The organism is Tepidamorphus sp. 3E244, from assembly GCF_046159835.1.
Classification (GTDB): Bacteria; Pseudomonadota; Alphaproteobacteria; order Rhizobiales; family Tepidamorphaceae; genus JACKJK01.
In genome coordinates, this window is record NZ_JBJXCY010000002.1 from 57,260 (window position 1) to 507,662 (window position 450,403).

Here is a 450,403-nt window from a genome sequence, read left to right on the forward strand (position 1 = left end):
CTGCCCACTGCCTGCACGGAGCGCCCGTATTCATCGTCGAACCCTGCATCGAACAGCATCGACCAGTGGCGCGACTGGGCCTGCTTCAGTTGAGACTGCCGGCTGCCGATCAGCTGCTTGAGCGCCGGGACGGTGCGCACGTGGTCATAGAATTCATCAAGGATCGCGGGCAGTTCGCCGCGCACGGTCGGCCAGATGTCGCGCAGGTGCTGGCGCGTGGTCTTGTCGATCCGGTTGAAATCGGCGCGGTCCGTGAAACGGTGCCGTTGATCGGTCTTGGACAGTTCGAAGTCGTCGATCATCTTTCCCTCGGTTCTAGAGCGAAAAACAGGAATGTCTGTTCATGTCCGGGGGAGAGGAAGTTCGTGACGTCGCGGCGTTTCTGGCGCTGCGAAATGCCCCCTCGACCGGGTGCCTTATTGCAGCGCAACGGCGCTTAACGATTGAATAACGCTAACAAGTCATTTCGCCAATTCAGCGAATTATCCGCTGAATATTATCTGTAAGAACACCTAATATTCGAAACAACCTATACTTCCGCAGAGGAAGTTCTGCTATCCGGCATTGCACCCCGCAAACGCTTTGTTCATTTGATGGGGGCTAAGCTGGCATCAGCCGGTGCGGCCCGGGCCGTACCCGTTGATACGCACAAGGTTTTCGACAGCTCGCTTATGGAAAAGATCGATTTCAGCCGCGTCTCGGTGCTGGTCATCGACGACAACATGCACATGCGCAAGATCGTGCGCACGCTCCTGATGGCATTTGGCATCCGCCAGGTCCAGGAAGCGGAAGATGGTGCCGCCGGCCTCGAAGCCTTCGAGCAGATGAATCCCGACATCATCATCGCCGACTGGGTGATGCCGATCATCGACGGGCTGGAAATGGTCCAGATGATCCGCCGCCCGGATTCGAGCATCAACCCGTTCGTGCCGATCATCATGCTGACGGGCCACGCCGAGAAGCGCCGCGTCGTGCAGGCGCGCGATGCCGGTGTGCACGAATTCCTCTGCAAGCCGATTTCCGCGCGCGCGCTCTACCTGCGCCTCTACAGCGTGATCGCGCACCCGCGCCCCTTCGTGAAGACCACGACCTATTTCGGCCCCGACCGCCGCCGCTACGACAACCCGCTCTACAAGGGCAGCGAGCGGCGCGAGAAGAGCTCGGTGATGGATTTCACCCAGGAGCCGGAAGACACGAACCAGATCGACTTCGATGCCATCGGAGACGACGAGCCGGCCGACACCAACCAGATCGATTTCGACGCCATCGGCGAAGACGAACCTGCCGATACCAACCAGATCGACTTCGATGCCATCGGCGCGGACGAACCCGAAGACACGAACCAGATCGACTTCGACGCGATCGATGCGGGCGAAGAAAAACAAGAAAACGAGAAGGTGGCGGTATGAGTGCACAGGACGGGAAGATGGAAGACGAAATTCTCGAAACGATTCAGCCGCCCCGCACGATGCGCCATCTTGTCTCCGGCAAGAAGAGCGGCTCGGGCCCGGCGATCGATCTCGATGCCATCGAGCGCGCCGACCAGGCGATGGAGAAACTCTCGGTTTCCTTCAACATCTGGATCGAGGAAGAAGTCGAGAAACTGCGCGAGGCGCACCAGGAAACCATTGTCAGCGGCATGGAAGGTGACGCGCGCGAAGCCCTGTTTCGCTCGGCGCACGATCTGCGTGGCGAAGCCCGCACCCTCGGATACCCGCTTTTGGGCCAGGCTGCCGGCACGCTCGCCGACCTATTGTCCATGATGCCGGAAGAAGCAGAGATCCCGCCCGCGCTGGTCGAAGGCCACGTTCAGGCCATTCACGCCATGTTGCGCGAGGACGCCAAGGGCGAGGACAACAAGATCGCCATCGAGCTTGTCAATTGCCTGCGTGAAGCGGCCAACCAGTTGCTGGAAGCCAACGGCGCATTCGATGACCCGGACGAGGAAGACGGCCAGGTCAGCGCGGCCTGAAGCAGATTGACGACGTCCCGCTAAACCCGTTGATCGCCTGATCGCAGATCACGCGGCGCGGAAATATCCGCCGGTCGCCTCGCGTGCTTCCGCGCGCGCCTCGTCGGCTGCAAGTCGCGTCAGCAACGCGTAGAACGCATCGACTTCACCGCCACAAACCGTCTCATAGCGCGTCAGCACGCGTTCGACCATGCGGCGGCCGGCTGTGAGCTGTTCCTGCTGGTTGTCGAGCGGCCCCATTTCGAACAGCACGTCGAGCGCTGCCCACAGCGCCCCTGCTCCATCCGCCGGAAGCCCCGTCTTGCGATAGATCGAACGGAACCCGTCGCCACTGCGGTCGCCCAGCAGGCTCACCACGCGTTTGCGCGGCACCCGGCTCAAGCTCGCGATGGCGGACACGAAGAATGTCATCTGGCCGCGCACCAGCGCGCGCAGCATCAGCGTGACGGTCAATTCCTTCTTGGCATGAAGCTCGGCGACGATCGCGTCCGTGTCGGCGCAATCGGGAACGTCGGCGACGTGCAGCACGGCGCGTTCCTGCACCTCGTTCATCAGGCGAGACGTGCGATCGCCGGTCAGCCAGCCACGCTCGGCAATCATCGTGCCGAGCGCTTCGGACAACCCGCCAAGCAGGCGATGACGCATCATGGGAGAAAGATCGGACCGGGCCAGCAAGGCACTGCGCAGCCGTGCATCGTCACGGTGACGCTCGACCATGCGGGCCAGAGAGGAGCGCGCGACCTGCGCGCTCGAATTCGAAAGAAGCACGAGAGCGGACGGCACCCCGCCGATTTCGGCAAGAGCCGCCGCAAGCGGAACGCCGATATCCTTGCGGCGCGCGATGGCGACCCTGTGGCCCTCCTCGCCCGCACCGCACATGTCGACGAGCCAGCCTTCGCTGAGCGCGGGGCTGCGTGACAGGACCGGGGCAGCGACCTCGCTGATATCCTCGCAAAGCGCCAGCAGGATCGGTTGCGGCGCATGGAAGCTGTCGGCGAAGCTTTCAGCCAGCGCCTTGCGCACGCGCGGTGCCGGATCGTCCAGCACGGCGAGCATCGCGGTCAGCACCTGCGCGCGCTTCGTCTCGTCGAGCTCCTTGGTGAGGTAAAGGTCTGCAAGAGCACTGACGACATCGGCCCGCTCGGCTGCTGACCCCTGCTCCAGACGCGACAGAAAACGACGCACATACATGACAACCGCACTCACTGTGACACTGCCGGAAGGCCGGCGACTGTCGGTGATTGTGCGGTCAAGGGTTTAAGGAAAGGTTCACCATGAATGCGCGTGTGAGCGGCAATTTTTCTGCCCGTTTAACGCAGAATCAACTGATGGATCAGGCGCTTCGGGAAAGCCCGAAGAAGGTCGCGATCCCATTGAGGAAGCTCGTGAACCCGCCGGGATTGGCAGGCTTGGCAGCAGCGACTGGGGCTTGCGGCTGGGAACGTGCGGGCGTCTCGATGGCACGCGAACGGCCTCCCATGCCGGTGTCGATGGCCGCCGCGTCGGACGCGCCACGCTGGGTGCGGCGGATGCTGGCGACAGCTTCCATGCGGATCTGGCCGGGTGCAGCCTCCGCCGCCTCCACGGACGCAGATTTGCTCACCGGCGTCTCGACGATGGGCATGCTGGCGCTGCCAGCGGGCGTAGCGAAGAGCGACATCGTGTCGATGCCGGTTTGCGCGGCGGGTGTCAGCCCGGACGTGTCACCTGGCTTGAACATGCCGTTGAAGAACCCGGCCTGTCCTTTCGAGGCCGGCACGACCGGTCGCGTCCCGCCGGTCTCGGCAATCTCGATCAGCTTCGGGCTGGATGCGCCGGGATGGGCGGCAACCGCGGGTGTCGAGGTCTTGTCATGCTTCGCGATCAGATTGGCGTAGACGTCTTCCACGCTGCGTGCCACGCCGCGCTTGTAGAAGATCGGCCGGTTGGCTTTGGCCGCAGCCGGGAAATGGTTCGCTGCGACGTCATTGGGCCGCGTTTCAGCGAGGTTGATCAGCTTGGCCGCGCCGCCTGCGCCCAGAAAATGCGCGATGTAGAGTTCGCCGCCGTTGGGTTCACGCCCGATGGCCTTTTCCAGATATTCGGCGTTGTCCTCGGTGAAGGCACCGGCCATCAGTGCGGCAACGTTCGGATCGCTGCGCAGGGAAAGGATGTGGCTGCGCATGTCCGGGTCGGATACGCGGAAGCGCCCGCGCCCGGTGGATTGGATGGCAGCGGCTTCCTCGTTTAGGCCGAACCGTTCGCCGTTCTCGCGCATCACGCCGAACCAGGTCGATTCGATGAACTGGAACAGCCCGGTCGCGCTGGATGTGCGCGCCTTGGCGGAGGGGTCGAACGCGCTCTCGCGCTGCGCCGTCTTCACGAGGTAGTCGAAACCGATGCCCGTGCGCTCGCTGGCATTCGACAGGGCCGAGAGAACCCGATCCGATATTGTCTGCTGTGCCGCGATCTTCATGCTGTGCCTTGAAGCATTGCGCCGGATGGCGATTGTCGCCAGCCTGCCTGACAGGCGCGTACCGAGCATCTTTAAGCTTGCGAAACTATGGTAAACGAACCGTTAACGAGAGCCGCACAACAGGGGGAAAACCGCGATGCAGGGCCTGTATTTCGAACAGTTCGAGGTGGGTGGCACCATCCATCACGCGCTGCGCCGCACGGTGACCGAGATGGACAACACCATGTTCTCCTGCCTCACCCACAATCCGCAGCCGCTGCACATCGACCACGCCTTCGCCGCAACCACCGAATGGGGCAAGCCGCTGGTCAATTCGCTGTTCACGCTGGGCTTGATGATCGGCATTTCCGTCAACGACACGACGCTCGGCACCACGATTGCCAATCTTGGCATGACGGACGTGCGCTTCCCCGCCCCCGTCTTCCACGGCGACACGATCCGCGTTGAAACCGAGATAAAGGACAAACGGGAATCGCGTTCGCGCGGCGACGCCGGCATCGTCACCTTCGAGCACCGCGCCTACAACCAGAACGGCACGCTCGTCGCCATCTGCCAGCGGCAGGCTTTCATGCGCCGCCAGCCGCAGGAGGCCTGAACCCATGCGCTCCATGCTGTTCGTGCCGGGTGACAGCCCGCGCAAGATGGAAAAGGCGCTGTCGAGCGGTGCTGATGCGCTGATCCTCGATCTCGAGGATTCCGTCTCCCAGTCCGGAAAGTCGGAGGCGCGCAAGCTGACCGCGCAATTCCTCGCCGACACGGCAGGAAGCGCCGATACCCCTGCCCTGATGGTGCGCGTCAACGCCCTCGACACGGGGATGACGGTCGAGGACGTCGATGCCGTCATCTCCGCGAAGCCACAGGCCATCGTCCTGCCCAAGGCGGAGGGTGGCGCGACGGTGCAGGAACTGCACGTCGCCATGTCGGTCGCCGAAGCGCGCGCCGGCATCGCGGACGGCACCACGGACATTCACGCCATCGCAACGGAAACCGCGCGCGGCATCTTCACGCTCGGCACCTATGGTCATTGCAGCACGCGGCTGAAGGGGCTGGCGTGGGGCGCGGAAGACCTGTCGGCCGATATCGGCGCGGAAACCAACCGCACCGCCGACGGCGCGACCGAGCCATTCCGCTTTGCCCGGTCCATGCTGCTCTTTGGCGCGGCGGACGCGGGCGTCGCGGCCATCGACACGGTTCACGTCAATTTCCGCAACCTCGATGACCTGCGCGCCGAGTGCGTGGAAGCACGCCGCGACGGGTTCACGGCGAAGATGGCGATCCATCCTGCGCAGGTGCCGATCATCAATGAGGTTTTCACCCCGTCCGAGGAAGACATCGCCTTCGCGCGGCAGGTGGTGCAGGCCTTCGCGCAGGATGAAAGCGTCGGCGTCGTCGCCATTGACGGGCGCATGTACGACCGCCCGCACCTGCGCCGCGCCGAACGACTGCTGGCGCGGGCGCGACCCTAACCGGTCAGTTGCCGCCTGGTCGCGTCATCTGGAACAGTTCCCGAACCACGCAGTAGTCGCGGTAGCCAAGACGCGCCAGCGGCTGTGCGCGGGTGATGTCGACCATCCCGTCCTCGATCAGGCTGTCGTCGATATGGATGCCGACCACCGCGCCGAACACGGTGCTGGCAGTGACCTCCACACCGTCGACGGGATCGAAGTTCACCGTCTTCAGGTAGCGGCATTCGAGAGCCACCGGCGATTCCTTGACGCGCGGCGCGTCCACCATTTCGCAATCGACGGGCGTCAGGCCGGCCAGCTCGAACTCGCTGATGCCGCTGTCGGTGGGCGCAGACGACTCGTTCATCTGGTCGCGCAGGTCCCACGTGGCCAGCGAACAGGAAAACGCTCCGGTCTCCTCGATATTGGCAATGGAATCCTTGTAGCCCTCGGACGCGAACCCGACGATGGTCGGATGCGTCGAAAAGGCATTGAAGAAGCTGTAGGGCGCGAGGTTGAGCACCCCGGACTTGCTCTTCGAGCCGATCCAGCCGATTGGGCGCGGCGCGATCAGCGCCTTGACCGGGTCGTGCTTCAGTCCATGGTCGCGCTTCACGGCATCGTAGAACATGTCGTTGTCTCCAGGTTTCTTGTTGTCTCGAAGCAGTTCAGCCGGCCCAGACCTGCGTCAGCGCGGCAATGTCCGGCCGTTCGCGGTCGGTCTGCGGGTTGTCGTTCGTGCCGATGTGAATGAAGCCGGCGATTTTTTCACCTGGCTCCAGATTGAACAGGTCGCGCGCGTTTTCGTCGAGCGAGGCCCAGCCCGTCAGCCACTGTGCGCTGTATCCCAACGCGTTTGCCGCGTGGATCAGGTTCAGGCACACCGCACCTGCAGACAGAAACTGTTCCCATTCCGGCACTTTCGGGCTGTCCACCGGCGAACTTACCACCGCGACGTGAACCGGGCTCGAGGTCAGCGCTTCGCGGTCCTTCGCCAGGCGTTCCTCGGCCACATCCGGCTCGCGCTCCTTGCGCAGCGCCGAAACGCGGTCGGCAAGTGCCTCGCGCGCATCCGCCGCAACCACGATGAACCGCCATGGCGCAAGCTTGCCGTGATCGGGCACACGGGCGGCGATGGTCAGCATTTGCGCCAGCTCGTCGCCGCTCGGACCGGGTTCACCCATCAGGCGCGCGGGAACGGAGCGACGCGCCTCAAGATAGCCTACAAGTTCGGGAAAGGATTCAGACATGATCTTGATCTAGCATCCGCTGTGGGCCTACGACAGATGCCGTTAAGTCCGCTTGATTATAAATTGCGTGACCGGGGACGTAGCGCCAGCCCGCCGTGCGGCAAGCGCGCATCATCGCCCCTTGCAACGAACAGTGTGTCCCCGATCCGATGATGAACCGTTACCTCCCCCTCCTCGCCTCGTTTGCGCTCTGCCTCGCGCTGCTCGTGCCATCGCTTGCGGTGGCGCAGTCGGCGGATGACACGGTGCGCGCCGTCGGCGAGATGCTGCAGGGCGTGATGGGCAACAGTGACGATACCGCTACCGAGCCCGAGGAAGACCCCGGCAACGCCGATGGCGAGGTCTCGGGTCCGGCAGACTCCTCGAACGTGCCGGCCGCGCAGGTCCCGAGTGCCGATGCGCCGCCGGTGCCCGGCAGGCTCTACGCGCGGCTCACGAAGGATGAAGGCGCACTGGGCTCCGGCGTGCGCTGGCGCGTCTACAGCGCCAAGCCGGAAGCCGATGGCAGCTACCGCACCATCGCGGCCTCCGACGAACCGCAGCCGGTGATCTCCGTGGTGCCGGGCGAATACGTCGCCGTCGCGGTGTTCGGCCATGCGGTCGCCTCGCGCAAGCTCACCGTCGAGAGCACCCCGTTCCGGGAAGCCGTGACGCTCAACGCCGGCGGCCTGCGCCTCACCTCGCTGAAGGCCGATGGCTCGTCGCTGTCGGCGCGCGCCGTGAAGCTGGCGGTCTATTCCGCCGAGCAGGACGAGTTCGGACAGCGCAAGCTGATCGTCGACAACGCCCAGCCCGGCCGCGTGATCGTGCTGAACGCCGGCAGCTACCATATCGTCAGCCAGTACGGCGATGCGAATTCCGCCGTGCAGGACAACGTGAAGGTCGAGCCGGCGCAGCTCACCGACGCCCGCATTTCCCACAATGCCGCGCAGATCACCTTCAAGCTGGTCAACGAGACCGGCGGCGAAGCGCTGGCGAACACCTCGTGGAGCATCCGCACTCCGGCGGGCGACGTGGTCAAGGAAAGCTTCGGCGCATTTCCCACACACATTCTGGCCGCCGGCGACTACTCGGTGATTGCCCGCCACGAAGACCGCATCTTCAACCGCGAGTTTTCCGTCGCGCCGGGCCTGTCACAGGAAGTCGAGGTCGTCGCACAGTAGTGCGAAGGCCACTCGGCCGGAGCGCCATTGGTCGCACCCCGCCCTCTCGACAGCCGCAACCGAACCGTGTTCGACTTCTCCGGTCTGTGAAATCCGGCGATAGCTTGCTGACGTAACGCGTGCTGACACCGGAGTGCTGGGGAGGCCGGAATGCCCGATCTTGGCGACGCACTGATCCTCGCGCGCATCCAGTTCGCGTTCACCGTCAGCTTCCACTTCATCTTCCCGGCCTTTTCCATCGGGCTGGCCAGCTACCTCGCCGTACTCAACTTGCTGAACTACGTCACCGGCGAAGCCCGCTACATCGAGCTGTTTCGCTACTGGGTGAAGATCTTCGCGGTCGCCTTCGCCATGGGCGTCGTCTCCGGCATCGTCATGTCGTACCAGTTCGGCACCAACTGGTCGGTCTTCTCAGACAGGGCCGGCCCCGTCGTCGGCCCGCTAATGGCCTACGAGGTGCTGACGGCGTTTTTCCTGGAGGCAGGCTTCCTCGGCGTGGTGCTGTTCGGGCGCGACCGGGTGGGACCGGGCCTGCACCTGGCCGCCACCATCCTCGTTGCAGCGGGAACCGCGGTTTCCGCCTTCTGGATCCTGAGCGTCAATTCGTGGATGCACACGCCGACCGGCTACGAAATTGCCGAAAACGGCCAGTTCCTGCCGGTTGGAAGCTGGTGGGACATCGTCTTCAATCCGAGCTTCCCCTACCGCCTTCTGCACACCGTCACCGCCGCCTACCTGACGACAGCGCTGGTCGTCGGCGGGGTCGGCGCCTACCACCTGCTGCGCGACAGCGGCAACCGCCACGCCCGCACGATGTTCTCCATGGCGATGTGGATGGCGGCCATCGTCGCGCCGATCCAGATTTTCCTCGGCGATTTGCACGGTCTCAACACGCTGGAGCACCAGCCGGTGAAGGTCATGGCCATGGAAGGCCATTTCGACAGCCACCCGGACGGCGCGCCGCTCATCGTGTTCGGCCTGCCCGACCAGGAGGAAAAGACCGTTCATTGGTCGATCGAGATCCCGAAGCTCTCCTCGCTGATCCTCAAGCATGACGCCAACGCCCCGCTGAACGGCCTCGATACGGTGGACGATGCCGACGAACCGCCCGTCGCCATCGTCTTCTGGTCGTTCCGCATCATGGTCGGGCTTGGCTTCCTGATGGCGCTGCTCGGCGCGGTCAGCCTGTTCGCGCGTCTGCGCGGGACGCTGTTCGAATGGCCCCTGCTGCACCGCTTCGCGATTGGGATGGGGCCAAGCGGCTTCGTCGCCGTGATTGCCGGTTGGGTCACGACGGAGGTCGGCCGCCAACCCTGGGTGATCCACGGGTTGCTGCGCACCGCGGACGCCGTTTCCCCCATCGACGCACCCGCCCTCACCGCTTCGCTGCTTGCGTTCATCGTGGTCTATACCGGCGCGTTCGGCACCGGCACCTGGTACATCCTGCGGCTCATGTCGAAGATCCCCGGCACCACGACCTCCGATCCGGAAGACGAAGCGCCCGGCATCGCCGTCGCGCCGCAGCAGAAGGGGGCCTGAGCCATGGAAGTCAATTTCGACCTGACGCTGATCTGGGCCTTCCTCATCGCCTTCGCGATCTACGCCTATGTCGCGCTCGACGGGTTCGACCTCGGCATCGGCATCCTGTTTCCCTTCTTCCCCGTCGGCGCGGACCGCGACCAGGCGATGAATTCCGTCGCGCCGGTCTGGGATGGCAACGAGACGTGGCTGGTGCTCGGCGGCGGCGGGCTGTTTGCCGCCTTCCCGCTCGCCTACGCGATCCTGATGACGGCGTTCTACCCGCCCATCATCGTCATGCTGCTGGCGCTGGTGTTTCGCGGGGTCGCCTTCGAATTTCGCTGGCGCGACCCCGGCCACCGCCGCTTCTGGGACGCGGCCTTCTGCGGCGGCTCGTTCGTTGCCGCGCTCATGCAGGGCATCGTGCTTGGCGCCATGCTGCAGGGCGTCGAGGTCGAGGGCCGTACATATGCCGGCGGCTGGTTCGACTGGCTCACGCCCTTCTCCATCATGACCGGCATCAGCGTCGTCATCGGCTATGCGCTGCTCGGTGCGACGTGGCTGCTGTGGAAGACCGAAGGCGAGGCGCAGGAAATCGCGCGGCGCTTTGCCTGGTACGGCTTTGTCGGAACGGTCGGAGCGATTGGTGCCGTCAGCCTCGCGACGCTGTTCCTCGATCACACCTACTACGAGAAGTGGTTCGCCTTTCCCGGCGTCATCTACACGGCGCAGGTGCCGCTAGTGACGGCGATCCTGTGCTTCGGGTTCCTGCAATCTATGCGTGGCGGGCGGGAAGTCTGGCCCTTCATCATCTCGCAGGTGTTGTTCCTGGTAACGCTGATCGGGCTTGGAATCAGCATCTTCCCATACGCCGTGCCCGTTGCGCTGACGATCTGGGACGTGGCCGCTCCGGAAAAGAGCCAGATATTCATGCTGGTCGGGGCCGGAACCATGGTGCCGATCATCCTCGCCTACACCGTCTATGCCTATTGGGTGTTCCGCGGGAAGGTCGGCCACGAAGGCTACCATTGAGCGGGGAAGCCGGCGCAACGCCGCGCCCGCTCTGGAAGCGGCTTGGCTGGATGGCGCTGATCTGGGCGGCAAGCGTCGCCGCGCTTGGTGCTGTCGCCATGGTCATCCGCTGGGCGCTGATCCCGTGACGAAAAAGGCCGGCGCGAACGCCGGCCTCGTAATCCTTGTTACTCCGCAGCCGCAGCCATCTGCGCGCCGGAATCCGGCGCGACGGCCTCGGCCTTCAGCTGCTCGACGATCTCGTCCAGCGAAACGGTCGTCTGGTCGCGCGACCCGAGCCGGCGCACGGACACCGTCCGCTCCTCCGCCTCGCGCTTGCCGACGACGAGCAGCACCGGAACCTTGGCGTGGGAATGCTCACGCACCTTGTAGTTGATCTTCTCGTTGCGAAGATCGGTCTCGGCGCGAAGCCCCGCCGCATCGAGCGTGCGCTGGACTTCCTGCGCGTAGTCGTCGGCTTCCGACACGATGGTCGCGACCACCGCCTGCGTCGGCGCGATCCACAGCGGGAAGAGCCCGGCATAGTGCTCGATCAGGATGCCGGTGAAGCGCTCCAGCGAGCCGAACATCGCCCGATGCAGCATGACCGGAACGTGCCGGTCGCCGTCCTGGCCGATGTAGAACGCGCCAAGCCGCCCAGGCAGGTTGAAGTCGACCTGCAAGGTGCCGCACTGCCAGTCACGCCCGATGGCATCGCGCAACACGTATTCGAGCTTTGGCCCGTAGAAAGCCCCCTCGCCCGGATTGAGCGTCCACTCGTGGCCGGTGACGTCTATGGCGTGGCGAAGAGCTGCTTCCGCCTGGTCCCAGATATCGTCGGACCCGACGCGCTTTTCAGGCCGGTCGGAGAACTTGATGCGCACGTCCTCGAACCCGAAATCCTTGTAGATCGACAGGATCAGGTTGTGGACGCGCAGGCACTCGTCGGTGATCTGCTCTTCGGTGCAGAAGATGTGCGCATCGTCCTGCGTGAAGTGCCGAACGCGCATAAGCCCGTGCAGTGCGCCCGACGGCTCGTAGCGATGCACCTTGCCGAACTCGGCGATCTTCAGCGGCAGGTCGCGGTAGCTCTTCAGCCCGTTGCGGAAGATCTGGACGTGGCCGGGACAGTTCATCGGCTTGCAGCAATAGACGCGCTCGTCAGGCGTCTCGGTCACATACATGTTCTCGCCGAACTTCTCCCAGTGGCCGGACTGCTCCCACAGGCCCTTGTCCATCATGTCAGGGCTGTTCACCTCCAGGTAGCCGGCCTCGTGCTGGCGGCGGCGCATGTAGCCGATCAGCTGCTGGAACATGGTCCAGCCCTTGGCGTGCCAGAAGACGGCGCCCGGCGCCTCTTCCTGGAAATGGTAGAGGTCCATCTCGCGGCCGAGCCGGCGATGGTCGCGCTTCTCCGCCTCCTCCAGCATGTGCAGGTAGGCGTCGAGGTCGTCTTTCTTGGCCCAGGCAGTGCCGTAGATGCGCGTCAGCATCTCGCGGTTGGAATCGCCGCGCCAATAGGCACCCGCCACCTTCATCAGCTTGAAGGCATCGCCGATCTTGCCCGTGGAGGTCATGTGCGGACCACGGCACAGGTCGAGCCACTCGCCTTGGCGGTAGATCTTCAGGTCCTGGTCCTCGGGGATCGCATCAATCAGTTCGACCTTGTAGCGCTCGCCCGCCTCAGTGAAGTGCGCCTTCGCCTCGTCGCGCGTCCACACCTCCTTGGTGAAGGGGGCGTCGCGCTTGATGATCTCGCGCATCTTCGCCTCGATCTTCTCAAGGTCCTCGGTCGTGAACGGCTCGTTGCGCGCGAAGTCGTAGTAGAACCCGTTCTCGATCACGGGTCCGATGGTGACCTGCGTGCCGGGAAACAGCTCCTGCACGGCCTCGGCCATGACGTGCGCGGCATCGTGGCGGATCAGTTCAAGGGCTGCCTCATCGTCGCGGGTGACGATACGAACCGTCGCGTCCCGGTCGATCGGGTCGGCGAGGTCGCGCAATTCGCCGTCCACGGCGACTGCAACCGCCTTCTTGGCCAGCGACTTGGCAATGGAACCGGCAATGTCGGCACCGCTCACGCCAGCGTCATACTCGCGCGCGTTGCCGTCGGGAAATGTGATGGTGATCATGTCGGAACTCCTCCGGCTCAACTCCTGCACACCAAGCAGGTAAGCATCAGGAAACCCGCGAATGGCTCGCGGGCGGTTTCGCTGCGTCCTCTATCCTGATTTCATGGGCAAAGGCAAACTTCGCAATCCAACAGGAGCAGCACAGCCCAGCCCCATGACAGACCGGATCAGCCACCGCTTCAACACCGCCCTCGTTCGCGAACCCGCCCAAAGCATCGCGCATGGCCTGCGCGATGGCGACGGTCCCGACCCCGACCCGGCAGCCTTCTCCGAGGAATTCCATGCCTATGTCGGTGCGCTGAGACGGGCCGGCGTCACGGTGAAGCGCCTGCCCGCGCTGGAAGCGTTTCCTGATTCCGTCTTCATCGAGGACCCGGCGCTCTGCCTGCCCGACACCGCTGTTCTGCTGCGCCCCGGTGCGCAAAGCCGTATCGGCGAGGCCGCGGAACTGGAACCTGCCCTGCGCGGCCAGATCGCAACCGTGCGCAAGCTCGCCGGTCCCGGCCACGTGGACGGCGGCGACATCATGGTGACGGGATCGGAAGTGATCGTCGGCCTGTCGGCCCGCACTGACCGGGAAGGTTTCGATGAACTCGCGGAAATCCTGCGTGGCTGGGGCTACGCGGCGCGCTGCGTGGAAACACCACCCGGCGTGCTGCACCTGAAGACCGCCAGCGCCGTGCTGGCCGACGATACCGTCCTCTGCACCCCGCAAATGGCTGAAAGTGACGTTTTCGAGGGCTACCGGATCATCGAGACGGCACCGGGCGAAGAGGCGAGCGCCAACGCGATCCGCGTCAACGACACGGTGCTGGTCTCGGCCGGTTACCCGGAAACCACCCAGCGCATCCGTGAAGCGATGCCCGAGGTGATCGTAGAACCACTGTCCACGGCGCAGGCCGCCCGCGTCGATGGTGGACTGTCCTGCATGTCATTGCGGTTTTTCCAGTCGGAATAAGCGCTTAGCCCTGTTCGCGCATCCGCCATATGCCGTAGCGCCACGGCAGGTACCACCGCGCGTCGGGATTGATGTCTCCCGGTACGGGATCGAAGCCGTCGCCGCCGCCGGGGCGGCAACGCTGGATGCGCGCAATGCCCATCCACAGGCCCGCCCAAGCGCCATGCTGTCGCACCGCATCGGATGTGTATTCCGAGCAGGTTGGCAGGTAGCGGCAATGCCGCCCCATGAACGCTGAAAGCGTCAATTGGTAGAAACGGATAACCCCGAGAGCCAGATACTGGCCGAGACTACGGGAAGCGCCGTCGCTCACGCTTGCGCGGCAGACTTTTCGTCCGCGCCTGTCCCTTCGGCGGCCGCGCTTTCCGCCATGTCGAGTGCGGATACCACCGCATCGAACGTCAGCAGCGTGGAGGCATGGCGCGCCTTGAAGTCGCGCACCGGCCCCAGCACTTGCAGGTCGGCCCAGTCGCTATCCGGCGCAGGCGCGCCCTCTTTCAACATGGCGTGCATCTCGTCGCGAAGCTTCCGCAGGCGAGCGGCGCTCTCGCCGACCACGTGCCGCGCCATGATGGAGGACGATGCCTGCCCCAGCGCGCAGGCCTTCACCTGGTGGGCGAAATCGGTGACGACCCCGTCAGCGACCTTGAGATCGACCGTGACCGTGGACCCGCACAGCTTGGAATGGGCCTTCGCGGTCCCGTCGGGGTCTTCCAGCCGCCCGATAAGCGGAATATCGGCGGCAAAGCCGAGTATCTGCTTGTTGTAGAGGTCGTTGAGCATGGCCGGTCCGATACCTGCGCGAAAAGCGCGCCCTGGGAATTGTTCCGCCCTAACATAAGTCCTCAACCCTGCCACGGCGACCCCCGTATGCGCCGAGAGGCCGTGAGTTGATTGCAACCGTGCCATTCCCATATAATAAAATGCACTGATGGCGGACGAGACGGAAATTTGTCCCGAAGCGGGATGATCCGTCGAAAGAGGAACGTTCGTACATCTCTTAAATGCAGGCTTCACCAAAGAGCAGCCGGCAACAGTGGTTAGGTCACGCCTCAGGCGATGACGAGGCCCGAACAGGCATGCCGAAACCGTTTCGCGGTTGAGGCGATGAGGACGCGAAGGAATTGTCCATGGATGCGATCGTCAAGAAGCTGAAGGCGGAATCGATCCTTGCGGAGGTGCCGAAGTACCCGCGCCCCACGCGCGACGAGGCCGAGGCCGCCGTGCGCACGCTCATTGCATGGGCCGGCGACAATCCCGACCGCGAAGGCCTGCTGGACACACCGGCGCGCGTCACCAAGGCCTATGAAGAGCTTTATCGCGGCTACGGCGAATCCCCGGTCGACCACCTGTCGCGCACCTTCGAGGAGGTCGGTGGCTACGACGACATCGTGCTGGTGAAGGACATTCCGTTCTATTCCCACTGCGAGCACCACATGGTGCCGTTCATCGGCAAGGCGCATATCGGCTACTACCCGCAGGACCGGGTCGTGGGCCTCTCCAAGCTTGCCCGCGTGGTCGACACGTTCGCCCGTCGCCTGCAGACGCAGGAAAACATGACCGCGCAGATCACGCTGGCGATCGACGAGATCCTCAAGCCGCGTGGCGTCGCGGTGATGCTGGAAGCCGAGCACAAGTGCATGTCCATGCGCGGCATCCAGAAGCAGGGCGCACGCACGGTCACCAACCAATTCACCGGCATCTTCCAGGATGACCCTGCCGAGCAGGTCCGCTTCCTGACGATGGTGCGCGGCAGCTGACGGTGACGCGGAGCTTTCCCGAACTGCGAGACGCGCACGCGCGCGAGACCAGCGACCTGCTTGCCCCGGCCTTCAACCGGGACGGGCTGGTCACGTGCGTCGTCACCGATGCCCACGACGGCACGGTGCTGATGCTTGCCCACATGAACGACGAGGCGCTGTCACTGACGCTGGAAACCGGCATCTGCCACTTCTGGAGCCGCTCGCGCGGCAAGCTGTGGAAGAAGGGCGAAACCAGCGGAAATACCATCGCCGTGGCCGATATCCGCGTGGACTGCGACCAGGACGCGATCTGGGTCTCTGGCCGTGTCGCCGGAGACGGTGTCGCCTGCCACACGGGCCAGCGATCCTGCTTCTATCGCGGCGTGAAGACAGCCGACGGCAAGGCCACGCTGTTCACGGTTGATTGACCGCAATTTCGACGCGATTGCGAACATTCATCACTCCTTCAACGCTTCCCTGCGATCATGTGGGCGAAGGTGAAGGATGGCTTACATGTTCGGTTCGGTTTCACAGAGACTGTTCCACGGCGCAGGCGATGCGCAGCCCGACGATGTCGGCGGAGCAAGCACGCCCGTCCAATCCGATGAGCCAGCCCCGCCGGATCGCGACATTTCCGCAGAAACGGCGTCTTCCCACCGCGGGCTGACCATCGGCATCGCGCTGGGAGGCGGTGCCGCACTCGGCTGGGCGCATATCGGCGTGCTGCGCGTCCTCATCGAAAATGGCTACGATCCGGACATCATCGCCGGCACCTCCATCGGTGCCGTCGTCGGCGGATGCCACGCGGCTGGCCGGCTGGACGATGTCGAGGACTTCGCACTGTCTCTCACCCGCCGCCGTGTCTTCGGCATGTTGGATTTCAGCCTCAGCGGGTCGGGCCTCATTTCCGGCGACCGCCTTTCGACCCTGCTCGAGAAGGGCCTCATCGATCACGATATCGAGACGCTGCCCAAGCGGTTCGTTGCCGTGGCAACCGAAATGCGCACCGGCCACGAGATCTGGCTGCAGAAGGGAAACCTGGTCGAGGCGCTGCGCGCATCCTACGCCCTGCCCGGCGTCTTCAAGCCGCGCAAGGTCATGGGGCGCTGGCTCTTCGACGGCGCAATGGTCAACCCCGTGCCGGTCTCCGTTTGCCGAGGCCTCGGCGCACGCCTCGTCATTTCCGTGAACCTGCAGTCCGACCAATTCGGCAAGGGTGGCGTGGTGCCGCTTGTCGAGGAACCGGACGCGGACGAGGACGAAGCCATCCCCGGTCGGATCGAGACCGCCGCCCGGCTCGTGCGCAAGCAGCTCGTCGGCGCACCGGATGGACCTCCCGGCATGTCGGCGGTGATGATGGACGCGCTGACCGTGATGCAGGACCGCATTTCGCGCGCGCGCCTTGCCGGCGACCCGCCGGACATCAATATCGGGCCGCGCGTGCGCAAGATCGGGCTGTTCGAGTTCCATCGCGCCAAAGAGGCGATCGACGCCGGTCGCGAGGCAGCCGAGCGCGCGCTGGAAGACATCGCCCAGGCCGTGGTTTCGCTCCGCGAAGTCTGAATGCCCGACGGCGTCTAGCCGGCTGCGATGTAATCCTGCATCGCGCGCCATTCCGTTTCGATATCAGCGATCCGGCGGCGGACAACGTCCCCTATGGAGATGATGCCGGCGATCTTGCCGCCGTCGATCACCGGTACGTGGCGGAACTTGCCCTCGGTCATCTGCATCATCACGGAGTTCACGCGGTCTTCCTTCTTGCAGGTGACCACTTTCTTCGTCATGTGCGTGCCGACAGCCTCGCCCAGCGCCTCCGGCCCGCCGCGCGCGACCGCGCGAACGACGTCGCGTTCGGAGATGATGCCAGCGAGTTTTCCGTTGGAATCCGTGGCGAGGACAGCACCGATCTTGTGCTTGTCGAGCAGCTTGGTGACGTCCAGAAGCGTTTCTTCCGGACTGACCGTGACCACGTCCGGTCCCTTGTCGGCAAGAATGCTGGAAACGGTCATTGCTGGTCCTCCTCGCTGATGGCGCACCGTTCGTTGCGGTTTTTCGCGCCGGATTCCTCCCCGCTATCATGAAGCCGGCTCGCCGCTACGGCAAGCGGGATCGGGGCATTTCAGGCCGCGACAGTGTCCCGAACCGGGTCAAACAGCTTGAAAAGCAGCAATCCGGCCAGGAATCCGCCCATATGGGCTTCCCACGCGATTTCGGCGTCGATACCCCCGATCTGCACCGCACCCAGCCCGAAGATCAGGTTGAAGCCGAACCACACGGCCATGAACAGCAGCACATTCCGGTTGGCCAGAGCCCCGAGGATGCCTGCCGCCGGTGCCTGGATGGCGGCCTGCGGGTCCGCGCGGCCGGAGCGAGTCAACGGGCCGCCCGGCGAGAACGCAAAGCGGATCGCGGCGCCCATGTAGCCGGAAACCGCTGCCGAGGCGCCGATCACCGGCACCATCTCGCCCCAGTGCGTCACGAGATGCGCCAGCGCTCCGAAAATGGAACACACGGCCCCCAGCGCCAGGAATCGTACCGCCCTGAAACGCTGCGCCACCGGCGCGCCGAAGGCGAGCAGCCAGATCGAATTTGAAAACAGGTGCAGCCAGCTTCCGTGGAGGAACGTGTAGGTCACCGGCCCGAGCAGGTCGCCCAGCACACCAAGCGGCATCGGCATGTCGAGCGTGGTCTGCACGTAGCGCCCCGGCAGGAACCCGAACGCAAAGACCACCCATAGGTCGGTGCGCGCATCCAGCAGGTAGCGCAGGACATGCACGCCGATCAGTCCGGCGATCAGCCACACGAGGATCATCGGCACGTTGAATGCCGGAGGATTGATCCGTTCCTCGATGGGCTCTGCGAAGGGTTCTTGGTCGTCCATGAATGCTCCTGCCCTGCCTTGGCATGCCGTCTGCGAGTGACTCCCGAACAACATCAATTCCGGGCCGCGCTGTGTCGAAGCGACACGTCTCGCGTGCCCCGGCGGGATAACGCAAGGGGCGGTATGTACGCACTTGAAACACTGACTGTCGACCGCGCGGTCGCGCGCATGAGGGCACCGGAGACGCGCGAACTGTTTTCCTACTGGGACCGCATTCGCGGAATGGAAGAAGCCCCCGACCGCCGCGACCTGGAGCCGTTCGATATTTCCGCCTGCCTCGGCGATATCCTGCTTGTGGATACCGACCACGCCTCCAACATGATCCGCCTCGTCGGCAGTCGCATCGCGACGAACATGGTCCGCGACCTGCGCGGCCAGTCCTTTGACATGCTGTGGACACCCCGCGACCGGCCGCGCGTGCGTGAACTGCTCGACTACGCCATCGCGTGTCCCTCCGGCATCCAGTTCGATTTCACGATGCTCACGGCGTCCGGACGCTCTGCCGCGATGGAGGGCCTGTTACTGCCGATGCGTTTCGGTGGCCCAAACATCCGTCGGCTGATCGGCATTTTCACGCCGATGGAGCAGCCCTGGTGGGTTGGCGCTGAGGCTGTGAACGATCTGGTGCTTGATCGCGCGGCAATCTTCCCGACAACGCCGCAGAACGCGCTCACACCGCGCTTTGCCCGCTCGCATCCCATCTTCGCCGATGCGACGCCTCGCCGCCGGGTGCGGCATCTTGCCCTCTACGATGGTGGATTGAAGTAAGCCCTGTGGCCAAACCGCGGCATGCGCCATGAGGAATCAGCATTTTTGCGGTCGGGGATTACGACTGGTTAACCCGCCCTTCACTAGAATGGGGGCGTTGGTGCTCGGAAATATGCTTAATCGGCTTATCGTAGCACCGACGCATGGGAGTGTTCATCGGTGCTCAATCCGGTTTCGCCAAAGCTTGCCGAAGCCCAGAAAGACGGTCGGCGGTTCCGCCGCGTCCCCGTGCACCTGCTCGGTCGCTACATGCTGCCTGATCGCCGCGAATTCGAGTGCTCTGTCATCGACATGTCGCCCGGCGGCGTCTCGATGAATGCACCTGTCTGCGGCAAGCCCGGAGACCGGGTCGTCGCCTATCTCGATCATGTCGGCCGCGTGGAAGGCAAACTGACCCGCCTGTTCAAGGGCGGCTTTGCCATGAGCATCGAGGCCGGTGAGCGCAAGCGAGAGAAACTGGCCAACCAGCTCACCTGGCTGGTGAACCGCTCCGCACTCGGACTTCCCGAGGATCGCCGCTTCGAGCGCGTGACCCCGACGGACAAGTTCACCCAGATGACGCTGTCGGACGGACGGACCTTCCCCTGCCGCATCATCGACATGTCGCGCTCCGGCGCGGCCATCCGCGCCTCCGTGGTGCCCAATGTCGGCTCCCCCGTGACGCTGGGCAACCAGCGCGGCCTTGTCGTGCGTGCCTTCGATGATGGCTTCGCGATGGAGTTCTCCGACGCACTGACCGACGAGGAACTGCGCCAGCAGTTCGGCGCCGTCGCCTGATTGCGGCGAGCCCGCACCTCCTGACCAATCCACAGACAAGACCAGGCTCGCGCCTGGCGCACCCTGTTTGCCCCCTGACGCAACGTCAGGCTCGCGGTCGCGGCATCGCTCGCCTGCGAGACCCCCTCTCCAGCCAGTAAAACATGGTTAGCGAGGTGTTAAACCAATCGGTAAAATTCGATTCAAATTGTGTTCGCACTTCTACCGCTGCGTTTCCCATGGTTTTCGCAGGGTCGATCAAACACCCATTTGCATAAAATTGCTCGTATTGACTTAGATCGGTAGCGAAACATCGCTGGCACAGTGTCCCCATAACAACAAGAACAGGGGGCTGTTCAAGATGATGAAGGCAACACTCATCGCATTGGCGTCGCTGGCGATTGCGTCAGTCACCGCCATCCCGGCCGGGGCGGCAACACCCGGCCAGAATTCAGGCGCCGCGAACATGGAAGTGTTCGGGGATGCACGGGCGCCGATCGGCTACGTGCAATTCTGCAGCCAGTATCCGGCGGAATGCAACGCCGCCGGGCGTGGCCGCACCTACATGCCGCTCACCAACGAGCGTTGGGCGGAACTGGACGGCATCAACCGGCATATCAATGCCGCCGTCGCTCCGGTGACCGACCTTGAACTCTACGGCCGCGAGGAACTGTGGACGTATCCGAACCGCTACGGCGACTGCGAAGACTACGCACTGCTGAAGCGCCATATGCTGATCCGCCGTGGCTGGGCACCGGAATCTTTGCTGATGACGGTTGTCTGGGATGAAAACGGCGACGGACATGCCGTGCTGACAGTCACGACGTCAGAAGGCGACATGGTGCTGGACAACAAGCGCGACGACATCCTGCGCTGGCAGTCCACCGGCTACACATTCGAGAAGCGCCAGTCGACGCAAGGGCGCGGTCGCTGGGTCTGGCTTCGCGGCGACCGTCCCGGCGCGATGATCGGAGTGGGTTCGACGCGCCGATAACAAGTTTACGCGGCGGGGCGCCGCGACAAGCTACAGCCAAGAAACCGGTCTGCGCCCCCACCCCGACGTCCCTGACGGCCGGTTTCTTCAAGCCCGACCCTCCCGTTCCCCCGCGGGAGGGTCGGCACCTTTTTCAAGGCTCCTGTGGCGGCTACACGTCGATGCGCGTAAACGACTTCGCGTAGCGGCGTGCCTTGTCCATGTAGATTTCAGCAGCGCCCTTGAGCTGCGCGATCTGCTCCTCGCCGATGGTGCGGATCACCTTGCCCGGCATCCCCACGACAAGTGAATTGTCCGGTATCTCGCGCCCCTCCGGAATCAGCGAATGCGCGCCGACGATGCAGTTGTCGCCAATGCGCGCGCCGTTCATCACCGTCGCCCCCATGCCGATCAGCGTGTTGTTGCCGACCGTGCAGCCGTGCAGCATCGCCAGGTGGCCAAGAGTGCACCCCTCACCCACCGTCAGCGGAAAGCCCATGTCGGTGTGGAAGACGCATCCGTCCTGCACGTTCGTGCGTGCGCCGATCTCGATATATTCGTTGTCGCCGCGCAGAACCGCGCCGAACCACACGCTCGATTGCGAGCCAAGGCGTACCTTGCCAAGCACCGTCGCGTTCTCCGCGACCCAAGCGCTGCCGTCTCCGGCGAGTTCGGGCCGGATACCTTCAAATTCGTAGATTGCCATGAAATGCGTCCCGTCTGGCGCGGACGCGTCAGGCGAGCAGTCCGCGAGCAAATTCGATAACGGTGAGGATAAACACCCCGGACATCAGACACCACCCGGCAGCGATGCCGCCGGACGCCGCGATCCAGCCGATGGGGCGGCCATGCATCATGCGCCCGCGATAGGAGTTGCGAGCCAGCACCAGCGGGCCGCAGAACAGCAGCAGGATAACGTGGAGCACGGCCTTGGAGGGCGCTTCCGGGCGCTTGTCGAAGCGCGGGCGATCGGAGATCAGCAGGCGGTAGGCGCTCTGGGCGACGCCGGCAGCGGCGATCCCGATGAACACGACGAGTAGATGCATCCCGAACGACATACGCAACACCTGCAAAACGCGCCGCAGGGTGGAATGGTCGCCCCGCGGCAGAACACGTGGGTTGGAGACGAACAGCGCCTCAAGCCCATTGCAAAGCTATTGCAAGTTCCGCGCCGCACCTAGATGTGCCGCCGCGAAACAGGATCGCCGGTGGATAAGTGTTGAAATGTCCCGATTCGGGCCGCCGGAGGGCGGCCCTGTTCGGAATCAGATGCCGTCGCCGAGGAAATTCATCGGGCTGCTGGTCAGCCTATGATCCATCGAAAGCGCCGGTTCGCTGCAGCCCGCCTCGCCCACGATGCGCGCGGGCACGCCGGCAACCGTCGTGCACTTCGGCACGTCGCTGAGGACCACGGAGCCAGCCGCAACGCGCGAGCAGGCACCGACCTCGATATTGCCGAGGATCTTCGCGCCCGCCCCGATCAGCACGCCACGGCGCACCTTCGGATGACGGTCGCCCGTCTCCTTGCCGCTGCCGCCCAGCGTGACGTTGTGCAGGATGGACACCTCGTCCTCCACCACAGCCGTTTCGCCGATGACGATGCCGGTCGCATGGTCGAGCATGATGCCCTTGCCCATGCGCGCAGCCGGGTGAATGTCGAGGCCAAGCTGCGACGAAGCGCGGCTCTGCAGGTAAAGGGAGAAGTCGCGGCGGCCGCGCTTCCACAGGTGGTGCGAGAGGCGGTGGACCGCCAGCGCCTGGAAGCCCTTGAAGAACAGCACCGGCTCGATATAGCGGAAGCAGGCCGGATCGCGTTCGTGCACGGCGACGATGTCGGCGCGGATCGCACGGCCGATCTCCGGGTCTTCCTCGGCAGCCGCAATGAAGGCCTGCCGGATGTGGATTGCAGGAACGTCCGGATGGTCGAGGCGCGAGGCGATGCGGTTGGCAACCGCGGCCTCAAGCGTCGTCTCGTTGATGATGTCGCTGACCACTAGGCCGGACAGCGCAGGCTCGGCTGCGAGCACGTCTTCGGCCTCTGCCCGCAGGCGCGTCCAGACCGGATCGACGGACGTGACGTTTGCCTTGTCCCGAGCGCGGGAAACGATCTTGGGGCTACGCGATGCCATGGCGGGTCCTCCTCGCCGTTGTCCTTGCAGCCTCTCTCGCCGACCTGCGGGCGGGTGGCAGCACGGGATGTGCGTCAGCGACGCCATCTCCTCATGCGGAATATGTAGGACAGCGCATGTGCCAATACAAATCAGGAGATCGTGCACGGTGAATCAGAGTGTAAGCCGGGGACTGCAGATGATTTTGCTTGTCCGCCAGATGCTTGACGCATTGACGTAAGGGAATTTGCGCCACGACCTGAATCGGCTTTGCAAATCCGGCAACCGTCGCATGAAGTGCTGGAATCAGTTTGGAAGCTGCATGAATCATCACGTGAAGGAATGGAATCAGGCTTTTCGCTTCACCCGCCAACCCTCTGACAGGACTCAGGTTTTGCCGCCAGCCGCATTTGCCTTCCGTTTCGTCAAAAACGAGCGGATCGCGGCCGAGAAGATATCGTTGCGATCACCCGCCACCATGTGGCCCGCGCCGCCGACATCGACGGTTTCAAGGTGCGGAACGATGGTCTGCAGGGCGGCGACATGCTCGGGCGAAATGAGTTCGCTGGACGCGCCGCGCACCAGCAGCAGCGGCGATGACATGCCCCGCAGGGCGGCATTCATCTCGGCCTCGGCATTCTCGCGGCCGGTGTTGATGCCGCGCGGGCCAGAGAGAAATTGCGGGTCCCAGTGCCAGCGCAGCCGCCCGTCAGGGCCCTGCCGCAGGTTCTTGCGCAAGCCGTCGAACGACTTCGGGCGGGGCCGGTTCGGCAGGTACTGCGCAACCGCGTCCGCCGCCTCCTCGATGGTCTCGAAACCATCCGCCATGGCAGCCCCCATGAAGGACTGGATCTTCTCCACCCCCTCCGGGTCCATGGCCGGCGTGATGTCGACGAGGATCATCGCCGACCAGAAATCAGGCCCTGCCTTGCCTTCCGCAAGCATCCCCGCGATGCCGCCGAGTGACGCGCCGATGATGATGGGGGTTGCGCCGAAGCGCTCGCGCATCTGGCGGTTGAGGCTGACCGCGTCGGCGGCATAGTCCCAGAACGAGTACGCCCCGTCTTCCGCCCACTCGCTGTCGCCGTGGCCGCGCTGGTCGACCGTCAGCGCAGCATATCCGTCACCTGCGAGGTCGCGCGCGACCCGGTCCCACGCGCGCCGCGTCTGCCCGCCGCCATGCAGCAGCAACACCGGCGCGGCATCGCGCGCGCCTTCGGCGATCCACAGGTCGCCGGCCAGCCGGTTGCCATGCGCACCGGCAAGCCGTTCGGGGCTGAGCGAAACCGTGGGTTCTGCGGCCATGTCCGGCTACGGCCTGCGGTCCAGGAAATCGAGCACGGCCTGCTTGTAGGCCTTGTCGCCGACGGCGCGGTTGTGGTCGCGCCCTTCGATGTCGAAGGCTTCCGCCCCGGGGATCAGCTCGGCGAGTTCGTGTGGTGAGCCGGCAATCTCGTCCTTGGTGCCGACGCAGACGAGAACCGGCAACCGCAGCGCACCGAGCGCCTGCGGACGGATCTTCACGCGTGAGGAACGCATGCAGGCGGCGAGCGCCATCCGGTCCGATCCGGTGCGCTCCGCGAAGGTGCGGAACATCCGCGCATCCGCCGCTTCGATGCTGTCGGGGTCGTCGGTCTCCAGCGCGTCGGCGATTGGCTCTGCTGCACCGACGCCTGTCACCATGCCGATGCCAAGTCCCGCGAAGATGGCCGACCGGACCCGGTCCGGGCTTTCCATGGCGAGAAACGCGGTGATGCGCGCGCCCATCGAGTAGCCCATCACGTCGGCACGCTCGATGTTCAGGTGGTCCAGCAGGTTGCGCGCATCATGCGCCATGATCGGCGCACCGTAGCTCGCCTTGTCGTAGAGCTTCTCGCTCTCCCCGTGGCCACGGTTGTCGATGGCAACCACCCGGAAGCCCGCATTGTTGAGGGCGTCGATCCAGCCCGTCCCGCCCCAGTTGATCGAAATGTTGGAGGCAAAGCCGTGGATCAGCAGGATGGTCTTGTCGCCATCCGCCCCGGCTGCGGGTGAATCGACATAGGCAAGATCGACGCCGTCGGACTGGAAATGCTGGTAGGGCTGCATGGAAGGGGCCTTCTTGCCGGGCTTTGAGGGAGCGTGCCTAAACGCCTAGCCGCAGAGGTGGCGCGTTGCAACGCCGTGGCGGGAGAGAAACTGATGCACCGGCCTCCATTTGGCCTATGAAGTTTCTGCCTCGCACACTAGAGTGCGCGTCACACAGGCGCACACAAAGAACGCGGAAACGAACATGGCGGCAAATTCCACCCCACATTTCCACAATTCCGGCGGTCACACGCAGATCAAGATCAGTGCGCATGAGTTCCAGTGCGTCGGCGCGAAGCCGCCGTTTGACCATCCGCACGTCTTTCTCGACATGGGCGATGACCACGAGATCGTCTGCCCCTATTGCTCGACCCTTTATGTGCACGACACGACCCTTGCCGCTGGCGAGACGGTCCCCGCGAACTGCGCCTTCGAGTTCGAAGACGCCTGACGCCCCACCCTCCCGCCCCGGCGGGCGGGCAGCCTTCACTGCGGGGACCTTCCTGTGAGCGACCGGCGGACCATTGCCATCGCAGGCGGCGGCATCGGCGGCCTTATGGCCGCCATTGCGCTGGCGCGCGGCGGGCTTCGCGTTTCCGTTTTCGAGCGGGTCGGCCGCTTCGCGCCCTTCGGCGCCGGCATCCAGCTTTCCCCGAACGCCAGCCGCATCCTCTACGCCTTCGGTCTCGGCAAGGCGCTGGCGCAGGTCGCCAGCGAACCTGACGGGATGATCGTGCGGCGCGGGCGCGACGCGCGTGAACTATCCCGCGCCCCGCTCAAGGGCTACATGAAGCAGCGCTACGGCGCGCCCTACCTGATCCTCCACCGCGCCGACCTGCACACCATCCTCAAGGTCGCCGCCGACAAGGAGATGGACGTCGACATGCAGATGGGCGCAGCCGTTGCGGACTTTGCCCGTCACAAGAATGGCGTCACGGTGCTGACCGAACGCGACCACCAGCTGTCCGAACACCGCGTCTCGGCGCTGATCGGCGCGGACGGCCTTCGCTCCACGGTTCGCGGGCGCATGTTCGGCAACGACCAGCCCATTCCCGCCGAGCGCACCGCGTGGCGTGCGCTGGTGCCGGCAGACCAGCTGCCGCCGTTCTTTGCCAAGAACACGGTCGGCCTGTGGCTCGGCAACGATGCGCACCTCGTCCACTACCCCGTGCGTGGCGGCAGCGTCATCAATGTCGTCGCCATCGTGGCCGACGCCTGGCAGACCTCGTGGAGCGGCGAAGGCTGGAACGCACCCGGCGACAAGGACGAACTCGCTGGCCGCTTCTCGGCATGGTCGCCGCAGGTGCGCGAACTGATCGACTGCCTGCCGAGCGTGTCGCGCTGGGCGCTCGCCGACCGCAAGCCGCTGCGCCGCTGGGGCGAAGGCGAGGTCACCCTGCTGGGCGATGCCGCTCACCCCATGCTGCCGTTCCTTGCTCAGGGCGGCGGCATGGCGATCGAGGATGCCATGGTGCTCGGCCGCTGCCTCGTGCAGGGCCGCGACATCGCCTCCTCGTTGCGCAAGTACGAGCGCCAGCGCAAGCAGCGCACCGCCCGCGTCCAGCGCGAGGCGCGCAAGATGAGCAAGATCTATCACTACGGGAACCCGATGGCGCTGGCCCGCGACAAGGTGCTGAAGATCAAGACCGGCCAGAAACTGGTGGACCGCTACCGCTGGATCTACAGCCACAAGGCCTGACGCGTCGGCTCAACTTGACTTGGCCACCGTGAAAATGGTCGATCGCAGGCAAATCCGCTCAAGCCGCAACGTGACCCCATGCCCAAGCCGCTGAAACCCTATTCGCGCCCCTTCCCGCTCGTGCAGGCGATGGAAAGCGGCAACTGGGAAAAGGCCGAAGCTATGCTGCGCCAGATGGTGCGCACCTCACCGCCGCACCCGGACATGCTGATGGATTTTGGCCGCGCGCTGGGCGAAACCGGCCAGCACGACGAAGCGGTGAAGGTCCTCAAGCGTGCCACGAAAAAGGCCCCCGGCAACCCGCAGGTCGCGTTTCAGACGGGCCTTGCCGCAATGAAGGCGAAGCAGTGGAAGGACGCGCGTTCAGCGTTTTCCGAAGCGTTGAAGGCCGCCCCCGGCGAACCGGCGATCCTGCTCAACCTCGCAACCGTGCTCATGGAACTGCGCGAGCCGGCACGCGCCGTGGAATTGTTCGAAACCGCCATCGCGCAACCCACGCTCGACGCTGACCAGCGTTTATATGCCCGCACGCTGCTGATCGAGGCTTACCGTGACAGCGGCGATGTCGACGCCATGCGGCGCGAAGCAGCTTCGCTTGCCGCCGACAATCCGAAGTCGCGCGGCGCGATCCTGAACCTACTGACCAAGGGCACCAAGGGAAAGGTGCCGCTGGCCGCAGCCGCCATGTTTCCCGGAAGCGCCTGAGGCGACCTAGCCGCCTGCCCGGTCCTGCCGGTACTTGCGGCGGTAAAGCTGGGTGTCCGCGGACAGCCCTTCCTGGAATTCGATCTGCTCGGCAACGCCGGCCTCGTCCAGTTCGCCGACATCGAGGGTCAGTTCCTCGCGGCGGATCGGCACTGCCTGCGCAACCGGCGTGCCGGCAGGAAGCGTGCCTTCGAAATCCGGGTCGATCCAGATTGCGGGAAAGTGGATAAAGCCGCGCGTGAAGTGGTCGGTGTCGACGATCCCCGAAAGCGAGCGGAACGGCAGGTCTTCCCGGTTGAACGGGTGGCCGAAATACAGCGAGATCCCCGGCGGCGTCTCGACCGTCCAAAAGTTGGAGAACTTCACGGCGAAATGGCCCTTGTCTGCGCGAAGCGGCGCGCCGTGCCATTGCTCGGGGACGTGCAGCCCGATGGGTGACTGGGTGGCGCGCACGCCGGGAACCTTGGGCAGGTCCCAGTCCCAGCTCATCTCGCCGTCCTTGAAGCGTACGTCGGTCGCCAGCGGGAAGACGATGCCGGTGCGCACCGCATCCAGGAACGGCGGGCACTGCTTGAAGGTCGGCACGCTCTCGCGGCCCAGCGTCTCGCTCTCGGCTTTGTTGGGCATGGCACGGAACCAGTCCGGCAGCGCCTTGATGCCGATGACCGGCTCCGGGATCAGCCCCTTGTAGCCGGGGATGCAGCGCAGCTTGATGTCCATCGGGTCGCCACCTCGCGGTTTGATGCTGCGCGCACATAGCAAGGCGCAGCCCCCGCCAGCAAGGGATGGTTGCCCCGCATCTACATGCGCCACGCCGTCAGGACCCTGTCTTTACCTGGATAATGGTGCGGGCGGCGGGACTCGAACCCGCACAGTCTTTCGACCGAGGGATTTTAAGTCCCTTGTGTCTACCAATTCCACCACGCCCGCTGTCCCCAAAAGGCAACCGCCTTACCGCGCGCCGGTCAAGCACCGCGCGCGAACAATAGCCTCACCGCAAATTTCGCTCACCGGCTCACGTCGGCAATCGGCGGGCGGAAGGCGAGGTCGAGGTCCCACGGGAAATAAATCCACGTGTCTTGGCTGACTTCCGTGATGAAGGTGTGGACGAGCGGGCGGCCCTTCGGCTTGGCGTAGACGGTGGCGAAATGCGCATTCGGCAGCGCCTCGCAGACCGCCTTGCCGGTCTTGCCGGTATCGACGAGGTCATCGACGATCAGCAGCCCCTTGCCGCCATCCTTGGCAAGCTCCGGCGCGACGCCCTTCAGGATCTGCAGTTCCCCCTGCTTCGTTTCCTCGTGGTAGGAGGCGACGCAGAAGGTCTCCACCGTGCGGATACCGAGTTCGCGCGCGACGATCGCCGCCGGAACAAGCCCGCCACGCGTTACCCCGACGATGCCGGTGAACGGCCCGGCCGCGTTGAGCCGCCACGCGAGCGCGCGCGAATCCCGGTGGAACTGCTCCCACGAAACGGGAAAAATCTTCTCCGGCCCCGGATGTGTGTCGTCGCTCATGCGTGCCTGCCCCTCACTGAACCCTGTCCCTGACTGACGCTCAAAACCGTCAATCGCGCCTGTATTCGGCGATCATCTTCTCGACTTCCGCAATGGCGCTGGCAAGCACCTGCGGGTCGCGCGCGCGCACCACGACGGATGTCTGGAAGCCCTTGTCCGTGTAGCCGGGATAGCTGCCCATGCGCGTTTCGGGAAAGCGCGCCTGCAACTCGCCGAGCGGCCCGGCGATATCGCCCTCGCGGATCGCGCCGGTGCGCGTCTCCGACAGCAGCGGCTTTCCGCCTTTCAGCGTCGGCGCGACATTGTCCAGCATCGCCTGCATGATCTTCGGCACGCCCGCCATGACGATGACATTGCCGATGACGAAGCCCGGCGCACCGCTGACAGGGTTGTCGATCAGCGTGCCGCCTTCCGGGATGCGCGCCATGCGAAGCCGCGCCGGGGTCAGTTCCAGCTCCGGATAGCGGTTGCGCATGGCGGAAACGGCGTCTTCGCGTACCTCCAGCGCAACGCCGAAGGCATCCGCGACGCAATCGGCCGTGATGTCGTCATGGGTCGGGCCGATGCCCCCGGTGGTGAAGAGGTAGTCGTAGCGCGCCCGTAGCGCGTTGACCGCGGCGGCGATCTCGGGCGGATCGTCCGGCACCACGCGAACCTCGCGAATGTCGATACCGATCTCGGTCAGGTATTCGGCGATGTAGCCGATGTTCTTGTCCTTGGTGCGCCCGGAGAGGATCTCGTCCCCGATGACGAGGATCGCGGCGCTGACTTCATCCGCCCCCTCGCCTGCCTGCCCCTCGTGCGTATCCGACATTCCTGCGCCCGCGCTCGCTGTCCTTGAGAACCGCGAAGCTAGCAAAAAAAGCGCCGCGCGCCAGCTTTCCGGCACGCGGCGTCATGTCTCTCGCTGGATCGGACTGATTGGCGCTCAGTTCGCTCCGAGCATCGCCCCGGTCGGGCCGCCGCCGAACATCTTCTGAAGCCTGGTCATCACGCGGATGTAGAAGCCGAGATAGACCGGCACCGTGCGGCGGAAGAAAGCGAGCTTGCGGACCGGCTGCTCCACGTGCCAGCGCGCCACCGCGCCCTTCTTGAAGTAGAGCACGTCGCCCGGTCCCATGCGGCGCGGCGGGAAGCCGTCCGCCTCGATCACGACAGCGCCTTCGAGGAAATAGATCGTCTCGTCGGTGTCGTAGTGCCACTCGAACTTGCCCGGCGTGCAGTGCCACACGATGGTCGAGGCCGTGCCGTCCGCGCTGGTGGCGAGGATCGCGTTGGTCGCGACCGGGTCACCCTCGTGGATCCAGGACGGTTCGATGGGCGCCGACTTGAGCGGAACGTCGGTGGTAGCGGTCACGATATAGGGGTTCGTCATGGCGGCATGTCTCCGAAACGGCGCACGGGTTCAGTTGCCGTCCTTCTCGCAGGCGCGCGTTAAACCCGGTTTAAGTGGCTTCTTCCGCTGCGGAACGCGGTAAACGATTTGCTAGCCCGTTCAGGCAATTGCACACGTCGAACCGAACCAGAGTTTGTTAATCGGGTTCTGGCAATGTGCGCGGAACCTGAAAGAGCGGAAATTCCTGACTTGATACGCAAACTTCTCACCGGCTCGGCGGCCTTGTTCGCCATCCGCCTCAGCGGCGCAGGCATCGGGTTTTTGACCCAGGTGCTGCTGGCGCGCCTGCTCGGCAGCCACGAGCTCGGCGTCTTCTACTCGGCGACCTCGCTGGCCGCGGTCGCCGGTTTCGTCATGTCCCAGGGCTATTCGCAGATCGCCTATCGCTTCTCCGCGCGCTACCGTGACGCGAGCAAGAGCGCGCTGTTCAAGGCCTTCGTCTCGCGCGCGCTCTACGATGCGCTGTGGACCTCGACGGCGGCCGCGATCATCGTCGCGCTCGTCAGCTTCCTCGCGCCGGGGATGGATGCCAGCGAGCGCATCGTCTGGGCGCTGTCGGGCGCGTTGATCGTGCCCTCCGCGCTGATGGTGGTCTACACCAACCTCGCCGGCGCCATCCGCATGTTCGGCCTGTGCTACGCGCCGGAAGGCATCGGCAAGCCGGTGCTGTTCATGGCGCTGGTCATCGGCGTGTGGGCCTTCGATTCCGAGCCGACGGGCGCGGACGTCATGCTGATGTTCGCCATCACTGTCACCGTGGTGACCGGCTTCATCGTGTGGGTGCTGCGCAAGCACCTGCCCGCCGTCGCCAAGCCGTCCAGCAAGGCCGAAGGCCGGCTGGCGAAGCGCTGGCGCGCCGAGGCACGACCGCTGGTGCTGCTGTCGCTCTACACCAACAGCTTTGCCGATGTGGCGATCCTCTTCGCCACGCCCTTCCTCAGCCAGTCGGACCTTGCCGTCTTCGGCGTCTGCCTGAAGCTGTCCCTGCTGATCGGCTATTTCGTGCAGATCACCCAGCAGATGGCGATCCCCGACCTCGCCGATGCGCGCGAGCACCGCGACCTTGCCGGCATGCGCCGCGCCTCCAAGCGCGCCGTGGTGCTGCCGCTGGCGCTGACGGTCGCCGCCATGCTCGGCTGCATCGTGCTGGGCGAACAGATCCTCGCGGTTTTCGGGCCGGAATTCGCCACCGCCCGAAACGTGCTGCTGATCATGGTCGCAAGCCAGATTGCCCGCTCGCTGGCAGGCCCCAGCGCCCACATGCTGACCCTGTCGGGCCGGCAGGTTCTCAACGCGTCGCTCTGTGTCGGCGCGCTCGTCGCGTTGGCAATTGCGAACGCCGTGTTCGATCCGGTCTACGGGCCGACGGGCGCGGCATGGGCGGTCGTCATCAGCTATGTCGGGTGGACCATCGCGACCGTCGTGACGCTCGACCGTATCGGTGAGGTCCGCACGGACTTCGTCGCCCTGCTCATGGACAGCAACCGCCCAGCGCGCCCGATCCCCGGCGAATAAGCCTTAAGGCTCCCGCACACAGGACACGTCCACGCAAGAAAAAGGCCGCAGCGGACAATCCCGGCTGCGGCCTTGTTTCGTTCGGCGTCGTGACTTCGCCTCAGGCGACCTTGGCAAGGCCATCCTTGGTGAGAAGCTCGACGATCATCTCCTGGATGGTCGACACGCTGCGGAAATGTTCCGGCGTCAGATATTCCGCCGGGATCATCATGTCGTAGCGCGCTTCCACGTCCATCATCAGGTTGACCATGTCGATGGACGTCATGCCGATTTCCGCAAGCGTCGCATCGGGCACAACGTCCGTGGTGTTTCCGTTTGCGGCGAGGATCGCCTCGACCATTCCGGTCACGTCCGCGCGGACGCCCCCGACCGAATATTCACGCATATTTCCTGGCTCCTGTCGGACCTGTTTTGTCTGAACACGCTCCCATCGCTCAGGGCTGCCGGCGTTTGCCGCCGATCTTCGAACCTCGCGAGGAAACCCGACCTTGCGCGGCGCGCCTTAAGATATCGCTGCCGCGTTCGCACAGCCGCAAACCGTGCCTAAGCGCGGGTTAACGCCGTGTGCGACCGCGACAAGCGACTGTTAACCCCACTCGATCTTTCCCCAGCGGAAATCGGGTCGCCTTCACGGAAAGTACACGCGCCCAAAAGAAGGTGGCCCCAGACAAAAAACAGCCGTGGGGGCGTTTCGCGCAGCGCGGCACAGGGCAAGTGGGCTGTCAAAATGAACGTAAGCGTCTCTCAGGACATTCGCGCCGATCTGGAAAACGCGAAGGCACAGAGCATCGCAAACCTCGCCGAGCGGACCGCTTTTGTCGCGGCTATCGCGGCGGAGCACGCCGACAGAGTGGACGCAGAAGCGCGCTTCCCGGCTGAGGCCATCGATGCGGCGAAACGCTTCGGCCTTCTCGGTGTGCTGGTCCCGGAGGAATTCGGCGGTGAAGGTGCCTCCATCCATGACGCGATGGACATGTGCTTCGCGCTGGGCCGTGCCTGCTCGGCAACCGCGATGATCGTCGCAATGCACCACGTGAAGGTCGCCTGCATCGTGCGCCACGGGCGCGGCAACGCTTGGATGGAAGCCATGATGCGGCGCATCCGCGACGAACAGCTGCTGATGGGGTCCTCCACCACCGAGGGCCGGAACGGCGGAAACGTGCGCAACAGCGCCGCCGCCGCCGAAGTCGTCGACGGCCGCTTCACGCTGGACCGCGACGCCTCCGTCATCTCCTACGGCGCACAGTGCGACGGCATCGTCACCACCGCGCGGCGCGCGACCGATGCGCAGTCCTCCGATCAGGTGCTGCTCGTCGTGACGAAGGACAACTACACCCTCACCCCGACGCAGGGGTGGGAGACGCTCGGCATGCGCGGCACCTGCTCCATGGGCTTCCAGCTCAAGGCAGAAGGCCCCGCCGAGCAGATCATGGAAACGCCTTACGACCGCATCCACACCCAGTCCATGGTGCCCTTCGCGCACCTGTGCTGGGGGTCTGCCTGGACCGGCATCGCGGCCGGGGCCGTGGATCGCGCACAGAAGTTCCTGCGTAAGGTCGCGCGCTCTTCCGGCGGCACCATGCCGCCCGGCGCACGCCATTTCGGGTTCGCCAAGACCTCTCTCAACCGCGCCCGCGCACTGCTGGCAACCACCGCCGACCATTTCGCCCGCATCGAGGATGATGCGCAGGCGCTTTCCGGCCTCGACTTCCAGTCCGCCATCTCGACCATGAAGATCGAGGCATCCGATCTCGCCGTGGAGACGGTGATGAGTTGTATGCGCGCCAACGGCCTGTCGGGCTATCGCAGCGACGGCGAGTTCTCCGTCGCGCGCCACCTGCGCGACGTGCTGTCGGCCCCGCTGATGATTCACAACGACCGGATCGCGGAGTCCATGTCGACCGCGAACCTGATGGGCGCAGTCGCACCCAAGCTGCGCCCCTGATCCGGGCCATTCCGATTTCTCCCGCACGAGGCACAACCGATATGAACATGCTGTCGCCAGAAGGCTTTGAAGGCGCTCCGGCCGACCCGCTCGACCCGCTCGCCGATGTCCTCTTTCACAAGATGGGCGCGGACGGCGTCTATGCCCGCACGCAGCTCTACGAAGGCTTGGTGGAGCGCATGTCGCGCCTCATCACGTCCCACCGCGAGTCCGGCTGCGAGGTGATGCGCTTTCCCCCGGTGATGAGCCGCAAGATCCTTGAAAAGTCCGGCTATCTCGACAGCTTCCCTAACCTGCTTGGCTGCGTCTGCGGCCTGCACGGCTCGGAAAAGGACGTGCTGGAGGCGGTCTCCGACTTCAAGTCCGGCAAGGGAAGCTGGACCGACAAGACGACGGCGTCCGAACTCGTCCTGTCGCCTGCTGCCTGCTACCCGCTCTACCCGATCGTTGCCGAGCGTGGCGACCTGCCCGCTGGCGGCCAGACCTTCGACGTGCAATCGGACTGCTTCCGCGCCGAGCCGTCGAAGCATCTCGACCGGCTGCAGTCGTTCCGGATGCGCGAATATGTCTGCATCGGCTCAGGCGAGGACGTGGCCGCCTTCCGCGAGCGCTGGATGGCGCGCGCACAGGCTATCGCCACCGATCTCGGCCTCGCCTTCCGCGTCGAGACGGCGTCGGATCCGTTCTTCGGTCGTGTCGGCCAGATCAAGGCCGTCAGCCAGGTCCAGCAGGCGCTGAAGTTCGAGCTTCTCGTGCCGCTGCGCTCCGAAGACAAGCCGACCGCCTGCATGAGCTTCAACTACCACCGCGACCACTTCGGCACGACGTGGAAGATGAACGATGCGAGCGGCAACCCGGCCCACACCGGCTGTGTCGCCTTCGGCATGGACCGCCTGGCCGTCGCCATGTTCCACACCCACGGCACCGACATCACCGAGTGGCCCGCCAAGGTGCGCAAGCTGCTCGAGATGTGATCGGCAAACGTAAGCCTGAAAATACGAAACCCGCGCTTTCGGCGCGGGTTTTTTGTTGGTTTGGTGTGGTGAAAGGTGTCTCTAGGCCGTGTTCCCGGCGTCCACCGTCAGTACGGTGCCGGTGATGTTGCGGCCACCCTCGCCCATCAGGAATTCGACCATCCGCGCAATGTCGTCGGTTTCCGGCAAGCGGCGCAGCGCGCTGCGCTTGGCGATGCGGGCGGTGTTTTCCTCGTCCAGCCCCTTGGTCAGTTCGGTCGCGATGAAGCCCGGCGCGACGACATTGACAGTGATGCCGAGCTTGCCGACTTCGCGCGCCAGCGAGCGGGAGAACCCTTCCAGCGCCGCCTTGGTCGCACCATAGACCGACAGCGCGTTGTAGCCGGTCGACCCGATGATCGACCCCATGTTGACGATGCGCCCCTCGCCCGCCGACATCATGTGGCGCACGAGATATTTCGACAGCACGATCGGGGCTTCGACATTGACGCGCAGCAGTTCGGATATCTGCTTCTCATACATCGTCGCCAGTACGCCCTCGGTGCCGATTCCGGCATTGTTCACCAGCCCGTAGACCGGCCCGATATCCTTGCGCACGTCGCGCAGGAAATCCGGGAAGCCGGCAATGTCGTTCATGTCCAGCGCGCGGAAATGCACGGTTCCGCCTGAAGCCGCGATCAGGCTTTCAAGCTCCTCGCTCGGCTTGCGGGCAACCGCGATGACGCCGTAGCCGGCATCTGCCAGCCTCTTGACGATGGCAAGCCCGATGCCCCGACTTCCACCCGTGACGAGGATATTACGCACCGCCGCGCTCCAGCTTGCCGCCGGCAGAGACGGCGATCTCGTCGACGATCGCCACCATCGCCGGCACCTTGTGGGAAGGAAGTGAGGCGCGGCACTGGTCGAGAATTTCGGCCTTGATCTGCTTTTCGCGCTCGCTGTCCCCGCGCTGCGCCAGCATCACGTCGGCGACCACGATTGCGCCGGTGATCGGGCTCTTGCGCGCACGAACCCGCGAAATGCGTACGTCACTGTGCGTGTTGATGACGGCTTCGACCTCCTCGGGGTGAACCTTCAGACCGCCCACATTGATGATGCCGCCGCGCCGGCCGACGAAGTAGTACCGCCCGCCACGAAGCCCCACCATGTCGCCGGTATCGACGAAGCCGTCTTCGTCCGACAGCGCCGGTGCGCTGTCGCCGACATAGGACAGCGCCGCGCGTTTCGAGCGAATATGCAGCGTACCGTCAACGACCTTCATCTCCACGCCGTTCGGCTTGTCGACGAGTGCCGCCGGGAAACCTTCCAGCCCGTCATCGACCGCGAAGCCGACACCGGCCTCCGTCGAAGCGTAGGCATGGCCGATGGAGGCCTGCGGAAAGGTCCGCTTCAGGCTGTCGAGAACGGCCTGGTCGGCGATCTCGCCCGACAGGCGCACGTAGCCGGGCCGGAACTTCGAAATCGTGTCGCTCATCAGCGCCTTGCGCCAATGCGACGGCGTGCCGGAAATATGCGTGACGCCATGCTCGATCAGGCGGTTGAGGTGCTCGACCAGCCCTTCGCCCGGGTGGCTCAGGACGAGGCTGCCTCCGCCGAGCAGCGAACGCAGCAGGATCTGCAGGCCGCCATAGCGGCGAATGTCGTAGAAGGTTGCCCAGACCGGCGCAGCCGCGTTGCTTGCGACGTCACCGCCTATGGAGCCGGTCAATGCGTCAAGCGTGTGCGCGACGATCTTCGGGCGGCCCGTCGTGCCCGACGTCAGCATCAGCCAGTTGGTGTCGTGAACCGGGAGAACGGCATCTTCGGCGCGCGCAACAGGCGGCAATTGCGGAGAAACCGCGAGCTGGACGCCCAGCGCCTGCCAAGGCGCGGTATCGCTTGCCACCACCGCGTTGATAGCGGCATCGGCGAGGACGCTTTGGCGGTGTTCGCCGGACAGGTCCGGCGGTGTCAGCAAGATGCGGTTCGCCAGCCCGTCGAGTTCGAGAAGCGCGGCGGCCGCCTCGATCTGCCGGTTGGTGGCAACCAGCACGTTGCGCCCGGCGAACGTCGGCGCGCGCCCGCGCAGGATCGATCCCCCGGCAAGCTGCGCCAGCGTGAAGCTGCGTTCCGCGTCGCTCAGGCTGCGCTCAGGCCCACACGCGCCGAGGCGCGCGGCGAGCGGCAGCCGCTCAGGCTGCGATTGCCTGGTCATAGGAGCGGACGAAGTCGCCGAGCGTTTCCGGGAAATAGGCTTCCTCGGAAGCCGTGAACGGGTCGATGCCGAGCTGGTCTTCAAGCCGCGCCACGAGGATCGCGAAGCACAGCGAGTCGAGACCGGATTCGATCAGCACGAGGTCGTCGCTCAACGGCGCGATCTGCTTGTTCTGGTCCGCAGCGATCTCTTCGATCAGCTGGAACACCGTTAACCGTGTCGTCATTCACGCCCCCTCGTTCATCGTTTGGTGAGGCCGCAAACCCTAAGTTGAAAACGTGAAGATGCCGTAACTCCGCGAGCCGCGAACCAGCCTCGACATGACCGAAAACCGTGTACGCTGCCGCCCTATCGGCGATGCTGATCTTGATGCCGTCGCAGGCCTGCTTGCGTCGGGCTTCGCGCATCGCCCGAAAACCTACTTCCTCGACGGGCTGAACCGCGTGCGCGAGCGTGAGGCACCCGACGACCTGCCGCGCTACGGCTACCTGCTGGAGCAGGATGGCAAAGTAGTCGGTGCCGTGCTGCTGATCTTCTCGCAGCGCAGCGGCATCGACGCGCCTCGCTGCAACATCGCGAGCTGGTACGTCGAACCCGCGCACCGCATGCACGCTGCCATGCTGTCGGCCATGGCGCTGAAGCACAGGCACGTGACCTATCTGAACGTGACGCCCGCGCCCAACACCTGGCCGATCCTCGAAGCGCAGGGCTACAAGCGCTATTGCTCCGGTCTTTTCGCGTCCTTCCCGGCGCTGTGCGCGCCGCGCGGTGATGTCCGGCTTGAGGCAGTGAACGCGAATTCGCCGCTCTCCGGCGATCTGCCGCCCGAGGAAGCACGGATGCTGCGCGAGGCCTGCGCCACTGGTTGCACGAGCTTCATTGCGCACACGCCGGACGGTGCGAAGCCGTTCGTCTTCCTGCCGTTTCGCATGCGCTCCGGGCGCGTGCCGCTGCCGGCGATGCAGCTTGCCTATGCACGCTCGCCGGAAGATTTCGTCGCCTGCGCCGCCCCGCTGGGGCGCGCGCTGGCTGCTCGCGGCCGGTTCGCCGTGCTGATGGATGCCAACGGCCCGGTCGCGGGCCTGCCAGGCTTATATACCGAGAAGCGGGGGCGGAAATACGTAAAGGGTCCGGGCGAAGCGCGCCTGTGTGACCTCGTCGATACCGAACTCGTCGTCTTCGGACTCTAGGAAACGCTGATGAACATGCAGGCTCGTACCCGTTGCCGCACCGCCGCGCAGGCTCTTGTCGACCAGTTGGTCGCCAATGGCGTGCGCCACGCCTTCTGCGTGCCCGGTGAAAGCTACTTGGCAGTGCTCGATGCCCTGCGTGACAGCGAGATCGAACTGACGGTTTGCCGTCACGAAGGCGGCGCGGCGATGATGGCGGAAGCCGTCGGCAAGGCCACGGGCCGCCCCGGCGTGTGCTTCGTCACCCGCGGCCCCGGCGCAACCAACGCATCCGCCGGTGTCCACATTGCGTTTCAGGATTCAACGCCGATGATCCTCTTCGTCGGCCAGATCGAGCGCAACGCGCGCGAGCGCGACGCCTTTCAGGAGATGGACTACCGGGCCTTCTTCGGCTCCACCACCAAGTGGGTGACCGAACTGGACGATGCCGACCGCACGACGGAAATCGTCTCCCGCGCCTTCCACACAGCTTGCGGCGGCCGCCCCGGCCCGGTGGTGATCTCTCTGCCCAAGGACATGCTGACCGAACCTTGCTCAGCACCCAATGTGCCCGCCTTCGAGCCGGTGGAAACCTCCCCCGGCGCGCCGGAGATGCAGCGCTTCGCTGAGATGCTCAATGCGGCCGACCGCCCTGTCTTCGTGCTCGGCGGCAGCCGCTGGGACGAAGCCTCGCGCGCCGAAATGCATCGCCTTGCGGAAGGCTGGGGCCTGCCGCTCGCCAACAGCTACCGCCGCGCAACGCTGGTCGACCCGATGTCGCCGGTTTTTGCGGGTGATCTTGGCCTCGGGCCGAACCCGAAACTTGTCGCGCGGGTGAAGGAGTCCGATCTCGTCGTCGTTCTCGGCGGGCGGATGGGCGAAATCCCCTCGCAGGGCTACACGCTGTTCGACCTGCCCGCGCCGAGCACGCCGATCGTTCACGTACATCCGGGCGCGGAAGAACTGGGCCGTGTCTTCACCCCGGCGCTGGCAATCCACGCCTCACCCCCGCGTTTCGTCGCGGAGCTTTCTAAGCTTGCCGTTACGCCGAAGCCGTCGTGGCGCGCGGAAGCCGATGCTGCCCACGCCGAGTACATCGCCTGGAGCGAGGTCGCGACGTCGCAGCCGGGCAAGGTCAATCTCGGCGAGGTGATGGTCTGGCTGCGCGAAAACATCTCGCCCGACACGATCCTGTGCAACGGCGCGGGCAACTACGCCTCGTGGATCCACCGCTTCTACCGCTTCCGCCGGTTCATGGCGCATGTCGCGCCGACTTCGGCCTCGATGGGCTACGGCATGCCGGCGGCTGTCGCGATGAAGCGGCTGCATGCCGACCGCCCCGTCATCAGCGTCAATGGCGACGGAGATTTCATGATGAGTTGCAACGAGTTCGCGACCGCCGTGCAGTATCGCCTGCCCATCATCGTCATCGTGGCGGACAACGCGCAGTACGGCACGATCCGCATGCACCAAGAGCGCGCCTACCCGGACCGCATCTCCGGAACCGAACTGGTCAACCCGGACTTCTCGGCCTTCGCGCGGTCCTTCGGGGGATTTGGCGCGACCGTGAAACGCACCGAAGATTTCGCAAACGCCTTCCTCGCAGCAGACGCTTCCGGCCTGCCGTCGATCATCCACCTGAAGATTTCGCCCGACGCGATCCTGCCCGGAACCACCCTCACCGCGATCCGCGACAAGGCGCGGGCGGGCTAAGCCTCCTCGCCTCAGGCGTGGGCGAAGTCCCAGTAGAGTTCGCGCGCCTTTGCCGCGACCGGACCCGGCTGCAATTCGCGATCCTCGATCCGCCGCACGGGCGACACCTTGGCGAAGTTGCCGCAGGTGAAGATCTCGTCGGCTTCCAGCAATTGCGCGTAGGACATCACCGTCTCCACCACCTGCTGCCCGCTGTCGCGCAGCAGCCCGATGACGCGGGAGCGTGTGACACCGGCGAGGAACGTCCCGTTCGGCACGGGCGTGTAGACCACGCCATCCTTCACCATGAAGATGTTGGAGTTCGCCGTTTCGGCCACGTTGCCGAGCATGTCGCGCAGCACGGCGTTGGTGAAGCCGCGTGACTCCGCCTCGATGATGGCGTGTGAATTGTTCGGGTAGAGGCACCCGGCCTTGGCTTCCACCGGCGCGCATTCCTTCGTCGGGCGGCGGTAGGGCGACAGGGTGATCGCCGCCTGCCCCGGCGGCTTCGGCATCGGCGCTTCGTGGATGCACAGGGCCCAGCCGGTCGTTTCCGGATCGAAGCGAACCCCGCCGCCGATCCCGGACTGCGCCCAGTACATCGGACGGATGTAGAGTTCCGCGTCCGGCCCGAACCGGCCAATACCCTCGCGCGCAAGCTCCATCCACTGGTCATGCTCGACGACAGGCTTCAGCTTCATCGCGGTCGCCGACCGGTTCACCCGCTTCATGTGCAGGTCGAGGTCTGGCGTGACGCCCTCGAAGGCGCGCGCGCCGTCGAACACGGTCGCACCGAGCCAGGCACCTTGCGTCCGCACGCCCATGATCTTGACATTGCCCTCGTGCCATTCCCCCTCGAAAAAGGTCCAGCTTGGCGAATAGGCGATTTCATGGCTGCGCATATGGTTGCGGTCCTGCGAGGTGATGTTGCCCCGGACAATAGCACCGAGACGTTGGGAATTTCTTTCCGTTGCGCGGCTATGCAAGGCTCTGGAAATCACAGGAGACCGCTCCGAACATGCCGCTTGACCCGCGCGCCGCGCGCTTCCTGGAAATGGCCGCCGCAGGCCGTGACGTTTCGGCTATTCGCAGCGTGGAAGGCCGCCGCGCCGGCCTCGCACGACTGATGGGATTTGCCCGCGCCGACACGATGTCACCCCCCGGCGAGGACATTGTCCTGCGCCATGGAGTCCACCCTGTTCCCGCGCGCGTCTACCTCCCGACCGGGGATGAACTCGAGAAGCTGGCTCCCACGATTCTCTTCCTGCACGGCGGCGGGCTGGTGGCGGGCAGCGTCGAGACCCATGACGTCATCGCCCGAGCGATCTGCGCCGAGAGCCGGTGCCGCCTCGTGTCGCTGGACTACCGTCTCGCGCCGGAACATCCCTATCCGGCAGCGCTGGACGATGTGCGCGCGGCCATCGGCGCGTTGGCGGCAGACGGTGCAACGCTCGCGATCTGCGGCGAATCCGGCGGCGGCGGGCTTGCGCTGATCGTTGCGCAGGAACAGGCGGGCGATCTCGCGGCGTTGAGCCTGATCTGCCCGGTGCTGGAGTTCGGCACGGAAACCGCGTCGCGTGAGGAATTCGCCTCCGGCTACATGATCGACCGCGAGACCATGGAAGCCGACCTCGCCGACTACATGCCCTCGGACATGGTCCCTGCGCACCCGCATATTTCGCCGCTGCGTATTGCGCATTTCTCCGCCCTGCCCCGGACATTCATCCACACGGCGGAATGCGACCCGCTGCGCGACGAAGGCGCGGCGCTGGCGGAGAAGCTGCAGCATCAGGGCGTCAGCGTCGCCCATACGCTCCACGCCGGGATGCTGCACAACTTCCACGCCATGGGCGCGGTGCTTCCGCAAGGCCGCGAAGCCTTGAAGCAAATCGGACGGGAACTGGGAGAGGCGCTCGGCGCGCTCTAGGGACTCACAACCGGCGCTTGCCGGACACGATTTCGGCGTGGAGATCAGAGGCCAGCGCAACATAGCGCCCGCCATCCAGCACGAAGACCGGGTCATCACTGGCAGTGGGTTCGAAGCCCTGCGCCACGAGGTCGGTTCGCTTCTGCTTGAAGGTCTCGGTTAGCTCCAGCGCGCCCTGTAGCCGGATGAAGACGGGCCGCGCATAGGCAGGAAGCGCGTCCGCCAGATGTACGGCCAGCGCGTCCATATCGAACGCTTCGCCCGCATGGATCGCAGCCATTCCGGCCCGGCCATCGGTGCCCGGCACCGTAACGCCGTAGACGGTCGCATCGACCACGCCGGGAACGGCGGTGATGGCAGTCGCCACCTCGGCGGTCGCGACGTTCTCGCCCTTCCAGCGGAAGGTGTCGCCGATCCGGTCGACGAAATAGTAGTAGCCCGCCTCGTCGATGCGCATGAGGTCGCCGGTGCGGTACCAAGCATCGCCCTTTTCGAAGACGTCGCGCAGTACCTTCTTCGCGGACTCGTCCGCGCTGGTATAGCCCTCGAAGCGCCCGCCGCTCTCACCCGAAATGCGCCCGATGGCCTCGCCCGCCTCGCCGCGCTCCGCCCGGATGCACAAGCCGTCATCGCCACGCTTCGGCCGGCCGAGATCAGAGTCGAATTTCACGATTGCCGCCGGAAAACGGTGCTTCAGGAAGGGCGGAATGCGACCGATTGCGCCGGGCTTCCCCTCCACGTTGAACAGCGAGAAATTGCCTTCGGTCGCGGCATAGAATTCGAGGATTTGTGGCACGTTGAAGCGTTGCTGGAACGCCTGCCACACATCGCCGCGCAAGCCATTGCCGCAGGCCATGCGCAACGTGTGGCGGTGTTCGTCGATCGTCTCGGGTGCGTTCACCAGGTATCGGCAGAGTTCGCCAATGTATTGGAACAGCGTGCACTCCCAGCGCACCACGTCGCGCCAGAAACCGCTGGCGGAGAATTTTGGCGCAAGCACCGTCGACCCGCCCGCCACCATCATGCTGGCAATGGCGACGACACCGCCGACGGAATGATGCACCGGCAGGCAGTTGAAGAGGCGGTCGTCAGGTTCGGCGCCCGTCAGGCCCGCAAACCAGTGTCCCCAGGACATGATGCGGTGATGGCTGACATGAGCCGCCTTCGGCAGCCCGGTGGTGCCGGACGTGTAGATGAGCAACGCGGGGTCGCGCAGCGTGACGTCCCGGCGCTCGCTGGAGTCGAGCGGTTCACCTGAAAGGGCGGAGAACACGGCTTCGAATGCGGCCTCTTCGGCAACATGCAGGAACGGCGCATCACTCTCCGGCAGCGCGTCCTTCATTGCGCGCGAATGCGCCGCGTCGGTGATGACGTGGTTCGCCTCGCTGACGGCGATCGCGTGGCGCAGGCCCTCGCCCTTCAACTGCGTGTTGATGAGCGCGACGACACCGCCGATTGCCGTAATCCCTGCCCAGCAGGCGACGTAATCCGGCCGGCTGCCCATGGCGAGTGCGACCCGGTCGCCCTTGCTGATCCCCTGCGCAAGCGCCCAGCGAGACCAGCGCGCGATCCGCGTCGCAAGCTGCGCGTAGGTGTAGCTCTGCGCGTCGCTCAACAGTGCGGGCGCGTCCGGCGAAGTTCCAGCCGCTTCGTGCACGCAATCCGCCAGCAAGCGATTTGGCTGCGCGTCCAGCTTCGCCGTCAGTTCGATGGCCTTCAGCCAGCGCTTGGACGGGCTGAGCCCTGCAGGCGCGGTTTGAACGGCAAGAGACGCGTTTGAAGGCAGCATTGGGCAGGATCCGGCGTGGAAATAACGTGTTTTCGTCCGTGAGATTACAAAGAACGCGTTGGGATTGCCTTAGCCTGCGAGGTAAATGAATTGTAAATATGCGCGGCACAATTCGAAAAGCCGTCGAATTGTTAAGGTTTATAAATTCTATTCAAGCGCATAAACTTAAATTTTGGCAATTGGCGCATAATCTCTGGCTTTCTACGGGTGCAAACCCGCTTTCGAGTCGAGGACGAGATGCGCAAGGAAACCATCGCCATTCACGCGGGCTATACGCCCGATGGATCCACCAAGTCCGCTGCGGTGCCGATCTACCAGACAGCATCCTACGCCTTCGACAGCGCCGACCATGCCGCTGCGCTCTTCGATCTCGAAGAAGAAGGCTTCCGCTACACCCGCATCAACAACCCGACGGTCGACGTGCTGGAAAAGCGCGTTGCGGACCTTGAAGGCGGAGTCGGCGCGCTGGCAGCCGCCAGCGGTCAGGCGGCATTGCACATCGCGCTGGTCAACCTCGCGAGCGCGGGCAAGAACATCGTCACCGTGCCGCAGCTCTACGGCACCACGCACACGCTGGTTTCGCACATCCTCACCCAGCAGGGCGTCGAGCCACGTTTCGCGGCCTCCGACAGCGCCGATGACGTCGCGCGCCTGATCGACGAGAACACCTGCGCAGTGTTCTGCGAGAGCGTCGGCAACCCGGCCGGCAATGTCTGCGACATCGAGGCACTGGCAAACGTCGCGCACACAGCCGGCGTGCCGCTGGTGGTCGACAACACCGTCGCGACGCCAATCCTGCTGCGCCCGTTCGAGCATGGCGCGGACGTCGTCGTGCATTCGCTGACGAAGTTTCTTGGCGGCCACGGAACGACGCTTGGCGGCGTGATCGTGGATGGCGGCAGCTTCCCGTGGATGCAGCACGCCGACCGCTTCCCCGCCTTCTGCACGCCGGACATGTCCTATCACGGCATGGTCTATGCCGAGCGCTTCGGCCCGACGGCCTTCATCCAGCGCGCGCGCAGCGTCTTCCAGCGCACCATGGGCGCGGTGCTGTCGCCCTTCAACGCGTTCCTGATCCTGCAGGGCATCGAGACGGTTGCCTTGCGCATGGAGCGTCACGTCGAAAACGCCCGCAAGGTCGCGGACTTCCTGCAGGCCGATCCGCGCGTCGAGGGGGTGAACTACGCAGGCTTTGCCGACAATCGCTACAAGCCGCTGGTTGACCGCTATCTCGGCGGCAACGCGCCGTCGCTCTTCACGTTCGGTGTTGCCGGCGGCATGGAGGCTGGCAAGGCGTTCTACGACGCGCTGAACCTTGTCACGCGGCTGGTGAACATCGGCGATGCAAAGTCACTCGCCTGCCACCCGGCCTCGACGACCCATCGCCAGATGACATGCGAGGAACAGTCCAAGGCGGGCATCGAGCCGGAAACGATCCGCATATCGATTGGCATCGAGCATATCGACGACATCATCGCCGATCTCGACCAGGCGCTGACCGCCGCGTGCGGCCCGCGCATGCACATCGAAGCTGCCGAATAGGGCTCGACGATGATCACGCTAAGCCATAGCAACCTGGAAGTCGCACTGCCCAACGACGCGTGGGGCCTGCGCCCCTGGCCGCGCCGCCGCAGCGACAATCGCACGCCGGTGCTGGAAATCGGGCTGGTCAACAACATGCCGGATGCAGCGCTTCTGGCAACCGAGCGGCAGTTCATCCGCGTGGTGAAAACCGCCGCAGCCGGTCGCCCGGTCCGCATGCACCTGTTCTCGCTGCCAGGCGTCCCGCGCTCGCTGGAAGCGCAGGCGCGCATGCTCGGTTTCTACCACGATGCCTCGAAGCTCCCCGAGTGGGACCTCGACGCGCTCATCGTGACGGGGAGCGAACCGCGCGAGGCCACCCTGCCGGACGAGCCCTACTGGAACGAACTGACCAGCCTCATCGATTGGGCCGCCGCGAACACGGTATCGACGGTCTGGTCGTGCCTTGCCGCCCATGCCGCCGTGCTGCATCTCCACGGCATCGAGCGCCGCCACCTCGGCACGAAATGCTCGGGCGTCTTTGCGTGCAATCTCGTCGCCGATGATCCGCTGCTCGCCAGGATTGCCGATCCGGTGAAGGTGACGCATTCGCGCTGGAACGGGCTGGACGAAGCAGATCTGGAAGAAAACGGCTACCGGGTGCTGACCCGCTCAGCCGAAGTCGGCATCGACATCTTCACCAAGGACATGGGCAGCAACTTCCTGTTCCTGCAGGGCCACCCGGAATATGAGGCCACGTCGCTGCTGCGCGAATATCGCCGCGACGTGGGTCGGTTCCTTTCCGGCGAGAGCCGGCGTTACCCGGACCTGCCGACCGACTATTTCAGCCCGGCGGCGCAGTCTGACCTGCTGCGATTGCGCGCCCGCGCCCACGTCGATCGCGACAGCGTTTCGATGGAAGACTTCGACGCGTTCGAGCCCCGCGACGGACTGGCCAACGAACTCGCAGGCGGGGCATCGCTCATCTTTTGCAACTGGTTCGACAAGCTTCTGGCGCAGCGAAGCGGCACCCAGGAACCCGCCGCGAGCCAGGGGTAGAACCCATGAGCGCGCGCAATCTCGCAACCAAACCGGCAGAGGCGGAAGACACCGCGACATTCGAGCGCTTCTGCCTCGCCATGCGCGAACTTGCAGGCGGGGTCTGCGTCGTCACCTCCGGGCGAGGCGACATGCGCACCGGGCTGACGGCAACTTCCGTCACGTCCCTGTCGGCTGAGCCGCCCTCACTGCTCGTCTGCATCCACCGCGCCTCGTCCATGCTGGAGGCCCTGCGCGAAACCGGGGCATTCGCGGTCAACATGCTGGCCCACGACCAGCAGGCCATCGCCGACCGGTTTGCAGGTCGCTGCGGGCGATTTGGCGCCGAACGCTACGACGGCGCGCAGTGGCGCGAACTCTCAACCGGGTCGAGCATCCTGACCGGCGCGCTCGCCAATCTCGATTGTCGCGTCGAGCAGATCACCGAGTGGCACACCCACGCTATCGTCGTCGGCAGCGTGGAAGCGATCGCGGAGCCCGGCGGCAACGCACCGCTCGTCTACTGGCGCGGTGGATATTCCACCTTCGCGACCTGACGAACCACCTGCGCTGCTTGCGCTGAACCGCTGGCGTGGGCTACCGCTCGCGGCCATGCAGTTTCCAAAGCCCCTCATCCCCGGCACGCTGGTGCGCCGCTACAAGCGCTTCCTCGCCGACGTCACGCTGGAATCCGGCGAGACGATCACCGCCCATTGCGCCAATCCCGGCGCCATGACCGGCCTTGCCGATCCGGGCATTCCGGTCTGGCTGTCGCTGAGCGATGACCCCAAGCGCAAGCTGAAATACAGCCTCGAAGTGGTTCAGGTGGACGATGGGGCCGGCCCCTGCTGCGTCGGCATCAACACCTCCCACCCCAACCGCATCGTGGAAGCGGCAATCGGCGCGGGCGCGATCCCCCAACTGGCTGGCTACGAAACCATGCGTCGCGAGGTGCGATACGGCACCAACAGCCGCATAGACCTGCTGCTGGAAAGCGAGGGCCGCCCGCCATGCTACGTGGAAGTGAAGAACGTCCACCTGGTGCGCCAGACGGCGCTCGCCGAGTTTCCCGATTCGGTGACCGCGCGCGGCGCCAAGCATCTGGCCGAACTGGCGAAGATGGCGCAGTCCGGCGCGCGGGCCGTGATGTTCTACCTCGTGCAGCGCGGCGACTGCGCGGACTTCCAGCTGGCCGCCGATATCGACCCGGCCTACGCTCAGGCCTTTGCCGCTGCGCGCGACGCCGGCGTCGAGGCGATCTGCTATGCCTGCAACGTCTCGCCGGAGGCGATCCTGCTCGGCGGACCGGTGCCATTGCGCGTGTGATCTTCGCTTCGCCTTTGTAAATCGCCGTGCGTTGACCTACATTCCCGGCCAATCAAATCATTGAAGGACTGGCAAGCCGAAGATGACGGTTTCATTCGTCGAAGCATCCGAAGTGCCCGTGCGAAACACCGGCGCCATCAAGCTGCATGGCGAGGAAGGTTTCGAAGGCATGCGCAAGGCCGGTCAGCTGGCCGCGCAGGCGCTCGACCTGATGGTCGAGCATGTCCAGCCGGGGCAGACGACGGAGCATCTCGACAAGGTTGCCTTCGAGTTCGCCATGGACAATGGCGCAAGCCCGGCCCCGCTCTACTATCGCGGTTTTCCCAAATCCATCTGCACATCGCTGAACCACGTGGTCTGCCATGGCATCCCCATCGACAAGCCGATGCGCGAGGGTGACATCGTCAATATCGACATCACGCTGGTGGTCGATGGCTGGCATGGCGATTCAAGCCGCATGTACCCGGTCGGCGAGATCTCCCGCCGTGCCGAACGGCTGATCGACATCACCTGGGAGTCGCTTCAGCGCGGCATCGCTGCGGTGAAGCCCGGCGCGACGACCGGCGATATCGGCGCGGCAATCCAGGACTACGCCGAATCCGAGCGCACGAGCGTTGTGCGTGATTTCTGCGGGCATGGCCTTGGCCGCCTGTTCCACGACGTGCCCAATATCCTGCACTACGGCACCGCCGGGACCGGCGTACCGCTGAAGCCCGGCATGTTCTTCACCATCGAGCCGATGATCAATCTCGGCCGTCCGCACGTGAAGGTGCTGGCCGATGGCTGGACCGCCGTGACCCGCGACAGGTCCCTGTCCGCGCAGTTCGAGCATTCCATCGCCGTCACCGAGGACGGCGCGGAAATCTTCACCCTCTCCCCCGGCGGATTTCACAAGCCACCATATGTCTGACCCCGTTCGCTAACCCGGAAATGACTGCGCAATGAGCGGCATGAACGAGCGCCCTCAGGCGCAGCCCCACTTTCACGGCCACCGCGAACGGCTGCGCGAACGCTTCCGCAAGGGCGGCGCGGACGCCGTCGCCGACTACGAGCTGCTTGAACTCATCCTGTTCATGACGATCCCGCGCGGCGACGTGAAGGAACAGGCCAAGGCGCTCATCAAGCGCTTCGGCAGCTTCGCCGAGGCCATCGCCGCACCGCCTGACCAACTCAAGAAGGTGGACGGCGTGGGCGAGCGGGTCGCCGACAACTTCGCCGTCATCAAGGCGGCAGCGGAGCGCATCGCGCGCGGCGAGATCGAGGGCCGCATGGTGCTCGGCTCATGGCAGGGCGTGATCGACTATTGCCGCACCTCCATGGGCTTCGAGACCAAGGAACACTTCCGCATCCTGTTCCTAGACAAGCGCAACGCGCTGATTGCCGACGAGGTGCAGCAGTCCGGCACCGTGGACCACACGCCTGTCTACCCGCGCGAAGTCATCAAGCGCGCGCTGGAGCTTTCATCCACCGCTCTGGTGCTGGTCCACAACCACCCCTCCGGCGATCCGACCCCCTCCCAGCCCGATATCGAGATGACCGACAAGATCATCGAAATCGCCCGACCGCTCGGCATCGCCGTCCACGACCACATCATCGTCGGGCGCAACGGACACGCCAGTTTGCGCGGCTTGGGACTGATATAGTCACCATCCCGCCGCCAATGCCGCAAATTTGTGCAAGGTCCGGTTTTTCAACCCGGCAAGGAACCAACCCCTTGATTCTCGGGTTGATTGCCTATGCTATGGGCAGCAAGGGGGACTGAGTAACCGCACATGAGTAAGCCTGCTTTCGACGAAATGAATGGCTTCGGCGACGAAGTCCGGCCCGCCTACAGAGCCCTGAAAGCGTGGCTCGACGAGACGCCACCAGAACTCCTCGAACAGCGAAGGCTGGAAGCGGAAGCACTCTTCCGCCGGTTTGGAATCACGTTCGCCGTCTATGGCGAGAAGGATGCCGAAGAGCGGCTCATTCCCTTCGATCTCATCCCCCGCGTTCTCTCCACGCCGGAATGGAAGATCCTCGAAGACGGCCTGACGCAGCGCGTCCAGGCGATCAACGCGCTCATCACCGACCTCTACGGCAAGCGCGATATCCTCAAGGCCGGCATCATTCCCGAAGAGCTGATCTTCGCCAACGATGCCTATCGCCCAGAAATGATCGGCGTCGAGATCCCCGGCGGCGTTCCTGTCTGCATTGCCGGCATCGATATCGTCCGCGTGGACGCCGAAAAGTTCTACGTACTGGAAGACAACGCCCGCACGCCGTCCGGTGTGTCCTATATGCTGGACAACCGCGAAGCGATGCACCTGCTGTTCCCCGAGATCATCGCGGAAAACCGCGTCCGCCCGGTCGAACGCTACCCCGATGAGCTGCTCGCGGTGCTGAAATCGCTCGCCCCGCCCAAGGCCTCGTCCGACCCGACCATCGCGGTGCTGACGCCGGGCCCGTTCAACTCCGCCTTCTACGAACACTCGTTCCTGGCCGACAAGCTCGGCGTTGACCTCGTCGAGGGGCGCGACCTCTTCGTGCAGGATGACGTGCTCTTCATGCGCACGACACAGGGGCCGCAGCGCGTCGACGTCGTCTACCGCCGCGTCGACGACGATTTCCTCGATCCCCTCGCCTTCCGGCCCGATTCCATGCTCGGCGTGCCGGGGCTGTTTTCGAGCTACCGCGCCGGCAACGTGACGCTGGCCAACGCCGTCGGAACCGGCATCGCCGACGACAAGGCGATCTACAGCTACATGCCCGAGATCGTGAAGTTCTACACCGGCGAGGAACCCAAGCTGCACAACGTGCCGACGTGGCGGTGCCGCGAGGCAGATTCCGCAAAATACGTGCGTGACAATCTCGCCGATCTCGTCGTCAAGGAAGTCCACGGCTCGGGCGGTTACGGCATGCTCGTCGGCCCTGCCGCCACCAAGGAAGAGATCGACGCATTCGACCGCAAGCTGCGCGACGACCCGGATAACTTCATTGCCCAGCCGACGCTGGCACTGTCCACCTGCCCCGCCTTCGTGGAACAGGAAATCGCCCCGCGCCACGTCGATCTTCGCCCCTTCGTCCTCACCGGCAAGGACCGCACGCACATCGTCCCCGGCGGCCTGACGCGCGTTGCCATGCGCGCCGGCTCCCTGGTGGTGAATTCGAGCCAGGGCGGCGGCACCAAGGACACCTGGGTGCTGGGAGACTGATGCGATGATGCTTGCAAGTACAGCCAATGCGATCTTCTGGATGTCCCGATATATAGAGCGGGCCGAAAGCATCGCGCGTATTCTCGGTGCCGCCAGCCGCATGGCCGCCGTGCCGCAGGTCCTCGAAGGCGAGAAGACCAACGAGTGGGAATCCGCCCTCGCAGCGGCAGCCCAGCTTGAGGCGTTTCAGGAAACCGGCAGCGAGCTCACCGAAGATGCCGTCTTCAATTTCCTCGCCTTCGACGAATCGAACCCCTCGTCCATCCGCTCCTGCCTGAACGCGGCGCGCCACAACGCGCGCTCCGTGCGCCCGGCGCTGACGAACGAGACGTGGGAAGCCATCAACTCGGCCTATCTCGAGTTTCCCTACATCATGCAGGCGGGCAACACGCTGCGCGATCAGCAGCAGTTCCTGCGCTGGATTCTCGATGTATCGCTGCGCGTCAACGGTACCGCCTTCCGCAACATGCTGCGCGACGAGCGCTACTGGTTTGCGCGGCTCGGCTTCTACATCGAGCGCGCCGACAACACCGCCCGCATCCTCGACGTGAAGTACCACGTGCTGCTGCCGGAGCATTCCGAAGTCGGCGGCAGCCTCGACTACTACCAGTGGTCCGCGATCCTGCGGTCAGTCTCCGCGCTCACCGCCTATCACTGGGTCTATCGCCAGTCGCTGAAGCCAATGCTGATTGCCGACCTGCTGATCCTGCGCGAGGAAATGCCGCGTTCGCTGGCAAGCTGCTACCAGAACATTACCAACTTCCTCGACGAGATCGGCCGCAAATACGGCAAGCAGGGCGCGGCGCAGCGTACCGCGCGCGGCACGCTGGCCCGGCTTCGCAACACGCGCACTGAGGATATCTTCAACGTCGGCCTTCACGAATTCCTCGGCGATTTCATCGACGACAACAACAAGCTCGGCGCCGTCATCAACGAACAATACAACCTGCTATGATGGCTCTGCTCATCTGACAGGCTTCGAACGGTCCGCTCATGCATCTCAAGCTTCGCCACACCACGCGATACACCTACGACACGCCCGTGCGCAGCGTGATCCAAGTGCTGCGCGTCACCCCGCGCGGGCACGGCACACAGCACATCCTCAACTGGCATATCGACACCGACCATGACGCGACCCTGAAGCGGTCCGAGGACAGCTTCGGCAACATCGTCCACACCTTCTGGGCCGAAGGCCCAATGGATGAACTGGTCATCACCGTCGAGGGCGAGGCGATTACCGAGGATGCAAGCGGTGTGCTCAGCGGCACGGCGGAGCGGCTGCCACTGGGGCTGTTCCTGCGCGAAACCGGGCTGACGACGCCCGACGCCGCGATCCGGGATTTCGCACGCAAGGCTGCGGGCGAGCAGAACACGCTCGATTCGCTTCATGCCCTCATGGATGCGCTGTCGGAACACATGACCTTCGAGAAAAAGGTCACCGACCCGGCGACCACCTCGAAGGAAGCCTTCGAGAAAGCGCATGGGGTCTGCCAGGATTATGCACACGTCTTCATCGCGGCGGCGCGCTCGCTGGAAATCCCGGCGCGCTACGTCGGCGGTTACATGTATCAGCCCGGCGAACAGACGATTCACGAGGCCGGACACGGTTGGGCCGAGGCGTTCGTCTCCGGCCTTGGCTGGGTCGGTTTCGACGCGGCGAACAACATGTGCCCGAACGATGCCTATATTCGTGTGGCCTGCGGACTGGATTATCTGGACGCCGGCCCCGTTCGCGGTGTACGCAGCGGCGTAGCCGAAGAGACGCTGGATGTCGAAGTCGAGCTGACCGACATGGGCGCCGACAAAGCCTAGACCCCTTCTAGAACTGGCGTGAGCGATGACTTACTGCGTAGGCATCCTGGTGAAGGATGGGCTGGTGATGATCGCGGATACGCGAACCAATGCCGGCCTCGACAACATTTCCACCTTCCGCAAGCTGCACCTGTTCGAGGTGCCGGGCGAGCGTGTCGTCGCGGTGTCGTCCGCCGGCAACCTCGCGGCGGCGCAGGCGGTGGTGCAGCTGGTGTCGGAAGGCTTCGACGGCGACTACGGCACCGAGACGCTCTATACCGTGCCCAGTATGTTCGCCGCAGCCCAACTTGTCGGGCGCGCGGTCCAGCACGTCTTCAAGGCCGACGGCGCCTCCATGGAGGCCATGAGCGCGCGTTTCGACGTGATGCTGCTGGTCGGCGGGCAGATCGGCGGCGGGCGGCTGCGCCTCTTCCAGGTCTACTCGGCGGGCAATTTCATCAAGTCGACCACCGACACGCCGTATCTCCAGATCGGCGAGCACAAGTATGGCAAGCCGATCCTCGACCGCGCCGTGAACTTCGACACCGACTTGAACGATGCGCTGAAGCTCGGGCTGATCTCGATGGATTCGACCATGCGCTCGAATCTCGGCGTCGGCATGCCCATCGACATGATGACGGTGCGCCGCGATGCTCTTGAGACCGAGGTCGTCCATCGCATCGATCAGAACGATTCGTATTTCTCGGGCCTTCGCGAAAGCTGGTCAAACGCGCTGTCACAGGCACACCGCAACATCCCGCGCCCGCCCTATGAGGGCCGCGACACCGAGATCGACTGAACGCTTTCGGCGCGTCAGGCGCGCCCAGCGAGGTTCTGCAGGATCGGGCAATCGGGCCGCGCATCGCCCCGGCAGTTGCGCACGAGGTCGTCCAGCGTGTCCTTCATCGCCTGCAGCGAGGCGATCTTTTCATCGATTTCGGCCATCCGCTCCTTGGTAAGCGCGCGCACGTCGGCGCTTGCCCGGTCCTTGTCGCGGTAGAGCGACAGCAGGTGCCGGCAATCCTCGATTGAGAACCCGAGATTGCGGGCATTGGCCAGAAACCGAAGCGTCTCGATGTCGGACTTGGCGTAGTCGCGGTAGCCGTTGGCCGCACGCGCGGGGCACACCAGCCCGATCTCCTCGTAGTAGCGAATGGTCTTGGCCGGCAGGCCGGCAAAGTCGGCGGCTTCGGAAATATTCATGTGAGCCTCCTCCTCAGGATGGCATCTTGTTGTCCGCCTCCCCGACGCGGTGCGGCATGTTGCGCTGCTCCAGTTCCAGCAGCAAGCCGGAGTGGTCGCATTCGCCGAGCCCGGCATTGCACAGCATGGCGAAGCGCTCGCGCACGTTGCGCACCAGCGGCAGGTCGAGATCGAGCGCGCGCGCTTCCGCCAGGATCATGTCGAGATCCTTGAGCTGGATGCGCGAGGCAGCACCGGGAACGAAGTCGCGTGTCACCATGCGCCCGCCATGCAGGTCGAGGATGCGGCTTTCAGCGAATCCGCCGCGAATGGCATCTCGCACGGCAGCCGGGTTTGCGCCGCCCGCTGCCGCCAGCAACAACCCTTCGGCGACCGCGCCGATGGTGATACCGACGATGGCCTGGTTGGCGAGCTTGCAAAGCTGCCCTGCCCCACTCGGGCCGACATGGGTGACACGGCCCATGGCCGCAAACACCGGCGCGAGTTCCTCGATCTTCTCCGGGTCGCCACCGGCCATGATCGCCAGCGTGCCTTCGGCTGCACCCACCGTCCCGCCGGAGACCGGCGCGTCGATCGCGGTGATCTCCATCTCGCCTAGCTTCTCGGCATGCTCGCGCGCCAGCGATGGTGCGATCGAGCTCATGTCGAGGAATGTCGCACCGGGCTTCATGGCACGCGCCACGCCGCGCTTGAACAGGACGTCAGCGACGATGGCGCCTTTTTCCAGCATGGTGATGACAACGTCCACGCCTTCGGCAGCGTCCGCCGCGCGCTCGGCAACCTTCGCGCCGTCACCCTTCAGCGCCTCGGCCTTGGACAGCGTGCGGTTCCACACCGTCACGTCGAACCCGGCCTTGAGCAGCCGCCGTGTCATCGGCGCGCCCATCAGCCCCGTACCGAACAGGCCGATCTTCAGTGTGTCGGACATGCGTACGTCCCCCCAGACGTTCTTGACGTTGGGAGGGAATGTAGGGATCGCGAAGGTTCAGCGCCACAGGAATGAAGCAGAAACCTTCGCAATCCCAATGTTTTCGGCACTAGTGAAGCACGAACTCGCCGTCTGTCATCTTCCACTCGTTCGGGCCGATCAGTCGCTTGTGGGCGTATCGCACCGAGTGCAGCGGACCGTCGATCTTGTCCTGCCAGAACGTCACGAACCTGGTGAGCTCGGGAAATTCCGGGGCAAGATCGTAGGTCTGCCAGATGAATTCCTGCAGAAGCGAAGGGTGGTCGGGAAGCCGGTACAGGATGCGGGCGGTCGTCATCCCGTATCCGGCCAGTTGCTTGGCTAGAGAAGCGTCCATCGGGAACCTCGCAAACGTTGTCGCCACCTTCGATCCTGACTGCGGCGTTAACGATTGTAAAACCCGAACCACTTAATTAAGTGTTATATTTCAGGCAGTTAGCAGCATGTCTGCCTGAGTGCTGCTAGCGAACGTGGTTAATCACGCGCCATAGTCACGGCGCGCGGCAGCCAGTGCCTCGGGCGTGTCCACGTCGCGCAGCGCATCTCGCCCCGCATCGACCTCGATCACCTGCGCCGGGTTCTCGCCGATCAGCGCCTTGCCGCCGACATCGCCGCTGACCTGGCACAAGGCCTCGAAATAACGCCGCCCCCAGATGACCGGGTTGCCGCGCTTGCCCTCCGCAGTCGGCACGACGATTGCCGCTTCTCCCCCGTCCGAGAACGTTTCGATCAGTCGGTCTATGAGAGCTGCATCGACGCCGGGCATGTCTGCGAGGCAGATGGCCGCGCCGTGCACGTCCGCCGGCAGCGCCTTCAACCCGGCGGCAAGCGACGTGGACAGACCTTGCGCGTGATCGGGGTTCTCGACGAACACGACGCCCAGCCCGTCGAGGGCCGCACGCACGTCACCGGAGCGATGGCCGGTCACCACCACGACAGGCGCGGCGCGGCTCGCCAGTACGGCCTGCGCGCAGCGCCGCACCAGCGACATGCCGCCCACGTCTTCCAGCAGCTTGTGCGGTCCGCCCATCCGCGTCGAGCGACCTGCGGCGAGGATCACCGCACCCACCGGCAGGCCAGAGGATTCCGCATCGTGCACCTGGTTGCGCGGCTGTGGCCGCGAAGGAATTTCCATCAGCAGGCCTCCAACACCCATGGCGGTGACGTCACCGCGCGTCACCGGCAGACCGGCGGCAAGCCGGTCCAGCACCCAGTCGAACCCGTTCTCCTTGGGGCTGCGCGCGCAGCCCGGCGCGCCCAGCACCGGCTTCCCGTTCCGGCGCGCCAGCAGCAGCAGGTTGCCGGGGTCAACCGGCATACCGAAATGCTCGACCGTGCCTCCTGCCGCCTCGATGCCTTCGGGCACCTCGTCACGCCGGTCCACGATCGCCGACGCGCCGAAGACCACGGTCAGGTCCGTTTCCGTGTCGTCGAGGCTGGCAATGGCGTCTGCGATCGAACCCTTGTCATGGGCGCAGCGGACTTCGGCAACGATCTCGCCGCCATAGGTCGCGAGCCGTTCGCCAAGGATACGCGCGGTCTTGTCCATGACACTCGCTTTCAGAACCGGCAGCGTCGTCGCCACCAGCCCGACCTTCAGCGGGCGGAACGGCGCGACGCGCAGCGCACCGGATGCAATCGCACAGACCTTGTCGAGCGTCTCGCCGGACACCGCGAAGGGGATGATCTTCACGGTCGCGACCATGCGCCCCGCGCCGACACGGGCATGGTTTTCCAGCGTCGCGATGGTGATGGCTTCATCCACCGCGTTCGCGGCGTTGATGGCAGGCGCATCCGCGACCATCAGCCCGGCGTGGCCTGCATGCAGGTTTACCCGGCCGGTGAAGGCATCGGCCAAGTCCAGATGGCTGGCAGCATCGCCTGCGAGTGCCTGTCCCAGCCTGCGCGCGGCATCGTCCTCGTGGACATCGCCCGGCTCCATCCGTGCGCAGATCACGCTCGCGTGGCCGCTCGCTTGCAGCGCGTCGCAGTCGGCCCGCGACAGGATCGTGCCCTTGCGAACCCGCCGGTCACCGGCATTCAGGGAGTGCGCGAGGATGGCGCCGGATGCCTCATCGGTCGGGACAGGGCCGAACTTCACACCTTGGCCTCGCGGCGGACATCCTTGCCGCGCAGGGCGGCAATCACTTCACCCAGCACCGCGACCGCGATCTCCGACGGACTCTGCGCGCCGATATCGAGGCCAATGGGGGCCTGAATGCGCCCAAGCGCTGCATCGTCCAGCCCGGCCTCGCGCAAGCGATCGAGGCGCTTGCCGTGGGTCTTCCGGCTGCCGAGCGCACCGACATAGAAGCACTGCGCCTTCAGGGCTGCCGCGAGCGGGCCATCGTCGATCTTGGGGTCGTGCGTCAGGGCTGCCAGCGCGCACCAGCGGTCGAGCGGCGCATCGGCCAGCACTTCGTCTGGCCATTCGGCGACGAGGTTGACGCCGGCGAACCGCTCGGGCGTGGCAAAGGCCGTGCGCGGGTCGATCACCGTCACGTCGAAGCCGGTGGCAGCCGCCATGGGTGCAAGCGCCTGCGAAATGTGGACCGCGCCGATGATGACGAAGCGCACGGCGGGCAGATGCACCTCGATGAAGCGCTCGCCATTGTCCTGCGCCTGCATCCGGCTCTTGCCGCTCAGCAGGATGCGGTGCAGTTCGTCCGCGTCCCGCTCGGCATCCACGTCCGCCCCGCGGATCAGCCGCTGCGCGCCGGATGTCATGTCGGTGAGAACGAGCGCGGCGCGCCGGTTGCGCCGCTCTTCGTTGAGCGCGGAAAGAAGCGAGCGGTCCATGCTCAGCCGAGCCTTTCCACGTAGACGCGGATGCGCCCGCCGCAGGACAGGCCGACTTCCCAAGCTGTCTCGTCCGCAACGCCGAATTCGAGCACCCGTGCCTTGCCGGTCTCGATCACGTCGCCGGCTTCCGCAACGACCGCGCCCTCGACGCAGCCACCCGAGACCGAACCCATGAAGTTGCCGCCCTTGTCGATAACCAGATGACTGCCGACCGGGCGCGGGGCGGACCCCCACGTCTCGACCACCGTTGCCAGCGCAAGCTCGCGGCCCTCGTTGGCCCAGGTCTCGGCGATGTGGAGCACGTCGGTATCGGCGGCGGACTGCATCGTCTCGCTCATGGTGTCACCTTCCATCTCACGCCGCGTGCTGCGCCATCTGCCGCAGCCACTTTCGCGGATCGCCCTCGGCCTTCGCGCGTCCGTCGAGCGCACGCGCGAGGTCTTCCAGCGCATCGATATTGTGCACCGGGCGGAACTCGTCCACATGCGGCATCATCTGGCGGATGCCGCGTGCCCGCGCCTCGAACCCCTCGTAGCGCAGCAGCGGGTTGAGCCAGACCAGCCTGCGGCAGGACAGATGCAGCCGCTCCATCACCGGAACGAGGCTCTCGTCGTCGGCGTCACGTTCCAGCCCGTCAGTGATCAGCAGCACGATGGCGCCCTGTCCCAGCACGCGGCGCGCCCACAGCCTGTTGAAGCTGTCGAGGCAGGTGGCGATGCGCGTGCCGCCGGCCCAGTCCTGCACGTTGCGGCCGGCATCGCGCAGCGCCTCGTCCGGGTCGCGGTGGCGTAGCGCCCGGGTGATATTGGTCAGCCGGGTGCCGAACACGAAGGTGTGGGTGCGGCGCTTCTCCGACATGGCGTGCAGGAAGTGCAGGAAGACCTGCGTGTACTCGCTCATGGAGCCGGAAATGTCGCAGAGCGCGACGACCGGCGCGAGCCGCGTCTTCGGCTGGCTTCGCTTCAGCGCGATCATGTCGCCACCCGAGCGCATCGACTGGCGCAACGTGGCGCGCAGATCGACCGCGCGCCCGCGCGCTGATGGCGTCCGCCGCCGTGTCTTCATTTCCTCGAACGGCAGCACCAGATTTTCAATGACACGGCGGGCGCGCGCGATTTCGGCAGCGCTCATCTGCCCGAAATCCTTCCCCCGCAAAATTTCCATGTCCGACACGGTGAGCGAGGCATCGACCTCCACTTGCGGTTTCGGGCGCTCCACCTCGCGCGGTTTGCCGGTGTCGAGCAGTGCGTCGGATACGCGCCGGTTCACCGGGTCCCGCTGCTGGCGCTGCGGGGCGGGCGCAACCGGCATCAGCGCCTGCATCATGCGCTCCATCAGCGCGCGCTTGCGCCAGAAGATGGTGAAGGCCTGCTCGAAGACCTCCTCATCCTCGTGGCGCTTCACGAAGATTGAATGCAGGATCCAGTAGAAGTCGGACTTCTCGCCAATGCCCGCCAGTTCCAGCGCGGCGATGGCATCATGCACCGCGCCGGGACCGACCTTGATGCCGGCGGCGCGCAGCGCGCGGGCAAAGTGCATCAGGTTGGCGGCAAGCGCCCCCTGCCCGGCATCTTCGTTTTCCGCTGGCACGTCGGCGCTCATTTCGCGGCCCTGATCTCCGTGTCGACCTCGTCGATCAGCGCCTTGATCCGGCTCGAATTGAACCGCTCGATATCGTCCTGGTACTTGAGGATGACGCCGAGCGTGTCGGTCGCGATGGCCGGGTCGAGCGCCACCGCATCGAGTTCCGACAGCGCCGCCGCCCAGTCGAGGCTTTCGGCAACGCCCGGTGCCTTGAACACATCCTCGCCGCGGATCTTCTGGATGAACCGCACCAGCGCCTCGCTCAGCGCCTCGGGGGCTTGCGGAACCTTGGCCTTGAGGATCGCAAGCTCGCGTTCCACGTCCGGGTAACCGACCCAGTGGTAGAGGCAGCGGCGCTTCAGCGCATCGTGGATTTCGCGCGTACGGTTCGACGTCACGATGACGATGGGCGGCTCGTCCGCCTTCACCGTTCCGATCTCCGGAATCGTGATCTGGAAATCCGATAGCACCTCCAGCAGGAAGGCTTCGAAGGCCTCGTCGGTGCGGTCGAGCTCATCGATCAGCAGCACCGGCGGCCCGCCGTCCCCCGGCTCTAGCGCCTCCAGCAGCGGGCGCTTGATGAGGAAGCGTTCGGAGAAGATGTCATCGCCCAGCCGCGCACGGTCGGAGACGCCCTCGGCCTCCGCCAGCCGGATCTCGATCATCTGGGCGGAGTAGTTCCATTCGTAGACGGCCGAGGAAATGTCCAGCCCCTCGTAGCATTGCAGGCGGATGAGCCGGCGGCCAAGCTGCGAGGCCAGCACCTTCGCAATCTCCGTCTTTCCAACACCGGCCTCGCCTTCAAGGAACAGCGGGCGGCCCATCTTCAGCGCGAGGAACAGCACGGTCGCAAGCGAACGGTCCGCGACATAGGCCCCGTCCCGCAGCAGGGCTTCGGTCGCATCGATGGAATCGGGAAGTGTCGTCTTGGTCAAACCGGGCTCCGGAAGTGCGAATGGGGCGGTTCGCCACCGCCCCATCCTTTCTGACACGAATTGCGCTTGGCGCGAAAGTTCAGGCGTCGGCCACCGCGCGGCGCGCCATCACCGTCACCAGGTGGGCGCGGTATTCGGCACTTGCGTGGATGTCGCTGGACAGGCCGTCAGCGCTGATCGTCACTCCGTCGAGGGACTTCGTGGCAAAGCGCCGCGTCAGCGCTTCTTCCAATTCCTTCGCCCGGAACACGCACGGCCCGGCACCCGTCACCGCGACGCGCACCTCGCCACCGCGCTTGGCAACGAAGACGCCGACCAGCGCATAGCGCGAGGCCGGGTTGCGGAACTTGGAGTAGGCCGCACGGCGCGGCACCGGGAACAGCACCTTGGTGATGATCTCGCCATCCTCCAGCGCGGTTTCGAACATGCCGGTGAAGAACTCCTCCGCCGCGATGCGCCGCTTGTTGGTGACAATGGTCGCGCTGAGCGCCAGACAGGCGGCGGGATAGTCCGCCGCCGGGTCGTTGTTGGCGAGCGAGCCACCCATGGTGCCCATGGCCCGCACGTGTGGGTCACCAAGGAGACTTGCAAGCTGGGCAAGAGAGGGGATCGCCTCCTTGACTGTCGCACTCTCGGCGATCTCGCCATGCCGCGTCATGGCCCCGATGTGCAGCGTGCGGCCCCTCAGTTCGATGCCGCGAAGGGCATCAATCCCGGACAGGTCGATGAGCGACTCCGGGGCGGCCAGCCGCTGCTTCATGGTCGGCAGCAGTGTCTGCCCGCCGGCGAGGAACTTGGCTTCCCCGTCGGACCCTAGCGAGGCCGCCTTGCGCACCGAATTGGGACGGTGAAATTCGAATTCGTACATGGTCTCTATCCCCTTATTCGGCAGCGCGCTTGGCGCCCTCGTTGATCGCCCGCCACACCGCTTGCGGCGTTGCCGGCATCGCGATGCCTTCGTGGCCGATGGCATCGGTGATCGCGTTGATGACGGCAGGCGGCGCGGCGATTGCTCCGGCCTCCCCGCAGCCCTTGATGCCCAGCGGGTTCGACGGGCACGGCGTCACCGTGGTGTCGACCTTGAACATCGGCAGGTTGTCGGCGCGCGGCATGCAGTAGTCCATGAACGAGCCGGTCACGAGTTGGCCGGTCTCGTCATAAGACACGCCTTCCATCAGCGCCTGCCCGACCCCTTGAGCGATGCCGCCATGAACCTGCCCCTCGACGATCATCGGGTTGATGATATTGCCGAAGTCGTCGACCGCGACCCAGTTGACGATGTCGGTCACGCCCGTCTCCGGGTCGATCTCCACTTCGCAGATATGGCAACCGGCCGGGAAGGTGAAGTTGGACGGGTCGTGGAACGCGCCTTCCTTCAACCCCGGCTCGATTTCGTCGGAGGGAAACTTGTGGGCGACATAGGCATTCAGAGACACGTCCGCGAAGGAGACCGACTTGTCGGTGCCGGAGACGGAGAACGCGCCGTCCTTGAACTCGATGTCGCTTTCGGAGGCTTCCAGCAGGTGTGAGGCGATCTTCTTGGCCTTGGCCTCCACCTTGTCGAGCGCCTTGGAAATCGCCGTCATGCCGACCGCGCCGGAACGCGACCCGTAGGTGCCCATGCCGAACTGCACCTTGTCGGTATCGCCGTGGACGATCACCACCTGGTCGATGCCGATGCCGAGCCGGTCGGCCACAAGCTGGGCGAAGGTTGTCTCGTGGCCCTGCCCGTGGCTGTGCGAGCCGGTGAGAACTTCGACATTGCCCGTCGGATTGACGCGCACCTCGGCCGATTCCCACAGGCCTACGCCGGCGCCAAGTGAACCAACCGCTGCCGACGGCGCGATGCCGCAAGCCTCGATATAGGTCGAGAACCCGATGCCGCGCATCTTGCCGCGCCGGGCAGCCTCGCGCTTGCGCTTGCCCATCCCCTTGTAGTCGATCAATTCGCAGGCCTTGTTCAGCGACGCGGTGTAGTCGCCTGCGTCGTACATCATGATGACGGGCGTCTGGTGCGGGAACTTCTTCACGAAATTCCGCTTGCGGAAGGTCGCCGGGTCGATGCCCATCTCGCGGGCTGCAACTTCCGCCAGCCGTTCCACCACGTAGGTCGCCTCGGGACGTCCCGCACCGCGATACGCATCCACCGGCACGGTGTTGGTGTAGACCGCGTCGACTTCCGCGTAGATCGCCGGAATGTCGTACTGGCCCGAAAGAAGCGTCGCGTAGAGGTAGGTCGGGACGCAGGTTGCAAACAGGCTCGGATAGCCGCCGAGATTGGCGGTGGTGTGCACCTTCAGGCCAAGCATCTTGCCGCGCTCGTCCATCGCCAGTTCCGCGGTCGTCACGTGGTCGCGGCCATGCGCGTCGGTGATGAAGGCCTCGGAGCGATCCGACGTCCATTTCACCGCGCGGCGCACCTTCTTGGCAGCCCACGTGCACACGACCTCTTCCGGGTAGACGTAGATCTTGGAGCCGAAGCCCCCACCCACGTCCGGCGCGATCACGCGCAGCTTGTGTTCGGGCGCAAGGTTGAGGAAGGCCGACATGACCAGCCGCGCCACGTGGGGGTTCTGGCTCGTGGTGTAGGTCGTGAAGCTGTCATTGCCGGAATTGTAGTCGCCGAGCGCAGCGCGTGGCTCCATCGGGTTGGGCACCAGCCGGTTGTTGGTGATCTCCAGCTTCGTGATGTGATTGGCCTTCTTGAAGGCGTCGGCCGTCGCCTGCTTATCGCCGATTTCCCACTCGTAGCAGGTGTTGCGCGGCGCATCGTCGTGCAGCTGCACCGATGAAGACGCAGCCTTCATGACGTCGGTGACGGCGTCGAGCACTTCGAAATCGACCATCAGTGCTTCAGCGCCTGCTCTTGCCGCGGCGAGGGTTTCGCCGATCACGACGGCAACCGGATCGCCCACGTAGCGCGCCTTGCCCTGCGCGAGGCACGGATGGCCCGGCGCGTTCATCGGCGAGCCGTCCTTGGAGTGGATCATCCAGCCCGCCGGCAGCGCGCCGATATTGTCGGCGGCGAGGTCCTCACCGGTGAAGACGGCGATGACGCCATCCACGTCGAGGGCGGACTGCTTGTCGATGCTGCGGATGGCGGCATGCGCATGTTCGCTGCGCCGGAAGGCCGCGTAGGCCTGGCCTGCCACGTTGATGTCGTCGGTATAATTGCCGGTGCCGGTTATGAAGCGGCGATCTTCCAGCCGCGCCACGCGTGCGCCGATACCTGTCTCGGACATGATTGGTTCTCCTCCTGGGCCGTCCCCACGCCTTTTCGGCGCTTGTTTGATGGACGGTCGTTCTCATGCAAAAACGGACGCCGAAGCGTCCGTGACCACCTACTCCGCCGCGACCCGCTTGCCGCCTTGCATCGCTTCCGCGCCGGCGGCGATCGCCTTGACGATGTTGTGGTAGCCGGTACAGCGGCAGAGGTTGCCCTCCAGCTCGTGTCGGATGGTCTTTTCGTCCGGCACCCCGCCGTGCCGCTCGACCATGTGTACCGCGGCCATGATCATGCCCGGCGTGCAGAACCCGCACTGCAAGCCGTGATGCTCGCGGAATGCTTCCTGCATGGGGTGCAGGGTGTCGCCGTCGGCGAGCCCCTCGATGGTGGTTATCTCCGCCCCGTCCCACTGGACGGCGAGCGTCGTGCAAGCCTTGATCGCCCGCCCGCCCGCATGGACGACGCACGCGCCGCACTGGCTGGTGTCACAGCCCACGTGGGTGCCCGTCAGGCGAAGGTGCTGGCGGATGAATTCGACGAGAAGGGTTCGTGTCTCCACGTCTGCGGACACACTTTTCCCGTTCACGGTCATCGTGACTTTCGGCATCTAATCCTCCCCGGACCGGCCTGCGGGCCTGCCCGTTCCGTGTGATTGCCGCCGCTTGTGCCGCGGCGGTCATTAACGTCGGAAGGATGCCAATGAGGCGCGAAATGCCCCGAAACGAAAACGAGCCGTTCCTGTTTTGCCAGTTCCGGCCGTTTCTCGGCCATGTCTCCCCACAAAACGAAGCATCCCGCGACGCTTGGGGAAAGTTTGCGCTTGGCGACGACTTCCGGTCAACCGGTTTTCGTCATCAACTTCTGGACGGAACGTCAGAAACCGCTAATATTGCGGCGCAAAAAGCAACTCAAACGTCTTCATTTGCCAGTATCTTGCGAAAATTCTCAAAAAACTGGTCGGCAACCTTTTTGGCCGCACCGTTGACGAGGCGCTGGCCGAGCTGGGCGATCTTGCCGCCGATCTGCGCATCCACGTCATAGCTCAGCACCGTGCCGCCACCCTCGGCGTCCCTCAGGTGCACATTGGCGCCGCCCTTGGCGAAACCCGCAACGCCGCCCGACCCCTCGCCGGAAATCCGGTAGCCGTTGGGCGGATCGATGTCGGTCAGTTCCACGTTGCCCGCGAAACGCGCCTTGACCGGTCCGATCTTCTGCACCGCAACGGCCTTGAACCCGTTCTCGCCATCGCGCTCAAAGGACTCGCATCCCGGGATGCATTCGCCCAGCACGTCGGGATCGTTCAGCGCCTGCCAAACGGTTTCCTTGTCAGCGGGAAGTTCGTATTCGCCGTTCATCTGCATGAAATCTGGTCTCCTGAAGTGTCCTCCCGCCCGGATTGAGGCTCCGGGCTCGCATACCTGAATCGTGAACACGTTCCCCCCAGAACCTCAAGTGTTCATTAACCATTGCGCCTGTTCAATAAACGCATGTCCCGGCGGACGCATATCGGCGAAATGGCCGGGCCCCTCCCAAGGCAGGATGCCGACATGAGCCGCCAGGAACGCATTGTCTACCAGAGCCACGCAGCTCTCCTCCCCGACGCCGAAGTGATCGGAAGCGCCATCGACGACATCGTCGAGAGCGGTCGCCGCAACAATGCACGCGCCGGGCTCACCGGCGTGTTGCTCTATACCGACGGGTTGTTCATGCAGGCGCTGGAAGGTCCGGGCGACGCAATTGATGCCGCCATGGAGCGCATCACCGCCGACCGCCGCCACCGCGACATGCTCATCCTGCGCCGCGATGAAGCCGACAGCCGACTGTTTCCCGACAACCCGCTGACCTACGTTTCCGCAGCCATGGTGCGCGAGGCCGTATCGGGGTCGAACCGCGGCTTCTCGATGGACCTCTCCCGCCTGCCGTCTGAAATCTTTGCACCCTTGCTGCGCAGCCTCGTGGTGCGTTCTGTCGAACAGCGCACCGCCTTTGGCGCACGCCACGGCTGAACGCCCGCTGCCGCTCGGGCAGTTGCGCACGCGGCACCGTTGTTTCCGGCCATTTGCACTGCTATGAGGATGGAATCGAGGCCGAGCGCCCAAGGCCCGCCCAAAAGCGGCGGCCGGACCGCGCTGGCCTCCTGTCCGCATGGGGGTGGCGGCCATGGAGTACTTTCTCCAGCAGCTGATTAACGGTCTGACGCTCGGCTCGATCTATGGCCTGATCGCCATCGGTTACACGATGGTCTACGGCATCATCGGCATGATCAATTTTGCCCACGGCGATATCTTCATGATCGGTGCTTTCATCGCGCTTATCGCCTTTGTCGCCATCGTCTCGCTCGGGATCACGTTCATCCCCGTGGCGCTGCTTCTGGTGCTGATCATCGCGATGGTCTTCACCTCCGCCTACGGGTGGGCCGTGGAGCGCATTGCCTACCGGCCCTTGCGCACCTCGTTCCGGCTCGCCCCGCTCATCACCGCCATCGGCATGTCCATCGTCCTGCAGAACTACGTGCAGATCGTTCAGGGCGCGCGCGTCAAGCCGCTCCAGCCGGTCATCACCGGCGGCTATACGATCATGGATAGCAACGACTTCGCGGTGAACCTGTCGAACATCCAGATCATGATCATCACCCTGACGCTGGCGCTGATGGTCATCTTCTCGCTCATCATCGCCAAGACGACGCTGGGCCGCGCGCAGCGCGCCTGCGAGCAGGACCGCAAGATGGCAGCGCTGCTCGGCATCAATGTCGACCGCACCATCTCCCTGACCTTCGTCATGGGAGCAGCACTCGCCTCCGTCGCCGGCATCATGTTCCTGCTGCTCTACGGCGTGATCGATTTCTACATCGGCTTCCTCGCCGGGGTGAAAGCCTTCACCGCAGCCGTGCTCGGCGGCATCGGGTCGCTGCCCGGCGCGATGATCGGCGGGCTGCTGATCGGCCTCATCGAGGTGTTCTGGTCTGGCTATTTCTCGGTCGAATACAAGGATGTCGCCGCCTTCTCGATCCTCGCCATCGTGCTGATCTTCCTTCCCTCCGGCATCCTCGGAAAGCCGGAAATCGAAAAGGTCTGAGCGCATGAGTGTCGCGCCAAACCAACCGCCCGGACGGATCGTCTCCGCCCTCGTCGATGCCGCACTGGCAGCCTTCGTGGCGCTGGCGCTGGCCGCGCCCGTCATGGGCCTGAAGACTTATGTCGCGGGCACCGAGATCGACCTCGAGCCGCGCTGGGAACTGGTGCTGTGGGCAACGCTCGCCGTCTTCGTCGGCCGCCTGATCTTCCGCCTGTTCATGGGCGACACCCACAACGCGCCCATTGGCCAGAAGTGGTTTCGCCGCAAGGGCGGGCGTCCGCTCGGCTCGCCGACCACCAGTGTCGTCAAGATGCTGGCGGTCGTCGGCATCGTCTTTGCCGCCGCCTTCCCCTTCATGCCCTTCGCCGACCGTTACCTTCTCGACCTCGGCATCCTTGTTCTCACCTACATCATGCTCGGCTGGGGCCTGAACATCGTGGTCGGCCTCGCCGGCCTGCTCGACCTCGGCTACGTCGCGTTCTACGCAGTGGGCGCATATTCGTTCGCGCTGCTGGCAGAATATTTCGACCTCGGCTTCTGGTTCGCGCTGCCCATCGCCGGCATCCTCGCCTGCTTCTGGGGCGTCATCCTCGGGTTTCCGGTGCTGCGCCTGCGTGGTGACTACCTCGCCATCGTGACCCTTGCATTCGGCGAGATCATCCGCGTCGTGCTGCTCAACTGGTACGAGTTCACCGGTGGCCCCGACGGCATCTCCGGCATCCCGCGCCCGACGCTCTTCGGCATCGAGTTCTCGCGAGGAGAAGGCGGCTTTGCCGACATCTTCGGGCTGGAATATTCCTCAACCCACCGCATCATCTTCCTCTATTACGTGATCCTCGGCCTCGCGCTCATCACCAACCTCGTGACGCTGCGCCTGCGCAAGCTGCCCGTGGGACGCGCGTGGGAAGCCCTGCGCGAAGACGAGATCGCCTGCCGGTCGCTTGGCATCAACACCACCAACACCAAGCTCACCGCCTTCGCCATCGGCGCGATGTTCGGCGGCTTCGCCGGTTCGTTCTTCGCCACCCGGCAGGGCTTCATCTCGCCGGAAAGCTTCACCTTCATCGAATCCGCGCTGATCCTCGCCATCGTCGTTCTCGGCGGCCTCGGCTCGCAGATCGGTGTCGTCATCGCGGCGCTGGTGATGATCGGCGGCTTCGAGATCTTCCGCGAGCTTGAACAGTTTCGGATGCTGATCTTCGGCCTTCTCATGGTGACGATCATGATCTGGCGTCCGCGCGGGCTCATCGCCTCGCGCACGCCGACCGCCTTCCTGCATGAGCGAAAACAGATTTCGGCGGAGAACGTGTCGGAGGGCCACGGCTGATGGTCGACGACGATCCCATTCTCTCGGTCGAACACCTGACGATGCGCTTCGGCGGCCTTGTCGCCGTCGAGGACCTGTCCTTCGACGTGATCCGGCAGGACATCACTGCCATCATCGGGCCGAACGGCGCCGGCAAGACAACCGTCTTCAACTGCATCACCGGCTTCTACAAGCCGACAGAGGGCATGCTGACGCTGAAGCATCCCGACGGCGAGAAGTTCCTGCTGGAGCGGATGTTCGACTACCGCATCTCCGCGGTCGCCCGCGTCGCACGCACGTTCCAGAACATCCGCCTGTTCGGCGGCATGACGGTGCTGGAGAACCTGCTGGTCGCCCAGCACAATCCGCTGTTGGTGGCCTCCAGCTTCACCTTTGGCGGGCTGCTTGGCCTGAAAGGCTACCGCGATGCCGAGAAGGCCGCCGTCGAGAAGGCGAAGGACTGGCTCGAGCGGATCGACCTCACCGACCGCGCCGACGACCCCGCCTCCGACCTGCCCTACGGCGCCCAGCGCCGACTGGAAATCGCGCGCGCCATGTGTACCGACCCGGTGCTGCTGTGCCTCGATGAACCCGCCGCCGGCCTCAACCCGCGCGAATCCGCTGAACTCAATCGCCTGCTGATCGACATTCGCGGCCAGACAGACACCTCCATCCTGCTTATCGAGCACGACATGAGCGTGGTGATGGAAATCTCCGACCACGTCATCGTGCTCGACTACGGCAAGAAGATTTCCGACGGCACCGCGCCGGAGATCCGCAACGACCCCGCCGTCATCGCCGCCTATCTCGGCGTCGAGGACGAAGAACTCGATCAGATCGACCCCAAGGCAGCCGGCAAGACGGAAGCGAAACCCGCCAGGAAGCCTGCAAAGCCGAAGACCCGCGCGAAGAAGGCGTCGGCAACGGCGACCAAGGCTGCCGCCAAGCCCGCCGCCGAGCAGCGCCCCAAGAGGCCGACGTCAGCCGAACTCAAGCGCGAGGAAGCTGTCAGCGCCGCGCGCCTCTCCAAGCTGCCGGATGATGCCTCGCCCCTCGACAAGGCCAATGCCATCGGCAAGAAGCCGCGCTCCATGCCGCAGGCCCGCAAGGAAGGCGCCGACGACCTGAAGCGCATCAAGGGCATCGGCCCGTCCAACGAGAAGAAGCTCAACGAGCTTGGCATCTACCACTACGACCAGATCGCCAAGTGGGAACGCGCCCATGTGCGCTGGGTCGGCACGGTGCTGTCCTTCCCCGGCCGCATCGACCGTGAAGACTGGGTGCGGCAGGCCTTCACGCTGTCTCAGGGCCGGCAGACCGCCTTCTCGCGCCGCATGGCGAAGAACAACAGCGCGCGCAAGCAGGGAGGCAAGGCATGAGCAAGGCCAAGACGCTTCTCTCGGTGCGCGGCGTCGAGACCTATTACGGAAAGATCATCGCCCTGCGCGGCGTCGACCTGGAGGTCAAGGAAGGCGAGATCGCCACGATCATCGGTGCCAACGGCGCGGGTAAGTCGACGCTGATGATGACCATCTGCGGCGTGCAGCCGGCCCGCACCGGCAGCATCTTCTACGACGGGCAGGACATCACGCGCACGCCGACTCATGAAATCATGCGCATGCACATCGCGCAGTCGCCGGAAGGCCGGCGCATCTTCCCGCGCATGACCGTTCTGGAAAACCTCCAGATGGGTGCGCAGATCAACGACTTCGCCCACTACGACGAAGACCTCGAACGCGTCTACACGCTGTTCCCGATCCTCAAGAAGCGGGCCGAGCAGCGCGGCGGCACCCTGTCGGGCGGCGAGCAGCAGATGCTGGCGATTGCGCGCGCACTCATGGCGCGCCCGCGCCTGCTGTTGCTGGACGAACCTTCTCTCGGGCTGGCGCCGATGATCGTGAAGCAGATCTTCGAGGTGATCGAGGAACTGAACCGCACCGAGAACCTGACCGTCTTCCTCGTCGAGCAGAACGCCTACCACGCGCTCAGGCTCGCCCATCGCGGCTACGTGATGGTCAACGGCAAGATCACCATGTCGGGCACCGGCGCGGAACTGCTGTCTCGCGAGGAGGTGCGTGCCGCCTACCTCGAAGGCGGACGGCACTAGGGCGGACACGAGGGGAGCGACCGACATGCAGGGCGTCATCTACGAGGAAACCTCGATCTTCACCTTCGCGCTGGTGACCATCATCCTTGGCGGCGGCGCGGCGTGGCTCACCGGGCGCGCGCTCGCCATCACCTGGCGGCGCTACTGGCAACTGCTCGCCTACATGCTGCTGCTGGCGGCGGCCGTGCGCTTCCTGCATTTCGCCCTCTTCGAGGGAACGCTGCTGGCCTTGCGGTTCTATCTCGTTGATCTCGCCTTCCTCGTGGTCTTCGGAACGCTGGGGTACATGCAGACGCGGGCGAGCCAGATGACGACGCAATATCCCTGGCTCTACGAGCGCGCCAGCCCGCTGCACTGGCGCTCCCGCAAGGACGCGGCCTGAGCCTTCCCCAACGAGCGAAACTGTTGGAAGCCAACGCGATCCGTGCAATAGATTGCGTTGCGCGAACTTTGCTTCGCGAGATGCGCGGTACGCCGGCAGGCACATTTCATGACCCGCCAGGCAGCCACGTTTCGGGACGTGCCGAACGGACCGTTTATTGGCGGCTTAAGCCTCGCGCCACACCGCCGGACGCCTGATTTGTCATGCCCCCTGTGGCTCCCGTGAAGGGGGCTGCAATGTCAGACAGGAGAGGAACTGATAACATGAAGAAACTGATCACTGCCGGTCTCGGCGCGATCGTCGCCGCCTCCATGGCGACCACCGCCTGGGCCGACGACATCATGGTCGCTACGGCCGGCCCCATGACCGGCCAGTACGCCTCCTTCGGCGAGCAGATGAAGAATGGCGCGGAACTCGCCGTGGAGGAAATCAACGCAGCCGGCGGCGTCAACGGCAACATGCTGAAGCTGTCGGTGGGCGACGATGCCTGCGACCCCAAGCAGGCCGTGGCCGTGGCCAACAAGTTCGTCGGTGACGGCGTCGTCTTCGTCGCCGGTCACTTCTGCTCGGGCTCCTCGATCCCCGCTTCCGCCGTTTACGCGGAAGAAGGCATCGTGCAGATTTCGCCCGCCTCCACTAACCCGAAGCTGACCGACGAACGCGCCGGCCCGGGCGTCTACCGCGTCTGCGGCCGTGACGACCAGCAGGGCGCCGTCGCCGGTGCCTACATTGCCGAGAACTTCTCCGGCAAGAAGGTCGCGATCGTTCACGACAAGACCGCCTACGGCAAGGGTCTGGCCGACGAGACCAAGAAGGCGCTTAACGGCGCCGGCATGGAAGAGGCCATGTACGAGGCCTACACCGCCGGTGAAAAGGACTACACCGCGCTCGTCTCCAAGCTGAAGTCGGAAGGCATCGACGTGCTCTATGTCGGTGGCTACCACACCGAAGCCGGCCTCATGGTCCGCCAGATGCGCGAACAGGGCATGGACACCCAGCTCATCTCCGGTGACGCCCTCGTCACCGACGAGTACTGGGGCATCACCGGCGATGCCGGTGAAGGCACCATGATGACGTTCGCTCCGGATCCGACGAAGTTCGAGGCCGCCAAGGCCGTCGTCGACAAATTCAAGGAGAAGGGCATCAACCCGGAAGGCTACACGCTGTACACCTACGCGGCGATGAAGATCTGGGCCGATGCGGCCAACGCGGCCGGCTCCACCGAGCATGACGCCATCGTCGAGCAGCTCAACAGCGGCAACTTCGAGACGGTCCTCGGCCCGATCGGTTTCGACGACAAGGGCGACGTCACCGAAGCCTCCTACGTCTGGTACGTCTGGAAGGACGGCAGCTACCAGGAGATGTGATCCCTAAAGATCACGCCTGAAGCGAACACGAAGCCCGCGCAGCAATGCGCGGGCTTTTCCATCTGAGACCACACGAAGCTGAATAGCCTGCAAATGATCGACATCGACCGCGTTCGCGCCGAGACGCCCGGCACCGCCAACAGGGCCCACCTGAACAATGCCGGTGCGGCCCTGATGCCGACCCCGGTGATCGAGGCAGCGAGCGCATATTTCGCGCGCGAAGCCGAGATCGGCGGCTACGAAGCAGCCGACGAAGCCCAAGACCGCCATTCCGCGATCTATGACAGCGTCGCGCGGCTGATCGGTGCGAAACGCGACGAGATTGCGCTTGTCGAAAACGCAACGGTCGCATGGCAGATGGCCTTCTATGCCCAGCAGTTCCAACCCGGCGACCGCATCCTGACAACGCGCGCGGAATACGCCGCCAATTACATCGCGTTCCTGCATATGGCGCAGATGAAGGGCATCGAGATCGAGGTGATCCCGGACGACGAGAACGGCGTGCTCGACCCGGCCGCGCTGGACGCGATGCTCGACGAACGCATCCGCCTCATCGCCATCACCTGGGTCCCGACCAATGGCGGCCTCGTGAATCCCGCTGCCGAAGTGGGCCGCATCGCCCGCAAGCACGGCATTCCATACTTGCTCGATGCCTGCCAGGCCGTCGGCCAGATGGTCGTCGATGTCGAGGAGCTTGGCTGCGACATGCTCTCGGCGACGGGCCGCAAGTTCCTGCGCGGCCCGCGCGGCACAGGGTTTCTCTACGTGCGCCGCGAGATGCTGGAAAAGCTGCATCCGCCCATGGTCGACATGTTCGGCGCGCGCTGGGTCGCGCCTGATCGCTATGAACTGCGGCCCGATGCAAGGCGCTTCGAGAACTGGGAGAACAACCTGGCGGGCCACCACGGGCTTGGCGCTGCTGTGGACTATGCCTTGTCGCTCGGGATGGAAAACATCGAGACGCGCTGCCGGATGCTGGGACGGCTGCTTCGCGAAAATCTCGCCGCGCTGCCCGGCGTACAGGTCTACGACCTTGGTACTGACCCGTCGGCCATCGTGACCTTCTCCATCGCCGGCCACGAGGCCTTGGCCGTGAAGGCGCACATGAGCGCGCGAGGGATCAATGTCAGCCGCTCGATGCCGTCGAGCACGCTGTTGGACGCGACGGCCCGCAACCTGCCGACGCTCGTGCGCGCCTCGCCGCACTACTACAACTCGGAAGACGAACTCGCGAAGCTGGTCGATGCCTGCCGCGAGCTGGCTTACGGATAGAGCCATTCACGGCTTGGTGCGCCGCGCGGGGACCGCGCGGTCACGCAAGCGAAGCGGGGACAATCCGCGCGTCTGCGACCACATGACCGCGAAGAGGATCACCGCACCGCCGAGCAGCACGCGTGGCGTCGTGGTCTCTGCAAGGATCAGCCACGCCAGAACAGGCGCGAGCGGCACTTCGAGCGCCGACAGAAGCGCCGTTTCGGCTGACGGCAGCCGCCGCGCGCCCTCCGACAGGGTGACTGAGGCGACGGCGAAGACCATGCCGAAGATCACCAGCACCGGAAGTTCCGCAACGGGGGCGGCCAGCGGATCGCCGAAGATCGCGGCGAACGGCAACAATATGAGCGAGGACAGCATCGCCGGCAGCGCGGCGGTGGTTGCAGGACGCGCACGGTAGACGACCATCGTACCGGCCATCATCACTGTCATCACCAGCGCCAGCCCGTCGCCTGCGAGGCTCGGCCTGCCGAGCGAGCCCGACACGATGACGAGCACCCCGCAGAAGGCGGCAAGGCTGGCCACGATCACCTTCCGTGTCGGCGCTTCACCGATCAGCGCCCACGCAAGCCCCGCGGCAACGAACGGCGCGGAGGCGTAGATCAGTGCCACGTTGGCGACGCTGCTCAGCTTGAAAGCCGGTATGAAGGCCGCCGTCCCGGCTGCCATCAGTACCGCCACCAGCAGGCCGTGACGCCCGAGCGCCCGCACTTCGGCAAGCAGCTTCCTGCGCGTCGTGAGGTAGCCGGCTGTGAAGGCGGCAGCCGCCAGCCCGCGCCAGAAGATGATCCCCCAGGCATCGGTGTCGACGCCGTTCGTGAAGATGCCCGCCGTGCTGAACACCACCGCCGAAACGACGACGAGAACGACCCCGGTGCGGCGGTCGGGTGCTGCTGTATCAATCTGTGACATGCGATCTCCGTGGGCGTGTTGCCGCCTAGAGATAGCGAGGTGCTGTTGCCAACTATGTGTCAGCAGTGTTGTGGTGTGATGGCGATTTTCAGGGGCGGAAAGAGTGGCGAAGAGCGACCGGTTTTTCGAGATCATCCAGATCCTGCGGCAGGCCCGCAAACCCTTGCGCGCGCGCGACATTGCCGAACTGCTGGAGGTCTCCCCGCGCACCGTCTACCGCGACATTGCAACGCTTCAGGCGATGCAGACCCCCATCCACGGTGAAGCCGGGATCGGCTACGTCATGCGCAAGGGCTATGACCTGCCGCCCATCAACTTCGACATCGACGAGGCCGAGGCCGTCGCGGTCGGATTGGCCATGGTCGCACGCACCGGCGACCTTGGCCTGTGGCGGGCCGCGCAGCGTGCCTCGCGCAAGTTGAACAAGACCGCGCCCGGCACCCAGCGGCTCGTGGCCTCGAGCTGGGGCGTGGCGGCGACGGCTGCGGTCGATATGACCACGTTGCGCGCGCTCATCCGCGCCGAGCGCAAGATCGACATGGCCTATGACGACGCATCCGGCGCACAGACGCGCCGGGTCGTGTGGCCGCTTGCGCTCATCTACTACACCGAAAGCGTTCTCCTCGTTGGCTGGTGCGAGCTGCGCCGCGACCTGCGCCACTTCCGGCTCGACCGGATCGCCAACGTGACGCCACTGGACGACACTTTCACCGGGCGCAGCGACGACCTCATCGCCCTGTGGGAAGACACCCAGAAGCGGGAAACGGTTTCGACCCGTGAACTGTGAGCGCGCCGTTTACCCCGCCCCCCGCTTCCGCCATTGTGCCTGCCCATGAACAACGACCTCTCCGACATTCCCGGTCTGCGCATCGGCAACGCGGCAGATGAAGACGCCCGTACCGGCGTCACCGTGGTCATCTGCGATGAACCATGCGTGGCGGCCTGTGACGTGCGCGGCGGCGGACCGGGTACGCGGGAGACGGACCTGCTCGATCCCGAACGCACCGTGGAGCAGGTCGACGCGCTGGTGCTGTCCGGCGGCTCCGCCTTCGGGCTGGATGCAGCCTCTGGTGTCACGCAGTGGCTGGCAGCGCGCGGGCGCGGCTTTCCCATCGGTACGGCCAACGTGCCCATCGTGCCGGCTGCGATCCTGTTCGACCTGCTGAACGGCGGCGACAAGACAGACGTCGAGGGCGGTCTTTACCGCGACCTTGGCGCGCGTGCCTGCGATGCGCTGGATGAACCCTTGCTGCTCGGCTCGGCTGGCGCCGGGTTCGGCGCCACGACCGCCACGCTGCGCGGCGGACTTGGCAGCGCCTCGGCGAAGGTTGGCGCGTTCACGGTCGGTGTGCTGGCCGCAGTCAACGCGGCAGGCTCGGCAACCATCGGCGACACGGGGAATTTCTGGGCAGGCACATATGAGCGCGACGGCGAATATGGCGGCCTCGGCCTGCCCGGCAGCATCCCGCAGGAGGCGCTTTCGCCCCGCACCAAGGGCAGCGCGGGCCAATCGACGACGCTCTGCGTGGTGGCCACGGACGCGGCGCTGACCAAGGTTCAGGCGCGCCGTCTCGCCGTCATGGCGCAGGACGGGCTCGCCCGCGCGCTCCACCCCGTCCACACGCCGCTGGATGGCGACATCGTCTTCGCGATTTCCACCGGCAAGGTCGCCCTCGCCGATCCGCTGCGCGACCTCGTCGCGCTTGGAAGCGAGGCAGCCCAATGCGCGGCGCGCGCCATCGCGCGCGGCGTCTACCTTGCGGATGCAACTCCGCTGGCCGGCACGCCGCCGGCGTGGCAGGCGAAGTTCGGCTGAGCGTACAGCCTCAGAGGTAGCGTCCCGGTGCGAACCGCGCCGAGTCGATCATCGGCTTCTCGCCGCTCACCATCTGCGACAGCAGTAGGCCTGTGGCCGGTCCCATCGTAAGACCGAGATGCGCATGGCCAAAATTGACCCACAGCCCTTCGTGACGCGGCGCGGCACCGACAACAGGAAGCGAATCCGGGAAAGCCGGTCTGCGGCCCATCCACGGTTCGGCGTCTAGGCTTTTATCGAGCGGAAAGAGTTCGCGCGCATATGGCTCGATGCGGCTGACCATGCGTTCGGTGATCGGGGCATCGCGCCCGGCAAGCTCTATGCCCGACGTCATGCGGATGCCGCCTGCCATCGGCGCCAGCACGTAGCCGATGGCATCATCCACCACGGGGCGCGACAGGCCCGCATTGCCCTGTGCCGAGAAATGCCGGTGGTAGCCACGCTTCGGCTTCAGCGGCACGTCATAACCGAGCGGCGCGAGAAGGTCGCGTGACCACACGCCCGCACTGACGACCACCTGCGAAAACGCCAAGTCCTCGCCACCCGCATGGACCTGCCAGCCCTGCCCGGCACCCGGCGCGATGGCCTGCACCTTCGCCTGCCGGACCGTGCCGCCGGCTGCGCAGAATAGCCCGAGATAGGCCTGGCTGACAGCGAACGGGTCGCTGACGCTGGCATTGTCGTGCCAATGGATCGCGCGGGCAAAGACCGGGCGGATGGCCGGCTCCAGCTCGCAGGCTTCGCGCGCATCCATCACGTCGAAGGAAACGCCGGCCTCGCGCGCAAACGCGATCTCGGTTTCGAGAGCTGCGAAATCCGTTTCCGAGCGCAGCACCTGCAGGAAGCCGGTATCGCGGATCAGGTCGGCACGGCCCGCCTCGCCCAGCAATTGTCGATGAAGCTTGACCGTCTGCTGCATGATCGGCGTCGCAGCATGCGCGGTTCTTCCAAGCCGGCCCGGTTCGCCCTCCGCCCAGAACGCGGCGAGCCAGCGCAGGAACCCCGGCACGGCGGGCAGGCGGTAGCTGGCATAGGTCGCGCGGTTGAGCGCCAGATTGAGCAGTTCCAGCGGCGCGCGCGGCATGGTGGCCGGCAGGTAGTGCCCGCCGCAGATAATGCCCGCGTTGCCGAACGACGTCTGCGATCCCGGCTCCTCCGGGTCGATCAGCGTGACCGCGAATCCCGCGCGCTGCAGGAACAGCGCCGTCGAGATGCCGACGACGCCACCGCCAACCACCGCAATATTCCGGGTTTCATCGTTCATCGCAGGTTCATCCCCACAGGGCTTGATTGGAGCGGTGACCATGCGGAAACGTGTTCCGCAAGGCCGATGCGCAGCGTGTCGCTGCTAGCATACCGGAGGAAGAAAGACATGGCATTTCCGGTCCTGGGACGCCGCCCCGACAGCAAATTGCGCCTCATTCTGGCAGCCGCACTGGTTCTCATTGCCGCTGTGCTCGCGATGATCCCGTCGCGCGCCAGCGCGGGCGATCTCGCCGCTTGGCAGGTGGTCGGGTACTCGCAGGATGGCAGCCATTTCGCCTTTGCCGAATACGGCCGGCAGGATGGGTCCGGCTTCCCCTATGCCGCGCTCTACGTGGTCGACCTCGACCAGGACCGATATGTCGGCGGCGCGCCGTTCCGCGTGCTCCCCGAGGACGACCAGATGAGCATCGGCGAGGCGCTGGCGCAGGTGCACGCACAGGCCGAGGGCACGCTTGCCGATTACGGCATTTCCCAGCCCGCACGCCTCGTTGCCGCCGACCCGCCCACCGAGCACGATGCCAACCCGCGCCAGATTGCGTTCAATCCCATCCCCGGCCTGACCTCGAACGTCGCGCCGCGCCGCCTGACGCTGACGACAGTGAACCTGCCCGACAAGCCAATCTGCCAGCAGATGGGCGACACCTACGGCTTTGCGCTGGCGCTCGACGGCGTCGAGGTCTACCGCGACACCTCGATCCCCAAGAGCCGCAACTGCCCGCTGGATTACCAGGTCGCAGCCATCGTCATGCCGATGGAAGCCCCGTTCGACCGGGCGGTGGCGATAATCAGCGTCATCCAGGTCGGCTTTGAAGGCCCGAGACGCCGCGTCATCGCGGTTCCGATCTCCTTCTGAACCACCCGAACCTTCCCGGCAGGTCCAAGGCGCATTGAGCCGCGCGCGCGGCTCTGTTAGAGACGGCGCAACCTTGGCCCGGCGGCGGCGGCCTGCCCGTTTCGTTGCCTTGAACCTTCCGGAAAGCCTGCCGTGATCCCGCGTTATTCCCGCCCCGACATGGTTGCCATCTGGCAGCCCGAAACGAAGTTCCGCATCTGGTTTGAAATCGAGGCCTATGCCGCAATGGCAATGGCCGAGATCGGCGAGATCCCGCAATCCGCCGCCGACACCATCTGGGAGCGCGGCTCGAAGGCGGAATTCGACGTGGCGCGCATCGACGAGATCGAGCGCGAGGTGAAGCACGATGTCATCGCCTTCCTCACGCATCTGGCCGAGCATGTCGGCGAGGATTCGCGCTTCGTCCACAAGGGACTGACCTCTTCCGACGTGCTGGACACCTGCTTCAACGTGCAGCTGGCCCGCGCCTCCGACATCCTGCTGGCCGACCTCGATGCGCTGCTGGCCGCTATCCGCAAGCGCGCCTTCGAACACAAGATGACGCCGACCATCGGCCGCAGCCACGGCATCCATGCAGAGCCGGTCACCTTCGGCCTCAAGATGGCGGAAGCCTACGCCGAGTTCGCCCGCTGCAAGGCGCGGCTTGAAGCAGCCCGCGCGGAAATCGCCACCTGCGCGCTGTCGGGTGCGGTCGGCACCTTCGCCAATGTCGACCCGCGCGTCGAAGCCTATGTCGCCGACAAGCTGGGCCTCACGGTCGAACCGGTCTCCACGCAGGTCATCCCCCGCGACCGGCACGCCATGTTCTTCGCAACGCTCGGCGTCATTGCGTCGTCTATCGAGCGCCTTTCGGTGGAAGTGCGCCACCTGCAGCGCACCGAAGTGCTTGAAGCAGAAGAGTATTTCTCGCCGGGCCAGAAGGGCTCCTCGGCGATGCCCCACAAGCGCAATCCCGTGCTGACCGAGAACCTCACCGGCCTCGCCCGCATGGTGCGCTCCTACGCGATGCCCGCGATGGAGAACGTCGCGCTGTGGCACGAGCGCGATATCTCGCACTCCTCCGTGGAGCGCATGATCGGCCCGGACGCAACCGTGACGCTCGATTTCGCGCTGGCCCGCCTCACTGGCGTGGTCGACAAGCTGCTGGTCTACCCGGAGCGCATGCAGGCGAACCTCGACGCACTCGGCGGACTGGTGCACTCCCAGCGCATCCTGCTGGCGCTCGTCGAGGCCGGCACCAGCCGCGAGGACGCCTACCGGCTCGTCCAGCGCAACGCGATGCCGGTCTGGCGCGGCGAAGGCGACTTCCTGACCTTCCTCAAGAATGACGCGGACGTGAGTGCCAAGCTGAGCGATGAGAAGCTCGAGGAGCTTTTCGACCTCGGCTACCACTTCAAGCATGTCGACACGATCTTCGAGCGTGTCTTCGGCTCCTCAAAGGCCTGACGCGTGAAGGCGCGCGAAGCAGACTTGCTGATGCTGCCGGGTCTCGGCGGCGGCACCGATAACCACTGGTACCGGCGCTGGGCGGAACGCATCGGCACCGCGACCGTCGTCGAGCAGGACGAGTGGTGGAAGCCGGAGCCCAAGTCCTGGTGCGACCGCATCATGGAGCATGTCGAGCGCGCCGAGCGGCCCATCGTCTTCATGGCCCATTCGCTGGGAACGTTGGCGCTGGCCCACGTCGCGCCGCGGCTTGAGGGCCACGATGTGCGCGGCGCGTTCATCGTCGCACCGCCCGACCTCGAAACCCGGCTGAAGATGGTGCCGGACGCAGGAACCTTCCTGCCGATCCCGCGCGATCCGCTGCCATTCCCCTCGCTGATGGCTGCCTCCAAGACGGACCCCTATTGCAGCCTCGATGCGGCGGGCGACCTCGCCAATGCTTGGGGTTCGCTGCTGGTGGATGCCGGCGATTCAGGCCATCTGAACGCCGATTCCGGCCACGGCCCGTGGCCCGAAGGCCTGATGACCTTCACGACCTTCCTGAGCAGGCTCTAGGGGCAAATGCCTCAGTCCTCGTCGGGCGTGATCGGCATCTTGTAGGTCACCAGTGGCGTGCGTTGCGAGACCCGGTCGTAGAAGGCCATGGCGCGGGCATTGTCCGCACCCGTCGCCCAGCGCACTTCGCCCCAGCCCGCTGATCTTGCATGGTCGCGCACCGCCTTCATCAGCGCATCTGCGGCACCGCTTCCGCGCGCGGCATCGGACACGTAGATGTCGTTGACGAAGCCGTTCCAGCACGCTTGCAGGGGCCGGTAGAACGGCTGGAAATGCACCAGCCCGACGGCAACACCATCAAGCCGCGCGATTGCGCCGAGCATGGGCTGCGTGTCGTCGATGATTTCCTGCCAGAGCCGGTCCAGCGCATCGTCACTCAGGCTTGCGTTCTGGAAGGCGGCATATCCGCGATACAGGTCGCGCCAGTCTGGCTGGTCGCCCGCGACGATCCGCGAAACGGTGACCATCAGTCGAACAGGAACTCGCGGCCGACCTTCACCCGGTTCACACCGTCATAGGCGATGATGTCGGCGGTGGCGTAGGTCTCGGACATGGTGGCGGGCAGGAAGGACCCGGTACCGATGGCATCGACCGGCGCACGCACCGCGCCGACCACCTGGCACTTCTGCGCGTCAAAGCCGGACGAGGCGACGATCTGCGCGCCTTTGTAGCCGGCTTTGTCCAGTTCGAGCCGCATGTTGATGATCGAGGCGATGGACACGCCGGTACCGAACAGCAGCTTGCGGACGCGGTCGACGATGACGTTGGCAGGATCAAGCTGGAAGGCGCGGGTTCCGAGCACCGCCTCGACGATGTTGTACTCGCCGTCGACATCCATCCACTCGCCGACGACATCGATGGAGCGCTCGTATCCCAGCCCTTCGGCGAAACGCGCGCCGTGGGTGTCGAGCCGCACGCCGAAGGTCTTGCCCTTCTGGTCGAGCTTCTCTTCCTCGTAGAACCAGCGCGCGGCGGCCAGCGCGTCGGTGATCTCCAGACCGCGATAGTCCACCAGGCCGATGACGGGCGCGGTCTCAGGCAGGATCGGCGCGAGATATTTCAGCGCCTGCACCACGTCACCGTCGGTATAGCCGACGAGCGCATGGGGCATGGTGCCTGTGCCGGACTTCTGGCCGTAGAGCGGCGCTGTCAGGTCCTGCGAGGAGCCGGTGAACCCCCGCACGCTCGGGTCCTTGGCGCGTGCCGCGTCGCTGCCGACTGCCGCGCCGTAGGCCGCCAGCAGGTTCATCTCCGCGCCGCTGGCGTGGCGGGCATGCATGTCGATGAAGGCGGCATAGGGCACCGCGCGGCACATCTCGTAGGCGTTGTTGGCGCACACGCAGGGAAAGCCGATCTTTTGGAGAAGTACGGTTTCCGCTTCCGACATGCGCGCGAACGGCACGTCGATCTTCATCAGCTTCTTTTCCGAAGGCACCAGCGCGCCTTCCGGGTAGTAGGTGCTGATCTCGGCCTCGGGCACATAGCGTTCCAGCAGGCGGCGGGCCGGCTCGAGTGCTGCGATGACGCGGCGGCGCATGAACACCGCGTAGCTCGCCGTCACCGCGTGGTTGGCATCGACGATGCGCCGCGTGTTGGTGAAGTACTTGTCGGTGATCCCTTCCAGCGATCCCGCCGATTCAATCAGCGCGATCAGCCGGTCGAGCGCCGCATCACGCCCCGGGTCCATGTCGTCCAGCATGTGGCTGTTCGGGTTCTTCTGGTCCAATTCGGCCTCCGCCGTGCATTTTGGCGCGCATTATCGGCCACGAACCGGCCTTGCCAAGGTCCAATTCCGAAATTCTTGCCTATCCGCCGAAGGATTTGAGCGCACCGGCCGCGCCAGCGCGGATGAAGCCGTAGTCGCTGCCGCAGCAAACCAGCGCAAAACCGGCCTCGCGGTAGGCGTCCGCGAGCTTCGGCGTCTGCGCGTAGCCGGTGGCAAGCTTGCCATGCGCCTTGCAGGCTTTCGCGACGGCCTTGATGGCGTCGAGCACGCTGTCGTCTTCCGGGTTCATGCTGCTGCCGGCGCTCATCGACATGGACATGTCGGCGGGACCGATGAAAAGCCCGTCGATGCCTTCGATGGCAACGATATCGTCAGCCGCCTCCAGCGCCTCGCGCGTCTCGCACATGGCAAGCGCGAGCTGGGTGGAATTTCCCTGCCCGACCCAGGTGTTCGCGTCGGTGCCCCACACGTGCATCATCCGCGCCGGTCCCCAGCTGCGTTCGCCGAGTGGAGGATATTTCACCGCTTCGACGAACCGCTTTGCATCGGCAACGGAGTTGATCATCGGCGCGATGACGGCTTCCGCCCCGAGATCCAGCGCACGCGCGGCAAAGGCAAAATCGCCATGCGGCATCCGAACGATGGGCGCTGCCCCGCCCGCAGCGCAGGCAAGCACGTTGGCTTTGGTCGCCTCGTAGCCGGCATAGCCGTGCTGGCAATCCATGCAGATCGCGCTGAACCCGGCCCGCGCGATGGCCTCGATGCTCAACGGGTCGGAAAGCTGCGCCCAGCCGCTGAGGATGAACTCCCCGGCGGCGAGGCGGCTTGCAAGCGTCGGGCTGGCCTTGGCCGACACGGGCCTCAGGCCTCGCTGCTGACCTGCTGGATAGCGGTCGCCATCAGCTCGTCCATGGTGCGGCGAATCTGGTGGTCGCTCTGGTCCACGTTGTTGGCGTCGAAGTCACCGCGAACCTTGCGGAACACGTCCTCGTCGCCCGGCTCCTCGAAGTCGGCCAGCACAACGGTCTTGGCATAGGCCTCGGCTTCCTCGCCGGACTTGCCGAGCTTTTCCGCCGCCCACTCGCCCAGCAGGCGGTTGCGGCGCGCCGTCGCCTTGAAGCGCAGCTCCTCGTCATGGGCGAACTTGTTCTCGAATCCGTCCTTGCGCTTGTCGAACGTGGTCATCTGCAGGCCTCCGAATTTGTCGTGCTGCGGTGCGCTCTCGCACCCTGCCGAACTTATGCCCGAAATCGATATAGTGTGAGTTGGGCGAAATCAACGCGCCGGGACGCGGCAAAGCTGCTTTCCGCGCCTGAATTGCGCACCTCGTTCCCCCATCCAACGCGATTGTGCAGCGCACGTCTATCGGATAGGGTCGCGCCAATTTTCCGATTCAGGAAAACGGCGGGATTTGAACCGCCAACCGGCTGCCGATGGCCTGATAGCCGTCGCGTCAGCCCGGACCCGTTGCCGCTGTACCGGCAAACCGCAAGGACGAACGACCCATGAACCGCCGCCGCAGGATTTACGAGGGCAAGGCCAAGATCCTCTACGAAGGCCCCGAGCCCGGCACCCTCATCCAGCATTTCAAGGACGATGCGACCGCCTTCAACGCCCAGAAAAAGGACGTGATCGAAGGCAAGGGCGTGCTGAACAACCGCATCTCCGAGCACATCTTCACCAACCTCAACGCCATCGGCGTTCCGACGCACTTCATCCGTCGCCTCAACATGCGCGAGCAGCTGATCCGCGAAGTCGAGATCGTGCCGCTCGAGGTGATCGTGCGCAACGTCGCCGCCGGGTCGCTGTCCAAGCGCCTCGGGCTTGAGGAAGGCACCCAGCTGCCGCGCTCCATCATCGAGTTCTGCTACAAAAACGACGAGCTGGGCGACCCGCTGGTGGCCGAGGAACACATCACCGCGTTCGGCTGGGCAGCGCCGCAGGAAATCGACGACATCATGTCGCTCGCCATCCGCGTCAACGACTTCCTGACCGGCCTTTTCCTAGGCTGCGGCATCCGCCTCGTCGACTTCAAGATCGAGTTCGGCCGCCTGTACGAGAACGACATGGTCCGCATCGTGCTGGCCGACGAGATCAGCCCCGATTCCTGCCGCCTGTGGGACATCGGCTCCGACGAGAAGCTGGACAAGGACCGCTTCCGCCGCGACATGGGCGGGCTGGTCGAAGCCTATACCGAGGTGGCCCGCCGGCTCGGCATCGTTTCCGAAAACGAGCCGATCGCCACGCGCGGCCCCGTGCTGGTCAAGTGAGGGAATCCATGAAGGCACGCGTTACCGTGACGCTCAAGAAGGGCGTTCTCGACCCGCAGGGCAAGGCCATCGAAGGCGCGCTCTCCACGCTCGGCTTCGACGGCGTCGACAATGTCCGCCAGGGCAAGCTGATCGAGATCGAGCTGGAGCAGACCGACCGCGACAGCGCCCGCAAGCAGGTCGAGCAGATGTGCGAGAAGCTCCTCGCCAATACCGTGATCGAGAACTACGCCATCGAACTGGTCAACTGACGAGGCAGAGCACGTGAAGTCCGCCATCATCCTCTTCCCCGGCACCAACCGCGAACGTGACATGGCCGCCGCGCTGAAGCGCGCGTCCGGCAATGACGCGCAGATCGTCTGGCACGGCGAAACGGACCTGCCCGATGTTGATCTGGTGGTGCTGCCCGGCGGCTTCTCCTACGGCGACTACCTGCGCTGCGGCGCGATTGCCGCGCGCTCGCCGATCATGCCAGCGGTGATGGCCCATGCTGAGCGCGGCGGCTACGTGCTCGGCGTGTGCAACGGCTTCCAGATGCTGACCGAAACCGGCCTTCTGCCCGGCGCGCTGATGCGCAACGCGAGCCTGAAGTTCATCTGCCGCGACGTGCACCTGAAGATCGAGAACACGCAGACGCCCTTTACCTCGGCCTACCAGCCGGGTCAGGTGATCCGCGTGCCGGTTGCCCACGGCGACGGCAACTACTTCGCCGAGAGCGAGACGCTCGACCGCCTCGAAGGCGATGGCCGCGTCGTGCTGCGCTACTGCGACGAGAAGGGCGCGATCACGGACGAAGCCAACTGCAACGGCTCCCAGCGCAACATCGCCGGCATCCTGAACGAAAGCGGCAACGTGCTCGGCATGATGCCGCACCCCGAGGACATGACCGACGAGCGCCAGGGCGGCCTCGACGGGCTGGGCCTGTTTTCCTCCGTCGCCTCTGCGGCCTGACCGGGCTACGCAACCGATGATGCACGCGCGGCGCGCCACGGCAGTCCTGCTGGCATCCGTGCTGACATCATCGCTGGCATGGAGCGCAGGCGCACAGGCCCGCGACTGGCAGTCGCCGGACAGTCCGTTTGTTCTGGGCGAGGCCTACCCGGACGTTCCCGCGACCTGCGAGACGGCGGAAGACTGGATCGATCTTGCGCCGCCGGTCGATGGACGGGTCTCCTTCGCGATCACCGGCAAGCTGGTGGTCATCGAGCAGGACACCGCGCTCGCCTATCTCGTCATGTGCGAGGAAACGCAGGTGCAGGTGATGTGCGTCACCTATTCGACCAAGGGCCGGCACCTTGGCGAGAAAGTGCTGTTTGCCGGCGGCTGGAGCCGTGGCGGCGAGCGCCAGATCACTCTCGACCGTGCCTGGCAGCGCCGGCCGACTGACGGGTCGAATTGAAGCGACTTTGTCGCGAAAGCGGCACTTTGCCAGTGGCAGACCCTGCCCTGTTGCGGTAGTCCAGTGCCAACCAGGAACACAACGCCAATTCAACGGGCAGACATGATTCCCAACGACCCCAAGATTTCCCCGGAGCTCGTCGCCGAGCATGGCATCAAGCCCGAAGAGTACGAGCGCATCCTGCAACTGATCGGCCGTGAGCCGACCGTGACGGAACTCGGCATCTTCTCGGCCATGTGGAACGAGCACTGCTCCTACAAGTCCTCCAAGATCTGGCTGAAGACCCTGCCGACCAAGGGACCGCAGGTCGTGTGCGGCCCCGGCGAGAATGCCGGCATCGTCGATATCGGCGACGGGCAAGTCTGCGTCTTCAAGATGGAGAGCCACAACCACCCCTCCTTCATCGAGCCCTACCAGGGCGCGGCGACGGGCGTCGGCGGCATCCTGCGCGACGTGTTCACCATGGGCGCGCGCCCCATCGCGGCGATGAACGCACTGCGCTTCGGCGACCCCGATCACGCCAAGACGCGCCACCTGGTGCGCGGGGTGGTGGCTGGTGTTGGCGGCTATGGCAATTCCTTCGGCGTCCCGACCGTGGGCGGCGAGGTGGAGTTCCACGAGAGCTACAACGGCAACAACCTCGTCAACGCGTTTGCGGCCGGCATCGCCGACAAGGACTCGATCTTCTACGCCAAGGCCACCGGCATCGGGAAACCCATCGTCTATCTCGGCTCCAAGACCGGGCGCGACGGCATCCACGGCGCGACCATGGCCTCTGCCGAGTTCGGCGAGGATGCCGAGGAGAAGCGCCCGACCGTGCAGGTCGGCGATCCGTTCTCCGAAAAGCTGCTGCTGGAAGCCTGCCTTGAGCTGATGCAGTCTGGCTCGGTCATCGCGATCCAGGACATGGGCGCAGCGGGCCTCACCTGTTCGGCCGTCGAAATGGGCGCTAAGGGCGACCTCGGCGTGACACTGGACCTCGAACACGTGCCCTGCCGCGAAGACGGCATGAGCGCCTACGAGATGATGCTGTCGGAGAGCCAGGAGCGCATGCTCATGGTCCTCAACCCCGACAAGGAAGACGTGGCCCGCGCGATCTTCGAGAAGTGGGGTCTGGATTTCGCCGTCGTCGGCGAGACGACCGACACCAAGCGATTCCTCATCCGCCACAACGGCGACACCATGGCCGACCTGCCAATCATGGAACTCGGCGACGAGGCCCCCGAATACGACCGTCCCTTCATGCGCACCGAGGCGCCTGCCGACCTGCCGCATGAATCCGTGTCGCCACCGCGCGACTATGCCGAGGCGCTGATGACCATCATCGGCGGGCCGAACAATTCCTCCCGCCGCTGGGTGTGGGAGCAGTACGACCACCTCGTCATGGGCAACACCATGCAGCGCCCCGGCGGCGATGCCGCGGTGGTGCGCGTCGACAGCGACAGCACCAAGGGGCTTGCTTTCAGCGTCGACGTGAACCCGCGCTACTGCCACGCCGACCCCTACGAGGGCGGCAAGCAGGCCGTGGCCGAGGTCTGGCGCAACCTGACCGCCGTGGGGTCGCAGCCACTTGCCATCACCGACAACCTGAATTTCGGCAACCCGGAACGCCCGGAAATCATGGGCCAGTTCGTCGGCTGCATCGAGGGCATCGGCGAAGCCTGCCGCCTGCTCGCTTTCCCCGTCGTCTCCGGCAACGTGTCGCTCTACAACGAGACCAACGGCACCGGCATCCTGCCGACGCCGGCCATCGGCGGCGTCGGACTGCTGCCGGATATCGACGTGATGGCGACCATTGCCTTCAAAGCCGAAGGCGAGGCGATCATCCTCATCGGCGGCCACGGCACGCATCTTGGCTGTTCGACCTACCTGCGCGAATGCCTCGACCGCAATGAAGGCCCGCCCCCGCCGGTGGACCTTGAGGTTGAACTGCGCAACGGCGACATGGTGCGTTCAGCCATCCGCCACGAGCGCGTCACCGCCTGCCACGACATCTCCAACGGCGGCCTGCTCGTCACGCTTGCCGAAATGGCGATGGCCGGAAAGATGGGCGCGGTCGTTGACATGCCGGAATCACCTGACCTGCATGCAAAGCTGTTCGGCGAGGACCAGTCCCGCTACGTGCTGACCGTGACACAGCAGCATGTCGCCCGCGTGATGGGTGATGCGGCGGCAAACGGGATACCGGCTGAAGTCATCGGCCAGACCGGCGGTCCGGCCCTGCGCGTTGGATCGGCATTGTCTGTTTCGGTGGAAACGTTGCACCATACGCACGAATCCTGGTTCCCGGCCTACATGGCCGACCAATAAGCACGGGAGAACGGTGCATCCATGCCCATGGACGAAAACGAGATCGTGCGGCTCATCAAGCAGGCCATCCCCGACGCGAAGGTTTCCATTCAGGACCTTGCCGGCGACGGCGACCATTATGCCGCCACGGTGGTGTCGGAAGAATTTCGCGGCAAGAGCCGCGTCCAGCAGCACCAGATGGTCTACCAGGCCCTTCAGGGCAACATGGGCGGAGTACTGCACGCGCTTGCACTGCAGACCAGCGCGCCGGAGTAAGGCGCGTATTGGCGAACGCCGCTGAAAATGCGATAATTCACGCTGAATTTCTGGTCAAACCACGGTGAACGGCATTGCGAGGCGCTCCTCGCGCCGCCATCTTGGGATCAACGAATTGCTTGAACGCCGGGCCTTGCACCCGGCAGGGAAAGGAAGAAATCGATGAATGCCGTCAACGACATGATCGACGCCGAAGTGAAGAACAACGACGTTCTACTCTTCATGAAGGGCACGCCCTCGTTCCCGCAATGCGGTTTCTCCGGGCAGGTCGTCCAGATTCTCGACTACCTTGGCGTGCCCTACAAGGGCGTGAACGTGCTGGAGAACATGGAAATCCGCGAAGGCGTGAAGGCCTATTCCAACTGGCCGACGATTCCGCAGCTCTACGTGAAGGGCGATTTCGTGGGCGGTTGCGACATCATCCGCGAGATGTTCCAGGCTGGCGAGCTGCAGGACATGCTCGGCGAAAAGGGCATCGCCACTGCCAAGCAGAGCGCCTGAGGCAGACGCCTCGGCTCACCTGCCAGATAACCTCGGCTCACTGCCAGGTTATAGAGACAGACATGACAAAGGGGCCTCACGGCCCCTTTTTTAGTGCGTTGCCCGGATCGCTTGATGCCGATCAGAGACCCGCGACGTAGCGGTACCCGCTGTCCTTTTCCTCCACGTGCCCGACACCGGGCCATGTCAGGTGGTAGCCGATCAGCGCGATGTCGTCGGCGACGATCCGCTTGAGAAGCTGCACCCGCGTCTCGGCGGCCTGGGCGTGGTCCATGTCGAGGCCGAAATGCCAGTCGGGCTTCTGGAACGCGATAAGATCGTGGGTGAATGTGTCGCCCGTGATGAGTAGCTGCTTGCCCTCGGATTCGATCAGCACCGACATGTGTCCGGGCGTGTGTCCCGGTGTCGCGATCATCGTCACGCCCGGCGCGACCTCGTGGTTGTCCTGCGCCATGGTCGTGCGTTCGGCCACCGGCGACAGGTTGCGCTGTGCACCCAGTGCGAACGGCTTGAGGCTGTCGGGTAGCTGCTCCACGCGTCCGTCGGCCATCCAGAAATCGAACTCCGTCGCCGAGATCGTGTAGTCGGCGTTGCCAAAACGCGGCGCTTCCTCGAAGTCGTCGATAATGCCCCAGATGTGGTCCGGGTGCGCATGGGTGATGACGACATTCGTCACCGCGTCACGGTCGATATCGGCCATGTCGAGCGATTCATCGAGCCGGCCGGCGGTTTCGAGGAAGTTCATCCCCGAACCGACATCCATCATCATCACTTCGTCGCCGCGTTTCAGCATGACGACATTGACCGCGCCGGGGCGAATGTCCGTCGGCTGGCCGTTTTCGGCGAGGAATGCCTTGGCCTTCTCCGCATCCATGTTCTCGGTCAGTACCGATACCGGGAGATTGATCGCGCCGTCGGACAGGACCATCACCTCGAATTCGCCAAACGAAAACCTGTGCACATCTGCAGGATGGGCGATGGCCTGCGAGGAGAATGCCAGCGCCGCACTGCCCGCGGCACCGGCGAGGCCTGCCGTGCTGGAGACTTGAGAAAAGCTCGCGCCCGTCGCAGCGCCCTTGAGGAACGTCCGTCTGTCGACCATGCCTGCCTCCCGTGATGTCACGCAGGCACGTTTGGCCCGCTTTTTATATTCGTGTTTTCGAATAATTACGCAGTGAGCGGGCACAGACAAGGGGCAAATATTGCAGATCGTTCAGGCGAGCGTCAGTTCCTTGAGGCGCTTGCGGAAGTACTCGATGGTCCGCCCCAGCCCGTCTTCCAGCGCGACGTTCGGTTCCCAGCCAAGCGTGCTGCGCGCCTTGGTGATGTCAGGCTGACGCTGCAGGGGATCGTCGGCGGGCAGCGGACGCGAGACGATGTGTGACGTCGATCCGGTCATGGAGATCACCCGCTCGGCCAGTTCGCGGATGGTGATTTCGTGCGGGTTGCCGAGGTTGATCGGCCCGGTCACGTCGCCGTCGCTTTCCATGAGCTTGATGAAGCCCGAGACCATGTCGTCCGCGAAGCAGAACGAGCGCGTCTGGCTTCCGTCGCCGTAGATCGAGATCGGATCGTTGCACAGCGCCTGGATGATGAAGTTCGACACCACGCGCCCGTCCGCATGGTGCATGCGCGGCCCGTAGGTGTTGAAGATGCGCGCCACCTTGATCGGCAGGCCCAGCGTGCGGTGATAGTCGAAGAACAGGGTCTCGGCGCAGCGCTTGCCCTCGTCGTAGCAGGCGCGGATGCCGATGGGATTCACGTTGCCCCAGTACTCCTCCTTTTGCGGGTGGACTGTCGGATCGCCGTAAACCTCGCTGGTGGAGGCCTGCATGATCTTGCAGCGCAGGCGCTTGGCCAGCCCCAGCATGTTGATCGCGCCGTGCACCGATGTCTTCGTCGTCTGGATCGGGTCGTGCTGGTAGTGCACGGGCGACGCCGGGCACGCGAGATTGTAGATCTCGTCCACCTCCACGTAGAGCGGCATCGTCACGTCATGGCGCATGAACTCGAAATGCGGGTTCGCATGTAGGTGATCGAGATTGCGCTTCGTGCCGGTGAACAGATTGTCGACGCAAAGCACCTCGTGCCCCTGCTCCAGCAGCCGGTCGATCAGGTGCGAGCCGAGGAACCCCGCACCGCCCGTCACGAGAATGCGTTTGCGGCTTTCATAGACACGGGTCATCGGGAACTCGCTTTCGTGCTGCTGCCAGCGGTCGCGGCAGGGCGGCCATAGGTTTCGACAATGTCGCGGGCGCATGCCGGCAAGGTCAGGTGCGCCTTGGCGTGTTCATGCGCCGAACGCGCCATGCGTTCAAGTCGTGGCTTGTCGGCAAGTGCGGCGGTCACCACGTCGACGATGTTGTCCTCGTCGGGGAAGTAGACAAGGCACTGTTCGCCGACGACCAGCGGTTTGTAGCGGTGGATGGTCGGCGCGTTCATCAGCGGGACCGAACCTGCAAGGGCCGCCTCCACATGGCGGAAGCAGTCCCAGCCAAGCCCTTCCGGGGACAGCGTCAGCCACGATTGCGCGCAACGCTGGATGAACTCGTCGTAGGGAATGCGCTGCGTCGGGTAATCGACCTTGAACCCGGCATCGCGCAGCTTCTCGATCAAGGCAGGTACCTGCCCGCGCACGACGGAATTTCCATCCGTCTGCCCGGCAAAGAAGATGTCGGTTGTCTTCTCGGCGCCAAACGCTGCAGCCGCCATGTCCGACTTGACCACGTCCGTGCTGAGAATCAGCGGCTTGAGCTTGGCAATCCGGCGTTGCCACGCCTTCTTGGACCGGAAGTTGTAGCCGGGAAGACGGCGGTGGGCGGAGCCGTACAGCACCTGCCAGTGGTCCACCGGCAACTCGCGCTTGAAGTAGTGGTCGGCCTTGTCGAACAGGAAATGCTGGTGGGACGGGATCGCGAAGGAATCTTCCTTGTCGATCGCGATCAGCGGCGGCATCGGGATGAAGCGGAACAGCTCAAACAGCAGTGGGCTTACCAGTGCCCCGTATAGATGCTGCGGCTTGCCCTTCAGCAAGGTGAACTTCAACGCTGCAAGGAAGGAGCGCGGGTGCCAGCCGGGATAGATCGGCGCGCTCAGGACGATGAGGCGATAGTCGCCGCGCCGGGCCTTGCGCACGGCACGCACGAGGTTTGTGACCGTGAGGAACTTGCGGCCCCACAGCTTGTCGGCACGATAGCTCGTCAGGAATGAGTCGGTGTGTTCGGGCAGCGCATATTGAAACAGGGCCAGCTCCCCGATCTCGAGGATCCGGCCATGAATGTCTGGCTGAGGCTGCGCCGGTTCGGCCGCCATGTCCGCCATACCTTGCGTGCCTGGTTGCCGGCCGCTTTGGGCGACCGGCACGCCTTCGTTAGCGCGAGTAGAACTCGACCACGAGGTTCGGCTCCATCATCACCGGGTACGGCACGTCCGCAAGGGTCGGGACGCGAACGTACTTCGCGGTCATCTTGGAGTGGTCGACGTCCACGTATTCCGGCACGTCGCGCTCGGAGCTCTGGGTGGCTTCAATAACCAGCGCGAGCTGCTTGGAGGCGTCCTTGATCTCGATCACGTCGTCCGGCTTGCAGCGGTAGGACGGGATGTTGACCTTGCGGCCGTTCACCTTCACGTGGCCATGGTTCACGAACTGGCGTGCGGCGAAGACGGTCGGCACGAACTTGGCGCGGTAGACCATCGCGTCGAGGCGGCTTTCCAGCAGGCCGATCAGGTTGGCGCTGGTATCGCCACGCAGACGGTTGGCTTCGTCATAGGTGCGACGGAACTGCTTCTCGGGGATGGAACCGTAGTAGCCCTTCAGCTTCTGCTTGGCGCGCAGCTGCAGGCCGAAATCGGACATCTTGCCCTTGCGGCGCTGGCCGTGCTGACCGGGGCCGTATTCACGGCGGTTCACGGGGCTCTTCGGGCGGCCCCAGATGTTTTCGCCCATACGCCGGTCGATCTTGTACTTGGCGTCGATACGCTTGCTCATCGCATTTCCTTCAAAGCGTTGCGTACGAAGGAAAAAGCCTCCGCACGGAAGTGGAAACGCGCCCTCCTCTGCCCCGGATTTTGCCGGGACTGACAGGACGATCGCGGCAAGGCGCCAGAAATCGTCCACGGGTCACGTCGGGACTGCCAAAGGCCGTTGCCAGCCCTTGGAAAGGCGCGTGATTAGGCGGTTTTCCCGCCCAAGTCAATGCCGCACGGGCCGCCTCAGCCCTCCACGTGCTCCAGCCCGAAGGTCAGCAGCAGCCGGTCAGCGGCAAGGTCGTCGCGACCTGACGTGAAGACCGCGTAGCCCGCCGGCAGTGCGTCGGCGTCCTCGGCGGGCGGCAGCAGCGAAAGCGCACGCCGCGCGATGGCCTCGGCGGGGTCGATCCAGTCCACCGGCCATGGCGCGACCTTGCGCATCCGGTTGACTAGGAACGGGTAGTGGGTGCAGGCGAGCACGACGATATCGGTTCGCTTGCCGTCCTGCTCCAGGAAGCACGGTGCGATCTCCGCGCGCACGGCGTCCTCGTCCACGTATCCCGCCCGCATGTAGGTCTCCGCCAGCCCGGCCAGCGCGCTGGAGCCGACGAGCCGCACATGCACCTTTGATCCGTAGTCGCGGATCAGGTCGCGGGTATATTGGCGCTTCACAGTGCCCGGCGTTGCCAGCACCGACACGAGACCGGACCGGGTGCGCTCGGCCGCCGGCTTGATGGCCGGCACGGTGCCGACGAAGCACTGGTCCGGGTAGGCCTTGCGCACGTCGTGGATGACGAGCGTGGAGGCGGTGTTGCAGGCAATGACGATGGCCTGCGGGTTCCAGCGTTCGATCAACTTGCCGAACAGCACGACGAGATGTTCGCGCAGCGCATCTTCCTCCCAAGCCCCGTAGGGAAACGCTGCATCGTCGACCACGTAGACGTAAGGGTATGCGGGACCAAGCAACCGCATCTCGCGCAGAACGGTCAGCCCGCCGATGCCTGAGTCGAACAGCAGGACCGGTCTCATTCGGCTGCCTTCTGGCGCTGGTAGCGCTTGCCCGTCAGCGCAACGATGATGCCGCGCAGGGTGCGCACCTCCTGCGAGGTCAGTTGCGCGCGGTGGAACAGGTTGCGGATGTTGCGGATGATGACTGGCGTCTTTTCCGGAGGTTTCAGGAACCCACCGGCGTCCAGCTCGCTCTCAAGGTGCTCGAAGAAATGAAACAGCTCCTCGCGCGGTGCCGGCTCTGGAACGCCTGCAAAGGTTTCGCGGGTGCCCGCGGTGCCGGCCGCGCGCTGCCATTCGTAGGACATGATGAGAACCGCCTGCGCGAGGTTCAGCGAGGCGAAGGCGGGGTTCACCGGGTAGGTCAGGATGGCGTCGGCGAGCGCGATATCGGCATTGTCGAGGCCGGAGCGTTCGCCGCCGAACAGGATGCCGCAATGCTGGCCTGAAACCTCGCGCGCCGACAGCGCATCTGCCGCGGAGACCGGCTCGACCACTTCCTTGGACATGCCGCGCTGGCGCGCCGTCGTGGCATAGATGAACGCAAGGTCTGCGACCGCATCCGCCGTCGTCTCGTAGAGCTTCGCCTCGTCCAGGACCCAGTCCGCGCCCGACGCCGCCTTCGCGGCGCTTTCGCTCGGCCAGCCGTCACGCGGCGCGACGATGCGCATCTCGGACAGGCCGAAATTGGCCATGGCGCGTGCCGCCGTGCCGATGTTCTCGCCAAGCTGCGGGCGAACGAGAATGACCGCCGGCCCGCCCGTGACTTTGAGCCTTGTTATGTCGGTTCCTGCCATGGCGAGAGGGCTTATCCCGAATCCGGCGGCGGCGGAAGTCACTCCTCCGCTTCGGGATAGAGTTCTTCGGGCTTCGCTGCGCGGTAGACCGTGGGCAGATCGATGCAGCCGGAAATGTGCCGGTAGGACCAGTCCATCATCGCCTGCACCACCGGTAACAAGTCCGCGCCCTTGCGCGTCAGGCGGTACTCGTAGCGCGGCGGACGCACCTGATAGGAATGCCGGCTGACGAGCCCTTCCCTCTCCAGCAGCTGCAACCGGTCCGCGAGGATGTTGGTCGAAATGCCTTCGGGCATGGCCAGCAGGTCCGAGTAGCGATGCTTTCCCGTCATGATCGAGCGCAGCACGACCAGCGTCCACTTGTCCCCGATGATGTCGAGGGCGCAGGAAACGGGACATGCAGAGCGGTGATCGATCATGGGGCAGCCGGTTCGGACACTTTCGATTTGAAAGTTAGCGCGAGTGCGGTAACTTGCATAATACAAGCGACAAAAGGAGGCGAAGTCATGACGTATAATGGAAGCTGCCAGTGCGGCGCGGTCAAGATAACTGCGGACGCCGAGCCGGCCTTCGCGGCACATTGTCATTGTCTGGATTGTCAAAAATCCAGCGGCGCCGGACACCTCACCTTCGCGTTCTTCCCGCAGGACAGCGTGTCGGTGACGGGCGAGCTGAGCGAATTCACCGTGGCCGGGGATTCCGGCGGGTCGATGACCCGCTCCTTCTGCCCGACATGCGGCGGCCGCGTCATCGGCCGCATCGGAAACCTGCCCGGCCTTGTCGGGGTGACGCTCGGAATTCTGGATGAATCCGACGGCATCGTTCCGCAGGCTGCAGTCTATGCCAAGCGCCTGCGCAAGTGGGACACCATCCCCGAAGGCGTACAGGCTTTCGAGGAGATGCCGCCACAGGGCTGACCGGCTTTGTTCGCGACAGCTATTTCCGGAACACGAGCACGTCAGATTCGCCCTGCACCGACGCAAGGTCGCGGAGCGGCTGGACAGCGCCTGTCTCTTTGCGCAGGTCGATAAACCCGTCGTGAGTCATTTCAAGAGCAGAAATGAACGCGGTGGTCCGCTCCTCGCCATACCATTCCCGATTGAACTCGATCACCATCGGCAAGCCTGACGCGATGGTCCGCGCCATGCCGGCAACGGCCTGCGGCTCGTGCCCCTGCACGTCGATCCAGACCAGCGACACGTCGTCCGGCGCGATGCCGTCTTCGGCCAGCACATCGTCCAGCGGGCGGGCCTGCACAGGCACGCCGTCCGCTGCGTCTTCGACCAGTCGGTTGTCGCCGCGATTGACGCTGTTGAGGCGGAGCGTGACGGGTCCGGCCTTCGCATCGGCTGCAATCGGGTGGCAGCGCGAGACTTCAGAAAGACCATTCAGTTGCATGTTGAGCTGCAGCATTTCGAACTCTGCCGGAGACGGCTCGACCGCGACGATCCGGCCGAATTTCCCGGTCAGCCAGGCATAGATCGATTGCGTCCCGATATTCGCGCCCACATCGACAAACACGCCGCCCGATTTCAGCAAACCCCGCTCATCAAGCAGAGAGATGGCACGCTCGGTCACCGGACGCTGCCAATGACCGCGCACCAGAATTTCATGTCCGATGAAGGCGTCCGCCGGGTGGAAGACGATGCGATGGTCGGCGAACGTGCGGATGACGAGGTCATTCTCGGCGCCGACATCACTCCAGAACGAGGTGCGCTTCATGATCCGCGGCAGGTAGTGACGTTCGAACCACTGCCCGCGCACGCGCCGCCACCAGCGCTCGGCCTGCACGAGAACCGGAAACTTCATCGCCGGGCCTCTGCCACTTCCGTCTGAATTGCCCTGCTCCCCTGCCCTTGCTATAGCGCTGCCAGCAATTTGCACCGCAACACAAGGGGCTAGACATGTCGAAGATCAAGGTCGCCAACCCGGTCGTCGAACTCGACGGCGACGAGATGACCCGTATCATCTGGCAGCTTATCAAGGACAAACTGATCCATCCTTATCTCGACATCGATCTCGAGTACTACGATCTCGGCATGGAATCGCGTGACGCGACCGACGACCAGATCACCATCGACGCAGCCGAAGCCATAAAGAAGCACGGCGTCGGCGTGAAGTGCGCGACCATCACTCCGGACGAAGACCGCGTCGAGGAATTCGGCCTCAAGCAGATGTGGCGCAGCCCCAACGGCACCATCCGCAACATTCTCGGCGGCGTGGTCTTCCGTGAGCCGATCATCTGCGAAAACGTGCCGCGCCTCGTCCCCGGCTGGACCAAGCCCATCGTCATCGGCCGTCACGCGTTCGGTGACCAGTACCGCGCGACCGATTTCCTCGTGCCCGGCAAGGGCAAGATGACGGTTCGCTGGGAAGGCGAGAACGGCGACGTCATCGAGCGCGAGGTCTTCGACTTCCCGTCTTCCGGCGTCGCCATGTCGATGTACAACCTCGACGACTCGATCCGCGACTTCGCCCGCGCCTGCATGAACTACGGCCTGCAGCGCGGCTACTGGGTCTACCTCTCCACCAAGAACACGATCCTCAAGGCCTATGACGGCCGCTTCAAGGACCTGTTCATGGAGGTCTTCGAGAACGAGTTCGCCGATCGGTTCAAGTCCGCCGACATCGGCTACGAGCACCGCCTGATCGACGACATGGTGGCCGCATCGATGAAGTGGTCCGGCGGCTACGTCTGGGCCTGCAAGAACTACGACGGCGACGTGCAGTCCGACACGGTCGCGCAGGGCTTCGGCTCGCTCGGCCTGATGACCTCGGTGCTGATGACGCCCGATGGAAAGACGGTGGAAGCGGAAGCGGCCCACGGCACCGTCACCCGCCACTATCGCCAGTGGCAGAAGGGCGAGCAGACCTCGACAAACTCCACCGCCTCGATCTTCGCCTGGTCGCGTGGCCTCGCCCACCGCGCCAAGCTGGACGACAACGCCGAGCTGAAGCGCTTCGCCGCGACGCTGGAAAAGACGGTCATCGACACCATCGAGGGTGGCGAGATGACAAAGGATCTGGCGCTGCTCGTCGGCCCGGATCAGGCTTGGCTGTCGACGGAAGGCTTCCTCGACGCCATCGACCGCAACCTGCAGAAGGCGATGGGCTGACGCGCATTCGCGTCTGAAATCCCCTGCACGAACACGAGGGCGGCTGCACTGAACCTCAGTGCAGCCGTTCTTCGTCTTCCCGCACCGTGTCGATGAGCTTCATGGCCGCCTCGTGCGGGTAGCCAAGCCCTTCCATCAGCTTGTCGGCCAGCCGCAAGCTGCCCTCGACCGCTTCCGGAACCACCCAGTCGACACCGATGGCGTCCAGTCGGCGCGCGTGCTCGATGTCCTTTGCGCGCGCGAAGACCATGGCGCCCGGCGCGAGCCGCCGCGCGTTGGCAACCATGCGCTCGGCGGCCTTGGGTTCATCCAGCGTCACGATGAAGGCGCGCGCGTTTTCGCAGCTCACCCGCTTGAGGATGTCGCTGCGGCTGGCATCGCCGAAATAGAGGTTGTGCCCCTCGCGCCGGCCGACCTGCACGGCGCCGGAATCCCGGTCGAGCGCGACGTAGGGCACGTTTTCCATCTCTAGAATGCGCGCCACGATCCGCCCGACGCGCCCGAACCCTCCGATGATGACATGGCCTTCAAGGTCTGCGTGGTCGGCGCGCATGTCGTCGGGAACCTTCGGTTCAGAGCGCACCCACGCGCCCGCGCGGCTGGCGAAGCGCGCCAGCAGCGGCGTCACCAGCATCGACAGGCTTGCCACCAGGATGAAGAACTGCGCCGTGCCGGCGTCCACCACGCCGCCGGAGCGGCCAAGTTGCAGCACCACGAACACGAATTCGCCCGCCTGCCCCAGCAGCAGCGCAGTCTCTACCGCGGTCGGCCGCTCGACCCGGAACACGGTGAAGATCGCAAACAGGACAGCCGCCTTCAGCACGATCAACCCGGCGGCAGAGGCGAGCAGCCAGAAGATATTGTCGACCACCGCCAGCGGGTCGATGCCCATGCCGACCGTCATGAAGAACAGGCCGAGCAGCAACCCGCGGAACGGCTCGATGTCCACCTCGATCTGGTGGCGGTACTCGCTTTCCGACAGCAGCAGCCCGGCGAGAAAGGCGCCCAGCGCCAGCGACAGGCCGGCGGCGCTCGTCAGCAGCGCAATCGCGCCCATGATGAGCAGCACGAAAGCAACGAACAGGTCGCGAGACCCGGTCTGTGCGGTCATGCGCAGCAAGGGACGAAGCGCGTAGCGCCCGGCGACCATGATGACGGCGACCGTCACCGCGGCCAGCCCCAGCGCCTCAAGCAGTGCGATGCCCGGATTGCCCGTGATCCCGGCCCCGAGCAGCCCGACCACGAACAGGATCGGGATGACCATCAGGTCCTGCATCAAGAGGATGGCGAGCGCCATGCGCCCGACGGGCGTCGCGACCCTGTGGCTCTCGTAGAGAAGCTGCATGACGATCGCGGTGGACGACAGCGCGAAAGCCAGGCCGACGACCACGCTCACATCTGCCGAATTGGCGAACAGCGCGGCGACCCCGCCGATAAGAAGTGCGCTGACGACAACCTGCAGGCTGCCGGCACCGAGAACGTACTTGCGCAGCGTCCACAGCTTGTCGAAGGACGTCTCCAGACCCAGCATGAACAGCAGAAAGACGATGCCGAGTTCGGCAATGCCGGTGACTTCTTCCGGGTCGGCGAATGTCGCGTAATCCAGGAACGGATAGGCGTCGGCGAGACGGCCGAGACCGTATGGGCCGACGATGATGCCGGCCAGCAGGAAGCCGATTGCCAGCCCCAGCCTTGCGCGCTGGAACAGCGGCACGACGATGCCGCTGGCAACCAGGAAGATCATGACGTCGTGGATCCAGTCCCCGTGGAATTCCACGTGAAGATGCCCCTTTTGCTCGCGGATCTTCAGCTTCGCGCCGCGAAAACAGCGCGTTCAACCGAGTCTGCACGCCAGACGGCGCTTCGCAAGACGAATGTGCGCCTGCGAAGCGCCTGTGTGCATCGCGTCGCGCAGGAGGGCCTGGTCGCGGTCTAGCTGGCCGTCATTGCGGAGCGAACCGCGTCGATGGCTGCATCGGCTTTCGCACCGTCCGGCCCGCCGGCCTGCGCCATGTCGGGACGTCCGCCGCCGCCCTTGCCACCCAGCGCCTCGGAGCCAGCGCGCACGAGATCGACGGCATTGAACTTGCCCGTCAGGTCATCGGTGACGCCGACGACGATGGCCGCGCGGCCTTCCTCGTTGGCGCTGACGACGCAGACAACGCCGGAGCCTGCCTGCTGCTTCATCTCGTCGACTATGCTCTTGAGCTGCTTGCCGTCGACGCCGCTCAGCGTGCGCCCGACAAAGGTGACGCCGGCGACAGTCTCGCTCGGTGTCTCCTGCCCGCCGGCAGCGCCGCCGCCCAGCGCGAGTTGGCGCTTGGCCTCGGCCAGTTCGCGCTCCAGCTTGCGGCGTTCGTCGACGAGCGCCGTGATGCGGTCCTCGATATCGGCAGTGCCGACCTTTAGCCGCGACGCGATCCCGCGCACGCGGCGATCCTGCTCGGCAAGGTAGTGGCGCGCCGCATCGCCGGTCAGCGCCTCGACACGACGCACGCCGGCTGCCACAGCGCCTTCGTTCACGATGGCGATGAGGCCGATATCCCCGGTGCGCGCGACGTGGGTGCCGCCGCAAAGTTCCATCGAATACGGCTTGTCGGAGGTCCCCTCGAGCGACTTGCCCATGGTGACCACGCGAACCTCGTCGCCATACTTTTCGCCGAACAGCGCCATGGCCCCAGCCTCGATGGCCTCGTCCACGCTCATAAGGCGGGTGCTCACCGCATCGTTCTGCAGCACGACGGAGTTCGCACGATCCTCGACATCGGTCAGTTCGTTCTCATTCAGCGCCTTGGGGTGGCTGAAGTCGAAGCGAAGCCTGTCCGGCGCAACCAGCGAACCCTTCTGCGCCACGTGTGTGCCGACCACCTCGCGCAACGCCTCGTGGATGAGGTGCGTCGCGGAATGATTGCAGCGCACCTGCATGCGCCGACCATCATCGACCGAAAGCTCCAGCGCATCGCCGACCTTGAGCGATCCCTTCTGCAGCATCCCGACATGGACGAACACGTCGCCGAGCTTCTTCTGGGTCTCGGAGACGACGAAGCGCTTGCCCTCGCCGGTCATCAACCCGCGGTCGCCAACCTGGCCACCGGACTCGCCGTAGAACGGCGTCTGGTTGAGGATGACGATGCCTTCATCGCCTTCGTTGAGCATGTCGACAGGCTGTCCGTCGCGCAGCAGCGCGGTGACGACGCCTTCGGCACTTTCGGTCTCGTAGCCGAGAAAGTCGGTCGCACCGACCTTGTCGCGCACGCCGAACCAGACGGTTTCAGTGACCGCCTCGCCCGAGCCGGACCAGGCCTTGCGCGCTTCGGCGCGCTGGCGCTCCATCGCGGCATTGAAGCCGGTCAGATCGACGCCGATGCCGCGCTGGCGCAGGGCGTCCTGCGTCAGGTCGAGCGGAAAGCCGTACGTGTCGTAAAGCTTGAAGGCGACCTCGCCGGAAAGTTCGGCACCCTCGCCCATGCTTTCGGTTTCTTCGTTGAGCAGGCCGATGCCCCGCGCGAGCGTCTTGCGGAAACGGCTTTCCTCGAGTTTCAGCGTCTCGGTGATGAGTGCGTCGGCCCGTACCAGTTCCGGGTAGGCCTGCCCCATCTCCTTGATGAGCGCGGGCACAAGCTTCCACATCAGTGGCTCGGTCACGCCAAGCAACTCGGCATGGCGCATGGCGCGGCGCATGATCCGTCGCAGCACGTAGCCACGCCCCTCGTTGGACGGCAACACGCCGTCTGCAATCAGGAACGAAGTCGCGCGCAGGTGGTCGGCGATGACGCGGTGGCTCGGCTTGGCCGCACCTTCCGCCGGCACGCCGGTTTCCTGAACGGATGCAGCGATCAGGTGCCGCATCATGTCGATCTCGTAGTTGTCGTGCGTCCCCTGCAGCACGGCAGAGATGCGCTCCAGCCCCATGCCGGTGTCGATGGAGGGACGCGGAAGCGCGACGCGCTCGTCCTTCGTCATCTGCTCGAACTGCATGAAGACGAGGTTCCAGATCTCGATGAAGCGGTCGCCATCCTCGTCCGGCGATCCGGGAGGCCCACCGGGTATGTGGTCGCCATGGTCAAAGAAGATTTCCGAGCACGGGCCGCACGGGCCAGTGTCACCCATCGCCCAGAAATTGTCGGACGTCGGGATGCGGATGATCTTGCTGTCGGAAAGCCCCGCGATCTTCTTCCACAGGTCGAAGGCCTGGTCATCCTCGGAATAGACCGTCACCAGCAGCTTTTCTTCCGTTAGCCCGAACTCCTTGGTGATGAGGTTCCAGGCAAGCTCGATCGCAACGTCCTTGAAGTAGTCGCCGAACGAGAAGTTGCCGAGCATCTCGAAGAAGGTGTGGTGGCGCGCGGTATAGCCGACATTGTCGAGGTCGTTGTGCTTGCCGCCGGCCCGAACGCACTTCTGGGATGTGACGGCCCGGTTGTAGGAGCGCGTTTCGACGCCGGTGAAGACGTTCTTGAACTGCACCATGCCCGCATTGACGAACATCAGCGTCGGATCGTTGCGCGGCACCAGCGGACTGGAGGAAACGATCTCGTGGCCGTTCTTTGCAAAGTAGTCGAGGAAGGTCGAGCGGATCTCGTTGACGCCGGTCATGATCGGAACTGTTTCTTTGTCTGGCGAGGGTTGCGCGGCCCCGCGCTCACGTTGCCGCAACTGTGGGATCAGCCGGGCATCCGCGAATGGATCGAAGGATGTGCGTCCTATTTAGCCAGCGGCAAAGACTGTGTCCATCGCAGTGAAAGTCCGAATGAACCTCTGGCCTTGCCGCGGTTCCGCACGACGCAGATCAGGTACCCGCTGAGGCATCCGGCATGGTAACGCGACCATCGTCCGCGATGGTCCAGAACGGGTTGTGGGCGACCTCCCACACATGACCGTCCGGATCGCCGAAATAGCCGGAATACCCACCCCAGAAAGTTTCTTTCGCAGGCTTGAGAATCGCAGCCCCGAAATGCCCGGCCTCGGCCAGCACGGCATCGACCTCGGCGCGTGACCGGCAATTGTGAGCGAGCGCCACGCCACCGAAGCCGGACGCGGATACGGCGCCATCTTCGATGCCTGCATCAGCGGCAAGTTCGGTGCGCGGCCACAGTGCGAGGATCATGCCCGCCAACTGGAAGAAGACAACGCCATCAGGACCCGGATGGCGCTGCCATCCGAGTCCCTGTTCGTAGAAATTCGCGGATCGTTGAAGATCACCGACGCCCAGCGTGACAAGAGAAAGCCGCTGCTCCATGACCCTGTCTCTCCGCTCGCTTCGTTGCCTTATGCCTCGGCAGCGTCGTCGTCCTCGCCGGGATCTTCGCCCAGCATCTTGTCGGCTATCAGACCAGCGCCCTGGCGAACCTTGCGCTCGATCTCCTCGGCAACTTCCGGGTTCTCGCGCAGGAAGTTCTTGGCGTTCTCGCGACCCTGTCCGAGCCGCTGGCTGTCATAGGAGAACCACGCGCCGGACTTCTCGACGATGCCACCCTTCACGCCAAGGTCGATCAGCTCGCCAAGACGCGAGATGCCTTCACCATACATGATGTCGAACTCGACCTCGCGGAACGGCGGAGCCACCTTGTTCTTCACGACCTTCACGCGGGTGTGGTTGCCGACAACCTCGTCGCGGTCCTTGATCGCGCCGATGCGGCGAATGTCGAGGCGCACGGACGCGTAGAACTTCAGCGCGTTGCCGCCGGTCGTCGTTTCCGGGCTGCCATACATGACGCCGATCTTCATGCGGATCTGGTTGATGAAGATGACGATGCACTTGGACTTGTTGATGGAGCCGGTGAGCTTGCGCAGTGCCTGGCTCATCAGGCGTGCCTGGAGACCGGGGAGCTGGTCGCCCATCTCGCCTTCCAGTTCCGCACGCGGGGTGAGCGCTGCCACCGAATCGATGACCACCATGTCGATGGCCCCGGAACGCACCAGCGTGTCGGCTATTTCAAGCGACTGTTCGCCGGTATCGGGCTGGGAGATCAGCAAGTCATCGACCTGCACACCAAGCTTGCGGGCATAGACGGCATCAAGCGCATGCTCGGCATCGACGAAGGCGCAGATGCCGCCGCGCTTCTGCGCTTCGGCCACGCAGTGTAGCGCAAGCGTCGTCTTGCCTGAGGATTCCGGCCCGTAAATCTCGATGATGCGTCCGCGAGGAATACCGCCGATGCCCAGTGCAAGGTCGAGACCGAGCGAGCCGGTGGGGATCGACTGGACCTCCACCACCTGCCCGTCCTTGCCGAGCCTCATGATCGAGCCCTTGCCGAACTGCCGTTCGATCTGGCCGAGTGCGGCTTCCAGAGCCTTGGTCTTGTCCATAGAGCCACCTTCCACGAGGCGAAGCGTTGATTGCGCCATCAGATTCGTCCCTTCTCTACCACATTCGCGCCAAGAGCAGATCACTCTTGCGGACCAGACCTTTTGCCCGGCGCCACGGAAGCGCCTGACAGGTATGTACACGAAATGTTCTAGTAGAACAAGTAGAGAACACGCTTCTCGGAGATGAAGCGCTCTAGTCCTGCGACATCACCGTTTTCACGGTCTCCGCGAGGGTCTTCAGGTTGAAGGGCTTGGGCAGGAAGTGGAATGTCTCGTTCTCGTCGAGATTGCGCTTGAAGGCGTCGTCCGCGTAGCCCGAGACGAAGATGATCTTCAGTTCCTTGTTGGTCTTGCGCATCTCGCGCAGCATTGTCGGACCGTCCATTTCCGGCATCACCACGTCGGAGAGTACGAGGTCCACCTTGCCGCCCATTTCCGCCATCCGGTCGAGGGCCTCAAGGCCGGTCGCGGCCTCCACCACCGTGTATCCGGCAGCCGACAGCGCGCGCGCGGCGAAGGCACGCACGGCGTCTTCATCCTCCACGATGAGGATTGCACCCTGACCGGTGAGGTCCTTGATTTCCGCCTTCGCCACTTGGCCCGCGGAGCCGGCGTCGCTCGCCTCGCAGCGCGGCAGGAAGATGCGGAACGTGGTGCCTGCGCCCACTTCCGAGTCGCAGAAGATGAAGCCGCCCGTCTGCTTCACGATGCCGTATACGGTCGAAAGTCCAAGCCCTGTCCCCTTGCCTACTTCCTTCGTCGAGAAGAACGGATCGAATATCTTGTCCATGATGTCGCGCGGAATGCCGGTTCCGGTGTCGTGCACTTCCGTCAGCACGTAATCGCCTTCCGGCAGCAGGGCGTGGTTGAAGTCTGCCGTATCCTCTGCCGGGACATTGCGCGTGTTGATGACGAGCTCACCGCCGTCGGGCATTGCGTCGCGCGCGTTCACCGCGAGATTGATGATGACCTGTTCGAGCTGTGTCAGGTCCGCCTTCACCGGCCACAGGTCACGCCCGCGCCCGAGCTCCAGCTTGACCTTCGCACCGATCAGGCGGCGCAGGAGAACAGCAAGCTCCGAGATCGCGTCGTTGAGGCGCAGCACCTGCGGACGCAGGGTCTGGCGGCGCGAGAAGGCGAGAAGCTGGCGCACGAGGCCTGCCGCGCGCTGCGCGTTCTCCTTGATCGACTTGATGTCGTTGAAGGACGGGTCGGTGGTGGAATGGCTGGCCAGCAGCAGGTCGGAAAAGCCGATGATGGCGGTGAGCACGTTGTTGAAATCGTGCGCGATGCCACCGGCAAGCTGGCCGACCGCCTGCATCTTCTGGCTCTGGGCGAACTGCTCTTCCAGCGCCTTCTGCTCTGTGATGTCGAGTGCGTAGACAATAGCCGACTCGCCGTCGCCTTCCGCATCCCCCACCGGCGTCACGAAGAAACGCGCCTTGCGCTTGTCTTGGCCCGCAAGCTGAACGTCCACCGGCTCGAAGTCGGAGACGCCGCCAACCGCCCGCTCCACGTGCTCGCGAAGCGCTGCCTGGTCGGCTTCCGCCACCGTGTCGTAGATCGAGGCCCCGCGCGGTCCGGCGCCTTCAGAGGCATTGGCCAGCAGTGCACCGAAGGTCTGCGCGAACGGCGCATTGGTGCGCTGGGTGCGGCCTTCCGCGTCGATGGTCGCGATGGAGAACGGCGAGGAGTTGAAGAAGCGCGCAAAGCGCACTTCCACCGCGCGCAGCGGGTCGGCCTCGTCCCCGGTCGCGGAGCGGTTGAGCACGAGCGTGCGCGAGGGGATCGCCGTGCCGTCCGGCTGGTAGGCGACCTTGTGCACGAGCCGCACGGGCAATGATTTGCCGTTGCGGCGCAGCAGGTCGAGGTCGAAGGTCTCAGTGCGCACTTCCCCCGGTGCGGGCGCAAGGTGGTTGATGAGGGCGGCCCCGTCACCGGAGACGAGCTGCGCCAGCGGCACGGTCCCGCGCTCGAAATCGCCAAGGTCGCGCCCCAGCCATGCAGCCAGCGTCGCGTTGATATAGACGATGTTGCCGCTGCCATCGATCGACAGGAAGCCCGCCGGCGCGTGGTCGAGATAGTCGATCGCGCCCTGCAGTTCGACGAAGGCGTTTTCCTGCCGTTCCCGGTCGCGGGTGATGTCGGAGACCTGCCACACGCGCTTGGACCCGCTCGGCGAACCGGACTCCACCAGCGGCTGAACGCGCACACGGTACCAGACGGTGTCGGGCTCCTCGTCCTCGAGCACACGGCGCTCGATGCGCAGGTCTTCCTGGTGCGGGCGTCCTTCGGCCGCGGCCTGGCTCAGGCGGTAGATCTGTTCGGAGATGTCGCGTTCGCCCGCAAAGAACCGCTCCACGGTCTTCACGTCGGCAAGGCCCTCCGCGCCGGTCAGGCTGCGATAGGCAGCGTTTGCCTGCAGGATGCGCCCGTCACGGTCGCTGACGAGGATGCCCTCCGGCACGCTTTCGGCGACGTTGGAGGCGGCACCCGCGCCAGCTGCGCCCGAAACCGGGCGGATCATGCCGACGGCCAGCGCAAACAGCAGGAACACGCCGGCAACGGCAAGGATCGCGAGCAGGCCGAGGATCACCGGCCGCGCGGTTTCGCGGTCGAGAAACGCAACCGACACGGCAACCGCCATGAGGGCACCGGCCAGCAGCAGCACCCAGCCGATGCTGTTGCGCGAGCCACCGCCCTGCTTGCCGCCGGAAAGCCCGCCGTCCCCATCGAGCTGCGCAATGTCCGCCATGGCCTTCTAGCCCTTCTCCGCGAAGCGATTCTGCCTGTGTCTCTTGTCTACCACATGCGCGCGCGTGCTTTGACTAGCGCAACGGCGCTTTTTGCGCCTGCCCTCGCCGCTCAGGCGCGCCACGCGCGGCGGCGCTTCTGGCGCAGCACGAAGCTGACAACCTGCGCCACGGCCTTGTAGTGATCCGGGTCGATCGGCTGGTCGATGTCGACGCTGGCATGCAGCGCACGCGCAAGCGGCGGGTTTTCCACGATGGGCACGTCGCAGTCGCGCGCCAGCGTGCGGATGCGCAGCGCCACCGCATCCACGCCCTTCGCGACGCAGACCGGCGCCGGCATCCCGTCCTCGTATTTCAGTGCCACCGCGTAGTGCGTGGGGTTGGTGATGACGACAGTTGCGTCCGGCACGTTGGACATCATGCGCTGGCGTGACTTCTCAGACCGGATCTGGCGCAGCTTCGCCTTGACCATCGGGTCGCCTTCGGCCTGCTTGTACTCGTCCTTCACCTCCTTCTGCGTCATGCGCTGCTTCTTGAAGTAGGTGTGCTGCTGGTAGGCGAAGTCGGCTGCGGCAACCAGCGTCATGACGGCGATCGTCGCCAGCATCAGCTTCAGCCCGAGCATGGACGCCGTTTCGAGAATCGCCGGGATGCCCGCTGCGACCAGCGTGTCGAAGCGCCCGCTTTCGGGCCAGATCACCGCGACCATCACCAGTCCGACGATGGAAATCTTGGCAATGCCCTTCACGAAGTTGACGAGGCTCTGGGAGGAGAAAAGCCGCTTGAAGCCGGCAATGGGCGAAATCTTCTGAAGCTTCGGCTTGATGGTCTCCGCCGTCAGCAGGAAACCGTGCTGGATGGCGTTTCCGGCAATCGCCGCAATGATCAGCAGCAGCATCGGGATCGCCACCGCGGAGACGACGGACAGCGCGATGTCGCTGCCGAGCGCGCGCACGCCCATGCCGTCCACCGAGATCTTGTCGGCGTGCTGGAAGATGCCCTTCAGGTAGAGGGCGAGATCCTGCGCGGCATTGCCGCCGAAGATGAACAGCGCCATGGCGGAGGCAACGAGAACGAACCACGTGGAGACTTCCTGGCTCTTGGGGACATCACCCTTGCGGCGTGCCTCCAAGAGCTTTCGCTCCGATGGGTCCTCGGTTTTCTCGGCGTCGTCGACGTCATCTGCCATTCAACGTGTTCCCGGCGTCTATCCAAGCCCGAGGAAGGGCCGGATCGCCTGTTCGATGTGGCTCAGGTACCAGGTCATGATCGCGCCGAGCACGCCTGCGAGCATGATGAAGCCGACCATGATGTTGGCTGGCATGGCGATGAAGAAGATCTGGATCTGCGGCATCAGGCGCGAGAGCAGCCCGAGGCCGAGATAGAACACCAGTCCGAATACGAGGAACGGCGCCGCCACCTGCACCGAGATGGCGAACATGCCCGACACGACCTCGATGACCGCCTGCAGGAGGTCGCCCGTCGGCAGTACCTGCCCCGGCTCGAAAATCTCGTAGGACGTGACCAGCGCCATGATGAACAGGTGATGCAGGTCGGTCGCGAAGATCAGCGTCAGGGCCAGTAGCGAAAGGAACGTGCCGACCAGCGCGCCCTGCTGGCCCTGCGTCGGGTCCGCGCTCACCGCGAAACCGAGGCCCATCTGGAAGGCGATGGCAGAACCTGCCGTCTGCATCGCGGCCAGCAGCAGCCGCGCCGTCATGCCGATGACGAACCCGGTCAGCATCTCGCTGGCGCCAAGCAGCGCGATCCCGAAGAGCGTGTCCGGTATCGCCGGCATCCTTGAGGCGGTGATCGGGTAGAACAGCAGCGTCAGCGCCAGCGCGAGCACGAGCCGGATGTTCACCGGCACGGCGCGGTCGCCAATGGCCGGCATCAGCATGACGAGCATGCCCATGCGCGCGAAGATCAGCAGGAAGACGGCCGCGACCTGCGGCAGGAAGTCGACCGTCATGTTGCCCCGCCTCAGATGCCGATGATGCTGTCCGCGATGCGGTCCATGAAACCGGACATCGCCTGCCCCATGAACGGAAGTGCGACAATCATCGCAACGAAGATCGCGATGATCTTCGGCACGAAGACCAGCGTCATTTCCTGGATCTGCGTCAGCGCCTGAACAAGGGCGATGGCGACACCGACGACCAGCCCGACGATCATGATCGGTGCCGACACGATGATCAGCGTCCAGATGGCGTCGCGCGCCAGGTCGAGTACTTCAGGTCCGTTCATGGAACTCTCCAGCGGCCACTATGACCGAGTCGCGCCGTTAGATGGGCATCCGCATGATCTGCTCATAGGCGCCGATTACCTTGTCGCGCAGCCCCACCAGCGTTTCCACGGCAAGCTCCGTCTCCGAGATCGCGGTCACCACGTCGACGAGGTCGGCCTTGCCGGCAACCGCGGCGGCGCTGACCTTGTCGGCGCTCTGCGCCTGGTCGCCCACGTCGTTGACGGCATCGGCCACCATGTTGGCGAAGCTCTGTGGTGAGGCTCCACCGGCGGAATCAAGCGCGCTCGGCGTTGCGTCCTTGAGCGTCTTGGCCGCCTGCTGGGCGATGTTGGAATAGGCATTGGCTGCGCCGAGGGGTGTCATGGAAGCCTCTTAGAATTCAGGTCAGCAGTGAGTTCAGGTCAGCGGTTCAGGCCCGCAGGATGTCGAGGGTGCGCATCACCATTCGCCGGGTCGACGAGATGACGTTCAGGTTGGCTTCGTAGGAGCGCTGCGCCTCGCGCATGTCCATGCTCTCGACCAGCGAATTGACGTTCGGCACCTTCACGTAGCCGTTCTCGTCGGCGGCCGGGTGACCGGGCTCCAGCTTGATGCCGAAATCGGTGCGGTCGCGGTCGATCTTGGAAAGCTCCACCGTGCGCGCGCCGAGGTCGCGGTCCATCAGCGACTTGAACACCGGGATCTTGCGCCGGTACGGGTCTTCGCCCGGCCGGGTGCCGGTGGAATCGGCGTTGGCCAGGTTTTCCGCGATGACGCGCATCCGGCCCGACTGGGCCTTCAGCCCGCTGGCCGCGACCATGATGCTCTTCATGATGTCCATGGATCGTCTCCTTTAGGCCGAGCGCCCGACGGCGCGCTTCATGATGGAGATGCCGCGTGTATAGATGCTGGACACGATCTGATGGTCGATCTGGTTCTGCGCGATCTTCATCATCTCGTCTTCCAGCACCACGGCGTTTCCTTCCGGCGTAGTCTCGAAACTGTCGCGGCTTGTCGCCTTGAAATCCATCGACAAGGACAGCCCCGCCAGATGCATCGACTGAGTCCGCACCGGCCCCATCGGCGCACCGGGAATCGGCGAACCGCCCGCACTCCCCGCACTCGTTGCCGTCGGCGGCTGCAGCATGCGGGAAAAGTCGGGCGCTTTGAGATCGCGCGCGCCGTAGCCCGGCGTCTCCGCATTCGCAACGTTCTGCGCCAACAGCACCTGACGCTCGTTGTGGTAGCGGATCTTCGTCTTCAGCGCGCTCAGGATCGGCAGGTCGAAGAAGGACATGTCGCGGTTTTGCCCAGTTCGTCATGAAGGAAACCGGGCAAAGATTGCCGGGTGCATGGTTAACAGGTCGTTAAGAGATTTCGCTTTCTGTTAACCTCACCGTGCAAGCGAACCGTTTCAGGCTTTATGGGCCTGGTGGTTGGCGGGTTAACGAAGGTCAGGCGGATTGGGGAAAATTCTGCCGGGTCGCGTTAACCTGTCGGGGCAGGCGATGATTCGCCGTGACGCCGTGGCGTGGGTTCAGGGGCCGAACCCGGCGGTGGGAGGACAGTTTAATGCAGTACATCGAGCAGCTTCTGGGCGTGGAACTTGGCCTGCCCGGCCGCTTCATCATCGCCTTCGTGACGGTGATGATCCTGATCGCGCTGAGCGCGGCACTCATCCGCGGTTTCGCCGGCATGCGGGGCAATCCGGGCGGCAGCCGCAAGGGTCGCAAGACGCGTCTGGCCGTGGGGGAATGGATCGCTGTCGACGACAAGCGCAAGCTCGTCCTCGTGCGCCGTGACAATGTCGAACACCTGCTGCTGATCGGCGGTGGGGCCGACATCGTGGTGGAATCCGATACCGGCAGCTTGAAACAGCAGAACACGGCGCCCTCGCCGCGCCCGGCACCGCCGCCGGACGTGCTGGAGCCGCCCGAAGAGCCGCGCCAGCCGGCCCTCGACATGACCTACCGCTCGCCGCTGCGCACACCGCGCCAGCCCGAGAGCGAGACCGCTCAGCCGGCGCGCATGGAGCCTGCCGCGCCGGCCGTTGCAGCACCCGCCGCACCGGTAGCAGCCGCACCTGCTTTCGCGCCGTCCATCACCCCGGCAGACGAGCCGGCTGCGTCTTCGGAAGGAGATGCCGGCATCGACGACGTGGCCGAGCGTGCGATCGCCGAGGCGCTCGACTTCAGCCCTGCGGTCAAGGCACAGCCGTCCCAGTCGCCGCAGGCGAGCACCGCTCCGCGCACGCCCATGGCGGGCGGCGGCGCGCCCGCGCGCAAGCCCTTCGCGCCGTTCAAGCGCCGCAAGGAAACGGACGACGGTCTCGAAGATGCCCTGATGAAGGAACTGGGATCAGGAAATTGAGCGCATGCGCGCCAGCGGCACACCGTTGCCCGGCCCCCAGGCCAGCGACACCGGCTCTCGCGCCTTGAGTGCAGAGCCGGGCACGCCTCGCCGCGTCCGCATCTTCCGTTTCACCTACCTGATCGCCATCTGCGCGCTGTTTGTCGCGCTGCCGGTGCATGCGCAGGAAGTCACGCTCGACTTCTCTCCCGGCACCGGGCTGAACGAGCGCGCGCTCCAGCTCATCGCGCTCATCACGGTGCTCAGTCTCGCACCCTCGATCCTGGTGATGGTGACCTCCTTCACCCGCATCGTGGTGGTGCTGTCGCTGCTGCGCACGGCCATCGGCCTGCAGACCGCGCCGCCCAACTCGGTGATGGTGTCGCTCGCGCTGTTTCTGACCGGCTTCATCATGTACCCGGTCTTCCAGCAGGCCTATGACGAGGCGATCACGCCGCTGGTCAATGAAGAGATCGAGATCAACGAGGCCTTCAATCGCGGCATCGTCCCGTTCCGCACATTCATGCTGGCCCACGTGCGCGAGAAGGATCTCGAGCTGTTCATCGACATGTCGCAGGCCGAGCAGCCAGAGAACCCCGACGACGTTGCCCTGCAGGTCCTCGTCCCGGCCTTCATGATCTCCGAGCTGCGGCGCGCCTTCGAGATCGGCTTCCTGCTCTTCGTGCCCTTCATCGTGATCGATCTCGTCGTCGCCTCCATCCTCATGTCCATGGGCATGATGATGCTGCCGCCAGTGATCATCTCACTGCCGTTCAAGCTCATATTCTTCGTGCTGGTGGACGGGTGGAGCCTCGTCGCCGGGTCGCTCGTGCGCTCCTACACGGGGTAGCGCGGGGCCTAGCTGCTCGGCTGCGGCGAGATTTCAAAGCGCGTCTTGTACTCGTCGATGAAGGCATCCAGCGTGTCGGTGCTGGCAATGCTGGCGACGACTTCACGGATGTTGCCCGCCGCTTCCGGCAAGCCGCCGGTGACAACGTCGAAGGCGGTCGAGTCCCGCGTTCCGGCCATCAGCCCGGCGAACTTCGACCGCACGCGACCCAGCCCGAGATTGTCGCCCGCCAGCGAATAGGCAATCGCCATGCGCATAACGTCGTAGCGTTCCGATTCCGTAAGAGGGCGCGAGTCGGCCCAGCGCCGCTCCAGCAGCCGGTCGAGTTCATCGCCCGCGCTCTGCCAGTCTTCAGCCTGCCACAGCGCGTCGGCCTTCAGGCGCGCCACGTCGTTGCCCTCGACGGTGGACAGCAGGTCCACGGCGAGGTCGGCGCGGCCCGTTTCGGACAGCGCGCGCGCTTCCAGCACGGTGCGCTGGTTCTTCACGTCCTGCGGCAGCACGGCCTGCCGGGTGCGCACGAGAACGGCCAGTGCCTTTTCCGGCTTGCGGTTCATCAGGTGGACGAGCGCCAGCTTGGCGGCAATCTGGGCGCGCGCTGCACCGTGCAGGCGATTGTCGACCTGGTGCTCCAGCAGCTGGGCTGCCTGCGCCAGCAGATCCACCTCGATGAGGCGGTCGGCCAAGGCACGGATCATCGCATCGCCGCGCTCGCCCACCGGGGTCATTTCGCGGAAATCGTAGTAGAGCGCCAGCGCCTCGATGGGGGGCATCTCGCCGGTCTTGCCGGAAATGAAGAGGTCGGCGAAGACGCCGTCGAGTTCGGATTCCAGCGCCCGGGTGATCGGCGAATCCGCGTCCGAAATCGCCGCGACCTTCATCAGTTCGAATGCCCGACGGAAATCGTCCTTCTCGACGTAGAGCTTGGAAAGCGTTGCAAGCGTGCTGAGTTCGATGGCGTCGCCGCGCCACGAAATCGCCAGCGCTTCCAGCTTGTCGATGGCCTCGTCGATGGTGATTGCGCCAGTGCGGTGCTGAAGCGAAACCATACGGAGCGTGGTTTCGGCCTCCAGCTTGCGGTCGCCGGACTTCGCCGCGCGTCCATAGGCTGCAAGCGCCTGTTCGCTGCGCCCGGAGCGCTCGTTGAGCCAGCCCCAGAGCATCAGCAGTTCGCCGTCGGCTTCCACGTTGCCGACCAGCGCTTCGGCGGCGCCGATGTTGCGGGTGGCCATTTCCATGTCGCCGACTTCCAGCGCCACGCGGCCTGCCGCAAGGCGGAATTCTAGCTGGCGGCGCGAAGAATAACCGCCGATGGCCGGCTCGCCCTCGATGAAGGCGAGCGTGGCGGAGGGCCAGTCGGCAAGGCTCATGTGGGCTAGCCCGCGCCATAGCGAGATATCGCCGCTGTCACCAAGCTTGAACGTATCGAATTCGCGCAAGGCCTCGCGCCCGCGTCCCATCAGGACGCTGCTCACGCCAAGCAAGGCGCGGAAGGATGGGTCCGGGCCGATCTGCGGGTCTTCGTCCTGCGCGTAACGCAGCATTCCCAGGCCCTCGGCTGCGAGATCGGACGCCAGGTAGAGACGTGCAAGGCGCAGCCGGCCGGCCGTACGCTCTTCTTCGGGAAGATCGGTGACAGCCTGCTGCGTGCGGGCGATCAGCTTGGCGATGCCGTCGTCACCGGAGAGTTCCTCGTTCTCGATGGAGACGTAGCCGGGGCGCTGATGGTTGCCCATGGCGCGGCTTGCGGATTCGTATGTCGCAGGCCCGCCACCGGACAGGGTCAGACCGTTGGAGCGGGTGATGCGGACCCCCTGTTCCACGATGGCGACATCGACGTCATCCGCCAGCGGCTGGACCAGCGCGCCGTGAATGGTCGGCTCGACCTGGAATTCCACGAAATCCTGTGGCTTGTAGACCGCGCGCGGCGGCCCGAAGGCGGTGACGACCTTCATGGTCGTACCCCGGTCGGGGTCTTCGATGTCGCGCACGCTGTTGGCCGTCACGAGGTCGATATCGACAACGCCCTCGTTCTTCTCGTTGACGGTGCGCTCGACGTTGAGCGGACGCGGCGGCGACAGCACCAGGTCCCCAAGCGAGACGACCCAGGAGTTTTCCTCCAGCGACGAAGAGACCAGCCGGTTGTCGCGCAGGGTCAGCCGGATGAGCTGCTCCATGCCCGAGCGCGAATAGTCCACATCCTTGACGAGGCTCTGAAGGTCCTGGCGCAGGACGCGGATATCGACCGGCAGTGCGAGGTCGAACGCGATCCACACATGCTTGCCGCGCGCAACGACGGCGCTCGCGGTGGGCTGGTGGAACGGGAACTTGATGTTGACCAGCGAGCCCGACAGGCGAACTTCGGGCGTCACGCGGGCAGCCGCAGAGAATGCGTCCACGGAGCGGTCGCCCGTCATGTCGGGTTCCGGCTCGGATTTCGACTTTGCAGCCGTGGCGGCAGGCTGGACGGCCTTCGGCTTCGGGCGTGTCGCGGAGAGCTCCGCGATGGCCTGGTCCGCAGCAGTCGATGAGCCGTCGATGGCGACATCGCCGGATGGCTCGTCCATCGCGGTCGCGGAATAGTTGTCCGGTGCAAACGGTTGCTGACTCTGGCGAATGGCCGGCGCTTCGGGCTTGTCGTCGGGTTCGGAAACCGTCTGGTTGTTGCTGACGGCGACCGAGAGCCCGCCCGCGGCGGTCTCTTCAACCGGCCTCGTTTCGAGAGGATTGCGTGCACCGGCCCAGTCGGGATTGGTCACGTCGATGATGTAGGTGTCGCCTTCCGGGAAGCCGCGCACGTTGGCAAGCGGGTCCACGGACAGTTGCACCCGCAACCCACCGTCGGCGGAAAAGCCGGAAGAGACATCGGTCACCCATTCCGGCATCCGCGCCTTCAGCGCGCCGGCATTGATCTTGCCGGGATGCTGGAAGTCTGCCGTGACACGCTCACCGTCGCGCTCGACGCGCGCAGCGGTCGGCTCGCCCCAATCGAATACGAGCCGCGTGAACGTCGCCAGTTCGCCGATGCGCACGTTGATCGGTTTTGCAGAAGCAATGCGAGAGGCCTTGCGCTCCTCGGCACGGCGCTGCTCGGTGTTGCGCGCGCGCTCGGCGAGTTCGTCGATGATTTCCTGCGGCAGTGCGGGCGGCAGGCCCTGCCAGGTCGTCGGCAGCAGGTCGACGATGACCTTTTCCGCAGCCTCCATCATGTTGACGTTGTAGGCCGCAGCCAGCGCGAAGCGCGCGCCCTTGCCGTCGGGGTCGGTTCGCGCCGCGCCGATATAGGCCGACAGGGTCGTCGGCACCTTGGCAACATCGAGCTTCACGGACTTGGGAAAATTCAGCACCACGACGCCAGGCGTCGCGCGCAGCTTGATCTTCATCGGCTCGGGGAACGTGAAGATCAGCCGCCCGAAACCGTTGCCCTGCAACGCCTCCACCTTGGCGGGCTGCTGGGCCTGCGCGGGCGAGACGGCGAAAACGACAAGGCAGGACATGACCACGCCCACCGCCACACACAGCGCGCGAATGGCGGCTGCGAGGCGCTTCGCGCGCCCGATTGGCATGGCGTGAACGGTCATACTCGGTCCGGCTACTCAAGGTTACGCATGTCCGGACACAGGGGTCACCTGAGCCGCACTCCGCACAAAATAGCCGGTTTGAAGTAAATGCCCGCTTAAGCGCGTGTCAGACCGCCGCAACGGCAGGCAACAGACACGTCAGTTGGGCTGGGTGCCGATGATCTGCGGCAAGTCCTCGACCTTCATCGCGTCGGGTACGGCGTTTGCGCGGTTCATCAGCGCAACCGTGAGGCGTTCCGCACCCTCGGGCGTCATCTTGGCCACGATCTCGGCCATGTTGCGCGGATCGATACCGGCGGCAACCTCGACGAGGGCCTGCGTGTCGAGCCGGTCGAACACCGCCGCCGCATCCTTCGGCTTCATCGCCTGGTACATGTCGACCAGGTTCTTGAAGCGTTCCTTTTCCTCTTCCTCGCGCTTGGAAAGGGTCGCGTTCAGACGGCTTTCAAGCTCTTTCAGTTCGGAAAGGCGCTGCTCGATCCGCATTTCGGCCGCCTTAAGCAGGTTCTCGCGCATCTTCAGGTCGGTCTCGAACTTGTCGAGTTCCTGTCGGCGCTCGCTCAGCCGGGAATTGATCGCGTCTTCCGCCGTCGGCGGCGGGGTGTCGACGAGGTTGATCGCCGGCTCGTCCTTGTCATCGGCCTTGGCAGGTTTCTTCTCGGCCTCGTCGGTGTCCGCCTGTGTGTCCTGCGCAAAGGCGATGCGCGCGCCGCTGACGGCGCCCGGCGCATCAATCGCGATCTGCACGCCCTTCAACACGAAAAGCGCCGCTGCCGCGGCAATCAGCACGGGCAGCAGGCGGATTTCGCGTGTGGCAAGCGAGGCGACGCGCTGGAACACGGGCAGGCTCATGCGGCACGGCCCTCGTCATTGCTGAAGCGCAGGCCACCCAGCCCGAGGCGCTTGCGGGCAGCGGCGACATCGGCCGGATCACGCTTGTCGGAGCGCAGCGGCGTCAACGTTGCGTGCTGCGTGTCGCTGGCATCGCGCGCGGCAGCGCAAATCTGCTTGAGCCGGTCGAGCACCATCTCGGCGGCATCCGTCTGGTCATGCAGCGCACCGGTCAGCTTCTCGGCATGGCGCATCCGCGACCCCAGCGCCCGGTCCCACTCGCTGGCGGAAGACTTCAGCGTCTGGATGGCCTTGTCGGCCTTGGCGGTGGCATCAATGAGATCGGTGACGAGTTCCTTCATCTCGGTCTCGTCTGCCCGCAAACGTTCCAGCTTACGGTTCAGGCCGACGCAATAGATGATGGTGACCAGCAGCAGGCCAGCCACGACCAGTTCGACCAGAACACCCACGAAACTACCGCCCATTATCCGTCTCCTGCCATTTGTTCGGCTTTTTCGAAGGCCGCATATGTCATCTTCGGGCGGCGCAAGGGGCTTGCCACCTGCACCGCAATCTTGTCGCCAATACGGCCCACGCGACCGTCGGTCATCACCACGTCGCCGCACTTCAGCTTGACGAGATCGTCGGGCCGCATGTCGAGCGGGATCATGTCGCCGACCGCGAATTTCATGGTGCGCGACAACGGCAGGTCCACCTCGAACAGCACCGCGTCCAACTGCGCGTGCGCGGCCCACAACTCGCTTGCAAGGTGGCCTTCCCACGTCGGGTCGCGGCCGAACTTTTCGCCCATGAACATCTGCAGCAGCAGGCCGCGAATGGGTTCGATCGTCGCGTAGGGAAGCAGCACCTCGACATTGCCGCCGCGGTCTTCCATGTCGACGCGCAGCCGCACCAGGATGGCGGCGTTCGCGGGCCGGGCAATGGCTGCAAACCGCGGGTTCGTTTCAAGGCGCTCGATGTTGAAATGCACCGGCGACAGCGGGCTGAACGCATCGTCCATGTCGGCCAGGATGACTTCCATCATCCGGCGGATCAGGTTGGACTCGATGGTGGTATAGGGCCGGCCCTCCACGCGAAGTTGTCCCTGTCCGCGCCGCCCCCCGAGCAGCACGTCCACCATCGCGTAGATGAGGCCGGATTCGACCGTGATCAGGCCGTAGTTGTCCCATTCCTCGGCCTTGAAGACGCCGAGCATGGCGGGCAGCGGAATGGCGTTGAGATAGTCGCCGAACCGGATCGACACGAGACCGTCGAGCGAGACTTCCACGTTGTCCGACGTGAAGTTGCGCAGCGAGGTCGTCATCAGGCGCACGAGCCGGTCGAACAGGATTTCCAGCATCGGCAGGCGCTCGTAGGAAACGAGCGCCGAGTTGATGATGGCGCGGATACCCTGCCGCTCTTCGCGGCTCAGTTCCTCGACGTTGAAGCCGAGGAGGTTGTCGATTTCGTCCTGGTTGAGAACGCGTTCCGCGCCCTTGGAGCTTTCCGCCTGCTTGGACGGCTCATCGATCATCGACTCCCAGGCCGAAGCCATGCCGTCCTGATCGACGCCTCCGGAACCGTCCTCGTCGTCGAGGTCGGCGCCCCAGGCGGCGGCCAGTTCGTCCTGATCGACCGGATCTGCCATGATGCCCTACTGAACGATGATTTCGCGGAACAGCACCGTGTCGATACTGCGCGGGTAGATTGCGATGTTGACGCGGCGCGTCAGTTCTTCCTTGAGCCGGTGCATGCCGGCGGAACCGTCGAGATCGGTGGAGCGCAGTTCGCGCAGGTAGACCTGGAACGCGTCCATCAGGCGCGGCTCGACCGGCCGCAGCGTCTGCACAACGTTCTCGTCCGACATCTCCAGCGACACGCGCACCTTGAGGTAGCGCTGCTTCTTGTCGGGCGAATTCAGGTTCACGACCATTTCCGGCAGGTCGTAATAGAAGGAGGGCTTCGCCTCCGTGGCCTCGGCGACGTCTTCATAGTCACCACCGCCGCCACCGAAGAAGCCCATGAACCAGGCCGCGCCGGCACCGCCGCCGATCAGCACGAGGGCTGCGACGCCGACCAGCACCAGCTTGGGCAGCTTGCGCTTCGTGGGCTCGTCTTCCTGGCCGTCCTCGGCCTCGACCTGCGCTTCTTCGTCAGCCATCGAACCTGTCCGGGATTTGCCGCCCGGGAATCTCTCAACCGGGCCGTTTGCCTATGTCCGAAGCTAGGGTCGAATTGGTTAACGAAAGGTTTCCAAATCCTTGTCAGGGGGAAATTTTTGCCGGGTCAAACTTTCCCCTCCCGGCGGAATTTGCTGAGCGCGGAGCGGCTCGAAAACCCTACAAGCTATTGATTTTATTGTGTTTCATATGTTGGCACGGCACATGCTTAATGAATGGTGAGCGCTGTTCTTGCCGTTTGGCGGCGCTCGTTGGGGAGCACCAAACGGTTAACGCGGGCCAATGGAAAACGCACTTCTCATAGGCTTGTCCAGGCAAGTGGCATTGCGCCGCGAGATGGACGTAATCGCCAACAACGTCGCCAACCTCGGCACGACCGGCTTCAAGAAGGAAGCCATGCTGTTCGAGGAGTACCAGATGCCGAAGGCGGAATGGACCGCCGACCGTCCGCGCGACCGTGAGCTGTCCTACGTTCACGACCTCGCGACGATCCGGGACTACTCCCCCGGCGCCATGGTGCAGACGGGCAACCCGCTCGATGTCGCGATCAACGGCGAGGGTTGGTTCGTCGTCAACACGCCGGTCGGCGAGCGATACACCCGCAATGGTGCCTTTCTGCTGAACCAGGCCGGCGAACTCGTCACCAACGAGGGCTACCAGGTGCTCGGCGAAGGCGGTCCCATGACCTTCGGTACCGAGGACACCGACATCGCGATTGCCTCCGACGGCACGGTGTCGTCGGCAGCCGGCAACAAGGGCCGTCTGCGGGTGGTGGAATTCGAGACCAACATGGTGTTGCGCCCGGAGGGCTCCAGCCTGTTCACAACCGATGCGCAGGCGACGATCGCGGTGGCGCCGCGCGTCGCGCAGGGCGTGATCGAGAAGTCGAACGTCCAGCCGATCCTCGAGATCAGCCGGATGATCGAGGTCAACCGCGCCTACCAGTCTCTCGCCAACACGCTCGAAAAGGCGGACCAGCTTCGCCGCAACGCAATCGGCAAGCTCGCGGACATTCCGTCCTGACGATTTGACGCGCCGTGCGGGCCTCGCTGCCCCGGCAAAGTGAAAGGACAAGACCATGAAAGCCCTCAACATCGCCGCCACCGGCATGATGGCCCAGGAGCTGAACGTCGAAGTCATCTCCCACAACGTCGCCAACATGCGCACCACCGGCTTCAAGCGCCAGCGTGCGGAATTCCAGGACCTGCTCTACGAGAACCTGCGCCGTATGGGTTCGGTCACCTCCGATGCCGGGACCATGGTTCCCGCCGGTGTGCAGATCGGCATGGGCGTGAAGACCGCAGCCACGCCGCGCGTCATGAGCCAGGGCAGCATCAACCTCACCGAGAAGGACCTCGACATCGCCATCCGCGGCGAGGGCTTCTTCCGCATCCAGCTTCCCGACGGCTCCACAGCCTATACCCGCGCCGGTTCCTTCGAACTGGATGCCAACGGCCTGCTGGTCACCGTCGACGGCTACCAGGTCGAGCCGGGCATCACCGTTCCCAACAACGCTCGCGACATCTCGATCGCCGCAGACGGCACGGTCGAGGTGCTGATCGACGGCGAAACCGCCGCCACCCAGCTCGGCCAGCTCCAGCTTGCCCGCTTCATCAACAAGTCGGGGCTGGAAGGCATCGGCGACAACCTCTTCCTCGAAACGGCGGCCAGCGGCACGCCGCAGGTCTCCACCCCCGGTGACACCGGTTTCGGCTCTCTCCTCCAGAACCATCTGGAACAGTCGAACGTGAACCCGGTCACCGAGATTTCGGACCTGATCGCCGCCCAGCGCGCCTACGAAATGAACGCGCGCATCATCTCCGGAGCCGACGAAATGCTCCAGGCCACCGCCAACCTGCGCTGACGCTGAAAGGAACCGGACCCATGGATTCCCGCATTCTCGCCGTTCACTTCCACTTCGGCATCGTCGCCCGCGCAGCCGTTACCGCGCTGGTCCTGCTCGGTGTCGTCCTCAGCGCCAGCAAGGTCTACGCGCAAGGTGCCGCCAGCAAGGTCACCCTGCGCTCCACCGTCACCGTCAGCGAAGCGATCGTCCATCTCGGCGACCTCGTGGACGATGCCGGCGACCTTGCCGATATCCAGTTGTTCCGCGCCCCCGCGCCGGGCACCAGCGGCACCGTGCAGGCAAGCCGCGTCGTGGAGGCCATCCGCGCCCACGGCATCGCTATCGTCGAGACGCGCGGCATCACCGAAGTGGTCGTTGCCCGCGCCGGCCGCGCGGTCACCCGCAGCGAGATCGCCAGCGCCATCGCCGACGAGCTGATCCACCGCGGACACGCCCGCGACATCATTAATCTGGAAGTGCGCCTCGACTCCGGCATCAACGGCTTCAACGTGGAAGCCACGGCCAGCGGCCCGGTTCGCATTGTCCAGATCCAGGCCGACCCGCGCGCCCGCCGCTTCTCCGCCCGCATCACCATCGATGGCAGCGCCATCGTGGCGCGCGGCGTGGATGTCTCGGGCTACGCCGAGGAGGTTGCCGACGTCCCCACCCTGTCGCGCTCCATCCAGCGCGGCGAGACCATCTCTCCGGCCGATATCACCGTCGAGCGTCTGCCGGTCTCGATGATCCACGCCGAGGCGGTCCTGTCCGCCGACATGCTGGCCGGCATGGCCGCACGCCGCACGCTGCGCGCCGGTGAGCCGCTGCGCCACCGCGACGTGATGCAGCCGATCATCGTGCGTCGCGACGATGTCGTCGCAATCGTCTTCGAACGTCCCGGACTGACCCTGTCGGTGCGCGGTCGTTCGCTCAGCAACGGGTCGCGTGGCGACGTCGTCGCCATCACCAACCTGCAGTCCAATCGCATCATCCAGGCCGAGATCACCGGCCCTGGCACCGTCACCGTGCGCGGCACGTCGGCACGTCTGGCCACTGCCGCATCCAATTGAACCAGTTCATCTCGGGGGAGCATGACATGACCGATTTCACGACCATCCTCACAGCCGGCGGGCGCATTGCCCGCGCCCTGACCATCCTTGCCGGCGCAAGTGCGCTTGCCGCCTGCTCGGTCGCCGACCGGCTGGCCGATGTCGGCCACGCACCGGCGCTTGCAGCCATCGAGAACCCGACAGCAATGCCCGGTTACCGCCCGGTCTCCATGCCGATGCCCGAGCCCGAGCCGCCAATCTACAACTCCAACGCCCTGTGGCGGACGGGCGCGCGCGCCTTCTTCCGCGACCAGCGCGCCGCCCGCATGGGCGACATCCTGACGGTTCGTGTGGCGATCTCCGATTCCGCCAAAATCTCGAATGCGACCGCGCGCGAGCGCACAGCCAATGACGAGGTCGCCATAAACGGCGCCGCGGGTCTTGAGAACATCATCAACTCGCTGCTGCCTTCCGGCGCATCGGCCTCGGCACTCGTTGACACGCAGACCACGGGCAAGGCCTCGGGTAGCGGTTCGGTCGACCGCAGCGAATCCATCGTCACCAACATCGCCGCTGTGGTGACGCAGGTGCTGCCCAACGGAAACCTCGTGATCGAAGGACGCCAGGAAGTGCGCGTGAACTTTGAAAAGCGCGAACTGGTCGTCGCCGGCATCGTGCGCCCGGAAGACATCGGCGCCGACAACATGATCGACTCCGACAAGATCGCGGAAGCACGCATCGCTTATGGCGGCAAGGGCCAGATCACCGACATGCAGCAGCCACGCTACGGCAGCCAGGTGCTCGACATCCTCCTGCCCTTCTGAGGGCGACCAAGCTTCGGACCGGCGCCACGCTCCCCAAAAAACTGGGGCCGGTCCGGCCAGGCGGCGCGGCGATAGCAGCGCGGGCAGCGCTCCCCAAACCCAGCCCGCATCGATATCGCCGCGCCAGCCTCTCCGGCAGAACAGGCCGCAACAAAAGAAAGGCCGCCCATCGAGGCGGCCTTCGTCATGTCTGGACTGCTGGAACGAGCAGGCTATTCGTCGCGGTACACGCGCTCGCGGCGTTCGTGGCGCTCCTGCGCCTCGATCGAAAGTGTCGCGATGGGGCGGGCATCCAGCCGCTTCAGCGAGATCGGTTCGCCCGTTTCCTCGCAATAGCCGTAGGAGCCGTCCTCAATGCGACGCAGCGCCGCATCGATCTTGGAGATCAGCTTGCGCTGGCGGTCGCGGGCGCGCAACTCGATGGCGCGGTCCGTCTCGCTCGACGCACGATCTGCAATGTCGGGATGGTTGACCGTATCGTCCTGCAGAGCGAGGAGCGTTTCCTTGCTTTCGCGGAGGATATCTTCCTTCCACCGATGCAGCTTGTTCCGGAAGTACTTGACCTGCCGTTCGTTCATGAACGGCTCGTCGTCTCGCGGAACGTAGATTTCTTCAAGCGCGTCGCTCATCCACCGAACCTCCAGAACTCGATACGGCGGGCTTATAATGCGCATCGCCCTCGCGCTCAACCTGTCGCAACGAAAAAATCGATCACGATAAAATCAGGATAAGCCTTGGACTTTGCTTGTCTTTTTCAAAGAAGACCGGGATTGAGCCCACGTTTTGCTAATTCTACTGCTGCGCGAAGCTCAATCTCGTCGAGGATGGAAGCCAGTTGAGGGTCGTCCGCAAGCTGGCGATGGCGGCGAACGAGGTCGCCAAGACGCGTCAGCGCGGCCGGATTGTCGATCCCGGCGATCAGGTCGAGCTTCACCGATTCGAGAAGGTCGAGAAGGTCGTGCCCGCGCTTGAGCGCGCGGCGCTTTCGCTCGCCGCGCTCGTCCACTTCCTGGAGCATCATCAGCGCGTCGATGCCGGCAAGCGAGGTGGCCGCCGAGGTCTTTTGCGTGGCCGCTTTCTCCTCGCCGCCGGAGACGGAAAACCCGCCGCCGTCAGACGAACCCGACCGGCGTCGCGAAGGCGAAGTCGCTGCAATACGCTGGGACGATTCGATCCGCATGACTCTTCGAAAGCGCTCCTGTCGGTCGTGTCGAGAAAGGACCTGTGGCGATGGTTACCTTCTGGCAAGGTTGGTAAACACATGGTTAACACCGGGCAGATTTTGCCCGGCAGCTTCGACCTGCCAAATCGGGTCTGCCGACCGCCCTGACCTTCGGCGATAAAAATTTTCGAACAGTTTCAGAAGCTTAATCAAACCGCTCGTTTGGCACGCGATGTGCAACGTGTTTGGCAGCACATCTGCATGCGCCTGATTTTGGGCGCGCAAGGCTCGGGGGAGCGGGGTTGATATGCTGAAGAAACTGATCATGGCACTGGCGATTGCGGGCGCAGGTATCTGCGCCCAGCCGCTGGTTGCAAACCAGGCCGACGCGGCCGGTTCCTCGCGCATCAAGGATCTCGTCGATATCGAGGGCGTGCGCGAGAACCAACTCGTCGGTTACGGCCTTGTCGTGGGCCTCAACGGCACCGGCGACAGCCTCAACAACGCGCCGTTCACGCGCCAGTCGCTTCAGGCGATGCTGGAGCGGCTCGGCGTCAACACCCGTGACGCGACCCTGCGGACCGAGAACGTCGCAGCCGTCATGGTCACCGCCAACCTGCCACCCTTCGGTACGCAAGGCTCGCGCATCGATGTGACCGTGTCCGCGCTGGGTGATTCCGATAGCCTCCAGGGCGGCACGCTTCTCGTCACGCCGCTTCTGGCCGCTGACGGCGAGATCTACGCGGTCGCGCAAGGCGCGGTCGCCATCGCCGGCTTCTCCGCCGAGGGCCAGGCCGCAACCATCACCCGCGGCGTGCCGACAGTCGGTCGCATCTCCAACGGCGCGACCATCGAACGCGAGATCCTCTTTTCCCTCGACGAACTGGACACGCTGCGCCTCGCGCTTCGCAACCCGGACCTGACCACCGCACGTCGCATCGCCACCACCATCAACGATTTCGTCGGCGCCGGCACGGCAGACCTCGTCGACCCGGGCACGGTGCGCATCCGCCCGCTCGCAGACGGCAAGACCAGCTTCGTCGAGCTGCTCACCGACATCGAGCAATTGCGCATCGAGCCGGACATGCCGGCCAAGGTGGTCATCGACGAGCAGTCCGGCATCATCGTCATGGGCAGCGACGTGCGCGTTTCCACCGTCGCCATCGCACAGGGCAACCTCACCGTCTCGGTGACCGAAAGCCCCGTCGTCGACCAGCCCCCGCCCCTCACCGACGGCCAGACCATCACGGTGCCACGCACCGAAGTCGGCGTTGATGACGAGAACACCAACCGGCTTGCCATCGTCTCCAACGGCATCTCGCTGCAGGACCTCGTCGACGGATTGAACGCACTCGGCGTCGGCCCGCGTGACCTGATCGCCATTCTTCAGGCGATCAAGGCAGCCGGTGCCCTGCAGGCCGAAATCGAGGTGATGTGATGAACCCCGTCGCCAGCCTCCAGACCTCCGCCGCCTACGCACAGGGTATCGCAACGCCGCAAGCCACCGCCGACCTGGCCAAGGCGCAGGCGCAGGGCCGCGAATTCGAGGGCGTCTTCCTCGCCACCATGCTCAACCAGATGTTCTCCGGCCTCAAGACGGACGGGCCGTTCCACGGCGGGCACGCGGAAGAACAGTTCCGCGGCATCCTCGTGGAAGAAATGGGCAACTCCATCGCAAAGGCCGGCGGCATCGGCATCGCTGACGCTGTCGCACGAGAATTGATCGCCATCCAGGAAGGAAATGGACGATGAACCAGACAACGCTGTCCCGTAACCCCGGAACGAATGCCGGCATGCTGGCGGAACTTCAGGAAGAAGCCGCCTCTCCTGCCGGTCAACGCCTCGTCGCACCCGACCAGGCCTCGGCCTTCTGCGACGCGCTGGCCGAAACCGTCGATGCGCTGATCCGGGTCCTGGACGAGGAAAGCCGGCTGGTTCGCGGCGCCAAGCTGACCGATGCCGCCGTTCTTCACGCCAAGAAATCGGCCCTGTCGGCCCAGTATGGCGGCCAGCTCCAGGTTCTCAAGCAGAACGCCGGCAACATGCGCGACCTCACGCCCGACGGCGTCGAGCGTCTGCGCAGCCGTCACCTCGCCCTTGAAGAAGCGCTTCAGGCCAATATGACCGTTCTGGCAACTGCCCGCACCGTATCGGAAACCCTGATCCGGGGCATTGCCAACGATGCAGCATCCAAGCGCAGCGGGCCGACGGTCTACGGCGCGGACGCGCGGTCGGGCTCGGCCCAGGTGTCGGGAAGCGGGGCGATCCGCGTCAACAGCGCCATCTGATCCGGCTTACCCGCGAAGCAGCCGGAGTCCCATGACTCTATTGGAGCGCGCATGCCCGCGCGAATCGCATTGATTTGTTTCCGAAGGTTTAACGAAGGATTCATTTCCAAAGCCTAATCTGCTGTCGTGTCGGAAGAAAATCCGGCAGCCTCAGGCCCATGGAGCAGGGAAGTGTCAGCTCCGCGTAAAGGGATGAGAAGACAATGGATGGAGCAGGTCCGTTTCGCCCTGCGCCTGCCGTGACTTTCCAGCAGGCGCCGCGAAACACAACGGAAACAGATACCAGCGCGCTGGCCCGCGAACAGACTGTCACGTCTGCCGAGCGCCCCGCTGAAGCCGGCACCGGCACCCGCCAGCGCGGCGGCCCCACTCCCCAGTTCCGCGAAGATCAGAAGAACCGCAAGATCAACGAGGACCCCGGCGACAAGGTCAGCCGGCAGATCGAGATCGATCCCGAGACCCGCGACGTGCTCCTCAAGATCGTCGACCAGAACACCGGCTTGGTGCGCTGGCAGATCCCGGCAGAGACCCTGATGAACATGCGCGTCTACGCCGAGCGCGCCTCCCAGGATGCCCGCCGCGATGCCGTGGCGGCCGACCGCCCGGCCCTGCGCCCTGTCGACGAAGTCGCCTGATTTCCTTTCCTCACTGAGCCTCCAGACCGGGCCGGCGCAAGCTGGCCCTTTTCGTGTTTCCGGCAAGCTTTGCCGGGCATAATTTTCCCCCTTGGCGGCGAGATTCCACGACCTTGTTCAGACTACGCTAACGCTCTGAAACAATTTGCATTTCACGGCCTTTTCAACCCCCCGGATTAACTTCTGGTTAGGACATTGCATGGGATTGTCTGGCGAGCCCCAGAACAGGGGTATCGACAACCCAATCATGTGACCTAGGAAAGGTAACAAACATGGCTGACGTCACTCTCTCGAAAGCAGTTCGCTCGAACCTGCTCTCCCTGCAGAACACCTCGAGCCTCCTCGCCAAGACGCAGGAGCGTCTGGCCACCGGCCTGAAGGTGAACTCCGCTCTCGACAATCCGACCAACTTCTTCACGGCCTCCTCGCTTAACAGCCGTGCAAACGACCTTGGCCGGCTTCTCGACTCCATCTCGAACGCCAACCAGACGATCGAAGCGGCCGACAACGGTCTGACCGCGATCACCAAGCTTGTCGAGTCCGCCCAGGCGACCGCTCGCCAGGCCCTGCAGACCTCCGCGACCGTCGAGACCACGGCTGCGGCTGCTGCTGGCACGGCAACGTCCACGGGCTTCTCTGCTCTTGACGTTTCCGGCGCGGCGTCCTCGGCTGATGCCGGTACGCTGGCTGGTGGTGCGTTCACGGCTCTCGACGTTTCGCAGACTGCGACTGCTGCCACGACGACCGGCACTGGTTTCAGCTCGCTTGACGTGAGCTCCGGTTCGGTGTCCTTCGATCTCGAAACCGATGGTTCGGGCTCCCCGACCTCGATCACGATCGATGCGGGTGCGGTCAGCACCTACAACACCAACAATGGCACCTCGCTCAACAACGCCGCACTGTCGGCTCAGGATGTCGCCGACATCATCAACGAGCAGTTCGGCTCGAGCGTTGCTTCGGTCACCGGTGGTGAACTCACGCTGACGTCCACGACGACCGGTTCGTCTTCGGATGTCGTGATCACCAACTTCGCCGACACCGCGAACGCCGGTTCCACCGGCCTTGCCAACGTCGACGCCACCAACGGCGTTGATGCCGACTCCCTGTCGTTCGATCTGACCATTGATGGTGCCGGTTCGCCCACCACCATCACGATCGATGCGGCAACTGTCAGCACCTACAACACGAACAACGGTGCGTCTCTCGACGCCTCGAACCTGTCGGCTGCGGATGTCGCAACCCTGATCAACGATCAGGCCGGTGCTTCCGTCGCCAGCGTCAACGGCACGTCCGGTGGCATCGACATCACCTCGACGACGACCGGTTCGTCTTCGGATGTGACGATCGCCAATATCTCCGAGTCTGTCAGCTCGGGCGCTTCCGGCCTGGCCAACGGCACCGACTCCGGTGCTGACGCCGTTGCTGCCGATTCCGTGACCTTCTCCGTCACGCTCGACAGCGGCTCTGCTCAGAACATCACGATCGATGCCGCCACGGTGAGCACCTACAACACCAATAACGGCACTTCGCTCGATGCCTCTGCGCTGAGCGCACAGAACGTCGCTGACCTGATCAACGATCAGCTGAGCGGCACGGCAACGACCGCCAGCGTCACGACCGGTGGTGAACTCACCCTCACCTCGGCCACGACCGGCACGTCCTCGGCGGTTGCGATCGGCACGGTCACCTCGAACGTCTCCGGCGGCTCCGTCGGCACGTTCGCGTCGACCGCCGGTACGGCAGCCACGACCACGACCGTCACCAACCCGAAGCGCGACGAATTCGTCGAGACCTACAACGATCTGCTCACCCAGATCGATGACCTCGCGAAGGATGCGGGCTTCAACGGCGTGAACCTGCTCTCCGGCGACGACCTGTCGGTGCTGTTCAACGAAGACGGCTCCTCTAACCTGGACATCACCGGTGTCACGTTCGACTCCGCTGGCCTCAGCCTCTCCGCTGTTGCCTCGGGCGGCTTTGACTCCAACGCCGCGATCAACACCACCCTGGACTCCCTGGGTGATGCGATCGACTCGCTGCGTGCCCAGGCTTCGAAGTTCGGTTCCAACCTCTCCGTGGTTGAGACCCGCCAGAACTTCACCAAGGAGACCATCAACACGCTGGAAACCGGTGCAGCCAACCTGACGCTCGCCGACTCCAACGAAGAAGCGGCCAACCTCCTGGCCCTGCAGACCCGCCAGCAGCTGTCGTCCACGTCGCTGTCCCTGGCTTCGCAGGCCGACCAGCAGGTCCTGCGTCTGTTCTAATAGAACCGACACAAACCAAGTTCGGGCGGGGCCTTCGGGCCCCGCCTTTTTTGTATCTCGCGCCCGATCACGAACCGCTCGCGCAGGCCAATTCTTAACTCATCGTTAACCAGCCAGGGTCCACACTGGCCGGGCCTTCAAGAACTGAACGAAATGGCAGGTGTCATATGGCCCTCAAGGTCGAGCTCAAGCCGTGCGAACGCATCATCATCGGCAATGCCGTGGTGACCAACGGCGAGCATCGCACCCGCCTGTACATCGAAGGCGAAGCCGCGATCCTGCGCGAGAAGGACATTCTCACGCCCGAGACAGCGGATACTCCGGCAAAACGCATCTATCTCGCGGTCCAGCTCATGTATCTGGAGAACGATATCGGCGCGATGCACGAAACCTATCTCGAGCTGACCCGTGACATCGTCACGGCGGCTCCGAGCACGGTGAAATTCGTCGAACCGATCAGCGAGCAGGTCCTGTCGGGCGCCTTCTACAAGGCGTTGAAGGAAACCAAGGCGCTCATCGCCTACGAAAGCGAGCTAATGAACAATGCATCAGGCAGCACAGGCGTACTCGCAGACCGCCAAGATCACCGTCAGCCCGCGTAAGCTGGAAGCTGACCTTCTGATGAAGTCCGCGACCCGCCTCCAGGCGGTCAAGGACGGCTGGCCGGAAACCCGGACGGACCTTCGTGGCGCGTTGACCTACAATCGCCGCCTGTGGACGATCTTTTCCACCTCGGCCACCGCTGCCGAAAACCCGCTGCCGCACGCCATCAAGCAGAACATCGGCAATCTCGGTGTCTTCATCCTCAGGCACACGCTGGACCTCGAGGGCGACCCGGCACCGGAGAAGCTTGCCTCCCTCATTCTGATCAATCGCGAACTCGCAGCAGGCCTGCGCGGGCAGTAGACAGCCCCGGTCGCGGCCATGTGCGGATCGACTTTGTAAAGGAGTTGAGCCAACTAGCCATGGAGAGCCGCGTTGAGACATCCCTTTAGCGAGGATCGCGGGCGTTCGCGCCGCGTCACCACCAGGAATGCCAAGACAGCCCTGGCCGAGACATCGGCCGGGGCTGTTGTCTTTTCAGGCAAGCGCCGGGCACGACGAAACCGCACGAAGCGCTGCCGGGGCTGATCGCCCCGGCCTCGCCGTGCCGGCCTCGTTGTCAGGTGGGTGACACGCTGAAACGTGTCAGGGCGCTGGCGCGCTGAACCCTTAGAGGAACTGCGCCAGGTTGAGGCGCGAGATCATCGCCGTCGCCTCGTAGCTGATCTGGAGCTGCGTCTGCAGCGCCAGCAGCTTCACCGCGACTTCCTCGTCATCGACCGCCGTGACGTTGCCGAGCTGCTCTTCCGCGATCTGCCGCGTGATGTTGTGGCGTTCCGCCGCCGCCCCGAAAGACGACTGCAGGCCGACATATTCCGCGCGCAGCGATTCCATCGTGCGAACGTCGGCTGTGTAGGAAAGCCCCTCGCCTGCCCGGTTGCGCAGTTCTTCAAACCGCGCCTCGTCGTTCGGCGCATTCTTGTCGAAGCTCTCGATAGCGAAGGCGGCCATGTGGGCAAGGGCCCAAGCGAACGGCTCCTCATTGGCGCGCGCGCCGTAGCCGACCACGATGTTCTCGTCGATGCGGGCAACCGCCGTGTCGCGCGGATTGGTCGAGGAACTGTCGCCCTTGTACCAGACGACCGTGTCCTCCGCCGTGCCGGCAACGGTGCCGGTGGCCGTCTCATAGGGCGGCCCGTCGATGCGCTGCGGCGGGTTGTCGAGATCTGCCGAGAAGAAGTTGCGTGACGCGGTGATCGAGGAGGCTGCCGAGAGCGCCGTCCCCGCAGCCACTTCAAGTGCCGGGCCGAGTGCGGCCTCGATATTGGCGATGGTCGCGGTCTCGTCGGCGCCAATGGCAAACGTTCCAGGCTCCGAGCCATCGACGCTCGCCGTCAGCTTGATCTGGTGGCGGCTGCCGTCCGGCAGGTCGAAGGCAAAGCCGACCTGCTCGCCAACGGCCGGCTGGCCGGTGAGCGAAATCGTCGCCGTCTGCGGCGCGGTGCCGTTCGGCTGCGTCAGGGTCACGTTGGCCGATGAGGACGAGACGCCGGCCAGTTTGAAGCCGAACGGGTGGTCGCCGTCCTCGGCGATGGTCAGGCTGGTGCCGCCATTGGCGAGCGTCACGCGGCCGCGGCCGTCGCTGCCGGCATCGGCCAGCTTGCGCTGCGCGATCAGCGTGTCGAGCCCGTCGCGAACGCCGTCGCCGTAGAGGATCGTGTCGGTGCTCTCGACCGGCTTGGTCTCGACGGTGTTGCCGGAGAACAGGTAGCGCCCGTTCACCTGCGCATTCAGCAGCGACAGGCCCTCGTCCAGCCGGTCCTTGGCAAGATCCTGCGGTAAGGTGATCGACTTGTCCGAGAAGACGTACTGGCCGTTGCGGATGTCGGTCTTCGCAATCGACGTCAGCTCCGTGAACTGGTCGAGGCTCAGCGCCATCACGTCCAGGCGCAGGCTCATCGTCTCGATGTTGGCGTTGTAGGTGTCCAGCCGCGAGATCTGCGCCTGCATGGAGAGCGCCAGCGAGCGGCCGGAGCCGAGCCCGCCGTGGGTTTCGGAGACGCGCCCGGTGCCAAGCTGGCGCTGCAGGTCGAGCATCTGTGAGCGGGACTCGGTGATGCCCCGGGTCCAGCCGATGGTTTTCAGGAGAGGGGGTACGCTGTTCATGGTCCTTCAATCTCCGTGGATCAGATCCGCAGCAGCAGGTCGGTCATCTCCCGGAACGTGGAAATGACGCGCGCATTCGCCTGGTAGGCGGTCTGCAGGCTGATGAGGAATGCCATCTCCTGGTCCAGGTCGACGCCGGAAATCGAAGCCTGCCGCTCGCTGAGCTGCTGGTAGGCGACTTCCTGCGAGTTGTAGGCGCGCTGGGCTGATTCCGCTTCGCGGCCCTGGAAGGAAATGATGCGATTGATGAAGTCCGGCAGCGTGCCGGAAAAACCGATTTCGCCAACGACGCCGGAGGCCCCGCTGAAGTCCTGGTCGTTCAGCACCAGCCGGTCGAGGATCGCCTGCGGGCGGGTATTGTCGCCCGACGGGATGCCGCTCGTGTACTCGACCAGCTTCGAGGGGTCGGCAAACAGCGCCTGGTTGACCTGGATGCGCCCGGCAAAGCCGGTAATCTGGGACACCGTGCCGTGGCGCGCCGTGTAGCCGGCCGGAGGCTCGCCGCCATCGACGAAGAACGGCAGCGCGGACGTGCCGCCGCTGAGCGATGTTTCGGTGACGGTCGCCGTAAGCCCGGTCACGTCCGTCGTGTTGGTCGCGCCATCGTCGAGGATCGTCAGCGTGCTGCCGCTTGCGGACGCCGTGAGGCTGCCGCCGAGCGCCGCGTCGATATCGGCGGCCGCGGCCGCGAAACCGCCGGCAAAGCTGATCGCGATGACCGTGTCGTTCGCCTTGGCGGTGTCGTCGTTGCCGATTGCCGGTGCGCCCGCCTCGTCCACACGGACGATGGTCACGGTGTGCTCGCCCGATCCGTCCGTGTAGGTCAGCGATAGGCTGTCGCCGTCCTGAAGCCCGGCCAGATCGATCGACAGCCCCGTCTGCGCGCCGGACGTGGCGGCGGTGGAGTCAACCTGCTTCGACGACAGCGAGCGCGCCATGACGTCTGCCACGGCATCGAGCTGCGCCTGCGCCTGCGGCAGGATGTTGTCGCGCAGGTCGATCAGCGCCTTGATCTCACCTGAGCGGAACGCGGAGTCCGCGATCAGGTCGATGGAATAGTTGCTGCCCGCATCGAGCTTGATGGTGCCGACCGTGCGGTCCGCGGGGTCGGTGCTGTAGGTCGATGCTGCGTTCATCGTTCCGCGCGAATCGAAGCTCAGCGTCGAGGCGGAACCATCCAGCAGCAGCGTGCCGGAACTGGTGTAGATGCCGACTTCGCCACGCTCGCGCTCCTGCACGCGCACGTCGACGTAATGCGACAATTCCGAGATGAGACTGTCACGCCGGTCGAGAAGCGAGGCCGGCGCGCGGCCAGCCTGCGTCGTGGTGGTGATCTCGGAATTGAGGTCCGACAGGTCTTGCAGGATCTCGTTGACGCGCTCCACGGCGTTGTTGAGCGCCTGCTCGGTTTGTGTGCGCATGGTCTGGATGTCGGCGGTCAGACCGTTCAGAGTCGTCGCCAGCACCTGTGCGCTGTAGAGCGTGCCTTCGCGGGCAACGTCGGATTCCGGGCTGGTCGCCAGTTCCTCCATCGCCGCGTGGAAATTGTTCATCAGCGTGTCGAGCGAGGTCGCCCCGCCCGGCTGTCCGAAGGCCGCGTCGAGCTGCGTGTAGTAGTTGCTGAGCGTTTCCGCGTAGCCCAGCCCCGAGGTTTCGAGCTGAAGCTGGCGATTGACGAGTTCGTCCAGCACGCGGGTGGTGTCACCGAGGCGAACGCCGGCGACGTTGCCGCCGGGCGCCTGCTCTACCTGCCCGATGATCTTCCGGGTGTAGCCGGGCGTGTTGGCATTGGAAATGTTGTGCGAAACGAGCTCGAGGTTCGCGCTGGTGGCGCGAAGCCCGGAAAGTGCCGCATCCAGTGCGCCGCCGAGACTCATGACGAATTGCCCTTTTGCTTCAAAACGCTGGGCCGGCGGCCCGCAGGCCGCCGGTCACGGTTGTCCGACTTAGCGGACCATGTTCAGCACTTCCTGCAGCATCTCGTCGGAGGTGGTGACGATGCGCGTGCCGGCGGCATAGGCCTGCTGGGTGGTGATGAGCTTGGTGAACTCGTCGGCGATGTCGGTGTTGGAGTTCTCCAGCGCCGAACCGATGATGCTCGCCTCGGTCCCGATGATGGGCGGACCAGAATCCTGCGTCTCGACAAAGGCACCGCCGTCAACCTTCGCGAGCCGGTTGGTCGCATTGAAGTTGGCAATGGCCACCTGGTACAGATCGATGGTCCGTCCGTTGTCGTAGCTGGCAACGACGCGGCCCGTTTCCGAGATCGAGACACCCACGAGTTCGCCCGCCGAGTAGCCGTCCTGCCGCAACTCGGTCACTTCCGCATTGCCGTTGGCATCGGCGAACTGCGTCAGGCCGCCATTGCCGTAGGACAGCGTCACGTCACCGACCGTCGAGCCATCGACGACCAGGTTGGAGAGGGTGATGGAGGTGGTCGCCGGGCTGATGAGTTGCCCGCTGGCGTTGAACGTGAAGTCTTCACCGACGTTGGTCCACATCGGTTGCGTGCCCGTGGCCGTGGAATCCGACAGGTAGAACAGGTTCCAGTTGTCGTTGGCGTCGCCGTTCTGGGTCGAGGCCACTTTCGCCCAGCGAAGCTGGACGTTCGCCGGGCCACCGCCCTCGTCATAGACCGTGATGGCACCGCCGGAAATGGACGATTCAAGAAAGCCCGACGTTTCGTTCGCCTGGACATACTGACTGGTCGACGGCGTCGGATTGGTCGTGCCCGCCGTTAGTCCCAGAGCAGCCAGGGCGCCGGCATCGCCGCCAAGCGTCACGGTATCGGTGCCGTTGTCGGCCACGATCTCCACCCGGCCGTCAGTGATGTCGTAGGTGATGTCGTCAATGCCATTGAGGAGCGTGGCCAGCTGCTCGACCGAGTTGATGCCGGTCAGGTCGATGTTCGTCACCGCGCCGCTGCCGACCTGTAGCGTCAATGCAGCGTTCGACCCGGCCAATGCCGTGTTGGTGGCTGAGTAATTCTGCTCGGCGACGCCGAAGGCGGTCGCCGCGTCAACCGAGCCGCCAACCGCGAAATCGGTCGCCAGCGCTGCCCCGCTGACGGTCAGAAAGCCCGAACCATTGATTGATGCGCTGACATTCGCCGTCGTCAGGCCGGCCAGGGCCGTTTCCAGTTCGGCGCGGTTCGACACCTCGCCCACGCCGGTTCCGAACGTGATCGTGTCAGAGCCAATCACAAGGGTCTGGCCATCGAGCGCGGCGACGTCGCCATTGGTCGGCTCGGTCGTGCCGGCCAGGCCAAGGCCGGCTGCGGTTCCGCCCAAGGTGATTGAATCGGTGTTGTTCGAGCCCAGATCCACCGTGACCGTGCCGCCGGCCAGGGCAGCGGTTTCATCTCCGCTCGTCTGGGCCTGGATGGCCGTCTGGATGTTGGCCAGCAAGGTATCGATATCGCCGCTGGCATCGACTTCGATGTTGGAGCCGCTCGGCACGTTGGTACCGCTCACATCGAACTCGAACGTGAAGTTGGTGCCGCCGATCGACACGGTCAGGGTCTCGCCATCGCTGACTAGAGTGCTGGCTGCGTTGGTGCCGGTCAGGCCCGTTGCGCCGGTGACATTGGCGGCAGTGTCGGCGGAAATGGCGACGGTCCCGGTGACCGTTGCGTTGGTGTCGTTGGCAAGACCGCTGCCGTTGACGGTCGCCGGCGTCGGCTGCGTCGTGGGATTGGTGGTGAAACCACCCGCGTTCAGCAGTTCGCTGTTTGGAACGTCCGGGTCCGCGCTGGCCGTCAGCGGGTAGTCCGCGAGGTTCGCGCGGTACTTGATCTCGGTGGTCGAATTGGCATCCAGGAAGTCGTTGCTGAGGATCATGGCCTCGGGCAGCGAGCCTGAAATGTTGCCGGTCGTTGCATCGACCGGGAAGCCTTTCAGGAAGTAGCCCGAACCGTTGACCAGGTAGCCGTTGGCATCGATCTCGAAGTCGCCGCGGCGGGTATAGGCATCAACGCCGCTGAAGATCGGGTTGCCGTCGGATTCGCCCTGCTGCTGATCGACGACAAAGAACCCGTCGCCGTTGAGCGCCATGTAGGTGCCAACCGCCGCGTTGGAGATATCGCCCTGAACCGTGTTGGTGCCGCGCGAGTAGACCTGCACGGAGCCGCCCGCCTGCTGCCAGTAGGGGCTGTCGGTGACGAGATCGACGAAGCTCGTGTCCACGCGCTTGTAGCCGGTGGTCTGCGAGTTCGCGATGTTGCTCGAGATCTGCTCAAGCGCATAGGACTGCGCCTTGAGGCCGCCCACGGCGATGCCCATCGCCCCATAGATACCCATTACTTCGTCCTCCGGTTTGCAATGGCGCGCCGCGGCTTGGAGCCTTGTGCGGACACGCGAATTTCCCGGAAGTGACCTTTCAAGCGGCGTGCCAATCCACAAACACTCGTATTTTCAATGGCTTGGGCTTGCAGCGGGGGTTGAAGAGGGTGTGGCACACGGCAGAAACGCGCCGGTGCGCGGCAGCTTTTGCCGGGCCGGGGGCGCTTGCCTGCCCCGCGCGAGGTGCCTAGGTTGCGCACCGCACCATTTCCCGGACAGGACTCCACGATGCGCTTTGAAGGCACCAAGAACTACGTCGCCACCCAGGACCTGACGGTCGCGGTCAATGCCGCGGTGACGCTGGAACGCCCGCTACTGGTGAAGGGCGAGCCGGGGACGGGCAAAACGGTGCTCGCCAAGGAGGTCGCGGAAGGCATGGGCCTGTCGCTGATCGAGTGGCACGTGAAGTCCACCACCAAGGCGCAGCAGGGCCTGTACGAGTACGACGCCGTCAGCCGCCTGCGTGACAGCCAGCTTGGCGACGAGCGCGTCCACGACATTTCCAACTACATCAAGCGCGGCAAGCTGTGGGACGCGTTCACCGCGCCCACGCGCCCGGTGCTGCTGATCGACGAGATCGACAAGGCCGACATCGAGTTCCCCAACGACCTGTTGCAGGAACTCGACCGGATGGAATTCCACGTCTACGAGACGGGCGAGACGGTGCGCGCGGAGACGCGCCCCATCGTCATCATCACCTCCAACAACGAAAAGGAACTGCCGGACGCGTTTCTGCGCCGCTGCTTCTTCCACTACATCTCGTTCCCCGACGAGGAGACGATGCGCGCCATCGTCGACGTGCATTTCCCCGGCCTCAAGGGCCGCCTGCTGAACGAGGCGCTGAGCCTGTTCTTCGAGGTGCGCGACGTGCCGGGCCTGAAGAAGAAACCGTCCACCTCGGAACTGCTCGACTGGATCAAATTGCTGGTCGCCGAGGACGTCGATCCGCAGGTCCTGCGCGAGCGCGACCCGCGCAAGGTCATCCCGCCACTGCACGGCGCGCTGCTCAAGAACGAGCAGGACGTGCACCTGTTCGAGCGTCTCGCCTTCATGGCGCGGCGGGGGCAATAGCGCGCATGGTCCGTAGGAAGACAACTCCGATCGCCTAGAATCAGAATCTGAAGCACTTCAGGTGACTGAATCAGACTCTCAACTTGAACGACCTGAATCAGCCCTCGAACCATTGAGCAACGAGGCACAAGCGATTCAGATGATTCACGTTTTCAGCGTCACTTGAATCGGATTTGCAGCCGCTCATGCGGCGCGCCGCTCTTCAAGCCAATCCAGAGCTTGAAGCCGCCAGTACTCAAGCTGCGTGGCAATCCGCCCTACAGGCCCGCCGCCCCACAGCGCGCGATAGGGCGCGAACAGCTTCACCCGGTCGTCCGTTCCGACAATAGCGTCAGCCACCGCTTCGCCGCCTGTTGCGGTGGTGTTCAACCCGTGCCCGCCGAAAGCCGTGCAGGCCCACAGTCCCGGCGCGAGTTCGCCGAGGATCGGCATCTTGTGGCGGCAATAGCCCATCAGCCCTGTCCACACATGGGCGATCTTCACCGGCGCCAGTTGCGGGTAGATGCGCTCAATATCGGCGCGCATGGTCTCTGCCAGATCAGTGGGTTCGCTGACCCGCGTGGTGATGCGCCCACCCCACAGCAACCGGTCGCCATCGACGATCCGGTAGTAGTCGCCGGCACGCCGCGTGTCGGAGACGGACCCGCTCCAGCGAATGGCATCGTGCAGTTTGGCGCCCATGCGCTCGGTGGTCACGACATAGGTCGCGACGGGAACGATGGCGCGTGACAGCGCAGGCCATACGGAAGCCCCCTCGCCGCCTGCCGCGACATTGCCCGCCAGCACAACCTGGGATGCGCGCACGGTTCCACCCGGCGTGGTGATCTTCCAGCCGGTGTCGTCGCGGTCGAGCGCCGTCACCGGGCTGTGCTCGTGCACGGTGACGCCCCTGGCCACACAGTCGGCCGCCAGCGCGCGGGCAAGGTTCAGCGGATGGACGTGGAAGCCCTGCCGGTCCTCCATCGCCTCGTGGTAGGTGTCGGTCTTCAGGTGGTCGCGCACCTTGTCGCGCGGCCAGTAGACCATGTCCTGACCAAGCTCGGCGTTGAGCGTCTCGACGCGCGCCTTCAGCGCCCCGTCATCAGCGTGGCGCAGGACCTTGAGCCGACCGTCCACCGGCGCGATGCCAAGGTCAGGCGTCTCGCGGCAGAAATCGCGCACGGTCTGCCGCCCGGCATCCGAGAGGCGGAACAGCGCGCGGGCATCGTCCCGCCCGAGCTTGCGCTCGATCTCGTCCAGCCCCGCCGCAAACCCGACCGAGACGAACCCGCCGTTGCGGCCCGACGCGGCGCGGCCAATCTCGCCGCCTTCCAGTAGCAGAACCTGCTTGCCCTGCGCCGCCAGCCGCCGCGCGCACCACAGGCCCGCGAAGCCGCCGCCGATGACCGCGACCTCGCAAGTCGTATCGCCTGCAAGCGCAGGCGCACCGGCCCACGGATGGGCGGTTGCGGCATAGAAGCTGTCGGCTGCGCGAAAGGCCGGATCGGGATGTGTTCTTGCGGACATGAAGCCTGTGATAGACCAGACACCAACCGCCGCGAAGCGCGTTTTCAATTGAACAGCCATGAGGAAACCGATGCCCAAGCTGGTCCTGATGCGTCACGCCAAGTCGGACTGGGACAAGCCCGGCCTCGCCGATTTCGACCGGCCGCTCTCGCCGCGCGGCGAGCGCACCATCCCCCGCGTCATGGCTGCACTGGAGGCGCTCGACATCATGCCCGACCACGTCATCTGTTCGACCGCCCTGCGCACCCGCCAGACGCTCGCACTTGCTTTGCAGGGGTGGAAGGACGATATGCGCATCGACATGACAAAAGCGGTCTACGAGGCGGAAGCCGAGGATCTGATCGAACTGGTCAGCGACGCGGTTCGCGGCGATGCGCCCGAAACGCTCACCATCATCGGCCACAACCCGGCGATGGAGGATCTCGCTGCCATCCTCGCGGGCCCCGGTTCCGACCAGGAAGGTCTGGACCGCATCCACACCAAGTACCCCACCGCAGCGGTCGCGGTCTTCGACGGGTCGTGGGACGATTTCGGCCCAGGCCGGATGAAACTCGAAACCTTCATCGTGCCGCGCGAACTGCCCGAGGCGTAATCTTTGCCACTGCTGAGCGACATCGCGGAAGAAGCCCGCCTGACGGCCCTCTCGCTGGCCGATTATGCCTCCGATATCGTCGACCCCACCGTGCGCCTTGGCGTCACCGGGCTGTCGCGCGCGGGCAAGACGGTGTTCATCACCAGCTTGGTACACAACCTCACGAAGGGTGGACGATTACCGCTGTTCTCGGCGTTCTCGTCGGGGCGCATCGCATCGGCTGCCTTGCGCCCGCAGCCGGACGATGCCGTGCCGCGCTTCGACTACGAGACGCATCTCGCCGCGCTGACCGGCGGCGGCGACGTGGAGACCCGTCACTGGCCGGACTCCACCCGCCACATCTCCGAACTGCGCATCGCACTCAACTTCGAGTCCGAGACCTTCTTCGGGCGCAATCTCGGGCGCGGCACGCTGAACCTCGATATTGTCGACTATCCCGGCGAATGGCTGCTCGATCTCTCGCTGCTGGAACTGACCTACGCCCAGTGGTCGGCGAAGGCCGTCGCACAGAGCCGCACCAAGGGCCGCTCGAAGATCGCAGCCCCCTTCCACGCACTGCTGAAGACGCTCGATCCGGCGGCTGACGAGAACGAAACACAGGCCCGCGAGGCCGCTGCCGCTTTCACCAGCTACCTGCGCGCCGCGCGCGAAGAACGCTACGCACTGTCGGCGCTGCCGCCCGGCCGCTTCCTGATGCCGGGCGACCTCGAAGGCTCGCCCGCGCTGACCTTCGCACCGCTCGATATCGCGCCCGATGCGCGCGCCGTGCGCGGCTCGCTCCACGCCATGATGGAGCGGCGCTACGAGGCATATCTCTCGACACTCGTGCGCCCGTTCTTCCGCGACCACTTCGCCCGACTCGACCGCCAGATCGTGCTGGTCGACCTGCTGCAGGCGCTGAACGCAGGCCCCTCTGCGGTCAGCGATCTGGAAACCGCACTCGCCGACATCCTGTCCGCATTTCGGCCGGGCCGGAACTCGTGGCTGAGCCGCATCCTTGCCCGCCGCGTCGACAAGATCGTCTTCGCCGCGACCAAGGCCGACCACTTGCACCACACCAACCACGACCGGCTGGAAGCCCTGCTCGCCCACATCGCGGGCCGCGCCATCTCGCGCGCCGACTTCGCCGGTGCCGCGACCGACGTTGTCGCGCTTGCTTCCGTCCGTGCCACGCGGGAGGCAACCGTCAATCGCGGCGGCGATGCGCTCGATTGCATCGTCGGCGTGCCGCAGGAGGGCCAGACGGTTGCCGGCGAGACCTATGACGGCAAGACCGAGATCGCGCTGTTCCCCGGCGACCTGCCGAACGACCCGCGCAAGGTGATGGCCGACCCGACACACGCCCTGTCGGCACCGGAAGGCGTCAGCGAAGCCGAGTGGGAAGCGTTCCGCTTCCTGCGCTTCCGCCCGCCACTGCTGAACGGCCCGAACGACGTGCTGCCGCATATCCGGCTCGACCGGGTGCTGGAATTCCTGCTTTCCGACAGGCTCGCGTGAGGATGACGAGATGACCCGCAAGCCAACCGCATTCCGCCTTGATGATCCGGACGTGCTCGTCGACGGCGACGCGCCGCACAAGGCAAGCAAGAAGCCCGCAACGGGTGCGAAGGCCTACGCCAAGCCCAAGGCGACGATCACCGCCGATACCGAGCTCGACGAGATGCTGTCGCCCGACGAGACCGGCACGGCCATCGTTCCCGCCCCGCCACCGGTCAAATCCGGCTTTCCCTGGGGCAAGATTTTCGGCGCGGCGATCTCGACCTTCGTTTCCATCAGCTTCGGGCTGTGGGCGACGCAGGTGGTGGAAGACCTATTCGCCCGCGCGCCGTGGCTCGGCTGGATCGGCGCGGGGCTTCTGGCCCTGATGGCCCTGGCGCTGGTGTCCTTCGTACTGAAGGAGGTCTTCGGCATCCTGCGCCTGTCGCGCATCGCCGAAATACGCGACCGTGCCGACGCCGCCGCCATCGCCGACGACATGAGCGAGGCGAAGAAGATCGTCGCCCGCCTGCAACTGCTCTATGCCGCCGACGCCACCACCGCGAAGGGGCGTTCAGCGCTTGCCGAGCACGAAGACGAGATCATCGACGGGCGCGACCGCCTGAAGCTTGCCGAGCGCCACCTGCTGGCGCTGAAGGATGCGGAAGCCCGCGCGCTGGTCACCGGCGCGTCAAAACGGGTCGCCGCCGTCACCGCAATCTCGCCGCGTGCCGCCATCGATATTGTCTACGTGCTGTGGGAGGCCGTGCGCCTCATACGCCGCCTCGCCACGCTGTATGGCGGGCGGCCGAGCGGCCTCGGCACCGTGAAGCTTGCGCGCATGGTGGTCGGCCACCTTGCGCTGACCGGCGGCGTCGCCATGACCGATTCCATCGTCCAGCAGTTGGTCGGCCACGGGCTGGCTGCGAAGCTGTCGGCCCGCCTTGGCGAAGGCGTCGTCAACGGGTTGCTGACCGCACGCATCGGGCTGGCGGCGCTCAGCGTTGTGCGGCCCCTGCCCTATCTCGCCGGCAAGCCGCCCGCGCTCTCCGACATCATGAGCGAACTGACGAAGTTTGGCGCGGTGACGAAGAAGGAGTAGGAAAGCCGGCATGTTCACCGCCTTCTTCACCCAGCTCAAGGATGCCGGCCTTCCGGTCACGCTGCGCGAGTACCTCACGCTGCTGGAGGCGCTCGAGGCCGACCTCGCCGACAAGTCCATTGACGAGTTCTACTACCTGTCGCGCGCGACGCTGGTGAAGGACGAGCGCAATCTCGACAAGTTCGACCGGGTCTTCGGCACCGTCTTCAGGGGACTGGAATCGACCGCCGAGGCCATCGAGGCCGACATCCCGGAAGAATGGCTGCGCAAGATGGCCGAGTTGCACCTCAGCGAGGAAGAGCGCGCCAAGATCGAGGCCATGGGCGGCTGGGACGAACTCATGGAGACGCTGAAGAAGCGCCTCGAGGAGCAGAAGGGCCGCCACCAGGGCGGTTCGAAATGGATCGGAACGGGGGGCACCTCTCCATTTGGCGCCTATGGCTACAATCCTGAAGGCATCCGCATCGGCCAGGATGGCAACCGCAACTTTCGCGCGGTGAAGGTCTGGGACAAGCGCGAGTTCAAGGACCTCGACGACACGCGCGAGCTTGGCACCCGCAACATCAAGATGGCGCTGCGCCGCCTGCGCCACTTTGCCCGCACGGGCGCAGCCGAGGAACTCGACCTCGACAGCACCATCCGCCAGACCGCGCGCAAGGGCTATCTCGACATAAACATGCGCCCCGAACGCCGCAACGCGGTGAAGGTGCTGGTGTTCTTCGATGTCGGCGGGTCCATGGACTGGCACATCGAGGAAACCGAGCAACTGTTTTCCGCAGCCCGCGCCGAGTTCAAGACGCTCGAATATTTCTACTTTCACAACTGCCTCTACGAGGGCGTGTGGAAGGAGAACCGCCGCCGCTGGGGCGAGAAGATCCCGACATGGGACGTGCTCCACACCTACGGCTCCGACTACAAGGTCATCTTCGTCGGAGACGCCTCCATGAGCCCCTACGAGATCGCCATTCCCGGCGGCTCGGTGGAGCACATGAACGAGGAGGCAGGCCAGGTCTGGCTGCAGCGCGTGCTGGACATCTACGCGCACTCGGTCTGGCTCAACCCGGTGCCGGAAGAGCACTGGGGGTACACCCAGTCGATCCAGATGATCCGCCAGCTTTTCGGCAACCGCATGTACCCGCTGACGCTGGAAGGCCTCGACAACGCCATGGCCGAACTGAAGCGCTAGAAAAAAACCCGCCCCGCTGGTGCGGGACGGGCATTTAGCCTCGGGAGAGGACCGGCCTGGTCGCCGGTTGAAGTTCGTTAGCCGCTTGTGGCGTCAGATGCTGAAGGGTGCTGCTTCGCCGCCCATCTCGTTGACGCCGCCGCGCGCATCGAGAAGACGGATGCCCAGCGCCATGCCGCCGGCGATGGAGGCAAGCGCGATCAGCGATCCGATGGACAGCGTCGAGACACCGGTCAGCCCCTGCCCGATGGAGCAGCCGAGCGCGGTGACGCCGCCAAAGCCCATCAGCGCGCCGCCCGTCATGTAGCGGGCCAGCTGGCGCGGGGCTTCGAAGCCCTGCAGCTTCAAACGCCCGCCCACGAGCGCCGACAAGAACGAGCCGACGAGCGTGCCGAGCAGCAGCGCGATGCCGAACTTGATGGTCGCGCCGGTATAGGTCATCGCGTAGAGGATCGTGTCGGCGACGGGGGCGGTGAAGGTCAGGCTTTCCACCGGTTGCGGATCGAAATCGTCCGCGCCGACATAGCCGGTCGCAACCCAGCCCGCGGCAATCGTCAGGCCGATCACGATGGCAGCAACCCACAGCAGCGGATTGCGTATCGCGCGCACCGCAAAGGCGAGCGCCGCAGCAGCGATCAGCAGCGCGGGGACGAGCCGGGCGAGCGTGTCACCAATGCCGAGAGACGCGAAAGCTGCATCCAGCGTGGCAATCGGGGTCGTGAACGAGGTGGACGACTGCAACAGGTCGCGCGGGTAGTAGAGCAGCCCGCGCAGCGTCGCATAGGCCGAGATTCCGACGACCATCAGCACCACGACGGCGCGCAGGTTGCCGGTGGCAGACAGCACCGTCAGGCGGCTGACGCAGCCGCGCGTCAGCACCGCACCGATGCCGAAGATGAGACCGCCGCCGATCAGGCCGCCGAGCGACAGCGTGTCGGCGCGGTAGATGGATTCGTCGAGATCGACATAGCCCGTGATGGCGAGCAGCTGCGCGGCAATCACCGTCACCGCAAGCGCCGCCATGTACATGCCGAGCTTGGGAGAGCGGCGCGTCAGCACTTGGTCGCGGACACCGCTGAGCAGGCAGAACCGCGACTGCTCCATCGCAATGCCGAAGATAACGCCGATCCCGGCGGCCAGCAAGGACACGAGAAGATGTGGTTCAAGTTCAGACATGAGGGACTCCCGGATTTGGCGGCAATCTGTTGCCAGCCCGGGTAAAAGTCAATAACAGAATGTATAATCCTAATATCTACATATTATAATATGTGAGATGAGAATTTTGCTTGTTGGCCGCTCAGGTTGTATGAGCAGTTTCCTTCTGGAAAAGGCCGGAAACGGACCGAACGGGCACGTTGCCCGCAGGCGAAGCGTTTCGGTACGGGAGTTGTGTGATGGCTGACGAGGCCGATCAGAAGAAGCCGGCGCGTGTCAGCAAGCGCAAGAAGCCAACGGCACCAAAGCCGCGAAAGGCTGCCAATCCGGCGCAGGCAAAGCCCCCTGCGACGCCGAGCGAGGACGATCTCATACTGGAGGACCGCGAGCGGCTGCGCCAGCTAGCCGAGCAACGGGCGAAGTCGTCCGGCGGCAAGCGCGCGCCCCGCAAGGCGAAATCCGGTACTGGCGAAACGCCCGCAGCAACGGGTGAAGCCGGGGCAAAGGCTCGCAAGCCTGCCGCCCGCACCAGGGCCAAGGCGGATGGCGACGGGAAGCCCGCCAAGGCACCGCCGCGCAAGCGCGCCGCGACCACCAGACAGACAGCCGCCGGCGACGCCGTTGCCAACGAAGCCGCCGAAGCCGGCCCGGAGCGCGCAAGCCCGACGCCGCGCACCTTCAAGCAGCCCGCCGGCGTGTTCGCTGGTGGTGGACGCCCGGCCCGCAAGGCTGGTCCCTGGCGCCGTTTCGTAGGCGTCCTGCACGACAAGATCTTCGACAAGCGCGGCGACAATCCAGAGCGCGTCACGACCGCCGAGCGCTCGCCCGACCGGTCCTACGACCCCGGCGACCGGCCCACGCCGCGACGGCTCATCAACTGGGCCCTGGATGCCTTGCCCGACGACCCACGTCACTACACCTTCGTGGACCTCGGGGCCGGACGCGGTCGGGTCGCCCTGGAAGCATCACGCCGCCCGTTCGAGAAGATCATCGGCGTTGAGCGCGATACCGATCGCTACGAAGACGCCATGCTGAACCTGCGCCACTGGCCACGCTCCATCATGGCCTGCCGCGATGTCGAGTTCATCAAGGCCGATTTCGCGCGCTGGAAATTTCCGCAGACCGATCTGGTCCTGTTCATGTTCGCAAGCTTCACCGAGCGCGCCATGCTGGACCTGATCGCGCGCTTCAATCGCCACGCCGAGGCCGGCCACCAGCTCTTCGTGATCTTCGTGGAGCCTTCGGGCACGCTGCGGCTGCGCCAGAGCCCTTACTTTCGCAGGCTCCAGTATCCGGCGCCCCTGCGCCGCAAGATCGACTGGGCAAGCCCCTGCGACCTGGAAATCTACGAAAGCGTCCAGCCGGAGAATGAGGTGATCTGGGCCGGCAAGCGCCGCCGTCGCCGCCGCTAATTGCGCGGATTCAGTCTTCGCCGCGCAGCACCATCACCGAGCAGGGTGCGTGGCGCACGATGCGCGCTGCGTTCGAGCCCAGCAGATAGGTCGCCATGGCAGGCCGGTGCGACCCCATGATGATGAGGTCGGCATTGCAGGCTTCCGCCTCCTCGATGATCTCGTGGTAGACGGATCCTTCACGAACGCTCACCTCGCAACTGCCTTCACCGAGTGAGAGCGTGGAGGCGAGCTGGTTCAGCTTCACCGAGGTTTCGTCCAGCATCTTGTTGTGGGTATCCAGCGGCACGTAGTCGGCCACGACGCTCGGCAGCACGGGCAGGACCGAGACCAGCCGCACCTTGCTTGCGAACTGGCGCGAAAAGTTTGCAGCCGTGTCGAGTGCATCGCGGAAATGATCCGGGTCCGACAGGTCGACGGGTACGAGAATTCGCTTGAACATGTTTCCTCTCCACTATCAGCGGGCCGTGCGGCCATGCTTGCCCGCGCAGACCCGGCATGGTCAACCTAAGCCCGGTAGCGTGACCGGCGATTGACACGCCGCAATCCGCCCGCTCCGAACGGCCCGACATCATGACAGGACGCCCCATGCCAGCCGACAGCAAATTCCCGGAAGTCAGCCCCGTCGTCACCTCGACGGAAGACATCATTCACTGGCTGCGCGAACGCGTCATCGACGAGATCGAGTGTCTCGTCCCGGACATGAACGGCATGATGCGCGGCAAGATCGTCCCTCGCGAGGACTTCATTTCCGCGCTGACCAGCGGCGGGCTGCGCCTGCCGGAGACGATCCTGTTGCAGGCGGTTTCCGGTGACACCGTCAACGACACGAAGGTCGGTGCGGAAACCGACCGCGACATTGTGGCCGTGCCTGACGTTTCCACCGTGCGCATCGTGCCCTGGTACGAGGAACCCACCGCACAGGTCATCTGCGACTGCGTCAATTCCGACGATTCCATCGTCGACTACGCGCCGCGCTCGGTGCTGCGGCACGTGATTTCTCTTTATGAGCAGCGCGGCCTGCGCCCGGTCGTTGCGCCGGAACTGGAATTCTACCTCGTCGAGAGAAGCGTCGATCCCGATACGCCGCTGACGGTTCCCGTGGGGCTTTCGGGCCGCAAGGAATCCGGCCGGCAGGCCTATGGCATCGAGGCGGCCAACGAGTTCGACCACGTGGTCGAGGACATCTACGCCTATTGCGAGGCTTCGCGCATCGATATCGGCACCATGGCCCACGAAGCCGGCCCAGCCCAGATCGAGATGAACTTCAAGCACGGCGACCCGATGGAGCTTGCCGACCAGGTCTTCCTGTTCAAGCGCGCCGTGCGAAAGGCAGCGATTGCCCACGACATGTACGCAACCTTCATGGCCCAGCCCCACCAGGGTGAACCGGGGTCGGCCATGCACATCCACCAGTCCGTGCTGGGGCGCGACGGGGTCAACATCTTCTCCAATGAAGACGGTTCGGACGCACCGCCGCTGGCGCACTTCATCGCGGGCTTACAGCGCTACGTGCCGGTGGCGATGGGGCTGGTCTGCCCGAACGTGAATGCTTTCCGCCGCATCCGCATGGAATCCGACGCCCCCATCAACGTGCACTGGGGCCGCGACAACCGCACCTGCGGCCTGCGCGTGCCGGATTCCAATGCCGCCGCGCGACGCGTCGAGAACCGCGTCGCGGGAGCCGATGCCAACCCGTACCTCGCGATTGCGGCAACGCTTGCCTGCGGCCTCGTCGGCCTTGAGGAGCAGCACCAACCCGAACCGGAAGTCACCATCGACGCCCACACGCTCGGCGTCACCCTGCCCGCGCACATTCAGGACGCGCTGCTTTCGCTGAGCGGCTGCGACCCGCTGCGCAAGGTCTTCGGCTCGCGCTTCATCGACGCCTTCATCGAGGTGAAGACGCTGGAATGGCAACTTTACAACCGCGTCATCTCGAGTTGGGAACGCGAGTACCTGCTGCTCAACGTCTGAGACACTTTCCAATCTTGACGATGCGGCAATAGACTTGGCCCTTGCCGAAACCTGGCTCGCTCCTGAAGCCAGCCCGGCACGGGAGGAACGACCATGAACGCAAGACACCTCGTCCGACTTTGCGCCGCCGCCGCGTTAGCTGGCAGCTTTTCATCCCTCGCAGCCGCCGAGACGGCCTACAACGCATCCGGCACCGGCACCGCCATCGACAGGTCGGTCGTCAGGCAGATCGGCGACAATCATCTCGCCATTATGCACATGGCCGAATATTCCGAGTTCAAGCCCGACACCGCCGACAACCCGATGGCGGGTCTCAACGGCGACTGCTTCGGCTTTATCGAGGTGCTCGGCATGTCCACCCAAGGAAACGGCTTTTGCCAGTGGACCGACATCGCCGGAAACGGCGTGACCGTCCGCTGGGAAGTGGACTCGCTCAACCAGGACGGGTCGACCAACGGCAACTGGCGGTTCGTCGCCGGAACGGGTCCATGGGAAGGGGTCAGCGGAGGCGGCACCTATACCGTGTCGATGGGCGAAGGACAGACGCGCACCAACAAGATCACCGGCGCCTACGTCCTGCCCGACTGAGACAGCCTGGACGCCGCTCAGGCCTGCCGCTCGGGCACCTTGACGACGAGGCCGTCGACCGCGTCCGAAATCTTGATCTGGCAGGAAAGCCGGGAGTTGGGCTGAACCTCGTAGGCGAAGTCCAGCATGTCCTCTTCCATGGCGGACGGCTGGCCGACGACGTCGGTCCATGCGTCGTCCACGTAGACATGACAGGTGGCGCAGGCAAGCGCGCCGCCGCACTCGGCCTCGATACCGGGCACCATGTGCTTGATGGCCGTTTCCATGACGGTGGAGCCGTTGTCGGCTTCCACTTCGTGCCGCGTGCCAGACGGCTCGATATACGTGATCTTGGCCATGCAGATAGTCTCACCTGAACGCAAATGACCGGGCTGCGAAGGCGAGCCCGTATGTCCCCGCAGGCGAAATAACGCGTGGAATGCGCGGATTCAACTCTACCGACCTCTCAAGAGGCCGGAAGGGGAGTGAAAATCCTTCCCGGAGGCCTACTGACTGACTTGGCTCAGGTAGCTGCGAACGCAGGCATTCGCCGCCGAAACCCGTTCCAGCAGGTCCTGCGCGGCGCGCCGGTGTGCCTCGTCGTGGACCTGCCCGCCGAGCGCTTCGGCCGCTTCTGCGGCGCGTGCCAGCGGAAAGGCCCCGATGCCCTTGGCCGAACCCTTTATCGTGTGCACGGCGCGCGACCAGTCGCGCTGGCTTTCCGCCGCCTGCAGGCGCAACAGGTAAACCTGGCTCTGCACCACAAACAGGCTGAGGATCTCGCGTTCCAGTGCGACATCGCCGAGCGTCTGCCGTGCCAGGTGCACGAGATCAATCTCGCGGTCATCTGTCTTGGTTTCGACTGCCGCCGCGCCCCCGCTCGCCGGCATCTCCAATTCGTACTTCAGTGCTGCTTGAGCCATATGCCCCCCCATTCTTCGAGCAGGGCCACCATGACCCAACGGAATGGCCAACGGCGTTAATCGGAGCGGAAAATGCCGGGTTAACGCCCGACTTGGTCAACCAAACCTTGACGCGCTCATGGTCGGGCCGGTTTGCCGGCGAGCATCTGCCGGCCTGCGGGCGTCAGCTTGCAGACCTCCCAGTCCGGCTTGATCGGGTTGGCGACCCACGGCTCGGCCCAGCCATGATCGATGCAGGCGCGAATCGTTTTCGCGTTGATGCGCTGCCCCTGCGAATCGAACAGCGGCAGCTTCCCGCCGGGCTGAGAAAGCCCGGTTTTCAGCCACGCCAGCTGTGCATCGGTCGCCTTCGCTGTTGCAGAACTGCCGCGCCCGCCGCTGGAAATTCCGCTGTCGGCTTGATCGGACGCCATTTCGCCTCCTGTGGCACAGTTTGGGCACAATTGCGGGCTTGCTCGTCGTTAACGATAAATTAACAGAACAGGCCTTGCCGCTTCTCTAGGGGCGACTTTCTCACTACACTGACCACGCGGCAAGATTGTGCGGGACGGGTGCGGCATCTCCCCGCCAAATGGGCCAGAGGCGCAGATTCGGTTTACCAACGGCAGCGGGTAAAGGTGCAAACCCGGTTCCGATTGGGTATGTGCGATCCCAAAGGCCTGCGTCAGACCGGCCGCAAGTTGCCGGCGAACCCGCGTTCTGGGGCTCGCCGATACGAGTAAAGAGTACGGATACGAGGCGATCCAAATGGCGAACCAACGCAAGACTTCCGATGCAAGCGCGGCGGCAGTCGACAAGGCGGTAGAGCTGGACGACGAGACCAACGGCAGCGAGTCCGGGAACGGCTCCGCCAAGGCGGGCACGTCCACGAAAGGCTCACGCCGCGGGGCAAAGGCGGGCGACGACGAGTTCGCGCTCGACGACTTTGCCCGTTCGCTGTCGGATGGCGACGACGCGCCGATGTCCGGCATCGCGGCCGCCAACGATGATCGCCCGAGCCTCGAGACGCTGCTCTATCGCCTGCAGCGCCGCCCCTCCACCGCCCCGTTTATGGTCGCCGGCCTGCTCGGCGCCGTCTGGGCGTTCATCGGCATCGTGATCGGCCTTGGCCTCTACGGGCCGAGCCTGTTCGAGGTCACCAATCCGAGCGTCGTGCGCGACCAGCCGGGCATGATCGCCGTCTACGCGGCCATTGCCGTGCCGGTGTTCTTCTTCTTTGCCGTCGGCCTCATGGTCTGGCGCGCGCAGGACATGAAGCTTGCCGGTCGCACGCTGGCCGAAGTTGCGCTCCGTCTCGCCGAGCCGGAATCCACCGCAATCGAATCGGTCTCCACCATAGGTCAGGCCATCCGCCGCGAAGTGAACGCGATGGGTGATGGGGTTGATCGCGCGCTGGCGCGTGCCAACGAACTCGAATCGACCGTCCACAACGAGGTCACCGAACTCGAGACCGCCTACACCGAGAACGAGCGCCGCATGCGCAACCTTCTCGACCAGTTGCGCTCCGAGCGTGAAGCCATCATCGGCAATGCTGACCTGCTGCGCGATGCGCTGCTTGGCGCCCACACGGACCTCTCCGAACAGATCCGCACCGTGTCCGTAACGCTTGCCGGCTCGGTCAACGAGGCCGGCGACGGCGTCACCCGCCGCCTCGAGGCCAAGGCTGCCGAAGTGACCGAGACCATGGCCGCCACCGGCGACCAGCTCATCACCTCCTTTGACGAACGCTCCGAAAGCTACATCCAGCGCATCAGCGAAGGCCGCAACCAGGTCGCCGACGCGCTGTCGAACAACGCCGAGGAACTCGTCGCATCGCTCACCGAGCACTCCGAGACCTACCTCGCCCGCCTCACCGAGCGTCACCGCGAGATCGGCGAGACGCTGGCCGCCAATTCCGACCAGCTCATCGGCACCCTCAACGAGCAGAGCGAAACCTACATCGCGCGCATCACCGAGGGTCGCGAGCAGATCGGCGAGGCGCTGGCCGCCAATGCCGACGAACTCGTCAAGACGCTGGCCGACCAGAGCGAGAACTACATCACCCGCATCAACGAGGGCCGCGACGAGATCGCCACCGCCATGACGGCGACCGGCGAGCACCTCATCGTGACGCTTGCCGAGCAGAGCGAGAGCTACATCGGGCGCATTTCCGAGGGCCGCAACCAGGTGGCCGACGCGCTTGCCTCCACCGGCGATGCAATCCTCGCCGAAATGGTCTCGCAGGCCGGCCGCGTCGACGAGCAGCTCGTCGAGCGTGCTCGCGAGATGGTGCAGACCCTCAACGAGCAGACCGACCGCATCGGCGACGATTTTTCCGCCGTCGGCATGTCCATTGCCGAGCAGATCGCCACCGCCGGCAACGAGATCGCCCTGCGCCTCGACAGCGCCGGCGAAGCCATGCACCAGTCCGTGGTGGTTGGCGGCAACGACCTCGTGGAGCGTCTCACGCAGGCCTCCGAAGGCCTGTCCAACGAAGCCGCCGTGCGCGCTGCCGACTATGTCGAGCAGCTCGGCATCATTTCCGCGGAAGTCTCGCGCGCCATCACCTCGCGCGGCGAAGCCATCAACACCGCCCTCAGCGAAACCGGCCAGCGCTCGGTTGACGCCATCGTATCGCGCGGCGCGGTCGTCAACGACATGCTGAGCGGCACGCTCAACATGACCCACGACCTGCTCAACGTGCGCGGCGAGGAACTGGCCGAGCGCCTGAACTCGCACTCGGTCGATATCGGCGAAGCGATGCGTGCCCAGACCGACCTGCTCGACCAGTCGATGCAGACGCACAACCACGCCATTTCCGAAACGCTGCAGGTCAACACCAGCCTGCTGGAGCAGACGCTGAACTCGCGCGCCGACGAGATGGTCGCCGCGATCCAGAACACCAGCTCCGCAGTGAGCGATTCGCTGACCATCCGCTCCGACGAGGTCATCTCCACCATGGTGGAGCGCACCGATGCCATCACCGGCCAGATGCGCGAACAGGCCTCTGCCCTCATCCAGTCGGTCGACGACAATTCCGACGGTCTTGCCAAGCAGATCAACGACAGCGCCATCGCCCTCATCAACGCGATGCAGCAGCGCGCCACCGAGGTGGACAACACCCTGCACACGCGCACCAACGCCATCGAGAAGACGCTGGTGGAGCGCACCGAGGCCTTCACCAACTCGGTGTCGGAACGCGCGCTCGTCATCGACCAGGCTCTCGACATGCGCCTGTCGGAAATCCGCACCATCCTCGAGGAACAGGGCGGCGAGCTCGACTCCGCGCTGGAAAACCGCGTCACCCGCCTGACCGAGACGCTGGCCTCCGGTGTTGCCGGCGTGGAAACCACGCTCGGCGTGCGCGGCGACAAGCTGATCAGCGACCTGCAGGCGCGCAACTCCGACCTGGAGAACACGTTCACCAAGTCGTCCGAGATCCTGACGACGGGCGTCGACACCCAGCTTGGCCACCTCACCGAGGCTGTCACCAAGGCAGGCGAGATGCTGATGTCGGGCATCGACCAGCACCAGAAGCTGCTGGAAGAGACCGCAGAGCGCACCAATGACGCGCTGATCTCCGGCATCGACACGCACCGCGAGACGCTGGAAGACGTGGTTGGCCGCGCCACTGGCGCCATCAGCCAGGCCATCGAGCTCAAGGGCGGCGAAGCCGCGCAGGCCATTGCGCGTGAAGGCCTCGACGTTACTCGCAAGCTGTCGGAAACCGGCGAAGTCGCGGTGCAGGCCATCGAGGCACACACCACGCGCATGGTCGACGAGGTCACCTCCACCAGCAACGAGCTGTCGACCAAGGTCGAGTCCATCTTCGAGCGCCTGAGCCAGTCGAACACCGTGCTGCGCGAAGTCCTCTCCGGTGCCAGCCACAACCTCGCCGACATCGAGACGAACCTCACCGAGCAGGTCGGCCAGTTCCGCACCGCGCTCGATTCCGCCATGCAGATCGGCGAGGAATCCAACCGCCGCATCGAGTCGCAGGTGTCGCTGCTGGAGACGACCACCTCCAAGATGCTCACCGACCTCTCCGATCTCGGCGTGCACTTCGACACCCAGCGCGCCTCGCTCGACAAAACGATTATGCAGCTGGCCGACGCCGACTCGCAGATCGACATCAACATCGACGAGCGTCGCGAGAAGCTGGAAGCCCTTGCCGCCAACGTCGCCCAGACCTCCAAGGACGTCGACGCCATCATGTCGACCTACAAGGGCCTGGTGGAAGACGCGCTGGAAGCCGCCGAATCCCGTGCCCGCGAGATCGGCGACACCATGGGCAAGACGACCGCCGAGACCGCCCAGCAGGCTCTCGACAACATCGACCAGGTCCGCCTGCGCGCCGAGGCTGCGGCCCAGTCCGTCGACGACAAGACCCGCGCTGCCGGCGAATCCGTTGTTGCCCAGCTGCTGCGCTTCGAGGAATCGGCTGGCGAGATTTCCGGCCGCTTCACCGGCAACACGCAGGAAACGACCGAGACCCTGCTGCGCCAGCTTGCGCAGATGGAAGGCTCCGCCGGCGAGATCACCGAGCGCTTTGCGAACATGGCGAAGACCGCGGGCGACACCCTGCGTGGCCAGCTTGTCGCGCTGCAGGATGCCGCCGGTGGCACGACCGGCAAGATCGAGGAAATCGCCAAGCTCACCACCGACCGCGTGTTCGGCGAGATGACGGCCATGGAAGAAGCAGCCGGCACGGTTGCCGAGCGCGTCTCCGATGCCGCAAAGAAGGCAACCGCCACGCTGGTTGCCGAGTTCGCGGAAATGGACACCACCGCCGGTGGTCTTGGCGAACGCATCGCCGAGATCGCCAAGCAGACCGGCCGCAGCGTTGCCGCCGAGATGGCGGCCATGGAAGGCACAACCGACGCGCTGGCCGCCCGCATCGCCGAAGTCGCCCAGCAGACCGGCCAGGCCGTCGCCGGCGAGCTGGTCTCGATGGACAATGCCGCTGCGTCCATGTCCGACCGTCTGGCAGAAGTGGCCCGCCGGACCGGCGAGAACATCGCGTCTGAACTCTCCACCATCGAGAGCGGCGCGGGGTCCATTTCGGACCGCCTCGCCGAGGTCGCCCGCACCACTGCCGAGAACATCGCGCAGGAACTGGCCTCGATGGAAGGCGCTGCCGACACCGTCGCTGCCCGCCTGCACGACGTCGCCCGCCAGACCGGCGAGAGCGTCGCCACCGAGTTGGTGAACATGGAAAGCGCCGCCGACAGCACCTCGTCGCGCATCACCGGAATCACCCGCGACACCGGCGGCGCCGTCGTTTCCGAACTTGGCTCCATGGAGAGCCACGCCGAGACGCTTTCGAGCCGCATTTCCGAGGTCGCCAAGCAGACCGGCCACAACCTCGCTGCCGAAATCGCCGCCATGGAAGGCACCGCCTCCATGATCGCCGAGCGCATCGCCGATGCGGTCCGCGAGGCACGCCAGTCTTTGGCCGGCGAGATGGAGATCATCGAGCGGACCGCAGGCTCGACCTCCGACACGGTTCATGCCCGTGCCCGCGAAGCGGTCAACCGCGTCGCAGCCGAGATCACCGCGATGGAAGATGCTGCGTCCCAGCTGTCCGCCCGGATCGGCGAAAGCGCGCGCGAAGCAACCGACCGCGTGTCGGCTGAAGTCCTCGCCATGGAACAGGCCGCAGCCGCCGTTGCCGATTCGGTCGGCGACCGCGCCCGCATGGCCAGCGACCGCCTGCTTGGCGAGATCACCTCGCTGCAGGACACCGCAGCCTCCGTTGCAGACCTCGTCGGCGACCGTGCCAAATCCGCCAACGACAAGCTCCTCGCGGAGATTGCCGCCCTGCGCGACACGGCAGAGGAAGTCTCCCGCAGCGTCGGCGAGCGAGCCACCGGTTCCGTCCAGCAGGCCCAGCGCGAGATCGAGATCCTGCGCCAGGCGAGCGAGGAAGTTGCCGAGACGATCAGCGAGCGCACCATTGCGTCGGCTGACTCGGTTGTTGCCCAGCTCGACCGCGTCCGCACCTCGGCTGAAGGCATCCGCGAGGTTCTCGGCCAGGCGACCGACGGTTCCGCCGCCGCCGTTCAGGCCTACCTGCGTGACCTCGTGGAAACGGTCGACCGCGAAACCAACCGCGCGACCTCGGTCGTCCGCTCCAACTACGACACCGCCAGCCGCGAGGTTGCCGACCTCATCGCCGCCGCCACCGAGCGCCTTTCGGAATCGGGCGACAGCATGCGCAAGGCTGCCCGCGAGATGATCGAGGAACTGGAATCGACCCGCAGCGAATTGCAGCGTGGCGCGATGGACCTCCCGCGCGAGGTGCAGGACAACTCCGACGCCATGCGCCGGGCCGTGTCCGACCAGGTGAAGGCGCTCAACGAACTGTCCGACATCGTCACCCGTCACGGTGGCCGCAGCCTCGACGTGGCGACACCGCCGCAGCGCTCTGCCTCCGCAGCCCGCCCGGCGCCGCGTGCGCCGGAGCGCGAGCCGCAGCAGGCAGCCCCTGCCCCGCGCCCGGCCCGCGACGAGCAGCCGGTGATCGTTGCCGCACCACGCGACCGTGGCTCGGCCTCCGAGACCATGGGCCGCCTGCACCGCGAGCAGCGCGCCGAGCCGACCCCGATGCCGCGCAATCCCGCGCACATCCTGGAGACGCTCAACGCGACCGCCGTCGACATCGTGCGCGCGCTCAACGACGGCTCCTACGCCGAACTGTACGAGCGTTATCGCCGTGGCGACCGCGACATCTTCGTGCGCCGTCTCTACGCCCGCCGCGACAACGGCATCCTCGAAGAGCTGCGCCGCAAGTACCGCGCCGACAACGAGCTTCGCTCTGCCGTCGACCGCTACATGGACGAGTTCGAGGGCCTGCTGGGCGAGATCGCCGAACAGGACAACGATGGCACCATGCGCCAGATGTACCTGACCTCCGAGCCGAGCAAGGTCTTTGCCATGCTCGCGGAAGTCACGGGCCGCACGGCCTGAGGCACAAGCTTTCGGCGGCTCTGCCGCCAGGCGTCAGACAGGTTCGACAACGGCCCGCCAGAGGCCGCGCCGAACCGACAGGACCCACAAGACCACAAGAGGCCCGCTTCATCCGAGGCGGGCCTTTCGCTTGTCTGCAGTCGGTCAATCCGGAGTGGGCAAGGCAGCGGCCACGGCGCGTCGTAGGGCAATTGAATGTCTGCCACAAACGCCCAGACCTGCGCCCTTCGCACTCTCCTCCGGCCATGCCGCGTAGGCTTGCCGACACGCTCGACCGTCAGTGCCCAGGCTGGCGCAATGGGATATGCAGGCGCGTGTCAGCGCAGCTTTCGCCGAACGCGGAGCGTCACTATCGGACGTAAGGAGAAAGTCGCAGCGCGCGTCAGATCTTCGAGAGCGTCCAGCGTACAAGCTGGTCGATGGCCGCCTGCGACGCGGAATCGAGCGCATCCACCATCTCGTCGTTGCTGGTGCCGTAGATCGAGGCCTGTCCACCGATCTGGCGCGTGGCAAGGACCCGGCCGTTGCGATCGTTCATCAGCTTCACGCCGATGGCCACGACGGCGAGGCCGGTCGCGGTATCGACCTCGAAGTTGCGGATATCGAGGACCAGCTGGTAGTTGATCAGCAACCCCTCGCCCGGACGCCCGACGGCGCGCACGCGGCCGGTATTCTCGAACGACTGGACGATACGCGTTTGCAGCAGCTTCGGCAGCTTGTCCGTCCACTGCGCGCCCTTGAGATAGGTGACGACGCTGGGCTCGGGACGCAGCAGGATGCGCTCGCTGTCGAGGACGCTGACGGACGTCGGATTAGCAATGAGGATCTGTGCGCGGGTCGAACCGACCTTGCCGGAAAATTCGGTCGGCGCGGTCAGGTCATAGGTTTCCGGCGGGGGACCTTGCACGACGGAGCAGCCGGCAAGCAGCCAGCAAGCAGCAACCAGGCCGATGCTCCTGTATTTACGCATGTCCCACACGCCCCCTAAGCGCCTTCAAGCGCAGCGGTAGGTTAGACCGTGCGATTGACCCAGAGTCAACGCCGGTAACCCCCGCTTGTCTCTCTGACCTGCGACTGTCCGGAGATGAACCGCCCCGGGTTCTTTTCAAGGTTCTCAACCACGCGGTTGATGTTCGAAAGCGTCTGCCGTCCATCGACGACGAGTGCGTCCAGGTTCCGCATGCCCTTGCCCGAAAGCTGGGTCGAAAGCTGGCGGAAGGCCCGCGCGGCAGCCGTCACTTCCTCGATCAGGTTGCCGCCCTGGCTGTTGTCGAAACCGGACACGATGCCGTCGATCTTCGCTGCCGTCTCGCGGAACTGCGCGGCAACCGCCCCGGCATCGTCGAAGAACTTGCCGATCTGCTCCTCGCGCCCGCCAAGGGTCGAGGTGAACGACTCGATATTGGTGATGCTGGTCTGGATGGCTTCGGGATCGATCTTGTCGGCAATCGCGGCAAGCTGCTTGGCCGCCTTGCTGGCATCGCCGATGAACGCCTTCAGCTCATCCGTGCTGCCCGACAGGCCTTCGGTGAAAGTCTTCACGTTCTCGACCGTCTCACGCACCGATTCCGGGCTGATGACGTCAAGCCGCTCCTGCAGCGACAGCGACAGCGTCTCCAGCTTCTCGCCGAGGCTGTTGAGACGGCGCGCGACTGCAGCCGCGTCATCCATGAAGGACCCGATCGTGTCGGCCCGGTCGGCCAGCGCCTCGGAGAACTTCTCGATGTTGCGGATCGAATTGTTGATGCCGGTCTGGTTGCCCGCGAGGATGTCGTCGACCCGCGTCACGGCGGAATCGAGCTTCGTCATCAGGGTCTGCGCCCGGTCAATGATGCTCTGCACCGTGGAGGCCTCGGCATAGATGATCGGGTAGTCGGACCCGCCCCACGCGTCCGTCAGCGCAGCGGTATCGGCCCGTCCGCTGATCAACTGGATGAACGGAACGCCGGTGAAGCCCTGGCTCTGGATCTGGGCGCGCGTATCGACGCGAACCGGCGTGTTGGCTTCGACCGAAATGCGCGCGATCACCTGCGTCGGATCGTCGGGCGCAAGGCGCATGTCTTCCACCGAGCCGACCTTGATGCCGTTGAACATGACAGGCGCGCCGACGCCCAGACCCGTCACCTGGTCGGCAAAGACCACGCGGTACGTCTGCTCCGGCCCGGCATCGGCGAAGCGCGAATACCAGTAGGTGAACGCCAGCAACGCAAACAGCGTCCCGAGCGTGAACAGGCCGACTATGAACGGGCTTGCGCGCGTTTCCATCAGGCGTGAACCTCTTCTTGGCCGGCCGATTGATACTGAACCGTCTGGGCGCGGTTCCCGTGGAAGTAGGACTGCACCCAAGGATCATCGTAGGCCAGGATCGTATCGAGATCACCCTCGACCATCACCTTCTTGCCCCCCAGGATCGCGATGCGGGTGCAGGCCCGGTAGAGGCTGCCCAGATCGTGGGTGACCATGAAGACGCTGAGACCGAGAGTCTCCTTCAGACTGGTTATCAGATCGTCAAACTCCGCCGCGCCGACCGGGTCGAGGCCCGAGGTCGGTTCGTCGAGAAACAGGATATCGGGGTTGAGCGCCAGCGCGCGCGCCAGAGCCGCGCGCTTGATCATGCCGCCCGACAGCTCCGATGGATACTTGGTTCCAGCGTTCGGCGCGAGTCCCACCATGGCAAGCGTCAGCTCGGCCAGTTCGTCCATCAGCTTCTGGGAGATGTCCATGTGCTCGCGCATCGGTACCTGGACGTTCTCGCGAACGGTCAGCGAGGAGAACAGCGCGCCATGCTGGAACAGGACGCCCCAGCGGCGCTCGATCTTGCGCTGATTTTCGAGCGAGAGCTTGGACAGGTCGCGCCCGAAATAGCGGATCGTACCGGCGCGCTTGGGCAGCAGGCCGATGAGCGTGCGCATCAGCACCGACTTGCCGGTGCCGGACGGCCCGACGACGCCGAGGACTTCGCTGCGCTTCAGCTGGATGTCGAGGTTCTCGATGATGTTCATATCATCGAATCCGACCGTCAGCCCGCTCGCCTGCAGCAGGTAGCCTGTCGTCTTGATCGCGCGTGGGTTGATTGCCATGCCGCCTACTACCCATCAACCATGGCGTAATAGAGGACGAAAATGCCGTCGATCACGATCACCAGGAAGATCGATTTGACCACCGAGGCCGTCGTCCGCTTGCCAAGCGAGTCCGTGGAGCCGACCACCTGGAGCCCTTCCAGCACCGCGACCAGCCCGATCACCACCGCCATGAAAGGCGCCTTGATGATGCCGCGCGTGAAGTTGATGAGGTCCACCTGGTCGCGCAGCCGCTCGATGAACAGGTCGATCGGCACGCCGCCGTAAACGAACGAGACGACGGCAGCCGCCGTCAGCGCCGAGAAGTTGCCGATGAAGGTCAGCAGCGGGACGGCAATGACGAGCGCGGTCAGGCGCGGAACGATGATGACCTCGATCGGGTCGAGCGCGAGCGTGCGCACGGCGTCGATTTCCTCGCGCATCTTCATGGCGCCGACTTCCGCCGTGAAGGCGCTGCCGGACCGGCCAGCTACCATGATGGCGGTCAGCAGCACGCCGAGTTCGCGCAGGATGACGATGCCGACGAAGTTCACCGCCAGCTGTTCCGCGCCGAAGTCGCGCAGCTGGTAAATCGACTGCTGCGCGACGATGGCACCGATCACGAATGTGATGAGCGCCACGATGGGAATGGCGCGCACGCCGCTCTGCTCGAGGTGATAGAGGATCGGCGTGACGCGCAGCTTGGAAGGATGGCGCACAATCGAGAAACCGATGCTGACCATCGCCCCGATCAGCTCCGTCAGCCGGCGCATGTCGCCAACCGATGAAATGACGGACTTGCCGGCGTCCTCCACCAGCACGCGCGCTGCCGCGGGCTTCGGCGGCTCGGGGATCATGGGGCGGTCGGACTCGGCGACCTCCTGCAACAGGATGCGCGCGGCGCGGCCGACCGATTCAAAGCTGATGGCGTGGTTGGCGGCAGCCAGTTGCTTGGCGGAACGATGGATCAGCCAGGCACCGGAAACGTCGATCTTTTCGAGGTCGGACAGGTCAATGACGACGCTGCGTCCGTTTTCGGGCATGGTGAAGTCGGACAGAGCGCGTTCGACTTCCGTCAGGTTGCGGATGATCCACGACCCGAAGGGCTTGAAGCGCAACACTTCGCCGCCATCTTCGAACCGGTACCCGTTATGGATCGCCGCTACCGTCACAGACCCGCCTCTGCCCATGGCCGCAACGCTGGAATACCGGCCATGTCCCCCACTTTGCCGCTCTTGTTGAGAGCCGGCATACTGGGGTAATCCGACAGTGACGTACAGACAAGTTCCCGAAAGCCACAGGCCCGGCAAAAATGGAAATCTCACAGCCCTATCTGCTTTTTCTCGGTGACGTTCACGACCATCTGGCCGCAAAGACGGCACAGGGCATCGTCGACTGGCGACGCGAATGGTGCGAAGGCCAACTCCGGCTCGAGGGCTGCAAGGCCGATTGCGGCTTGCCCGACATGGGCGTTGCGGACGCCAGGGCCGCCGGCGTGAAGACCATGGTCGTCGGCGTCGTGAACCCCGGCGGCGTGCTGCCGGACCACTGGATCGCGACCATCGTCGAGGCCATCGAGGCCGGCATGGATATCGCAACCGGCCTGCATCAGCGGCTACGCGACGTGCCCGAGATCGCCGAAGCCGCCGACAATGCCGGCGTGAAGCTGATCGACGTGCGCCATTCAACCCAGCGCTTTGCCACCGGCAAGGGCACGAAGCGACCGGGCAAGCGGCTGCTGACCGTCGGCACGGACTGCTCCGTCGGCAAGAAGTACACCTCGCTGGCGCTGGAAAAGGGCATGCGCGATGCCGGCATGAACGCCGATTTCCGCGCAACCGGCCAGACCGGCGTATTCATCTCCGGGCGGGGCGTCTCCATCGATGCGGTGGTCGCCGACTTCATCGCGGGCGCTGCGGAATGGCTTTCGCCGGCCAATGACCCGGACCACTGGGACGTGGTCGAGGGACAGGGTTCGCTCTTCCACCCGAGCTTTGCAGGCGTCAGCCTCGGCCTGTTGCACGGCGCGCAGCCGGACGCGTTTGTCGTCTGCCACGAACCGACCCGCACCAAGATGCGAAATGTCGAGACGCCGATTGCCGATATTGGCGACGTCATCGACATGACAATCGCCCATGGCCGCCTCACCAACCCGGATATCACCTGCGTCGGTCTGGCGATCAACACCAAGGCGCTGGACGATGACGCGGCCAAGGCGATCATCTCCGACCTTGGCGAGAAATACGGGCTGCCCGCCTGCGACCCGATCCGCACCGGGGTCGCGCCCATCGTCGAACGGATCAAGCAGCTTGGCTGAGCCGGTGAAGCTTTTAACCGATGTCGAGCGCTGGCCCATCGCCGGCAGCTTCACGATCGCGCGCGGCTCCAAGACCGAGGCCGTGGTCGTCACGGCGACGCTGGACGACGGCCAGCACACGGGCCGCGGCGAATGCGTGCCCTATGCGCGCTACGGCGAAAGCGTGGAGAGTGTGCGCGGCCAGATCGAGGACATGGCAGCCCGGCTCGGTGACGGCCTGAGCCGGGATGGCCTGCGCAACGCCATGCCGGCAGGTGCTGCGCGAAACGCGCTCGATTGCGCCATGTGGGACCTCGAATGCAAGCGCGCGGGCAAGCGCTGCTGGGAGCTCGCAGGCCAGCCGGAGCCCAAGGACATCGTCACCGCATACACGCTGAGCCTCGGCACGCCCGAAACAATGCTGGAAGCCGCCCGCAAGGCGTCCGCCCGCCCGCTGCTGAAGGTCAAGCTCGGCGGCGACGGCGACATGGAGCGCATTGCCGCTGTGCGTCAAGGCGCGCCGAATTCCCGCCTCATCATCGATGCCAACGAGGGCTGGTCGGAAGGCAATCTCGCGTCCAACCTCGCAGCCTGCGCCCGCGCGGGCGTCGAACTGATCGAGCAGCCCATGCCCGCCGAAGACGACGAGGCGCTGCGCGACGTGCGCTCCGACATTCTCATCTGTGCCGATGAAAGCGCCCACGACCTCTCCACCCTGATGGAGCTGGAAGGCAAGTACACTGCGATCAACGTGAAGATCGACAAGACCGGCGGCCTGACGGAGGCGCTGGATCTCGCCCACGCAGCGAAGTCGAAAGGCATGGTGGTGATGGTCGGCTGCATGCTGGCGACATCGCTCGCCATGGCGCCGGCCCTGGTGGTGGCTGCCAGCGCCGACTATGTCGACCTCGACGGCCCGCTGCTTCTTGCCCGCGACCGCGAACCGGGGCTGACCTTCGATGGCAGCCGCATCCTGACGCCGCCAGCCGAATTGTGGGGCTAGGTCAGGACGGGTCGCGCATCCGCGTCAGCCCGAACAGCCCGACCGCGCCACCGACGAGCGACAGCACCGCCATCGCTGCGTAGGACGCGCCGCCAAGGCTCTCGTAGAGCGGACCGGCCATCATGTTTAGCGAAAAGGCGAAAAGCCCCGTCAGGGTGTAGTAGAGGCCCTGCACCGCGTTGCTGCCGTGTGACATGCGCTCCCCCAGATAGGCCATCGCCGCAAGGTGCGATGCACCGAAGGTCAGCCCGTGCAGTGCCTGTAGCGGAAACAGCATCGCCAGCGGCGGGTCGAACGCCATGGCGCTCCAGCGCACCAGTGCCGCGCCCATGCCGACGGCGAGAAGTCCCGCGATGCCGATGCGCGCCCGCACGACGCCGGAACACGCAAACAGGATGATCTCCGCAACGACACCAACCGCCCAGAGCGGACCGGCCACCGCGCTGCCGATGCCTTGCGTCTGCCAGTGCACGGTGCCGAAGACATAGAACTGGTTGTGGCTGGCGAGCACGAGGCCGGTCCCGGCCAGCACCACGAGGTTGCGTCGGTTGGCGGCGGCCCGCAGCGACGCGATGAGCCCCGCCGGGCGATAGGCTGACGCGCCGGTCTCCTCCACCTGCGGCAGGCGAAACCCCGCCAGCAAGAGCGCGAACGCTGCCGCTGCCATCAGCCAGACGGCGAAGATCGGCCCGGTCACGCCGAGCACCAGCCCAGCCCCGACATTGCCGACGATGAACGTGGCGGACCCCACCAGCCGCATCCGTCCGTAGTCGAGCGCGTAGACGCGCACCCCGCGCAGCGCCAAACCTTCCGATAGCGGCATCAGCGGGCTGAGGAACATCGCATTCATGGCCGAGATGATGGCCGTGGGCACGAAGGCGCCTGTCAGCGAATAGGCGAGCGTCGTCTGGAGGACACCGAAGGCACAGGCGAACAGAACAGCCGGCGCGCGACCCGGCCCGTCCGCCAGCCAGGTGACGACCGGCGTTGCGAAGATCTTCACCGCCAGCGGCAGACCCATGACGACCCCGATCTCCACCGGGCTCAGGCCTTGCGCGCTCAGGTAGGGAGGGAAGAAGGGCAGATAGATGCCGATGAAGGCGAACAGCGCCCCGTAGAACGCCGATACCCGTACCGCGTAAAGCCTCGCGCCAGACACGTCTCACCTCGAATCCATCGGCATTCCGCGTGCCGTGCATGGTGGGTATGACGCAATTAGAAGCGCCACGGAAACCACTTGCTAACTTTTTCCTCGGACTCTCTTGAGGACGGCCAAATCGAGGCCGAATCGAATCGAGCAATCAACGTCCATCAAGGCAGAACGCTTATGTCCGATGATTTGCCCGCGCCGATAACGGAAAACGAATACCAGTCAATCGAAGCTGCGGTCATGGAGACGGCACGTGGCAGATGGTTCCTGGCAGAGTATACCCGGCGCAACCGCAATTCTGATACGCAGCTCGTCCTCGACGCCGTGAACCGGCTCGAGTCGACGCTTTCCAAACCCGCGCAGTCCCAGTCCGGTGTGGCGGATATCCGCCTCGACCTGATCGACATGGCGGAAGCAATCTCGCGCACGCGCACCGAGATCAAGTCGCTCCAGAACGAGGAAGAAGCAGATCGTTTCCTCGACGCGACCGAGGAACTTGATGCCGTCGTCGGCGCGACCGAAAAAGCCACCAACGAAATCCTCACCTCCGCAGAGAAGGTGCAGGAACTCGTCTGGACGATCATGGAAGGCGGTCAGGCGAGCGAAGAGTGCGCCAAGATCGACGAACTGATCATCGACATCTACACCGGCTGTTCCTTCCAGGACATCACCGGCCAGCGCATCCAGAAGGTCGTCGAGGCACTGCGTTATGTGGAAAGCCGCGTCAACGCGATGATCGACATCTGGAACCTGCGCGGCGACGCCGATGCCCCTGCGGACAAACCCGCAGGCGACGACGCCCGCCCCGACGCGCACCTGCTGAACGGCCCGGCAAAGCCGGGCGAGGAAGTCGACCAGGGTTCCATCGACGACGTTTTCGACAGTTACGAGCCTGAGCTCGTCGATCCAGAACCCAATACCGTCGACTGGCAGGCACCTTCGATCGTCAACGCGGATGATGCCTCGCGGGTGGAATGCGACGATTCCGATTTGGCTTTCGCATCCATCGATTCCGACGACGAGGACGTCGATGTCGCGGCACAGGCCGAAGCCGACCTCGAAGCCGCCGCCGACGACGAGGCGGACGAGGAAATGCGCGAACGTCTGGCCGGTGGCTACCGCCTGAGCCAGGTACAGGCGCTGGCGGCCTGCAGCTAGGCTGGACTTTCTGCTGTACGCAGTGCGGTCTCGAACATTCCCGCGTCGACATTGCCACCCGAAAGCACGACGAGCACCGTGCGGCCCTGAACGTCGATCTTGCCCGATAGCAGGGCGGCGAGCGCAACCGCGCCGCCGGGCTCCAGCACCAGCTTGAGGTTCGCAAAGGCCCACGCCACGGCCGACAGGGCCTGCGCGTCCGACACGACGAGTCCGCCCGCCAGCCGCTTCCAGTTGATCGCGAACCCCGTCTCGCCCGGTGACGGCGTCAGCAAGGCGTCGCACAGCGAGCCGGACGTGGTGGCGTTGAACTGGATCGTCCCGCTCTTCAGCGAGCGGGCCATGTCATCGAAGTTTTCCGGCTCGACCGAGTAGATGCGCGCATCGGGAAAGCGGTCGTGCACGGAAAGGCAGACGCCTGCCGTCAGCCCGCCGCCGCCGGTGCACACCAGCACGTCGTCGAGGCTGAGACCGGCCTCGGCAATGTCATCGGCGGCCTCAAGACCTGCCGTGCCTTGGCCCGCAATGACGAAGGCGTCGTTGTAGGGGTGGACGAAGGTGCCGCCCGTTTCCGCCAGCACCTTCTGGGCGATCAGGTCGCGATCCTCGCTCGCCCGGTCATAGGCAACGACGCGTGCGCCAAGCGCCCTGGTGCGTTCGATCTTGGTCTGTGGCGCATCCGCCGGCATGACGATGGTCGCCTGCATCTCGAACAGTTGTGCCGCCGCCGCGACGCCCTGCGCGTGATTGCCCGATGAACATGCAACCACCCCGCGCTCGCGCGCCTTGGGGTTCATCGCGCTGATGGCGTTATAGGCCCCGCGGAACTTGAACGACCCCGTGCGCTGCAGGCATTCCGGCTTGAGAAACACGCGCGCGCCCAGACGGGCATTCAGGTCGGCACTGGAGATCAGCGGCGTGCGCACCGCCTGTCCGGCGATGCGTCCGGCGGCCGCCCGCACGTCCGCGATGGTCGGAATTTTCAGATCGGCACTGTGCAACGGGATGGCATCGCTCATGCCAGTGCCGGTACCACCGCCACCGGCCGCCCGCAAGCACTATGCAGCGCTCTGCTGCGCCCCGTCGTTTTGGTAGGTGCGCAGGTGGTCGAGGAAGATCTTCGCGCATTCCTCCCACGAGAATTGCAGCGCGTGTTCGCGGCACGCATCGCGCGAGAGCCTGAGAGCGGCGTGGACACCGTGCGCGAGGTCCTCGGTCAACACGCCGACCGGCGCCTTGCCGATGATGTCACGCGGGCCCGTGACCGGCAGCGCAACAACCGGGACGCCGGACGCGAGCGCTTCCATCACCACGAGGCCGAGCGTGTCGGTGCGGCTTGGAAAGACAAAGACATCGGCTGAGGAATAGATCGCGCCAAGCTCCTCGCCTTCCTTCACGCCGAGGAATTTCGCATCCGGGAAGCGGCGCTCCAGTTCAGCGCGCTGCGGCCCGTCACCGACGACCACCTTGGTGCCGGGAATGTCGAGCGACAGGAAGCCCTCGATGTTCTTCTCCACGGCCACGCGCCCGACATACAGCGAGATCGGCCCGGGGAAATCGAGCACCTTCTTCTCGCGCGGGCGGAACTGCTTGTGATCGACACCGCGCGGCCACTTCACCACGGTGCGGAAACCCCGCCCGCGAAGCTCTTCGGCGAGCGCATCGGTGGTCACCATCACCGCGCGGCCAGCGTTGTGGAACCGCGCGAGATAGCGATAGGTCAGGTCCACCGGCACGGGCACGCGCGCGCGCAGGTATTCGGGGAAGCGCGTGTGGTAGCTGGTGGTGAAGGGCTGGCCCGCGTTGATGCACCACTTGCGCACGGCATGGCCGATGGGGCCTTCGGTGGCGATGTGCACATACTCGGGATTGAACGCCTCGATCTTGCGTGCGATCGCGCCGGGCGGTGCCAGCGCAAGCCGGATTTCCGAGTAGGTCGGCAGCGGCATCGTGCGGAAGCCTTCATGCGACAGGATCTTGAAATCCGCACCAAGCGCCTGCGCGTCGGAGCGCACGCGGTCGAGACAGCGGACCACACCGTTCACCTGCGGATACCAGGCATCTGTGGCGAGCAGGACTTTCATCAGGCGGCAACCTCGTCGCGTTTCAGTGGTACAAGCTTCTCGGCGCGGACCTGCGCGCCCCAGTCAATTACTTCCAGCGTTCCGTCCTGGTGTTCCACCAGCGCGGTGCAGCTTTCCACCCAGTCGCCGCAGTTGAGGTAGCGCACCTCGTCCATGATGCGGTCTGCCGCGTGGTGGATGTGGCCGCAGATCACCCCATCGACCTTCTCGCGGCGCGCGGCATCGACGACCGCGCCCTCGAACTCGCCGATGAAGTTGACGGCGTTCTTCACCTTCAGCTTCAGCCATGCCGACAGCGACCAGTAGCCAAAGCCGAACTTTCGGCGTGCCACGTTGAATTGCGTGTTGAAGGCAAGCGCCACCACGTAGGCCCAGTCGCCAAGCAGCGCCAACCACTTCGCGTAGCGCACGACCACGTCGAACTCGTCTCCGTGGATCAGCAGGTAGCGTTCACCGTTGGCCGTCTCGTGCACCGTGCGGCGCACCACCTCGATGCCGCCGAAATGTGTGCCGATGTAATCGCGCAGCACTTCGTCGTGGTTGCCGGGAATGTAGACGATGCGCGCGCCCTTGCGGGACTGGCGCAGCAGCTTCTGCACCACGTCATTGTGCGATTGCGGCCAGTACCAGCCGCGCTTCAGCCGCCAGCAGTCGACGATATCGCCAACTAGGAAGATGGTGTCGGCCTCGTGCTCCTTCAGGAACTCCAGGAACATCTCGGCCTGCGCACCGCGCGTGCCAAGGTGGAGGTCCGAAACGAACAGGGTCCGGAATTTGCGAGTTCGTTCCGCCTTGATCACGGACATCCCCTTCTCTTCTACGGGCTCCGTGAAGCAGGACCCCATCCCGCTTTACGTCCCCAAGCCCGCGAGTGCTGGCAATGGCCTAGCCCGATTCCGGTTTCACTATTATGACAGTAGCCCCATTGCGGTCGCCACCGCAAAGACGGCAACAGGCAGGAGAACGCGACATGGACCTTGGAATCGCCGGCAGGAATGCCATCGTTTGCGCATCGAGCCGCGGCCTCGGGCGCGCCTGCGCCGAGGCACTGGCACAGGCCGGATGCCGCGTCGTGGTCAACGGGCTGGACGAGGAACGGCTGAAGCGCACGGCTGACGAGATCGCCACGGCAACATCTGCGGAGGTCATCCCCGTCGCCGGAGACGTCAGCCTGTCCGACACGCAGGACGCGCTGGTCGCCGCCGCAGGCGAGACGGATATCCTCGTCAACAACAATGCCGGCCCGCCCTTCAAGGATTTCCGCGAACTGGAACGAGAAGAAATGCTCAAGGGCTGCGTGCAGAACATGGTCACGCCCATCGAGATGATCCAGCGCGTGATCGACGGCATGGCCGAGCGCGGCTTCGGGCGCATCGTCAACATCACCTCCGGCTCGGTGAAACAGCCGATCCCCGGCCTCGACCTGTCGTCGGGCGCGCGCGCCGGGCTGACGGCGTTCCTCGCCGGCGTGACGCCGAACTACCTGGCGCGCAACGTGACCATCAACAACATGTTGCCGGGCATGTTCGCCACAGACCGGCTGCAGGGGCTGGTGAAGGCCGCCGTCGCGAAGACCGGGCAGAGCGTGCAGGAAGTCGAGACCCAGCGCCGCGAGGCAATCCCCGCCAAGCGCTTCGGCAACCCCGACGAATTCGGCAAGACATGCGCGTTCCTGTGCTCGGCCCATGCCGGCTACATCGCCAACCAGAACGTGCTGATCGACGGCGGTCGCTTCCCCGGCTGCTGGTGAGCCGCTAGCGCGGGGCGACGCTCGCCGCCGCCTCGCGCAGCCGCTCCAGTGCGCGAACCAGCGAAGGTCCGGGGCAGACTGTTTCCGCCTGCGGCACCACCACCCGGCGCGACGGCGGGAACCGGGCAGCCAGCACGGGATGCGCGAGCATGGCCGCGCCCTGGTCTGCGGCGTCGCCATCTTCCGTCAGGCCCTGCCCGTCGAGGATCAGGAGGTCGACATCGACGGTCGCAAGCCGCTCGGCATCCAGTCTGGCGAAGCCATCGGCCTCAAGCGCGTTCTCCAGCCCGGCTGCACGCATCAGCGCGTCCATCATGGTGGCGCGGCCCGTCACGATGCCGCGCCGCTGGAGATAGAGCGCGCGCAGCTTGCGATTTCCCTGCATCTCACGTGGCGCGAAGGCATCGCGCAATTCGCCCGCCAGCGCCGCGCCCCTTGGCCCCTGCCCGATCAGCAACCCGAAGGTTTCCAGCTGGTCGGCTGCCGCCTGCGGCGTACCGGGAATGCCGAGTTCTTCCACGTTCAAACCGGCGCGACGCATGGCGGCCTTCGCCGGTCCGCCGGAGAACGGGCCGGCCAGCACCAGGTCCGGCTTGCGCACAATCACGTCCTCAGCGTTGCCGCGCGTGAGGTCGTAGCCATCCGCTTTGTCCGCGAAATAAGAGAGCGCCGGGCGCGGGGCATTCCAGCTTAGCGCCGCGATCTGGTCACGATCGGCTAGGGCTAGCAGCAACTGGTCGGCGCACATGTTGACCGAGACGATGCGCGACGGCCTGTCCTGCGCCTGCGCGGCAGACGCAGGAACAAGGCAGAATGCCACGAGAGCCATCCCCACCGCTTGCCGCAGCAGGCGCGATTGCGCATGATCTGCGCCCAATGCGAAGGCAAAGCGCGCCGCGCGAGCAAAGGCGCGACCACAGGGAGAGACTTGCATGAAACTCGTCCGTTTCGGTCACAAGGGCTTTGAGCGCCCCGGTATCATTTCCAGCGACGGGACCATCCGCGATCTGTCCCACGTCGTGTCGGACATTACCGGCGCGGGCCTGCGCCCGGAAGGCCTCGAGCGCATCGCGCGCATCGACCCGGACGACCTGCCGCGCGCGCCCGAGGATGCCCGCATCGGCCCGTGCATCGCCATGCCGTACAACTTCGTCGCCATCGGTCTCAACTACGTGGATCATGCGCAGGAAGCCAACATGCCGATCCCCGAGCAGCCGATCATCTTCAACAAGGCCCCGACTTCCATCAGTGGCCCGTATGACGATGTCGTGCTGCCGGTCGGCGCCAAGAAGGGCGACTGGGAAGTCGAGCTTGGCATCGTCATCGGTAGCCCGTGCGACAATGTCAGCGAGGCCGACGCGATGGACTATGTCGCCGGCTTCTGCGTCTGCAACGACGTTTCCGAACGCCAGTACCAGATGGAAATGGGCGGCGAATGGGTGAAGGGCAAAAGCGCGCCCTCCTTTGGCCCCCTAGGGCCCTGGATGGTGACGAAGGATGAGATCGCCGACCCGCACAATCTCTCGATGTATCTCGACCTCAATGGCAAGCGCATGCAGGACGGCAACACCGCCAACATGATCTTCAAGGTCGATCTCATCGTGTCCTATGTCAGCCGGTTCATCCCGCTGATCCCCGGCGACGTGATCGTCACCGGCACGCCGGCGGGCGTAGGCCTCGGCATGAAGCCGCAGGTCTTCCTCAAGCCCGGCGACGAGATGGTGCTCGGCATCGAGGGACTGGGCGAACAGCGCCAGTCCGTCGTCGCCCACCCGAAGGAATCGGCCCCAGCCGCTGCGCCGGCCCAGCCGGTCGAGGCATCCGAGCCCGACGAACCCATCGAGCTCGCCGACGCGGACGAAACGCCCGAGACCGGCGAGCCGGCGGAAGGCTAGGCGTCGCCGCGCGCAGCGAGGAAAGTCTCCGTGCCGGCCTTGGTCCACGGCGTCAGCCGCGTCTTGGCCGCACGGTAGGACTTCAGGATCTTCGCAAACATCTCGTCCTTGGCGGCTGCTTCGTCCAGCACCGTGACGGAAGCCTCGCGTGCAGCCGTGATCACGTCCTCGGGGAAGGTGCGCAGCTTCACGTCGTACTCGTCGACGAGCGTACGCAGCGCCTGCGCGTTTTCCCAGTCGGATTCAGCGACAGACAGCGCGTTCTCGGCCGCGCATGAATCCGAGACAATGGCTTTCAGGTCGTCCGGCAGGGCCTCGTAGGCTTGAAGCGAGACGAGGCATTCGCCGGTCCCGTTCGGCTCGTGCCAGCCCGGCGCGTAGTAATACGGCGCGACCCGGTAGAAGCCTTGCGCGAAGTCAGACCACGGGCCGAGGAACTCGGCGGCATCCACGAGGCCTGACTGAAGTGCGCCGTAGATGTCGCCGGGCGGCAACGAGACCGACGCCCCTCCGAGCTTGGCAAGGATCGCCCCGCCAAGGCCGGGCATCCGCATCTTCAGGCCCTTGAAGTCATCAAGGCCGTTGATTTCCTTGCGGAACCAGCCGCCCATTTGCATACCGGTATTGCCGCCCATGAACGGCTTGATGCCGGATGGGGCATAAAGCTCGTCCCACAGGTCCTGTCCGCCGCCATGCAGAATCCAGGCTGCGTGTTCCGGCGCGGTCAGGCCGAAGGGGATCGCCGTGTAGAAGACCGAGGCCGGAAGCCTGCCCTGCCAGAAGAAGCTCGCCGTGTGCGCCATCTGCGCGGTGCCGGACTGCACCGCGTCGAAGACCTCGAGCGGCGGCACGATTTCGCCCGCCGCGTAGACCGTGACGTTGAGCGCGCCGCCGCTGGCAGCGGTGATGCGCTGCGCCAGGCGCTCTGCGGTAACGCCCGGTCCCGGCAGGTTCTTCGGCCACGATGTCACCATGCGCCAGTTGCGGGTCTCCTGCGCCTGCACGACGGCGGGGCTTGCAAGACTGGCAGCGCCTGCCGCGCTGGCGGTGAGAAGGTTGCGTCTGGATAGGGTCATGATCTGCCTTTTCCGGTTTCCCAGAGTTCGTGGAAGTGGTGGACGGGGCCGTGGCCCTTGCCCACGTCGAGTTGACCCGAGGCCGACAGCGCTCCGAAAAGGTAGAGCTTGGCCGCCGACACCGCGTCGTTCAGCGCGTCGCCGTGGGCGAGCCGCGCCGCGATGGCCGAGGACAGGGTGCATCCCGTGCCATGCGTGTTCTGCGTGTCGATGCGTGGAGAGGAGAAGCGCTCGTGGCCGCCCTCGTAGACGAGGATGTCGATGGCATCGCCGTCGAGATGCCCGCCCTTGATGAGCACGGCATTGGCACCAGCCGCGCGCAACGCCTCGCCCTGCGCGATCATGTCCTCGATCGTGTGGCCGACGTCTGTTTCCGCCAGAACCGCAGCTTCATGCAGGTTCGGGGTCACGACATCGGCGAGCGGCATCAGCACCTCGCGGATGACGTTGACCGCTTCGGGCTTCAGCAGCGGATCGCCACTGGTGGCGACCATCACCGGGTCGAGCACGATGTTCGACGTGCCGTGGCGTTTCAGCCCGTCGGCGACCGCGCGGATGGTATCGGGATCGCTGAGCATCCCGATCTTCGTGGCCGACACCGCGAGGTCGGAATAGACCGCGTCGATCTGCTGCGTCACGAAGTCCGGCGGCACGTCCATCACGCCGGTGACGCCCTTCGTGTTCTGCGCCGTCAGTGCTGCGATGACCGACGCACCGTAGACGCCAAGCGCAGAGAACGTTTTCAGGTCGGCCTGGATGCCCGCACCCCCGCTGGAATCGGATCCGGCGATTGTTACCGCGATTGGGATCATGCGCCCCTCCCCGCCAGTGCCTCGTCCACCCGCAGCCGCAAGGCCGCTGCCGCATCCTGCGGGTCGTTGGCGCTGATGACGGCGGAGACCACGCAGATGCCGTCCGCACCGGCGGCGACAACCTCGCCCGCCCGCTCCAGCGTAATGCCGGCAATGGCGCAGATCGCGCCGGGGAACCCGCGCGCGCGCAGTGCCTCGGTCATCTCCAGCAGGCCATCGAGGCCGACGGGCGCATCCGGGTTGTCCTTGGACGAGGTCTCGAACACACCGCCAATCGCGCAGTAGTCGATCACGTCGAGCGGCGCGGACTTCACATGGTCCAGGTTCTTGATCGTCAGCCCGATGATCGCGTCGGGGCCGAGCAGACGGCGCGCGTCTGCCGGGTGCATGTCGTCCTGCCCGAGGTGGACACCGTCGGCACCCGACGCCAGCGCCACGTCGACCCGGTCGTTGATGACGAAATCGGCCCGCCCGTCGAGCGTCGCGACGATATCGCGCGCTGAATCGATCATCGCACGGGTATCGCCATCCTTGTCGCGGAGCTGGATCAGCGTTGCGCCGCCATCAGCAGCCTGCGCCGCGAGTTCGGCAAGACTGCCCGCGTGCGGAACGGCCGGATCAACCAGAACGTAAAGCCGCGTATCGACGCGCGGACGATCATCATGAAGTTGTGGCGATGCGCTCATCGCGTGTCAGACCTCTCGGTTGGATGCGTTCAGGAAAAGCGGGCGTGGCGCGCGAGATCGGCGGGCGACAGGGAATAGACCGCATCGACCAGCCGCCATGCGAAACTGCCTGGCCCCTCCGCGCCCTGGTTCGCGTGCTCGGCGGCAACGCCCAGCAGCGCGGCAGCAGCACCAGCCGCGACGAACGGGTCATGCGTCACCGCAAGGAAAGCCGCGGTGAGCGCGGAACCCGCGCAGCCCGTCCCGGTCACCTGCCCAAGCAGCGGATTTCCGTTGTTGAGGTGGCGATGGCGGCTGCCATTGGTCAGGTAGTCCTTGCGGCCGGTGACGAGCAGCACGGTCATCAGGTCGAGGGCCAGCTTGTCGGCCATCTCTGTGGAATAGCCCTCGGCCTCAGCCAGCGCGGTCGCCTCGGCGCGGTTGCAGCGAAGCACCCACGGCTCGCGCTTGAGGATTTCGCGCGTGAACCGCATGCGCGAGGAGGATACGTCCACGAACACGGGGTCCAGCACCCACGGCGTGCCTTCTTCCCCAACGACGTCGAGCGCGCCGGGGATGGCGCTGCGGCGATCCTCGTCCAGCGTGCCGAGATTGACGAGCAGCGCGTCGCATCGCGCGGCGAAGTCCGGCACTTCGACCGGCGACACAGTCATGGACGGCACCGCGCCCGCCGCGATCAGGATGTTCGCGGTGATCGGCTGCGCGACCGTGTTGGTGATGACATGGATTCGCGGCTGCCGTTCGCGCAGGTTGGCCAGCGCATCGGCAGCGGCTGCGGCGATGTCCTCGGGCCGGCTGGCGTTTTCGCCGCTCATGCCCGGCTTCCCGCCGAAATGCACACCGCATGGCGGTGCGTGATGCCCGTAAATGATTTCATCGTTCCCTCCGCCGGCACAATCCGGATCAGGTTCAATGGGTTGGCGATCCGCCTCTCAGTCGCGACTCGTTTGCGCGACACCCCAACGACTGACTATGCACGCAAACCTATGGAGCCACCGCGCCCGTTGCAAGGCTTGCGGCTTGTGCATCCCGGGTGGCATGTGAAAAAGTCCTGATCCTTCAAGCCACCGGAGCCGTTTGCCGATGACGCCGTTCTACATGCTGATCAAGTGCCATCTGGGCAAGGCCTACGAGGTCGCCAACGCCATTGCCGACCGCGAGATCGCCTCGGAAATCTATTCCATCGCGGGCGATCATGACCTGTTGGTGAAGTTCTACGTCGAGGCCGACACCGATATCGGCCATTTCGTCAACGAGAACGTCCACACGGTCGACGGCATTCGCGATACCAAGACGATCCCCACCTTCAAGGCGTTCTGAGGCGCGCGAAAGGACCTGCCCGGTCAGGCCAGCGGAACGCCGCCTGCCTTGCGCTGGCGTGCGCGTTCCAGCCCCAGTTGGCGCTCTCGGTAGATCACGAACAGGCCCGACAGCACGATGATCGACGCGCCCACCAGCATGATCGGCTGCGGTACGTCGTCGAACAGCATGTAGCCCAGCACCATCGCCCAGATCAGCGTCGTGTAGTCGAACGGCGCGATCAGCGATGTCGGCGCGTGGCGGTAGCTTTCGGTCAGGAAGATCTGCGCAACACCGCCGATGAAGCCGATGGTCACCAGTTTCGCGACCATCATCGCGTCGGGAAGCACCCAGCCGAAGGGCAGCGAGGCCAACCCGAACACGGTGCCGCTGACGGAAAAGTAGAAGGTGATCGACATGGTGGATTCGTGCTTGGTCAGCGCGCGGATCTGGATCATGGCAAGCGCCGTGCAGCAGGCAGCCGCCAGCGCCACCATCGCGCCAAGCGATGCGTCATCGCCCCGGTCGATTTCCGACAAGAGGTGTGGCGACAGCACGATGAGCACGCCGACAAAGCCTACGACCACCGCACTCGACCGGTAGATACCGACACGCTCGCCCAGCAGCAGTGGCGCGAGCAGGACCGTGACCAGCGGCGCGGCATAGCCGAGCGTGATGGCATCCGGCAGCGGCAGCAGCGACAGGGCGTAGAACGACAACCCCATGGCGCAGCAGCCGATGAAGCCACGCTGAAAATGCCCCAGCTTGTTGGTCGTCTTGAGGGCGTCTGCAATGCCGCGCAGGAGCGGCGAGCGCGAGCCGTCAGCCCGGGTTTCGTGGGAGACGCGCCAGCAGATGTAGATGAGAATGGGGAGGATGGCGAAGAAGCTTCGCCCGAACACGATCTCGCCGGTCGGAAGCTCGGTTCCGATCGACTTGATCAGCGCCGACATGCCGGTGAACAGCAGTGCAGACGCGACCTTGAGTGAGACGCCGAGAGCGGGGTTCACGAAAACGACTTTCCGGAAGCGAGGTGATCCTCACTCCCGGAAAGCACAGATTTGGGGGCGGGACAATCCCGCCAGCTGCATGGCAGATCAGTTGGCCGTGCCGCCTTCACCACCAGCCGAACCACCGGCAGAGCCGCCGTCACCGGCGGGGGCAGACACGTCAGGCACCTGAAGGTCGACGTTGACGGAATCGCCACCATTGAAGAAGCCACCGGAGTACAGGAAAGCCGCGCCGGCCAGAACTGCGATCAGGATACCGGCAATAAGCCAGGTAGCACTAGCACCACCGTTCTCATGCACGACAACACGTTCATCTCTCGGTTCCATCTTGTGTCCTTTCATTTTTGCGGACCATTGCGATGGACAATCAATGCGCTCGCACGCGATAAGTTTCATATGCGCAGCCGGTCTGGTTAACCGGCATGCATGCATCACGACTGGGTGTTGGCTGGCTTGAACCTTTCCGTGGCAGCGATTTGCGGGCTGATCGGTGGTGCTGCGACACTCGCGGCAACGCCCTTCCTTATCCGTCATCTCACCGCCCACGGTATCCTTGATGTGCCCGGCCCGAGGTCCAACCACGTGGCGCCCGTGCCGCGTGGCGGCGGGCTTGCCATCGTCGGCCCCTTGGCGCTGGTCTGGCTCGGCCTAAACGTCCATTTGCCAGTCCCGGCCTTCATGTGGATCGTCCTGTCGGGCGTCGTGATGCTGACCGCGATCTCCTGGCTCGACGACCGGCATCCGCAACCGGTTGTCCTGCGTCTGCTGGCGCAGGCGCTGGCGGTGGCGCTTCCGCTGCTGCTGTTGCCCTCGTCCATGCGACTTGCGCCCGATCTTTTTCCGATGACCCTGGAACGCCTGTTGCTCGCGCTTGCCTGGGTCTGGTTCATCAATGTCGTGAACTTCATGGACGGGCTGGACGGGCTTGCAACGGGCCAGGTTGCCACCGCGAGCGTCGCAGTGGCCGCCATCGCCATCGCGTTTCCAGCCCTTGCCTATCCCGGCTATGCGACAGCCATCGCCGTGGCGCTCGCGGCCTCCGCGCTGGCCTTCCTGCCCTTCAACTGGCCGCCCGCGCGGGTGTTCCTCGGAGATTCCGGGTCGGTGCCGCTGGGCTACGTCACCGGCTTCCTCCTGTTGATGCTGGCACTGGCAGGCGCACCGCTGGCCGCGCTGATCCTGCCAACATATTTCATCGCCGATGCAACAGGCACGCTCGTGCACCGGCTGCTGAAAGGCGAGCGGATCACCGAGGCGCATTCCACGCACCTCTATCAGCGTGCGCGCCGGGCCGGAAAGTCCCACACGTGGGTGGCCACTCGCGTATTGGTTGCGAATATACTTTTGGCCGTCAGCGCGTTTTTCGCCGTCACCAGTCCGTTGACCGCAACGGTTTGTGCGTTGTTTGTACTGGGAACAATTGGCTTGTCTTTGGCCGCCGCGGCACGTAGAAATCGGCCAACAGAGGCTTAACGCTACGTAAGTACTTGCGCGTTAAAGCCGGATATATCTAGATAATCCGGTACGGACAATGGATGTCGACGCGTTGCAGAACACCAACCCAAAGTTGCATCTTCGTCGCATTCTTGTCGCCGAGCCTAGCTCCTGGGACCGTCGGCAGCTTTCCTCCATGATGCGGTCCTTCGGGGCCACCGAAATCCAGAATGTCGGCGACGGGTTCGAGGCGCTTGAGACGCTCGACCATTCCGGCGCGGACATCGCCCTCATCGGCGAAAACCTGCCGGGCCTGACCGGCCGCGAACTGGTGAAGGCCATCCGTCAGCACCAGCGGCCGGACGTGTGCCGCATGCCGATCATCTTCATCGTCAATCACGTCTGCCGCCGCGACATGCAGGAGATCGCCCGGCTCGGCGTGCACGAGGTGGTGTGCAAGCCGTTCTCAACGCGAACGCTGATGGACCGAGTGAACTGGGCGCTGACGATCCCGCGTCCCTTCATCAATATCGACGGATATTTCGGGCCGGAACCACGCAGCACATTCTGGAAACACGCGGTCAAGCCACGGCAGGACAAGAAGTTGAAGTCGCTCTCGATCAAGACCGGCGAGGCACGCGGCGGCAAGCAGCAAAAGCCGGGCAAGCGGGAAACGCCTGCAAAGCAGGCCGAAGACAACGACATCGTCGAGCTTTGAGCCAGCTCGACTGTGCCCTCAGAATAGCGGCTCGTCGTAGATCGTCTCGCCGTTCTTCACCAGACCCTTGATCGCGCTCTGCCCGTCTTCGGTCACGGCGACGATCACCGATAGATCTCCGTCGCGCACGAGGTTTTCGAGGTCCTTGCCCTGCCCTTCGGGCACGAAATAGGACTCGATGCCATAGCGCAGCAACACGCGGTCGCGGTCGCTCCAGTTCGACACCGACGTCACCTTCGCCTTCAGCACATGCGCTCCGGCCTCGACGGTGCCGGGGAACGTCCTGTCGATGGCTGCAATGCGCCAAGCGGCGTCGCTTGCGCCCTCCCCCGGCACAATGGTCACGAACACCGCGTCCTTGCGCGCAAGATCGCCGGCACCAGGGACAGCATCCGTCTCGACGCTCGATATCTCGTAGTTCAGCACGACGTAGTCGCCGCGAAACGGGTCGCGCGGGTCGCGTGGTTCGGTCTTGAGGACGATTTCCGCACCCGAAGCGAGGATCGCGTTGCGCTGGTAGATCATCGCGGCAGGCACCGCGAGTTGCACCAGCCCGACCAGGATGCCCCCGGCGATGAGCGCGCGCGCCGGGAGTGCCTTGCGCCATGCCCTCATGCCGCGTCCTCCGTGCGGGGCGCGCGGCGCAGTTTCACGCCAAGCCAGGCCAGCGCGATGACGATCAGCCCGGCGGTGAAGAAGAACAGCGAGGTGTGCACCAGCGTACCGACCGTCTCGAAATAGATGCCGACAACCTCGATGGAGAAGCCGAGATAGGCCACCCAGATCGCCATGCCGCGCCCATGTTCGCGCCCGATCGCCAGCACCGCCAATGACAGCGCCAGCGCCAGCACACACATCACGATAAACGAACCGGGATCGGGGTTTTCGAGGAATTGCAGATTGAACAACCCGGCGAATGCGACCGCGTACCCATACATCAGCGCCAGCGGTGCATTGTCGTCGATGACGGTTTCTCCGCGCGGGCGGGCAAGCATGATCGCCGCTCCGAGTGCTGCGACCACCGCACCGATGATCGTGGTCTGGTAGGGGATGAAGGACCGGTCGAGGATCAGCGGCACGGTCACGACCCAGACCGTCATCGCCAGCGCCAGCAGGTGGCGCGCCCCGGTGAATCGGATCCACCACGCCAGCACAGCCATGCCGAGGCAGATCAGCGGGAAGAGCCAGTGAACGGTGTCCCGGTCTGCGGTGATACCGCCGGACCAGAGGCAGAACACGGCGAAGGCGAAGACCCAGACGGCAGAAGCCCTGTAAACGAGGCAGCACAGGGTGCATCCCAGCGCCCAGGCCAGCACGGCGTCCGTGGGATTGCCATCAAGGTGATACATCTGCGCGACCAGCATGATGCTGGCCCCGTAGACACCGCACGCGACTATCAGCGCCGATTGCCCGAACGCATCCTCGCCGGAAAGATAGGGCCACAGCGCGACGCCGTGTGCGGCAACCAATGTCCCTGCGAGCAGGAACAGGCGAACGGTGCGCGGGATTTCCTCCCAGTTCGCTGCAACGAAGGTCAGCACGGACGCGGCAAGCAGCACCGCGCCGAGAAACACGAAGATATGCGGCAAGCCGAATCTGCTGCGCCGCGCGGCAAGGTCCTGCCGGATCGCGGCAAGCCCCTCGCCGGAAACCCAGCCATTCGCGGCCCAGCGCTCAACGTCAACGATTGCCTTTTCGACGTACCGCACCTGCGCGTCCCGATTCCTGCTTCGTGCTCCGAGCGGTGATACTAGCCGCGCAGCACGGCGCTGAATACTGTCCCGGTTGCGCTACCCGCATGGCTCGCGTCTGGCGCGCAGTGAAGCCCGGTGATACCGCTGCTGAAAAGGAAGCGCCGCAAGCCATGCATGTGAACCGACCTCTCGGACAGCCTGTCCCCGCAGCCGTCAGCCCGATTGACGGTCGCGATGCGTGGGCGCGGCTGATCGTGTCGGTCCTGATCGGCACAATCGGCAGCGTCGGCCTGTGGTCCGTCGTCGTCGTGCTGCCGTCGGTCCAGGCGGAATTCGGCACTGACCGCGCCGCGGCATCGCTTCCCTACACCCTCACCATGATCGGGTTTGCGCTGGGCAACCTGCTGGTGGGTCGCGCCGTGGATGCGCTCGGCATTGTCCGCCCCCTGGTTTTCTCGGCGTTCGCCCTGTCCGCTGGCTACATCTTCGCCGGAACGGCATCCTCTATCCACGAGTTCGCAATCTGGCAGGGCCTGTTGGTCGGCGTCGGCTCGGCGACCTGTTTCGGGCCGCTGGTTGCCGACCTGTCGCACTGGTTCAGGCGCCGCCGTGGCTTTGCCGTCGCTGCCGGGTCCACCGGCAACTATCTCGCAGGCGCAGTCTGGCCGCCGATCATCACGCTCATCATGGCCACATCCGGCTGGCGCGCGGCCTATGTCGCGGTCGGCATCATCGTTCTGGTGCTGATGCTACCCTTGATCCTGCTCCTGCGCCGCAAGCTGCCCGAGGCGCACGCACCGAAAGCCGCCGTCGTGAGGGGTGGCGGCGCGCGCGCCGACATATCGCCAACCGTGCTGATCTGGATGCTCGGTGCCGCCGGCATCGGGTGCTGCGTGGCCATGTCCATGCCGCAGGTGCACATCGTGGCCTATTGCGCCGATCTCGGCTTCGGCATCGTCAATGGCGCGCAGATGCTGTCCATCATGCTGGCCGGCGGTGTTGTCAGCCGCCTTGCCTGCGGCATCATCGCGGACCGGATCGGGGGCATCCCCACGCTGCTCATAAGTTCGACGCTTCAGATGCTGGCACTGGCGCTCTACATCCCGTTCAACGGGCTGGCCTCGCTCTATGTCGTCTCGCTGGTCTTCGGGCTTGCACAGGGCGGGATCGTGCCGAGCTACGCGCTCATCGTGCGCGAGTACCTGCCCGCGCGCGAAGCGGGTCAGCGCGTCGGCTTTGTCATCATGCTCACGGTCTTCGGCATGGCGCTCGGCGGCTGGCTGTCCGGCTGGATCTACGACTTCACCGGCTCCTACCACGCCGCTTTCATCAACGGCATCGCGTGGAACTTCCTCAACATCACGATCATGGTGCTGCTGCTGATGCGCACCCGCACGCCGCGCGGCGGAAACCTCGTCCCGGCCTGACCCTTTTGATCTTCCCAAGGCGGCGAGAATTGTGCAGGCTTCCGCAATGGAAGCGGGCACCGGATTGCGAAGCCGTGTCGCCGCGATAGCAGCCATTGTGGCGCTGATCGCCGGGTTGTCCTGTTCCTTCGCGTCCCACGCCAGAGCGCAATTGCGCGCCGATCTCGCGCTTGTTCTGGCGATCGACTGCTCCTATTCGGTCAACACGCAGGAATACCAGCAGCAGATCGTCGGCTCGGCGCAGGCGCTGATCGACCCGGAAGTGCTGGAGGCCATCGCGCGCGGCCGCCACAAGCGCATCCTCGTCGCTGTCGTGCAATGGTCGTCCGAGCACAGCCAGATCATGTCGGTCCCGTGGATGCAGGTCTCGAACGCCGCCGAAGCGCTGGAACTTGCCGCGCGCGTGCGCGCCCAGCAGCGGCAGACCGCGGAAGGCTCGACGTCGATCTCCGGCGCGATCAACGCCGGCATGCAGGCATTCGAGCGGCTGCCCTTTCCCGCCGACCGCCTCGTCATCGACATTTCCGGCGACGGCACCAACAACCGCGGCGAGAAAGTCGACAATGTTCGCGACCGCGCTGTCGATGCGGGTATCACCATCAACGGCCTGACGATCCTGAACGACTTCTCGTGGCTGCATCACTACTACCGCAACCACGTGATCGGCGGGCCCGGTTCGTTCATCGAAATCGCCGACGACTATTCCGCGTACGGCGAGGCGATCCGGAAGAAGATATTGCGCGAAATCCGCGGAAACTGGGTATCGTGATTGACCCGCGCGGGGTATGACCGTCAGTCACGTTGGCGCGGCAGGCGCCATAGACTCTAACTTGTCTGACGCATGCTCATCTCGGTCATCATCTCGACCTATAACCGGCCGGACGCACTCAATGCCGTCCTGCGCGGCATGCTGCGGCAGACGGACCGCGATTTCGAGGTACTCGTCGCCGATGACGGGTCCGACGAGATCACGGGCGATGCCATCCACGCCTTCATCGGGCAGCTGCCGGTCAAGATCCAGCGCGTCTGGCAGCCCGACCGCGGCTTCCGACTTGCCGCCATGCGCAATCGCGCCATCGCCAAGGCCAGCGGCAACTACTTCATCTTCCTCGACGGGGACTGCGTGCCGCGCGCCGACTTCGTCGCGAGGCACCGCGCGCTCTCCGAACCGGGACACTACGTGTTCGGGCAGCGCATTCTGCTCAGCAAGAGCTATTCCGAGCGCATCCTCAACGACAATATCGACATCTCCGGCCTGTCGTTTCCGCAGCTCGCCTTTGCCCGGATGCGCGGCCATGTGAACCGCGCCCTGCCGGCGCTGCCCCTGCCGCTCGGCTCGTTGCGCAAGGCACACCCGCGCGACTGGCGGCGTCTGCGCGGCTGCAACTTTGCGGCCTGGCGCGAGGACGTGATGCGCGTCGACGGGTTCGACGGGTCATATGTCGGTTGGGGGCTGGAAGATTCCGATTTCGCCGTTCGCCTGTGCAACGCGGGCGTTCGCGCCAAGGACGGACGCTTTGCGACCGCCGTGCTGCACCTGTGGCACCCCATGGGCGACCGTGAAATGCTGGCCGAAAGCCTCCGCCATTTCGAGCACGCCAAGGCAACCGGCGCCGTCAAGGCACAAAAGGGCCTGTCCTCGCTCACGATCCATCCCGCCACGCGCCCCGGCACAGATCCCGGAATTCAGACCGATGAACCAGCAACCAGCGACGAGTGAAACCCCGGCAAAGGACGTGCAGGAGCCGCGCGGCGCGCTCACCGTGCGCACGGTCGCCATGCCCGCCGACACCAATGCCAACGGCGATATCTTCGGCGGCTGGGTGCTGTCGCAAATGGACATGGCCGGCGGCATTCGCGGCGTCGAGCGCGCCAAGGGCCGCGTCGCGACGGTCGCCGTCGATGCGATGACCTTCATCCGCCCGGTGCATGTGGGTGACGTGCTGTGCGTCTATACCGACATCGACCGCATCGGCCGCACCTCGCTGCGCATCCACGTCGAAGCCTGGGCCATGCGGTTCATGACCGACACCCGCGAAAAGGTGACGGAAGCGGCCTTCATCTTCGTCGCCATCGACGAGGACGGGAAGCCGCGCCCGGTTCCAGCCGAGGGCTAGGACGAGAGCCAGGAGCAGCCGCCGCTCAGCGGCCTTTCCACTCCGGCTTGCGCTTGGACAGGAACGCCTCGATGCCTTCCTTGAAGTCTTCGCTCGTGTAGCACTGGGTGATGATGTCCTCGTCATGCGTCTCGCCGAGACGCACGCGGCGAATGCCGGTCTTGGTCGCCTGCATGGTGAGCGGGGCGTGGCTGCCGACGGTTTCGGCCAGCTCGCGGGCGCGCGTCATCAGCGCGTCGTGGTCAGGCAGCACCTCCGACACCAGTCCGATGCGTTCGGCATCCTCGCCGGAAAGAAGCCGCGCGGTGAGGATCATGTCCATGACCCGGCCAGCCCCCACCAGAGCCGAAAGCCGCTGGTAGTTGGCAACTGACAGGCAGTTGCCCAGCGTGCGCGCGATGGGGAAGCCGAAGCGCGCGTCCTTCGTGGCGATCCGCAGGTCGCAGACGCTGGCAATCGCCGCACCGCCACCGGTGCAGGGACCGGAAATCGCGGCGATGGTCGGGACCGCGCAGGTCTCGATCGTCGTCATGATCCGCTCGATCTTGTCTTCGTAGGCAATCGCGTCCGCCGGGCCCTTGAAGTCGCGGAACTGAGACATGTCGGTGCCGGCCGCGAAGGCCTTCTCGTCGATGCCGGTGACGATGATCGCTTTGATCGAGCCGTCAGCCTTGGCATTCGAGCAAAGCTCGGCCAGCCCTTCGTACATGTCGAATGTGAGCGCGTTGCGGGTGCGCGGCCGGTTGAAGCGGGCAATGACGATCCCGTCTTCCTCGCTGATGATCAGATCCTGCTGCGCCGTTTCGCCGTTCTCGCTCATGTGCCGCTCCCTGCCGGTTCATAATGTGGCACGCACATTACATGCAGCAGCGCACATTTGAAGGCCGCGCAGCGGGCGGCAGCTATTCGGCAGGCTGGGCCGCGCCGCGGCGGCGGAATGCTTCCAGCGCCGAGCCTTCCAGCAGCATGGCGAGGCCCATCCGCGCACCGATGACGATGGACAGGATCGTGAACGGTGCCGTGATCGCCATGGTCGAAACGCCCGTCAGGCCCTGCCCGATGGTGCACCCCATGGCGAAGACGCCACCCACCCCCATCATGGCCGCTCCCACAAGGTGCCGCCGCAGTTCCCGCCCGTCGTCGCAGGCCTCCCAGCGCACTTCCCTGTTGCGCCAGGCGCAGGCCATGCCCCCCAGCAACGTGCCAAGGACGAGACCGATGCCGTAGTCCGGGACGGTCGCGGTGTAGGTGGTGAATTTCATGATCGTGTCGCCCACGGGAACGACGAACGACCCGGCCTCGAGCTGCACCACGTCAAACGAATTGCGCGAAGCCCACGTCGTCGCCAGCCACCCGAAAGGGATGACGAGGCCGACGATCGTGCCGGTTGCGACCTGCCGCGCATTGGCGAGATAGTCGGACGAGGAGAAGATCCAGGCCAGCAGGACGACGGCGATCACGACGCCGATCGGCCCGCTCACGTCCCGTCCGGCGAGAACAGATGCAATGCTGCCGATGGACTGGTCGCCCGCCACGGACAAATCCAGCGCGAGATTATCGACCAGTGGAATGCGCAGCTGCGCCAGAAGTCCGCGCTGGGTCGAGAGCGCGGTCAGGCCCAGCACCAGCAGCACGACCAGCGCGCGCAGGTTGCCACCGCCGAGGCGGACGACCGCGGAAAACCCGCACATGCCGACCAGCGCCATGCCGAAGCCGAACATCAGTCCGCCGAAAATGGCGCCTGTCCACACGAACTGGCTGGAGAGATAGAAGCTGTCTCGGATGTCGATGATGCCGGCGTGGATCAGCCCTTGCGTGGCGATCATCGCAACGGTCCCGGCCAGCACCCAGGTGCGCAGAGGCGTGGAGTTGCCGCCGTACCAGTGCTGTTCCAGCGCCGCCATGGTGCAGAAGCGGTTCGCCCGTGCGACGTATCCCAGCACGATGCCCGCAGCCAGACCGAGGAACGGCAACACGAGCGTTGCGTCGAGACCGTCCATGCATTTCCTCCTGCCCGCACTGACGGCGGGCTGAAGGACAAGCTTACATATAGCGAAGTTTGAATGCAATCTTGCGTCGCGACCGCCCGTCGACGATCTCGAACGATACTCGTTGAAATTTCGCCGAAATCTATAACCCGGATTCAACCCGCGCCGACGACGTGCTGCGTCGAGCGAAGATGAGCAATGCCATACCGAAGATCGTCCACAGGACAATCGCGCAATAGATCAGCCAATTGACTGCGAACAGGACCTCGCGCACCACGAAATCCGACGGCTGGAAGCGGATGAAGAATTGCAGCGCGGACACGATTCCGCTCACCACCAGCAAGATAAGGATCGAGGTCTGCCATTGCAGGTGACGGCGCATCGCCCGCGAGACCCGCGGGATGCCGTGCCGGATCAGGAACGGAACGCCGAGCAGGCAAAACAGCACGACAAGCGCCATGGCCTTGGCCATGACCGGTGTCACCGGAAGCAGGTGAGACAAAGCCCCCAGAACCAGGGCGAGACCAAAGAGCAGGTAGTTCGCCAAGGCATGCTGCATCACCCGCACCTCCGGACCCGGTAGCCGATTTCGTCCAGGCCATTTTCGGAAATGAACCGACGCTCCATGGCTTGCAGCCGGCCCGATGCCCTCAGCCTCGCGATGCCCTGATCGAAGAACGCCTGAAGCTCGGCATCACGGAAAACCATGTGGTAGGGCGTTGCGCAAGCAAACGGCGCAAACGCCATGTCGGCGCGGACATTGTCGGCGACGAACTGCTGGTTGTAGGCGAAGAGGATTGCACCGTCTGCAATGACGGCATCGACGATCTGCCTGTCGAGCAGGCTGGAGTGAACGCTCTGCCGTTTCTCCTCGACATAGAGTGCAAACGACCCGACATGATCCGACAGTCCGGACAGGATGCGCGATGCGCCGCCAAAGGCGACGATCCTGTGGCCGGCAAGCGCAGCGAAATCTTCGCCGTCCAGCCCGTCGGGAAAAGCGGACATCCGGTAGCTTATCCCGTTCTGGTAGCTGACATAACTGACGCTTTGATAACCGTTGAGCGCGAGGCCTTCCGGGACGGTGGTAACTGCCTGGTACCGGTCGTCCGACAGGAAACTGCTCCAGTGACGGGTGAACGGCTGCACAAAGAACTCGACCTGATCTTCCCGGTATCGCGGAGCCAGCGCGGCAAGGATGATATCTCGCTCGTAGCCGCGTCCGTGACGGTCCACATACGGTGGCAGGAGCGCGGTCAGGATGTTCAGCTTCTCGTCCCGGACATTGCGCGCGCGACCATGGTCGTAGAGGACTGTGCCGAGCACGAGGATGAAGCTAGCAATCACGATGCAAAGCCCGACGAGAAGATACGGTTGCCGCCGCAGAACGAGACGGCGGCAGTAGATATCGGCGGCACGAAGCCGGCGTCCGAGGGCTACTGCACCTCTTCCCATGCCACCTCCTCCTGCATCACGTAGTACTTGCCGGTCAGTGCCAGATCCAGAAGGCTGTTGATCAGCAGGCACACCAGGACCCAGAGGGTGATCGCAATAGCCGGATCGGTTCCCGTTCCCACGAAAAGGCCGACGGCCATGTCGTAGAGATGCGCGATCAGCACAGGCGAGGTCGGACTGACATCCGACACCTCCAGCGCCGGCATCTGAACCGCGGAGATGCAGGCCACCACCGTGGACTGGCATGATCCGACGACGACGAATGGAGCGAGTGCGAGGAGGCTGAACGCCAGGTTGTTCCGAAACCAGATGACCCCGCCTGGCAATTCAGCTGCCATCCCTTCACCGGCTTTGCGTCTGAGCCAGCCCTCATATCCGGCGAGCATCCCGATCCACAGACCGTTGATGATCAGCAGCGCCGCATGGGCAATGATGTAGCCGGAGACCGACGCCCCATCCAGAACAGGGTTGGAGGACAGGAGGAACATGATGAACTTGTATTCACGGCAAATAACGTAGAAGAGCCCGCCGTGCAGAAAAATGATGAACCAGTTCAGTGAGATGAACCAATTGGGCAAGCCCGGTAGTCGCGGCTCTTCTGGTGAGCTGTGCGCGGCGGCATAGATCAGGCGCCGCAGGTTACGCGGCACCCAGAAGAACCTCATGCCCAAGAGAATTACGTTCAGGAAGAACAGGAACGTGACCCACCTCAGCGCCAGTTCCTGTTCGCCGGCCCCGAACAGGACATTCGTGATGAAGGTGTGCGACCCGATGAAGACTTCGGTGAGCCCCAAGGCCATGATGAACGCGTAGACCGCGTTGATCGTGTCCAGCCCGCGCGTGCTGAAGGCCGGATTGAACCGGTAAGTCTTGGTCTCCCCAGCCATGCCAGCCCCGACGCACCCCGTATTCCTGCCGCCACGTTAACGATGGGAACACGGGTGAAGCAAGCGGGTTCGGCTAGCCCGCTAGGCAGCGGCGGAATTCGGCCGCCATGTTGCGCAGGAGCGCCGGGTAGAGCGAAGCCCCGGCTTCAAGCTTCGCTCCGAGCGGATCGAGCACGCCGACGCGCGCGTCCGTGCCTTCCGCAATCGTCTCGATGATCTTGGGTTCGAACTGCGGCTCGGCGAAGACGCAGGCAACGCCTGTGCGCGCGATCTTCTCGCGAAGCTCGGCAATGCGTTCAGCGCCCGGCCGCGCATCGGGGGAGATCGTGACGGAGCCGGAGGCTTCCAGCCCGAAGCGGCTCTCGAACATGTGGTACGCGTCGTGGAAGACGATGAAGCCCGCGTCGCGGACTGGGGCGAGAGCAGCTTTCAGCTCATCCTCCAGCCGGGCCATCTGAACCTCGAAGGCATCCGCATTTGCCTGATAGGTCTCGGCATTGTCCGGATCGGCCTCGGCGAGGGCCTCGGCGGCAGCGTGCGCCATGGCGGCGGCATTTCGCGGATCCAGCCAGATATGCGGATCGACACCACCATGGGCATGTTCGTCGCCGTCGTCTTCGCGGCCGCCGTCTTCATGCCCGGCATGATCGGCGTGCGCGGCATGGTCGCCGTGCTCGACGCCATCGTGGTCATGGTCGTGATCGTCATGGCCTTCGCCATGCTCGTCGTGGTGCTCGCCCGCGTGGCTGTGCGTCTCGAAGGCACCGCCTTCGCGCAGGTCGATCAACGTCAGGCCATCCGCCTCCATCAGGGACACCGTACTGGCATTGCCGGTTAGCGTTTCCAGCGGCCCTTCGAGGAAGCTCTCCAGGCGCGGTCCCACCCAGAACACCAGCCTGGCATCTTGCAGGAGGCGGGCCTGCGACGGCTTGAGGCTGTAGGTGTGCGGCGATCCGGCACCCGCGACGACCAGTCCCGGCGTACCCGTATCGCCCATCACCGCCGCAACGATCGCGTGCACGGGCTTGATGGAGGCCACGACGCCATCCATCGCCTGCGCGGGCACAGCCCCCACGGCCATCGCCCCCATCATACCCAGCATCGCTTTCCGCCAGTTCGGTACGACTGTCATCGTCATTCTCCGCCTGAAAATGCCCGCTAACCGAGCTTGTCTCGCGATGTAATGTTATTACATTTGTAATGATATAACATTCGATGGACAGCCCTGCAAGCGGGCTTTACGTTGGAAATCGAACTTCTAAAGGATGCGACGTGGCCGACCCCGAAAACCAGCTGGTTTCCCTCGACAAGGCCGGCATCCGTCGCGGCGACACGTGGCCGGTGCGTGGTGTCACGCTGTCCGTGGCGCGCGGCGAAATCGTCACGCTGATCGGCCCGAACGGCTCTGGCAAGTCCACCACCGTGAAACTCGCGCTTGGCATCGTCTCTCCTGACGAAGGCACCGCGTCCCGCGCGCGCGGTTTGCGCGTTGCCTACGTGCCGCAGACACTGGCAATCGACTGGACGCTGCCGCTCTCCGTCACGCGCTTTCTCCACCTGACCGGTGCCATCACCGAGGACGAGGCGAAAGAGGCACTCACCGCAACCGGCATCCCCCAGCTTGCGGGAGCGCAGATGCAGACGCTATCGGGCGGCGAGTTTCAGCGCGCATTGCTGGCGCGCGCCATGTGCCGCAAGCCCGACCTGCTGGTGCTGGACGAGCCCGTGCAGGGCGTCGACTTCAACGGTGAAGTCGCGCTCTACGAACTGATCGCGAAAATTCGCGACCGGCTCGGCTGCGGCATCCTCATGGTGTCGCACGACCTGCACATCGTCATGGCTGCGACCGACCGCGTCATCTGCCTCAACGGGCATGTCTGCTGCGAGGGTTCGCCCAGCGCAGTGGCCGATGCACCGGCCTACCGCCAGCTGTTTGGCGGGCGAGGCAGCCCGGCCCACGCAATCTACCAGCATAGCCACGACCACACGCACCTGCCCGACGGGCGGGTGAAGCACGCCGACGGCACGATCACCGAAAGCTGCCATCCGGACGATGGCCACCATCACCACCACGACCACGAGGAGCATGACCATGCTCGATGATTTCTTCGTGCGCGCGATCGTCGCCGGCGTCGGCGTCGCGCTGGTCGCCGGTCCTCTGGGCTGCTTCATCGTCTGGCGCAGGCTCGCCTATTTCGGCGACACGCTGTCCCACGCGGCGCTCCTCGGCGTGGCTGTCGCGCTGTTGCTGGAGGTGAACGTCACTCTCGCGGTCTTCTTGGTCTCATCAGCCGTCGCCCTGCTGCTGATCGGCCTGCAGCGCCGCGCCAGCCTCTCCGGCGATGCCCTGCTTGGATTGCTGGCCCATTCCTCGCTGGCTCTCGGGCTGGTGGCGCTCGCCTTCATGACGTGGATCCGCTTCGACCTGATGGGGCTTCTATTCGGCGACATCCTCGCCGTGTCGAAATCCGATATTGCCGTCATCTGGGGCGGCGGCGCGGTGACGCTCGCAATCCTTGCGTGGATCTGGCGACCGCTGTTCGCGGCAACCGTCAGCCGAGAAATCGCCATGGCGGAGGGCCAGTCCCCCGCGCGCGCGGAAATCGTGTTCATGCTCCTGCTTGCGGCCATCATCGCAATCGCCATGAAGATTGTCGGCGTGCTGCTCATTACCGCGCTGCTGCTGATCCCCGCTGCCGCCGCGCGCCGCCTCGCGACCACGCCGGAGATGATGGCGCTGATTGCAGCCGCTGCCGGTGCCATCGCCGTCATCGCCGGGTTGAACGCGTCGCTGGTGTGGGACACGCCGTCCGGCCCGTCCATCGTCGTGGCAGCCATGGCGCTGTTCGTTGCAAGCCTGCTGCCGCGCGCAGCCATCCGGAGCTGAGGCCATGGGAAAGCACACGCACGACACCACAGACCTCACCCGCAACCAGTCGCTGGTCTATGGCGCGCTGGAAGGATCGGACGGCCCGCTGAGCGCATACGCGATCCTCGATGAACTGCGCGAGGAAGGTCTGCGCGCGCCGCTTCAGGTCTACCGCGCGCTGGAGCGCCTGCTGGAGCTTGGCCTCGTCCACCGGCTGGAAAGTCTCAACGCGTTCGTCGCCTGCAGCCACCCGGCCTGCGAGGAAGACGGCACCGTCGCCTTTGCCATTTGCGAAACCTGCGGCAAGGTTTTCGAGTTTACCGATATAGAGCTCAAATCGCGCATCGGGGCATGGGCGAAGTCCAACGCCTTCCGCCCGCGCAAGACGGCCATCGAGATTCGCGGCCTGTGTGCAGAGTGCGCCTGACCCGACAAGGAACCCGCCATGCCCCGTTTCGCCACGCCCCGCTTCGCTGTTCTCGCCGCATCGCTCGCCATCTCGCTGGCAGCATTGTCACCCGCCATGGCCGAAGGTCCGGCGCTCGTCACGGTGACGGGCAAGGTGTCCGAGCCGAACCGCGGCCCGCTGGACCCGTTCACGGACGCGTTCTTCAAGTTTCAGGACAAGTCGTTCGAAACCGCCCGCACTTTCACCTTTGATGAATTGCGCACGTTCCCGCAGCTGACGGTGTCATCGCGTGCGGAAGGATGGGAGAAGGAAGTGACCGTCTCCGGCCCGGCGCTGTCGGACGTCGCGGAGGCCGCCGGCATCCCGGACGATGCCACCCTCGCCTTCACGGCAATCGACGGCTACACGGTCGAACTCGACGCCGCAGCGCGCGCCGAAAAGGGATGGATCCTCGCGATTGAGGACAATTCCAAGCCGCTGGCCATCGGCGGGCGTGGCCCGGCCTGGCTGATCTACGACACCGGGACGAAAGCCGCCAGCGAGGACGAGGAAGCCCGCTGGGTCTGGTCGGTCATCCTGATCGAGGCGAAGTAGGCGCTAGAGCCAGACGAGGCCGAGCGTCAGGACCGGGAAGGCGATGAGGATCGCCACCCGGATCATGTCGCTGGCCAGGAACGGCAGCGTGCCGCGATAGGTCTCGCGCAGCGGCACGTCCTCGGCCATCGAGTTGATGATGAAGAGGTTCATGCCCACAGGCGGCGTGATCAGGCCGACCTCCACCACGATCAGCACGAGGATGCCGAACCACAGCGCGAAATCCTCCGCCGGCATCCCGAAATCAAGCTGCGACACCACGGGGAAGAAGATGGGCACGGTCAGCAGGATCATGGACAGCGAATCCATGAAGCAGCCGAGCACGAGGTAGAGCAGCAGGATCACCAACAGCACGGTAAGCGGCGTGAAGCCCTGCCCCAGCACCCAGTCCGCCGCCTCCTGCGGCAGCTGCGCGAAGGCCAGGAATGAGTTGAATGCCGCAGCCCCCAGCACGATGAAGAAGATCATCGCCGTGGAATTGGCTGTCGCCAGCAGCGAGGTGACGAGCCTCTCGCGGTTGAGACCGCGATTGACCAGCGCGATCAGCCCGGTGCCTGCCGCGCCCACGGCTGCACCCTCGGTCGGCGTGAAGATGCCGAAATAGATGCCGCCGACCACCGCCGAGAACACCAAAAGCACTGGCCACACGCCCAACAGCGCACGGAAGCGGGCCGCATAGGGCAGTGCTTCGCTGGTACCCGCGCTGTCCGGTTTCAGACGGACGTAGACAGCAATGGCGAGCATGTATCCCAGTGCGGCGAGGATGCCCGGCACGATGGCCGCCACGAAAAGCTTCGCGATGTTCTGTTCCGCCAGGATCGCGTAGATGACCAGCACGACAGATGGTGGAATGAGGATTCCGAGCGTGCCGCCGGCAGCCAGCGTGCCGGTGGACAGTCCGCCGGAATAGCCGGCCCGGCGCAGTTCCGGCAGCGCGACTTGCCCCATCGTCGCGGCGGTTGCCAGCGACGAGCCGCAAATCGAGCCGAAGCCGGCACACGCGCCGACAGATGCCATGGCCATGCCGCCCTTGCGGTGTCCGAGCCAGGCCTGCGCGGCATTGAACAGCGCCTTCGACAAGCCGCCATGGGTCGCGAACTGCCCCATCAGCAGGAACAGCGGCACGATGGACAGCGAGTAGCTGGAAAACGTGTCGTAGGGCAGCGACTTCATCTGCGACATGACCTGCCGCCACGAGTCGTTGACCAGCACCGACCCTCCGATGCCGGTGAGCAGCATGGCAAGCCCGATCGGCATGCGCAGCCCGATCAGTGCCAGCAGAACCGGGAAGGACCAGATCGCAATCTCAAGCTTCGTCATGGAGCGCGCGCCGTCTCTGGATCGCGGAAGGCCTCGCGCCAGCTCCGCACAACCGTGAAGGCTGCAACGAGCGTGAATGCGACCGCAAGCGGAACGCAGATGGCATAGCCCCACCAGACCGGCAGGCGCAGGATAAACGTGGTCTCGTTATACGTCATCTTGTCCAGCATCCCGGCCCACAGCCGCCAGGTGATGAACGCCGCAACGGCTGTCATCATCAGGTTGTGGTCGACATACAGGACCGCGTCGCGGCGTTTGCCGATAATTGGCACAAGAATATCAACCGCCACGTGGCCCCGGCTGTACTGGCACCACGGCAGGAAGGCGAAGATCGCGAACGCGGTGCCCGCCTCGACCAGTTCGAAGTCTCCCGGAACCGGCCCAAGGCCAAACGGGATGAGTGCGCGGCCGGTGATGGACACGACCACGAGCAACATCACCGCGACGAGCACCAGCCCGCCAAGAAGCGCAAGCGCCTTGGCGACCAGCTCCACTGCCCGGTCAATGCTGTTCCACACGGTCCCCGTCCCCAACGCCAACTCTTCCTAGCCTAAACGCGAAGCGGGCGGAATGACCGCCCGCTTCAATCACCTGTGCGTGCGCGAAACGCGCTTACATGGCGTTCTTTTCCAGCAGCGCGCGCGCATCGTCAACGAGCGCCTGACCGTCAAAGCCCTGGCCGTTCATGTCCTCGATCCACTTGTCGACGACTGGAGCTGCGGCATCCTTCCAGCGCTGCGTCTCGGGCTCGTCCAGCGTGATGATGGTGTTGCCGGCATCCTCGGCCTTCTTGCGGCCGATCTTGTCGAACTTGTCCATCGCGCGGCCCGCAGTTGCTGCCGCCTCGACACCGGAATTGTCGTCGATGATCTTCTTCAGGTCGTCCGGCAGGTTGTCGTAGGACTCCTGGTTCATCGCGAAGACGAAGGTCGCGGAGTACAGGCCACGGTCACCGGAAAGCTCGGTGTGGTTGCCAACCAGTTCGGCCATCTTCAACGGCAGCGTGACTTCCCACGGGATGACCGCGCCGTCGATCACGCCCTTGGAGACGGCCTCCGGCACGGCGGGAACCGGCATGCCGATGGGCACCGCACCCAGCGTTTCCAGCATTGAGGTGATGACGCGCGTCGGCCCGCGCAGCTTCATGCCCTTAACGTCTTCCAGCTTGTTGACCGGGCTCTTGGTGTGCAGAAGTCCCGCACCGTGGGTGTGCACGCAGATGACCTTCAGTCCGGGGAAATGGTCGGTCATGTTCTTCTCGTAGTATTCCTGCAGCGCGCGCGAGGTCGCTTCGGCATTGCCGTTGGCGACCATGAACGGCAGCTCGAACGCCTCGATCTTCGGGAAACGGCCCGGCGTGTAGCCCGGCAGCGTCCACACGATGTCGACTGCACCGTCGGTCGCCTGCTGGATCAGCTCCGGCGGCTTTCCGCCGAGCTGCATGGACGGGTAGTGCTCGATCTTGATGCGTCCGCCGGATTCCTTCTCGATCGTCTCGATCCACGGCTGGATGAAATCGGCCGGAACCGAGGACTTGAGCGGCAGGAACTGGTGAAGCTTCAGCGTCACTTCCTGGGCTTCGGCGCTGATCGGCGCGAGCGCGGCGCTCATGGCGAGCAGTCCGGCAGCAAGCAGTTTCTTCATTGGTTTTTCCCTCCCTTGGGGGGTTCGTGGAGCGAGTCGCGGCGTTCATCCGCCGCTTGTGAATTCCTGATCGGGTTCGAGGATTCCCCTACCCCCGGTTTCAAGTCAACTGTTCCCAAGCCCCCAATAGCCTCGCCTGAGCGGCACAAATCACCCCTTTTCGCGTCCATTGCGGTGCCTGGGGGGAACCGCAAGCGTAGCTGGCGCATTTGGATTGTGCGGCGTTCCTGCGTGCGCGAGCGGGCCGGCTCGCCTGCGCGCATTCGTACCAGAGGTGTGCACATGGCTTCGCGAGCATTGTGGAAGGGTCAGCTTCGGTTGTCGCTGGTCTCCATCCCCGTCGAGATTCACTCCGCGACGAAAACGTCATCGCGCATCTCTTTCCGACAGATCCACGGACCGACCGGCAAGCCGATCCACTACCAGAAGGTGGCGGACGGTGTCGGCCCTGTGGACGCCGACGAGATCGTGAAGGGTTTCGAATACGACGACGACAACTACGTCCTCATCGATCCCGATGAGATCGACGCCATCAAGCTGGAAACAAAGAAGACGTTCGAGCTGGTCCAGTTCGTCGGCGCCTGCGAAATCTCACCGCTCTATTTCGACAAGCCCTACTACATTGTCCCGACCGACGAGCTGGCGCAGGAAGCCTACCGCGTCGTGCGCGACGCGCTGCGCCAGTCCGAAAAGATTGGCATCGGCCAGGTGACCCTGCGGGGCCGCGAATATCTCGCCGCTATCAAGCCGTGCGGCGACGGGTTGTTGATGGAGACGCTCCACTACGAAGACGAGATCCGCTCCGCCGACCCGCTGTTTTCCAACATCGAGGACGACGAGGTGTCCGACGACCTGCTCGACGTCGCCTCGGCCCTGATCGAGAAGAAGACCTCGCCCTTCGATGCCTCCGCCTACAAGGACCACTATTCCCAGGCGCTGCGCGACCTTGTGGACGCCAAGACCAAGAGCAAGAAGACCAAGCGGGTCACGGCGTCCGATTCCGGCGAGGGCCGCCCCTCCGGCGAGAATGTCGTCGACCTGATGGCCGCATTGAAGCAGAGCCTGAAGGGGTCGGAAAAATCGAAATCCTCGACCAGCAAGAAGCCCGCCGCGAAGAAACCGTCTTCGCGCTCGAGCAGCACCAAGAAGGCCTCGTAAGCCATGAACGCGCTTCGCGAATACAACGAGAAGCGTGATTTCTCGGTCACCGCCGAACCGCAAGGCAAGGCGGGCAAGGCCCGCAACACGGGTCTGCAATTCCTCGTCCAGAAGCACGACGCGACCCGCCTCCACTACGACTTGCGACTTGAACTGGGCGGCGTGCTGCTGAGCTGGGCAGTGACGAAGGGGCCAAGCGCCGACACCTCCGAAAAGCGCCTCGCCGTGCGCACCGAGGACCACCCCCTCTCCTACGGCGATTTCGAAGGGACCATCCCGAAGGGCGAGTATGGCGGCGGCACCGTCATGCTCTGGGATACCGGCACGTGGGAGCCGAACGACCCGCCGGAAAAGGCACTCGCCAAGGGCAAGATCTCGTTTCGGATCTACGGCAAGCGGATGCAGGGCAACTGGGCGCTGGTGAAGCTCAAGCCGCGCAAGGGCGAAAAGCGCGAGAACTGGCTTCTGATCAAGGAGAAAGACGAATTCACCATCGACGAGCCGGATCTGCTGACCGAGGAAAACCTCGTCAGCGTGAAGACCGGGCGCACGATGGACGAGATCGCCAAGGGCGCGAAGGCCAAGAAGCAGGCCGGTCGCAAGCGCCTTGCCAACCCGAAATTCGTCAAGCCGCAACTGGCGACCCTGGTGGACGCAGCACCTGAGGGCGACGACTGGCTGCACGAGACGAAGTTCGACGGCTACCGCTGCCTCGCCTCCATCGGCAGCAGCGGCGTGAAGCTCTACACCCGCTCCGGCCTCGACTGGTCCGACAAGTTCGCCCCGTTGATCCCGGCATTCGAGGAACTGCACTGCAAGAGTGCGCTGATCGATGGTGAAGTCGTCGCGCCCGGATGGGGCGAGATGACGGAGTTCTCCGCGCTTCAGAAGGCGCTGAAGGAAGGAACGCCGCTGCGCTTCTACGCTTTTGACCTGCTGGAGATCGACGGCAAGTCTCTGAAATCCAGACCCCTCACCGCGCGTAAGGAAGCGCTGGCCGAACTCATCCACGAGGAGTCCGATGGCGCGGTGCGCCACTCCGTTCACGTGGAAGGCGACGGTGCCGACATCCACGCGCAAATCTGCAAGGCCGGTGGCGAAGGCATCATCGCGAAGAAGGCCGATGCGCCCTATCGCAGCGCCCGCACGAAGAGCTGGCTCAAGGTGAAGTGCACACGTCGGCAGGAATTCGTCGTCGGCGGCACCTCGAAATCGGACAAGCCCGGCCGTCCGTTCTCCTCCCTGCTGCTCGGCCAGTACGAGAACGGCGAGCTGGTCTATCGCGGCCGCGTCGGGTCGGGCTTTTCGGAAGAAGACCTCGAAAGCCTGGAGGCGCTCTTCCAGTCCCTTGAACGCAAGACCTCGCCCTTCGATGATTTGCCGCGTTCCGTGGCCCGCGATGCGCGCTGGGTCACGCCGAAGACGGTCGTGGAAATAGATTTCGCCGAGTTCACCCATGATGGCGCAGTGCGGCACGGGGTATTCCTTGGCGTGCGGGAGGACAGGAGCCCGGAGACCGTGACACCTCAAACGAAGAAGACGGTCGAAACCACAAAGACCAACGGCAGCAAGAACCGGAGCGGAAAGGCCGACGTGCTCGGCATCAAGGTTTCAAGCCCTGACCGGGCTGTCTTCCCCAATGCCGGTGTCACCAAGAAGCAGCTTGCCGAGTACTATGCGCAGATTGGCGAACGCATGGCGCAGGTCGTTGCCGACCGCCCCCTGTCGCTGGTCCGCTGCCCGGAAGGCATCGGCTCGGACTGCTTCTTCCAGAAGCACGCCATGCGCGGAGCGCCGGACGCGCTGAAATCCGTGACCCTGAAGGAAAGCGACGGCGACGAGGCTGAGTATCTCTACGTGGACGACGCGCGGGGCCTCGTCGCCGCCGTCCAGATGGGCTCGATCGAGTTCCACGTCTGGGGCTCGCGCCGCGACAAGCTGGAGAAGCCGGACCGGCTCGTCTTCGATCTCGATCCGGACGAGTACCTCGGCTTCAAGGCGGTCAAGGATGCCGCCTTCCACATCCGCGACGAACTCGATGCGCTGGAGCTGAAATCCACCGCCATGCTGACCGGCGGCAAGGGCATCCACGTCATCGTGCCGCTGCGCCGTACGATCTCATGGGACACGCTGAAGACATTCTCCAAGACCTTCGCGACCCTGATGAGCGAGGCCGAGCCGAAGCGCTACATCGCCACCATGTCGAAGGCCAAGCGCAAGGGCCGCATCTTCATCGACTGGCTGCGCAACGAGCGCGGCTCGACGGCGATTGCGCCATACTCGGTGCGGGCACGCACCGGCGCGCCGGTGGCTGTTCCGGTCACTTGGGATGAACTGTCGTCGCTGCGTGCGGCCTCGAAGTTCAAGACGAAGGATGCACTCAAGCGGCTGGACCAGTCATGTCCTTATATCGAGGCGCTCGACGACCTGCAGACCATCGGCAACCGGACACTGGAACTGCTCCAAAAGAAAATGTCGTGACCGCCGATCGCCCCGGCGCGTGACTACCGCAGCCAGTCCGGTTCGAAGCTGACCTCGGAGACGTTCGCCAGCCGTGCCGAGCGTTCCAGCGCGCCAGCCAGCTTTGCCAGCCGGCCCTTACCGAATGCCACGCCCGGCTCCGGCCATAGCGCGCGCACGTGCAGCCGGTCGGCATCGCGTTCGGCCTTCATGTCGATGCGCCCGACGAGGCGGTCCCCTTCCATGATCGGGAAGACGTAGTAGCCGTACTTGCGCTGCGGCTCGGGCACGAAGATCTCGATGCGGTAGAAAAAACCGAACAGCCGCTCGGCCCGCTTCCTGTCTCGCAGTGCCGGATCGAACGGGCTGAGGATTCGCATCCGCGAGGGCGCGGCTTCCGGCTCGACATCCAAGAGTCCCGGCCGGCAGAACGACTTGCGCCAGCGCCCGTCCACCTGCTCGATCTCGATTTCGATGATCTCGCCGCGCGCCAGCGCCTCCGCGCACCAGACCTTGGCCTCCGACGGCGTGATCAGGTCCCAGAATGCGGCGATCTCGCCGGACGTCGCGAAGCCGAGTTTGTCGAGCGCGGAGTTGCAGGCCCAGTCGATGGTTTGCGCCTCGTGCGGCATTGCGTCGAGATGCTTGTCCGGAATGACGTTCTCGGTCAGGTCGTAGACCTTGCGGAAGCCCTCACGCCGCGTGACCGAAAGCTGGCCCGTGCGCCACAAATATTCGAGCGCGGTCTTGGAAGGGTGCCAGTCCCACCACCCGCCGGAGGAGCGCGCTTCGTCCTCGCCCACATCCGCCGAGCAGCACGGGCCGTGATCGGATATCCGCCGCAACACGTCGTCGAACTTTTCCTCAAACCCCGACCGGCCCCACTTCTTCCAGCGCTCGGCCAAGGCCACTTCATAGCGGCGAAACTTCAGCCGCCAGTGCGGGAAATGCTGCATGGAGATCATGCTGGCATCGTGCGTCCAGTGCTCGAAAACCCCGCGGTCCCGGTCGTGCAGCAGTTCCAGCGCACGCGGCCTGTAGGCGGGCCTGCGGGCATGCAGGATCATGTGATGGGCGCGCGCAACCGTGTTGATGGAATCGATCTGCACGAATCCGAGCGTGTCGATCAGCCCCTGCAAGTCCGCGCCTTTCGCGGTGCCGGCAGGCGTACCTGCAAGCGCGTGCCGGTCCAAAAAATGGGCACGCGCGGTGCGGTTGTCGATGCGGGGCATGAGACTCATTCCCGCTACATATCAAAGCCTGTCGCAACGCCAACCCGAAACCGGGCGAGACCGGCGTTCCGCGCATTCCCCTCATGCTCAAATTTTCGTCTCGCCGCAGCGCGGTCAAGCCATAAGTTAGCCGTGTTTGCGTCCTCGACTTGTCCGTCGGGGGCAGCCAATTCCTTGATCCTTGAACAACCGTCTCCCGGGCCTTGCGCGCTTTCAGCCCGCAGGTTCGTTTCACGCAACAAACGAGTCTCAATCGATCCTGATCATGTCGCATTCCGCCGCTCGCGTCCTGTCGCACCTCCTGCTTCTCTCTCTCCTCGTCCTGCCCTTCGATTCCGCCCGCAACGCCGCAAACGCGGCCGAGGGCGAAGCCCTGTTCGACATGGTGAAACAGAAGGCGGAGGCGCTCGCCGCCGCTGACTATGTCGCGCCCCAGGAGGTGGATGTGGCCGGTCTGCCGCAGGGCTACGACGAGTATCGCCGTGTGACCTACGACCGCGAGCGCGCGCTGTGGCAGTCCTCGCCCACGGGGTTCCAGGTCCAGTTCCTGCCCGCCGGCTGGCTGTTCAAGCACGCGGTGGACATCTGGGCCGTGGAAGACGGCGAGCCAAGCCAGATCGCGCTCGGACCGGACGATTTCGTCGACGGCCGCTCGACTGCCGAAGGCCGCCTCGACATGGTCGAGCAGTCGATCCCCTTGTCGGGCTTCCGCATCAACTGGCCGCTCAACGAGGAAGGCAAGGCCGATGAGGTCATCGTCTTCCAGGGCGCCAGCTATTTCCGCGCGCTGGCGCGGGGCCAGCACTACGGCCTGTCTGCCCGCGCGCTCGCCATCGACACCGCCAGCCCGTCCGGCGAGGAGTTTCCCGAATTCCGCGAGTTCTGGCTGGTCCAGCCGCGCGAAGGTGATACGTCCATCACCATCTACGCACTGCTCGACAGCCCTTCGGCTGCCGGCGCATACCGCTTCACCGTGACGCCGGGCGCGGTCACGCTGGTCGATGTCGACAGCATGGTTTACCCGCGCCGCGAGATCGCAAATTTCGGCATCGCCCCCCTCACCAGCATGTTCCTCGTCGGACCGATTGCGCCGCGTCGCGCCGACGACTTCCGGCCCGAAATCCACGATTCGGATGGTCTTGCGATCCTGAACGGCAGCAACGAGCGCATCTGGCGCCCGCTGGCCAATCCGCGCACGCTTCAGATCAGTTCGTTCATGGATGCCGGCGTGAAGGGCTTCGGCCTCATGCAGCGCGAGCGCCGCTTCCCGCGCTACGAGGACCTCGAAGCCAGGTACGACCTGCGTCCGAGCACCTGGGTGGAAGCCGGCGAAGGCTTCCAGGACGGCAACGTGGTGCTCGTCGAGATCCCGACCGACCTAGAGATCCACGACAACATCGTCAGCTACTGGCAACCGGCCCAGCCGCTGGTGCCGGGCACCCCGCGCCGCTTCGCCTATACCCTGCAGTGGCGAAAGCATGCGCCGACGCAGGAGATGGGCCCCCACGTGATGTGGACGCGGGCCGGTGGCGTTCCGGCAGCAGGTGACGAGGAAATCTACCGCTTCATCATCGATTATTCGCCTGCGGCCAGCGGCGACCCGGCCACCATGCGCCAAGCGGAAGTGACTACGTCCAAGGGCACCGTGCGCCACGTCTCGGTGCAGGACAACGAAGTGACGGGCGGATTGCGCGTCACGTTTGAATTTCTGCCTGAAGGCGCCAAAGTCGCGGAACTAAGAGCCACCCTTCCGAGTTCTCCTGACATTCCTGCAGAAAATTGGCTCTATCGGTGGACCCCGACAAGATGAATGACTGGCGTGCGTCTGAAGACCCCGACCTGATCACGCGCGCGTCAGCGCGCAGCTTCAGCCCTCTCGCCATGCCTGCACAGAACCTTGCCCGCCATCCCATGACGGCGCAGCGGCTGAAGCCTGCTGCAACACGCCGGTCGACCGGCTCCACGCTGATCCTTGCGCTGGTACTGCTTGCCACGTTCATCGCCACCGCGATCTTTGTGCGCGGGCTGTGGGGCGCGCTGTCGCTGCAGAACGGCGGCTCGCTGGCGCACTACCTGTTTCTGGCCAACGCCTCTGTGCTGTTCGCCTGGATTGCCTTCGCCGGCGCGAACGCGACCGCAGGCGCGATCGCCATCGTCGCCGGGCGCGGTCGCGACACGATCAAGCTTCCGGCAAGCGGTGAACCGATCACCACCCGCAACGCCCTGCTCTTCCCAATCTACCACGAAGACCCCAACGAGATTGCCCAGCGCATCGCCGAGCTCGACGCCCAGCTGCGCGCGCGCGGCAACGAGAAGCATTTCGACGTCTTCGTCCTCAGTGACAGCCGGTCCGAGGAAGCCCGCGCGCAGGAGCGCGACGTGTTCGCCCGCCTCGTCACCGAGCGCGGCGTTGCACTGCCCGTGCTTTATCGCAACCGCGACCAGAACATCGGCAAGAAGGCCGGCAACATTGCAGACTGGGTGACGCGCCACGGCGGACGCTACAGCCATTTCGTGATCTTCGATGCCGACAGCCGCATCACCGGCAGCCTGCTGGCGCGCCTCGTCGCGGCCATGGAGCGCAGCCACGACAGCGGCATCATCCAGACGGTGCCGCGCCTCGCGAACCCGCGTACAGTCTTCGCAGCGCTCAATGCCTTCGCGCACAACATCTACGGCCCCGCCTTCGCCGCGGGCTTTGCCTCGTGGCAGGGCGCGTCGGGCAATTACTGGGGCCACAACGCCATCATCCGCACCCGCGCCTTCGCCCAGGCAGCCGGCTTGCCGGAGCTACCGGGCAAGGCGCCCTTTGGCGGGCACATCCAGAGCCACGATTTCGTGGAAGCAGCGCTCATCCGCCGTGCCGGCTGGCGCGTCGATCTCGTGACCAGCCCCAAGGGAAGCTCCGAGGAAGGCCCGACCACGGTCGTCGACATGGCGGTGCGCGACCGCCGCTGGATGCAGGGCAACCTGCAGCACCTGCGCGTGCTCACGGCACGCGGTCTTGCCCCCATCAGCCGCATGCACATGGCATTCGGCATTCTCGGCTACCTTTCCTCCGCGCTTTGGGCTTCCATGCTTGTGCTTGGCACATGGCTGTCGTGGCAGGAGCAGACCCGCGTCACCAGCTACTTCACCGACACCAAGACGCTGTTTCCCAGCTGGCCGACCTTCGACCCCGAAGCCGGTCTCGCGGTGCTGAGCGGCACAGCGGCCGTGCTGTTCCTGCCCAAGATTTCCGGCCTGCTGGCGCACCTGTGGACAACGCGCGCAACTGCGCTGGAAACCGTCGCGACCGTTGCTGCCGCCATCGGCGAAACGCTGCTGAGCATGCTGATCGCCCCGGTGATGATGCTGATCCACCTGCGCGGACTGTTCGATATTCTCGCGGGCCACGATTCCGGCTGGGCCGCTCAGGTCCGCGATGCCCGCCAGATCACGCTGGCACAGTCGGCACGCTTCCACCTGGCGCATGTCGTCATCGGGTTGCTGCTCGCGGTGGTGTCTCTGCTGATCTCGGTCGAGATCGCGGCCTGGATGCTGCCCGTGACACTCGGCCTCGTCGCTTCTCCGATCGTGACCTGGGCCACAGCGCGCCGCTGGCGCCCCGTCACGCGCCGCCGCGCGGCCTTGCGCGCACATCGCATGCGCCCGGCCTGAGGCCGGTCTTCACGTCGAATTTTCTGGAAGGATTGGTGGGCGCACAAGGACTCGAACCTTGGACCCGCTGATTAAGAGTTTGAAGCCAGTCGTTTTTCGTGAGTATCGGTCAGTACTGAAATATGCGTCATATCAATAAGTTACATCAGGTATTGGCGTCAGACGGCATCAAAGGCCGTTGGTGAATGGCAGGCAATCCGGTTACTATTTGGTTACTGACAATAGGAATTGAACCGAATGGTACTCACGCAACGCAGCGCCGCAAGCGCCCGCCCACAAGCCAAGGAAAGCTACATCTGGGATGCGGGTCTGAAAGGGTTCGCGCTGAAGATCACGCCAAAAGGACGCAAGGTTTTCCTGGTTCAGTATCGTGCCCCAGACGCAACGGGTCGAACGCGGCGCATCACCTTGGGGAAGTACGGCGACCTGACTGTTGAGGAAGCACGTCGTCAAGCGAAGAAGCTACTGGCGGAATTGGCTCTGGGGAAAGACCCGGCCACGGAAAAACGTGCTGAGCGCAAACGCAAGCTCACACTCAATGGTGCAATCGACCAGTTTCTCGAACAGCACGTCGAACCTAAGCGTGCCACACGAACTGCGGCCGAGTACAGACGTCTGATTGATCAGGACATTCGCGTTGTCCTCGGTACGAAAACAGTCAACACGGTGACGCATGCTGACGTGGCTCGACTGCACACTGCGATGTCGAAGACGCCATACGCTGCCAATCGTGCAATTGCCGTGCTCTCCAAGTTCTTCAACTGGTGTGAGGTGCGTGGATTGAGAAACGAGCATTCCAATCCGTGCCGGCATATCGAGAAGTACCGGGAACAGGCGCGCAATCGGTTCCTGTCCAGCGCAGAATTGACACGGCTAGGTGTCGTGCTGCAATCACCAGCGGTAACAGGGAAGTGCTCGGTCTATGTGGTCGCAGCGATTAGGCTGCTCAGCCTGACCGGTGCCCGGTTGAATGAGATATTGACGATGGAGTGGTCGTTCGTCGATCTCGAGCATCGGCAGTTGCGATTGCCTCGCTCAAAGACAGGCGCCCGAACCATCCACCTCAACGACGCAGCAATCGATGTACTGAGGTCAATCCCTCGTATCGATGGAAACCCGTATGTGGTTTGCGGCACGCGAAATGGGCAACATCTCGTCAATCTGCAAAAGCCCTGGCAACACATCAGGACCATCGCAGAGCTCGATGATGTCCGCATCCACGACCTCCGTCACAGCTATGCCGCCGTTGCAGCCTCCTCTGGCCTGTCCCTCCCCATGATCGGTGCGCTGCTTGGCCATACGCAAGCCCAGACAACGAAGCGATACGCACATCTTGCGGATGATCCTCTCAAGGAAGCGAATGAGAGAATTGGCGGGACAATCCACAACCTCATGAATTGACTACGAATCTGGGGGCAGAGGTTCGAATCCTTTCGGGCGCGCCAATCATTCCAATGAATTCGCTGAATTGCGGAATCTGCTCGCAAAGCTTTGTCAGTTGGATGTCAGCAGTTGGACCCATTTCGCATGTCAGTGTTGGTGGGCGCGAATTCGCGTGACCCAAATCGCGAAACTTGCGACGTGCCGTTGCCTCGTCATACAAAGGCCAGAACTCGACGACATGACAAAACTTGACCCTTACGCAATGCGGTCACGGCAAACGTAGAGCAGGCAAACGACGCTATGCACTCGCCCAGGTGTGTCAGAACCCGAGCTATAGCTGCGCTGGTGTGCCTGTCGCTGGCCGTGTGGTCTGTCTTTCCCGCGAAGGCCCATGTTCCGGCGGTATTCGATACAGTCCAGCAACATGCGGAAATTATCGCAGAGCATGGCCATTCTCATGGCTTTGAAGAAGATTTGATCTGGGCGCTGCACGGACACAATCATAACGTGGCCGATCACGATCACGTTCAAGCCTTCATGCCGATGACACTGGAGTTTCAGCAACCGTCTCAATTTTCCCAGTCATGGAATTTGGGTGGGGTGCACGGCGTGAACGTTGACGCTTCAAACATCGAGCGGCCTCCACGGGCCTGATTGAGCGAACCTGAAAATCGGTCGTTTCAATCAAGGTGGAGATCAATCGATGAATCTGAATATCCGGGACAATTCCGTCCCCGGCCTGAGCAGGCTCGCTGTCGTCTTGTTCGTGACGATAGCGGCACTGGCTCTGCATGCCAGCCAGGCGCTTGCCCACAACGTCACGGAGGGTGACGCTGGCTATATCCAGGAAATCTGGGGCGTGAACATCATCCCGTTCGTCTATCTCGGGGCCAAGCACATGGTGACGGGATACGACCACATCCTGTTCCTGCTGGGCGTGGTGTTCTTTCTGTACCGCATGAAAGAGGTGGCGATCTACGTCAGCCTATTTGCTCTAGGGCACTCAACCACGATGCTGCTTGGCGTCTGGTTCGGCTGGGGCATCAACGCTTACGTCATTGACACCATTATCGGCCTGTCAGTGGTCTACAAGGCTTTGGACAACCTTGGTGCGTACCAGCGCTGGTTTGGCTTTCAGCCGAACACCAAGGCAGCCACGCTCATCTTCGGCCTGTTCCACGGCACCGGCCTGGCCACCAAAATTCTCGATTATGACATCGCACCAGATGGCCTTCTCGCGAACCTGCTCGCCTTCAATGTTGGTGTTGAGGTCGGCCAGATCATGGCTTTGGCCGTTATCCTGATCGTGATGGGGTATTGGCGGAAATCTGCGAGCTTCTACCGCCAAGCCTACACCGCCAACGTAATCATGATGTCCTTGGGCTTCATGCTGATGGGTTACCAAATTGCTGGCTACTTCGTGGCCGCCTGAACACTCGGAGATCGACATGTTTAATTCCGATAGACCTAGCCTCGACGAGCTGCCGACGTCCGCGCAGCTGTTGCGTTCCACCATTCTGGCAGCCATCGCGGCTGTCATTGTCCTTGTGTGCGTCGTTTTGCCAGCCGAATACGGCATTGATCCCACACGTGTCGGTCGCCTGATCGGCCTAACCGAAATGGGCGAAATCAAAACGCAGCTGCACGACGAAGCCGAGGCTGACCGGCAGATGAGCAATACGTTGCCAGGCCATTCCAGCATCATCGATGGTGTGTTGGGAGTGTTTGTCAGCAAGGCACATGCACAGACTGCGCAGGAATGGCGTGACGAGATTTCTTTCACGCTTGAGTCGGGCGCAAGTGCCGAGTGGAAGCTGGTCATGACCAAAGGCCAGACCGCCCAGTACCGCATGATCGTCGATGGTGGACGCGTGAACTTTGACCTGCACGGCCACGGTTCAGGCCAATCGGTGACCTATGAAAAGGGGCGCGGCTCGACCGGTTCGGAAGGCGAGATCGTTGCAGACTTCGACGGTGAGCATGGCTGGTTCTGGCGCAACCGTGACAGTCAGCCCGTCAAGGTGACCGTGCAGGTACGAGGCGAGTACGCCGAGTTCAAGGACGCAAGCTAAGACCATTGCCGCCATCCATCCCGTGCGATGGGTGGCGGCCCCTTCCTGAAGAAATCCCGCTGAAGTGTCGAGCGGGATGCTTCAAGCTCCCGAGGCGCGCGCTCCATGTTAGCCGTACTTGCCAACGTCACCTATCGACGACTGCTGACCGCGCAGATCGTTGCCTTGTTCGGGACCGGTCTTGCAACCGTTGCGCTGGCATTGCTGGCCTACGACCTGGCTGGCGAGAATGCAGGGGCGGTTCTGGGTACGGCCCTGTTCATCAAGATGATCGCATACGTGGGCATCTCACCGTTCGCAGGTGTCATCGTCACGCTCGTACCCCGCAAGGCATTGCTCGTCGCGATGGACGTCGTGCGGCTGGCGATTGCGCTGCTGCTGCCGTTCGTGACCGAAATCTGGCAGGTGTACATCCTGATTTTCGCGTTGCAGTCAGCGTCGGCAGTTTTCACGCCGACCTTCCAGGCGATCATCCCGGACGTGCTACCCGACGAGAACGATTACACGCGCGCCTTGTCTCTCTCTCGTCTGGCCTACGACCTTGAGAACCTGCTGAGTCCGACGATTGCAGCTGTCCTGTTGCTGGCGATCAATTTCCACTGGCTCTTTGCTGGAACGGCGCTGGGCTTTCTCGTATCCGCCATGCTCGTTCTCACTGTCGCGCTTCCCGAACCTGTTTCCGACAAGCAGCCGACCAGCTTTCTGGAGAAGGCAACGCGGGGCATTCGTATCTACCTCGCCACACCGCGTCTCAGGGGGCTACTAGCACTCAATGTCACGGTCGCATTCGCTGGCGCGATGGTGATCGTCAATACCGTCGTGATCGTCAGGAGCCTGCTGGCAGGATCGCAGAGCGATGTTGGATTCGCGATGGCGACCTTCGGCGCTGGTTCAATCGTTGCGGCATTGGCCGTACCGAGACTGCTTCAACGCGTGGCCGACCGAACCATCATGCTCGCTGGAGCGGCGGTGCTGGCCATCCTGATGGTCGTAACCGCCCTCATGGTCGCCACGCTTGATGCTGGGCTTTGGCTGGGTTTGCTGCTGGCATGGCCGCTGATGGGCCTGTCCTCGTCCATGATCCAGACACCCGGCGGGAGACTGTTGAAGCGCTCCACCCATTCTGAAGATCGTCCAGCGGTGTTCGCTGCGCAATTCGCCCTGTCACATGCCTGCTGGCTGATCGCCTACCCTCTGGCAGGCTGGCTTGGCAGCTCGATGGGCATTTCTCTCACCTTCACTTTGCTGTCGGCACCGGCATTGCTGGGGTGCCTGGCTGCCTTTTGGTTGTGGCCACCCGAAAGCGATGGGATCATCGAGCATACACACGATAACCTCAGCGCGCGTGATCCGCACTGGGCTGAAGGCACGCCGACCGCACATCGTCTCCCATATGTGCTGTTCTCAGACTGAAATGCGGACCAGTTCTATCGGGTCAAGCAGCGGTATTGGCCCCGGAAGCCTGCGTTGTAATCGAGGCCGGCCTTGAGAACGAAGTCGTGCAACTCGTCATCATCCGTCTGGCGAATATCGACCGATAGCGGCTCGGCGTCGAACGTCGCATCCGAATTGCCTGCTTTGAGACGCACCAGGTCGCCACTGATTTTCACCAGCGCAGACTGCTCCCCAGCATCTTCACCCACGACAAAGACCGGTGGGCTTGCGGTGGTGTAGGTGAAGCGGCAGGTCTCGCCGCCGGGAAAGACGCGTTCAATCTCGTCCGGGCTCAGGAATTCCGGATCGACCTTACCGACCACTTCGCTCTGGAGAGCTTCCGTCGCGTCCTTCAGTTCTGCAACCGGGCTGTCACCCGTCGGCGGACGCTTGCCGTTGGCAGTGATGTCGGCGATCAGGTAGCGCATCTCTGCGATTTCCTTGTCCTGTGCATAGATGATTTCATCAGCCAGCTTTCGCACGCGCTGATCCGTGATCCCGGCGCGCGAGGAGGTCATGATGGCAATCGAGTGGTGCGGGATCATCGCCCTCATGAAGCTTCGGTCCTGGACTGTGACCTGGCTGCGCACCAGCCACAGGCTCAGCGCGAACACGGCAATGGATCCGGCAAAAATCGCAATATTGGCCGTCCGGCTGCGATACATGGAAATCATGAACGCCAGCATGACGAAAGCCATAACGGCACCCATCAGGATCGCCATGTAGGCGCGGGTCTCGGAAAAGAATATATGAGAAATCAGGTAGGTGTTCAGATACATCAATCCGAACATGACAAGGGTGGATGTTCCGATCATCGCAAAGAATCGACGGTATTTCATGGATGTTTCCTAATCTTTATCGAGTTCTGAAGTGAAATAACTTTCCAGCGCTGGAAGGTTCCGAAAAAATATTTTCCCGTTTGGCGTTCTCTGGCCTTGCGATTGCAGATGCGAGGACCACATACGAATTTGTGAATGCATCTTGGGCAAGTGCCACCAATCGGTGCTTGAGAAACCTCTTGAGAGCGGATAGCAGAGGTTCATGCGCCACTTTCGTGCTCATATGCATCGCCGCGTCCTCGCTCTGCTGAGCGTTTTTGCGGTACTGCTCTCGGTCACTGCGCCGCTCGGGCAGCCGGCTCACGCCGCGTCCGGCATGCCGCAGATGATGCATCACGATCTGATGATGTCGGCTGGGTCCGGCCACAAGGCTGCCAAGGCGAGTCATGACTGCCACGGCAAGCAGATGGGCCATGAGCGGGCAGCGCCCGAGCACGATTCCCCCGATCAGGACAGCCCCGCGAAGACGGCATCCTGTGACATGACAGTGTGCTGTCCCGGACTTCAGACCATTGCCATGTCGTTCGAGCGGCCCGCGCTGCCGCGTGCCGTCCATCTCCTGTCAACGGCACGTATGCCGAAGCCTCTCTCGCAGGCCCGCATCGATCAGCCGCCTCGATAAATTCCATCCCGTCTTTTCGCCCTTGAACTGACGACCGGTCGCAATCCGGTTCGGCATCTGGCCGAACCCGCATGCCGACCGGCACGATCCGGATGGATGAAGTCCCATGCGTGGCAGATACCTTGCCCTGGCAAGTCTCCTTGTCGTCGTCGCCTTTGCGGCCGGCATCGCTCTTGAACGTTTCCAGCTTGGCTCGACCGGCGAAGACGCTGGCGGCCAGAAGGTCCTCTATTGGGTCGCGCCGATGGACCCGAATTTCCGCCGGGATGAACCCGGGAAATCCCCCATGGGCATGGATCTCGTTCCCGTCTACGAGGGGGAGGAGGCCGGTGGCGACCCGGCGGCGGTCGAGTTGTCCGGTGCCGAGGTCAACGCCATCGGTGTGCGCACCGCCGTCGCGCGCGTCGAAGAGGTCGCCCGGTCCATCGAGACAGTCGGCTTCGTGCGCTACAACGAGCACCTGACCAGCCACATCCACACGCGGGTCGAAGGGTGGATCGAGCGCCTCGGCGTGCGTGCGATCGGCGACCGAGTTGCCAAGGGCGACACCCTGTTCACGATGTATGCCCCCGACGTGACGATCGGGAGCTCGGAACTCGTGCGCGCCGTGCGCCGCGGAAACGCTCTGGAGATAGAGATCACGCGCAAGAAATTGCGCAACCTGGGCGTACCGGAATCCGAGATCGACCGGATGGCCGCCAGCGACGTACCGATACACGAATTCCATGTCTTCGCGCCGCGCGACGGCGTGGTGACGGCGCTGGAAGCGGCAGACGGCATGTTCCTCAAGCCAGACGTGCGCGCCATGACGATTTCCGACCTTTCGGAAGTCTGGCTCCTGGTCGATGTCTTCGAGCGCGACATCGGCCGACTGTCGTCGCGAAAGACCGCGACGGCGCAGTTCGAGCACCTGCCCGGAAAGGTGTTCGAGGGCACCATCGACTACATTTATCCCGAACTCGACCGCACCACGCGAACGCTGCCCATCCGGCTGAGCTTCGACAACGCCGAGGGCGACCTGCGCCCGAACATGTACGGGCAGGTGAAGCTGGAGCCGGAAGGCACGCGCGAGGCGCTGACCGTACCGATGGAAAGCGTCATCCGCACCGGCCGGGCCGAGCGCGTCGTGATCAAGCAGCCGGATGGCAGCTTCAAGCCGCGTCTGGTTACGACCGGTCTCAATGACAGTTTCGGCGGTGGCGGGCGCACCGAGATCGTGCAGGGACTGGCCGCCGGCGAGGAGGTCGTCGCCTCGGCGCAATTCCTCATCGACAGCGAAAGCGCGCTGAATGCCGGGATCCTGCGCATGGCGCCGACAAAGTCGGAGCCGGCAGCGGGCAAGGGTACGCTGGTTCATCTCGACAAGGACAGGCGCATCGCCGAAATCGCCCATGAGGCTCTGCCGAGCCTTGACTGGCCGGCGATGACGACGCGGTTCGCACTGGCGTCAGACGTCGCCTACGACCGGCTGGAAGACGGTCAGGAGGTCAAGTTTTCAGCCGTTCGCGGCGCCGACAACCTTCTCGCGCTGCACGACCTGCGACCCGACGACGGTGTCGATGCGGTCGGCACCGGCATCGTCAAGGCGATCACCGACGACGGGAAGATCAACCTGAGCCACGATCCGATTCCCGCGCTCGGCTGGCCGGCGATGCAGATGGACATGCCGGTTCGCGATGTCGAACTGGGTTCCGTTCCGCTCGACGAACCCATCCGCTTCGACCTCGTGAAGGGCGAAGGCGGCACCTTCATCGTGACGGCTATCCGAGCCGCAGGTGACGAACCCGAGATGGCCGAGGACGCGCAGGACAAGGAGACCGCCATGCCTGCCGACATGCGGCTGATGGTGACGGAGGGCACGATCAATGCGGTCGATGCCGCCAAACGGTCCGCCAACGTCACTCACGGACCGCTGACCGACATCGGCATGCCCGGCATGACGATGGACTTCCCGCTGGCCGAGGGCCTGAAGGCGGACACGCTGAAGGAAGGAGCGGCAACGGTGACCATCGGTCTCAGGGCGGACGGTCGCATGGTGCTCGCCGATGCTAAGGCCGCCAAGCCGCCCATGAAGACCATCGGCACCATCAACAGCGTCAATATGGAATCACGCACCGCCAACATCACCCACGGACCTCTGGCCGATATCGGGATGCCGGGAATGACGATGGATTTCCCGGTGGCCGAAGGCATCGACGTTGAAACCTTGCCGCGCGACGTCGAGATCGAGTTGCACCTTCAGCAGAACCCGGACTTCTCGCTGATGCTGACGGGCTACGCGGAGGGCCGGTCATGATCCCCGCAATCATCCGCCTGTCCATCGCCAACCGAGCCATCGTGATCGCGCTGGCGCTGATGCTGGCGGTCGCCGGCATCTGGGCTGCGCGCGAGACTCCCATCGATGCCATTCCCGACTTGTCCGACGTCCAGGTGATCATCAAGACACCCTATGCCGGCCAGGCACCGCAGGTGGTTGAAGACCAGGTCACCTATCCGATCACCACGGCGATGCTCGCCGTGCCGGGCGCAAAGGACGTGCGCGGCTTCTCCTTCTTCGGGGATTCCTACGTCTATGTCGTGTTCGAGGACGGCACCGACCTCTACTGGGCGCGCTCGCGGGTGCTGGAATACCTGGCACAGGTGCAGTCGCGGCTGCCGGACGGCGTTTCACCAGAACTGGGACCCGACGCCACCGGTGTGGGCTGGGTCTACCAGTACCTTCTCATCGATCGCACCGGGAAACACGACCTCGCGCAGCTTCGCACGATCCAGGACTGGTGGCTGAAATACGAGTTGCAGACCATCGAGGGCGTTTCGGAGGTCGCGACCATCGGCGGCATGGTCAAGCAGTACCAGGTGGTCGTCGATCCCAACAAGCTGCGCGCCTTCGGCATTCCGCTCCAGAAGGTGCGTGCAGCCATCGAGGCGTCCAACCGCGAGACGGGCGGCAGCGTCATCGAGATGGGCGAGGCGGAGTACATGGTCCGCGCCACCGGTTACGTGGACGAGCTTGCCGACCTTGCGCGCGTGCCGCTGGTGGTGAACGAGCGCGGCGCGCCGCTGATGCTCGGCGACGTGGCAGAATTGCGCCTCGGGCCGGAAATGCGGCGCGGCGTCGGCGAGTTTAACGGGGAAGGCGATGCCGTCGGCGGCGTCATCATCATGCGCTGGGGCGGCAACGCACTCTCCACAATTCGTGCGGTCGAGGATCGGATCGCTGAATTGAAGCCGAACCTGCCCGAGGGCGTCCAGATCGTCACGACCTATGACCGCGCCGGCGTCATCGAACGGGCCATCGAGAACCTTCAAGGCAAGCTTGGCGAGGAATTCCTCGTCGTCGTGCTGGTCTGCGCGGCCTTCCTGCTGCACCTGCGCTCGTCGCTGGTGATCCTGTTCTTCCTGCCGCTCGGCGTGCTGGGCGCGGTGCTCATCATGAAGCTGCAGGGCGTGAACGCCAACATCATGAGCCTCGGCGGCATCGCGATTGCCATCGGGGCCATGGTCGATGCGGCCATCGTGATGATCGAGGCCATGCACAGGCGCATGGAGAAGGAGAAGATCACGCCGGAGAACCGCTGGCGGATCGTTGCGGAATGCACCTCCGAGGTCGGGCCGTCGCTTTTCTTTGCGCTTGCGATCATCACCGTCAGCTTCCTGCCGGTCTTCGTGCTGGAGAGCCAGGAGGGCCGGCTGTTCAAGCCGCTGGCCTTCACCAAGACGTACGCCATGGCGGCTGCAACGATCCTCTCGATCACGGTCGTGCCCGTGCTGATGGGCTATTTTGTGCGCGGGCGCATTCTGCCGGAGCGCCGCAACCCGCTGAACCGGCTGTGCATCGCCGCCTATCGCCCGTTTCTCGATGCAGCCGTCGCATGGCCCTGGGCCACGGTTGTGATGGCGTCTGCTGTCGTCGTGTCCATGTGGTGGCCGATGCAGCGGATCGGTACCGAGTTCATGCCGGAGCTGAACGAAGGGGATTTCCTCTACATGCCCTCACTCTATCCGGGCGTGTCCATCGGCAAGGCGCGCGAGGTGTTGCAGCAGACCGACCGGATGATCGCAACCGTTCCGGAGGTGAAGACAGTTCACGGCAAACTTGGCCGCGCCGATACCGCCACCGACCCCGCACCGCTGACGATGATCGAGACAACGATCCAGCTCAAACCGCGCGAGGAATGGCGCGAGGGCATGACGATGGAGGGTATCCGCAATGCGCTCGACAAGGCCGTTCAGGTGCCCGGCGTCACCAATGTCTGGATCCAGCCGATCAAGAACCGGATCGACATGCTGGCCACCGGCATCAAGACCCCTGTCGGCGTGAAGGTCACCGGGGCCGATCTCAACGTGATCGAGAAAATCGCCGTCGACGTGGAACGCGCTGTTGGCGATATCGAGGGCACGGCCTCGGCCTATGCCGAGCGCCCGGTCGGCGGCCGGTTCATCGAGATCGACGTGAACCGCGAGGCGGCTGCCCGCTACATGATGTCGATCCGGGACGTGCAGGAAGTCGTGCAGACGGCCATCGGCGGCATGCAGGTCTCCGAGAGCGTCGAAGGGCTGGAACGCTTCCCGATCAATCTTCGCTACCCGCAGGACTGGCGCAACAGCCCAGAGCGGCTGCGCGCCTTGCCCATCGTCACGCCGTCCGGCGCGCATCTTCCGCTGGAGGCGCTCGCCGAGGTGCGCATCGTCGATGGTCCCGGCATGATACGCTCGGAAAACGCGCGGCGCACCGGCTTCGTTTTCATCGACATCGCCGGGCGCGATCTCGGCGGCTACGTGGAAGAAGCGCGCCGGGTTGTGGCGGAAACCGTCACGCTGCCGCCGGGATATTCCCTGACCTGGTCGGGCCAGTACGAGTACATACAGCGCGTGCAGGAGCGGCTGGTGCTCGTGGCGCCCGCGACGCTGCTGATCATCACCCTGATGCTGTTCATGGCGTTCAACCGGGTGACGGAAGTCGCGATCATCCTGCTGGCGCTGCCGGTCTCGCTGGCCGGCGGCGTGTGGCTCATCTGGTATCTCGACTTCGACATCTCGGTCGCGGTGCTCGTCGGCTTCATCGCGCTTGCCGGTGTCGCGGTGGAGACCGCCATTGTCATGCTGCTCTACCTCAACATTGCCTGGAACCGGCGGCTGGAAACCGCCGAGACCGAGATGCGGCTGCTGATGCGCAGCGATATCGAAGAAGTTGTCTTCGAGGGCGCGCTGCTGCGGCTTCGGCCCAAGATCATGACGGTCGCCACCATCTTTGCCGGGCTGATTCCGATCATGTTCGGCACGGCGACCGGTTCGGAGATCATGCAGCGCATCGCAGCGCCGATGATCGGCGGAATGGCCACGGCCACGCTGCTCACGCTCCTCGTGATCCCCTCCATCTTCGTCATCTGGAAAGGTTTCGAGATCACGCGCATCAACGCCGCGATCTCCAACTTTCCCGCTTCTCCCCCGGTGCCCGCGGAATGATCCGCCGCCACCCCCACACCAAAGAAGGAAACCACATGCGCAAGCTGTTTCTGTCCCTTGCATTCACGACCGCCATGGCCACCAGCGCGGCTGCATCCGGCTCGGGCCACGAGCATGGCGGCCACGCCAACATGGCCGAAGGCGTGCACGCCACTGGCGAGGTTCACGCCATCACCGACAAGACCGTCAATGTCAGCCATGACCCGATTCCGTCGATCGGCTGGCCGGCCATGCGCATGGATCTGCCGCTGCTCGAAGGCGCCGATATCGACGGCGTGTCGGAAGGAGACAAGGTCATGATCATGCTCGAGAAGGGACCCGACGGCATGTACGGCGTGCGTGCGCTCGAAAGGTCCGAGTAACCAAACAGGTCCGCGCGCCGGCGATTGCTGGCGCGCGGGTCCTTGCCACCGCCGATAGAGCCGCATCGAGGAGTTCCCAATTGCACGAACAGATGATGTCAGACGGGTGGCTGCACATGGCCCCGATGACGCTCGGGCTTGTGCTGCTGCTGGCCGTGGTGGTCGCCGCTGCGGTCTTCTTCCTCCGGATGCCACGCAACCAGAGCCTGCTTTCGCGCGACCTGTCGCCCAGCAACCACGGCTGGGGTGCGCATCTGCCATTCGCCAAGCCGGCCCAATCCGGTGACTCGAGCCAGGACACGATCTTCGTCCTGCCGGATATCAGCAACTACACCCGCTTCATGACCGGCAACACGTTTGCCCTTGGCCATGCGCGCTACGTCGTCTTCTCGCTGATCGATGCCATGGTCGATGCTGCCTGTCGGACGATGAAGCTCTCCAAGCTCGAAGGCGATGCAGCATTGTTCTACGCAGACGCCGGCAAGCTTTCTCCCGAGCAGGCCGGCAACACGGTGCTGGCCATCATGGACGCATTCTTCCGCGAGCAGACGCGCCTTGTCGCCACAAACAAGTGTCCCTGTTCCACCTGCACGCAGATCGCCGATCTCGACCTCAAGGTCTTCGTGCATCGCGGCAAGGCCGCCCGGTTCGAATACCGTGGCGTGGTCGACCACTTCGGCACAGATGTCATCATCATCCACCGCCTGATGAAAAACGGCGTCGGCAGCCATCGCTACGTCATGGTGACGGAGGCCGCGCGCGACGCGATCCGCCTGCCAGCGCACCTGTCGCGCGCAGCGCTCAGTGAAGTTCACGAACATATCGGCGCGGTTGAAGCGCACGTCTACGACCTCACCGGGAAAGAGCCGCCATTCGGCAGCCGACCTGAGGAAACAAGCCGTGGTGCCTTGGCCGACTGGGCCGGAAAGTTCCGGCAGAATGCCCGCTCCATCACCGACACCTTCACACGCAGGGCTGCTCCACGCGATGGCCAGCCAATTCCAGCCAATCCACGAGAGGACTGACCATGAAACATCTTTCAATGCTCACACTGGGAGCAGCCATCGTTATTGCCGGTGCTAGTGCCGTCTATGCCCATAGCGGTGCGACCGGCGTTGTCGCCGAGCGCATGCACCACATGAAGATGATGGCGGATGCCATGAAGACCATGGGGCCGATGATGAAAGGCGCACAGCCGCTTAACGCGGAAACTGTCGAGAAGCAGGCCGCCATGATCCGCAGCCACGCCGGGGAAACCCTGAAGAAGGTCTTCCCGGAGGGCAGCCTCGACAGCCCGTCCGAGGCCATTCCCGCCATCTGGGAGGACTGGGACACGTTCGCCGCACTGGCTGACCGGCTGGAACTCTTTGCCCACGGTCTGGAACTTGCCGCCGGCGATGAAAGCCAGTCCGGTGCCGACGCGATGATGGACGTCAGTGAAATGGGCCAGATGTCGGCGGAAGAAATCGGCGCCATGCCCGCTGACGCGGTTTTCGGGATGATCGGCAAGACCTGCTCGGATTGCCACACCCAGTTCCGCCAGAAGAAGAGCTAGGCAATGTTTGGTTCGATCGGCGGCGATCGCGTGGTGGCGGTTGTCGCTGCGCTGGTCGCCGCAATGGTCGTGCTCGGGCTCGGTTGGCGCTTTATCTCGCCGGGCGAGTCCGCAGGCCTGCTCGAACCAGGTGACGACGCCATCGTCGCACAGGGCGAGGCGCTCTATGCGGACCATTGCGCCTCATGTCACGGCACGTCACTGGAAGGGGAGGCCGACTGGCGCAGTCGCAAGCCCGATGGAATGCTCCCCGCACCGCCACACGATGAGTCGGGACACACCTGGCACCATCCCGACCAGATGCTGTTCGAGATCACCAAGTACGGCGTTCAGAGATTTGCAGGCGAGGACTACCGCTCCGACATGCCGGCCTATGAGGGCGTCCTGAGCGATGCCGAAATCATCGCCGTGCTCTCCTACATCAAGAGCCGTTGGAGCAGCGAGCTACAGGCGCGCCACGACACGCTGAACCAGCGTCCGTGATGAAGTGAGTTCGATCCTAGAGCGCATTTCCAGACCGGGAGTGGCCGCACCTATCGAGGGTTACCGCCCGCGCCATGAGACGAGGTCAAACGTGCATGTCGTATCGTGCGGCTCGGTTCTATCGTGTACCGCTTGCAAGGTGACCTACTAGCGAAGTGTCGGGAGCTCGCCCGCCCGTACTTGGAACGCCCCGGAATACGGTCCCTAAACCCGGGTGTCGGCGGACACTTCGCTGCCGGCCAAGATCTCCCATCCCCGCTTGGTCGGCACGAAGCAATGATCCACATTCAATGGGATTTCCGGCAGCGGCCGAACGGTCCGATCTGCAAACCATTTCCCAGCTGCCATCATTCGCCTGTCACCTGCCCCGACTTTGTCCAGGCATTCGCTCAGGGCGAGTACCGACTGGTCCCGTGCGGAGCTGAGATCCAATTGAACGCCGCGACCATGGTCACGAAGCATCATGGAGATATACGAAACCCTTCGGTCATCGCCCTGCCCCGCGGCGGAGAGAATGGCAGCCCACCATTCGCGGCTCCAGGGAGATGCGTGGAGCGTTTCAGATGCTTGGGCGTGAGGGGTGGTTGGCGGTGGCAATCCTTCCCAAAGACGCTCCTGCCAATACGTACCGCCGTTTGGCACAAAATCGCGGCCAAGACCCTTCAGCTGGCGAAGCCAATCTCCGTGGCGCTCAACGCCAACCCGCTGCTGCTCCGGAGTGCATGCATCGAATGCAATCATCATTTTTGAACAGCTTTCGAATGCACTGGTCGGATGTTTCTCCCGGAATCTATTGAACAGATTCTCTCGCTCTGCTCCCATTGCTTCCACAGCCCGACGTCCGTCTTGGCCTGCATCGGGAGTTGGAGAGTTCGTGAGGAGTTCCTTTGGAGAGGTTATTACGCGGGGCACTTCGTACCCCACCCCAAAGGCATCAGATACCCCACCACTGGCTGCCAAATGCCCCACGCCAGCCAGCGGCTTGCGCAGTTTTTGCGTCGTGGATCTACCAAGGTCATCGGTACTTTCGGGGAAGCATGCCTGATATTGCTGCCGTCGCCACGCGCGGCCACGAAACTCGGCACTGGAGATCTCGATCCAACCCTTCCATACAGCGATTCTGAGGTGCTTGCGTACAGTCTTCCTCTGAAGGCTCGAGCGCTCCGCCAATATTTTGATCGACGGATAGCAACTTCCTCCATCCTTGTTCATGAACTCTGACAGAGTCCTCAGGACATTCTTGGTCGTCCCGTGCAACGCGGACTTCGCCAAAGCCTGTCGCCATTGCCAAACACGTGAACTTCCCACGTCGCTCTCCCGTTTCCGGTGGCTTGCGCGACGCTATGCGTCGCAGTCAGCCGTGGAACGGCGCTTGCGCGCGGTCAGCCAGGCATCAAGATCACCCTTGGAATAAACAACCAATCGGTGACCGAGCTTCATGAAGGGCGGACCATCGCCGGTGACGCGCATGCGGGCGAGTGTCGCCACCGAAAGGCAGGTGTAGTCGGCCGCGTCAGCTGGCTTGAGATAGACCGTTTCCATAGCCGTTCGTCTCCATCGGTTTCAGCAAGCATTGATGCGTTGCTGCCTCGAGGGAGCGGCGAATGGATCGCCCGGTCAAATTCAAATCCGGCCGATTTTTCTCAACGATTTTTGCGATGAGGTTTGGGCTCATAAAGGCCCGCTTCCTGCAGTGCATTTGTGATTGTGTTCAAGGAAGGACGGCGCCAGTGCTGGCGGTCAAACTCAGCCAAGACACGTCTCTGCGCTTCGTCAAGCTTCCCGACTTTATCATCGCCTTTGAACACATGAGCGACAGCAATCCTAGTGAGTTCACCAGGACGCATGTCGGGCTGCTGCCCCGTGCGCGCGGCTTCCTCGAGCTTCTCGATGGTTGCTGGATCATGCCAGGCATAGCGTGCCGAATAGAATGCCCGCCGTTTGCCGCGTGTGGATAAAGTGCCGTTTTGAGAAAAATTGAGATAATTCCAATCGGCCGGAGAGATGAAAATTGTCGGCGAATCGCCAAGCTCCGCTTTTGCAGACGCCGTTATCTCCCCGGATCGCAGATGACGCTTCAATTCGACTCTGCGCTGCCGATCCAGATCTTTGAGGGCTTTTTCCTGCTCGTCGAATTTGATCTGGTCGAGCGATACCGTGCGGGTGTCATTCAGCCGCCGTGCCGCGCGTGCTAGACCGGTGACAACGGTCGACTTTCTCGCCAAGACCGCGAGCTCCGCTTCGAGTTCCGCCATCAGTTTGTTGAGGGCCGGATCAGTGAACTCCGCAAGCGCATCGCTCAGCGTAAGCCATTCGTGGATCTGGACTGGTATACGGGGCATCGGTCACCGGCATCAAAATTCCGCGCGTGTGACTATACCGGTGCAAGCACCCTGCCTCTATCCCGCACGCAAACGCAGCGGTTACTATTTGGTTACTGGAGAAGAATGGCCGAACCGTTTCAAGGCGCTAAGTCATTGAAAAGATTGGTGGGCGCACAAGGACTCGAACCTTGGACCCGCTGATTAAGAGTCAGCTGCTCTACCAACTGAGCTATGCGCCCGCACCAATTTCGGGAAGCGGCGGTATATCAACGAGGTTGCAGCCTGTCCATATGCTGGACCCACGTTTTCTCACATCTTCGATTGCGATGGACGCCCGCGCCCGGCAGACGCAATGATGCGGCCTAGCCGTTGCTGGTTTGCCGCCTGTCTCCGGCGCTGACCGGAGGCCTCGACGATTGACAATCTCAGCCATTCTGATCGGTGGTTTTTACATGTTCGCGGGGCTGATGATCTTCCACGCGGTGGCCCGTGACAGGCTCCTGGATCAGGCGCTGGAAGCGATCACGCTCGAGCCAACCGAGCGCGAGGAAGATGTCGAGCAGCGCAGGATGCTGACGCTGGGCAGCTTCGTCTTTTCGGGTGGAATGGCGCTTGCAACGCTCAGCATCATCACACCGGTCTTTTTCGTGCTCGCTTCTCTCGTTCAGGCAGTGCGCCTGTGGGGGTATCGCAACGAAGCGGAACAGGGGATGCGGGCGACGATCAATGCCTTCGTGATCTATCTCGCCTCGACCAGCTTCTCGATCTGGTGCCTTGTGACGGGACTGTACCGGCCTTGGTTCGGCCTCGAAGTCCTGCCGTCCGTGGCGGTGGAGAGTGCCGCCATCACGGCGGTGACGGCTGCAGCGCTCGGCTGGTTCGTGTATCGCCACAAGCTCGACTACTGAGGCCGCAGCTTGTGGGTTTGACCGGTCAGCCGGTAGCGGGCATGGCGAACCTTTCGTTCCAGACGCTTGAACGTCTCCGAAATGCCGTGGTCGAACCCGTGGGCGAAGTACCGGTCTGTCGCACTGGCAAAAGACACATCCGCCCGGCGCCAGCGCCTGAGGTCGATATCACGCGCCGCTTCCTCGTAGGCCCGGTACCACATGCGCCCGCTCCAGCTTGACGGGTTGCGCCCGTGGCGCACGCCGCACAGGCGCCAGCCATCAATGAAATAGTGGATCACCTTGGCGTCCAGCAGGCCGATGGTCCTGAAATACTCATCCGCCGGGCAATTCCAGGATTCGTCCATGAGCGCGTGACCGTGCCGCGTGACGAGAGCAACGGTGAGCAGTTCGTCCAGCACCACGATGTCCTGTCCCCGCCCCTGTTCCATGCACCGGGAATAGTCGTCGAAGAACGCCTGCCCCTTGGGGAGCGACAGGCCCAGCACCCCGATATTGATATCGGTGGATTCCTCGTAGATCTTGCGCACCGCTTCCGCCACGGCCTCCTTGCCGACGATCGGCTCGACCTCCTGGAGGAATTCAGCGCGCTTTTTCGGCCCCTCCTTCGTCGGCAATCCGTCATCGTCGAGCGAATGGAATTCGACGCGGGTCACCAGCAGGCCTTCGCGCTCAAGAGGTCCCCAGAGCGGGTCAATGGGCCCGCGAAAGAGCAGGTCGCTGTCAAATGACAGCGTTGTGGCATAGGGGCTGGCCTTGAGAATTTCGTGTCGGGACTCCGAGCGGCTGAGGTCCTTCACGAAGATGCAATCGACGGACAGTTTCGCCGCCGTTTCAGCCACCGCAGGCGCGTCGGCATCATCCTCCAGCAGCAGCAGGGTGATGGGGCCGTCGTAGTATTTGCGCAGGCTGTGCAGCGCCACGAACAGCCGCAGCGCATAGCCCGTGCCAAAGTTGAAGAACAGCGCTCCGCGGCCGCTCTTGGTTTTGGCTTCCATCTTCGTCCCCAATCATGCTCGAACGCGCAAGACTGATAAGCAGCGCACGGCCCCTTGTACACCGCAGACGTGAAAAGGCCCGCGCACGGACATGCCATGCGCGGGCCTGAATACGTGTCAGCCGGTGACGGCTCGCGGTCTACTCCGCCGCCTGCGCGTGTACCCGGTCGCGGCGCGCCATCAGCTTGTTCAGCGCGGTCAGGTACGCCTTGGCGGACGCCACCAGCGTGTCGGGGTGCGCGGCGCGCCCGGTGACGCTCATGCCGTCATGGCCAAGCCGCACGGAGACTTCCGCCTGCGCGTCCGTGCCCTCGGTCACCGCGTGGACCTGGTAGAGCTCCAGCGTAGCCTCATGCGGCACCAGCATGTGGATCGCGTTGAAGGTCGCGTCCACCGGGCCGTTGCCCACGGATTGGACCGTCTTGTGCTCGCCCTCGATGTCAAGCGACAGGGTGCAGACCTGCGGCCCCATAGTGCCGGCGACCACCAGCAGCGAGAGCACCTTCATCCGGTCCTGCGAGGTGGCGATGTTCTCGTCCACCAGCGCCTCGATATCCTCGTCGTAGACTTCCTTCTTGCGGTCGGCGAGATCCTTGAAGCGGGTGAACGCGTCCTGCATCTGGTTGTCGGTGAGCTGGTAGCCCAGCTGCTTCAGCTTGTCCTTGAAGGCATTGCGGCCCGAGTGCTTGCCCATGACCAGCGAAGTCTTGCTGACGCCCACCGATTCCGGCGTCATGATCTCGTAGGTCTGGCTGTGCTTCAGCATCCCGTCCTGGTGAATGCCGCTCTCGTGCGCGAAGGCGTTCCGGCCGACGATGGCCTTGTTGTACTGCACCGGGAAGGACGTGATGGCGGACACCAGCTTGGAGGCCCGCGTCAGCATCGTCGTGTCGATATTGCACTCGAAGGGCAGCACGTCCTCACGCGTCTTCATGGCCATCACGACCTCTTCAAGCGCCGTGTTGCCGGCCCGCTCGCCGATGCCGTTGATGGTGCATTCGATCTGCCGCGCACCGGCCTTCACGCCGGCCATCGAGTTGGCGACCGCCATGCCCAGGTCATTGTGGCAATGGACCGAGAAGATCGCCTTGTCGGCGTCCGGCACGCGCTCGCGCACCATCTTGAACAGCTCGTAATGCTCCTCCGGCACGGTGTAGCCGACCGTGTCGGGAATGTTGATCGTGGTGGCACCGGCCTTGATTGCGGCCTCCACGCAGCGCACGAGGAAATCCGGCTCGGTGCGCGTGCCGTCCTCGCAGGACCACTCAACATCGTCCACCAGGTTGCGGGCGCGGGTGACCTGCGCGATCACCATCTCCAGCACTTCTTCCGGCGACTTCTGGAGCTTGTACTTCATGTGCACCGGCGAGGTGGAGATGAAGGTGTGGATGCGCGGACGCTTGGCGTGTTTCACTGCCTCACCGGCCCGGTCAATGTCGCCGGGTGCCGCGCGCGACAGGCCCGCGACCACCGCGTTCTGCACGCGCTTGGCAATGAGGCTGACGGCCTCGAAATCGCCGTTGGAGGCGATGGGAAAGCCCGCCTCGATCACATCGACGCCCATTGCGTCGAGCATGTCGGCAACCTGCAGCTTTTCTTCCAGCGTCATGGTTGCGCCGGGGCACTGCTCGCCGTCACGCAAGGTGGTATCGAAAATGATGACCTGGTCGCTCATGGGTCCTTATCCTTCGTCATGGTTCCCGGGTGGCGGCAACTGGAGCCTGGCACGACGCAACGGGAACGCGAAAACTGAAATCGAATTGAGGTGTCGGTTTGAACTCGGTCCCCTGAGAGCCCGTTCGCGCGAAAGCGAACCGCCGGAGCTCAGGGGCGGATAAGGAGGAGAAGGTCGAGCAGAAGCGGCGCGCGAAGCGTGTCGCGCATCCTCGCCTCATGGGCAGCATCATGACGAATGGTCGTCATCGAATTCGAGCCTGCCTTGCCAAACCTTGGGGCGCATCGAAACCTGTTCGAAGCGCCTGCGTCTACGGATGGTCGGCCCGCAGGCCTAACAAATCGTAAACGCGTGATTGCCGGGTTGTACTCTCCATTCGCCCGGCTGCGCAAGGCGTTTGCCCGGTCGCCCGTCATGCCATCCCGAAACGCGCCCGCCGCAAGGCCCCGGATGGGGGCGATTTTGAGGCGCGTTCACCCAAATTCTGTTGCAGACCTGCGACCGCAATTGAATGGACGTCGCGCCGACCTTGACTAGGCTCTGTCTCGGGCGGGGGCCATCGACCAAACGAACGGGGACGGTCAATGGCACTTGGGAAACGGGGAAGACCAGCGGCAGATCGCGGCGCAAGGCCGTAAGCATCCATTGTCGCTGAAATCGGGACGCGGCCCCTGAACGGGCGGCTGCACCTCCACCCCGAAGCGACAATCGATGAACTTTCGGAATGCCCCGCGTGCGTTGGGGTAACGGGCCGGGCATCCCCCTGCCCGGGACGGGACGGCGCGCAGGACCGACACCTCTCCTGCGCGCCGTTTCTTCAGGCTGCCTTGCCGATGGCGCGATAGGCCACCCAGGCGAACATCGCGAACGACGCCGCGTAGATGATGGAGGCGATGGCCAGCATCGGAGCGAGCGCCGTGTTGCCGCCGTAGAGCAGGAACAGCCCGACGATCAGGACCAGCAGGCTCACCTCGGCGACCCACATGTGCATCCTGGCGAGCGTGCTCCCTGCGGCGGCCGGGAAGTGGTGGTAGAACAGCCCGAACACCGCGAAGCTCAGCCAGCCAATGACCATGGTATGCGCATGGGTCGGCATCTGGCCGTGGTCGTGGCTCGCTGCCATGGAGATCCCCAGCATCATGCCGGCAAGCCCGTAGATCAGCGCACTCAGGAAAAAGACGCGTGCAACGCCTGTCATGGATATCCTCCCGGATATGTCACCGCCGTGATGGCGGCGGGGAAGAATATCACCTTCAGGCGATCAGCTCACCGCGCGCGATGACGACCGCATTGCCACCGATGCGCACCGCTGACAGCGCATTGTTCCCGACCTCGAGTTCCAGCTCGATGATGCTCGGTCGGCCCATCGCGTAGCCCTGCTCGATGCGGTAGCGCGTCATGCCTTTTCGCGGCTGGTCGAACTTGTGGATGATCCCAGCGAGCGCCGCGGCAGCCGAACCCGTTGCCGGGTCCTCGAGAATGCCGTGCTGTGGCGCGAACATGCGCGCCTGGAAGTCGTTGGCCTCGGATGCGGTGTCACGGGTGTAGATGAACGCGCCGTTGCTGCCGAAGGCTTCCTCGAAGGCACGACCGGACGCCTTGGCCCGGTTGAGGCGGGCCATGTCGCGTACCGGCACGAAGGTGAACGTCACACCGGCATCGCAGACCATCGGCTTGTGGTTTTCAAAGCCGATCTCGCTCGGCTCCAGCCCGATGCCTGCGGCAATCAGGTCGCGGTCGCCCGCCTGCTGCGGTTCTGAGGGAAGTTTTGGAATGTCGAACTCGGCGAAACCGGCATTCTCGCGCAGCTTCACGCCGCAGCGCACCGAGCCGATCTGCTCCTCAAGGACGATGATGCCGTCCTTCATGCCCGTGCCGCCGTACTTTTCCAGCGCAAGGATGATCGACGTGCCGACGGTCGGGTGCCCGGCGAAGGGAAGCTCGCGGCCCGGCGTGAAGATGCGAACCTTGGCGCTGTGGGCCGGACGCTCCGGCTCCATCACGAACACCGTTTCGGAGAGGTTGAACTCTGCCGCGATAGCCTGCATCCGCTCGCCGTCCAGCCCTTCGCTGTCGAAGACGACGGCAAGCTGGTTGCCGGTCAGGGCCTTGTCGGTAAAGACATCGAGAACGGCATAGCGCCGTGCCGTGGAGGAAGCGGACATGGGGGAACACCTTCTTGTCGCGGCATGGAAAACGCAGCGCGGCAAGGTCTATGCCGTGGCGACGATTCCGTCCACAGCTAACCGGCAAATGAGAGCGTGGAAGCCGGTCAGCCCTGGCCGTGAACTGGCTCTGCCGCGTCCGGAATGGCCGGCTTGAAGTAGCTGGCGAGACCGTCGAAGGCAGACGCGATTTCCGAAACGACGGGCGTTTCGGGAAAGAGGATGAAGCCGCAGCCGCGCATGCCCGGCGCGCTTTCTGTCAGGTCCGGTGCTTCACGCAGGCCCATGGTACGAACAGACACGCGTCCGCGCGGCGAATTGGGAAAGCGCCGATGCGCGGCGGAGCGCACATCGTCTTCCGCAAGGTCGCGTGCGGTTTCCTCGTCATCGGCTTCGATGAAGCGCCACGTGTAGAACCCGACGCGACCAGGGCGCACTGCGCCGTCCGTCTGCTCGCTGCGGAAATTGTGTCCTTCGATGAGGAACGCGTGCCAGGTGGCCATATCAAACCTGTCTGAATTGCGATGCGTCATCATCCACCAAGCATCGTAAATGAAGCCTGAACGTGGCATGAACACGGTTTCAAACGGCCTTTTGCATCAGCGGCCAGGGCGGCGTCCTGCGCCAGCCAACCGGAAATGGGGGCCAAAATTGCGCCGCCATCCGGCGTCAATCTGATGCTTGCGGTCACGCGAACGTTTTGCCGCCAGATGAGTTGTCGACGACAAGCAAACCTTCCGAGGACACCCGCCATGCCGAACGGATTGATCAAGACGGCCGCGTTGGCCTGCCTTCTGGCCCTGCCCGCGCTTGCCATCCAAAGCCCCGCCGCCAGTGCTGCCCAGCCCGGCGAATGCACCCGTGCCACCGGTCAGGTCGAGACGCGCAACTGGCAGGCGATGACCACGCGCCAGCCCGACGGCTCCGATGGGGTTGAGGTTGTTGGCGAAGTCCAGGTGCCCAATCCCGGCGTCGAGCCGCTGCTACGCCTCAGCGAACAGCAAGGCAGAAACCCGCTTGTGCTGAATGTCGATCTCTATCTCTGCCAGTTGCCCGGCATGTGGACGCAAGCGCTCGCGTGGAAGCCCGTCCGCCTTGACCCGCCGAGCACCGGCGAGTTCACGCAGGCACATATCCTGGGTGCCGATGGCGACGTGGCCCTGATTGAAGTCGAGGCCAGCCAGTAGCCAGAACGAAACGGGGCGGCGCACATGCACCGCCCCGATCAATGTTCTTTTTCGCGGGATGCGCTCCCGCTTCAGAAACCCAGACTAGTTCTTGGCCTTGTCGACCAGAGCGTTCGACTTGATCCACGGCATCATGCCGCGAAGCTTCTCGCCGACTTCCTCGATCTGGTGCGCATCATTGTTGCGGCGGATGCCCTTGAATCGCGAGGCACCGGCCCGGTACTCCTGCATCCAGTCGGACGTGAACTTGCCGGTCTGGATGTCCTTAAGGACGCGCTTCATCTCGGCCTTGGTCTCTTCGGTGATGATGCGCGGGCCGGAGACGTACTCGCCCCACTCGGCGGTGTTGGAGATCGAGTAGTTCATGTTGGCGATACCGCCCTCGTAGATGAGGTCGACGATCAGCTTCACTTCGTGCAGGCATTCGAAATAGGCCATTTCCGGCGCGTAGCCGGCTTCCACCAGCGTCTCGAAACCGGCGCGGATCAGCTCAACCAGGCCGCCGCAGAGCACGACCTGCTCGCCGAAGAGGTCGGTTTCGCACTCTTCCTTGAAGGTCGTCTCGATGACGCCCGAACGGCCGCCGCCGACGCCGCAGGCGTAGGACAGCGCGAGGTCGTGAGCATTGCCCGACGCGTCGTGGTTGATGGCGATGAGACAGGGCACGCCGCCGCCGCGCTGGTATTCGCTGCGCACCGTGTGGCCCGGGCCCTTCGGCGCGATCATGACGACGTCGATCGTGTCTTCCGGCTCGATCAGGTTGAAGTGCACATTCAGGCCGTGCGCGAAGGCAATCGCCGCACCGTCACGGATATTCGGGGCGATCTCGTCGCGGTAGATGTCGGCCTGGAGCTCGTCCGGGGTCGCCATCATCATCATGTCGGCCCACTTGGCGCCTTCCGGCACGCTCATGACCTGCAGGCCATCGGCCTCGGCCTTCTTGGCGGTGGCGGAGCCCGAACGCAGCGCAACGCGCACGTCCTGAACGCCGGAGTCCTTCAGGTTCAGCGCGTGGGCGCGGCCCTGGCTGCCGTAACCGATGACGAGGACCTTCTTGCCCTTGATGAGATTGAGATCGGCATCGCGATCGTAATAGACGCGCATGATTGCGTTCCTTCCTTGGGGTTTTACGTCTGAGAGGAGCCGCCGGCACCAGCCGGGGCATAGAGGGTGAGAAACTGGGCGACCGCGGCACGCGCCTGGTCGGTGATGGAAATCGCGGAGACGGCATCGCCGTCGCCGAGCATCGCGCGGATGTGCAGGTCGCCGATGATGAGGCCGTAGAGCGCCCGGTAGGCGGCACCGGCATCATCGAACGCGATGTGCCCGCCGCTGCGACCGGCTTCGAGCAGCCGGCGTGCACGGTCCTCGATGCGCCGCTTGCCGCGATCCAGCAGCACGGCACCGACACCGGGCTCATCGCCGCGCACCGTGCCGACGCAGAGCCGGTTCAGCGCCAGAGAGCTTTCCGACAGCAGCACGTCCAACAGATCGCGTGCAAACAGCTCCAGCGCCTCGGCGAACTGCTCCCGCGTCTTCGGCAGGGCTGCGGCATCGATCACGCGCACACGGCTCGCCTGGTAGGTGACGATGGAGGCCAGCAGCCCGTCACGGTCGCCGAACCACTTGTAGATGCTTTCCTTGGAGCAGTTCGCGGTCCGCGCCAGCGCCGCCGTCGTCAGGGCCTTTTCCCCGCCTTCGACGAGCAGTCGCAAAGCCGTCTGCAACACCTCGTTCTGGCGGTCGGAGAAGGTGGCATCGGGCAAGGCAGACATGGCTCCGCCGGACGACATGTCGTCACCGCGCCCGCCAACCCTGCCCTGCTCTGTCGTCACCGTCATGCCGCCCCACTGCCATCGGCCCCGTGGCCGTACCGTACCGTTCGGTACGTACCGGGTTTCTAGTCGAGGGCCGTTGGCGCGTCAAGCCGGGTTCCGTGGTGGCGACAGTTCGAGATGGGCCAAATCGGAACGAAACCCGGGCAATCCCGTTGGCAGGAAAACGGGTTATTTGGATATGACGCACACTGAACATCACGACCACGACCACGACCATTCCAACGGCCATCAGTCTTCCGGCCACGGCGGCAATTACCTGCGCTTCTTCGCGATGATCGCGACCTCGACCATCGTCATGTACGGGCTGATGTACCTGAACACCTACGCGCTCGATCACGTCTTCTTCTCGCAGACGCGGATGTGGATGGCGCTCTACATGGGCGCCATCATGGCCATCGTCATGCTGGCCTTCATGCTCGGCATGTACTCCAACGCCAAGGCCAACATGGCGATCTTCATCGGCGCGGCACTTGCCTTCGCCGTATCGCTCTACCTCGTGCGCAGCCAAGACACCGTCGGCGACGTTGCGTGGATGAAGGCCATGATCCCGCACCACTCGATTGCGGTTCTGACCAGTGAACGCGCCAACATTTCCGATCCGCGCGTGCGCGCGCTCGCCGATGCGATCATCGAGGCACAGCGCAGCGAGATCGAGGAAATGAAGGGTTACATCACCGACATCGAAGCCAATGGCGACGCGCCGGCCGGCACGCCGCGCGACAAGGCCGAGTGACGGACACAAGGGATTTTCAGACCATGCCAAGCCAACTAACCGTGGATTCCACCGACCGCATCGGCGCCACCAGCGCCGAGGACAGCAAGACCGCCGTGCTCTACCGCATGGCGATGCCGGGGCACCTGTGCCCGTTCGGCCTCAAGTCGAAGGCGCTGCTGAAGCTGAAGCGCTACGAGGTCGAGGACCATCTTCTGGAAACGCGCGAAGAGACTGATGCCTTCATGGCCGAACAAGGCGTGGAAACCACCCCGCAGACCTTCATCGAAGGCACGCGGATCGGCGGCTATTCGGACCTCAAGAAGCACTTCGGACTGCCGATCACCAAGGAAGGCGAGACGACCTACCAGCCGGTCATCGCGATCTTCGCCAGCACGGCGCTGATGTCGCTGGCGATCGTGGCAAACCTCTACGAGGGATTCCCGGTCCTGACGTGGCTGAAGTGGTTCTTCGCGACCTCCATGGTCGTGCTGGCGATCCAGAAGCTGCAGGACCTCGAAGGCTTCGTGAACGGCTTCCTCGGCTACGATCTGCTGTCGCGCCGGTTCGTGCCCTATGGCTTTGCCTATCCGTTCCTGGAACTGATTGCCGGCGTCGGCATGATGGCCCTGATCGGGACCGGCAACCCGCTTGTTTTGCTTATCGCACCGATCAGCCTGTTCATCGGGACAATCGGCGCGGTGTCCGTCATCAAGGCGGTCTATATCGACAAGCGCGAATTGACCTGCGCCTGCGTCGGCGGTGGCTCGAACGTGCCCCTCGGATTCATCTCGCTGACAGAAAACCTCGTGATGATGACGATGGGCATCTGGATGCTGGCGAGCTATTTCGCCTCGGCCTGAGCGAAGCTTGCCATGTCGATCCCGGTCAGCAGATCGGGATCGAGCCTCTCACCGTGAAGCACCGAGATGCTGCCGGTTGTCTCCAGCACCACCGCGCTCACGTCTTCCAGCCGGTGGACATTGGCTTCGCGCAGCTTGGCGTAGAGATCGTCCTTGCGCACGCGGGTCGATTTCAGTGCCGCCTCGTCGATCACCCCATCACGAACCAGCAATGTGGGCCGGTTCTGGACGATCCGGTCGACCTCGTTCGAGGACTTGCGAAGCTTTGCGACGGTGAACTGCGCCGCGAACAGCGCGGCCATGGCAACCAGCACCTGCACCAGGTCACTGGCCTCCGTCACCTGCGAGCAGCCGGCCAGCAGCGAGCCCATCGCGACAGTGGTGACGAAGTCGAAACTGGTCATCTTGGAAAACGAGCGCAGTCCGTTGACGCGCACCAGCAGGATGATCCACCCCAGGCCCACCAACGACAGGATCGCACCGCGCAGCACGGCGTCGATCATCGGTTCGGAAACAAACATTCTTCCAGCCTCCCATCCTCGATTGAATGAGAAGCCAACGTCAGCGCGACATGGCGGTTCCGCGCGCGCGTCCCGCCTTCGGCAAGACGCCAAAGAAATCGGCAAGACGCCAAAGAAAAAGGGCGGAGCCATAGGCCCCGCCCTTCGTGTCTCTACGCCATGAGGCGCGCCGTGATTAGTCGGCGGCGCTCAGGTTGTCCGCAGAGGACTTGCCGGAACGGCTGTCCTGCGTGACTTCGTAGTTGATCTTCTGGCCTTCGTTCAGCGAACCCATGCCCGCGCGCTCAACGGCGGAAATGTGAACGAAAACGTCGCTGCCGCCAGATTCCGGCTCGATGAAGCCATAACCCTTGGTGGCGTTGAACCATTTGACAGTACCGGTAGCCATATCTTGCCTCTTGTCTTTCGCTTCTAGCTGACTGTTGCCCGTACGCATATAGAACGCGACGAGCGATTTTCACGATATTTTGGAAGAATGAGCGTCAGCGAGCGTAGATAAGAGCTAGCCTTGTCGTTCGGCCGAAAATGTCGATGCCGCGTGTATCGGGTCAAACTGTGTTTAAATCAAGACCCCTTCTGCATTGGCGTTAAAATTGTCTCGCCCTAACGCCCGCCTCCGACGTCCAGAAGGGCGCCGTTCACATAGGAACTCTTGTCTCCCATGAGCCAGACGATTGTTTCGGCAACCTCCTCCGCCGTACCGGGTCGCTTCATGGGAACACCGCCGGCGAGATCATGCGCACGGTTCGGCGCACCGCCTGTGGCGTGGATTTCTGTCTCGATCAGGCCGGGCCGAACCGCGTTGACGCGAATCCCGTCACCCCCGACCTCTTTCGAAAGCCCGAGCGTCAGCGTGTCGATGGCACCCTTGGTGGCAGCATAATCTACATACTCCCCCGCCCCGCCGATGGCCGACGCACGAGACGACACGTTGACGATCGCACCACCCTGCCCGCCGCGCGATTTCGACATGGCGCGAACCGCCTCGCGCGCGCAGATCAGCGCGCCGGTGACGTTCACCGCAACCAGCCGCGCGATGCGCGCGGTGTCCATTTCGGCCAAAGGCATCCGCATGTCGAGGATGCCGGCATTGTTCACGAAAGCCGTCACCGGCCCCATGTCGCCCGCCTCGGCAAACAGGTTCAGCACGTCGCCTTCCTTCGAGACGTCACCCTGCACGGCGAGCGCGCGGCGCCCGGCGGCTTCAACCTCGGCGCACACGCGCGCGGCCGCCTCGGCATTTCCGGCGTAGTTGACGCACACATCCCAGCCGTCGCGCGCGGCCAACCGCGCACAGGCAGCCCCGATGCCGCGTGATGCCCCGGTGATGACTGCGACGCCCTTCGACTGGTCCGGCATGGATCGCGCTCCCTGTCTGCCCAAGTGTCGCACAGGATGCCCCGGCTATTGACGTGCGGCAATCGTGTGACAGCTATCAGGATCCAGATTGCACTCCGCACAGTTGGGAGACGCCACACATGACCATGACCCGCCGTACCCTCGTGACCGGCCTTGCCGTCACCGCACTTGCCAGCACCGTGCCCTTCCGGTTCGTCGCAGCCCAGTCGACGCCGGTCGTGACGGTTGAAAAATCCGCGACCTGCGGCTGCTGCATCGCCTGGATCGAGCACCTGGAAGAGAACGGCTTCACGGTCGAGGCGAAGAACGTCAGCAGCGGCGCCCTGACCCAGAGCAAGATGGCCGCCGGTCTGAAGCCGGAGCACTTCTCCTGCCACACGGCGAAGGTCGACGGCTATGTCGTGGAAGGGCATGTGCCCGCCGCCGACATCCGCAAGCTGCTGGCCGAAAGGCCCGACGCCGCCGGCCTGAGCGTGCCGGAAATGCCGATCGGCTCGCCGGGCATGGATTTCGGCGACGACCGCGAACCCTACGACGTCCTGCTCATCGCGCGCGACGGTTCAGCCAGCGTCTTCAGCAGCTACAACAGGTAGCGCGCGGTCCGCACTGTTTCGGACAAGCAAAAGGCCCGGCTGAAGCAGCCGGGCCTTTGATTTTTCGGACCTGTTTCAGGCGTCAGTAGGCGTAGCTGAAGCCGAGGCTGCCATAGACGCCGTCGCCACCCTGGGTGCCGGACACATCGGCATACCCGACCGCGCCGGTCACCGAGAAGGCATCCATCGAATAGCGCGCGAAGACGCCGACCCGCTGGGAGTCATATTCGTCATTGCCGGCAAGGCTGACTTCCGGACCCACCGTGAACTGCTGCATGTTCCAGCCAAGACGAGCCTGCGTCCAGTAGGTGTCGTTCGCCGTCGAGTAGTTGCCCGACAGGTTGTAGTAGAACGGCGCGCCGTACGTGGATTCCAGTTCGGCCTGCACCTTGAAGCCCGCCTCGGACCCGGCAGTCGAATTCGACGGGTCGTTCGGGCTGTGGTCGTGGTCCTGCACGTTGAGACCGGCATACAGGCTGAACCGGCCCGGCTGCAGGTGCCACTGGTAGCCCAGCATGATGTCGCCTTCGATGTGATCGCCATCGACCTCGCCACCGACAACGCCGGGATTGTCATACTCGTAGGAGCCGCCGCCGATCATGCCGCGCACCAGCCAGGTGTCCTGCGACAGGTCGGCCATCGGCGCCCAGACGAAACCGCCATAGCCGTAGAACGAGCGCTCGCGCGCATCGACACCGCCGAACAGCACGATCTTCGGGCCGGTGCTCGGCATGATGCCGCCATCATAGCCCGCGTTGTAGTCCGCAGCGTACGCGCTCTGCGCCGCGCCAAGCAGCACACCGGCCACCATCAAACCAATCAGGGATTTCCGCATGAATGCCTCCACGAATCCGTTGAGGTGAGCATACGCCCTTGGCTGGCGGCAGATAGTGCAGGTTTACAACAGCGATTCTAATTACACCGCTGCGTCAGTTACTTGAGGTGACAGGGTAAATATTTCCGTAAACGACGCTCAGCGCACGCGCATCTGCGATCGCTGACCCATCAACCGGTTTGCCGATCACGATGTCGCTCTCTCCGGCCTTCGAACGGATGCGAAGCGTGCCGGGCTTCGGCGCGGACGGGCCGAATGCGACGAGCGCGGGCAAGGTGTTCCCGGCCACTTCGAGCGTCCCGAGATAGCCGGCCTGCCACCCATGATCCGTCTCGATGAGGACGGGCTCCATTGGCTCCTCATCGCGCCGGCGCAACCGGCCGCGCACGACGAGGTCGAAGGCCACGTCGTAGGGCGAGCGATTGCATTCCCGCCGCCGCCCCACGAACCGGTGCCAGCGCGATCCGCGCAAGGCGAGGTCAAGCCGGTCGCGGTCAGCCGGCGTCGTCCACTCGAACCGGACGGTCGCCGCGTCGGCGTCGACCTTCTCGAAGATCCCGCTGACCCCCAGCGGGCCTCCCGGCAGGTGCAGCGCCAGCGACAGCCGCGTGCCGATGGCCGGCGTCTCGGTGCCGGGCAGCCCTGCGAGACAGGCCGCATTGGCCGAGACCCATCGCGTCTCGCACAATGCATCGCCAGATGTGACCGGTAGGGCGACCGGGTGCCGGTAGCTGTTCTCGTGAACCTTGGAGACCCGGCGCACGTTCGATGCGACCTTCACCACCATGTACATGTTGAAGCAGGCAACGCCCCCCGCAAAGGCAAACAGCCAGGGCGGCAATTCCCCCCCATCGACGCCGTCCACATATCGGAACAGGCCGACGCCGACGGCAAAGGCGCTGATGGCGAAAACCACCGCTTGCGGCGTGAGCAGCAGCCAGTCGCCGCCGCCGTGCAACAGCTTGGATGATACGTCGAACTTGAGGTTGCGCCGAAACAGCCCGCGCAGGGCCAGCAGCCCGGAACCGAGCTGCGCCATGAGGAAGTGCTCGGAGGTGAGCAAGTTGCCGTAGCCTCGCCCGATCTCGTCATGAACGATGAGCGATGAGATCAATAACGGCAGGAAGAAAGCCGCGAAGACGCGCGGGTCGGATATGATCGGCGCGACCCCGGACAGAAGCAGCGCCGGCGGCGCGCCATACATGCAGAGCTTGGCAACCGCCCCGACATAGGGCCACGCCAGCGACAGGTAACTCATCTGCTGGCCGAAGCTCAGCGAACGGCTGAACGGCAATCCTTCTGCCCGGCAGACCTGCAGGTTGCCCTGCCCCCAGCGCAATCTTTGGCGAAGAAACTCGCGGTAGCGAACGGGCGCGATGCCGAAGGCCAGCGGTTCACGGTGGAACACACCCGGATGGCCCTTCTTCTGCATCCGCACCGCGCAGTGCATGTCCTCGGTGACCGTCTCTTCCGGGAAGCCGCCCACGTCATCCAGCGCGGCGCGGCGCAGCACCGCCGAGCAGCCGCAGAAGGCCGCTGCATCGACTGCGTTGCGGCCCGGCTGACCGACATAGTGAAACTGCGACTGGTCGTGCAGGATGAACGGCGAGAACTTGTCGCGCGTGTACTGGAAGGCGTCCGGATTCGAATAGTCCTGCGGCGTCTGGACGAAACCCAGCCGCGTATCGTCGAAATACCCCAGCAGCCGGTCGAGGAAATCGGCCTGCGGCACGTGGTCGGCATCCAGCACCGCGATGAAATCACCTGTCGCGTGCTTCAGCGCGTTGTTGAGGTTGCCGGCCTTGGCACCGGTGTTGTGCTCGCGTGCCAGGTATTTCGCACCGAACTCCGCGGCCAGCGCCGCCATTTCCGCGCGGTTGCCGTCGTCCAGCAGCCAGGCCTGGTGCGGGTAGCGCATGGCGCGCACACCGTTCAGCGTCGAGCGTACCACGTCCAGCGGCTCGTTGTAGGTCGTGACGAACACGTCGACCTTCAGCCCCGGCGGGGCGGGCTTCCAGGCCGGTATCGGACATTTCAGCCCGATATAGTTGAACAGGACGCCGATGGTGAACCCGATGAACTCGGAGATGTAGAACGCCGTCGAATAGATCGGTGCATCCGGGTTGAAGACCGTCAGCCGCCAGGCGAAATAGGCCGACGCGCAGGCAAGGAAGATCGCGAAGAGCAAGTGCCGAAGCCGCTCACGCGAGGGGTGGTCATGCGCGTCCGGATCGAATGCAATTGCCTGCGGCAACCATGCAAGCCGCCGACGAGCCGACGGGGCTTGCGCGTCTGCGCGCTCCCTCGCCGCCCAAGTGCGCGCTTGCGTCGAATGGTCTATCAAGGATCGCTCCCGCTCGGCCGGTTGGCCGCGAATGTGCCGGAAGGTGAAGTGCGTCGGCGCGCCGCGCAAGCCGGTCCGTCACGGTTGGCGCACGAGTGTGGCTTTGCAACGACAGCGAATGCCTGCGCGCCTTAACGTACGATTGTCACCCGGTCGGCGGCGCGGGTAATCGCCGTGTAGAGCCAGCGGTCGGGATGGTCCTTGAACGCGAAGCTCTCGTCGAAGACCACCACGTCGCTCCACTGCGAACCCTGCGCCTTGTGCACCGTCAGCGCGTAGCCGAAATCGAACGCATCGTGGCGGCGCTGCAGCTGCCACGGAATGTCCGCATCCGGTTCGAGGAAGGCCTGCTTCAGCACCTTGATCTTGACCATGTCCTTGTCGAGCCCGTCATCGTCGGACTGCACGATCATCGTCTGCGCCGGCTTGGTCGTGCGCGGCGCACTGGACACGGTCCACAGCGAGCCGTTGAGCAGGCCCTTCTTCGGGTCGTTTCTCAGACAGACCAGCCTGTCGCCCGCGCACGGCAGCGGATCGTCGAAGCCTGCGATCTCGCGCAGCCGGCGATTGTAGCGGTGGCGGGTCCGGTTGGTGCCGACGAGCACCTGGTCGGCCTCCGGCACGCGGCCTTCTGGAATGTCGCCTCGCCGCACGACCATGCTTTCACCGTACGTACCATAGTCGAGCCGCTCGCCTTCGCGCACCTGCCGGGCCAGTTCAACGATCGGGTTGTCGCGCGCCTGCCGGTGGATTTCCGTTAGCATCACGTCGGGCGGATGGTCGGTGAAGAACCCGCCGCCGGAGACCGGCGGCAACTGCCCCGGATCGCCCAGCACCAGAACCGGCGTCCCGAAGGACAGCAGGTCGCGCCCCAGTTCTTCGTCCACCATCGAGCACTCGTCGATGATGACGAGCGACGCATCCGACAGCGGCGACGTGCGGTTGATGGAAAAGGTCGGGGAAACCGTGCCGGTTTCCTCCTGCACTTCCTCCCCGCGCGGACGGTAGATCAGCGAATGGATGGTGCGCGCGTTCGATGCGCCGCGCGAACGAAGCACTTGCGCCGCCTTGCCGGTGAAGGCGGCAAACAGCACGTTGCCGCCGATCTCCTCGGCGATGGTGCGGGCCAGCGTCGTCTTGCCGGTGCCCGCATAGCCGAACAGCCGGAAAATCTGCTGCCGGTTGCGCTCCTTCAGCCAGTCCGCGACGGACTTCAGCGCGTTTGCCTGTTGATCTGTGAGTGCCATGCGAGACTGTTTACAGATTCGCACGCGCCATGCAGACGAAAACGGCGCATTGCCGCCCTGCTGGAACCGGAGTACCGACAATTCGTTGTCGGCGCATCTGCCGTGCATACCCGTTAGAAGTTGCCCGCCATGCCCATCGCCCGATTGCTCGTGATCCTCCCTTTCCTGCTCGCCTTGGGCGCTTGCGACATGCCGCGCGATCCCGAAGGCACGCTGGACAAGGTGCGCGGCAAGGAACTGATCGTCGGCGTGATGAATGTCAGCGGACTGGATGACCGGGAAACAGCGGCCATCGAGCGCGTGGCACAGCGGCTCGAAGCCGAGGCCGTCCTGCAACCCGGCGAACCGCACAAGCTCGTCGCCGACCTCAACACCGGCCACGTGCACCTGCTGGCCGGCGGCATCCCGAAAAACACCCCGTTCAAATCCGAGACCGGCCTCACCGCCCCGGTTTCCTCAACCGTCATCGAGGGCGAACGCGTCGAGACTGTCTTCGCGGTCCGCAAGGGCGAGAACGGCTTCCTGGCCGCTGTCGAGCGCGCGCTGCGGAGCCAGCCATGACGCAACGGATCTACCCCCAGCTTCCGGAGGACAAGCGCGAGGAGATGCGCCGCGCCGTGCGGCTCGAATGGTGGACGCTCTTCTGGCTCGCGACGATCGTGGCGCTCATGTATTTCGTCATGGGGTCCAGCCAGGCAATGAAGTCGGCCTGGATCGAGGACCTGCTTAGCTTCCTTCCGCCGATCCTGTTCATCCTCACCACGAAAATCGAAAACCGGCCGCCCTCGCGCAAATACCCCTACGGCTTCCACCGCTTCGGGTCACTCGCCTTCTTCGCCGCCGCCTGCGCGCTGCTGGCGATGGGTGCCTTCCTGCTCTACGAGGCGGTGAAGACGCTCATCACCCAGGAACACCCGACCATCGGCACGGTCGAAATCTTCGGCGAAAACATCTGGCTCGGCTGGCTGATGATGGGCGCGCTCGCCTATTCCTGCATCCCGCCGGTCATCCTCGGGCGCATGAAGAAGAAGCCCGCGCACCAGCTCGCCGACAAGATCCTCATCACCGATGCCGACATGAACGCCGCCGACTGGCAGACAGGCGCCGCCGGCATTCTCGGCATTGCCGGCATCGCCCTCGGGTGGTGGTGGGCCGATGCCGCGGCCGCCGGGCTGATCTCGTTCTCCATCCTGTGGGACGGACTGACCAACTGCCGCATCGCGTTTGCCGAACTGATGGACGGCGCGCCGCGCAAGCTGACGAGCGCGGACATTCATCCGGCCGTCCCGGCGATCTCTGAAAACCTCAAGGCACGCTATCCCGGTTCGGAAATCCGCGCTCGGGAGACGGGCCGCTACATTCGCGCCGTCGTCACCGGGAATCTGCTCGACGAATTGCCCATGAAGGAACGCGAGGCGCTGGCCAGCAAGGACGATGCGTGGCGGCTCGTTGAAGTGTCGCGAACACTTGCGGAGCGCCCGACCGACGAGTGACCCGCAGGCTGTCCTAGCGCACGATCAGCAGGATGGACGCAACCAGCAGCAGCGCCATGCCGATATTGAACCATTTCAGCCGGACGGGATCGGACAGGAACCCGCGCAGCGTGGTGCCGACGCTGGTCCACAGCGTCACCGAGAACACCGTCGCGATGGAAAAGACGGCGACGATGATGGCAACCGATAGCATTGGGGCGTCCGGCTGGGTGTAGAACGCCATGGCGGAAATTGCCATCGTCCAGCCCTTCGGGTTGACCCACTGGAATAGCGCGGCCTCCAGCGTCGTCATCGGGTGGCCTTTCGTGCCGGCATCCGACATTCCGCGCGACGTGGCGATGCGCCAGGCGAGATAGAGCAGGTATACAGCGCCGAGCACCTTCAGCGCCGTGTGCAGGATCGGGAAGGCCTTGAACAGCACGCCAAGCCCGATACCCACCGCCGCGATCAGGACCACGAATCCGACGAATATGCCGATCATGTGCGGCACCGTGCGCATGAACCCGAAGTTCACGCCCGAGGCGAGCAGCATGATGTTGTTGGGGCCGGGCGTTCCTGCCGCCGCAGCCGCGAACAGAACGAGCGCGAGCAGCACATCTCCCGGCATCGGTTCCCTCCCACGGGTTTTATGGCAGGGATACTGACCTGTTAGGTTTCAAAGCTAAAACGAATTCTGCGAATGGCTGTCAGCGACTGAGCGAATGGCAGGCAGCGCTGTCAGGCCAAGTCCAGTTGGCCGCGCGACACGTCAGCAACCGGCACCGACCAGCCGTCGCCGCGCGTGTGCGCGGCCCAGTAGGCCTCGATCAGCCGATTGGTGATTGCGCCGGGCTTACCCGTCGCCACCGTATGCGCGCCAATGCTCGTCACCGGCATCACACCGCCTGCCGTCGAAGTCGCGAAGACTTCGTCGGCGTCGTGCAGCTCGGCCAGCGACACCGGGCGTTCGCTGATCGGCACCTGCAATTCTTCCAGCAGCAGCATGGAAGCCTGTCGTGTGATCCCGTGCAGCACGCCGCGCTGGGGCGTCGAGACCTTGCCGTCCTTGACCACGAAGATGTTGAAGCCCGGCCCCTCGGTGACATTGCCCTGCCCATCGCTCAGCAGGCAGGTGCGCGCGCCCTGCTCATAGGCGTCGAACATGCCCATCACGAGGTCGAGCCAGTGATAGTTCTTCACGGTCGGGTCGACGGATTCCGGCTGGATGCGCGGGATTTCCGACACCGCGATGGCCAGCCCCTTCTCGCGTTCCTCGGGCTTGAGAATCCAGCCGAACGGAATGGCAAACGCGATGAAGCGGTTGATGGCGTCGCGCGGGTCGCGGCTGAACGTGGGCGACACGCCGCGCGTGACGATCATCTCCACATAGGCATCCTCGAATCCGGTGCGCTCGACCAACTGCGCGAGGATCTCTGCGATCTGCGCGCGGCCGTATGGCAGGTTCATCCGCAGCTTTTCAGCCGACGCCATGAAACGGTCGAGATGGGAATCGAGCCGGAAGAACCGGCCCTTCCAGACATGCACGACGTCGTAGGTCGCGTCCGAGCGCAGGAAGCCCCAGTCGAGGACGGAAATCTTCGCGTCCGCGATTTCGGCGAACCGGCCGTCGATGAACGCGGCGCCGGGCGGGTAGGCTTCAGTCGGGGACGTGACCTGCTCGCTCACATGCCCTCCGCGCCGCGATTGAGCGCGGCAACACCGGTGCGGCAGACCTCGACGAGACCGAGAGGCTGCAGGATCTCGATGAACTGCTCGATCTTGCTGCCGCGCCCGGTGATTTCGAACACGAAATGCCCGGTGGTCGCGTCGATGACGGTTGCCTTGAAGGCATCGGCCAGGCGAAGCGCCTCCAGCCGGGCCTCGCCCTTGCCCGTCACCTTCACCAGCGCCAGCTCACGCTCCAGCGGCTTGTCCTGATTGTTTTGCTGGGCAATCTCCGTCAGGTCGATCACCCGGTGAACCGGAACGAGACGCTCGAGCTGCGATTTGATCTGAACGATCACACCCGCCAGCGCCGTGGTGACGATGGTGATGCGGGAGACGTGCCGCTCGTGGCTGACTTCCGACACTGTGAGGGAGTCGATGTTGTAGCCGCGCGCGGAGAACAGGCCGATTACGCGCGCCAGTACGCCCGGTTCGTTGTCCACGAGAACCGAAAGCGTGTGCGTGACGAGCGGCTCCTCGCGCTCTTCGATGAAATAGGCGGATGCGGGCTGGGCGTTCATGTCTGCGTTCACTTCAAGGTTTCAGCCGGTGCGCGTGCCGCCCCGGCGGGTTCAGATCGGATCAGTCGACTTCGCTGTTGGGGTTCGTCCACGGCTCGTTCTTGGACGCCTCTTCCCACTCCAGGAAGGCCGGGTGGTTCAGCACGGCATCCATGTAGGCCTTGCTCTCGTCCGACACAGGCAGCGAGAAGGAGCGGAAGCGCGTCACCACCGGGGCATACATGCAGTCGGCCCCGGAGAACGCGCCGAACAGGAACGGTCCGCCCTCGCCGAAGCGCTGGCGGCAATCGCGCCACATCTCGTCGATGCGGATGACGTCCTTGATGACGGCGTCATCGCGTTCCTTCGGCGGGTTGATGCGGCGAATGTTCATCGGGCACTGCTTGCGCAGGTGGAAAAAGCCCGAATGCATCTCTGCGGAAACCGAGCGCGCAATGGCGCGCGCCTTCGGATCTTCCGGCCACAGCGGCACCTTGGCGCGTTCCGCCGCCCACTCGATGATGGCAAGCGAGTCCCAGATCGTCATGCCGTCCGGGTCCACCAGCACCGGCACGAGCCCGGCCCTCGAGGCTTGCAGAAGCTGATCTCTGGTATCGGGCTGGTTGAGCACGATCAGCTTTTCCTCGAACGGGATTTCCGCAGCCTTGAGCGCAAGCCAGGGCCGCAGCGACCACGAGGAATAATTCTTGTTTCCGATAACCAGCGTCGTCATGCGTCTTCCCTTGTTTGCAGCGCAGCACGCGGGGCGGACGATACCGGCTCTTGGCCCCGCGCGGTAGGGGGTCGGCGCTGGCCGCGCCGGGCCAGCGCGATGCCGGCGAGAATGAGCGACAGCGCCAGAATTGCATTGATGCCGGGGCGCTCGCCGAGGAACGTCGCGCCCCACACCACGCCGAAGACCGGCACCAGGAAGTTGATCTGGCTGAAGAAGGTCGCACCGGCACTGGTGATGAGCCGGAACATGATGAGCGTGGCAAGCCCGGTGTGCACTGCGCCGAGCAGGATCACGGTCGCGATATCGAACCACGTGGCGTTGCCCAGCACCGGTTCGCTTGCGCCGGAAAATTCGGTCACCCACGCCAGCGGCCACATCATCAGCGTCGCGGCAAACATCAGGCTGGCTGCAACCGCCATGCGCGGCTCACCCGTCAGCCTCTTGGAGATGATCGCGTTGACCGCGTAGCACAGCGCGCCGCAGGCAACCGAAAGCTGCGCGATGACCTGCGAGCCGAGTTGCACCAGCTTGTGCGGGCCGATCAGGATTGCAATCCCCGCAAAGCCGAGGATGACGGCGAGAACCTTCAATCGGTTGAGCTTCTCGTCGTGGGTGAAGAAATGCGCCAGCAGCAGCGTAAACAGCGGCATCGTGCCCATGAGGATCGCCGCGAGACCGGCGTCGATCTCCTGCTGGCCCCAAGCAATCAGAGTGAACGGCAGCGCATTGCCGAACAGGCCGGCGAGCGCCACCAGCCCGATCATGCGCCAGCCTTTCGTCAGCGCGCGCCCGCCGGCGATTGCGAACGGCAGGATGATGAGCGTCGCCACAGAGACACGGATCGCGGTCATGGTCGCCGGCGGCACCACGTCCACCGACATCTTGATGAACAGGAAGGACGAGCCCCAGATGGCGGCGAGCACCAGCAGCAGGACGTAGTCCACCCCGCCCGGCGTGCCGGTCGGCACTGATGCGCCGACCGCAGCCTTTACTCCGCCAAAGCCCCGCATGGCCGCGCCCTCAGACCAGCGCCTTGCCGCTTCCCTGGATGGCCTTCTCGATCTCCTCGTCCGGCACGTCGTCGCCCAGCAGCATCTCGTTGTGCGCCTTGCCCGACGGGATCATCGGGAAGCAGTTGGCGAGCGGCGAGACGACGCAATCGAAGATGACCGGCCCGTCGGTCTCGATCATCTGCTTGATGGCGTCATCCAGTTCCTGCGGCTTCTCGGCACGGATGCCGGTCGCGCCGTAGGCTTCCGCCAGCTTCACGAAGTCCGGCAGCGCCTCGGTGTAGCTCTCCGAGTAGCGGTTGCCGTGCAGCAGCTGCTGCCACTGGCGCACCATGCCCATGTACTGGTTGTTGAGGATGAAAACCTTGACCGGCAGGCGGTACTGAACCGCCGTCGACAGCTCCTGGATGTTCATCTGGATCGAGGCATCTCCGGCGATGTCGATGACCAGCGCATCGGGATGCGCCATCTGCGCGCCGATCGCCGCCGGGAACCCGTAGCCCATCGTGCCCAGCCCGCCGGACGTCATCCAGCGGTTCGGCTCCTCGAAGTGGAAGTACTGCGCAGCCCACATCTGGTGCTGGCCGACCTCGGTCGAGATGTAGGTGTTGCGATCCTTGCAGGCTTCATACAGTCGCTCGATCGCGAACTGCGGCATGATGACGGAATCCGACTTGCGATAGCTGAGCGACTTCTTCGCGCGCCAGCCGTCGATCTCGTCCCACCAACTCTTGAGCGCAGCCGAATCCGGCTTCGTCTTGGAGGCGCGCACCAGCCGGACCATGTCGTCGAGCACACTGCCGCAATCGCCGAGGATCGGCAAGTCGACCTTGACGTTCTTGTTCAGCGAGGACGGATCGATATCGACGTGGATCTTGCGCGAACCCGGCGAGAAGGCGTCCAGCCGCCCGGTGATGCGATCATCGAAGCGCGCCCCAATATTGATCATCAGGTCGCAGTCGTGCATCGCCATGTTGGCTTCGTAGGTGCCGTGCATGCCGAGCATCCCGAGCCACTGCGGATCGGCAGCGGGAAACGCGCCCAGCCCCATCAGCGTGGAGGTGATCGGGAAGCCCGTCAGCTTCACCAGTTCGCGCAACGCGCGGGAAGCTTCAGGCCCCGAATTGATAACGCCGCCGCCGGTGTAGAAGACCGGCTTCTTCGCCGCCATCATCAGCTCGACGGCCGCCTGCACCTTGCCCTCGTCGCCCTTGGTCTTGGGCTGGTAGGTCTGGTGGACGATGTTTTCCGGGCCGACATAATCGCCGGTGGCGAACTGGACGTCCTTCGGGATGTCGACGACGACCGGTCCGGGACGGCCCGTGGTCGCAACCACGAATGCCTCGTGCAGGACGCGCGGCAGATCCTCGATGCGCTTCACAAGGTAGTTGTGCTTCGTGCAAGAGCGCGTGATGCCGACCGTGTCGCATTCCTGGAACGCGTCCGATCCGATCAGGTGCGTGGGGACCTGCCCCGTGATGCAGACCATCGGGATGGAATCCATCAGCGCATCGGTGAGGCCGGTCACCGCGTTCGTCGCGCCGGGGCCGGAGGTGACGAGAACGACGCCGGGCTTGCCGGTGGAGCGAGCATAGCCTTCCGCGGAGTGGGTCGCGCCCTGCTCGTGGCGAACGAGCACGTGCTTCACCTTCTCCTGCATGAAAAGCTCGTCATAGATCGGCAGTACGGCGCCGCCCGGATATCCGAAAACGTGTTCGACACCCTGGTCTGCCAGTGCCCTGACAACCATTTCCGCGCCCGTCATCTGCTCGGCCATCGTTCCAACTCCTCATGGCGGCCCTGCCGCCTCGTCTTGCCCCGGGATCCGGGATTGGTTCATTCCAGTTTGCCGCCGGGTGCTCAACCGGTTTCGGCAATAAAAAAGGCCCCGGTGGGGGCCTGAAACGCGCGCTGCCTTATCGTGGTGACCGTCAGGCCACCCCGGCAACGCGCAAGCGTACAAGAATTTCGGTGCGATAGATCGACATGATCCGTTCGAATTCCATTCAAGAGTCACAGCCCCGCACGAAGCGGAGCGAGCGGGACGGTAGCCCCGCTTCGTGAAGCGGTCAAGCCGCTTGGCATACCACGGCCCCGCGCAAGCTATGGCCAAGCCCGGGGCGCGGCGCTAGCCTGCCCTTGCGGCAACCATATGGGTAAACGCTGATGACATGACCGCAGCTGTCAAAACCGGCAAGGAAAGCGCCACCACTCGCGCCCGCGTCTTCATATCTTATTCACGCAAGGACCAGACCGTCGCCGAGCGGTTGCTGCACGCGCTCGAAGCAGACGGGTTCGATGCGTTTCTCGACCTGCATGACATCAAGCCCGGCGAACCATGGCGCGACCGCCTTGGCGCACTTATCGCCTCGGCCGAGAAGGTCATTTTCCTCATCAGCCCGCATTCCGTCGTGTCTGAGGTCTGCGAGTGGGAGGTTTCCCACGCAGAAGATCTCGGCAAGAGCATTCTGCCGGTGGTGGCCCGCAAGACCGACCATGATCTGATCCCCGCAAGGCTCAGGCGGCTCAACTTCATCGACTACAAGACCAGGGCCGCACGCGCCGCAGCCCATGCCGACATTTGCGAAGCGCTCGATACCGACCTCGCATGGGAACGGGAGAAATCGCGGATCAGTGACCTTGCCGGCAACTGGGACAAGGCGGGCCGCCCCACTCGCCTGCTCATGTTTGCCGATGATGCGATCCGTGCGGCGGAAAGCTGGCGTGACCGTCACCCGGACACCTCGCCGCCGCCAACCGAACTGCAGCTGGACTTCATCACCCGCAGTCGCGCGCGTCAGGTACGCCGCCAGCGGCTGACCATCGCGGTCACGCTGGTTGTCGCCGCGGTCACATCCGTTCTAGCGATCTACGCCTTCAACCAGAGCCGGGTTGCCCGGAGCGAGCGGCAGGTTGCCGAACAGCAGCGAAGCCTAGCCGAGGAGAACGCGCGCGAAGCCGAACGCCAGAGCGACTTGGCAACGGCAGAAGCCGAGCGCGCCGAGCAACAGCGTGATGCCGCGCTCCTCACACAGTCACGTTTCCTTGCGCGCGCCAGCAGGGAGGCCCTTGCAGCGGGCGACTACGGAAACGCAGTGGCGCTTGCGCGGGCTGCCTTGCCCGAAGACCCGGACAATCCGAACCGCCCGATAGCCGATGCCGCCCTGAGCGCGCTGGAGAACGCCGTGTCCGCCGACCGTCGCGAACTCCGCGTCCAACGTGGACAAGTGCTGAAGTTCACCGGGTTCACGCTTGTCGGCCCCCGCGAGGCGACCGCAGCCTCAACCAGCTCTGACGGGCCGGAAATCTATCTCTGGGGCCTCGTTGATCTGAAGCTTGCGGCGACGCTGACAGGTCACGACGAAGCGATCAAAGGCTTGAGATACTCCGCGGACGGCGAACATTTGCTGTCATGGAGCGACGACGCCACGCTGCGGCTTTGGAATGCGCGTACCGGCAGCGAAGAGCAGGTCCTGCGCGGACACGATGGGCCGGTGTCACGGGCAGTTTTTCTGGAAGGAGAAATCCTGTCATTCGGCGCTGATGGAACGGCTCGGCGGTGGCGCGCGTCCGATGGCCGTTTGCTGGCCACGATGGAGGGCCACGCCGAGTCGGTTTCCCTTGCGTGGTCGGATCATGGGGCCGGGCATTTTGCGAGTTGGACCGAACTTGGCGACATACGGATATGGAATGCCGCCACCGCCACGCCGGGTCAGCCCATTGAAACCGCGCAGCGCCCGCTCCAGCGGGTCCATTTCGACGCAAGTGGTGAACGTCTTCTGACGGTCAGCGGAAAGGCCGACGGCGAAGAAAGCGCCGCCCCGCCAGCAGCTGTCCTGCGTGATGCCAGCAGCGGCGAGCCCTTGGTTCGCATTGAAGCCGGTACGCAGAACGAGACCTTCGTTGTCATCGTATCTGAGCAGGCAGACCGCGTCCTGACCATCACCGGTTCCCGCGCAACTGTTCGCAGCATGCATTCCGGCTCCGTCGTCGCCCAATTGCGCGGCAATGTCGGCGACATGTCCTCGGCAGCGTTCAGCCCCGACGGCGAGCGGATTCTCACCTGGAGCCAAGGTGGCAACCTGCATCTTTGGGAGGCAGCAAGCGGACGGCTGATTGCAGAGATGCCCGGCCATGCCGAGGATGTCTCCGCGTCCTCCGGCCTGTTCAGCATTGGCACACTGGGCGCCACGTTCAGTCCCGAAGGCGATCTGCTGCTCACGTGGGGAGTGGATCGCCTTGCTCGCCTGCGGGATGGCCGAACCGGTCAACTCCTCGCAACCCTTCGCGGACACAAAGGCAAGATCACCTACGCACGTTTTCATGAAGGCGGCACCGCCATACTGACCGCCAGCGGATACCGGCTTCTGGACAAGATCTGGCATGGAGACGGTCACGGTCTCGATGACAGCATCCGTCTGTGGCGCACTACTGACGGGTCGCCTGTCGCCACACTAGGCGGGAATGAAACCACGCTCATGTTCGGTGAAGTCCTGGAGAAGTCGCGAAGGCTTTGGACGCTCGACTGGAACGGTACCGCGCGACTTTGGGACATCGGCGTCGATTCCAGTTCCCCCCGAGTTTCCCTGTCGTCCACTGGAGCCCCAGTCGCCATGGCGGAATTCGCGGCGAATGGTCGAGCCCTTGTCACCGCCTCCGGCAAGCTCTTCACCAGTGGGCTTGGCAATGTTGTGGGCGACCTTTCGGACATCCGCGTCTGGCCGATCGAGGCGGAAGGCTCCTCTGTCAGGACGCTGGAAGGCTCGTTTGACGGATACAGTGCGGCACCGGCTGCCGCACTCGCCGGCACCTGGTCAGCCAACGCGGGCCTGCGCGTTCATCGCTTGCTGGAGCACGACGGCCTGCAAAGCGAAACACTGTCACAGCGCGCGCCGCACGTGGATGGCATGGCGCTGAGTGCCGACGGCAAACGGCTCGCCGCGTGGGCGGGTTCTGCTCGCGTCCAAGTCATTGAAACGGGTGCGCAGGGTTCTTCGATCTTGCTCGACAATGAAGGAACAGCAGTGACCGGCGCCACCTTCTCACCGGATGCCGGCCGGCTCGTGACATGGAGCGCCACGGAGATGATCGGCCCATTCGCCGGCCCGAATTCAAATGTCGCCCACGTCTGGGACACCCGGACCGGTCGAGAGATTTTGCAGTTGACCGGTCACGAGGGGCAGGTCGCAGGGGCCGTGTTCACCGACGAAGGCAATCGTGTCGTGACGTGGAGCGGTGGCATCTTCACCAGCGACGGAACGGTCCGAATCTGGGATGCAGCCGATGGCACCTTGCTGCGAACCCTGAGCGATGATCCTCCCGACGATCTCCTGTCGGCGAGTGTCAATCACGTCACCGGCGATATCGCCGCCCTGGCCATCGGCGCGGGCGTTGTCGTCTGGCGTGCGGACGGTGAAATCCTGTCGGGAAACAACCTCGACATTCCGCAGATCATTCATCACAGCGAAAGTGTCGTCCCCCCGTCCTACAGCACCGACGGTCGCTACTTGCTCGTCATCGACGGGAATGGTGATGCCGTCCTGCGCGAAACCGAGACCTATGCGCCTGTTCGGGTTCTTCGGCACTCGGGAAAACCGTTCATCGGAGCACGCTTCAGCCCAGACGGACGCTGGGTGGCAACCTGGGCCCACGAGGCCAAGGTCAAGCTCTGGGCGATCCGTGCAGAAAACGTGCACTTGTCGGGCCAATCGGCAATCGTCACCGCCGACCGCATCATCGCCGAACTCGATCCGCTAACGCGCCTCGAGCGATGCGCGTACTTCCTCGAAACCGAGGAAGCCTGCGCGCAGCCCCGAAGCGAACAGTAAGACGTTTCGGCGAAAGGCGACCTACTTCTCCAGCGTCAGCCCGCCGCCCTGGCCCTCTTCGGTGCCGAAGGTCGGCATGGTGCCCGGCCGGAACTGATCACCGCCGTCACCACCCTGCTGGCCGCCTTGCTGACCGCCACCTTGCTGGCCGCCGGCACCGTCCATCAGCGTGACCTGCACCTTGCCTTCGTAGATGGTGACCTGCACCAGCGGCGCACCGTTGAGGATCTCATCCATGACGGCGGCAGGCGGCTTGGAGCCGCTCAACATGTTTTCCAGCCACTCGCGGTTCTTGGCGCTGGAGAAGTACTGGTCCGTCGTATCGTCGGCATCGCGCCTGCCGAATTTGTGGAAGTTGGCGCGGTCCTGCCGGATGATCTGCGCCGGCGTGTCCAGCCGCTTTCCGTTGGAGTTGTAGTGATCCTGGTCCGACAGGCGCGCGGTGTACTGGTCGAGCAGGGTCTGCGCGGATGCCTGCCCGCCAATGGCGGTCAACGCGGCAATGCCCGCAAGGACGGCGAGCGGCTTGCAAAAAGGAATATGCGGCATATCGGCCTCCCAAGTGTTTGCGGGTTGGTCCGACCGGACGCGGCGGCCCCGCTACTGGTCCAGCGTGGGGCCGAATTGACGCTGCGGTCAATACGTAACGATTGGCGGCAAAAAGATAAAACCAATCCACTCGCGATAGCGTAATGTGTTCAGCGAGGAAACGATACCGGGCGGGCGAATGGATCCCAGAGAAGAACTGAGAGTGCTGCTGTCGCGCGTCGCGCTGTCGGATCGCACCGCATTTGAGACGCTCTACGACCGCACCTCGGCGAAACTTTTCGGCGTTGTCATCCGTCTGTTACGAGACCGGCATGAAGCCGAAGACGTCATACAGGAGGTTTACGTCAAGGTGTGGCAACGCGCGTCCAGTTTCTCAGCTCAGCAGGCCAGCCCGATGACGTGGCTGATCGCGATCGCGCGCAACCACGCGATCGACAAGCTGCGCGTGAAGAAGCGGCCGCACGAGGATATCGACGACAACCACACGCTGGCTGACGCTGCCCCGGGGCCGGAAAAGGCCGCCATCGCGTCCGACGAGTTCGATCGCATGCGCACCTGCCTGGGTGAACTTCCCGAGGACCGGTCGCTTGCCGTGCAGGGTGCCTATCTCGACGGCCAGTCCTACCAGGAGCTGGCGGACCGGTTCGCCGTGCCCCTCAACACCATGCGCACGTGGCTGCGCCGGTCGCTCCTCAAGCTTCGGGAGTGTCTTGAAGCATGACGGACAGCCTTGCCTATCCGACCCCGCCCGAAGACGCGAACCTGCTGGCCGCCGAATACGCGCTCGGCGTGCTCGACGCACAGGAGCGCGCCGCCATGGAAGCACGCGTCGCCCGCGACGGTGCGTTCGCAAACCTCGTGGCCACGTGGGAGCAGCACTTCTCCGGCCTGAACGGCGGCTTCGACGAGTTGCCCCCGCCTGCCCACGTCAAGTCGGCGATCAACACGCGCCTGTTCGGTGCAACTGATGCCAAATCCTCCGGCGGCTTCTGGAGCAATGCAGCCTTCTGGCGCATGACGACGCTCGCCGCCACCACGGCGCTGGCGATCCTCGCCTTCGTGACCCTGCGCGAGCCGATCGTGCCGCCGGTGGCCGGTGACACGCTCGTCGCCTCGCTGGAGACAGAAGCCGGGGATACCCGCTTCCTCGTGCTCTACGATCCGCGCGACCTGACGATCCGCGCCAGCCTGCTGGATGGCGAGACGCCGGACGGGCGTGACTACGAACTGTGGTACGTGCCGGCCGAAGGCGGCGGCGGCCCCATCTCGCTTGGTCTTATCGGCGGCACCGGCGCCCGCGCGCCGCACGTTCCAGAGGACCTCGACCGAAAGTTTGCCGATGGCATGACAATCGCTGTCAGCCTTGAGCCGCAAGGCGGATCGCAGACCGGCGCACCCACCGGACCGGTGGTCGCGGCAGGGCCGGCAAAAAAAATATAATTAATTCGAAACCATTTCCGAGACCGCCCCGTATATCCCAGTGACTTCGAAATAATTCCGCCACCGTGGCTGAAATAGGAGAAGTTATCTGAAAATTTTAAGGGAGGTCCCCCATGTTTAAGAACATCCGTACCCTTGCACTGACCACCGCTATTGTTAGTGCGACTGCCGTTTCTGCTTTCGCCGAAAACCCGATGGTTGGTGGCGCGGCGATGTATGCTGACAAGAACATCGTCGAAAACGCCGTCAACTCGAAGGATCACACCACGCTCGTTGCCGCGGTGAAGGCTGCCGACCTGGTCGAAACCCTCCAGGGTCCGGGTCCGTTCACCGTCTTCGCGCCGACCAACGCCGCGTTCGACAAGCTGCCCGACGGCACTGTCGAGACGCTGCTGAAGCCGGAAAACAAGGATCAGCTCACGAAGATCCTGACCTGCCACGTCGTCGCGGCTGACGCGATGTCCGACGCCATCTCCAAGATGATTGCCGACGATGGCGGCGAGCACCCGGTCAAGACCGTTGGTGGGTGCACGTTCACGGCCATGCAGAAGGACGGCAAGATCATGCTCAAGGACGGCCAGGGCAATGTCGCGACCGTGACGATTGCCGACGTCGACCAGTCCAACGGCGTGATCCACGTCATCGACACGGTCCTCCTGCCGGCTTCGTAAGCCGACAGCAAACGACCTGCTGCGCGCGCGTCACCCCTTGGCAGCGCGCGCGGCAGTCTCCTTTCGGTGTGCCTCACACTCCCCCCGCGCCAGCTGCAACCAGCTTGCGCGGGCTTTTTTGTCTGCCGGGTCGAGACTGTCCCATCCGCTCATCTGGTGGCGGAACCATGTCTTCTGGCGCTTGGCGTAGTGCCGCGTGTCGGCTTGCGAGCGCGCAATGGCCTCGTCCAACGCCATATGCCCGGCTAGATGCGCGGCAAGGTGCGGCACCCCGTGTGCCCGCATGGCCGGGAGTGTCGCGTCTTCGACCCTGGCAACAAGCGCGGACACCTCGTCCAGCGCACCGGCCGCGACCATCTGTTCGAAGCGGGCATCGATGCGGCTGTACAGCCAATCACGGTCCGCATCCAGAAAGACGCGAACGGTGCGCGCCGGATCGAGGATCGGCACGCCCTTTTCTTCCTGCCACGCGCCTAATGCACGCCCGGTCGACTCGAAGACACTGAGTGCACGCACCAGCCTTTGCCGGTCGAGTGCGGGGAACTTGCGCGACAGCACCGGGTCGCAAACGCTGAGCGCTGCCTGCGCCGCCTCCAGCCCGTCTGCCTCGATGCGCGCCTCGACCCGCGCGCGAACCGTGTCAGGCACGTGCGGTATCGGCGAAAGACCTTCGACCAGTGTCTTGAAATAAAGCCCGGTCCCGCCGGTGAAGATCGGGACCAGACCCTTCTCCCGGCACTGCTCGAGTGCTGCCTGCGCGTCTTCTGCAAAACGCCCGGCGGAGTAGCGTTCACGCGCATCCACGTTGCCGTAGAGCATGTGTGGCGCGCGGCTGACCTCATCGGCGGAAGGCCGCGCGCTCAGCACGTGAAGGTCGCCATAGACCTGCATAGAGTCGGTGTTGATGACGGCGCCACCGATCCGCTCGGCCAGTTCGAGCGCCAGCGCCGACTTGCCGCTCGCGGTCGGCCCGGCTATCAAAACCGCGGCTGGCGCCGCTTTCCTGTCGTCTGTCGTCTTCATTGTTTCAGCAAGAACCAGCAAAGCGACCGCCTATGCAAGCCTCCCCCGCGCCCAACGTCGCAACACTCGTCTCCCTGCCCGGTGAGGAGTTCGCGCTCGCCGACGGTTTGCGCAAGGCAACCGGCCTGTTGCCCGCGCCGGAAGAGCCCTCGCCGCTGGGCTCCGAAGCAATCGACCTGCCCTTTGGCGAGGGAAACCTGACGACGCTGCGCGCGGCCATGCTGGAAATGTTGCAGCACCTGCCTGTCGATATCGTGCTGCAACCCGCGGCCGCACGCGCCAAGAAGCTGCTCATCGCCGACATGGATTCAACGATCATCGGGCAGGAGTGCATCGACGAGTTGGCGGAACTCGTCGGCATCCGCGCGGAAATTTCAGCGATCACCGAACGCGCCATGCGCGGCGAGATCGCGTTCGAACCCGCACTGCGCGAGCGCGTCGCCTTGTTGAAAGGCGTGAAGCGCGCGGACATCGACCGGCTGCTGCGCGACGTTGTGACGCTCAACCCTGGCGCGCGCACGCTGGTGCGCACCATGGCCGCAAGGGGCGCGCACACCGCCCTCGTGTCGGGCGGGTTCTCGCTGTTCACGCAGGTCGTGGCGGAGCGCGCGGGCTTTGCGGAGAACCGCGCGAACGTGCTGGGGATGGCGGGCGATACGCTGGACGGGACCGTGGAGGAACCAGTGCTCGGCCGCGAGGCCAAGCGCGAGGCGCTGGACGGGATGGCGGCGGCCCGGGACATCCCGATGGAACTGACCCTGGCGGTCGGCGACGGGGCCAACGACCTCGCCATGATCGAGACCGCCGGACTTGGCGTCGCCTACCGCGCCAAGCCCCTCGTGGCGATTGCAGCCGATGCCGCGGTCAACCACACGGACCTCACCTCCCTGCTCTATGCGCAAGGTTACAGGGAAGCCGATTTCGTCCGCGGCTGATCGAAACGCTACTCGTTTAGCGGCAGCACCACGAAGCGGCCGTCGCCCTTGCTGTCACCCACGAAGACCAGCGCGGAATTAGCGCCACGGTCGCGCATTGCGTTGACCTGCGCCACCACGTCTGCGGGCGCGATCACCTGCTCCTGGCCGACGCGCATGATGACGTCGCCTTCCTTGATCTGGCGTTCCGCCGCCGGGCTGTCCTCGCGCACCGATTGCACGATCACGCCTTCAACGTCGGCCGCGATGCCGTACTTCTCGCGCGCGGAATCGTTGAGTTCGCCCAGCACCATGCCGAGAACCGTCGCGGCTGTGGCATCGTCGCCTTCTTCTGCGTCGGCGGGTTCATCACTGTTCCCGCCTTCGGATTCGTTCAGTCGGCCAAGCGTGATGGGCAGTTCGATCTGCGCGCCGTCCCGCAGAACGGTCACGCTGGTTTCCGCACCCACCAGCGTATCGGCCACGATCCGCGACAGGTCGCGGTAGGCCGTGATCGCCTGCCCGTCGAATTCCAGGATGATGTCACCGGTCTGGAGGCCCGCCTCGTCTGCCGGTCCGCCCGGCGTGATGCCGGCAATGAGCGCGCCGGTCGCGGCATTCATCCCGAGGCTTTCGGCGATCTCGTCGGTCACCGCCTGGATGCGCACGCCAATGTAGCCGCGCCGCGTCTCTCCGAACTCCACGAGCTGGTCGATCACGCGCTTGGCAAGCTTGGAGGGGATGGCGAACCCGATACCGATGGAGCCGCCGGACGGTGAGATGATCGCCGTGTTGATGCCCACGACCTTGCCATCCATGTTGAACAGCGGCCCGCCCGAGTTGCCCCGGTTGATGGCGGCATCGGTCTGGATGAAGCTGTCGTAGGGACCGGCGTTGATGTTGCGGTTGACCGCCGACACGATGCCCGTCGTGACCGAACCGCCAAGGCCGAACGGGTTGCCGATGGCCAGCACCCAGTCACCGATGCGCAGCACCTGCGAATCCCCGAACTCCACGAAAGGCAGGTCCTTCGGCGGCTTCACGCGCAGCACGGCGAGGTCGGTCTTCTCGTCACGTCCGATCAGTTCGGCCTGCAACTTGGAACCGTCGGCAAAGTTGGCGACGATCTCGTCCGCATCGGCGATGACGTGGTTGTTGGTGACGATGATGCCGCTCTTGTCGATGACGAAACCGGAGCCGAGCGAGTTCACCTTGCGCGGGCGGCCTTGGCTGCCTTCACGATCGAAGAACTCCTTGAAGAACTCCTCGAAGGGCGAGCCGGGCGGCAGGTCCGGCATCGGCACGTTGCCGCTGTTCTGAACCGTCTGTGACGTCGAGATGTTGACCACCGCATCGAGCAGGCCTTCCGCGACATCGGCAACCGACTCAGGCCCGCGCGCCTGCGCCGTGTTGGCGGCAAGTCCGGCAAGGGCAACGCAGGCGCCCAGCATCAGGGCGCGCATCGTGCGGGCGGTCGGGAAGGTCAGGTTCAGCATCATCGCGTCTCAGGCTCCAATGCCCTTTGGGTTCAGGGCAAGTCTTCGATTTGCGCGGCATTCAGCCTCGGCCCGAGGCTCAACCGCGCACCATGTAAACAAGGATCACGCCGATCGTGGCAGCCGCAAGGCCGCCCATCCGCAGCGCGCCGTCCGACAGCATCGGCAATTGCTCGACCATGCGCCGAACCGTGCCGGGCGCGAGGGCATAGAGCGCGCCTTCAATGCAAAGGACGAGGCCGATGGCGGACAGAAAGTCGGTCATACCAAGTGGAAACGGGCTGCCGGTTTCCCGACAGCCCGTTTGAACCTTATTGCTGCAACGCGCCGTCGCCGGATTCCGGCAGCGGCGGCTGGTCGGCAGGTGCGCTCGCGTCACCCCCGGTCAGCACGTCACCGGCCCCGGCATCCGCGCCCGCCGGTTCATCACCGTTTGGTGCGACGGCACTGTCCGCGTTTGGCTGTGCATCGTCTTCAGAGGCTCCGTCTGCCGGTGCACCCGCACCGGGAGCACGCGGCAGGTTGGCGTCGGTGCCGGCGCGCGAATTGCCGAAGTAGCGGAAGAACTCGCTCTTCGGGCTGAGCACCATGCGCGTGTCGCCGGAGGCAATGCCCGCTTCATAAGCCTGCATCGACCGGTAGAAGCTGAAGAACTCCGGGTCCTGGCCGAACGCTTCGGCGAAGATGTTGGCGCGCGCGGCATCGCCGTCACCACGAACCTGTTCGGATTCACGGCTGGCCTCGGCGATGATGACGGTCGCGGTGCGGTCGGCACGCGAGCGGATACGCCGCGCGGCTTCCTCACCTTCAGCGCGGATTTCTGCAGCTTCGCGCTGACGCGCGGTCTGCATCCGCGAGAAGATCGCCTGGCTGTTGGCCTCGGGCAGGTCGGCGCGGCGGATGCGCACGTCAACAACGTCGATTCCGAACTTGTCGGCCTCTTCGTCCATCTGCTCGCGAATACGGTTCATCAACTGCGGACGATCATCACGCACGACCGCGGTGAAGCTCGCTTCGCCCAGCACACGACGCACGGCGGAGTTGAGGACCGTCGCAAGGCGCGAGTTGGCGATGTTGATCGTGCCGACCGACTGGTAGAAGCGCAGCGCATTGTTGATGCGGTAGCGCGCGAAGGCGTCCACCACGAGGCGCTTCTGGTCCGAGGCGATGACTTCCTGTGCGGGCGAATCCAGGTCGAGGATGCGCTTGTCGAAGAAGACGACGTTCTGGACGAACGGCACCTTCCAGGCGAGGCCCGGCTCGGTGATCTGCCGCTTGGTCGCGCCGAACTGGAGCACCAGCGCCTGCTGGGTCTGGTGCACCGTGAAGAGCGCGTTGTAGGCGACGAAGATGCCGACTGCGATCAGCAGCAGGATCCCGCCAAAGACTGGCTTGTTCATTGGGAGTTCCTTCCGCGAGACAGTTCGTTGAGCGGCAGGTAGGGAAGGACCCCGCCTTCGCCGCCGACGTTGTCATCAATGATGATCTTCTCCGTACCGCCGAAGATGCGCTCCATCGTTTCCAGGTACATGCGCTCGCGGGTGACCTGCGGCGCCTTCTGATATTCGCCGTAGACCTTGGAGAAGCGGTCGGCCTGACCGCGCGCTTCCGCAACCGTACGGTCCCGGTAGCCGTTTGCGGCTTCCAGAATGCGGGCGGCTTCACCGCGCGCTTCCGGAACGACCCGGTTGGCGTAGGTCTGGGCTTCGTTCTGCAGGCGCTCCTGGTCGGCGCGCGCGGCCTGAACGTCACGGAATGCGTCGATGACTTGGTTGGGCGGATCAACCGACTGCATCTGCACCTGGGTCACGGAAATTCCTGCGCCGTAATCGTCGAGCGTCGACTGCATCAATTCCTGCACCGCGACTTCCGTCTGGCGACGGTCGGTCAGGACGGGTTCAAGCTCGCTCTTGCCGATCACTTCACGCATGGCGCTTTCGGCCACGGCCTTCACGGTCGATTCCGGGTTCTGGATGTTGAATAGGAAATCGCCGGCGCTGGAGATGACCCAGAAAACGGTGAAGTCGACGTCGACGATGTTCTCGTCGCCCGTCAGCATCAGGCTTTCTTCCGGCACGTCCTGGATGCGCGAATTGCTGCCGCGGTCCTCGAAGCCACGCATGCCGACCTCAATGCGATTGACGCGCGTTACCTTCGGCGTCAGCGCGGTTTCAATCGGCCACGGCAGGTGGAAGTGAAGTCCCGGCGGTGTCTGTTCGACATATTCGCCAAAGCGCAGAACCACGCCCTGTTCGTCCGGCTGCACGCGATAAACGCTGGACAGCAGCACCCATGCGCCAAGAACGACGAGCACGATCAGCAGGAACCCCTTGCCGCCGAAACCGCTGCCTCCCGGCATCATGTCACGAACGCGTTCCTGGCTCTTGCGAAGAATTTCTTCCAGGTCCGGTGACGGACCGCCGGGCGACCCACCGCCGCCCTGTCCCGGTGGCGGGCTGCCCCAGGGGCCACCATTGTTCCCCTTCCAGCCGCCACCCTGATTGCTCCAAGGCATATGTTTTCCTCGTTCCTGTGGGATATGCGGACGCGAATGCGCCCGGTCCATTCTTTGCGCGCGGTTATAGGATAGGCAAAACGGCCTTTCAACGCGCCCCCGACCGTTGGGAATTGGTGTTCACGCGCGAATGTGTCAACGCCGCACGTAAGTCAGCGACGAAAATGCCGCAAGCTGGTCCAAGCTCAAAGCTATCAGTAGAGGTTACAGGGACAGGTGAAGCTGTTGCTCTGGAACGGGATGATCCAAATTATCTGGTGGATCAGGAAGTCTAGAGTATGCGTCAAGTGATCCGCTAACCACTTCAGGATTCCTGAAGTAATCCCGAATGTTGACGAATCTTCGATTCAATTGCCTTTTATGATAAACATAGAATCTGAATGGATATTCATCATATTCTGTTTTTGGAAAATCTTCGCTTTCATATTTCATAACCCACTTTGATCTGTCCGTAAAATCAACATTAAAATGCGCATCACCTTTAATATTTGGGGCGAATACTTCAGTGACTATAACTTTCTGAACTATGTCTTCATAAAGTTTATATATTCTCGCGCCGCCAATTATATAAAGCTCCTTACGGTAGTTCTGGATGCTAAAAACATCTGCCGTATATAAGGCTTCTTCTTTGGAAGTTTCCCACACTACGTTTTTAATATCAGATTTATTTCGCGTGGTGCTTAAGATGATGTTCAGGCGATTGGGAAGGGGCCTCCCGATGGACTCGAGCGTCTTTCGGCCCATGATTACCGCGTTATGGAGCGTCTTATTTTTGAACAGTTGGAGGTCAGTGCGCAGATGCCAAGGGAGCTCATTTTCGCAGCCGATAACGTTGCCTGGATAACTGCGCGCTACGATAAACGTGACCCACGGCAATTGAATTTTTGGGATGTACGCCAACAGACTCTCCGACATTTGAAATGAGGGCCATCCTTTATGCTGGCTGCCCCCATTCGGTCAAACCGAAACCTCCGCCGCGATGTGCGGATGCGGGTCGTAGCCCTTCAGGGTGAAGTCGTCGTAGCTGAAGCCGAAGATGTCCGTCACCGACGGATTGATCTCCATGCGCGGCAGCGCGCGCGGCGTGCGCGAGAGTTGCTCGCGCGCCTGCTCGAAATGGTTCGAGTAGAGATGCGCGTCGCCGAAGGTATGCACGAAGTCGCCGGGCTTCAGCCCCGTCACCTGCGCCATCATCATCGTCAGCAGCGCGTAGGAGGCGATGTTGAACGGCACGCCCAGGAACACATCCGCCGAACGCTGGTAGAGCTGGCAGGAGAGCTTCCCCTCCGCAACGTAGAACTGGAACATGCAGTGGCACGGGCTGAGCGCCATGGCCGGCAGGTCCGCCGGGTTCCACGCGGTCACGATCAGCCGGCGCGAATTCGGGTTGGTGCGTATCTCGCTGACGACATCGGAAATCTGGTCGATCGCCCGCCCGTCCGGCGTCGCCCAGGAGCGCCACTGCTTGCCGTAGACGGGGCCGAGGTCGCCGTTTTCGTCGGCCCACTCGTCCCAGATGCGCACGCCCTTGTCGCGCAGGTAGGCGATGTTGGTGTCGCCCTCCAGGAACCACAGCAATTCGTGCACGATGGATTTCAGGTGCAGCTTCTTCGTCGTGACAATCGGAAAGCCGTCACCAAGATCGAACCGCATCTGGTGCCCGAAGACGGACCGCGTGCCGGTGCCGGTGCGGTCGCCGCGATCGACACCCTCGTTCAGGATGCGTTGCAGCAGGTCGAGATAGGCTTGCATGGTTGGGTCCTGCAGAATCACACGTCGCTTCTGCGCGCGAGTCTATGCAGGCCGCACCGCGCGTACCACCACCCGCGAAACCGGTTTTCGCTGCGCGTGGAAAACTGCGGACTAAGCGCGCCTCAGTCCGTCTTGACCGTCGGCCAGGTCTTGTCGGCCTTGGAGATGTTGCCGGGGATGTCGCTGGCCCAGCGCTGCTGCACCGCCTGGTCGTAGTTCAGGTACAGCTTGCCGTCGACGATCTTCCACGCATCCGGGCTGCCCTTGGCGACATAACCCTTGGAGGCCGCCCATGCGCAGTGCCCACCATATTGCGGGGCGTACTTCTCCGGGTTCGCCGCGAAGGCGTCCCGGTTGGCAGCGCTGGCGAAATGCCATGTCGCGCCATTGTGCTTGGCGGTGAATTCCGCCGAGCCTTTCACCGGTTCGCCGGCCTCGAAATATGAACCCGCGTCATGCCCATCGAGCGCGATGCCGGAGGAAAAGCCGGTATAGACCGGCCCGGCCTGCACCGGCGCAACTGCACTGAACGCCGCGAGCATCGTGGCGACGAGCACTCCGAGAAAGGCGAAGCGGGACATCCGGCAATTGGCGATCATGTGTCTCTCCATTCGGGCAGGCAAAGCTTGCGAGCCAACATGCGCGCTTCGCCACGCTGCCGGCCACACAACTCACGTTGACACGCGCACACATGGCCGTGAGCGCGTGTGGCACCGCCCGTGCGAAGGGAGCCTGAACGAAAAGCGGCCCGCGCCGGTGTAGCGCGGGCCGCCCTGAATTCTCGGATGCTGTAGGCGCCTAGAGCGCGCCCAGCTTGTTGAAGTGTTCGGCCAGCATGTAATAGACGGTCACGCGCTCCTTGGAGCGGTCGCCCTTCATCTTGCCGACGACGGTCTGGATCGCTGCATCCAGTTCCGCATCACCGCTCAGGCCGAGCTTCTTTTTCAGCCAGCTCTCGCGCACCCGCTCCAGTTCCTTTGGATCAGACGCCGAGACAAGCGCCGAATCGCGGTTGCGCAGGGCGATACCCAGGTGCTTCACGATCTTGTCGACCGCCGCTTCGTCGCAGCTGCCGGCGTAGTTCTTGACGTCTTCATAGTACTTGCTGTTGTCAGCCATTTGCATGCCCCCTGAGGCTCGTCTCCGGTGCGTTGCCGCACCTTGGCGTTGCGTCCGCTGCCGCAACGGCAGCCGGTCCGATCTTTCTACACCAATGTATCCGGCGCTTGAAACTGTTCGCGCAAGATCGACCTCAGTCGAAGACGGCGGTCACCTCGATTTCCACCCGCCATTCCGGCTGCATCAGCGCGGCAACCACCACGGTGGAGGCCGGGTTGTGCGGCACGTACTTGTCGCGGATTTCGCGGAAGATCGCCGTGTTGGCATTGCTGTCGATGAAGGCGTTCACGCGCGCTATATTCTGCAAGCCGCCGCCCTGGCTCTTGAGGATGTGCTCCACATTGCCCCACGCGATTTCGCACTGCTCGGCGAAATCGTCCGGCATCGTCCCGTCGCCGCGCACGCCGACCTGGCCGGAAACGAGCAGGATGCGCCCGCCCTCGATCATCGCTGCGTGGCTATAATTCGCCGCAGGAGGCGGCATCCCGTCGGGGTTGAAAACCTTGAAACCCATCGCGTTTGTCTCCCTTTTCCAGTTGCCGAACACCAGGTGCCTTTGCGCAGCCTGATTTCCGCACTATATTCCATGGTGCCGGTTTTGGCCGGCTATGGCGATACAGGACAGTCGGAATAAACCTTTCGGACCCGGGGGCGGTACCCGGCGCCTCCACCAAAACCCAGTCTGACCTCTGGTCGGCGGCTGGGCTTCGGCGGGGGCGAAATAGGATCGACGAGGGTGTAAAGGGCTAGCTCTTCGCTCGGCATGGTACCCACCGTTATCGGGCCAAATCTATAGTTGCGAATGACAACTATGCTCCGGTTGCTCAGGCTGCGTAACGCAGTTTGAAACACCGAAATTAAGCCCTGACGGTTAGCCCCGTCAGGCGGGGTTCCGGGGCACCTGGCAACAGAAGCCCCGACTTTCTTCCTGATTCGAAGACCGTCACTGCCGCGCATTCGTTGACGCACATCCGATCACGATTTTCATTGCGTGCGCGCATTGTCGGTGAAAGTGCTCTTCTGCCACCTCCGCGCCCTTGACGCGGTCCCCGTGCGGGGTAACCCTTGGGCGTCGCGCCGGTGCGTCGCCGCCGCTCCTTATTTCAGGTCCCAGCGAATGACGGAAATGAACAAGGACTACATCCGCTACGATCTCCTGGCGCAGGAAGCCCTGCGCGGCGTCGTGCGACAGGTCCTCGCGTCCGCTGCCCAGCAAGGGCTCCCCGGCGACCATCATTTCTACATTTCCATCGACACCACCGCGCCCGGCGTCATCCTGTCGGAAAAGCTGCGCGGCGATTACCCGCAGGAAATGACCGTTATCCTGCAGCACCAGTTCTGGGACCTCGAAGTCGATGACACCGGCTTCTCGGTGACGCTCTCCTTCGGCGGCAACCCGGAACGACTTGTCATCCCCTATTCCTCGATCAAGGGCTTCTTCGACCCGAGCGTCCAGTTCGGTCTGGAATTCGTGAACGAGGATCCCGATGCCGCCGTCGACCCGGCAGCCGAGGACATGCCCGCTACGGCGGCACTGGCGATCGATGATCTTGCCGGCGATTCGGCCGAGCCACGCGATCCCGACGCGGAAACGAGCGACGAGGAAGGCGCGACCGTCGTCTCGCTCGACGCATTCCGCAAGAAGGGCTGACGCCCGCTCTCCCCACCTGCCGGTCTTGGGCTTTCCGCCTGCTTGCCCGCGCTTGTCCGCGTGATAGGTTGCGCGCACATTTTGCCAACCGATACGCCAACCAGCCTGGGGGCCAGCCAGCCATGACCAAGACCCGCACCGAATCCGACACGTTTGGCCCGATTGAGGTTGATGCCTCGCGCTACTGGGGCGCACAGGCGCAGCGTTCGCTCGGCAACTTCAAGATCGGCTGGGAAAAGCAGCCCGCCCCCGTCGTGCGTGCGCTTGGCATCGTCAAGCGCGCGGCAGCCGAAGCCAACATGGCGCTCGGCAAGATGGAGCCAGACATGGGCAACACCATCGTCGCCGCTGCGCAGGAGGTCATCGAGGGCAAGCTGGACGAGCACTTCCCGCTCGTCGTCTGGCAGACCGGTTCCGGCACTCAGTCCAACATGAATGCCAACGAGGTGATCTCCAACCGCGCCATCGAGATGATGGGCGGCGAGATGGGCTCCAAGTCGCCGGTCCATCCCAACGACCACGTCAACATGAGCCAGTCGTCCAACGACACCTTCCCGACCGCCATGCACATCGCCTGCGCCGAGGAAGTGGTGCACCGGCTGATCCCCGCGCTGCAGACGCTGCGCAATGCGCTGAACGACAAGGCGCAGGCGTGGAAGGACATCATCAAGATCGGCCGCACCCACACCCAGGACGCGACCCCGCTGACGCTCGGCCAGGAATTTTCTGGCTACACCCAGCAGCTGACCAACGGTATCGCGCGCATAGAGGACACCCTGCCCGCGCTGATGGAACTGGCCCAGGGCGGCACCGCGGTCGGCACCGGGCTTGCCTCGCCGAAAGGCTTTGCGGAAGCCGTCGCCGACAAGATCGCCCAGATCACGCAGCTGCCTTTCACCACCGCGCCCAACAAGTTCGAGGCGCTCGCCGCCCACGACGCGATGGTCTTCACCCATGGCGCGATACACACCGTCGCCATGTCATGCTTCAAGATCGCCAACGACATTCGCTTCCTCGGCTCCGGCCCGCGCGCGGGTCTCGGCGAACTGGCCCTGCCGGAAAACGAGCCGGGCTCGTCGATCATGCCGGGCAAGGTGAATCCGACCCAGTGCGAGGCGCTGACGCAGGTCTGCGCTCACATTCACGGCAACAATGCCGCCATCTCCATGGCCGGCAGCCAGGGGCATTTCGAGCTGAACGTCTTCAACCCGATGATGGCCTACAACTTCCTGCAGTCGGTCCGCCTGCTGGCGGACGCCGCCGTCTCCTTCACCGAAAATTGCGTCGTCGGCATCGAGCCGCGTCTTGAAAACATCGAGGCCGGCCTGAAGAACTCGCTGATGCTGGTGACGCCGCTGAAGGAAAAATACGGCTACGACCGCGCCGCCAAGATCGCCAAGACCGCGCACAAGAACGGCACGACCTTGCGCGAGGAAGCGATTGCCGACGGCATCCCGGCGGAAGATTTCGACGCAATCGTGGTTCCCTCGAAGATGATCTCGCCGAGCTGAACCATTTGGGGTTAGACTGACGGTTCATCCTTGCAGCAACGAGTGCGACCTCATGGCCGAGATCGTCAATTTGAATCGCTTCCGCAAGCAGAAGGCCCGCGCCGAGAAAGACGCGAAGGCCGAGCAAAACCGCGTGAAGTTCGGGCGCACGAGGGACGAGAAGGAACAGGCACGGGCGGAAGATGATATTGCCGCCCGCCGCCTCTCGGCCCATCGCCGCGACGCCGACGATGACAGCGGTGACGACGAACCCCAGCCGGCCTGACGCGCCACGATGGACGCAGATCCCGTTCGCAAGCGCTCGATGACCCTCGCGGGCCATCGCACCAGCATTTCACTTGAAGACGTGTTCTGGGACGCGCTGCAGGACATCGCCACCGAGCGCGACATCACCATCACCGCACTCATTCGCGAGATCGACGAGGCGCGCGGCATCACCGCGTTGTCGCAGTCCCTGCGCGCCTATGCGCTCAACTGGTACCGCGGCAAGGCGCGCGCCTAGCGGTCGAACCCGGCCATCGGGTCGGTGCGCGGCCTGCGGCGTGTCTGCGAACTGGTGATGGGCGGCGGACCGAGCGGCAGCGGCTCCTGCAATTGCGGAACGGACGCCAACGGTGGCTCGAGCGCCAGCGAGTTTTGCGGAAGTTGCGGGTCGCCGCTCTCCGGGAACGGTGGCGGCTGGAAGCTGGCATTGCCGCCCGGCGGCGGCGCAATCTCGATGGGCTGGTTCAGCGCGGGCGGGCTCGTGTTCAGCGTTGTCGGTGGCGGCGGCGAAGGCGGCGAGGCCGGCGCCCGCTGGGACAACGCGTCCCGCGCGGCAGCCTGCGCTGCTGCCTCTGCGGCGGCAGCGGCCTCGCGTGCACGCGCTTCTTCCTCGGATCTGCGCTGTTCCTCGGCGCGGCGGGCGGCCTCTGCTTCACGCTGACGGCGTCTGCGTTCGACGGCCTCCCTGCGCTGGCGGTCCTGCTCCGCCTGCTCGACACTCTGGCGCGTTTCCAGCCGCCGCTTGATGAGCACGTCCAGTTCGCGCTGGATGCGTCCCCGGTCGTGGATATCGAGTTGCAGTTCTTCCAGCCGCGTCACTTCCTGCTCGAAGGCGCGGATGGTGAGATAGCCGATCAGCGGCGAGACGTCGAAACTGCGCTGCGGGTCGTCCAGCGGTCCTTCGAAAACGATGCCGAATTCGCGCACCTGGTCCGGCGCGTCCGGGTCCGGCGGCGCGCGCACGCTCCAGGCCGAGTTCACCGTCATCTGGTTGAGATTGATCTGGCCCGTCACGAAGGAGGACAGCCCGTCGCCGTCGATGGCAAAGCGCGTCGCACGCGCAACCCCGCCGGCGACCGAAAACGTCATGTCGGCGCGCTCGAAATCAAGCGAGCCGAGATCGAGATAGGCAGCGAGCAGTTCTTCGGCACGCGCGGCGTCGATCTCCGCACCCCGGTCCGCCGCATCCACGATCCGGTTGAAGGCAACCGGCGAGAGACCCGAGAGGCTGCCATCGGTGACGCTGACCGCACCCTCGCCGCCAAGGCTTGCGACGATGGCCGAGAGCGACCGGCCGGTGCCGCCGAATGTCAGGTCGGCATCGAACGCGCCAGATGCGACCGGTCGTCCGTTGCGCTTCCAAACGATCTCGCCAAGACGGCCGCCTTCGATGCGCAGCCGCCCGTCTGCCGACAACATCCCGGACTGGGAGACCAGCGCCAGCGAACCGCGTGCCGAGCCGCCGAATACCCCGCCTTCGATGTTGTCGAGGCGCAGGCCGTCACCGCGTACCGAAAGCGACGACGTCGCGCCGCTCAGCGTCAGGCCGGGCGCAAGTTCCAGCCGCTCGCTGCGCAGCTTGGTCGTCAGTTCCACGTGTTCGGGTAGCACGACCGCGAACGGCGTCGCGCTGAAACCGTCCTCGTCGTCGTGGCTGAACCGGTCCGATCCGTAAATCAGCGCCAGCACACCGGGCAGCGATAGCGTGTCTCCGGAAAGCTCCGTCTCGATGTGGTGCGGACGCCCCTCGTTCCCGCGCGCGAAAGTGCCCTCGCCGCTGAGCCGTGACGTGCGTGCACCATCCTCGACGTCGAGAACGATCTCGCGGAGCGCGAACGGATTGCGGCCCGTCACTTCCATGGAAAGCTGCCCGGAAACCGGCGCAGTGCCAACGCGCGCCGAAGCCAGGTCCAGACCTGCGAGAAGTTCGGCGACGTCCTGCGTCTGCGTGCGGATCGCGAGATCCAGCGTGTGCGACCCGCCGCTGTCGAACCGTATCGTGCCTTCCACGGCCGAGTTGGACTCAAGCCCCGTCACGGTACCGTCGACGAAGAGCGCCTCAGTGGGGATGCCGTTCAGCGTCAGCGCGATGCGCGCCGGGTCCTGCGCGAGAAGTCCCGCCTCGAACCCGAGTTGCGCCATCAGGGCGGCTGCGGTTTCGGCCTGCACCTCGATCGTCGCGTCGAAATTCGCCTGAAGCGGATCGAGCGGCGAACCGTCGATGGAGCCGGTGACGTCGAGTGCAGAGCCTGCTGCCGTACCGGTCAGGGAAACCGCCATGCGCCCGTCCGCGGCATCGCCGTTGCGCATCTGCCCGGTCAGCTTGAGCGGGCTGAGCGCCTCGGCCCGCGCGGCGACAAGTTCCGACAGCCGGTCCAGTTCGAGCAGGCCGAGCATGGTGGCGGCGCCGTCGAGCGCCTGCGCATCGAAGTTGAAATCCAGCACCCCGTCCTGCGTGCCGCCGGCCAGCGAAAGCGCGCCTTTCGCCGATAGCCGCGCGCCGCCGAGGTCCGCAATCTGTAACGTCTTCAGGTCGAGTTCGCCATCGACCACGTGCGCGTCGATTTCCACGCCCCGCGCCTCGAAGGACGGCGCGGTGATGAGATCGCTTTTCAGTTTCAGCGAGACATCGGAAATGCGCTTGGAATCTTCCCCGGCATCCGCCTGGATACCTGACCACAGCGCCTTGAGCGCCTCGAACCGCAACCGCTCGCCGTCGAGCGATATGTCGGCGTAGCCCGGCTCCTGCGCATCCGCGAGCGCCACCGCCACCGAACCGCGCATCGGCTTGCCGTCGAGTGTCAGCGACATGTTGTCGAGCGACAGCTTGCCCTGCGACACCATGATGTCGGAGCGCCCGTCGATGCTGCCCGCAAGCCACCCGGTATAAGGGCGCAGGTCCTCGCCAAGCCAGTCTGCGAATGCCTGCCCGCGTTCCGCAGCGATCCGCACCGCGCCGTCGAATATCAGCGCATCCTCGCCGTCCGTGCCGGGCACAAGGTCACCCGCAAGCCCGATGGTCGTGGAACCGGGGAAGGATGCGCTTGCCTGCGACACCTGCCACTGCTCGCCGGTCCACGCGACTTCCAGCGACACATCGTCGATGAGATTGCCTGACAGGACGACGCGGGTGAGGTCCACCCCGATGCGCCCGGGGATCGGCGGCGGGTTCTGCGACAGCGCGCCAATGCGCGACAGCACATCCGTCAGGTTCGCCGTGGCGGTCGTCTCGCCCTCGCCCTGCCCGCCGAGCGCCCGGTCGAGATCGGCCTGCCGCGCGCCCAGTACCGCGTCGAAGCGCGGGCGTTCCCCAAGGCTCAGCGAGCCTGCACCTTCCATCGTGAACTGCTTGTCGTCGGCACCGAAGCCGAGTGTCAGCGCAGAGAAGCGCACCTGCGTCGGGGTCGCTTCGGTATCGGCGCGAAAGACCCAGCGCCGCCCCGGTGCGTTGTCGTCCGCGATCCGTTCCATGCGGATGCGGCCGGCGAACTGGGCGATGCCATCCTCGATGCTCGACATGCCGTCGGCATCGAACGCGACCGGGTAGCCGCGCGGCGTCAGGCCCAGCTTGGTGCGAAGCTGCCCGTCCGAAGACCAGCGACCGGTCGCGAGCGTGAAGTCGACCTGCTCGCCCTGGTACTGAAAGGACCCGTCCCCCTTGTAGGGGCCATCGAGATTGGTGGCGCTGGCGGTGAAATCGACCTGGTCGAGCACCTGCTCGCCACCGGGGCCTTCCACGGTGATGCGGCTGTCGGCGACCTCGATGGATTCCAGCGTGAAATCGTCGTCGTCCTTCTGCGGACGCGGTGCGGCGAAACCGGTGAACGTGCCGTCCTCGCCGGCTGCAATGCGCAGCTCCGCGCCTTCGAGCCGCACGTGCTCGACCTTGATGTTGCCGGACATCAGCGGCGTCAGGTCCAGCCGCAGCACCAGCCCGTCTGCCTTGAAGCGCCCACCGGACCCGACCGTGACGTTGCTCGCCTCGACCTTCGGGCGCGGCAGAAGCCGGGCCGAGAGGTCGCCTTCGATGGAAACCGGCTGACCGAGAATGGCGGAGGCGCGATCCTCGAAGAAGCTGCGATACGAGCCCCAGTCGATGAAGAAAGGCGCTACCAGCGCTGCGATCAATGCCGCCGCAATCGCGATCCCGATGCTCAGCAGAGCAGAGTTCATGGAGCTGTCGCCGTCCTTCCCGCTTCGGGGCTACTTGGTTGTGCGTCCGTCCGGCACGGTTCCCGGGATCTTGCCGAAGGGAAACAGCTTGCCCGGGTTGAACATGTTGGATGGATCGAGCGCCAGCTTGATGGCGGCCATGGCCTCGACCGCCGGATCGCCAAGCTCCCGAACCAGGTATTTCGTCTTGCCCTGCCCAACGCCATGTTCCCCGGTGCAGGTGCCGTCCATGTCCAGCGCGCGCTCGGCAAGCCGCTGCAGGAACCGTTCGGCGCGCGCGACTTCATTCGCGCTGTCCATGTCGACCAGCGGCAGGACGTGGAAATTGCCGTCTCCCACGTGGCCGACGATGGGGGCGATGAAGCCGCTCTCCTCGATGTCGGCGATGGTTTCGGCAAGACATTCGGCCAGCCGCGAGACAGGCACGCAGACGTCCGTCGCGATTCCCTTCGCGCCGGGGCGCATCTGGAGCGCAGCCCAGTACGCATCGTGGCGGGCCTGCCAGAGCGCGTTGCGCTTTTCCGGCTCGCTCTCCCACTTGAACTCGCCCGCTCCGAAGGAGTCCGCGATCTCGCCGAACTGGCGAACCTGGTCCTCAACGTGCGCCTGCGATCCGTGGAACTCGACGAACAATGTCGGCGCTTCCTCGAGGTTCAGCTTGGAATAGGCGTTGCAGGCGATGACCTGCGCGGTATCCAGTAACTCGATGCGGGCAATCGGAATGCCGCACTGGATCGTCGCGATGGTCGCGTTGCAGGCATCCTCGATGGACGAAAAGCAGCACACGCCGCCGGCAATCGTCTCCGGGATACCGTGCAGCTTGAGCGTCAGTTCGGTGATGATGCCGAGCGTGCCTTCCGAACCGATCATCAGCCGGGTCAGGTCGTAACCGGCAGACGTCTTGCGCGCGCGCCGCGCGGTCGTCATCACGCGTCCATCCGCCATCACCGCGCGCAGACTCAGCACGTTGTCCTTCATCGTGCCGTAGCGCACCGCGTTGGTGCCGGACGCGCGCGTCGCAGCCATGCCGCCGATGCTGGCATCCGCGCCCGGATCGATGGGAAAGAACAGGCCGGTGTCGCGCAGGTGGGTGTTCAGCGCCTTGCGCGTCACGCCGGGCTGGACAGTGCAATCGAGGTCTTCGGGCGAAACCGAGACAACCGCATTCATCGCCGAGGTGTCGACGGAGACGCCACCCATCGGTGCGTTGACCTGGCCTTCCAGCGAGGTGCCCGCGCCAAATGGAATGATCGGCAATCCGTGGGCGGCGCAGATCTTCACCACGTCGACGACCTCGTCCTCGCCCTGCGCGAAGACGACAGCGTCCGGCGGCTGGTTGGGATGCCACGTGGTGGTGTGGGCGTGCTGCTCGCGCACGGCATCGGCCTGCGAGACGCGGTTGTGAAACCGCTCCTGCAGCTGCTTCAGGCCGGCTTCACGTGCCGATGTGTCACTGCCGGTCTGGCCGTTGGGCGTTGCCATTCTTGAACTCACCTCGAATACGCCGGATGATCGCCGAATTACCCGTAACGCTATCAGATCGGCGCTGGTGGGTCCAAGCAGTCAAACCAAGGAATCGGGCGATTTTACAGACCTTTGCGCACTGCGCGCGCGTTTCGCCCGGAGGAAGAAATCATACATGTCCCAGACCACGGTCGATTCCATGACGGACCCCGCCAAATACCCCGCCCCGTTCCGCTGCTGCGTGCAGGCGGTCGAGCCACAATGGATCGACTATAACGGCCACCTCAACATGGCCTTCTACAACGTGCTGTTCGACCGCGCCTTCGACGAGGTGCTGCTCGCTGTCGGCCTCGGGCCGGAATACCTGTCGGCCTCCAACCACTCGACCTTCACCGCCGAGGCGCACGTCACCTACATCCAGGAAATCGGGTCCGGCGACGAGGTGACCGTCACGCTCCAGTTGCTGGATTTCGACGAGAAGCGGATGCACACCTTCCAGGAAATGTACCTCGCCGACGGCACACTGGTTGCGACGTCAGAACAGATGTCGCTGCATGTGGACATGTCGGCCAAGAAGGTCGCGGCATACCCGCCGGAGATCACGGATCGCCTCACCGCCATGCGCCGCGCGCACGGCGAACTGCCCAACAAGCCGCAGGTCGGCCACGTCATCGGCATCCGCCGCAAGCCCCGCTAAGGACGCCGCGCAGCCATCATGGCCAACCCGTTCAGACCATTGCTCGACCTGCTGGCGGAAGCCTGGCGGCGGGTCGTCGTGTGGGCATCGCCGAACGTGCGCGAATTCCTGCGCTCGAAGATGCCCGCTGTCTGGACGCTGGCCATCATCGTCGGCATCGGCGTCTCGGTTGCTGCCATCGGCTTCCGCCTGCTGATCGGCGTCCTGCAATGGCCATGGCTCGGCGACATGACGGAGTTCGTCGCCTCTGCCGCGCGCAACGTGCCGTGGTACTATGTCCTGCTCGCGCCGGCGGTGGGCGGGTTGATCGTCGGCGTGCTGATCGAGAAGCTCATGCCCGGCAAGCGCGCCGAGGGCGTCGCCGACGTGATCGAGGCGCGCGCCTTTGCCACCCGTCGGCTGGGCCTGCGCTCCGGCGTGACGACCGCACTCATATCGGCGATATCCATCGGCTCAGGCGCAAGTGCTGGCCGTGAAGGCCCGGTCGTGCATCTGGGCGGCGTCATCGCCACGACGCTGACGCGCGGCTTCCAGCTCCCCGAAGGCTCCAGCCGCATGTTGCTGGCAGCCGGTGTCTCCGCCGCCGTCTCGGCATCGTTCAATGCGCCCATCGCCGGCGTCCTGTTCGCCCACGAGGTGATCCTCGGCCACTACGCCATGTCGGCACTGGTGCCCATCGTCATTTCCTCGGTGCTGGCGACCGTCGTGACGCGGGTATGGTTTGGCGACTATCCGGCCTTCTTCGTCCCGGAATACCAGATCACCTCCTACTGGGAGGTCCCGGCCTTCGTGCTGCTCGGCCTCACCTGCGCGGTCGTCGCCATCGTTTTCCAGTTCGCGCTGATCGGGACCGACTACCTAGCCCGCAACGTGAAGATACGGCTCATGTTTCGCCCGATGATCGGCGGGTTGTTGGTCGGCGCAATCGGGCTGATCTTTCCCGAGATTCTCGGCGTCGGCTACGAGACGACCGACCTTGCCATGCGCCAGATGCTGCCGCTGGAACTGATGCTGACGCTGCTCGTCGCCAAGACGGCGGCAACCGCCATCACGCTCGCCAGTCGATTCGGCGGCGGCATCTTCTCGCCCTCGCTATATCTCGGCGCGATGACAGGCGGCGCGTTCGGGCTGATGGCCGCGTCCGTCTTCCCCGACATGGCTTCGAGCGCGGGGCTCTACTCCATTCTCGGGATGGGTGCGGTGGCGGCCTCTGTCCTCGGTGCGCCGGTTTCCACCATTGTCATCGTGTTCGAGCTGACCGGCGGCTACGCCATGACGCTGGCGCTGCTGTTGACTGTCTCAATCTCCATCGGGCTGACGCAGGCCGTGCATGGCCGCAGCTACTTCCACTGGCAGCTGGAAAGCCGTGGCCTGTTCCTCGGCCAGGGCGCGCACAAGCGCATCGGGCGGCAGTTCCGCGTTCGCGACGTCATGCGCCATCTTGGCGAAGGCGAGGAGCAGGACCCGGTCGACGTGGAAGAGCTGGAAGCCTGGCTGACGCCGGAAGACACGCTGGAATCAGCGTTGCGCCGGTTCGACGAGGCCGGCAAGACGCGCGTCACGGTCGTCGATGAAAGCGAGATGACCCGTGTCGTCGGCTTCATCTACCAGGTCGATGTGCTGCGTCGCTTTACCGAAGAACTGATAGAGGCGGACAAGGAAGAACACCGCTAGGCGCGCGCCTCAGCCGACCGTGATGCCGACTCCGCCCAGCATGTGATCAACGCGCGCCTTCGCCGAATGATGGGCGCGGAAATGCGCGCGCGCGGCCAGCCCCATGTCGGTAAGCTTGTCGCGCTGGATGAGCGCTTCCCGGATCGCCGCCGTCAACCCACCGCGTTCCGGATCGTAGATGACACCCGTCTCGCCGTGGCGGAACGGCGCGTATTGCTCCACCGGGGCCCGGTTGATGAGCGGCACCGACCCCACGCCTGCCACCTCGTAATGGCGGAAGCAGTCGTGACCGAACCCGTGCGGTGACCACACCAGCCGCGCCTGCGCGCACTGCTTGTAGAAGTCCTCCAGCGGCAGCCGCCCGCTCGGCGATACGATGTCGAGGCCCTGCTCTCTCAGCGCTTCCAGTTCCTTCTGTCCGGTGTCGCGGATGGAGGAATTGTTGGCGCCCATGCCCGCGAAGAATACGTCCGTGGTCTTTTCCATCGGTTCGGGCAGAAGCTTCTCGTTCCACGGACGAAGCCCGAGCGAGATCGGGTGCATCTTGTCGATCAAGCGCCGGTAGCGTTCCTTCTTGCGAAACCGCGCCGTGGGCATGTCGTTGTGGATGGACCGCATGAATATCTGCCAGCGATCGAGCGGTATCTCACGCTTGTAGACGATGTCGGCCCGCTCCCACATCGGCAGCAGCGGCCGCGTGATGAAGGTTGAGTCCGACGGATCGTGCAGGACAAACGGAACATCGGCTGACCACCGCAGCACCCTGTCACCGAAAACGCGGGCCAGCGGCACGCCCCGCTTGACCACGCGACGGTTGGCAACGAGCCGGGCCAGCGCGCCGAACCCCTCGCTGGCGCGCTCCGTTCCGCGTGACAGGAATATGCCGTCGATATTTGGGTCGCGAACCAGCGATATGATCTTCGGCAACCGCGCGGTCGTGAAGCTGAAGGTGCCGTCATCCTCTTCATCGAGCGGATCGGGATCCGTCGAGATGAACGTGGTCTGATCGGGATAGACGACCTTCACCAGAGGCTCACGACCCATTTCTATCAATCTCATCCAGACGTCCTCGTATCCGGTGCGGGCGCGCGCCTTTTCGCGACCTGTCTGCACGCGACGCGTCCAACCGTCAACGCGATGCCGGGGCGGGCGGCACAGCACGTCGCTGAGCCGAGGATCACAACAGGTGCGAGGAGAAGAGAAACAATTGTGCAGCGCAGTAGACAAAACTATAAGCATCAACACATAACGTCGCCGGAGCACCTCGCCTGCACAGCAATTCCACTTTGTTTATTTTATTTGTAGTTGTCGCCGATACCTTCATTTAAGCAAGACTCTCCAGTATTCGGAACGATACGCGCCTGAAGCATTTGTCCTTTCGCAAAACCAATCAAACCAACGCGAAAGGAAAGACGATGAGACTTCAGAACAAGACAATTCGCACAGCTCTGAACAAGACTCGCCTGGTTGCTCCCGCCGTTGGGTTGGCTCTTATGGCGAGCGTCAGTTTCAGTGCTCTTGCACAGGACGCCGGCGGTATCGGCGGTGGCATTGGTGGCGGCATCGGCGGTGGTGGCGCAGGTGCCGGTGCAGGCATCGGTGGAGGCGGCATTGGCGCCGGTGCAGGTGCCGGCATCGGTGGCGACGGTGCGGATGCAGGCATCGGTGCCAGTGTCGGCGGCGTCGATGGGTCCGCTTCCGCCAGTATCGGCAGCGGCAGTGCGGACGCGGATGCTAGCGTCAGCACGGGCGGCACGCAGGGTACGGCCTCCATCAGCGTCGGCCGCACCAGCACGGATGCGGATGTCAGCGTCGGAACGCTCGGCACGCAGGGTGACGCGTCCGTTTCGGTCGGCGGCGACACGACAGCGAGTGCCAGTGCCGGCCTCTCCACGGGCGATACCGGCCAGATCGGTTCGCTTGCCGGCATGAGCCGCGGCGAACTCAGCGCCGCCTTCGGTGCACTTGGCTCCGGGGAAGTTGCCGAACTGCGCAAGACCTGCCGCGACGTGCTTGCAGCACCCGCCGGATATTCGGCAAATACGCTCAAGGTCTGCAAGGTCATCGCTTCGCTCTGACCCGGTGATCCGGCCATCGGATGACTGAAACGGTGAAACAAGACGGGGCGGCAGCACACACACTGCCGCCCTCTTTTCTCGTCATGTTGGGTGCTCGGAATTGGTGGATCGACGACGCACAACAGGTCGCGCCGCTGGAAACTGGCGATCCGCCTCGCATATGTCCATATTGCAGCACGAAACGCGAACACGAATCAGGACGATTGGACCTCCGCCACCGTATGTCAGCGCGCAACGCACCGCTTGAACCACCCGCCCCCCCACAGGGCGGCATCGCCGCGCGCGCACGCGCCGCAGCTGCCCCGCCCTATCTCGACGGGCTGAACCCGGAGCAGCGCGAGGCGGTGGAAACGACGGACGGTCCGGTCCTCGTTCTGGCCGGTGCAGGCACCGGCAAGACGCGGGTGCTGACGACGCGTATCGCCCACATTCTGGCGACCGGGCGCGCACGTCCCGGCCAGATCCTCGCGGTGACTTTCACCAACAAGGCCGCGCGCGAGATGAAGCATCGCATCGGCTCGCTGATCGGCCAGTCGGTGGAGGGCATGGCCTGGCTTGGCACGTTCCACGCCATCGGCGTGAAGATCCTGCGCACCCATGCCGAACTCGCCGGCCTCAAGCGCAACTTCACGATCCTCGACACCGACGACCAGATCCGCCTGCTGAAGCAGATCATCCAGGCCGAGAACATCGACGACAAGCGCTGGCCCGCCCGGCAACTCGCCTCGCATATTGATGGCTGGAAGAACCGCGGCATGACGCCGGACAAGGTGCCGCAGGGCGAGGCCTTCGCCTTTGCCAACGGGCGTGGCGCGGAACTCTACCAGATGTACCAGGACCGGCTGCGCGTGCTGAACGCGGTCGATTTCGGCGACCTTCTGCTGGAGACCCTCGATATCCTGCACAAGCACCCGGACGTGCTGGCCGAGTACCAGCGCCGCTTTCGCTACGTGCTGGTCGACGAGTACCAGGACACCAACGTCGTCCAGTATCTCTGGCTTAAGCTGCTCGCCCGGCGCGAGGACGGCAACCCCGGCAACATTGCCTGCGTGGGCGACGACGACCAGTCGATCTACGGCTGGCGCGGGGCCGACGTCGACAACATCCTGCGCTTCGAGAAGGATTTTCCGGGTGCCAAGGTCGTGCGGCTGGAGCGCAACTACCGCTCCAAGGCGCATATCCTGACCGCCGCGTCGCATCTGATCGCCCACAACGAGGGCCGCCTCGGCAAGACCCTGCACACCGACGACGACGATGGCGAGAAGGTCATGGTCGCCTGCGCGTGGGACAGCGAGGAAGAGGCCCGTCTCATCGGCGAGGAGATCGAGCGTCTCCAGCGCGGTGGAGAAAGCCTGAACGAGATCGCCATTCTCGTGCGCGCGTCGTTCCAGATGCGCGAGTTCGAAGACCGCTTCGTGACGCTCGGCCTCCCCTATCGCGTCATCGGCGGTCCGCGCTTTTATGAGCGCGCCGAAATTCGCGATGCGATGGCCTACTTCCGCGTGCTGGTGCAGCCCGCCGACGATCTCGCCTTCGAGCGCATCGTCAACACGCCGCGCCGCGGTCTTGGCGATGCGACGCTGAAGATCCTGCATGCCTATGCGCGCGCCAACTCGGTACCGCTGATACAGGCCGCCGCGGTCATCATCGAAACGGAAGAGCTGAAGCCCAAGCCGCGCAAGTCGCTGCGCGACGTGCTCGACATGTTCGAACGCTGGCGCAACGAACTGGATTCCACCGCCCATACCGAGCTCGCGCCAATCATCCTCGATGAGTCCGGCTACACGCAGATGTGGCTCGACGACAAGTCGCCGGATGCGCCGGGACGGCTGGAAAACCTGAAGGAACTCGTGCGCTCCATGGAGCCGTATGAATCCATGGCCGGCTTCCTCGAACACGTCTCGCTGGTGATGGATGCCGAAACCGGTGCCGAGCAGGAGGAGAAGGTCTCGCTGATGACGCTTCACTCCGCCAAGGGGCTGGAGTTCGACACCGTCTTCCTTCCCGGCTGGGAAGAAGGCCTGTTCCCGCACCAGCGCGCGCTGGATGAAAGCGGCAAGTCTGGCCTGGAGGAGGAACGCCGCCTCGCCTATGTCGGCATCACGCGGGCCAAGGAGCGCGCACGGCTCTACTTCGCCTCCAATCGCCGCATTCACGGGCTGTGGCAGTCGTCCATCCCCTCGCGCTTCCTCGATGAACTCCCGGCGTCTGCCGTGGAAGTCGCCGAAACCGGTTCGGTCTCCGGCAACTGGGGTTATGGCGCGAGCCGCTTCGACAATCGCGAGAGTTTCTCCAGCCCCTATGACACGCCGGGCTGGCAGCGCGCCCAGAGCCGCAAGGCATCGGGCTATCGCACGTCCCAGCCGCGGATGATCGAGGGCGAGATCATCGCCCGGTCGTCCGGCGGCGCCTCGGCCTTCGAGAAGGGCGAGCGCGTGTTCCACCAGAAGTTCGGCTACGGCAAGATCATGTCCATCGACGGGAACAAGATGACCGTCGATTTCGAGAAGGCCGGCTCCAAGCGCGTCATCGATTCCTTCCTCGAGAAGCAATAGGGAACACCCCGTGAGCGAGGCCCCGCACATCCTGATCGTCGGCGCTGGCCCGGTCGGGCTGGCAGCGGCCGTGGAACTTCACCGCCGGGGTTTCAGCTTCCGCATCATCGACCGCTCGGCTGGCCCGCGCACACAGTCGCGCGCGCTCGCGGTCCAGCCAACGACGCTGACGATGATGGAGCCCTCCGGCCTGACCGAACGCTTCCTTGAAGCGGGCAACAAGATCCGCCGCATGAAGATCTACGCGGAGGATTCGCAGCTCACCTCGCTGGAACTCTCCAATCTCGGCCACAGGTACAGCTTCCTGCTGTCGCTGCCGCAATCGCAAACCGAGCATCTCTTCATCGACTGGCTGGCCGAGCGCGGCATTGCCGTCGAGTGGAACTGCTCGCTGACCAGCCTCAACATCGCCAACGGCACCGCACAGGTCGAATTGCTCCATGAAGGGCGCACCCACAACGAGAGTTTCGGCCTCGTGCTGGGAGCAGACGGGTCACGCTCCGCCGTGCGGGAAGCCGCCGGCATCGGATTCGCGGGCGACAGGATGGAGGAGGAATTCTCGCTCATCGACGTGCGCCCGCCCGGCGGAGTTGATCCGCACGAGGCAATCGCCCGCATAACCGAGCATGGCATTCTCGGCGCCATCCCCCTCGACGAGAAGACCATCCGCTATGTTGCCGACGGCCCGGATATCGAGGCGCGACTGCCGGAAGATGCGCGCGGCGGCGACACCATCTGGCAGTCGACTTTCCACATTTCCTACCACGTGGCCGAAACCTTCGCGAAGCCGCCGGTGTATCTTGCAGGCGATGCCGCCCACATCCATTCCCCGGTTGGCGGACGCGGCATGAATCTCGGCATCGAGGATGCCTGCTGGTTCGCGTGGCTGCTGGAACAGGACCGGCTGGACGAGTATTCCGCCACCCGGAAAGAAGCCGCAGAGGGCGTCGTCGGCCTGACGCGTGGGCTGACCGACACCATAACCTCGCGCAATCCGTTCGTCCGGTTCGCGTTCAAGTCGCTTCTGCGCGTTGCCTTCTCGCTCGCGCCGGTCCAGAAGATGGCGCTTCGCCGCCTGACAGGTGCGGGAACCGCGCCTGCGCCCTGGCTCTGACCTGACGCTCACCGAAGAAGACGACCGATGTACCTGCTCCGCATGCCCGCGACCGGCGCCGCCGACGCTGATTCAATCGTCGACTTGCTGCTGGCCCTGCCCGACCCGGACACGAGCGCAGCCGCCGCGCTGGAAATCGAGAATGCGTGGCGCGTCGATGCCTATTACACCGAGGAACCCGGCGAAGACGACATCGCGCGCATCCTCAACCTCATCGACACGCCGGAGGGCTTCGAGCGCACCACGGAGATCATCGCGCTGGCCGACCAGGACTGGGTCCTTTCCAGCCTCGAGGCCCTGCCGCCGGTTGCAGCAGGCCGCTTCATTGTCCATGGGCGCCACGACCGCGACCGCGTGAAGCCGAACCAGATCGGGATCGAGATCGAGGCGGGCCTCGCCTTCGGCACCGGCCACCACGGCACCACCAAGGGCTGCCTGCTGGCGATTAGCGAGGTTTTGAAGCGCGGCACTCCGGCTAATGCGCTCGATGTGGGCACCGGCACGGGCATTCTTGCCATTGCGATTGCTCGCGCCGCGCACGCACCGGTGCTCGCGACCGATATCGACCGCGACGCCGTTACCGTCTCGCTGGAAAACGTCCGCGCCAATGCCGCCGCATCCTATGTCGACGTGGTTCAGGCCGACGGCGTGAAGATGGACAACGTTGTCTCGCGCGGCCCCTACGACCTGATCGTCGCCAACATCCTCGCGAATCCGCTGGTCGCCATGGCCACCGGCATCGCCAACCTCTCGGTCCCCGGAACCCGGCTCATCCTGTCCGGCCTGCTGACATGGCAGGGGCGGCAGGTCATCGCCGCCTATCGCAACCGGGGTTTCGTGCTCGTGCGCCGCTACGCGCTCGACGGATGGCTGACGCTGGAAATGGAAAAGCACTGAAGCTTCGGTTTCTGCGCGCACAAAGAAAAAGCCCGGAGGAAACTCCGGGCTTTCTCATGTTCGATTGTTTCAGGCGTGGCTGAAAGCGGGCTTAGCCCTGCTCGTGCCAGCGGCCGCTGTTGATGTACGCCTCACGAACATGCTCCGGCGCATTCATCAGTCGGGCATAGAACGGGTCCATGCGCTCGATCTGGCGACGGGCTTCCTGCGTGCGGGCATCGACAACACGGTCGAAGAAGCGGGCCAGCAGCGGGCGCTTCGTGGTGCCGGTGGCGCGGTCGGCGGTCGGTGTGGCAACGGTGTCAAAGGTGGTTGTAGCCATGATTCTCTCCATTCACTGGCTGGGAATTTGCTGCTTTGCACACACAGCGAATTCATCAAATCGTTCGTGAACATGAAGATAATGCTGGTATACCAATCCAAGTACCCTTGAGAACGCATGGCTTCTGCGAAGTTTTTGCATGTGCGAAAAGAAACGTACTGCACTGCACAAATTCGGTGCATCAAACCGCCTCTGTTGCCTGTTCCTGCATAAGGCGGCATCAATTCGCAGGCCCCGCCCAAATCTGCGTATACGGAGCGCGTTTCCATGTTTCAGAGTTTCGAGGTCGTCACCGATCCGGCGAACGGAAAACCGCGCCTTGAAGCGCTTCGCGCGGAGTTGAAGCGGCGCGATCTGGACGGATTCCTGATTCCCCGCGCCGACGTGCACCAGGGTGAGTATGTGGCTGCCCGCGACGATCGCCTCGCGTGGCTGACCGGCTTCACCGGCTCTGCTGGCTTTGCAGCAACGCTTGGCGACAAGGCCGCGATCTTCGTCGACGGACGCTACACCATCCAGGCTCGCGAGCAGGTCGACGTGGGCGCCTTCGACCACCTGTCTTATCCCGATCCGGGCCTGTCCGGCTGGCTGGAGGAAAACCTCCAAAGCGGACAGAAGCTCGGCTTCGACCCGTGGCTGCACACGCTGCGCGAGAAGCGGCAGCTTGAGAAGCTCTGCAAGCGGGCCGGCGCGATGCTCGTCGCGGTCGACACCAACCCGCTCGACGCCGTCTGGGACGACCAGCCCGATGGCCCCAGCGAGCCGGTCGAGCTGCACCCGGCCGAACTCGCCGGAAAGCCCAGCTCGGAAAAGCTGATGGAAATCGCCGGCAAGCTGGTGAAGGCCGGCGCCGATGCCTGCATCCTGACCGAGCCGGAAGCAGTCGCCTGGACCTTCAACATTCGCGGCCATGACCTGCCGCACCTGCCGGTGGCGCTGTCCTTCGCCATCGTCCATTCCGATGCGCGCGCGGAAATCTTCATCGATGCGGCAAAGCTCGGCGACGATGTGCGCGAGACGCTCGCTGGTTCCGCCGACCTGTTCCCGGTCGATGCCTTCGAGAACCATCTCACGGCACTGGGGAAAGACGGCAAGGCTGTCCTCATCAACCCGTCGCGCGCGGCGAGCGCCATCGCCATGGCGATCACCGAAGCCGGCGGCACGCTGGTGGAGGAAGGCGACCCGGTCGAGAAGCTGCGCGCAGTGAAGAACGAGGCCGAGCAGCAAGGCTCCCGCGCCGCGCACAAGCGCGATGGGCTTGCCATGATCCGCTTCCTCGCCTGGCTCGACCGCGAGGCGCTGTCCGGCGGCCACGACGAGATTTCCGCTGCCCGAAAGCTGGAGGAACTTCGCACCGAGACAGGTGAACTGCGCGACATCTCCTTCGACACGATCTCGGCCTTCGGCCCGCATGCCGCCCTGCCCCATTACCGGGTCAACTCGGCTTCGAATCTCGAGTTTGAGGCGAACGCCATCTACCTTGTGGATTCCGGCGCGCAATACCGCGACGGAACGACCGACATCACCCGCACCATCGTCTTTGGCATGGCCGATGCCGACATGCGCCGCACCTACACGCTGGTGCTGAAGGGCCACATCGCCATCGACACGGTGAAATTTCCGAAAGGCACCTCCGGCGCGCAGCTCGATACGCTCGCCCGCTACCATCTCTGGCAGGAGGGCCTCGATTTCGACCACGGCACCGGCCACGGCATCGGCAGCTATCTCTCGGTGCACGAAGGCCCGCAGCGCATCTCCAAGCTTGGCTCGGTTGCGCTGGAACCCGGCATGATCCTGTCCAACGAACCGGGCTACTACCGCGAAGGCGCGTTCGGCATCCGGCTGGAAAACCTCATCCTCGTGCGCGAGGCGGACGAAGTGCCCGGCGCGGAGCGCACCCTCTACGATTTCGAGACGCTGACCTTCACGCCGTTCGACCGCAGGCTGATCGATACCGCCCTGTTGAGCGAGGACGAAATCGGCTGGATCGATGAGTATCACGCCACGACGCGGGAGATGTTTGCAGGCGATCTGGACGACGCCGACCGGCAATGGCTGGAAGCCGCAACCGCGCCGCTGGAACGATAGCGCGACAGCGGTTTCGCACGTCAGATTCGCGGCTTCGGTGCCGGCACCCGGTCAGCATCGCCGGAATTCGGCTCGCCCTTCGGTTCGATCAGCAGAACCTTGACCTCATCCTTCGCGCGCGGACGGTGCACCACGCCCTTGGGCACCACGAACATCTCGCCGGCCCGGACCGTGCGTGGTTCTTCACCCTCGATATCCATCTCCATCTCTCCCTCCAGAACCAGGAAGAAGTCGTCCGTGGCGTCGTGCTTGTGGAAGGGAAATTCGCCCTTGAACTTGACGACCATGACATCGTTGTCGTTGTAGTCCGCGACAACGTGCGGGTCCCAGTGACTGGAAAACTGCTCGAGCTTTTCGCCAATGTTGATCGTCTTCATGTCCGGCCATCCTTCTTCAATTCGCGGGTGATGCCTCGCTGGCAGCAATCACTGCCCTGCGCGTTCCAGCCACGCCTGTTCGTCGATCACCTCGATGCCGAGTTCGCTCGCCTTCTTGAGCTTCGACCCGGCACCCGGACCGGCGACCACCAGCGTGGTCTTCTTCGACACAGAGCCCGCCGTCTTCGCACCGAGCGATTCCGCAAGCTTCTCGGCATCCGGCCGCGTCATCACTTCCAGCGCGCCGGTGAAGACGATGATCTGGCCGGCCAGCGGCAACTCAGCCCCATCCGCGCCGGGACGTTCCATCTCCTGCGGGGTCACTTCCGCAAGCAGCGCATCGACCGCATCGCGGTTGTGGCCTTCGGCGAAGAACTCGGCGATGGCGCGCGCCACGATTGGCCCGATGCCATCGATATCCGTCAGCGCGGAGAGGTCGTCCGCGTCCCCGCCGATGCCTTGAGCTGCCTCACGGAAGGCGGCGAAGGTTCCGAAGTGCCGGGCGATAAGGCGCGCCGTCGTCTCGCCCACGTGGCGGATGCCGAGACCGTAGATGAATCGGTCGAGCGCGATGTCGCGGCGCACCTCGATGCTGGCCAGCAGGTTGGCGACGGACTTCTCGCCGAAGCCCTCGCGCGTCTTCAGCGCGCCTTCGTGGTCCTTGAGGCGGAAGATGTCTGCCGGCTGGGCGATCAGTCCGTCGGCGTGAAACGCCTCGATCTGCTTGTCGCCTAGCCCCTCTATGTCGAAGGCCATGCGCGAGGCGAAATGCTTCAGCCGCTCCACGGCCTGCGCGGCGCAGACAAGGCCGCCAGTACAGCGAGTGACGGAGCCGAGCCGCCCGGTCTTTTCGTCCGGTTCGCGCACGGCGTGGCTGCCGCAGACTGGGCACTTGTCGGGAAACTGGTAGGGCTTTGAGTCCTTCGGTCGCTGGTCAAGCAACACGTCCACCACTTGAGGGATGACGTCGCCCGCCCGCTGTATGATGACCGTGTCGCCTTCGCGAATGTCGCGCCCCTCGCGGATCGGTTCGCCGTCATTGCCGATGCCGGCAATGTAGTCGGCATTGTGCAGCGTCGCGTTGGAGACGACGACACCGCCGACCGTGACGGGCCGCAGGCGGGCAACCGGCGTCAGCGCGCCGGTGCGCCCCACCTGGATCTCGATGCCGTCGAGGATGGTGGTTGCCTGCTCAGCCGGGAACTTGTGGGCGATGGCCCAGCGCGGGCTGCGCGACACGAAGCCGAGCTGCTCCTGCAGCGCGAGGCTGTCGACCTTGTAGACGACGCCGTCGATATCGTAGCCGAGGCTCGCGCGCTGCTTCTCCACCTCCGCGTGGAAGGCGATGATCTCCTCAACCCCGTTGAGGCAGCGGGACAAAGGGTTGGTCGAGAAGCCGAATTTCTCCAGCTTCTCGATCATGCCGGACTGCGTGTCGGCCGGCATCTCGGACACCTCGCCCCAGCTATAGGCGAAGAACTTCAGCGGGCGGCGCGCGGTGATGCGCGGGTCGAGCTGGCGCAATGATCCGGCGGCCGCGTTGCGCGGATTGGCAAAGACCGGCTTGCCGTCTTCCGCCTGCCGCTCGTTCAGCGCGGTGAAGTCCGCGCGGCTCATGTAGACCTCGCCGCGCACCTCGAAGATATCGGGAACCTTGCCGGTCAGCTTTTCCGGCAGGTCATCGATGGTGTTCAGGTTGCGGGTAACATCCTCGCCCTCGTAGCCGTCGCCGCGCGTTGCGCCTTGCACGAAGACGCCCTTCTCGTAGCGCAGCGAGGCGGACAGCCCGTCGATCTTCGGTTCGCCGAAGATCGCGAGGTCCGCATCATCCTCCAGTTTCGCGAAGCGCCGCACGCGGGCCAGGAAGTCGGCGACGTCCTCCTCGTCGAAGGCGTTGTCGAGCGACAGCATCGGCACCGCGTGCCGAACCTTCTCGAATTTCTCCGAAGGCGCGGCGCCCACCCGGTCGGACGGGCTGTCGGGGCGCTTGAGGGTCGGAAAGCGCGCCTCGATATCGGTGTTGCGCTTGCGCAGCCGGTCATACTCGGCGTCGGTGACGGTCGGCGCGTCCTTTTCATAGTAGCGCTTGTCGTGCCCGGCGATTTCGGTTGCCAGCCGCTCCAGCTCGATGGCTGCCTCGGCCTCGTCCAGCTTGCGGACGGGCTTGGTCGCAATGTCCTCGGCTGTCACGTCAAGCGCCCTGCCCGGTCTCGTGCATCAGCCGTTGCGCGGCGGCACGCGCCTCCTCGGTCACGGTCGCACCGGCGAGCATCCGCGCGACCTCTTCGCCGCGTGCGGCATCTTCCAGCCGCGAGACATTGGTGACCACCCGCTTCCCGCCGTCGGCCTCGCGCTTGCCGATCAGGAAATGGCTGTCGGCGCGCGCGGCAACCTGCGGCGCGTGGGTGACGGAGAGCACCTGCACGTCGCCTGCGAGCTTCTTCAGCCGTTCGCCGATGGCCTGCGACACGGCACCGGACACGGCGGTGTCGATCTCGTCGAAAACTAGCGTCGGCGCGCCACCGCGCCCGGCCAGCGCAACCTTCAGCGCCAGCAGGAAACGGGACAGTTCACCGCCCGAGGCGATCTTCATCAGCGGTCCCGGCTGCGAGCCGGGGTTGGTCTGCACGTGGAAGGTCAGCTGGTCGATGCCGGACGGTCCGCCCCGCTCCGGCGAGACGGTCTCGATCTCTGTGAAGAACCGCGCGCGCTCCAGCTTCAGGGCGGGAAGTTCCGTGTTCACAGCCTGGTCGAGCTTCGCAGCCGCCTTGCCGCGGGCTTCGCTCAGCGCGGTCGCGGCCTTCGTGTAGGCCTCGACGGTCGTGCTGCGCGCCTTGTCGAGTTCGACCAGTCGCGCTTCGCCGGCCTCCAGCGCCGCGACCTTGCCGTGCAGTCCCTCGCGCAGGCCCGGCAGATCGGCAACCTGCACGTTGTGCTTGCGGGCGAGTCCACGCAGCGCGAAGAGCCGTTCCTCGATCTCTTCCAGTTCTCGCGCGTCGAATGCGCTGTCGCGGATCGCGCCTTCCGCCGCCTCGCGGGCGACTTCGATGGCCTGCAAGGCTTGCGACAGCCCTTCGACCACCGGCGCGAGGATGGCTTCCTCGCTGCCCGACCGGCGCTCCAACTTGCGCAGGACGGACGCGATGTGTGCAGTCGGTGACGTCGAACCGCTGACGGCATCCAGCGCCTCGTTGAGATCGCCGGCAATTTTCTCCGCCGCCATCATCTGCTGGCGGCGCTCGGCCAGCGCTTCCTCTTCGCCGGCTTGCGGCGCCAGCGCGTCGATCTCCTCGCAGGCGTGGGTCAGGAAATCCGCGTCGCGGCGGGCCTCTTCCAGTTCGGCCCTGGCTGTTTCATAGGCGTCGCGCGCGTCGATCATCTTGGCGTGCGCGGCACGCACCGAGGCTGCCTGCTTTGCGAGCCCGCCAAACGAATCGACGATATCGCGGTGGATCGCCGCATCGACCAGCGCGCGTTCATCGTGCTGGCCGTGAATTTCCACCAGCAGCGCACCCACGTCGCGCAGAAGCTGGACCGACACCGGCTGGTCGTTGATGAAGGCGCGCGAGCGTCCGTCGCCGCTCTGCACCCGGCGCAGGATGAACGCGCCGTCGGTGTCGAGACCAGCTTCCTTGGCACGCGCGAGTGCTGGATGCTCGCCCGGCAGATCAAACACGGCAGACACCTGCCCCTGCTCGCAACCGGAGCGAACGAGGCCCGCATCGCCGCGCCCGCCAAGCGCCAGCGCGAAGGCATCGAGAAGGATGGATTTGCCCGCGCCCGTTTCACCGGTCAGCACGGTGAAGCCGGCCCCGAAATCGAGGTCGATTGTGTCGATCAGGACGATGTCTCGAATCGAAAGGCGCGCAAGCATGACGGTGTCAAAATAGGCGCAAAGCGGGCTGCAAATCCATCATGCCGGAGACCCACGATTCAGGCGTGCGCGGCGAACCGCGCAAGCCTCACGCCTGGTCGCGGCGAATAATGCGGCTCAACCACGAACCGGAATTGATCTCGGGCTTGTAGCCACCCTTTTCCAGCAGCGTGTAGGAGTCCTTGTACCACGGGCTGTTGGGGTAGTTGTGGCCGAGAACGGCGGCCGCCGTCTGCGCCTCGTTGACGACGCCGAGCGCCATGTAGCACTCCGTCAGGCGGTGCAGCGCTTCCTCGATGTGGCGGGTGGTCTGGTAATCCTCGACCACGGTGCGGAAGCGATTCACGGCGGCGAGGAAGCGGGCCTGCTTCATGTAGTAGCGGCCAACGTCCATTTCCTTGCCGGCGAGCTGGTCCTCGGCAACCTGCACCTTTTCGCGCGCCTGCTGGGCGTACTCGCTCTCGGGATATTTCTGGACGACGTCGTTCAGCGCCGACAGGGCCCGTTCGGTCGCCTTCTGGTCGCGCTCCACGGTGGGGAGCTGGCGATAGTAGGATTCGCCGATGATGTACTGCGCGTAGGCCGCGTCCTCGCTGCCAGGATGCAGCGTCACGTAGCGCTGGGCGGCGGTCACCGCGCCGTCATAGTCGCGGGCCTCGAACTTGGCGTAGGCCGTCATCAGGATCGAGCGGCGGGCAAGATCGGAATAGGGGTGCTGGCGGTCGACATCCTCGAACTTGCCGGCGGCCTGGCGGAACTGGCCGGCATTGGCGAGCGCGACGCCTTCGTTGTAGAGGCGGTCGGCGGGCACGGTCTCCACGACCTCTTCCACCTTCTCGCCTGCGCCAAGACGCGGCAGGCGCGGCATCGAGGGGAACGTCGAACAGGCCGAGACAATGCTCGCGGCAACGAGGAGTGCGGCAACGCGCATGGCGCGGCCCCTGCGTCCGGTGGCTTCAGGCAAGCAGATCATCCCCGACTTAGACTCCGTCACGAAGGCAAGGCGCGCTTTCAAGCATCGCCGGCGTGGCGACCACTGCGCCTCTGCGCATGATGTCGCCGACCGGCTTGGCGCCCTGTAAACAAATCACCCCGATCACACCGCCAGACAGATACCCCATCCGGGCCGTGCGCGGCAAACCTAGTGCGGGAGAATTGGAACTATTTTGGGGCAAGCGTTAATGCCGCGGACGATTGATGCGCGGCGCCAGCCTGCCCTCAGGAAACTTCCGGCCCGTAGGCCGCGGCGGGCGCGAAGGTTTCGGCTTCAACGCGACCGGCCGTCTTCGGTGCGCGGTGCACCGGAGCTTCGACAATGGTCCATGCATCGGGATCGGCCAGCAGGGCCTTCACCATCGCGACGTTCAGGCGATGACCGCCACGCAGCGAACGGTAGCAGCCGAGAATCGGTGCGCCGGCCAGCGCCAGGTCGCCAACGGCGTCCAGTGCCTTGTGCCGCACGAACTCGTCCGTGTAGCGCAGGCCTTCCGGGTTCACGATGCGGTCCTCGCCGACGACGACAGTGTTGTCGAGCGATGCGCCCAGCGCGAAACCGGCCGACCACAGCGCCTCGACATCGCGCATGAACCCGAAGGTGCGGGCACGCGAGATCTCGTTGCGGAAATGATCGGGAGAAACTTCGAAGGTGACTTCCTGATAGCCGATGGTCTCGTCGGCGAAGTCGATGGCGATGGAGAAGGTCGGCGCTTCCGCCGGGGTCAGCTCGCCGAACGCGGAGCCATGCTCGACGCGGACCGGCTTGAGGACCTTGATGAACTTGCGCGGTGCGCCCTGAGGCACGAGGCCGGCCTGGTCGATGGCGGCCACGAAGTCGGCAGCCGAGCCATCCATGATCGGCACTTCCTGGCCGTCCACCTCGATCACGAGGTTGTCGATGCCCAGCGCGCTGATCGCGGCCATGAGGTGTTCGACGGTTGCCACCGCAACGCCGTCCTTGTCGCCAAGGCGGGTGCACAGCTCGGTGCAGCAGACATTGTCGTGGGTGGCGGGAACTTCGACTTCGTTGCCACGCTCGTCGGTGAGCAGGAACACGATGCCGGTGTCGGGTTCGGCCGGATGCAGGGTGAGGCAGGTGCCAAGACCGCTATGCACGCCGATCCCCGAAAGGTTGGCGCTCGCTGCGATCGTCTTCTGAAGACCAGCTTCCCGTCTCATTCGAACCCGCTTCCTAGCTTTCGTCACCGACACGCTCCAATGGCGCGGTTCGGCTGACTGCAATGCCTGCCCGCAGGGAAATCATCGATTACCGCTTGAGAAACGTCCGGGAGCGACTGGCGCTCGAGCTGGACCCCATCCCCATTCGGTTGCACCGTCTGCACTCTGGCTGTGTGTCCCGAACGTTCCGGAACCTGACACAGCCCCCCTCGAGTGGCTTTCGATGCTGCGCCGCCAAATAAGGCAGAAGGCGCGTCGACCGATTCTCAACCCCTATGGTTACGAAAAATGTAATAGCCAAAGTGCGCTAAGGGGCAAAATCACGGTTTCTTACGCTGTGTAACGAGGCGACCTTGTGACCGAAATGCGGCAGGGGCGCCGATTGCCATGATCTGCAAAGCAAATCGCGCAATCCGACGCCCCTGTCCAGAGCTTGTGTCTCACCCTTTGTTACAGGGCGACCGCCTTAGTTTGACTGGCGGCGCAGAAACGCAGGGATTTCATACTCATCATCGGCTTCCGCCCGTGCCGGAGCAGGCGCGGTACCAGCCGGTGCACGACGCGGCGCATGGGCCACCTGGGACTCGTACTGTGCCGGTCGCGGGGCCTGCGGCGCGGGTGCCGGGGCCGCGGCGTGGGTGTGATCGCCCTCACCGATGTGATCGAGACCGTCGTCATCCTCGCGGCGGCCAAGTCCGCTGGCGATCCGACCGAAGAATCCCGGCTTGCGATTGCGTTCGCCCGGCTCACCGTGCTGCTCGGCCTGGTGGGCGCGGAATTCCGCCTGCGCTGGTGCCGGGAAGTCCTCGATGCTCGGCATGCGCGGTGCGGACACCGGCAGGTCGGCGGCTTCGGGAACGAACGGCGTTTCGTCGAGCTCCAGTTCGAAAGGCTGCGGCGCGGCTTCCGCACGCGGTGCCGGCATGGCCGGCGTCGCATGCTGCGGCACCCGGCGTTCCACCGTCACGCCACCCATGTCGACCGGGGCCTTGGGCATGGCCGGTTCGGCTGGCGCTTCTTCCTGCGGAGCCTCGGCAACCGCCTGGCGGATTTCCTGGGCAAGCTGGCTGAAGTCACGCGGAGCAGGCTTCGGGGCTTCCTCGCGCGCAACCGGAGTCGGCGCCGCCGGCGTCGTGGCAACGGGCCGGGCCTCGGGCACCTTCACCGGCTGCGGCGCAGCCGAGATGGAGGGAACCGAAGACTTGGCCTGGGTCATCATCGGCTTGCGCTCGGCGGCCGGAACCTGGCTTTCCTCCGGCGTGATGCCGGTGGCAACCACCGACACGCGGATGACGCCTTCAAGTGCCTCGTCGAACGTCGCGCCGAGGATGATGTTGGCATCCGGATCGACTTCGTCGCGAATGCGCGTGGCAGCGGCATCCACTTCGTAGAGCGTCAGGTCGTTGCCGCCGGTGATGGAAATCAGCAGGCCCTTGGCGCCCTGCATGGACGTTTCGTCCAGCAGCGGGTTGGCAATGGCTGCTTCCGCCGCCTGCATGGCGCGGGATTCACCGGTCGCCTCGCCCGTGCCCATCATCGCACGGCCCATGCCGCGCATGACGGCGCGAACGTCGGCAAAGTCGAGGTTGATGAGACCTTCCTTGACCATCAGATCGGTGATGCAGGCAACGCCGGAACGCAGCACTTCATCAGCCCGCGAGAAGGCTTCGGAGAAGGTCGTCTTCTCATTGGCGATGCGGAACAGGTTCTGGTTCGGGATCACGATCAGCGTGTCCACCTGCTCCTGAAGGTCCTCGATGCCGGATTCGGCGATACGCATGCGGCGCGGGCCTTCAAACAGGAACGGCTTCGTCACGACGCCGACGGTGAGGATGCCCATCTCGCGCGCAGTGCGTGCGATGACCGGAGCAGCACCGGTGCCCGTGCCACCGCCCATGCCGGCGGTCACGAAGGCCATGTGGATGCCCTGCAGGTGATCCTTGATTTCGTCCATGACCTCTTCGGCGGCCGCCGCACCCACTTCCGGGTGGGAGCCGGCGCCAAGGCCTTCGGTTGCCGCGATACCCATCTGGATGACGCGTTCCGCGCGCGAGGTCTTCAAGGCCTGCGCATCGGTGTTGGCAACGACGAAATCGACCCCTTCGAGGTTCGAATTGATCATGTTGTTGACGGCATTGCCGCCAGCACCCCCGACGCCGAACACGGTGATCCTCGGCTTCAGCTCGGTGATGTCCGGCACGTTCAGGTTGATCGTCATGGTCTTGTCCTTACCTCAAACCCCGCCGAAAACGGCGGATGAACTGTTGGCTAGCGCGCCCTGGATGCGCTTGGCCGGTTACAAAAAGATCAGAAGCTTTCCCTGATCCACTGGCCGACGCGGGAGAAGTACCCATCCGTGCCGGTCAGGCCGAAAAGTCCCGGAGCGCGGCGGTGGTCTTCTTCCGCAGCGACCTGGGGATAGACGAGAAGGCCGCAAGCGGCCGCGAAACCCGGTCCCCTGGCGGACTCGGGCAAACCGTGAATGCCAAGCGGGCGACCCAGCCGGACCCGCGAATCCAGCACCCGCTCCGCCGTTTCGGCGAGACCGGCGAGGCTGCTGCCGCCGCCAGTCAGAACGAGGCGGTGCGAGGCGATGCCGGAAAAGCCGTTGGCCGCGAAGCGGTCGCGCGTCAACTCGAGAATTTCCTCGACGCGGGCGCGGATGATCTCGGTGACGAAAGAGCGTGGCACCTGGGCCGGGATGTCGTGACCCTCGCGCCCGTCCATCGGTGGCACCGTGATCAGGTCGCGCGTGTCCGACGGGGTGGAGATGACGCTGCCGTAGAGCGCCTTGATGCGTTCGGCGGCTTCAACCGTCGTGCCAAGGCCGCGAGCAAGGTCGAGCGTGACGTGATGTCCGCCCACCGCGATGACGTCGGCAAAATGGAAGCGCCCGTCGCAGAAGATGCCGATGGAGGTCGTTCCCGCGCCCATGTCGATCATGGCCGCACCCAGCTCGATCTCGTCGGGCACCAGGGCGGCAAGGCCGCTGGCATAGGGCGTGGCAACGATTGTCTCGACGCCGAGATGGCAGCGTTCCACGCAGATGAGGACGTTGCGCAGCGCTGCCGCCTGCGCGCTGACCACGTGCATGTCGACCGACAGCTTGCTGCCGACCATGCCGCGCGGGTCGCGCACCGTCTCGGTGCCGTCGATGTTGTAGCCAACGGGCAGGACATGCAGCGCGGTGCGGTCGATATCGTCCGCCTGGCTGGCGCAAGCGCCCATGACGCGTGATACGTCGTATTCACCGACTTCGCGGCTCGGGATCGGAACCGAGGCCTGGTAGGCATCGCTGGTGATGCGACCGGCGGCGGTCGCCACGATCACGCTCTCCACCGTCACGCCCGCCATCTTCTCGGCAGCTTCCACCGCGAGGCGAATGCCGCGCTCGGCCAGTTCCATGTCGACGATGACGCCGCGCTTCACGCCGCGTGAACGCTGAAGACCGAAGCCGAGGATCTCGACCTGGTGCGTGCGCGCGCCGAAGCCTTCACCGGCTGCGTAGGGGCGCAGCTTGGCGATCAGGCAGCAAATCTTGGAAGAGCCCACGTCGAGCACGGCCAGCGTGTGCGAACGCTGGGGCTTGAGCGGCTCAAGGCGCGGGACGTTGAGGATGCGACCGTTCATGACCGCGCCTCCTTGGCCGAAGTCTTGTCGCCCGTCTCCTCGCGCGGCAGCACGAAGACGCGGCCGGCGATGCGCAGGTCGATCGTCTTCAGGTCGCGGCGCAGGATGTCGCCCTCGTTGGCAAGCTTCGACAACCGGCTCAGTGCATGCTCCATGCCCTGCTCCGGCAGCTTGATCTCGATGCCGTTATCCAGATGCAGTGACCAGCGGCGGTCGGCGATGCGGACGCCGGCGATGACGTGCCGGGCAACGGCCGGGTGCCGCAGCAGTTCGGCAATCAGGTTGGCGGCGCTGTCGGCGGCGCCTGCGCCGACGACAACCGGAAGCTCGGGAAGCTGGTCGACGCTGGCCGGGCGCAGCAGCACGCCGGTGCGGTCGATGATGTGAAACTGCCCGTCATGCTGCCAGACCGCGAACGGCACGCGCTCGACAACGTCGATGGACAGCGTATCGGGAAAGAACTTCTGGACGCGCGCGGACGCGACCCACGGCAGCGCCTGCAGGCGGTCGCGTGCGCGGTTGGCATCGATGCCGATCAGCGAAACGCCCGGCAGCAGCCCCGCCGTGTCGACGATGGCTTCATCGTCGAGAACCTCGTTGCCGGAAATCTCGACGGACGTGATGCGAAGGCCGCTGGAAGCAGCCGCGCCATCCACCACCCGCAGCAGCCCCTGCCCGAAGGCTTCGGCGTGGCCGCCGGTGACGATGCCGAAAATGACCGATCCCGCCAGCACCACGACGCCGCACACCTGGCCAATGGCCTCGGTGGCGTTGGGGCGCGACAGGCGCTCCGTCGCGCGGTCGAGCCAGACGCCGGCCACGTTCCGGCGCATCCTCGAGCGGACCCGCCGCGTCGGAGACGAGCGTTCTGAAACGTGTTTGAGATCTTGGGAAAACTGGGCCGGGATATTGGCCAGAAATGAAGACAGCTCCGCCGTGCGCTTGCCGAAGGGCCGCGCTACCTGCCGCAGGATGCGTCTTCTACCATCCACTTGACCAAGGCTCCAAAATCTATGCCGGCATGGGCTGCAATCTCAGGAACGAGAGAGGTCGCTGTCATGCCCGGCTGCGTGTTCACTTCGAGGCAGACCAGGGCTCCCGTGCCTTCCGGTCGATCGTCGAGGCGGAAGTCCGCCCGACTCACGCCTCGACAACCGAGCGCGTGGTGCGCCTCAAGGCTGATCTTCTGAATATTTCGGTAAATATTTGGTTTAAGAATTGCGGGCAGGACGTGAATTGATCCGCCAGGAGCGTACTTTGCCTCATAGTCGTAAAATTGCGTCTGCGGCTGAACCTCGACGATGTCGAGCGCCTGGTCGCCCATGACGGCGCAGGTGAGTTCGCGCCCGTGGACGAAGGATTCCACCAGCACCTGCTCCCCGAACGACCAGTCTTCCGCGAACAGTTCCTGCGGCGGATGGGCCTGATCCTCGCGCACGATGAAGACGCCGAAGCTCGATCCTTCGCTGATCGGCTTCACCACGTAGGGCGGCTCCATCGGGTGCTCGCGGGCCACGTCCAGACGGTTGGCGACGAAGCCCTTTGCCACCGGAATGCCGACGGATTCGAAAACGGCGCGCGACTTCACCTTGTCCATGCCGACGGCCGAGGCCAGCACGCCGGAATGGGTGTAGGGAATGTCGAGGATTTCCAGCAGGCCCTGGATGCGCCCGTCCTCGCCGAAGGGACCGTGCAGGGCGTTGAAGGCGACGTCCGGCTTCAGAGCCTTGAGCGTTGCGGCAATTTCGCGATCAACATCGACGCGGGTAACGCGGAAGCCGACGCTTTCCAGCGCATCGGCACAGCCGTTGCCGGAATTGAGGCTGACGGGCCGTTCGGCGGACCAGCCGCCCATCAGGACGGCGACGTGAACGTCTTGCGGGTTCATGTTCGGCCCTCCTATGGCCTCAGACGGACAGGTCCTGCCCGTCGGCAAGTTTGCCGATGCGGCGGATTTCCCAGCGCAGCTCCACGCCGGATGTTTCGCGCACGCGCTTGCGCACGGATTCACCGAGCCGCTCGATATCGAGGGCACTGGCCGAGCCGCGATTGATGAGGAAGTTGCAGTGCATCTCCGAGACCATCGCGTCGCCGACGACAAGACCGCGGCAGCCGGCCTTGTCGATCAGTTGCCAGGACTTGCGCTGGTCCGGCGTACCGGGCGGGTCCGGGTTGGCGAATGTCGAGCCGCCCGTGCGTTCCTTGATTGGCTGGCTTCCGGCGCGGCGTTCTGAAATCTCGGCGATCTCGGCGGTGATGGTCTCCGGCTCGCCCGGCTCACCCTGCAACACCGCATGGGTGAAGATCAGGTCGGCGGGCGCCTCGGTGTGGCGGTAGCTCATGCCCATTTCCTGCGGGGTGAGCCTCACCTTGTTGCCTTTGCCGTCCACGGCCTCCGCATGGACGAGGACATCAACCGTCTCGCCGCCATAGGCACCGGCATTCATGCGAAGCGCGCCGCCGATCGCACCGGGGATGCCGCTGAAGAAAGACAGCCCGGAAATGCCGGCCTCGGCGGCAGCCTTGGCAACGCGCAGGTCGGGAACGGCAGCACCGGCGCGCAGCCGTGCATTATCGAGTACCTCGACCTGATTGAAGCCGCGCGTCAGCCGGACCACCACGCCGCCGATGCCGCCGTCGCGTACCAGCAGGTTGGAACCGACGCCGACCACCGTCAGCGGAATCGAGGAATTGAGATTGGCGCGGAAATAGGCGAGATCGTCCACGTCAGCCGGCACGTAGAGAACCTGCGCCGGCCCGCCGACACGAAACCACGTCAGCGGTGCAAGATCGGCATTGGCTTCCAACCGGCCGCGAAGCTCCGGCATCGCCGCCTTCAGGTCCGGAACGATATCGGCGTGCATCAGGCGTTCACCGGCTTGCCGGTCAGTCCGGCGAGTTCAGCGGGCAGCACCTGCGCCCACTGCGTAATGTTGCCCGCGCCGAGCATGATGACCATGTCGCCCGGTTCGGTCGCTTCGGAGATGACCTTCGCCAGCTCATCGCGGCTTTCCAGCGCGCGCGCATCGCGGTGGCCACGCGTGCGCAGGCCTTCCACGAGGCTGTCGCGGTTGGCGCCCTCGATGGGCTTCTCGCCCGCCTCGTAGACATCTGCGATGAACACCGTGTCGGCATCATCGAAACAGGCGCAGAATTCCTCGAACAGGCTCGAAAGGCGCGTGTAGCGGTGCGGCTGCATGACGGCGACCACACGCCCCCGGCTCGCCCCGCGCGCGGCCTTCAGCACGGCAGAAATCTCGACCGGGTGGTGGCCGTAATCGTCGTAGATCGGCACGTCGTTCCAGGTGCCCACATGGGTAAAGCGCCGCTTCACGCCGGAAAACGAATTGAGGCCGGAGCGGATCAGGTCTTCGGCAACGCCTAGCCGGTAGGCGACCGCAATGGCGGCCGTCGCGTTCAGCGCGTTGTGCAGCCCGTGCATCGGCAGGTGCAACCCTTCGAGGCGGCGCGCGGTGGCACCGCTGCGCACGCGCATCTCGATATCAAAGTGCATCCCGTCCGGCTCGCTGGACAGGTTGGCGAGGCGAACATCCGCCTGCGGGTTCTGGCCGTAGGTGATGATCTGGCGGTCCTCGATCCGGCCCACCAGCGCGCGCACGTCCGGGTCGTCGGTGCACATCACGGCAAAGCCGTAGAACGGCACGTTCTCGACGAACTGCGCAAAGGCGGATTTCACCGCGTCGAACGAGCCGTAGTGGTCGAGGTGCTCGGGATCGACATTGGTGACGATGGCGACCTCTGCCGGAAGCTTCACGAAGGTGCCGTCGGATTCGTCCGCCTCGACCACCATCCATTCGCCGCCGCCAAGCCGCGCATTGGAGCCATAAGCATTGATGATGCCACCGTTGATGACGGTGGGATCGAGATCGCCGGCATCCAGCAATTGCGCGACCAGCGAGGTGGTCGTCGTCTTGCCGTGGGTGCCGCCAATCGCGACGCAGGACTTCAGCCGCATCAGCTCGGCGAGCATCTCCGCGCGGCGCACCACCGGAATGCGCGCGGCACGCGCCGCCATCATTTCCGGGTTGTCGCGCTTCACGGCGGAGGAATAGACCACGACGCTGGCATTGCCGACATTTTCGGCCTTGTGGCCGATGAAGACCTCGATGCCCTTCTCGCGCAGCTTGTCGACATTGGCGTTTTCGGACAGGTCGCTGCCCTGCACCTGGTAGTCGAGATTGGCGAGCACGCGGGCGATGCCGCTCATGCCGATGCCACCGATGCCGATGAAGTGGATGATCCCGGTTTCCTGCGGCGTGCGCATGGATGGATGCCTTTTCTTGTCTGTCCGGCCCGCAAGGTCGGAATGCGTCGGGCCGTGTTCGTCAGGCGGGAGATACCCCAAGCGGGTCGGTCTCGGCAATCTCGGCCACGTAGTCAGCGAGTGCCTCGGCTGCGCGCGGCGTGCCGAAGCGCTTCGCCGCAGCCGCACCTTCCGCCAGACGCGAGGGGTCGCGCGCGGTTTCCGCGATGATCCCGGCGACCGCCTGCGGGGTGAACTGGTCCTGCTCGATCACGTGCCCGCCGCCAGCTTCCTGCAGCGCGCGGCCATTGTAGAGCTGGTCGTTGTCGAGCGCATGCGGCAGCGGCACCATGATGGCGGGTCGCCCGATCACGCCAAGCTCGGCAACCGTCGATGCGCCGCTGCGCGAAATCACCAGGTGCGAAGCCGCCATGCGCTGCGGCAGGTCGGAGAAGAACGGCTGCAGGTCAGCAGAGATGCCGGCCTGCGCATAGAGCGCCTGCACGCCGGCGACATCTTCCGGGCGGCACTGCTGCACGACGTGGAGGCGGCTGCGAATATCCTCCGGGAGCTGCGCCAGCCCCGGCGGAACGATCTCGCTCATCACGCGCGCGCCCTGGCTGCCGCCGAAGACGAGCAGGTTCAGCGCACCGCCTGCTTCCGGAATGTCGAACTGGCGCTGGGCTGCCGCCAGCACCGCCTTGCGAACCGGAACGCCGACGCGCTTGGCCTTGCCCGCGTGCTTCTCCGGCAGGTGGCGCACCTCGTCAAAGGCGGTCGCTATGGCCGTGACGTGCGGAGCCAGCAGCCGGTTGGCGCGGCCCATCACGGCGTTCTGGTCATGGATGATCGTCGCCACGCCCTTGTGGGCGGCGGCAAACACCGGCGGCAAGGTCGGGTAACCGCCGAAACCGACGACGATGCGCGGCGCGATGGAGGCAACAAGATTGCGCGCGGCGATGTAGCCCTGCGCCAGCCGGTACACGCCTTTGATTGCCTTGAGCGGATCGCGCAGCGGAAGCGTGCCCGACGGCACCACATGCATGGCGCGCGCCGGGAACCGCTCGCCCATGCCGGAGACCCGCGTATCGGTGACGAGTTCAACGCGCCAGCCGCGCGCCTGCAGCACGCTTGCCAGCGCCTCTGCCGGGAAAAGGTGCCCGCCGGTTCCGCCGGCTGCCAGCAGCGCGACCGGCACGCCGGAAACCCGGCGCGGCGCGCTCTTCGTCTGGGTCGCCGCGCCCGGCATCAGCGAGGCTGTGCCTGCATCACGCGGCCTGCGGGCGAGTGGCGCGCTTCACCGCGCGGCTTGCGCCGCGACAGCGCCAGCACCATGCCCATGCCGAAGGCGAGCGACAGTAGCGACGAGCCGCCGTAGGAAATGAACGGCAGCGTCATGCCCTTGGCGGGCATCAGGCTGAGGTTGACGGCCATGTTGATGAGCGACTGGATGCCGAACAGCGCGATCAGCCCGGTGATGGCGAGACGCACGAAGTCGTCGTCCTCGCTCATCGCCCGCGTCAGGCCGCGCAGCACGATGAAGCCGAAAAGCGCGACGAGGATCAGGCACACGATGATGCCGAATTCCTCAGCTGCCACCGCGAAGACGAAGTCGGTGTGGGAATCCGGCAGCGCGCGCTTCACAGTGCCCTCGCCCGGTCCCTGCCCGAGCCAGCCGCCCCGGATGAAGGCCTCGATGGCCGTGTCCGTCTGGTAGGTGTCGTGATGTTCCGGATTGAGGAAGCGGTCGATACGCCCGCGCACGTGCGGCACCAGCGCGTAAGCAGAAACGATCCCGCCGATGCCGACGGCACCCAGCCCGATGATCCACAGCCACGACATCCCGGCGGCAAAGAAGATCGCACCCCACACGAGCACAATCAGCATGGTCTGGCCGAAGTCCGGCTGCAGAACGAGCAGGCCAACGACGAGACCGACGAGACCCACCGCGATGATGTGGGCAGGCATGTCCGGGCGGCGGTCGGCTTCGGAAAACAGCCACGCCACGATGACGGCGAAGGCGGGCTTCACGAATTCGGACGGCTGCAGCGCGAAGACGCCGAGATTTAGCCAGCGGCGCGCGCCCTTGATCTCGAACCCCGCGAACAGCGTCACGATCATCAGCACCACGCCGATGGTGAACACGGCGATCGCCATGCGGCGGATGGTGCGCGTGTCCATCAGAGAGACCCCGAAGAGGACCGCGAGCGCGACGCACATGAACAGGGCATGGCGATAGACGAAATGGAATGGGTCGAGACCCAGCTTGTCGGCAACTGGCGGACTGCCCGCCAGAGACAGCACAAGCCCGCCGAACATGAGCGCCACGATGGCCGACAGCATGGGCTTGTCGACCGTCCACCACCAGTTCGCGAGCGGTCCGCGGTCAGTACGCGCAAACATCGCTCAGTTCCCCCGGATTGGCCGCGCTAGGTGCGCGGCGTAAATCCCTCGATCCCTGCCACGGCCGCGCGGAAAGCATCCCCGCGAACCTCGAAATCGGCAAATTGATCGAACGAAGCGCACGCCGGAGAGAGCAGCACGACCGGGTCCGCATCGCCGGACGCGGCAGCATCCGCTGCTGCCTTCCGGGTCGCGTTTTCCAGCTCGCCACACATCTCGAACTCGACTTCCCCCGAGAGCGATTTCGCGAATCGCTCCGCATCCCGTCCGATCAGGTACGCCTTGCGGATACGCGCGAAGTATGGCCGAAGCGAGTCGATGCCGCCGTCCTTCGCAATACCGCCCGCGATCCAGTAGATCTGCTCGAACGTGTCGAGCGCGCGGGCTGCCGCATCTGCATTGGTAGCCTTGGAATCGTTGACGAACCGTACACGTTTCGCATTTCCAAGCGGCTCCATGCGGTGGGCAAGGCCGGGAAAGCTGCGCAGCGAGGCGGCGATCTGCTCCGGCGCGACGCCGAGCGCACGCGCCGCAGCCCATGCGGCTGCCGCGTTCTGACCATTATGCGCGCCCTGCAGCGCCGGGGCTTCGGTCAGGCTCGCCTCAGCTGTCTTGCTGCCATCGTGCCATTCGGAAATGACGAGATCGGTCGCGCTGACACTGACGCCGCGCCCGCCGAGATCGCGCTTGCCCGAGATGGCAATGATCTTGTCGCCGGGTTCGCGCCCGGCGCGCAGCCGGTTGGCGAGCAACCGGCCCTCGGGTTCATCGACCCCGATCACGCTGACGCGCGGCTGGCCGACTTCGAAGAGGCGCGCCTTGGCGGCGAAGTACCCGCCGATGCCGCCATGCCGGTCGAGATGATCCGGCGTCAGGTTCAGGAACACCGCAACGTCGGGCTTGAGCGTGCGCGCAACGTCGGTCTGGTAGGAGGAGAGTTCCAGCACGACTGAGGAGCCGTCTTCCGGCTTGTCGAGATCGAAGACGGCGCGGCCGATATTGCCACCGATCTGGGCGGCCATCCCGGCTTCCGACAGAACGTGCCCGATCAGCGCTGTCGTGGTCGACTTGCCGTTGGTGCCGGTGACCGCGACGACGCGCACGTCCCGGCCCGCAACCGCCTCGAAGAACAGGCCGATATCGTTGTCGATGGGCACGCCCTCGCCCCAGGCGCGCTGGATGACCTTGTTGGCTTGCGGGTAGATGTGCGGAACGCCGGGACTGACGATCAGCTTTTCAAGCGCCGGCCATTCGCCGTTCGCCAGGTCCGCCGTCTCGTAGCCCTGCGCGCGCGCCTTTTCCAGCGCGGCCTCCTTGTCGTCGGCAAGGACGGGGATCGCACCGCCGGCCTTCAGCGCGGCGGCGACCGCCAGCCCGGAGCGGGCAAGCCCCAGCACACCGACGCGTTTTCCCTGGTAACCGGGAACCGGCAGCATGGCGCCACTACCTCAGCTTCAGCGTGGACAGGCCGACAAGCGCGAGCACGAAGGAGATGATCCAGAAGCGGATCACGATCTGCGGTTCCTTCCAGCCAAGATGCTCGAAGTGATGATGGATCGGCGCCATCTTGAACACGCGCTTGCCCGTCAGCTTGAACGAGACGACCTGCACGATCACCGAGACCGCCTCCAGCACGAATAGCCCGCCGACGATGGCGAGAACGATCTCGTGCTTGGCCGCGACCGCGATGGCGCCAAGCCCGCCACCCAGCGCCAGCGAGCCGGTATCGCCCATGAAGATCTGCGCAGGCGGCGCGTTGAACCACAGGAAGCCGAGTCCCGCGCCGATGATCGCGCCGCAGACGACGGCGAGTTCACCGGTGCCCGGCACGAAATTGATCTGCAGGTAGTTGGAGAAGACCGCATTGCCCGAGACATAGGCGATGAGGCCGAAGGTGGCCGCCGCGATCATCACCGGCACGATGGCCAGCCCGTCGAGACCGTCGGTGAGGTTCACCGCGTTGCCCGCGCCCACGATCACCAGCACGCCGAACGGGATGAAGAACAGCCCGAGATAGATCAGGAAATCCTTGAAGAACGGCACCGCGACCCCGAAGGCGAGATTGTCCGGCGAGAACACGCCCACGAGATACGACGCGATACCCGCCACGATGATCTCCAGCGCCAGCCGCTGCTTGCCCGAAAAGCCCATGTGGGACTGCTTCGTCACCTTCAGGAAGTCGTCATAGAAGCCGATCAGCCCGAAGGACAGCGTCACCCCCAGCACGATCCAGACATAAGCGTTGGACAGGTCCGCCCAGATGAGCGTTGTGACCAGCATGCCGGTGAGGATCATCAGCCCGCCCATGGTCGGCGTGCCGGCCTTGGCGAAATGGCTCTCCGGCCCGTCGGTGCGGATCGGCTGGCCCTTGCCCTGCCGCAGGCGCAGCGAGCGGATGATCGCCGGACCGAACAGGAACACGAACAGCATCGCCGTCAGCACGGCGCCGCCGGTTCGAAATGTCAGGTAACGGAACAGGTTGAGAAACGGCAGGGCTTCGCTGAACGTCTCGAGAAAGACCAGCATGGTCGCTTTATCTCCTAGCTGGCTTCATCCAGCACGCCGTGGCGCGTTTTCAAGGCTTCCACGATGGGGCCCATGCGCGAACCAAGCGATCCCTTGACCATGACCGCATCACCGGGCCGAACGGCACCGACGACCGAATCCTTCAGGTCTTCTGCCGCACCGGCATATCCACCCTGACGCTCCGGCGGAAGCGCCTCGTAGAGTGCGGCCATGTTTGAGCCGCAGGCGAAGACAAGGTCAAGCCCGACGCGGTTTATTTCCTTGGCCACCTGCGCATGCAGGTCGCGGGAACTGTCGCCCAGCTCCAGCATGTCGCCCAGTACCGCGATGCGCCGCCCGCCCGCCTGCACCGGCGTCAGCGCGAGGTTGGCGATGGCCGCGCGCATGGACGCCGGGTTGGCATTGTAGCTCTCGTCGATCAGCAGCGCGGTGTGGTCGATCTCGCCGATCAGCGTGCGCTCGCCGCGCCCCTTGGGTGCGTGCAACTGCCCGTAGGCCATGCCGGCACGGGCAAGGTCGCCACCGGCAAGCTTCACCGCCCCCATCACCGCGAGCGAATTCTGGACGAGATGCCGTCCCGGCGCACCGATCTTGTAGGTGACTTCGTCGCCCATGATGCTGGCTGTCACGGCGGAATAACCCGGCTCGCACACGCTGTTCAGCAGCTTGATTTCCGCAAGGCCGTGCTCTCCGAAGCCGACGACCGTCAGCCCGCGCTCTTTCGCGGCGGCCGCCAGCCGCTTGTATTGCAGGTTGTCGCGGTTGAGCAGCACGGTGCCGCCCGGCTCGGTGCCCTCGAAGATTTCCGCCTTGGCATCGGCAATCGCCTCGACCGACTTGAAGAACTCGATATGCACCGGTTCCACGGTTGTGATGATGGAGATGTGCGGACGCACCATGCGGCTCAGCGGGCCGATCTCGCCCGGCGCGTTCATGCCCATCTCGAAAATGCCAAAGTCAGCCGAGCGCGGAAACCGCGACAGCGACAGCGGCACGCCCCAATGGTTGTTGTGGGACGCAGCCGAAGCGTAGGTCTCGCCCGACGGCGCAAGCACCAGCTTCAGGGCTTCCTTGGTGCCGGTCTTGCCGACGCTGCCGGTGACGCCAATCACCCTGGCAGAGGACCGCGCCCGCGCGGCCTTGCCGACATCTTCCAGCGCCCGCAGCACATTGGCGACGCCGATGACGCAACCTGCATCTGAAAACTCGGCGGCACGGCTGTCGACGACCACGGCGCAGGAAGCCCCCTTCTCCAGAGCCGCCTTCGCGAAGTCGTGCCCGTCGAAACGGTCACCGAGGATCGCAAAGAACGCGTCGCCCTTTTCCAGCGTGCGGGTGTCGATGGAAATACCGGTCACGTCCGGCAGGTCGCCACTGGCTTCCCCGCCCGTTGCTGCGAGGAAATCCGCTGCCGTCCAGAGGGGCGCAGCTGCCATGCTCAGGCTCCGTTCAGCGCGTCACGCGCGGTTTCGAGATCGGAAAACGGGTGCATCACGCCGGCCACCAACTGGCCGTTCTCGTGGCCCTTGCCCGCGATGATGACGACATCGCCCTTTTCCATCATGGCGATGGCGGCGTGGATCGCCTCGCGCCGGTCGCCGATCTCGGTTGCGTTCGGCGCGCCCTTGAGGACCGCCTTGCGGATTTCCGCCGGGTCCTCGCTACGCGGGTTGTCGTCGGTAACGATGACGACGTCGGCCATCTCGGCGGCGGCTTCGCCCATCAGTTCGCGCTTGCCCGGATCGCGATCGCCGCCCGCCCCGATGACCGCGATCAGCTTGCCGGTCGTGAAGGGCCGCAGAGATTGAAGCGTCGAGCGGATCGCGCCGGGCTTGTGCGCGTAGTCGATGAAGACCGACGCGCCCTTCCCCTCCGCAGCAGCGGGCTGCAGGCGGCCTTCCGCGCCTTCAAGCGTGGCGATGGCTTCCACGGCGGCACGCGGGCTCATGCCCGTGGCAATCGCAAGCCCGGCTGAAACCAGCGCGTTCGACACCTGGAAGACACCGGCCATCGGCAGCGTGACTTCCACGCGCCCGTCGCCGCAATCGACTGTCAGCGTCTGGGAAAGGCGTGCCGTCTCGACACGCTCAAGCCGGATCGCATCGCCCGCGCGCCCGACGGTCAGCAGCTTCAGCCCGCGATCACGCGCGGCCTTTGCGGCAGGTTCGGCGGTCGGCTCGTCGGCATCGACCACGACGATCCCGTCGTCGGGCAGCAGCGTATCGACCAGCCGCAGCTTGGCGGCGAGGTAGTCTTCCATCGTCGGATGGTAGTCGAGGTGGTCGCGGCTGAGATTCGTGAAGGCGGCTGCCTTCAGCTTCACGCCGTCGAGGCGGCGCTGCTCGATGCCGTGGCTGGAGGCTTCCATCGCGGCATGGGTCACCCCTTGGCCTGCGAGAGACGCGAGCGTTTCGTGAAGCGTAATGGAATCAGGCGTCGTCAGGCTGCCGTAGTCACTGATGCCCGGCGCGACGATCCCGACCGTGCCGATGCTGGCGGCATTGTGTCCGCCTGCCGCCCAGAGCTGGCGCAGGAAGGTGACGATGGATGTCTTGCCGCTGGTGCCGGTGACGGCGGCCATCGTTTCGGGCTGGCGTCCGGCAAAGCGCGCCGCGGCAAGCGCGGTGACGCGTCGCGGATCATCGACGCGCACGATGGTCGCATCACCGAGAACCGATTCGTCGAGTTCCGCCTCGCGCCCCGCAATGACGGCGGCAGCACCAGCCTGCACGGCGGCACCGGCAAAGCGTGCACCGTCGACGGCCACACCGGGCAGCGCGAAGAAGGCGGAGCCGGCGCGCGCCTTGCGGCTGTCGAGCGCAAGCGCGGTGATGTCACGATCCGCCCCCAGCAGGCGAATGCCGGGCGTATCGGCCAGAAGTCTGGAAAGCAGCATGGGCGATTGCCCTTCCGGAAAGCGAGACGCTGAGCCGGCGCATGCGCCGGCATCTGACGAATCTGTCTAGTCCAGAACGGGCGTGACGCCAAGGAGTGGCGCGATGCGGGTGATGACCTTGCCGGACGTGGGAACCGCGTTCCAGCCCGACGTGCGGTAGCCGTGGGTCTCCTTTATGCCCTGTGGCTCGTCCAGCATGAGCAGCATCAGGTATTCCGGATTGTCGGTCGGAAAAGCGGAAATGAAGCTCGTCAGCAGCTTGGTGTTGGAATAGCGGCCATCGACCACCTTTTCCGCCGTGCCGGTCTTGCCACCGACGCGGTAGCCCAGAACACCGGCCTTCTTGGCCGTGCCCTCGTCCACGTTCATCCGGAACAGTTCGCGCATCATGTCGCTGGTCGAAGGCTGGATGACCTGCTTGGCGAGCGCCTTGGCCTGGCGCTCCGAGCGCTGGAAGAACGTCGGCGGGATCAGCAACCCGCCGTTCATCAGCGCCGCGCCGCCTGCCGCTGCCTGGATCGGCGCGACCGAGAAACCATGGCCGAAGGAAATCGTCATGCTGGCGAGGTCGGTCCAGCGCTGCGGCGTCAGCGGCAGGGCCGATTCGGGCAGTTCGGTATGCGGGCGCTGGAAGAAGCCGAACCGCTCCATAAATTCCTTGTGCCGCTCGATCCCGGCGGCAAGCGCCATCTTCGCGGTGCCGATATTAGAGGAGTGCACGAATACTTCCGGCAGCGTCAGGATGCGGCGCTCGGCGTGGAAATCGTTGATCGTGAACGACGCGACACGGATCGGGCTGCGGGCGTCATAGGTGGTGGAGAAATCCGCCTCGCCGCTGTCGAGTGCCATGGCGACCGTGAACGCCTTGAAGGTGGAACCCAGCTCGTAGACACCTGCCGTGATGCGATTGATCGCATCCTTCTCCAGCGCGGTTTCCGGCTGGTTCGGATCGTAGTCCGGCATCGAGACGAGCGCGAGAACCTCGCCGTTGCGCACGTTGAGGACGACGCCTGCACCGGCCTTGGCGCTGAAGGTCTCCATCGCATTGAGGATTTCATCACGCAGCGCGTGCTGGACGCGCACGTCGAGAGACAGCGTCACCGGGGCCTGCTCGTCGCTGCGTGCAAAGCCCGCGTCATGCAGGTCGGCAAGGCCGAGGCTGTCGATGTGCTTCTCGATGCCCGCGATACCGGCATTGTCGATGTTCACGTGGCCGACGACATGGGAGGTCAGGCGCCCGCTCGGATAGAAGCGGCGGTTTTCCTCGATGAAGCCGATGCCGGGAATGCCGAAATTGTGGATCGTATCGCGCTGCTCGGGCGTCAGCTCGCGCTTGAGCCAGACGAACCTTTTGTCGGATTTCAGCTTGGCGCGCAGACCGCCAGTGTCGAACTCCGGCACGGCGGCGGTGAGAAGCTCGATGGCCTCGTCAACGTCGAGAATGCGGTGCGGCTCGGCATAGAGTGAGGGCGTGCGCACGTCGGTCGCCAGCAGCACGCCGTTGCGGTCGCGAATGTCCGGACGGGCCTGCGAGACGCCGTCGGCGGCAGTGGCATAGACGGTGGACGGCGCGGTTTCCGCCATGCCTAGCGTCACCAGCCGCCCGATGATGGTGGCATAGCCGACCGCGAAGACGAGCGTCGTCAGCAGCACGCGCGAACGGCTGCGACGGGTCGCATTCACCGGCTTGCGGGTTGTCTTGTTTCTGGAACCGAAGGCCGGTCGCGGAATCGCGAAGCCGCCTTCACGCTTGAAGAGATCGATACGCAAACGCCACACTCACCCTGATCGGAACCGCCCCCCGGCGTTCCTCCCCTGCCGCCCGGTACTCAGGCGGCGTCCGTCAACGCTGTCCCTGCGCTGCGAGAATGTCCTCGATACTCGTCGGCGCCGGGTCCTCGCGGATCGCGATATCATCCAGCGCAACGACCTGTTCCATCTTGAAGGGCTGAAGATTTAGAAATCGTTCAGCAAGCGCCTGGATGCGCTCCGGGCGGTTGAGATAGGTCCATTCCGCCTGCAGCAGGTCGATCGCCGCGCGCTCCTTGGAAATCTCCGATTTCAGCCGCGCGATGTTGGTACGCCGCTCCTGCGCCTCGTGCTTGTACTGGAATAGCGCAATCGCCGAGACGACCATCGCGGCGCAGGCGAAAAGCCCGGCCACACGCAACATGCCGAGATGGCGCAGCTGCCGCCGCGCCGGGCCTGTTGGACCGGTGTCTTCTTGCTGCCCTTGCGGGGAATAGGCGTCCTGCGCGTCGTAGTCGTCGAAATCCTGCATCGATCCCTCCGGCCGGTACGGCCGGGTCCCGTGTCTTAACGGGATCGCGCCGGCGCTCCCGTTCTGGTCGCAGCGCGCAGCCTTGCGGAACGCGCGCGAGGATTGGCTTCGAGTTCGGCCTTGCCAGCGGTCCGCTTGTCGCCGCTTTCCATCCGGAATGTCGGCTCCGGAAGGTCGGCCTGCGGCAGGTGGCGCGAACCGCCTCCGGTCCGCCCGCTTCGCTCGGCGAAGAATTTCTTCACCATACGGTCCTCGAGCGAATGAAAGGTTACGATCGCGAGCCGGCCACCGGGTTTGAGGATTTTTTCTGCCTCCTCCATCGCCCGACCAATCTCGCCAAGCTCGTCGTTCACCGCGATCCGCAACCCCTGAAACGTCCGGGTTGCCGGGTGTTTTTCGCCGAACCGGCGCGGCGGAAGGCATTTCGACACGCAGTCGGCGAGGTCGAGGGTGCGCGTGAACGGCATCTCTGCCCTGCGTTTCACGATGGCCTTGGCGATGCGGCGCGAGGCGCGCTCCTCGCCGTAGCGAAAGATGACGTCGGCAAGCTCTTCCTCCGGCAGCGTGTTGACGAGGTCCGCCGCGCTGTCGCCGTCCTGCCCCATGCGCATGTCGAGCGGCCCGTCGTTTTGGAAGGAAAAGCCGCGCTCGGCCTGGTCGAGTTGCATCGAGGAGACGCCGATATCCAGCACCACGCCGTCCACCGACTCGTGGCCGAGGTCTTCGGCAATCTCCACCATCTGCGAAAAGACACCGCGCACCACCTGCAGCCGCCCGTCATAGCGCGCGACCATGTCCGCTGCCCCGGCGACCGCGTCCGGGTCGCGGTCGATGCCGATGACGTGCGTGCTGGCGGCATCGAGGATCGCGCGCGAATACCCGCCCGCCCCGAACGTGCCATCGATGATGACATCACCGTCGGCGGGCTGGAGCGCCTCGACGACCTCGTCGAGCAGTACGGGAATGTGGGGTGCTTCCAAGCTGTCGTCTCTCCTGCGCGATTGCCCTGCGCAATTCAAAAGGTGGCCAGCCGACCTGTAAGCCGGGTTCTGTATGGCGGAAGATTTCCGCGTGACAGCCATTCATCTGGGACCGCCGTTGCCGGCGGCCTCATGCAACCAACCCGGATGGCAGCGTGGAAACACGCCTGGGCACGAAGGCCCGCGCCATCCCTATTCGGTTTTGCTCCCGGTGGGGTTTGCCCTGCCACCGACGTTACCGCCGGCGCGGTGCGCTCTTACCGCACCCTTTCACCCTTGCCGCGGCGAACCGCGGCGGTTTGCTTTCTGTGGCACTTTCCCTGAGGTCGCCCTCGCCGGGCGTTACCCGGCACCGTGTTTCCATGGAGCCCGGACTTTCCTCTCCGCAAGCGGAGCGGCCGCCCGGTCGACTGGCCGCGCGCAAGATAAGCTCGGAGTAGTGGCGAAACAACCACGCCGGACAGAGCGTGGAGCCGGTGCGCTAGATACGCACCCGCGACGCGATGCCGGCGAAGATGGAAGCAATGGATGGATAGGTCTCCACCTGCTCCTGCATGGTGGATGCAATCTCCAGGATGCGCTGGCGCGAATGCTTGGAAACCGCGCCCTCCTCCATCAGCACGATCATCGTGTCGAGCTGGTCGACGGCGTCGGCATCCTGCAGCGTCTCGTCGTAGAAGCGGCGGACATGGGCAAGCTGCGGCATCACGCGGCTGAAATCGATCGGCGAAAGGGTCTCCGCCCGCGGATCAGGCTCACCGTCCGCTGCGGGAATGTCGGACGCGCGCGCTTCCTCGCTGCGGCCGAGATCCTCGAAATGGGCATCCCGCACACCGCTGGCAGTGGTGTCGTGCAGGTCGCGTTCCTTCGGCGCAGCGGGTTTCGGTTCCGGCGCCTTGGGCGCGGCAGGCGCAGCCGGTGCGGGTCTGGAGCGGATGTTATCGGCCGACAGGTCGAGGTCATCAAGACCAAAGCCGTCGTCATAGTCGATCGGGCCGACCGTCTCTTCTGCCGGCTCGGGCGCCTTGCGCGGCGGCGGCGGCGGGGTTGGTGCGCGCGGTGCCGGCTCGGGCCTGCGAACAGGTTCCTCGCGCCGCGCGCGCGGCGGAGGCGGCGGCGCAGGTTCTTCCTCGTCGAGGTTCAGTTCGAATGCGTCGTCCTGCTGCGGGGGCTCGTAGCTGCCCTCGTTGCGCAGCGGCGCAAATCGGGAATTGGCGAAATCGAAGAAGCCCGTCATCGCCAGGTCGTCCTGGTTGATGCGCGCATCGAGGAAGGACTTCACCCGCTGCAGGAACTTGAGATCGCTGCTCTCGAAGATCGCGGCTCCGCCATCGCAGCCGGTGATCATCAGGCTGATGGGCGGCGAGGGAATGAACGGAATGAAGCCGATGACAAGGCCCACGGCCATGCCAATGGCGATGGTCACCGGCGAGACAAGATACAGCGCGCCGGCCACGCCACCGAAGATGATGGCGAACAGCACGAAGAACAGCTTGCCAACCGTGACACGCGGAGGCCGGTAGATGATGATGGAGGCGACATTGGCCAGCACCATGCTCCGGTAGCCCATATCCAGCATGTACCGGCCCACCGCCAAGGTGCGGTGCACGGTCCGGTCGTCGCTGCGGCCTCCCGAAGCGAAGCCTGTACTCACCATTCAACTGGCCCCCAGTAACAATTCAACTTTCAGTATACGTCTGACTCAGTTTGCTTAAAAGGCAATGTGCACCTGACAGTGTGTCTTGGTTAACGGCGGAAATCCGGCGCAACGATAAACTATGACAGTCGGTGCAATGTTTCGATCGTGGACGCATCGGCGATGCCGTCCACCTTGGCCGTCCGAAAATGCCGCTGAAACGCCGCAACCACCTGTTCCGTCGCCAAATCGTACGTACCGTCAATTTCGATGCCGTAGCCATAGTGGGCGAGCATGGCCTGCAACGCCGCAACCGGCTGTCCGCTGTCGCCGCGCTGGAAAAACCGACCGCTGCGGATGGGCGACGGCTCGATCCAATGCCCCACGCCGTGGCCGGCAAGCCGCGCCCAGTCGAACTTTTCGCCGGGATCGAGCTTGCGCGCGGGAGCAATGTCGGAGTGGGCGAGCACACGTTTAGCGGGAATCGACAAACGTCCGCAGATATCCGCGCACAGCGCCGTCACCGCTTCCATCTGCGGTTCGGGGAAATCCGGGTATCCGCCCGCGTGGCCGGGATTGGCGATCTCGATGCCAATGGAGCGCGAGTTGATATCGCTGACGCCCGCCCAGTGGCTGACGCCCGCATGCCAGGCCCGCCGGTCTTCGGGCACAAGCTGGCACACGGTGCCATCCTCGTAGACGAAGTAGTGGGACGAAACTTGCGAGGCCTTGTCGCAGAGCCAGTCATGCGCGGCCTTGGCCGTCTCCATCCCGGTATAGTGCAGGATGAGCATGTCCACCGGCCCCTCGCGACGCTCGCCGTGATTGGGGGACGGCGTGATCCGGTAGCGCGCCATGTGTGCCGCCTGCCCCTAAAGCCCGCGCGCCCGCGACACGCGCTCGTAGGCCGCATTGATGGCGGCCAGCCGGTCATTGGCGATGGCGATCATCTCCTCCGGCAGGCCGCGCGCGATCAGCTTGTCGGGATGGTTCTGCGCGACGAGCTTGCGATAGTGCGACTTGATCTCCGCGTCGCTCGCATCGCGGCTGACGCCGAGCGCGCGGTAAGGGTCGCGCTTTCCATCATCGACGTGCCGCGCGAGGATCGCCTCGAACTGCTGGTCGCTGAAGCCGAAAATCTCCGAGATGACTTCCAGCTGAAGCCGCTCGTCTTCATGCACGGCACCGTCCGCCTTTGCGACATGGAACAGACCGTCCAGCACGTCTTCCAGCAGGTCCTCCTGACCCTTGAAGTCGGTCGCGATGCGGCGCGCATAGGCGTCAAACCCGGCGGCATCCTTCTTCGCCAGGTCATAAAGCGCGCGCACGCGCGGCAACTGGTCCTCGCTGAAGGCGAAGACCTGCCGGAATGCGTTGAACTCGCCCTGCGTGGCGACGCCATCGGCCTTGGCCATCTTGGCCGACAGCGCGATGACGGCGGACGAGAAGCGTTCCTCCGCACTCCCGGCAAACAGCCGCGTCACGGCGCGCCACGCCGCGACGAACGGCGAGCCGATGAAATGCAGCAAACGCAATGCAGCCGGTCGCGAAGACGGATCGCCTTGCGAAACGGTTCGGGAAGGGGTCATGTCGCGAACATAACCGCCAATCCGCGCCGCGACCAGCGCCCCACGGCCCGTTTTCGCTCAAGGCAACCCAGCCATGACACAAGCCCGTTTCAGCAGCGCGGAAGGCGCGGACCCGGCGCGCAGGCGCGAACTGGCAGGCTATGCCCTGGGCTTCCTCGGCGTCGTCATCTTCGGTGGGACGATTCCCTTCACCAAACTCGCGATCCACGACCTGTCGCCCTGGTTCCTGGCGCTCGGGCGGGCATCCGTCGCAGCCTGTCTTGCCACCGCGACGCTGCTCGTCACCCGGTCCCCGCGCCCGCGCCGCGAGGACATCGTGCCCCTGCTCGCCTCCGGCGTGCTGCTGGTGCTGGGCTTCCCCCTCTTCATCACGATGGCATTGGAATATGTCCCTGCCATCCACGGGGCCATCGTCATCGGCATCCTGCCGCTGGCAACGGTCGTGGCAGCCGCCATCATCCTGCGCGAGCGCCCAAGCCCGGCATTCTGGTTCTGGGCAGCCCTCGGCGCGCTGGCCGTCGTCGGCTACGCCGTCCGCAAGGGCGGGTTCACGCCGCACCTGCACGACATGCTGCTGCTTGCAGCGGTGGCCTGCGCGTCCACCGGATACACCATCGCTGGCCGCCTCAGTCGCCACATGCGCGGCTGGCAAGTCATCTCGTGGCAGCTTGTCTTCCTGTTTCCGGTGACGCTGCCGGTCGCGCTCTTCAATGCACCCGCCGATCTCTCGTCCGTCCCGCTCTCTGCGTGGACCGGCTTTGGATACGTTTCGCTGTTCTCGATGTTCCTGGGCTTCTTCGCCTGGAATGCCGGCCTTGCGATGGGCGGCGTTTCGCGCGTCTCGCAGGTGCAATTGCTGCAGACCTTCGTCAGCCTCGCCGTTGCGGCACTGCTGCTCGGCGAGCCGCTCGATGCCGAGACGCTGCTGTTCGCCAGTGCTGTTGTCGTCATCGTGTTTCTCGGGCGGCGCGCCCGCGTCGGTGTGACGCCGCCTCCCCCACCTTGCCCGCCGAAACGCACAGGCCTTAGTGTCGGCGGCAACACGCCCTGAAAAGACAAGGACAAGAAGACGACATGACCGGCAAATGGGATTTCTGGATCGACCGTGGCGGCACGTTCACCGACATCGTGGCACGCGACCCCGATGGTGCGCTTCATGCCGCCAAGCTGCTGTCCGAGAACCCCGGCGCCTATGACGACGCGGCCATCGAAGGCATCCGCCGGCTGATCGGCGCAAAGGATGGTGAGAAGATACCGTCCGGCTCCATCGGCGCGGTGAAGATGGGCACCACGGTTGCCACCAACGCGCTGCTGGAGCGCAAGGGCGACCGCACGCTTCTGGTCACCACGCGCGGTTTCCGCGATGCGCTGAAGATCGGCTACCAGGCCCGCCCGCATATCTTCGCCAAGGAAATCATCAAGCCGGACATGCTGTTCGAGACCGTGCACGAGGTCGACGAGCGCGTGCTGGCCGATGGCACGGTCGAGAAGGACCTCGACCGTGCGCAGGCGGAAGCCGGAATGCGGGCCGCCTTCGATGACGGCATTCGCGCCGTCGCCATCGTCTTCATGCACGCCTATCGCTACACCGAGCACGAAAAGGCCGTTGCGGAGATCGCCCGCAAGATCGGCTTCACGCAGGTCTCCGTCTCCCACGAGGTCTCCCCGCTGATGAAGCTCGTCGGGCGCGGCGACACGACCGTGGTCGATGCCTATCTCTCGCCGATCCTGCGCCGCTACGTGGAGCGCATCGCGGGCGAACTGAACGCCGATGCGGATGATGCCTCCGAGCGGCCGCGCCTGATGTTCATGATGTCGTCGGGCGGGCTGACGGCGGCCGACCTGTTCCAAGGCAAGGACGCGATCCTGTCCGGCCCAGCAGGCGGCGTGGTCGGCGCGGCGGAAACCGCCAACATGGCCGGGTTCCAGAAGATCATCGGCTTCGACATGGGCGGCACGTCCACCGACGTCTCCCACTATGACGGCGACTATGAACGCGCCTTCGACACCGAGGTCGCGGGCGTGCGCGTGCGTGCGCCCATGATGCGCATTCACACGGTCGCAGCCGGCGGCGGCTCGATCCTGCGCTACGACCAGGACCGCTTCCAGGCAGGTCCGCAGTCGGCGGGCGCAGATCCCGGTCCGGCCTGCTACCGGCGCGGCGGACCGCTGACCGTGACCGACGCCAACGTGATGACCGGCAAGCTCAAGTCCGCGTTCTTCCCCGCGATCTTCGGCCCCGGACAGGACGAGGCGCTGGACGAAGCAATCGTGCGCGAGAAGTTCGAGGAGCTACGCCAGCGCATCGGCGATGACCGCAGCGTCGAGGAGATCGCCGACGGCTACCTGCGCATCGCGGTGGAGAACATGGCGAACGCCATCAAGAAGATCTCCGTCCAGCGCGGCTATGACGTGACGCGCTACGCACTCTCCTCCTTCGGCGGAGCGGGCGGCCAGCACGCCTGCGCCATCGCCGACACGCTCGGCATGGAGACGATCCACATCCACCCCTTCTCGGGCCTGCTTTCGGCCTACGGCATGGGGCTGGCGACAATCTATGCCTCGCGATCCAAGGCGATGACCAAGCCGCTCGGGACAGAGAACGAGGCCGAGCTCAACGCGCTGATCGACGAGTTGCAGGGCGAAGTCTTCGACCTGCTGGCCGCGCAGGGCGTGAGCGACGACAACACTGCCCACTGCCCCGTCCTGCACCTGCGCTACGACGGCACCGACACCACCATTCCGGTGCGCTTCGCGACCCGCGACATGGACGAAGCGCGCGCCGACTTCGAACATGAGCACAAGACGCTGTTCGGCTTCACCTCGCCGGAACGCGACGTCGTCGTCGAAACCGTCGAGGTCGAAGGCTGGGATTCAAGCGTTTCGGGGCGCGACGAGCGCGACATGGATACCACCGATGCCGAGGCCAAACCCGCCGACACGACGCGCTTCTTCTCCGATGGTGCGTGGCACGAGGCCGATATCTACCGCCGCGCCGATGTTTCTCCGGGCCAGACGCTGAACGGTCCTGCCATCCTCGTGGAAGATCACCAGACCGTCGTCATCGAACCGGGCTGGCAGGCGCAGATCACGCCGAAGGACCATCTCGTCATTCGCCGCGTGGAGAAGAAGTCCCGCGAGGACGCGCTGGGCACCTACGCCGACCCGGTCATGCTGGAGGTGTTCAACAACCTCTTCATGTCCATCGCCGAGCAGATGGGCGTCGCGCTCCAGAACACCGCCTACTCCGTCAACATCAAGGAGCGGCTGGACTTCTCCTGCGCCGTCTTCCAGGCGGATTCATCGCTGGTTGCCAACGCGCCGCACATGCCGGTGCACCTCGGTTCCATGGACCGCTCGGTGGAGACGATCATCCGCCTCAACGAAGGCGCGATATCGCCGGGTGACTCGTTCATGCTGAACGCGCCCTACAACGGCGGCACGCACCTGCCGGACATCACCGTCTGCACGCCGGTATTTGATGATGCCGAAAAGGAGATCCTGTTCTGGGTCGCATCGCGCGGCCACCATGCCGACGTTGGCGGGTCCGCCCCCGGCTCGATGACGCCACTTGCCACCACGGTGGACGAAGAAGGCGTGCTCATCGACAACTTCAAGCTCGTCGACAAGGGTGACTTCCGCGAGGAGGCCCTCGTTGAACTGGTGACCGACCACCCCTACCCGGTGCGCAATGTCCACCAGAACGTCGCCGACCTGAAGGCCCAGCTCGCCGCCAACTCCAAGGGCGTGCAGGAGTTGCGCAAAATGGTGAAGCTCTTCGGGCTGGACGTCGTGAAGGCCTATATGGGCCACGTGCAGGACAACGCGGCCGAAAGCGTGCGCCGGGTGATCGAGGCCCTCTCGGACTCTGAGTTCGAGTACCCGACGGACCAGGGCGCGGTCATCAAGGTGAAGATCACCGTGAACAAGGAAAAGCGCGAGGCAACCGTCGACTTCACCGGCACCAGCGAGGTGCAACCGACGAACTTCAATGCTCCCGAGCCGGTCGCCCGCGCAGCCGTGCTCTATTGCTTCCGCGTGATGGTCGACGGCGATATCCCGATGAACGCCGGGTGCCTGCGCCCCATCAAGATCATCATCCCCGAAGGCACGATGCTGAAGCCCACCTACCCGGCCGCCGTCGTCGCCGGCAACGTCGAGACAAGCCAGCACGTCACCAACTGTCTGCTGTGCGCGCTGGGCGCCATGTCGGCGGCACAGGGGACCATGAACAACCTGACCTTCGGCAACGACGAGTACCAGTACTACGAGACGATCTGTTCCGGCTCGTCGGCCGGCCCCGGCTTCAACGGCACGGACGGTGTCCACACCCACATGACCAATGCCCGCCTGACCGACCCGGAAGTGCTGGAATTCCGCTTCCCCGTCGTGCTGGAGGATTTCCACATCCGCGAGGGCACCGGCGGCAAGGGGAAGTGGCACGCGGGAGACGGCACGATCCGTACGCTCCGGTTCCGCGAGACCATGGACTGCGCCATCCTCTCCTCCCACCGCCACGTGCCCCCGCCGGGGCTGGAAGGCGGCGAAAACGGCCTGACGGGCCGCACGCTCCTGCGCCGCAAGGACGGGACAGAGGAAGATTTCGGCGGCTGCAACCAGACGGTTCTGGAAGCCGGTGAGGCCGTCACGGTCATCACGCCGACGGGCGGCGGATACGGCAAGGCCTGAGGACTTCGACGGCTGGCAGACAAGCGGCAGGGCGGCTCTCGCCCGGCCTGCCTTGTTTATTGCCGCCCGGCCCGCTATGTTCAGAGCACTGCCTTTTTAGCCGTTTCGGCATGTTTGGCGCCTTTTTCACGACTGACGCCTGTCGATTTCCAGACTTTGCGGCCCTCCGGCACCGGCGCAGCTGCGCCAAACCGGAGAGAATCATGGTCGCAAGGCTACGGACCGCGTCAGCTCTGCAGCTTGCTCAAGCGAACAGATGCTCGGACCCGATCTTGGGAACCGGCAACGGGCGCCGCGCCGAACACGCCAGCCTCTCGCTGGCACGACAATCACAGGGCCAAGACGGCCTGAACCCGCCGAAGGCGGGCCATACGAACTAGGAGAGAAGATGCAGGTCATCGTCCGCGACAACAATATCGATCAGGCCATGCGCGTCCTGAAGAAGAAGCTTCAGCGCGAAGGTGTGTTCCGCGAGATGAAGGCGCGCCGCGCCTACGAGAAGCCGTCCGAAAAGCGTGCGCGCCAGAAGGCCGAGGCCGTCCGCCGCAACCGCAAGGCTGCCCGCAAGATGGCGCAGCGCGAAGGCCTGCTGCCCGGACCCAAGCGCAAGCCGCGCGTCGGTCGCTGACCTGGCGCCGGGTATTCGCCCGGCACCGCTTTAACTGACTGAAGCGTGAAGGAGAGGAAGATGTCCACGATCACCCCGGGACCCGGCAAATCACGGGCCGAAACCAAGCTGGATATTACCGACCGCACGTCCCAGGCCATCATCGACGCCGAAACCGGCAGCCGCGAAGCGAAGACCGAGCGGCTGCGCATTGCCCGCGAGAAGCGCGAGGCACAGGAAGAGCGCGCGGCGCAAATCGCCGCTGCCGCCACCAAGACGGTCAAGTCCCGCAAGAAGGCCGCGACGGCCAAGGCTGCACCCGCCAAGGCCGCTGCCAAGCCCAAGGCTGCTGCCAAGCCCAAGGCCCCGGCAAAGAAGGCCGCCGCCAAGAAGGCCGGCTAGTCCGTCAGCGAGCAAGCCTCGCAGGTCTCGTCGACGCGAAATTTGTCATCCACACGCTCTGAGCGCGTGAGATCACGAGGGCTGCATGGTTGCGATCGCAGCCAAAAGCCACGCGAAATTCCCACCCCTCTTTGACATCCCCGCCCATCCTTGCAAGCCTTGTCGCTGAGCCGCCGGGCTTGTTCGCGCGTCGATAGCGCGCCCGGCGAAAGTCATTCCTCCCCGAAAGGACATTCCCTTGACCCAGGCAAAACCGGGCGACACGCTGCATCTTCACTACAAGGGCTCGCTGGACGACGGCACCGTATTCGACAGTTCCGAAGGGCGCGACCCGCTGACCTTCGAGCTTGGCGCGGGCCAGATCATCCCCGGGCTCGATGAAGGCGTAACCGGCATGGAAGTCGGCGAAAAGCGCTCCGTGCGCGTCGAGCCGGATGCCGCCTACGGCCAGCATGTACCCGAGCGCGTGCAGGCCATCGACCGCGCCAACATCCCCGATCACATCTCCACAGATCCGGGCACCCAGCTTCAGGTGCAGACGCAGAAAGGCGAGCCGCTGACGGTCGTCGTCGTGGAATCGACCGACGAGAAGGTCGTCCTCGATGCCAACCACCCGCTGGCCGGCAAGGCGCTGAATTTCGACGTCGAACTCGTCGACATCAAGTAAGACCGCACGATCCGGCAGCCGGCGCGCCCGTTTCCCAGGGCGCGCTTTGCTTTGTTCGTTTCCGGCGCGGCCAAATCCGATGTATGACCCATCCTCGCGCGCAAATGCTTGAGGAACAGTCATGAATCGTATGGCCGGTGAGTTCAGGTCGAGGCAGGTGACGTTCGCCCCCCTGGTGTTGCGCTGGCGGTCGGCTTTGCCTGCCTGTTGCCGGTATCGAAGGCCACCGCCCAGACCGCGAACGGTTCGGCGGAGGAGGCTGTCTCGACGCCTGCGGAGAAGGTCGAGCTTCGCCAGAGCGCGGGCGACGAAGAGATTGCAGCGCGGCTGCGGCGGATTTTCCGGGCCAGCGGCTGGTTCCGAAACCTGTCCGTCGAGGTCACCGAAGGCATCGCCCTGCTGGACGGCTCCGCGCAGACCGAGCGCTACCGCGAATGGGCCGGCAGCGTCGCGGCCAAGACCGAGGGCGTGATCGCGGTCGTCAATCGCATCACCATCGACCCGGACGTGAACTGGGACTTCACACCCGCCTGGGAGGAGTTCTCGAGTTTCGCCACGCGCGTTCAGCGCGCACTGCCGACGCTTCTGCTGTCGATCGTCATTCTCGTCGCCGCGTGGCAGTTCGCCCGGCTGGTGTCCTACGTGGCGCGGTGGTCGCTCAAGGACCGCATTTCCTCGCCGCTGCTGCTTACGGTCGTGGCGCGCGCCTTCGCGGTCCCGGTCTTCATCCTCGGGCTTTACCTCATCCTGCAGATATCCGGGCTGACGCGGCTGGCGCTGACGCTGCTGGGCGGCACCGGCCTCATCGGCATCGCGCTGGGCTTTGCCTTCCGCGACATCGCGGAGAACTTCCTTGCAAGCCTGCTGCTGAGCGCGCGCAACCCGTTCCGCGCGGGCGATCTCATCCGGCTCGGCGAATACGAGGGCATCGTCAAGAACCTCAACACGCGCACAACCGTGCTGCTGACCGTTGACGGCAACCACATCCAGATTCCCAATGCCACCGTCTTCAAGAGCGTCATCACCAACTACAGCACGAATCCAAGCCGGCGCACGGATTTCATCGTCGGCATCGGTTACGATGATCCGACCGGCCAGGCGCAGAAGATCATCGAACAGACGCTGAGCGAGCATCCCGCCGTGCGCGACGAACCCGCCCCTTTCGTGGTCGTCGACCAACTCGCGGCCTCGACCGTCAATCTGCGGGTGTTCTTCTGGTTTGACAGCGAGATCTATTCGCCGGTGAAGCTGAAATCCGCCCTCATGCGGCAGACGAAGCAGGCGCTGCTCAATGGCGGGATATCGCTGCCCGACGAGGCGCGCGAGGTCATTTTCCCGCAAGGCGTCCCCATCGTGGGCGAACCAAAGAGCCTCCCGGACAAATCTGCATCCCCGGAGAAGCCGGAAACCCTCGACAAGGAAGAAGCCAGCGTCTTGGATGCCGAGGGCGGGCTTGAGAACGAGGACGAAGCCGCCTTGCGCGAGGCGGAAGCGACCGCCAGCCCGGATGAAAAAGAGAACCTGCTGACGTCGAAGCCTTCGGGAGAAACCCCGCAAGAATGAATGACCTGATGCATATGCCAGAGTTTCTTCCCGGTGCCGTGTTCAGCGGCATCGTGACCGCAACGCTCGTCATCGTGCTGCGCGCGCGCGCCGGCATGCCGCGGCTGGCGCTGTGGAAGCTGTTCCTGGCAGGCGTCGCCGGCGCATTTGTCGTCCCGTGGACAATCCGAATATTCGCAACCGCATGGGGCGCGACGCCGGGTCTGCCTGCCCTGCCTTTCATCTCGTTCGACCAGGTATTCATCGGCGCGCTGATCGTCATTTTCCTGCTGGCGCTCGGCAACAAGCCAAGCGGCAAGCCGCGCGTCAAATGGTGGACCGGGCTGGCAGCGGGCGTCTTCATCGCAGCCCTTCTGCCGAGTGCGCTCTTTTATGCGACCGGCGCGTACCAGCGCTCGTCGCTGCGGCCCGACGTGAACCAGTGCACCAGCGGCATGCTGGGCGAGGTACAGCCGCGCTCGGTCACCAACACCTGCGATGAGCCGATCACGGTCGGGATGTGTTTGCCCGGCGAGGTGAACCCTGCGGTTTGTTCGCAGACGAAGACGATTGCACCCGGCGAAACCGCCGCGTTCGAACCCGGCGACGCGCGGCTGTCGTCCCTGCCCTCCAACCTCAACGGATTGACGGTGGTCGCCTGCCGACCGCCCACGCGCCCCTCGCGCATGGGCACCACGATCGGTCGTGGTTACGAGGGCGTCTGCCTGCCGCCGGAATGATCTGACGCACCGCGCCTCACAGCGGGAAGAACCAGCTGATCGCGAAGACCGAGGCCAGTCCGACGATAACGTTCATCGGGATGCCGATCTTCAAGAAGTCCGTGAAGCGGTAGTTGCCCGCGCCATAGACCAGCGTGTTGGTCTGGTAGCCAATTGGGGTGGCGAAGCTGGCGCTCGCGGCAAACATCACGGCAACCGCGAAGGGCCGCGGATCTACTCCGATTTGCGTTGCAAGCGAGATGACGACGGGGGTCAGCACGACGGCCACTGCGTTGTTGGTGACGATCTCGGTCAGCACCGACGCGATGAAATAGACCACCAGCAGCGTGACGAAGGGCGGCATGCCCTGGAAGTACGGTGCGATTGCCGTCACCAGCAGTTCCACCGCGCCCGTCGCCTGCAGCCCGGCCCCGATGATGAGCATCGAGAAGATCAGCACAAGAATCGATCCGTCGATGGACTGCCACGCCTCGTCGCTGTCGATGCAGCGCGTCAGCAGGATCAGCGCAACGCCGACCAGCGCCAGCAATCCGACGGGCATCACATCAAGGGCGGCGAGTGCAACGATGCCGATGAGCACGCCAACGGCCAACGGCGCGTGGTGACGGCGATAGGCGCGCGCCACCGGTTGGGTGATCGAAACCACGTCGCCGGACCGCGCCAGCTCTTCGAACCCTTCGGACGTCCCTTCCAGCAGCAGCTTGTCGGACGGGCGCAGCCGCACGCTCGACAGGTCCGATCCCGCGATGTGGTTGGCACGGTGCGCACCGAGCACCCGAACCCCGGCACGACGTCCAAGCGCGAGGTCGGCGATGCGCGTGCCGGTGTGGTTGCGTGACGGGGTGACGATCGCCTCCGCGATGCGCAGGTCGGCTTCCGGGTCCGGCTCCATGACCTGTCGCAGGCCGACACGCAATCCGGGAATCTCGGCTAGCGTCAGCAGTTCCGACGTTGTCGCCAGTACGATCAGCACGTCGCCCTTGGCAAGCACCCGTTCGTCCAGTTCGCTGCGCTCGATGACGCCGCCGCGCCGCACGCCGGTGACGCGCAGTCCCGGCTGCTGGAATTCAGACAGTTCGCCCAGAGGCTGGTCCACGCCCTTGAAAGACGGGCGCACCAGAACCTCCGACAGGTAGTCGCTGTCGCCGTTGTCGGTGCCCACACCTTCCTGCCGGCGGTCGGGCAGCAGAAAGCGTCCGAGCAGCAGCAAGGTCAGCCCGCCGACCACCACGGTAAAGATGCCGACCGGCGCGATCTCGAAGATCGAGAAGGCCTCGAGCCCGTTCTGCCGGGCGATACCGTCGACGAGGATGTTGGTCGACGTGCCGATCAGCGTGCAAGTACCGCCGAGGATGGAGAGATAGGAGAGCGGGATCAGCATCCGCGTCGGCGCGATGTCGAGGTTCTGCGCCAGCTTGATGATGATGGGGATGAGAACCAGCACCACCGGCGTGTTGTTCATGAATGCCGAGGCGGTGATCGTCGCCAGCAGGAAGACTGACACCGCGAGAACCGGGCGGTTGGTCGCCTGCTCCACGATGAAGTTCGCCAACGCATCCAGCAGGCCGGTGCGCACCAGCGCGCCGGAGACGACAAACATCGCGCCGATGGTGATCGGGGCCGGGTTGGAGAACGAGGCCATGACCTCCTCGCTCGGGATCAGTCCGAGAACGATGAAGAGCGCTGCGGCGCCTGCCGCCACCACCTCCGGCGGGTAGCGTTCCCATGCGAATGCGACGAAGAGGATTGCGAGAATGCCCAGCGCGATGATGGGCGCGTGCGACCCGACGATGTCTGCCACCGACGAACTCCCCCGGCCAAGTGCCGATGCCTTGAGTCACGCCGCAAAGGTCGACGCATCGATGAACGGGAATCCGTGACCAAGGTTCCGGGTCGGCCATGGCGTATTTTTCAGGTTGCTTCGGTGATCCGGCCCGTCAGCGACGGGCGGGCTGTCGACGCCGTGTCGGGACGGCCCAACGGCGCAGATCGAGCACCGCCCTGGCCATTGCCGCGATGACGGCAGCACAGATCACCGCCTTGGAAATGGTGCCCATCGTGCCCTGGATCAGCCAGGCATGGATGACACTGCCGACCGCGATGATAATCGCGAAAGCCGTATGCGCGAGCCGCCAGATACCGGGGCGGATCCGCAGCCGTTGGCGCAGTGCCGCGAGCGCGGCGGCAGCGAACACCGCCCACATGGCGATGACGCCCCATGCGGAGAACGGCGTCGGCGAGGTGAAGGTCAGCGCGTCGATGACGTCAGGCGGGCTGGTGATCCAGAGCCCCGCGACATGCACAAAGACGGCAGTCACGAGGCCTGCGCCGACGAAACGATGAACGCGCCGCCCCTTGAGCAGCGGCAGGCCGGGAAGATACCCACCGGCAAGAAGCGGCTGGACGAGTACGAGCGAGATGGCGACAACGCCCGCAAGGCTGGCCGCGATATAGACAGGCTGCCGCCACGCCATCAGCGGGCTGGCCGCCGCGATGACGAACGGCACGCCGATGACAAGCGCCAGCGCGGCCCAGATCAGCAGGCCGCGCCATCGACTGCCGGACGATATCTCCACGATGCTCAGGCGGGCTGAAGGACGAAGTCCGCGTGCAGCGTCGTTTCGCTGGCACTGGACATGACCGGGCGAAGGAAAACGGTCTCAAACGTTCCCCCGCCAAACGCTTCGTCCTGTTCGGCGTCATATGCCAGATGACCGTGCGGCTGGCCGAAGGTCGGAACGATCTGCGGCATGTCCATCTGGAAGGTGCCGTCCGCAGCCGTCAGCGTCGCGCCGTGGCTGCGCTGGTCGCGCTCGTTGCCCTCGGTCGTGTGGGCCCAGATCTGGATGCGCATGCCGGGAAGCGGCGCGCCATCGCCAGCACGGCGCACGGTGCCCGTCATCATGAAGCCGCCACCACCGATGCGCTCCATGACCGGCGCGCCGGGATGGTAGTTGTTGGCACCGCCGCGCATGGTCGGGGTGGGCGCTAGTCCGGCTGCCTGCGCGGGCAGCAGCAGGCCGGTGCGGGCCGTGAGCAGCGCACCGACAGCAGTCGCGCCTGTGGCGAGGACATGTCGGCGTGTCTTGAGCGTGCGGTTCATTTCACTTGTCCTGTCGGTCGGTCGCCGGATGCACTTGAGTGGCATCGGCGCTCGCAATCATGCTGTTCGATATGCACCGATAAATATGGCGCGCAGCCGGCATGTAAGCCCGGACTCACGGCTTCGTGATTGCGTTTCGCCCCTGTCAGGCAAGGCCCGACAGCTTTACCACGACACCGGCCACCCCGCAGACCAGCAACGTGACCGCCATGCCGGTGCGCAGCCAGAAGACGAGCACGAAGGCGAATACCGAAAGCGCCAGCATCCACACATTGAGGCTTGAAAGGTCCGGCCACGACATGTCGACAGGCCCGGCCTCCATCGTGCCGACGCGGGCGAACAGCGCGTGGACCGCGAACCAGACGGCAAGGTTCAGGACCACGCCGACCACGGCGGCGGTGATCGCGGACAGTGCCGCCGACAGGCGTTGGTTGGCGCGCAGTCGCTCCATGTACGGCGCGCCGAGGAATATCCACAGGAAGCAGGGAATGAACGTGACCCACGTGGTGAGGAATGCGCCAAGCACCGCCCCGCCGACAGGAGGCAACGCCCCGGCATCGCGGAAGCCAGCCAGCGACCCGACGAAGGTCAGCACCAGCACCAGCGGACCCGGCGTGGTCTCGGCAAGCGCCAGCCCGTCCAGCATCTCGCCGGGGTTGAGCCAGGCGTAGGTTTCCACCGCCTGCTGCGCCACGTAGGCAAGCACGGCATAGGCACCGCCGAAGGTGACCACCGCCATCTTCGACATGAAGGCCGACAGCGGCACGAAGACGCTGTCGAAGCCGAGCGCCAGCCCCGCCAGCAGGACGGGAGCAGCCCACAGCGCGCCGAACAGGACGATCAACCGCACGCCGCGCGCGAAGCTTGGTTGCACGGGGGATGCCTGCTCATCCTCGTCCACCGGCTTTTTCGGAAACAGGTCCGACAGGAAGAACCCGATAAGCGCCGCCGCCAGAACAATGAGCGGGAACGGCACCGAGAAGACGTAGATGGCGATGAAGGCCGCCCCGGCCAGAAGCCACGACAGCGGGATCTTCAGCGCGCGCGAGGCAATCTTCATCAGCGCCTGCACGACAATCGCCAGAACCGCAGCCTTCAGCCCGAAGAACAGTACGGGAATGAAGGCGGTGTCCTGAAACAGCGCGTAGGCGAGCGCCAGCGCGAGGATCACGAAGAAGCCGGGGATAATGAACAGCGCGCCCGCCGCGATGCCGCCGCGCCAGCCATGCAGCAGCCAGCCGACATAAGTCGCAAGCTGCATCGCTTCCGGCCCGGGCAGCAGCATGCAGAAGTTGAGCGCATGCAGGAATCGCGGCTCGGAAATCCAGCGCTTCTCGTCCACCACCACCCGGTGCATGAGCGCGATCTGTCCCGCCGGTCCGCCGAAGGATAGCAGACCGATCTTCGCCCAGGCCGCGAGCGCCTCGGAGAAGCTCGGGGCGGGAACGCTCCGTTGTGTCGTGTCGGTCATGCGCCTGCCGCCTTGGATGGCCAGTTGTGCGTTTCACCGCGACCATCGCGGCACCACAGGTAGAGCGCATCATACAACGCCAACCCGCTTTCCGTCTGTTCGATATCGTCGTGAAACCTGTGCGACAGGCCGAGTGAAAACGCCAGCAGCCCGGCTGCTTCCGGTACCGTCTCCAGCCGTGCGGTGTCTGCACCGCGCACGATACGGGCGAGACAACGCAGCGCCGGCGTCGTGAGAGCGAACGCATCGATCATCGTGTCGAAGGTGGAGCCCTCGCCGCGACGGCTGAAGGCCACGTTCTCTATGTCGAAGGGCGTTGCGCCGAACCGTTCGGCGACGCCGAGCACCTCTTCGGGCGCAACGAAGAGGACGACAGCATGCGGGTCGACAAACCTGCGGATCAGCCAGGGACAAGCCACGCCGTCGATCTTCGGCCGGGCCCGCGTGACCCACAGCGTTGATCCATCGGCCCGGGGCGGCGGAACGATGCCGGCCGGGACCATCGGCAGGTCAGCCGCCGCCCAGCCGACCCGCCCGCCCTGCAGCGTGCATGCCGGAATGCCGCGATGCCGCAGATGCGCGGCGACGCCCTCGCTCAGCTTCTTTCCCTTGTGGCAGGCAACGACCACGCGGCGGCCTCCCGGATCATGGATGTGGCCGTCCGCAGCGTCCGCGAAAGGAATGGTAATGCTGGAGGGGATCCGTCGCGGGTCCTCGGCGAAATCGTCTGGCAAGCAGACGTCGATCACCAGAGGGGCATGTCCCGTCCCGATCAATCGGAACAGGTCATCGGCAGAAATGGATGTGGAGGTCGGCAGAACCTCAGGCATGCGACCGCATCTCCCGTCAATCAGGAGCCTGCGCGATGCTTGGGCATAAAGCCTGTGTTGGGGAGACCGCGTCGATCCCCGCACCGCCATCGTCGAGCCGATTGCATGCCCGTGTCAATAACGGTCGGCGCGCGAAACCGTGAAGCACCTGACTGTCTTGCTGCTACCCGCCGGCAAACCCTTGCGCTAGTGTCCCGCCAATGGACGCAGCAAGCCCAACCACCACGCCCCCTCAACGCATAAGGCGTTGGTTTTCCGGCATCTCGAAACAGCGCCTGCGCATCGCAACCGGGCTGGTGCTGTTTGCCTTTGTCGCCACGCATCTGGCCAACCACGCGCTCGGTCTCGTCTCCATCGCGACGATGGAAGAGGTACGCGACGTGCGCATCTGGTTCACGCGCTCGTGGCTCGGCACCGGCATCCTGCTGGCCTCCGCGCTCATCCACATGGTGCTCGGCATCACCAAGTTCCTGCAGCGGCAGACATGGCGCATCCGCTTCGGCGAGTTGCTGCAACTGGCCTTCGGCCTGCTGATCCCGCTGCTGCTGTTTCGCCACGTCATCGGCACGCGCATCGTTCACGAGCTCTACGGCGTCGATGACGACTACATCTACGCGCTCTTCGCCATGTGGCCGGGGGAAGCGTTGCGGCAGGCGCTGCTGATCCTGCTCGTCTGGGTGCACGGCATCATTGGGATGCACGTCTGGCTGCGGATGAAGCCGTGGTACCCGCGCTGGCAACCGGTGCTGGGCATGTCGGCGGCCATGCTTCCGGTGCTGTCCTTCGCGGGCTTTGCGGTCGGCGGGCGCGAGGTGCGCCAGCACTACACGTTCTCATCACCCATGACGCAGGCGAACGTCGCCGACGCCTACGTGCTGATGGACGTGGCGCTGTGGAGCTACGCAGGCCTGCTGCTGGCGCTCGTCGCCTTCCGCATGGCGCGCGACTGGTACGGGCGCTTCCATCCGCGTGTGCGCATTTCCTATGTCGACGGTCCGACGGTCACCTGCCACCACGGCCCGACATTGCTGGAAATGAGCCACGCCTACGGCATCCCCCACGCCTCCATCTGCGGCGGGCGCGGGCGCTGCTCCACTTGCCGCGTGCGCATCGTCGAGGGCGCGGATTCCCTGCCCCCGCCCGGCGAGACGGAGGCCCGCGTGCTGCGCCGCGTTGGCGCTGCGGGCAACGTGCGCCTCGCCTGTCAGCTTCGCCCGGCGAGCGACCTGACAGTCGCGCCCTTGCTGCCGGCTCAGCGCGCGCTCGTTGACGAGGCAGCCCGGCCAGATGCGTTCCGCTGGGGCGTGGAGCGCAACGTCACCATCATGTTCACCGACATTCGCGGCTTCACCAAGCTAACCGAGCACAGCCTCGCCTACGACATCGTCTTTATCCTCAACATGTATCTCGGGCGCATGAGCGAGGCGGTGATCGATGAGGGCGGCTATGTCGACAAGTTCATGGGCGACGGGTTGATGGCGATCTTCGGCATGAATGGCGAGCCCGGCAGTGGCGCATTGGAGGCCCTGAAGGCGGCGCGCGCCATGAGCGGCATTCTGGAAGGCCTGAACCATTCGCTGAGCGGCCAGCTCGACGAGCCCTTGCGCATCGGCATCGGGCTCGACACCGGTCCTGCCGTGCTGGGCCGCATCGGCGCTGCCCGCAACCACGACGCGGGCAACCGCATTTCAGCGCTCGGCGACACGGTGAACACCGCCAGCCGCGTGGAATCTGCAAGCAAGGAACTCGCCGCACAGCTCGTCTTCACCGAGGCGACACGCCAGGCAGCTGGATTGACCGTGGGAGACGAGCACGCACGCGAGGTGTCGTTGCGCGGCAAGGCGGAGCCAGTGCGCGTCTATTCCTTCGAACGGGCATTGAAGCTGGCATTGCCCGGCGACGACGCCGCAGCGCGCAAGGCCGACAAGGTCCCGAAACGGAAGAAATCCCGAAAGCCGACGGAAACCGCGACCTAGCGGCAGACCTTGCCAAGTCCGTCCTTGCCGTATCGGGCGAGGTCGAAATGGAAATGGTCGCGGTGGGCGGCATTGGTGTCCGGCCCCAGCGTCGTGGAGAAGTGGTTGCAGGCGTCGCCATAGACGGCGCGCAGGAACTCGCGCTCGCGCGAACCGCCTTTCCAGTCATTCTTCACGTTGATGCGCGTTCCATCGGCAAGTCGGAAGCCGGAAATGTCGATGGCGTTTGCAAAGCCATGTTCGGACAGCTTGCCGCCACGCCGGTTGTTGCGCGGGCGGCAGGAATAGGTGCCGTAATTGTCAACGGCGACAACATCCTGCCCGAAGTAGCGGCGCGCCGCCGGCAGCACGCTCAGGCGCACCCAGTCGTCGATTGCCGGAACCATCGGGCAACGCACCAGTGCGGCAGGCTTCATCTCAACGATGCCGAACCCGGCATGGGTCACCTTCACCGGGCGGATAGAGCCGCACGACTTCGGCCCGTCGAGTTCCGGCTCCATGGTGCCGTAGGCCGTGGTGTAGGAAAGCCCCGCCCGCAGGCAGGCAAGCTCGGTGTCCTTGCGCCATGGCGCGTAGGTGTCCACGAAATGGACCCCCGGCCCGGAACAGGCGGTGACCATCAGTGCGGTGAGCACGACGACGAACTTGCGGAGAACTGGCTGCATCATGAAACCAGCATTTGTACCGGACGCACTAACCGCGCGTTAACGACGCTCCAGAGCGCGGCAACACCCGCAATCCGTCTTTCGACATGGTGAATGCGTGATTAAGACCGGTCAAATTCCGGCAGGTCCTGCGGGCTGTCGCCCATCGTCTCGATGGTCGCGTATCCGCGTTCGCCCGGTGGCTCCTCGAACGGCGTCTCGATCTCGACGAAGGTGTCGGGATAGAAGCCGTTGAAACGGCTGCGCAGCGACAGCGAGTAAGCGCCGATATGGCCGATCTCGATCCAGTCGCCGGTGTCGATGGTGTCGGGCAGGTGGAAGGGGCGCGACAGGATATCGACGCTGTCGCAGGTCGCGCCGCAGACCCGGAATGGCACCAGTTCATCCTTGCCGTGGCGGCGCTTGCGCGCCGGGTCCGGAAGGAACCGCGCCGGCAGCGTGATCTTGCCGGTCCACGAATCCGACAGCGACGACCAGATGCCGTCATTGATGTAGATGCGCCGCCCCTTGCGCAGCAGCACGCGCACGATGACCGACAGGCAGCGCGCGACGATGACGCGACCGGGTTCTGCGATCAGCGGCACGTCGGAAAAGCCCGCCGCGTCCACAGCCTTCAGGATGCGCCGCATCATGGTCTCGATCTCGGGGATGGCCGAGCGGCGGTTGCCTTCGTCGCGATAGGGCGCGGGAAATCCACCGCCGATATCCAGCGCGGCCAGTTCGACGCCCGCATCCTTGCGCACCTGCGCCGCCACGCCCAGCGCGTCGCGGTAGCTCTCGATATCCGCCACCTGGCTGCCAACATGGAAGCACAGGCCTGTCTGGAAACCGATGTTGGAAATGCGCTGGACGAGTTCGGCGGCGTGGCCCGGTGCCGCGCCGAACTTCTTCGACAATTCGTAGGCCGCATGCCCCTTCGTTGCCAGCCGCACGAAGACGGTGATCGTCGCCGGGTCGATATCCAGCGCGCGCACGATCCGCAGGACCTTGGCAACCTCGTCTTCGTGATCGAGCGCAATGGCCCGGATCCGGTAGTCCTCCAGCGCCAGCCGGATATCCGACTGCGCCTTGACCGGATGCATGTAGAGAAGCTCGGCGTCTCGCTTGGCCGTGCGGGCCGCGGCGAACTCCGCGGGCGATGCCACGTCGAATGCCTCAATGCCGGCTTCCGCGAGGCAATCCAGCAGGAACTGCTCGCCATTGGTCTTCACGGCGTAGGCCGTGCGGCCCGGAAAGGCCTTCAGGAACCGCTGCGCATCCTGTTTCAGGACGGCGGGCCGGAACCCGTAGACGGGCACATCGGGCCGCAAATCGTCGACCGCGTCCCGAGCATTCGCATATCGCTGCATGAAGTGAGTCTATCCCGTGGCATGGGCCGCAATTCGATCGCGGCCATTCAGGCTTTCAGGCGGCCCGGCAATGGGTGACGCCGAGCGCCCAATGTGGCGCCTCGTTCAGCGGACAAGGCTGGCAGCAAAGCCCGACCGGACCGTTTCCCGCTGCGCGCTTTTCTACGAAATGGTCTCCGGGATTGAAACAACAACCCCGCAAGAACCATACCCGCAGTTTGCGGACATTCGACATGTCAAATGATAAGACAGGAAAAGAATGATATATATGCACTTCACTATGTTCTGACACTTCAGGGCACCGGGTCTATCGCCATGTCAAAACCCGTGACGTAATGCCCGCTGGAGTAAGATTTTGCGCACGGTAACGTCCGGTTGCGCCTGTATGCATGACCTCTGGCCCTCGCCCGGCCGCTTTGACGGAGACTGACTTGGTTACGACGACCGCACCTGATTCGCTCGCGGCCCCGATTTCCGGGCTGGAAAAGCTGGAAGCCATCAAGCTCGGTAACCAGTGTCCGCACGAGGCATTCGCCGAATTCGCCGAAAATCACGCGGCGAAGGAAGATGCACTCAAGTGCTTCGTGGAGGCGGACTTCAGAACCACCGGCCATCGCACCGACGGCCCATTGATGGGTCTGCCCGTCGGCATCAAGGACATCATCGACACAGCGGACTTCCCGACCCGCCACGGCTCGCCGATCTACCAGGACAACCAGACACTGGCGGACGCCCCTTGCGTGACCATGACGCGCAATGCCGGCGGCGCTGTCGTCGGCAAGACGGTCACCACGGAATTCGCCTATTTCACGCCGCGCGGCACGAAAAACCCCTGGAACCAGGACTACTCGCCGGGTGGCTCCTCGTCGGGTTCCGCGGCCGGGGTTGCCTCCGGGATGCTGGCCTTCGCCATCGGCACGCAGACGGGAGGCTCGGTCGTGCGCCCGGCATCCTATTGCGGCATCAGCGGCTACAAGCCGACCTTCGGCCTCATCCCCTCTCACGGCGTGAAGCCGTTTTCGTCCTCGCTGGATACGGTCGGCGTCTTCGGCGCCACGGCGGCTGACTGTGCGTTCTTCGCCGGCCAGCTGTGCGGCCGCCCGCTCGACGTGCCATCGGAGGTGAAGCCGCCGGTCTACGGCGTCTGCCGAACCTCGCAATGGGAACATGCCTGTGCGGAGATGCAGGATGCCATCGACCTCGCGGTCGAGCGCGCCACTGCAGCCGGTGCGCGCGTCGTGGAACGCGACCTGCCGTCGATCTTTGCCCGCGCCGCGGATGCCCACGCCATCATCCAGAACTACGAGGCCGTTCGCCTGCTCGCTTGGGAGTGGATGAACCGCCGCGATGAGCTCAGCCCGAAGCTGGTGGAGACGCTCGAAGAGGGCGAAGGCATTTCCGCCGAGGGCTACGATGCCGCCCGCCGCGTGGCCAAAGCCGCACGGCTTGCGCTGATGACGGCTATGGCCGACATCGACGTCCTGCTGACGCCCAGTGCGGCCAGCATCGCGCCGAAGGACCTCAACAGCACCGGTTCGCCCACGTTCAACAAGCTGTGGACGCTGATGGGCGTGCCCTGCGTGAATGTGCCGGGGATATTTTCCAGCGAAGCCTTGCCGCTCGGCGTGCAGGTTGTCGGACCCGCCTTGGGCGACCGCCAGACGCTTGCCGCCGCACAGTTTTTGCAGAACGCGCTGGCCGCCTGAGCCGTCGAGCCTGCCCCTGCGTGCAGTCCACAGTTTGCTGCAGCGCAAGAACAAAACTTGTTGGGAAAGGCTTAACTCGCGGGTAAACTCGTTAATGCGCGCGACAAGAGTCCGGCCTTTAGAGCCGACCGGGGCTGCGCCCACAGGAGGCCCATATGAGAACCGGCAAGACCCTGAACATGATGTTCCTGACCGCCGCGTTCGCGATTGTTGCAGCATTCGCGGTTGGCGCCTTGTAAGCGCATCGCATGAACGGCATGTGACGCCCGGGGAGCGGCTCCGAGTGCCACGCGCCGATCTGCAACAGACCTCTTCATCTCCGCGGCCCTGCCGACGGAACACGATACCCTCATTTCCATCGACGGAACAGACGAGCGCGAACAGCGCTGTGCGCTTCCGCTCGCGTCTCACGAATCACACAGGCGTCATGCACCCGCCGTTCTGACGTCATGTTCAGTCTCGTGAGGTCGTATGAGCGCTCGGCGGACCTGTCAGCCGTTGCCGGCGCTTGCGAGTTGTTCCCCGCCACCCTGCCCCGCCGACGCCGGCGGCGTGGTGACGCGGCTCGGCAGTCGACCCAGCATCCGGCAGCAGGCAATCGTCAGCGGTGCCTGGTTCAGCGTGTAGAAGTGGAACTCCTCGACACCGTTGGCCGACAAGTCGTCCACCTGTTCCGCCGCGACGGCTGCCGCCACGAGGCGGTGCATCTCCGACTTCGGGTCCAGCCCGTCGAACTTGTCGGCCACCCGTTGCGGGATCGTTGACTGGCAACGCGCCGCGAACTTGGAAACCTGCGGAAACGCACCGATGGGCAACACGCCCGGCACGAGATTGATGTCGATGCCGCGCGCCGCGACACGGTCGCGGAAGCGGTAGAAATAGTCATTGTCGAAGAAGAACTGCGTGATGGCGCGATTCGCCCCGGCGTCGGCCTTGGCGGCCAGCACATCGAGATCGGTCTCGAAATCCGGCGAATGCGGGTGCTTCTCCGGGTAGGCCGAAACGGAGATATCAAATTCGCCGATCTCGCGAATGCCGCGGATGAGGTCCGCCGTCGAGCCGTAGCCCTCCGGATGCGGCACGTAGGCCTCTTCCGGCCCGCCGGGCATGTCACCGCGCAACGCAACGACGTGATGCACGTCGAGCTCGCGGTAGGCCTTCACCACCGCATCGATTTCCGAACGCGGCGCCCCGACGCAGGTCAGGTGCCCGCCGGCGGTGAGCCGCGACTCGCCGGTCAGCCACTTCAACGTTTCCAGAGTCGCGGGCCGCGACGAGCCGCCCGCGCCATAGGTGACGGACACGAAGGCCGGGTTGTAGTCGGCCAGTTCCTTCATCGCCGGACGCAGCGTCTTCCACGCCTTGTCGTCACGCGGGGGAAAAATCTCGAACGAAATGGATGACGCACTCACGGGCGAACCTCTCCGCCGGCCACCTGGCCGGTCCACAATCCAACGCTCAGCCTGCGGTCGGGCGAGCGCGCGGGCGCACCGATGGATACCGAGCCGGTCAGCTTGCCGCCGGCCTCCGAGATCCAGCCGGAAAGCTGCGCGGTCGAGAAACCGAGGCGGCGATGCGCCTGCTCGGTGCGCAGGAATTCCAGCTCGTGCGGTTTGAAATCCACGATCATCAGCATGCCGCCGGGCACGAGGATGTCTATCGCACCGCGAATGGCGGCTGCCGGATCGTCCAGGAAATGTAGCACCTGGTGCATGACGACGAAATCCGCACCGCGCAATTCCGATCCAAGATCGAGCATGTCACCGCGCCGCACCTGCGCTGCCGAAAGGCCGGCCCGGTCCAGCCGGTTGCGTGCATAGGCCAGCATATCCGGCGACTGGTCGATGCCGATGGCGCGGCGGTACTTGCGTGAAAACAGCTCCAGCATCCGCGCGGTGCCGGTGCCAAGATCAACCATCAGGTCCATGCTCGCCGGCGCCAGCGCCAGCATCGCGGCCTCGATCTCTGCATCGTCGGCATGCAGCGAACGGATCGAATCCCATTCGGCCGCGTGCTCTGCGAAATACTCCGCCGCCACCTGGCCGTTTGAAGAACGCACCGTGTCGAGACGCACGCGGTCCCGCGCGATGACAGGGTCGTTCGCATCGAGTCGGGAAACCAGCGAGCGCGCCAGCGAACCGCCCTGCCCGTCAGACAGCCGGAAAAACGCCCATGTACCTTCCCGGTGCCTTTCGATGAGACCGGCTTCCAGCAGCAGCTTGAGATGCCGGCTGATGCGCGGCTGGCTCTGGCTGAGAATGTCCGTCAGGTCCTTGACGCTGCGCTCGCCCGCTGCCAGCAACGACAGGATGCGCAGGCGCGTTTCCTCGCCCGCCGCCTTCAGCGTCTGGGTCAGGTTCGTCAGTGAACCGTCCTGCGCGATGAGCACGGTCGCGAGAACCGGCTCGTTCAGGGGCGCATCGGACAAGTCGTCGGCAAAAGCCATGGGCATGCTCCAGCATGGAATATGCCTATATAAAGATATCGTTATGTTTAAATCAAGTTACCGTTTCGTCGGACGCTTGAAAGCCGCGCGCGCGGCCTCGCAATCATCGCGGACGCAGCATCCCTCGATGTGATCGTTGACCATCCCCATGGCCTGCATGAGGGCATACATGGTCGTCGGCCCCACGAACCGGAACCCGCGCTTTTTCAACGCCTTGCTCATGGCGACAGAGGCCGGGGCCGTCGGGTTCGCCATCAATGTCGCCTTGTCGACGCGCTTGGGGCGGTCCGCATCTGATGGTTCGTACTGCCACAGAAACGCGGCAAACGATCCGTACTCGTCGAGAACACCGCGCGCCACCTGCGCATTGTTGATCGCCGCTTCGATTTTGCCGCGATGGCGCACGATTCCCGCATCATCCAGCAGCCGCGCCATGTCTGTCTCATCAAACGCCGCAACCTTTGAGATGTCGAAGCCTGCGAAGGCCTTTCGGAAATTCTCGCGCTTGCGCAGGATTGTCAGCCACGAAAGGCCGGACTGGAAACCTTCGAGACACATCTTCTCGAACAGCCGCGTGTCGTCACCGACCGGATAGCCCCACTCGCTGTCGTGGTAGGCGAGATAGTCCGGCAGGTTGCCGTGCCAGAAGCACCGCGCCTTGCCATCCGGGCCTTCGATCAGTCCCTCGTTCAGTCCGCTTCCCACGGCAATTTCCCCTCGCCCGCTTTCAGGCTGCACCGGCTCATCGGCACGATCCGTACCCGGTAGGTATCCTTGTAGGCCGTCGACTTCCAGATCATCGACAGTTGGTCCCCGTCAAGCGTGATGCGGATCGTGTACTGGCGCGCCCAGTCCGGATTGGGTCCGGACGTGCAGTTTGCAAGGTATTCGCCTTGTCTCGTCCGCAGGTCGAGTGGCTCGATATCGATCAGCTTGCAGGATTCGCTGCCATGGTGGATCCAGCCCGTCTCGAAATAGTACGGGTTTGGTACCCGGTTGCGAGGTGGCTCGCTCAAGCTGTTCAGATACGGGCCGATGCAAGCGTGATCACTGCCCCACGCAACCGTTCCAGGCCTCACGTAGATGTCGCGCAGCTGGAAGCGACCGTTCAGATCGGTTTGCGCAGCGGATGGCGTCGCCGTCATGACGGCCAAGAGAACTGAAAGAGCGCTGCGCACCAACTTCATGGACGCGTCCCCTGCAGCAAGCATCGCCGCAGCGGCCCGATCCTGACGGGCTTGCTGTCACCGCCTTCTGCGAGCGGTGTCCACAACATGGTTAGCTCGCGCTCGGCTTCGCTCAGGACGAGGCTGAGCCGCCGCGGCGCGCCTTCCTCGTCCCGACCGCAGACCGCGTCGTAGGTGCCAGAAAGGCTATCCCCACGATCAGCGCGCGTCAGATGACACAGAGCCCCCTCGGGCGACCACAGGACATGGGCGTCAATATAGAACGGCCACGGCACATATCGGCGCGGCAGGTAGTCCGGATCGCCGACATATATGCAGCTGTACTGCTCACCCCACCAGGCCGCATAGGCCGGGGTCGCGCCTAAAAGCACGCAAAGAAGGGCGAACGCGAGACGCGCAGATCGGCCTGCCTGAACTGAAAACCGCGCAACCATGCACGGCACAAGATCAGCTCAATCCGGCGTCAGCATGGCCTCGGCGGGGCAAGACTCCGGCGCGATATCAGCGATAGAGCCACTGTTCGGGCAGACGAATCTTGATGGCTTCGCCGGGCTTCACCGTGCCGGGCTTCTCCACCCAGGCGAGCAACCCGCGCAGCCGCTTGGCGACCTTCGGAAACAGCAGGCCCAGCCCGTCACGGTCGGGATAGCGCTTGGCCACCGCACCGCCGGCGAGGCGGCAGGGCGCGTTCTGCCCGTCGATCTTCAGCGTGACGCCACCTTCGAAAAACATCAGCGTGCCGGGCGGCAGCATCGAAAGTCGCTCGACGCCGGATATCACCATGTTCGCGCCGATCCAGCGCGGGTTCACCTGCTCGATGCCCATGCCCGCCGCGATGCGGTCGAGTTCATCGCCGGCAACCAGCGTCAGCTGGCGCTCGTTGCGCATCTCGGTCCCGCGCTTGTACCACGGCTCGCGTGCGCCGGATGGCCGCGTGATGCCCGCGTGGCGGTCGCTCGGAATGCCCTCGTAGGTCAGGTCGAGCTGGTCGACGCTGCCGGTCTCGAATCCGTCCGCAAGCGCGGCATAGACCGCCTCAAGACGGCCCTCGATGTTGCGGGCCGGCAGGATGTCGAGTTCCTCGTAGTCGCTGATCGCCTCGGTGGGACTTGCGGCCAGTGTCATTGCGCCATTCCTCGCGTTGCAAAGGTCGGACGGTCAGGTTTCGCGCGGACCGTCGATGAGCCGGATGATGCGCTCGGTCACGTAGCGCGCCGGTGCCTGCGCAAGCAGGGTCGCGACGACGGCCGGCGGAAACGCGAACGCCCATGCGCTCATCCAGCGCGAAAGGAAGTCCGGCGGCAACCCGATATTTGTCGCCGTCACGATTCCCGACATCAGGAAGCTCATGATGAACGCCATCACGATGGGAAAAATAAGTCGCGCCTTGCCGGTCATGGCTTGTTTCTTCGCTACCTTGTCAGCCGCTTGTACTTGATGCGCTTGGGGATCAGCGAATCCGCGCCCAGACGGCGCTTCTTGTCTTCCTCGTAGGCCTCGAAGTTGCCCTCGAACCACTCCACGTGGCTGTCGCCTTCGAAAGCAAGGATATGCGTGGCGAGGCGGTCGAGGAACATCCGGTCGTGGCTGATGACCAGCACGCAGCCGGCGAAATCCTCCAGCGCGTCTTCCAAGGCTGCCAGCGTCTCGGTGTCGAGGTCGTTGGTCGGCTCATCGAGCAGCAGGACGTTGGCGCCGGACTTCAGCATCTTGGCGAGGTGGACGCGGTTGCGCTCACCCCCCGAAAGCCCGCCGACCTTCTTCTGCTGGTCGCCGCCCTTGAAGTTGAAGGCGCTGGTATAGGCGCGGCTGTTCACGTCCTTCTTGCCAAGCCAGATGACTTCGTCACCGCCGGAGATTTCCTCCCAGACGGTCTTGCCGGCTTCCAGCGTGTCGCGTGACTGGTCGACATATCCAAGCTGCACCGTGTCGCCGAGGCGAACCGACCCCTCGTCCGGCTCTTCCTGGCCCGTCAGCATGCGGAACAGCGTCGTCTTGCCCGCGCCGTTCGGCCCGATGATGCCGACGATGCCGCCGGGCGGCAGCTTGAACTCAAGGTCGTCGATCAGCAGCTTGTCGCCGTAGCTCTTCTTCAGGTCCTTCACCTCGATCACGACATCACCGAGGCGCTCGCCCGGCGGGATGATGATCTGGGCGGTGCCCGGTGCGCGCTCCTGGTTGCGCTTCAGCAGTTCGTCATAGGCGTTGAGGCGCGCCTTGGACTTGGCCTGCCGGGCGCGCGGGCTCTGGGAAATCCACTCGCGTTCGCGCTCGATGGCGCGCTGGCGCGAGGCTTCCTCGCGGCCTTCCTGCTGCATGCGCTTGGCCTTCTGCTCGAGATAGGCCGAGTAATTGCCCTCGTAGGGGATGCCGCGGCCACGGTCGAGTTCGAGAATCCAGCCCGTCACGTTATCGAGGAAGTAGCGATCGTGGGTGATGATGAGCACGGCGCCGGGGAACTCGCGCAGGTGGTTTTCAAGCCACGCGACGGTTTCGGCATCGAGATGGTTGGTCGGTTCGTCGAGCAGCAGCAGGTCGGGCTGCGACAGCAGCAGCTTGCACAGCGCGACGCGGCGGCGCTCACCGCCCGACAGGTTGTCGACGGGCGAATCCGCCGGCGGGCAGCGCAGCGCGTCCATTGCCTGCTCCACCTTGCTGTCGAGGTCCCACAGGTTCTGCGCGTCGATCACGTCCTGCAGCTTGGCGGCCTTCTCCGCGTTCTCGTCGGAGTAGTCCATCATCAGCTCGTTGTACTGGTCGAGGATCGCCTGTTGCTCGGCGACGCCTTCCATGACGTTGCCGCGCACGTCCTTGGTTTCGTCGAGCTGCGGCTCCTGCGGCAGATAGCCGACCTTGGCACCATCCGCGACCCACGCCTCGCCGTTATATTCCTTGTCGAGGCCGGCCATGATCTTCAGCAGCGTCGACTTGCCCGCGCCGTTCGGCCCCAGCACGCCGATCTTGGCGTCGGGGTAGAAGGACAGGTGGACGTTCTCGAGGATCTTCTTGTTGCCGTAGGCCTTGGTCAGGCCGGACATGTGATAGATGAACTGGCGTGCCATGCCGCGCGTGCCTCTTGAGCTTTGATTGGGGGTGCGGCGGCCTGCGCGCCGCCTTTCAATGCGTTGCACGCGATGTAGCGTTTCGCGGCGGCGAAAACAATCAGCCCCCGCCGAACTTGTCCCCGAAATGACCTTCTGCGCGGCGCATGACCCCCATCCCGCCGCCACAATCACCGTGATATGAAGGGCGCATGGCTGACGCAGCGGCAATGAAGGTCTTCATCTCCTATTCGCGCAAGGATCGCGAATTCGTCGCACGCGTGGTCGATGCGCTGGAGGCCGAGGACGGCATCGAGGTCTTCCGCGACACCGACGACATTCTCCCCACCGAGGAATGGCAGGACCGGCTCGAACAACTCGTGCGCGAGGCCGATACCATCGTCTTCGCGCTCAGCCCGCACTCGGCAAAATCCGAAGTCTGCCGCTGGGAGGTGGACCTCGCTGAAAGCCTGAACAAGCGCTTCGCGCCCATCGTCATCCGCGATGTGGAAGGCGAAGCGATCCCGCCCGCGCTGGCCAAGCTCAACTACATCTTCTTCACGACAGATGCCGAGTTCGACCGGTCCATCGGCAATCTCGTCGCGGCGCTGAACACCGATATCGACTGGATCCGCGAACACACCCGCCTCGCCAACGTGGCGCGCCGCTGGGACCTGCGCGGCCGACCTGCGATCAACACCTTGCGCGGCAGCGACCTGAAGTCCGCGGAAGAATGGATCGCGACCCACCCCGGCAACGCGCCGCAGCCGACCGACCTGCACCACGCCTTCATCCAGGCGAGCCGCGCAGCCGCCACCAAACGCCAGCGCATGACCGTTGGCGGGTCGCTGGCCGCAGCAGTCATCGCCATCGCGCTGGCGGGCTACGCGCTCGTGCAGCAGCGGGTGGCAACCGCAGAACGCGACCGCGCCGTGATCGCGGAAGGACTGGCGGAGACCCGGGCCGTTGCCGAGCGCAAGGCGCGCGACGAGGCGGAAACCGCCCTGCGCACCGCGACCGACAGCGCCAACCGCATGGTGTTCAAGCTTGCCGAGCGCTTCCGCGATTCCTCCGTGCCCGGGCGGGTGATCCAGCAGATTCTCGACGAGGCCCGCACGCTGCAGGACGAACTCTCCGCGAACTTCCCCGATGACCCGGAGCTTCAGCGCAGCCGTGCCTTCGCGCTGATCCAGCTTGGCGACGTCTACCGCAACCTCGATGATCTCGCGAAGGCGGAAGCAGCCTATGGCGAGGCGCTGGACACGTCGCGCAACGTGGCACGCCTTGATGACGCCAAGACCATCTGGAAGCGCGACGTGCTGCTTGGTCTCAACCGGCTCGGCGACGTGCGCCTCCGCGAAGGCGATACGGTCGCCGCCGAAGTCTTTTTCGCCGAGGCGCTGGAGATTGCCCGCAACGTTTCGCAGGCGAACCCCGATAGCGGCCTTTATCAGCGCGACGTGTCCATCGGGCTGGAAAAGCTGGGTAACCTGCGGCGCGAGGCTGGCGATTATTCCGGCGCGCTGAAACGCTACGAGGAAAGCATCGCGCTGGGCCGCGCGCTGGCGCAGGCGAATGCCGACACCGCGGACTTCCGCTATGACCTGACCGTGACGCTCGACAAGGTTGGCCGGATGAAGCTGGAGACCGGCGACCGGCAAGGCGCGCTGGCAAGCTTCACCGAGGAAGAAGCGCTTGCGCGCGAACTGTCCGCAAGCGACCCGGACAATACCACGTACCGGCGCGCGCTCGTCATCGCGCTCAACAATCTGGGACGCGCCAGCCAGCTTTCCGGCGACCTTGCAGCATCGCGCGACGCGCACACCGAGAGCCTGGAACTGATGCGCACCGTCGCGGCGACCGACCCGGACAACACCGAGTGGCAGCGCGATATCTCGATGGGCCTTCATCGCCTCGGCGACGTGCACATGGAACGCGGCGACGTGGCGGCTGCCCGTGATGCCTACACCCGGAGCCTGCGCACATCGCTGGACCTCGCATCCCGCGATCCATCCAATGCGCTTTGGCTCGACGACATTGCCATCGGCCACGAAAGGCTGGGTGACACCTTCCTCAAGACGGAAAGCCCCGGCGAGGCAGCCGCCTCGTTCCGCAAGGCGGAAAGCGCTCGGCGCCAGCTTCTGGAGCGCGACCCTGAAAACCCGCTCCTGTCGCGCCAGTTGTCCTACGTCCTCGACAAGCTCGGCAACGCGCGCGAACTGCAGAACGATCTTGCAGGCGCTGAACGCTCATTCACCGAAAGCGCAGCGTTGCGCCGCCGCCTGGTGGCGGAAAGCGCCGGTGACCCCGTATTGCGTCGGGAACTGTCGGACGCGCTGAACCGCGCCGCCGACATGCAGATGCGGCGCGAGGCTTTCGCCACCGCGCGTGCGACCTATCGCGACAGCCTCGCCATCCTGCGTGAACTGGTATCGCAAAAGCCCGAAGACGTCTCGCTGCAGACTTCCATCGCCTATCACCTGTTTTCCATCTACGTTTCGACCGAGGCACCGGCAGAAAAGCGCGCGCTGCTGGAAGACATGCTGGCCGTTCTGGAACCGCTGGAAACGGCGGGTATGATCCCGCCCGATTTCGCCAATTGGCCCGACCTTGCGCGCGGTGAATTGCAGGCTCTGCCGGTGACAGCAGCGACCCCGACGTCGAGCGAACCGGCTGATTGATCGCCCGGCCCGAATGTTGCCGCAGCGACAGGTTCAACATTAGTCTTCCCTGCCCACACGCAACGCCAATCCGAGAGACGTTCCCGACCGCATGAGTAGCAGTGCCGCAAAGACCAAGGTCTTCATTTCCTATTCGCGCCGTGACCGGGAATTTGTCTCCCGCCTGATCGATGCGCTGAAGGAGGTCGAGGACATCGAGGTATTCCGCGACACCGACGACATCCTCCCCACCGAGGAATGGCGCGGGCGGCTGGAACACCTCATCCGCACTTGCGACACCATCGTCTTTGCGCTCAGCCCGGATTCAGCAACCTCCAGCGTCTGCGCGTGGGAAGTGGAACTGGCCGAAACCCTGAACAAGCGCATCGCGCCCATCGTGATCCGCGATGTCGAGGGCACGGATATTCCCCCGTCCCTGTCGAAGCTCAACTACATCTTCTTCACCAACGACCGCGAGTTCGACCGATCCATTGGCAACCTCGTCGCGGCGTTGAATACCGATATCGGCTGGATCCGCGAACACACGCGGCTCGGCACGCAGGCGCGCCGGTGGGACATGCGCTCGCGCCCGGTTCTGAACCTCATGCGCGGCAACGACCTGACGGCGGCCGAAGACTGGCTCGCCTCCCATCCGCGAAACGCCCCGGACCCGACCGAACTGCACCACGCGTTTATCCAGGCGAGCCGCCGCGCCCACACCAAGCGCCAGCGCATCGTGCTGGGAAGCTCGGTCGCCGCAGCGGTGGTTGCCGTGGTTCTCGCGGGATTTGCGTTCGTGCAGCAGCAGGCGGCATTGCGCAGCGAACAACTGGCAACAGCCGAGCGCGACCGCGCCGAGGCGGCCCTGCGCACCGCGACGGACGGTGCCAACAGGCTGGTCTTCGGTCTGGCGCAGAAATTCAAGAACGCGCCGGTGCCCGGCCAGATCATCAAGTCGATCCTGGAAGAGGCCCACGGGCTGCAGGAAGCGCTTTCGGAGAATTTCCCCGATGATCCGCGCCTGCAGCAGAGCGAGGCTGCCGCACTTGTCGAACTTGGCGACATCTACACGCGCATCGGCAATCTCGGTGAGGCATCGGCGGCCTACGAGGAGAGCCTGAAGCTCGCCCGCGTTCTGGCAGCGCGCGATGCCGCCAACCTGCAATGGCAGCGCGATGTTTCTTACAGCCTGAGCAAGATCGGCGATGTGCGGCTCTACGCGGGCAACGCGCGCGATGCGCTGGCCGCCTACGAGGAGAGCCTCACCATCGCCCGCGCGATTGCGGCGAAGGACCCCGGCAAGACCCAGTGGCAGCAGGACGTCGCCGAATTGCTTGAAGCCCTCGGTGATTTGCATCTCTACGCCGCGGACACGCAGGCCGCGCTGGCAACGCTGACGGAGTCCCTCGACATTCGCCGGACGCTCGTCGACATCGAACCGGAAAACGAAGGCTGGCAGCGCGATGTCGCCGTCAGCCTCAACAAGATGGGCGACGTCCTGCGCCGGACCGGGGACGCGAAGGCGGCGCTCGCCTCCTACGACCGCAGTCTCGGCATTGCCGGCGCGCTGGCAGAGGCCAACCCGGACAACACCCGCTTCCAGCGCGACGTATCCTACAGCCACAACAAGATCGGTACCCTGATGCTCGCCTCCGGCGACAATGCGAGCGCGCTGGCCTCCTTCGAGGCAAGCTTGCGAATCGCCCGCCTGCTCTCCAACCGCGACAGCGAGAACACCCAGTGGCGGCGCGACGTGGCGTGGGTTCTGGAGGCCATCGGCGAAGTCCGACGCGATGGCGGCAGCCCGAAGGCGGCACTGATCGCATATGCCGAGAGCCTGAAAATTCGCCGCGCGCTGGCCGAGCGGGACCGCGGAAATTACCGCTGGCAACGCGACCTCGCCGTGAGCCTGACGGAAGCGGCCAACCTGCACCGTCTAGACAACGAGCCGGAGCCTGCGCGCGCAGCGCTGTCCGAGGCCGTCGCAATCGAGGAAGCGCTGGTCGCGCACAATCCTGGCAACGAGAAATGGCAGGGCGATCTGGCGGCGAGCCTCGCGGCGCTTGGCGAGGTGCAGCACGGCCTTGCAGACACGGAAGCGGCTTCAAAAAGCGTCACCCGCGCGCTTGAACTGCAGCGCAAGCTTGCAGAGGCCGAACCGCAGAACACGCAGGCGCGCATCGATCTGCTGGAAGCCCTCGTCCGGGTTGGCCGCTACGCAGAGAATGCGGACATGCGGCTGTCCGCGCTGGAAGAAGCGCGAGCAATCGCGGCGGACTGGGCCGGCGACGGGCCATTGGCGGGTGCGGGCGAGCAATGGGCAGAAATCGTGCGCGCGGAACTCGCCAGGCTGCCGGTTCGGAACGCAAGCCAGTGATAACCGTTGGGAATTCACGCAACCCGCGACTAGTATCTTCCTCGCGTAGCGGAAACTGACTGGAAACAGGCGAAACCACCATGGCCATCCTCGGACCGATGAACCGCATCAAGCCGCTGGATGAAGGCGACTTCTTCTGCCCCAAGTGCAATGACCAGACGAGCTATCAGGCCAAGGAAGTGCGCCGGTGGTTTTCGTTACTCAACGTACCGCTGCTGCCGATGGCCCACCCCGAGGGCGTGGTCGAGTGCACGATCTGCAACGGCACCTACGAACTCAACGTCCTCGACGCGACCCTCAATGACGACGAGGAGGCCTTCCTCGAAAACTTCGAGCAGGCGATCCTGCACGCCATGCTGCTGCTGATGATGTCGGATGGGCACATCGACGATGCGGAGGTCGAGGCCGTGATCGCGGTCTACGCCAAGCTGACCGACAAGCAGCTGACCAAGGACGAATTGCTGGCCGCCGCCGAACATGCCCACGAGGCCGGCCACAACCTCAGCGACTATCTCCAGTCTATCGCCGATGTCCTGAATGATGACGGCAAGCGATTGGTGATCCGCTCCATGGCGCTCGTCGCCAATGCCGATGGCAAGATGGACGAGGCCGAGCGCGACACAATCGTGGAGTGCGCCGGCGTCATCGGCCTTGCGCGCACCACCGCGCTGCAGATCCTCGACGATCCCTCCTGACGCAAGACGGGCCGGAAGCTGTCGCCACCGGCCCGACGAATTCAGTTCATGTTGCCCGCAATGCGGACCGTGCCCTTAGCGCCAGTAGGGCGAACGGCATTGGCGCACGTTGCCGGAATAGCTGACCCAGGTGTTGTCGTACGCGTCGTACGAGCGGTACTGGCTGTGGCACCAGTTCACGTGACGACGGGTGCGCCAGCTGCCGGACCGGTGGTGGTGGCGGCGGGCATAGTAGCGACGGTCGTAGTAGCCATCGTGATGGCGCGTGATCACGTGCCCGGCGATGCCGCCGATGATGAGGCCGGTCACGAGGCCGCCATCGGCTTTCGCCGGCGCGGGATTGGTGACGGCAAGGCCTGCGACGAGCGCACCGGCCATGGCGAGGGCGGTCAAGGTTTTCATGTCTGTCTCCCTTGGTTTTCTGCCGCGTTGAGGGGGATGTGCGGCAGTACGACAGGGGGAGCGTTCCCGCCCCCAGCGGTTCAAGTTTGTCCACCGAAATGCGGCGGTGCAGTGACGATATCGTGGCGGCAGCCACATTCCACAATGCGCGCCTCTGCCATCGTCGCCGGTCCGGTTAACGCCGCCTTAACGCCTCGCGCCCTCCAGACGCACGAAAGCCGGATGGCGGAACCACCCGGCTTTGCGTGTCAATGTTTGGCGGTTTCGCCGCCGGTGTTAGCCCCAGTAGGGCGAACGGCACTGGCGAACGTCGCCAGAATAGCTGACCCACGTGTTGGAACGCGCGTCATACGAACGGTAGCGGCTGTGGCACCAGTTCACGTGACGGCTGCCATGGCCACGGTGCGCGCGGGCACGGTAGTGGCGACGCTGACGGTAGTCGCGGTGGTGCTCGTTCAGGATGGCACCAGCGGCACCACCAATGATGAGACCGGTCACGAACTTGCCGCTGTCGGCCTTCGCCTCGGTCGGGGCAACTGCGATCGAGCCGGCGGAAAGTGCTGCGGCAAGACCGAAGACACCAAGTGCTTTCATGTACTTATTCATCACATACTCCTCTCGAACGCCGGCATTTGCCTTTTCGGCAGGCGTTCACTCGTGCGGCTGTCTTCGACTTGCCCGTCCGTTCAATTGTCGGCGGGAACACTCCCGGCCGGGCTGTTACAACCGCAGGGTCAATTCCAGTTCCCTGCTCGGGTACAACAACGGCTGAAGAGGGATGGGGTTCCCGATTGAATCCGGCGTTGAATCCATTGTCGGGTTGCATTGGTCGGGAACTGTGCGAACTTAAGCGCGCGCCCGCACGGGCCACGGAACCAAGGCTCCGTTACGAGAGCCAACCGCAAGCCAAGGGGAGACCTCTTTCATGACTGCAAATCGATTTGTGACGCGCGCTGCTGCCGCGATTGTCGGCGTGGCGATGGCTGCCGGCACCATGTCGGCGCCTGTACGCGCCCAGGAAGCGCAGGACTACCTGCTGGCCACCGCATCCACCGGCGGCACCTACTATCCGGTCGGCGTGGCGCTCGCCACGCTGGTCAAGGTCAAGCTGCAGCCCTCGCAGAAGATCAACATGTCGGCGATCAACTCCGCCGGGTCCGGCGAGAACGTGAAGCTGATCCGCGAGGACGAGGTTCAGTTCGCCATCCTGCAGGGCCTTTACGGCGCCTATGCCGCTAAAGGCACCGGCCCGCTGGAAGCCGATGGCCCGCAGGAGCACCTGCGCTCCATCACCATGCTGTGGCCCAACGTCGAGCACTTCATCGTGAAGAAGAGCGCCGCCACCACTGGCACCATCGACGATGTCATGGCGCTCAAGGGCAAGTCGGCAGCCCTCGGCAGCCAGAATTCCGGCACGCTCGGCTCCAATCGCACGATCCTCGGCAATCTCGGCCTCAACATCGAGGAAGACCTGAACCTGGTCTATGCCGGCTACGGCCCTTCGGCGGACGCCATGCAGAACGGCCAGGTCGATCTCGTCTCCACGCCCGCAGGCCCGCCGGTCGGCGCGGTCTCCAAGCTCTTCGCCACCATGGCCGATGACCTCGCCATTCTGGAATTCAACGATGAGCAGGTGAAGAAGGCCAACGGCGAGTTCGAAGAACTGTGGACCCCGTTCACCATCAAGGCCGGCACCTATCCGGGCATCGACAAGGACATCAAGACGATCGCCCAGCCGAACTTCCTTGGCGTGCGCGACAGCGTTCCGGAAGAGACGGTCTACCAGATCACCAAGACGATCTACGAGAACCTCACCTTCCTTCAGGGCATCCACAAGGCAACCGCCAACATGAGCCTTGAAGCCGCAATTGCCGGCCTGCCGGTGAAGCTTCACCCCGGCGCGATCCGCTATTACGAGGAAGCCGGCGTCACGATCCCCGACCGCCTGAAGTAAGCGGACGGAAACGCACGCAACGCGGACCGGCCTGGGCGCCGGTCCGCCATCGCCACCATTGCATCCGTGCGAGGCAGCATGAGCGCACCCTCAACCCATGACGCGGACGAGGAAGCCGGCGCCTATACCGGCGGTGAAGTGCGCGAATTCAGCGGCGCACTGGGCACACTGTTCTTTGCAGTGTGCATCGGCATCTCCCTGCTTCACGTCACAGCGAACCTCTTCGGCCCGGCCCTGTCCCAGTGGCTGACGGGCATGAAGTTCATCGCCGTGCACTTCGCGGGCTTCGCCTTTCTCTGCGCGCTTCGCTACCCGCTCTTTGCGGCCCGTTCGCCGGGCGTGGCGCGCATGGTCCTGTGGTTCGACCTCGCCTTCGGCACCGCCGCAGCGCTGGCAACGATCGGCATACTGGCGTCCGAAAACGCGATCTACGCGCGCGGCGTCCATCTCGCCCCACACGAATGGGCGATGGCGCTGTTCGTGATCTTCTCCGCACTGGAACTCACCCGCCGTGCGACGGGCTGGATCATCCCGGCCATCGCGCTCATCGCCCTCACCTATGTGAGCTGGTGGGGCGGCATGATCTCCGGCGTCTTCCGCTTTGCGGGTCTGTCGTTCGAAACGGTCATATTTCGCTCGATCTTCTCCGACGAGGGCATGTTCGGGATCATCGGCAACATCTCGGCGAGCTTCGTGTTCCTGTTCATCCTGTTCGGCGCGTTTCTGGTGCGCTCCGGGGCGGGCGAATTCATCATCGACCTTGCCCGCGCGCTGGCCGGCCGCTTCGTCGGCGGGCCGGGCTTCGTCGCGGTCATGTCATCCGGGCTGACCGGCACGATCTCCGGCTCTGCGGTCGCCAACACCGTGTCCACCGGCGTCATCACCATTCCATTGATGAAGCGCTCCGGCTTTCCGCCACGTTTTGCAGCCGGCGTCGAGGCAGCCTCCTCCACCGGTGGCCAGTTGATGCCGCCGATCATGGGCGCCGGCGCCTTCGTCATGTCGAGCTACACCCAGATCCCCTATCTCGACATTGTCGCCGTCAGCTTTCTGCCGGCCGTCGTCTACTTTCTGTCAGTCGGCTTCTTCGTGCGCATCGAGGCCAAGCGCCAGAACCTGAGCGTCCTCGATCACGACACACCCAAGGCGCTCGACGTGCTGAAGCGCGGCGGGCCGGCCTTCCTGTTTCCCATCGGCCTTCTGATCGGGTTGCTGATCTACGGCTTTACACCGACCTACGCCGCCTGCTGGGCGATCTTGGCGGTGATCGCCGCAAGCTGGCTGACGCCGAACCGGATGGGACCGCGTGCGGTTCTGGAGGCTCTGGCACTGGGTGCACGCAACATGATCATGACCGGCGTGCTGCTCATTACGGTTGGGCTGATCGTCAACGTCATCGCCATGACCGGCATCGGCAACACGTTCTCGCTCATGGTGGCTGAATGGGCGGGCGGCAACCTGCTCGTCGCCATCGTGCTGATCGCGCTGGCCTCGCTGGTGCTCGGCATGGGCCTGCCGGTGACGGCCGCCTATATAGTGCTGGCGACGCTTTCGGCTCCGGCCCTTCACGCACTCATCCAGAACAATGCGCTGGTGGATGCCATGGTCGCGGGCTCGGTGCCGGAAGCGGCCCGCATGGCCTTCATGCTGGTCAACCCGGACGCGGTGGCCCAGTTGGCCGAGCCGATGTCGCTCGAAGCCGCCCGGGCGTTGGTTGCGGAAACCCCGCCCGAGATCCTCTCCATCACCTATGACCAAGTGCTGGATCCGGCTGTCGTCACGGCAGCCCTGCTCTCGGCGCATCTCATCATCTTCTGGCTGAGCCAGGATTCAAACGTTACCCCACCGGTCTGCCTGACGGCCTTTGCCGCGGCAGCCATCGCCAAGACACCGCCGATGGCAACAGGGCTCATGTCGTGGAAGCTCGCCAAGGGCATGTACCTGGTGCCCGTGCTCTTCGCCTACACCAACTTCGTTGGGGGAACGCTGCCGGAAGTGCTGGCGATCTTTGTCGCGGCAACCCTCGGCGTCTACGCGCTCGGCGCGGCGATCGAGGGGCACATGGAAGCTCCGCTCAACTGGCCGCTGCGAATATTGACCGCGGCGGCAGGCGTGGCGCTGATCTGGCCCAACACGCCACTGCTGGAAATCGCCGGCGGCATCGTTGTGCTGGGGATACTGTTCTGGAGCATCCGCACCGACCGGCGCTCCCGCATCGCTGTCTGACACCGCGAACACGCAAAAAAGAACCCGCGAAGCACGAACGCTTCGCGGGTCGAACAGGTCTTCTCTCGAAATCGGTTCGTTCTCTTAGACCGCCTGGCCGAGAACGACGACATTGGTGTTGAGCGGAACACGAAGGTAGAGGTCCTCGATGTTCTCGTTGGTCATCCGGATGCAGCCCGAAGACATGGCTTGGCCGATGGTCCACGGCTCGTTGGTGCCGTGGATGCGGTACATGGTGTCGCGGTTGCCCTGGTAGAGGTACAGCGCACGTGCACCCAGCGGGTTGTCGCGTCCACCCGGCATGCCGCTGGCGTACTTGGCCAGTTCCGGCTGGCGGGCGATCATCTCGGCAGGCGGCGTCCAGGTGGGCCATTCCTGCTTGCGCTTGACCTGCGCATTGCCGGCCCAGCCAAAGCCTTCGCGGCCAACGCCGACGCCGTAGCGGATCGCGGAATTGTTCTCGAGCGTCAGGTAGAGAAAGCGCTGCGAGGGATCGATGACGATCGTGCCGGGACGCTCGTTCGTGTAGTACGGGACAAGCTGACGCTTGAAGCGTTCCGGAACGGTGTAGTCCGAGCGTCCACCGTAGACCGGCGGTTCGACGAGAACGCGGACACCGCCGTGTTTCTTGTAGGGGGAAGCCGAGACCGCATCTGCGGCAAAGACAGCTGCCGTTGCGGCCAAACCTGTGAGCAATTGACGCCTGTGCATTTTCGGTAATCTCCTCGTTGCCGGACCCGTCCGGCTTGCCTACTCAATGCCGTACCCTCGAGTTGGGTTCCCACATTGCTGCTCACAAGCATCCACGAAGCGGTAGTGCGAACGCGGCGTGACCGCGTTCGGCGCAAATCGACGACAATTGACCAAATGGCTGAAACACAAAGAAAAACCCGCGGAGGAGGCCCCCGCGGGTTTGCTGTCTTAACAGGTCGTTAATTTTCTCAGACGGGCGTGCCCAGAACCACCACGCGGGTGCCCATCGGCACGCGTTCGTAGAGATCCTCGATGTCGTCGTTGACGAGACGAATGCAGCCAGACGACATGGCCTGGCCGATGGTCCACGGCTCGTTGGTGCCGTGGATGCGATACAGCGTGTCCCGCCCGCCCTTGTAGAGATACATGGCGCGCGCACCCAAGGGGTTCTCCGGGCCGCCAGGCATGCCGTTGCGATACTTGGCAAGGTCCGGGCGGCGCTTGATCATTTCCGCAGGCGGCGTCCAGTCCGGCCACTCCGCCTTGCGGCGGATGTTCGCGCGGCCCGACCATGCGAAGCCTTCGCGGCCGACGCCGACGCCGTAGCGCATGGCTTCGCCATCCTTCATCACCAGGTAGAGATATTTGCTGGACGGATCGATGACGATCGTGCCCGGCCGCTCCTTGGTCTCGTATTTCACCAGTTGGCGGCGATACTGCTTGGGCAGCTTGTAGTTGGGGCTGCCGCGGTAGCTCGGCGGGTCGACATACACGCTCATGCCACCGTGTTCGCCGAACGGCGAGGCGATGGCCGACGATGCCGACAGCGCCGCAGCGCTGGCACCGAGGCCGAGGAGGAATTCACGACGTTTCATTTTCAGGCTCCAAAACCGGGGGGAAATCTTGTTTGCGCGTCTCATAAAGACGCGCGGCGCGGACCGTCAGGCCGCGACCCGTGGCGGTTTCGGTTGCTGGGCGTGAGAGATGCCGTCCGGCAGGCGTACCTCGTGAGACACGAAGTCCCAGCCGCCAAACATGATGCTGGAGACGAACGCCACGATGGCCGGTGCATCCACGGTGCAATGGCTGGAACAATGCGCCTTGCCGGAGCGCAACTGGTGCTTGCTGTCATCCTCGACGGGCGCGAGCGGCACGCTTTCGAGCGCAAGGGAGAACTCGTTGCCGTGGGCGGCGATCAGCGCGCGCTCCACGTCGCAGGGCTTGCCATCCTTGGCGCTCTCGGCCGCCGATGCCGCTGCATTGCCTGCAACGCCGGGCATGCCGAGGCCGAGAACGGCGACGACCATCAAGGCCGCCAGCCCCCTCTTTGCAAACCCGTGCATGAGTCGTGCGATTGCAAGCATGCCCCCTCACTACCAGCATGGCCGCCGGAGCGATATTGCAAGCCAGCAACATTGACGGGAATGTGAATCCGCCGCTTGGCGCTGGACGAGAGGGATTTGCTGGAACAATCTGTCAGCATCGACCTGAAAACAGCCAAATGTGAGCCATCATGCCGGAAATCACGCGTCACACCCTGCCTGCCCGCCGGGGCAAGGCCATTGCGGTCAATGCAGGCCAGTCCATCCGCATCATCAACACCCACGGCACGCAGGTCGTCGACTTCTGGGCCTATGTCGCCGGCCACATGAGCGAGTTCATCGGCGTCGAGCAGTCGCGCGCCACCTGGACGCGGCTCTACCCCAAAACCGGCGACGGCCTGTATTCGAACCGCCGCCGCGCGATCATGACCCTGACGGAGGATACCTCGCCGGGCCGCCACGACACCGTGATGGCGCCTTGCGACAACGAGCGCTACGGCTTGCTCGGCTGCAACGAGTACCACGACAACTGCAAGGACAATCACCACGCAGGCCTGCTGGGGCTGGGCCTCACCGTCCCCTTCACGCCGGGGTCGATCAACCTGTTCATGAACATCCCGTGGGATGACGAGGGCAACCTGGAATTCGCCCCGGCGCTCAGCAATCCCGGCGACTACGTCACCATCCGCGCCGAGGTCGACTGCATCGCGGTGATGTCCGCGTGCCCGCAGGACATCCTGAAGATCAACAGCCAGAAGCCTGTCGAGGCGCACTACGAGATCTTGCCCGCCTGAGAGCCCCGAACGAAAAAGGGCCGGCGCGATGGCCGGCCCTTCAAACAGGTTAGGGTGACAATCAGGGCTTGATGTAGGTGTAGCCCTGCTGCTGCAGGTAGGAGAGCTCCGCGACGCCGGACGGCACGATGTCTTCCTCGAAGACCTCGAACAGGTCGTTTTCGTAGGAGATGTTCCGGCCGACCAGCGTGTTCTTGCAGACGCTGAACGCAACCTGCTGGGACTTCAGGCTGGTGACGTCGGACTGCAGCTTTTCGTTGGTCTTGGCATCCTGGAGCAGCGACACGCCGTTGCCGTGCAGGACGACCTTCACCTCGATATTGTCGCGACCGACCGCGTTGATGTGGTTCTGGATGTTACGCAGTGCGCCGCGATAGGCCTTCGCGTCTTCGCCGCCCTCGTAATTGATGTGATAGACGACCTTCTGCTTGCCATACCGGTCATCGGCAACCGCCTGCGCGGTGTTGAGCGAGATCAGGGTGACGGCGAATGCGGCGATTGCAAAAATCAGTCTCATGGCGGGTCCCTCCCCGTGGTTGTACTGGGCTGCGATATAATCACCATATCATCCGGGTAGATCCCGGAATATTGCATTTAAATCCTGTGCATTTCAGTTCGTTTCCGCAAGCTGCGCCAGCGCACCTGCCAGAACCCTCGCACCTGCCGTGCAGGCCTCCGGCTCGGCCCACTCGTCGGGATGGTGGGACAGCCCGCCCCGGCAGGGAATGAAGATCATCCCCGACGGACAGGCCGACGCGATGTGTGCCGCATCGTGGAACGCCCCCGAAGCCAGTGGCTTGTGGGCAAGCCCGGCCCCATCGGCTGCCTGTGAAATCGCGGACGTGACCGGATCGGGAAATGCGACCGGTTCAAGCGACGTCGTCAGCTGCGTGTCGGCTGTGCATGGCTGCACGGCCTCGGCGATGATGTCAGCGACCTTGCCTCCCCGCTCGTCGAGCACCGCCGCATCCGGGTGCCGGAAGTCGATGGAAAACCGCACCGCAGCGGGAATGGTGTTGGGCGAATTCGGCTCGATGGAAAGGTGCCCGACGGTGAAGCGGACGATATCATCCGTGTCCGCCATGAGCGTGTTCAGCGCGGCAATCGCGCGCATCGCCGCCTGAAACGCATCCTTCCTGCTTGCCTGCGGAACGGTTCCCGCGTGGCCGGGCTCGCCCTCGACGCGAACGGTGAACCAGCGCACGCCCTGTATGCCGGTGACGACACCGATGGGCAGTTCCTCGCGTTCCAGCACCGGTCCCTGCTCGATATGAGGCTCCACATAAGCATGAACCGGAAAGCCCGGCGCGATCCGCTCGATATCCGGCGCGGCATCGAGGGTGGATCGCAGAGCGCTCTCAAGCGAAATGCCGGCATCGTCTGTCTGGGCGGGGTCGGACACGGCCCCGCTGACAAAAGCACGCGACCCCGTGCAGGGAACATGGAAGCGCCCGCCCTCCTCGTTGGTCCATGCCACGCAGGTCACCGGACGCGCTGTCTCGATCCCGGCGTCATCCAGCGCCCGCAACGCCTCGAACGCCGCCAGCACGCCGTAAGCCCCGTCGAACTTGCCGCCCGCCGGCTGGCTGTCCATGTGGCTGCCGGCCAGAACGGGCGGCAGCGCGTTGTCCCGCCCTGCCCGCGTGATGAAGAGGTTCGCCGCATCGTCCGCCGCGATGGAGTAATCGCGTTCCCGCGCCTTGCCGATCAGCCAGCTTCGCGCCGCGATGTCTTCTGACGACAAGGCGTGGCGGCATACCCCGCCATCTTCGCGCGCGCCAAAGCCCGCCAGCGCCATCAGGTCGTCCCAGAGCCGCTCGCTGTCCACCGCGTTCGATACCGCCTTCATGTTCCTACACGCCCCGCGCCTGTGCCAGTGCTGCGGGCCGCGCCGCCCGCCGCTTCTTCCTCTCGCCTTGCGCGATCATCCAGTCGCGCACAGATTCTGCATCCTCGTTCAGCACCGCCCCGCGCGGCCAGACCACGTAGAACCCGGCATCGGTCGCAAAGACATGGTCCACAGCCCGTTCCACCAGCCCGCTCTCGAAGTAGCGGCCGGTGAGGTAGTCCCAGCCGAGCGCGACGCCCTGCCCCTCCAGAACCGCCTGCACCACCAGCGCATAATCATTGAGGCGCAGCCCCTCGCCATTGTCGGTGAAGGGCGCCGGATCGCAACTGGCAAACCATTGCCGCCAGTCCGGGGTGGGCCGGAACGGTTCTTCAAGGTGAATCAGCCGGTGCGCGCGAAGCTCGGTCGGTGAACGCGGGCGTCCGCGCTGCTCCAGGTAGGCCGGGCTAGCAATGGCCGAGATGCGCTCTTCGGCCAGCAGCGCGCAGTCATAGGCCTGCCAGTCGCCAAAGCCGCGCCGCACTCCCAGCGTGATCCGCTCGGCGGCGAGGTCGACGTCGCGGTCGGTTGTCTGTAGGCGCAGGTCGATACCCGGATGCGCTTCGCGGAAGGCGGCAAGCCGCGGCAGCATCCAGTAGGTCGCAAAGGCCGTGGACACCGACAGGGTAACGTGCCGGTCGCGCCCGGCGCGCGCCAGCGTTTCGGCGGACTGCGTGATGTAGGAAAGCCCCATCGAGACATCGCGGTGGAAGCGCTCCCCCGTCGAGGTCAGTTCCACGCGACGGTGCTGGCGGGCGAACAGGTTCGCACCAAGCGCTGCCTCCAGCTGCTTGATGGCATAGGAGACGGCAGCCTGCGACATGCCGAGTTCCTTGCCCGCCAGCGTGAAGCTGCCAAGCCGTCCCGCCGCCTCGAAGACCACGAGGCTGCCGACGGCGGGAACGAGGCGGCGCAGGTTTTGCATAAGCTGAGCTTATCTCTCGGAGAAGATTTTTCAAACGTCACAAATGCGTGCGTCGCATCCAGACTGATCCCGGTTGCAGCTTTCGGGAGGGGACGCGATGACGATCGAAACAGCAACGACAAGCGACGAGGCCCTCAAGCCGGTCGGGTCCGCCCGCGCCGGACGGGCCGCCCGCCACACCCGCCGCGCGCAGGCGCATACCCGCTCGGCTCCCGCCTACATCACGCGGCAGATCCCGACTTTTGACCTGATCGGGGAAGAAGGCCTGCAACGCATCGAACTGGCCGCAGACCGCATCCTTGCAGAAATCGGCATCGAGTTTCGCGGTGACCCGGAAACCGTGCGGCTGTTCCGCGAGGCCGGCGCGAAGTTCGACGGCGTGCGCGGCACGTTCGAACCGGGGATGCTGCGCGAGATTCTCAAGACCGCGCCGAGCGAATTCATCCAGCACGCCCGCAATCCTGCCCGCTCGGTGAAGATCGGCGGCGACGGCATCGTCTTCGCGCCGGCCTATGGTTCGCCCTTCGTCATGGACCTCGACCGGGGCCGCCGCTACGGAACGCTCGAGGACTTCCAGAACTTCGTGAAGCTCGCCTACATGTCCCCTTCCATGCACCATTCCGGCGGCACGGTCTGCGAGCCGGTCGACGTGCCGGTCAACAAGCGCCACCTCGACATGGTGCTCGCGCACTTCCTCAATTCCGACAAGGCGCTGCTCGGCTCGGTGACCGAACCCTCCCGCGCGCAGGATTCGGTCGACATGGCGCGCATCGTCTTCGGTGACGCCTTCACCGACAGCAACTGCGTCATCATGGGCAACTTCAACGTCAACTCACCGCTGGTGTGGGATGGCACGATGACCGGCGGCATCCGCGCCTATGCAGCTGCGGGACAAGGCAACGTCATCGTCCCATTCATCCTCGGCGGCGCCATGGGGCCGGTGACCAATGCCGGTGCCATCGCGCAGGCACTGGCGGAAACCATGGCCGGTTGCGCGCTGACGCAGCTGGTGCGCCCCGGCGCGCCGGTCATCTTCGGCAATTTCCTGTCGTCCATGGCGCTGCGGTCCGGCTCACCGACCTTCGGCACTCCGGAACCGGCCATCGGGTCGCTGGTGGTCGGCCAACTGGCCCGGCGGCTGAACCTGCCGCTGCGCTGCTCCGGCTCCTTCACCACGTCGAAACTGCCGGATGCGCAGTCGACCGCCGAGAGCATGATGTCGATGCTGGCCGCCGTGCAGTGCGGCGCGCATTTCGTGCTGCACGCGGCGGGCTTCCTCGACGGACTGCTGTCCATGTCCTACGAGAAATTCGTCATCGACGCCGACATCTGCTCGGCCATGCACACCTATCTCGGCGGCATGGCGGTAGACGACAATGCGCTGGCGCTCGATGCCTTTGCCGAGGTCGGCCCCGGCAACCACTTCTTCGGCTGCGCCCACACGCTGGCGAACTACGAGAGCGCCTTCTGGGACACGGAGCTGTCCGACAACGACCCGTTCGAGACATGGGAAGAGAATGGGTCGCTCGACATGGCGACCCGCGCCAATGCCAAGTGGAAGAAGATGCTCAGCCAGTACCAGCCGCCACCCATCGACGAAGGCATTGCCGAGGGCCTCGCGGAATTCGTCGCGCGCAAGAAGGCATCGATGGACGATGCCTGGCACTGAGTTGGTTTGCGCGTTGCTAGCCGCGCCCGCGATAGGGCGGCACGCCGGTATCCGGGATCCACGCGTCCTTGGGCGGCGCGCCCGTCTGCCAGAAGACGTCGATCGGAATGCCGCCGCGCGGATACCAGTAGCCGCCGATGCGCAGCCACAGCGGCTTCGTTGCCTCCACGATGCGCCGACCGATCATGATGGTGCAGTCCTCGTGGAAGGCGCCGTGGTTGCGAAACGACGTGAGGAACAGCTTCAGCGCCTTGGATTCAACCAGCAGCCTGTCGGGCGCATAGTCAATCACGATATGCGCGAAGTCGGGCTGGCCCGTCATCGGACAGACGGACGTGAACTCCGGGCAGGTGAAACGCACGATGGCCGGCGTGCCTTCGGGCTGCGTGAAGGGCACCGTTTCCAGCACCGCCTCTTCCGGCGATTTGGGCGCATCGACCTTGGCGCCGAGAAGTGTCAGGTTTTCGGTGTCCGTCATGGCATGTACTCCGTGGCCGCGGCGCGCGAGGCGATAGCATGACTTCCAATATACAGTCGACAAGGGACCCGCTGCTTCAGCCCTACACGCTCAAGTACCTGACCCTGCGCAACCGGATCATGTCGACCGCGCACGAACCGGCCTATTCCGTCGACGGCATGCCCAAGGAGCGCTACCGCCTCTACCACGCGGAGAAGGCGAAGGGCGGCATCGCGCTGACCATGACGGCGGGTTCGGCCATCGTCTCGCCAGACAGTCCCGCAGCCTTCGGCAACCTGCATGCCTATGACGATGCCATCGTGCCGTGGATGCGCGAACTGACCGACGCGTGCCACGAGCATGGCGCGGCGGTGATGATCCAGATCACCCACCTTGGCCGCCGCACCAACTGGAACAAAGCCGACTGGCTGCCTGTCCTCGCGCCCTCGCCGGTTCGCGAACCGGCCCACCGCGCCTTCCCCAAGGAAGCAGAGGACTGGGACATCGCCCGCATCATCCGCGACTATGCCGCAGCAGCGCAACGGATGCAGGCAGGCGGCATGGACGGCATCGAGATCGAGGCCTACGGGCACCTGCTGGACGGGTTCTGGTCACCGGCCACCAACCGGCGCGACGACGCATATGGCGGCTCGCTCGACAACCGCCTGCGCTTCACCTGGGGCGTGATCGACGCCATCCGCGCGGCGACGGGACCAGACTTCATCGTCGGCCTGCGGCTGGTTGCGGACGAGGATTGGGAGAAGGGCCTCAGCCGCGCCGAGGGCGTGGAGATCGCGCAGCGGCTGGCATCATCCGGCAAGGTCGACTTTCTCAACGTCATTCGCGGGCATATCGATTCAGACGCCGCACTCTCGAAGGTCATTCCCGTTCACGGAACGCCCGCTTCGCCGCATCTCGATTTCGCGGGCGAGGTTCGGCAGGCGACGAAGTTCCCGGTCTTCCACGCCGCGCGGATTTCCGACGTTGCGACCGCCCGCCACGCGATTGCCGAGGGCAAGCTCGATATGGTCGGGATGACGCGCGCCCACATTGCCGACCCGCACATCGCGTTGAAGGTCGCCGAAGGCCGCGAGGCGGAAATCCGCCCCTGCGTCGGCGCAACCTACTGCCTGGACCGCATCTACGAAGGCCATGAGGCGCTTTGCGTCCACAACGCCGCCACCGGGCGCGAGGCGACCATGCCGCACGTGGTGCGGGCGAGCGAAGGGCCGCGGCGCAATATCGTCATTGTCGGTGCCGGACCGGCCGGGCTGGAGGCCGCCCGTGTCAGCGCCGAGCGCGGCCACGCCGTCACCGTCTTCGAGGCAGCGCCCCATGCGGGCGGCCAAGTGCGACTGGCAGCGCAGGACCCGCGCCGCAAGGAACTGATCGGCATCGTCGACTGGCGCATGGCCCGCTGCGAGGCGAAGGGCGTGAGCTTCCACTTCAACACCTATGCGGAAGCTGACGAAATCACCGCACTCGACCCGGACATCGTCATCGTCGCGACCGGCGGCTACCCGGATGCCGAGGTGCTTGAGGACGGCAACGATCTCGTCGTCTCAAGCTGGGATATCCTGTCGGGCGATGTGAAGCCTGCATCCCGCGTGCTGCTGTATGACGACAACGGCGCGCATCCCGGCATGCAGGCGGCAAGCGTCATCGCGCGTTCGGGCGCGCAACTGGAACTGGTCACGCCGGAGCGGTTCTTCGCGCCGGAAATCGGCGGGCTGAACCACGTCGCCTATGCCGAAATCCTCGACCGGGCCGGTGCCCGCATCACCATCAATTCCCGCCTGTTGGGCGCGCGGCGCAGCGGCAACGGGCTGACCGCGCTCGTCGGCTCGGACTATTCCGATGCCGTGCGCGAGCGCGAGGTCGACCAGATCGTGGTCGAACATGGCACCCTGCCGCTGGACGAGATCTATTTCGCGCTGAAACCGGCGTCGAAAAACCTCGGCGAGATGGACTATTCGTCGCTTGTCGCGGGGCAACAGCAGGCGGTCGCATCAAACCCCGATGGCACCTTCCAGCTGTTCCGGATCGGTGACGCGGTGGCCTCCCGCAACATCCACGCCGCGATCTATGACGCGCTGCGTCTTGCAAAGAATTTCTGACAAAGCTTGAGGCGCACCGTCCTCCGCCCGATATTGGCGGCATGAAACAGCTCGTTCTTGCCGCCTTTGTCGCTCTCGCCGCCAGCCCTGCAGCCGCGCAGATCGAACCGCCGACCCTTGGCCTCCCCATCGCCTGCGCGTTGGGTGAGGACTGCGTCATCCAGCAATATGTCGACACCGATCCCGGCCCCGGCGCAAAGGACCACACTTGCGGCGACATGACTTATGACGGCCACAAGGGCACCGACTTCCGCATTGCCGATCTCGACATGATGGCCCAGGGCGTCACCGTCATGGCCGCATCCGACGGCGAGGTGAAGGCGGTTCGCGACGGGATGGACGACTTCCAGTACAAGCGCGGCGAGGATGACATTCCCGCCGATCGGGCCTGCGGCAATGGCCTGCTCATCGACCATGGAAATGGCTGGACCACGCAATATTGCCACCTCAAGAAAGGCTCCGTGTCGGTCGAAAAGGGCGACATGGTGCAGCGCGGTTCCATCATCGGGCAGGTCGGCCAGTCCGGCTGGACAGAGTTCCCGCACGTGCATCTTCAGGTCATGTACGAGGGCAAGGTCGTGGACCCGTTCGCCAGCGCCGAAACCGGCATGTCGGGCGAGACGAGTTGCGGCGAGAGCCATGGCGGCATGTGGGAAGAAGCCGCTGCCGAGCAGCTCGAATATCGCTACCCCGCCATCCTCAACACCGGCTTTACGGACGGCGGCGTCGAGATGAAGGACGTGGACAGCCGCGAGAAGAACCTTCTGCGTCTGGACGCCAGTACGCCGGCGCTCGTCTTCTTCGGCCGCGCCGTGGGCCTGAAGCCCGGCGACACCCAGCGTATCACCATCACGTCGCCGGATGGCTCGACGCTGGTGACGAACTCGACCGACCCGGAGCAGACGAACCGCGCCCAGGCCATGGCCTTTGTCGGCAAGAAGCGTCCCGCATCAGGCTGGCAGCCCGGCGTCTACGCGGCATCCTACGAGGTCATTCGCGAGGGCGAGACGATTGCCGAAGAAACCGGTTCGATCGCGCTGGCGCAGTAGAACCGAGGGCGCGAAAAATCGCGGTTCAGCCTACCGCGCGCAGGAGGTCTGGTTCTGGTATGCGCCTTCGCGGTATTCGCTCGCCAGCACGTTCGCACCCCGGATCCAGCCCCAGAACACGAAATGCTCGTTGCGGCCTGAATCGAACTGCGCCGGGCCGCCGGCCTGCACGTAGGGCGTGTTTTCGCTCGTGCCGCCGATCCGCCACTCGCCGCGCGAGATGAAGCGCTCGTATCGCCCGATCAGCGATGACACGTGCGTGCCCTGCAGCTCGTAGCTGTAATTGGGGTAGAGCACCATCGTGTAGGACCGTTCGATCCGGTTCTGGCTGGCACCGTCGAACGAGACGTAGCTGCACGTCCACTGGCCGGAAAAATCCTGCGCTTGCGCTGCATGGACGGGGGCGAGGAAGGCGAAGGCGGTGAACAGCAGTTTCAGACGGCGCATGGCGCGACCCTTTCGTGAAAGCTCTCGGAACCTGCCCGCCATATTGGGCAAGGTGATGCGCCGGAGGCAAGGCCGTTCTCCCGCTGCGGTAGAAATCCACCATAACGTTTCGCCTTTTCATTCCATATTTCAATATTTCTGGAATTACCGTTGACGCATCACCCGACTGCGCTCATTGTGTCCTCATGACAGACCTCGACACAGCCGCCGCCCGCCTCGAAGCCCTTGGCAACCCGACGCGCCTGCGCATCTACCGCACGCTGGTGCGCGCCGGCGAGGAAGGCCTGGCCGTCGGCCAAGTGCAGGAGCGGCTCGCAATCGCGGCCTCCACCCTCTCCCACCACCTGCACCGGCTGCTGATCGCCGGCCTGGTGGAGCAGGAGCGGCGCGGCACCACGCTGGTCTGCACCGCAAGCTATTCCGCGATGCACGGCCTCGTCGGGTTCCTCGTCGATGAATGCTGCGCGGACGCAACCTGCGCTGAAGATGCCGCGCCTGCGCGCAAGACCGGAGCGTGACGTAAATGTCCTTCGTGGAAGCCATCCGCACCCGCAAGTTGCCGCCGCTGGACGCTGCCATCGCGGCCATCGTGCTTGTTCTCGTGGCGCTCGCCGTTCTCGCTCCCGGCCAGTTCGGCCCAAGCATCGGCTTTGCCCTGCGCGCCTTCATCGACGTACTGCCTTTCCTGCTGCTGTCGGTGCTGCTTGCGGCCTACGCGAAGGCATCCGGCGCGGACGCGATGATCGCGCGCGCCTTCATTGGCCGCGAGGCGCGCATGGTTGCGGTCGCGAGCCTGTTCGGCGCGATGTCGCCGTTCTGCTCCTGCGGCGTCATCCCGATCATCGCGGCGCTACTGTCCATGGGCGTGCCGCTGGCCCCGGTCATGGCCTTCTGGCTCGCCTCCCCTCTGATGGACCCGAGCATGTTCGCGCTCACCATCGGCACGCTCGGTCTCGATTTCGCCATTGCCAAGGCGCTCGCCGCCGTCAGCGTCGGCCTGCTCGGCGGCTATGCGACCTTCGCCATCACCCGCTCGGGCCTGCTCGCGGACCCACTGCGCGAGGGCGTCGGAAACGGCGGCTGCGGCGCGTCATCGGTGCGCACGAAGAAGGACATCGTCTGGAAATTCTGGAGCGACCCCGAACGTGTCTCGAAGTTCACCGCCAACGCGGGCTCCACCATGTTCTTCCTCGGCAAGTGGCTGTTTCTCGCCTACCTGCTGGAATCGCTGATGCTGGCCTACGTGCCGGGCGAGATGGTGCAGCGCTTCGTCGGAGACGGCGGCTTCGGCACCATCTTCACCGCAAGCCTCGTCGGCGTCCCGGCATACCTCAACGGCTATGCCGCCCTGCCTCTGGTGGGCGGGCTGGTCGAACAGGGCATGGCGCCGGGAGCGGCGATGGCCTTCCTCATCGCCGGCGGGGTCACGTCGATCCCCGCCGCGATTGCCGTGTGGGCGCTGGCAAAGAAGCCCACTTTCGCGCTCTACATCGCGTGCTCGCTGACCGGCGCGATACTGTCCGGCATCGCCTTCCAGCTCTGGGCTGCGTGACTCCCTTTCATTCGCCAGACGGTTGGGCGACTATCATGCGATGCTTACCCGCACCCAGACACACGCATTCGCAAAATCCGCGTTGCCCGATCGGGTCAGGATAACCGGCATTGCGACGGCTCTCCCGCAGAACCGCGTCTTGCAAGACGACATTGCGCAGGCCGCGATCGATGTCTTTCCGAAGTTCCGGCGCTTCGACAAGCTCTATGCCAATACCGGCATAGAGGCCCGCCACATCTGCATGCCGTGGGACTGGTATCTCCAGCCTCGTGGCTGGAAAGAACGCACTGCCGCCTTCCAGGAACACGGGTTGAACCTCCTCGAAGAGGCGGCGCGTGCAGCGCTCGATGATGCCAGCCTCGAAGCCGCAGACATCGACTGCATCGTAGTCAACACCGTGACCGGGCTGGCCGTCCCCAGCCTTGACGCTCTGTTGGCCAATCGCATGGGCTTTCGCCCCGACATCGAGCGACTCCCGATCTTCGGCTTCGGCTGCGGCGGCGGGGCCGCCGGCTTGTCCCGCGCGGCGCAGCTGGCACATGGCGACCGAAAGGTCCTGTTCCTCACAGTGGACCTCTGCACCCTGACGCTGCGCGTCAACGCGCCGACAATCGAGATGTTCGTTGCCTGCGCGCTGTTCGGCGACGGGGCTGCGGCAGTGGTCATCGAAGCGGGTGGGTCGACCACCGGCAAGGCGGAGGTGATTGCGACCGGCGAACACATGTGGCCCGGCACGCAGCACCTGATGGGCTGGGACGTTGCCGACGACGGCTTCGCCCTTGTTCTCAGCCCGGACCTTCCAGCCCATCTGACCGCATCGCTTGAAGAACCCCTGACCGACTTTCTGGCCCGCAGCGACATATCCGCCGCCGACCTCGATGGCTACCTGTTCCATCCCGGGGGAAGCCGCGTTCTGGATGCCTTGCAAGAGATTCTCGACCTGTCCGACGAGGACCTCTTCCATTCGCGCGACACCCTGCGCGCTTACGGCAACATGTCGTCCGCGACCGTGCTCTTCGTGCTGAAATCCGCGCTGGCATCCGGCGCCAGCGGACGTCATTTGCTGGCCGCGTTCGGACCCGGCTTCAGCGCCTATTTCATGCTGCTGGACCTCGGCTGAACCGACGCTCGAGCCAAGGCCTCAGACGCCCGCCAACCGCGTGCGCCGCGAAAGCCACGTCGCAAGTCCCGGCAATGCGCCAACGCTGCGCGGCGCCAGCCTGCGACCAAACTCGCTGGAAAAAACAGACTGCACGATGACCGCCCACCCGAATTGGCTGCGCAGGCCTTTCAGAAAGCGCCGCTGGAATGTGCCCGCAGTTTCGCCCCGCAGCATCGCATCGGCCGCATCCAGTCCGGACTTGAGCGCAATCGACGTCCCGTCCCCGGCAAGCGGCGGGATCACTGCGAGTTGGTCGCCAACCGGATAGACGTCCGGTGCGATCACGTCACGCCGCATGTAGCCGAAGGGCAGGCCCGCCACCGTCGCGGGCCGGTCGAAATTGGGGGACGCGCCTTCGAGCAGGTTTGCAATCGCGTCTGAACCCCGCGCCAACACATCGAGCTGCCTGCGCCAGTCACCATCAGTGGCGCGGACCAAATTGCCATCCGCAATCCAACACAGCGTCATGCCGCCTTCTTCCACAAGGCAGGCCCCGAGATAACCACCACTATAGAGCGCAAGTTGAACGACCCCGCCAAGTGCCGCTTGCACGTGCTCACCTGGCACGAAAGTCATCTTGTATGCCGCCGGACCATTGGAGTGCCGCGGCAGCCCGCGCACATTGAGCTTGCCGCTGGCCAGAGCCGCGCAATCTGCGTCCAGTTTACGGCGTCCGGCCCGGATCCGCACCGGTGCACCGGCTGTATCAAGACCGCTGACCGTAAGCCCGCGCAGCAGTTCGACGCCTTCTCGTACGCAGGCCGACAACAGGATTTCATCCAGCCGCAGGCGCGTAAATCCCAGACCGGCAAAGCCAAGCGGCGCATCAGCTTGCGCCGTGCCGCAGGCGATCCGAAAGGTTTCGATCCGGTGGCCACCGGGTTTGGCCAGATCGACATCGAGTCGCTGCAACAGCGTGAGAGCTTCCGCGCTGAGGAAGTCGCCGCAGACCTTGGGCTTCGGTGTCCGGGTTCGCTCGATCAGCGCGACGCGCCGCCCTGCCCGCGCCAGCCGCAAGGCGAACGCGCTTCCGGCAAGTCCGCCCCCTGCGACCACTGCGTCGTAGGCCGCGCTCATGGTGCGGCTGCGGCAGCCCTGCGCTCGGCAAGCGCTGCGTCTTCCAGAACGATCTTGTAGCGGATAACCGCAACCCAGATCGCGGTGAAGATGAGTGCCACCCAGACCGCGCCGAAAACCAGGGGCAGCAGCGCCGTTTCGCAATTGGTCACCCAGTAATTGGGATGGCGTATATGGGCATAGGGCCCGCGCCGCTCGATTGGCGCCGCGTCGAGCGTGTAGATCCGATGCGTCCAGAAGCGCCCAAGCGTGCCGATGACCCAGCAACGCACGCCTTGAAGCAGCAGATACACCGCAGCCAGCACCGGCTGCACGGTGGCCGTCGCCGGAATCAGCAGGAAGATCGCGGCGATCCACCCCAGATGCGTCGCCGCGACGACGGGGTAATAGTCGGCCCCCGCCTCGCGCGCACCCTCGGCCTTCAGGCGGCGCGTGTTGCGCGCCGAGTGCAGTTCTTCCAGCCCGCGCTGCGCAAGCACCAGCAGTGCGGCGATCTGTGGCCAGCCTAAAAACTCCGGCACCGTGCCCCCCAAAGATCGGGCGAATGATGCCTCAGATCATGTCGGGGAACGGCACGATTGTCGACTTCACCGTTTTCATGGCCATGGCCTGCGCCACCGCGTCCTTCAAGCCCTCGGTTGTGAACGGGAAGATCGTCTGCATGTCGTGCCACGGGTACTTGTCGCGGGCCTGATAGAGCATGTCGACGCCGAGCGGCAGGTCGTTGGCGGTGAAGGCCCACGAGCCGAGCACGTTCAGGTCCTTGGTGCAGATACGGTGCCAGTTGGTCATGATCGACCCGGCATCGGTGAACTGCCCCATCTCCACGTAGGTGCCGCCGTCGCGCAGGAACTCGATGCCTTCCGGCCCGGCTGTCGGGTGGCCGGAGCAATCCATGACGAGGTCCGCGCCATACCCGCCGGCGATCTCGCGCACGGCCGCGATCCGGTCTTCCGGCGTGGTGACTTCCTCTATGTTGACGGTCGCCTCCGCACCGAACTTGCGCGCCAGCGCCAGCCTCGGCTCTTCCGGCGCACCAACGGCGATGACACGGCCGGCGCCCATTTCCTGCGCAGCCGCCACCGCGAGAATGCCGATCGGACCTGTCCCCTGGATGACCACGGTGTCGTTCCAGTTGAACCCACCGGCCTTCTTGGCGCGGTTGAATGCGCGGATGCACGAGGTCAGCGGTTCCGACAGCGCGCCCAGCAGCAGCGACATGTCGTCGGGCAGCTTGTAGATCTTCGTGCCTGGCAGTTCTTCGAGATCCACGAAGACGTATTCCGCCCATCCGCCCCACAGGTGCGGCGGCTTGTCGAAGCCGAGATAACGCCCGTAATAGACCGGCGTCAGGCACTTGTTGGCGCTCTCGGGATATTTCTTGCACCAGTCGCAGAAGCCGCATGGCATCAGCGGCGGCAGCATCAGCTTGGAACCGACGCCGATGGGCTTGCCCGAATAGTCGGTCTTCAGGTCCGGGCCGATCTCGACGATCTCGCCGGCAAGCTCGTGGCCCAGCGTGAAGGGCCACGGCAGCGGCTTGGGCCAGTGGCCTTTCAGGATGTGCTGGTCGGTGCCGCAGACGCCGCAGGCGCCGATCTTGATGAGCGCGCCCTTGCGCGGAACCTTCGGCCAGGGAACCGTCCGCATTTCCGGCTCGGCTCCGGGCCCGTCATAGGTGGTGACGCGAATATCCGGCTTCACGTTCATGGCTTGTGTCCTCCCGTTTTGTGTTTTCACAGATGAGGACAGGAATTTGGAGCCTCTGCAAGCAGCTTGCCCGCATGGCGGCTATCCGCGCGCCAGCGCGTCGAGGATGATGTTGGCCGTCGCCGGGCTGCACGCCATCGGCAGATCGTAGACGACGGCAAGCCGCGTCAGCGCCTTGACGTCGACGTCGTGCGGCAGCGGCGAAAGCGGATCGGTGAAGAAGATGAGTGCGTCGAGCTTGCCGTCGGCGATCATCGCGCCGATCTGCTGGTCGCCGCCAAGTGGGCCGCTCTTCATGCGGGTGACGGAGAGGCCCGGATATGCGTTGAGCAACTCGCCGCCCGTGGTTCCCGTGGCGACGATCCGCGCGCCTTCCAGCACGCCGCGATGCCGCCCGGCCCAGGCAACCATGTCGTCCTTCTTGGCGTCGTGGGCGATGAGCGCGATGCGCACGCCCCCCTTCGTGCCGCTGAAGTCTTGCTCGCTCATCAGAAGCTCTCAACCCAGGGACGTACGGCGATCTCCTCAGACCATGCCGAGCGTCCCTGCCGCACGAGCGCGAGGTAGGTCTGGGCGATGGCATCGGGGTCGAGCATGGAGTCCGGCTTGTCGGCAGGTTCGGTGCGGCCGGGGTTGAGGATCGCACCGTCGATGTTGATCCATGCGACGTGTATCCCCTTTGGGTGAAGCTCCCGTGACATGGACTGCGCAAGCCCACGCTGGGCGAACTTGCCCATGGCGAACGGTGCCGATTGCGGGAAGCCCTTCACCCCGGCGGAGGCACCGGTGAACAGCACCGTACCTTTCGCGCCGGCTTCGTCGTCGTCCTGCGTCAGCATCACGCGTGTAGCTTCCTGCGCCACGAGGAACGAACCGTAGGCGGTGACCATCAGCGTCTGGCGAACATCTTCGGGGTCGAGCTCGATCAGCGGCGCGCGCACCCGCGATGACGGATGGCAGATGCACACGCGGACCGGCCCGTCTATGTCCGCGAAAAGGTCTTCCACGTCGGACGCATAGGTCACGTCGCAGGTGTGGACGCTCGCGCCGGTTTCCTTCGCCAGATCCGACAGCTTGTCCACGTTTCGCGCAGCCAGCGCGACCTTGTAGCCTTCCCTGGCGAAGAGGCGCGCAAGAGAAGCGGAAAGGCCGTCTCCGGCCCCGGTGATGAGTGCGACGGGTTTGGTCATGGCGGGTCTCCTTCTCTCGCCTCATGAGAAAGCGATCAGCCGCCGCCACGCAAGGATGGAAATTCAGACATTGGCCGCGGTGCGGGCAGGATGTCGCAGCAACCAATGGGTCCGCGGTGCGTTTTGACCATTCGAGAACCTGCATTCGCTGCCCTGACTGCCGCTCGAGACCGCTCCATCGCGCGACAGGTTATGGCAGGGTTTGCCAACGGCGCGCAGTAACGGCCGCCGTGAACTGGAGACGCCGACAATGCCGCACACGCTTGCCGCAAGGCCGAAACGGGTCTGGCCCATCGTCACCGCGCTTGCCGCGATGTTCATTGTCGCTCTCATGGCATTTCGCATGCCGGCCCATGCACAGACGACGCCCCCGCCGCAGCCCAACACCGACCAGATCGCCGACCCGAGTGCCACGCCGCCCGACGATGACGAATTGTGGGTGGCGCTGCGCGATGGCGGCGTTGCTCTGATCCGCCATTCGCTTGCACCGGGCACGGGCGATCCGGGCACGTTCAAGCTCGACGATTGCTCCACCCAGCGAAACCTGTCCGACGAGGGGCGCGAACAGGCGCGGCGCGTCGGCGAGGCCTTCGAGGAAAATTCCGTGATCGTCGCCCGCGTCGCCTACTCCCAGTGGTGCCGCACGCGGGAGACGGCGGAACTGGCCTTTCCGGACAAGGGCGAGCCGGAACCCGCCCTCAATTCGTTCTTCGGCGACCGCTCCACCGCCGAGGACCAGACCGACGCAGTGCGCGAACTGGTCACCAACTGGGATGGTCCGGACACGCTCGTCCTCGTCACGCACCAGGTGAACATCACCGCGCTGACGGACGTCTTCCCCCGCTCCGGCGAGATCATCGTCCTGCGCCCCCAGGAAGGAGATTTCGAAGTTCTCGGTCGCATCACCGCCGAATAGGCCACAGGGCCTTGAACGGGCCGGTTCCCTCACGCACAGTCCTAAAATTGCGTGGGGAGACTGGCTGCATGACGACACTGGAGCGAACCCGGGACATTCTCGGCGAACTCATCGGATTTCCGACCGTCTCCAGCGACGGCAACCTAGAGATGATCGCCTATCTCTCCGAGCAGCTCGGGCAGGCCGGTGCGGAAGTCACGTGGATGACCGACCCGACCGGGCGCAAGGCGAACCTCTTCGCCACGATTGGCGGAGACGGAGAAGGCGGCATCGTGCTCTCCGGCCATACCGACGTGGTCCCAGTCGAGGACCAGGAATGGTCGTCCGATCCCTTCACCATGCGCGAGGACCGGGGGCGGCTGTACGGGCGCGGCACCTGCGACATGAAGGGCTTCATCGCCGCAGCGCTCGCCATGGCACCGTCCTTCGCCGAACTCGATCTCAAGCGTCCGATCCACTTTGCCTTCACCTATGACGAGGAAACCGGCTGCCTAGGCGGCCAGCACCTCGTGCGCGAATTGCAGGAGCGCGAGATCCGCCCGGCGACGGCCATCGTCGGCGAACCGACCGGCATGCGCATCATCGAGGGCCACAAGGGCTGCTACGAATACGAGACCATCTTCACCGGGCTGGAAGGGCACGGCTCGGCGCCCGAACGCGGCGTCAACGCGGTCGAATACGCGGTTCGCTACATCGCCCGGCTGATGGAACTGCAGGACGAGCTGAAACGGCACACGACACCGGCCAACCGCTTCAATCCGCCGTGGACGACGCTGCAGGTCGGACGCATCCAGGGCGGCAACGCGCGCAACACCATCGCCGGTGTCTGCACGGTCGACTGGGAAATGCGCCCGGTGCGCAACGATGACGCGGTGTTCGTGAAGTCCTCTATCGAAGCCTTCCGCGACGAGGTGTTGCTGCCCCAGATGCGCAAGGTCTGCCCGGACGCGGACATCTTCACCCACGTCATCGGCGAGGTCTGCGGGCTGGAACCGGCTGACGACAACGAGGCCCGCGCCATCCTGTCAAAGCTGCTGGGCGACGACACTGCCGACGTGGTGCCCTTTGGCACCGAGGCCGGGCTGTTCCAGGAAATCGGCATGTCCGTCGTTGTCTGCGGTCCCGGCTCCATCAACCAGGCCCACAAGCCGGACGAGTACGTCGCTCTCGAACAATTGCAGCAATGCCTCGACATGCTTGAGGGTCTCGGCGAGCAAATGACCATCCCGCGCGAATAGCGCTTGGCAAGTCCCGCGCTGTCGTTAAATTTGACATCACTGGCCATGATGCTGCCCCTAATCACATGCTAGCTTCGTGGTTGGCCATTCTCCCGAATTGACGATCCGCCGACGCGGCGCCTGAGGAACTTGCCATATGTCCATCCTGCGGCAGCTTGCCGTTCTGGTCGTGATCGCGGTCGCGGTGTTCGGCACCTACTACGCATGGCAGAGCTATGCCGCGACGGGCGAGCAGGCTGCTGAAGGTGGCCGTGGTGGACGCGGCGCGACGCTGGTTGAAGCCGTCCCCGCCGAGCGCCGCAGCATGTCGACCACCATCGAGGCTGTCGGCACCACCATCGCCGCCCGCTCGATCCAGGTCGTGTCTCTCGTCGATGGGCGCATCACGCAATTGAATTTCCAGTCCGGTGACAAGGTCGAGGAAGGTGACATCCTCGTCGAGTTGGACCGTGACATGCAGGAAGCCGACCTGACCGAGGCCGAGGCCGCCAAGACTCGTGCGGACGGCGAACTGGAACGTGCCCAGAAACTGTTCGGCAACAAGATCGTGACGGCTGCGCGCATCGAGGAGCTGACGGCGGCGCAAGCCTCCACCGATGCGGATCTCAAGCGCGCCCGCCGCCAGCTTGCCGACCGGACGATCCGTGCGCCCTTCGCCGGAACCGTTGGCCTGAACCGCGTCGATATCGGCGCGCGGATCACCGACAACGCCGTCATCACCACCCTGGACGACCTGTCCCACGTCGCGGTCGAATTCGCGGTGCCGGAAAATCTCTACGGTGCAGCGCGCATTGGTCAGGAAGTCGAGGCCCGCAGTGCCGCCTATCCGGGCCGCACCTTCATCGGCAAGGTGGTCGAGATCGACAGCCGCATCGACGGCATCAGCCGCTCTTTCGAGGTGCGCGCCGACATGCCGAACGAGGACGGTGCACTTCCCGCCGGAATGTTCATGCAGGTCTCGCTGTCGCTGGACGGCGGCGAGGCGACGGTCGTGCCCGAAGAAGCCGTGATCGCTGAATCCGGCAACGCGTTTCTGTTCGTTGTGAAGGATGGCGTCGCCAGTCGCATCCGCATCGAGACCGGCCGCCGCGCCACAGGCGTCGTCGAGATCACCGAGGGCATCGACGCCGACGCCATGGTCGTCACCCGCGGCAATGCGAAGCTGCGCGACGGAATGCAGGTGCGCCTTGAAGGCGAAAGCGGAGACCAGAACGGATGACGCTGTCGGAACTCTCGGTTCGCCGGCCCGTGCTGGCGAGTGTCGTCAGCATGATGATCCTTGTGCTGGGCATCGCCGGGTTGATGCAGCTTCCCATCCGCGAACTGCCTGACGTCGACGCCTCGGTCGTCACCGTCACCACCAACTACACGGGCGCTGCCCCCGGCGTCATCGACACCGACATCACCGAGATCATCGACGCCGCTGTCGCCGGCGTCAGCGGTGTGAAGACGATCAACTCCGAATCCCGCCGCGGCCGCAGCCGCACCACCATCGACTTCGAACTCGGCCGCGACATCGATTCCGCCGCCAGCGACATTCGCGATGCGGTGGCGCGGGTTCGCGCGCAATTGCCGGAAGACACCGAGGAACCGCAGGTCGTGAAGAACGATGCGGATGCCGACCCGGTCATGCGCCTCGCCGTCACGTCCACCGAGATGAACCCGGCGGAGATAACCGACTATATCGACCGCTTCATCAAGGACCGGATCACCACCATCGACGGTGTCGCCAACGTACGCATCTACGGCGAGCGCAAGCCCGCGATCCGCATCTGGCTGAACCGCCGCGCCATGGCTGCGCGCAATATCACCGTGTCGGACATCGAGGCCGCCCTGCGCCGTGCCAACGTGGAACTGCCGGCCGGCGAACTCGAATCCAGCACGCGGCTTTTCACCATCCGCCTCGACAGCCGACTGCGCCAGATCGAGCAGTTCCGCCAGATTGTTCTGAAGCGCGTCTCCGGCTTCCCTGTTCGCCTTGAGGCTGTGGCGGACGTGCGCGCCGGCGTGCAGGACGATTCGACCATCGTCCGCTCCAATGGCGAGGTTGCCGTCGGCATCGCCGTTCAGCGCCAGTCGCAGTCCAATACCATCGAGATTTCCAACGCCGTGCGCGAGGAAATCGATCGGATGCGCGACACGCTCCCGCGCGGCATGGATATCTCGGTCGGCTCGGATGACGCGATCTTCGTGGCAGCCTCCATCCGCGAAGTGGCCATTGCGCTCGCCATCTCGCTCGGCCTCGTGGTGCTGGTGATCCTGTTCTTCCTGCGCTCGTTCCGCGCGACCATGATCCCGGCCATCACCATTCCTGTCGCCCTGCTCGGCTGCTTCTTCCTGATCTGGCTGATGGGCTTCTCCATCAACGTGCTGACGCTGCTGGCGCTGATCCTTGCCATCGGCCTCGTCGTCGACGATGCCATCGTGCTGTTGGAAAATATCGAGCGCCGGCTCGCCATGGGCGAGAGCAAGCTGCAGGCCGCCGTGCTGGGTTCGCGGCAGGTGCAGTTCGCCGTCATCGCCACATCGATCACGCTGATCGCAGTGTTCATCCCGATCTCGTTCCTCAAGGGTGCGGCGGGACGCCTGTTCACCGAGTTCGGGTTCGTCATGGCGGCAGCCGTCGCCATCTCCACCTTCGTGGCCCTGACCGCCTGCCCGGCGCTGGCCGCCAAGATCCTGAAATCCGGTGCGACGCAGTCCGAGGAAGAAGCCCGCGAGGCTGCAAAGAAGAGCTTTGCAGGGCGCTGGTACCGGCCCGCGCTGGAGCGAGCTATCGGGATGCCGCTCGTGGTCATTGCCCTGGCCGGGGCGTTCTCCGTCACCGGGTTCTTCGCCTACCAGGCGATCCCGCGCGAACTCTCCCCCAGCGAGGACCGCAGCGTCCTGTTCATTCCGCTCACCGCGCCGCAGGGCAGCACGCTTGCCTATACCGACGCGGAGGCGAAGCGGCTGGAAGACAAGATCAACGCGGTGCGCGAGGAACTGGGCATCGACACCGTCTTCGTATTCTCGGGAAGCCAGGGCCGGCCGTTCCGATCGTTCATCGTGCTGCGGCTGAAGCCATGGGATGAGCGCGAGCTGTCGCACCGCGACGTGATCACCCGGCTCATCCCCTTCACCCGCGAAATGGCGGGTGCACGCGGCTTCCCCGTCAGCCCGTCGGGTCTTGGCCTGCGCGGCAACTCCTCGCCGCTTCGCGCCGTCATCGGCGGGGCGGACTTCGAGGACGTGAAGGCGTGGTCGCAGATCATGCTGGCGAAGGCACAGGAAAACCCCGGCCTCAGCAACATCGAAATCGACTTCGAGGAAAGCCAGCCGCAGATCAGCCTCAGCCTCAACCGCGAGAAGGTGGACGATCTGAACATCGGAGTGGAAACGCTGGCGGGGACGTTGCAGGCGATGTTCGCCTCGCGCGAAGTTTCGACCTATGTCGATCGCGGGCGCGAGTATCCCGTCATCGTGCAGGCCGGTGCCGACGACCGGCGCACGCCCAACGACATCGGCAATGTCTTCGTGCGCAGTGGCGACGGCGAAACGCTGGTGCCGCTTTCGGCCCTCATGGAACTCAACGAGACGACGGAAGCGCCGTCACTGCGGCGCTACAACCGCCTGCCCTCAATCACGCTGCAGGCAGCGCTGTCGGATGGCTACACGCTCGGGCAAGCCATCGATTTCATCCTGGAAACCGCTGCGACCGAACTGCCGCCGGAAGCCAATATCAGCTTCTCCGGCCAGTCCCAGCAATACCAGGAAACCTCCAGCGGCGTGGCGGTCACCTTCATGCTGGCGATTCTGATCGTGTTTCTTGTGCTGGCCGGTCAGTTCGAGAGTTTCATCCAGCCGCTGGTCATCATGCTGTCGGTGCCGCTGGCCATCGCTGCCGCCGTTATCGCGCTGTACCTCACCGGCCTGACGCTGAACATCTACAGCCAGATCGGCATCATCCTGCTCATCGGGCTGATGGCGAAGAACGGCATCCTGATCGTGGAGTTCGCCAACCAGTTGCGCGATGAGGGCATGCCGGTGCGCGAAGCGGTGATCGAGGGGTCGATCATTCGCCTGCGGCCCATCGTGATGACGATCGTGTCGACCGTCTTCGGCGCCATTCCGCTGGCCTTCGCAAGCGGTGCGGGAGCGGAAAGCCGTCAGGCCATCGGTATCGTGATCATCGGCGGGTTGGCGGTCGCCAGCGTGATGACATTGTTCCTCACGCCGGTCCTGTACGACCTGCTCGCCCGGTACACCCGTCCGCGAGGCGCCATCGAAAAGCGCCTCGCCGATGAGCTTGCGTCAGCCCCCCAAGCTGCGCGCTGAGCCGTCCCGCCGGGTGGGCGGCCTGCGTCAGGCCGCTTCTTCGGTGGAGGTCGGGCAGCAGTTCTTTTCCGACACCCATTCGTTGACGGCGTTGAACTGCACGTCCAGTTCGGCGCGCTGCTGGCGGATGTCGCGCAGGCGCTTGCGCAGCACTTCGCACAGCATCCGGTCGAACATCTCGTCGCCCTCGGTGTCGCGCACCTTGGCAAGTCGGGTGATCGTTTCCATGCCGATGCCAACCTTGCGGCAGTTCACGATCATCTCGATACGTGCGATCTGCTCAAGGCCGAACTTGCGGCGACCGCGGCCGATGCGGATCGGCTTCAGGAGGCCTTCTTCTTCGTAGAAGCGGATGGCGCGAGTCGTGAGACCAAACATCTCTGCGACCTCGCCGATCTGGTAGATGCGGTCTTCCAACCGCGACTTTGCACTTTGACCCATTCCGGTCACCTCGATCTTCAGTTTCCCAAAAAACAAGCCGACGTCCGCGACCAGAAGGACGGTCGAACGGAATCGCCGGCGGCTGTATTCAAGAAATTGAATGAAACGTGACGGAAGATTCAGGTTGTAACGGTAAAATGACGGTTACATCTGCCCCAGCGAGAGGATCGGCAACCTAGACGCGAGCTTCCCGAACGGGACGCGGGAAGCCCGCCATCCGCATTTCCTGCACCAGCGCCTCTATGACTGGTGCGGTGAAACCCCGCTTCCGCAGGTAGTCCATCGGCGCGTTGAGGAAGCCTGCGTCAAGTTCGCGAATACGCGAGATGGTCGCAACCGCAATCTCTGAAAATCCGGTTCTGTGCTGGGCAATCGCATATGCGGCGAGATAGAGCGGATCGGACGATTCCGAAAGTTTGTTGGCAAAGGCCTCGGCGCGGGTGAATCGCCCCAGTCCGTTCATGGCGACGAACGTATAGAAGTTCACCCAGTCAGGCGAATTCTGGAAGTTCGCATCGGCCCGCCTCAGCACTTCGGTCGCATCCCGGAAAGCACCAGTCTGGACCAGAAGGCGTCCGTAGCTTCCAAGCGTCACCATGTCTTCCGGATTGTGCTCATAGACATGTTCGGCGAGATCGCGGGCAGTCTCGATCCGCCCCTCCAGCAGCAGCAGTGACAGGCGGAACAAATGCACGATGGCGGAGCCGGGCGCGATGCGTTCAGCCTTGTCGAAGGCTGCGCGTGCCCGCTCGCGCGGGTCGCCTGGGGTCGGGTTGAAGCCGCGCGTCTCTTCTTCCAGGTAGATGCCGCCCAGCAGCACCAGCGCCTGGTGCAGCCGGGGATGCGCAACGATGGTCAGTTCGAGGCAGTCACGCGCAGCAAGGTGCCGCTCCTCGCTCGGCGCAGCGAAATAGGTCCCGGCGCGCGTCAGGCATTCCAGCGGGCCACCGGATTCGGCTGCGTTGGAATAGTCCTGGTAGATCGGTCCATAGATATCGATTGCCGTGCGCACCTCGGCCAGGTCCACGGGCGTCACCATCGCACTGCCAAGCCGGTAGATACCGCTGTCCGATCGGGTCAGGTCGAGTTCGCTCGCAAAAATCAGTCGGCCGTCACGAACGCTGACAACCTCCACGGTGCCGCGCATCACGACCCCTTCCTGCTGGAAGGTGAATTCGAGCTTGTAGGTTGGTTGCTGCCGGGTCAGCGCGCGCGCTTCGCTTTCCGCGCGCACGATGATGTAGTCGCTGAAGGCCTGAACGAAGAGCTCGATCCGATTGCGATAGGTGACAGGGTCGAACCAGTCGGCAGAATTGCCGCGCTCCGTCACCGACACGAAGACCTGCGGCAGGATGCTGGCAGCATCGCGCCCCGTCCCTGCCGGATATTCGGCGTTGATCGCGGCAAGCCGATCTGCGTGGGCGCGAGGCGTCTTGGTCTTCCAGAAGTCCCAGACCAGCACCGCGAGAACACAACTGCCCGCAATGGCCATGAAGGCGAAGAGACCCGGAACGAACCGCATCGGGTCTCGCTTCGGCGCTGGCGGAAGGGAGGCCGCCACGTTCGGAGCAAACCGGGGCACGTAGCTGCCGATCGGCATCTCGATGCGAATGACGGATTCGTTTTCGGGGTCGGCATAGAATCGCGACAGCACATCGCGCAGGCGGCGCGCCTGAACACGCACGAGGGGGCTGTCGTTGGGATCGAAATTCTCGGGCCGGTCGAGCGCTTCCACCGCGATGGTGTACGCCTTGAGCCGCTCTTCGCGCCCGGCCAGCGTTTCCTCCACGACATAAGTCAGGAAACTGGCGAGCATCGCCGAGTTCCTGATCCCCTCGAATTCGAGGATCCGGGCAAGTTCTTCCCGAACTGCTTCCGGCTTCACCGCCATGCCGAGCGACCACCCTCTCGGTTCGCATCACCGCAATACGACCCAGTCGCATCGCGCATTCCCGCGTGCCCCGTTCACCGGCGCATTGCGACTGACTGTCATCACTCCTCTTTGAGAGCGCCTTTGGTGGGCGCTTGTACTGTTTGACTCGCCGAACGGATCAGATCGTTCGGCCACCATCGACTTCGAGCACGACGCCGGTGAGGAACTCGGCTTCGTCCGAGGCGAGATAGAGCGCCGCGTTGGCGATATCGGCTGGTTTCGAGAACCGGCCCAGCGGGATCGTTGCCATGAATTTTTCCCGGTTTTCCGGTGTGTCAGGCACGCCCATGAACGTTTCCATCAAGGCAGTTTCGCCAAGGACCGGCGCGATTGCATTGACCCGGATCATGTCTGGCGCAAGCTCGACAGCCAGCGAGCGGCTCATCAGGTTCACCGCGGCCTTGGAGGCATTGTACCAGGTCAGGCCGGGGCGCGGGCGGATGCCGGCCGTCGACCCGATATTGATCATCACGCCACCACCCGACGCCCGCCAGTGCGGCACGGCGGCGTGGGTGAAGTGGTAAATCGACTTCACGTTCACATCGAACACGCGGTCATAGGCGTCTTCATCCACGTCCAGCGAGGGTTGGTTGCGGTAGCACCAGCCGGCATTGTTCACGAGCACGTCGAGTTGGCCGAACGCCTCAAGCATTGCCGCAACCGCTGCATCGACATCCGCGCGCTTCGAGACGTCACACGTGACGGCAATCGCACCGTCGATCTCGCTGGCCACGCGCTTTGCGCCATCGGAATCAATATCGACCACCGCGACACGCGCGCCTTCCCGCGCGTAGGTCTCGGCAATCGCCTTGCCGAAGCCGGACGCGGCGCCGGTGACCAACGCTGCCTTGGACGCGAGACGGCCCGGATTGCCCATGAAAAGTTTCCTGCCCAGTTTTATTTCGTAAAAAGCTACGCCGAATCTTACGTTTCGGCAAATCAACTCCTCAACTCAATGAAACATCACAATAATCTGCGTTACCAAGCTTTGCTTTTGTTGGCAAATCGTTTGGCTGATCGCTAAAGTTGAGTGCTTTAGTTAGTGTTTTTACGTACGGAAATGCCCTTATGCGTGCGATCGGATTTCTGGAAGCGCGCCTTCGGGAATTTTCGATGGCGAATAGGTCTCCGGCTTGGCGCGAATGATGAAGCGAACGAGCGTCGGCAGAAAAAATATGATGATCGCCAGCTTCACCACCGCGATCCACAGCAGACCGCTGAACAGCAGGAACAGGGCTGCGATCACGAGCATCAGCGCGATCCATGCCGTCAGTACCAGGTTGCCGATATATCCCGGCCAGCTGCCGCCCTTCTGGAACACGGTGCCGGAGGAATGCGCTGCGAGCTTCTCGTGCAGCGCGCGGATGAAACGCGCATAGGCCTCGTTGTGCTCGGTAAAGCTGCCGTAGCCGTGGAACGAGGAATTGGAGATGTCGATGCGCTTGCCCGTGCGTGGCGTGATGTGCGCCAGATAGCGATTGTGCTGAACGCGCGTCGGCCGATAGGCGAGCCGCACATGGGAAATTTCGCTGAACGGCAGCCGGTGATGTCCGGCCTTGCCCTCGTCCACCCATTCCAGCGCATCGTCGCTCAACGTGTAGGTGCGCGGGCCGCGCAGCGCATGAAAGGTGTGGGTGTAGCTGTCCTTGCTGTGCATGCGCCTTTTCCTGTGCCTATTCTCGTTCGGCAAAGGATGCGGAACTTCACCCGCCGATCAAGCCAGAATTACCTTGCGCGAGCGAGACACATTTTCCCCTTGCCGAGCGCCTCGCCACATTCCAGAATCTGAATATCGAAAAACAAACGGGAGATGCGCCATGACTGTCCTGACACGGTTTCTCGCGATGCTGGCTGTTCTTGCCACCATCGCGACCGCCTCGGCATCGGAGGTGCCGATGGGCGATGACGGGTTGCACAAGCCGGACTGGTTCTCACTGACCTTCCGCGACATTGCCGAGGACATCGAGGCGGCGAAATCGCAAGGCAAGCGCCTGGCGCTGATGTTCGAACAGCGCGGCTGCGGCTACTGCAAGGAAGTGCACGAGAAGGTTTTGACCGACCCGGAGGTCAAGGACTGGATCAAGGCGAACTACATGATCGTCCAATACAATATCCACGGGGCGGAGGAGCTGACCGACACTGACGGCGAGAGCCTCACCGAGAAGCAGGCGGCGCGCAAATGGGGCCTGATGTTCACGCCCACCATCCTGTTCATGCCCGAGGACGTGCCCGGGGGTGACGTGACCGTGGCACAGGCAGCCGTTGCCATGATGCCCGGCGCCTTCGGCAAGGGCACCTTCCTCGACATGTTCCAGTGGGTGGCGGCGAAGGGCTATGACGGCGACGAAGATTTCCAGAGCTACCACAACCGCCGCTGGCGCGAGCGCAACGGCGGACCGCCGGAAGCGACACAATAGGCCGATACGACCTTCGTACTTTCAGCAAGGCCAACCGGACTGTAACGTCACATGATTGGAAGGCGCCGCCCGCCAGCGGCGCCTTTTTCGTCTGCCCCACGGCCACGATCGGACCCGCCATGACGCCTGCCAGCAAATCGACCGCCATCGTGACGGGTGCTGCCCGCGGCATCGGCTTGGCCATTGCCCGGCGCTTCCTTGCGCAGGGTTGGCGGGTGGCGCTGGTCGACATCGACGCGCAGACGCTCGGCAGCATTCGCGGCGAGATGGAAACGCCCGACACGCTGATCATCGAGGCCGATGTCTCTGACCCCGCACAGGTCGCGCGCGCCGTCAGTGAGACGGAGGCCCATTTCGGCCGGATTGATGCACTCGTCAACAATGCGGGCATCGCAATATTCAAGCCGGTGCTGGAGACAAGCTACGAGGACTGGTCCCGCGTGCTGGCGGTGAACCTGACCGGTCCGTTCCTGACGGTTCAGGCGGCAGCCCCCGTCATGATGAAGTCCGGCGGCGGGGCGGTCGTGAACATCGGCTCCATTTCCGGCCAGCGCGCCAGCACCTTGCGGGTCGCTTACGGCACGTCGAAGGCCGGGCTGGCTCACCTCACCAAGCAGCAGGCAGCAGAACTGGCGGAGATCGGCATCCGCGTGAACTGCGTCGCCCCCGGCCCGGTCGACACCGCCATGGCCAAGGCCGTGCACTCAGCCGAAATTCGCGCCGACTACCACGACGCCATCCCCCTTAACCGCTACGGCACGGAAGAGGAGATTGCAGAAGTCGTGGTCTTCCTGTGCAGCCCGAAGGCGTCCTATCTGACGGGGCAGACGATCGGCGTCGACGGCGGCTTCGATGCATCCGGCATCGGCCTGCCGACACTGCGCGCAACCACCCGGCCAGATGACAGGGAGAGCGACACATGAGCGTCACCATCAACGGCATCCGCAACTGCGACACCATGAAGAAGGCGGTTGCCTGGCTGGAGCAAAACGGCGTCGACCACACGTTCCGCGACTACAAGAAGCAGCCGCCGACGCAGGCAGAGCTGGAAAGCTGGTCGCAGGCCGCCGGCTGGGAGAAAGTCATCAACAAGGCCGGCATGACCTTCCGCAAGCTGCCCGATGCGGACAAGCAAGATCTCGATCAGCCCAGGGCCATCGCGCTGATGCTCGACAAGCCTTCGATGATCAAGCGTCCGGTGCTGGAGCACGACGGCGGCATCGAGATCGGCTTCAAGCCGGAAGGCTACGCCGCGATCTTCGGAAAGTAGGCCGAGGCCGGCCTCAGTCCTTGTCGTACATGTAGGCGCGGGTCAGCGGAAGCGCGTCGCGTTTGTGCGAGATCACGCACTGGTAGATCATGTTTGGACCGTGCTCGAACCACGATTCCGCACCGACGAGATAGAACTCCCACATCCGCGCGAAACGCTCATCGAACATCTCCACCGCTTCCTCGCGGCGCGCCATGAACCGGTCGTGCCAGTGGCGCAGCGTCCAGGCGTAATGCTTGCGCAGGATCTCGCAGTCGAGCACCCACAGCTTGGCGAACTCGGTCGCGCGGAACACTTCCGACATCGACGGCGCAGAGCCGCCGGGGAAGATGTACTTGCGGATGAACGGACCCGTCGCGCCGGGCGGCGCCATGCGCCCGATGGCATGCACGAGACCCGCGCCATCCGGCTTCATCAGCTTCGAGCACTGCCCGAAGAACTGGTGGAAGTGCTTCGAGCCGACATGCTCCATCAGGCCGATGGAGACGACGCGGTCGTACTCGCCTTCCGCCTCGCGGTAGTCGCACTCGTTGAACCGAACGCGGTTTTCAAGGCCCAGTTCCTTCACGCGGTTTCGCGCGAAGGCAAGCTGCTCCGGCGACACGTTGATGCCGGTGACGTCGCAGCCGTAGTTCTTGGCAAAATGGATCGCCGCCGCGCCCCACCCGCAGCCGAGATCGACAACCTTCATCCCCGGCTGCAACTGCAGCTTGGCCGCGACATGATCGAGTTTGTCGCGCTGCGCCTGCTCCAGCGAGTTCGCCGGATCGGTGAAATAAGCGCAGGTGTAGTTCATCTCCTCGTCGAGCCACATGCGGTAGAAATCGCCGGAGATGTCGTAGTGGTGGCGGGTGTTCTTGGCCGCCAGCCCGAGCGGGTTGGCCTGGTGCAGCGGCCGCATCGCCAGCCGGAAATTGTAGAGCATCCGGTTGTAGAAACCGTGCGGCTTGTCGCCGGGCTTCTTGTTGGCGGCATACAGCATCAGCAGGTCGCGGATGGTGGAACCATCCTCGAACTCGATGCGCCCGTCCATGTACCCCTCGCCGACGGCGAGGTCCGGATTGCGTGCGATGTCGGTCGCGATCTTTGAATCGGTGAATCGCAGCGTGACGAGCGGGCCGTCTTCGCCGGAGCCGAATTCGGTGCGGGTGCCGTCATGGTCGATGACAGTCAGCCGCCCTTTCTTGATCGCCTTGCGGAGGAATAAGGTAAGGAGCCACATGGGGCGCATCTTAGGTGCTCGCCCCGCCTGTGCAAGCCAAGTTTGCCCGAACGGAAAAAATGGAGTTCTGAATGGATATCGCCGAAGCCCGCCGCGACCTTGCCGCAACCTTTCGCTGGTGCGCCCGGCTCGGCCTGAACGAGGGTATCGCCAACCATTTCAGCCTCGCGACCTCGCCTGACGGGACCCGCTTCCTGATGAACCCCTACGGGCTGCACTGGTCGCAGATGAGCGCCAGCGACCTGCTGGAGTTCGATGCCAATGCTGACCCCGACGGCATCGGCGAGACGGTCGACCCGACCGCCTTCGCCATCCACGGCGCGTTGCACCGCAAAGCGCCGCACGCGCGCTGCATCATGCACCTGCACCCGAAATACACGACCGCGCTGGCCTCCCTGAAAGACCCGACGATGCCGCCGATCGACCAGAACACGATGCGCTTCTTCAATCGCGTCTCGAACGACTTTGGCTATGACGGCATGGGTCTTGGCGACGAGGCCGAACGCCTTGCCGGCGCGCTCGGCAATCACTCCGTCATGCTGATGGGCCAGCATGGCGTGCTTGTCGCGGCCCCCGACGTCGCCTGGGCCTTCGACACGATCTATTATTTCGAGAAGGCCGCCGAGAACTACCTGACCGCCCTGACGACGGGCCGCGAACTCAACGTCGCAAGCGACGAAGTGGCCGAGAAAACCGCCCGCCAATGGGAAGAATATCCCGACGGCCCGCTGAAGCATCTCTCCGCGATCCGCGCGGTTCTCGACGCCCAAGAACCCGACTACGCGAACTGACGACCGTGCGGCCCCGGCTCCGTTTCAAGAGGCTGCCGCGCGAATGGCTGGTCATCGTACGCAAATGGTAACCAATTGTTTGCGCTGTTCTCACACAGATCGGGAAATTCCACGTTGTCGGTGATCTGGAAAGCCATCGGTTAGCTTTTCACGATATCTCCCGAGTACCAAAGGGAGAATCCTCGATGTTGCGTGTTGCTTCTTGCATCATGAACGAGCACGACCACCTGCTCGTCGCCATTGCCGCGCTGATCTGCGGTGTTGGTGTTCTTGTTGCCACCAGTCTGTATCGGCGCGCGCGCAGCACACGAGGCTACGCACGTCTGTCATGGGTCGGCCTCGGCGCCATTGCCGCCGGGTCCACCATCTGGTGCACGCACTTCGTCGCGATGCTGGCCTACCAGCCCGGCGTCCCCATTTCCTACGACACCGTCCTGACGCTCGTCTCCCTGCTGATCGCGGTTGCAGGAAGCACGCTGGCGATGCTGATCGGCAGCCTGCGCATCAAGCTGGCGCCCGCGGTCGGCGGCGGCATCTTCGGTCTCGCCATCGCCGCGATGCACTACACCGGCATGGCGGCATTCTCGGTCGGCGGGTTCCTCACCTGGAGCCAGGCCTACGTCTCCGCCTCCGTCGCGATCGCGATCCCGCTTGGCGCGGCAGCTTTCCACATGAACGCCGCCGGCATGGACGACAAGCGCCGCTGGGCAGGCGCTGTGCTGATGATCCTGTCGATTGTCGGCATGCACTTCACCGGCATGTCGGCCGTCACGATCCATTCCTACGGTTTCGACGGGATCGCCGGCCTCGACGACACCACCCGCATGATGCTCGTCTTTGGCGTCACCGGTGTCGGCTGCCTCGTCCTGTCGACCGCTGCCATCAGCTTCTTTCTCGACAACCAGGCGCGCAGCCATCTGGTCGCGCGCATGCGCTACCTCACCGAAAGCGCCGTCGATGGCATGGTCGTGTGCCGCAATGGCAAGATCCTGCATGCCAACGCAGCTTTCGAGAAGATGAGTGGTCGCACGCGCGAAAACCTGCTGCACGGCCTGATCTTCGACATGATCGAGAACCCGTCGCAGGTGAAGGAGAGCGAACTCGTCCGCACCACCCTGCGCAGCGCAGATGGTCCGCCGGTCCAGGTGGAAGTGACAAAGCGCACCGAATCCGTTCGCGACAATCTCGATCCGCTCGCGGTCTTCGCGTTCCGCGATATCAGCCAGCGCATCGCCAACGAGCAGCGCATCTCCTATCTCGCCGCCTATGACAGCCTGACGGGACTGCGCAACCGCACCTCGTTCTACGACGAGGCCAAGACCATGATGAGCGCCGAGGGACAGCGCAAGCTGGCGATCCTCGAACTCGACATGGACCGCTTCAAGGAAATCAACGATGGTCACGGCCACGCTGCCGGCGACCATGTTCTCCAGGCCATCGGCACCCGCCTGCGCGACAGCCTGACGCCGGGACAGATCGCAGCGCGTATCGGTGGCGACGAGTTCGTCATTCTCGCGCCGATCTCCGACCGCAACGAGGCCCGCGAAATCGCCGAGTCCGTGCTCGAGACCATGTCGCATGGCATCGAACACGAAGGCCGCGTCTTCCGCTGCGGCGCCAGCATCGGCATCGCCATGTTCCCCTTCGACGGCGAGTCCGTTGAAGAGCTGATGAACAATGCCGACCTCGCGATGTACCGCGCCAAGCAGAAGTCGGATGGCAACTACTGCTTCTACAACGGCGAAATGGACAACCTCGCCCGCGAGCGCCGCTCGCTGATCGAGGACCTGCGCAACGCCATCGACAACGAAGAACTCGAACTGCACTACCAGGTGCAGATCTCGGTGCCGAACGAGACTGTCAGCGGCTACGAGGCCCTGCTGCGCTGGACGCACCCAGTGCTTGGCTCGATCCCGCCGAACCGCTTCATTCCGCTGGCCGAACAGAGTGGCCTCATCATCCCGCTCGGCGAATGGGTGCTGCGCGAAGCCTGCCGCGAGGCCGCGTCCTGGAACTCGACCTGCAACATTTCCGTGAACCTGTCTGCCGAGCAGCTGTCCGATCCGGAGCTTGCCAACATGGTGCTCTCCACACTGCTGGAAACGGGTCTCTCCCCGTCGCGGCTCGAACTGGAAGTCACCGAGACGAGCTTCATCAACGATCAGGCGCGCGCAGCCGCCACGCTTGGCCAGCTCAAGGCGATGGGCGTCTCGATTTCCATCGACGATTTCGGCACGGGCTATTCATCGCTGGCCATGCTGCGCGAGTTCCCCTTCGACAAGATCAAGCTCGACAAGTCGCTGATCGACGAGGTGTCGCGCAACCAGAAGGCCCAGGGCATTTTCCGGGCCGTGCTGTCGCTGGGAAACGCGCTGAGCGTGCCGGTGCTGGCCGAGGGCGTGGAGACCAGCGAGCAGTTGGAGTTCCTGCGCGAGCACGGCTGCGAGCTTGTTCAGGGCTACTACTATGGCCGCCCGCAACCGCAGGCCGACTGGCGCATCCCCGCATACGTGTCCGCCGGGGTCGTCGAGGAAGACCAGATTCCCGGCGTTGCGCGTCGCACCGGCACCTGAGGGCTCCGCCCGCGCTAGTAGCGGTCGCCAAATAGTTCCAGCAGGGTTTTCTCGCCCTTCAGGCAGTCGTAGCCCTGCGCGGGTCGCAGCAGGGGTTTCGGCGGCTGGCGCGGCGCGAGATCGGCAATCTCCAGCACCAGTTTGCGGCGCACCGCGTCCGGGAACTCGGCCCAGTCGAGAACCGGAATGACGAACGACCCGGTCCCCCCGATAACGCACTCCTTGTAGTAGACGTCGAGGTCCTCGATGTCCCAGCGCAGGAAGCTGCCCTCCCGCGTCATCAGCGGCAGGCCGTTGATGATGACGCCGTCGCTCACCGCCTCGTCGCGCGCTTCCACCACGGGCCGGCCGGAATTGTTCGGCCCGTCACCGGAAACGTCGATCACCCGGCGCAGGCCCGCGTAGCCGTTTCCGGGAAACTGGAACATGGCGTATTCGATGGCACCGGAAATCGACGTGTAGCGAAGCGAGCTGACCGGCGCGGCCATCAGCCTGTTGGCGACCGCCTGAGCTTCTTCCCGGTTGCTGATGAGAGTCCACCCGATGAGCGTGTTCTGCAGGCCGGTGCCGCCCCACTCCATCAGTGTCAACGCGATGCGGCCCCAGCCGCCCTGCGCGATTGCGGTAAGAACCTCGTTGCTGACCAGTGCCTCGGCATAGCCGCGCCGCTGGATCTCGAATTCGTGCGGGGTCATGGAGCGCGAGACGTCGACGGCCAGCACCAGCTCGAGGTCGACCGGCAAGTCTTCGGCCCGCGCCGGACTGCTGACCAGTCCGGCGATAGCGAGTGATGCGATCAGGTTCGACAGCCACGCCATGTGAAAAGCGTAAAGACAGCGCGAACCCGTGTCGAGTGATCAGTCCGCGCTTGTGATCTCGCGCATGGCCGCAAGCAGTGCGGTCACCTCGGCTTGCGTGTTGTAGTGGCAGAGCGACACCCGCACGCAGGACTGCAGGCCCAGAGGCTTCAGCACGTTGCCGGAGTAGTGATCCGCCTTGCGCGCATGGACCCGGATGCCGCGTTCGCGCAAGTCCGAGACGACCTCGGTCGCGTCGCGCCCCGCCAGCGTGAAGGAGACGAGCCCCTCGCGCGCCGGGTTCTCCAGCCCGCCGAGAATGGTCAGGCCCGGCATGTCCTTTAGTCCCGGCTCGTTGCCGACGCCGTTGATCATCGCATCCGTCAGGCTCGTCTCGTGGTCGTGGATCGCGGCGGCTGCGGCCTCGATGCGCGCGCGGCGCGTGTCCCCGCCGCCGACCTGCGACCCGAGCCAGTCGAGATAGGACACGACGTCCGACCACGTGGCATAGGCGCCGGTATCGCGAGTGCCCAGTTCCCAGCGATCATCAGGCCCGCCAACCAGCTTGTTGAGCGGCACGATCCGGTCCGACACCCAGGCCAGCCCGTAGCCGTGGCGCGAGAACGCCTTGTAGGGTGAGATGACATAGCCATCGATGCCATAGGCGTCGATGTCCACATGGCCGTGTGCCGCATGCTGGATGCCGTCCACGACGATCAGGCATTCCGGCGACTTGTCGCGAATGGCAGCCGCGATGGCGCGAATGTCCATGCCCATGCCGCTGACCGGCGAGCCGTGGATGATCGTCGCAACGCGCGTCTCGCCCGTCACCACCGCGCGGTAGGCATCCGCCGTCACCAGCCCGGTCGAATCGTCGTGCGCGACCGCGTGATAGGGCTTGCCGGCCTTCTCCGCCCACGTGCGGGCAGCCGAACTGCTGGCAGGATGTTCCAGCGTGGTGCCGACGACATTGCCGCCTTCGGGCGCCTGCATGATCGCGGTCATGATCATGCGGAACAGAAGCTCCGTCCCGCTTTCGCCAACGATGATCTGGCCCGAGCGCGCGTTGAGGAATTCGCGCGCATCCTGGCGGCCATTGGCGATGATGGCATCGAGTTCCTTCGACGCCGGGTTGTCGCGGCCCTGGTTGTCGGGGATCGCGGCAAACTTTGCGGACGTCTCGACAACGGAATTCAGCGTCAGCGCGCCGCCGGCATTTTCAAAGAAGATGCGCTCCCCGGTGAACGGGCAGGTATCGACATGGGCGAAGCGGCCGCGAACCGCTTCGATGAGCTTGGGATCGGAACCGAGCATGGTCTGTCCTTGTGTGGTGCCGTTATGCTGGCACCAGCAGTTACGCCGGGCGCCAAGCGGTTTCCAGCCCTGATTGTGCAACACCGCCAGCCACGGCGTGCAACCGTCACATGCGCGACTTCACTTGTGACGCCGCGACACCAAATATGGGGGACAGGTTGCGCACCCGCGCCCTCCCCCCGAAAGGACATCTCATCAGGCTCTTCTCAAATCTCATCGACGCCTTCGCGCGTGCCGATGGTCCCCCGCCCCAGACGCTGTCGGCCTTCATGGCCTGGGCGCTCAAGGGCGCTGGCCCGGCCATCATTATGTCACTCATGGTCTCGGTCGTTGTCGGCCTGACGGATGTCGGTGCCGCATGGATCGTCGGCTGGGTGATCGACCTTGCGCAGGCGCATGGCAGTGACCTGGTCTTCGGCCAGAACTGGCCGCTGCTTGCCGCAGCCGTGGCGTTCTTCCTGCTGTTCCGGCCCGTGGCCATGGGCCTCAGCGCGGCGTTCAACTCGCTGACGCTGATGCCCAACATCTACCCGATGGTGCTGCAGCGACTGAACCGGCACACACTCGGCCAGAGCCTTCGCTTCTTCGATGACGATTTCGCAGGGCGCATCGCCCAGAAGCAGCAGCAGACGGCGCGCGCCATTGCCGATGTGATCTCCGAAGGCGTCAACATCATGGGCCTGAGCGTCGCGGCGCTGATCGGTGCCGCGGCCCTCGTCGGGCAGGTCAGCGGCTGGCTCGCGGTCGGTCTCGGCCTGTGGATCGTCGGCCTCGCCCTGCTCGTGCGGTTCTTCATGCCCCGCGTGCGCGTGCGCGCCAAGGCGCGCGCCGCTGCCCGCGCCGTCGTCACCGGACAGGTGGTGGACACCGTCACCAATATCGCGACCGTGAAGCTCTTCAGCCACGGGCGGCAGGAGGACGACGCCACCCTCGATGCGCTCGGCACGTATCGTTCCCGCATCATCGATTTTGGCGAGGTGACCGCACTCTTCCGCTTCGTGCTGATGACCTACTCCGGCACGCTGCCGGTGCTGCTGGTCGGTGGCGCGCTGTGGTTCTGGTCGCAAGGGTCCGCCAGCGCCGGTGACATTGCCGCGGCCGGCCTCATCTCCGTGCGCATCGCGCAGATGTCGGGCTGGGTCTCCATGACCGCCATGGCGATCTTCACCAATATCGGCGAGATCGAGGACGGCATGCGCACGCTCTCGCCGCGCCACGAGATCATCGACAAGCCGGATGCCGTCGACACCGGCCGCACCAGCGGTGAAGTCTTCTTCGACGACGTGACCTTCGGCTATGGCCGCGAGACGGCTGCCCTGTCCGACTTCAACCTGCGCGTGAAGCCCGGCGAGAAGGTTGCACTCGTTGGCCGGTCCGGCGCGGGCAAGTCCACCGCCGTCTCCCTGCTGCTGCGCCTCTACGACGTCGAGGATGGCCGCATCACGCTCGACGGCACCGACATCCGCGACCTGACGCAGGATTCCCTGCGCGCGCAGATCGGCATGGTCCGGCAGGAAACCTCGATGTTCAACCGCTCCGCGCTGGAGAACATTCGCTACGGCAACCCGCAAGCCAGCGACGAGGACGTCTACGAGGCTGCCCGTCGCGCCCACGCGCACGACTTCATTCAGGGGCTTGAAGACTATCGCGGCCGGGAGGGCTACGCCGCCCACCTCGGCGAACGTGGCGTGAAGCTGTCGGGCGGTCAGCGCCAGCGCATCGCGCTTGCCCGCGTCATCCTCAAGAACGCACCGGTGCTGGTGCTGGATGAAGCCACCAGCGCGCTCGATTCAGAAGTCGAGGCCGCCATCCAGGACACGCTGGAAGTGCTGATGGAGGACAAGACGGTGATCGCCATCGCACACCGGCTCTCAACGATCGCGCGCATGGACCGCATCATCGTCATCGATGACGGGCGAATCGTCGAGGAAGGCACCCACGGAGCGCTTCTTGCGCGCGGCGGCCTCTATTCCCGCTTCTGGAATCGGCAGTCCGGCGGGTTCATCAACCTGGCGGCGGAATAAAACCGCGCCGGGTTGCATATAAAACCGGCAATGCACGAATAAATTGTGGTGATCAGGATACAGTGACCACCTTTCTTCCGCTTCGTTAGCTTCAAGTAGCTTGCAGACTCGGAAGCCCTCCTTAATGCTTGGTTAGGCATTAAATTCTGGGGGCATCAGAAGATGAATAAGATGGGGCTGATCTGCGCGCTCGCCTTGCTGGCAACGCCGGCGATGGCAGGCGACTATTCCGGCACATCCAACATGCGCGCGGGCCATGTTCAGGGTTATTTTGGCGGCACTTTCCTCTCCGCCGACGGCGACAACGCCGACGCGACAGTATTCGGCGCCGCCGGCAGGCTGAATGTGCCCATCAGCGAGTACTGGAACATTCAGGGCGACGCGGCCATTGATGCGCTCTCGCAGGACGGCACACTGAGCGTGCTCAGTGGCACGGTCCACGCCTTTTGGCGCGACCCCACGACCTACGCTGTTGGCGCGTTCGCCTCGCTTGAGGATTTCAACAGCTCTGAGTCCGATGTCGATATCTATGCCTGGCTCGTCGGCCTCGAAGGCCAGCGTTACATGGGCGACTACACCCTGTACGGGCAGATCTGGGGCGGTCAGCTCACCGACGGCAGCGATGACGTGAATGAGTTCGGCGTTCGCGGCGTCGTCCGCTACTTCGGCCACGAAAACTGGCGCCTCGATGGCGAAGTTTCGCTGAACACGCTCTCGGCGGATGGCGACACCATCACCAATTTCGGACTGGGCACCCAGGCGATGTACCAGTTCCCCGGATCGGCGTTCGCAGTCTTTGGCCGTTACGATTTCAACCACTTGAGCGGCAGCGGCGACAGCCTCGACATCCACACGGTTGCTGTCGGTTTCCGCGGCACCTTCCAGTCCGGCGGCAGCGGGCACACGTCAATGACCCTGAAAGAAGAAGATCGTCAGGGCGCGACGATGGAATCACCGCACGCCAACTCGATTACCGGCCTCTGAACAGCCCAGGTCGACTCATGAAGAAAGCCCGGCAGCCAACCTGCCGGGCTTTTTTTTTCAATCCATCATCTGCACTCCGGTGACATCCGACGAGCGGTAACATCCACCGCCGCAATCGTACCGCCGACCTGACTCACCTTGCGACATGCCGCGCGATGAAGGCGGCGGCATCGTCCAGCGTGTTGGCACGCCAGCGAAGTGGCAGTGCCAGCGTGGTCAGCAACCCGGCATGACCGATGCCGGGATAGTGCAGCACGTCAACGCCGACTCCCGCCTGCATGAGTTCGCGCGACAGGCTGTCGGAATGCAGCGTGGGGTGCACGATCTTGTCCGATGAGCCGTGGATCAGGATCGCTGGCGGGTCACTGCTGTCGACAAAATTGATCGGCTGCGTCGCCTGAAGGTCCTGAACGTGGGTGAAGGTGCGGATCGTCGCCCGGTCCTTCAGCGGCAGGAAGTCGTAAGGCCCGGCGAGACCGACAAAGCCACGGATGGCGCTGCGCGGCACGCCTGCCGCATCCAGCCAACGCTGGTCATAGGCGAGCACGGCGGCATTGTAGGCCCCGGCGGAATGGCCCGCGAGAACGATACGGTCCGGATCACCGCCGATCTCGGCTGCATTGTTCCGCGCCCATGCGACGGCTGCCGCGCAATCTTCGATGAAGGCAGGATACTTGCCGTTGGGGTGCAGCCGGTACCCCGGCACCACCGTTACATAGCCTTTGGAGGCAAAGGCCGCTCCGGCAAAACCGTAACCGTCCTTCGTGCCGGTGCTCCAGGAGCCGCCATGAATGAACACGACAATCGGCAGCGGCCCATCAGCGCCGCGTGGCGCGAACACGTCCAGCCGCTGTGCCGGGTCGCTGCCATAGGCCGCATCGTGGACGAGCTGCGTCGTGCCGAGGTCGTTCGGTACGGCGAAATCGAACAGTTCCACCTGCGACCAGGCCTTGCTAGCGGCGAAATACATGGCCGCGACAACCGTCACGACGCCCAGAACAGTCTTTATCCAGAAGATGACGCGCTCCCTTGCGACATGTGGCTCAAGGCTTGAACGCCTCAGCGGGCCGCATGGATTGCATGAGGCTGGATCAGGGAACGCCGGGAGAAGCGAATTCGTTCAGGCGAAGATCGTGTCGCCCTGCTCCTTGATGAGCGCTTCTGCCTTTCGGAAGGCCGCCGCAATGGCATCTTCGCGGTTGGGGAATGTGTCGGCACGGATCAGCGTGTGATGACGCATCTCGCCGTCGATCTCCTTCGACAGCCGCGCACCGAGCCGGGACTGTCCGCCCTCGTCATGCGGCGTCGCCTGCACCAGCACACCTTCGATTTCCTTCTCGTCCGCAGCCATCGGGGAAATCGGAGCTTGTTGCTTGGCCCGGCCAAACAGCCTGTTCAGGATGGACATCGTGGTGCTTCCTCTCGCCTGCGCGTGTTCGCATGTAACCCGTTTAATTGGCTCGCAGGCCTGCGGCGTCAATGCGTAGAAGGCTCCGCAAGCTCTCGAACATCCGGGTGCACGTGCTGGATATAACGTGACAGTGCGTGCCGTTTTGAAAGACCGAGCGCGTGGTCGGCAGCTAGCCAGAATGCCGACCACTCGCTCGCGGCACTCGGTCCGTTCATGTCGGCATCATTGATGAAGTCGACCAACAACAGCACCGCGTTGACGCCGTGCTGGCGCAGAAACCACAGATGCGCCAGCCGATTGGTGTACTGGTAGAAGGTCGCGCACCAATCCACCTGCGAGGTCACACCAAGGTCGGCTTTCACCTGCGAGAAGGCAGCCTCGATCTTGCGTCTGGAAACTTCGCCTGCCGCGCAGGGCGGCGACATGGCCTCACGCAGATGCGCCTTGGCCTCGACAAGCACGACCCGCTTCCCAGCCTTGCCGAGCGCGTCCCATTGAGGGCCACGACTTGGCCAGAAAGCGGCGAGTTGGGCCTTGAGCTGGTCTAGCCCGAGTTTGTGGAGAAACGCGGCATCGCGGTATTCCGCGAAGTCATCAGCTTGCTTCGGCGACACCCAGTCGATCTCGGAGCCGTCTTCAAGCCGGACGAGCGCGGGCCGCGAATTGGCCACGCGCTGCATCCATTTCAGACTGCCCCGTTCACCAGCTGGCTGAACGACGCGCACCTAGTTATCCAGGAAGCTCCGCAGTTTGCGGCTCCGCGACGGGTGCTTCAGCTTGCGCAGGGCCTTCGCCTCGATCTGGCGGATACGTTCGCGCGTGACCGAGAATTGCTGACCGACTTCCTCCAGCGTGTGATCGGTGTTCATGCCGATGCCGAAGCGCATGCGAAGCACGCGTTCCTCACGCGGGGTGAGCGAAGCGAGCACGCGGGTCGTCGTCTCGCGCAGGTTACCCTGGATGGCGGAGTCGATCGGCAGGATCGCGTTCTTGTCCTCGATGAAATCTCCGAGGTGTGAATCTTCCTCGTCGCCAATCGGCGTTTCGAGGCTGATCGGCTCCTTGGCGATCTTGAGGACCTTGCGGACCTTTTCCAGCGGCATGCCGAGCTTTTCGGCAAGCTCTTCCGGGGTCGGCTCGCGGCCGATCTCGTGCAGCATCTGGCGGCTGGTACGCACGATCTTGTTGATCGTCTCGATCATGTGCACCGGGATACGGATGGTGCGCGCCTGGTCGGCAATCGAGCGGGTAATCGCCTGGCGGATCCACCACGTCGCGTAGGTGGAGAACTTGTAGCCGCGGCGATACTCGAACTTGTCCACCGCCTTCATCAGGCCGATGTTGCCTTCCTGGATCAGGTCGAGGAACTGCAGCCCGCGATTGGTGTATTTCTTGGCGATGGAAATGACGAGGCGCAGGTTGGCCTCCACCATTTCCTTCTTGGCGATGCGCGCCTCGCGCTCACCCTTCTGCACCCAATTCACGATGCGGCGGAACTCGGAGATTTCGAGGCCGGTGTCTGTCGCGATTTCCTGGATCGTGCCGCGAATTTCGTGAATGCGTTCCTTCTCGCCGCCGACGAATTCCTTCCAGCCCTTGGAGCCGAGGTTCGCGACGCGGCGCAGCCAGTTGGGGTCGAGTTCCGCGCCCTGGTACTGGTCGAGGAAGTCGGCGCGGTCGACACCGTAGGATTCCGCCAGCCGCAGCAGGCGGCCCTCGAAGCCGATCAGCGTCTTGTTGATGCCGTAGAGCTGCTCGACGAGGCTGTCGATGCGCATCTGGTTGAGCGACAGGCTCTTCATGTCCGCCACAAGCTCTTCCTTGAGCTTCTTGTAGCGGCGCTCCTGGCTCGGCGTCAGGTTCTTGTTCTGCAGGCGCAGCTCGACGAGCTGGTCCTGCAGCTTGGAAAGCTTGGTGTAGTTGGAGGCGATCTGGTCGAAGGTTTCCAGAACCTGCGGCTTCAGTTCCGCTTCCATGGCAGCCAGCGACAGCGCGTTCTCGTCATCGTCGAAATCGTCGTCGTCGTCGCTGTCGTCGCTGCTCTCGCCCTCGGCCTTCTCGCCTTCAGCCTTGGACTCGTCCTTGTTCTCGGCGTTTTCGGTATTCGCCGCAGGCGCCTGCTTGGCCTCGGGGCCGGCATAGGTCGCTTCAAGGTCAATGATGTCGCGCAGCAGAATCTCGCCTTCGTTGAGTTCGTCGCGCCAGATGATGATCGCCTGGAAGGTCAGCGGGCTTTCGCAAAGCCCGGCGATCATCGCCTCGCGGCCGGCCTCGATGCGCTTGGCGATGGCAATTTCGCCCTCGCGCGACAGAAGCTCCACAGAACCCATCTCGCGCAGGTACATGCGCACGGGATCGTCGGTCCGGTCAGCCGGCTCGCTGGACTTCTTCTTCTCGACAGCGCCGCCGGTCTTCACCTCGGCAAGCGCGCCACCGCTCTCGCCGTCCTTGTCCTCGGACTCGGCTTCCTCGGCTTCCTCGTTCTCGATGACGTTGATGCCCATCTCGTTGAGCAGCGCGAGGATGTCCTCGATCTGCTCCGACGACACCTGATCGGAGGGCAGAACGTCGTTCAGCTCCTCATAGGTGACGTAGCCGCGCTTCTTGGCGGCCTTGAGCATCTTCTTGACTGCGGCATCGGAAAGATCGAGAAGCGGGCCGTCTTGGTTCTCGGCGCCTGCTTCCTTCTCGTCTTTTTTCGCTTCTTTGGCCTTCGTCGCCATTCAGGTCGTCTCCTGACAAACCGGTGATAGGTGGGCTACCCGGAGGCCATCGCTCGCGCGCGCTGCAGATGCCCTTGCTTGCTGCCATGTTGCAGCAATGCAGTAAACCCGCTGTTAACCGTCACCAAACATGTGTGCATGCAGGCCACCGCGCCCGCAGCGATGGGGCAAAAGGCCCCTAGAAATTCCGCACCGGTCGTCCGGACTGTGCCCCGAAGCCGTCAACCAGCGCTTCCGTTCCTTCTGCTTTTTCAAGTTCGGCCTTGATCGCGAACAGTCGCGCCTCATTGGCCTCGGTGATGTCGCGCTCGTAGTCCGCCTGCGCGAGCTCAAGGTTTCTATGTAACGTGTTGATCTTTCGGTGCAAGGCCAACATGTGTCGCAGGCCCGATTCGGCGTCCGTATCGGCCGCTTCGGGAGCCGCAAACCAGTCTGCGCGCGCAAGCCACAGCGAATCGAGCCGCGCCAGCGCACCCTCCAAGCCTCGTCTGCCAAGTGATTCGCGCATCATTGCGGCAGATAGGTCCAGATCGTCCTCTGCCGCGATATCGACGATCGCGGTTCGCACCCGGTCGAGTTCGGGATGCGCCATGACGAGTTCGCTGATCTCCTCTGCGAAATCGTCAAGCAGCACCGGGTGGTTCAACAGCGTCAGGATGATGGCGACCTCGCGCCGGCCCATGTCGCGCGCGCCCGTCACCAGCGCGCTGCGCTTCAGGCTGTCGCTGGCGCCGGCAAGACCCGCAGCAGGCATGTACCCCGCACCGGTGCGCGATTGCTTGCTGAACGGCTCCGCCCGCCCGCGCGAAAACGCGCCCTGTCCGCGCTGGCCCTGGTTGCGGCCGCCTTCGCGACCACCGAAGAGCTCGCGCGTGCGCCGCCCGATCTCCTCGCCGTAGTGCCGCCGCACGGTTTCATCGCCAACGGAGCGCACCAGCGCGCCGAGACGCGCTTCCAGCGCCGCGCGACGTTCCGGCGTGTCGTGCGGGTGGCTCTCCACAGCCATGGTCCACACGATGTCGGCAAGGCTGCGGGTATTGCCCAGAAGTTGCGCCAGCGCCTCGCGCCCTTGCGCGCGCAGCACGTCATCTGGGTCCTGGCCCTCCGGCATCAGCGCAAACTGCAGGCTCTTGCCGGGTTTCAGGTGTGGCAGCGCCAGTTCCGCTGCACGCCACGCGGCGCGCAAGCCCGCAGAGTCGCCGTCGAAACACAGCACCGGCTCGTCCGCCATGCGCCACAGCAGCGCCAGCTGGTTTTCCGTCAGCGCCGTGCCAAGCGGGGCGACCGTATTGCCGAACCCGCCTTCGGTCATGGCAATCACGTCCATATAGCCTTCGACGACGTGAACCTTGCCGGTCTGCTGGGCCGATCGCCGCGCCATCATTGCGTTGAACAGCGTGTCGCCCTTGTGGAAGAGCGGCGTCTCCGGCGAGTTGAGATACTTGGCCGGCTGGTCGGAACTGAGCGCGCGCCCGCCAAACGCGATCACCCGCCCGCGCGGATCGAGGATCGGGAACATCACCCGGTCGCGGAACCGGTCGAAGGGGATGGAGATGTCATCGCCGGTGATGATCAGCCCGGCTTCGGCCATCTGCTCCACGGTCACGCCACGCCCGGCCAGGTGGTCCTTCAGCGCGTGCCGCCCGCCCGGCGCGTAGCCAATTCGGAATGTCTTGCGGGTGTCGCCGGTCAGCCCGCGCCCGTCGAGATAGGAGCGCGCATTGGCGCCGGCGCGCTCCGAAAGCTGCGCCTCGAAGAAGGCCGCTGCCATTTCCATGATCTCGTGCAGGCCGGCGCGCTCGCGCTCGCGCTGCTCCGCCTGCGGGTCGGCCTTCGGCATCGGAAGCCCGGCTTCGCCCGCCAGCCGCTCCACGGCTTCGGGAAAGCTCAAGCCTTCGGTTTCCATCAGGAAGGTGAATACGTCGCCGTGCTTTCCGCTGGAGAAGCAGTGGTAGAAGCGCTTGTCGTCATTCACGAAGAAGGACGGCGTCTTCTCCCTGGTGAAGGGGCTGAGGCCCGCCATCTCGCGCCCCTGCTTCTTCAGGCGCACGCGCCGTCCCACCACCGCCGAGACAGGCACGCGGTTGCGGATCTCTTCCAGGAAGGACGGCTGAAAACGCATCTGCACTCTATACAACACAAGAACGCGCCGGGCATCCGAAGACACCCGACGCGAATTCAATCACACCAATCGCGGAATAGCCCGTGCGCGCGTCAGCCCTGGACGGCGGATCGCGAGCAGAGCAGGTCCTTCACGACACCGCTTGCCCGTCCGAAGTCCATCTGGCCCGGATAGCGTTCCTTGAGCGCGTTCATGCACTTGCCCATGTCACGCACGCAGGTGCCTTCGAGGTCCTCGACCACGTCGACGCAGGCCGAGCGAATCTCGTCCTCGGAAAGCTGGCGCGGCAGGAACGAACGGATGATCTCCGATTCCTGCGTTTCCTGCTCGACGAGTTCGATGCGGCCGGCTTCCTCGTAGATCTTGGCGGACTCTTCGCGCTGCTTGATCATCTTCTGCAGGATCTGGCGAATATCGTCATCGCTGACGAGATCGTCCTTGCCTGTCGAACGAACCGCGATGTCGCGATCCTTGATGGCAGCGTTGATGAGCCGCAGGGTCGCCATGCGGCGCCGGTCCTGCTCGCGCATCGCGGTCTTGAGCGAATCGTTGATTTCCTGTCGCAGCATCTTTGCCGTTTCTCTGCCTCGGTTCGGGGCCTTGACCTGCCGCATGCGCGGCCCGATTGCGTCGTTACATGCCGCAAAAGGCCAAGGCCATCAAGAACAATGGCTTCAACTCGTTGAAATTATTGACGAATTACGCGGATCACCTTGGCTTGACGCCATCGGCAAGCTCCCCTAGCTTCCGCCGTAAGATCACCCGCACCCCCATTCCCGGGCTCCAAGGCCCCACCGGATATGGCGGGCGGACGCGCAACACTCTCAAACGGCAATATAGGCGATGACAGGCGTCACGGAAAGCACCTCCGCGCCATGGGCGCAACCGAAGGCAACAGGCATCCTCGTTCTGGCGGACGGCAGCGTCTTCCGCGGGCGCGGGGTCGGCGCAGTGGGCGACGCCGTCGGCGAAGTCTGTTTCAACACCGCGATCACCGGCTACCAGGAGATTCTCACCGATCCCTCCTATGCCGGTCAGATCATCACCTTCACGTTCCCCCATATCGGCAATGTCGGCGCCAATGACGAGGACATCGAGACCTCGAACCTCGCCGCCGATTCCGGCGTGCGCGGCTGCATCCTGCGCGCCGATGTCACCGACCCGTCCAGCTGGCGCTCGGCCAAGCACCTCGACAAATGGCTGTCGGCACGCGGCATCATCGCGCTCTCGGGTCTCGACACCCGCGCGCTGACCGTGCGCATCCGCGAGGGTGGCATGCCCAACGGCGTCATAGCGCATGACCCAAAGGGCGAGTTCGATATCGAGGCGTTGAAGGCCAAGGCCGCCGAATGGCCGGGGCTCGAAGGCATGGACCTCGTTCCCTCCGTCACCACGGCGCAGCGCTACGACTGGGACGAGACGAGCTGGCAGCTCGGCGAGGGCTATTCCCACCTTGCCGAACCCGAACATCACGTCGTCGCCATCGATTACGGCATCAAGCGCAACATCCTGCGCCTGTTCGCCGACCGTGGCTGCAAGGTGACCGTGGTCCCTGCGACCGCGTCCTCGGAGGACATCCTCGCCATGAAGCCGGACGGGGTGTTCTTGTCGAACGGTCCCGGCGACCCGGCGGCGACCGGGCAATATGCCGTGCCGGTCATCAAGGACCTGATCGACGCCGGCACGCCGACCTTCGGCATCTGCCTCGGCCACCAGATGCTGGCGCTCGCCGTCGGCGGCAAGACCGGCAAGATGCACCAGGGCCACCACGGCGCGAACCATCCGGTGATGGACCACACCACCAACAAGGTGGAAATCGTGTCCATGAACCACGGCTTTGCGGTGGATTCAGGCTCCCTGCCCGGCAATGCCGAGGAGACGCACGTCTCCCTGTTCGACGGCACCAATTGCGGCCTGCGCCTGAAGGACAAGCCGGCCTTTTCCGTGCAGCACCACCCGGAAGCCTCCCCCGGCCCGCAGGACAGCCACTACCTGTTCACGCGCTTCGTAAACCTGATTCGCGAGCGCAAGGGCCTTGAGCCGCTTCCCGAGACGATGAAGCCGGGGGGCGACACGGACGCGGCCGCATGAGCGAGGACGCACCCGGAAACTCGACCATCGGCGCCATGTTCGGTGCGGGAAACGCGGAAACCTTCATGGGGCTGCCCAAGGCAAGCCCCTATTCCCTGCCCAAGGGGACGGGCGCGGCGATCCTCGGTGTGCCGAGCGCAACGCCTTACCCGGAGGTCGGCGCCTATTGCGCGGCAGCACCCGCAGCGGTCCGCGCAGCGCTTGCCGACTACGCCGCCAATATCGAGCATCCGGACTTCGATCACGGTGAACCGATGCTCGGCCTCACCGGGTTCTCCGCCGTCGACTGCGGTGACATCAAGACCGACCCGCAGGAGCCGGCCACATCGCGCGCGGCCATCCGCGCCGCCACCCGCGCCGTGCGCAAGGCTGGCACCGTACCGCTGGTCATTGGCGGCGACGATTCCGTGCCGATCCCGGTCCTCGCCGCGTATGCGGGCGAGGACCCGATGACGATTCTGCAGATCGACGCCCATATCGACTGGCGCGACAGCGTGCGCGGCGAAAGCTTCGGCCTGTCTTCCACCATGCGGCGCGCATCCGAGATGGAGCACGTCACTGGCATCGTGCAGGCGGGACAGCGCGCCATCGGCTCGGCCCGCACGGCGGACTGGCTGGAGGCACGGCGCTGGGGCACGAAGTTCGTCTCCGCGCGAACCATCCACCGCGAGGGCGTCGGCGCCGCGATCGATGCGCTGCCCGAAGGCGGCAACATCTTCATCTCGCTGGATGTCGATGCATTCGATCCGTCGATCGTTCCCGGCGTCATCGGTCGCGCGCCCGGCGGGCTGACTTACTGGCACGTCATCGACCTGATCGAGAAGGCGGCGGCCAAGGGCACCATCGTCGGGTTCGCCATGGTGGAACTGATGCCCAGACGCGATGTCGATGGCCTCGGCGCGCTGGTTGCCGCGCGCACGCTCTGCAACGTCATCGCGGCCGTCCGCAGGCAGGCGGAAAGCGCTGTCTAGCGCATCAGGCGGGGATGGCGCATCGGCACGGCCTTGCGCGTCACGATGCCGGATTTGACCCGCACATCGGCTGGAATGTCGTAGGACTTCACGAGTTCATCCCCGCCGGGCAGGCCCATCACCTCGCGCTGGACGGTGAGCATCCACAAGGTGCGCGCGGTCTCCGTCGAAAGACCATCGCGGGCCGGGTCGTCCTCCGCCATTCCCGCAAGTTGAGCCAGTTGCGCCTCGAACGTCTTGGCGACGCGCACCAGCGTGCCCGCCTGCTCCTCGAACAACTCGTGCTCGAGTGCGGCAAGGGGTGAGGCTTGCGTCTGGCGGGAAAAGGCCTTGGGCGGACGAACGCTCATCAGCTTCGATTGCAAACCGGACCAAGAAAGCCGGTCGGGCGACTCAAAGGTTCGACGTGTTGAAGGTATCGCACGCGTTCATCGTACCTTCCTTCAGGCCGATGCGGAACCAGCGGGCGCGCTGGTCCGAGGTGCCGTGGTTGAAGCTTTCCGGCACGACATAACCCTGCGTGCGGCGCTGGATGGCGTCGTCGCCGATCTGGGCTGCGGCATTCAGCGCTTCGTCGATATCGCCTTCGTCGAGCAGCCCCTTCTTGGCCGTGTAGCGCGCCCACATGCCGGCGAAACAGTCAGCCTGCAGCTCGACGCGGATCGACATGGCGTTGGCTTCGCTCTTTGACATGCGCTGGCGCATCTCGTTGAACTTCGGCAGCACGCCGATGAGGTTCTGAACGTGGTGGCCCACTTCGTGCGCGATCACGTAGGCCTGCGCGAAGTCGCCCGGCGCCTTGAACTGGCGCTTGAGCTGATCGAAGAACTGCAGGTCGATGTAAACCTTGCGGTCGACCGGGCAGTAGAACGGGCCGGACTGGGCGCTTGCATAGCCGCAACCCGATTGAGTCGCGCCGGAGAACATCACCAGCGTGGTGTCGCTGTAGCGTTCGCCCGCACGGTTGAAGACCTCCGACCAGGTTTCTTCGGTGTCGCCCAGCACGACCGACACGAACTTCGCCATGTCGTCATCCGCCGGCGTCGACTGCCGCGGGGCGCTCTGCTCGGTCAAGGAACCGCCACCACCCGGCACACCGCCAAGGTTGCCGAGAATCTGAAGCGGGTTGATGCCGAAGATCGCACCGACGACGACGATGAAGATGATGAAGCCGATACCGCCGAAGCCGGCACGTCCGCCGCCGATCGGGATGCGCATGCCCCCGCCGCGGCCAAATCCGCCGCCGCGCCCGCGCCGATCCTCGATATTGGAACTTCCTCTCCGGTCACGCCAGCGCATCGCTTGCCTCTCCTCGTTGCAGTCAGGACATCACAAAACTGCCCTTCGAGACCGATGGGCGGGACGGGCCTGAACGTTAAACCCAGAACAATGGAACGACAATGACGGCGAACGGTTGCACGCGCTTTCGCGAAAGCTTGCGATTGGGCGGCGCGCCGCCGTGAAAAAGGGGCACTCCCAGGCCGGGAACGCCCCTGTTTTTCACTGTCGCCGGACGGAGGGGCGACATTGGCTCTGCATCAGTGGCTCTGCATCAGTGGCTCTGGATCAGTGGCGTTCAAACCATGCCGCGATCCGGCGCGACCATGATCCGATCATGCAACTGAAGGTCGCAGAGCGGTGCATGTCCATGCGGTCGGATCGCATTGCGGAGCGTCCGATGATGACATCATTCAGCATCTTCCCAACCTTTCTCGGGCTCCCGCGTTCTTGCGGGAGGTGATTCTCGCGCCATGCGCGGCGCACGTGAGCGATACACGTCAGCGACATACGGGTTGACTTGACCCCTCGCCGCTTTTCACATGCGCACAGCGTGCGCTTGAAGCACCAGATATACGCACATCGTGCGCTTCCTTCAAGGCGGAAGCGCACATGGTGCGCAATTTTGACATGGCCGTGGAGCCCGATCCTTGCCGTCTAGAACACCAGACACGCTGACCATGACGCCCGAGGCATTCCGGGCATGGCGCAAGAATCTCAATCTGAAACAGAAGGATGCGGCAGACCTGCTGGGTCTGAAGAAGCGCGTCATCCAGTATTATGAAAAGGGCAGCCGCGACGGGAAGAAGGTCGAGATCCCGAAGCACGTGCGCCTCGCCTGCCACGCGATTTCAGCTGGTGTGCTGGATTTCGACGGCGAAAATGCGGTCTCGATCCCCGTCACCGCCGCGTCTCTCGACACGTCTGCGGCAAGCATTGTCGAGGATGCCGCGGAATAGTGTTTCCGCTTCTCTGAATGCTCGTCTAGCCGGCGCTTTTCATCCACTGTGAATATGGATCGGCGCACCCGCGGTCATCCGGCACGGCCGGCAGGTCGCCACCACCGTCTTCGATCCCGCAAAGTGCTGCTGCTCTGGCTCGCACACACGATGGATCGGCGACCATCTCTTCGTAGCTGACCTGCGCGCACCGCCCCGGCATCAATTGCATGGCCGCGTCGATCATCGCGTTGTACCAGTCGAGATAGGCTCGAATGGCCGGCAGCGCGTAGGCGTAGCTGTTCCCGCTATCATAGTTCTTCATGTAGATGCGCAGCGCGAGATCGTCGACGTTGCGACGCATGAGCATGAAGCGTGCCTCGGGCACGAAAGCAGCCAGGCGCACGGCAGCCGACATATGGCCGGGATGGGTGTTCGTGAAAATCGCCGCATCGGCTGCGCGCGCTTTCAGTTCCCGTGCGTAGTTGTCCTGAAACGGCTTTTCCAGCGGGATCGGCAGATCACCGATCCAGTCGCGACTGAGCAATCCCGCGTCCTGAAACGTCTGACGGACGGCGACTTCCAGCAGGCGGTTTTCGAACCCGCGTGAGACGCCGGGCAGGGTCGCCACGATGGATTCTGCGGTCGTCTTGCCGGAGCGGCTTGGCCCGAGGACGTAAAGCGTCACTGTATGACCGGCTTCGGGCTTGCCCTTGGGTTCCGGCAGCGGCTTGACGCTCGCCAGGCGCTCCAGGAACGTGTCCCTGTTGGCAGCATCACGAGCTTGTTCTTCAGCAAACAGACGCGCCTTGTGGGCGTTTGCCGTCTCAAGGTTTGTCCAGGCGCGGTCGTGGTCGCCTTTCGCATCAAGCAGCCGGGCGCGCGTGAACGCCACGCGTGCGCCCCACACCTCGTCACTGTCGGTCGAGTTGTTCCTTGCTGCGTCTAGCCGCCGCAAGACGTCGATGTCGTGCAGATCGTCCGGAACGCGGCTGAGAATATCGAGCGGCGACATCTTGGAAGGATCGCGCTCGAGCACGGCAAGGGCTGCCTTGGCCGCCGGCGCCGCGCGGCCCATGTGCAGGTGGCACTCCGCGAGTTTGATATGAATATCGTGCAGTTCCGGCGCGCGGCTTAGGGCGCGCTCATAGGCTGCGGCGGCTGCCTCGTATTCGCGCGTTGCGTAGAGGATTTCGCCGAGCGTGGCATGAATGCTGGCGTCTTCCGGTTCGATTTCACGCGCCTGTTCCAGCGTGCGGATGGCGGTCTCGGCGGCGCCAAGCCTCAGGTAGACGCCGGACAGTGCGGTCAGCGTACGCCAGTCGCGCGGGTTCAGCATGGCCGCCTGAACAAGTGGCGCGAGGGATTGCTTGAAGTGCCCGCGGTCGGCGAGCACGAGCCCCAGCGTGTGCAGCATCCCGACATAGTCGGGGTAGCGTTGCAGCACTGTCTCGCAGATCCTCTGGGCCTGAATGAGCTTGCCTTGCTGCCGCAGTGCCTCGGCCTCGTCCAATGCGCTTCGGGTTTCCACCAGCGCGTCGCGTCCATTGCGCGGCGCCGGGTGCCCCTGCTTTCTGCGTCTTTGCATCGTCTTCCCCGAAACGAGTCACTGCACGGCAACCGGGTCCAAAATGTCGGCTCGAACGACACCCGAGAACGCACGTCAATATCTTTTGCAAGCTATGTGGCGCTCGTGCAACATTGACGTTGCGCGAAATATATCGCCACCACTCCTATAAGTTGCTGATGTTGAAGCTGTTTTCACACGGATCGACCGTAAATGGCTTACTTTTCTCAAAAATGCGCTGTTCAACAATCGCGCGCCGAAACACTCGATCATCTCCCCGTTGGCGAGTAACCTTGCGTCAAGCTGACACATTGCAGCTGCAGATTTTTTGCCTTGGGGGGCGACCATGATTTCGATGAAACGCACATTGCTTGGCGGCACGGCCGCGCTGGCGATTTCGGCAAGCACGCTCGGCGCCTCGCCGGCCGCTGCCAACGACATGTCATACTGGCAGGGCTGGTATGGTGGCTTGCAGGTTGGCGCAGCCTTCGGCGAGTTCGACGGTGCACTTTCCACCGATGACACGTCCACCGACATCGCCTACGGAACGGACGAAGCAGGCTTCGCAGGCGGCATCTACCTCGGCTACAACCACCGGCGGAATGGCTATGTCTACGGTATCGAGGCGGACATCCTGTTCCCCGACATCAACTCGTTTTCGGCGTCCCCGGGCACTCTGGAAGACAGTGAACACGTCATCAGCGATGGAATCGATGTGCTGGCTTCGGTCCGTGGTCGCCTCGGCTACATGGCGCACGAAAATCTGCTGGTTTACGGCACTGCCGGCTTCGCCTGGGCGAGCGTCGATCACCGGATGATCAGTTTCGACAACAGCGAAGAAGCGACGATTGATCTCGATGGTTTCGCGCCCGTGGTTGGCGCCGGCGTCGAATGGGCGATCAACGACACCTGGGGCTTGCGCGCCCAGGGCCTCTACTACTTCTTCGACGAAAACCAGAATACGGAATATCTGAGCATCGGCGATGCCAGTTCAGGGGATTTCGGGAGTTTCGATGGCGTGTTCACGCTCACCGTCGGCCTGACGGCGAACCTGTCAAACCTGTTCGGTCCAAGATGAACCGGTTTGCGGCGTAACGGCAGTTTTGCCTGCGCATCACAGCCAATCGTTGACAACTGAAAAATCGGGTCGCCCCGGGGTTACCAAACCCCCGGGCTTCACCTATAAGGCCGCTTCAGCCGACAATTGAACACATGTGCAGCGTGCGGGGGCTCCGCTCGCCTTTTCCGCGCGCGCACAGCCTTGAAGGGCCGCACCGCTCCATGCCGAAAAGAACAGATATCGATACCATCCTCATCATCGGCGCCGGACCGATCGTGATCGGTCAGGCCTGCGAGTTCGACTACTCCGGAACGCAGGCCTGCAAGGCCCTGAAGGCCGAGGGGTATCGCATCGTTCTGGTCAACTCGAACCCGGCGACGATCATGACGGACCCGGATCTGGCGGACGCGACCTATATCGAGCCGATCACGCCGGACATCGTCGCGCGCATCATCGAGAAGGAACGCCCCAAGACGAAGGGCGGCTTCGCCCTGCTGCCGACCATGGGCGGGCAGACCGCGCTCAACACCGCGCTGTCGCTGCGCCGGATGGGCGTGCTGGAAAAGCACAACGTGGAGATGATCGGCGCAGATGCCGAAGCCATCGACATGGCCGAGGACCGCAAGCTGTTCCGCGAGGCCATGGCCCGCATCGGGCTGGAGACGCCGAAATCGGTTCTCGCCAACGCCTCCGACCTGAAGAACGAGGACAAGCAGCGCCGCCGCGCCGGACTCGAGCGCATCGACGCGCTGGATATTTCCGCCGAAGAAAAGACCCGTCTGCGCGGCGAGTTCGAGAAGGACTGGTCGGCCGGTGAGCGCGAGCGAGGCAAGCGTTACGAGGAAAAGGCGCTGATCGAGGCGCTGGAAGCGCTACCCATCGTTGGCCTGCCGGCGATCATCCGCCCCTCCTTCACGCTGGGCGGCACCGGCGGCGGCATCGCCTACACCAAGTCGGAATTCATCGAAATCGTTGAGCGCGGCCTCGATGCCTCGCCCACCAACGAGGTGCTGATCGAGGAATCGGTCCTCGGCTGGAAGGAATTCGAGATGGAAGTGGTCCGCGACCGCGCGGACAACTGCATCATCATCTGCTCCATCGAGAACATCGACCCGATGGGTGTTCACACCGGCGATTCGATCACCGTCGCGCCCGCGCTGACGCTGACCGACAAGGAATACCAGATCATGCGCAACGCCTCGATCGCGGTGCTGCGTGAGATCGGGGTGGAGACCGGCGGGTCCAACGTGCAGTTCGCCATCAACCCCAAGGACGGGCGCATGGTGGTGATCGAGATGAACCCGCGTGTGTCGCGGTCCTCCGCGCTGGCCTCCAAGGCGACCGGCTTCCCAATCGCCAAGGTCGCCGCGCGCCTCGCCGTCGGCTACACGCTGGACGAGCTGGAAAACGACATCACCGGCGGGGCGACGCCCGCGAGCTTCGAGCCGACCATCGACTACGTGGTCACGAAGATCCCGCGTTTCGCCTTCGAGAAATTCCCCTCCAACGACCCCTCCTCCGCCGTCCTCACCACGTCGATGAAGTCGGTCGGTGAAGTCATGGCCATCGGCCGCACCTTCGCTGAAAGCCTGCAGAAGGCCCTGCGCGGTCTCGAAACCGGGCTGGACGGGCTGGACGAGGTCGAGATCCCCGGCATCGGCCAGGGCGACGACAAGAACGCGGTGCGCAAGGCGCTGGGCACGCCGATGGCAGACCGGCTGCTGAAGGTCGCGCAGGCGCTGCGCCTCGGCGTCGACCACGAGCAGGTACATGCCTCCTGCGCCATCGATCCGTGGTTCATCGAGCGGCTCCAGGAAATCATCGACATGGAAGCCAAGGTCGCGAAGCACGGCCTGCCCGACAACGCGTATTCCATGCGGCTAGTGAAGGGCATGGGCTTTTCCGACGCCCGCCTGGCCAAGCTGACGAACCAGGGCGAGGAGGACGTCGCAGCCCATCGCCGCGCGCTTGGCGTCACACCGGTCTACAAGCGCATCGACACCTGCGCCGCCGAGTTCGCCTCGCCCACGCCCTACATGTACTCGACCTACGAAAGCCCGTTCGGCGACGTGCCGCATGACGAATCCGAGCCGAGCGACCGCAAGAAGGTGATGATCCTCGGCGGTGGCCCGAACCGGATCGGCCAGGGCATCGAGTTCGACTATTGCTGCTGCCACGCCGCCTTCGCGCTGGCCGATGTCGGCATCGAGTCCATCATGGTCAACTGCAACCCGGAGACGGTCTCCACCGACTACGACACCTCCGACCGCCTCTACTTCGAGCCGCTGACGGCGGAAGACGTGCTGGAGATCATCCGCTGCGAGCAGCGCTCGGGCGAATTGCTCGGCGTCATCGTGCAGTTCGGCGGCCAGACCCCGCTGAAGCTTGCCGAGGCCCTTCAGGATGCCGGCGTGCCCATTCTCGGCACCGCACCCGACATGATCGACCTCGCCGAGGACCGCGACCGCTTCCAGAAGCTGCTGAACGAGCTGAAGCTGCGCCAGCCGGTCAACGGCATCGCCAAGAGCGCCGACGAGGCCCGCCAGATCGTCGAGCGCATCGGCTTCCCCGTGGTCATCCGCCCGTCCTACGTGCTGGGCGGCCGCGCCATGGAAATCGTGCGCAACATGGCGCAGTTCGACCGCTACATCACCGAGGCCGTCGTCGTGTCCGGCAAGAGCCCGGTGCTGATTGACGGCTACCTGTCGGACGCGGTGGAAGTCGACGTCGACGCCCTGAGCGACGGCGAGGACGTACTCGTCTGCGGCATCATGGAGCATATCGAGGAAGCCGGCATTCACTCCGGTGACAGCGCCTGCTCCCTGCCGACGCACTCGCTCAGCCCGGAAATCGTCGAAGAAATCGAGCGCCAGACGCGCGACCTTGCCCGCGCGCTGAACGTCGTCGGCCTGATGAACGTGCAGTACGCGATCAAGGACGCCGACATCTACGTGCTGGAGGTCAATCCGCGCGCCTCGCGCACGGTGCCGTTCGTCGCCAAGACCATCGGCGCACCGATCGCCAAGATCGCGGCCCGCATCATGGCGGGCGAGAAGCTCGCCTCGTTCACCATCGACCTGAGCCCCTACGACCACATCGCGGTCAAGGAAGCCGTCTTCCCCTTCGCCCGCTTCCCCGGCGTCGATACGATCCTCGGCCCGGAAATGCGCTCGACCGGCGAAGTCATGGGTCTTGCGCGCGACTACGCGCTCGCCTTTGCCAAGAGCCAGCTTGCCGCCGGCACCCGCGTGCCCCTCAGCGGCGACGTGTTCATCTCCGTGCGCGACGGCGACAAGACCAAGCTGCTCGACACCATCCGCAAGCTGCGCGAGTTGGGCTTCAACATTCTCGCGACCGGCGGCACCCAGCGCTTCCTTGCCGAAAACGGCATCGAGGCGAGCAAGATCAACAAGGTGCTCGAAGGCCGCCCGCACATCGTCGATGCCATCGAGAACGGCGACATCGCGCTGGTGCTCAACACCACCGAAGGCTCGCAGGCCCTGGCCGACAGCCGCTCGCTTCGCCGCGCCGCGCTGATGCACAAGGTCCCCTTCTACACGACGGTCGCCGGCGGCATCGCCGCGGTTCAGGGCATCGAGGCGGTCAAGGCCGGTTCCCTTGATGTGGAGCCGCTGCAATCCTATGTAGCCGCCCGTCGACACGTGATGCCGGAACCCGGCAACGCGTAATTTCCCGCAAAAGCGACAACCTTTGCTTGACCGGCGCGAAAACGCCGATCACGCTGGGAAAGTTGTGAATTTGAAAGAACACGGGCGAAAAAGCGCCCGGAGGACACGCCAAATGGAAAAGATCCCGATGACCGCTGCTGGCTATGCCGCGATCGACGAGGAGCTGCGCCGCCGCAAGCAGACCGACCGGCCCGCCATCATCCAGGCGATTGCCGAGGCGCGCGCCCATGGCGATCTGTCGGAGAATGCCGAGTACCATGCCGCCAAGGAACAGCAAGGCATGAACGAGGCGCGCATCGCCGACCTCGAAGAACAGATCGGCCGCGCCGACATCATCGACGTGTCCAAGCTCTCCGGCGACGAGGTGAAATTCGGCGCCACGGTGACCCTCATCGACGAGGACACCGAGGAGGAGAAGGTCTACCAGATCGTCGGCGACATGGAAGCGGACGTGAAGTCCGGCAAGATCTCCATTTCATCGCCCATCGCGCGCGCGCTGATCGGCAAGAAGGAAGGCGATTCCGTTGATGTCGCCGCCCCCGGCGGTGCCCGCGCCTACGAGATCGAGAAGGTCGTCTACAAGTAAGACGACCGGCTCGGCTGCGCGTATCCCGCGCAACCGTTCCTCACCTTTCGACAGTCACGCTTGAAGCGACGGCTCACGCAGCCGTGCGCGCGAGTTGTCTTGCCCGGTGCCCGCGTTGGGCCATACTGGCAGGCATGACACGTTTGGCCGCATTGATGATTGCCGGTCTGCTGGCCTGCACGCCCCAATTCGCTGGTGCGCAGGAACAGAGGCCTGCGCAATCCTCTGACATTCGCGACTGGTTGTTCGAGGCCCTCAAGACCGCCCCGACGCAACAGATCGGCACGGAAGTGGCCAACCAGATCTGGCGGCACTGGTTTCAGCAGGCACCTGATGCAACCGCGAGCGAACTGATGGCAGCCGCCACCAAGCGGCGGAGGGAATACGACTTCGCCGGCGCCATCGAGATTCTCGACAAGCTCGTCGAGCATTCGCCCGAATGGGCGGAAGCCTGGAACCAGCGTGCCACCGTCCTGTTCTTCCAAGACAGGTTCGACGAGTCGCTGGAAGACGTGGACAAGGTGCTGGAGCTGGAGCCGAAACACTTCGGTGCGCTTGCCGGAAAAGGCGTCATCCTGATGCGGCAGGGCCGCATGCAGCTGTCCCAGAAGGCGCTGCGCCGCGCGGTGGAAATCCACCCGTGGATCCAGGAGCGCAACCTGCTTCTGAACGTGCCGGGCGAGGATCTATAGTGCGGTCCGCTCATTCTGTCGGCTGATAGAGGCTAGCCTTCGATCGGAACCAGCGGCGCGTTCTTGTTCTGCCGAATGATGAGCGTCGTGCGAACCGAGTCGACATTCGGCGCGGCCGTCAACTCGTCGATCACGAAGCCCTGGAAGGTGCCGAGGTCCGGCGCCACGCATTTCAGCAGGAAATCCACCTCGCCCGACAGCATGTAGCTCTCGCGCACGATGGGCCATTCCTTCACCTTGCGCGTGAAGGCTGCGAGATCGTTCTCAGCCTGGCTGGTCAGCCCGACCATGGCAAAGGCCATCACGTCCTGCCCCAGCGTCTTGGCATCCAGCAGCGCACGGTAGCCGGTGATGATTCCCGCTTCCTCCAGCGCGCGCACGCGGCGCAGGCACGGCGGCGCGGAGATGCCGACTCGCCGCGCGAGTTCGACATTGGTCATGCGCCCATCGTCCTGAAGCTCGCGCAGGATCTTCCAGTCGATGGCATCGAGTCGGCCTCTCATCGAACGATCCTTTCAGGCGCTGGCAGCATTGTTTCAAGCCGCGCTTATTTTATTGCCGATTCCATTTTGGCGCAAAGACACATTTGCGGCACCGCAGAACGCGATCACACAAACTTTTCCAACGCTTTCGATACTTGTTTCGCCCGCTCCCTTGAATCGGTATGTGTGCACACCCTAATGTCATGCGTCAGGCGCATAACGGCGCCACGCAGGCGGACTGTCTTCGGCGCGGGGTATTTTTGGATCGCCGGACGACCGCTTCGACCAATTCAAGTTTCGTGAGGATTGCGCCATGTCACGCGATGACGCCACCAAGCCGTCCCGTGTCGCCATCATCGGCTCCGGACCTGCCGGATACACGGCAGCCATCTATGCGGCGCGCGCCATGCTGGAGCCTGTCCTGTTCCAGGGCCTGCAGCCCGGTGGCCAGCTGACCATCACCACCGAGGTGGAAAACTACCCTGGTTTTGCAGACGTCATTCAGGGGCCTTGGCTGATGGAGCAGATGGAGGCGCAGGCGCGCCACGTCGGCACCGAGATCATCACCGACCTCATCACCGACGTCGACCTCACGCGCCGCCCGTTCCGCCTTCAGGGCGACAGCGGCAAGACCTACATCACCGACAGCGTCATCATCGCCACCGGCGCGCAGGCGAAGTGGCTCGGCCTGCCCTCCGAGCTCGCCTTCCAGGGCTTTGGCGTCTCGGCCTGCGCGACCTGCGACGGGTTCTTCTATCGCGGCAAGGAGGTCATCGTGGTCGGCGGCGGTAACACCGCCGTGGAAGAGGCACTGTTCCTCACAAATTTTGCCTCCAAGGTCACGGTCATCCACCGCCGCGACGCGTTCCGCGCCGAGCGAATCCTGCAGAACCGCCTGTTCGATAACGAGAAGGTCGAGGTCGTCTGGGACACGGTCGTGGAAGAAATCGTCGGCTCGCAGAACCCGACCAGCGTGACGGGCGCCCGCGTCAAGAACATCAAGACCGGCGAGACCCGCGAGATTTCCGCCGATGGCGTTTTCATTGCCATCGGGCACGCACCGGCGACGGAGCTGTTCAAGGACAAGCTGGACATGAAGCACGGCGGCTACATCGTCACCGCGCCGGATTCCACCGCCACCAGCATTCGCGGCGTTTTTGCCGCCGGGGACGTGACGGACGACATTTATCGCCAGGCGGTGACTGCCGCCGGCATGGGCTGCATGGCAGCGCTCGAAGCCGAGCGCTGGCTGGCGGCAGGCGGCCTGCGGGAAGCCGCCGAATAGAAGACTGATCCGGGCCTGCGCGGCTGGCGGCGAGAGGGGCCGCGCGGCTGACACGGACAGGCACCGTGGGGAGGCAACGATGGATTGGGACAAGCTACGCGTGTTTCACGCAGCGGCTGGTGCAGGCAGTTTTACCCACGCGGGCGAGGCGCTTGGCCTCAGCCAATCGGCTGTCAGCCGGCAGGTCAGCGGGCTTGAGGAGAGCCTCGGCGTGCCGCTGTTCCACCGCCATGCGCGCGGCCTGATCCTCACCGAGCAGGGCGAGATGCTGTACCGCAGCGCCCAGCGCATCTTTTCCGAGCTGGAAGCGACCCGCACGCGGCTGACGGATTCGCGCGAAAAGCCGAGCGGCGATCTGCGCGTCACGACGACCGTGGGGCTGGGCTCAAGCTGGCTGACGCCGCGCCTCAACGAGTTCCTGGAACTCTACCCCGACATCGACCTGTCGCTGGTCCTGCAGGACGAGGAACTCGACCTCTCCATGCGCGAGGCCGACATCGCGATCCGCCTGCGCCAGCCCACCCAGCCGGACCTGATCCAGCGCCGTCTGTTCACCGTGCACTTCCACGCATACGCCTCTCCGGCGTACCTGCGTCGCTTTGGCACACCCAAGACATTCGCCGATCTGGACGAGCATCGCATCGTCACCTTCGGGCGACACGCCCCGAGTTTCTTCCTGGACACAAACTGGCTCGCAACCGTCGGGCGCGAAGGACAGGAACCGCGACACCCCTTTTTGACGATCAACAATATTCACGGCTTGAAGCGGGCGGTCGACCACGGGCTGGGCATTGCAACAATCCCCGATTACTTGACTGATTCGGCAACAAACCTCGTCCGCGTACTTGCAGACGCCGAATTGCCGGCGTTCGACACTTATTTCGTCTACCCGGCTGAACTGCGTGAATCGGCCCGTGTGAATGTTTTCCGGGACTTTCTACTTGCCAAAGCGCGCGAGTGGTCGTTCTGACGCGAAACCGGGCATTTTTCCCGATATTTTTTGTGCGCTGCACAAGTTATGCGCGTTACGCATGTCAAACATGCCGCCCGCTGCATTGCAACATGACCGTTCGGTGAGCATATACGCCTCAGCTGTGGTGCGGCACGTGTTTCCTCCTCCCTCGCGTTGCCGTGCAGTCAGCTGTTCCCCTCTGGAATAGCTCGCTGGTGCCTTGCGCTGGCTGAGCACAAAACTTTAAAGGCCGGATCTTTCGATCCGGCCTCTTTTCTTTTCTGGACCTGTTTGCTTGGTGGCGAGGTAACGCCGCGCCCGCCGCCTACATGAAGTAGGTGCGCTCGTCGCCGTCCGGGTACAGGCTCGCGACCTGCTCGCCATAGCCGTTGAACTTCTGCGTCGGCACGAGCTCGTCGGTGCCCAGCACGCGCTCGCTCGCCTGGCTCCAGCGCGGATGCGGCACGTTCGGGTTCACGTTTGCCCAGAAGCCGTACTCGCGCGCGTTGATCTCTTCCCAGAAACTGACCGGGCGTTCCTCGACGAACGAGAACCGCACGATCGACTTGATCGACTTGAACCCGTACTTCCACGGCGCCGCCAGGCGCAGCGGCGAGCCCATCTGCTTGGGCAGCGGCTTGCCGTAGGCACCCGTGGCGATGAAGGCGAGATCGTTGGTCGCTTCCTCGATGGTCAGCGCCTCGACATACGGCCACGGATAGCCGAATGAGCTGCTCGTCTGCCCCGGCGCCGTCTCCGGGTCCATGAAGGTTTCCATGCGCACGTACTTCGCGCCCGAAAGCGGCTTGGCGAACTTCACAAGCGCCGCCAGCGGGAAGCCGGACCACGGAAGCTGCATCGACCATGCTTCCACGCAGCGGTGGCGGTAGAGGCGTTCTTCAAGCGACATGGCGGCCAGCAGGCTGTCGACATCGATCTCCTGCTCCTTTTCCACCATGCCGTCGAGCTTCACCGTCCAAGGGCGGATCTTCAGCGCCTGCGCGGCTTCGGCAATCTTCTTCGACGAGCCGAACTCGTAATAGTTGTTGTAGGTGTAGTTGAGGTCTGAGGGAGTGACCTCGCGCTGGAGCGTGAACGCCTCGTTGCGCTTGAACGGGTAGAGCTTCGCGCTCGGGTCATCCTCCGGCGGACCGTAGATCTTGTCAGGTCCAAACAGCGTGAAGGCGTTGGCGCGGGTCGCAATGGCGCCCGCGGCCACGAGGCCCGCACCACCAGCCAGCAGCGCGCGGCGGTTCAGAAAGACGCTTTCCGGGGTCGCATCGCGCTCGGCGATGGCCCAGGACGGTTTGCGGCGAATGAGCATGGGTCGCTCCCTTCCTTGTCTTGCTCGCGGCAGCAGTGTGCGCCGGAAATTCTTTCAGACAATAGGTAGGGGCCGGGGATTGCAGGGCCAAATCACGGCCCCGCAAGTTTAGTTGATCGCGGCTGCACCATTGCGCGCGTACTCAGGCTGCGGAACGCGCCTCCACCACCTGCTCTGCCAGTCGCCCGTTCAGCTCCTGCCAGTGGTCGAACCGGGTGGAGAAGCCGCCGACGCCCGATGTCGCCGACCTGAGCTCGATGATGAGATCACCCATCTCGGCAGCCGGCAGGCAGGCGTTGACCGTGTCCCACCCCGGCCAGCCGGGCCGCGCATCGAACCCCAGGATCTGCCCGCGCCGCTGCGAGATGATCTGGTTGATGCGCGCCGTCGCCTCGCTCGGAACGTGGATGTCCACCGCAAGGATCGGCTCCAGCAGGACCGGCGAACAATCCGGCATCCCCTCGCGCATGGCGAGTTGCGCTGCGGCCCGAAAGGCCATGTCGGAGGAATCGACCGCGTGGAACGACCCATCGGTCAGCGTCACGCCAACGTCGATCACCGGGAAGCCCAACGGCCCGCGCATCAAGGACTCGCGAACCCCGCCGTCCACCGACGGAATGTACTGCTTCGGCACCACACCGCCCGTGATCGTGTTGCTGAACGTGAAGCCGCTGCCGCGCGGCAATGGCTCGATGGTGAGCACGACGTCACCGAACTGGCCGTGACCGCCCGATTGCTTCTTGTGGAGCCCGCGCACGCTGGTGCCATTGCGGATCGTCTCGCAATAGCCGACAGCCGGTGGCCGCGCCTCGGCACTGACGCCGTACTTGGTCATCAGCTTTTCAAGTGCGACACGCAGGTGCATGTCGCCCTGCCCCCGCAACACCGTCTCGCCGCTGCCCTGGTCCTGATCCAGCGCAAGCGAGGGGTCCTCGTCGATCAGCTTGCCGAGAGAGGCGGTCAGCTTCACCTCGTCCTTGCGCTCGCGCGCAGCGACCGCCAGCGCGTAGACCGGGAAGGCGACAGCGACGTCGCACAGGTTGCCGGCGGCTTGCGACGACAGCGTTTCGCCGGTCTTCACGTCGTCGAGCTTTGACAGGCCAACCACGTCGCCCGGTCCCGCGCCCTCTGCCCTTGTCGTGTCCTGGCCGAAGACGCTCTGAAGTCCGGATGCCTTCACCTCCGTGCCATCCGCCGTCCGCAGGGCAGTGCCCTCATTCAGCGTGCCGGACAGCACCCGCACCAGCGACAGCTTGCCGCCGTGGCTCGTGTGCAGGCTCTTGAGCACCTGCACGCGGGTTGCGTCATCGCCGGAAACGCCGAGCCGCTCCGCAACGCCCTCGATGCCCGCAACCTCGTGGCGCAGCGCCTTCATCAGCCGCAGCATGCCGTTGCCGTTTTCAGCCGACCCGATGAACAGCGGGATGATCTGCCCCTCCCGCAATTCGCGTCCAAGGTCTTCGAACACGAGGTCGCGTGGCGGCTCGATATCCTCCAGCAACTGCTCCATCAGCCGGTCGTCGTGGTCGGCGAGTTTCTCCAGCATGGCGAACCGTGCTTCGCTCTCGCGTTCGCTCAGGTCCTTGTCCATCTTCACGACTTCGCTTGGCGCGTGCTCGCGGTAGACGAAGGCCCGTTCCAGCGCGAGATCCACGAAGCCGGTGGCAATACCGTTCTCGCGCACCGGCAGCTGCCGCACGACAACCGGCTTGTTGCTGGTTGCCTGGAGCAGTTCCAGCACGTCCTGGATGGTGCCTTCGGCCTTGTCGATCTTGTTGAGGAACAGCATGTGCGGCACGCCCGCATCTTCGATTTCCTTGAGGATCGCCTGCAGGGCGGGAAGCTTCTTCTCGTCCGGCTCGCACACGACGATGGCCGCATCCACCGCCGGCAGCACGGCGCGCATGTCCTGCAGGAATTCAACCGAACCGGGACAATCGAAGAACGTGTAGGTGTCGCCGAGAAATTCGCTGGAAGCGATGTTCACCTCGGTGCTCATCTGGTGCGCGCGCGATTGCGGGCTGGCATCTCCCACCGTGTTGGCATCGCCGATCCGGCCCTGCCGGTGAATGGTGCCGTTGCGCGCAAGCAATGCCTCCAGGAGCGTGGTCTTGCCGCTCTGGTAGGGCCCGACGATCGCGATGGCGCGACCACCTTTGGTGATGTCGGAAGTGGCGTCCTGAGTTTTCGCTTGGCCTGCAGTCGCCGGTCGGGGGCCTGCCCCGTTCTCGTGCCGGTCCATGCCGCATTCCTCCCCTGTCTGGGCGGAACCGGCTCAGCCATTCAGTTTTTCCACGCGCGCCCCAATGGTCTTGAAAAGGGTGCGGTCCCGCCTTCAGGCGCGAGCGTTTGTGGAAGATATGGTCCCAAGCAAATGCCCGCTTGGCAAGCGATTTGCGTGTGGAGCCAGCGTGGCGGACGGGCTACCCCCGCCGCGCCGCCTCAATCGCCGCAACGTCAATTTTGCCCATATCCATCATGGCCTCGAACGCGCGCGCAGCCTCCTCGCCCCCCGCATGCATCGCCTCGGTCAGCGCGCGCGGCGTGATCTGCCACGATACGCCCCATTTGTCCTTGCACCAGCCGCACGCCGATTCCTGGCCGCCATTGCCGACGATGGCATTCCAGTACCTGTCGGTTTCCTCTTGGTCCTCGGTGGCGATCTGGAAGGAGAAGGCTTCCGACTGGGTGAACGTCGGGCCGCCGTTCAGGCCGAGGCAGGGAATACCGAAGACCGTGAAATGCACGGTCAGAGGCTCGCCCTTCTTGCCGCCTGGGAAGTTGCTCGGCGCGGTGTCGACACGGTCCACGTGGCTGTCGGGAAAGGTGTCGGCATAGAAGCGTGCAGCGGCTTCCGCGTCCTTGTCGTACCAGATGCAGATCGTGTTCTTGGGGATGGCCATGGCAATGTCTCCGATGTGGCCCGCAAGGCTCGAAACGAAAAAGGGGCGGCACGTTTTTCGCGCCGCCCCTGATCAGAAATCTTGTCGGTCTGAACCGATTAGTACGTGTCGGTCAGGCGCATCTCGGCGATGCCGACAGCGATATTCAGGCCTTCCTGGCCGCTGATGGACACCGGCTGCAGCACGATGGAGCGCGAGGAGCCGCCGATCAGGGCGTTGGCACCGACGCCGACGCCAACCGTCGCCTCACCGGATACGCCGGCATAGTTGCCGTTCAGCGCGCCGGCCACGATGTCGGAGGTGGGCGCGAACACGGCCCAGACCATACCGCCACGGGTGGTGGTGCCGATATCGATGCCGAACTTGGAAATGTCGCCGCGATAGCGCTCGTCCGCGCCTTCGGCGCGTTCGAACACGCAATCGAGCGTCTTCGTGGAGCCGAAGATGAATCCGGAGCCACCTGAGACGTCACAGGTCAGGACGCCGACCTCGACGCGGGTCTGGGCGTTCGATGCAGAGGTTGCGACGAGGCTCGCTGCCGCGACCATGCCGGCCATGAGAAGTTTGCGCATATCGGTAGTCCTTCCTGTTTCTTCGCATTGCGTCCGCTTCGCAAAAGCAATTCCGGACGCCCACCAGATGAAGTGGGCTCCGGGTTTAAAAATGCAAATACGGGCCTTTGCTTAAGCGCCCGTCGCGGACAGTCCCCTGCCTAACGCACAACCCCTATTTGAGGTTGCCACAGAAACGCTGAATTCGTTCACAGGCTTCTTCCAGCGCAGCATTGGACGTCGCGTAGGAGATGCGGAAGTTGGGCGAACCGCCAAATGCTGCACCGTGGACGGCGGCCACGCCTTCCTCTTCAAGAAGCGCGGACACGAAGTCCTCGTCATTCGCGATCTCGCGGCCCGTCTTCGTCACCTTGCCGATCGTGCCGGCACAGGACGGGTAGACGTAGAACGCACCTTCCGGCACCGGGCATTCGATGCCGTTTGCCTGGTTGAGCATGGAGACGACGAGGTCGCGACGCCCCTTGAACAGGTCCTGGTTCGTGGGGATGAACGACTGTGTCCCGTTCAGCGCCTCGACCGCCGCCCACTGCGAGATCGAGCAGGGGTTGGAGGTCGACTGCGACTGGATCTTCGCCATCGCCTTGATGAGCTGCGCCGGGCCACCGGCATAGCCGATGCGCCAGCCCGTCATCGCGTAGGCCTTGGAGACGCCGTTCACCGTCAGCGTGCGGTCCTTCAGGCGCGGCTCCACCTGCGCGACCGTCGTGAACTTGAAGTCGTCGTAAACGAGGTGCTCGTACATGTCGTCGGTCATGATCCAGACGTGCTCGTGCTGAAGCAGCACGTCGGTCAGCGCCTTGATCTCGTCAGCCGTATAGGCGGCACCCGTCGGGTTCGACGGCGAGTTGAAGATGATCCACTTGGTGTTCGGCGTGATCGCCTTGGCGAGCGCATCCGGCGTGATTTTGAAACCGGTCTCGATGCCCGCCTCCAGTTCCACCGGCGTGCCGCCGGCCAGCGCCACCATGTCCGGGTAGGACACCCAGAACGGCGCGGGCACGATCACCTCGTCGCCCGGGTTGAGGGTCGCCATGAACGCGTTGTAGAGCACCTGCTTGCCGCCGGTGGCGACGGTGATCTCGTTCTTTTCGTAGTCGAGTTCGTTCTCGCGCTTGAACTTGGCGCAGATCGCCTCCTTCAGCTGCGGTATGCCATCGACGGGCGTGTACTTCGTCTTGCCGTCGCGGATTGCCTTGATTGCGGCTTCCTTGACGTTCTCCGGCGTGTCGAAATCCGGTTCGCCCGCACCCAGCCCGATGACGTCGCGACCGGCGGCTTTGAGTTCGGCTGCCTTGGTGGTGACTGCGATCGTGGCGGACGGCTTCACGCGCTCCAGCGCGTCGGCGAGAAAGGCCATTGAGGAGTTGCTCCTGGATGTCTGGGGTGAATACGGCGGGACATTAGGCCCGAGGCCGGATCGCGCGCAAGGACCATGCGCCGCTTTCCCGCCTCACAAGTGAACACCGCCACACAATGAGCACAAAGGATTCAGGGAAACGCCTGAATTCGCTCGGCAGCGAGCCTCAATCTGAATTCAATCTCTCAAATGCAACCGGTTTGGGGCCGGTCGCAACCAACTGTTCAGAGTTCACATGTTACGGGGCCTAATCATGAGCGATCTTCACAACAGCAAGCCTACCGGCGACTTCAACCGGACCGAATCCGAGAGCATCAGCGTCGGACGCGCCTTCGTCGCATGGCTCGTCGCCGCGGTCCTCGCCGTTGCTGCCGCCACGATCTTCACCATCGAAGCACAGGCAGCCCCGATGGGCGCCATGCCCTCGACCTTCGAACTGTCCCGCGGCTCCGCGATCCTGCTCTTCGCAGGCGCCGGCACCGCGATGGTCTCGGTCGCCATCTTCATGTGGCGCGATGCCTACCGCCAGACCGAGGCCAGCCTGCGCCGCGGCCGCCGCTAGGCGCCCTGTACTCACAACCCGAACGCGCTAGCTCCCTGATGGAACACGTCAGGGAGCTTTTTCTTTGAAGAACCAGTTTTTCGCAGCCGCGCTGATCGGCCTTACAGCAGCCTTCGGCGCGCACACGGCCAATGCGCAGGAGCCGCAGCGCTTCGAGACCGAAGCCCACGCAATCGAGGTGACGACCTTCGCCTCGGGCCTCGAAAGCCCGTGGGGCCTCGCCTTCCTGCCCGACGGCGCAATGCTGGTGACCGAACGCCCGGGTCGCGTGCGCCTTGTCAGCCCCGACGGCACCCTGAGCGAACCGCTCGAGGGTGCGCCGCAGACAGAGAGCTTCGGACAGGGCGGCATGCTCGACATCGCCCTCGACCCGGACTTTGCCGACAATTCCCGCGTCTTCATCACCTATGCCCATGTGGAAGGTGACGTGGCCGGCACTGCCGTCTGGCGCGCGACACTTCAGCGTGACGGCACGCCCCGCCTTGTCGACGGCACGCAGATCTTCCGTATGAACAAGTTGTCGGGCCGCGCGCAGCATTTCGGCTCGCGCATCGTCTTTGCGCCCGACAAGACGCTCTGGTTCACCATCGGCGACCGTGGGCAGGGCGAGCGCGCGCAGGATGCAACGGATCATGCAGGCTCGGTGCTGCGCATCGACCGCGACGGCAACGCGCCTGCTGACAACCCCTTCATAGGCACGCCGGCCGACGACCTCATCTGGTCCATCGGGCACCGCAACCCGCAAGGCGCAGCCTTCAATCCGTGGCGCGAGGAACTGTGGACGGTTGCTCATGGTGCGCGCGGCGGCGACGAGATCAACATCCCGAAGGCCGGCCTGAACTATGGCTGGCCGGTGATCTCCTACGGGCGGCACTATTCCGGCGGCAAGATCGGCGAAGGCACGGAAAAGCCCGGCATGGAGCAGCCGATCTACTATTGGGACCCCTCCATCGCCCCTTCCGGCATGGAATTCTATACCGGCGACGCCTTCCCGCAGTGGCAGGGGAATGTCTTCGTCGGCGCGCTGAAATTCCAGCTGCTCGTCCGCCTGACCCTCGACGGCGACAAGATCGTCTCCGAGGAGCGGATGCTCGAAGACCTCGGCGAACGCATCCGGGCCGTGAAGCAGGGGCCGGACGGTCACCTCTACCTGCTGACCGACGATCCCGACGGCCGCGTTCTCAAGGTCAGCCCGGCGAGCTAGGGCAGCTTTTCAAACGGCCGAAATGAAAAAGCCGGACGCGGTGGCCCGCGCCCGGCTTCATTGTTTCAGGTCGGCAGAGCGTCAGGCGGCCTGACGGTGCGACCGTGCCGCAGTAGCCCGCACGGCAGTCGGATCGTTCGCATTATTGGCATCGAGGCGGTGGTGGCGCGCGATCAGCGGACGCAGCACGGCAATCGCCAGGATCGCGGCGCAGATGTCCATTGCCGCCATCGTGTAGAGAACCGTCGCCCAGGTACCGGTCATTTCCATCAGCACGTTGCCGAAGGGAACAAGCAGCGCGGCGACGCCCTTCGAGCAGTAGAGCAAGCCGTAGATCTTGCCGATGTTCTTGGTGCCGAACGTGTCGCCAGCGGTGGCGCTGAACAGCGAGTACACCTCGCCCCAGGCCAGGAAGACGACGCCGCTGAGCAGTACGAAGGCAACCGGGTGACCGCCGAAATTGGCGAGCGCGAGGATGCCGAGGCCTTCCAGCGTGAAGGCCACGAACATGGTGCGTTCACGGCCGATATTGTCGGAAATCCAGCCGAAGAACGGGCGTGAGAAGCCGTTCATCAGGCGGTCGAGCATCAGCGCGAAGGGCAGCGCGGCCATGGTGAAGAAGTACATGTTCACCGGCATTTCCTTCACGCCGAGGTCCTTGGCCATGACGGAGAGCTGGGCAACCGCCATCAGGCCGCCGGTCACCGTCATCGTGAACATCAGCATCATCAGCCAGAAGACCGGCGTGCGCAGGGCTTCGCCCAGCGTGTAGTCGCGCCGGCTCTGCACGAGCTTGGTCGAATAGACCGGCTTCACGGTCTTCACCGGCGGGCTCAGGAACAGCGAGCAGACCATGATGATCGCGCCCTGGATCAGGCCGAACGTGAAGAACGCCGACTGGAAACCGGTGGTCGAGATCATGTGCGAGATCGGCAGGATGGTGAGGATCGTGCCCGAGCCGTAGCCGCCCGCCGTCAGGCCGACGGCAAGGCCGCGCCGGTCCGGGAACCACTTGAGCGCGTTGTTGATGCAGGTCGAGTAGACGCAGCCCACGCCGATGCCGCTGAGAACGGCGCCGAAATAGAAGCCGGCGAGAGAGGTCGCGTAGGAATCCACGACCCATGCGATACCGGTCAGCGCACCGCCAACGAAGACGATGGCGCGGGGGCCGAACTTGTCGATGAAATAGCCCTCAAGCGGGGCAAGCCAGGTCTGGGTGATGACGAAGATGGTGAAGGCAGTCTGGATCGCGGCACGGCTCCAGCCGTAGGTCGCCTCGATCTCGGGAACGAACAGCGTCCAGGCATACTGCGCGTTGGCAGCAGCAACGAGGCACGCAACGCCCAACGCGAGCTGGAACCAGCGGTTCGCGGGCTTCACCGGCCAGGCAGCCGGTGTCGATTGGATGGTCTTCATTTACTGGGTGTTCCTTGGGCGTCTCCGCACTCAGGCGGCAGACGGCAGAGCAGCGCGAACACGGCCGCGCCAGCCGGCCAATCAAAAAAGCGGCAAGGCTGTTTGGAGAACCCGCTGCGTCTTCTGTGGGCGCATCGCAGGGTTGTTCAGGGTCTGCGCCGCTAGTACGGCGGGAACCGTGATTGTGTCGGGCCTGTCTTCCATGCCGTGAGCCTTGCAGCCCGGCGCACTGTCCCTGCGTGCGACGATCGCTGCACCGCTCAAAGCGCAATCTTGCTGGAAACGAAGGATGAGAAACATGCTCGCCTTTCTCTCGAAAGAGCCACCAAACTCCCCATTGGGCGGGGGATTTTCGCAGCGAGCTGTTTCTTTTGGACCTTGGCCCGATGAAAAATGGATATACGCCTGAATTTCGGCGTAGAAAAGGGGATTTTTACGGCGCACCAAAAATTTCTTAACGTGCATTAAGTCCTTGCCCACCCAACCGGAAACGAGACTGCCATGGCCGCCTTTCACTACCTCTCGGACGACACGCTCGAACAGCTCGGCATCGACGCCGTCGAGATCGCCGACCGCATCGAGCAGGCGGTGGCCGAAAAGGCGCGTGACGCGATTCTCACCGCGCCGAAATCAGCCGTCCTGCCCGGCGACGGCCGCTACATGATGTCGACGCTCGCGACAGCCGATGCGCCGCCCTTCACTGCCGTGAAGACCGTCACTGTCAGCCCGGACAATCCCGGCCGCGACCTCCCCGCCATCAACGGGGCCATCTCGCTCTTCGACAGCCAGACCGGGCTTCTCAAGTGCGTGATGGAGGCAGGCTGGGTGACGGCGGTGCGCACCGCGGGCCTGAGCGCGGTCGCTGCCCGCAAGCTCGCCGACCCGAACGCGCAATCGGTCGGCTTCATCGGCTGCGGCGTGCAGGCCCGCAGCCATCTCGATGCCTTCCGCGCCCTGTTTCCGCTGAAGCGCATCAAGGCCTATGGGCGCGGCACGGCCAATGTCGAGAGGCTCTGCGCCTATGCCCGCGATGCCGGACTGGAGGCGGACGTGGCCGAGTCGCCGCGCGACGCGATTTCCGACGTCGACCTGATCGTGACGTCGGTGACGCTCGACTACACCATCGAGCCGTTTCTGGACGCGCGCTGGGTGAAGGGCGGGGCCTTCGCGGCAATCACCGATCTCGGCATTCCTTGGATGGACGAGACAATGAGCGCGTTCGGCCAAGTTTTCGTGGATGACACCGAGCAGGAGGCCGCAAGCCCGAAGAAGGTGGTCCCGGCGGACCTCGTTAACGGCGACCTGACCGATCTCGTGTCGGGAAAGATCACCCCGAAGCATGACTCGGAACGGCCCGCGACCTTCGTTTTCCGTGGCCTCGCCATCGGCGACTTCGCCATCGCCGCGCTCGGCTATGAGCGCGCCGTCGAAAAGGGGTTGGGCACCGTCGTCGGCGCGTGAGGCTTCAAAAGAAAACGGCGGCCCCGTTCCGGAGCCGCCGTCTTGAACCGTGATCTGATGGAAGAGGATCAGCCGCGCTGCTGGCGCTCGCGGAAATCCTCGATCTGGTCGGACAGGTCGAGATAGGTGTCGCAGTCGGCGACGCAGCGTTTCTCGATCTCGGCAAGTTGCTCCTCGGCGAGGTCGAGGCGGCCAAGCGTCAGGTAGGCTTCACCGAGATATTCGCGCGCCTGCACGTAGTTCGGGTCGGCGGCGAGCGCCTGCTTGTAGTAGCCGATGCCCTCTTCGACCTTGCCCGACTTGCGCAGGCTGTAGCCGGTGTAGTTCAGCACGCGCGGGTCGTTCTGGTCGGCGGCGGTGGCGAGCACGGCGAGCGCCTCGTCGTAGCGCTCCGCCTTGGCGAGCGACAGGCCGTAGATGATGCGCGCCTCGTTGTCGATGGCGTTGCTCTCCGACGGCTTGCACTTGCCGTCGCTGTCCTTGATCTGCCCGCTGGGGCAGTTCGTTTCGGTGGTGGTGTCGCTGCCCATGGCCATGGCGGCCGTGGCGCCGAAGGCGATTGCAGCGCCAAGCGCGAGACCGGCAAGGATGGAGCTGGAGCGAGCGTGAAGAGCCGTCATGTCGGAATTCTCCCGTGAATTGCGAGGCGACCGCATCTGAACACTCAAAAGCGGCAACATCAGGTACGTAGGTCGCGCCCGTTAGTTTCACAAGACGGCGAAGCTTCACTTGTTCGCCGCCGCCCGAAACGCTCCAGTTCCAGCAGCAGTGGCGGCAGAAAGACCAGTGTCGCGGCAAGCGCGCTGAGCAGCGTCAGCGTGGTGATGGCACCGAGGTCCCGGTTGACCGAGAAGCCCGACAGCGCAAGCACCGAAAACCCGCTGGCGATGGCAACCGTGGTCGTCACCACCGCGATGCCAACCGTGCGGAACGTCTCGATCATCGCCTCGCGCGGGGCTTCGCCTGCCCGCCGCAAATGCCGATACCGGCTCATGATGTGAACGGTGTCGTCGACGACGATGCCGAATGTCATGGCAATCACCATCGTCCCGGCAAAGGTCAGGTCCCCCATCACGAGGCCCCAGATGCCGTAGGCCATCAGCAGCGGCATCAGGTTCGGGATGAGGCTCGCAAGCCCCAGCCGCACGCTCCCGAGCGCGAAGACCAGCAACAGCGAGATGGCGACCAGCGCAATCGGCGTCGCCTTGATCATCGCCGAGCCGTTGCGCTCCGAAAGGTGGGCGGCGAGAACCGCCATGCCGGTGGCCGTCGCGCGGCGGGCGCTGCCGAGTTCGGCGAGCTTGTTTTGCGCTGCCTGCGCGAACTCCAGGATGTCGTCGGACGCGGCTGCCCGCAGGATGGTGATGACGCGGGTCGCACCCTGGCCCGGTTCCTCGTCGGCGAAGTCGCGGCCGAGCATGTAGTGCAGGTCGGGGTCGCTGCCCCTGGACTTGAGGCCGCCGAGAAGCGTCTTCGCGGCGGCATCGCCGGTCGGCACACCCGCATCGTCGGTCAGTCCGAAGTCCCGCCCGCCGGCCCGGTAAATGTCACTCGCGGCGACGGCGTGCGCCACCATCCGGCCCTGCAAGGCCCAATCGCGGAAGGCGGCAACATCGGCGACGTAGTCCGGCGACGTGATCGTCTCGCCATCGGCGACGGGCACCGAAAACTCGATGGATGTGATTCCGCCAACCTGCGTCTCGTAGAGGTCGGTCGCCTGCCGGAACGCGAACGTCTCGTCGAAATACTTCGAGAAGTTGTCACGGAACGCGACCTGCGAAACCCCGTATCCGGCAAGCCCCGCAACCACCACCGCCAGCAGCAGCAGCGCGCGGCTGTGATCGCACACGAAGGCACCGAGCCGGCCCATGACGCGCTCGAACCCGGCCCGGCGCTGGACCGGGTTCGGTGGCAGGGCCGAGATCAACGCCGGCAGCAGCGTGAACGACAGGACAAGCGTCAGCGTCAGCCCGCAGGCGACCAGCGTCCCGAAGGTGTGGAATGCCGGGCTGTCGGCGAAGTTGAGGCAGGCAAAGGAAATGACTGTCGTGACCGTCGCCAGAACGATGGGCAGCGCGTTGATCTCGACCGAACCCTGCCGGGCCGCATCGCTGTCGCGCCCCTGCCGCAATCCATGCTGCCAGGCGAGGATCACATGCACGCTGGTTGCAACCGAAAGCCCGAGCAGCGAGGAAGGCACCACGCTCGTGACCCCGTTGAGCGCCGCACCCGACCAGCCGAACCCGCCCATGGTCGCCAGCGTGCCGACGCCCAGCACGCACAAGAGCGCGCCAAGCGCCGTCAACGATCCAACCGAGAGCAGCAGCAACCCGACGATCAGCGCGACTTCGATTGGCACATAGACCGACAGGTCGCTGCGTATCGCGGTCATGGCGGCGGCTTCCTGCGCCGGACCGCCGGTGAGCAGCAGGTCGTACTGCCCTTTCAGTGCACCATGGCCCGCATCCTCGATGGCGCTCATCTGCTCGTAGGCAGCCGCACCCACCTCGTCGATGGAGACGAGAAAGCTCGCGACAAGCTCTCCACCCGAATGCACGGAGACCAGGTCATCGCTGATTGCCGCAGTGCCGGACCCCGACACGCCGTCGAGCGCGAGCATGGCTTCGCGCGCATCTTGCGCCGCTGCGCGCAGGTGGTCGGCATCATCGCTGCCATTGGGCCGCACGATGGCAATCACGTCGCGGCGCGGGCCAAATCGTTCCCGGATCTCTTCAAGCGCAATGCGCTCCGGTGCGTCGGTCGAGAAATAGACGCGCGCATCCGGATTGAAGTCGAGCCTCAGCGCGCCAGCCAGCCCCGCCAGCGCCAGCATGGCCGACAGCGCAAACACCAGCACCCGGTTGCGGACCGACCACGCCGCCAGGCGTGCGCACGTCATGGCGACAGGGCCATGGGCTCGACCGGCTTTCGCATTGTCTTCGCCCATGGCTTCACCTCGCTTCAGGCCGCGCGGCCCGTTGTCACCCCAGAAGGAATTTCGCGCAGAACACGACGGCCAGTGCCCACACAGCGGGCGAAAGCTCCGCGAAACGACCGGAGACAACCTTCACCAGAACGTAGGTGATGAACCCCAACCCAATGCCCGTCGCGATGGAATAGGTCAGCGGCATGGTGATGGCCGTGACGACAGCCGGCGCTGCCTCGGTGATGTCGTCCCAGTCGATCTCCGCAAGGCCCCGCGCCATGACGACGGCAACAAACAGCAGGGCTGCCGCCGTGGCATAGGGAGGGATGGAGCCTGCCAGCGGTGCAAAGAACAGAGCAAGCAGGAACAGGGCCGCCGTCACCAGCGAGGCAAAGCCAGTGCGCCCACCGGCGGAAACGCCCGCCGCGCTTTCCACGTAGCTGGTCGTGTTGGTGGTCCCCGCCAGCGAGCCGACGACGGTTGCGGTGGAATCCGCGAGCAAAGCCCGGCGCATGCGCGGCAGCTTGCCGTCTTCGTCCAGCAGGCCCGCACGGTGCGCGACGCCAACCAGCGTGCCCGCCGTGTCGAACAGGTCGACGAAGAGCAGCGACAGCGCCACCGTCCAGAAGCTTGCGGTCAGGACCTTGCCGAAATCGAGCGCAAACAGCGTCGGCGACGGGTCCGGCGGCAGGGACATGATCCCGCCATAGGTGGCCACGCCGAAAGGCAGGCCCGCGAGGGTCACGACAAGTATGCCTATGATGGTCGCGCCGGGGATTTTCAGGTGGTTTAGCCCGGCGATGATGGCAAAGCCGATGATCGCGAGGATCGGTCCGGCAGCGGTCAGGTCGCCTGCCGTCACCAGCGTGGCCGGATGGTCGACCACGATGGAGGCGTTCTCCAGCGCGATGATGCCGAGGAACAGGCCGATGCCTGCGGACACCGCGAGCTTCAGCCCGCGCGGGATGGCGTTGATGATCCACTCGCGCACCGGCAGCACGGAAATGAAGATGAACAGCACGCCGGAGACGAAGACCGCGGCAAGCGCTTCCTGCCATGTGAAGCCCATCCCGCCGACGACGCCGAAAGCGACGAAGGCGTTCAGCCCCATGCCCGGCGCCAGCGCAATCGGGTAGTTGGCGAGCAGCGCCATGATGGCGGTGCCGACGAATGCGGCGATGCAGGTTGCCACGAACACCGCGTCCTGCGGCATGCCCGCAGCCGAGAGAATCGATGGATTGACGAAGACGATATAGGCCATCGTCAGGAAGGTGGTGACGCCGGCGATGACCTCCGTGCGGATCGTCGATCCCGCTGCGGTTATCCCGAAATAGCCGTCCAGCCCGCTTGCAGGCTTCTTCGTGTCGTCCATGTCAGCCCCCGTGACATTGCCCCGATGTCTCTAAGTCCCGATTTCCTTGCCCCGATACCGGGATGCGCCCCTGCCCGGCCCCAATCCGGACGACGGCCCTCGCATTGTTGCACCACATTCCGCGCCACGCGCGACAAAATCCGTATCAAGCCCGGAATCTGGAGCACATCAGCCCAGTTTTGCCCGCAATCCCACTTGCAGCGGGCCATCTGTGCCAGCGCGATTGTCGAGAATTCTGCGCCAATCGCTTGCCGTAACGTCATTCATGCGTTTAGATTTTTTAACGGCTGTCCGCCAGGCGGGCAACTGCGGGCCGAGGAGAGGCAACATCTCCGGTCACGCCAACACGATGCCGGGGGGCTCATGGCGGTTCGGGAGATCGGCGCTGCGCGCCACAAGTTAGGCAATGGACGTGCTGCGCTTGTCTTGATGACGAGCGTCTCGGTTCTGGCTCTATCAGCGCCCGACGCCTGCGCCGGCGGGTTCTACGCGCCCTATCAATCCGGCGCCGCCAATGCCTCCGCTCTTGCGGGCGCAACGGCCGGGACGGGCGACCCCTCGGGCCTCTTTTTCAACCCGGCCGCCAACGCCTCGCTTCAGGGGCATCAGGTCTACGTGGACGCAAAGGTCTTCCTGCCGGACCTGACGCTCAACGCATCATCGGCGACAACGCCGGACGCCACGTTCAACCAGCCATTACCGCCGGGCAGCGCGTCGGACCTCGCGGACGCGCAGTTCGCGCCCAACGTCTATGCCTCGTTCTCGCTCTCCGAAAGGCTGAAGCTCGGCTTCGCCTTTTCCGGCCCGTTTGCCGCGAAGATCGACGCCGACCCAACGTGGCCGGGGCGCTACCAGCTCACCAGGACAGACATCACCACCTATACCGGAACCATGTCGCTCGCCTACCAGCTCACGCGCACACTGGCGCTCGGTGGGGGCCTGAGCGTGCAGTATGTCGACGGCGTCTTCGAGCGTGTCGAGATCGGCCCGGGTGGCGCGGATTTCATCGGCTACCTGGAGGGTGACGACGTGCAGGTCGGCTTCAATGCCGGCCTCGTGTGGACACCACACGAAGGGACCACGATCGGGCTTGCCTACCGCTCGCAGATGGATCACGGCATTTCCGGCATGGCGGGCCTGCGCGGCTTCCCGCTGGCCGATGCCACCGCGAACTACAACCTCACGCTGCCGCAGGTGGTGTCCCTCGGCGTGCGGCAGGACCTGGGTGAAAGATGGTCCCTGCTCGGCGAAGTCGTATGGCAGGACTCGTCCAGCTTCACCGGCTTCAATATCGCGCTGGGTGCGAGCCTCGTCGCACCGGCTTCCACCGACGTTCGCCCGCAGGACTGGGACGACAGCTGGATATTCGCCATCGGCGCGGAATACCGTCCGGACGCGAACTCGCGCATTCTCTTCGGCATGCACTACGACACCGCCGTGGCCAGTGGCGGCGGAAACACGCTGTCGCCGGACGGCGACCGCATCATGGTGGGCCTGGGATACGAGCGCCGCATGAACGAGCACTTCAAATGGTCGGCACACTACGCCCACGTCTTCTACGAGGACGCGCCGATCAACGTGACGCCGAGTGCCACCAACACGCAAGGCACACTGATCGGCTCGCTTGAGACCGACCTGCACATGTTCGGCATTTCCGGAACCTTCACCTGGTAGGCCACACGTCTGCAATCTGTGAAACAGACCCTTAAGCATTGATGTAAATCGAATATTCGCGAATTTCGTGTCTCCTGACAGCCAAGAATTGGTAACGGGCGCCGGCCAACGGCGACCTCAGGGAATGCTGATGCCGCAAATCACTCGCAAGCGTGTGATCTTCATCCAGACGGTATTCCTCATCGTCATCGCTGCGGCGTTCACGGTGAGTTCGGTTCTGCTTGTGCGCTCCGTCGAGCAGATGCTGGATCGCGATGCCCAGGCGGCCGCCCGGCAATGGGCAGATGCCTTTGCGGTCCAGACACCCGCAATCGAGAACATTCTTCGAGGCGAATACCCGACACCCGAGCAGATCCGCGTCTTCGAGGACATCGCGACCATCGGCGAGGTCTTCCGCTTCAAGCTGTTCGATGCCGAAGGCCGGCTGCGGCTGATTTCCGACGAGATGAAAGATACCCGGACTGCGGACGACACACTCCTGGATCATCAGTCGGAAATCGCGCTGTCCATTCTTGCCGGCGAAACCTACACGGTCGTCAAGGAGGGCAACGGCCAACCAAACCGCCCGGAAATCTATGCCGAAGCCTATGTGCCGTTCATCCAGGATGGTGAGGTCAAGGGCGTCATCGAGGTCTATCTCGATGAAACCGAACGCCGCGCGGGATACGGCGCGACGCTCTATACGATCATCTGGTTTTCCATCGGCCTGACGGTCGTCGCGCTGCTGCAGACCCTGTACACGGCGTTCCTGCAAAAGCGCGAACGCCATTCCGATGAACGCGCGCGGCATCTTGCAAGCCACGATGCACTGACCGGCCTCGCGAACCGAACGGTCTTTCGCACGGCGTTGAAAACCGCGCTGCGCACGGCCCACCTGCCGCGCCATGATGTCGCCGTTCACATGATCGATCTCGACGGCTTCAAGATCGTCAATGACAGGCTCGGCCATGTCGCGGGCGACGAGCTGCTCCGCGAGGTTGCCATTCGCCTCACCAACGCGGCAAACGTCGAATGCACGGTCGCCCGGCTCGGCGGCGACGAGTTCGCCATCGTTCAGCCCGACCTGAATTCTCGTGAGAGCGCGCTTGCCCTGGCGCGCCGCGTGGTCGAAGGCGTTCGTGAACTGCATCATGTCCACGGCTGCGATGTTCAGATCAGCACGTCCGTGGGCATCGCCTTTGCAAGCCATCAGGGCGAAGGCAGCGAACTGAGCGATATCCTCAAGCACGCCGACGCAGCCCTTTACTGCGCGAAGGAAGCAGGACGCGACCGCTACATTCCCTACGAGGCCGGCATGCAGGACGCCCGCGCGGCCTACCAGCGCCTTCGCAGCCACGTCCGGTGGGCTGTCGAGAACCGCGCCTTCGAGGTCGCGTTCCAGCCCCAGCACGACGCCTCCGACGGCAATGTCTGCGGGTTCGAGGCCTTGCTGCGATTGCCGGATGGCAATGGCGGATACATCACGCCGGATGACTTCATCCCGATTGCCGAGAACATGCAGCTGATGCCCGCTCTCGGCGAGATCGTGCTCTACGTTGCGTGCGCCCACGCGGCGCAATGGCCGCAGGACATAAAGGTTTCGGTGAACCTGTCAGCACAGCAGTTTCAGGAAGAGCTCGTTGCGACCGTTGGGGATTGCCTGGCCCGCACCGGCCTCAAATCACAGCGTTTGGAGCTCGAAATCACCGAAAGCCTGTTCATCGGCGACGGCGATATTCCTGCCGTGCGCAAGCAGCTCGACGAGCTCAAGGCACTCGGCGTCAGCATCGCGATGGACGATTTCGGCACCGGCTATTCGAGCCTGAGCTACCTCTGGCACTTCCCGTTCGACAAGCTGAAGGTGGATCGCAGCTGCTTCCAGAACCTCGGGCAGAACGACAACGTCGCCCGGGTGCTCACAACCATCGGCAGCATGGGCCAGTCGATGAAATTGCGGCTCACTGCCGAAGGGGTCGAGACCGAGGCCCAACTGGCTTTCGCAAGGCAGGCCGGGTTTCAAGAGATCCAGGGCTTCTATTACAGCCGCCCCATCCCCGTGGACGAAATCAACGGCTACATCCTGCGCAACAGGGCCGCGATCATGAAGGCTGCCGATGCGTCCGATGATGTTGCGAACCCTGCCAATACGCGCGAACTGACAGCGTAAGGCTCGCGCTGTCCAACGAAATCCACCAAAGGAAAAGCCCCGGCGCGGTGCGCCGGGGCTTGTCGGGTGGAGTGGCCTCCCCGCCCTTGTTTAAGCTGCCTGCTTTTCCAGGTTCGCGATGACGAGGCTCAATTCGTCCAGTCCGCTCAACACGGCCTGGCTGGCTTCATCCAGTTCCTTCAGATGGACGGAGACTGTCGTCTGATCGCCGGAAGCGGCTGCTTCCAGCGCGGCCCTTGCAGCGGCGTGAACCTGCTTGTGCGGCTCGACCAGCGCCATGAAGGCCGGGTGCGCGCGCACCGTTTCGTTCTGGATCCCGTCGTACCACTTGCCGAGCCGGCAGGTGTGGTGGTCCGGCATGTCTGCCGCGGCCCACGTCTCGCGGCCCATGCAGGCATCAATTGTGCGCTGCTTGAAGATGACGTGATCGATCTTGGCCATGTAGCAGAGCGATACGCTGGACTGCGCGTCGAACATCTTCAGCGCGTTGTCGAACAGCTTCTTGGAGCTGTCGCGCATGCCGCCCGCAATCGTGTTCACCAGTTCGTCGTTGCTGGAGGCCTTGCCGGCAATCGCGTCGATATTGGCGGCGATCTCGGAGCTAGTGCCCTGCTGCTGGGTCAGGATGCCGGTGATCTCGCCCATCCGGCCCGACACGCTGGAAACCTGCGAGGCGATCTGGTCCATGCGCTGAAGCACGTCGCCGATGGCGCCCTTGCCGCTGTCGACGGCTGCATTGGACGAGCGCATGTGCGTCTCGATCCGCTCCATGCCTTCGCGCAGCGCGCCGATGCGCTTGGTGATGTCGTCGGTGGCCGACGCCGTCTGGCTGGCAAGCTGTTTCACTTCACCGGCAACGACAGCGAAGCCCTTGCCCGCATCGCCCGCGCGCGCCGCCTCGATGGTCGCGTTGAGCGCCAGCAGGTTGGTCTGCGCGGCGATGTTCTCGATATCGGTGATGATCTGGCCGATCTGGTCGGAGGCGTGTGCCAGTCCTTCCACGCTGTTGGCCGTTTCATCCACGGCCGAGGCAATGTCGCTGATCGAGCCGGACAGCTTGTTGATCTCCGCACTGCCTTCCGACGCCGATTGCTGGCTCTCGCGCGCCTCGTTGGAAACGCAGTCGCTGTTGCGGGCAATCTCGTCGACGGACGCGACGAGTTCGCTCGCGGCAGCCGAGATCGCCTGGCCGTTCGTCGCGACGTCGGTTGAGTTCTGCTGCAGGAAGCTGAGCTGCAGCATGATGTCGTTGAAGGCGACCGCCGTCTCCGACATCTGGCCGAGCGTCTCGATGTTTCGGAGATTGGTCTCGTCGACGGCCTGCGAAAGGCGCTTTTCCTCGTAGCCGTTGAGCGAAATCGTCATGTCGGAGAACAGCCGAACCACCAGCGTCTGCAACATGGCTTCCGCGTCGCCCCCGCCAAGCCGCTTGCGCTTCATCATCATCGGGATGAGCTTCACGATCACCCAGCCATAGGCTGCAATGTACCAGCTCTGCGACAAGCCCACTTCCGCGTGGCGCGTGCCGATCCGGTTTCCGGCGGCGCGCACGTCCTCGCTCACCTCGGCATCGAACAGCGAGAGCCAATGGTTCTGCTGGGCCGACTTGAGCCGCTCGACGGTGCCCTCGCCGCCAAGATGCTGCGCCATCTCCGTTCCGCCGAGTTCGGCGTAGAAGGCTTCGAGAATGTCGTCCATCTGCCCGTGCATCACGTCACGGACCTTGCCCGGCTTCAGATCAGCCGTGGCGGCGTTCTCCAGGAACGCCAATGCATCGTTGAGACCGGAATTCATGCGTCATTTCCCCCGAACACGCTGGGCCCGACAATGCTCGTGGCGTTCTGCGCACCAATTGCTCAATTGTTAGGCAGCCAGCAATTTGACGGTCCGCGGTTAATTTTCGATTAGCCACTTTGACGCTGCGGCACCCGCCCTCAATCCGACACAATCGAGGCGCTTTGAAACGCGCAAGCGGTCCATGGCGCAACACGCGTGGGACTCGCCGCCGGCTGCGGCCCATACGCAGCCTCTCGCATGGCGCGAGACGAGCGCGGCGGAACCGGCCGCCGGTGACAAACACCGGCCGCAGCAAGCCGCCCTTTTTTGAAAAATCTCGATCCGTAGAAAGGGTCAGTTCATGCAGCTTCGCGCCGCCGCTGCCGCCGCAGCACTCCTTATCGTCTCCGCCACATCCGCTTTCGCCGACGGCACCCTCACCGTCGAAGTTACCGCCTGGGACCCGGCCAACAAGGTCCTTACCTTCAATGACCGCACCAAGGTCGGCAATGTGACCGAAGATCTCGGCATGCCCGCAGACGTGAAGCCGGGCGACAAGCTCGTCATCGTCTACGAAGGTGGGGAAGACGGCATCGACCGCATCGTCTCCATCACGCGCCAGTAATCGGCTTCGATACCTGCTTTGCGCGGGTGGGCGACCTGCCTGCCCGCGCCAGGCAAATCTCATTCGCCCGTGAATTCGGCGGGCGAATAGGTTCGCTGCCGTGAGGCGAGAAGGAACCGCACAAGCAGCGGAACGAATCCGAGCATGATCGCCGCGGCGATCACTGTGCCCAGCACCGAGCCTTCCGCGAACACCGCATAGATCGTCCCGCATATGAAGACGAACAGGGCAATGCTGAAAATGGCGGTCGCGACAAGGCCGGCATTGGTTGAGCCGAGACGGTAGTTCACCGCGCCGCCGTGCGACGCCAGCTTCGCATGCAGTGCCTTCATGAACGCGGTGTAGGTGAGATGCTGCGCGTCGAAATTTCCCAGGCTGACATAGGACCGGTTGCTGAGCTTCAACGGTTTGCCATGCTTCCTCGTCAGAACGGCATAGACCACCGGGCCGACGCTCGCATCGGGCCAGGACGACAGCCGGACACCGCGGATATCACGGTACGCGACTTCTCCCGCGCGCCCGGCATCGTCACGCCACACGAGCGCTTCGTCTTCAAGAAGATATGTCGTGGGCCGCGCGAGGATATTGAAACGCTGGGAATAGCTGGTGTCGCTCATGCCGGCAGATTGACATAGGTACCGCCGTGCGGTCACGCTCGCGCCCAACAACAGAATAGGTGAGGCAGCGATGGCCCCGACAGCAAAGCCCAAACCGCTCATCATTGGTGACACGCGGATTGATCGTATCGTGGAGACGGTCGGCGGCTTCTTCCCGGCCCGCGAATTTTTCCCCTCCCTGACGGATGAATTCCTGGAAGAGCACCGCGAGTGGCTGGAGCCGCGCTTCATCGATTCCAACGGCAACGTGATCCTGTGCTTCCAGAGCTACCTGGTGCGCACGCCGCGACACACGATCCTTGTGGATTCCTGCGTGGGCAACGACAAGCCGCGCCCCATGCGCCCGATGTTCAACATGTTCAAGCTGGATGCTTGGGAGAAGGGGCTGGCCGCGCTCGAGGTAGGGCTGGCCGATATCGACTTCGTCATGTGCACGCACCTGCATGTCGACCACGTCGGCTGGAACACGAAGCTCGAAAACGGCCGCTGGGTGCCGACCTTCCCGAACGCCCGCTACATCTTCTCGCAGACAGAACTCGACTTCTGGACCAAGCGCGAAACCGACGACCCGGAGCTTTGCCCGTGGATCACGGATTCGGTGCTGCCTGTCGTGGCTGCGAACCGGCACCAGTGCGTTGCCAGTGACCATGAATTCGATGGTGCCCTGCGGCTCACGCCGACTCCGGGCCACACCATCGATCATTTTTCGGTGGAAGTCGGTGGCCGCCAGCCCGATGCGATCATCGGTGGCGACATGGTGCACTCACCAATTCAGGTGCTGTTTCCGGATACGGGCATGTTTTCCGACTACAGTTCCGAGCAGGCAGCGCAGACGCGCCGCGCCCTCTTCGACCGGATCTGCGACACCCCGACACGGTTGTGCACGGCCCATTTCCATGAGCCGTCCATCATCCGTATCACGGGCAGAAACGAGGCCGGGTATGACTGGGAGTATGACGCCGAGTGAGCGCTGACGCATCACCCGGCATCGAAGTCTCGTAGGCTCTAGGCCGCTGCGACCCGTTCCAGGAACCGGTCGATCGTGTCACGTAACCGCGTGTTGCGGTCGCTGACAGCTTCGGTGCGCTCGGTCAGCCGCTGCGTCGCTTCGAAGGTCTGGTCGACACCGGCGCCAAGCGTCACCATCTGCGCATTCACCTCGTCCGTCCCGTGCGACGCAGACTGGACCGAGTTGCTGATCTCGATGGTGGCGGCACCTTGCTGCTCGATGGCAGCCGCGATTTCCTCGGCGAACTGGCGCGCCACGTCCATCCTTGAAGATATGAGTTCGATAGCGCCGACGGAGGCGGCGGTCGAACCCTGGATTTCCGTGACGAGCGCGGAGATTTCGCCAGTCGCATTGGCCGTCTGGTTGGCGAGGTTTTTCACCTCAGCAGCAACGACGGCAAAGCCCTTGCCGGCTTCGCCTGCGCGCGCCGCCTCGATTGTCGCGTTGAGCGCCAGCAGGTTGGTTTGCTCGGCAATGGCCTCGATCAGCCCGAGAACGTCGCCGATGCGCTGGGCAGCACTCGACAGGGCATTCACCTTCTCGGTCGTGTCGCGGGTCGCGGTGCTGGCATCGCCCACCGCATCCGACGCGCTCTGCGTCTTTCCGCGAATGTCGGCGATGGTGGCGGCGAGTTCTTCCGACGCGGATGCAACGGTGGACACGGCAACCGCCGCGTTGTCGGCAGCGGTGCGCGTCGAGACCGCGGTTTCGCGCGCCGACGTGGCTTCGCCGCCCAGTTCGTCGGTCACGGCGCGCATTGTCGCGATATCGTTGGCGACATCGACGAGTGCGGTTTGAACCTCGGCGCGGAAATCCGCGATCAGTCGTGACACTTCGCCCTGGCGATGGTGTTCGGACTTGGCTGCGGCATCACTCTTGGCCGCCAGTCCCTCGGCATCCAGCTTGGCTGCGTGGGCCTCGCCGGTGGCGAGCGAAGCATCGGCCATCGCGTGAACCAGGCGGTTCGTCATCCACATCAGGAACGTGGCCTGCACGACGAGGATCACCGCGTGCAGCACGACCCGCAGGAAGTTTGCCCCTTCCGGGAAGACGGCCAGCGGGAGCGCGAAATTGAGTGACAGGTGATGGACCGCCACCACCGCCGCATTGACGACGATGGCACGCCAGTCGCACCAGCCGGCGACGACGGCGAGCGTCGCGAAGAAGTACATGTGGACGTCGAGCTGGTAGACTTGGCCGGTTTCCGCCGCAACGACCAGTGCCACCAGCACCGCGGCACTGGCCGAGGACGTGTAGCGCACGAGCGGCGAGGAGCCGCTCTTTCGCCAGATCAATGTCGGCAGCGCGGCGCAGGCAAACGCCAGCACGGCGACGGACACGGCCATCGGCAAGCCGTTGTAGAACGACAGCCCCGCGGCAATCGCGGCATTGATCCAGATGAAGCCGAAGAAGAAGGGCGCGAAGGCATCGCGGACGCCTGTCACCCCGTCTGCCGGGGTCGTGGCCGAAGTCTCACTCATGCTGCTTGTTCCGTTTTTGGGGGTTCTGTCGTCAGGCAGGCGCGGGCGATGGCGGCATCAGCCACCAGAACGGCACCGCTTGCATACAGGCGTGAGACACCGGAGCGGTCGACTGCGGCAAGAATGGCAACCCGCCCGTTGCTTCCCACGGCGACCACATCAAGCCGGGCAGCTGCCGCGGCGCGCATGGCGTCGCCCTGTTCGGCCCAGGGGGGCATGAACACGGCCACCTGCGCACCGTCGCGCGGCGCAAGTGCCAGGATACCGGCCATGCCGACAAGAACACCGCCAAAGGCCAGTGCCTGCCACATCGCGCGTGATTCCGATGCCATTCGTGCTTTCCCGATGCCTAACGTAAGCGCCGACTATGCACCCGCATCCTTTCCGGCGGCTTAACGGCGCTGCAGCACCGGCAGCAAAACTGAAATAATTACAGCTATTTGACGTTGAGACAGATTGGTATTTCCGCATGAACGGCCAATGAACGCCCGCTTCAGGCACGTTTCAGGGCGCGCATGTTTGTCTTGGGTCCAACGCCGGGAGACCCGTTGCTTCCCGACCTCAAGACAACGCAGCCCTTGCACCCGAATGCGGAGACCAACACATGACCAGACGCAAGTTCACGGCAATGATCCTGACCGGCACGGCGCTCGCCAGTGCCGCGGTCATTGTCCCCCACACGATCGCAGCGGGCCAGGCGGGCGCGTTTCGACTGACCGCATTCCAGCAACTGGCAAGAGACCAGAACGTGATGACCGAAGATGCAATGTCGAACCTGTCGGGCGAATGGCAGCTCACGCATCTGGCCAGCTACGGCGCCGGCCTGAACGCGGTGGACGAGAGTGTCACCGACCGCTCGCAGATCGTCATCGGCCCGGACGGTGCGTTCAACGGCACCGTAGGCTGCAACCGCTTCGGAACCAGCTTTGACCTGAAGGGCGAGGCCATCGCCTTCGATGGCGTGATGTCGACCCGTAAGGCTTGCCAGGGCCCTGTCTGGGATGCCGAACGCAACCTGTTCGCAGCGCTCAATCGCGCCGACACCCACAAGCTTGAAGGCGGCGTGCTGACGCTGCTCGACGCAGCGGGCAACGAGATCGCCCGCTTCACCCGGACCTGAACCACCGGACGAGACTTCCCCCGAGAGGCAACACTTGAGGACCAGATCGATGTTCAAGAAACTCATGACCGCCGCTGCCATCGCGGCTTCGACCCTCGCTCTCACCGCCACGGCGAATGCTGCAGAGGTGTTCGCGCTGCAGTCAGTCCACAGCGGCAAGTACGTCTCTGCCGGCGGCGATGGCTATCTCGCGGCCACCCAGCCGAGCGCCAAGACCGCGCTGAAGTTCGACATGGTGCGCGTCCAGGCCAACCAGGTCGCATTCCGCGACACCCGTTCGGGCAAGTACCTGCGGGCCGGGGTCAGCCGCGGTGCCCTGCTGGCTGTCACTTCGAATCGGGTCGCGGGCTGGGAAACGTTCCATATGCGCGCCAACGGCGGCAACCTGACGCTGCGCTCCGCTCAAAACGGCAAGTACGTTCGCGCCGGCGTTGGCCGCGGGTCGAAACTGGCGGCCGTGTCAGACCGTGCCGATGCGTGGGAAACCTTCCGCCTCGTGCGCATCCACACCTCCAGCGCAGCCCGCGCACCGCAGCAGCGCCAGCCGCAGGCCGGCGGGTTCGAGCTTGGCGGCACGTGGCGGCTCGGCATCCTGCGCGACAACCAGGGGCGCCTGTCCCACCTCGACAATGCAGCCTCCGGCGCAACGCGGGTCGTCATCAGCTCGCGCGGCAATGTGTCCGGCACCGGCGGCTGCAACAGCTTCGACACGCGCGTCCAGCAGCCGAGCCGCGCCGCCGTTCGCTTCGACCGGGTCACCTCGACCAAACGCCGCTGCGGCGGATCGGCGGACACCTACGAACGCGGCATGTTCAATGCCTTTGCCGCATCCCGCTATTTCGCCCGGCAGAACGGCAGCCTGTTTCTCTACGACGGCAACGGTCAGGAGATTGCCCGCTTCTACGGCGGCTGAACCGCAACCCGGTCCAGAACGACAAAAACGGCCGCGCATCGCGCGGCCGTTTCGTGTTGTCAGGTCATGAGCGGGATAAGCGCCCGGTGCCGCGAAAAATCCGGCAGGCCTCAAAGAGGCGAACGGCGCGGCACCGGGGCTCCCCTCAGACGAATTACTTCGCGGTGATGACCTTCATGATCAGCTTGCCGTCTTCCTTGATGGGGCCGTCTTCCTTGGCACCGAGCGTGTACTCGAACTCGCCCTTCTTCATGCCACCATCTTCGCCGTGGACCATAAGCATGAGCATGTCGCCGGAAGCGACATCTTCATCGAGGTCGGCAGAAACGTTCTCGTTCTTGCCTTCCTTGATCCAGGCATGGCCGACGACCGGACCCGGCTTCATGTCTTCACCTGTGCGGTGAACAACGAGCCAGCCGTCCTGGGTCGTGTTGATTTCCGTAGCAGTCACCGTGCCGCCGGACACGTCCTGGTCTTCCGCGCTCACCGAGAGGTGATGCATGGCGAAGGCCGAGGTGGTCATCAGGGCACCAATGGCAGTTGCTGTCAGAATGCGTTTCATGGGGGAACTCCTTCCTTGAAGGCGCCGTTCGGCGCTGTTGGCGCGCGAGGGGTCGCGCGCGCGTGCGCCGCGAGAGTCTTTTGTTCTCATCAGCACCCATGAAGGAACGAGTGCCCTACATGGAAAGTTTCACCCCCGAGCAGATATTTCGAAAAACTTTCTGCCGCCCCGCAATCGCTTGTTGGATTGGGAAAAAGACAAGCGTTTTCAACGCATCAACGAGGTACTCCATGCAGATCGATATCCAGACAGTGAAGGCGCTCATCATCAAGGCGCGCGCCATGGCCGGAAGCGAAGGTGTCGTCAATCCGGATCCGGGCTCCAACGGCGTGGACGACGGCTTCAGAACGGCGCTGCAGGATGGTGACGGCGACGACATGTACTCTGTCGTATCCGAAAACCTGCGCGGGCTGAGCCGCGGCGAGCAACTCGACCTTCTCGCGCTTCTCTATATCGGCCGCGATGACTACGCGGCGGAGGAATGGGATACCGCGCGCAAGGCAGCCGAGGACGCCGCCCATAGCGACATCCCCGAACAGCTCGTCTCGCAGCCGCTCCTGGCAGAGCACATCGCCAACGGGCTGGTGGCGGTGACCGGTGAGACCGTTATCGGATCCTGAGCAATTGATGTCCCGCGCCGCGGTTATGCTGCCGGCGCGGGGTTTCACCTTGGTGCAAGTGAGCAAGCACGAAAAAGGCCCGCACTGTCGCCAGTGCGGGCCTTCGCTTGTTCAGGCTCTAGACCTGAAGGCTGTCGCGATTAGTCGGCTGCCGGCTTGGCGCCTTCCTCACGGCTCTCCTTCTGGTAGTTCTCGTCGCCTTCCTTCGGCTCATCCGCCGACGGATTGGTCGTCGTGTCATTGACGGTCGGCTCGCCGGACTCACGGTCTTCCTTGGGGAAGTCCTTGCCTTCTTCGGCTTCGTTGTTGGACGGATCGGCCGTCTCGTCGTTGACGGTCGGCTCGCCCGACTCACGGGCATCCTTCGGATAGTTTTCACCCGAACCGTCGCTGGTCTGTGCGGTCTGCGTCGTAGCAGACTGCTCAGCAGTCGCTGACTGGTCGGTGTCGATCTTCGGCGTATCGCTGAGCGCCAGCGCCGGGGCGGCAAAGGCCATGGAGGCGGCAACGGCGAGCGTGGAAACGGTGAACTTCTTCAACATGATGAACTCCTTGGGTTCTCGTGAACTTGCGGGGTGTGGAATTGAATTCCCATGTCATCCCAACGGCTGCACCCAAGGCCCGTTCCATCTGAACGGTGAAGAAAAATATTATATTTTTGAAGGATTTAGCGGAACCAAATTCACACATGCCAAAAGTAAATAGGCGGACGTAAGGGAAGGCAGATTGCCTGTTCGCGATTATCCCGGAAGGCTTGCCTGCTCGACGTCGATCCGGCGGTAGCGGGACTCCACGAACGAGTAGACGGCAAATGCGACCAGCCCCAAGCCCATGACCGCCATCAGGATCGAGCCGGCAGGCAGACCCTCGATGAAGCCGAGTGCGTCCTTGAGGCCGGGAGGATCACCGCTCCCGCCGTCCGCGCTCAGAAAGCGGTAGAAGGACATGACGGCGAGGACAAAGAAAATGAGACCGCGGGCCCCGAGTCCGGCCATGGCAGACCCGTCCACGAGCCATTGCGCTTCGGACGGTGCCTGGATGTGATCGTTGTAGCGCCGCGTCGCCGCCTTGTAGACGTGGGCGACACCGACACCCGCAAAGCAGATGGCCAGCACCAGCGACACATAGTGGGCACCGATGAAACCTGCGATGTAGTCGGCGACGCCGCCGCCGCCACCCCCACCGCTGTCCGATGAAAAGACACCGAGCCGCGAGAGCGTGTAGATCGCCAGTATTGTGTAGGTCATGGCGCTCACGAACAGCCCCGCGCGGATGACGAGACCCTTCACGTCGAACCCGTGTTCGTCCGCGTCCAGAAGCGACTGCACCAGCCGCCACGCCACGTAGCCCGCAAGGCAGACCGTGAGGGCAAACAGGATGGTACGGCCGAAGGGCTGGTTGAGGAGCCAGTCGATCACCTCGCGGCTACCCGCCTCCTGACTGCCGGAGAAACCCGCGATCACCGCGAATATCCCAGCAAACAGGTAGACGAGCCCTCGACCGCCATACCCCGCGCGCGCCAGCGGCTTGAACCATGTCCGTGCCTTTTTCATAGCTCAGGTCTCCGATTTGCCGAGGTCGGGGCTTTGCCCGCGACGGCGGCTGCTGAGGTAATGCGCGGCGAGCCAGCATAGGCTTGCCCAGGCCGCACCAAGCGCCCATCCGGCCACAACGTCGCTCGGCCAATGCACACCAAGATAGACCCGGCTCGATCCGATCAGCACGCCGGCTGCAATGGCGCAACCGATGACCAGTCGCCGCAGTTTCGCACGCGGGATGAAGCGCACCGCAACGGCGGCCATCACCAGATAGGAGAGCATGCCAACGGTCGCATGTGCGCTTGGAAAGCTGGATGTGAATGTCTGCGAGAGGTGTTCCACGACATCCGGGCGGGGGCGCTCGAAAATCCATTTCGCCGCCTGCGCGACGAGTGTTCCGCTTGCCAGCGAGCCGATCAGGAACAGGGCCGCCTCGCCGTGCCGCTCGGTGATGAGCACCAGTAACAGGGCGGTGCAGACCAATCCGATCACCGTGAACGAACCCAGCGAGGTGACGTCGACGAGAGCGGCCTCGAACCAGGGCGGGCCGAGGGGATCGTCCGGCGCGCTTCTCAGGGCGAGGATGATGCCGTGGTCGAACGTGCTCAGCATGTCGTTGCGCATCAGCACGGAGAGAAGCGCGAACATCCCGAAACCACCGATGACAATGCTCCAAAGAAGGTGCACACGTGGATGGTAGTGCCCTGCGTGGTCGAAGGGCCTTCGGTCGCTCGCGGTTCGGTCAGTCATCGCTTGCCAATGCGCCATGTCACGAAGGGTTCCCGGCGACGCGCGCCGGCCAGATAGCAGGAACGCCCGCCCCGGCAATGCGGAGCGGGCGTTCCGTCGTTTCAGTCTATCGACTGACGCGATGAATTACATCGTGTCGTCAACCTGATCCGGATTGTTCTTGGCCTGCATCTCTCGGGTGCCCTCGGTCAGGGGCTTGTCCGCATCGTCGTCGGCCATGGTCGCCATGTTGGGATCCGTCGGCTCACCAGACTCACGGGCTTCCTTCGGATACTCCTTGCCCGGCTCAGCGGACTCAGGCTGGTCGGCGCTCGGGTTGACGGTCTCCAGATTGACCTTCGGGGTCGACTCGTCATCCAGCGCGTACGCCGCGCCAGGGATCGCCAGTGCTGCGGTCAGAGCCAGAGCAGAAATCATTTTGCGGTTCAACATAGTGTCTCTCCTTCGCGGCGAAGGGGTGAATGGGGGGTTCGACCTTCGCCTTGCACAACCAACGGGCCGCCCTGAGAGTCGTTCCTGATTTTTTGCGCCGCAGCGATCACAGGTTTTTGAGTCGTGAGACGGTGATCCGATGACGCGTTGGGGACGTAACCGCGCGCCCGCGTTCTTGTTTAGTGGACGAATTTAGTGGCCGAATATTCCGCCTCGGCGAGCTGGTCGTGACAGCGTGCAGACGCCACGGTGCGCGCACCTCGCCGAAGGCTGCACGGACCGGCCCCCGATTGCGGCTGATTTGCGGACGAAAGAATATTTATTTCGGCGGATTGCGCGGGCCGCGGACCGGATCAATCTATGCGCCAGCCGGCTGGGGATGCGCCGTGGTTGGTCGCTCCGACATCTGCCGGGTTTTGTCCATTGGAGTGAAAGATGCTGAAGCGTCTTGTTGCCCTGTCCGCCCTTGCCCTTACCCTCACCGCCGGCATCGCCGCCGCCGCCACCGTCGAGGCCGGCAAGGTCGACGCCTATGACGAAGCCACCCGCGAGATCACCCTCGAGGGCGGCAAGATGTTCGTGCTCGCCGACGGTGTGTCCACCGAAGGCCTGGATGTCGGCGACGAAGTCACGCTGACCGTCAACGACATGGACGGCAAGATGGTCGCCGAGAAGATGGAAATCGGCGAGTAAAGTCCGGTACCCCTGACAGGACTGGCGCGGCGTTCGGCGAACGCCGCGCTTTTTCGTTTTCGGGCCATCCAGCGCCTTTCCTCGCGCCGCGAGTCTCCCCATATTCGGCCCATGGCGAAATCGACAAAGAAGCAAGAGCTGCCCTCCATTGAGGATGCGCTGAAGCCCTTCATGGAGGGTGGCGCGCAGGGCAGCGACCCCAAGGGTCTGTCCGAAGCCCCGCAGTCTGCCTTCACGGCGGATGTCGAGGTTGATTCCAATATCGGCAAGAAGATCCTCAAAGACCAAGAGGCGAAGAGCGCCGGAGGCGCGACAGGGAAAGCAAAAAGCCTGGTGGGGACCGGCGCGGGCGCCAAGGGCAAGTCGAAGAGCAAGGCCGCCCGGCCCGAGCGTGCCCCGCGCATCGAGGGCACCGAGGGCATGGACCTGATGGACCCCGCCGGCAGCACGCCGGCGCGCACCGTGAAGGGTCCCGGTGACACGCCCGGTTCGCTCCCCGCCCAGAAGAACATCGACGCGCTCATCGCGCGCGGCCGCCCGTTCTACGTTTCCGACAACCAGCCCGAATGGGTGCCGCACCGCCCGCCCCGCCCGGAGAAGTCCGAAGGCGGCATCAAGTTCGACCTGCAGGCCGAGTACGAACCGAAGGGCGACCAGCCCACGGCCATTGCGGAACTCGTGGCCGGTGTCGAGCAGAACGAAAACGAGCAGGTGCTGCTCGGCGTGACCGGCTCCGGCAAGACCTACACGATGGCGCAGGTCATCGCGCGCACCGGCCGCCCGGCGCTGATCCTCGCGCCCAACAAGACGCTGGCCGCCCAGCTCTACGGCGAGTTCAAGAGCTTCTTCCCCAACAACGCGGTCGAATATTTCGTCTCCTACTACGACTACTACCAGCCGGAGGCCTACGTTCCGCGCACCGACACCTATATCGAGAAGGAATCGTCGGTGAACGAGCAGATCGACCGCATGCGCCACTCCGCGACGCGCGCGCTGCTGGAACGTGACGACGTCATCATCGTCGCCTCGGTGTCGTGCATCTACGGTATCGGCTCGGTCGAGACCTACACCGCCATGACGTTTTCGCTGGAGCGCGGCGAGCGCATCGCCCAGCGCCAGCTGATCGCCGACCTCGTGGCTCTCCAGTACAAGCGCAACGACGGCGCCTTCCAGCGCGGCACATTCCGCGTGCGCGGCGACACCATCGAGGTCTTCCCGGCCCACCTGGAGGACCGTGCCTGGCGCATCTCGCTGTTCGGCGACGAGATCGAGTCTATCGACGAGTTCGACCCCCTCACCGGCCACAAGTCCGACAGTTTCGCCAAGGTGAAGGTCTACGCCAACTCGCACTACGTCACGCCCAAGCCGACGCTCAACCAGGCGACGAAGTCCATCAAGGCCGAGCTGAAGGAGCGCCTCGCCGAGCTGTACGATTCCGGCCGCCTGCTGGAAGCGCAGCGGCTGGAGCAGCGCACCCTGTTCGACCTCGAAATGCTGGAGGCAACAGGCTCCTGCGCCGGCATCGAGAACTACTCGCGCTACCTCACCGGCCGCCGCCCCGGCGAGCCGCCGCCCACCCTGTTCGAGTACCTGCCCGACAACGCGCTGGTCTTCGCCGACGAGAGCCACGTCACCGTGCCGCAGATCGGCGGCATGTATCGCGGCGACTTCCGCCGCAAGGCGACGCTGGCCGAATACGGCTTCCGCCTGCCCTCGTGCATGGATAACCGCCCCCTGCGCTTCGAGGAGTGGGACGCCATGCGCCCGCAATCGGTCTTCGTCTCCGCCACCCCGGGCAACTGGGAGATGGACCAGACCGGCGGCGTCTTCACCGAGCAGGTCATCCGCCCCACGGGGCTGATCGACCCGCCCGTCCACATCCGCCCGGCGACGACCCAGGTCGACGATGTGCTCGACGAGATCCGCCAGGTCTCGGCCGACGGCTACCGCACCCTCGTCACCGTGCTGACCAAGCGCATGGCCGAGGACCTCACCGAGTACCTGCACGAGCAGGGTATCCGCGTGCGCTACATGCACTCCGACATCGACACGCTGGAGCGCATCGAGATCATCCGCGACCTGCGGCTCGGCGCGTTCGACGTGCTGGTCGGCATCAACCTGCTGCGCGAGGGCCTCGACATACCCGAATGCGCCCTCGTCGCCATCCTCGATGCCGACAAGGAAGGCTTCCTGCGCTCGGAAACCTCGCTCATCCAGACCATCGGCCGCGCCGCGCGCAACGTCGATGGCAAGGTGATCCTCTATGCCGACCAGGTGACCGGCTCCATGCAGCGCGCCATCGAGGAGACCGACCGCCGCCGCGAGAAGCAGGTCGCCTACAACGAAGAGCACGGCATCACGCCGGCCACCATCAAGCGCGGCATCGCCGACATTCTGGACTCTGTCTACGAGCGCGACCACGTCACGGTGGACGCGGGGATCGGCGGCAAGAAGGGCAAGGACGGAGGCACGCTCGTCGGCCACAACCTGCGCCAGGTCATCGACGACATGTCCAAGCGCATGCGCGACGCCGCCGCCAACCTGGAGTTCGAGGAAGCAGCGCGCCTGCGCGACGAGATCAAGCGTCTGGAGCAGCAGGAACTGTTGACGGCGAGCGACCCGCTCGCCAAGCTTCAGGGCAGCGAAATTGCCGCCGGGCGGGACAACCGCAAACCGGGTGCCTCGAACAAGGTGCGCAAGAACACGCTGGACGAGATGACGGTGGGCAGGACTGAGAAGAAATAAGCTAAATCGATTTTTCGACTTTTCCCGTAATTAACATAACGCCGAGAAATCCGAACAACTAGTGTGGCTGGTCATCAGGGCCGGACACACTCAGCGGCAAGGGCTTCAATATATTATTTGCAGTTTCCGTAATGTTTTCGCGGCTCCGCCTGCTCTTCGCATTCCAATAAGCCCGAAGTATGAGATACTTTGCAAATAAAACCCTTGGATAGATTCTCTTCGGGAATTTTCTAATTGCGCCATCGGTCGCCTTTAACCCAGCATCCTCATCCAATGCCACTAACCAAAGACAACGAATCATTTCTCTACTACGACGATCGTCGCGACATGCAGTGACGGTCTTCGCTAATACATCACCACCGCAAATATCCGATAAATTACCCACCATCGAACAAACGACGCCTTCCATCTTCCTCAATTCCATTTGGGCAAAAACCGAGCTAAAATAATCTTTCACCGCCTCTCGATCACTTATGCGATTTGCTAGATCTGCATCACCCATAATTTGCTCAAATGCGACTGATGCCATATTCGAATAATCTCTTTTTTTTATCATCCACATCCAATCATCAATAATCTCACAGGTTAATTCGATGATCCGAGTTGCAAGAGCTCGTTTTCGCGTAGCTTCTAAAGATTCGGAGCCACCACCAAGAAGGGTCGCAGCAAGTTGCCAGTCTCGTACAATTCTTGACTTCCCCTTGTTAATAACCGGAGAAGAGCCCGAGCCTGATACAACCTCCCGAGTCTTCCTCCGGATATCCATCAATATCTGTTTCTGCCCTGCGCTATCCGTTTGATCCAAAGCCTCCTGAGCGGCACGCTCAATGTTCTTTCTCACATTGGCGATGTCCTTTTGATTAGAGGCTAGGATTGGAACGAACGATGCATCCTCCAAAACATGTTTCCGATCCTCACACACGGGTCGAGACAGCGCCTCGCCAACCAAGGCGTCAAAAGTCGAGACATCCTCGTCCAATCGGCGACACACTTCATCTACCGCCCAAGAAACATCGCCAATTTCGGCAAAAATATTAAATGCCGAAAAATCAAAACCCTCGTCGTCAAACTGGAAGTAGCTCTTCGCGTCAGCTAAGTTCGACCTGAAGTAGTCCGCCAAGAGAAATGCCCGAACAAACGGAAGTGAGAACTCCATTAATCCATCTTCGTTAAACGAAATGATATAATTTCGGCATAAACCGTCAATAAACAGTCGTGGATTGATATCAAAATCGTATTGCTTAGCCATAATTGAAGCTAATTCTTCTAATTTTTTTCGATCAAATTTTTCCTTGTCCACGCTAATAAGCTTAGCCACCATAGTGAGAAATCTCTGACGCGTAGTACGACTCAAAACGATACGGTCCTCGTCCCCAACGACCGCGAAGGTTAGAAATCCGAATACAGCTAGCTCAATTAACTCGGCTCTACGATTGGCATCAATAAGTCTTTGTAGTAATTCTCTAGGAATGTTTACGAAATAAGATGGATGTATCGGCAGATCAAACTCGTCAAATGTATCCGTAAGTCGAATTGCAATAGTCTCCGCTTCATCTTCTGTATACTTGTGCGAACGAACGAGATAACGCTTCATATTCTCGAGTGAGACGCTCTCGAGGCGATACTGCGACCAGCCACGAATAATATCCGCATAACCATCAACTGAAGTTGAAACCTCACTCCCCACAAAAGCCAAAATGAAAGAATCTGGATAATCTTTCAGCATGTCGAACAAATGCGAAGATCGAGATTTAGATTTTGGATTGTAATTTGATACAATAAAAACTAACGATATATCTTTTCGTTTCTTAATTTCATCCAGTTGAACATCATATATGGCCTGCTGCAGATCTTTCGGAGGCGCAACCTGTACAAAATCTACTACAATAGGCAGCACATTTTTGCCCAGCATCATTTTCCCGAGCATATCAAGAGTGTATAAATCCACCAAGCCTTGACTTGGGTAATTCATAGGTAAATTAACCAATATCGCCCTATTGTCTTCAAGAGCTTCCACTATTTCTACTGGAAAATTCTCTTCAGAATCTGCCTCCAAGCTCATCACTCTTGGCGCGGGAATCCACTCTACAGGGCCTTGATCCCGATACTCGGGTGAAGCCGCTCTTAATCGATGATCCGCCGATCGCTTAATTTTTTCGAATATGTCAGCCCCTGGATCCGCCTTAGTACCATCATCCTTAGCGTCCATGCTTCGAACTGACACAATATAATCCACCAGAGGAGGGGCATTTTGAATTATAGTTTTGAAATATAGTGCGGCGTTTCGGGCTGCATACTGCCGTACAACGCCGCGACTACTCGCTTCTAGGGCGTTTTTCGAATTATCTGCTAAATCACTGACGCCCCTTATTGAAATCACACGTGAATGGCCACATGCATCAAATATGCCCGAAAGCTCAGTCTCTACAGCGAGTATCTTTCGGTCTAGTTCAAGTATTCGCTTCTTCGTGTCTTTATCTGCGACTACACCGTAAGTCACGATCGGTCCAGAGAGGATTGTCGGATACTCAAAATCTGAACAATCAAAATTATCGCGATCAGATAGCCAAATCCTGCAATTTTCCTGCCAATCTTCTCGAGCCGACCTCATTGTCGGGTCAGTTCGAAACAAATTCATCTTTGCAACAAACACCGGGTCGGTTTTGTTGTACTTAGGTGAAAGAGACGTTCGTCCGACCCCAAACTTTTGATCGTGGTTTAAATCTAAATTATTGGTGTTATAACAAACATCACCGAGGGATAGGTCATTACTGAGAGCGCCGCATATGCCTATGCAAAAGACGACTCCAAAATCGAATTTAAGTGCGAGTTTTTCATATATTTTTCGTGCAATTATAGAATTTTGATCATCTGAAGTGACAAGAAGTAACCGCGTATCGTCAACAATACCGCCAAACACTGGAAAATCGAATTCTTCTGAGTAATTCTCATCGAATTTGAAAAGTTCATAAACTGCCTCAAACTCCAACAGAAGCGGACAATATATTAATACATCGTATCTATTCATTATAATGCTACATTCTTGAGATTTAAATTAGATCTGAATTGACTGTTCGCTCAACCTTGCAAGCGAGCTGTACCCTGATCAGTCAACTCAATCTGTGAGTCTTTGCCATCTGGCGAGCATGGTATGGCTTATCATTTACTCCCCCATCTTTACGTATGAGTCCATTTTTTTTAACACTTAAGAGTCATGAATTCTAGCTTGAGCACGGTCGTCTTCAAGCGCATTCGGCCCTAAGGTACTTTCCCAGCAAACACGGGGAGTCGCGCCGCGAACATGCGTCATGTGGATACGATCATCGTCGGAGGCGGGCCGGCCGGAAGCTCCTGCGCCGCCGAGCTGGTGCGCGCGGGCCATGACGTGCTGGTGCTGGACAAGGCGCAGTTTCCGCGCCTGAAGCTCTGCGCCGGGTGGATCACCCAGAAGGTCTTCGCCGACCTCGACTTCACCCCCGAGGACTACCCCCACGCGATCAACCGGCTCGACATCAAGACCCACGTGCGCGGGGTCCCCTTCGCGTTCAACGGTATCCCGACGGTTGGCGACAACTGGTCGATCCGCCGGGTGGAGTTCGACGCCTGGCTGCTGGAACGCTCCGGCGCTGAGGTCGTCGAGCACCAGGTGAAGTCGGTCGCGCGCGACGCGGCCACCGGGCGCTACGTCATCGACGATGCCTTTTCCTCCGACCACATCGTCGGCGCGGGCGGCACCATGTGCCCGGTGCGCAAGGCCCTGTTTTCCGACGAGCGCATGAAGTCCCGCCAGATCGCGACGCTGGAGAAGGAGTTCTCCTATCCGCAGCGCGCCGACACCTGCCACCTTTATTTCCTGATCCGCGGGCTGGAGGGCTATGCTTGGTATGTGCCCAAGGCCGATGGCTGCGTGAATATCGGCATCGGCGGCAAGTCGCGCTGGTTCCGCAACACCGGCGAGAAGATCCACGACCACTGGCGCGCCTTTCTGGGCGACCTCGTGAAGCAGGGCCTGCTCGACCAGGAGACGGCGGACAGCCTGAAGGAAGGCGGCCACCCCTACTTCCTCTACACCCATGATGGCGCGGTGAAGGAAGGCGACGCCTACATCATCGGCGATGCGGCGGGGCTGGCCACCGTCGACCTCGGTGAAGGGCTCGGCCCCGCGATCGAGAGCGGGCAATTCGCCGCGCGCGACATTCTCGGCCAGGGCGAATATTCAAAGGCACCGCTGACGAAATACTCGTTCGGCGGCATCACACAGGCACTCGCCCGCAGAACGCTCGGCAAGTACCACACGCGCGGAAAGGCGTAAGGCACGCAATGAACACGACCGGACCCTTCCTGACGCTGTCCACCGAAAGCGTCGTGCCCGAGCGCGAGACACCGGATGCCGGCAAGGTTGTCGTCGGCCAGCCGATGTTCACCACATGGAACGTGGAGGAATCGCCCGACGGCAAGCTGTTCGCAGGCGTCTGGGAGGCAACGCCGGGTACGTGGTCCATCTCCTACGACGAGTGGGAATATTGCCGCATCCTGTCGGGCGTCAGCATCATCACCGACAATGTCGGCAACAAGCGCCGGGTGACGGCGGGCGACAGCTTCATCCTGCAGCCGGGCTTTGCCGGGACGTGGGAAGTGGTGGAGACGACGCGCAAGGAATACGTCATCCGCCTCTAGGCTTCCCGGCGCGGCAACTTGGTCGGGCGTTGTGGCGAATACGCAATTGCACTGCGGCGCAATTCCGTTACGTTGCCGCGGATTCGCGATTGAAGAGGCCTCGAATCGTGTTCGCCAACCGCATCGTCAGCATTGCCGCGCTCCTCGCCACAAGTCTGCTTCTGGCTGCTTGCGAGAATTCCGGCGGCGTCAACGTCATGGGTGAAATCGGCCGCCCGGACGGCGCACCCGGCAGCGCGTCTGCTGGTGGCGAGGGCGGCAGCAAGAACCCGGACGGCTCGCCCAACCTCTCCAAGATCATGACCATCGCCTTCGCCGACGCGCGCTGGGACGAGGAGAAGATTCCCAAGGGCGAGCAGTGCAAGGCGCTGCGCGGCGATGGCTCGACGCCGGCGCTGTCGGTCAACGGCATTCCCAAGGGCACGTCCACCGTCACCGCCTCCTACCAGGCAACCAGCGGCGACAAGTCCAAGCGCGGCGACATGGGCGTCATCGGCTACAAGGCCAACGGCTGGACCAATATGCTGCTGCCGTCCGTGCCGGGCGAGACCCGCAGCGTGCCCAACGCGACCGTCGTTTCGCCGGCGCCCGGTTACGCCGGCTACCTGCCGCCCTGCCGCAAGGGCGTGAGCTACGAGGTGACGGTGCAGGCGCTCGACAGTTCGGGACGCGCACTCGCCACCAAGACGGTCTCCATCGGCAAGCTCTAGCCGGGCCTCTCGCACCGTTCAGCTTCGGTTCAGGTCGCCATTGCTAACCCTGTTGTCGACAAACGCAGGGCTCCCCCCTTCAAATCGCCACGTTCTGACCGATCTAATGGGAAGAACGCGGAAATGGCCTCGCGACCCACTGTTTTCGCTATAGCTCAAGAGGGCTGGACATGACCGAGTTGAACACCACAGGACGCCGCAAGCCGTTCCGTATCCTTGCCGCCGCGCTGGCTCTCTCGTTGGCCGGCACATCGATCCCCGTCACCGCGTTCGCGGCATCCGGCGACCATCCGCATCTCGATCGTGGTGCGCGCTCGCAGGAATATCGCGGCCAGCGCCATGACGGTGGCGGCCAGCGCGCGGAACGCCATCGCGACAACGACCGTGGCGACCGCCGTGGGCGTGGCTATCGTGGCGATCACCGCCGCGGCGGCCACTACGACAGGACGCCCCCGGCCTATCGCTATGGCAATCGTGGCTATCACCGTCGCCACGACCATGACGACAACGATGCGGCCGCAGCAGCCGTCGGCGCGATCTTCGGCTTTGCCGTCGGCGCGATGGTTGCTGACAGCTACAACCGTTCCTACGACGCACCGCCTTCGCGCACCTACTACAACGCGCCCACGGGTCCGGCCCCGGTCAGCAGCGAATACGCACCCGAGCCGTTCACCGATGACTGGTACGCCTATTGCGCCTCCAAGTACCGCTCGTTCGACCCGGACACCGGAACGTTCCAGCCCTACGAGGGTCCGCGCAAGCTCTGCCAGTAGGCAAGGCCGTCGTCAGATCCAGCATTTCAGCCCGGCGTCGTTCCCCCGCGATGCCGGGTTTTTCATGTCGGGAACCGCCGATCCATCGCTTTCGGAAAAATCGTGGTAGTATTGCCGTATCGGAAGCGATGCCGGAGCCGCACCATGAGGATCGTGCCCACCCTGAGCATTTCACTGGTCGCCGCCGCACTGTCGGTCGGGGCGATGGCGGCGACGCCGGCCTCGGACGCGACCAGGCCAGCCGAACCCGCGCCGCTCACGGTCGCTGCCCCGTCGGGCAAGAACGTACCCTGCACCTGCCGCTACCAGGGCCGCGATTTCCACCAGGGCGAGAGCATCTGCATTCGCGGTGAACTGGCGCAATGCGGGATGTATTTGAACAACACGAGCTGGAAATTCACCAAGACCCCTTGCCCGATGGCCCGATTGGGCGCAACCAATACAGACCAGTGAGGTGCCCGCTGCGGGGCGGAAGGTCCGGCAGCACTTCGTCCGGAGAGCGTTCATGTTTCGAGTTATCCGACTGGCGGCGATCGCCGTTCTTCTGAGCCTTGTCCCGGCTCTGTCGCAGGCCGAAGGCCAGCACGGTGGCAACTTCACGTTCCACGATGATGCCGAGCGCGACGGCGGCTGGTCCGGCCCCGACTGCGGAAACCCGAAGGTCATGGCGCGTGTGCAGAAGCGCTTCGCGCAGACCGAGCGTGCCTACTGGAACACCGGCGTGCGCATCGACACCCTCTACGATCCGCGCGAGATCGCCTATCGCGACTGGACACCGCTGATCACAGCGATCCGCTCCTGCCGGGCGCAGGCTGACCTGTCAGACGGTCGCCGCGTCTCCGTCGTCTACTGGGTACGCTCCGAGCAGGGCTTTGCCGGACACGGCTACGGCGTCGATTACTGCATCTATGGCCGCGACTGGCCGTATGCCTACGCGCCGGGCTGCCGCGAAATCCTGCCGCGCTGACGCGCAAGACCGGCCGTGTCGCCCATCAAGGCTCTCGTCTCCCTCGCCGTCGTGGCCGGAGCGGTGTTCGCGGGCTTCTTCTTCCAGGCCAAGACACCAACCGACACGCCCGAGACCTCCGGCAATTTCGATTTCTGGGTCCTGTCGCTGTCGTGGTCGCCGACATTCTGTGCCGGGCAGGACAACCCGGACTCCGTCCAGTGCAACGGCGACAAGCGGTGGGGCTTCATCGTTCACGGGCTCTGGCCGCAATACGAAAGCGGCTACCCGTCCGACTGCCAGATGGGGCCGGAGCGCATCGACTACCGCTTCGCCGAGGAGATGGCCGACCTCATCCCCTCCCCGCCGCTGGTCTTCCACCAGTGGCGCAAGCATGGCCGGTGCACGGGGATGACGCCGGAGGCCTATTTCGCGGCGACACGCAACGCTGCCGAACGCGTCACCATCGATCCGTCATTCTCGCCGCAGCGCACATCACGACAGTCCCCGGACGAGATCGAGGCGCGCTTCACCGCCGTCAACGATGGAATGAAAACCGAAGGACTCGCCGTCACGTGTCGAAGCGGTATGTTGCAGGACGTGCGGATATGTCTCGACAAGTCTCTCGAGTTCCGAGCCTGCCGCGAGGTTGATGCCGATGCCTGCACGGCGCGCGAAATCGCCCTGCCGGCAGCCACCGACCGGCCTTGAATTGCGGTTGCGCGGCACGGATATACGAAACCGGGCATCGCCGCTGAACCGAAAACCTGATAGCCCACTGGAAATGAATTTGCCTTCCCCGGAAGGCCCTGCCAACGGAAACCAACACCAATGCCCATGATTTTGCGCACCGCCGCAGCGTCCCCGTTCGGACGCAAGGTCAAGATCGCCGCCGACATTCTCGGCCTGTCGGACCAGGTCACGCTCCAAGCCTCTGACCCGTTCGACGACGAGGACTCCCTGCGCGCCCAGAACCCGCTCGGCAAGATCCCGGTCCTGATGGCCGAGGACGGCTCCGCGATCTACGATTCACGCGTCATTTGCGAATATCTCGACACCCTTGCCGGTGGTGGCAAGATTTTTCCCATCGAACCGAAGGCGCGCCTTCATGCGCTGCGCGAGCAGGCGCTGGCCGACGGCATGATGGATGCAGGCATCGTGCAGATCTACGAAAAGCGAGTGCGCCCGGAAGACAAGCAGCACGCGCCCTGGCTTGAGTACCAGTCGGAGAAGGTGACGCGCGCCCTCACCTATCTCGAAGAAAACATGCCCGTGTTGCATCACACACCGACCATCGGCGAAATCTCGCTGGCATGTGCGCTGGGCTATCTCGATTTCCGCTTCAACGGCGAATGGCGCACGACGCATCTCAAGCTGGTGGAATGGCTCGAAGCCTTTACTGGCGCTGTCCCGTCCTACGACAAGACAAAACCCCCGGCATGATCCACGCCGGGGGCTGAAAATTCGCGGGCGCTGGAGGCTGGATCAGCCTTCCAGCGGCGGGATGCGAAGCACCTGCCCCGGATAGATCTTGTCGGGATGCGTCAGCATCGGGCGGTTGGCCTCGAAGATCACGTTGTACTTCGCACCCTTGCCCTTGCCGTACTGCTCCTCGGCGATGTTCCAGAGCGTGTCGCCCTTCTCCACCGTGTAGAAACTGGCATCCGGCTCGGCATTGGCGACCTTGATGTCTTCCTCGACCTTCGAGACACCAAGCACGTTGCCCATCGTGAGAATGATCTTCTCGCGAATGGAATTGCTCGGCGCGTTGCCGGCAACCTTCACCTTGTCACCATCGACCTCGACCTTCAGGTCGTCGGCCTCGAGACCGTGCTTTTCCACTTCCTTCTTGAGCGCATCGGCATCAGGCTTGTCATCATCGCCGCCAATACCGAGCTTTTCGCCCACGTCCTTGATAAAATCGAAAATTCCCATGACCGGCCTCCCGAACCGTTTGTTTGTCCGCTTGAAACGTTAGACGCTCCAGCGCCCCGGTCAATGGTTCGCCATGCTATTCGTTCCCAAGGGTGATGAGCCACTAGAGGATCGTGTGGGTCACGGTGCCGCACACCTTTCTTTCCGCAAACGAATGGCTATATCTGCGGGACGCGCAACGGGCGGCTTGCGCACTGCCGACGGGGTGCCGCCCACAGCCGAAGGACTAGTATGCTCTCCTACGCCCTGTTCGTGATCGGACTGGCTCTCCTCATGGTCGCCGGTGATCTTGTCGTACGCGGCGCTGTGGGCATTGCGGATCGCATGAAGATCCCGCCGCTCGCGATCGGCCTAACCGTTGTCGCCTTCGGTACTTCGCTGCCCGAACTGATGGTCTGTGTCGAAGCCGCGTTTGACGGCGCGCCGGCCATCGCGGTGGGCAATGTCATCGGCTCCAACATCGCCAACATCCTCCTGGTGCTCGGCCTGCCCGCGCTCATCGCGCCAACCGTGACCGACCAGCGCGACGCCTTCCGCAACACGCTCTATATGGTGTGCGCTTCCGTTATCTTCCTGCTCTTGTGCTTCACCGGTGTGCTCAACCGCTGGGAGGGCGCATTGATGTTCATCCTGCTGATCGCGTTCCTGTGGCAGTCGGTGACCCGTGGCCGCGGTGGACAGGACCTGCGCGACGAGATCGAACAGCTTGAAGGGCCGGCCAAGAACATGACGGTCGCCGTGCTGTTCACGATTGCCGGCCTCATTGGCCTGCCCATCGCAGCCGACCTGATGGTGACCTCGGCGCGCGAGATCGCCTTGAGCTGGGGTGTTTCGGAAGCCGCCATCGGCCTCACCGTCGTCGCACTCGGCACTTCGCTGCCGGAACTCGCCGCAACCGTGATGGCGGCGATCCGCCGGGAAGCCGCACTCGCCATCGGCAACGTCATCGGCTCCAACATCTTCAACCTGCTCGGCATCATGGGACTGACTTCCATCATCATGCCGCTTGAGGTGCCAAACGAAGTGCTGCGCTTTGACATCTGGATCATGCTGGCATCCGCCATGCTGATCCTGATTTTCGTTGGCCGCCGCTGGAGGATCGGCGCACCCGCCGGGATCGCGCTGACGGCCGCCTACGGCATCTATTGCTGGGGCGTATTCAACAACGTGAACCTGCCCTTCTTCGGCTGACGGCGAATGCCATGACGCAGACCGCTCTCATCTCCGGCAGTTCCCGGCGCATCGGACGAGCGATCGCCGAGCGGCTGGCGCAAGCCGGCTACCGCATCGCCATCCATGCGCGCGACGAGGACGACAAAGATTCGCTGGAGCTTTGCCGTGAGATGCACACGCGCGGCGAAACCGCGAAGTGCTTCGGCGCAGACCTCGCCGACCGTGACGCGGTCGCACGCCTGATCGGCGAAGTGACCGACGCGCTCGGCACCGTCACCCTGCTGGTCAACAATGCCTCCATCTTCGAGGAGGATTACGCGCACGATTTCAATGCCGAGAGCTGGGATGCGCACATGCGCATCAACCTGGAAGCGCCCATCGTTCTGGCCCGCAACAT

General features: G+C 64.3%; 427 protein-coding genes, 2 tRNA genes, 2 other RNA genes, 2 pseudogenes and 1 riboswitch (2 of these 434 cut by a window edge). Of the genes and pseudogenes, 197 read left to right on the forward strand and 236 right to left on the reverse strand.

Translation table 11 applies throughout. The features are described 5' to 3' along the window. Positions 1 to 302, reverse strand: partial view of a protoglobin domain-containing protein gene (locus ACKTEK_RS09045; RefSeq protein ID WP_409164962.1) — the 5' portion only. Its footprint begins 1,165 nt before the window's first position; only the first 302 of its 1,467 coding nucleotides appear in the window; its start codon is at positions 300 to 302; the stop codon falls past the left edge of the window. Between the two features lie 369 nt (positions 303 to 671). Between ACKTEK_RS09045 and ACKTEK_RS09050 the strand changes: the two are divergent. Together ACKTEK_RS09050 and ACKTEK_RS09055 are read left to right on the forward strand one after the other, a co-directional pair. Beyond that, positions 672 to 1,169 (forward strand): annotated as a pseudogene (locus tag ACKTEK_RS09050) (response regulator); the annotation flags it as partial. A 236-nt stretch (positions 1,170 to 1,405) separates the two neighbouring features. Further along, positions 1,406 to 1,972: an Hpt domain-containing protein gene (locus tag ACKTEK_RS09055; RefSeq protein ID WP_409164963.1), complete on the forward strand. Its 567-nt coding sequence runs from the start codon at positions 1,406 to 1,408 to the stop codon at positions 1,970 to 1,972. 48 nt (positions 1,973 to 2,020) lie between these two features. Here the strand turns inward: ACKTEK_RS09055 and ACKTEK_RS09060 are convergent, their stop codons facing one another. Both ACKTEK_RS09060 and ACKTEK_RS09065 read right to left on the reverse strand, forming a co-directional pair. Continuing rightward, on the reverse strand, positions 2,021 to 3,163 hold the full coding sequence (locus ACKTEK_RS09060; protein ID WP_409164964.1) for a DUF2336 domain-containing protein: 1,143 nt from the start codon (positions 3,161 to 3,163) through the stop codon (positions 2,021 to 2,023). A 142-nt stretch (positions 3,164 to 3,305) separates the two neighbouring features. Further along, a complete protein-coding gene (locus tag ACKTEK_RS09065) occupies positions 3,306 to 4,496 on the reverse strand; it encodes a transglycosylase SLT domain-containing protein (protein WP_409164965.1) in 1,191 nt (396 codons plus the stop codon). A gap of 43 nt (positions 4,497 to 4,539) precedes the next feature. Here ACKTEK_RS09065 and ACKTEK_RS09070 point away from each other — a divergent pair. After that, positions 4,540 to 5,022, forward strand: a pseudogene (locus ACKTEK_RS09070) (MaoC family dehydratase); the annotation flags it as partial. A 4-nt stretch (positions 5,023 to 5,026) separates the two neighbouring features. Further along, the gene (locus ACKTEK_RS09075) at positions 5,027 to 5,893 is read left to right on the forward strand and encodes an HpcH/HpaI aldolase/citrate lyase family protein (RefSeq protein ID WP_409164966.1); all 867 of its coding nucleotides are present in this window, start codon (positions 5,027 to 5,029) and stop codon (positions 5,891 to 5,893) included. A gap of 4 nt (positions 5,894 to 5,897) precedes the next feature. On the opposite strand, the gene ACKTEK_RS09080 is transcribed toward ACKTEK_RS09075, so the two are convergent. Together ACKTEK_RS09080 and ACKTEK_RS09085 are read right to left on the reverse strand one after the other, a co-directional pair. Beyond that, complete coding sequence (locus ACKTEK_RS09080; protein ID WP_409164967.1) at positions 5,898 to 6,503, reverse strand: flavin reductase family protein; 606 nt, start codon at positions 6,501 to 6,503, stop codon at positions 5,898 to 5,900. Positions 6,504 to 6,540: 37 nt separating this feature from the next. After that, positions 6,541 to 7,122: a nitroreductase gene (locus ACKTEK_RS09085; protein WP_409164968.1), complete on the reverse strand. Its 582-nt coding sequence runs from the start codon at positions 7,120 to 7,122 to the stop codon at positions 6,541 to 6,543. A gap of 152 nt (positions 7,123 to 7,274) precedes the next feature. Between ACKTEK_RS09085 and ACKTEK_RS09090 the strand changes: the two genes are divergently transcribed. The 4 genes from ACKTEK_RS09090 (at position 7,275) to ACKTEK_RS09105 (ending at position 10,963) form a co-directional block, all read left to right on the forward strand. Continuing rightward, positions 7,275 to 8,285: a hypothetical protein gene (locus ACKTEK_RS09090; protein ID WP_409164969.1), complete on the forward strand. Its 1,011-nt coding sequence runs from the start codon at positions 7,275 to 7,277 to the stop codon at positions 8,283 to 8,285. Between the two features lie 150 nt (positions 8,286 to 8,435). After that, positions 8,436 to 9,824 (forward strand): cytochrome ubiquinol oxidase subunit I, encoded by a 1,389-nt coding sequence (locus ACKTEK_RS09095; protein WP_409164970.1) that lies wholly within the window; start codon positions 8,436 to 8,438, stop codon positions 9,822 to 9,824. Positions 9,825 to 9,827: 3 nt separating this feature from the next. Continuing rightward, on the forward strand, positions 9,828 to 10,835 hold the full coding sequence (gene cydB, locus ACKTEK_RS09100) for a cytochrome d ubiquinol oxidase subunit II (RefSeq protein WP_409164971.1): 1,008 nt from the start codon (positions 9,828 to 9,830) through the stop codon (positions 10,833 to 10,835). Further along, entirely contained in the window at positions 10,832 to 10,963 is a 132-nt protein-coding gene (locus ACKTEK_RS09105; RefSeq protein ID WP_409164972.1) for a DUF2474 domain-containing protein, read from the forward strand. The genes cydB and ACKTEK_RS09105 overlap by 4 nt, the downstream gene beginning before the upstream one ends. A gap of 39 nt (positions 10,964 to 11,002) precedes the next feature. Here ACKTEK_RS09105 and thrS read toward each other — a convergent pair whose 3' ends face one another. Continuing rightward, the gene (gene thrS, locus ACKTEK_RS09110; protein ID WP_409164973.1) at positions 11,003 to 12,946 is read right to left on the reverse strand and encodes a threonine--tRNA ligase; all 1,944 of its coding nucleotides are present in this window, start codon (positions 12,944 to 12,946) and stop codon (positions 11,003 to 11,005) included. A gap of 154 nt (positions 12,947 to 13,100) precedes the next feature. On the opposite strand from thrS, the gene ACKTEK_RS09115 reads away from it, so the two are divergent. Then, positions 13,101 to 13,904 (forward strand): dimethylarginine dimethylaminohydrolase family protein, encoded by an 804-nt coding sequence (locus ACKTEK_RS09115; RefSeq protein ID WP_409164974.1) that lies wholly within the window; start codon positions 13,101 to 13,103, stop codon positions 13,902 to 13,904. A 4-nt stretch (positions 13,905 to 13,908) separates the two neighbouring features. Here ACKTEK_RS09115 and yidD read toward each other — a convergent pair whose 3' ends face one another. Both yidD and ACKTEK_RS09125 read right to left on the reverse strand, forming a co-directional pair. Then, complete coding sequence (gene yidD, locus ACKTEK_RS09120; protein WP_409164975.1) at positions 13,909 to 14,217, reverse strand: membrane protein insertion efficiency factor YidD; 309 nt, start codon at positions 14,215 to 14,217, stop codon at positions 13,909 to 13,911. After that, positions 14,214 to 14,687 carry an iron-sulfur cluster assembly scaffold protein gene (locus ACKTEK_RS09125; RefSeq protein WP_409164976.1) on the reverse strand — a complete coding sequence of 158 codons (474 nt, stop codon included), beginning with the start codon at positions 14,685 to 14,687 and terminating at the stop codon, positions 14,214 to 14,216. Before ACKTEK_RS09125 ends, yidD begins: the two co-directional genes overlap by 4 nt. Positions 14,688 to 15,034: 347 nt before the next feature. On the opposite strand from ACKTEK_RS09125, the gene folE reads away from it, so the two are divergent. From folE to ACKTEK_RS09140, 3 genes are all read left to right on the forward strand, one after another. Further along, positions 15,035 to 15,664: a GTP cyclohydrolase I FolE gene (gene folE / locus ACKTEK_RS09130; protein ID WP_409164977.1), complete on the forward strand. Its 630-nt coding sequence runs from the start codon at positions 15,035 to 15,037 to the stop codon at positions 15,662 to 15,664. A gap of 2 nt (positions 15,665 to 15,666) precedes the next feature. Beyond that, positions 15,667 to 16,074, forward strand: a complete 408-nt coding sequence (gene hisI, locus ACKTEK_RS09135) for a phosphoribosyl-AMP cyclohydrolase (protein ID WP_409164978.1) — start codon at positions 15,667 to 15,669, stop codon at positions 16,072 to 16,074. Positions 16,075 to 16,159: 85 nt separating this feature from the next. After that, positions 16,160 to 17,209 carry a patatin-like phospholipase family protein gene (locus tag ACKTEK_RS09140; protein WP_409166141.1) on the forward strand — a complete coding sequence of 350 codons (1,050 nt, stop codon included), beginning with the start codon at positions 16,160 to 16,162 and terminating at the stop codon, positions 17,207 to 17,209. Between the two features lie 14 nt (positions 17,210 to 17,223). Here the strand turns inward: ACKTEK_RS09140 and ACKTEK_RS09145 are convergent, their stop codons facing one another. Continuing rightward, positions 17,224 to 17,655, reverse strand: coding sequence for a CBS domain-containing protein (locus ACKTEK_RS09145; protein WP_409164979.1), 432 nt, complete (start codon positions 17,653 to 17,655; stop codon positions 17,224 to 17,226). A 110-nt stretch (positions 17,656 to 17,765) separates the two neighbouring features. Beyond that, the gene (locus tag ACKTEK_RS09150) at positions 17,766 to 18,527 is read right to left on the reverse strand and encodes a rhomboid family intramembrane serine protease (protein WP_409164980.1); all 762 of its coding nucleotides are present in this window, start codon (positions 18,525 to 18,527) and stop codon (positions 17,766 to 17,768) included. A 123-nt stretch (positions 18,528 to 18,650) separates the two neighbouring features. On the opposite strand from ACKTEK_RS09150, the gene ACKTEK_RS09155 reads away from it, so the two are divergent. The 3 genes from ACKTEK_RS09155 to ACKTEK_RS09165 all read left to right on the forward strand — a co-directional run bounded on the left by ACKTEK_RS09155 (position 18,651) and on the right by ACKTEK_RS09165 (position 21,045). Next, positions 18,651 to 19,295 (forward strand): PAS domain-containing protein, encoded by a 645-nt coding sequence (locus ACKTEK_RS09155; protein ID WP_409164981.1) that lies wholly within the window; start codon positions 18,651 to 18,653, stop codon positions 19,293 to 19,295. A gap of 159 nt (positions 19,296 to 19,454) precedes the next feature. Further along, a complete protein-coding gene (locus ACKTEK_RS09160) occupies positions 19,455 to 20,072 on the forward strand; it encodes a PilZ domain-containing protein (RefSeq protein WP_409164982.1) in 618 nt (205 codons plus the stop codon). A gap of 340 nt (positions 20,073 to 20,412) precedes the next feature. Then, the gene (locus ACKTEK_RS09165; RefSeq protein WP_409164983.1) at positions 20,413 to 21,045 is read left to right on the forward strand and encodes a transglutaminase-like cysteine peptidase; all 633 of its coding nucleotides are present in this window, start codon (positions 20,413 to 20,415) and stop codon (positions 21,043 to 21,045) included. 151 nt (positions 21,046 to 21,196) lie between these two features. Here the strand turns inward: ACKTEK_RS09165 and ACKTEK_RS09170 are convergent, their stop codons facing one another. The 5 genes from ACKTEK_RS09170 to ACKTEK_RS09190 all read right to left on the reverse strand — a co-directional run bounded on the left by ACKTEK_RS09170 (position 21,197) and on the right by ACKTEK_RS09190 (position 25,220). Continuing rightward, positions 21,197 to 21,730 carry a gamma carbonic anhydrase family protein gene (locus ACKTEK_RS09170; protein WP_409164984.1) on the reverse strand — a complete coding sequence of 178 codons (534 nt, stop codon included), beginning with the start codon at positions 21,728 to 21,730 and terminating at the stop codon, positions 21,197 to 21,199. 28 nt (positions 21,731 to 21,758) lie between these two features. After that, positions 21,759 to 22,082, reverse strand: a complete 324-nt coding sequence (locus ACKTEK_RS09175) for a DUF6949 family protein (RefSeq protein ID WP_409164985.1) — start codon at positions 22,080 to 22,082, stop codon at positions 21,759 to 21,761. A gap of 207 nt (positions 22,083 to 22,289) precedes the next feature. Then, positions 22,290 to 23,153: a serine O-acetyltransferase gene (cysE, locus tag ACKTEK_RS09180; RefSeq protein ID WP_409164986.1), complete on the reverse strand. Its 864-nt coding sequence runs from the start codon at positions 23,151 to 23,153 to the stop codon at positions 22,290 to 22,292. A gap of 366 nt (positions 23,154 to 23,519) precedes the next feature. Next, positions 23,520 to 24,437, reverse strand: a complete 918-nt coding sequence (locus ACKTEK_RS09185) for an alpha/beta fold hydrolase (RefSeq protein ID WP_409164987.1) — start codon at positions 24,435 to 24,437, stop codon at positions 23,520 to 23,522. A gap of 6 nt (positions 24,438 to 24,443) precedes the next feature. Next, complete coding sequence (locus ACKTEK_RS09190; RefSeq protein ID WP_409164988.1) at positions 24,444 to 25,220, reverse strand: alpha/beta fold hydrolase; 777 nt, start codon at positions 25,218 to 25,220, stop codon at positions 24,444 to 24,446. A gap of 184 nt (positions 25,221 to 25,404) precedes the next feature. Here ACKTEK_RS09190 and ACKTEK_RS09195 point away from each other — a divergent pair, with 184 nt between their 5' ends. The 3 genes from ACKTEK_RS09195 to ACKTEK_RS09205 all read left to right on the forward strand — a co-directional run bounded on the left by ACKTEK_RS09195 (position 25,405) and on the right by ACKTEK_RS09205 (position 27,603). After that, a complete protein-coding gene (locus tag ACKTEK_RS09195) occupies positions 25,405 to 25,650 on the forward strand; it encodes a zinc-finger domain-containing protein (protein WP_409164989.1) in 246 nt (81 codons plus the stop codon). A gap of 54 nt (positions 25,651 to 25,704) precedes the next feature. Next, positions 25,705 to 26,898, forward strand: coding sequence for an FAD-dependent monooxygenase (locus ACKTEK_RS09200; protein WP_409164990.1), 1,194 nt, complete (start codon positions 25,705 to 25,707; stop codon positions 26,896 to 26,898). A gap of 78 nt (positions 26,899 to 26,976) precedes the next feature. Continuing rightward, the gene (locus ACKTEK_RS09205; protein WP_409164991.1) at positions 26,977 to 27,603 is read left to right on the forward strand and encodes a tetratricopeptide repeat protein; all 627 of its coding nucleotides are present in this window, start codon (positions 26,977 to 26,979) and stop codon (positions 27,601 to 27,603) included. 6 nt (positions 27,604 to 27,609) lie between these two features. Here ACKTEK_RS09205 and ACKTEK_RS09210 read toward each other — a convergent pair whose 3' ends face one another. From ACKTEK_RS09210 to ACKTEK_RS09230, 5 genes are all read right to left on the reverse strand, one after another. After that, positions 27,610 to 28,323, reverse strand: coding sequence for a hypothetical protein (locus ACKTEK_RS09210; protein ID WP_409164992.1), 714 nt, complete (start codon positions 28,321 to 28,323; stop codon positions 27,610 to 27,612). A gap of 123 nt (positions 28,324 to 28,446) precedes the next feature. Then, positions 28,447 to 28,533, reverse strand: a tRNA-Leu gene (locus tag ACKTEK_RS09215). A 77-nt stretch (positions 28,534 to 28,610) separates the two neighbouring features. Further along, on the reverse strand, positions 28,611 to 29,117 hold the full coding sequence (gene gpt / locus ACKTEK_RS09220; protein ID WP_409164993.1) for a xanthine phosphoribosyltransferase: 507 nt from the start codon (positions 29,115 to 29,117) through the stop codon (positions 28,611 to 28,613). 49 nt (positions 29,118 to 29,166) lie between these two features. Continuing rightward, on the reverse strand, positions 29,167 to 29,931 hold the full coding sequence (locus ACKTEK_RS09225; protein ID WP_409164994.1) for a competence/damage-inducible protein A: 765 nt from the start codon (positions 29,929 to 29,931) through the stop codon (positions 29,167 to 29,169). Between the two features lie 114 nt (positions 29,932 to 30,045). Continuing rightward, the gene (locus ACKTEK_RS09230; RefSeq protein WP_409164995.1) at positions 30,046 to 30,492 is read right to left on the reverse strand and encodes a cupin domain-containing protein; all 447 of its coding nucleotides are present in this window, start codon (positions 30,490 to 30,492) and stop codon (positions 30,046 to 30,048) included. Positions 30,493 to 30,702: 210 nt separating this feature from the next. Between ACKTEK_RS09230 and ACKTEK_RS09235 the strand changes: the two genes are divergently transcribed. Then, positions 30,703 to 32,028, forward strand: a complete 1,326-nt coding sequence (locus ACKTEK_RS09235) for a lipopolysaccharide biosynthesis protein (protein WP_409164996.1) — start codon at positions 30,703 to 30,705, stop codon at positions 32,026 to 32,028. A gap of 100 nt (positions 32,029 to 32,128) precedes the next feature. On the opposite strand, the gene ACKTEK_RS09240 is transcribed toward ACKTEK_RS09235, so the two are convergent. After that, on the reverse strand, positions 32,129 to 32,413 hold the full coding sequence (locus tag ACKTEK_RS09240) for a phosphopantetheine-binding protein (protein WP_409164997.1): 285 nt from the start codon (positions 32,411 to 32,413) through the stop codon (positions 32,129 to 32,131). Positions 32,414 to 32,755: 342 nt separating this feature from the next. On the opposite strand from ACKTEK_RS09240, the gene ACKTEK_RS09245 reads away from it, so the two are divergent. Both ACKTEK_RS09245 and ACKTEK_RS09250 read left to right on the forward strand, forming a co-directional pair. Continuing rightward, complete coding sequence (locus ACKTEK_RS09245) at positions 32,756 to 33,973, forward strand: acyl-CoA dehydrogenase family protein (protein WP_409164998.1); 1,218 nt, start codon at positions 32,756 to 32,758, stop codon at positions 33,971 to 33,973. A 41-nt stretch (positions 33,974 to 34,014) separates the two neighbouring features. Then, complete coding sequence (locus ACKTEK_RS09250; RefSeq protein WP_409164999.1) at positions 34,015 to 34,947, forward strand: amino acid--[acyl-carrier-protein] ligase; 933 nt, start codon at positions 34,015 to 34,017, stop codon at positions 34,945 to 34,947. 81 nt (positions 34,948 to 35,028) lie between these two features. On the opposite strand, the gene ACKTEK_RS09255 is transcribed toward ACKTEK_RS09250, so the two are convergent. The 3 genes from ACKTEK_RS09255 to ACKTEK_RS09265 are packed head-to-tail and all read right to left on the reverse strand — an operon-like array spanning position 35,029 to position 37,367. Then, positions 35,029 to 35,751: an SDR family NAD(P)-dependent oxidoreductase gene (locus ACKTEK_RS09255; RefSeq protein ID WP_409165000.1), complete on the reverse strand. Its 723-nt coding sequence runs from the start codon at positions 35,749 to 35,751 to the stop codon at positions 35,029 to 35,031. Further along, the gene (locus ACKTEK_RS09260) at positions 35,744 to 37,141 is read right to left on the reverse strand and encodes an AMP-binding protein (RefSeq protein WP_409165001.1); all 1,398 of its coding nucleotides are present in this window, start codon (positions 37,139 to 37,141) and stop codon (positions 35,744 to 35,746) included. Before ACKTEK_RS09260 ends, ACKTEK_RS09255 begins: the two co-directional genes overlap by 8 nt. Next, entirely contained in the window at positions 37,119 to 37,367 is a 249-nt protein-coding gene (locus ACKTEK_RS09265) for a phosphopantetheine-binding protein (RefSeq protein WP_409165002.1), read from the reverse strand. The genes ACKTEK_RS09260 and ACKTEK_RS09265 overlap by 23 nt, the downstream gene beginning before the upstream one ends. Positions 37,368 to 37,461: 94 nt before the next feature. Between ACKTEK_RS09265 and ACKTEK_RS09270 the strand changes: the two genes are divergently transcribed. Further along, positions 37,462 to 38,331, forward strand: a complete 870-nt coding sequence (locus tag ACKTEK_RS09270; protein ID WP_409165003.1) for an acyl-CoA acyltransferase — start codon at positions 37,462 to 37,464, stop codon at positions 38,329 to 38,331. Between the two features lie 15 nt (positions 38,332 to 38,346). Continuing rightward, positions 38,347 to 40,023: a thiamine pyrophosphate-binding protein gene (locus tag ACKTEK_RS09275; protein WP_409166142.1), complete on the forward strand. Its 1,677-nt coding sequence runs from the start codon at positions 38,347 to 38,349 to the stop codon at positions 40,021 to 40,023. Between the two features lie 11 nt (positions 40,024 to 40,034). On the opposite strand, the gene ACKTEK_RS09280 is transcribed toward ACKTEK_RS09275, so the two are convergent. Next, a complete protein-coding gene (locus ACKTEK_RS09280) occupies positions 40,035 to 40,904 on the reverse strand; it encodes a branched-chain amino acid aminotransferase (RefSeq protein WP_409165004.1) in 870 nt (289 codons plus the stop codon). A 116-nt stretch (positions 40,905 to 41,020) separates the two neighbouring features. Between ACKTEK_RS09280 and ACKTEK_RS09285 the strand changes: the two genes are divergently transcribed. Beyond that, positions 41,021 to 41,929 carry an alpha/beta hydrolase gene (locus tag ACKTEK_RS09285; protein WP_409165005.1) on the forward strand — a complete coding sequence of 303 codons (909 nt, stop codon included), beginning with the start codon at positions 41,021 to 41,023 and terminating at the stop codon, positions 41,927 to 41,929. 4 nt (positions 41,930 to 41,933) lie between these two features. Here ACKTEK_RS09285 and ACKTEK_RS09290 read toward each other — a convergent pair whose 3' ends face one another. After that, a complete protein-coding gene (locus tag ACKTEK_RS09290) occupies positions 41,934 to 43,718 on the reverse strand; it encodes a long-chain-acyl-CoA synthetase (RefSeq protein ID WP_409165006.1) in 1,785 nt (594 codons plus the stop codon). A gap of 237 nt (positions 43,719 to 43,955) precedes the next feature. Here ACKTEK_RS09290 and ACKTEK_RS09295 point away from each other — a divergent pair, with 237 nt between their 5' ends. The 10 genes from ACKTEK_RS09295 (at position 43,956) to ACKTEK_RS09340 (ending at position 53,387) form a co-directional block, all read left to right on the forward strand. Beyond that, the gene (locus ACKTEK_RS09295) at positions 43,956 to 45,260 is read left to right on the forward strand and encodes an O-acetylhomoserine aminocarboxypropyltransferase/cysteine synthase family protein (RefSeq protein ID WP_409165007.1); all 1,305 of its coding nucleotides are present in this window, start codon (positions 43,956 to 43,958) and stop codon (positions 45,258 to 45,260) included. Between the two features lie 9 nt (positions 45,261 to 45,269). Next, positions 45,270 to 46,298 carry a homoserine O-succinyltransferase gene (locus ACKTEK_RS09300; protein WP_409165008.1) on the forward strand — a complete coding sequence of 343 codons (1,029 nt, stop codon included), beginning with the start codon at positions 45,270 to 45,272 and terminating at the stop codon, positions 46,296 to 46,298. Between the two features lie 5 nt (positions 46,299 to 46,303). Further along, on the forward strand, positions 46,304 to 46,834 hold the full coding sequence (locus tag ACKTEK_RS09305) for a flavin reductase family protein (protein ID WP_409165009.1): 531 nt from the start codon (positions 46,304 to 46,306) through the stop codon (positions 46,832 to 46,834). 55 nt (positions 46,835 to 46,889) lie between these two features. Then, on the forward strand, positions 46,890 to 47,603 hold the full coding sequence (gene sfsA / locus ACKTEK_RS09310) for a DNA/RNA nuclease SfsA (protein ID WP_409165010.1): 714 nt from the start codon (positions 46,890 to 46,892) through the stop codon (positions 47,601 to 47,603). An 82-nt stretch (positions 47,604 to 47,685) separates the two neighbouring features. Beyond that, the gene (gene map, locus ACKTEK_RS09315; protein WP_409165011.1) at positions 47,686 to 48,513 is read left to right on the forward strand and encodes a type I methionyl aminopeptidase; all 828 of its coding nucleotides are present in this window, start codon (positions 47,686 to 47,688) and stop codon (positions 48,511 to 48,513) included. 31 nt (positions 48,514 to 48,544) lie between these two features. Further along, positions 48,545 to 49,246: a RadC family protein gene (gene radC / locus ACKTEK_RS09320; RefSeq protein WP_409165012.1), complete on the forward strand. Its 702-nt coding sequence runs from the start codon at positions 48,545 to 48,547 to the stop codon at positions 49,244 to 49,246. 129 nt (positions 49,247 to 49,375) lie between these two features. Continuing rightward, positions 49,376 to 50,797 carry a circularly permuted type 2 ATP-grasp protein gene (locus ACKTEK_RS09325; protein ID WP_409165013.1) on the forward strand — a complete coding sequence of 474 codons (1,422 nt, stop codon included), beginning with the start codon at positions 49,376 to 49,378 and terminating at the stop codon, positions 50,795 to 50,797. A gap of 7 nt (positions 50,798 to 50,804) precedes the next feature. Further along, positions 50,805 to 51,752: an alpha-E domain-containing protein gene (locus tag ACKTEK_RS09330; RefSeq protein WP_409165014.1), complete on the forward strand. Its 948-nt coding sequence runs from the start codon at positions 50,805 to 50,807 to the stop codon at positions 51,750 to 51,752. A 38-nt stretch (positions 51,753 to 51,790) separates the two neighbouring features. Continuing rightward, complete coding sequence (locus ACKTEK_RS09335; protein ID WP_409165015.1) at positions 51,791 to 52,609, forward strand: transglutaminase domain-containing protein; 819 nt, start codon at positions 51,791 to 51,793, stop codon at positions 52,607 to 52,609. 25 nt (positions 52,610 to 52,634) lie between these two features. Continuing rightward, on the forward strand, positions 52,635 to 53,387 hold the full coding sequence (locus tag ACKTEK_RS09340) for a peptidase (protein WP_409165016.1): 753 nt from the start codon (positions 52,635 to 52,637) through the stop codon (positions 53,385 to 53,387). A 14-nt stretch (positions 53,388 to 53,401) separates the two neighbouring features. Here the strand turns inward: ACKTEK_RS09340 and cueR are convergent, their stop codons facing one another. The 12 genes from cueR to ACKTEK_RS09400 all read right to left on the reverse strand — a co-directional run bounded on the left by cueR (position 53,402) and on the right by ACKTEK_RS09400 (position 64,666). Next, positions 53,402 to 53,791: a Cu(I)-responsive transcriptional regulator gene (gene cueR / locus ACKTEK_RS09345; RefSeq protein ID WP_409165017.1), complete on the reverse strand. Its 390-nt coding sequence runs from the start codon at positions 53,789 to 53,791 to the stop codon at positions 53,402 to 53,404. 13 nt (positions 53,792 to 53,804) lie between these two features. Further along, on the reverse strand, positions 53,805 to 54,719 hold the full coding sequence (locus ACKTEK_RS09350; protein WP_409165018.1) for an NAD(P)-dependent oxidoreductase: 915 nt from the start codon (positions 54,717 to 54,719) through the stop codon (positions 53,805 to 53,807). Positions 54,720 to 54,828: 109 nt separating this feature from the next. Then, entirely contained in the window at positions 54,829 to 55,095 is a 267-nt protein-coding gene (locus ACKTEK_RS09355; RefSeq protein ID WP_409165019.1) for an usg protein, read from the reverse strand. Between the two features lie 141 nt (positions 55,096 to 55,236). Continuing rightward, positions 55,237 to 56,859 (reverse strand): NTP transferase domain-containing protein, encoded by a 1,623-nt coding sequence (locus ACKTEK_RS09360; protein ID WP_409165020.1) that lies wholly within the window; start codon positions 56,857 to 56,859, stop codon positions 55,237 to 55,239. After that, a complete protein-coding gene (locus ACKTEK_RS09365; RefSeq protein WP_409165021.1) occupies positions 56,856 to 57,557 on the reverse strand; it encodes an XdhC family protein in 702 nt (233 codons plus the stop codon). The genes ACKTEK_RS09360 and ACKTEK_RS09365 overlap by 4 nt, the downstream gene beginning before the upstream one ends. Positions 57,558 to 57,559: 2 nt before the next feature. Further along, complete coding sequence (locus tag ACKTEK_RS09370) at positions 57,560 to 57,898, reverse strand: XdhC family protein (protein ID WP_409165022.1); 339 nt, start codon at positions 57,896 to 57,898, stop codon at positions 57,560 to 57,562. Positions 57,899 to 57,914: 16 nt separating this feature from the next. Next, positions 57,915 to 59,162, reverse strand: coding sequence for a vWA domain-containing protein (locus ACKTEK_RS09375; protein WP_409165023.1), 1,248 nt, complete (start codon positions 59,160 to 59,162; stop codon positions 57,915 to 57,917). Next, complete coding sequence (locus ACKTEK_RS09380) at positions 59,159 to 60,124, reverse strand: AAA family ATPase (protein WP_409165024.1); 966 nt, start codon at positions 60,122 to 60,124, stop codon at positions 59,159 to 59,161. The genes ACKTEK_RS09375 and ACKTEK_RS09380 overlap by 4 nt, the downstream gene beginning before the upstream one ends. 34 nt (positions 60,125 to 60,158) lie before the next feature. Then, positions 60,159 to 60,947 (reverse strand): FAD binding domain-containing protein, encoded by a 789-nt coding sequence (locus ACKTEK_RS09385; protein WP_409165025.1) that lies wholly within the window; start codon positions 60,945 to 60,947, stop codon positions 60,159 to 60,161. Between the two features lie 13 nt (positions 60,948 to 60,960). After that, positions 60,961 to 63,321, reverse strand: a complete 2,361-nt coding sequence (locus ACKTEK_RS09390; protein WP_409165026.1) for a xanthine dehydrogenase family protein molybdopterin-binding subunit — start codon at positions 63,319 to 63,321, stop codon at positions 60,961 to 60,963. 99 nt (positions 63,322 to 63,420) lie between these two features. Continuing rightward, the gene (locus ACKTEK_RS09395; protein WP_409165027.1) at positions 63,421 to 63,912 is read right to left on the reverse strand and encodes a (2Fe-2S)-binding protein; all 492 of its coding nucleotides are present in this window, start codon (positions 63,910 to 63,912) and stop codon (positions 63,421 to 63,423) included. A gap of 301 nt (positions 63,913 to 64,213) precedes the next feature. Then, entirely contained in the window at positions 64,214 to 64,666 is a 453-nt protein-coding gene (locus ACKTEK_RS09400) for a CoxG family protein (protein ID WP_409165028.1), read from the reverse strand. A gap of 186 nt (positions 64,667 to 64,852) precedes the next feature. Between ACKTEK_RS09400 and ACKTEK_RS09405 the strand changes: the two genes are divergently transcribed. The 8 genes from ACKTEK_RS09405 (at position 64,853) to ACKTEK_RS09440 (ending at position 72,814) form a co-directional block, all read left to right on the forward strand. Beyond that, the gene (locus ACKTEK_RS09405) at positions 64,853 to 65,311 is read left to right on the forward strand and encodes a BLUF domain-containing protein (protein WP_409165029.1); all 459 of its coding nucleotides are present in this window, start codon (positions 64,853 to 64,855) and stop codon (positions 65,309 to 65,311) included. A gap of 154 nt (positions 65,312 to 65,465) precedes the next feature. Beyond that, on the forward strand, positions 65,466 to 66,380 hold the full coding sequence (locus tag ACKTEK_RS09410; protein ID WP_409165030.1) for an ABC transporter permease subunit: 915 nt from the start codon (positions 65,466 to 65,468) through the stop codon (positions 66,378 to 66,380). Positions 66,381 to 66,384: 4 nt separating this feature from the next. Next, positions 66,385 to 67,707, forward strand: a complete 1,323-nt coding sequence (gene livM, locus ACKTEK_RS09415) for a high-affinity branched-chain amino acid ABC transporter permease LivM (RefSeq protein ID WP_409165031.1) — start codon at positions 66,385 to 66,387, stop codon at positions 67,705 to 67,707. After that, complete coding sequence (locus ACKTEK_RS09420; protein ID WP_409165032.1) at positions 67,707 to 69,065, forward strand: ATP-binding cassette domain-containing protein; 1,359 nt, start codon at positions 67,707 to 67,709, stop codon at positions 69,063 to 69,065. The genes livM and ACKTEK_RS09420 overlap by 1 nt, the downstream gene beginning before the upstream one ends. Beyond that, positions 69,062 to 69,793: an ABC transporter ATP-binding protein gene (locus tag ACKTEK_RS09425; protein ID WP_409165033.1), complete on the forward strand. Its 732-nt coding sequence runs from the start codon at positions 69,062 to 69,064 to the stop codon at positions 69,791 to 69,793. Before ACKTEK_RS09420 ends, ACKTEK_RS09425 begins: the two co-directional genes overlap by 4 nt. A 25-nt stretch (positions 69,794 to 69,818) precedes the next feature. Next, the gene (locus tag ACKTEK_RS09430; RefSeq protein ID WP_409165034.1) at positions 69,819 to 70,175 is read left to right on the forward strand and encodes a DUF6867 family protein; all 357 of its coding nucleotides are present in this window, start codon (positions 69,819 to 69,821) and stop codon (positions 70,173 to 70,175) included. Positions 70,176 to 70,438: 263 nt separating this feature from the next. Next, on the forward strand, positions 70,439 to 71,542 hold the full coding sequence (locus ACKTEK_RS09435) for a branched-chain amino acid ABC transporter substrate-binding protein (protein WP_409165035.1): 1,104 nt from the start codon (positions 70,439 to 70,441) through the stop codon (positions 71,540 to 71,542). A 93-nt stretch (positions 71,543 to 71,635) separates the two neighbouring features. After that, positions 71,636 to 72,814 (forward strand): aminotransferase class V-fold PLP-dependent enzyme, encoded by a 1,179-nt coding sequence (locus ACKTEK_RS09440; protein ID WP_409165036.1) that lies wholly within the window; start codon positions 71,636 to 71,638, stop codon positions 72,812 to 72,814. Positions 72,815 to 72,820: 6 nt separating this feature from the next. Here ACKTEK_RS09440 and ACKTEK_RS09445 read toward each other — a convergent pair whose 3' ends face one another. Continuing rightward, positions 72,821 to 73,726, reverse strand: coding sequence for a DMT family transporter (locus ACKTEK_RS09445; RefSeq protein ID WP_409165037.1), 906 nt, complete (start codon positions 73,724 to 73,726; stop codon positions 72,821 to 72,823). 103 nt (positions 73,727 to 73,829) lie between these two features. On the opposite strand from ACKTEK_RS09445, the gene ACKTEK_RS09450 reads away from it, so the two are divergent. Both ACKTEK_RS09450 and ACKTEK_RS09455 read left to right on the forward strand, forming a co-directional pair. Then, the gene (locus ACKTEK_RS09450; protein ID WP_409165038.1) at positions 73,830 to 74,513 is read left to right on the forward strand and encodes a helix-turn-helix transcriptional regulator; all 684 of its coding nucleotides are present in this window, start codon (positions 73,830 to 73,832) and stop codon (positions 74,511 to 74,513) included. 45 nt (positions 74,514 to 74,558) lie between these two features. Then, positions 74,559 to 75,542, forward strand: a complete 984-nt coding sequence (locus ACKTEK_RS09455) for a P1 family peptidase (protein ID WP_409165039.1) — start codon at positions 74,559 to 74,561, stop codon at positions 75,540 to 75,542. Between the two features lie 10 nt (positions 75,543 to 75,552). On the opposite strand, the gene ACKTEK_RS09460 is transcribed toward ACKTEK_RS09455, so the two are convergent. Further along, positions 75,553 to 76,806, reverse strand: coding sequence for an NAD(P)/FAD-dependent oxidoreductase (locus ACKTEK_RS09460; protein WP_409165040.1), 1,254 nt, complete (start codon positions 76,804 to 76,806; stop codon positions 75,553 to 75,555). 108 nt (positions 76,807 to 76,914) lie between these two features. On the opposite strand from ACKTEK_RS09460, the gene ACKTEK_RS09465 reads away from it, so the two are divergent. From ACKTEK_RS09465 to ACKTEK_RS09475, 3 genes are all read left to right on the forward strand, one after another. Beyond that, the gene (locus tag ACKTEK_RS09465; RefSeq protein WP_409165041.1) at positions 76,915 to 77,661 is read left to right on the forward strand and encodes a DUF2259 domain-containing protein; all 747 of its coding nucleotides are present in this window, start codon (positions 76,915 to 76,917) and stop codon (positions 77,659 to 77,661) included. 132 nt (positions 77,662 to 77,793) lie between these two features. After that, positions 77,794 to 79,107: an adenylosuccinate lyase gene (gene purB, locus ACKTEK_RS09470; RefSeq protein WP_409165042.1), complete on the forward strand. Its 1,314-nt coding sequence runs from the start codon at positions 77,794 to 77,796 to the stop codon at positions 79,105 to 79,107. Positions 79,108 to 79,110: 3 nt separating this feature from the next. Next, the gene (locus ACKTEK_RS09475) at positions 79,111 to 79,662 is read left to right on the forward strand and encodes an RBBP9/YdeN family alpha/beta hydrolase (RefSeq protein WP_409165043.1); all 552 of its coding nucleotides are present in this window, start codon (positions 79,111 to 79,113) and stop codon (positions 79,660 to 79,662) included. Between the two features lie 11 nt (positions 79,663 to 79,673). Here ACKTEK_RS09475 and ACKTEK_RS09480 read toward each other — a convergent pair whose 3' ends face one another. The 4 genes from ACKTEK_RS09480 to ACKTEK_RS09495 all read right to left on the reverse strand — a co-directional run bounded on the left by ACKTEK_RS09480 (position 79,674) and on the right by ACKTEK_RS09495 (position 82,573). Beyond that, positions 79,674 to 80,129 (reverse strand): GNAT family N-acetyltransferase, encoded by a 456-nt coding sequence (locus tag ACKTEK_RS09480; protein WP_409165044.1) that lies wholly within the window; start codon positions 80,127 to 80,129, stop codon positions 79,674 to 79,676. Further along, on the reverse strand, positions 80,129 to 81,388 hold the full coding sequence (locus ACKTEK_RS09485) for a hypothetical protein (protein ID WP_409165045.1): 1,260 nt from the start codon (positions 81,386 to 81,388) through the stop codon (positions 80,129 to 80,131). The genes ACKTEK_RS09480 and ACKTEK_RS09485 overlap by 1 nt, the downstream gene beginning before the upstream one ends. 79 nt (positions 81,389 to 81,467) lie before the next feature. Beyond that, complete coding sequence (locus tag ACKTEK_RS09490) at positions 81,468 to 82,244, reverse strand: HpcH/HpaI aldolase family protein (RefSeq protein WP_409165046.1); 777 nt, start codon at positions 82,242 to 82,244, stop codon at positions 81,468 to 81,470. 5 nt (positions 82,245 to 82,249) lie between these two features. After that, positions 82,250 to 82,573: a DUF1476 domain-containing protein gene (locus ACKTEK_RS09495; protein ID WP_409165047.1), complete on the reverse strand. Its 324-nt coding sequence runs from the start codon at positions 82,571 to 82,573 to the stop codon at positions 82,250 to 82,252. Positions 82,574 to 82,893: 320 nt separating this feature from the next. Here ACKTEK_RS09495 and purC point away from each other — a divergent pair, with 320 nt between their 5' ends. The 7 genes from purC (at position 82,894) to grxD (ending at position 88,123) form a co-directional block, all read left to right on the forward strand. Then, positions 82,894 to 83,658, forward strand: a complete 765-nt coding sequence (gene purC, locus ACKTEK_RS09500) for a phosphoribosylaminoimidazolesuccinocarboxamide synthase (RefSeq protein ID WP_409165048.1) — start codon at positions 82,894 to 82,896, stop codon at positions 83,656 to 83,658. 8 nt (positions 83,659 to 83,666) lie between these two features. Further along, positions 83,667 to 83,909, forward strand: coding sequence for a phosphoribosylformylglycinamidine synthase subunit PurS (gene purS, locus ACKTEK_RS09505; RefSeq protein ID WP_409165049.1), 243 nt, complete (start codon positions 83,667 to 83,669; stop codon positions 83,907 to 83,909). A 13-nt stretch (positions 83,910 to 83,922) separates the two neighbouring features. Beyond that, entirely contained in the window at positions 83,923 to 84,609 is a 687-nt protein-coding gene (purQ, locus tag ACKTEK_RS09510) for a phosphoribosylformylglycinamidine synthase subunit PurQ (protein WP_409165050.1), read from the forward strand. 16 nt (positions 84,610 to 84,625) lie between these two features. Next, complete coding sequence (locus ACKTEK_RS09515) at positions 84,626 to 85,057, forward strand: hypothetical protein (RefSeq protein WP_409165051.1); 432 nt, start codon at positions 84,626 to 84,628, stop codon at positions 85,055 to 85,057. Positions 85,058 to 85,159: 102 nt separating this feature from the next. Then, positions 85,160 to 87,367, forward strand: coding sequence for a phosphoribosylformylglycinamidine synthase subunit PurL (gene purL, locus ACKTEK_RS09520; RefSeq protein ID WP_409165052.1), 2,208 nt, complete (start codon positions 85,160 to 85,162; stop codon positions 87,365 to 87,367). A 21-nt stretch (positions 87,368 to 87,388) separates the two neighbouring features. Beyond that, positions 87,389 to 87,622: a BolA family protein gene (locus tag ACKTEK_RS09525; protein WP_409165053.1), complete on the forward strand. Its 234-nt coding sequence runs from the start codon at positions 87,389 to 87,391 to the stop codon at positions 87,620 to 87,622. Between the two features lie 162 nt (positions 87,623 to 87,784). Further along, on the forward strand, positions 87,785 to 88,123 hold the full coding sequence (gene grxD, locus ACKTEK_RS09530; RefSeq protein WP_409165054.1) for a Grx4 family monothiol glutaredoxin: 339 nt from the start codon (positions 87,785 to 87,787) through the stop codon (positions 88,121 to 88,123). A gap of 121 nt (positions 88,124 to 88,244) precedes the next feature. Here the strand turns inward: grxD and ACKTEK_RS09535 are convergent, their stop codons facing one another. From ACKTEK_RS09535 to ACKTEK_RS09565, 7 genes are all read right to left on the reverse strand, one after another. Further along, the gene (locus tag ACKTEK_RS09535; RefSeq protein ID WP_409165055.1) at positions 88,245 to 89,225 is read right to left on the reverse strand and encodes an MBL fold metallo-hydrolase; all 981 of its coding nucleotides are present in this window, start codon (positions 89,223 to 89,225) and stop codon (positions 88,245 to 88,247) included. A gap of 111 nt (positions 89,226 to 89,336) precedes the next feature. Further along, positions 89,337 to 90,308 carry a UDP-glucuronic acid decarboxylase family protein gene (locus ACKTEK_RS09540; protein ID WP_409165056.1) on the reverse strand — a complete coding sequence of 324 codons (972 nt, stop codon included), beginning with the start codon at positions 90,306 to 90,308 and terminating at the stop codon, positions 89,337 to 89,339. Further along, a complete protein-coding gene (locus tag ACKTEK_RS09545) occupies positions 90,305 to 91,435 on the reverse strand; it encodes a glycosyltransferase (protein WP_409165057.1) in 1,131 nt (376 codons plus the stop codon). Before ACKTEK_RS09545 ends, ACKTEK_RS09540 begins: the two co-directional genes overlap by 4 nt. A 58-nt stretch (positions 91,436 to 91,493) precedes the next feature. Beyond that, positions 91,494 to 92,111 carry a 30S ribosomal protein S4 gene (gene rpsD / locus ACKTEK_RS09550; RefSeq protein ID WP_409165058.1) on the reverse strand — a complete coding sequence of 206 codons (618 nt, stop codon included), beginning with the start codon at positions 92,109 to 92,111 and terminating at the stop codon, positions 91,494 to 91,496. Positions 92,112 to 92,335: 224 nt separating this feature from the next. Continuing rightward, positions 92,336 to 93,121, reverse strand: a complete 786-nt coding sequence (gene murI, locus ACKTEK_RS09555; protein WP_409165059.1) for a glutamate racemase — start codon at positions 93,119 to 93,121, stop codon at positions 92,336 to 92,338. Further along, on the reverse strand, positions 93,118 to 93,897 hold the full coding sequence (locus ACKTEK_RS09560) for an RNA methyltransferase (protein WP_409165060.1): 780 nt from the start codon (positions 93,895 to 93,897) through the stop codon (positions 93,118 to 93,120). The genes murI and ACKTEK_RS09560 overlap by 4 nt, the downstream gene beginning before the upstream one ends. A gap of 38 nt (positions 93,898 to 93,935) precedes the next feature. Continuing rightward, the gene (locus tag ACKTEK_RS09565) at positions 93,936 to 94,316 is read right to left on the reverse strand and encodes a winged helix-turn-helix transcriptional regulator (protein WP_409165061.1); all 381 of its coding nucleotides are present in this window, start codon (positions 94,314 to 94,316) and stop codon (positions 93,936 to 93,938) included. A gap of 87 nt (positions 94,317 to 94,403) precedes the next feature. Between ACKTEK_RS09565 and ACKTEK_RS09570 the strand changes: the two genes are divergently transcribed. Further along, positions 94,404 to 94,814, forward strand: coding sequence for a GFA family protein (locus tag ACKTEK_RS09570; RefSeq protein ID WP_409165062.1), 411 nt, complete (start codon positions 94,404 to 94,406; stop codon positions 94,812 to 94,814). A gap of 19 nt (positions 94,815 to 94,833) precedes the next feature. Here the strand turns inward: ACKTEK_RS09570 and ACKTEK_RS09575 are convergent, their stop codons facing one another. Then, positions 94,834 to 95,688, reverse strand: coding sequence for an FkbM family methyltransferase (locus ACKTEK_RS09575; protein ID WP_409165063.1), 855 nt, complete (start codon positions 95,686 to 95,688; stop codon positions 94,834 to 94,836). 113 nt (positions 95,689 to 95,801) lie between these two features. Here ACKTEK_RS09575 and ACKTEK_RS09580 point away from each other — a divergent pair, with 113 nt between their 5' ends. Next, positions 95,802 to 97,013, forward strand: coding sequence for an NADP-dependent isocitrate dehydrogenase (locus ACKTEK_RS09580; protein ID WP_409165064.1), 1,212 nt, complete (start codon positions 95,802 to 95,804; stop codon positions 97,011 to 97,013). A gap of 55 nt (positions 97,014 to 97,068) precedes the next feature. Here ACKTEK_RS09580 and ACKTEK_RS09585 read toward each other — a convergent pair whose 3' ends face one another. The 11 genes from ACKTEK_RS09585 to flgB all read right to left on the reverse strand — a co-directional run bounded on the left by ACKTEK_RS09585 (position 97,069) and on the right by flgB (position 109,599). Next, the gene (locus ACKTEK_RS09585) at positions 97,069 to 98,790 is read right to left on the reverse strand and encodes a cation:proton antiporter (RefSeq protein WP_409165065.1); all 1,722 of its coding nucleotides are present in this window, start codon (positions 98,788 to 98,790) and stop codon (positions 97,069 to 97,071) included. A 155-nt stretch (positions 98,791 to 98,945) separates the two neighbouring features. Next, the gene (gene alaS / locus ACKTEK_RS09590) at positions 98,946 to 101,609 is read right to left on the reverse strand and encodes an alanine--tRNA ligase (RefSeq protein ID WP_409165066.1); all 2,664 of its coding nucleotides are present in this window, start codon (positions 101,607 to 101,609) and stop codon (positions 98,946 to 98,948) included. A 193-nt stretch (positions 101,610 to 101,802) separates the two neighbouring features. Continuing rightward, positions 101,803 to 102,252, reverse strand: coding sequence for a VOC family protein (locus tag ACKTEK_RS09595; RefSeq protein ID WP_409165067.1), 450 nt, complete (start codon positions 102,250 to 102,252; stop codon positions 101,803 to 101,805). A 29-nt stretch (positions 102,253 to 102,281) separates the two neighbouring features. Continuing rightward, the gene (gene recA / locus ACKTEK_RS09600; protein ID WP_409165068.1) at positions 102,282 to 103,361 is read right to left on the reverse strand and encodes a recombinase RecA; all 1,080 of its coding nucleotides are present in this window, start codon (positions 103,359 to 103,361) and stop codon (positions 102,282 to 102,284) included. A gap of 154 nt (positions 103,362 to 103,515) precedes the next feature. After that, positions 103,516 to 106,077: a cell cycle histidine kinase CckA gene (gene cckA / locus ACKTEK_RS09605; RefSeq protein WP_409165069.1), complete on the reverse strand. Its 2,562-nt coding sequence runs from the start codon at positions 106,075 to 106,077 to the stop codon at positions 103,516 to 103,518. A gap of 110 nt (positions 106,078 to 106,187) precedes the next feature. After that, positions 106,188 to 107,264 (reverse strand): flagellar biosynthesis protein FlhB, encoded by a 1,077-nt coding sequence (gene flhB / locus ACKTEK_RS09610; protein ID WP_409165070.1) that lies wholly within the window; start codon positions 107,262 to 107,264, stop codon positions 106,188 to 106,190. Between the two features lie 18 nt (positions 107,265 to 107,282). Beyond that, on the reverse strand, positions 107,283 to 108,047 hold the full coding sequence (gene fliR / locus ACKTEK_RS09615) for a flagellar biosynthetic protein FliR (RefSeq protein WP_409165071.1): 765 nt from the start codon (positions 108,045 to 108,047) through the stop codon (positions 107,283 to 107,285). A gap of 11 nt (positions 108,048 to 108,058) precedes the next feature. Beyond that, positions 108,059 to 108,322 carry a flagellar biosynthesis protein FliQ gene (fliQ, locus tag ACKTEK_RS09620; protein WP_409165072.1) on the reverse strand — a complete coding sequence of 88 codons (264 nt, stop codon included), beginning with the start codon at positions 108,320 to 108,322 and terminating at the stop codon, positions 108,059 to 108,061. 37 nt (positions 108,323 to 108,359) lie between these two features. Next, positions 108,360 to 108,686, reverse strand: coding sequence for a flagellar hook-basal body complex protein FliE (locus tag ACKTEK_RS09625; protein WP_409165073.1), 327 nt, complete (start codon positions 108,684 to 108,686; stop codon positions 108,360 to 108,362). A gap of 46 nt (positions 108,687 to 108,732) precedes the next feature. Then, positions 108,733 to 109,143 (reverse strand): flagellar basal body rod protein FlgC, encoded by a 411-nt coding sequence (flgC, locus tag ACKTEK_RS09630; protein WP_409165074.1) that lies wholly within the window; start codon positions 109,141 to 109,143, stop codon positions 108,733 to 108,735. 12 nt (positions 109,144 to 109,155) lie between these two features. Beyond that, a complete protein-coding gene (gene flgB / locus ACKTEK_RS09635) occupies positions 109,156 to 109,599 on the reverse strand; it encodes a flagellar basal body rod protein FlgB (RefSeq protein ID WP_409165075.1) in 444 nt (147 codons plus the stop codon). 275 nt (positions 109,600 to 109,874) lie between these two features. Between flgB and ACKTEK_RS09640 the strand changes: the two genes are divergently transcribed. Together ACKTEK_RS09640 and fliP are read left to right on the forward strand one after the other, a co-directional pair. Further along, a complete protein-coding gene (locus ACKTEK_RS09640) occupies positions 109,875 to 110,672 on the forward strand; it encodes a hypothetical protein (RefSeq protein ID WP_409165076.1) in 798 nt (265 codons plus the stop codon). A gap of 4 nt (positions 110,673 to 110,676) precedes the next feature. Next, positions 110,677 to 111,501, forward strand: coding sequence for a flagellar type III secretion system pore protein FliP (gene fliP, locus ACKTEK_RS09645; protein WP_409165077.1), 825 nt, complete (start codon positions 110,677 to 110,679; stop codon positions 111,499 to 111,501). A gap of 8 nt (positions 111,502 to 111,509) precedes the next feature. On the opposite strand, the gene ACKTEK_RS09650 is transcribed toward fliP, so the two are convergent. The 5 genes from ACKTEK_RS09650 to ACKTEK_RS09670 form a co-directional block, all read right to left on the reverse strand. Next, on the reverse strand, positions 111,510 to 115,082 hold the full coding sequence (locus ACKTEK_RS09650; protein WP_409165078.1) for a tetratricopeptide repeat protein: 3,573 nt from the start codon (positions 115,080 to 115,082) through the stop codon (positions 111,510 to 111,512). Positions 115,083 to 115,220: 138 nt separating this feature from the next. Further along, positions 115,221 to 115,934, reverse strand: coding sequence for a MotE family protein (locus ACKTEK_RS09655; RefSeq protein WP_409165079.1), 714 nt, complete (start codon positions 115,932 to 115,934; stop codon positions 115,221 to 115,223). Further along, complete coding sequence (locus ACKTEK_RS09660) at positions 115,931 to 116,398, reverse strand: DUF6468 domain-containing protein (protein ID WP_409165080.1); 468 nt, start codon at positions 116,396 to 116,398, stop codon at positions 115,931 to 115,933. Before ACKTEK_RS09660 ends, ACKTEK_RS09655 begins: the two co-directional genes overlap by 4 nt. Beyond that, complete coding sequence (fliM, locus tag ACKTEK_RS09665; RefSeq protein ID WP_409165081.1) at positions 116,398 to 117,561, reverse strand: flagellar motor switch protein FliM; 1,164 nt, start codon at positions 117,559 to 117,561, stop codon at positions 116,398 to 116,400. Before fliM ends, ACKTEK_RS09660 begins: the two co-directional genes overlap by 1 nt. Positions 117,562 to 117,567: 6 nt before the next feature. Continuing rightward, positions 117,568 to 118,074: a flagellar basal body-associated FliL family protein gene (locus tag ACKTEK_RS09670; protein WP_409165082.1), complete on the reverse strand. Its 507-nt coding sequence runs from the start codon at positions 118,072 to 118,074 to the stop codon at positions 117,568 to 117,570. A 301-nt stretch (positions 118,075 to 118,375) separates the two neighbouring features. Here ACKTEK_RS09670 and flgF point away from each other — a divergent pair, with 301 nt between their 5' ends. The 4 genes from flgF to flgH are packed head-to-tail and all read left to right on the forward strand — an operon-like array spanning position 118,376 to position 121,809. Next, positions 118,376 to 119,116 (forward strand): flagellar basal-body rod protein FlgF, encoded by a 741-nt coding sequence (gene flgF, locus ACKTEK_RS09675; RefSeq protein ID WP_409165083.1) that lies wholly within the window; start codon positions 118,376 to 118,378, stop codon positions 119,114 to 119,116. 55 nt (positions 119,117 to 119,171) lie between these two features. After that, entirely contained in the window at positions 119,172 to 119,957 is a 786-nt protein-coding gene (flgG, locus tag ACKTEK_RS09680; protein ID WP_409165084.1) for a flagellar basal-body rod protein FlgG, read from the forward strand. Positions 119,958 to 119,977: 20 nt separating this feature from the next. Then, entirely contained in the window at positions 119,978 to 121,006 is a 1,029-nt protein-coding gene (gene flgA, locus ACKTEK_RS09685) for a flagellar basal body P-ring formation chaperone FlgA (protein ID WP_409165085.1), read from the forward strand. 26 nt (positions 121,007 to 121,032) lie between these two features. Beyond that, positions 121,033 to 121,809, forward strand: a complete 777-nt coding sequence (flgH, locus tag ACKTEK_RS09690) for a flagellar basal body L-ring protein FlgH (RefSeq protein ID WP_409165086.1) — start codon at positions 121,033 to 121,035, stop codon at positions 121,807 to 121,809. Between the two features lie 212 nt (positions 121,810 to 122,021). On the opposite strand, the gene dksA is transcribed toward flgH, so the two are convergent. Then, positions 122,022 to 122,438 carry an RNA polymerase-binding protein DksA gene (gene dksA / locus ACKTEK_RS09695; RefSeq protein WP_409165087.1) on the reverse strand — a complete coding sequence of 139 codons (417 nt, stop codon included), beginning with the start codon at positions 122,436 to 122,438 and terminating at the stop codon, positions 122,022 to 122,024. Positions 122,439 to 122,563: 125 nt separating this feature from the next. After that, entirely contained in the window at positions 122,564 to 122,989 is a 426-nt protein-coding gene (locus ACKTEK_RS09700) for a flagellar assembly protein FliX (RefSeq protein WP_409165088.1), read from the reverse strand. Positions 122,990 to 123,296: 307 nt separating this feature from the next. Here ACKTEK_RS09700 and ACKTEK_RS09705 point away from each other — a divergent pair, with 307 nt between their 5' ends. The 7 genes from ACKTEK_RS09705 to flaF all read left to right on the forward strand — a co-directional run bounded on the left by ACKTEK_RS09705 (position 123,297) and on the right by flaF (position 129,067). Continuing rightward, on the forward strand, positions 123,297 to 124,409 hold the full coding sequence (locus ACKTEK_RS09705; RefSeq protein ID WP_409166143.1) for a flagellar basal body P-ring protein FlgI: 1,113 nt from the start codon (positions 123,297 to 123,299) through the stop codon (positions 124,407 to 124,409). Next, positions 124,409 to 124,723 (forward strand): rod-binding protein, encoded by a 315-nt coding sequence (locus ACKTEK_RS09710; RefSeq protein ID WP_409165089.1) that lies wholly within the window; start codon positions 124,409 to 124,411, stop codon positions 124,721 to 124,723. Before ACKTEK_RS09705 ends, ACKTEK_RS09710 begins: the two co-directional genes overlap by 1 nt. Then, positions 124,720 to 125,259, forward strand: coding sequence for a hypothetical protein (locus tag ACKTEK_RS09715; RefSeq protein WP_409165090.1), 540 nt, complete (start codon positions 124,720 to 124,722; stop codon positions 125,257 to 125,259). Before ACKTEK_RS09710 ends, ACKTEK_RS09715 begins: the two co-directional genes overlap by 4 nt. 203 nt (positions 125,260 to 125,462) lie before the next feature. Next, positions 125,463 to 125,894 carry a hypothetical protein gene (locus ACKTEK_RS09720; protein WP_409165091.1) on the forward strand — a complete coding sequence of 144 codons (432 nt, stop codon included), beginning with the start codon at positions 125,463 to 125,465 and terminating at the stop codon, positions 125,892 to 125,894. A gap of 272 nt (positions 125,895 to 126,166) precedes the next feature. Continuing rightward, positions 126,167 to 128,161, forward strand: coding sequence for a flagellin (locus tag ACKTEK_RS09725; RefSeq protein ID WP_409165092.1), 1,995 nt, complete (start codon positions 126,167 to 126,169; stop codon positions 128,159 to 128,161). Positions 128,162 to 128,328: 167 nt separating this feature from the next. Next, positions 128,329 to 128,763: a flagellar biosynthesis repressor FlbT gene (gene flbT / locus ACKTEK_RS09730; RefSeq protein ID WP_409165093.1), complete on the forward strand. Its 435-nt coding sequence runs from the start codon at positions 128,329 to 128,331 to the stop codon at positions 128,761 to 128,763. Further along, positions 128,705 to 129,067, forward strand: a complete 363-nt coding sequence (flaF, locus tag ACKTEK_RS09735) for a flagellar biosynthesis regulator FlaF (RefSeq protein ID WP_409165094.1) — start codon at positions 128,705 to 128,707, stop codon at positions 129,065 to 129,067. The genes flbT and flaF overlap by 59 nt, the downstream gene beginning before the upstream one ends. 306 nt (positions 129,068 to 129,373) lie before the next feature. On the opposite strand, the gene ACKTEK_RS09740 is transcribed toward flaF, so the two are convergent. The 3 genes from ACKTEK_RS09740 to ACKTEK_RS09750 all read right to left on the reverse strand — a co-directional run bounded on the left by ACKTEK_RS09740 (position 129,374) and on the right by ACKTEK_RS09750 (position 135,168). After that, positions 129,374 to 130,870 carry a hypothetical protein gene (locus ACKTEK_RS09740; protein WP_409165095.1) on the reverse strand — a complete coding sequence of 499 codons (1,497 nt, stop codon included), beginning with the start codon at positions 130,868 to 130,870 and terminating at the stop codon, positions 129,374 to 129,376. A gap of 20 nt (positions 130,871 to 130,890) precedes the next feature. Then, on the reverse strand, positions 130,891 to 132,747 hold the full coding sequence (gene flgK, locus ACKTEK_RS09745; protein WP_409165096.1) for a flagellar hook-associated protein FlgK: 1,857 nt from the start codon (positions 132,745 to 132,747) through the stop codon (positions 130,891 to 130,893). Positions 132,748 to 132,816: 69 nt separating this feature from the next. Further along, positions 132,817 to 135,168, reverse strand: coding sequence for a flagellar hook-basal body complex protein (locus ACKTEK_RS09750; RefSeq protein WP_409165097.1), 2,352 nt, complete (start codon positions 135,166 to 135,168; stop codon positions 132,817 to 132,819). A gap of 270 nt (positions 135,169 to 135,438) precedes the next feature. Between ACKTEK_RS09750 and ACKTEK_RS09755 the strand changes: the two genes are divergently transcribed. After that, the gene (locus ACKTEK_RS09755; RefSeq protein WP_409166144.1) at positions 135,439 to 136,281 is read left to right on the forward strand and encodes an AAA family ATPase; all 843 of its coding nucleotides are present in this window, start codon (positions 135,439 to 135,441) and stop codon (positions 136,279 to 136,281) included. Positions 136,282 to 136,464: 183 nt separating this feature from the next. Here the strand turns inward: ACKTEK_RS09755 and ACKTEK_RS09760 are convergent, their stop codons facing one another. Next, positions 136,465 to 137,787 carry an NAD(P)/FAD-dependent oxidoreductase gene (locus ACKTEK_RS09760; RefSeq protein WP_409165098.1) on the reverse strand — a complete coding sequence of 441 codons (1,323 nt, stop codon included), beginning with the start codon at positions 137,785 to 137,787 and terminating at the stop codon, positions 136,465 to 136,467. A 70-nt stretch (positions 137,788 to 137,857) separates the two neighbouring features. Between ACKTEK_RS09760 and ACKTEK_RS09765 the strand changes: the two genes are divergently transcribed. From ACKTEK_RS09765 to ACKTEK_RS09780, 4 genes are read left to right on the forward strand one after another with little or no spacing between them, the layout of a single operon-like run. Beyond that, positions 137,858 to 138,379 (forward strand): SixA phosphatase family protein, encoded by a 522-nt coding sequence (locus ACKTEK_RS09765; protein WP_409165099.1) that lies wholly within the window; start codon positions 137,858 to 137,860, stop codon positions 138,377 to 138,379. 3 nt (positions 138,380 to 138,382) lie between these two features. Beyond that, positions 138,383 to 139,876, forward strand: coding sequence for a YcjX family protein (locus tag ACKTEK_RS09770; protein ID WP_409165100.1), 1,494 nt, complete (start codon positions 138,383 to 138,385; stop codon positions 139,874 to 139,876). A gap of 10 nt (positions 139,877 to 139,886) precedes the next feature. Next, entirely contained in the window at positions 139,887 to 140,957 is a 1,071-nt protein-coding gene (locus tag ACKTEK_RS09775) for a YcjF family protein (protein WP_409165101.1), read from the forward strand. Between the two features lie 10 nt (positions 140,958 to 140,967). Continuing rightward, positions 140,968 to 142,143, forward strand: coding sequence for a vWA domain-containing protein (locus ACKTEK_RS09780; protein WP_409165102.1), 1,176 nt, complete (start codon positions 140,968 to 140,970; stop codon positions 142,141 to 142,143). Positions 142,144 to 142,236: 93 nt separating this feature from the next. On the opposite strand, the gene ACKTEK_RS09785 is transcribed toward ACKTEK_RS09780, so the two are convergent. Next, positions 142,237 to 143,319 (reverse strand): YeeE/YedE family protein, encoded by a 1,083-nt coding sequence (locus tag ACKTEK_RS09785; RefSeq protein ID WP_409165103.1) that lies wholly within the window; start codon positions 143,317 to 143,319, stop codon positions 142,237 to 142,239. A 218-nt stretch (positions 143,320 to 143,537) separates the two neighbouring features. Here ACKTEK_RS09785 and ACKTEK_RS09790 point away from each other — a divergent pair, with 218 nt between their 5' ends. Beyond that, on the forward strand, positions 143,538 to 144,710 hold the full coding sequence (locus tag ACKTEK_RS09790) for a hypothetical protein (RefSeq protein WP_409165104.1): 1,173 nt from the start codon (positions 143,538 to 143,540) through the stop codon (positions 144,708 to 144,710). A gap of 10 nt (positions 144,711 to 144,720) precedes the next feature. Here the strand turns inward: ACKTEK_RS09790 and ACKTEK_RS09795 are convergent, their stop codons facing one another. Then, positions 144,721 to 145,152: a universal stress protein gene (locus ACKTEK_RS09795; protein WP_409165105.1), complete on the reverse strand. Its 432-nt coding sequence runs from the start codon at positions 145,150 to 145,152 to the stop codon at positions 144,721 to 144,723. A 146-nt stretch (positions 145,153 to 145,298) separates the two neighbouring features. Between ACKTEK_RS09795 and ACKTEK_RS09800 the strand changes: the two genes are divergently transcribed. Then, complete coding sequence (locus ACKTEK_RS09800) at positions 145,299 to 146,687, forward strand: glutamine synthetase family protein (RefSeq protein WP_409165106.1); 1,389 nt, start codon at positions 145,299 to 145,301, stop codon at positions 146,685 to 146,687. A 93-nt stretch (positions 146,688 to 146,780) separates the two neighbouring features. Continuing rightward, positions 146,781 to 147,275 carry a hypothetical protein gene (locus tag ACKTEK_RS09805; protein WP_409165107.1) on the forward strand — a complete coding sequence of 165 codons (495 nt, stop codon included), beginning with the start codon at positions 146,781 to 146,783 and terminating at the stop codon, positions 147,273 to 147,275. A gap of 17 nt (positions 147,276 to 147,292) precedes the next feature. Here the strand turns inward: ACKTEK_RS09805 and ACKTEK_RS09810 are convergent, their stop codons facing one another. From ACKTEK_RS09810 to ACKTEK_RS09820, 3 genes are all read right to left on the reverse strand, one after another. Beyond that, complete coding sequence (locus ACKTEK_RS09810; protein ID WP_409165108.1) at positions 147,293 to 147,613, reverse strand: 2Fe-2S iron-sulfur cluster-binding protein; 321 nt, start codon at positions 147,611 to 147,613, stop codon at positions 147,293 to 147,295. Between the two features lie 147 nt (positions 147,614 to 147,760). Then, the gene (locus tag ACKTEK_RS09815; protein ID WP_409165109.1) at positions 147,761 to 148,177 is read right to left on the reverse strand and encodes an Hpt domain-containing protein; all 417 of its coding nucleotides are present in this window, start codon (positions 148,175 to 148,177) and stop codon (positions 147,761 to 147,763) included. A 116-nt stretch (positions 148,178 to 148,293) separates the two neighbouring features. Further along, a complete protein-coding gene (locus tag ACKTEK_RS09820) occupies positions 148,294 to 148,590 on the reverse strand; it encodes a hypothetical protein (protein WP_409165110.1) in 297 nt (98 codons plus the stop codon). A gap of 334 nt (positions 148,591 to 148,924) precedes the next feature. On the opposite strand from ACKTEK_RS09820, the gene ACKTEK_RS09825 reads away from it, so the two are divergent. Continuing rightward, the gene (locus tag ACKTEK_RS09825; RefSeq protein ID WP_409165111.1) at positions 148,925 to 155,125 is read left to right on the forward strand and encodes a hypothetical protein; all 6,201 of its coding nucleotides are present in this window, start codon (positions 148,925 to 148,927) and stop codon (positions 155,123 to 155,125) included. Between the two features lie 382 nt (positions 155,126 to 155,507). On the opposite strand, the gene ACKTEK_RS09830 is transcribed toward ACKTEK_RS09825, so the two are convergent. The 4 genes from ACKTEK_RS09830 to ACKTEK_RS09845 all read right to left on the reverse strand — a co-directional run bounded on the left by ACKTEK_RS09830 (position 155,508) and on the right by ACKTEK_RS09845 (position 159,356). Further along, entirely contained in the window at positions 155,508 to 156,095 is a 588-nt protein-coding gene (locus ACKTEK_RS09830; RefSeq protein WP_409165112.1) for an ABC-type transport auxiliary lipoprotein family protein, read from the reverse strand. 65 nt (positions 156,096 to 156,160) lie between these two features. Further along, complete coding sequence (locus ACKTEK_RS09835) at positions 156,161 to 157,390, reverse strand: MlaD family protein (RefSeq protein ID WP_409165113.1); 1,230 nt, start codon at positions 157,388 to 157,390, stop codon at positions 156,161 to 156,163. Further along, entirely contained in the window at positions 157,390 to 158,205 is an 816-nt protein-coding gene (locus ACKTEK_RS09840) for an ABC transporter ATP-binding protein (RefSeq protein WP_409165114.1), read from the reverse strand. The genes ACKTEK_RS09835 and ACKTEK_RS09840 overlap by 1 nt, the downstream gene beginning before the upstream one ends. A gap of 8 nt (positions 158,206 to 158,213) precedes the next feature. Then, positions 158,214 to 159,356 carry an ABC transporter permease gene (locus tag ACKTEK_RS09845; RefSeq protein ID WP_409165115.1) on the reverse strand — a complete coding sequence of 381 codons (1,143 nt, stop codon included), beginning with the start codon at positions 159,354 to 159,356 and terminating at the stop codon, positions 158,214 to 158,216. 140 nt (positions 159,357 to 159,496) lie between these two features. Here ACKTEK_RS09845 and dgcN point away from each other — a divergent pair, with 140 nt between their 5' ends. Then, on the forward strand, positions 159,497 to 160,501 hold the full coding sequence (gene dgcN / locus ACKTEK_RS09850; RefSeq protein WP_409165116.1) for an N-acetyltransferase DgcN: 1,005 nt from the start codon (positions 159,497 to 159,499) through the stop codon (positions 160,499 to 160,501). Next, on the forward strand, positions 160,494 to 161,483 hold the full coding sequence (dgcA, locus tag ACKTEK_RS09855; protein WP_409165117.1) for an N-acetyl-D-Glu racemase DgcA: 990 nt from the start codon (positions 160,494 to 160,496) through the stop codon (positions 161,481 to 161,483). Before dgcN ends, dgcA begins: the two co-directional genes overlap by 8 nt. Position 161,484: 1 nt before the next feature. On the opposite strand, the gene ACKTEK_RS09860 is transcribed toward dgcA, so the two are convergent. Further along, positions 161,485 to 162,642, reverse strand: coding sequence for an MFS transporter (locus ACKTEK_RS09860; RefSeq protein ID WP_409165118.1), 1,158 nt, complete (start codon positions 162,640 to 162,642; stop codon positions 161,485 to 161,487). A 231-nt stretch (positions 162,643 to 162,873) separates the two neighbouring features. Between ACKTEK_RS09860 and ACKTEK_RS09865 the strand changes: the two genes are divergently transcribed. After that, positions 162,874 to 163,791: a hypothetical protein gene (locus tag ACKTEK_RS09865; RefSeq protein ID WP_409165119.1), complete on the forward strand. Its 918-nt coding sequence runs from the start codon at positions 162,874 to 162,876 to the stop codon at positions 163,789 to 163,791. On the opposite strand, the gene ACKTEK_RS09870 is transcribed toward ACKTEK_RS09865, so the two are convergent. Genes ACKTEK_RS09870 through ACKTEK_RS09880 form a run of 3 tightly spaced genes read right to left on the reverse strand, consistent with a single transcriptional unit; the run spans position 163,788 to position 166,681 of the window. Beyond that, complete coding sequence (locus tag ACKTEK_RS09870) at positions 163,788 to 164,810, reverse strand: threonine/serine dehydratase (RefSeq protein WP_409165120.1); 1,023 nt, start codon at positions 164,808 to 164,810, stop codon at positions 163,788 to 163,790. The genes ACKTEK_RS09865 and ACKTEK_RS09870 overlap by 4 nt on opposite strands. Positions 164,811 to 164,849: 39 nt before the next feature. Continuing rightward, complete coding sequence (locus ACKTEK_RS09875; protein WP_409165121.1) at positions 164,850 to 165,875, reverse strand: glycosyltransferase family 4 protein; 1,026 nt, start codon at positions 165,873 to 165,875, stop codon at positions 164,850 to 164,852. Beyond that, positions 165,875 to 166,681 (reverse strand): UDP-2,3-diacylglucosamine diphosphatase, encoded by an 807-nt coding sequence (locus ACKTEK_RS09880; protein ID WP_409165122.1) that lies wholly within the window; start codon positions 166,679 to 166,681, stop codon positions 165,875 to 165,877. The genes ACKTEK_RS09875 and ACKTEK_RS09880 overlap by 1 nt, the downstream gene beginning before the upstream one ends. Positions 166,682 to 166,845: 164 nt before the next feature. Between ACKTEK_RS09880 and ACKTEK_RS09885 the strand changes: the two genes are divergently transcribed. Then, positions 166,846 to 167,625: an SDR family oxidoreductase gene (locus ACKTEK_RS09885; protein WP_409165123.1), complete on the forward strand. Its 780-nt coding sequence runs from the start codon at positions 166,846 to 166,848 to the stop codon at positions 167,623 to 167,625. 4 nt (positions 167,626 to 167,629) lie between these two features. On the opposite strand, the gene ACKTEK_RS09890 is transcribed toward ACKTEK_RS09885, so the two are convergent. Next, positions 167,630 to 168,454: an ABC transporter substrate-binding protein gene (locus ACKTEK_RS09890; protein ID WP_409165124.1), complete on the reverse strand. Its 825-nt coding sequence runs from the start codon at positions 168,452 to 168,454 to the stop codon at positions 167,630 to 167,632. Positions 168,455 to 168,557: 103 nt separating this feature from the next. Between ACKTEK_RS09890 and ACKTEK_RS09895 the strand changes: the two genes are divergently transcribed. Further along, positions 168,558 to 169,520 carry a fumarylacetoacetate hydrolase family protein gene (locus tag ACKTEK_RS09895; protein ID WP_409165125.1) on the forward strand — a complete coding sequence of 321 codons (963 nt, stop codon included), beginning with the start codon at positions 168,558 to 168,560 and terminating at the stop codon, positions 169,518 to 169,520. Here the strand turns inward: ACKTEK_RS09895 and ACKTEK_RS09900 are convergent. The 4 genes from ACKTEK_RS09900 to ACKTEK_RS09915 are packed head-to-tail and all read right to left on the reverse strand — an operon-like array spanning position 169,517 to position 172,909. After that, on the reverse strand, positions 169,517 to 170,596 hold the full coding sequence (locus ACKTEK_RS09900) for a TRAP transporter substrate-binding protein (protein ID WP_409165126.1): 1,080 nt from the start codon (positions 170,594 to 170,596) through the stop codon (positions 169,517 to 169,519). The two genes, ACKTEK_RS09895 and ACKTEK_RS09900, sit on opposite strands and share 4 nt — an antisense overlap. Beyond that, positions 170,593 to 171,408, reverse strand: coding sequence for a bifunctional hydroxymethylpyrimidine kinase/phosphomethylpyrimidine kinase (gene thiD, locus ACKTEK_RS09905; RefSeq protein ID WP_409165127.1), 816 nt, complete (start codon positions 171,406 to 171,408; stop codon positions 170,593 to 170,595). Before thiD ends, ACKTEK_RS09900 begins: the two co-directional genes overlap by 4 nt. Beyond that, positions 171,405 to 172,094, reverse strand: a complete 690-nt coding sequence (thiE, locus tag ACKTEK_RS09910) for a thiamine phosphate synthase (protein ID WP_409165128.1) — start codon at positions 172,092 to 172,094, stop codon at positions 171,405 to 171,407. The genes thiD and thiE overlap by 4 nt, the downstream gene beginning before the upstream one ends. Positions 172,095 to 172,123: 29 nt before the next feature. Then, entirely contained in the window at positions 172,124 to 172,909 is a 786-nt protein-coding gene (locus ACKTEK_RS09915) for a hydroxyethylthiazole kinase (RefSeq protein ID WP_409165129.1), read from the reverse strand. 48 nt (positions 172,910 to 172,957) lie between these two features. Next, positions 172,958 to 173,066: riboswitch (TPP riboswitch) on the reverse strand. A 111-nt stretch (positions 173,067 to 173,177) separates the two neighbouring features. On the opposite strand from ACKTEK_RS09915, the gene ACKTEK_RS09920 reads away from it, so the two are divergent. Beyond that, a complete protein-coding gene (locus tag ACKTEK_RS09920; RefSeq protein ID WP_409165130.1) occupies positions 173,178 to 173,414 on the forward strand; it encodes an Lrp/AsnC ligand binding domain-containing protein in 237 nt (78 codons plus the stop codon). A gap of 23 nt (positions 173,415 to 173,437) precedes the next feature. Here the strand turns inward: ACKTEK_RS09920 and ACKTEK_RS09925 are convergent, their stop codons facing one another. Continuing rightward, positions 173,438 to 174,403 (reverse strand): DMT family transporter, encoded by a 966-nt coding sequence (locus tag ACKTEK_RS09925; protein WP_409165131.1) that lies wholly within the window; start codon positions 174,401 to 174,403, stop codon positions 173,438 to 173,440. An 87-nt stretch (positions 174,404 to 174,490) separates the two neighbouring features. After that, complete coding sequence (locus ACKTEK_RS09930) at positions 174,491 to 174,730, reverse strand: hypothetical protein (RefSeq protein ID WP_409165132.1); 240 nt, start codon at positions 174,728 to 174,730, stop codon at positions 174,491 to 174,493. 99 nt (positions 174,731 to 174,829) lie between these two features. On the opposite strand from ACKTEK_RS09930, the gene ACKTEK_RS09935 reads away from it, so the two are divergent. Both ACKTEK_RS09935 and ACKTEK_RS09940 read left to right on the forward strand, forming a co-directional pair. Beyond that, positions 174,830 to 175,876, forward strand: a complete 1,047-nt coding sequence (locus tag ACKTEK_RS09935; RefSeq protein WP_409165133.1) for a glycosyl transferase — start codon at positions 174,830 to 174,832, stop codon at positions 175,874 to 175,876. Between the two features lie 58 nt (positions 175,877 to 175,934). Continuing rightward, the gene (locus ACKTEK_RS09940) at positions 175,935 to 176,555 is read left to right on the forward strand and encodes a response regulator (RefSeq protein WP_409165134.1); all 621 of its coding nucleotides are present in this window, start codon (positions 175,935 to 175,937) and stop codon (positions 176,553 to 176,555) included. 18 nt (positions 176,556 to 176,573) lie between these two features. On the opposite strand, the gene ACKTEK_RS09945 is transcribed toward ACKTEK_RS09940, so the two are convergent. Then, positions 176,574 to 177,170 (reverse strand): GDYXXLXY domain-containing protein, encoded by a 597-nt coding sequence (locus ACKTEK_RS09945; RefSeq protein ID WP_409165135.1) that lies wholly within the window; start codon positions 177,168 to 177,170, stop codon positions 176,574 to 176,576. Further along, entirely contained in the window at positions 177,167 to 178,264 is a 1,098-nt protein-coding gene (locus ACKTEK_RS09950; RefSeq protein ID WP_409165136.1) for a DUF2157 domain-containing protein, read from the reverse strand. Before ACKTEK_RS09950 ends, ACKTEK_RS09945 begins: the two co-directional genes overlap by 4 nt. A 155-nt stretch (positions 178,265 to 178,419) precedes the next feature. On the opposite strand from ACKTEK_RS09950, the gene ACKTEK_RS09955 reads away from it, so the two are divergent. The 4 genes from ACKTEK_RS09955 (at position 178,420) to ACKTEK_RS09970 (ending at position 181,793) form a co-directional block, all read left to right on the forward strand. Then, positions 178,420 to 179,676, forward strand: a complete 1,257-nt coding sequence (locus ACKTEK_RS09955; protein WP_409166145.1) for an MFS transporter — start codon at positions 178,420 to 178,422, stop codon at positions 179,674 to 179,676. 46 nt (positions 179,677 to 179,722) lie between these two features. Next, the gene (locus tag ACKTEK_RS09960; protein WP_409165137.1) at positions 179,723 to 180,445 is read left to right on the forward strand and encodes a DUF1194 domain-containing protein; all 723 of its coding nucleotides are present in this window, start codon (positions 179,723 to 179,725) and stop codon (positions 180,443 to 180,445) included. 72 nt (positions 180,446 to 180,517) lie between these two features. Further along, positions 180,518 to 181,396 (forward strand): glycosyltransferase family 2 protein, encoded by an 879-nt coding sequence (locus ACKTEK_RS09965; protein WP_409165138.1) that lies wholly within the window; start codon positions 180,518 to 180,520, stop codon positions 181,394 to 181,396. Then, a complete protein-coding gene (locus ACKTEK_RS09970) occupies positions 181,371 to 181,793 on the forward strand; it encodes an acyl-CoA thioesterase (protein WP_409165139.1) in 423 nt (140 codons plus the stop codon). The genes ACKTEK_RS09965 and ACKTEK_RS09970 overlap by 26 nt, the downstream gene beginning before the upstream one ends. A 25-nt stretch (positions 181,794 to 181,818) precedes the next feature. Here the strand turns inward: ACKTEK_RS09970 and ACKTEK_RS09975 are convergent, their stop codons facing one another. The 6 genes from ACKTEK_RS09975 to ACKTEK_RS10000 form a co-directional block, all read right to left on the reverse strand. After that, positions 181,819 to 182,613, reverse strand: a complete 795-nt coding sequence (locus ACKTEK_RS09975; protein ID WP_409165140.1) for an enoyl-CoA hydratase/isomerase family protein — start codon at positions 182,611 to 182,613, stop codon at positions 181,819 to 181,821. A gap of 82 nt (positions 182,614 to 182,695) precedes the next feature. Next, on the reverse strand, positions 182,696 to 183,793 hold the full coding sequence (locus tag ACKTEK_RS09980; RefSeq protein WP_409165141.1) for a YeeE/YedE family protein: 1,098 nt from the start codon (positions 183,791 to 183,793) through the stop codon (positions 182,696 to 182,698). Positions 183,794 to 183,923: 130 nt separating this feature from the next. After that, positions 183,924 to 184,340, reverse strand: a complete 417-nt coding sequence (locus ACKTEK_RS09985; protein ID WP_409165142.1) for a hypothetical protein — start codon at positions 184,338 to 184,340, stop codon at positions 183,924 to 183,926. Then, positions 184,340 to 185,236 (reverse strand): hypothetical protein, encoded by an 897-nt coding sequence (locus ACKTEK_RS09990; protein ID WP_409165143.1) that lies wholly within the window; start codon positions 185,234 to 185,236, stop codon positions 184,340 to 184,342. The genes ACKTEK_RS09985 and ACKTEK_RS09990 overlap by 1 nt, the downstream gene beginning before the upstream one ends. After that, positions 185,218 to 186,123: a hypothetical protein gene (locus ACKTEK_RS09995; RefSeq protein WP_409165144.1), complete on the reverse strand. Its 906-nt coding sequence runs from the start codon at positions 186,121 to 186,123 to the stop codon at positions 185,218 to 185,220. Before ACKTEK_RS09995 ends, ACKTEK_RS09990 begins: the two co-directional genes overlap by 19 nt. 73 nt (positions 186,124 to 186,196) lie before the next feature. Then, complete coding sequence (locus ACKTEK_RS10000; protein ID WP_409165145.1) at positions 186,197 to 187,255, reverse strand: zinc ABC transporter substrate-binding protein; 1,059 nt, start codon at positions 187,253 to 187,255, stop codon at positions 186,197 to 186,199. A 140-nt stretch (positions 187,256 to 187,395) separates the two neighbouring features. Between ACKTEK_RS10000 and ACKTEK_RS10005 the strand changes: the two genes are divergently transcribed. The 4 genes from ACKTEK_RS10005 to ACKTEK_RS10020 are packed head-to-tail and all read left to right on the forward strand — an operon-like array spanning position 187,396 to position 189,995. Next, positions 187,396 to 188,226: an ATP-binding cassette domain-containing protein gene (locus ACKTEK_RS10005; protein ID WP_409165146.1), complete on the forward strand. Its 831-nt coding sequence runs from the start codon at positions 187,396 to 187,398 to the stop codon at positions 188,224 to 188,226. Beyond that, complete coding sequence (locus ACKTEK_RS10010; protein ID WP_409165147.1) at positions 188,216 to 189,010, forward strand: metal ABC transporter permease; 795 nt, start codon at positions 188,216 to 188,218, stop codon at positions 189,008 to 189,010. Before ACKTEK_RS10005 ends, ACKTEK_RS10010 begins: the two co-directional genes overlap by 11 nt. Before the next feature lie 4 nt (positions 189,011 to 189,014). After that, positions 189,015 to 189,419, forward strand: a complete 405-nt coding sequence (locus ACKTEK_RS10015) for a Fur family transcriptional regulator (protein WP_409165148.1) — start codon at positions 189,015 to 189,017, stop codon at positions 189,417 to 189,419. Between the two features lie 18 nt (positions 189,420 to 189,437). Then, positions 189,438 to 189,995 (forward strand): hypothetical protein, encoded by a 558-nt coding sequence (locus ACKTEK_RS10020; protein ID WP_409165149.1) that lies wholly within the window; start codon positions 189,438 to 189,440, stop codon positions 189,993 to 189,995. A gap of 3 nt (positions 189,996 to 189,998) precedes the next feature. Here the strand turns inward: ACKTEK_RS10020 and ACKTEK_RS10025 are convergent, their stop codons facing one another. The 3 genes from ACKTEK_RS10025 to ACKTEK_RS10035 form a co-directional block, all read right to left on the reverse strand. Further along, positions 189,999 to 191,315: a TRAP transporter large permease gene (locus ACKTEK_RS10025; RefSeq protein ID WP_409165150.1), complete on the reverse strand. Its 1,317-nt coding sequence runs from the start codon at positions 191,313 to 191,315 to the stop codon at positions 189,999 to 190,001. Then, positions 191,312 to 191,833: a TRAP transporter small permease gene (locus ACKTEK_RS10030; RefSeq protein ID WP_409165151.1), complete on the reverse strand. Its 522-nt coding sequence runs from the start codon at positions 191,831 to 191,833 to the stop codon at positions 191,312 to 191,314. Before ACKTEK_RS10030 ends, ACKTEK_RS10025 begins: the two co-directional genes overlap by 4 nt. Before the next feature lie 94 nt (positions 191,834 to 191,927). Further along, entirely contained in the window at positions 191,928 to 192,959 is a 1,032-nt protein-coding gene (locus ACKTEK_RS10035; protein ID WP_409165152.1) for a TRAP transporter substrate-binding protein, read from the reverse strand. A 282-nt stretch (positions 192,960 to 193,241) separates the two neighbouring features. On the opposite strand from ACKTEK_RS10035, the gene ACKTEK_RS10040 reads away from it, so the two are divergent. Together ACKTEK_RS10040 and ligD are read left to right on the forward strand one after the other, a co-directional pair. Then, entirely contained in the window at positions 193,242 to 194,117 is an 876-nt protein-coding gene (locus tag ACKTEK_RS10040; RefSeq protein WP_409165153.1) for a Ku protein, read from the forward strand. A 3-nt stretch (positions 194,118 to 194,120) separates the two neighbouring features. Beyond that, the gene (gene ligD, locus ACKTEK_RS10045) at positions 194,121 to 196,598 is read left to right on the forward strand and encodes a DNA ligase D (protein WP_409165154.1); all 2,478 of its coding nucleotides are present in this window, start codon (positions 194,121 to 194,123) and stop codon (positions 196,596 to 196,598) included. 23 nt (positions 196,599 to 196,621) lie between these two features. Here ligD and ACKTEK_RS10050 read toward each other — a convergent pair whose 3' ends face one another. Next, complete coding sequence (locus ACKTEK_RS10050; RefSeq protein WP_409165155.1) at positions 196,622 to 197,809, reverse strand: winged helix-turn-helix domain-containing protein; 1,188 nt, start codon at positions 197,807 to 197,809, stop codon at positions 196,622 to 196,624. Between the two features lie 265 nt (positions 197,810 to 198,074). Here ACKTEK_RS10050 and ACKTEK_RS10055 point away from each other — a divergent pair, with 265 nt between their 5' ends. The 7 genes from ACKTEK_RS10055 to ACKTEK_RS10085 all read left to right on the forward strand — a co-directional run bounded on the left by ACKTEK_RS10055 (position 198,075) and on the right by ACKTEK_RS10085 (position 206,337). Beyond that, positions 198,075 to 199,619: a glucan biosynthesis protein gene (locus tag ACKTEK_RS10055; RefSeq protein WP_409165156.1), complete on the forward strand. Its 1,545-nt coding sequence runs from the start codon at positions 198,075 to 198,077 to the stop codon at positions 199,617 to 199,619. Beyond that, positions 199,616 to 201,469, forward strand: coding sequence for a glucans biosynthesis glucosyltransferase MdoH (gene mdoH / locus ACKTEK_RS10060; RefSeq protein WP_409165157.1), 1,854 nt, complete (start codon positions 199,616 to 199,618; stop codon positions 201,467 to 201,469). Before ACKTEK_RS10055 ends, mdoH begins: the two co-directional genes overlap by 4 nt. A gap of 237 nt (positions 201,470 to 201,706) precedes the next feature. Beyond that, the gene (locus tag ACKTEK_RS10065; RefSeq protein WP_409165158.1) at positions 201,707 to 202,870 is read left to right on the forward strand and encodes a tyrosine-type recombinase/integrase; all 1,164 of its coding nucleotides are present in this window, start codon (positions 201,707 to 201,709) and stop codon (positions 202,868 to 202,870) included. 327 nt (positions 202,871 to 203,197) lie between these two features. Beyond that, positions 203,198 to 203,506 (forward strand): hypothetical protein, encoded by a 309-nt coding sequence (locus ACKTEK_RS10070; protein ID WP_409165159.1) that lies wholly within the window; start codon positions 203,198 to 203,200, stop codon positions 203,504 to 203,506. A 49-nt stretch (positions 203,507 to 203,555) separates the two neighbouring features. Continuing rightward, positions 203,556 to 204,284, forward strand: a complete 729-nt coding sequence (locus tag ACKTEK_RS10075; RefSeq protein WP_409165160.1) for a HupE/UreJ family protein — start codon at positions 203,556 to 203,558, stop codon at positions 204,282 to 204,284. Positions 204,285 to 204,300: 16 nt separating this feature from the next. Next, positions 204,301 to 204,924, forward strand: a complete 624-nt coding sequence (locus tag ACKTEK_RS10080; protein ID WP_409165161.1) for a transmembrane anchor protein — start codon at positions 204,301 to 204,303, stop codon at positions 204,922 to 204,924. Between the two features lie 105 nt (positions 204,925 to 205,029). Further along, entirely contained in the window at positions 205,030 to 206,337 is a 1,308-nt protein-coding gene (locus ACKTEK_RS10085) for an MFS transporter (protein WP_409165162.1), read from the forward strand. A 14-nt stretch (positions 206,338 to 206,351) separates the two neighbouring features. On the opposite strand, the gene ACKTEK_RS10090 is transcribed toward ACKTEK_RS10085, so the two are convergent. After that, positions 206,352 to 207,197: a DUF305 domain-containing protein gene (locus ACKTEK_RS10090; protein ID WP_409165163.1), complete on the reverse strand. Its 846-nt coding sequence runs from the start codon at positions 207,195 to 207,197 to the stop codon at positions 206,352 to 206,354. A gap of 202 nt (positions 207,198 to 207,399) precedes the next feature. Here ACKTEK_RS10090 and ACKTEK_RS10095 point away from each other — a divergent pair, with 202 nt between their 5' ends. The 7 genes from ACKTEK_RS10095 (at position 207,400) to ACKTEK_RS10125 (ending at position 215,685) form a co-directional block, all read left to right on the forward strand. After that, positions 207,400 to 207,819, forward strand: a complete 420-nt coding sequence (locus tag ACKTEK_RS10095; RefSeq protein ID WP_409165164.1) for a hypothetical protein — start codon at positions 207,400 to 207,402, stop codon at positions 207,817 to 207,819. A 106-nt stretch (positions 207,820 to 207,925) separates the two neighbouring features. Beyond that, the gene (locus ACKTEK_RS10100) at positions 207,926 to 210,115 is read left to right on the forward strand and encodes an efflux RND transporter periplasmic adaptor subunit (RefSeq protein ID WP_409165165.1); all 2,190 of its coding nucleotides are present in this window, start codon (positions 207,926 to 207,928) and stop codon (positions 210,113 to 210,115) included. Then, positions 210,112 to 213,285 carry an efflux RND transporter permease subunit gene (locus ACKTEK_RS10105; protein ID WP_409165166.1) on the forward strand — a complete coding sequence of 1,058 codons (3,174 nt, stop codon included), beginning with the start codon at positions 210,112 to 210,114 and terminating at the stop codon, positions 213,283 to 213,285. Before ACKTEK_RS10100 ends, ACKTEK_RS10105 begins: the two co-directional genes overlap by 4 nt. A 35-nt stretch (positions 213,286 to 213,320) precedes the next feature. Then, positions 213,321 to 213,647, forward strand: coding sequence for a copper-binding protein (locus tag ACKTEK_RS10110; RefSeq protein WP_409165167.1), 327 nt, complete (start codon positions 213,321 to 213,323; stop codon positions 213,645 to 213,647). Positions 213,648 to 213,742: 95 nt separating this feature from the next. After that, complete coding sequence (locus ACKTEK_RS10115; RefSeq protein ID WP_409165168.1) at positions 213,743 to 214,672, forward strand: DUF2652 domain-containing protein; 930 nt, start codon at positions 213,743 to 213,745, stop codon at positions 214,670 to 214,672. Between the two features lie 2 nt (positions 214,673 to 214,674). Beyond that, positions 214,675 to 215,202: a c-type cytochrome gene (locus tag ACKTEK_RS10120; RefSeq protein WP_409165169.1), complete on the forward strand. Its 528-nt coding sequence runs from the start codon at positions 214,675 to 214,677 to the stop codon at positions 215,200 to 215,202. A gap of 3 nt (positions 215,203 to 215,205) precedes the next feature. Then, a complete protein-coding gene (locus ACKTEK_RS10125; RefSeq protein WP_409165170.1) occupies positions 215,206 to 215,685 on the forward strand; it encodes a c-type cytochrome in 480 nt (159 codons plus the stop codon). A 204-nt stretch (positions 215,686 to 215,889) separates the two neighbouring features. Here ACKTEK_RS10125 and ACKTEK_RS10130 read toward each other — a convergent pair whose 3' ends face one another. From ACKTEK_RS10130 to ACKTEK_RS10145, 4 genes are all read right to left on the reverse strand, one after another. Then, positions 215,890 to 216,993, reverse strand: a complete 1,104-nt coding sequence (locus ACKTEK_RS10130; RefSeq protein ID WP_409165171.1) for a helix-turn-helix domain-containing protein — start codon at positions 216,991 to 216,993, stop codon at positions 215,890 to 215,892. A gap of 33 nt (positions 216,994 to 217,026) precedes the next feature. Then, positions 217,027 to 217,227, reverse strand: a complete 201-nt coding sequence (locus ACKTEK_RS10135; RefSeq protein ID WP_409165172.1) for a helix-turn-helix transcriptional regulator — start codon at positions 217,225 to 217,227, stop codon at positions 217,027 to 217,029. A gap of 101 nt (positions 217,228 to 217,328) precedes the next feature. After that, positions 217,329 to 218,027 (reverse strand): hypothetical protein, encoded by a 699-nt coding sequence (locus ACKTEK_RS10140; RefSeq protein ID WP_409165173.1) that lies wholly within the window; start codon positions 218,025 to 218,027, stop codon positions 217,329 to 217,331. A gap of 145 nt (positions 218,028 to 218,172) precedes the next feature. Further along, positions 218,173 to 218,248 (reverse strand) — tRNA-Lys (locus ACKTEK_RS10145). A gap of 177 nt (positions 218,249 to 218,425) precedes the next feature. On the opposite strand from ACKTEK_RS10145, the gene ACKTEK_RS10150 reads away from it, so the two are divergent. After that, complete coding sequence (locus ACKTEK_RS10150; RefSeq protein WP_409165174.1) at positions 218,426 to 218,917, forward strand: hypothetical protein; 492 nt, start codon at positions 218,426 to 218,428, stop codon at positions 218,915 to 218,917. Here the strand turns inward: ACKTEK_RS10150 and ACKTEK_RS10155 are convergent. From ACKTEK_RS10155 to ACKTEK_RS10175, 5 genes are all read right to left on the reverse strand, one after another. Beyond that, positions 218,911 to 219,915, reverse strand: coding sequence for a hypothetical protein (locus ACKTEK_RS10155; protein ID WP_409165175.1), 1,005 nt, complete (start codon positions 219,913 to 219,915; stop codon positions 218,911 to 218,913). The genes ACKTEK_RS10150 and ACKTEK_RS10155 overlap by 7 nt on opposite strands. Before the next feature lie 139 nt (positions 219,916 to 220,054). Next, the gene (locus tag ACKTEK_RS10160) at positions 220,055 to 221,590 is read right to left on the reverse strand and encodes a 2-isopropylmalate synthase (RefSeq protein ID WP_409165176.1); all 1,536 of its coding nucleotides are present in this window, start codon (positions 221,588 to 221,590) and stop codon (positions 220,055 to 220,057) included. A gap of 817 nt (positions 221,591 to 222,407) precedes the next feature. Further along, a complete protein-coding gene (locus ACKTEK_RS10165) occupies positions 222,408 to 222,788 on the reverse strand; it encodes a hypothetical protein (RefSeq protein ID WP_409165177.1) in 381 nt (126 codons plus the stop codon). Positions 222,789 to 222,843: 55 nt separating this feature from the next. After that, on the reverse strand, positions 222,844 to 223,755 hold the full coding sequence (locus ACKTEK_RS10170; protein WP_409165178.1) for a PhzF family phenazine biosynthesis protein: 912 nt from the start codon (positions 223,753 to 223,755) through the stop codon (positions 222,844 to 222,846). 107 nt (positions 223,756 to 223,862) lie between these two features. Further along, a complete protein-coding gene (locus ACKTEK_RS10175) occupies positions 223,863 to 224,258 on the reverse strand; it encodes a hypothetical protein (RefSeq protein ID WP_409165179.1) in 396 nt (131 codons plus the stop codon). Between the two features lie 249 nt (positions 224,259 to 224,507). Between ACKTEK_RS10175 and ACKTEK_RS10180 the strand changes: the two genes are divergently transcribed. Then, a complete protein-coding gene (locus ACKTEK_RS10180) occupies positions 224,508 to 224,942 on the forward strand; it encodes a hypothetical protein (RefSeq protein WP_409165180.1) in 435 nt (144 codons plus the stop codon). Between the two features lie 84 nt (positions 224,943 to 225,026). Here the strand turns inward: ACKTEK_RS10180 and ilvC are convergent, their stop codons facing one another. Together ilvC and ACKTEK_RS10190 are read right to left on the reverse strand one after the other, a co-directional pair. After that, positions 225,027 to 226,046, reverse strand: coding sequence for a ketol-acid reductoisomerase (gene ilvC / locus ACKTEK_RS10185; RefSeq protein ID WP_409165181.1), 1,020 nt, complete (start codon positions 226,044 to 226,046; stop codon positions 225,027 to 225,029). Between the two features lie 23 nt (positions 226,047 to 226,069). Next, positions 226,070 to 226,717 carry a TetR/AcrR family transcriptional regulator C-terminal domain-containing protein gene (locus ACKTEK_RS10190; RefSeq protein WP_409166146.1) on the reverse strand — a complete coding sequence of 216 codons (648 nt, stop codon included), beginning with the start codon at positions 226,715 to 226,717 and terminating at the stop codon, positions 226,070 to 226,072. A 334-nt stretch (positions 226,718 to 227,051) separates the two neighbouring features. Here ACKTEK_RS10190 and ACKTEK_RS10195 point away from each other — a divergent pair, with 334 nt between their 5' ends. Continuing rightward, positions 227,052 to 227,513: a DUF305 domain-containing protein gene (locus ACKTEK_RS10195; protein WP_409166147.1), complete on the forward strand. Its 462-nt coding sequence runs from the start codon at positions 227,052 to 227,054 to the stop codon at positions 227,511 to 227,513. 23 nt (positions 227,514 to 227,536) lie between these two features. After that, positions 227,537 to 228,355, forward strand: coding sequence for a MauE/DoxX family redox-associated membrane protein (locus tag ACKTEK_RS10200; protein ID WP_409165182.1), 819 nt, complete (start codon positions 227,537 to 227,539; stop codon positions 228,353 to 228,355). On the opposite strand, the gene ACKTEK_RS10205 is transcribed toward ACKTEK_RS10200, so the two are convergent. From ACKTEK_RS10205 to ACKTEK_RS10215, 3 genes are all read right to left on the reverse strand, one after another. After that, positions 228,337 to 228,876, reverse strand: a complete 540-nt coding sequence (locus ACKTEK_RS10205) for a DUF421 domain-containing protein (RefSeq protein ID WP_409165183.1) — start codon at positions 228,874 to 228,876, stop codon at positions 228,337 to 228,339. The two genes, ACKTEK_RS10200 and ACKTEK_RS10205, sit on opposite strands and share 19 nt — an antisense overlap. A gap of 175 nt (positions 228,877 to 229,051) precedes the next feature. After that, positions 229,052 to 229,264, reverse strand: coding sequence for a cold-shock protein (locus ACKTEK_RS10210; RefSeq protein WP_409165184.1), 213 nt, complete (start codon positions 229,262 to 229,264; stop codon positions 229,052 to 229,054). Between the two features lie 215 nt (positions 229,265 to 229,479). Continuing rightward, a complete protein-coding gene (locus ACKTEK_RS10215; RefSeq protein WP_409165185.1) occupies positions 229,480 to 230,235 on the reverse strand; it encodes an SDR family oxidoreductase in 756 nt (251 codons plus the stop codon). Positions 230,236 to 230,354: 119 nt separating this feature from the next. Between ACKTEK_RS10215 and ACKTEK_RS10220 the strand changes: the two genes are divergently transcribed. Next, positions 230,355 to 230,828, forward strand: a complete 474-nt coding sequence (locus ACKTEK_RS10220; protein WP_409165186.1) for a DUF411 domain-containing protein — start codon at positions 230,355 to 230,357, stop codon at positions 230,826 to 230,828. A gap of 82 nt (positions 230,829 to 230,910) precedes the next feature. On the opposite strand, the gene bcsS is transcribed toward ACKTEK_RS10220, so the two are convergent. The 3 genes from bcsS to ACKTEK_RS10235 form a co-directional block, all read right to left on the reverse strand. Continuing rightward, positions 230,911 to 231,663, reverse strand: a complete 753-nt coding sequence (bcsS, locus tag ACKTEK_RS10225) for a cellulose biosynthesis protein BcsS (protein ID WP_409165187.1) — start codon at positions 231,661 to 231,663, stop codon at positions 230,911 to 230,913. Positions 231,664 to 231,757: 94 nt separating this feature from the next. After that, positions 231,758 to 233,917 carry a glycosyltransferase gene (locus ACKTEK_RS10230; RefSeq protein WP_409165188.1) on the reverse strand — a complete coding sequence of 720 codons (2,160 nt, stop codon included), beginning with the start codon at positions 233,915 to 233,917 and terminating at the stop codon, positions 231,758 to 231,760. Positions 233,918 to 234,138: 221 nt separating this feature from the next. After that, positions 234,139 to 235,254 (reverse strand): ATP-dependent RecD-like DNA helicase, encoded by a 1,116-nt coding sequence (locus ACKTEK_RS10235; RefSeq protein WP_409165189.1) that lies wholly within the window; start codon positions 235,252 to 235,254, stop codon positions 234,139 to 234,141. Between the two features lie 129 nt (positions 235,255 to 235,383). Between ACKTEK_RS10235 and ACKTEK_RS10240 the strand changes: the two genes are divergently transcribed. Together ACKTEK_RS10240 and ACKTEK_RS10245 are read left to right on the forward strand one after the other, a co-directional pair. After that, positions 235,384 to 235,815 carry a hypothetical protein gene (locus ACKTEK_RS10240; protein ID WP_409165190.1) on the forward strand — a complete coding sequence of 144 codons (432 nt, stop codon included), beginning with the start codon at positions 235,384 to 235,386 and terminating at the stop codon, positions 235,813 to 235,815. Beyond that, the gene (locus ACKTEK_RS10245) at positions 235,812 to 236,747 is read left to right on the forward strand and encodes a cation diffusion facilitator family transporter (protein WP_409165191.1); all 936 of its coding nucleotides are present in this window, start codon (positions 235,812 to 235,814) and stop codon (positions 236,745 to 236,747) included. The genes ACKTEK_RS10240 and ACKTEK_RS10245 overlap by 4 nt, the downstream gene beginning before the upstream one ends. 13 nt (positions 236,748 to 236,760) lie before the next feature. Here the strand turns inward: ACKTEK_RS10245 and ACKTEK_RS10250 are convergent, their stop codons facing one another. From ACKTEK_RS10250 to ACKTEK_RS10275, 6 genes are all read right to left on the reverse strand, one after another. Beyond that, positions 236,761 to 237,354, reverse strand: a complete 594-nt coding sequence (locus ACKTEK_RS10250) for a LysE family translocator (protein WP_409165192.1) — start codon at positions 237,352 to 237,354, stop codon at positions 236,761 to 236,763. Between the two features lie 110 nt (positions 237,355 to 237,464). Then, the gene (locus tag ACKTEK_RS10255; RefSeq protein ID WP_409165193.1) at positions 237,465 to 238,412 is read right to left on the reverse strand and encodes an aminotransferase class IV; all 948 of its coding nucleotides are present in this window, start codon (positions 238,410 to 238,412) and stop codon (positions 237,465 to 237,467) included. Next, positions 238,409 to 238,972 carry an acetolactate synthase small subunit gene (gene ilvN / locus ACKTEK_RS10260; RefSeq protein ID WP_409165194.1) on the reverse strand — a complete coding sequence of 188 codons (564 nt, stop codon included), beginning with the start codon at positions 238,970 to 238,972 and terminating at the stop codon, positions 238,409 to 238,411. The genes ACKTEK_RS10255 and ilvN overlap by 4 nt, the downstream gene beginning before the upstream one ends. A 61-nt stretch (positions 238,973 to 239,033) precedes the next feature. Next, positions 239,034 to 239,684, reverse strand: coding sequence for a glutathione S-transferase family protein (locus tag ACKTEK_RS10265; RefSeq protein WP_409165195.1), 651 nt, complete (start codon positions 239,682 to 239,684; stop codon positions 239,034 to 239,036). Then, on the reverse strand, positions 239,681 to 240,697 hold the full coding sequence (locus ACKTEK_RS10270; protein ID WP_409165196.1) for a DMT family transporter: 1,017 nt from the start codon (positions 240,695 to 240,697) through the stop codon (positions 239,681 to 239,683). Before ACKTEK_RS10270 ends, ACKTEK_RS10265 begins: the two co-directional genes overlap by 4 nt. Before the next feature lie 10 nt (positions 240,698 to 240,707). Further along, entirely contained in the window at positions 240,708 to 242,474 is a 1,767-nt protein-coding gene (locus ACKTEK_RS10275; RefSeq protein ID WP_409165197.1) for an acetolactate synthase 3 large subunit, read from the reverse strand. Positions 242,475 to 242,868: 394 nt separating this feature from the next. On the opposite strand from ACKTEK_RS10275, the gene ACKTEK_RS10280 reads away from it, so the two are divergent. Beyond that, positions 242,869 to 246,525 carry a TIR domain-containing protein gene (locus tag ACKTEK_RS10280; protein ID WP_409165198.1) on the forward strand — a complete coding sequence of 1,219 codons (3,657 nt, stop codon included), beginning with the start codon at positions 242,869 to 242,871 and terminating at the stop codon, positions 246,523 to 246,525. A gap of 21 nt (positions 246,526 to 246,546) precedes the next feature. Here ACKTEK_RS10280 and ACKTEK_RS10285 read toward each other — a convergent pair whose 3' ends face one another. After that, a complete protein-coding gene (locus ACKTEK_RS10285; RefSeq protein ID WP_409165199.1) occupies positions 246,547 to 247,074 on the reverse strand; it encodes a hypothetical protein in 528 nt (175 codons plus the stop codon). Between the two features lie 178 nt (positions 247,075 to 247,252). Here ACKTEK_RS10285 and ACKTEK_RS10290 point away from each other — a divergent pair, with 178 nt between their 5' ends. From ACKTEK_RS10290 to ACKTEK_RS10300, 3 genes are all read left to right on the forward strand, one after another. After that, positions 247,253 to 247,795 (forward strand): sigma-70 family RNA polymerase sigma factor, encoded by a 543-nt coding sequence (locus tag ACKTEK_RS10290; RefSeq protein ID WP_409165200.1) that lies wholly within the window; start codon positions 247,253 to 247,255, stop codon positions 247,793 to 247,795. Next, positions 247,792 to 248,514, forward strand: a complete 723-nt coding sequence (locus ACKTEK_RS10295; protein WP_409165201.1) for an anti-sigma factor domain-containing protein — start codon at positions 247,792 to 247,794, stop codon at positions 248,512 to 248,514. Before ACKTEK_RS10290 ends, ACKTEK_RS10295 begins: the two co-directional genes overlap by 4 nt. Positions 248,515 to 248,627: 113 nt before the next feature. Next, the gene (locus ACKTEK_RS10300; protein ID WP_409165202.1) at positions 248,628 to 249,185 is read left to right on the forward strand and encodes a fasciclin domain-containing protein; all 558 of its coding nucleotides are present in this window, start codon (positions 248,628 to 248,630) and stop codon (positions 249,183 to 249,185) included. A gap of 30 nt (positions 249,186 to 249,215) precedes the next feature. Here ACKTEK_RS10300 and miaA read toward each other — a convergent pair whose 3' ends face one another. Next, positions 249,216 to 250,208 carry a tRNA (adenosine(37)-N6)-dimethylallyltransferase MiaA gene (miaA, locus tag ACKTEK_RS10305; protein WP_409165203.1) on the reverse strand — a complete coding sequence of 331 codons (993 nt, stop codon included), beginning with the start codon at positions 250,206 to 250,208 and terminating at the stop codon, positions 249,216 to 249,218. 32 nt (positions 250,209 to 250,240) lie between these two features. On the opposite strand from miaA, the gene serB reads away from it, so the two are divergent. Next, positions 250,241 to 251,143 (forward strand): phosphoserine phosphatase SerB, encoded by a 903-nt coding sequence (gene serB, locus ACKTEK_RS10310; RefSeq protein WP_409165204.1) that lies wholly within the window; start codon positions 250,241 to 250,243, stop codon positions 251,141 to 251,143. An 8-nt stretch (positions 251,144 to 251,151) separates the two neighbouring features. On the opposite strand, the gene ACKTEK_RS10315 is transcribed toward serB, so the two are convergent. The 9 genes from ACKTEK_RS10315 to ACKTEK_RS10355 all read right to left on the reverse strand — a co-directional run bounded on the left by ACKTEK_RS10315 (position 251,152) and on the right by ACKTEK_RS10355 (position 258,518). Beyond that, positions 251,152 to 252,621, reverse strand: a complete 1,470-nt coding sequence (locus ACKTEK_RS10315; protein WP_409165205.1) for a Do family serine endopeptidase — start codon at positions 252,619 to 252,621, stop codon at positions 251,152 to 251,154. A gap of 76 nt (positions 252,622 to 252,697) precedes the next feature. After that, complete coding sequence (locus ACKTEK_RS10320) at positions 252,698 to 252,883, reverse strand: DUF2065 domain-containing protein (RefSeq protein ID WP_409165206.1); 186 nt, start codon at positions 252,881 to 252,883, stop codon at positions 252,698 to 252,700. 46 nt (positions 252,884 to 252,929) lie between these two features. After that, positions 252,930 to 254,018, reverse strand: a complete 1,089-nt coding sequence (gene hflC / locus ACKTEK_RS10325; RefSeq protein ID WP_409165207.1) for a protease modulator HflC — start codon at positions 254,016 to 254,018, stop codon at positions 252,930 to 252,932. Further along, positions 254,015 to 255,133, reverse strand: coding sequence for an FtsH protease activity modulator HflK (hflK, locus tag ACKTEK_RS10330; protein WP_409165208.1), 1,119 nt, complete (start codon positions 255,131 to 255,133; stop codon positions 254,015 to 254,017). Before hflK ends, hflC begins: the two co-directional genes overlap by 4 nt. A gap of 204 nt (positions 255,134 to 255,337) precedes the next feature. Beyond that, positions 255,338 to 256,033, reverse strand: a complete 696-nt coding sequence (locus tag ACKTEK_RS10335) for a dihydrofolate reductase (protein ID WP_409165209.1) — start codon at positions 256,031 to 256,033, stop codon at positions 255,338 to 255,340. A gap of 57 nt (positions 256,034 to 256,090) precedes the next feature. Then, a complete protein-coding gene (locus ACKTEK_RS10340; protein ID WP_409165210.1) occupies positions 256,091 to 256,885 on the reverse strand; it encodes a thymidylate synthase in 795 nt (264 codons plus the stop codon). A gap of 122 nt (positions 256,886 to 257,007) precedes the next feature. Next, complete coding sequence (locus tag ACKTEK_RS10345; protein ID WP_409165211.1) at positions 257,008 to 257,484, reverse strand: YHS domain-containing (seleno)protein; 477 nt, start codon at positions 257,482 to 257,484, stop codon at positions 257,008 to 257,010. A gap of 199 nt (positions 257,485 to 257,683) precedes the next feature. Continuing rightward, positions 257,684 to 258,004: a DUF2853 family protein gene (locus tag ACKTEK_RS10350; protein ID WP_409165212.1), complete on the reverse strand. Its 321-nt coding sequence runs from the start codon at positions 258,002 to 258,004 to the stop codon at positions 257,684 to 257,686. Positions 258,005 to 258,137: 133 nt separating this feature from the next. Beyond that, the gene (locus ACKTEK_RS10355; RefSeq protein ID WP_409165213.1) at positions 258,138 to 258,518 is read right to left on the reverse strand and encodes a RidA family protein; all 381 of its coding nucleotides are present in this window, start codon (positions 258,516 to 258,518) and stop codon (positions 258,138 to 258,140) included. A gap of 37 nt (positions 258,519 to 258,555) precedes the next feature. Between ACKTEK_RS10355 and ssrA the strand changes: the two genes are divergently transcribed. The 5 genes from ssrA to ACKTEK_RS10380 all read left to right on the forward strand — a co-directional run bounded on the left by ssrA (position 258,556) and on the right by ACKTEK_RS10380 (position 261,668). Then, positions 258,556 to 258,926: a transfer-messenger RNA gene (ssrA, locus tag ACKTEK_RS10360) on the forward strand. A 195-nt stretch (positions 258,927 to 259,121) separates the two neighbouring features. Beyond that, a complete protein-coding gene (locus ACKTEK_RS10365) occupies positions 259,122 to 259,655 on the forward strand; it encodes an SspB family protein (RefSeq protein WP_409165214.1) in 534 nt (177 codons plus the stop codon). Between the two features lie 122 nt (positions 259,656 to 259,777). After that, positions 259,778 to 261,166 carry a class II fumarate hydratase gene (fumC, locus tag ACKTEK_RS10370; RefSeq protein ID WP_409165215.1) on the forward strand — a complete coding sequence of 463 codons (1,389 nt, stop codon included), beginning with the start codon at positions 259,778 to 259,780 and terminating at the stop codon, positions 261,164 to 261,166. A 52-nt stretch (positions 261,167 to 261,218) separates the two neighbouring features. Next, positions 261,219 to 261,431: a DUF4169 family protein gene (locus ACKTEK_RS10375; RefSeq protein ID WP_409165216.1), complete on the forward strand. Its 213-nt coding sequence runs from the start codon at positions 261,219 to 261,221 to the stop codon at positions 261,429 to 261,431. Between the two features lie 9 nt (positions 261,432 to 261,440). Continuing rightward, a complete protein-coding gene (locus ACKTEK_RS10380) occupies positions 261,441 to 261,668 on the forward strand; it encodes a ribbon-helix-helix domain-containing protein (protein WP_409165217.1) in 228 nt (75 codons plus the stop codon). Here ACKTEK_RS10380 and ACKTEK_RS10385 read toward each other — a convergent pair. Further along, on the reverse strand, positions 261,665 to 265,603 hold the full coding sequence (locus ACKTEK_RS10385; protein WP_409165218.1) for an AsmA-like C-terminal region-containing protein: 3,939 nt from the start codon (positions 265,601 to 265,603) through the stop codon (positions 261,665 to 261,667). The genes ACKTEK_RS10380 and ACKTEK_RS10385 overlap by 4 nt on opposite strands. Positions 265,604 to 265,633: 30 nt before the next feature. Next, positions 265,634 to 267,085 (reverse strand): FAD-binding oxidoreductase, encoded by a 1,452-nt coding sequence (locus ACKTEK_RS10390; RefSeq protein WP_409165219.1) that lies wholly within the window; start codon positions 267,083 to 267,085, stop codon positions 265,634 to 265,636. A gap of 157 nt (positions 267,086 to 267,242) precedes the next feature. On the opposite strand from ACKTEK_RS10390, the gene ACKTEK_RS10395 reads away from it, so the two are divergent. Together ACKTEK_RS10395 and ACKTEK_RS10400 are read left to right on the forward strand one after the other, a co-directional pair. Next, a complete protein-coding gene (locus tag ACKTEK_RS10395) occupies positions 267,243 to 267,764 on the forward strand; it encodes a thioesterase family protein (RefSeq protein ID WP_409165220.1) in 522 nt (173 codons plus the stop codon). 18 nt (positions 267,765 to 267,782) lie between these two features. After that, positions 267,783 to 269,438 (forward strand): chloride channel protein, encoded by a 1,656-nt coding sequence (locus tag ACKTEK_RS10400; RefSeq protein WP_409165221.1) that lies wholly within the window; start codon positions 267,783 to 267,785, stop codon positions 269,436 to 269,438. A 9-nt stretch (positions 269,439 to 269,447) separates the two neighbouring features. On the opposite strand, the gene ACKTEK_RS10405 is transcribed toward ACKTEK_RS10400, so the two are convergent. Continuing rightward, positions 269,448 to 270,551 carry a glycosyltransferase gene (locus tag ACKTEK_RS10405; protein ID WP_409165222.1) on the reverse strand — a complete coding sequence of 368 codons (1,104 nt, stop codon included), beginning with the start codon at positions 270,549 to 270,551 and terminating at the stop codon, positions 269,448 to 269,450. A gap of 380 nt (positions 270,552 to 270,931) precedes the next feature. Here ACKTEK_RS10405 and ACKTEK_RS10410 point away from each other — a divergent pair, with 380 nt between their 5' ends. The 4 genes from ACKTEK_RS10410 to ACKTEK_RS10425 all read left to right on the forward strand — a co-directional run bounded on the left by ACKTEK_RS10410 (position 270,932) and on the right by ACKTEK_RS10425 (position 276,082). Beyond that, positions 270,932 to 271,516: a hypothetical protein gene (locus ACKTEK_RS10410; protein ID WP_409165223.1), complete on the forward strand. Its 585-nt coding sequence runs from the start codon at positions 270,932 to 270,934 to the stop codon at positions 271,514 to 271,516. 221 nt (positions 271,517 to 271,737) lie between these two features. Continuing rightward, entirely contained in the window at positions 271,738 to 274,071 is a 2,334-nt protein-coding gene (locus tag ACKTEK_RS10415; RefSeq protein WP_409165224.1) for a UvrD-helicase domain-containing protein, read from the forward strand. A 10-nt stretch (positions 274,072 to 274,081) separates the two neighbouring features. After that, the gene (locus ACKTEK_RS10420; protein WP_409165225.1) at positions 274,082 to 275,185 is read left to right on the forward strand and encodes an FAD-dependent oxidoreductase; all 1,104 of its coding nucleotides are present in this window, start codon (positions 274,082 to 274,084) and stop codon (positions 275,183 to 275,185) included. Positions 275,186 to 275,212: 27 nt separating this feature from the next. Further along, positions 275,213 to 276,082, forward strand: a complete 870-nt coding sequence (locus ACKTEK_RS10425) for a 50S ribosomal protein L11 methyltransferase (protein WP_409165226.1) — start codon at positions 275,213 to 275,215, stop codon at positions 276,080 to 276,082. A 91-nt stretch (positions 276,083 to 276,173) separates the two neighbouring features. On the opposite strand, the gene ACKTEK_RS10430 is transcribed toward ACKTEK_RS10425, so the two are convergent. After that, positions 276,174 to 276,404 (reverse strand): hypothetical protein, encoded by a 231-nt coding sequence (locus tag ACKTEK_RS10430; protein ID WP_409165227.1) that lies wholly within the window; start codon positions 276,402 to 276,404, stop codon positions 276,174 to 276,176. 267 nt (positions 276,405 to 276,671) lie between these two features. On the opposite strand from ACKTEK_RS10430, the gene ACKTEK_RS10435 reads away from it, so the two are divergent. Then, the gene (locus ACKTEK_RS10435) at positions 276,672 to 278,492 is read left to right on the forward strand and encodes an aminopeptidase P family protein (RefSeq protein WP_409165228.1); all 1,821 of its coding nucleotides are present in this window, start codon (positions 276,672 to 276,674) and stop codon (positions 278,490 to 278,492) included. Between the two features lie 20 nt (positions 278,493 to 278,512). Here ACKTEK_RS10435 and ACKTEK_RS10440 read toward each other — a convergent pair whose 3' ends face one another. The 24 genes from ACKTEK_RS10440 to ACKTEK_RS10555 all read right to left on the reverse strand — a co-directional run bounded on the left by ACKTEK_RS10440 (position 278,513) and on the right by ACKTEK_RS10555 (position 307,123). Beyond that, positions 278,513 to 278,869, reverse strand: coding sequence for a cupin domain-containing protein (locus ACKTEK_RS10440; protein ID WP_409165229.1), 357 nt, complete (start codon positions 278,867 to 278,869; stop codon positions 278,513 to 278,515). A 48-nt stretch (positions 278,870 to 278,917) separates the two neighbouring features. Continuing rightward, positions 278,918 to 281,059 (reverse strand): NAD-dependent DNA ligase LigA, encoded by a 2,142-nt coding sequence (ligA, locus tag ACKTEK_RS10445; protein ID WP_409165230.1) that lies wholly within the window; start codon positions 281,057 to 281,059, stop codon positions 278,918 to 278,920. Between the two features lies 1 nt (position 281,060). Next, a complete protein-coding gene (recN, locus tag ACKTEK_RS10450) occupies positions 281,061 to 282,743 on the reverse strand; it encodes a DNA repair protein RecN (protein WP_409165231.1) in 1,683 nt (560 codons plus the stop codon). A gap of 88 nt (positions 282,744 to 282,831) precedes the next feature. Beyond that, complete coding sequence (locus ACKTEK_RS10455; protein ID WP_409165232.1) at positions 282,832 to 283,716, reverse strand: outer membrane protein assembly factor BamD; 885 nt, start codon at positions 283,714 to 283,716, stop codon at positions 282,832 to 282,834. 245 nt (positions 283,717 to 283,961) lie between these two features. Then, positions 283,962 to 284,918, reverse strand: coding sequence for a UDP-3-O-acyl-N-acetylglucosamine deacetylase (lpxC, locus tag ACKTEK_RS10460; RefSeq protein ID WP_409165233.1), 957 nt, complete (start codon positions 284,916 to 284,918; stop codon positions 283,962 to 283,964). Between the two features lie 466 nt (positions 284,919 to 285,384). Then, positions 285,385 to 287,136 (reverse strand): cell division protein FtsZ, encoded by a 1,752-nt coding sequence (ftsZ, locus tag ACKTEK_RS10465; protein ID WP_409165234.1) that lies wholly within the window; start codon positions 287,134 to 287,136, stop codon positions 285,385 to 285,387. 89 nt (positions 287,137 to 287,225) lie between these two features. Then, the gene (gene ftsA, locus ACKTEK_RS10470) at positions 287,226 to 288,548 is read right to left on the reverse strand and encodes a cell division protein FtsA (RefSeq protein WP_409165235.1); all 1,323 of its coding nucleotides are present in this window, start codon (positions 288,546 to 288,548) and stop codon (positions 287,226 to 287,228) included. Next, positions 288,545 to 289,369, reverse strand: a complete 825-nt coding sequence (locus tag ACKTEK_RS10475; RefSeq protein WP_409165236.1) for a cell division protein FtsQ/DivIB — start codon at positions 289,367 to 289,369, stop codon at positions 288,545 to 288,547. Before ACKTEK_RS10475 ends, ftsA begins: the two co-directional genes overlap by 4 nt. 137 nt (positions 289,370 to 289,506) lie before the next feature. Continuing rightward, positions 289,507 to 290,436, reverse strand: coding sequence for a D-alanine--D-alanine ligase (locus ACKTEK_RS10480; protein ID WP_409165237.1), 930 nt, complete (start codon positions 290,434 to 290,436; stop codon positions 289,507 to 289,509). A gap of 19 nt (positions 290,437 to 290,455) precedes the next feature. Further along, on the reverse strand, positions 290,456 to 291,412 hold the full coding sequence (murB, locus tag ACKTEK_RS10485) for a UDP-N-acetylmuramate dehydrogenase (RefSeq protein WP_409165238.1): 957 nt from the start codon (positions 291,410 to 291,412) through the stop codon (positions 290,456 to 290,458). After that, positions 291,412 to 292,833: a UDP-N-acetylmuramate--L-alanine ligase gene (murC, locus tag ACKTEK_RS10490; RefSeq protein WP_409165239.1), complete on the reverse strand. Its 1,422-nt coding sequence runs from the start codon at positions 292,831 to 292,833 to the stop codon at positions 291,412 to 291,414. The genes murB and murC overlap by 1 nt, the downstream gene beginning before the upstream one ends. A gap of 61 nt (positions 292,834 to 292,894) precedes the next feature. Further along, the gene (murG, locus tag ACKTEK_RS10495) at positions 292,895 to 294,061 is read right to left on the reverse strand and encodes an undecaprenyldiphospho-muramoylpentapeptide beta-N-acetylglucosaminyltransferase (RefSeq protein ID WP_409165240.1); all 1,167 of its coding nucleotides are present in this window, start codon (positions 294,059 to 294,061) and stop codon (positions 292,895 to 292,897) included. After that, complete coding sequence (gene ftsW, locus ACKTEK_RS10500; RefSeq protein WP_409165241.1) at positions 294,061 to 295,215, reverse strand: putative lipid II flippase FtsW; 1,155 nt, start codon at positions 295,213 to 295,215, stop codon at positions 294,061 to 294,063. The genes murG and ftsW overlap by 1 nt, the downstream gene beginning before the upstream one ends. Before the next feature lie 26 nt (positions 295,216 to 295,241). Beyond that, the gene (murD, locus tag ACKTEK_RS10505) at positions 295,242 to 296,651 is read right to left on the reverse strand and encodes a UDP-N-acetylmuramoyl-L-alanine--D-glutamate ligase (RefSeq protein ID WP_409165242.1); all 1,410 of its coding nucleotides are present in this window, start codon (positions 296,649 to 296,651) and stop codon (positions 295,242 to 295,244) included. A 7-nt stretch (positions 296,652 to 296,658) separates the two neighbouring features. After that, the gene (mraY, locus tag ACKTEK_RS10510; protein ID WP_409165243.1) at positions 296,659 to 297,741 is read right to left on the reverse strand and encodes a phospho-N-acetylmuramoyl-pentapeptide-transferase; all 1,083 of its coding nucleotides are present in this window, start codon (positions 297,739 to 297,741) and stop codon (positions 296,659 to 296,661) included. A gap of 14 nt (positions 297,742 to 297,755) precedes the next feature. Next, positions 297,756 to 299,177, reverse strand: a complete 1,422-nt coding sequence (locus ACKTEK_RS10515; RefSeq protein WP_409165244.1) for a UDP-N-acetylmuramoylalanyl-D-glutamyl-2,6-diaminopimelate--D-alanyl-D-alanine ligase — start codon at positions 299,175 to 299,177, stop codon at positions 297,756 to 297,758. Between the two features lie 2 nt (positions 299,178 to 299,179). After that, on the reverse strand, positions 299,180 to 300,637 hold the full coding sequence (locus ACKTEK_RS10520; protein ID WP_409165245.1) for a UDP-N-acetylmuramoyl-L-alanyl-D-glutamate--2,6-diaminopimelate ligase: 1,458 nt from the start codon (positions 300,635 to 300,637) through the stop codon (positions 299,180 to 299,182). Positions 300,638 to 300,703: 66 nt separating this feature from the next. Further along, positions 300,704 to 302,407 carry a peptidoglycan D,D-transpeptidase FtsI family protein gene (locus ACKTEK_RS10525; protein ID WP_409165246.1) on the reverse strand — a complete coding sequence of 568 codons (1,704 nt, stop codon included), beginning with the start codon at positions 302,405 to 302,407 and terminating at the stop codon, positions 300,704 to 300,706. A 73-nt stretch (positions 302,408 to 302,480) separates the two neighbouring features. Then, a complete protein-coding gene (locus ACKTEK_RS10530) occupies positions 302,481 to 302,918 on the reverse strand; it encodes a hypothetical protein (protein ID WP_409165247.1) in 438 nt (145 codons plus the stop codon). A gap of 35 nt (positions 302,919 to 302,953) precedes the next feature. Then, a complete protein-coding gene (rsmH, locus tag ACKTEK_RS10535; protein WP_409165248.1) occupies positions 302,954 to 303,898 on the reverse strand; it encodes a 16S rRNA (cytosine(1402)-N(4))-methyltransferase RsmH in 945 nt (314 codons plus the stop codon). A gap of 42 nt (positions 303,899 to 303,940) precedes the next feature. After that, positions 303,941 to 304,312: RNase P RNA component class A (gene rnpB / locus ACKTEK_RS10540), an RNA gene on the reverse strand. Between the two features lie 67 nt (positions 304,313 to 304,379). After that, positions 304,380 to 305,555 carry a hypothetical protein gene (locus ACKTEK_RS10545; RefSeq protein WP_409165249.1) on the reverse strand — a complete coding sequence of 392 codons (1,176 nt, stop codon included), beginning with the start codon at positions 305,553 to 305,555 and terminating at the stop codon, positions 304,380 to 304,382. A 119-nt stretch (positions 305,556 to 305,674) separates the two neighbouring features. Then, on the reverse strand, positions 305,675 to 306,391 hold the full coding sequence (locus tag ACKTEK_RS10550) for an N-acetylmuramoyl-L-alanine amidase (RefSeq protein ID WP_409165250.1): 717 nt from the start codon (positions 306,389 to 306,391) through the stop codon (positions 305,675 to 305,677). 15 nt (positions 306,392 to 306,406) lie between these two features. Beyond that, the gene (locus tag ACKTEK_RS10555; protein ID WP_409165251.1) at positions 306,407 to 307,123 is read right to left on the reverse strand and encodes a TerB family tellurite resistance protein; all 717 of its coding nucleotides are present in this window, start codon (positions 307,121 to 307,123) and stop codon (positions 306,407 to 306,409) included. A gap of 73 nt (positions 307,124 to 307,196) precedes the next feature. On the opposite strand from ACKTEK_RS10555, the gene ACKTEK_RS10560 reads away from it, so the two are divergent. From ACKTEK_RS10560 to ACKTEK_RS10590, 7 genes are all read left to right on the forward strand, one after another. After that, positions 307,197 to 308,174: a DMT family transporter gene (locus ACKTEK_RS10560; RefSeq protein WP_409165252.1), complete on the forward strand. Its 978-nt coding sequence runs from the start codon at positions 307,197 to 307,199 to the stop codon at positions 308,172 to 308,174. 23 nt (positions 308,175 to 308,197) lie between these two features. Continuing rightward, on the forward strand, positions 308,198 to 311,812 hold the full coding sequence (locus ACKTEK_RS10565) for a hydantoinase B/oxoprolinase family protein (RefSeq protein ID WP_409165253.1): 3,615 nt from the start codon (positions 308,198 to 308,200) through the stop codon (positions 311,810 to 311,812). A gap of 388 nt (positions 311,813 to 312,200) precedes the next feature. Then, complete coding sequence (gene rpsU, locus ACKTEK_RS10570; protein ID WP_409165254.1) at positions 312,201 to 312,440, forward strand: 30S ribosomal protein S21; 240 nt, start codon at positions 312,201 to 312,203, stop codon at positions 312,438 to 312,440. A gap of 60 nt (positions 312,441 to 312,500) precedes the next feature. Beyond that, positions 312,501 to 312,821: a hypothetical protein gene (locus ACKTEK_RS10575; RefSeq protein WP_409165255.1), complete on the forward strand. Its 321-nt coding sequence runs from the start codon at positions 312,501 to 312,503 to the stop codon at positions 312,819 to 312,821. A gap of 238 nt (positions 312,822 to 313,059) precedes the next feature. Then, positions 313,060 to 313,488 carry a peptidylprolyl isomerase gene (locus tag ACKTEK_RS10580; RefSeq protein ID WP_409165256.1) on the forward strand — a complete coding sequence of 143 codons (429 nt, stop codon included), beginning with the start codon at positions 313,060 to 313,062 and terminating at the stop codon, positions 313,486 to 313,488. Between the two features lie 207 nt (positions 313,489 to 313,695). Continuing rightward, positions 313,696 to 315,051 carry a mechanosensitive ion channel domain-containing protein gene (locus ACKTEK_RS10585; protein WP_409165257.1) on the forward strand — a complete coding sequence of 452 codons (1,356 nt, stop codon included), beginning with the start codon at positions 313,696 to 313,698 and terminating at the stop codon, positions 315,049 to 315,051. 14 nt (positions 315,052 to 315,065) lie between these two features. Then, positions 315,066 to 315,770 carry a hypothetical protein gene (locus tag ACKTEK_RS10590; protein WP_409165258.1) on the forward strand — a complete coding sequence of 235 codons (705 nt, stop codon included), beginning with the start codon at positions 315,066 to 315,068 and terminating at the stop codon, positions 315,768 to 315,770. A gap of 16 nt (positions 315,771 to 315,786) precedes the next feature. On the opposite strand, the gene ACKTEK_RS10595 is transcribed toward ACKTEK_RS10590, so the two are convergent. The 5 genes from ACKTEK_RS10595 to ACKTEK_RS10615 all read right to left on the reverse strand — a co-directional run bounded on the left by ACKTEK_RS10595 (position 315,787) and on the right by ACKTEK_RS10615 (position 321,174). Beyond that, on the reverse strand, positions 315,787 to 317,571 hold the full coding sequence (locus tag ACKTEK_RS10595; protein WP_409165259.1) for an SLC13 family permease: 1,785 nt from the start codon (positions 317,569 to 317,571) through the stop codon (positions 315,787 to 315,789). 136 nt (positions 317,572 to 317,707) lie between these two features. After that, positions 317,708 to 318,346 (reverse strand): ferric reductase-like transmembrane domain-containing protein, encoded by a 639-nt coding sequence (locus ACKTEK_RS10600; protein WP_409165260.1) that lies wholly within the window; start codon positions 318,344 to 318,346, stop codon positions 317,708 to 317,710. A gap of 5 nt (positions 318,347 to 318,351) precedes the next feature. Beyond that, positions 318,352 to 318,873 (reverse strand): twin-arginine translocation pathway signal, encoded by a 522-nt coding sequence (locus tag ACKTEK_RS10605; protein ID WP_409165261.1) that lies wholly within the window; start codon positions 318,871 to 318,873, stop codon positions 318,352 to 318,354. 145 nt (positions 318,874 to 319,018) lie between these two features. After that, the gene (gene chrA / locus ACKTEK_RS10610) at positions 319,019 to 320,344 is read right to left on the reverse strand and encodes a chromate efflux transporter (protein ID WP_409165262.1); all 1,326 of its coding nucleotides are present in this window, start codon (positions 320,342 to 320,344) and stop codon (positions 319,019 to 319,021) included. Then, positions 320,341 to 321,174 carry a chromate resistance protein ChrB domain-containing protein gene (locus ACKTEK_RS10615; RefSeq protein WP_409165263.1) on the reverse strand — a complete coding sequence of 278 codons (834 nt, stop codon included), beginning with the start codon at positions 321,172 to 321,174 and terminating at the stop codon, positions 320,341 to 320,343. The genes chrA and ACKTEK_RS10615 overlap by 4 nt, the downstream gene beginning before the upstream one ends. Positions 321,175 to 321,374: 200 nt before the next feature. Here ACKTEK_RS10615 and ACKTEK_RS10620 point away from each other — a divergent pair, with 200 nt between their 5' ends. Next, on the forward strand, positions 321,375 to 323,150 hold the full coding sequence (locus tag ACKTEK_RS10620; protein WP_409165264.1) for an adenylate/guanylate cyclase domain-containing protein: 1,776 nt from the start codon (positions 321,375 to 321,377) through the stop codon (positions 323,148 to 323,150). Here the strand turns inward: ACKTEK_RS10620 and ACKTEK_RS10625 are convergent. Together ACKTEK_RS10625 and ACKTEK_RS10630 are read right to left on the reverse strand one after the other, a co-directional pair. Then, a complete protein-coding gene (locus ACKTEK_RS10625; RefSeq protein WP_409165265.1) occupies positions 323,147 to 323,815 on the reverse strand; it encodes an extensin family protein in 669 nt (222 codons plus the stop codon). The genes ACKTEK_RS10620 and ACKTEK_RS10625 overlap by 4 nt on opposite strands. A 101-nt stretch (positions 323,816 to 323,916) precedes the next feature. Further along, complete coding sequence (locus ACKTEK_RS10630; protein ID WP_409165266.1) at positions 323,917 to 325,164, reverse strand: ornithine decarboxylase; 1,248 nt, start codon at positions 325,162 to 325,164, stop codon at positions 323,917 to 323,919. A gap of 431 nt (positions 325,165 to 325,595) precedes the next feature. On the opposite strand from ACKTEK_RS10630, the gene ACKTEK_RS10635 reads away from it, so the two are divergent. After that, a complete protein-coding gene (locus tag ACKTEK_RS10635) occupies positions 325,596 to 326,870 on the forward strand; it encodes an amidase (protein ID WP_409165267.1) in 1,275 nt (424 codons plus the stop codon). A 491-nt stretch (positions 326,871 to 327,361) separates the two neighbouring features. Here the strand turns inward: ACKTEK_RS10635 and metF are convergent, their stop codons facing one another. From metF to ettA, 7 genes are all read right to left on the reverse strand, one after another. After that, positions 327,362 to 328,282 (reverse strand): methylenetetrahydrofolate reductase [NAD(P)H], encoded by a 921-nt coding sequence (metF, locus tag ACKTEK_RS10640; RefSeq protein ID WP_409165268.1) that lies wholly within the window; start codon positions 328,280 to 328,282, stop codon positions 327,362 to 327,364. Next, a complete protein-coding gene (locus ACKTEK_RS10645) occupies positions 328,279 to 329,316 on the reverse strand; it encodes an ArsR/SmtB family transcription factor (RefSeq protein WP_409165269.1) in 1,038 nt (345 codons plus the stop codon). Before ACKTEK_RS10645 ends, metF begins: the two co-directional genes overlap by 4 nt. 57 nt (positions 329,317 to 329,373) lie before the next feature. After that, positions 329,374 to 330,021, reverse strand: coding sequence for a DNA-3-methyladenine glycosylase I (locus ACKTEK_RS10650; RefSeq protein WP_409165270.1), 648 nt, complete (start codon positions 330,019 to 330,021; stop codon positions 329,374 to 329,376). After that, positions 330,006 to 330,503, reverse strand: coding sequence for a hypothetical protein (locus ACKTEK_RS10655; RefSeq protein WP_409165271.1), 498 nt, complete (start codon positions 330,501 to 330,503; stop codon positions 330,006 to 330,008). Before ACKTEK_RS10655 ends, ACKTEK_RS10650 begins: the two co-directional genes overlap by 16 nt. Before the next feature lie 501 nt (positions 330,504 to 331,004). After that, complete coding sequence (locus ACKTEK_RS10660; protein WP_409165272.1) at positions 331,005 to 331,628, reverse strand: MOSC domain-containing protein; 624 nt, start codon at positions 331,626 to 331,628, stop codon at positions 331,005 to 331,007. Positions 331,629 to 331,661: 33 nt separating this feature from the next. After that, on the reverse strand, positions 331,662 to 331,901 hold the full coding sequence (locus tag ACKTEK_RS10665) for a DUF2798 domain-containing protein (RefSeq protein ID WP_409165273.1): 240 nt from the start codon (positions 331,899 to 331,901) through the stop codon (positions 331,662 to 331,664). Between the two features lie 14 nt (positions 331,902 to 331,915). Further along, the gene (gene ettA / locus ACKTEK_RS10670; RefSeq protein ID WP_409165274.1) at positions 331,916 to 333,565 is read right to left on the reverse strand and encodes an energy-dependent translational throttle protein EttA; all 1,650 of its coding nucleotides are present in this window, start codon (positions 333,563 to 333,565) and stop codon (positions 331,916 to 331,918) included. Between the two features lie 191 nt (positions 333,566 to 333,756). On the opposite strand from ettA, the gene ACKTEK_RS10675 reads away from it, so the two are divergent. The 3 genes from ACKTEK_RS10675 (at position 333,757) to ACKTEK_RS10685 (ending at position 339,276) form a co-directional block, all read left to right on the forward strand. Then, entirely contained in the window at positions 333,757 to 336,225 is a 2,469-nt protein-coding gene (locus ACKTEK_RS10675) for a TIR domain-containing protein (protein WP_409165275.1), read from the forward strand. Between the two features lie 91 nt (positions 336,226 to 336,316). Beyond that, positions 336,317 to 338,581: a TIR domain-containing protein gene (locus ACKTEK_RS10680; protein ID WP_409165276.1), complete on the forward strand. Its 2,265-nt coding sequence runs from the start codon at positions 336,317 to 336,319 to the stop codon at positions 338,579 to 338,581. 80 nt (positions 338,582 to 338,661) lie between these two features. Continuing rightward, on the forward strand, positions 338,662 to 339,276 hold the full coding sequence (locus ACKTEK_RS10685; protein ID WP_409165277.1) for a TerB family tellurite resistance protein: 615 nt from the start codon (positions 338,662 to 338,664) through the stop codon (positions 339,274 to 339,276). 75 nt (positions 339,277 to 339,351) lie between these two features. Here the strand turns inward: ACKTEK_RS10685 and ACKTEK_RS10690 are convergent, their stop codons facing one another. Both ACKTEK_RS10690 and ACKTEK_RS10695 read right to left on the reverse strand, forming a co-directional pair. Then, positions 339,352 to 339,678: a BA14K family protein gene (locus ACKTEK_RS10690; protein ID WP_409165278.1), complete on the reverse strand. Its 327-nt coding sequence runs from the start codon at positions 339,676 to 339,678 to the stop codon at positions 339,352 to 339,354. Between the two features lie 276 nt (positions 339,679 to 339,954). Then, positions 339,955 to 340,284, reverse strand: a complete 330-nt coding sequence (locus ACKTEK_RS10695) for a BA14K family protein (RefSeq protein ID WP_409165279.1) — start codon at positions 340,282 to 340,284, stop codon at positions 339,955 to 339,957. A gap of 319 nt (positions 340,285 to 340,603) precedes the next feature. Between ACKTEK_RS10695 and ACKTEK_RS10700 the strand changes: the two genes are divergently transcribed. Both ACKTEK_RS10700 and ACKTEK_RS10705 read left to right on the forward strand, forming a co-directional pair. Beyond that, positions 340,604 to 341,632 (forward strand): TAXI family TRAP transporter solute-binding subunit, encoded by a 1,029-nt coding sequence (locus tag ACKTEK_RS10700; protein ID WP_409165280.1) that lies wholly within the window; start codon positions 340,604 to 340,606, stop codon positions 341,630 to 341,632. 78 nt (positions 341,633 to 341,710) lie between these two features. Next, positions 341,711 to 343,858, forward strand: coding sequence for a TRAP transporter permease (locus ACKTEK_RS10705; RefSeq protein ID WP_409165281.1), 2,148 nt, complete (start codon positions 341,711 to 341,713; stop codon positions 343,856 to 343,858). 84 nt (positions 343,859 to 343,942) lie between these two features. Here the strand turns inward: ACKTEK_RS10705 and ACKTEK_RS10710 are convergent, their stop codons facing one another. From ACKTEK_RS10710 to ACKTEK_RS10720, 3 genes are all read right to left on the reverse strand, one after another. Then, positions 343,943 to 344,569: a L,D-transpeptidase gene (locus ACKTEK_RS10710; RefSeq protein WP_409165282.1), complete on the reverse strand. Its 627-nt coding sequence runs from the start codon at positions 344,567 to 344,569 to the stop codon at positions 343,943 to 343,945. 230 nt (positions 344,570 to 344,799) lie between these two features. After that, positions 344,800 to 345,426 (reverse strand): L,D-transpeptidase, encoded by a 627-nt coding sequence (locus ACKTEK_RS10715; RefSeq protein WP_409165283.1) that lies wholly within the window; start codon positions 345,424 to 345,426, stop codon positions 344,800 to 344,802. 66 nt (positions 345,427 to 345,492) lie between these two features. Further along, positions 345,493 to 345,915, reverse strand: a complete 423-nt coding sequence (locus tag ACKTEK_RS10720; RefSeq protein WP_409165284.1) for a hypothetical protein — start codon at positions 345,913 to 345,915, stop codon at positions 345,493 to 345,495. 149 nt (positions 345,916 to 346,064) lie between these two features. On the opposite strand from ACKTEK_RS10720, the gene ACKTEK_RS10725 reads away from it, so the two are divergent. Beyond that, entirely contained in the window at positions 346,065 to 346,667 is a 603-nt protein-coding gene (locus ACKTEK_RS10725) for a DUF1989 domain-containing protein (RefSeq protein WP_409165285.1), read from the forward strand. A 61-nt stretch (positions 346,668 to 346,728) separates the two neighbouring features. On the opposite strand, the gene ACKTEK_RS10730 is transcribed toward ACKTEK_RS10725, so the two are convergent. The 3 genes from ACKTEK_RS10730 to ACKTEK_RS10740 all read right to left on the reverse strand — a co-directional run bounded on the left by ACKTEK_RS10730 (position 346,729) and on the right by ACKTEK_RS10740 (position 349,480). Then, the gene (locus tag ACKTEK_RS10730) at positions 346,729 to 347,184 is read right to left on the reverse strand and encodes a DsrE family protein (RefSeq protein ID WP_409165286.1); all 456 of its coding nucleotides are present in this window, start codon (positions 347,182 to 347,184) and stop codon (positions 346,729 to 346,731) included. A 93-nt stretch (positions 347,185 to 347,277) separates the two neighbouring features. Continuing rightward, positions 347,278 to 348,516 (reverse strand): hydantoinase/carbamoylase family amidase, encoded by a 1,239-nt coding sequence (locus tag ACKTEK_RS10735; RefSeq protein WP_409165287.1) that lies wholly within the window; start codon positions 348,514 to 348,516, stop codon positions 347,278 to 347,280. 4 nt (positions 348,517 to 348,520) lie between these two features. Further along, positions 348,521 to 349,480: a LysR substrate-binding domain-containing protein gene (locus ACKTEK_RS10740; protein WP_409165288.1), complete on the reverse strand. Its 960-nt coding sequence runs from the start codon at positions 349,478 to 349,480 to the stop codon at positions 348,521 to 348,523. 97 nt (positions 349,481 to 349,577) lie between these two features. On the opposite strand from ACKTEK_RS10740, the gene ACKTEK_RS10745 reads away from it, so the two are divergent. Next, positions 349,578 to 351,149 (forward strand): trimethylamine methyltransferase family protein, encoded by a 1,572-nt coding sequence (locus ACKTEK_RS10745; protein WP_409165289.1) that lies wholly within the window; start codon positions 349,578 to 349,580, stop codon positions 351,147 to 351,149. A gap of 16 nt (positions 351,150 to 351,165) precedes the next feature. Here the strand turns inward: ACKTEK_RS10745 and queF are convergent, their stop codons facing one another. After that, on the reverse strand, positions 351,166 to 351,627 hold the full coding sequence (gene queF / locus ACKTEK_RS10750) for a preQ(1) synthase (protein ID WP_409165290.1): 462 nt from the start codon (positions 351,625 to 351,627) through the stop codon (positions 351,166 to 351,168). Between the two features lie 38 nt (positions 351,628 to 351,665). Here queF and ACKTEK_RS10755 point away from each other — a divergent pair, with 38 nt between their 5' ends. Further along, positions 351,666 to 353,723, forward strand: a complete 2,058-nt coding sequence (locus tag ACKTEK_RS10755; protein ID WP_409165291.1) for an NAD(P)-binding protein — start codon at positions 351,666 to 351,668, stop codon at positions 353,721 to 353,723. A 41-nt stretch (positions 353,724 to 353,764) separates the two neighbouring features. Next, positions 353,765 to 354,772: a M23 family metallopeptidase gene (locus ACKTEK_RS10760; RefSeq protein ID WP_409165292.1), complete on the forward strand. Its 1,008-nt coding sequence runs from the start codon at positions 353,765 to 353,767 to the stop codon at positions 354,770 to 354,772. A 30-nt stretch (positions 354,773 to 354,802) separates the two neighbouring features. Here ACKTEK_RS10760 and ACKTEK_RS10765 read toward each other — a convergent pair whose 3' ends face one another. Next, the gene (locus ACKTEK_RS10765) at positions 354,803 to 355,219 is read right to left on the reverse strand and encodes a hypothetical protein (RefSeq protein WP_409165293.1); all 417 of its coding nucleotides are present in this window, start codon (positions 355,217 to 355,219) and stop codon (positions 354,803 to 354,805) included. Between the two features lie 185 nt (positions 355,220 to 355,404). Here ACKTEK_RS10765 and ACKTEK_RS10770 point away from each other — a divergent pair, with 185 nt between their 5' ends. The 3 genes from ACKTEK_RS10770 (at position 355,405) to ACKTEK_RS10780 (ending at position 357,891) form a co-directional block, all read left to right on the forward strand. Further along, positions 355,405 to 355,737 (forward strand): ArsR/SmtB family transcription factor, encoded by a 333-nt coding sequence (locus ACKTEK_RS10770; protein WP_409165294.1) that lies wholly within the window; start codon positions 355,405 to 355,407, stop codon positions 355,735 to 355,737. A 5-nt stretch (positions 355,738 to 355,742) separates the two neighbouring features. Further along, the gene (locus ACKTEK_RS10775) at positions 355,743 to 356,771 is read left to right on the forward strand and encodes a permease (protein WP_409165295.1); all 1,029 of its coding nucleotides are present in this window, start codon (positions 355,743 to 355,745) and stop codon (positions 356,769 to 356,771) included. 139 nt (positions 356,772 to 356,910) lie between these two features. Then, positions 356,911 to 357,891, forward strand: coding sequence for a type III polyketide synthase (locus ACKTEK_RS10780; RefSeq protein ID WP_409165296.1), 981 nt, complete (start codon positions 356,911 to 356,913; stop codon positions 357,889 to 357,891). Between the two features lie 21 nt (positions 357,892 to 357,912). Here ACKTEK_RS10780 and ACKTEK_RS10785 read toward each other — a convergent pair whose 3' ends face one another. The 5 genes from ACKTEK_RS10785 to ACKTEK_RS10805 form a co-directional block, all read right to left on the reverse strand. Then, positions 357,913 to 359,010 carry an NAD(P)/FAD-dependent oxidoreductase gene (locus ACKTEK_RS10785; protein WP_409165297.1) on the reverse strand — a complete coding sequence of 366 codons (1,098 nt, stop codon included), beginning with the start codon at positions 359,008 to 359,010 and terminating at the stop codon, positions 357,913 to 357,915. Beyond that, positions 359,007 to 359,531: an isoprenylcysteine carboxylmethyltransferase family protein gene (locus ACKTEK_RS10790; protein WP_409165298.1), complete on the reverse strand. Its 525-nt coding sequence runs from the start codon at positions 359,529 to 359,531 to the stop codon at positions 359,007 to 359,009. Before ACKTEK_RS10790 ends, ACKTEK_RS10785 begins: the two co-directional genes overlap by 4 nt. A 31-nt stretch (positions 359,532 to 359,562) precedes the next feature. Beyond that, positions 359,563 to 360,720 carry a zinc-binding dehydrogenase gene (locus ACKTEK_RS10795; RefSeq protein WP_409165299.1) on the reverse strand — a complete coding sequence of 386 codons (1,158 nt, stop codon included), beginning with the start codon at positions 360,718 to 360,720 and terminating at the stop codon, positions 359,563 to 359,565. 81 nt (positions 360,721 to 360,801) lie between these two features. Continuing rightward, positions 360,802 to 361,209, reverse strand: coding sequence for a methylglyoxal synthase (locus ACKTEK_RS10800; protein WP_409165300.1), 408 nt, complete (start codon positions 361,207 to 361,209; stop codon positions 360,802 to 360,804). After that, the gene (locus ACKTEK_RS10805) at positions 361,209 to 361,910 is read right to left on the reverse strand and encodes an SDR family NAD(P)-dependent oxidoreductase (protein ID WP_409165301.1); all 702 of its coding nucleotides are present in this window, start codon (positions 361,908 to 361,910) and stop codon (positions 361,209 to 361,211) included. The genes ACKTEK_RS10800 and ACKTEK_RS10805 overlap by 1 nt, the downstream gene beginning before the upstream one ends. Positions 361,911 to 362,160: 250 nt before the next feature. Between ACKTEK_RS10805 and ACKTEK_RS10810 the strand changes: the two genes are divergently transcribed. The 4 genes from ACKTEK_RS10810 (at position 362,161) to ACKTEK_RS10825 (ending at position 368,381) form a co-directional block, all read left to right on the forward strand. Next, a complete protein-coding gene (locus ACKTEK_RS10810; RefSeq protein WP_409165302.1) occupies positions 362,161 to 362,826 on the forward strand; it encodes a histidine phosphatase family protein in 666 nt (221 codons plus the stop codon). Between the two features lie 68 nt (positions 362,827 to 362,894). Continuing rightward, positions 362,895 to 364,064 carry an acetylornithine deacetylase gene (gene argE, locus ACKTEK_RS10815; RefSeq protein ID WP_409165303.1) on the forward strand — a complete coding sequence of 390 codons (1,170 nt, stop codon included), beginning with the start codon at positions 362,895 to 362,897 and terminating at the stop codon, positions 364,062 to 364,064. A 136-nt stretch (positions 364,065 to 364,200) separates the two neighbouring features. Continuing rightward, the gene (locus ACKTEK_RS10820) at positions 364,201 to 365,283 is read left to right on the forward strand and encodes an efflux RND transporter periplasmic adaptor subunit (RefSeq protein ID WP_409165304.1); all 1,083 of its coding nucleotides are present in this window, start codon (positions 364,201 to 364,203) and stop codon (positions 365,281 to 365,283) included. Further along, positions 365,280 to 368,381: an efflux RND transporter permease subunit gene (locus ACKTEK_RS10825; protein WP_409165305.1), complete on the forward strand. Its 3,102-nt coding sequence runs from the start codon at positions 365,280 to 365,282 to the stop codon at positions 368,379 to 368,381. Before ACKTEK_RS10820 ends, ACKTEK_RS10825 begins: the two co-directional genes overlap by 4 nt. A 27-nt stretch (positions 368,382 to 368,408) precedes the next feature. On the opposite strand, the gene ACKTEK_RS10830 is transcribed toward ACKTEK_RS10825, so the two are convergent. From ACKTEK_RS10830 to ACKTEK_RS10845, 4 genes are all read right to left on the reverse strand, one after another. Next, positions 368,409 to 368,822 (reverse strand): MerR family transcriptional regulator, encoded by a 414-nt coding sequence (locus tag ACKTEK_RS10830; RefSeq protein ID WP_409165306.1) that lies wholly within the window; start codon positions 368,820 to 368,822, stop codon positions 368,409 to 368,411. A gap of 175 nt (positions 368,823 to 368,997) precedes the next feature. After that, entirely contained in the window at positions 368,998 to 370,713 is a 1,716-nt protein-coding gene (locus ACKTEK_RS10835) for a tetratricopeptide repeat protein (protein ID WP_409165307.1), read from the reverse strand. 160 nt (positions 370,714 to 370,873) lie between these two features. Then, positions 370,874 to 371,632 carry an SDR family oxidoreductase gene (locus ACKTEK_RS10840; protein ID WP_409165308.1) on the reverse strand — a complete coding sequence of 253 codons (759 nt, stop codon included), beginning with the start codon at positions 371,630 to 371,632 and terminating at the stop codon, positions 370,874 to 370,876. A gap of 189 nt (positions 371,633 to 371,821) precedes the next feature. Beyond that, positions 371,822 to 372,412 carry a hypothetical protein gene (locus ACKTEK_RS10845; RefSeq protein WP_409165309.1) on the reverse strand — a complete coding sequence of 197 codons (591 nt, stop codon included), beginning with the start codon at positions 372,410 to 372,412 and terminating at the stop codon, positions 371,822 to 371,824. Between the two features lie 160 nt (positions 372,413 to 372,572). On the opposite strand from ACKTEK_RS10845, the gene ACKTEK_RS10850 reads away from it, so the two are divergent. The 3 genes from ACKTEK_RS10850 (at position 372,573) to ACKTEK_RS10860 (ending at position 374,442) form a co-directional block, all read left to right on the forward strand. Then, on the forward strand, positions 372,573 to 373,172 hold the full coding sequence (locus ACKTEK_RS10850) for a thioredoxin family protein (RefSeq protein ID WP_409165310.1): 600 nt from the start codon (positions 372,573 to 372,575) through the stop codon (positions 373,170 to 373,172). 119 nt (positions 373,173 to 373,291) lie between these two features. Next, positions 373,292 to 374,095 (forward strand): SDR family NAD(P)-dependent oxidoreductase, encoded by an 804-nt coding sequence (locus tag ACKTEK_RS10855; protein ID WP_409165311.1) that lies wholly within the window; start codon positions 373,292 to 373,294, stop codon positions 374,093 to 374,095. After that, on the forward strand, positions 374,092 to 374,442 hold the full coding sequence (locus ACKTEK_RS10860) for an arsenate reductase (protein ID WP_409165312.1): 351 nt from the start codon (positions 374,092 to 374,094) through the stop codon (positions 374,440 to 374,442). The genes ACKTEK_RS10855 and ACKTEK_RS10860 overlap by 4 nt, the downstream gene beginning before the upstream one ends. 13 nt (positions 374,443 to 374,455) lie before the next feature. On the opposite strand, the gene ACKTEK_RS10865 is transcribed toward ACKTEK_RS10860, so the two are convergent. Next, positions 374,456 to 375,664: a class I SAM-dependent methyltransferase gene (locus ACKTEK_RS10865; RefSeq protein WP_409165313.1), complete on the reverse strand. Its 1,209-nt coding sequence runs from the start codon at positions 375,662 to 375,664 to the stop codon at positions 374,456 to 374,458. Between the two features lie 71 nt (positions 375,665 to 375,735). Here ACKTEK_RS10865 and ACKTEK_RS10870 point away from each other — a divergent pair, with 71 nt between their 5' ends. Both ACKTEK_RS10870 and ACKTEK_RS10875 read left to right on the forward strand, forming a co-directional pair. Next, positions 375,736 to 376,455 (forward strand): class II aldolase/adducin family protein, encoded by a 720-nt coding sequence (locus ACKTEK_RS10870; protein WP_409165314.1) that lies wholly within the window; start codon positions 375,736 to 375,738, stop codon positions 376,453 to 376,455. Positions 376,456 to 376,664: 209 nt separating this feature from the next. Further along, the gene (locus ACKTEK_RS10875; RefSeq protein WP_409165315.1) at positions 376,665 to 379,028 is read left to right on the forward strand and encodes an EAL domain-containing protein; all 2,364 of its coding nucleotides are present in this window, start codon (positions 376,665 to 376,667) and stop codon (positions 379,026 to 379,028) included. Between the two features lie 14 nt (positions 379,029 to 379,042). On the opposite strand, the gene ACKTEK_RS10880 is transcribed toward ACKTEK_RS10875, so the two are convergent. Then, positions 379,043 to 379,846 carry a DUF1194 domain-containing protein gene (locus tag ACKTEK_RS10880; RefSeq protein ID WP_409165316.1) on the reverse strand — a complete coding sequence of 268 codons (804 nt, stop codon included), beginning with the start codon at positions 379,844 to 379,846 and terminating at the stop codon, positions 379,043 to 379,045. Positions 379,847 to 379,885: 39 nt separating this feature from the next. Further along, complete coding sequence (locus ACKTEK_RS10885) at positions 379,886 to 381,139, reverse strand: aminotransferase class V-fold PLP-dependent enzyme (RefSeq protein WP_409165317.1); 1,254 nt, start codon at positions 381,137 to 381,139, stop codon at positions 379,886 to 379,888. 146 nt (positions 381,140 to 381,285) lie between these two features. Here ACKTEK_RS10885 and ACKTEK_RS10890 point away from each other — a divergent pair, with 146 nt between their 5' ends. Together ACKTEK_RS10890 and ACKTEK_RS10895 are read left to right on the forward strand one after the other, a co-directional pair. Further along, positions 381,286 to 383,163 carry an ABC transporter ATP-binding protein gene (locus tag ACKTEK_RS10890; RefSeq protein WP_409165318.1) on the forward strand — a complete coding sequence of 626 codons (1,878 nt, stop codon included), beginning with the start codon at positions 381,286 to 381,288 and terminating at the stop codon, positions 383,161 to 383,163. Positions 383,164 to 383,376: 213 nt separating this feature from the next. Next, positions 383,377 to 384,147: a hypothetical protein gene (locus tag ACKTEK_RS10895; protein ID WP_409165319.1), complete on the forward strand. Its 771-nt coding sequence runs from the start codon at positions 383,377 to 383,379 to the stop codon at positions 384,145 to 384,147. 133 nt (positions 384,148 to 384,280) lie between these two features. Here the strand turns inward: ACKTEK_RS10895 and ACKTEK_RS10900 are convergent, their stop codons facing one another. From ACKTEK_RS10900 to ACKTEK_RS10925, 6 genes are all read right to left on the reverse strand, one after another. Further along, the gene (locus ACKTEK_RS10900) at positions 384,281 to 385,135 is read right to left on the reverse strand and encodes an alpha/beta hydrolase (RefSeq protein ID WP_409165320.1); all 855 of its coding nucleotides are present in this window, start codon (positions 385,133 to 385,135) and stop codon (positions 384,281 to 384,283) included. Positions 385,136 to 385,267: 132 nt separating this feature from the next. After that, positions 385,268 to 385,555 (reverse strand): HlyU family transcriptional regulator, encoded by a 288-nt coding sequence (locus ACKTEK_RS10905; protein ID WP_409165321.1) that lies wholly within the window; start codon positions 385,553 to 385,555, stop codon positions 385,268 to 385,270. A gap of 68 nt (positions 385,556 to 385,623) precedes the next feature. Continuing rightward, positions 385,624 to 386,283, reverse strand: coding sequence for a hypothetical protein (locus ACKTEK_RS10910; RefSeq protein WP_409165322.1), 660 nt, complete (start codon positions 386,281 to 386,283; stop codon positions 385,624 to 385,626). Further along, a complete protein-coding gene (gene rpoD, locus ACKTEK_RS10915; RefSeq protein ID WP_409165323.1) occupies positions 386,284 to 388,281 on the reverse strand; it encodes an RNA polymerase sigma factor RpoD in 1,998 nt (665 codons plus the stop codon). 178 nt (positions 388,282 to 388,459) lie between these two features. Further along, the gene (gene dnaG, locus ACKTEK_RS10920; RefSeq protein ID WP_409165324.1) at positions 388,460 to 390,403 is read right to left on the reverse strand and encodes a DNA primase; all 1,944 of its coding nucleotides are present in this window, start codon (positions 390,401 to 390,403) and stop codon (positions 388,460 to 388,462) included. Between the two features lie 92 nt (positions 390,404 to 390,495). Next, entirely contained in the window at positions 390,496 to 390,969 is a 474-nt protein-coding gene (locus tag ACKTEK_RS10925; protein WP_409166148.1) for a GatB/YqeY domain-containing protein, read from the reverse strand. A 277-nt stretch (positions 390,970 to 391,246) separates the two neighbouring features. Here ACKTEK_RS10925 and carA point away from each other — a divergent pair, with 277 nt between their 5' ends. Both carA and ACKTEK_RS10935 read left to right on the forward strand, forming a co-directional pair. Further along, positions 391,247 to 392,494, forward strand: coding sequence for a glutamine-hydrolyzing carbamoyl-phosphate synthase small subunit (carA, locus tag ACKTEK_RS10930; RefSeq protein WP_409165325.1), 1,248 nt, complete (start codon positions 391,247 to 391,249; stop codon positions 392,492 to 392,494). Continuing rightward, positions 392,491 to 393,465 (forward strand): arginase family protein, encoded by a 975-nt coding sequence (locus ACKTEK_RS10935; RefSeq protein ID WP_409165326.1) that lies wholly within the window; start codon positions 392,491 to 392,493, stop codon positions 393,463 to 393,465. Before carA ends, ACKTEK_RS10935 begins: the two co-directional genes overlap by 4 nt. On the opposite strand, the gene ACKTEK_RS10940 is transcribed toward ACKTEK_RS10935, so the two are convergent. Next, positions 393,462 to 393,815, reverse strand: coding sequence for a DUF6665 family protein (locus ACKTEK_RS10940; protein WP_409165327.1), 354 nt, complete (start codon positions 393,813 to 393,815; stop codon positions 393,462 to 393,464). The two genes, ACKTEK_RS10935 and ACKTEK_RS10940, sit on opposite strands and share 4 nt — an antisense overlap. Positions 393,816 to 393,858: 43 nt before the next feature. Next, positions 393,859 to 394,764, reverse strand: a complete 906-nt coding sequence (locus ACKTEK_RS10945; RefSeq protein ID WP_409165328.1) for a neutral zinc metallopeptidase — start codon at positions 394,762 to 394,764, stop codon at positions 393,859 to 393,861. 659 nt (positions 394,765 to 395,423) lie between these two features. Here ACKTEK_RS10945 and ACKTEK_RS10950 point away from each other — a divergent pair. Next, positions 395,424 to 395,702, forward strand: coding sequence for a helix-turn-helix domain-containing protein (locus tag ACKTEK_RS10950; RefSeq protein ID WP_409165329.1), 279 nt, complete (start codon positions 395,424 to 395,426; stop codon positions 395,700 to 395,702). A gap of 25 nt (positions 395,703 to 395,727) precedes the next feature. On the opposite strand, the gene ACKTEK_RS10955 is transcribed toward ACKTEK_RS10950, so the two are convergent. After that, positions 395,728 to 397,194, reverse strand: coding sequence for a tetratricopeptide repeat protein (locus tag ACKTEK_RS10955; protein ID WP_409165330.1), 1,467 nt, complete (start codon positions 397,192 to 397,194; stop codon positions 395,728 to 395,730). 421 nt (positions 397,195 to 397,615) lie between these two features. Between ACKTEK_RS10955 and ACKTEK_RS10960 the strand changes: the two genes are divergently transcribed. The 4 genes from ACKTEK_RS10960 (at position 397,616) to ACKTEK_RS10975 (ending at position 403,275) form a co-directional block, all read left to right on the forward strand. Further along, positions 397,616 to 398,326 carry an outer membrane protein gene (locus ACKTEK_RS10960; protein ID WP_409165331.1) on the forward strand — a complete coding sequence of 237 codons (711 nt, stop codon included), beginning with the start codon at positions 397,616 to 397,618 and terminating at the stop codon, positions 398,324 to 398,326. Between the two features lie 203 nt (positions 398,327 to 398,529). Beyond that, positions 398,530 to 401,997: a carbamoyl-phosphate synthase large subunit gene (carB, locus tag ACKTEK_RS10965; RefSeq protein ID WP_409165332.1), complete on the forward strand. Its 3,468-nt coding sequence runs from the start codon at positions 398,530 to 398,532 to the stop codon at positions 401,995 to 401,997. 112 nt (positions 401,998 to 402,109) lie between these two features. Beyond that, the gene (greA, locus tag ACKTEK_RS10970; RefSeq protein WP_409165333.1) at positions 402,110 to 402,583 is read left to right on the forward strand and encodes a transcription elongation factor GreA; all 474 of its coding nucleotides are present in this window, start codon (positions 402,110 to 402,112) and stop codon (positions 402,581 to 402,583) included. Between the two features lie 134 nt (positions 402,584 to 402,717). Further along, the gene (locus ACKTEK_RS10975; protein ID WP_409165334.1) at positions 402,718 to 403,275 is read left to right on the forward strand and encodes a tetratricopeptide repeat protein; all 558 of its coding nucleotides are present in this window, start codon (positions 402,718 to 402,720) and stop codon (positions 403,273 to 403,275) included. Between the two features lie 32 nt (positions 403,276 to 403,307). Here the strand turns inward: ACKTEK_RS10975 and ACKTEK_RS10980 are convergent, their stop codons facing one another. After that, on the reverse strand, positions 403,308 to 403,778 hold the full coding sequence (locus ACKTEK_RS10980; RefSeq protein ID WP_409165335.1) for an Lrp/AsnC family transcriptional regulator: 471 nt from the start codon (positions 403,776 to 403,778) through the stop codon (positions 403,308 to 403,310). A gap of 292 nt (positions 403,779 to 404,070) precedes the next feature. Here ACKTEK_RS10980 and trxB point away from each other — a divergent pair, with 292 nt between their 5' ends. Together trxB and ACKTEK_RS10990 are read left to right on the forward strand one after the other, a co-directional pair. Beyond that, complete coding sequence (gene trxB / locus ACKTEK_RS10985) at positions 404,071 to 405,042, forward strand: thioredoxin-disulfide reductase (RefSeq protein WP_409165336.1); 972 nt, start codon at positions 404,071 to 404,073, stop codon at positions 405,040 to 405,042. A gap of 79 nt (positions 405,043 to 405,121) precedes the next feature. Next, positions 405,122 to 406,012 (forward strand): LysR family transcriptional regulator, encoded by an 891-nt coding sequence (locus tag ACKTEK_RS10990; protein WP_409165337.1) that lies wholly within the window; start codon positions 405,122 to 405,124, stop codon positions 406,010 to 406,012. A gap of 307 nt (positions 406,013 to 406,319) precedes the next feature. Here the strand turns inward: ACKTEK_RS10990 and msrP are convergent, their stop codons facing one another. The 5 genes from msrP to ACKTEK_RS11015 form a co-directional block, all read right to left on the reverse strand. Further along, complete coding sequence (gene msrP / locus ACKTEK_RS10995) at positions 406,320 to 407,318, reverse strand: protein-methionine-sulfoxide reductase catalytic subunit MsrP (RefSeq protein ID WP_409165338.1); 999 nt, start codon at positions 407,316 to 407,318, stop codon at positions 406,320 to 406,322. 142 nt (positions 407,319 to 407,460) lie between these two features. Then, positions 407,461 to 409,560 (reverse strand): elongation factor G, encoded by a 2,100-nt coding sequence (locus tag ACKTEK_RS11000; RefSeq protein WP_409165339.1) that lies wholly within the window; start codon positions 409,558 to 409,560, stop codon positions 407,461 to 407,463. Positions 409,561 to 409,741: 181 nt separating this feature from the next. Beyond that, entirely contained in the window at positions 409,742 to 410,221 is a 480-nt protein-coding gene (locus tag ACKTEK_RS11005; RefSeq protein WP_409165340.1) for a VOC family protein, read from the reverse strand. A 98-nt stretch (positions 410,222 to 410,319) separates the two neighbouring features. Then, positions 410,320 to 410,793 carry a DUF992 domain-containing protein gene (locus tag ACKTEK_RS11010; RefSeq protein ID WP_409165341.1) on the reverse strand — a complete coding sequence of 158 codons (474 nt, stop codon included), beginning with the start codon at positions 410,791 to 410,793 and terminating at the stop codon, positions 410,320 to 410,322. Positions 410,794 to 410,947: 154 nt separating this feature from the next. After that, on the reverse strand, positions 410,948 to 412,150 hold the full coding sequence (locus ACKTEK_RS11015; RefSeq protein WP_409165342.1) for a pyridoxal phosphate-dependent aminotransferase: 1,203 nt from the start codon (positions 412,148 to 412,150) through the stop codon (positions 410,948 to 410,950). Between the two features lie 253 nt (positions 412,151 to 412,403). On the opposite strand from ACKTEK_RS11015, the gene ACKTEK_RS11020 reads away from it, so the two are divergent. After that, positions 412,404 to 412,712, forward strand: coding sequence for a hypothetical protein (locus ACKTEK_RS11020; protein WP_409165343.1), 309 nt, complete (start codon positions 412,404 to 412,406; stop codon positions 412,710 to 412,712). A 64-nt stretch (positions 412,713 to 412,776) separates the two neighbouring features. Then, on the forward strand, positions 412,777 to 413,916 hold the full coding sequence (locus ACKTEK_RS11025) for a PQQ-dependent sugar dehydrogenase (RefSeq protein ID WP_409165344.1): 1,140 nt from the start codon (positions 412,777 to 412,779) through the stop codon (positions 413,914 to 413,916). 81 nt (positions 413,917 to 413,997) lie between these two features. Here the strand turns inward: ACKTEK_RS11025 and oxlT are convergent, their stop codons facing one another. Continuing rightward, positions 413,998 to 415,332, reverse strand: a complete 1,335-nt coding sequence (oxlT, locus tag ACKTEK_RS11030) for an oxalate/formate MFS antiporter (RefSeq protein ID WP_409165345.1) — start codon at positions 415,330 to 415,332, stop codon at positions 413,998 to 414,000. A gap of 81 nt (positions 415,333 to 415,413) precedes the next feature. After that, positions 415,414 to 415,848 (reverse strand): hypothetical protein, encoded by a 435-nt coding sequence (locus ACKTEK_RS11035; RefSeq protein ID WP_409165346.1) that lies wholly within the window; start codon positions 415,846 to 415,848, stop codon positions 415,414 to 415,416. Between ACKTEK_RS11035 and ACKTEK_RS11040 the strand changes: the two genes are divergently transcribed. After that, entirely contained in the window at positions 415,834 to 416,793 is a 960-nt protein-coding gene (locus ACKTEK_RS11040) for an ornithine cyclodeaminase family protein (protein ID WP_409165347.1), read from the forward strand. The two genes, ACKTEK_RS11035 and ACKTEK_RS11040, sit on opposite strands and share 15 nt — an antisense overlap. Positions 416,794 to 416,861: 68 nt before the next feature. Here the strand turns inward: ACKTEK_RS11040 and ACKTEK_RS11045 are convergent, their stop codons facing one another. The 3 genes from ACKTEK_RS11045 to ACKTEK_RS11055 are packed head-to-tail and all read right to left on the reverse strand — an operon-like array spanning position 416,862 to position 421,091. Then, positions 416,862 to 417,413 (reverse strand): tetratricopeptide repeat protein, encoded by a 552-nt coding sequence (locus ACKTEK_RS11045; RefSeq protein WP_409165348.1) that lies wholly within the window; start codon positions 417,411 to 417,413, stop codon positions 416,862 to 416,864. A 59-nt stretch (positions 417,414 to 417,472) separates the two neighbouring features. Beyond that, positions 417,473 to 419,740 carry an efflux RND transporter permease subunit gene (locus tag ACKTEK_RS11050; RefSeq protein ID WP_409165349.1) on the reverse strand — a complete coding sequence of 756 codons (2,268 nt, stop codon included), beginning with the start codon at positions 419,738 to 419,740 and terminating at the stop codon, positions 417,473 to 417,475. A 34-nt stretch (positions 419,741 to 419,774) separates the two neighbouring features. After that, the gene (locus ACKTEK_RS11055; protein ID WP_409165350.1) at positions 419,775 to 421,091 is read right to left on the reverse strand and encodes an NCS2 family permease; all 1,317 of its coding nucleotides are present in this window, start codon (positions 421,089 to 421,091) and stop codon (positions 419,775 to 419,777) included. A gap of 429 nt (positions 421,092 to 421,520) precedes the next feature. Here ACKTEK_RS11055 and ACKTEK_RS11060 point away from each other — a divergent pair, with 429 nt between their 5' ends. Beyond that, positions 421,521 to 422,765 carry an OmpP1/FadL family transporter gene (locus tag ACKTEK_RS11060; protein WP_409165351.1) on the forward strand — a complete coding sequence of 415 codons (1,245 nt, stop codon included), beginning with the start codon at positions 421,521 to 421,523 and terminating at the stop codon, positions 422,763 to 422,765. Positions 422,766 to 422,895: 130 nt separating this feature from the next. Continuing rightward, positions 422,896 to 424,911 (forward strand): putative bifunctional diguanylate cyclase/phosphodiesterase, encoded by a 2,016-nt coding sequence (locus tag ACKTEK_RS11065; RefSeq protein ID WP_409165352.1) that lies wholly within the window; start codon positions 422,896 to 422,898, stop codon positions 424,909 to 424,911. 90 nt (positions 424,912 to 425,001) lie between these two features. Here ACKTEK_RS11065 and ACKTEK_RS11070 read toward each other — a convergent pair whose 3' ends face one another. After that, on the reverse strand, positions 425,002 to 426,705 hold the full coding sequence (locus ACKTEK_RS11070) for a methyl-accepting chemotaxis protein (protein ID WP_409165353.1): 1,704 nt from the start codon (positions 426,703 to 426,705) through the stop codon (positions 425,002 to 425,004). Positions 426,706 to 427,048: 343 nt separating this feature from the next. Here ACKTEK_RS11070 and ACKTEK_RS11075 point away from each other — a divergent pair, with 343 nt between their 5' ends. Continuing rightward, the gene (locus ACKTEK_RS11075) at positions 427,049 to 427,312 is read left to right on the forward strand and encodes a hypothetical protein (RefSeq protein WP_409165354.1); all 264 of its coding nucleotides are present in this window, start codon (positions 427,049 to 427,051) and stop codon (positions 427,310 to 427,312) included. A gap of 59 nt (positions 427,313 to 427,371) precedes the next feature. Here the strand turns inward: ACKTEK_RS11075 and ACKTEK_RS11080 are convergent, their stop codons facing one another. Beyond that, a complete protein-coding gene (locus ACKTEK_RS11080) occupies positions 427,372 to 427,929 on the reverse strand; it encodes a hypothetical protein (RefSeq protein ID WP_409165355.1) in 558 nt (185 codons plus the stop codon). Between the two features lie 70 nt (positions 427,930 to 427,999). Between ACKTEK_RS11080 and ACKTEK_RS11085 the strand changes: the two genes are divergently transcribed. Continuing rightward, positions 428,000 to 428,896, forward strand: coding sequence for an MBL fold metallo-hydrolase (locus ACKTEK_RS11085; RefSeq protein WP_409165356.1), 897 nt, complete (start codon positions 428,000 to 428,002; stop codon positions 428,894 to 428,896). A gap of 38 nt (positions 428,897 to 428,934) precedes the next feature. On the opposite strand, the gene ACKTEK_RS11090 is transcribed toward ACKTEK_RS11085, so the two are convergent. Next, on the reverse strand, positions 428,935 to 430,419 hold the full coding sequence (locus ACKTEK_RS11090) for a methyl-accepting chemotaxis protein (RefSeq protein WP_409165357.1): 1,485 nt from the start codon (positions 430,417 to 430,419) through the stop codon (positions 428,935 to 428,937). After that, entirely contained in the window at positions 430,416 to 430,730 is a 315-nt protein-coding gene (locus ACKTEK_RS11095) for a hypothetical protein (RefSeq protein WP_409165358.1), read from the reverse strand. The genes ACKTEK_RS11090 and ACKTEK_RS11095 overlap by 4 nt, the downstream gene beginning before the upstream one ends. 293 nt (positions 430,731 to 431,023) lie before the next feature. On the opposite strand from ACKTEK_RS11095, the gene ACKTEK_RS11100 reads away from it, so the two are divergent. Beyond that, positions 431,024 to 431,539, forward strand: coding sequence for an META domain-containing protein (locus ACKTEK_RS11100; RefSeq protein WP_409165359.1), 516 nt, complete (start codon positions 431,024 to 431,026; stop codon positions 431,537 to 431,539). A 49-nt stretch (positions 431,540 to 431,588) separates the two neighbouring features. Continuing rightward, positions 431,589 to 432,452, forward strand: coding sequence for an META domain-containing protein (locus tag ACKTEK_RS11105; protein ID WP_409165360.1), 864 nt, complete (start codon positions 431,589 to 431,591; stop codon positions 432,450 to 432,452). Between the two features lie 154 nt (positions 432,453 to 432,606). On the opposite strand, the gene ACKTEK_RS11110 is transcribed toward ACKTEK_RS11105, so the two are convergent. After that, positions 432,607 to 433,014, reverse strand: a complete 408-nt coding sequence (locus ACKTEK_RS11110) for a hypothetical protein (protein ID WP_409165361.1) — start codon at positions 433,012 to 433,014, stop codon at positions 432,607 to 432,609. Between the two features lie 230 nt (positions 433,015 to 433,244). Here ACKTEK_RS11110 and ACKTEK_RS11115 point away from each other — a divergent pair, with 230 nt between their 5' ends. Beyond that, positions 433,245 to 433,634, forward strand: coding sequence for a DUF3775 domain-containing protein (locus ACKTEK_RS11115; RefSeq protein WP_409165362.1), 390 nt, complete (start codon positions 433,245 to 433,247; stop codon positions 433,632 to 433,634). 140 nt (positions 433,635 to 433,774) lie between these two features. Here ACKTEK_RS11115 and ACKTEK_RS11120 read toward each other — a convergent pair whose 3' ends face one another. The 4 genes from ACKTEK_RS11120 to ACKTEK_RS11135 form a co-directional block, all read right to left on the reverse strand. Continuing rightward, on the reverse strand, positions 433,775 to 434,176 hold the full coding sequence (locus ACKTEK_RS11120) for a hypothetical protein (protein WP_409165363.1): 402 nt from the start codon (positions 434,174 to 434,176) through the stop codon (positions 433,775 to 433,777). A 198-nt stretch (positions 434,177 to 434,374) separates the two neighbouring features. Then, positions 434,375 to 435,187, reverse strand: a complete 813-nt coding sequence (locus ACKTEK_RS11125) for a DUF1206 domain-containing protein (protein WP_409165364.1) — start codon at positions 435,185 to 435,187, stop codon at positions 434,375 to 434,377. A 3-nt stretch (positions 435,188 to 435,190) separates the two neighbouring features. Further along, on the reverse strand, positions 435,191 to 435,820 hold the full coding sequence (locus ACKTEK_RS11130) for a phosphatase PAP2 family protein (RefSeq protein WP_409165365.1): 630 nt from the start codon (positions 435,818 to 435,820) through the stop codon (positions 435,191 to 435,193). 228 nt (positions 435,821 to 436,048) lie between these two features. Beyond that, a complete protein-coding gene (locus ACKTEK_RS11135; RefSeq protein ID WP_409165366.1) occupies positions 436,049 to 436,354 on the reverse strand; it encodes a hypothetical protein in 306 nt (101 codons plus the stop codon). A gap of 435 nt (positions 436,355 to 436,789) precedes the next feature. Here ACKTEK_RS11135 and ACKTEK_RS11140 point away from each other — a divergent pair, with 435 nt between their 5' ends. Together ACKTEK_RS11140 and uvrB are read left to right on the forward strand one after the other, a co-directional pair. Next, positions 436,790 to 437,047, forward strand: a complete 258-nt coding sequence (locus tag ACKTEK_RS11140; RefSeq protein ID WP_409165367.1) for a hypothetical protein — start codon at positions 436,790 to 436,792, stop codon at positions 437,045 to 437,047. 111 nt (positions 437,048 to 437,158) lie between these two features. Then, positions 437,159 to 439,792: an excinuclease ABC subunit UvrB gene (uvrB, locus tag ACKTEK_RS11145; RefSeq protein ID WP_409165368.1), complete on the forward strand. Its 2,634-nt coding sequence runs from the start codon at positions 437,159 to 437,161 to the stop codon at positions 439,790 to 439,792. Positions 439,793 to 439,850: 58 nt separating this feature from the next. On the opposite strand, the gene ACKTEK_RS11150 is transcribed toward uvrB, so the two are convergent. Further along, entirely contained in the window at positions 439,851 to 442,820 is a 2,970-nt protein-coding gene (locus ACKTEK_RS11150; protein WP_409165369.1) for a hypothetical protein, read from the reverse strand. A 273-nt stretch (positions 442,821 to 443,093) separates the two neighbouring features. Here ACKTEK_RS11150 and ACKTEK_RS11155 point away from each other — a divergent pair, with 273 nt between their 5' ends. From ACKTEK_RS11155 to ACKTEK_RS11190, 8 genes are all read left to right on the forward strand, one after another. Next, positions 443,094 to 444,104 (forward strand): NAD(P)/FAD-dependent oxidoreductase, encoded by a 1,011-nt coding sequence (locus ACKTEK_RS11155; protein WP_409165370.1) that lies wholly within the window; start codon positions 443,094 to 443,096, stop codon positions 444,102 to 444,104. Between the two features lie 8 nt (positions 444,105 to 444,112). Then, positions 444,113 to 444,469, forward strand: coding sequence for a cupin domain-containing protein (locus ACKTEK_RS11160; protein WP_409165371.1), 357 nt, complete (start codon positions 444,113 to 444,115; stop codon positions 444,467 to 444,469). Positions 444,470 to 444,576: 107 nt separating this feature from the next. Next, positions 444,577 to 445,179: a hypothetical protein gene (locus ACKTEK_RS11165; protein WP_409165372.1), complete on the forward strand. Its 603-nt coding sequence runs from the start codon at positions 444,577 to 444,579 to the stop codon at positions 445,177 to 445,179. Between the two features lie 170 nt (positions 445,180 to 445,349). Continuing rightward, entirely contained in the window at positions 445,350 to 445,952 is a 603-nt protein-coding gene (locus ACKTEK_RS11170) for a BA14K family protein (RefSeq protein ID WP_409165373.1), read from the forward strand. A 144-nt stretch (positions 445,953 to 446,096) separates the two neighbouring features. After that, positions 446,097 to 446,405 (forward strand): hypothetical protein, encoded by a 309-nt coding sequence (locus ACKTEK_RS11175; RefSeq protein ID WP_409165374.1) that lies wholly within the window; start codon positions 446,097 to 446,099, stop codon positions 446,403 to 446,405. Between the two features lie 52 nt (positions 446,406 to 446,457). Beyond that, on the forward strand, positions 446,458 to 446,919 hold the full coding sequence (locus tag ACKTEK_RS11180; protein ID WP_409165375.1) for a hypothetical protein: 462 nt from the start codon (positions 446,458 to 446,460) through the stop codon (positions 446,917 to 446,919). 15 nt (positions 446,920 to 446,934) lie between these two features. Then, positions 446,935 to 447,609 (forward strand): ribonuclease T2 family protein, encoded by a 675-nt coding sequence (locus ACKTEK_RS11185; RefSeq protein WP_409165376.1) that lies wholly within the window; start codon positions 446,935 to 446,937, stop codon positions 447,607 to 447,609. A gap of 120 nt (positions 447,610 to 447,729) precedes the next feature. After that, complete coding sequence (locus ACKTEK_RS11190) at positions 447,730 to 448,341, forward strand: glutathione S-transferase (RefSeq protein ID WP_409165377.1); 612 nt, start codon at positions 447,730 to 447,732, stop codon at positions 448,339 to 448,341. 42 nt (positions 448,342 to 448,383) lie between these two features. Here ACKTEK_RS11190 and lysM read toward each other — a convergent pair whose 3' ends face one another. Next, entirely contained in the window at positions 448,384 to 448,833 is a 450-nt protein-coding gene (lysM, locus tag ACKTEK_RS11195; RefSeq protein ID WP_409165378.1) for a peptidoglycan-binding protein LysM, read from the reverse strand. Positions 448,834 to 449,064: 231 nt separating this feature from the next. On the opposite strand from lysM, the gene ACKTEK_RS11200 reads away from it, so the two are divergent. Then, positions 449,065 to 450,024, forward strand: coding sequence for a calcium/sodium antiporter (locus tag ACKTEK_RS11200; RefSeq protein ID WP_409165379.1), 960 nt, complete (start codon positions 449,065 to 449,067; stop codon positions 450,022 to 450,024). A gap of 11 nt (positions 450,025 to 450,035) precedes the next feature. After that, positions 450,036 to 450,403, forward strand: the 5' portion of a protein-coding gene (locus tag ACKTEK_RS11205) for an SDR family oxidoreductase (protein ID WP_409165380.1). The gene runs 391 nt beyond the window's last position; the window shows 368 of its 759 coding nt (coding positions 1-368); the start codon lies at positions 450,036 to 450,038; its stop codon lies beyond the right edge, outside the window.

Coding starts and splice junctions, on each gene's coding strand:
- ACKTEK_RS10755 (WP_409165291.1), top strand. CDS start 351,666: ATGACTTCCAATATACAGTCGACAAGGGACCCGCTGCTTCAGCCCTAC.
- ACKTEK_RS09275 (WP_409166142.1), top strand. CDS start 38,347: ATGCAGGCTCGTACCCGTTGCCGCACCGCCGCGCAGGCTCTTGTCGAC.
- ACKTEK_RS09965 (WP_409165138.1), top strand. CDS start 180,518: ATGCTCATCTCGGTCATCATCTCGACCTATAACCGGCCGGACGCACTC.
- fliP (WP_409165077.1), top strand. CDS start 110,677: ATGCGCGCCAGCGGCACACCGTTGCCCGGCCCCCAGGCCAGCGACACC.
- ACKTEK_RS10355 (WP_409165213.1), bottom strand. CDS start 258,518: ATGGGTTTCAAGGTTTTCAACCCCGACGGGATGCCGCCTCCTGCGGCG.
- ACKTEK_RS09460 (WP_409165040.1), bottom strand. CDS start 76,806: ATGAACGATGAAACCCGGAATATTGCGGTGGTTGGCGGTGGCGTCGTC.
- ACKTEK_RS09650 (WP_409165078.1), bottom strand. CDS start 115,082: ATGACCGTTCACGCCATGCCAATCGGGCGCGCGAAGCGCCTCGCAGCC.
- flgG (WP_409165084.1), top strand. CDS start 119,172: ATGAAAGCCCTCAACATCGCCGCCACCGGCATGATGGCCCAGGAGCTG.
- ACKTEK_RS10190 (WP_409166146.1), bottom strand. CDS start 226,717: ATGTCTGCCTTGCCCGATGCCACCTTCTCCGACCGCCAGAACGAGGTG.
- ACKTEK_RS10655 (WP_409165271.1), bottom strand. CDS start 330,503: ATGAAGTTGGTGCGCAGCGCTCTTTCAGTTCTCTTGGCCGTCATGACG.
- ACKTEK_RS10590 (WP_409165258.1), top strand. CDS start 315,066: ATGCCAGAGTTTCTTCCCGGTGCCGTGTTCAGCGGCATCGTGACCGCA.
- serB (WP_409165204.1), top strand. CDS start 250,241: ATGCAAGCCTCCCCCGCGCCCAACGTCGCAACACTCGTCTCCCTGCCC.
- ACKTEK_RS09410 (WP_409165030.1), top strand. CDS start 65,466: ATGGAGTACTTTCTCCAGCAGCTGATTAACGGTCTGACGCTCGGCTCG.
- ACKTEK_RS10395 (WP_409165220.1), top strand. CDS start 267,243: ATGTCCCAGACCACGGTCGATTCCATGACGGACCCCGCCAAATACCCC.
- ACKTEK_RS10075 (WP_409165160.1), top strand. CDS start 203,556: ATGAATCTGAATATCCGGGACAATTCCGTCCCCGGCCTGAGCAGGCTC.
- ACKTEK_RS09340 (WP_409165016.1), top strand. CDS start 52,635: ATGACTTACTGCGTAGGCATCCTGGTGAAGGATGGGCTGGTGATGATC.
- ACKTEK_RS09245 (WP_409164998.1), top strand. CDS start 32,756: ATGAACGTAAGCGTCTCTCAGGACATTCGCGCCGATCTGGAAAACGCG.
- ACKTEK_RS10040 (WP_409165153.1), top strand. CDS start 193,242: ATGGCTTCGCGAGCATTGTGGAAGGGTCAGCTTCGGTTGTCGCTGGTC.
- purS (WP_409165049.1), top strand. CDS start 83,667: ATGAAGGCACGCGTTACCGTGACGCTCAAGAAGGGCGTTCTCGACCCG.
- ACKTEK_RS10520 (WP_409165245.1), bottom strand. CDS start 300,637: ATGCTGCTTTCCAGACTTCTGGCCGATACGCCCGGCATTCGCCTGCTG.
- purL (WP_409165052.1), top strand. CDS start 85,160: ATGATTCCCAACGACCCCAAGATTTCCCCGGAGCTCGTCGCCGAGCAT.
- oxlT (WP_409165345.1), bottom strand. CDS start 415,332: ATGAAGACCATCCAATCGACACCGGCTGCCTGGCCGGTGAAGCCCGCG.
- ACKTEK_RS09145 (WP_409164979.1), bottom strand. CDS start 17,655: ATGACCGTTTCCAGCATTCTTGCCGACAAGGGACCGGACGTGGTCACG.
- ACKTEK_RS09870 (WP_409165120.1), bottom strand. CDS start 164,810: ATGAGCGATGCCATCCCGTTGCACAGTGCCGATCTGAAAATTCCGACC.
- ACKTEK_RS09760 (WP_409165098.1), bottom strand. CDS start 137,787: ATGTCCGCAAGAACACATCCCGATCCGGCCTTTCGCGCAGCCGACAGC.
- ACKTEK_RS11015 (WP_409165342.1), bottom strand. CDS start 412,150: ATGGCCTTTCTCGCCGACGCGCTGGAGCGCGTGAAGCCGTCCGCCACG.
- ACKTEK_RS09175 (WP_409164985.1), bottom strand. CDS start 22,082: ATGTCGTTCGGGATGCATCTACTCGTCGTGTTCATCGGGATCGCCGCT.
- ACKTEK_RS09205 (WP_409164991.1), top strand. CDS start 26,977: ATGCCCAAGCCGCTGAAACCCTATTCGCGCCCCTTCCCGCTCGTGCAG.
- ACKTEK_RS11160 (WP_409165371.1), top strand. CDS start 444,113: ATGAACACGACCGGACCCTTCCTGACGCTGTCCACCGAAAGCGTCGTG.
- flgB (WP_409165075.1), bottom strand. CDS start 109,599: ATGTCCTTCTTCGACCTGCCGATCCTGAGCGCGCTGAAGACGAAGATC.
- ACKTEK_RS10000 (WP_409165145.1), bottom strand. CDS start 187,255: ATGACAGTCGTACCGAACTGGCGGAAAGCGATGCTGGGTATGATGGGG.
- ACKTEK_RS09915 (WP_409165129.1), bottom strand. CDS start 172,909: ATGAGCGGCGAAAACGCCAGCCGGCCCGAGGACATCGCCGCAGCCGCT.
- ACKTEK_RS09265 (WP_409165002.1), bottom strand. CDS start 37,367: ATGACGACACGGTTAACGGTGTTCCAGCTGATCGAAGAGATCGCTGCG.
- trxB (WP_409165336.1), top strand. CDS start 404,071: ATGTCACGCGATGACGCCACCAAGCCGTCCCGTGTCGCCATCATCGGC.
- ettA (WP_409165274.1), bottom strand. CDS start 333,565: ATGGCACGCCAGTTCATCTATCACATGTCCGGCCTGACCAAGGCCTAC.
- cckA (WP_409165069.1), bottom strand. CDS start 106,077: ATGGCGGACATTGCGCAGCTCGATGGGGACGGCGGGCTTTCCGGCGGC.
- ACKTEK_RS09420 (WP_409165032.1), top strand. CDS start 67,707: ATGGTCGACGACGATCCCATTCTCTCGGTCGAACACCTGACGATGCGC.
- thiE (WP_409165128.1), bottom strand. CDS start 172,094: ATGAGCGCATCGCCACAACTTCATGATGATCGTCCGCGCGTCGATACG.
- ACKTEK_RS10455 (WP_409165232.1), bottom strand. CDS start 283,716: ATGATCTGCTTGCCTGAAGCCACCGGACGCAGGGGCCGCGCCATGCGC.
- ACKTEK_RS10690 (WP_409165278.1), bottom strand. CDS start 339,678: ATGAAAACCTTGACCGCCCTCGCCATGGCCGGTGCGCTCGTCGCAGGC.
- uvrB (WP_409165368.1), top strand. CDS start 437,159: ATGGCGAAATCGACAAAGAAGCAAGAGCTGCCCTCCATTGAGGATGCG.
- murG (WP_409165240.1), bottom strand. CDS start 294,061: ATGCCGGGCGCGGCGACCCAGACGAAGAGCGCGCCGCGCCGGGTTTCC.
- ACKTEK_RS09080 (WP_409164967.1), bottom strand. CDS start 6,503: ATGTTCTACGATGCCGTGAAGCGCGACCATGGACTGAAGCACGACCCG.
- ACKTEK_RS09440 (WP_409165036.1), top strand. CDS start 71,636: ATGATCGACATCGACCGCGTTCGCGCCGAGACGCCCGGCACCGCCAAC.
- ACKTEK_RS09140 (WP_409166141.1), top strand. CDS start 16,160: ATGTTCGGTTCGGTTTCACAGAGACTGTTCCACGGCGCAGGCGATGCG.
- ACKTEK_RS09355 (WP_409165019.1), bottom strand. CDS start 55,095: ATGGACGCTTCTCTAGCCAAGCAACTGGCCGGATACGGGATGACGACC.
- ACKTEK_RS10800 (WP_409165300.1), bottom strand. CDS start 361,209: ATGAGCGAGCAAGACTTCAGCGGCACGAAGGGGGGCGTGCGCATCGCG.
- ACKTEK_RS09515 (WP_409165051.1), top strand. CDS start 84,626: ATGATGCACGCGCGGCGCGCCACGGCAGTCCTGCTGGCATCCGTGCTG.
- ACKTEK_RS10950 (WP_409165329.1), top strand. CDS start 395,424: ATGACGCCCGAGGCATTCCGGGCATGGCGCAAGAATCTCAATCTGAAA.
- ACKTEK_RS10975 (WP_409165334.1), top strand. CDS start 402,718: ATGACACGTTTGGCCGCATTGATGATTGCCGGTCTGCTGGCCTGCACG.
- mdoH (WP_409165157.1), top strand. CDS start 199,616: ATGAATGACTGGCGTGCGTCTGAAGACCCCGACCTGATCACGCGCGCG.
- ACKTEK_RS10830 (WP_409165306.1), bottom strand. CDS start 368,822: ATGGGTCAAAGTGCAAAGTCGCGGTTGGAAGACCGCATCTACCAGATC.
- ACKTEK_RS10380 (WP_409165217.1), top strand. CDS start 261,441: ATGGACGCAGATCCCGTTCGCAAGCGCTCGATGACCCTCGCGGGCCAT.
- ACKTEK_RS11115 (WP_409165362.1), top strand. CDS start 433,245: ATGCAGATCGATATCCAGACAGTGAAGGCGCTCATCATCAAGGCGCGC.
- ACKTEK_RS10210 (WP_409165184.1), bottom strand. CDS start 229,264: ATGGCTACCGGTACTGTCAAATGGTTCAACGCCACCAAGGGTTATGGC.
- ACKTEK_RS10245 (WP_409165191.1), top strand. CDS start 235,812: ATGACGCAACGGATCTACCCCCAGCTTCCGGAGGACAAGCGCGAGGAG.
- ACKTEK_RS09985 (WP_409165142.1), bottom strand. CDS start 184,340: ATGCAGCATGCCTTGGCGAACTACCTGCTCTTTGGTCTCGCCCTGGTT.
- ACKTEK_RS09295 (WP_409165007.1), top strand. CDS start 43,956: ATGCGCAAGGAAACCATCGCCATTCACGCGGGCTATACGCCCGATGGA.
- ACKTEK_RS11170 (WP_409165373.1), top strand. CDS start 445,350: ATGACCGAGTTGAACACCACAGGACGCCGCAAGCCGTTCCGTATCCTT.
- ACKTEK_RS10135 (WP_409165172.1), bottom strand. CDS start 217,227: ATGGAAACGGTCTATCTCAAGCCAGCTGACGCGGCCGACTACACCTGC.
- ACKTEK_RS10775 (WP_409165295.1), top strand. CDS start 355,743: ATGTCCTTCGTGGAAGCCATCCGCACCCGCAAGTTGCCGCCGCTGGAC.
- flgF (WP_409165083.1), top strand. CDS start 118,376: ATGGAAAACGCACTTCTCATAGGCTTGTCCAGGCAAGTGGCATTGCGC.
- ACKTEK_RS10795 (WP_409165299.1), bottom strand. CDS start 360,720: ATGAACGTGAAGCCGGATATTCGCGTCACCACCTATGACGGGCCCGGA.
- ACKTEK_RS10270 (WP_409165196.1), bottom strand. CDS start 240,697: ATGCGGGGCTTTGGCGGAGTAAAGGCTGCGGTCGGCGCATCAGTGCCG.
- ACKTEK_RS10055 (WP_409165156.1), top strand. CDS start 198,075: ATGTCGCATTCCGCCGCTCGCGTCCTGTCGCACCTCCTGCTTCTCTCT.
- msrP (WP_409165338.1), bottom strand. CDS start 407,318: ATGCTCATTCGCCGCAAACCGTCCTGGGCCATCGCCGAGCGCGATGCG.
- ACKTEK_RS10350 (WP_409165212.1), bottom strand. CDS start 258,004: ATGGCTGACAACAGCAAGTACTATGAAGACGTCAAGAACTACGCCGGC.
- ACKTEK_RS09835 (WP_409165113.1), bottom strand. CDS start 157,390: ATGGAAACGCGCGCAAGCCCGTTCATAGTCGGCCTGTTCACGCTCGGG.
- ACKTEK_RS09625 (WP_409165073.1), bottom strand. CDS start 108,686: ATGACACCCCTCGGCGCAGCCAATGCCTATTCCAACATCGCCCAGCAG.
- ACKTEK_RS10345 (WP_409165211.1), bottom strand. CDS start 257,484: ATGATCGCCAATTGCCGGATGTCCCGCTTCGCCTTTCTCGGAGTGCTC.
- ACKTEK_RS10605 (WP_409165261.1), bottom strand. CDS start 318,873: ATGAACCGCACGCTCAAGACACGCCGACATGTCCTCGCCACAGGCGCG.
- ACKTEK_RS09880 (WP_409165122.1), bottom strand. CDS start 166,681: ATGTCCGTGATCAAGGCGGAACGAACTCGCAAATTCCGGACCCTGTTC.
- ACKTEK_RS10035 (WP_409165152.1), bottom strand. CDS start 192,959: ATGAAGAAACTGCTTGCTGCCGGACTGCTCGCCATGAGCGCCGCGCTC.
- ACKTEK_RS10630 (WP_409165266.1), bottom strand. CDS start 325,164: ATGCAGCGATATGCGAATGCTCGGGACGCGGTCGACGATTTGCGGCCC.
- ACKTEK_RS09755 (WP_409166144.1), top strand. CDS start 135,439: ATGCGCTTTGAAGGCACCAAGAACTACGTCGCCACCCAGGACCTGACG.
- ACKTEK_RS11050 (WP_409165349.1), bottom strand. CDS start 419,740: ATGGGCGAAGACAATGCGAAAGCCGGTCGAGCCCATGGCCCTGTCGCC.
- ACKTEK_RS10785 (WP_409165297.1), bottom strand. CDS start 359,010: ATGAGCGCGGCCTACGACGCAGTGGTCGCAGGGGGCGGACTTGCCGGA.
- ACKTEK_RS10125 (WP_409165170.1), top strand. CDS start 215,206: ATGTTTGGTTCGATCGGCGGCGATCGCGTGGTGGCGGTTGTCGCTGCG.
- ACKTEK_RS10675 (WP_409165275.1), top strand. CDS start 333,757: ATGGCTGACGCAGCGGCAATGAAGGTCTTCATCTCCTATTCGCGCAAG.
- ACKTEK_RS10375 (WP_409165216.1), top strand. CDS start 261,219: ATGGCCGAGATCGTCAATTTGAATCGCTTCCGCAAGCAGAAGGCCCGC.
- ACKTEK_RS10105 (WP_409165166.1), top strand. CDS start 210,112: ATGATCCCCGCAATCATCCGCCTGTCCATCGCCAACCGAGCCATCGTG.
- cueR (WP_409165017.1), bottom strand. CDS start 53,791: ATGAATATTTCCGAAGCCGCCGACTTTGCCGGCCTGCCGGCCAAGACC.
- ACKTEK_RS10275 (WP_409165197.1), bottom strand. CDS start 242,474: ATGGCCGAGCAGATGACGGGCGCGGAAATGGTTGTCAGGGCACTGGCA.
- purC (WP_409165048.1), top strand. CDS start 82,894: ATGAACCGCCGCCGCAGGATTTACGAGGGCAAGGCCAAGATCCTCTAC.
- murB (WP_409165238.1), bottom strand. CDS start 291,412: ATGCACGCCGATATCGTTCCGGACCTGAAGGCGGCGATGCCGGAGCTT.
- ACKTEK_RS10205 (WP_409165183.1), bottom strand. CDS start 228,876: ATGTTTGTTTCCGAACCGATGATCGACGCCGTGCTGCGCGGTGCGATC.
- ACKTEK_RS11080 (WP_409165355.1), bottom strand. CDS start 427,929: ATGAGCGACACCAGCTATTCCCAGCGTTTCAATATCCTCGCGCGGCCC.
- ACKTEK_RS10240 (WP_409165190.1), top strand. CDS start 235,384: ATGCCCATCGCCCGATTGCTCGTGATCCTCCCTTTCCTGCTCGCCTTG.
- ACKTEK_RS09125 (WP_409164976.1), bottom strand. CDS start 14,687: ATGCTCAACGACCTCTACAACAAGCAGATACTCGGCTTTGCCGCCGAT.
- ACKTEK_RS09705 (WP_409166143.1), top strand. CDS start 123,297: ATGGCACTGGCGATTGCGGGCGCAGGTATCTGCGCCCAGCCGCTGGTT.
- ACKTEK_RS10175 (WP_409165179.1), bottom strand. CDS start 224,258: ATGGCCACCTGGCACGCGTTCCTCATCGAAGGACACAATTTCCGCAGC.
- ACKTEK_RS11070 (WP_409165353.1), bottom strand. CDS start 426,705: ATGAATTCCGGTCTCAACGATGCATTGGCGTTCCTGGAGAACGCCGCC.
- ACKTEK_RS09090 (WP_409164969.1), top strand. CDS start 7,275: ATGAACCGTTACCTCCCCCTCCTCGCCTCGTTTGCGCTCTGCCTCGCG.
- ACKTEK_RS09350 (WP_409165018.1), bottom strand. CDS start 54,719: ATGTCCGACACACTGAAGATCGGCCTGTTCGGTACGGGGCTGATGGGC.
- ACKTEK_RS11135 (WP_409165366.1), bottom strand. CDS start 436,354: ATGTTGAACCGCAAAATGATTTCTGCTCTGGCTCTGACCGCAGCACTG.
- greA (WP_409165333.1), top strand. CDS start 402,110: ATGGAAAAGATCCCGATGACCGCTGCTGGCTATGCCGCGATCGACGAG.
- ACKTEK_RS09800 (WP_409165106.1), top strand. CDS start 145,299: ATGCCAGCCGACAGCAAATTCCCGGAAGTCAGCCCCGTCGTCACCTCG.
- ACKTEK_RS09480 (WP_409165044.1), bottom strand. CDS start 80,129: ATGGTCACCGTTTCGCGGATCGTCGCGGGCGACCAGCCAGACTGGCGC.
- ACKTEK_RS10890 (WP_409165318.1), top strand. CDS start 381,286: ATGGGGGACAGGTTGCGCACCCGCGCCCTCCCCCCGAAAGGACATCTC.
- ACKTEK_RS10980 (WP_409165335.1), bottom strand. CDS start 403,778: ATGAGAGGCCGACTCGATGCCATCGACTGGAAGATCCTGCGCGAGCTT.
- ACKTEK_RS09570 (WP_409165062.1), top strand. CDS start 94,404: ATGACGTATAATGGAAGCTGCCAGTGCGGCGCGGTCAAGATAACTGCG.
- ACKTEK_RS09335 (WP_409165015.1), top strand. CDS start 51,791: ATGCATCTCAAGCTTCGCCACACCACGCGATACACCTACGACACGCCC.
- ACKTEK_RS09700 (WP_409165088.1), bottom strand. CDS start 122,989: ATGCGGATCGAATCGTCCCAGCGTATTGCAGCGACTTCGCCTTCGCGA.
- ACKTEK_RS10705 (WP_409165281.1), top strand. CDS start 341,711: ATGAGCGCACCCTCAACCCATGACGCGGACGAGGAAGCCGGCGCCTAT.
- ACKTEK_RS09595 (WP_409165067.1), bottom strand. CDS start 102,252: ATGGAGCAGCGGCTTTCTCTTGTCACGCTGGGCGTCGGTGATCTTCAA.
- cydB (WP_409164971.1), top strand. CDS start 9,828: ATGGAAGTCAATTTCGACCTGACGCTGATCTGGGCCTTCCTCATCGCC.
- fumC (WP_409165215.1), top strand. CDS start 259,778: ATGACCAAGACCCGCACCGAATCCGACACGTTTGGCCCGATTGAGGTT.
- ACKTEK_RS09785 (WP_409165103.1), bottom strand. CDS start 143,319: ATGTCTGAACTTGAACCACATCTTCTCGTGTCCTTGCTGGCCGCCGGG.
- ACKTEK_RS10320 (WP_409165206.1), bottom strand. CDS start 252,883: ATGACCGACTTTCTGTCCGCCATCGGCCTCGTCCTTTGCATTGAAGGC.
- ACKTEK_RS09820 (WP_409165110.1), bottom strand. CDS start 148,590: ATGGCGTCCGATCAAGCCGACAGCGGAATTTCCAGCGGCGGGCGCGGC.
- ACKTEK_RS09795 (WP_409165105.1), bottom strand. CDS start 145,152: ATGTTCAAGCGAATTCTCGTACCCGTCGACCTGTCGGACCCGGATCAT.
- ACKTEK_RS10095 (WP_409165164.1), top strand. CDS start 207,400: ATGCGCCACTTTCGTGCTCATATGCATCGCCGCGTCCTCGCTCTGCTG.
- ACKTEK_RS11020 (WP_409165343.1), top strand. CDS start 412,404: ATGAGCGATCTTCACAACAGCAAGCCTACCGGCGACTTCAACCGGACC.
- ACKTEK_RS10860 (WP_409165312.1), top strand. CDS start 374,092: ATGAGCGTCACCATCAACGGCATCCGCAACTGCGACACCATGAAGAAG.
- ACKTEK_RS09535 (WP_409165055.1), bottom strand. CDS start 89,225: ATGGTCGACAGACGGACGTTCCTCAAGGGCGCTGCGACGGGCGCGAGC.
- ACKTEK_RS09425 (WP_409165033.1), top strand. CDS start 69,062: ATGAGCAAGGCCAAGACGCTTCTCTCGGTGCGCGGCGTCGAGACCTAT.
- ACKTEK_RS09790 (WP_409165104.1), top strand. CDS start 143,538: ATGGCTGACGAGGCCGATCAGAAGAAGCCGGCGCGTGTCAGCAAGCGC.
- ACKTEK_RS09960 (WP_409165137.1), top strand. CDS start 179,723: ATGGAAGCGGGCACCGGATTGCGAAGCCGTGTCGCCGCGATAGCAGCC.
- flgK (WP_409165096.1), bottom strand. CDS start 132,747: ATGAGTCTCGGCGGCGCACTGGATGCGGCACTTTCCGGGCTTCGCGCC.
- ACKTEK_RS10645 (WP_409165269.1), bottom strand. CDS start 329,316: ATGGCTTTTGCCGACGACTTGTCCGATGCGCCCCTGAACGAGCCGGTT.
- ACKTEK_RS10100 (WP_409165165.1), top strand. CDS start 207,926: ATGCGTGGCAGATACCTTGCCCTGGCAAGTCTCCTTGTCGTCGTCGCC.
- ACKTEK_RS10810 (WP_409165302.1), top strand. CDS start 362,161: ATGCCGCACACGCTTGCCGCAAGGCCGAAACGGGTCTGGCCCATCGTC.
- ACKTEK_RS10085 (WP_409165162.1), top strand. CDS start 205,030: ATGTTAGCCGTACTTGCCAACGTCACCTATCGACGACTGCTGACCGCG.
- ACKTEK_RS10820 (WP_409165304.1), top strand. CDS start 364,201: ATGTCCATCCTGCGGCAGCTTGCCGTTCTGGTCGTGATCGCGGTCGCG.
- ACKTEK_RS10425 (WP_409165226.1), top strand. CDS start 275,213: ATGTACCTGCTCCGCATGCCCGCGACCGGCGCCGCCGACGCTGATTCA.
- ACKTEK_RS10400 (WP_409165221.1), top strand. CDS start 267,783: ATGGCCAACCCGTTCAGACCATTGCTCGACCTGCTGGCGGAAGCCTGG.
- dgcN (WP_409165116.1), top strand. CDS start 159,497: ATGGAAATCTCACAGCCCTATCTGCTTTTTCTCGGTGACGTTCACGAC.
- ACKTEK_RS10170 (WP_409165178.1), bottom strand. CDS start 223,755: ATGTCCGCTTCCTCCACGGCACGGCGCTATGCCGTTCTCGATGTCTTT.
- ACKTEK_RS09830 (WP_409165112.1), bottom strand. CDS start 156,095: ATGCGTAAATACAGGAGCATCGGCCTGGTTGCTGCTTGCTGGCTGCTT.
- ACKTEK_RS10390 (WP_409165219.1), bottom strand. CDS start 267,085: ATGGCAACGCCCAACGGCCAGACCGGCAGTGACACATCGGCACGTGAA.
- hflK (WP_409165208.1), bottom strand. CDS start 255,133: ATGCCTTGGAGCAATCAGGGTGGCGGCTGGAAGGGGAACAATGGTGGC.
- ACKTEK_RS10200 (WP_409165182.1), top strand. CDS start 227,537: ATGCCAAGCCAACTAACCGTGGATTCCACCGACCGCATCGGCGCCACC.
- ACKTEK_RS09885 (WP_409165123.1), top strand. CDS start 166,846: ATGGACCTTGGAATCGCCGGCAGGAATGCCATCGTTTGCGCATCGAGC.
- grxD (WP_409165054.1), top strand. CDS start 87,785: ATGAATGCCGTCAACGACATGATCGACGCCGAAGTGAAGAACAACGAC.
- ACKTEK_RS09710 (WP_409165089.1), top strand. CDS start 124,409: ATGAACCCCGTCGCCAGCCTCCAGACCTCCGCCGCCTACGCACAGGGT.
- ACKTEK_RS09545 (WP_409165057.1), bottom strand. CDS start 91,435: ATGGCGGCCGAACCGGCGCAGCCTCAGCCAGACATTCATGGCCGGATC.
- ACKTEK_RS09765 (WP_409165099.1), top strand. CDS start 137,858: ATGCCCAAGCTGGTCCTGATGCGTCACGCCAAGTCGGACTGGGACAAG.
- ACKTEK_RS11190 (WP_409165377.1), top strand. CDS start 447,730: ATGCCCATGATTTTGCGCACCGCCGCAGCGTCCCCGTTCGGACGCAAG.
- ACKTEK_RS10760 (WP_409165292.1), top strand. CDS start 353,765: ATGAAACAGCTCGTTCTTGCCGCCTTTGTCGCTCTCGCCGCCAGCCCT.
- ACKTEK_RS10515 (WP_409165244.1), bottom strand. CDS start 299,177: ATGGCAGCTGCGCCCCTCTGGACGGCAGCGGATTTCCTCGCAGCAACG.
- ACKTEK_RS09210 (WP_409164992.1), bottom strand. CDS start 28,323: ATGGACATCAAGCTGCGCTGCATCCCCGGCTACAAGGGGCTGATCCCG.
- ACKTEK_RS11095 (WP_409165358.1), bottom strand. CDS start 430,730: ATGTGGCAGGCACTGGCCTTTGGCGGTGTTCTTGTCGGCATGGCCGGT.
- ACKTEK_RS09660 (WP_409165080.1), bottom strand. CDS start 116,398: ATGGGCGGTAGTTTCGTGGGTGTTCTGGTCGAACTGGTCGTGGCTGGC.
- carB (WP_409165332.1), top strand. CDS start 398,530: ATGCCGAAAAGAACAGATATCGATACCATCCTCATCATCGGCGCCGGA.
- ACKTEK_RS09300 (WP_409165008.1), top strand. CDS start 45,270: ATGATCACGCTAAGCCATAGCAACCTGGAAGTCGCACTGCCCAACGAC.
- ACKTEK_RS09975 (WP_409165140.1), bottom strand. CDS start 182,613: ATGAGCGAGAACGGCGAAACGGCGCAGCAGGATCTGATCATCAGCGAG.
- ACKTEK_RS10410 (WP_409165223.1), top strand. CDS start 270,932: ATGGCGAGCGTCAGTTTCAGTGCTCTTGCACAGGACGCCGGCGGTATC.
- ACKTEK_RS10160 (WP_409165176.1), bottom strand. CDS start 221,590: ATGAGCGACCAGGTCATCATTTTCGATACCACCTTGCGTGACGGCGAG.
- ACKTEK_RS10660 (WP_409165272.1), bottom strand. CDS start 331,628: ATGACACTGGCCGCAAGTCCCACCGAGGCGATCAGCGACTACGAGGAA.
- ACKTEK_RS10010 (WP_409165147.1), top strand. CDS start 188,216: ATGCTCGATGATTTCTTCGTGCGCGCGATCGTCGCCGGCGTCGGCGTC.
- ACKTEK_RS11100 (WP_409165359.1), top strand. CDS start 431,024: ATGACCAGACGCAAGTTCACGGCAATGATCCTGACCGGCACGGCGCTC.
- ACKTEK_RS09390 (WP_409165026.1), bottom strand. CDS start 63,321: ATGTCCGAGACAGGTATCGGCGCACGCGTGGCGCGGCTGGAAGATCGC.
- ACKTEK_RS10415 (WP_409165224.1), top strand. CDS start 271,738: ATGTCAGCGCGCAACGCACCGCTTGAACCACCCGCCCCCCCACAGGGC.
- ACKTEK_RS10080 (WP_409165161.1), top strand. CDS start 204,301: ATGTTTAATTCCGATAGACCTAGCCTCGACGAGCTGCCGACGTCCGCG.
- ACKTEK_RS09540 (WP_409165056.1), bottom strand. CDS start 90,308: ATGACCCGTGTCTATGAAAGCCGCAAACGCATTCTCGTGACGGGCGGT.
- ACKTEK_RS09725 (WP_409165092.1), top strand. CDS start 126,167: ATGGCTGACGTCACTCTCTCGAAAGCAGTTCGCTCGAACCTGCTCTCC.
- ACKTEK_RS09285 (WP_409165005.1), top strand. CDS start 41,021: ATGCCGCTTGACCCGCGCGCCGCGCGCTTCCTGGAAATGGCCGCCGCA.
- ACKTEK_RS09920 (WP_409165130.1), top strand. CDS start 173,178: ATGACGCCGTTCTACATGCTGATCAAGTGCCATCTGGGCAAGGCCTAC.
- ACKTEK_RS09995 (WP_409165144.1), bottom strand. CDS start 186,123: ATGGCTGGGGAGACCAAGACTTACCGGTTCAATCCGGCCTTCAGCACG.
- ACKTEK_RS09525 (WP_409165053.1), top strand. CDS start 87,389: ATGCCCATGGACGAAAACGAGATCGTGCGGCTCATCAAGCAGGCCATC.
- recA (WP_409165068.1), bottom strand. CDS start 103,361: ATGGCGCAATCAACGCTTCGCCTCGTGGAAGGTGGCTCTATGGACAAG.
- ACKTEK_RS09890 (WP_409165124.1), bottom strand. CDS start 168,454: ATGGCTCTCGTGGCATTCTGCCTTGTTCCTGCGTCTGCCGCGCAGGCG.
- flbT (WP_409165093.1), top strand. CDS start 128,329: ATGGCCCTCAAGGTCGAGCTCAAGCCGTGCGAACGCATCATCATCGGC.
- ACKTEK_RS10710 (WP_409165282.1), bottom strand. CDS start 344,569: ATGCACAGGCGTCAATTGCTCACAGGTTTGGCCGCAACGGCAGCTGTC.
- ACKTEK_RS10530 (WP_409165247.1), bottom strand. CDS start 302,918: ATGCAGGATTTCGACGACTACGACGCGCAGGACGCCTATTCCCCGCAA.
- ACKTEK_RS11140 (WP_409165367.1), top strand. CDS start 436,790: ATGCTGAAGCGTCTTGTTGCCCTGTCCGCCCTTGCCCTTACCCTCACC.
- ACKTEK_RS10180 (WP_409165180.1), top strand. CDS start 224,508: ATGCCGAACGGATTGATCAAGACGGCCGCGTTGGCCTGCCTTCTGGCC.
- ACKTEK_RS09075 (WP_409164966.1), top strand. CDS start 5,027: ATGCGCTCCATGCTGTTCGTGCCGGGTGACAGCCCGCGCAAGATGGAA.
- ACKTEK_RS09370 (WP_409165022.1), bottom strand. CDS start 57,898: ATGAGCGAGACGATGCAGTCCGCCGCCGATACCGACGTGCTCCACATC.
- ACKTEK_RS10895 (WP_409165319.1), top strand. CDS start 383,377: ATGGCAGGCGACTATTCCGGCACATCCAACATGCGCGCGGGCCATGTT.
- ACKTEK_RS10550 (WP_409165250.1), bottom strand. CDS start 306,391: ATGGCGCGCTACCGGATCACGCCGTCCCCCAATCACGGCGAGCGTCGC.
- ACKTEK_RS10015 (WP_409165148.1), top strand. CDS start 189,015: ATGGGAAAGCACACGCACGACACCACAGACCTCACCCGCAACCAGTCG.
- ACKTEK_RS10575 (WP_409165255.1), top strand. CDS start 312,501: ATGTCCACGATCACCCCGGGACCCGGCAAATCACGGGCCGAAACCAAG.
- ACKTEK_RS09190 (WP_409164988.1), bottom strand. CDS start 25,220: ATGCAGCCCTACCAGCATTTCCAGTCCGACGGCGTCGATCTTGCCTAT.
- ftsZ (WP_409165234.1), bottom strand. CDS start 287,136: ATGACGATCAACCTGAACGTGCCGGACATCACCGAGCTGAAGCCGAGG.
- ACKTEK_RS10940 (WP_409165327.1), bottom strand. CDS start 393,815: ATGAGCGTTCGTCCGCCCAAGGCCTTTTCCCGCCAGACGCAAGCCTCA.
- sfsA (WP_409165010.1), top strand. CDS start 46,890: ATGCAGTTTCCAAAGCCCCTCATCCCCGGCACGCTGGTGCGCCGCTAC.
- ACKTEK_RS09400 (WP_409165028.1), bottom strand. CDS start 64,666: ATGCAGATGAACGGCGAATACGAACTTCCCGCTGACAAGGAAACCGTT.
- ACKTEK_RS09365 (WP_409165021.1), bottom strand. CDS start 57,557: ATGGACCGCTCGCTTCTTTCCGCGCTCAACGAAGAGCGGCGCAACCGG.
- ACKTEK_RS09115 (WP_409164974.1), top strand. CDS start 13,101: ATGACAGACCGGATCAGCCACCGCTTCAACACCGCCCTCGTTCGCGAA.
- murI (WP_409165059.1), bottom strand. CDS start 93,121: ATGAGACCGGTCCTGCTGTTCGACTCAGGCATCGGCGGGCTGACCGTT.
- flgA (WP_409165085.1), top strand. CDS start 119,978: ATGGATTCCCGCATTCTCGCCGTTCACTTCCACTTCGGCATCGTCGCC.
- dksA (WP_409165087.1), bottom strand. CDS start 122,438: ATGAGCGACGCGCTTGAAGAAATCTACGTTCCGCGAGACGACGAGCCG.
- ACKTEK_RS09290 (WP_409165006.1), bottom strand. CDS start 43,718: ATGCTGCCTTCAAACGCGTCTCTTGCCGTTCAAACCGCGCCTGCAGGG.
- ACKTEK_RS09195 (WP_409164989.1), top strand. CDS start 25,405: ATGGCGGCAAATTCCACCCCACATTTCCACAATTCCGGCGGTCACACG.
- ACKTEK_RS09580 (WP_409165064.1), top strand. CDS start 95,802: ATGTCGAAGATCAAGGTCGCCAACCCGGTCGTCGAACTCGACGGCGAC.
- ACKTEK_RS10700 (WP_409165280.1), top strand. CDS start 340,604: ATGACTGCAAATCGATTTGTGACGCGCGCTGCTGCCGCGATTGTCGGC.
- murD (WP_409165242.1), bottom strand. CDS start 296,651: ATGCTGCCGGTTCCCGGTTACCAGGGAAAACGCGTCGGTGTGCTGGGG.
- ACKTEK_RS10990 (WP_409165337.1), top strand. CDS start 405,122: ATGGATTGGGACAAGCTACGCGTGTTTCACGCAGCGGCTGGTGCAGGC.
- ACKTEK_RS10845 (WP_409165309.1), bottom strand. CDS start 372,412: ATGCACAGCAAGGACAGCTACACCCACACCTTTCATGCGCTGCGCGGC.
- ACKTEK_RS10560 (WP_409165252.1), top strand. CDS start 307,197: ATGACACAAGCCCGTTTCAGCAGCGCGGAAGGCGCGGACCCGGCGCGC.
- ACKTEK_RS10765 (WP_409165293.1), bottom strand. CDS start 355,219: ATGCGCCGTCTGAAACTGCTGTTCACCGCCTTCGCCTTCCTCGCCCCC.
- ACKTEK_RS11120 (WP_409165363.1), bottom strand. CDS start 434,176: ATGTTGAAGAAGTTCACCGTTTCCACGCTCGCCGTTGCCGCCTCCATG.
- ACKTEK_RS10090 (WP_409165163.1), bottom strand. CDS start 207,197: ATGAAATACCGTCGATTCTTTGCGATGATCGGAACATCCACCCTTGTC.
- mraY (WP_409165243.1), bottom strand. CDS start 297,741: ATGCTGGTCTTTCTCGAGACGTTCAGCGAAGCCCTGCCGTTTCTCAAC.
- ACKTEK_RS09970 (WP_409165139.1), top strand. CDS start 181,371: ATGAACCAGCAACCAGCGACGAGTGAAACCCCGGCAAAGGACGTGCAG.
- ACKTEK_RS09750 (WP_409165097.1), bottom strand. CDS start 135,168: ATGGGTATCTATGGGGCGATGGGCATCGCCGTGGGCGGCCTCAAGGCG.
- ACKTEK_RS09810 (WP_409165108.1), bottom strand. CDS start 147,613: ATGGCCAAGATCACGTATATCGAGCCGTCTGGCACGCGGCACGAAGTG.
- ACKTEK_RS10365 (WP_409165214.1), top strand. CDS start 259,122: ATGACGGAAATGAACAAGGACTACATCCGCTACGATCTCCTGGCGCAG.
- ACKTEK_RS10870 (WP_409165314.1), top strand. CDS start 375,736: ATGGATATCGCCGAAGCCCGCCGCGACCTTGCCGCAACCTTTCGCTGG.
- ACKTEK_RS09875 (WP_409165121.1), bottom strand. CDS start 165,875: ATGAAAGTCCTGCTCGCCACAGATGCCTGGTATCCGCAGGTGAACGGT.
- ACKTEK_RS09670 (WP_409165082.1), bottom strand. CDS start 118,074: ATGGCTGACGAAGAAGCGCAGGTCGAGGCCGAGGACGGCCAGGAAGAC.
- ACKTEK_RS11105 (WP_409165360.1), top strand. CDS start 431,589: ATGTTCAAGAAACTCATGACCGCCGCTGCCATCGCGGCTTCGACCCTC.
- ACKTEK_RS09270 (WP_409165003.1), top strand. CDS start 37,462: ATGACCGAAAACCGTGTACGCTGCCGCCCTATCGGCGATGCTGATCTT.
- ACKTEK_RS09230 (WP_409164995.1), bottom strand. CDS start 30,492: ATGACGAACCCCTATATCGTGACCGCTACCACCGACGTTCCGCTCAAG.
- ACKTEK_RS11060 (WP_409165351.1), top strand. CDS start 421,521: ATGACGAGCGTCTCGGTTCTGGCTCTATCAGCGCCCGACGCCTGCGCC.
- ACKTEK_RS10020 (WP_409165149.1), top strand. CDS start 189,438: ATGCCCCGTTTCGCCACGCCCCGCTTCGCTGTTCTCGCCGCATCGCTC.
- ACKTEK_RS10315 (WP_409165205.1), bottom strand. CDS start 252,621: ATGATGCTGAACCTGACCTTCCCGACCGCCCGCACGATGCGCGCCCTG.
- rpsD (WP_409165058.1), bottom strand. CDS start 92,111: ATGAGCAAGCGTATCGACGCCAAGTACAAGATCGACCGGCGTATGGGC.
- ACKTEK_RS09815 (WP_409165109.1), bottom strand. CDS start 148,177: ATGGCTCAAGCAGCACTGAAGTACGAATTGGAGATGCCGGCGAGCGGG.
- thrS (WP_409164973.1), bottom strand. CDS start 12,946: ATGATCACCATCACATTTCCCGACGGCAACGCGCGCGAGTATGACGCT.
- ACKTEK_RS09260 (WP_409165001.1), bottom strand. CDS start 37,141: ATGACCAGGCAATCGCAGCCTGAGCGGCTGCCGCTCGCCGCGCGCCTC.
- ACKTEK_RS11055 (WP_409165350.1), bottom strand. CDS start 421,091: ATGGACGACACGAAGAAGCCTGCAAGCGGGCTGGACGGCTATTTCGGG.
- ACKTEK_RS10025 (WP_409165150.1), bottom strand. CDS start 191,315: ATGACGAAGCTTGAGATTGCGATCTGGTCCTTCCCGGTTCTGCTGGCA.
- ACKTEK_RS10715 (WP_409165283.1), bottom strand. CDS start 345,426: ATGAAACGTCGTGAATTCCTCCTCGGCCTCGGTGCCAGCGCTGCGGCG.
- murC (WP_409165239.1), bottom strand. CDS start 292,833: ATGCGCACGCCGCAGGAAACCGGGATCATCCACTTCATCGGCATCGGT.
- ACKTEK_RS09935 (WP_409165133.1), top strand. CDS start 174,830: ATGCATCACGACTGGGTGTTGGCTGGCTTGAACCTTTCCGTGGCAGCG.
- ACKTEK_RS10480 (WP_409165237.1), bottom strand. CDS start 290,436: ATGAACCCGCAAGACGTTCACGTCGCCGTCCTGATGGGCGGCTGGTCC.
- ACKTEK_RS10850 (WP_409165310.1), top strand. CDS start 372,573: ATGACTGTCCTGACACGGTTTCTCGCGATGCTGGCTGTTCTTGCCACC.
- ACKTEK_RS10740 (WP_409165288.1), bottom strand. CDS start 349,480: ATGCAAAACCTGCGCCGCCTCGTTCCCGCCGTCGGCAGCCTCGTGGTC.
- ACKTEK_RS10285 (WP_409165199.1), bottom strand. CDS start 247,074: ATGCCGCATATTCCTTTTTGCAAGCCGCTCGCCGTCCTTGCGGGCATT.
- ACKTEK_RS10545 (WP_409165249.1), bottom strand. CDS start 305,555: ATGGTGAGTACAGGCTTCGCTTCGGGAGGCCGCAGCGACGACCGGACC.
- ACKTEK_RS09185 (WP_409164987.1), bottom strand. CDS start 24,437: ATGGCCGCAGAACCCACGGTTTCGCTCAGCCCCGAACGGCTTGCCGGT.
- ACKTEK_RS10745 (WP_409165289.1), top strand. CDS start 349,578: ATGACGATCGAAACAGCAACGACAAGCGACGAGGCCCTCAAGCCGGTC.
- folE (WP_409164977.1), top strand. CDS start 15,035: ATGGATGCGATCGTCAAGAAGCTGAAGGCGGAATCGATCCTTGCGGAG.
- ACKTEK_RS10615 (WP_409165263.1), bottom strand. CDS start 321,174: ATGCCTGAGGTTCTGCCGACCTCCACATCCATTTCTGCCGATGACCTG.
- ACKTEK_RS10855 (WP_409165311.1), top strand. CDS start 373,292: ATGACGCCTGCCAGCAAATCGACCGCCATCGTGACGGGTGCTGCCCGC.
- ACKTEK_RS11130 (WP_409165365.1), bottom strand. CDS start 435,820: ATGTTCGCGCTTCTCTCCGTGCTGATGCGCAACGACATGCTGAGCACG.
- lysM (WP_409165378.1), bottom strand. CDS start 448,833: ATGGGAATTTTCGATTTTATCAAGGACGTGGGCGAAAAGCTCGGTATT.
- ACKTEK_RS09465 (WP_409165041.1), top strand. CDS start 76,915: ATGGCATTTCCGGTCCTGGGACGCCGCCCCGACAGCAAATTGCGCCTC.
- ACKTEK_RS11045 (WP_409165348.1), bottom strand. CDS start 417,413: ATGACGGCTCTTCACGCTCGCTCCAGCTCCATCCTTGCCGGTCTCGCG.
- ACKTEK_RS11010 (WP_409165341.1), bottom strand. CDS start 410,793: ATGCGCAAACTTCTCATGGCCGGCATGGTCGCGGCAGCGAGCCTCGTC.
- ACKTEK_RS10120 (WP_409165169.1), top strand. CDS start 214,675: ATGAAACATCTTTCAATGCTCACACTGGGAGCAGCCATCGTTATTGCC.
- ACKTEK_RS09840 (WP_409165114.1), bottom strand. CDS start 158,205: ATGGCAATCAACCCACGCGCGATCAAGACGACAGGCTACCTGCTGCAG.
- ACKTEK_RS10565 (WP_409165253.1), top strand. CDS start 308,198: ATGACCGGCAAATGGGATTTCTGGATCGACCGTGGCGGCACGTTCACC.
- ACKTEK_RS09250 (WP_409164999.1), top strand. CDS start 34,015: ATGAACATGCTGTCGCCAGAAGGCTTTGAAGGCGCTCCGGCCGACCCG.
- ACKTEK_RS10835 (WP_409165307.1), bottom strand. CDS start 370,713: ATGGCGGTGAAGCCGGAAGCAGTTCGGGAAGAACTTGCCCGGATCCTC.
- ACKTEK_RS09150 (WP_409164980.1), bottom strand. CDS start 18,527: ATGGACGACCAAGAACCCTTCGCAGAGCCCATCGAGGAACGGATCAAT.
- flgH (WP_409165086.1), top strand. CDS start 121,033: ATGACCGATTTCACGACCATCCTCACAGCCGGCGGGCGCATTGCCCGC.
- ligD (WP_409165154.1), top strand. CDS start 194,121: ATGAACGCGCTTCGCGAATACAACGAGAAGCGTGATTTCTCGGTCACC.
- ACKTEK_RS10945 (WP_409165328.1), bottom strand. CDS start 394,764: ATGCGCTGGCGTGACCGGAGAGGAAGTTCCAATATCGAGGATCGGCGC.
- ACKTEK_RS09395 (WP_409165027.1), bottom strand. CDS start 63,912: ATGCCGAAAGTCACGATGACCGTGAACGGGAAAAGTGTGTCCGCAGAC.
- ACKTEK_RS11175 (WP_409165374.1), top strand. CDS start 446,097: ATGAGGATCGTGCCCACCCTGAGCATTTCACTGGTCGCCGCCGCACTG.
- ACKTEK_RS10065 (WP_409165158.1), top strand. CDS start 201,707: ATGGTACTCACGCAACGCAGCGCCGCAAGCGCCCGCCCACAAGCCAAG.
- flgC (WP_409165074.1), bottom strand. CDS start 109,143: ATGGACATCATGAAGAGCATCATGGTCGCGGCCAGCGGGCTGAAGGCC.
- ACKTEK_RS11075 (WP_409165354.1), top strand. CDS start 427,049: ATGCAGCTTCGCGCCGCCGCTGCCGCCGCAGCACTCCTTATCGTCTCC.
- ACKTEK_RS10620 (WP_409165264.1), top strand. CDS start 321,375: ATGGACGCAGCAAGCCCAACCACCACGCCCCCTCAACGCATAAGGCGT.
- ACKTEK_RS11000 (WP_409165339.1), bottom strand. CDS start 409,560: ATGGACCGGCACGAGAACGGGGCAGGCCCCCGACCGGCGACTGCAGGC.
- ACKTEK_RS09065 (WP_409164965.1), bottom strand. CDS start 4,496: ATGCTCGGTACGCGCCTGTCAGGCAGGCTGGCGACAATCGCCATCCGG.
- ACKTEK_RS10735 (WP_409165287.1), bottom strand. CDS start 348,516: ATGAAGGCGGTATCGAACGCGGTGGACAGCGAGCGGCTCTGGGACGAC.
- ACKTEK_RS09930 (WP_409165132.1), bottom strand. CDS start 174,730: ATGGAACCGAGAGATGAACGTGTTGTCGTGCATGAGAACGGTGGTGCT.
- ACKTEK_RS09375 (WP_409165023.1), bottom strand. CDS start 59,162: ATGAGCGCCGACGTGCCAGCGGAAAACGAAGATGCCGGGCAGGGGGCG.
- ACKTEK_RS09380 (WP_409165024.1), bottom strand. CDS start 60,124: ATGGGGCGGTGGCGAACCGCCCCATTCGCACTTCCGGAGCCCGGTTTG.
- ACKTEK_RS09565 (WP_409165061.1), bottom strand. CDS start 94,316: ATGATCGATCACCGCTCTGCATGTCCCGTTTCCTGCGCCCTCGACATC.
- ACKTEK_RS09825 (WP_409165111.1), top strand. CDS start 148,925: ATGGCGAACCAACGCAAGACTTCCGATGCAAGCGCGGCGGCAGTCGAC.
- ACKTEK_RS09325 (WP_409165013.1), top strand. CDS start 49,376: ATGAGTAAGCCTGCTTTCGACGAAATGAATGGCTTCGGCGACGAAGTC.
- ftsW (WP_409165241.1), bottom strand. CDS start 295,215: ATGTTTGCGCGTACTGACCGCGGACCGCTCGCGAACTGGTGGTGGACG.
- ACKTEK_RS10685 (WP_409165277.1), top strand. CDS start 338,662: ATGGCCATCCTCGGACCGATGAACCGCATCAAGCCGCTGGATGAAGGC.
- ACKTEK_RS09055 (WP_409164963.1), top strand. CDS start 1,406: ATGAGTGCACAGGACGGGAAGATGGAAGACGAAATTCTCGAAACGATT.
- lpxC (WP_409165233.1), bottom strand. CDS start 284,918: ATGAGACGGGAAGCTGGTCTTCAGAAGACGATCGCAGCGAGCGCCAAC.
- ACKTEK_RS09305 (WP_409165009.1), top strand. CDS start 46,304: ATGAGCGCGCGCAATCTCGCAACCAAACCGGCAGAGGCGGAAGACACC.
- ACKTEK_RS10265 (WP_409165195.1), bottom strand. CDS start 239,684: ATGACGACGCTGGTTATCGGAAACAAGAATTATTCCTCGTGGTCGCTG.
- ACKTEK_RS11110 (WP_409165361.1), bottom strand. CDS start 433,014: ATGAAACGCATTCTGACAGCAACTGCCATTGGTGCCCTGATGACCACC.
- ACKTEK_RS10555 (WP_409165251.1), bottom strand. CDS start 307,123: ATGACCCCTTCCCGAACCGTTTCGCAAGGCGATCCGTCTTCGCGACCG.
- hflC (WP_409165207.1), bottom strand. CDS start 254,018: ATGAACAAGCCAGTCTTTGGCGGGATCCTGCTGCTGATCGCAGTCGGC.
- gpt (WP_409164993.1), bottom strand. CDS start 29,117: ATGAGCGACGACACACATCCGGGGCCGGAGAAGATTTTTCCCGTTTCG.
- ACKTEK_RS10875 (WP_409165315.1), top strand. CDS start 376,665: ATGAACGAGCACGACCACCTGCTCGTCGCCATTGCCGCGCTGATCTGC.
- ACKTEK_RS09170 (WP_409164984.1), bottom strand. CDS start 21,730: ATGGCAATCTACGAATTTGAAGGTATCCGGCCCGAACTCGCCGGAGAC.
- dnaG (WP_409165324.1), bottom strand. CDS start 390,403: ATGCGTTTTCAGCCGTCCTTCCTGGAAGAGATCCGCAACCGCGTGCCT.
- ACKTEK_RS10110 (WP_409165167.1), top strand. CDS start 213,321: ATGCGCAAGCTGTTTCTGTCCCTTGCATTCACGACCGCCATGGCCACC.
- ACKTEK_RS10165 (WP_409165177.1), bottom strand. CDS start 222,788: ATGACAGGCGTTGCACGCGTCTTTTTCCTGAGTGCGCTGATCTACGGG.
- rpsU (WP_409165254.1), top strand. CDS start 312,201: ATGCAGGTCATCGTCCGCGACAACAATATCGATCAGGCCATGCGCGTC.
- ACKTEK_RS09405 (WP_409165029.1), top strand. CDS start 64,853: ATGAGCCGCCAGGAACGCATTGTCTACCAGAGCCACGCAGCTCTCCTC.
- ACKTEK_RS10880 (WP_409165316.1), bottom strand. CDS start 379,846: ATGGCGTGGCTGTCGAACCTGATCGCATCACTCGCTATCGCCGGACTG.
- ACKTEK_RS10140 (WP_409165173.1), bottom strand. CDS start 218,027: ATGCCCCGTATACCAGTCCAGATCCACGAATGGCTTACGCTGAGCGAT.
- ACKTEK_RS11200 (WP_409165379.1), top strand. CDS start 449,065: ATGCTCTCCTACGCCCTGTTCGTGATCGGACTGGCTCTCCTCATGGTC.
- ACKTEK_RS10050 (WP_409165155.1), bottom strand. CDS start 197,809: ATGCCCCGCATCGACAACCGCACCGCGCGTGCCCATTTTTTGGACCGG.
- ACKTEK_RS10825 (WP_409165305.1), top strand. CDS start 365,280: ATGACGCTGTCGGAACTCTCGGTTCGCCGGCCCGTGCTGGCGAGTGTC.
- ACKTEK_RS10665 (WP_409165273.1), bottom strand. CDS start 331,901: ATGACCGGCAAGGCGCGACTTATTTTTCCCATCGTGATGGCGTTCATC.
- ACKTEK_RS09240 (WP_409164997.1), bottom strand. CDS start 32,413: ATGCGTGAATATTCGGTCGGGGGCGTCCGCGCGGACGTGACCGGAATG.
- ACKTEK_RS09455 (WP_409165039.1), top strand. CDS start 74,559: ATGAACAACGACCTCTCCGACATTCCCGGTCTGCGCATCGGCAACGCG.
- ACKTEK_RS09640 (WP_409165076.1), top strand. CDS start 109,875: ATGCAGTACATCGAGCAGCTTCTGGGCGTGGAACTTGGCCTGCCCGGC.
- ACKTEK_RS09165 (WP_409164983.1), top strand. CDS start 20,413: ATGATGAAGGCAACACTCATCGCATTGGCGTCGCTGGCGATTGCGTCA.
- chrA (WP_409165262.1), bottom strand. CDS start 320,344: ATGACCGACACGACACAACGGAGCGTTCCCGCCCCGAGCTTCTCCGAG.
- ACKTEK_RS10625 (WP_409165265.1), bottom strand. CDS start 323,815: ATGCAGCCAGTTCTCCGCAAGTTCGTCGTCGTGCTCACCGCACTGATG.
- ilvC (WP_409165181.1), bottom strand. CDS start 226,046: ATGCGCGTCTATTACGATCGCGATGCCGATCTCAATCTCATCAAGGGC.
- ACKTEK_RS09945 (WP_409165135.1), bottom strand. CDS start 177,170: ATGAGGGCATGGCGCAAGGCACTCCCGGCGCGCGCGCTCATCGCCGGG.
- ACKTEK_RS09895 (WP_409165125.1), top strand. CDS start 168,558: ATGAAACTCGTCCGTTTCGGTCACAAGGGCTTTGAGCGCCCCGGTATC.
- ACKTEK_RS09430 (WP_409165034.1), top strand. CDS start 69,819: ATGCAGGGCGTCATCTACGAGGAAACCTCGATCTTCACCTTCGCGCTG.
- ACKTEK_RS10280 (WP_409165198.1), top strand. CDS start 242,869: ATGACCGCAGCTGTCAAAACCGGCAAGGAAAGCGCCACCACTCGCGCC.
- flaF (WP_409165094.1), top strand. CDS start 128,705: ATGCATCAGGCAGCACAGGCGTACTCGCAGACCGCCAAGATCACCGTC.
- ACKTEK_RS09740 (WP_409165095.1), bottom strand. CDS start 130,870: ATGAACAGCGTACCCCCTCTCCTGAAAACCATCGGCTGGACCCGGGGC.
- fliM (WP_409165081.1), bottom strand. CDS start 117,561: ATGGCAGATCCGGTCGATCAGGACGAACTGGCCGCCGCCTGGGGCGCC.
- argE (WP_409165303.1), top strand. CDS start 362,895: ATGACGACACTGGAGCGAACCCGGGACATTCTCGGCGAACTCATCGGA.
- ACKTEK_RS09900 (WP_409165126.1), bottom strand. CDS start 170,596: ATGACCCTATCCAGACGCAACCTTCTCACCGCCAGCGCGGCAGGCGCT.
- ACKTEK_RS09805 (WP_409165107.1), top strand. CDS start 146,781: ATGAACGCAAGACACCTCGTCCGACTTTGCGCCGCCGCCGCGTTAGCT.
- ACKTEK_RS11155 (WP_409165370.1), top strand. CDS start 443,094: ATGCGTCATGTGGATACGATCATCGTCGGAGGCGGGCCGGCCGGAAGC.
- ACKTEK_RS09720 (WP_409165091.1), top strand. CDS start 125,463: ATGGATGGAGCAGGTCCGTTTCGCCCTGCGCCTGCCGTGACTTTCCAG.
- flhB (WP_409165070.1), bottom strand. CDS start 107,264: ATGGCAGATGACGTCGACGACGCCGAGAAAACCGAGGACCCATCGGAG.
- ACKTEK_RS11180 (WP_409165375.1), top strand. CDS start 446,458: ATGTTTCGAGTTATCCGACTGGCGGCGATCGCCGTTCTTCTGAGCCTT.
- map (WP_409165011.1), top strand. CDS start 47,686: ATGACGGTTTCATTCGTCGAAGCATCCGAAGTGCCCGTGCGAAACACC.
- ACKTEK_RS09155 (WP_409164981.1), top strand. CDS start 18,651: ATGTACGCACTTGAAACACTGACTGTCGACCGCGCGGTCGCGCGCATG.
- ACKTEK_RS09280 (WP_409165004.1), bottom strand. CDS start 40,904: ATGCGCAGCCATGAAATCGCCTATTCGCCAAGCTGGACCTTTTTCGAG.
- ACKTEK_RS09085 (WP_409164968.1), bottom strand. CDS start 7,122: ATGTCTGAATCCTTTCCCGAACTTGTAGGCTATCTTGAGGCGCGTCGC.
- ACKTEK_RS09060 (WP_409164964.1), bottom strand. CDS start 3,163: ATGTATGTGCGTCGTTTTCTGTCGCGTCTGGAGCAGGGGTCAGCAGCC.
- ACKTEK_RS09560 (WP_409165060.1), bottom strand. CDS start 93,897: ATGGCAGGAACCGACATAACAAGGCTCAAAGTCACGGGCGGGCCGGCG.
- ACKTEK_RS10805 (WP_409165301.1), bottom strand. CDS start 361,910: ATGACCAAACCCGTCGCACTCATCACCGGGGCCGGAGACGGCCTTTCC.
- ACKTEK_RS09385 (WP_409165025.1), bottom strand. CDS start 60,947: ATGTACGAATTCGAATTTCACCGTCCCAATTCGGTGCGCAAGGCGGCC.
- ACKTEK_RS10935 (WP_409165326.1), top strand. CDS start 392,491: ATGAGCGAGGACGCACCCGGAAACTCGACCATCGGCGCCATGTTCGGT.
- ACKTEK_RS09715 (WP_409165090.1), top strand. CDS start 124,720: ATGAACCAGACAACGCTGTCCCGTAACCCCGGAACGAATGCCGGCATG.
- ACKTEK_RS10680 (WP_409165276.1), top strand. CDS start 336,317: ATGAGTAGCAGTGCCGCAAAGACCAAGGTCTTCATTTCCTATTCGCGC.
- ACKTEK_RS09955 (WP_409166145.1), top strand. CDS start 178,420: ATGCATGTGAACCGACCTCTCGGACAGCCTGTCCCCGCAGCCGTCAGC.
- ACKTEK_RS10155 (WP_409165175.1), bottom strand. CDS start 219,915: ATGGAAGCCAAAACCAAGAGCGGCCGCGGAGCGCTGTTCTTCAACTTT.
- ACKTEK_RS11065 (WP_409165352.1), top strand. CDS start 422,896: ATGCCGCAAATCACTCGCAAGCGTGTGATCTTCATCCAGACGGTATTC.
- ACKTEK_RS11125 (WP_409165364.1), bottom strand. CDS start 435,187: ATGAAAAAGGCACGGACATGGTTCAAGCCGCTGGCGCGCGCGGGGTAT.
- ACKTEK_RS10885 (WP_409165317.1), bottom strand. CDS start 381,139: ATGCTCGGTTCCGATCCCAAGCTCATCGAAGCGGTTCGCGGCCGCTTC.
- alaS (WP_409165066.1), bottom strand. CDS start 101,609: ATGACCGGCGTCAACGAGATCCGCTCGACCTTCCTCGACTACTTTGCA.
- rpoD (WP_409165323.1), bottom strand. CDS start 388,281: ATGGCGACGAAGGCCAAAGAAGCGAAAAAAGACGAGAAGGAAGCAGGC.
- ACKTEK_RS10385 (WP_409165218.1), bottom strand. CDS start 265,603: ATGAACTCTGCTCTGCTGAGCATCGGGATCGCGATTGCGGCGGCATTG.
- ACKTEK_RS11085 (WP_409165356.1), top strand. CDS start 428,000: ATGGCCCCGACAGCAAAGCCCAAACCGCTCATCATTGGTGACACGCGG.
- ACKTEK_RS10215 (WP_409165185.1), bottom strand. CDS start 230,235: ATGCCGGACCAGTCGAAGGGCGTCGCAGTCATCACCGGGGCATCACGC.
- ftsA (WP_409165235.1), bottom strand. CDS start 288,548: ATGAACGGTCGCATCCTCAACGTCCCGCGCCTTGAGCCGCTCAAGCCC.
- fliR (WP_409165071.1), bottom strand. CDS start 108,047: ATGACGGTCGACTTCCTGCCGCAGGTCGCGGCCGTCTTCCTGCTGATC.
- ACKTEK_RS10300 (WP_409165202.1), top strand. CDS start 248,628: ATGTTTAAGAACATCCGTACCCTTGCACTGACCACCGCTATTGTTAGT.
- ACKTEK_RS11150 (WP_409165369.1), bottom strand. CDS start 442,820: ATGAATAGATACGATGTATTAATATATTGTCCGCTTCTGTTGGAGTTT.
- queF (WP_409165290.1), bottom strand. CDS start 351,627: ATGACGGACACCGAAAACCTGACACTTCTCGGCGCCAAGGTCGATGCG.
- radC (WP_409165012.1), top strand. CDS start 48,545: ATGAGCGGCATGAACGAGCGCCCTCAGGCGCAGCCCCACTTTCACGGC.
- ACKTEK_RS11040 (WP_409165347.1), top strand. CDS start 415,834: ATGGCCGCCTTTCACTACCTCTCGGACGACACGCTCGAACAGCTCGGC.
- ACKTEK_RS10115 (WP_409165168.1), top strand. CDS start 213,743: ATGTCAGACGGGTGGCTGCACATGGCCCCGATGACGCTCGGGCTTGTG.
- livM (WP_409165031.1), top strand. CDS start 66,385: ATGAGTGTCGCGCCAAACCAACCGCCCGGACGGATCGTCTCCGCCCTC.
- ACKTEK_RS10220 (WP_409165186.1), top strand. CDS start 230,355: ATGACCATGACCCGCCGTACCCTCGTGACCGGCCTTGCCGTCACCGCA.
- ACKTEK_RS09865 (WP_409165119.1), top strand. CDS start 162,874: ATGGAGACGGCACGTGGCAGATGGTTCCTGGCAGAGTATACCCGGCGC.
- ACKTEK_RS10770 (WP_409165294.1), top strand. CDS start 355,405: ATGACAGACCTCGACACAGCCGCCGCCCGCCTCGAAGCCCTTGGCAAC.
- ACKTEK_RS09225 (WP_409164994.1), bottom strand. CDS start 29,931: ATGTCGGATACGCACGAGGGGCAGGCAGGCGAGGGGGCGGATGAAGTC.
- ACKTEK_RS10430 (WP_409165227.1), bottom strand. CDS start 276,404: ATGGCTACAACCACCTTTGACACCGTTGCCACACCGACCGCCGACCGC.
- ACKTEK_RS11090 (WP_409165357.1), bottom strand. CDS start 430,419: ATGAGTGAGACTTCGGCCACGACCCCGGCAGACGGGGTGACAGGCGTC.
- ilvN (WP_409165194.1), bottom strand. CDS start 238,972: ATGAACGCCCAGCCCGCATCCGCCTATTTCATCGAAGAGCGCGAGGAG.
- carA (WP_409165325.1), top strand. CDS start 391,247: ATGACAGGCGTCACGGAAAGCACCTCCGCGCCATGGGCGCAACCGAAG.
- fliQ (WP_409165072.1), bottom strand. CDS start 108,322: ATGAACGGACCTGAAGTACTCGACCTGGCGCGCGACGCCATCTGGACG.
- ACKTEK_RS10840 (WP_409165308.1), bottom strand. CDS start 371,632: ATGGGCAATCCGGGCCGTCTCGCGTCCAAGGCAGCGTTGGTCACCGGC.
- ACKTEK_RS09780 (WP_409165102.1), top strand. CDS start 140,968: ATGTTCACCGCCTTCTTCACCCAGCTCAAGGATGCCGGCCTTCCGGTC.
- ACKTEK_RS09940 (WP_409165134.1), top strand. CDS start 175,935: ATGGATGTCGACGCGTTGCAGAACACCAACCCAAAGTTGCATCTTCGT.
- ACKTEK_RS09655 (WP_409165079.1), bottom strand. CDS start 115,934: ATGAGCCTGCCCGTGTTCCAGCGCGTCGCCTCGCTTGCCACACGCGAA.
- ACKTEK_RS10725 (WP_409165285.1), top strand. CDS start 346,065: ATGCCGGAAATCACGCGTCACACCCTGCCTGCCCGCCGGGGCAAGGCC.
- ACKTEK_RS10720 (WP_409165284.1), bottom strand. CDS start 345,915: ATGCTTGCAATCGCACGACTCATGCACGGGTTTGCAAAGAGGGGGCTG.
- miaA (WP_409165203.1), bottom strand. CDS start 250,208: ATGAAGACGACAGACGACAGGAAAGCGGCGCCAGCCGCGGTTTTGATA.
- ACKTEK_RS09435 (WP_409165035.1), top strand. CDS start 70,439: ATGAAGAAACTGATCACTGCCGGTCTCGGCGCGATCGTCGCCGCCTCC.
- ACKTEK_RS10235 (WP_409165189.1), bottom strand. CDS start 235,254: ATGGCACTCACAGATCAACAGGCAAACGCGCTGAAGTCCGTCGCGGAC.
- ACKTEK_RS09775 (WP_409165101.1), top strand. CDS start 139,887: ATGACCCGCAAGCCAACCGCATTCCGCCTTGATGATCCGGACGTGCTC.
- ACKTEK_RS09330 (WP_409165014.1), top strand. CDS start 50,805: ATGCTTGCAAGTACAGCCAATGCGATCTTCTGGATGTCCCGATATATA.
- ACKTEK_RS10695 (WP_409165279.1), bottom strand. CDS start 340,284: ATGAATAAGTACATGAAAGCACTTGGTGTCTTCGGTCTTGCCGCAGCA.
- ACKTEK_RS10295 (WP_409165201.1), top strand. CDS start 247,792: ATGACGGACAGCCTTGCCTATCCGACCCCGCCCGAAGACGCGAACCTG.
- ACKTEK_RS09445 (WP_409165037.1), bottom strand. CDS start 73,726: ATGTCACAGATTGATACAGCAGCACCCGACCGCCGCACCGGGGTCGTT.
- ACKTEK_RS09980 (WP_409165141.1), bottom strand. CDS start 183,793: ATGGACGGTCTCGACGCAACGCTCGTGTTGCCGTTCCTCGGTCTGGCT.
- thiD (WP_409165127.1), bottom strand. CDS start 171,408: ATGATCCCAATCGCGGTAACAATCGCCGGATCCGATTCCAGCGGGGGT.
- ACKTEK_RS10250 (WP_409165192.1), bottom strand. CDS start 237,354: ATGCCGGGAGATGTGCTGCTCGCGCTCGTTCTGTTCGCGGCTGCGGCG.
- ACKTEK_RS09495 (WP_409165047.1), bottom strand. CDS start 82,573: ATGACCACGTTCGACAAGCGCAAGGACGGATTCGAGAACAAGTTCGCC.
- ACKTEK_RS10340 (WP_409165210.1), bottom strand. CDS start 256,885: ATGCAAGCCTATCTCGACCTGCTGCAACGCATCCTGAACGAGGGTGTC.
- ACKTEK_RS09990 (WP_409165143.1), bottom strand. CDS start 185,236: ATGGGAAGAGGTGCAGTAGCCCTCGGACGCCGGCTTCGTGCCGCCGAT.
- bcsS (WP_409165187.1), bottom strand. CDS start 231,663: ATGCGGAAATCCCTGATTGGTTTGATGGTGGCCGGTGTGCTGCTTGGC.
- ACKTEK_RS10865 (WP_409165313.1), bottom strand. CDS start 375,664: ATGTGGCTCCTTACCTTATTCCTCCGCAAGGCGATCAAGAAAGGGCGG.
- ACKTEK_RS10440 (WP_409165229.1), bottom strand. CDS start 278,869: ATGAAGACGATCAACATTGGCGAAAAGCTCGAGCAGTTTTCCAGTCAC.
- ACKTEK_RS10905 (WP_409165321.1), bottom strand. CDS start 385,555: ATGTCCATCCTGAACAGGCTGTTTGGCCGGGCCAAGCAACAAGCTCCG.
- ACKTEK_RS11005 (WP_409165340.1), bottom strand. CDS start 410,221: ATGGCCATCCCCAAGAACACGATCTGCATCTGGTACGACAAGGACGCG.
- ACKTEK_RS10195 (WP_409166147.1), top strand. CDS start 227,052: ATGATCGCGACCTCGACCATCGTCATGTACGGGCTGATGTACCTGAAC.
- ACKTEK_RS10435 (WP_409165228.1), top strand. CDS start 276,672: ATGTTTCAGAGTTTCGAGGTCGTCACCGATCCGGCGAACGGAAAACCG.
- cysE (WP_409164986.1), bottom strand. CDS start 23,153: ATGGCATCGCGTAGCCCCAAGATCGTTTCCCGCGCTCGGGACAAGGCA.
- recN (WP_409165231.1), bottom strand. CDS start 282,743: ATGCTTGCGCGCCTTTCGATTCGAGACATCGTCCTGATCGACACAATC.
- ACKTEK_RS10730 (WP_409165286.1), bottom strand. CDS start 347,184: ATGAGACTGATTTTTGCAATCGCCGCATTCGCCGTCACCCTGATCTCG.
- ACKTEK_RS09095 (WP_409164970.1), top strand. CDS start 8,436: ATGCCCGATCTTGGCGACGCACTGATCCTCGCGCGCATCCAGTTCGCG.
- ACKTEK_RS10290 (WP_409165200.1), top strand. CDS start 247,253: ATGGATCCCAGAGAAGAACTGAGAGTGCTGCTGTCGCGCGTCGCGCTG.